Raw genomic sequence first — 455,583 nt, 5'->3', positions numbered from 1 at the left:
CGCCGCTCTTCAACAATCCGCTGCTGAGTACGGAGAAGCTGATCATCGTCGGCGCGTCGACGGGCGGCACTGAAGCCATCCGCGAAGTGCTCGTGCCGTTGCCGCCGGATGCGCCCGCGGTGCTGATCGCGCAGCACATGCCGCCCGGTTTCACAAAATCTTTTGCGCAACGCCTCAATGGTTTGTGCCGGATTACCGTTAAAGAAGCTGAGCACGGCGAACGCGTGCTGCCGGGACATGCGTATATCGCACCCGGCCACGCTCACCTGCTGCTTGCCCGCAGCGGCGCGAACTACATCGCGCATCTGTCGGATGATCCGCCAGTGAACCGGCATCGTCCTTCGGTGGATGTGCTGTTTCGTTCGGCCGCGCAGCATGCGGGCAAGAATGCGGTCGGAGTGATCCTGACCGGGATGGGGCGTGACGGCGCCGCGGGTTTGCTGGAGATGAAAAAGGCAGGGGCCTACACCCTTGCGCAGGACGAGGCGAGCTGCATCGTGTTCGGCATGCCGCGTGAAGCGATTGCGCTTGGCGCGGCCGACGAAATCGCGTCGCTGCCGGATATGAGCCGGCGCGTGATGGCGCGTCTTGCGTCGATGGGCGATCGCGTTCAGCGGGTTTGATGCGCCGTTCGAATTGAGGCGGTCACACGCCGCACCGTGAATCAAGTAAAGGGAATCAAATGGATAAGGCAATGAAGTTTCTGGTAGTGGACGACTTTCCGACGATGCGCCGGATCGTTCGCAACCTCCTGAAAGAGCTGGGCTACGGCAACGTCGACGAAGCCGAAGACGGCCAGGCCGGTCTCGCGCGTCTGCGCGGCGGCACCTACGATTTCGTGATTTCCGACTGGAACATGCCGAACCTCGACGGTCTCGCGATGCTCAAGGAAATCCGCGCCGACGCCAACCTCAAGCATCTGCCGGTGCTGATGGTGACGGCCGAGTCGAAGAAGGAAAACATTATCGCCGCGGCTCAGGCAGGCGCGAGCGGTTATGTCGTGAAGCCGTTCACGGCTGCAACGCTGGACGAGAAGCTCAACAAGATTCTCGAGAAGATGGCCAAGACTGGGAGCTGATGTGAACCTGCCGACCAATGCGCCTGGCGCCGAAGCGGTCAACGAGAGCGGCGACTTCGCGTCAGACCGCATCCTCGCCCGCATTGGACAACTGACACGTACGCTGCGTGATTCGATGCGCGAGCTCGGGCTCGACAAACACGTCGAGCGCGCGGCGGAAGCCGTACCCGATGCCCGCGACCGTCTGAAGTACATCGCGAACATGACCGAGCAGGCCGCCGAGCGCGTGCTGTCCTCGATCGACATCGCGAAACCGATTCAGGAGCAGTTGCAAAAAGACGCCGGCGAACTCGACGCGCGTTGGGAGCAATGGTATTCGGCGCCGATCGAACGCGCCGAAGTGCGCGCGCTCATGAACGACACGCGCGAGTTTTTGCGCGGCGTGCCCACGGCGACCACCGCGACCAACTCGCAGCTCATGGAGATCATGCTCGCGCAGGACTTCCAGGATCTGACCGGCCAGGTGATCAAGAAGATCACCGACGTCGTGTATCTGATCGAGCAGCAGTTGCTCGGCGTGCTCGTCGAAAACATCGCGCTCGAGCGGCGCGAACAGTTCGCCGCGCATGCCGCGGCCCTCGTCGCGGAAGTCTCGCCGACCGGCAGCCCGGAGCATCTGCTGAATGGGCCGCAGATCAATCCGGAAGGCAAAACTGACGTGGTGCAGGATCAATCGCAGGTCGACGACCTGCTCGCCAGCCTCGGTTTCTGAGCGGCCCGCGCCCTCGCGGCGCGCGGCCGAACAGTATGAATAGCAAGCCGCGCTCCTGCGCGCGCGTGCTGTCTCTGGACACAAACCGCAGGCATACTATGGGGTCAATGAGCGGCGCGGCGTGACGGTGAACGCTGTCACCGGAGGCTTGCATCGTGAGGTTTTCCTCGAGAATGCGGCCCCTCCGCGCCCTATGATTTGCCTAAAACGCAGCCGGTTCGCAGCACGCGCAAGCCGGCCAGCAGTCAGGGAGGAGTCTCGTCATGCGCAGTCGTGTACGCCGCGCCGGTCTGGTTACGGCGCTTATGTTGTCCTGTTCGTTGTCGGCCGTGCCGTCCGCTCACGCGGCGCTCGGCGGCGCCCCAATGACGCCTCCGGCGGACGCGTCGGTATCGGCCCGCACCTTGCAGCCCTCGAGCGCCGTCATTCGCTCCGCGTCGGGCGCGGCTTCTTCCGCTTCGGCTACGGCGTCGTACACCGTGCGTGAAACCACGCTCGGCAACGGCACGGTGGTCCGCGAATATCTCACCACTGACGGCACCGTCTTCGCCATCACCTGGCGCGGCCCGCAAATGCCCGATCTGAACGAACTGCTCGGCAGCTACTTTCCGCAGTACGTGGCCGGCGTGAAGGCAGCGCGCGCCGCGCGCGGCGGCGCACGCGGCCCCGTTGCGGTCGATCAGAGCAGCCTCGTTGTCCAGTCCGGCGGCCATATGGGCGCGTTCAGCGGCCGCGCGTGGCTGCCGCCCGCACTGCCTGCCGGCGTCAGCGGCTCCGACATCCAGTAACGGGGACGAACGATGCGAACCATGCACATTGCGAAGAAACTCAAGGACTGGACTCAGGTTGTGGCAACCGTCGTGCTGGTGTCGGCGCTCGCCGCGTGCGGTGGTGGCGGCGATAGCGGCTCCAGTTCCAGCAGCGGCTCGACCGGTTCAACCGGCGGCTCGACAGGCGGCTCCGCGGGCGGCAGTTCGTCGAGCGGCTTGCCGCCCAGCCCGACGCAGCAGCCGATCGCCGCGACCGCCGCGAACACCGTGGCGATCACGGTGGCCCACGGCGTTACCGGCGTCATCAACATTCCCACGATCAGCGTGACGGTCTGCGTGCCCGGCACCGGGACGTGTCAGAAGATTGACAACATTCAGGTCGACACGGGCTCGTTCGGTCTGCGCATCGTCAATTCGGCGCTGAATTCGACGATGCAGGCCGGCTTGCCGATCAGCACGTCGACAAGCGGCGGCCAGCTCGCCGAATGCGCGACTTTCGCCGACGGCTACACGTGGGGCAGTGTGCGCACCGCGACCGTGACCATCGGCGGCGAAACGACGACTGCGGCTGTTCCGTTGCAGATCATCGGCGACAAGCCCGCGAGCACGACGCCGTCGGCGGGTTGCGGCAGCGGCTCGGCGGAGAACACGGCGAACGATCTCGGCGCGAACGGCATCATCGGCATCGGCACCGCGCTTTACGATTGCGGCTCGACCTGCGCGAACGCGTCCACGGCTGGGACGTACAGCAATTACTTCTCGTGCCCAGGCGGCACGTCGTGCACGCGCACCGCGGTTCCGCTCGCGAACCAGGTCGCCAATCCGGTCGCTAAATTCCCCGTCGACAACAACGGCGTGATCGTACAAATGCCGCCCATCGGCGATAACGGCGCGGCTTCGGCCACCGGCACGCTGGTATTCGGCATCGGCACGCAGTCGAACAATGCGCTCGGCTCCGCGCAGACCTTCACCACCGACGGCGCAGGCGACCTGACCAACAGCGTGTTCAACGGCAACACGATCACGGCGTTCCTGGATTCGGGCTCGAACGGCTATTTCTTCAACGACAGCTCGCTCACGCTGTGCGGCAGCAACTTCTCGGGCTTCTATTGCCCGTCCGGCGCGCAGACCCGCTCCATCACGCTGGTCGGCCAGAACAGCGTGCAGGCGGTGGCGAACATCGGCATCCAGAGTGCGTCGACGCTATTCGGTAACGGCACCAACTATGCGTTCAACGACCTGGCCGGACAGATCGGCGGGCTCGCCGCGTTCGACCTCGGTTTGCCGTTCTTCTACGGACGCCACGTTTATCACGGCTTCGACCTGCGGCCGACCGGCGGCACCCAGGCGCCGTTCGTGGCCTACGCAAGCTAGTCTGCGGCAACGCAACGCCTGAAGGCTCTCCACGACGCCCGCGCTCAACAGCGCGGGCGTTGTTTTTTGCGGCGGCGCGCGGTCTCGCGCGCCGCTTGTCCATCCGCCGAAAAGCCCCGGTTTCTCCTTCCTTATCCGCCGATCGGTGCTTGCGCCGAGCGGGAATAATCGCTCTCACTGGAAAGAGGCGCAGTGCCTCGCCCAACCGGAGAGCTTTGTGGCAGAGGAAAGCGACCTCGAAAAAACCGAATCAGCCACCCCTCGGCGCTTGCAGAAAGCGCGCGAGGAGGGGCAGATCGCGCGTTCACGGGAGCTTTCGACGTTCGCGCTGCTCGCCGCCGGCTTTTTCGGCGTGTGGGGCATGTCGGACAGCATCGGCGAGCATTTGCAGGCGATGCTGCGCGCGGCGTTCACGTTCGACCACGCCGGCGCTTTCGAAACGCACCGCATGATGATCGGCGCCGGCGCGGCGAGCCGCGAAGGGCTCTACGCCTTGCTGCCGATTCTCGCCGTCACTGGCGCGGCCGCCTTGCTCGCGCCGATGGCGCTGGGCGGCTGGCAACTGTCGACGAAAGGCCTCGAGCCCAAGTTCGAACGCCTGAATCCGATCGCCGGCCTCGGCAAGATTTTTTCGATCAACGGACCGATCCAGCTCGCCATGTCGCTCGCGAAGACGCTGGTGGTGGGCATTATCGGCGGCACGGCAATCTGGAACCGGCGCGAGGAGATCCTCGCGCTCGCCACGCAGCCGCTGCATCTCGCGCTCGCCAACACCGTGCATCTGATCGCCGTGTGCTGCGGGATGACGGTCGCGGGCATGTTCGTCGTCGCCGCGCTGGATGTGCCGTATCAACTGTGGCAGTTCCACAAGAAACTGCGCATGAGCAAGGAAGAAGTGAAGCGCGAGCATCGCGAAAGCGAAGGCGACCCGCATGTGAAAGGCCGGATTCGCCAGCAGCAGCGCGCCATTGCACGCCGCCGCATGATGACGCAGGTGCCGAAGGCCGACGTCGTGGTCACGAACCCGACGCACTTCGCGGTCGCGCTGCAATACACGGACGGCGAGATGCGCGCGCCGAAGGTCGTCGCGAAGGGCGTGAACCTCGTGGCCGCGCGCATTCGCGAACTCGCTGCCGAAAACAACGTGCCGCTGCTGGAAGCGCCGCCGCTTGCGCGCGCGCTGTATCACAACGTCGAACTCAATCGTGAGATTCCCGGCCAGTTGTATGGCGCGGTCGCGGAAGTGCTCGCGTGGGTGTACCAGTTGCGGCGCTTCAAGACCGAAGGCGGCGACGTGCCGGTCGCACCGACCGAGCTCGAAGTGCCCGCGGAACTCGACAAGGGCGGTGTATCGGATGAAGACGCCGATCAGGAAGCCGCCGACACGCTTAACCCTGCTAACGAAGACGGAGCCTCCGCATGAACGCTCGCGCCGGTTTCCTCGCTCGACGGCCCGATGCCTTGAGCGGCACCAATTTACGCGCCCTCGCAGGCCCGGTGCTGATCTGCATGATCCTCGGCATGATGATTCTGCCGTTGCCGCCGTTCCTGCTGGATCTGCTGTTCACCTTCAACATCGCGCTTTCCGTGATGGTGCTGCTCGTCAGCATGTACACGATGAAGCCGCTCGACTTCGCCGCTTTCCCGAGCGTGCTGCTGTTCTCGACGTTGCTGCGGCTCTCGCTGAACGTCGCATCGACGCGCGTCGTGCTGCTCGAAGGCCATACCGGTCCTGACGCCGCGGGCCAGGTGATCGAGTCGTTCGGTCACTTCCTCGTGGGCGGCAACTTCGCGGTCGGTATCGTCGTCTTTATCATCCTGATGGTCATCAACTTCATGGTGATCACCAAGGGCGCGGGGCGGATCGCGGAAGTGTCCGCGCGCTTCACGCTCGACGCGATGCCCGGCAAGCAGATGGCGATCGACGCCGACCTGAACGCCGGTCTCATCAACGAAGAACAGGCGCGCAAGCGTCGCGCGGAAGTGTCGCAGGAAGCCGAGTTCTACGGCTCGATGGACGGCGCGAGCAAGTTCGTGCGCGGCGATGCGATCGCCGGCTTGCTCATCATGGTCATCAACATCTTCGGCGGGTTGATCGTCGGGATGGTCCAGCACGGCATGGACTTCGCGTCGGCGGGCAAGAACTACACGCTGCTGACCATCGGCGACGGCCTCGTCGCGCAGATTCCGTCGCTCGTGATTTCGACGGCCGCGGGCGTGATCGTGTCGCGTGTGGCAACGAATGAAGACATCGGCACGCAGCTTACCGGGCAGCTTTTCACGAACCCGCGCGTGCTGATGATCACCGGCTGCATTCTCGTACTGATGGGCCTGATTCCGGGCATGCCGCACTTCGCGTTTCTGATTCTCGGCGGCGGTCTGATCCAGCTCGGCCGCACGATGAAGAAGCGCGCCGAAGAGCGCAAGAACACGACGGCGCTCGTCGACGTCGCGCCGGCCGCGGTCACGCCGGTCGAGAACGCCGAAGCAAGCTGGGACGACGTGACGATGATCGACACGCTCGGCCTCGAAGTGGGTTACCGGCTGATTCCGCTCGTCGACAAGAATTCGGACGGCGAACTGCTCAAGCGGATCAAGAGCATCCGCAAGAAGTTCGCGCAGGAAATCGGCTTCTTGCCGCCCGTCATTCATATTCGCGACAACCTGGAGTTGCGGCCGAACGGTTATCGGATCGCGCTCAAGGGCGTGGAAGTGGGCGTCGGCGAGGCGTATCCGGGCCAGTGGCTCGCGATCAATCCGGGCCAGGTGTCCGCCGCGCTGCCGGGCACGCCGACACAAGACCCGGCGTTCGGCTTGCCGGCTATCTGGATCGACACGAATCTGCGCGAACAGGCGCAGGTGTACGGCTACACGGTGGTCGATTCGAGCACGGTGGTCGCGACGCACCTGAATCACCTCGTGGTCACGCATGCGTCCGAACTGCTCGGCCGCCGCGAAGTGCAGGCGCTGCTCGAACGGATGCAGAAGGACACGCCGTCGCTCGTCGACGATCTGGTGCCGAAGACGCTGCCGCTCACCACGCTGCAAAAGGTGCTGCAAAACCTGCTCGAAGAAGGCGTGCCGATTCGCGATCTGCGCACGATTCTCGAAGCGCTGTCCGAACACACGCCGAAGATCACCGACGCGCACGATCTCACCGCCGCTGTGCGTCTCGCGCTGGGCCGCGCGATCACGCAGCAGTGGTTCCCCGGCACCGGCGACATGCAGGTGATGGGCCTCGACTCGAATCTCGAACGTGTGCTGTCGCAGGCACTGTCGACGGGTTCCAACCCTGGCCTTGAGCCCGGCCTCGCGCATACGCTGATGACTGAGACGCAGAAGGCGATGAGCCGTCAGCAGAACATGGGACTCGCGCCGGTGCTGCTCGTGCAGCACGCATTGCGGCCGATGCTCGCGCGCTTCCTGCGCCGCAGCCTGCCGCAGTTGAAGGTGCTGTCGTATGCCGAAGTGCCCGATACGCGCAACATCAAGGTCGTGAATCTGATCGGCGCGCACGGTTAACGCGCGATCCGGCTTCATGCTTCAGTTATCTGCCGGCGCCTGAGGGCGCCGGTTTTCATTTCCGCGCCTGACTTTTCGCACCGCTCATGCACTGGGGCGTCCATGCTTCGCTCGTAAGGCCCGTTCGCTCGCACACGGGGCGGCGTCTTGTGCCGATGCAAGCGCGTTAATCGCGGCGTGCGTCCATCGTCCGAATTACCCACGTTTAACGGCCTTTATCCACCGATCGTCGGTCGAGGGCTTTCGCAATAATGATCTCAATGGGAAGCGGTGTGTTGCCGGTCCGTCAGTCCGTTTACCTCATCGGGGGTCCAGCTTGAACATTCGTAAATTTATCGGTGCCACCAGTCGCGACGCACTGCGTCTCGTGCGCGAAGCACTGGGCGCCGACGCGGTCGTGCTGTCCAATCGAACCATGGACGACGGCAGTGTCGAGATCGTCGCATTGGCCGACAGCGACCTCGCGGCGATCACGCCGAAGGCTCCGCGCGCCGATGTGAGCGCAGCGCACTCCGCATCGACGAATATGGTGGCCGCGCAAGCCGCGCAAGCTGCGCCGCGCGCGATGTCCGCGGCTCAGCCGATGCAGGCCAATCCGTACGCGAGCGGCATGCCGGACGTGTTCTCGTCGGTGTTCGGCGCGAGCCCGGAAGCCGGGACCGAGACGGCGGGCGGCTTCGCCGACCCGGCGCTCGCAGGCGGCCACGATGCGCAGCCTGCCGCGAGGATCGTTCCGAGTGCTGCGATGAATGCAGCGATGAATGCCGCCAAGCCGTCCGCCGCACAGGTCGACGCGCGCAAGGGCGCATCCGCGGCCAATACGCCGAACACGACAGCGGCGGCCGCGAAGCATTCGCCGGCGCCGCAATCGCAACAGATCCACGTCGGCCAGCCGAGCGCGCGCGCCGCAGCCGCGCGTTTGAACGACGACATGCGCGCCGATCTGCTGAAGGCCGCCGGCGTGCCGTCGACGTCCGCTGCATCCGCCTCCGATGTCGACGGGCCGCGCACGATGGCCGAGTCGAATCCGTGGCTGATTGATCACGCACGCCGCATCGCCGGCGAGCACGAATCGCACGGTGAATACGCCGCGCGTCCGGCAGCGATCACGCCGGCGGCGGCGATGGCCAGGGGCCTCGGCGCTGCCGTCGAACCCGGTCGCGCCACTGCACAGCAAGCGGACAACACCCCCGATTGGGCTCGCGAAGCCGCGCAGGTGGCCGCGCGCCGCGCCGCGCAGAAATTCGCGCCGTCGCCGTCTGCATCTTCGTCTTCATCGCCGTCCACGTCTTCTACCGACGACGCGCGCACGCCCGCTGGCGTCGCCGAAGCGATCAAGGCGCGCATGGAGCAGGTCGTCAAGGAAACCGTGATGAGCGAGCTTTCGTCGCTGCGCGGCATGATGGAAGAACAGTTCGCGGGCCTCATGTGGGGCGACCGCCAGCGCCGCAATCCGTCGCACGGCGCGCTCACCAAGCATCTGTTCGCCGCCGGTTTCTCGGCGCAACTCGTGCAGATGATGGTCGACAACCTGCCCGAAGACGTCGACAACATGGACGACGGCATGGACTGGGTGCGCTCGGTGCTCGCCTCGAACCTGCCCGTGATGGAAGACGAAGACACGCTGATGGAACGCGGCGGCGTCTTCGCGCTGATGGGCCCGACCGGCGTCGGCAAAACGACGACCACCGCCAAGCTCGCCGCGCGCTGCGTGATGCGCTTCGGCGCCAGCAAGGTTGCATTGCTCACCACCGACAGCTACCGGATCGGCGGCCACGAGCAACTGCGCATCTTCGGCAAGATTCTCGGCGTGTCGGTTCATGCGGTGAAAGACAGCGCCGACCTGCAACTCGCGCTCTCCGAACTGCGCAACAAGCACATCGTGCTGATCGACACGATCGGCATGAGCCAGCGCGATCGCCTCGTCTCCGACCAGATCGCGATGCTGAGCCGCGCCGGTCAGCCGGTGCAGCGCCTGTTGCTGCTCAACGCAACGAGCCACGGCGACACGCTCAACGAAGTCGTGCAGGCGTATCAGCGCGGACCGGATCAACAGCCGCTCGCCGGCTGCATTCTGACCAAGCTCGACGAAGCCACCAACCTGGGCGGCGTGCTCGATACGGTGATCCGCTACAAGCTGCCGGTGCACTACGTGTCGACCGGTCAGAAGGTGCCGGAAAACCTGTACGTCGCGACCAAACGCTTCCTGCTCAAGAGCGCGTTCTGCATTCCGCGCGATCACTCGCCGTTCGTCCCGCACGACGACGACGTGCCCGCGTTGCTCTCCGCGCTTTCCGCGCGTTCGACCGCCGAACTGCATGAGGTTCGCTTTGGATAAGCTCGTCCCCGATCAGGCAGAAGGACTGCGGCGCCTCCTCGCGCGCAGCGGCTCGCGCGTGATTGCGGTGACCGGCGGGTCGATGGGCGCGGGCTGCACGACCACGGTGATCAATCTCGCCGCGGCGCTCGCGCAGCAAGGCAAGGACGTGCTCGTGCTCGACGAGCGCACGGGCGAAAAATCGGTGAGCGCGCTCGCCGGCAGCGTGCGCGGCGCGGGCAATTTTGTCGCCGTGATGCGCGGCGAGATGACGCTCGACGACGCCGCCACGCGGCATCCACTCGGCTTCTCGGTGCTGGCCGCCGCGCGTGCGCATCGCGAGGGTTATAGCGCGGCGCAGTTCGGCGTGCTGCTGCATGGCTCGGCCGACGTCGTGCTGATCGATGCGCAACTGGATCAGCAAGGGCACCTGTCGGCGCTCGCGATGCAGGCGCACGACGTGATGATCGTCACGCGCATGGCCGCTCAGGCGATCACCGACGCGTACGCGTGCATGAAGCGCCTGCACTACGCGCACGCGATCGCGCAGTTTCGCGTGCTGGTGAATCACGTGCAGAGCGTGGAAGACGCTCACACCGCTTTTGCAAACCTGGCCGGCGTGGCCAGCCGCTACCTCGCGGTGGCGCTCGAAGACGCCGGTTGCATTGCCGCCGATGCGCGGATGGCGCGAGCCGAGGAGTTGTCGCGTTGTGTCGTCGACGCATTTCCGTCGACACCGGCTGCGCGCGACTTCCGGCACCTCGCAGCCGAATTGCAGTACTGGCCGATGCGGCCAGCGATGTCGTCGCAAACGCCGTGGATGGCGCCTGCGACAGTTTCAGCGGCGCAACACGCCGACCAACCGTCTGCGCAGCACGCCTGAGTGGCGGCACAAGGACAAGGGGAGCACGATGTATAACGCTCAGGGAAAGATTTCCCAAGCCGATGTTTTGACGAAGTACGCACCGCTCGTGCGTCGGCTCGGCTTGCAGCTCGTGGCCAAGATGCCGGCCAGTGTCGATCTGGACGATCTGATCCAGGCCGGCATGATCGGCTTGCTCGATGCCGCGAGCCGCTATAAAGAAGATCAGGGCGCGCAGTTCGAGACGTACGCGAGCCAGCGGATTCGCGGCGCGATGCTCGACGAATTGCGCAGCAACGACTGGTTGCCGCGCAGCTTGCGGCGCACTTCGCGAGAAGTGGAAACGGCCGTGCACAAGGTCGAGCAGAATCTGGGCCGCTCGGCGAGCGAAACGGAGGTTGCCGAACACCTGCAAATGCCGCTCGACGAGTATCAGTCGATGCTGCAAGACCTGCACGGCAGCCAGCTGATTTACTACGAAGACTTCGACCGTTCCGCCGACGACGAACCGTTTCTCGACCGCTATTGCGTCGATCACTCGGACCCGCTTTCGGCCTTGCTCGACGACAGCCTGCGCTCGGCGCTCGTCGAGGCGATCGACCGCTTGCCGGAACGCGAGAAGCTCCTGATGTCGCTCTACTACGAGCGCGGCATGAACCTTCGCGAAATCGGCGCGGTGATGGAAGTCAGCGAGTCGCGCGTATGTCAGCTACACAGCCAGGCAGTGGCGCGTTTGCGCACGCGCCTGCGTGAAATGGCCTGGGCCAACGCCGAGGCGACGTGAGCGGCCGCCTCGCGCCGATGTATAACGAGGCGTAACAACGCAATAGCGAGGCAATAGCATTACCGGTTGTGTGCGGGAGCATTTGCAAAGCAGGCGCATTGCACCGCCCGTTGCACACGCCGTTGCACGCGCCCATTGCATGCACCTTCTCAAGCGTCCGCCATTTCGTGCTCGGCCGCGAGCGCGAGAAAAGCGGAACGCGACATGCCGTGCGCCTGCGCGTATTTGTCGATCTCATGCACCAACGCCTCGGGTAACGAGATGTTGATGCGCACCGCCTTCTTGAGCGCGGGAATGTTCCGGGTCGTCACGAAGCCCCACGTGAAACCCGCATAGTCAGGATTACGCCGATGCTCGTCCAGCGTCAGTCTTTCGGGAATCGGCAAGCCTTCGTCGAGCAGCGTATCCAGATGCGCCTCGATCGCTTCTTTCGCGTTCGCGTAAGCCTCTTCCAGCGTGTCTCCCGCCGAATGGCAGCCCGGAATATCCGGCACGACGACGCCGAACGCGTGCTGTGCGTCGCCCGCCTCGATGCCGACCGGAAAGATCAAGTTTTTCATTTCAGCCCTGCCTGTTTCAAGATGCTGTTCAGCGTGCCGGGCGGAAGATCCCTTTTTGGATGAGGGATGGTCACGAGCCCGGCTTTGAATGCGTGCCGGAAATGGTGATGGCTGCCCGATATTCGGATTAGCCGCCAACCGGCCGCGTGAATCAGTTTGACTACCTCGCCGCTGTTCATACTGCACTCCTCGTATCATACACACGATTACACAACCTCGCTAGAGTGGAATTTGCTGCCGTGGGTGACGGCGCCTGGGAAACGGGCGCAAACGGCACCGCTGCTGGAGCAAAAACCTCGTTGGGGAAAAGGAAGATTTGATCGCTTGCGGCGGACTAATGCCACCTGGCCGGATGGCCAACGTGCAAGGAGAAGGCGAGCGCGAGTGCGCGAGGGGATTGAAAAACGAAAGGGCTCGTCGTGGCGACGAGCCCTTTTTGATGATTTGCTAATGTGGCGTGACGCGGTTGGCGTTGGCGTGACGTGGCCTGCCTCACCCTAGCCGTGGCTAGCGTTGGTCACGCTGAGGCTGCACCGCGCTCCCGCGCGCCGACAGCGTCGCCGGAAAACGCAGAGGCCTGAAGCCGGGCGGGATCTAAACCGCCGCTGCCCGCGCCGGAATACGACCATCCGGGCCATAGAAGCCGGCCTTCTTCGGCACCACCACCTGCAATGCTTCCAGCGCCCGCTGGTTGTAGTCCATGCGCACGCGAATCAGCTCACCGTTGTTCGTATTGGCGCGGCGCGCGCGTTCGGCGGCTTTTTGCAGCAGCGACCATTGCGCGGCGAGCCGCTCGTCCGTGCTGGCGGCGAGTTCCATGCCGGCCCAGCCGCCCGGAAAACCCATGCCGGCGAGCAGTTCGTCGCGGCGGGCCTCGAGCTGCGCGAGCTCGCCGATCAGCGCGGTCTTTTTCTCGATGACCGAGGGCAGCAGTTCGACCGGCGACAAGGCAGTAAGCGCCTTCGTCTCCAGCGTCAGAACCGAGGCGAACGCCTCGACGGCGGAATACTCTTCGATGAGGGTGGCAAGCAGGGCGTCTTTCATCTCAACAACTCGCTGAAAACGGCGGCTCGCGCTGGATTTGCGAGCCGGGTTTGTCGAACGCCGCCCGGCCATTCACCGTACTTCGATGCGTCGATTAATTGCCGGTCGACGAGGATTTGTTCTGCAACAGTTCGCGCGCGGTGCTCAGCACGCCGTCGGCGATCTTGCCGGAGTCGATCTGGAGCGTGCCGTCCTTGATGGCCTGCTTGATCGACTCGACGTGCGCCGTGTCGATGTCGGCCGAGCCGGACGCCGCGAGGCTGCGCAAATGCTGCGACAGACCCGACAGGCTGACGCTGGCGTCGCCCGAGCCGCTGGAACTGGTTTGCGAGGCAGTGCTCGCGGTCTGCGCGCCGCTGTTCGCGGGCGCCGCGTCGCCTTGCTGCGGGCGGGACACGGCATCTTTCAACGTCGGCAGATTCGACTTGGTTTGGGAATCGACTTTCACGATTGGCTTCCTCTACGATTTGATTCTGATAACGGCAAGCGTCGATCAAAACTTTAGCGCAATCGCTCCAGCTTTTTCCTTGTCTATCAAGACGATCCGGCCCTGATACGGGCGGCGCGGCGCAAACGCTCGCCACGCGCGGATCGTTGTGTTTCACAGTTGAATCTCCACCGTCGAACCGTCCTTGACGATGCCCGAGATGACCTGGCCGTTGGCGGTCTTCACGCGAACCTGCTGACCGGGCGACGCGTTGTTCATCGCGCTGCCTTCCGCCGAAATCGCAAAACCGTCGCCGGCCGCGACGACGCGCACGGTTTGTCCGATCGATACCGCCGACGCGCTTTTCAGCATGTCGCGGCGCAGCGGCATGCCGGCGGAAACGCGCGTCAAAGTGACCGAGCCGAGCGCCTGCGACGGGTCGGTGACGATGGCCTGCGGCAAGCCCGTCAGATCGCCCTCGCGCGCGACGAGATCGGCGGCGGTGAGGACTTCACCGGCCGACATCGCGCGGCTCGCGAGGTAATACGTGGCGTGCAGCGAAACGCGCGCCTGCAGATAAATCGTCCACGGACGCTGGCCCGCGCAGCGCACACCGACGGTCACGCGGCCCCACAGGCGCGCGCCGCTCGGCATGAACGGCTCGAGCATCATGCAAGCCGCGAGACCGCGCGGAAACGCGGGGGCGACCGTGATGTCCACCTTGCCCGGCAATCCCGCCGATTGCTGTTGCAGGAACGCAAGCGCGACGGCCCGGATCGCTTCGGGGTCTTGCTGGCCGGGGAGCGGCGCGGGTTGCGCAGCGGCAGCCGCAATCGTAGTCGCAGCCGTGCGCGGATTCTGCTGCGCGGGCGCGGATGCGACCGTTGCCGCTGGCGCAACCGCTGATGCAACGGCCCGCGTCGCCGACACGCGAGCAGCCGCAGTATTCGTGGAATTCGCCGACGCTTTAGAGCGCTGCGCGACCGGTTTGCCGTCCGCGCCGAACTGCGGCGGCTCGCCGCGCGATGCGAGCGTTTCGAAGCCGTCGTTCACCGAGGAGTCCGCCGATGCCGCAGTTCCCGAAACACCGACCGCTGCGCGGCTCATCGCGCTCGACGGCGCATTGACCGCGACCGGCTGAACGCCCGCGGCGTCTCTCGCGCTATTCGTCGACGGCGCTGGCGTGACGACAACCGGCACGACGCGGCGCGAAGCCTGCATCGCATTAATACTGACGTTGGCGCGCGCGGGCGCGTCGGTCGGACTTGCCGTATCGCCAAGGTTCGCCGAACCGCCACGGCCCGGCGCGGGAATAGTAACGACGCCGTTTGCATCCGGCTTGAAATTCGTGCGAATCATCTGCGGCGCGGCAGGCGTTTCGCCGGCGCCCGCAATGACAATAGAGCCGCTCGCATTAGCGGCGCGCGCGAATGGATCGGCGTCGCGGGTCGACGGGCCACGGCCCAGCGATTGCGCGGTGGCCGCGGCGAGCGTGGCCGCCGAGCCCGTGCGTTTTGCTGGCGTCGCCTGCATACGTTCTGCAAGCGCGGCGAGCGCCGCCGGGTTCTGTTCGTTGGGACCGGCAATCACGATCGGGCCGTCCGCCTCGCCAGCATGCGCAGCATTCGCGAACAGCGCGACGCCGCCAGCCACAGACACCGCGAGCGACGACCCCACCACAAGTCTCGTAACCACGCGCAACACGGCCGCACTCATGCGATGCCCCGCCGCGCTTCTTGCGCGGGGCGTCGGATCGAAAGTGGGCTGGTCCATCGCGGTTCTCCATCGAATGCATTCGGTACGCCTTGCATTCTATTGAGCGTGCCCTTTGCGCAAACGTTGAATAGAAGCCCCCTTTCCCGGTTATTCGTCCGATTGCTGCTTGCGTGCCGCCCATAAGATGCACCTCATGCAAAAAGGCTTTCCCGCTCGATGCAGCCCTCACGCGAGGTGCACGGGAAGCCTCGGGACCGTTCTCCGGAGATTCTTATGCTGGACAAACTCGATGCCGAATTCGCCTTTGGACGTGAAGCGCTCGATGTGCGCGCTTACCGTCAGGAGCTCCTGTCGTCGAACATCGCCAATGCCGACACGCCCGGCTACAAGGCGCGCGACGTCGACTTCGCTTCGTCGCTTGCGGGCGCGCTGAAAAAGACCGGCGCGGCCGGCCACACCGCGTCCAACACCGCGACGCTGCCGCTTGCGCAACCGGCCGGCGTGACGAGCGGAATGTCGATGGCGGCGACCGCGCAGGGCCACATGTCCGGCAAGTCGACGTTGAGCCCCGCGGGCGGCTCGCCCGACGACTACCGCAATCTGCAATACCGCGTACCGACGCAACCGGCGCTCGACGGCAACACCGTCGACCTGGACACCGAGCGCGTGCAGTTCGCGGACAACACGTTGCACTTCGAATCGGGCATGACGGTGCTGTCGAGCCAGATCAAGACGATGCTGTCGGCGATCCAGTCGGGCTCGTAAGCGGCTAACGGCCGGATAACGGTCCGCACGCAAAGCAACACGCAGTACGCAAGAACAATCGCTACGGGAACTCATTTGAAGCCGGCTCTAACCGGCAGGAAAGGTCAGCAAACATGCCTTCTTTGATGAACATATTTGGTGTTGCAGGCTCCGCGATGTCGGCGCAGTCGCAACGGCTCAACGTGACGGCGTCGAACCTCGCCAACGCCGACAGCACGACCGGCCCGGACGGTCAGCCGTACAAGGCCAAGCAGGTCGTGTTCGGGGTTGCGCCGATTGGCGGCGCGCGCACGGGCTCCGGCCAGCAGGTCGGCGGCGTGCAGGTCACCGGCGTGGTCGACGACCCGACGCCGATGAAGACCGCCTACGACCCCGGCAATCCGGCGGCCAACGCAGACGGCTACGTCACGCTGCCGAACGTCGATCCGGTGCAGGAAATGGTGAACATGATTTCGGCGTCGCGCTCGTACCAGGCCAACGTCGAGACGCTGAACACCGCCAAGACCCTGATGCTGAAAACGCTCACGATCGGAACCTGAGGAGAGCCCCTTGACCACCAGCACCACCATCGGCAACAACGGCACGACCGTGTCGCAAACGCTGCTCGATACGATGAACGGCACGAACAGCGCGTCCAGCTCGAGCAGCTCGACGAGTTCGACGTCCGGCACGTCCGGCACCTCGGCGACCGATCTGCAGAACACCTTCCTGAGCCTGCTCGTCGCGCAGTTGAAGAACCAGGATCCGACCAATCCGATGGACAGCTCGCAGATGACCTCGCAGCTCGCGCAGATCAACACCGTGTCCGGCATCAGCCAGTTGAACACGACGTTGAGCTCGCTCGCGACGCAGATGTCGGCAGGCCAGCAGTCGCAAGCCGCGCTGCTGATCGGCTCGACCGTGCTCGCGCCGGGAAGCTCGGTGTCGGTCGCGAGCGGCAAGGCCGGCGCGTTCGGCGTGCAGCTCGCCAATTCGGTGAACGACCTGCAAGTCGTCGTGAAGAACTCGGCGGGCCAGATCGTCAAGACGATCGATCTCGGCAAGCAGTCCGCGGGCACGATTCCGGTTGGCTGGACGCCGACCGACTCGGCCGGCAACGCGCTGCCCGACGGCAACTACACGATCAGCGCGGTCGGCACGATCAACGGCCAGCAGGCCACGGCTACCACGCTCGCAAGCTCGACGGTGCAAAGCGTCGTCATGCAGAGCAACGGTACGCCGGGCCTCGTGCTGTCGAACGGCACGACGGTCGGGCTGACCAACGTGGCCGCCATCCTTTGATCCAGATTCAGATTCAGTCAGTTACGACTTTCCAGACACGGAGACCGTCATGGGTTACCAACAAGGTTTGAGTGGTTTGTCCGCATCGTCGAGCGATCTCGACGTGATCGGCAACAACATCGCCAACGCGAATACCGTTGGCTTCAAGAGCGGCGCGGCGCAATTCGCCGACATGTACGCGAATTCGGTGGCGACGGCCGTGGGCAACCAGATCGGCATCGGCACGAAGCTCTCGGAAGTGCAGCAGCAGTTTTCGCAAGGCACGATCACGAGCACGAACCAGGCGCTCGACGTCGCGATTAACGGCAACGGCTTCTTCCAGTTGTCGAACAACGGCTCGCTCGTGTATTCGCGCAACGGCGTGTTCCAGCTCGACAAGAACGGCTTCATCACGAACGCGCAGGGCCTGCAACTGATGGGCTATGCGGCGAACAGCACGGGCGTCATCAACACCGCGCAGACCGTGCCGCTGAGCGTGCCGACCGCGAACATCGCGCCGAAGGCGACCACCAACATTGCCGCCGGCCTGAACCTGAACGCGCAAGACCCGCTGATGCTCGGCACGCCGAGCGTCACCGCGGCCACGACGAACGCGGGCACGCTGACCACGCCTGGCGCGACGATCACCAACACGGCGTCGGGCACGAACAAGGACAACTACACCGTCACGTTCACCAGCGCGACGGCCTACACGGTGACCGACACGACGCTCGGCACCTCGACGACCGGCACCTACACGGCCGGCTCGCCGATCTCGCTCGGCAACGGCCAGACGGTCACGTTCAACGGCGTGCCCGCGACCGGCGACAGCTACGCGATCGCGCCGACGCCGGTGGCCTTCAACCAGAACAGCTCGTCGACGTATAACTACTCGACCAGCACGACGGTCTACGACACGCTCGGCGGTTCGCAGACGGTCAACATGTATTTCGCCAAGACCGCGGCCGGCACGTGGGACGTGTACGCCGGCGTGTCGACGGGCACCGCGTCGCTCGTGGGCCACGCGAACTTCAACTCGTCGGGCACGCTGCTCGGCACGACCGACGCGTCCGGCACGGCGACCACCACGCCGTACGTATTCAACTTCTCGGTGCCGACCACCGACGGCTCGGCAACGCCCCAGGCGCTGACGCTCAACATTGCCGGCACGACGCAGTATGGCGGCAAGGACGGCGTGAACTCGCTGCAGCCCGACGGCTACGCGGCCGGCACGCTGACGAGCTTTACGATCGGCGCCGACGGCACGCTGACCGGCAACTACTCGAACCAGCAGACGGCGGCGCTCGGCCAGATCGTGCTCGCCAACTTCTCGAACCAGAACGGTCTCGTGAACCTCGGCAACAACGAATTCCAGCAGACGTCGCAATCGGGCGTCGCGCAGATTTCGGCGCCGGGTTCGACCAATCACGGCGTGCTGCAAGGCGGCGCGGTCGAGAACTCGAACGTGGATCTGACGAGCGAGCTGGTGGACCTGATCACCGCGCAACGCAACTATCAGGCGAACGCGCAGACGATCAAGACGCAGCAGACCGTCGACCAGACGCTCATCAACCTGTAAGCGAGCAGGACGGACCCATCATGGATCGGCTGATCTACACCGCGATGTCGGGCAGCACACAAGCGCTCGAACAGCAGGCCATCGTTGCGAACAATCTGGCGAACGCGTCGACCACCGGTTTTCGCGCGCAGCTGGCGACTTTTCGCGCCGTGCCGATGTCGTTCGGCGACGGCAGTTCGATCAACGACAACACCACGCGTACCTTCGTGCTGTCGTCGACGCCGGGCGCGGACTACACGCCCGGCCCGATCCAGCAGACGGGCAATCCACTCGACGTCGCCATCGAAGGGCCGGGTTGGCTCGCCGTGCAAACCGCCGACGGCAACGAGGCCTACACGCGCGCCGGCAATCTTCACGTCGACCAGAACGGCCAGCTCGTGAACGCCACGAATCAGGTGGTGCTCGGCAACGGCGGGCCGATCTCGGTGCCGCCGGGCGCGCAGATCACCATCGGCCACGACGGCACCGTGACCGCGCTCACGCCCGGCGATCCGCCGACCGCCGTGGTGACGATCGATCAGCTCAAGCTGGTCAATCCCGATCCGCAAACGCTGACGCGCGGCGACGACGGCCTGTTTCGCACCGCCGACGGCAATCCCGCCGACGCCGATCCGGCCGTGGCGGTCGCCCCGGCATCGCTTGAAGGAAGCAACGTGAATCCGGTTAGCGCGATGGTCTCGATGATCACCAACGCGCGCCAGTTCCAGATGCAGACCAAGCTGCTGGAAAGCGCCGACAAGAACGATCAGTCGGCTAACCAGTTGCTGAGCTTTAGCTAACGGGCCGCTCACGCGCCCCTGGAGAGAGAAAGAATATGAATCGCTCACTTTACATCGCCGCTACCGGCATGAATGCGCAACAGTCGCAGATGGACGTGATCTCGAACAACCTCGCGAACGTCAGCACCAACGGCTTCAAGGGCTCGCGCGCGGTGTTCGAGGATCTGCTGTATCAGACCGTCCGCCAGCCTGGCGCGAACTCGACGCAGAACACCGAACTGCCGTCCGGCATCCAGCTCGGCACGGGTGTGCAGCAGGTCGCCACCGAGCGTCTGTACACGCAGGGCAATCTGCAGCAAACGGGCAACTCGAAAGACGTCGCCATCAACGGCCAGGGCTTTTTCCAGGTGCAGATGCCCGACGGCACCACGGCCTATACGCGCGACGGCTCGTTTCAGACCAACGCGCAAGGCCAGCTCGTCACGTCGAGCGGCTACCAGGTGATCCCGGCGATCACGGTGCCGACCAACGCGACGTCGCTCACCATCGGCAGCGACGGCGTGGTGTCGATCACGGTTGCGGGCTCGACCAACAGCCAGCAGCTCGGCTCGATGCAGATCGCGACCTTCATCAACCCGGCCGGTCTCGACGCCAAGGGTGAAAACCTGTTCGCGGAAACGGCATCGTCGGGTGCGCCGAACGTCGCGCAGCCTGGCCTGAACGGCGCGGGCACGCTGAATCAGGGCTACGTGGAAGCATCGAACGTGAACGTGGTGCAGGAACTGGTGAACATGATCCAGACGCAGCGCGCTTACGAAATCAACAGCAAGGCCGTGACGACGTCCGACCAGATGTTGCAGACGCTTAGCCAGATGCAGATTTAACGCGGTAGCCAGCAGGAATTAACAGGCGGTAATCAAGATGTCGTACTTCACTCGTAATCCGGTTCGTTCGCGCATGGCCGCGGCGCTCGTGCAGCTCACGCTGCTCGCCGCGCTCGGCGGTTGCGGCCTCGTGCCGAAGCAGCCGATCACGCAGCAACCGATGACGGCCATGCCGCCGATGCCGCCGCAAGCGCAGTCGCCCGGCTCGATCTACAACCCGGGTTACGCGGGCCGGCCGTTGTTCGAAGACCAGCGGCCGCGCAATGTCGGCGACATCCTGACGATCGTGATTCAGGAAAACGTCAACGCGACGAAGTCTTCCGGCGCGGGCGTGAACCGCAACGGCACGACGAGCTTCGACGTGCCGACGGCGGGCTTCCTCGGCGGCCTGTTCGGCAAGGCGAACCTGAGCGCGAGCGGCGCCAACAAGTTCACCTCGACAGGCGGCGCTAACGCGTCGAACACGTTCAACGGCACGATCACCGTGACGGTGACCGGTGTGCTGCCGAACGGCAACCTGATGGTCAGCGGCGAAAAGCAGATGCTGATCAACCAGGGCAACGAGTTTGTGCGCTTCTCGGGCGTCGTCAATCCGAACACGATCTCGAATCTGAACGCCGTGTACTCCACGCAGGTGGCCGACGCCAAAATCGAATACTCCGCGAAGGGCTATGTCGACGAAGCGGAGAACATGGGCTGGCTGCAACGCTTCTTCCTTAACGTGTCGCCGTGGTGATCATGGGTACTGTTTCATTCCGCTTCTCAGCGCTTGCCGGCAGGATCGGCCGGACGCTCGCCTTCGTCGCGCTCGCGTGTGCGGCGCTGCCGGCGGCGACGCCCGCTCATGCGGAGCGTCTGAAAGACCTCGTGCAGATCCAGGGCGTGCGCGACAATCCGCTGATCGGCTACGGCCTCGTCGTCGGTCTCGACGGCACGGGCGACCAGACCACGCAAACGCCGTTCACGACGCAGACGCTCGCCAACATGCTGGCGAACCTCGGCATCTCGATCAACAACCAGGCGGCCGGTTCGAGCAACCAGCAATCGTCGCTGTCGAACATCCAGTTGAAGAACGTCGCCGCGGTGATGGTGACGGCGGTGCTGCCGCCGTTCGCGCGTCCGGGCGAACAGATCGACATCACGGTGTCGTCGCTCGGCAATGCGAAGAGCCTGCGCGGCGGCACGCTTTTGCTCACGCCGCTCAAGGGTGCCGACGGCCAGGTGTACGCGCTCGGCCAGGGCAACCTCGCGGTCGGCGGCGCGGGCGCAAGCGCGAACGGCAGCAAGGTGCAGGTCAATACGCTGGCGGCGGGCCGCATTGCGGGTGGCGCGATCGTCGAACGCGCGGTGCCGACCTCGGTATCGCAAGCGGGCACGATGCAGCTCGACCTGAACGAAATGGACTACGACACCACGCAGCGTGTCGTGGCCGCGGTGAACAACGCATTCGGCGGCGGCACGGCGACGGCGCTCGACGGCCGCACGATTCAACTGCGCGCGCCGAGCGATCCCGAGCAGCAGGTCGCCTTCATGGCGCAGTTGCAGAACCTTGATGTGAAACCGGCGCAAGCAGCCGCGAAGGTGATTCTCAACGCGCGCACCGGCTCCATCGTGATGAACCAGATGGTCACGCTGCAGAGCTGCGCGGTCGCGCACGGCAATCTGTCGGTCGTGATCAACACGCAGCCGGTGGTGAGCCAGCCCGGCGCATTCTCGAACGGCCAGACGGTCGTCGCGAAGCAGTCGCAGATTCAGATGAAGCAGGACAACGGCGCACTCAAGATGGTGACGGCCGGCGCGAACCTCGCCGAAGTCGTGAAGGGGCTCAACGCATTGGGTGCGACGCCCGCGGATCTCATGTCGATCCTGCAGGCGATGAAAGCGGCGGGCGCTCTGCGCGCCGACCTGGAAATCATCTAAGGAAGACAGCAGATGAATTCGGATACGACCAATTCCGCCGCGGCGGCGAACGATCTCAGCCAGCGCTTCGCGCTCGACGTGCAGGGTTTCGCGAAGCTGAGCGCGCAGGCGAAAGCATCGCCGCAAGCCGGCATGAAAGTGGCCGCGCAGCAGTTCGACGCGGTCTTCACGCAGATGATGCTCAAGAGCATGCGGGATGCGACGCCGCAGGACGGCCCGTTCGACTCGCACGACACGGCCACCTTCACGTCGATGATGGACCAGCAGTTGTCGCAGCATCTGTCGCAGAAGGGAATCGGCGTGGCCGACGCGATGCTCAAGCAGTTGATGCGCAACCAGGGCATGCAGGTAAGCGGCGCCAATGGAGCCAATGGCGCAGGCGGCCTTGCCGGCATGGCCAACGCGCTCGGCGGCGGCAGCGGCGGCGACGAAGGCCAGACCGCGGCGCTCAACGCGCTCGCCAAGGCATACGGCAATGCGCAGGCGAACGGTCAGCTCGCGATGGGCAAGGGCTACTCGGCCAACAGCGCGCTCACGCCGCCGTTAAAGGGCGACGGCAGCTCGCCGAAGGTCGACGCTTTCGTCGACAAGCTCGCGGGTCCGGCGCAGGCGGCAAGTGCCGCGACCGGCATTCCGGCGCGCTTCATCATCGGCCAGGCCGCACTCGAATCCGGCTGGGGCAAGAGCGAGATCAAGAAGGCGGACGGCACGACGAGCCACAACGTGTTCGGCATCAAGGCGACGAAGGACTGGACCGGCAAGACGGTTTCCACGCTCACCACCGAGTATGTGCACGGCAAGCCGCAGCGCGTGGTCGAGAAATTCCGCGCGTATGACTCGTATCAGGAAGCCATGACCGATTACGCGAGCCTGCTCAAGGGTAATCCGCGTTACGCGCAGGTCATCAATTCCGCGCATGACGTAAAGGGTTTTGCCAACGGCATGCAGCGCGCCGGTTATGCCACCGATCCGCATTACGCGAAAAAACTGATGTCGATTATGGACAAGATGGGTTGAAGAGAGCATGCGACGGGGCCACGCGCGTGACAAGACGGAAGAGGCCGGCTCCGGACGGCAGCCGGTCTACCCGCGAAACCGGGTGTGAAAACCGGCGCGGCCAATAAATGTGGTTAAAAAACGGCCGACGATTTACCGACGCGTTATCGGCGAGTTACCCGAGCTTTAACGTTTGCGCGAAGCGATTCTAAATAATTCATTGGGCGCCCCTAAATTTTAGCGGGATACTGCCGCTAATCCGTTAGAGCCCATACCGGAAGCGTCAATGTCCGGTTGAATGCGCGTGCCGCGGTCCGCATGAAAAAGACCGCCCGAAAGCCCCGGCAGGAGCTCTGGCACGTGCCCGCAAGAACATGCATACCGGCAAGCCCATGGAAACCAATCAGTCGAACGGCCAAACCGACACGCAGATGCAGCCGCACGTTCCGTTAGACGACAGCGCCCACGATTTCGGCCGTCGTAATCCGCTGGAAATCGGCGTTCAATTGCGCAATCTCGTCAATCGGGGCGACTTCCTCACCGTGCAATACGCGGGCGGCCAACTGGTCACGCGCCTGCTCGACGTCGATGTGCGCGGGCGCACCTTCACGTTCGACTGGGGCGCGTTGTCGGATCAGAACCGCGGCCTGCTCGCCGCCGCGAGCTGCCAGTTTCACGCGGCGCCCGAGGGCGTGCGCATGGAGTTCGGCACAGGCACGCCGCGCGAAACGCGTTTCGAAGGACTGCCCGCATTCGAAGCCGACTTTCCGGAAGTGCTGTTCTATGTGCAACGCCGCGAGTATTTCCGCGTCGACGCACCGATTCTCGATCCGTATGTATGCACCGGCCGTCTGCCGGAAGGCGATTCGTTCCGCTTCGAAGTGCACGACCTGTCGCTCGGCGGCGTCGGCATGCGCACCGCCGACGAACGTGTGGCGGAATTGCCCATGGGCACGCGTCTGGACGACTGCGAACTGGTGCTCGGCTCATTGGGGCGTCTGTCGCTCGATCTGCAGCTCGTGTCGCATCGGTCGCTCGCGCTGCCTAACGGCACGCAGCGTTACCAGCTCGGCTTCCGTTTTCTGACGCTGCCGGGCAGCGCGGAAAACACGCTGCAGCGTCTCATCACGCAACTCGAAATGAAGCGCCGCTCGCTCGTTCGCTAACGAACGGGCGGGAGCAGAGGCGAAGCAGAAGCGAAGCGCACGGGGTGTATGCAGGCCCGCGCCGCATCGGCCTCGCAAACGTTGCATCAACGTTGAATCAAAGTCTCACAAGCGTCGTGAATGGCCTCAATTTTCCGTCGCAAAAGCCGTTAAACAGTCTGTTCAAGTAACGCGGCGGCATGTGTACGGTGTCGCCCTTCAGGATGACGCATGTCCAATCTCATCAATCTCGGCCTCAGTGGACTGAACGCAGCCCAGTGGGGACTCACGACGACCGGCCAGAACATCAGCAACGCGTCGACGCCGGGCTACACCATTGAAACGCCGGTCTTCGCGGAAACGGGCGGCCAGTACACGGGTTCGGGCTTCCTGCCGCAGGGCGTCTCGACCGTCACCGTCACGCGTCAATACAGCCAGTATCTGACGACGCAGCTCAACAACGCGCAGTCGTCCAGCAGCTCTCTGGCCACCTACAACTCGTTGATCTCGCAACTGAACAATCTGGTCGGCAGCCCGACTGCCGGCCTTGCCAGTGCGATCACGGGTTATTTCACGGGCATGCAGAACGTCTCGAACAATGCTTCGAGCCTCGCCACGCGCCAGACGGCGATGAGCGGCGCGCAAACGCTCGCGAACCAGATTAACGCCGCCGGCCAGCAATACGATGCGCTGCGCGAAAGCGTCAACACGCAGTTGAGCAACACGGTTTCGCAGATCAATAGCTACACGCAGCAGATCGCGCAATTGAACGGCCAGATTTCCGCTGCGAGCACGCAAGGCCAGCCGCCGAACCAGTTGCTGGATCAGCGCGACCTCGCCGTGTCGAATCTGTCGCAACTGATCGGCGTGCAGGTCGTCAACAGCAACGGCAGCTACGGCGTGTTCATGAGCAACGGCCAGCCGCTCGTGTCGGGCGGCAACAGCTTCAACCTGGGCACCGCGCCTTCGACGGGCGATTCGAGCGAACTGTCCGTGCAGTACCTCGGCCAGGCGGGCGCGAATCCGGCCGCGGCGCCGCAAATTCTGCCGGACAGCAAGATTGACGGCGGCACGCTCGGCGGTCTCCTCGCGTTCCGCAGCCAGACGCTCGATCCGGCGGAAGCGCAACTCGGCGCGATCGCCGTCAGCTTTGCGTCGCAGGTCAACGCGCAGAACGCGCTCGGCATTACGCTCGCGGGCGTGCAGGGCGGCGCGCTGTTCTCCGTCGGCGGCCCGACCGTCTATGCGAACACGCAGAACACCGGCAATGCGTCGCTCAACGTGTCGTTCGCGAACCCCGCGCAGCCGACCACCGGCGACTACACGCTCGCTTACAACGGCACCGGCTACACGCTGACCGACAATTCGACGGGCACCGTGGTCGGCTCCGCGGCGAACCTGAGCCAGCCGATCAACGGCCTGAACTTTTCGACCACCGGCACGATGAATCCCGGCGATTCGTTCACGGTCGAACCGACCCGCGGCGCGTTGAACAGCTTCGCGACCGTGACCACGGACGGCTCCGCAATCGCAGCCGCATCGCCGGTTCTGGGCTCGGCCGCGTCGACCAACACCGGCACCGGCGCGATCTCGCAAGGCACGGTCACGGCCGGCTACACGATGCCGAGTTCGACCACCACGCTCACCTACAACGGCACGGGCCTCACCGGCTTCCCGGTCGGCTCGACGGTGACGGTTGCCGGTTCACCGGCAACAACCTATCCGATCACGAGCGCGACGACCGTCGTGCCGTATTCGTCGGCGACCGGCGCGAGTCTCACGATCAACAACACGACGGCCGGCCAGATGGACAAGGTCTCGGTGACGATCAGCGGCGTGCCTTCTGCCGGCGACAAGTTCACCATCGGCCCGAACAGCGGTGCGAACAACGACGGCCGCAACGCGCTTGCGCTGTCGAACCTGTCCACGGCGAAATCGATGAACGGCGGCACGGTCACGCTGACGGGCGCGTATGCAAACTACGTCAACGACATCGGCAACCAGACGAACCAGATTCAGACTTCGAGCACGGCGCAGGCTTCGCTCGTGACGCAAATCACCACCGCGCAGCAGTCGGTGTCGGGCGTCAATATCAACGAGGAAGCAGCCAATCTGCTTCAGTATCAGCAGCTCTATCAGGCGAACAGCAAAGTCATTCAGACCGCGCAGACCCTGTTCCAGACGCTGCTCGGCATCTTCCAGTGAGGCGTTGAACATGCGCATCTCCAGCACGCAGTACTTCACTATGAACGTCGCGACGATGAGCGATCAGCAAGCTCAGTTGTCGCAGCTTTACGCGCAGATCTCGAGCGGCGTGAGCCTTTCCACGCCGTCGGACAATCCGCTCGGCGCGGCGCAGGCCGTGCAATTGAGCTCGACGGCGACCACCCTCGCGCAGTACACGAGCAACCAGAACACGGCGCTCGCATCGCTGCAACTCGAATCGACGACGCTCGGCAGCGTGACCGACGTGCTGCAAAAAGTCCACACGCTCGTGCTGAACGCCGGCGACGGTGCGCTGAACAACGGCGACCGCGGCTCCATCGCAACGGAACTGCAAAGCTTGCGCAGCCAGTTGATGACGCTCGCCAACGCAACCGATCCGCAGGGCAACTACCTGTTCGCCGGTTATCAAAGCAGCGCGCAGCCGTACAACACGAATTCGGCCGGCGTGGTCACCTATTCGGGCGACACCGGCATCCCGGCCGTGCAGATCACCGACTCGCACCTCGTGCAGACCTCGGACAACGGCACTTCGATCTTCAGCAGCGTCGCGCCCATCGGCACGAGTTCGGTTCCGGCGGGGGCCGCGGCTAACACGGGCACGGGCGTCATCGGCACGGTGAGCCTCAATAACCCGACCGATCCGACGAACAACAACACGTACTCGATCAACTTTTCGTCGTCGACGACTTACACCGTCAGCCAGACCGATCCGGCGACCGGCGCGGTCACGACGAGCGGCCCGCAAGCCTTCACCGCAGGCTCGGCGATCACGCTCGGCGGCCAGTCGGTGACGATCAGCGGCGCGCCGAATGCGGGCGACAGCTTCTCCGTCACGCCGGCCACGCAAGGCAGCATGGACGTGTTCGCGAACCTGAGCCAGTTGATCAGCACGCTGCAATCGCCGATCTCGGGCGGTGCGTCGACGGCGAGCTACCAGAGCGCGCTCGTCACCAGCATGACGCAGCTCGAGAACACGATCAACAACGTCGTGACCGCGACGGCGACCGTGGGCGGACGCTCGCAGGAAGTGCAGGCGCTGCAGAAGGTGACGCAAAACAATACGCTGCAAACGGCGAGCAACCTGTCGGATCTGACGCAGACGGACATGATCAAGACCGTCGGCAAATACACGCTGGCGCAGAACGCGTTGCAAGCGGCACAGCAGGCGTTCGTGAAGATTCAGAACTTGTCGTTGTTCCAGTACCTGAACTGATCGCGCGGGCGGCGAGCCGCTCAAATGAAGAAGGGCGGAACCGGTGTGAGCCGGTTCCGCCCTTTCTGTTTTTCGCGCGTTGTTTTGACGTGCCGCTTTTGACGTTCGTTGCCGCAAAAACGCCGGCTTATCGGAAACCCAGCGCGACGCGTCCCATCTGGTCGATGCCCACCGTGAAGAGGCGCGCAAAGAACGGAATCATGTTCGGGGTCATCAGTTGCAGAAGCAGCATACCGATCAGCATGGTGAGCGGAAAGCCGATCTGGAATACACCGATTTGCGGCGCCGCGCGGTTCAGGATGCCGAGCGCGAGGTTGGTGATGAGGAGCGCCGCGACCACCGGCAACGACAGCAGAAGCCCCGCCGAGAAAATCGTGCTGCCGAAGTTGGCGAGCGTGCGCCAGCCAGGCGAGCCAAGAATATTCGCCGACACGGGCAGCGTATTGAAAGTAGCCAGCAGCGCGCTGATCATCTGCAGATGACCGTCGATCACGAGGAACACCAGCATCGCGATCGTGTACATGTAGGTCGACAGCACCTGGCTCGAACTGCTCGCTTGCGCATCGAAGAAGGTGGCGAAGCCGAGCCCCATGCCGAGGCCGACGAAGTCGCCCGTTGCGCTGATCGCCTGAAACACGATCTGCATCGTCATGCCGAGCGCGATGCCGATCAGGAACTGGTTGACGATGATCCACACGCCCTCGGCGGAAAACACCGTGACTTGCGGCAACGCGCCGAGCGTCGGCGCGACGATGATCGTGACGAAAGCCGCCAGGCCGATCTTCACGCGCAGCGGCAGCGAGCGGTTGCCGAGCACCGGCGCGGTTGCGACCAGCGCGAGAATGCGCACGAACGGCCACAGAAACGCGGTGAGCCAGGCGTTCAGTTGCGCGTAGGTGACGGAAAACATGGCGGCGTCGTAGCTCGATGCAGGAAGGACAACGCGGCGCTCAGTTGACGAGCGTCGGAATGTTGGTGAGAGTCTGGCGCAGATAGTCGAGCATCGTGGTGAGCATCCACGGACCGGCGATCACCATCGTGACCGCGATCGCGAGCAGTTTCGGAATGAACGACAGCGTCGATTCATTGATCTGCGTGGCGGCCTGGAACAGGCTCACCACGAGACCGACCACCAACGCGACGAGCAGAAGCGGCGCGGCAAGCAGCAGGCCGACATACATGGCCTGGTGCGCAAGTGTCATGACGGATTCTGAATTCATGGCGATTCAACCGGAAGCATCGACAACGTAAGGGACGTGAACAACAACAACGCGAGCGCGCGTTGTTTAAACAAAACTTTGCGCGAGCGAGCCGAGCAGCAATTGCCAGCCGTCGACGAGCACGAACAGCATCAGCTTGAACGGCAGCGAAATCGTCGCGGGCGACACCATCATCATGCCCATCGACATCAGCACGCTCGCCACCACCATGTCGATGATGAGAAACGGAATGAAGATCGTGAAGCCGATCTGGAAACCGGTCTTCAGTTCGCTCGTGACAAACGACGGCACCAGCAGCGACAGCGGCACATCTTCGGGACCTTGCATCGGCGCCGCGTGCGAGATGCGTGCGAACAGTGCGAGATCGCTTTCGCGCGTCTGACGCAGCATGAACGTCTTGAACGGCGCGAGGCCGCGGCTCACGGCCGTTTCCATCGGCACGGTGCCTTCGGAGAAGGGCTTGTAGCCGTCGGTATAAGCCTTGTCGAGCACCGGCGACATCACGAACAGCGTGAGAAAGAGCGCGAGGCCGACCAGCACCTGGTTAGGCGGCGTGGTTGTCGTGCCGAGCGCCTGGCGCAGCAGCGATAACACGATGATGATGCGCGTGAAACTCGTCATCATCAGCACCATCGCGGGCAGGAACGACAGCATCGTGAGCAGCAGCATCGTCTGCACGCTCAGCGAATACGTGGTGCCGCCGTTCGGACCAGGACTTGTGTTGAAGGCCGGCAAGCCGGCGGTTTGCGCGAACGAAAGCGTCGGCAGCGCGAGCATTATCGTGGGCAAAACCACGGGCAACGCGACGGGTGCTGCGACGCGCAAGCCGCGAACTGCTGCGCGGGCGGCGCGGGAGGTCATCGACGTGTGCGAATTGCGCGAGGATGGCGCGCTCTGCGCCGATTGAAGACTGAACTGCATTACCGAACCCCGTTGCCTTGCCCGTTGAAACGTTTGCTCACTTCGCCTTTCAAGGCGTCGCGAAAGCGCTGGCCGAAGCTGCCAGACAATGTGGTGCCGCTCGCGCCCGTGCTGCCGGTGCTGCCTGTTCCGCCCGGCGTGCCCGCTTGCGCGTTGCCGACCGTATCGATCGCGACCGAGCCGGCCGGCATCGTATGAAGCAGACGCACGTTGCCCGGCGCCGCGCCGAGTACGAGCCACGTATCGCCGATCTCGACGACCGCGACGCGCTCCTTGCCGCCGAGCGATGCGCCGCCGACCGTTTTCACGAGACCGCTGCGGCTGCCCGGCTGCAAGCCGAAGCGGCGTGCGAGCCACGCGCAGCCGAACACCAGACCGATCACGACCACGAGGCCGACGATCGTTTGCAATACCGCGCCGACGCCGAGCGCCGGAACCGCAGTGCCCGCGCCGACCGTCGACGCCATCTTCGCTGCGTTGTTGACCGCGTTCATGTCGGCCGCGTGCGCGGCGAGCGGAGCGCAGAGCGCGCCGAAGCAGGCCGTTGCCGACAGCACCGCGCGCATTGCCAGGCTGGATACGCGACGCGACACAGGCAACACGGCGCAAACGACTGCCGGTTTCATCGATTCAACTTCCGGATACGTTCTGACGGCGTGATGATGTCGGTCAGGCGAATACCGAACTTGTCGTTCACCACCACGACTTCACCTTGCGCGATCAGGCAGCCGTTGACGAGCACGTCCATCGGCTCGCCGGCCATGCCGTCCAGTTCCACGACCGAACCTTGCGCGAGTTGCAGCAGGTTGCGGATCGCGAGCTTGGTGCGGCCGAGTTCGACGGTCATCTGGACGGGAATATCCAGAATCATGTCGATGTCGTTGCGCGTCGTGGTCGGCGCCACTTTCGACAGCGGCTGGAACACGCCGGCCGTGGTCGCGCTGATTTCGCTAGTGTTGTCGTTCTGCTCGGCGAGCGCGCTTGCCCAGTCGGCGAGCGCCGCTTCGTCCTCGGCGCTCGCCGCGTCGGCGGCAACCTGCGCCGCGGCGGCGCTCAGCGCTTCCTCGGGCTTTGCGTTCAGATCACTCATATCCACCTTCCTTCATCGTGTCGGCTGCGCTGATCATCTTCTGCACGCGCAACGCGTATTGACCATTGAAAATTCCGTAGCCGCATTCCATCACCGGCACACCGTCGACTTTCGCCGTGATGTGCTCGGGGATGTTGATCGGCAGAACATCGCCTTTGCGCATGTTCAGGATCTGTTCGAACGTGATCGGCACCTGCGCGAGGTCGGCGGTCAGTTCGACTTCCGCCGCCTGCACCTGCTGCGACAGCACGCGGACCCAGCGGCGGTCGACTTCGAGCGCCTCGCCCTGGATCGGCGACGACAGGATGTCGCGGATCGGTTCGATCATCGAGTACGGCATGCAGATGTGCAGCGTGCCGCCCGTCGTGCCGAACTCGATCGAGAACTGCGTGACGATGACGATTTCGTTCGGCGTCGCGACGTTCGCGAACTGCGTGTGCATTTCCGAGCGCATGTATTCGAACTGCAGCGGACGCACGCTTTTCCACGACGCCGCGTAGTGTTCGAACGTCAGGTTGAGCAGCTTCATGATGATGCGCTGCTCGGTCTGCGTGAAATCGCGGCCTTCCACTCGAGTGTGGAAACGCCCGTCGCCGCCGAACAGATTGTCGACCACGAAGAACACCAGGTTCGGGTCGAACACGAACAGCGACGTGCCGCGCAACGGCTTGATGTGGACCAGGTTCAGGTTGGTCGGGATCGGCAGGTTGCGGGTGAACTCGCTGTACTTCTGCACCTTCACCGGACCGACGGAGATTTCCGCCGAACGCCGCATGAAGTTGAAGATGCCGACGCGCAAGAGTCGCGCGAAGCGGTCGTTAATGATTTCGAGGCCGGGCATCCGGCCGCGGACGATCCGTTCCTGCGTCGCGATGTTGTAGGGACGTACGCCTACACGCTCGCTTTGCTCGGCTTCAGAGTCGGACTCGCCGGTTACGCCTTTGAGGAGGGCATCGACCTCCTCCTGGGACATGAACTCTTCGTGGCCCATTCCTTATTCCTCGTGCATACCGTGACGTTGGATGATGGCAGTGCGCAAGCGCGTCACTGCACGACGAATTCGGTGAACAGCACGTCCTGGACGTGGATCGGCGCCGCGCCCTTGTCGGTCGGCTGCTCGATCAGCGTGCGCAGTTCGGTGGCGAGCGCGTGCTTGCCTTCGAGCGGCGCCAGTTCATCGGGATGATGGTTCGACAGCGCGAGCAGGATGCGGCTGCGGATTTCCGGCATGTGCTCGGTGAGCTCCGGCGTCGTCTTCGGATCGGTGAGCTTGAGCGTGAGGCCGATGCGCAGGAAGTGCTGCTGGCCGTCGTCCGACTGGAGATTGACCGTCATCGATTCGAGCGGGAAAAACGTGGGTGCCGGAGCGGGCGCCGGCGCGGCTGCCGTGGCGGCGGCCGGAGCGCGCTTCGACATGAAGAACCACACGCCTGCGCCGGTCGCGCCCGCGGCGACGACAGCGATGAGGGCGATCAGGATGATGCGTTTCATGGGGCCCGGGGAAGCGGGCGCGACTTGCTGATTTGCGGGAGTGGTAGCCATGAGTTTTGCTGTGCTTGCCGTTAGTGCTGGTGATAGTGATTGTTGTTGATTTGCCTGCGGCGCGATGGGTCGAACAGAAGGGTTAATGCGGGCTATCTCTGGTTTTTGGGCCCTGCGGGCCGGCTTTGGTTTTTTGTTGGTCTGGATGGGGGTTGGGGGTTTTTTGTTAACCCCTTTGGCCTTTCCTTGATTTCATGGTGGTCTATTGGTGTTGCCCCTGTGCGGGGCGGCACTCACTTTCTTTGCCGCCGCAAAGAAAGTAAGCAAAGAAAGCGGGCTCACACCGCCAGCTTGTAGGTGACTCCTCCGGTTCGGAGCGGGCAGTGGCGCGTCTTACATCCGTGCCCTCGCGCATTCGGCGCTCGTGACAAGGCCGTCATGCTTCCCGCCTCGCACTGCGTGCTCGCCGGAAGGGTTCGCTTATACCGCCCGCTTGCGTTTTTGCGCGGTGAGGGCCATCGGCTTCGCCTCGGCGACGCGCCGTCGGGGGGTGATCGTTTTGCCCTGGCCGAAACCTTAAGTGCCTGCGTTCCAATCGAGCATTTGGCGAGGCGGCGGTGGAACGCAGAAACGCGTGAGATGCCGCGATGGTTCGCGGCGCGGGAAACCGCAGAACCCTCGCGACGACTCGCGGCCCGCGACACGGCCGAACGCGCGATGGTTTTGGGAACGACCGCTGCGGCGCGCGAAGCGTCGCCGGAAGAATGACTGCCTTGTCACTAACGTCGAATGCGCGAGGACACGGATGTAAGGCGCACCACTGCCCACTCCGAACCGGAGGAGCCATCTACAAGCTGGCGGTGTGAGCCCGCTTTCTTTGCTTACTTTCTTTGCGGCGGCAAAGAAAGTGAGTGCCGCCCCGCACAGGGGCAACGCCAATAGACCACAGCGAAATCAAGGAAAGGCCAAAGAAAGCCAGTGCGACCCACTTATAACCCACCGGTGTGAGCCCGCTTTCTTTGCTTACTTTCTTCGCGGCGGCAAAGAAAGTGAGTGCCGCCCCGCACAGGGGCAACGCGAAATAGACCACCGCGAAATCAAGGAAAGGCCAAAGGGGTAAAAAACAGCGCCCCCGGCAAAGCAAAAGCTCAAGCAAACGTATCCACAAGCCCAACACTACGCCGCCCACCGGCATCACCAGCAGCCACAACCACCCCGGCCCCGGCGGCCCCAGCCTCACCCCCAAAACCCCGCGCGGAGCGCCCCCCGCCAGAACTGGCACTTTGCTGCTGCTGCCCACCCTGCCGCCCAAACCCATCACTGACACTCGCGCTGCCGAGCCCAATCCCATTCGCCTCCATAGCCTCGCGCAGCTTCGGCAAAGCGGCCTCAACCGCCTCCCGCACCTGCTGATGCTGCGAAACAAACAACGCATGCGCATGGTTATCGGCGACCTGCAATACAACCTGCAAAGGCCCAAGATCCTTCGGATTCAACGTCAGCTCGGCGCTCTGCGAATGCGCATTCGACAGGAACACCACCTTCTGGCTCAACGCCTCCTCCCAGTCGGTCGTGCCGACCTGCGGTCCCAATGCATTCGCCGCGGCCGCCGCGCTCGCGGTGCCCGTCGTTTGCACGGCCGCCGTCGTGCTTGCGGCGCTCGCGGCCGCCTGGCTCGCGGCCAGCGCGGCCGTCGCCGCGTCGGCGGCATTCTTGAACGATGCCAGGTCGTCTGTCTGCGCGCCTGCCGCTCCCGTCGATGTCAACGCGCCCGCCGCAGCCGCCGATGCCGCCGCCGTCGGATCGGCGACGGTCGTACCGTTCGCCGCCGTCCCCAATGCGCCGCGCGCCCCGGCCGAGCCCTTGCCGCCGCCGGACGACCCGGCTTCCAGCGTCTTGCTCGTCGTGTCGTTCAGCGAAGCGTTCGCGCTCGCCAGACCGTTCGCCGCCGCGGCGGCTGCCGCGCCGCTCGCGAGAGCCTGCGACGGAGCCACAGCCTGGCCGTTCGCCAGCGCCGCGAGCGCGGCCTGCAACGAGTCCTGCAGCGATTTCGGATCGGTCGGCGCCTTCTTGCCGGGCGTGCCGGCAGGCGCGGTGTCGGTGGCCGCGCCGGTTGCGGTCGGGTCCGCGTTCGTCGATGCCGCCAGATTGACGCCGGCCGGATCGGCGGCGCTCGCGTCGGCCTGGGCTTGCGCCTGCGCCTGAGCGGCAGCGGCAGCGGCTGCGGCGCCCGCATCGTTTGCGCTCGCGGCATTGGCCGGCTTCGGCGGCGTGTCGCCGTTCTTGTCCGTCGATGCCTGCTGCGGCTTGTCCGCCGACGCCGCGGACGATGCCGCGTCGGTCGCGCTGCTGTCCTTGCTGTCGCTCTTTGCGTCGTCGGCGCTCTTCGTCGTGGAATCGTCCGGCGGCGGCGCGTCGTGCACGCTCGAGCCCTGCGAGATGTCCGCGGAAGAGGGCTGCGGCACGGTGGCCTTCACGCTTGCAGCGCTATGTGCGGCCGCACTTGCAGCCGCACTTGAAGCCGCACTGTTCTGCAAATCAATGTTCTGCTGCAGCGTTTGCGAAAACGGCTTCGCGCTAGCAGCGGCAAGCGCCGCCGCATTGCTGGGCTTACTGGTGGAGCCGCTGCCGGTCGAGCCGAGCAGCGAGCCGATCTGTGAAAGAAACGACATAAGTGTCCTGTCAATCCGTCAAAGGGTACGGTGTCGAGTCAGTGTCGAGGCGGCGCGGGCGTCAGGCGCCTTCCGCGCGCATCCTCAGGATTCGTGCCGCGTGTTCGTCGGCGTCGCGCTGATCGCGCCGCGCCACGACCTTCGCCTCGGCGGCTTCGCCGCGCGCCTGCAGCACTTCGTACGAGCCGAGCTTCTGCTTCTGACGCTGCCAGTCGGGCTTGGCTGCCTCGACTCGCGCGTTCGCGGTCACGAGCAGGTTGCGCTGCTGCTCGATGGCCGCGTCGAGTGTGTCGATGAACGCCTGGAAATTGCGCATGTTGCCGGCGGGCATCCCCGCTTGCGCGGTCGCCGTGAAACGCGCGTGGTATTCGTCGCGGTACTGCACGAGGGCGTTCAGCTGCGCCTCGACGTCGTTGCGCTCGCGCTGCGCGCGGCCAAGACGTTGAGCGGCGGCGTCGACATCGTCCTGCGCGAGGCCAATCAGCGTCTTGATCGGAAAGTGTTTCGCCATCGTCAGGCTCCTTGGGCAAACAGCGCGTCCAGCATCTCGATACTCGGTTCGAAGTTCGCGCACTCGCGAAAGCCCTGTTGCAGGAAGGCTTCCATCCGCGGATACAGCGCGATCGCGCGGTCGAGCAGCGCGTCGCGCCCGCTCGAATAAGCGCCGACGTTGATCAGATCGCGGTTGCGCTGATAGCGCGACAGCATCTGCTTGAACATACGCGTTTTGTCCAGATGGTTATCGTCGATCAGCGCGGTCATTGCCCGGCTAATCGACGCTTCGATGTCGATCGCCGGATAGTGGCCGGCTTCCGCGAGCGAGCGCGACAGCACGATATGGCCGTCGAGAATCGCGCGCGCGGAATCGGCGATCGGGTCCTGCTGGTCGTCGCCTTCGGTCAGCACGGTATAGAACGCGGTGATCGAGCCGCCGCCCGCCGGCCCGTTGCCGGTTCGTTCGACGAGCGCCGGCAGCTTCGCGAACACCGAAGGCGGATAGCCCTTGGTGGCGGGCGGCTCGCCCACGGCGAGCGCGATCTCGCGCTGCGCCATTGCGTAACGGGTCAGCGAATCCATCAGCAGCAGCACATGCTTGCCTTGGTCGCGGAAATATTCGGCGAGCGACGTCGAATACGCGGCGGCCTGCATCCGCAGGAGCGGCGAAACGTCCGCAGGCGCGGCGATCACGACGGAGCGCGCGAGACCTTCCTCGCCGAGAATCTGTTCGATGAATTCCTTCACTTCGCGGCCGCGTTCGCCGATCAGGCCGATCACGATCACTTCGGCGCTGGTATAGCGCGCCATCGTGCCGAGCAGCACCGATTTACCGACGCCCGAACCCGCGAAGAGGCCCATGCGCTGCCCGCGTCCGACGGTCAGCAGCGCATTGATCGCGCGCACGCCGACGTCGAGCACTTTATGGATCGGCTCACGATTCAACGGATTGATCACCGGCGCGGACAGCGGCGCATCGGCGTGCGCGCCGAGCGGGCCGAGTCCGTCGAGCGGACGGCCGGACGCATCGAGCACGCGGCCGAGCAATTCCCAGCCGACCGGCAGACGCTTCGCGCCCGCCATCGGATCGGCAATCGGCGCGCTCTCCAGCGGATAGACACGCGCGCCGGGCAGCAGGCCGATCACTTCGGTGGTCGGCATCAGAAAGAGTTTGTCGCCGGAGAAGCCGACCACTTCGGCTTCGGCCATCGGCAGCGAACTGCCGAGTGGCAGTTCGATCATCACTTCGGCGCCCACCGAGAGGCGCAGCCCGACTGCTTCAAGCACGAGACCCGCGGCGCGCGTGAGGCGCCCGCATGCGCGCATCGGCTTGGCGATCGCGTTGCGCGCGCGCAGCGCGTCGAGCCGACCGCGCCACGCTTGCATGTGCGGATTGCTGTCGAGCGCGGGATCGTAGGGCGCGGCAGCCGTTGCTTTCGAGGCGGCGCGCGCGAGACCTGCTGCATCCGGTGCCGACTCGCGGCTCGCGGCCGCGCCCCTCAGCGGATGCGCGTGATTGGCAGCAGCCGCGTCTTCAGTCGCTTGAGGGAACACCGCGGCGTCAGGAGCGGCGTCCGCAAACGACGTTTCGGCAAGCGCCTCCGCACCGAACGACGCCAGCGCCAGCTCGCGTTCGAGCGGCGTCAGGTCGCTTGCGCGGATTTCCTCGAGCGTCGGCTTCACCATGTACTCACTTTGCCGAGCGCCGCGGCGACGCGTTCCCAGCGTGTATCGATGCCGGCATCGACTTCGCCGCTCGCGGCCTGCGCGCGGCAGCCGCCGCGCTCCACGGCGGGGTCGGTGCGCACGGTCCAGCCGCGCGTTTGCAATTCTTCCATCAGATACGCTTCGACCACGGGCAGATCGGCGGGACTCACGATCAGCGCGGGTGCGCCCGTCAACGCCGGTTCGGCGGCGAGCACTTCGCGCGCGGCGGCGATCAGCGCGGTCGGGTCATGCTGCACATGCTGGCGCACCACCTGTTGCGCGATGTCGAGCGCGAGCGAGACGAGCGTCTCCGAGATCGCGCCTTGTGCGCCGTCGAGCGCGGCCTTGAACGTTTCGGCGAGTGCGGCAAGCCGCGCCGCTTCCTCGCGTGCTTCGCTTCGGCCTTGCTCGAAACCCTGCGCGTGGCCTTGCTCGTAACCCGCCTGGTAGCCGAGCGCCTGACCGGCCACGTGGCCAGAGGCGATGCCCTGCGCGTGCGCGGCTTCGCGCAGGCGCTCGAGTTCGGCTTCGAACGCGGCTTCGTCGGCCTCGGAATTCGGCGGCGCGGGCGGCACCGGATCGAACGAGGCCATCTCCCAGCGCTGGTAGGCCGAGAGGGTCGCCTTCGCCGCGGAGTTGCGATTAGACATATGCATCTTCCGCCTTGCCGCCAATCACAATCTGACCGCTTTCCGCCAGATTGCGCACGATTTGCAGGATGCGGCGCTGTTGCGTCTCGACTTCGGAGACACGGACCGGGCCGCGCGCGTCGAGGTCTTCGGCGAGCAGTTCGGCTGCGCGCTGCGACATGTTCGACAGGAACTTCTGACGCAGCGCGGGCGCCGCGCCCTTCAGCGAGATGATCAGCGCTTCGGACTCGACTTCCTTCAGCAGCAACTGGATCGCGCGGTCTTCCAGGTCGAGCAGGTTCTCGAACACGAACATCTGATCAACGATCTTCTGCGCGAGTTCCGCGTCGTACTGGCGGACGTTCTCGATGACGCCTTCCTCGTGATTGCTCGACATGAAGTTGAGGATTTCCGCCGCCGTGCGAATGCCGCCCATCGGGCTGCGCTTGAGGTTGTCGCTGCCCGACAGCAGGTGCGTGAGCACATCGTCGAGTTCGCGCAGCGCGGCCGGCTGAATGCCGTCGAGCGTCGCGATTCGCAACAGCACGTCGTTACGCAGACGCTCCGTGAAGCACGCGACGATTTCCGAAGCCTGATCGCGGTCCAGGTGAACGAGGATTGTCGCGATGATCTGCGGATGCTCGTTCTTGATCAGCTCCGCGACCGCCGGCGAATCCATCCACTTCAGGCCCTCGATACCGCTGGTATCGCTGCCTTGCAGAATGCGGTCGATGATCGCGCCGGCCTTGTCGTCGCCGAGCGCCTTCGTCAGCACCGAACGGATGTACTCGTTCGAGTCGAGCGACATGCCGGTGTGCTTCTCCGCCTCGCGCACGAACTCGTGCAGCACGACGTCGATCTCCTCGCGGGTCACGGCCTTCATGGCGGCCATCGCGACGCCGATCTTCTGGACTTCGCGCGGTCCGAGAAACTTGAATACCTGCGCGGCTTCTTCTTCGCCGATCGACATCAGCAGAAGCGCGCTCTTCATTACGCCTTCAGCGCTCATCGGTCACCCAATTCTTGACGACAGTTGCAACGATCTTCGGATCCTGGCGCGCGATGCTGCGTGCGAACTCCAGGTTCCTCTCATATTTGTGTTTCGCGTTTTCCAGCGCCTGCAGCTCTGCGTCGCCGTTGTCCATTTCGAGCGCGGCGTTGCCGGCCCGCTCGGCGGCCGGAATGCCGTCGAGCAGGATCGGCTCGTCCGGCGACGGCAGCGCTGCGGCGACGACCGGCTCCGGCGGCGGGAACGCGCGGCGCAGCGCCGGCTTCACCATCACGAAGTACAGGAACAGGGCCACTGCGCCGATGCCAAGATACGTCGCGATCTGCTTGTACAGCGCCAGCATGTCCGGCGTGCGCCACCACGGCAGGTCGGCGTTCGGGTCGAGCGCGGTGGTGAACGGGCTGTTGACCACGTTGACCGAGTCGCCGCGCTGCGCGTCGAAGCCCATCGCGTCCTTCACGAGCTGGTTCACTTGCGCGAGCTTGTCGGCGGTGACCGGCTGCATCGTCGCGTGACCCTTGGCGTCGACCACGCGCAGATAGTTGACCACCACCGCCACCGACAGACGCTTGATGCCGCCCATCGGCTGCTCGAGGTGACGCACGGTCTTGTCGAGCTCGTAGTTGGTCGTCATGTCCTTGCGGTCGCTGACCGGCGTCGTCGTCACACCGCCGCTTGCGCCGGCGGGCGCATTGATCGGCGCGGATGCCGGCTGCGGCGGCTGGTTCGACAGCGCGCCCGGCACGCCCGAGGCGCCGCCTTGCGACATTTCGGTTGCGGTGCTCGATTGCTGGCTGCGAATCGCGGCCTGTTGCGGATTGCCGTTCGGGCCGTAGTTTTCCGAAGTCTGTTCGCTGCGCGAGAAGTCGATGTCGGCGCTCACCTGCGAATGCGCATTACCGGAGCCGAACAGCGGCGCGAGGATCGCGTCGATGCGCTGCTGCGTGCTGCGCTCGATCTGCTGGCGATACTTCAGTTGCGACGCGTCGAGCCCGCCGCCCACCGACGGCTGCGTCAGCAGATTGCCGTCCTGGTCGAGAATGGTCACGCCCTTGACCGGCATTTCCGGCACCGCCGACGACACCATATGCGTGATCGCAAGCACCTGACCTTCGTCGAGCGCGCGGCCCGGATACAGATTGACGAGCACCGACGCCGATGGCGCTTCCTTGTCGCGCACGAACACGGATGGCTTCGGAATCGCCAGATGCACGCGGGCCGACTTCACCGACGAAACCGATTCGATCGTGCGTTCCAGCTCGCCTTCGAGCGCGCGCTGATAGTTGATCTGCTCGGCGAACTGGCTGATGCCGAACTTCTGGTTGTCCATCAGTTCGAACCCGACCGAGCCGCTCTTCGGCAATCCCTGCGATGCAAGGCGCAGGCGCATCTCATGCACCTGCTCGGACGGCACGAGGATCGCGCCGCCGGCCTCGGAGAACTTGTACGGAATGTTCGCCTGCTGGAGCGCCGTGATGATGGCGCCGCCGTCGCGGTCGGACAGGTTGCTGTAGAGCACCTTGTAGTCCGGCGCGCGCGACCAGAGGAACAGGCCCGCCACGATGGCGACGAGCAGCGCGACCGCGAAGATGAGCGGCGCGCGCGGGTTGCCGCGCATCTGCGCGAGACCGGACAGGCGCTGACCAAAATTGCCGCCGAGGCCGCCACCGAGGCCGCCCAGGTCTGCATTGCCGCTGGGCTGGCCGGCGCCCGCCGCCGCCGCGCCGGGCTGCGCGCCGGCGAGGCCCATGCGGGCGTCGGGGTTGATCAAAGAGTTGGCTGACGAATCCATGCGTCGGGTTTCTCCGGGATGCCTTTGCGTTCTGCCGCTATGTCGCGCCGAGAGCCGGCGGGAGTATGGACAGAGACTTTCACGACTGAAATTATCCGCACGGCAGACGCGCCCGATTGCTTGAATAGAGCCGGGTTTCCCCCCTAGTTTCGGGGCTTTCCCGTAAAGCCCGCTGCTATGCTTTCGTCCAGATCGGTACGGTTTGGTCGTGCCGCTCGTCATTACTGGAGAGAACATGACTTTGCCCGTGAACGCGATTTCGTCGGCGCTGCAACAGTTGCATTCGATGGCTGCGCAGGCGACCGGCGGCAGCACCGCGGCGGCCGGCGCTTCGGCCGCAGGGGAGTCCGGCGCGGCCACGGCCGGCGGCTTTGCGTCGGCGCTCAAGGCCTCGCTGGACAAGATCAGCGGCGATCAGACCAAGGCGATCGGCGAATCGCAGGCGTTCGAGCTCGGCGCGTCGAACGTGTCGCTAAACGACGTGATGGTCGACATGCAGAAGGCCAACGTCGGCTTCCAGTTCGGCCTGCAGGTGCGCAACAAGCTGGTGTCCGCCTACAACGACATCATGCAGATGCAGGTCTGAACGCTGGCGGCCGCGGCGGCAAGAATGTTCCGCCCGCCACGGCCGCAACCTGCTGCATGCGCCGCGCCGCTCGCCTGAGCATGCGCGAGCACGCGCGGCCTGACCCCTTAATCCTCCTTACACCGGCCTAAAGCTTTCTCGCTGCGTATCCGATAACCAGATACAGGCATGAATCCGGGACGCGGCGACGCATCCCGATGGGCTGCCACGACCAACCGTAGTTGCAATTGAGGAGGAGCGCCGATGTTTTCCCCAGGACACTCTGGAGCCAATGCGTACGCACGCGTGGGCGTCGAGACAGGGGTGATGGGCGCGAGTCCGCATCGTCTGATCGTGATGCTGTATCAGGGAGCCAGGCAGGCTATCGCGCAAGCACGGATGCACGTGCAGCAGGGCAATGTCGCCGGTCGTGGAGAGGCGATCGGCAAGGCGATTCAGATCGTCGAAAGCGGGCTGCAGCAGTCGCTCAACCTTGAGGTGGGCGGCGAGATTGCGCAGCGGTTGAACGCGTTATATGGCTATATGTCGCGCCGGCTGCTGGAAGCCAATATAAAAGCGAGCGAGGCAATGCTGGTCGAGGTCGACGGTCTACTGGCGACGCTCGAAGAGGCATGGATCGGGATTGCCCCGGAGATAGCGCGGATGGCTGCTCAGCCGGCCGCGGAAAGCATGAGATGACATCGAACGCAGAATATTTTGCCCGCTACGAGGCCATCGCAGCGTTGTCCTGCCGCATGCTGATGGCTGCCCGACGCGCCCTGTGGAACGACCTGGTGCACTTGCAGGAAGAATACCGGCAACTCGTGGACGCGCTGAAAGAGGCGGAGACGGGCGTCAAGCTCGACGAGACGGAGCGCCTGCGCAAGTACGCGCTGATCCGCCAGATTCTCGCCGACGACGCCGCGATCCGCGACCTCGCCAATCCGAGCCTCGCGAAGCTGTCGGCGTTGTTCGGCGGACGGCCGTCGCGGGTGCTGAAGGAGCTTTACGGCGCGCGCTGACGGTGGCCGCGATCTAGCCGCGATGCAGCCGCGAGGCGCCTGACTGAACGAATTTGAGCGCGCTGCCGCCAATGTGACCAAGGAATCGGCATGAACGGAATCGACACGGCCCTCGCATCGCTGCTCGCGACCCGCGTCGACAGCCTGCTGAACATTGGTCCCGGCAGCGCCGCCACCACGCAAACCGGCGCGCCGGACGTCGAGACCGCGCCGACCACTTCGGCTCCGCTCGCCCCGCCCGCGCCGCCGCAGCCATCGGCGCAAACGGCCTTGTCCGCTGTCGCGCTCACGCTCAACGCGATCGTGCGTTCGGGCGGCGAGGCGACTCCGGCGATTGTCGGCCAGACGCCGATCTGGCCCGCCGCTCCCGCGCTCGACGTCGAAGTCGGCGCCTTGCCGCTTTTCGACGCGCCTGCTGCTCCCAATCTCGCTTCGAACGCCGCTGCGTCGGCGGCCACGGCCAATGTCGCGGCGGCGCAAGTGCCCGTTGCGGCGCTCGCGGCCGCGCTCGCGCAGACGGTCGGCGATAGCGGTCTCTTCTACGAAGCGCATCTCGCCCAATGGCTGAGCGGCCAGCGCTCGCCGGAGACGCTCGCCGGCGAGGCGCAGAACAAGCTCGTGGCGGCGTCGGCGCAATTGCCGTTGAACTGGGGAAGCGCTGCCGGCGATGCGTCGTCCGCGGCTGCTGGTGCCGGTGCCGGTGCCGGTGCCGGTGCCGGTGCCGGTGCCAAGCCGGGCATGGGCGCGGCGCCGAACGGGGCGGCTGACGGTGCGACGCCGAACGCGGGCAATTTCGCGAATTCCGCGAACCCGGCCAATGCGAATGCCGGCACGAGCGCCGGCCGCGCGATGCCGTCGATCGACACGGCGCACGCCGCGCGTTTCGCCGCCGGTGAAGTGCTCGCGAGTTCGCTGTCCGACCTGAACGGTCAATCGACGCATGCCGGTTTGCACAACGCCGCGTCGGCGGCGGCGGACGGCAGCCCGCAGCAGACGGCGCAAGCCGCCGCGGTTCATCCGGCGACGGTGCCGCTTGTGCGTCAGCAGCTCGATCTGCTTGCGACCGGCCAGTTCCGCTGGACCGGCGAAGCATGGCCCGGTGCGAAGCTCGACTGGACCATCGAACAGGACGGCGACGAGTGGGACCGCAGCGGCGGCGGCACGGCCAGCGAAGAGGACCAGCCGTGGCGCACGCGGCTGACGCTGTCGCTGCCGACGCTCGGCACCGTCGACGCCGAACTGACCTTGACCGGCATGCGCCTCGTCGCGCGCGTGCAGGCAAGTCCGGGCGGCGCGGCGCGGCTTGCGATGCAGGGCGAGGGCTTTCGTCAGCGGCTCGCGGCGGCGGGCATCCAGTTGCACGGGTTGACGATTCGCGAGATCGGCGGCGGCGCGCCCGCGACGGGCGCGGCGACGGCGAGCGCTGCGGCGGCCGCTCAGGCAGCGGCGTCGGCGTATGCGCGATCGGCCTCGGCGGGCGCGGGTGCTGGGGCTTCGTCGGCGGCGGGGAATGCGGGGGCAAACGCGGCGGCGGAAAAAAGCCGGCGCGCGCCGCCCGACGATTTCGACTGGGACATGTGATGAGCCGCAAACATCGCCGCAGCGCGGCTGCGCTCGTCTACGACGCCAACGGCGGCGATCCCGCGCCGCGCGTGATCGCGAAGGGCTACGGCATGCTTGCCGACATGATCGTGCAGCGCGCGAAGGAAGCCGGGCTGTACGTGCATGAAGCGCCCGAAATGGTCTCGCTGCTGATGCAGGTGGACCTCGACGCGCGCATTCCGCCGCAGCTTTATCAGGCGGTCGCCGAATTGCTGGCGTGGCTGCATCGGCTGGAAAGCGGAGCGGAGCGCGAGCCGCCGCAGGCCGCGTCGGGCAGCGCGAAGAGCGGTGTGGAGGATGTCACCGACGTTGTCGCGGTCGACATCGATGGTGCGGGTGACGGGCGGTGAGCTTCGGCGTAACCGCGCCACCACGCAACCATGCAGCGAGCCGCAATCAAAACCGCATCATCAACCTCAACAGCGCATTGACGCGCTTGCCGTAAGGTGGCGCGATCCATCCGCGCGCGTTCAGACGCGCCTGCGTCAACACCGGCTTCATCTTCGAAAACGTCACGAAGCCTTCGTAGCCGTGATAAGCGCCCATTCCGCTGGCTCCCACGCCGCCGAACGGCAGGCTTTCGCACGCCAGATGCATCAGCGTTTCGTTGATCGCCATGCCGCCCGCGATGGTTTCGTGCGTGACGCGCTCGATGGTCGCGGCGTCGTCCGCATACAGATAAAGCGCGAGCGGGCGCGGCCGTGCGTTTATCCACGCGATTGCGTCGTCGAGCGTGTCATACGCGACGATCGGCAGCAGCGGCCCGAAAATTTCCTCTCGCATCAACTCGCAATCGGCGGGCGCATTCGTCACGGCGACAGGCGGAAAGCGGCGGCTCGCAGCATCCGGCGCGCTGTCGGTGAGCGGATGCAACTGCGCGCCGGCGGCCTCGGCTTCGTCCGCGAGACGCTCGAGCCGCTCGAAGTGGCGCGGCGAAATAATCGACGTGTAATCCGGGTTGTGCGTGAAGCCGGGGTACATCTTCGCCATCCGCACGCGCGCCCGCTCGATGAAAGTCTGCTCCTTGCCGCGCGGCACGAGCACGTAGTCTGGCGCGACGCAGGTCTGCCCGGCATTGAGCGTCTTACCGGCGATGAGGTTATCCACGGCATTCTCGAAACGCGCGTGCGCGCCGATGATCGCCGGCGATTTGCCGCCGAGTTCGAGCGTGACCGGCGTCAGATGCTCGGCGGCGGCGCGCATCACCTCGTGGCCGATTTTCGTCGATCCCGTGAACAGCAGATGATCGAAGGGCTGCGCGCTGAACGCAGCGGCGAGCGCGGCATCGCCGTTGACGACCGCGACGTGATCGCGCGCGAAGGTCTGGCCGATCAACTGCTCGAACAACGCGGACGTGCGCGGCGTTAGTTCGGACATCTTGACGATCGCGCGATTGCCGGCGGTGAGCGCGCTGATGAGCGGCCCGGCGGCAAGCAGCACCGGATAATTCCACGGCACGATGATGCCGACCACGCCAAGCGGCTGCGGCACCACTTTCGCGCGGGCCGGCAGCAGCCATTTGTTGGTGCGGCGGCGCTGCGCTTTCATCCACCGTTTGCCGTGGCGCAGGGCCGCGTCGATTTCCTCTTTCACCAGCAGGAATTCCGCAAGCAGCACTTCCTGTTTCGCACGATTGCCGAAGTCGGCGCTCATCGCGTCGGCGAGCGCGTCGCGATTATCGAGCAGCACTTTGCGCAGCGCTTGCAGATGCGCCGCGCGCGTTTCCCACGACGGATACGGCGCGCGCAAATACGCATGACGCTGATCGCCAAGCAGCGCTTGCAGCGCGGCGACCTCGGGCAAGTCGTTCTTCATTGTTCACCACTCCCTGATGAAAGATGCGCTTATCGGTGTTGTTGCGTCGTTGCTTGGTTGCGTGCCGCTGGCTGCGGTTTCAAACCGGAAAAGCGCGTTCGACGATCGCCGCGTGATCAAACGTGGCGGGGAGCGTGCCGTAGACGCGGCCGCTTTCGCCGCAGCCATCCGCGAGACGGGTGGCAATGAAGGCCTCCGCGACAACGGCGGGCGAATGCCTCACGAGCAGCGTGGCCTGCGCGATCAGCACGATCTGCTGCGCGATGCGCCGCGCCGATGCTTCGCGATGTTCGGCCGGTCCGTTGAGCGTCGCGGCGAGTTTGCCGAGCGCGGCGCTCAACGCAGGATGCGCGGCGGCATCGGCCTGCCATTGCGCGAAGAGCGCCTGCGCCGCGTCGGGTTCGCGCTCCAGTGCGCGCAGCACGTCGAGGCACATCACGTTGCCCGAGCCCTCCCAGATCGAATTGACGGGCGCCTCGCGATAGAAGCGCGCCATCGGACCGGTCTCGACGTAGCCGTTGCCGCCCCACACTTCCATCGCTTCGCCGGTGAATTCGAGCGCGCGTTTGCAAACCCAGTATTTCGCCGCCGGCGTCACGATGCGCCGCCATGCGCGCTCGGCGGAGGCAGCCGCTGAATCGGCGGCGGACGTCGCTGTGCCTGCATCGGCGGATTGCTCGAACGCCTGCGCGAGCCGCATGAACAGCACGGTCGCCGCTTCCGATTCGAGCGCGAGGTCGGCGAGCACATTGCGCATCAACGGCTGATCGACGAGATTGCGGCCGAACGCGCTGCGATGGCGTGCATGATGAATCGCCTGCACGAGCGCCGCGCGCATCAGCGCCGCGCTGCCGATCACGCAATCGAGCCGCGTGTAGTTCGCCATTTCGATGATGGTCGGCACGCCGCGTCCTTCGTCGCCGATCATGATGCCGAACGCGTCGAGGAATTCGACTTCGCTGCTCGCGTTCGAGCGGTTGCCGAGCTTGTCTTTCAGACGCTGGATCTGCACGGCGTTCTTGCTGCCGTCGGGCGTGAAGCGCGGCACGAAAAAGCACGACAGGCCGACGTGATCGTGCGTGCGCGCAAGCACCAGATGCGCGTCGCATTGCGGCGCCGAGAAAAACCATTTATGGCCGACCAGTTCATAGGCACCGCCCCGGCCGCCGGCAGCGATCGCGCGCGCCTGGGTCTGATTGCTACGCACGTCCGAGCCGCCCTGTTTTTCGGTCATGCCCATGCCGATCATCGCGGACGCTTTTTGCGCGAGCGGCACATCGCGTGGATCGTGCTCGCGCGCATACAGCTTGTCGCGCAACGTCTCGAACAGTTGAGGCTCGCGCTGCAATACCGGAATGCTCGCGAACGTCATCGTCAACGGGCACAGCGAGCCGGACTCGATCTGCGCATGCAGGAAGTAGCCGGCGCAGCGCGCGGCCATCGCGCCCGGCCGCGGGTCGGAGAACGGCAACGCGTGCAATCCCTCGCGACGCAGCAGCGAAAGCAACTCATGCCACGCGGGATGAAACTCGAGCGCGTCGATACGTTCGCCGCGCGGGCTGTGCGTGGAAAGCTCGGGCGTGTGACGGTTGGCGAGTTCGGCGAGCGTGAGCGTCTCCGGCGTGGTGAGCGCCGCGCCGTGCCGCAGCAGCGCGTCGCGATGCCATGCGGCGCCGTCGCGTTCGAGCGCGGCGGATAGCGCGGCGTCGGTGGAAAAGAGGTCGTAGTCCGCGAGCGGCGGCACCTGATTGGTGACCTCGTGAGTCTGGCCGAAGCTATGGCGTTGCATCTGCTGTCTCCGTTCGCCGCGTGTTCGCGGCAAGGGCGCCGGCGCGGGTTTTTTATCGCGCGGCGTTTGCGCCAAGTGGGCGCTTTGTGTGCGCTTTGCGTGCGCTGTCTGTGCGCGCTCTATGCGTTTTCGCTGCGGCATCGGCGCGCAATCCGTACGCAGTCGTTAGCATGCGTCCGCGCCGCGCCGTTTGATTGCGACCGACTCACCGTGCGCCAAAAGCACATCGCTCACGGACCCTGTTTGAATCCCGCAAGCCGCCGCGCGGCGGGCGTCTGCGGGTCTTTCATCATAGGGGCGCAGGGGCGTTCAGGTTTAGAGTAATCGCTCTGACGTGAAGCCGCCGCGGCCTCCGAACCGTCCCTACAATGCCGGGAAACACACGTAGACAAGTGTGCACGAGACAGGGTGCGCAGACAACGCACCCATCAGGAGGAGCGATGGAATACGACTACATCATCGTCGGCGCCGGCTCGGGCGGCTGCGCGCTCGCGAGCGGTCTCGCGGACAACTGTCCCGACGCGACGATTGCCCTGATCGAAGCGGGCCCGCATACGAACCGCAACCTGTTGGTCAACATGCCGGTGGGCGTCGCGGCGGTCGTGCCGAACAAACTCAAGACCAACTACGGCTATCTGACCACGCCGCAACCGGGACTCGGCGGCCGGCGAGGCTATCAGCCGCGCGGGCGCGGCTTCGGCGGATCGAGCGCGATCAACGCGATGATCTACACGCGCGGCCATCCGCTCGATTACGACGAATGGGCGCAACTGGGCTGCGACGGCTGGTCGTGGCAGGACGTGCTGCCGTACTTCCGCCGCGCCGAGGGCAACGAGCGCGGCGCCGATGCGTGGCACGGCGACAGCGGCCCGCTCTCCGTGTCCGACCTGCGCTACCGGAACCCGTTTTCGAAGCGTTTCGTGCAGGCCGCGATGGAAGCCGGCTACAAGCCGAACGACGACTTCAACGGCGCCGATCAGGAAGGCATCGGCTTCTATCAGGTCACGCAACGCGATGGCCGGCGTTGCAGCGTTGCGCGCGCTTATATCTACGACCGCGAGCGCGGCAATCTCCATACGATCGCCGATGCCACGGTGCTGCGCGTGGTGTTCGACGGCAAGCGCGCGAGCGGCGTGGACGTGGTGCGCGGCGGCCGTCGCGAGACACTGACCGCGCGCGCCGAAGTCGTGCTCGCGGCGGGCGCGTTCAATTCGCCGCAATTGCTGATGTGCTCCGGCATCGGGCCGGCCGGGCATCTGCGAGCGCATGGCATCGAGGTCTTGCACGATGCGCCCGAAGTCGGCCAGAACCTGATCGACCACGTCGATTTCACGATCAACAAGCGCGTGTCGTCGATCGAGCCGACCGGTTTCTCGGTGCGCGGCATCGCGCGGATGGTGCCGCAGTTCGTCACCTTCATGCGCCACGGCCGCGGCATGTTGTCGAGCAACGTCGCCGAGGCGGGCGGCTTTCTGAAGAGCAGGCCGACGCTCGAGCGGCCCGACCTGCAACTGCATTTTTGCGCGGCGCTCGTCGACGACCATAACCGGCACATGCATTGGGGCCACGGCTATTCGCTGCATGTGTGCGTGCTGCGGCCATTTAGCCGCGGCGCGGTGACGCTCGCGAGCGCCGATGCCCGCGATGCGCCCGTGATCGACCCGCGTTTTTTCAGCGATTCGCGCGATCTCGATCTGCTGGTCGAAGGCGTGCAGATGGCGCGGCGCATTCTCGACGCGCCGTCGCTTGCGCTGCACGGCGGCCGCGAACTGTACACGCGGCCCGGACAATCCGACGAACAGTTGCGCCAGACCATCGCCGAGCACGCGGACACGATCTATCACCCGGTCGCGACCTGCCGGATGGGCGGCGATGCGCGCTCGGTGGTCGATCCGCAATTGCGCGTGCGAGGCGTCGAGGGACTGCGGATCGTCGATGCATCGGTGATGCCGACGCTGATCGGCGGCAACACCAACTCGCCCACGGTGATGATCGGCGAACGCGCGGCCGAGCTGATGACGGCGAGCCGTCGCCGGCCGCAGACGGTGGAGCAGGCCGGCGCAGTGGCAAGCGCCGCGCCGACGGCCAGCGCCGCGTGAACGTGTCGGTACGCCCGCTCGAACCGCCGCATTTCCGTCGTCAATTATGAGAGAACCAGTGCGAACGTCGTCTAAATCGTCATAAATTGTGCCGTTCCTTTTATGAGACTTCCGGATACCTATAATCGCCGCGCAATTAGGGGCGCGTCAGGTGGCGGGTCCGGGAACTCCAGGAAGCGAAGGCATGAGCATCAATTTGATTCACGCGATCCAGTCCGCGTTGACGGACGAAGTGGTCGCGCAACTGGGCGAGCGCATCGGCTTGCCGCCGCAAGCGACGCGCGCCGTGGTGACCACCGCCGCGCCCGCGCTGCTGGCCGGGCTGATGCACAAGGCCGCGACGCTCGAGGGCGCGCGCTCGCTGTTCGCCACCGCCGTCTCGCCCGATGTCGACGCGCGAATCGCCGAACAGTTGCCGCATCTGACGGACAGCACGCGCGGCGTGAGCGAACTCGAAGGTGCGGGGCGCGCGTTGCTCGAACGTTCGCTCGACCGCCGCGCGGAGTCGCTCAGCGACGAGGTGGCCGTGCAAACCGGCGTGCCGGCGCACGCCACGCATGCGATCACGGGCATCGTCGGCGCGACCATGCTGGGCATGCTCAAACAGCATCTGCTGAAAAGCCAGGGCAGCGTCGGTCAACTGCCGGCGCTGTTGAGCCATCAGATGCCGCTCATCGCGCCGTATCTGAACGACCGGCTGCTCGGCGCGCTCGGGCTCGGCACGCTCGGGCTCGGCACGGTTGGCGCTTTTACCGGCGGCGTGCTCGGGCAGTTGAAGGCGGTGTCGGCGCATATCGAGCATCCGATGCCGGCAGCGAAACCCACGCCCGAAGTGACCGCGGCGGTTCATGTGCCGGCGGACGCGGTGGTCGGCGAAAAGCGCCGCTCGCACGCGTGGCTGTGGTGGCTGCTGCTGGCGCTCGGGCTCGGCGCCGCGTTGCTGGCTTATCTGTTTCCGGGCAGCTTCGCGCAACTGCAACACCGTGCTGGCGATGCGGTCGGTGAGAGCGCGCAACCTGTAGCGGCGCAGCCGGCTTCGGCGGCGGTCGGGGCGTCCGGTGAGCTTGCAGCGGCAGTCGCGGCTAGCGACGGCGTCGCGTCGATGGTGACGGGCACCGTGCAGGACGCCGCGGCGTCGGCGGCTGTGGACGCGGCGTCTGCGGCTGCGTCGGCGTCGGCGTCGGTCGTTGCGGCGAGCGGGGCGGGTGTCGCTGGAGGGGCGAGTGGCGTTGGTGGTGCGAGCGGTGCAAACGGCGCAAGCGGCACGAGCGCCGCAAATGCCGCCAACGGCGCGGCTCGCGCCAACGGCGCAAGCGACGCGCATCAGCCGGGCGTCGCCGCGGCGCCGTCCAAAAACAGCCAGTTCGCGTTCAGCGTGAACGAAGCGGGTAAGCCGACGTTCACCGCGACGGTCGGCAGCGAGGCCGAAAAGACGCAGCTCATCGACGAGTTGACCAAGCGCCTCGGCCAAAACAACTACAGCGCGAACATCACCGTCGACCCGGCCACCAAGCCGGCCGACTGGCTCACGCGCCTCGACGGCCTCGTGCCGCTGATGAGCGTGCCCGGCGCGGAACTGAAACTGGACGGCACGCGGATCGAATTGAGCGGCGCGGCTGCCAACGCCAAACTGGGCTGGCAGAACGCGCTGAAGTCGCTATTCGGCGCCTCGTACGACGTCGGCGCGTTCGACCCCGAACACGCCGTCGAACAGGCAACGGCGAATTTTCGCAGCGCGGTCAAGGCTCTGTTGACGGGCAACCCGACGTGCGTCGCGGCCGATATCGCCAAAGTGCTCAACCTGCAGGTGATCAACTTCGGAAGCTCGAGCGCGCGTGTGCCGGCGACGGCTAACGAAGACCTGGGCCAGTCGGCGCGCGTGCTGAACGCCTGCGCGCGCAACGGGCGCGTCGCAAAGCTCGAAGTGGCGGGCTATTCGGACAACGTCGGCGGCGAGCAGGCCAATCTGCAACTGTCGAAGGAACGCGCGGAAGCGGTTCGCTCGTATCTGGTCAAAGCCGGCGTACCGGGCGACTCGCTTCGCGCGCAGGGTTATGGCCAGGCGCACCCGATCGCCGGCAACGACACGGCTAGCGGACGCTTCGCCAATCGCCGCATTGAGTTCAGCGCGCAGCAGTGAGGGCGAGGGCGCGTGAGCCGCAGCCGTAAGGCGGTGCCGTCCGGCGCACAGCAGCGATGGCGGCGCTGAATCACGGGCAGCAGTAAAGGCCGCTGGCGCTCGGCGCGCAGCAGCATGCCCGGCGGGCGCCTCATGCGCAGCAAGAAGGCCGGTCGCGCTTCACGCGGAGCAGTAATGCCGGTGGCGCGTCACCGGCTGCAGCAAGGCGGGCGACGCTCAATCCCAACCACCATGCCCGCCCGGCTCCCGCCGGGCGGCATGGTCATTCCGCGCGCGGCGCCTGAAGCGGCGCGGCGATGCCCGTCAGGCCGAGCATCAGGTCGTCGCCGGCGCGGCCGGGCAGCGTTTCGCGGGCCACCTCCAGCCAGGCGCGCGCCGCGTGCGACAGATAGCCGTCGCGGCGCCAGCCCATCGCCATTTCCCATGGAATCTCCGGCTCGACCACCGGCAGGCAGGTGAACTGCGCGGGATCGAGCCGCCGGCAATAAGGCGCGGGCAGCAACGCGATGCCGACGCCGGCAAGCACCAGCGCCGCCATGAAATCCCAGTGTCCGCTGCGTCCGACGATAGTCGGCGCGAATCCGGCGACGCGGCACGCGTTTAGCACGACGTCGTTGAGCGCCAGGCTCTCGCCGTAGAACACGAACGGCTCGTTCGCGAGCTGTGCGAGCGGCACTTCGCGCAATTCGTCCCAGGGCGAGCCGGTGCGCGCGACGAGCCAGAGCAATTGACGAGTGATCGGCAGCACGTCGATATTGGCGGGGTCCACCGGCTGCAGCACGCCGCCGAGTTCCAGCTCGCCGTTGATGAGCGCCGTCTCGATGGCGCGCGAGCCCTGCTCGAACAGCTTCAGCTCGATCTTCGGGTAGCGCTGGCGGAACGTGGCAATCGCGGGCGTGAAGAGCGAGCCGCCCATCGGCGGAATACCGATGGTGAGTTCGCCGCGCCCGAGCGTGCCGAGATCGTTCAGTTCGGCCTGCAACTGCGCGTGCGCGGCGAGCACCTCCTGACCGCGCTGATAGACGATGCGGCCGGCGTCGGTGAGCACCATCTGCCGGCCGTCGCGCAGCAGCAGCGGCGAGCCGATCTCGTCTTCGAGCGACTTCACCATCTTGCTGATGGTGGGCTGGGTGACGAACATCTGCTCGGCGGCGACGGTGAAGCTCTGCTGACGAACGACTTCGACGAAATAGCGCAGCGCACGCAGTTCCACGGTCGGGCTCCCGATTCCATATTGGAATGAATCGGGCGATTGTAAGTCATGGCATTTATGACGGCGAGGGCGGCTTCGACAATCGCTCGGCCTTGCAACGCGCGCCTAATATTGAGACGTGCGGTGCGAACCGCGAGCTACGATTGCCACCTTTGACGCGACCGGCTGCCGCCGCTTCCCCATGACGCCCGCTTCTGCTATCTGCATCGTTATTCCCTGCTACAACGGCGCGTCGACGCTCGCTCGCGCGCTCGATAGCTGCCGCATTCAGCCGGAGACCGCGCAGATCATCGTGGTGGACGATGGTTCGACCGATGCGTCCGCGGAGTTGGTCCAGCAATACGCAAACATCGACCCGCGCGTGCAACTGCTGCGCATGCCGGGCAACGGCGGCGCTGCGCGGGCGCGCAACTGGGGCGCGCTGCACGCGTCGCACGATCTGCTCGCCTTTCTCGATGCCGACGACGAATATCTGCCCGGCGCGCTGACTGCGGCAAGCGGGTTTCTCGCGCACTATCCGAAGCAGGTGTCGGTGCGGCTCGACGTCGAGTACGTCGATTTCCCCGCCGACATCACCGGCCACCCCGATTTTGCGCAGCACGCGGCGACGCTCAGCAACACGGTGCCGAGCAGTCTCGTGGTGCGCCGTGCGGTGTACGCGGCGCTCGGCGGCTTTCCGATGGATGACGCGTTTCGCCGTATCGGCGGCGAGGATGGCGCGTTCTCGTGGGCGCTGCGGGAGATGTTCGGCAATCCGCGGCTGCCGGACGCGAAGCGCGTGCGCATGCATTACCACGCGGGCATTCACGCCGAGCGGTATTTCCGCATTGCGTTTGGCTGGTTGACGCCGTCGCCCGCCGACGTGACCGACGCGTTCTCTTTTTCGCTGCGCTTTCTCGAGAGGGCGCAAGCGGGCATCGCGCAGTTGCGCGGCGCGGATCTCGCCGCCGAGGCCACGACGCCGGCGGCGGGCGAGGCCGCTGCCACGGCGGGAGGAAAGCCGTCGTGAAGTTGCGCGGTTAGGTGGGGCGGCGTCTGTCTGTAACTGCGCCGGCAACCAAGCTGTGGCCTGAGCCTTAGCAGCGGCCCGACGGCGCCGCAGTCAAACAAACACGAGCCTGAAGTCACAAGCCGCCGCCGCTTCGCGCCCTTCATCCGCCGACCCACAAGCGCCTCCGCCCCACGCCCCACACCCATCCCAATTTGCTACAATCGCCGTTCGTCTTCGAGGAGCGTTGCGACGGGTACCGCGAATCAGCATATATTCGCCGGCCGCCCGCCAGGCTCGAAGGCTTCAATCGGAGGGCCCGGATGCGCAATTGCGCTGTCCTATCCACCGCATCGAACCGCGCTCACGTCAAATTTCTAGTCACTATTTAGAAAGGAGGGCGTGATGAACGCCGCAGTTATCGATTCCCAGGCTTCCCAGGACTACATCGTTGCCGACCTGTCGCTCGCCGACTGGGGCCGCAAGGAACTCACCATTGCAGAGACGGAAATGCCCGGACTCATGCAAACGCGCGACGAGTACAAGGCGCAGCAGCCGCTGAAGGGCGCGCGCATCGCCGGTTCGCTGCACATGACCATCCAGACCGGCGTGCTGATCGAAACGCTGACGGCGCTCGGCGCGGACGTGCGCTGGGCCTCGTGCAATATCTTCTCGACGCAGGATCACGCCGCTGCCGCCATCGCCAAGGCCGGCACGCCGGTGTTCGCGTTCAAGGGCGAGTCGCTCGACGAATACTGGGAGTTCTCGCACCGCATCTTCGAATGGCCGAACGGCGAGTTCGCCAACATGATTCTCGACGACGGCGGCGACGCGACGTTGCTGCTGATCCTCGGCTCGAAGGCAGAGAAAGACCGCTCGGTGATCGCCAAGCCGACCAACGAGGAAGAAGTCGCGCTGTACAAGTCGATCGAACGTCATCTGGACGCCGATCCGACGTGGTACTCCACGCGCCTCGCGCACATCAAGGGCGTGACGGAAGAAACCACGACGGGCGTGCATCGTCTGTATCAGATGGAAAAGGAAGGCCGCCTGCCGTTCCCGGCGATCAACGTCAACGACTCGGTCACCAAGTCGAAGTTCGACAATCTGTATGGCTGCCGTGAGTCGCTGGTCGACGGCATCAAGCGCGCGACCGACGTGATGATCGCGGGCAAGATCGCGGTCGTGGCCGGTTACGGCGACGTGGGCAAGGGCTGCGCGCAATCGCTGCGCGGTCTCGGCGCGACCGTGTGGGTCACGGAAATCGATCCGATCTGCGCGTTGCAAGCGGCGATGGAAGGCTACCGCGTCGTGACGATGGAATACGCAGCCGACAAGGCCGACATCTTCGTGACAGCAACCGGCAACTATCACGTGATCAACCACGATCACATGAAGGCGATGCGTCACAACGCGATTGTCTGCAACATCGGTCACTTCGATTCGGAAATCGACGTCGCATCGACGCGTCAGTACCAGTGGGACAACATCAAGCCGCAAGTCGACCACATCATTTTCCCGGACGGCAAGCGCGTGATCCTGCTGGCCGAAGGGCGTCTCGTGAACCTGGGCTGCGCGACGGGCCACCCGTCGTTCGTGATGTCCAACTCGTTCACGAACCAGACGCTCGCGCAGATCGAACTGTTCACGCAAGGCGACAAGTACGAGAACCGCGTGTACGTGCTGCCGAAGCATCTGGACGAGAAGGTCGCACGCCTGCATCTGGCGCGCATCGGCGCAACGCTGACCGTGCTGTCGGACGATCAGGCCGGTTACATCGGCGTCGACAAGAACGGTCCGTTCAAGCCGAATCACTACCGCTACTAAGCACGTGCGTTGCGGTGCGCCTTCGCGCTGCAAAACATGACGGTATGACGACGGAGCGGCGCGCATGCGCCGCTTTGTTCACCATGCCCGCTTCCCATCGATTAACGGACATTCTGCCTGCAAGGAGCTTGACATGACCGTGCTGCTGACCTGGCTGATCAATGCGCTGGCGCTCCTGATCATCACCTATCTCGTTCCGTCGATTCATATCCGCAGCTTCGGCACCGCGCTGATCGTCGCGGTCGTGCTCGGACTGATCAACACGGTCCTGCGCCCGGTGCTGATCCTGTTGACGCTGCCCGTCACGATCGTGACGCTGGGGCTCTTCATTCTGGTGGTCAATGCGCTGTGCTTCTGGCTGTGCGCGTCGCTGCTGAAGGGTTTCGAGGTCTCGGGATTCTGGTCGGCGTTCTTCGGCTCGATTCTGTACAGCATCGTTTCATGGCTGCTGTCCGCGCTTATTTTCGGCAACCGCAGTCTCGGTTGACATACTGATCATGAACCCGATCGAACTTTCATTCGAATTCTTCCCGCCGAAGACGCAGGAAGGCGTCGACAAACTGCGCGCCACGCGTGCGCAGCTCGCGGCGCTCAAGCCCAAGTTCGTGTCCGTCACGTTCGGCGCCGGCGGCTCGACGCAGCAGGGCACGCTCGATACCGTCGTCGATATGGCGAAGGAAGGGCTCGAGGCCGCGCCGCATCTGTCGTGCATCGGCTCGTCCAAAGAGAGCCTGCGCGCGATTCTCAACCAGTACCGCGCGCATGGGATTCGCCATATCGTCGCGCTGCGCGGCGACCTGCCTTCGGGCATGGGCGAAGTCGGCGAGTTGCGTTATGCGTCGGAACTGGTGAGCTTTATCCGCGCCGAGTTCGGCGACTGGTTCTGGATCGAGGTGGCCGGCTATCCGGAATATCATCCGCAGTCGCGCTCGCCGCGTCACGATCTGGAAAACTTCGCCCGCAAGGTGAAGGCCGGCGCCAATTCCGCGATCACGCAGTACTTCTTCAACGCGGACGCGTACTTCCGTTTCGTCGACGACGCGAGGAAGCTCGGCGTCGATGTGCCGATCGTGCCGGGCATCATGCCGATCACGAACTTCTCGCAACTGATGCGCTTTTCGGAGATGTGCGGCGCGGAAGTGCCGCGCTGGATCGCGCGCCGGCTGGAGAGTTTCGGCGACGACCGCGAGTCGATCCGCGCATTCGGCCTCGACGTGGTGACCGACCTGTGCAAGCGCCTGGTCGATGCCAAGGTGCCCGGTTTGCATTTTTATACGCTGAACGGGGCGGCGGCGACCAAGGCGATTTGCGAGCGGTTGAAGGGCTGAGCGTCGAACAACCAACGGTTATCGCTTCCGTTGGTCCTCCGCAGACCGCCGCGCGAATGACGCGCGGCGCGTCTCGCGGACATTTTTCTTCCCGTGTTTTTCCGAGCCCTGCGGCAGAACACTCAAACGATTCCCCCAAAACCGCCCCAATCACCTACTCTGAAAGTCATTCGAAAGAGCGCTGCAAATATCCGCCGGGGCGCGCCAGCGGCGGTATCGCCGATAATTTCCTCTGCTTGTGACACCGGGGAAAGCTCAGTAATATCGCGCTACGCTGGCGTCAGCCAGCCCCGAACCTGGAGGAAACATGAAGCAAAACAATCTGTTGCGCGCCGCGCGTGTTACGACGCTCGTCGCAGCTGCAGCGGCATCGCTGGTGGGCGCGAATAGCGCGCGCGCCGAGATTCCGAACAAGACACTCGTCTACTGCTCAGAAGGCAGCCCCGCGGGTTTCGATCCGGCCCAGTACACCACGGGCACCGATTTCACGGCCAATACGTTCACCGTCTATAACCGCCTCGTCGAATTCGAGCGCGGCGGCACGAAGGTCGAGCCGGGCCTCGCCGAAAAGTGGGATGTCTCCGCGGACGGCAAGACGTACACGTTCCATCTGCGTCACGGCGTGAAGTTCCAGACCACGTCGTTCTTCAAGCCGACGCGCGAATTCAACGCGGACGACGTCCTGTTCACGTTCGAGCGCATGCTCGACACCAATCAGCCGTTCCGCAAGGCCTACTCCGTGCAGTTTCCGTACTTCACGGACATGGGCCTCGACAAGCTGATCACGAAGGTCGAGAAGGTCGATCCGTACACGGTCAAGTTCACGCTGAAGGAAGTCAACGCGCCGTTCATCCAGAACATGGCGATGGAATACGCGTCGATTCTCTCGGCCGAATATGGCGACCAGTTGCTGAAGGCCGGCAAGGCCGCGGACATCAACCAGTTCCCGGTCGGCACCGGTCCGTTCATCTTCCGCAGCTATACGAAAGACGCGACGATCCGCTTCGACGGCAATCCGGATTACTGGAAGCCGAACGCGGTCAAGATCTCGAAGCTGATCTTCTCGATCACGCCGGACGCCGGTGTGCGCGTGCAGAAGCTCAAGCGCGACGAATGCCAGGTGATGAGCTATCCGCGTCCCGCCGACATCGCGCCGCTGAAGGCTGAATCGAGCCTTGCGATGCCGTCGCAGCCGGGCTTCAACCTCGGCTATCTCGCGTACAACGTGACGCACAAGCCGGTCGACAAGGTCGAAGTGCGTCAGGCGCTCGACATGGCGATCAACAAGAAGGCGATCATCGACTCGGTGTATCAAGGCGCAGGCCAGGCCGCCACGAATCCGATGCCGCCGACGCAATGGTCCTATGACAAGAACCTGAAGGGCGCATCGTACGATGCGGACAAGGCCAAGGCGCTGCTCGCGAAGGCCGGTTATCCGAACGGCTTCGACATCACGCTGTGGGCCATGCCCGTGCAACGCGCGTACAACCCGAACGCCCGCCTGATGGCGGAAATGATCCAGGCCGACTGGGCCAAGATCGGCGTGAAGGCGAAGATCGTCACCTACGAATGGGGTGAGTACATCAAGCGCGCGCACGCAGGTGAGGACGACACGATGCTGATCGGCTGGACGGGCGACAATGGCGATCCGGACAACTGGCTCGGCACGCTGCTCGGCTGCGACGCGGTGAACGGCAACAACTTCTCGAAGTGGTGCCACAAGCCTTTCGAAGAGCTGATCCAGAAGGGCCGCGCAACGTCCGATCAGGGCGCGCGCACGGCGGCCTACACGAAGGCGCAGGAAATCTTCGCGCAACAACTGCCGTTCTCGCCGATCGCTCACTCGACGGTCTATCAGCCTGTCAGCAAGAAGGTGAACGACATGCGCATCGAGCCGCTCGGCTATGCGCGCTTCGACGGCGTGAGCGTCAAGTAAGGCGCCCGCCAACCTGTCGGGCAAGTCGTAAAATTCGCGCAGTACGCTTTTCGCACGGTTAGAAAACTGGTCGAAATGGTCCGGCGACCGGGGTCACGAGCCCTCGTCGCCGGTTGCGTTTTTTCTTCATCAAGACCATAGGGACGAACCATGTTCCGCTTTGTTTTGCGCCGCATAGGCATGGTGATACCGACGTTCATCGGCATCACGATCCTTGCATTCGCGCTGATTCACCTGATACCGGGCGATCCCATCGAAGTGATGATGGGCGAGCGCGGCGTCGATCCGGCCATGCACGCCGCAGCGATGCACCGGCTGGGACTCGACGAACCTCTGCCGATGCAGTACGTCCACTACATCGGCCGCGCGCTTCACGGCGACCTCGGCACCTCCATCATCACGAACACCAGCGTCATGGGCGAATTCCTCGCCCGTTTCCCCGCGACCGTCGAACTGTCGATTTGCGCGATGCTGTTCGCGCTGATCGTCGGCCTGCCGGCGGGCGTGTTCGCTGCGCTCAGGCGCGGCACGGCGGTCGATCACGGCGTGATGGGCACGGCGCTCACCGGCTATTCGATGCCGATCTTCTGGTGGGGCTTGATCCTCATCATGGTGTTCTCGGTGAAGCTCGGCTGGACGCCGGTGTCGGGCCGCATCGCCGTCGAATACGACATTCCGCACGTGACCGGCTTCATGCTGATCGACGCGATGATGTCCACCGACGAAGGCGCGTTCAAGTCCGCATTGAGCCATCTGATTTTGCCGGCCATCGTGCTCGGCACGATTCCGCTCGCGGTCGTCGCACGCATGACGCGTTCGTCGATGCTCGAAGTGCTGCGCGAGGACTATATCCGCACGGCGCGCGCGAAGGGTTTGTCGCCTGGGCGCGTGATCGTCGTTCATGCATTGCGCAATGCGTTGATCCCGGTGGTGACCGTGATCGGTCTGCAGGTCGGTACGCTGCTTGCGGGCGCGGTGCTGACGGAGACGCTGTTTTCGTGGCCGGGCATCGGCAAGTGGCTGATCGACGCGATTGGCCGCCGCGATTATCCGGTCGTGCAGGGCGGTATCCTGATGATCGCCACACTGGTTATCTTTGTGAACCTCGTCGTCGATCTGTTGTACGGCGTGTTGAATCCGCGCATTCGCCATACGAGGTAAGACATGAACCCCCACGCTCACATTCGTTCGCTGCCCCCCGAGGGGGCGCATGCCTCCCTTGAGGCGGCTCCGCGGGAGGCATGACGATGGCAGACATCCAAAACACAGTTCCCACAGCAGTAACTCCGCCCAGCGGCCGCGCTATCGCCGCCCGCGAATTCTGGGCGAATTTCTCGCGTAATCGCGGCGCGGTTGGCGCCGGCATCATCGTGTTGCTGCTGATCGTCGTGGCGATTTTCGCGCCGCTTCTCGCACCGCATAGCCCGATCGAACAGTACCGCGACTTCGTGAAGATTCCGCCCGCGTGGCTCGAAGGCGGCAACTGGCGCTTCGTTCTCGGCACCGACGAAGCCGGCCGCGACATCCTCTCGCGTCTCATGTACGGCGCGCGGCTGTCGTTCTGGATCGGCTTCGTGTCGGTCGTGCTTGCATTGATTCCGGGCATCGTGCTCGGCCTCATCGCGGCGTTCTTCGACAAGTGGGCCGACACGCCGATCATGCGCATCATGGACGTGCTGCTCGCGCTGCCGTCGCTGCTGCTCGCGGTGGCGGTCGTCGCGATCATCGGTCCGGGTCTCGTCAATACGATGCTCGCAATTGCGATCGTCGCGTTGCCGGGCTATGTGCGTTTGACGCGCGCGTCGGCGCAAGGCGAGTTGCAGAAGGAATACGTGACGGCCTCGCGTGTGGCGGGCGCCGGCACCTTGCGCCTGATGTTTTCGCAAGTGCTGCCGAACTGCACCGCGCCGCTGATCGTGCAGGCCACGCTCGGTTTTTCGTCGGCGATTCTCGATGCGGCCGCGCTCGGTTTTCTCGGGCTCGGCGTGCAACCGCCATCGGCGGAGTGGGGCGCGATGCTGGCCTCGGCGCGCGATTACATCGACAGTGCATGGTGGATCGTCACGATGCCTGGTTTGTCCATCCTGATCTCGGTGCTCGCGATCAATCTGCTCGGCGACGGGCTGCGCGACGCACTCGATCCGAAACTAAAACGGATGGCATAAATGAGCAATAACCTACTGACCATCCGCAATCTGGCGGTGAACTTCAACGGCTTGCCCGCTGTCGACCGTATCAATCTCGACGTCGCGCCGGGCGAAGTGCTGGGGGTCGTCGGCGAATCGGGTTCGGGCAAGAGCGTCACGATGATGGCGCTGATGGGCCTGATCGACGCGCCGGGCAAAGTCACCGCGGACGAGATCACGTTCAACGGACGCGATCTGCTGAAGGCATCGGCGAAGGAACGCCGCAAGATCATCGGCAAGGACATCGCGATGGTGTTCCAGGACGCGCTCACGAGTCTCAACCCGAGCTACACGGTCGGCTACCAGATCAAGGAAGTGCTGAAGCTGCACGAAGGCCTGCGCGGCAGCGCGCTCGACAAACGCGCGCTCGAACTGCTCGATCAGGTCGGCATTCCGGACGCGAAGAATCGCATCACGTCGTTTCCGCATCAGATGTCGGGCGGCATGAACCAGCGCGTGATGATCGCGATGGCGATTGCCTGCAACCCGAAGCTGCTGATCGCCGACGAGCCGACCACCGCGCTCGACGTCACGATCCAGGCGCAGATCATGGAACTGCTGATGCGCCTGCAGAAGGAGCGCGGCATGGCGCTCGTGCTGATCTCGCACGATCTCGCGGTGGTGTCCGAGGTCGCGCAGCGCGTCGCGGTCATGTACGCTGGCGAAGTGATCGAAACCAACAAGGTGCCGGACATTTTCGCCGCGCCTCATCATCCGTATACGGAAGCATTGCTGGCCGCGATTCCCGAGCACAACGTGGGCGCAGTGCGGCTCGCTGCTTTGCCGGGCATGGTGCCGGGCCGCGACGATCGTCCGAAAGGATGTCTCTTCGCGCCGCGCTGCAAGTACATGGTGGACGACTGCAACAAGGCGCGACCACCGCTGGAGGCCATGCAAGGTCACGCGGCAGTGGCGCGCGTGCGCTGCATCAAGCCGCTGAATCTGGTCGGCGACGCGAACGTTCACACACATGGAGGCGCACGATGAATGCAGTACCCGAAACGCGGCGCCAGTCGGACCATGCGGGCGATCACGTGCTCGTCGCCGACAAGCTCGCGCGTTACTACACGGTCAAGCGCGGCATGTTCGCGACGGGCACGGTGAAGGCGCTCAACGGCGTGTCGTTTGCGCTCGAGCGCGGCAAGACGCTCGCCGTGGTCGGCGAATCCGGCTGCGGCAAGTCGACGCTTGCGCGCCAGCTCACCATGATCGAATCGCCTAGCGCGGGCCGCTTGCTGATCGACGGCGAAGATGTGGCCGGCGCCGATCACGCGAAAATCGCCGCGCTGCGGCGGCGCGTGCAGATGGTGTTCCAGAATCCGTTTGCGTCGCTGAATCCGCGCAAGACCGTCGAGCAGACGCTCGGTGAACCGCTCGCCATCAACACGCAACTGAGCGCGACGGAACGCGCCGAACGCATCGCGCAAATGATGCGCACCGTCGGCCTGCGCCCCGAACACGCGAAGCGTTATCCGCATATGTTCTCGGGCGGTCAGCGTCAGCGTGTGGCGATTGCGCGCGCGATGATTCTCGATCCGCAAATCGTGGTCGCCGATGAACCGGTGTCGGCTCTTGACGTGTCGATCCAGGCTCAGATTCTGAATCTGTTCATGGATCTGCAGCAGCAGTTCAAGACCAGCTACGTGTTCATCTCGCACAATCTGTCAGTGGTCGAGCATATCGCTGACGATGTGATGGTGATGTACTTCGGCGGCATCGCGGAACTCGGCGACAAGAAGCGCATTTTCTCGAAGCCGCGGCATCCGTACACGCGGGCGTTGATGTCGGCCACGCCGTCGATCTTCGAGGCGGATCGCACGATCAAGATCAAGCTGCAAGGCGAAATGCCTTCGCCGCTGAATCCGCCGTCGGGTTGCACGTTCCATCTACGCTGCCCGTATGTGATCGACCGCTGCCGCAGCGAGGAGCCGAAGCTGCGTGAAGTGGATGGCCGTCTGGTGTCGTGTCACCGCGCCGAGGAGGTGGGGGACGTGGATGCCTGATGCGCTGGCGGCGCGTCGTCTTGCGCGCCGCTCGCGTGATGGCGGCCGCCGCGCTGCCTTCACGCGACGCTTGCGGGCGCGTGCACTAACCGGTGCCGCGCTCGTCGGCGTTTTCTGTCTCGGCGTGGGCCTGTCCCGCATGGCGTATGCCGCGGGCGCCGCGGCCAATACCCCAACGGTTTCCGCCGACGCCAACGCCAAGGCTGCGCGCCCCACGGTGCCGCTGCCGCATTCGCCGGCTCCGCATTCGCCGACGCCGCCACGCGCCGCGCTGCCGGGCTTCAATCCGCCGCCCGCGACGCCCGGCACGAGCACGAGCGGTCCGGTACGTTTGCAACCGGCGCGCATGCCGTTCTACGTCGCGACGCGCGGCACGACCACGGTCTACGTGCTCGGCACGCTGCATGTCGGCGATCCCGCCGATTACCCCGCGGCTCAGCCGTTTCGTCCGCCGATCATGGGCGCACTGGCGGCCTCGCCGACGCTCGCGCTCGAACTCTCGCCCGACGAGTTGCTGGTTTCGCAAGACGACGTGTCGAAATACGGCGTATGCCGCCGCGACTGTCTGCCGGGTCTCTTGCCCGAGCCGCTGTGGCGCAAGCTCGCGTTTCGTCTGCGCGGCAATCCCGCGGCGCTCGATGAGATCAAGAAGATGCGGCCGTGGCTCGCGTCGCTCCTGGTGGAAACCTACGACTCGCTCAGCGCCGGTTTGCAGACCGAATACGGCACCGAGGCGCAACTGCAAAACGTTTATCTGCGCACGCGCGGCAAGATTGTTGGGCTTGAAACCTTGCCGCAGCAGATGCGCGCGTTCACCGGACTCACGCTCGCGCAACAACGCGAGATGCTCGCGCAGGATCTGGTGCAAACACCCGCGCAAAACGTCGAGGACGTGCGCACGTTGCACCGCCTGTGGCGCGTCGGCGATGCGGATGCAATCGCCGCGTGGGAGGCCGCGAAAACGGAAAAGCTCGCGCGCGACAAACGCGTGTCGAATTCGATCGACGAAAGAATCGTCTACGCGCGCAACCGGCGCTTCGTCTCGCGGATGCTGCTGATCGCCGCGCCCAACAAGCCTGTATTCGTGGCGATCGGCGCGTTGCATCTTGGCGGACGCAAAGGCGTGCTGCAATTGCTGCGGCAGCATGGCTTCGCGGTCGAGGCAGGATAAGAACAGCCGCGCCGTTATCTACCCGTCTTTAATGCGCTGACCACTTCTCTCACCACGCCCGCCCAATCGCCCAAGACCTGCTGCCTGAAGAGTCGCATGCGCGGATACCACGGCGAGTCGCTGCGCGCTTCGAGCCAGCGCCAATCCGAATTGGCCGGCAGCAGCAGCCACACCGGCTTGCCGAGCGCGCCGGCCAGATGCGCGACGCCGGTATCGACGGCGATCACCAGATCCAGGTTCATGATGAGCGCGGCGGTGTCTTCGAAGTCATTCAGTTCGCCGCTGAAATCGTGCGCGCGGAATGCGTCTGGAGCGTCGGCCAGTTGAACATGCGCGGGACCTTTTTGCAGCGGATACCAGCTCAGCTTCGCGACGTTGGCCAGCGCATGCAAGTCGGCAAGCGCCATCGACCGGTAGCGGTCGTTGCCGAACACGGGACTGCCCGCCCACACGAGGCCGACCTTGCGCTTCGTCTTGCCGCTTGTCTGCAGTTTCTTGCGCCAGGCGTCCACCTTCGCGTTGTCGGCGAATAGATACGGTATTTGCGCCGGGATGCTGGAAAGCTCGGTGCCGACGCACGACGGCACGCTGATCATGGGCACCCAGAAATCGTAGTCGGCATCCGGCTTGCCGGCGAACGCGCGATGCACGCCCGGCACGCGTTGAACGAGCCGCAGCAACGGCTCGCGCACGCACACGTCCACGGTCGCGCCGCGTTCGTGCAGCACGCGCGCGTAGCGCAGGAACTGGAAGTGATCGCCAAAACCCTGTTCGCCGACGATCAGCAAACGCCGTCCCTCCAGTGGTTCGCCGCGCCATTCCGCCACGCCCGGCAATGCCAGCGCGTCGTAATCGCTCTTGCGCCAGCGCAGCGCGAACTCAGCCCAGCCTTCTTTGTAGTCGCCGCGCTTGAGCAGCAGCCACGCCAGGTTCTGATGCGCGTCGGCGTAGTCCGGTTCGCGCGCGAGCGCGTCGCGATAGAACGTCTCTTCTTCGTCGAGCCGTCCTTGTGCGCCGAGCGAGCCGCCCAGGCACACGAGGTTGGTCGGATTCGGGTTCAGCGCAACCGCGCGCCGATAGTGCGACTCCGCGCCCGCATAGTCGCCGCGCTTGCCGATCGCGCTGCCCAGATTGATGTGCGCTTCGGCGTAATCCGGCCGCAGCGCGAGCGCGCGTTCGAAACTGGCAACCGCCGCCTCGTGCTCGCCGAGCGCGTTATGCGCATTGCCCGCGTTGAAGTGCGCTTCCGCCGAGTTCGGATCGAGCTGCAAGGCGTCGCGATAACACGCGAGTGCTTCCGTGAAATTGCCGAGCTTGCCGAGCGCCGTGCCGAGGTTCAGATGCGCGTCGACAAACGCAGGGTTCGATGCGATTGCCAGCCGGTATTGCTCGACCGCTTCGCTCAACGCGCCTTGCGCCTGCAACGCGACGCCGAAGTTATTGCGCGCGTCGGCGAAATCGGGCTGGAGTTGCAGCGCCTGGTCGTAGCAGATGGTGGCTTCGTCAAGATAGCCGAGCGCGGCGGCGGCAAGACCGCGGTTGCTCCAGCAGGCGGCGTCGTGACGATCGTGCTTGAGCGCGTGGCTCATCAGCGTGGCGGCGTCCGCGTGCTGTCCGCGCTGATAGTGCAGTACGCCGAAGTAATGCAAGGCGCGGGCATTCGCTGGATCGATTGCGAGGACTTCGCGGTAGATCGAATCGGCCGTGTCGAGCCGGCCGGCCTGATGCGCGTCGAGCGCGGCATTCACGAGCGAGTCGACGCCCGACGCCGGTGAAGACGATAGCGACGCGGTGCGCCCGCCGGGGCGCTTGGATTGAGGTTCCATGAACACCTGCGGGAAAAGCCACGGCGGCGCGCGCTCTACGCGCCCGCGCGTGTGGATAGGAGATCGTCCAGCATCTTAGGGGCGCGCTGATGGCGCCGACGTTCGGACGCATCCCATTTCCGTTGCAGGCTTTTCCTCTTTTTAGGTGCTTCGCCGATGTGCCACCGAAACCTCGCGTGGCACATCGGAACCGGCTGCATTCCTGCTGCAATCTTCTACATGAACATCAGGAAATTGAGCAGGAAGATGTTCACGACCAGCAGGGTCAGCGCAGTCGGAATCTGCACTTTGATCACCGCGTTCTTGTCCGGCAGTTCGAGCAGCGCGGCCGGCACCATGTTGAAGTTCGCGGCCATCGGCGTCATCAGCGTGCCGCAGTAGCCCGAGAACATGCCGATCGCCACCATCACGGCCGGATTGCCGTGGAACACGCCGACCAGAATCGGCACGCCTACGCCGCCCGTCATCACCGGGAACGCGGCGAAGCCGTTGCCCATGACCATCGTGAAGAGTGCCATGCCGATGCAGTACACGGCCACCGCGATGAAGCGGTAATCGAGGCTGATGTACGCAGTCGTCACGTGCGCGACGGCCTTGCCGACACCCGCATCGGAGAACACGAGGCCGAGCATGCCGAGCATTTGCGGCAGCACCGCGGCCCACGAGAGCGCGTCGACGAGGCGGCGCGCTTCCTTCATCGACTGGCCGACCGTGTCGCGCGTCAGCACGCAGGCAATGGCGAGCGCGATCACGCAGCCGATGCCGAAGCCGATCAACGTGACGTTGGCCTTTTCGATCAGCGGCAGCCCGCCGAACACGAGGTGGCTCGCCGACAACGTGACGATCACGGTGATCACCGGAATCGTCAGCGCGGGCACGAACAGCTTGTTGCGAAGACGCGCGGCGCTTGCCTTGCGCGCTTCGAGCGACAGCACGCGCGCTTTGCCGGCGGTGACGCCGCCAAAGCCGGCAATCAGCGCCATCGCGATCACCGCGACGCCGACCACGGCGGGCGGCAGCTTGTCGCCGATCAGAAAGATCAGCGCGTAGAGAATCCAGAAACCGCCGGCCGTGAGGCGGCGCGGGTGTTCCTTGTCGGTAACGATCATGCCGCCGATGATCAGCAGCACCACGCCCAGCAGCCAGAACAGATAGGTAATCGTGAGCGTCATGCTTTGTCTCCTGCAGCCGGTTGAGCACGTTGAGCCGGCGCTGCGGTGTTGCCCGCATTCGCGTTGCCACGCAATTCGCGGTCGAGCTTGCGGTCGAGCAGATACAGGCGGAAGCCGTGAATGAGGAACGCGCAGATCGCGGTCGGAATGCCCCACACCGCAACATGAATCGGCTCGACGATGATGCCGGCTTCTTTGAGGAACGTGGTCATCAGCACGATCGCGCCGAACGCGACGAAAATGTCCTCGCCGAAGAACAGGCCGACGTTGTCCGTTGCCGCCGAGAACGCGCGCAGCTTGAAGCGCACCGCGTCGCTGATCTTGCCGAAGCGCGTTTCGGTCGCGCCTTCGGCCATCGGCGCGATGAGCGGACGCACCATCTGCGGATGTCCGCCGAGACCCGTCAGGCCGACCGCCGCGGTGAGCTCGCGCACGAGCAGATAGACGATCAGAAGACGCCCGGCCGTGGCGGCCTTGATGCCGCTGATCCACGTCTGCGCGCGCTCGCGCAGGCCGTGCCGTTCGAGCAGCCCGATCACCGCGAGCGGCAGCAGAATGATCAACGGAATGTTGCGCGTCTTGATGAATCCCGTGCCGATTTCGGCGAGGATTTTCTCTGGCGGGAAGTGCGCGGCCAGGCCGGTGATGATCGCGGCGACCGCCACGATCAGCATCGGATTGAACCGCAATAAAAAGCCAACGATGATGACGGCCACGCCGATCAGCGGCCATAAACTGACTGTTGTCTGCATCTGGATCTCCAAACAGGTTTTCAACCTTGCCGCTTGTGGCGGCTAACATGAGCCGGCGCGGGCGACCCCGCGCCGTGTTTTGCGCGGCTCTTGGCGGCCGCGTTGCTGCGTACTGCGACTTCAACTGCAACTGCGCTTGCAACTTCATTTGCAACTTCATCTGCTGCGAGAATCCGCCGCCGATACGGGCAACGATTCATCGAATCGTCCCGTATCTGGCGAACGCCCCGCTTAAAGCGGGGCGTTGGAGAAAGTCTTCAATGCGTCATAAAAAAGCGTTCGCGCCGGCTTCAGACGCTTGCCGCGCCGGCCGCGTGCACTTCGATGCCGGCCTGCTCGAGCGCAGTGCGAATGCGCCGCGCAAACGCGAGCGCATGCGGACCGTCGCCGTGCAGGCAAATGGTTTGCGCGTTGAGCGGCACCCATTGGCCGTCGACGGCGCGCACCCGCTGTTCGCGCACCATCGCGAGCGTGCGTTCGAGCACTTCGTCTTCGTCGTCGAGCAGCGCGCCCGGCTCCTTGCGCGGCACCAGCGAGCCGTCGGCGCGATAGCCGCGATCGGCGAAGACTTCTTCGATGGCGGTCAGCCCCGCGTTGCGCGCGGCCGTCACGAGCCCGCTGTTAGCGAGCGCGAACACCGCGACCGACGGATCGAAGTCATGCACGGCCGAGACGATCGCGTCCGCGATCTTCGGATCGCGCGCGGCCTGGTTATACAGCGCGCCGTGCGGCTTGACGTGCGCGATGCGCCCGCCCTCGGCCTGCGCGATCGCCGACAGCGCGCCGAGCTGATACAGCACGCCCGCGTAGATCTCGCTCGCCGGCAAGTCCATCTCCTTGCGGCCGAAATTTTCCGGATCGTTGAAGCTCGGATGCGCGCCGATCGACACGCCTTTTTGCACCGCCCAGCGCACGCAGTCGCGCATCGCGTTCGCGCCGCCCGCGTGCCAGCCGCATGCGATATTCGCGGAGCTGACGAGGTCGAGCAGCGCCTCGTCGGAGCCGCAGCCTTCGCCGAGATCGGCGTTCAGATCGATTTCCATGGTGTTCCCCTGCCTGGTTACAGCGCCGCGACGGCCATCTGCCGCGCACAGCGTTCTTCATGCATTGCGATAGCGGCGTCGATCTGCCGCAAATACGTGCGCTCGTCGAGTAGAGCCTGGCGCGCCTCGTCGGGTGTGGTCGGAATGAAGCGCACCGCCGCGTTCAGGCGCACCTGCGCGAGCTTCCACAAGTCGGCCTGGATCACCGCGCCGATCTTCGGATAGCCGCCGGTCGTCTGCGCGTCGCTCATCAGCACGATCGGCTGGCCGTTCGGCGGCACCTGGATCGTGCCGGGCAGCACCGCGTGCGACAGCAGATCGGCCTTCTCTTTGCGCTTTAGCTCGCTGCCGGCGAGCCGGTAGCCCATGCGGTTGCTGTTCGGCGTGACGAGCCACTCGTCGGACCAGAACGACTCGTGCGCTTCGTCGGCGAAGCTGTCGTACTCGGGGCCGCGCAGCACGCGAATCGGCACGGCCCACGGCACGCCCGTCGGATGACGGCCGCGCCGCAGCGGTTCGTCGACGAGCACGAACTTGCACCACGCGGGCGCCTTCACGCCGAATTCCGGCGCTTCCGGCGAGAAGCCGACCTGGCCGCGCTGCGGCGGCGCGCCGAGCGGCACGCGGTCGCCGTCGCGCAGCGCCCGGCCGCCGAGGCCGCCGAAGCGGCCGGTGAGGTCCGTGCTGCGCGAACCGAGCATCGGCAAGACGTCGATGCCGCCCGCGATGCACACGTAGCCGCGCATGCCGCGCTTCGCCGCGTTCAGCACGAGTTCCTGCCCGGCTTTGACCGGCAGACTCCACCACGAGTAGACCGGCTTGCCGTCGAGCGTCGCGCCGAATTCCGTCCCGGTGATGGCGACGCGCGTCGCGCGAAGAAAACGCAGCACGGTCGGGCCGAAGGTGATTTCGAGGCCGGCCGCGTCGGGCCGGTTGCCGACCAGCCGGTTGCCGACTTCCAGCGACAAGCGGTCGAGCGCCCCGCCCATCGCGACGCCGAGATGCCGGTAGCCGTGACGGCCGAGGTCCTGAATGGTGGTCAAAAGACCTGCGCGAATCACGTCGATCATGCGTGTATCCCCGCGATGGTGAAGCGCACCCGGTCGCCCGGCTGCAACAGCGTGGGCGGGCGGCGCGCGGGATCGAAAAGCGGCAGTTCGGTGCGGCCGATCAACTGCCAGCCGCCAGGCGACGTCGCCGGATAAATGCCCGTCTGCTCTCCGCCGATGCCGACCGAACCCGCTGGCACCTCGAGCCGCGGCGACGCGCGGCGCGGCGTATGCAGCGCCGCTTCGAGGCCGCCCATGTAGGCGAAGCCCGGCTGGAAGCCGAGGAAAAACACCACGTATTGACCGCCCGAATGCCGCTCGATCACTTCGCGCGTGCTCAGGCCGGTGTGGTTCGCCACGGCGGCCAGGTCGGGGCCGAACTCGCCGCCGTACTGAACCGGAATGTCGACGTCGCGGCCCGCAGCCGGCGCCTGGCCGGCTGCGTCCCAAGCTTGCTGCAAGCGCTCCGCGAGCGCCTCGCGATCGGCTTCCAGCGGATCGAACACCAACGTCAGGTTGTTCATGCCCGGCACGACTTCCAGCACATGCGGCCAGTCGCGCGCGAGTTCGGCCGCCGCCCACACGCGACGCTGGCAGTCGAGCGTCGCGGGCGGGGGCGCCTCGCAGACCAGCGCGGCGTCGCCGAGCGGAAAGATTTTGGGTTGGCTCATGGCTTGAAGACCCGGAGAAGTCGAAGAGTTCTGCATTGCGCACCGTCGGGAAAAACGCGGCAGCACCGTTGCGCGATGTCTGGAGCGTACATTGTCAATAAAATATCAACAATTTATCAATAAGAGTTTTCGCCAGGCTCGCCGCCGCGCGCTCGGCGTCGTACACTCCCGACAACTCTTGACCCTTCTTCACACCGATTCCCGAGAAACACACATGTCGCGGCATCCCACCAAGATCGTCTCGTCGGAACATCTCGTGTCCGACACGAGCGCGGAGCTGTCCGAGCTCGAGTACGCGCTCATCATGGCCGGCAACGCATTCAACCGATGGATGGTGCGCTGCATGTCGGCGGCCGGGGAAAAGGACATGACGGCCATCGAGGTCTCGCTGCTGCATCACGTGAGTCATCGCGAGCGACGCAAGAAGCTGGCCGACATCTGCTTCGTGCTGAACATCGAGGACACGCACGTTGCGACCTACGCGCTGAAGAAGCTCGTAGCTAGAGGGTATGTAAAAAGCGAAAAGACCGGCAAGGAAGTGTTTTTTTCCGCGACCGACGCGGGCCGCGCGCTCTGCCTGAAGTACCGTGAAGTGCGCGAGAGCTGCCTGATTTCGACGCTGAAGGAAAGCGGCCTCACCAACGAACAGATCGGCGAGGCGGCGCAGTTGATGCGCAATGCGTCCGGCATGTACGACACGGCCGCGCGCGCGGCGGCGTCGTTATAAAGACGAGGCGGCGGCGCGTCGTCGTTGAAGGTAAGCGAAGCTCGAACGGGTGCGTGCTGTTGTCTGCGCCTCGAGCCATTTCTCGCTGTGCCTAACGCCTAACCCGCGGCCCGCGCGTGCAGTCCGCTTTCGGTGACGATCATATCGAGCGGAATGTCGTGAGCCTCGCGCTCGAGCGCCACCGTTCGGCACGCCTCGTATCCGACGCCCACCGTGATCGGCTTCGTCGCGCCGGGCCAGCCGGCGAGCGTGCGGTCGTAATAGCCGCCGCCGTAACCGAGCCGGTAGCCGTCCGCATCGAAACCCACGCAGGGCACGAGCAATAGCTCGGGAATCACCAGTCGTTCGGTCGCGGGTTCAGCGATCTTGTGATGGCCGATCTTCATCGGCGTATCCGGCGACCATGCGTGAAACTCGAGCGGCACGCCGCGTTCCCTGATGATCGGCAGACTGGCCTCGCGCGCCGAGCCGCCCGCGAGCCAGATCGAGATCGCTGCGCGCGCATCGAATTCGCCGGCGAGCGGCCAGTAAAACCCAACGCTTCGCACGTCGAAATGCTTCAGCGCGTCGAGCACGCGGCGCGCGAGCGCGGCATTGTTCGCCGGCTCGGAAGCCGCTTGCAGCCTTGTTTCCAATAGCGTCCGGCGCAGTGTCTTTTTCGATTCCGCCGAAGGGTTGCATGCTATGCTTGGGTTCAATTCGCGCTCCAGAAACAACGATGTCAAAAAGTCTTTATCGAGTATATCGCGCGGCCGGTATGGCGCTTGCCGCAGCCGCTCTCGTCGCATGCAGCACCGCGTCAGCCGTCAAGCCTCTTCCCATTTCGCAGCTCACCAACGACGACCAGATTTTCGTCCAGTTGCGCGAGGCTGCCCGCAATAACGACGCGGCGCGCGCGGCGCAGCTCGCGAGCATGATTCCGGGCTATCCGGCGCCTTCGTATCTGGAGTACTTCCAGATCAAGCCGCAGCTCTTCGATTCGGGCGGCCACGCGCGCGTCGACGCACCCGACGCGCCGGTGCTCGCGTTCCTGCAGAAGTACGACGGCCAGGCCATTGCCGACCGCATGCGCAACGACTACCTCACGGTGCTCGGCTCGCGCCACGACTGGCGCAACTTCGACCAGCAATACGCGCGCTTCGTGCTGAACGACGACACGCAGGTGAAGTGCTACGCGCTCGAATCGCGTGCGTCGCGCGGCGAGAATGTCGCGGACGCGGCGCGCGCGCTGCTCGTCGATCCGAAATGGTACGGCGACGGCTGCGTCGATCTGATCACGATCCTCGGCGTCAACAAGCAGTTCAGCACCGACGACGTCTGGCAGCAGATCCGTCTCGCCTACGAACAGAACTACACGAATACCGGCAGCAAGCTCGTCGACGCGCTCGGCAGCCAGGCGCCCGATCCCGTGCTGTTCGGCCAGGCCACCAGCACGCCGCCGCTGCTGCTCGCGCGCGGCGTCGGCGCCGATCCGCAATCGCATCAACTCGCATTGCTCGCGATCACGCGCATGGCGCGCAACGATCCGGCCATGGCCGCGGCTACGTTTGCGTCGGTGGCGCCTTCGCTGAATTCGCCGGAGCGGGCCATCGGCTGGGGCACGATTGCGTATCAGGCGGCGGCCAAGCAGATGCCGAGCGCCGCGGACTGGTATCGGCTGTCGGCCAACGCGCCGCTCTCGAATCCCGCCTACGAATGGCGCACGCGCACCGCGTTGCTCGCCGGAGACTGGAACATGGTGCGCTGGTCGATCGAACAGATGCCGGCCGCGCTGCGCAACCAGCCTTCGTGGACTTACTGGCATGGCCGCGCGCTCAAGCAGGCGGGCGACACGACCACGGCTAACCAGGAATTCGAGTCGATCTCGCAGGGCTTTAACTTCTACGGCCAACTCGCCGCGGAGGAACTCGGCCAGAAGATCGCGGTGCCGCCAAAAACCACGGTCACCGATTCCGAAATCCAGCAGGCCGGCAATACGCCAGGCTTCGATCTCGCGCAGCGCTTCTACGCGCTGAATCTGCGGCTCGAAGGCAATCGCGAATGGAACTGGCCGCTGCGCAACATGAGCGACCGTCAGTTGCTGGCCGCCGCCGAATACGCGCGCCGTATCCAGTTGTACGACCGCGCGGTGAACACGGCGGATCGCACGAAAACCGAACACGACTTCTCGCTGCGCTATCTGTCGCCGTTCCGCGACATTGTCGAGCGCGATGCGCAGTCGAACGGGCTGGACGTGGAATGGGCCTACGGGCTGATCCGCCAGGAATCGCGCTTCATCATGAACGCGCGCTCCGAAGTCGGCGCGAGCGGCCTGATGCAGTTGATGCCCGCCACCGCGCAACTGGTCGCGAAGAAGATCGGCCTCGGCCCGATTTCTCGCGAGCAGATGAACGACATCAATACAAACATTCTGCTCGGCACCAACTACCTGTCGATGATCTACAATCAGTTCGACGGTTCGGCCGTGCTGGCCACCGCGGGTTACAACGCCGGTCCGGGCCGTCCGCGCAACTGGCGGCAGACGTTGCAGCACCCGGTTGAAGGCGCGATCTTCGCCGAGGCGATTCCGTTCCAGGAAACGCGCGACTACGTCAAGAATGTGTTGTCCAACACGGTCTACTACGCGGCATTGTTCGAAGGCCGTCCGCAATCGCTGAAGGCGCGTCTGGGTTACATCGCACCGTAAGCGCCGTGCCGCCGCTGCCTCGCTGCAATTGCGAGGCGGCGGTGCGCCACGCCAGCCGTTGCCGCGGCTTCCACCAGGGAGTCGAAAATGCGACATAAAGCCATTGCGATCATCGGCGGTTCCGGGTTTATCGGAAGCCATCTCGTCAACGCCCTCGTTGAAATGGGCAAGGACGTGCGCATCGCCACACGGCGGCGTTACAACGCGCGCCATCTCACGCTGCTGCCCATCGACGTGATCGAAACCGATGTGTTCGATCCGGTCCAACTCGCGCGTTTTGTCGAAGGCGCAGACTGCGTGATCAATCTCGTCGGCACGCTGCATGGCAAACGCCGCACGCCGTATGGTCCCGAGTTCGCGCGCGCGCACGTCGAATTGCCCACCAAGATCGCGGCGGCTTGCGAAGGCAAGGGCGTGCATCGGCTGATTCATTTGAGCGCGCTCGGCGCCGATTCGAACGGCCCGAGCATGTACGCGCGCTCGAAGGGCGACGGCGAGAAAGCGGTGCACGCGGCGAATCTCGCGTGGACGGTGTTCCGGCCTTCCGTCGTGTTCGGCGCGGAAGACCAGTTCCTCAACAAGTTCGCGTTCTTGCAGCGCATCTTTCCGGTGATTCCGCTCGCCATGCCGGACGCGAAGTTCCAGCCGGTCTATGTCGGCGACGTCGCCAAGGCGATCGTCAACGTGCTCGACCTCGATGCGGCCAACGGCAAGACCTATGAACTCGGCGGCCCGAGCGTCTATACGCTCGAAGAACTCGTCAGATATTGCGGCGACGTGATCGGCCGGCATGCCAGCATCATCCGTCTGCCCGATGCGCTCGCGCGCGTGCAGGCCATGACGTTCGAAATGGCGCCGGGCGAACCGGTCATCACGCGCGACAATCTCGATTCGATGAAACAGGACAACGTGCTAAGCCGCCCGCTCGCGCCCGAGCTCGGCCTCGAGCCGGCCAGCATCGAAACGATCGCGCCGGTGTATCTGACCGGCGCGTCGGCACGTTCGCGTTTCGACACGTTCCGCGCGAGCGCGGGCCGCTGACTTTTTCTCTACTTCTCATACGAACCCGCATGAAGCTGCTTATTGGTGACAAGAACTATTCGTCATGGTCGATGCGGCCGTGGCTGCTGTTCAGGCATTTCGGCATCGCATTCGACGAAGTGCTGATCCATCTGAATCAGCCCGGCACCAATGCTGCGGTGCTCGCGCAGGCGCCTAACGGTCCGGGCAAGATCCCCTGTCTGATCGACGACGCGGGTCTTGCCGTGTGGGACTCGCTCGCCATCGCCGAAACGCTCGCCGAGCGCTTTCCTCGGCACGCGCTGTGGCCGCGCGATGCGGCGGCGCGCGCGCATGCTCGCAGCGTTAGCGCGGAGATGCATTCGGGCTTCGGCGAACTGCGCTCGAATATGTGGATGAACATTCGCGCGTCGTTTGCCGGCAAGAACGCGACGCCGGGCGTGCTGGCCGACATCGCGCGTATCGAGGCGATCTGGCGTGACTGCCTCGATACCTATGGCGGTCCGTTCCTGTTCGGCGAGTTCAGCATTGCCGACGCGATGTATGCGCCGGTGGCCATGCGCTTCAGGACGTGGCAGCCGCCGTTGTCGGAGACGTCGCTGGCGTATGTTCGCCGGCTGAGCGCGCAGCCCGCAGTGAAAGCCTGGATCGACGACGCGTTGAGCGAGACGCACACCATCGCGTATCTAGACGAATGCCCATGAATATCTATGCAGTAGGCGGCGCGATTCGCGACGAATTGCTGGGCGTGCCGGTGCAGGACCGCGATTACGTGGTGGTCGGCGCGACGCCCGAGCAGATGATCGCGCAGGGTTACCGTCCGGTGGGCAAGGATTTTCCTGTGTTCCTGCATCCGCAGACGCATGAGGAGTACGCGCTCGCGCGAACCGAGCGCAAGACCGCGGCCGGCTATCACGGCTTCCAGTTTTTCTATGCGCCCGACGTGACGCTCGAGGAAGACCTGGCACGCCGCGATCTCACCATCAACGCGATGGCGCGTGAAGTGCGCCCCGATGGCGAGCTGACCGGGCCGGTCATCGATCCGTTCGGCGGTCAGCGCGATCTCGAGGCGAAACTTTTTCGCCACGTCAGCGACGCGTTTCTCGAAGACCCGGTGCGCATCCTGCGAATCGCGCGCTTTGCCGCGCGTTTCGCCGATTTCAGCGTCGCGCCCGAGACGCTCGCGCTGATGCGCAAGATGGTCGCCGACGGCGAAGTGGATGCGCTCGTCGCCGAACGCGTGTGGCAGGAGGTGTCGCGTGGCCTGATGGAAAAGAAGCCGTCGCGCATGTTCGACGTGCTGCGCGAGTGCGGCGCGTTGGCGCGCATTCTGCCGGAAATCGATGCGCTATTCGGCGTGCCGCAGCGCGCCGACTATCACCCCGAGGTCGACACGGGCGTACACGTCATGATGGTGCTCGATCACGCCGCGCAGCAAGGCTACGCGCTGCCCGTGAGGTTCGCCGCGCTCACGCACGACCTCGGTAAAGCCGCTACGCCTGAAGACATCCTGCCGCGGCATCTCGGCCACGAAGGGCGCAGCGTGGATCTGCTCAAGCCGCTGTGCGAGCGCTTGCGCGTGCCGAACGAATGCCGCGATCTCGCATTGCTGGTGGCGCGCGAGCACGGCAACATTCATCGCGTGATGGAAATGGGCGCGGCTGCGCTCGTGCGCCTGCTCGAGCGCAGCGACGCGATTCGCAAGCCGTCGCGTTTCGCTGAAGCCTTGCAGGCTTGCGAAGCCGACGCGCGCGGGCGGCTCGGTTTCGAGGCGCGCGACTATCCGCAGGCCGAGCGCTTGAGAGTCGCGCTCGTCGCGGCGCGCGGCGTGGATGCGGGTGCGGTCGCGAAGCAACTCGCCGATGCGCCGGCCGGCATCAAGGACGCGGTGCATCAGGCGCGTGTGCGGGCGGTGGCCGCGGCGCTGGAGTGAAATGCTCGATGCGCGGGCCGCCGTTGCCTGTCAGCGCAAACCGCGTTCGAGAAACCGCGGCTACAAAAGCCGCGCGATAAACGACAGCAGCATCGACAGCAACAGCGTGGACATGAACGGGAAATGATATTCGCGTCCGAAAAGACGCACGGTCACGTCACCGGGCATGCGTCCAATGCCGAGCTTGCGAAGCCACGGCCAGCAGGCCGACAGCACCGCAAGAGCGACGAACGTGGTCAGCAGCCAGCGGATCATGACGTGTATCCCGGCGTCACAACGTATGCGACCGGTCGCCGCTTGCAAACGCCTGCAGCGTGTCTTCGAGTCCGCGCGAGAACGCGATCACCTTGAAGAGCTCACCCATCTCGGCCTCCGACAACAGCTTCTGCACCGCATTCGCCGCGGGCAGAAAGCGTGCGGTGTCGGCGGGATCGATTTCGGAAAGCGCATCCGTAATGCCCGCGTTCAGCAGAAAGCGGGCTTGCGATGTGAAGCCCAGCAGGTCCGCGCCGGTCTCGACGCCCGCTTCGGCAATGCCGGTAAATTCCACGTGCGCGGTAATGTCCTGCAAGCCCGGATAAACAAACGGATCGCCGTGCGCGCGATGCCGGTAGTGGCACATCAGCGTGCCTTGCGCGCGCTGCGCATGGTAGTACTCGTGACGCGGGAAGCCATAGTCGATGAAAAACGCCGCGCCGCGCGCGAGCATCGTGCAGATGGTCCGCGTGAAGGCACGAGCGGCGTCGTGCGTCTCCGCCACGTAATCGCCGCCGCCGGTGTCGATTTCCGAGAGCAGCGCCGTATCCGCCGACGCGGACATTTCACGGTCTTCAAATGCGAACCGGCCGTCGCGCCAGACGACGCCGCGTTCGCGCCACGCGCCGTCGACGGAAGCGAAAAGCCGCACCGGCATCGCGTCCAGCACCTCGTTGCCGATCACCACGCCTTCGAAGCGCTCGGGCAACGCGTCGAGCCAGCGCACTTTGGCGGCGAGCGCGGGCGCGGCGGCTGCGATGGTTTCGCGCTGACGCTCGCGCAATTCGCCGGATAGATCGACGATCGAATAGCTGTCGAACTCGGCGCCGAGTGCAGCCAGTGCGTTGAGCAGGCCGGCCGCGAGTTTGCCGGTGCCCGCGCCGAACTCCATTACGTCGCGCGTGCCGCTTGCCTGCAACGCTTCGGCGATGGGCCGCGCAAGCGTGGCCGCGAAGAGCGGCGACAGTTCGGGCGCCGTGACGAAGTCGCTGCCGTCGTCGCCGCGCAGCCCGAATTTGCGGGCGCCGCCGCTGTAATAGCCGAGTCCGGGCGCGTACAGCGCGCGCTCCATGTAGCGGTCGAACGGCAGCCAGCCGCCGGCATCGTCGAGTTCCGCGCGAATCCGGGCGACGAGCGCTTCTGACTGCGCGAGCGCGCTTGAGCCGGGAGCAGGTAAACTATCGGGTTGGTGAGCTTTCGGATTCATCCCCGCATTGTAAATGACCGCTTCCACGGACACTGCCGGCGCCCGCGCGCCTGAAACGCCGCGCGTCGTGCTGATTACCGGCGCCGCGCGCCGCATCGGACGCGCGCTCGCGCTTGGCTTTGCCGCGCGCGGCTGGGACGTGGCGGTCCACTACGGCGCCTCGCGGCACGAAGCCGAAGAGGTGGTCGCGGAAATCGTCGGCATGGGCCGCCGGGCGGTGGCCTTGCACGCCGAACTGGGCGATGAGGCGCAAGTCACGGGCCTGTTGCCGGCCTGTATCGCCGCGCTCGGCCGGCCGGCGTGCATCGTGAACAACGCCTCGCGCTTCGAGGAAGACACCGCGCTCGACGTCGGCTATGAACTGCTGCTGAAGCTGACCGCGATGAACCTCGGCGCGCCGCTCGTGCTCGCGCGCATGCTGCACGACGCGACGCCGCAAGCCGCGCTGACGGACGAAACGCAGCGCAGCGTGGTCATCAACGTGCTGGATCAGAAGCTGTACAACATGAACCCGGACTACCTGTCCTATACGCTGTCGAAGGCGGCGTTGCAGACCGCCACGGTTGCGCTTGCGCAGGCGTTGGCGCCGAAGGTGCGGGTGGTCGGGCTTGCGCCGGGCCTCACGATGCAATCCGCCGATCAGACGCCGGAAAGTTTCGCGGCGGCTCACACGGTTACGCCGTTGGGTCGCGCGTCGCGGCCCGAAGATGTCGTCGCCGCCGCGCTGTATCTCGCGGATGCAAGCGGCGTCACTGGAACGACGCTGGTTGTCGACGGCGGGCAGCACCTCGTGCCGCTGCCGCGCGACGTGATGTTTTTGACGGGCGCCTGAAGCACCGCTTGCGCCCCCTTGCGTGCCACGCACGCTTTTTTCGACTGGAACGAACATGTTTGCCGCTCTTTCGCATCCCCGGCTTGCCGATTGCCGCCGGCTCTTTCTGCGCAATTACGAAGTGCACATCAACATCGGCGTGCACGACTTCGAAAAGCGCGGCGAACAGCGCGTGGTGATCAACGTCGAACTGTTCGTGCCGCTCGCGCTGTCCACGCCGGTCGAAGACAAGCTCGCCGAAGTCGTCGACTACGACTTCATGCGATCCACCATTTCGCGCCGCGTCGAGCAAGGTCATATTCATCTGCAGGAAACGCTGTGCGACGATCTGGTGAAGACCATGCTCGAGCATCCGCAAGTGCGGGCCGCGCGCGTGTCCACCGAAAAGCCCGATGTGTATCCCGACTGCGACGCGGTGGGCGTCGAAGTATTCCGAATCAAAGAGGACTGAGCCATGAACGCTCCCGAAATCATGGACGCCGCCGCGCCCGCCGCTCGCGAAAAGTCGCCGCTCACGCGCCGCGAGCAGAAAGAGGCGTACGAGAACAACAAGCTCTTCAAGCGGCTCGCGCGCCAGGTGGGCCAGGCGATCGGCGACTTCAACATGATCGAGAACGGCGACAAGGTGATGGTGTGCCTGTCGGGCGGCAAGGACAGCTACGCAATGCTCGACGTGCTGATGCGCCTGCGCGAGCGCGCGCCGATCAACTTCGACATCGTCGCGGTCAACCTCGATCAGAAGCAGCCCGGCTTTCCGGAACACGTGCTGCCCGAGTATCTGAAGCAACTGGACATTCCGTTTCATATCGAGAATCAGGATACCTACAGCATCGTCAAGCGGCTGGTGCCCGAGGGCAAGACCACGTGCTCGCTGTGCTCGCGGCTGCGGCGCGGCATTCTGTACCGCGTGGCGGGCGAACTCGGCGCGACCAAGATCGCGCTCGGCCATCATCGCGACGACATTCTGCAAACGCTGCTGCTCAACATGTTCTACGGCGGCAAGCTGAAGGGCATGCCGCCCAAGCTGCAATCGGACGACGGCAAAAACATCGTGATCCGTCCGCTCGCTTACGTGAAGGAAACCGATCTGGAAAAGTACGCCGAGCTGCGTGAATTCCCGATCATTCCGTGCAATCTGTGCGGCAGTCAGCCGAACCTGAAACGCGCGGAAATGAAGGCGCTGATTCGCGATTGGGAGAAGCGCTTTCCGGGCCGCATCGAGAACATGTTCAATGCGTTGACGAACGTCGTGCCGTCGCATCTGATGGATCACAAGCTGTTTCCGTTCGCGGATTTGCGCGCGACCGGCGAGGCCGACCCGCAAGGCGACATCGCATTCGACGAAGAACCGTGTTCGACCGATGCGAGTGACGGTGCGCCGCTCGGTGCGGCGCGGCCTATCTCCATTGTCCAGTTCGACGATCTGTGACCGGAAGTCCCGCATAAAAGGCGCTTCTTCGCTTACTTTCGCTTGCAATGTGGCCGCTTTCGCGGCCATTTTCGCGAGAGGGTGCGTGATAGAATCGTCGGCTCCAAACTAGTCTATATGCCGACGCCATGAACATCGTGATTTTGGCGGCAGGCACCGGTAAGCGCATGCGTTCCGCGCTGCCCAAGGTGCTCCATCCCCTGGCCGGCCGGCCGCTCCTCGCTCATGTCATCGACACTGCCCGCACGCTGAAGCCCACGCGCCTCGTCGTGGTAATCGGCCACGGCGCCGAGGCGGTTCGCGATGCGGTCGCCGCGCCCGACGTCCAGTTCGCCGTGCAGGAGCAACAGCTCGGCACTGGCCACGCGGTGCAGCAGGCGTTGCCGCTTCTCGATCCTTCGGTGCCTACGCTCGTGCTGTATGGCGACGTGCCGCTCACGCGCGCCAGCACCTTGCAGGCGCTTGTCGAGCGCGCGGGCGAGCGTGCAGGCGAGGGCACAGGTGGCGGCGCTTATGGCGTGCTCACCGTGAAGCTCGCGGACCCGAGCGGCTACGGCCGCATCGTGCGCGATCCGCAAGGCAATGTGTCGCGCATCGTCGAACAGAAAGATGCGAGCGCCGATCAGCTTCTCATCGACGAGATCAACACCGGCATCGTCGTTGCGCCGACCGGCCCGCTGTCGGGCTGGCTCGCCGCGCTGAAGAACGATAACGCGCAAGGCGAGTTCTATCTGACCGACGCCGTGGAACTCGCGATCGAAGCGGGTCTCGACGTCGTCACCACGCAGCCGCAGGACGAGTGGGAAACGCTCGGCGTGAACAGCAAGCAGCAGCTTGCCGAACTCGAGCGGATTCACCAGCGCAATACGGCCGATGCGTTGCTCGTGGCCGGCGTGACGCTGGCCGACCCGGCGCGCGTGGATGTGCGCGGCACACTCGAATGCGGCCGCGATGTGTCCATCGACGTGAATTGCGTGTTCGAAGGCCGCGTCACGCTCGCCGATAACGTGACGATCGGACCGAACTGCGTGATCCGCAATGCGAGCATTGGCGCGGGCACGCGGGTCGATGCGTTCACGCATATCGAAGGCGCGGAAGTCGGCGCGCACGTCGTGCTCGGACCGTATGCGCGGCTGCGCCCTGGCGCGTCGCTGAAGGACGAATCGCACGTCGGCAACTTCGTCGAAGTGAAGAACGCGGTGCTCGGCCACGGCTCGAAGGCGAATCACCTCACCTATATCGGCGACTCGGATATTGGCGCACGCGTGAATATTGGTGCGGGCACCATCACCTGCAATTACGACGGCGCGAACAAGTTCCGCACGATCATCGAAGACGACGTGTTCGTCGGCTCCGACACGCAACTCGTTGCGCCGGTGCGCGTGAAGCGCGGCGCGACAATCGCGGCGGGCACGACGGTCTGGAAGGACGTCGAAGCGGACGCGCTCGTGCTGAACGACAAGACGCAAACCAGCAAGACGGGCTATGTACGCCCGACCAAAAAGAAGAATTGACGAAGAGCGTGGGCGCCGCGATTCGCGCCTTCGCACATTCCAGCACTGAATAGGAACAAGACCATGTGCGGCATTGTCGGCGCGGCAGCGCAACGTAATATCGTCCCCGTCCTGATCGAAGGACTGCGGCGGCTCGAATATCGCGGCTACGATTCGTGCGGCGTCGCGGTGCTCGGCGAAAGCGGCCCGGCGCGCGCGCGCAGCGTGGCGCGCGTCGCCGATCTGGACGAGCAGGTGCGCGAGAGCCAACTCGGCGGCATCACCGGTATTGCGCATACGCGCTGGGCGACGCACGGCGCGCCCGTGACCGACAACGCTCATCCGATTTTCTCGAAAGATGCGCTGGCGTTGGTACACAACGGCATCATCGAGAATTACGAGTCGCTGCGGGAGATGCTGCGTGGCAAGGGTTACACGTTTGTCTCGCAGACCGACACAGAGGTTATCGCGCATCTGATTCACAGCCTGTATCGCGGCGATCTGTTCGCGACGGTGCGCGAGGCCGTCGGGCAACTGCACGGCGCTTATGCGATCGCGGTGCTGCATAAAGACCAGCCGCATACGGTGGTCGGCGCGCGCCAGGGTTCGCCGCTCGTGGTCGGGCTTGGCGACGGCGAGAACTTCCTCGCGTCCGACGCGCTCGCGCTCGCGGGCAGCACCGAGCGCTTCATTTTCCTGGAAGAAGGCGACGTCTGCGAGTTGACGCTCGAAGGCGTGCGGATCGCGGATCGCGAGGGCAACGAAGCGCTGCGCGAAGTGCGTCAGGTCGCGGCGTACGGCGGCGCGGTCGAGCTCGGCCCGTATCGCCACTTCATGCAGAAAGAGATTTTCGAGCAGCCGCGCGCGATCTCGGACACGATTCCGCCGTCCGATTCGTTCGATGCGTCGCTGTTCGGCGAGGGCGCCGGCAAGGTGTTCGCGGACATCGATAATCTGCTGATCCTCGCGTGCGGCACGAGCTACTACTCGGGGCTCACGGCGAAGTACTGGCTCGAGCCGATCGCGAAGATTCCGACGCAAGTCGAAATTGCCAGCGAGTATCGCTATCGCGAGTCGGTGCCGAATCCGAAGTCGCTCGTCGTGGTGATTTCGCAGTCGGGCGAAACCGCGGACACGCTCGCGGCGCTCAAGCATGCGCAGACGCTTGGGCATCGGCATACGCTGGCGGTGTGCAACGTCGGCACGAGCGCGATGGTGCGTCAGACCGAGCTCGCGTTCCTCACGCATGCGGGCCGCGAAATCGGCGTCGCGTCGACGAAGGCATTCACTACTCAGCTCGTCGCGCTATTCGTGCTGGCCGTCACGCTTGCGAAGCTGCGCGGGCGCGTGAGCCCAGAGCAGGAGGCCGAATACTTCAGGCAACTGCGCCATCTGCCGGCTGCGCTCAATAGCGTGCTGGCGTTGGAGCCGCAAATCATCGCGTGGTCGGAGGAATTTTCGCGCAAGGAACATGCACTGTTTCTCGGACGCGGCATGCATTATCCGATCGCGCTCGAAGGCGCACTTAAGCTGAAGGAGATCTCCTACATTCACGCGGAAGCTTATCCCGCTGGCGAGTTGAAGCACGGGCCGCTCGCGCTCGTGACCGAGGCGATGCCTGTGGTCACCGTCGCGCCGAACGACGCGTTGCTGGAGAAGCTGAAGTCGAACATACAGGAAGTGCGTGCGCGCGGCGGCCAGCTCTACGTGTTCGCCGACGCGGACACGAAGATCGTCAACGACGAAGGTCTGCATGTGATTCGCATGCCTGAACACTATGGTGTGCTTTCGCCGATCCTGCATGTGGTGCCGCTGCAGTTGCTCGCGTATCACACGGCTTGCGCGCGTGGCACGGATGTCGATAAGCCGCGGAATCTGGCGAAGTCGGTGACCGTGGAGTGAGGGTGGGGGAGCGTTGCGGGTCTGTCTGAGTAGCGCATCCAGCAAAAAAACGCCGGCTAGCCGGCGTTTTTTATTGCATCTTTCGTTTATGCAACCGCGGCCATGCACCGCGCGGCACCTGTGCCCACGTGCCGCTTATGCGTCTCACAACTCCGGCCGCGCGAGGTCGCTCGTGACGATGTGCTCGCCGTAGACCTGTGCCGCGGCGACCGCTTCGAGCTTCGTCGGGTACGGCCCGAGTTCGGGTGCGCCGTCGAACGGGAACAGCACGCGGCCGTCCGTGGTTCGGACGACCTTCAACACGCCGAAGAAGCGTCGATAGCCCACCAGCCTGGACGTCGTCGATATGTCGAAATCGTCCTCTGACGCGGCGGGGACGCTCGGGATAAATGCGGTCTTGCTCATACAGAAGACGTCTCGGGTTTGATAAGCCTGCGATTGCCGCGGACGGATGGCCGTCAACGGCGCGAACGTCATTGTCTCAAATCCGCGGGAACGGGGCGGTTTAGCTTATGCGCCGATCGTTGCGATAGGCCCGACTGATTCGCTGGCTTGCAACTAACGGACCAAATGTCTGCATCTACAAACGGCGCGGAGCAAGCAGTGAGGCGACGCCGCGTGCTCCGTATGCACGGCTCGCGCGTCCGCACTTTGCTTTGCATCCGCATTCAATTCAAGAGATGCCAATTTTTTAGGCAAGGTTATAATGCGCAGACTTTTCCTCAGACCTTTCCCATGAGCCGGTTACTCTGCCTGATTCTGCTTTCCCTTGGCCTCGTGCAATCCGCGATGGCCGAGGAAAACGGCGACCGCGTGTCCGCCTATCTGACGCAGAAATTCGGGCTCGCCAAGGAAAAGGCCGAGAAAATATCCGATGCGGTTCAATCGGCGGCATCCAGATATTCGTTGCCGCCGGCGCTGCTGCTCGCGATTATCTCGATCGAATCCCGCTTCAAGGAAAAGGCCAAGGGCGCCAACGGCGCAACCGGGTTGATGCAGGTGGTGCCGAGCGCGCATCGCGGGCTTCTGAGGAACGTGAAGGATCTCACCGAACCGACGGCGAACATCGAGGTCGGCTCCGCGATTCTGTACGGCTACATGCGCTCGGCGAACGGCGACATGAACGCCGCGCTCAAGAGCTACGGCGGCTCGCAAGCGTACGCGCAGAAAGTCAGCTTGCGCGCCGGCGACTTTGCGGGCGTGGCCACGCCGCAAGATTCCATCAAAAATCTCAACGCGAAGACCGATGCGTGCGACGCTCACGCGACGGGCCGTTGCTCGCCTGCGCCCGGCAACGCGAGTAATGGAGGCGCTGTCGCTCCGGCTAACGCGGCGGGTGCTAATACGGCGGCGGCTAATGTCGGTGCAAGTGGGGCGGTAGCGTCGGCGGGGCTTGCCGCGGTGGCGAATTAATCGGCGGCGCTTGTTTGCGTTTCTTCGCTGATGTGCAGGGCGGAGCGTCGTCAAGGTAGCCCTGGTGGCGCCTGCGGCCCTAGCGGCAGTCTCAGCGGCACTCATTCAGTGCTGCCATCTTCACCATCCCCCCATCCACCAGACACCGACAGACGGCCGCCACTCGCGCACCGTCGGCTTCGTTGCACGCTTTTTACGCACAAGCGTCAACCGCTCTACAATGCATTTCCCTCGCGGCTCGTCCGCATGTACGCAGCGCTTTTTAGATTGACCATGTCCACCTCGCTTTTCAAAACCACCGTGGCCTCGCTGTGCGGCCTGATGCTGCTCGCCGCTTGCAGCAGCGCGCCCACGCCGAAATTCCAGCAGGAGTTGTTCGAAACCGGCGCGAGCCCCTACGCACGCAATTTCAATTCGAGCGTGACCGACACCTGCGAAGCGGCGCGCCGCGCGCTGCTGAGCCAGGGCTATCTGACGACGATGACGCGCAACGATACCGTCGACGGCACCAAGAACTTTCAGCCGTCCGGCGATACGCATGTTGTCGTCGAATTTCACGTTGTGTGCACGCCGGGCGAGGAGGCGAGCAGTACGAGCATCGTCTACGTGAACGCGGTGCAGAACGGCTTCGCGTTGAAGAAGAGCGATACGTCGGCGAGCGTTGGCTTGAGCGTGCTCGGGTCGCTGTCGCTGCCGATCCGCTCGAACAGCGACGCCATGGTGAAGATTTCCAGCGAGACCATTCCGTCCGGCAAGTTCTACGACCGTTTCTTTGGCCTCGTCGATCATTATCTGCAGACGGTCGTGCGCACCCAGCCGGTGGTCAACGACCGCATCGAAACGCATCTGTTGCCGATGCCGGTCGAGGCAGCGCCGCCCGCATCTGCGTCGATGTCTGCGCCGATGTCCGCGCCAGCGTCCGATACGCCGGAGCTGATCGGCAAGGCCGCCTCCGTCCAACCGGCGAGCGAAGCCGGCACGCTTCGCTAACTCTTCATTGATTCTTCACTGACTCCTCACCACTGCCTCGCCGCTGAACGCAGCGCGCTTCGCTTGCAAAAGCGGCGCGCAGCGGCAGTTCTCCTATGTCGTTTACTTCCTTCGTATACATACGTAGTAGTAGTTAACAAGGGTTAGCCCGCTCTGTGGATAACCGCTGATTCTTCCGTTACATCAAGGTAATGGGAATTCGATAACCCTGCGGGACGACTCTGTAGAAAAACTACGAAGCCGGGATAAGTTCGGCGCGGCCGGCAGCGAAGTCGGTCTTATCAAGATTTCGCGCACAGCCTGTTCCATGCACTGTCCCGAGGTTATGCAAAGGCTCGTGTGGATAACTCGTAGTTAGCGCCGCGTTCGGCGCGCGGTTGTCTTTCGTCTGCCGTTTGCTCGCGAGCGTACAGACCGCTTACAGCGCGAAGCGCACATTGAACGTGGCGGTACGAAACTTGCGACTCTCTTTTTTGCAAGCGTGAGTGTTGCTATTTCGTCAAAAAGCTTTGGCAATGCCCGATCGAGGCATAGAGTTAAAGTGTTTTCTGAAGTTATTGGTGCGGTGCGGGGGTGTGGAATGAAGCGCAGAACAGCACGACAGTTGGTCCGTCTTCTCTCGGATATCAGACATGCTACCCATTGCAGCACGCTGCGGGCGGCGGCGACGAACCGGGATATGGCGCTTGCATCGGTCGAGCGGGACGAAGCCTCGCGCGACAGTCAATCCAGCGACGATACCGACACCACCCGCGAAGCCCCGGAAAACAAGCCGGCGAGGAGCGGATCATGAGAGCCGCGAGCGAACAGTCGTTGCGTTTCCTCGTCGATAAATGGCTCGCGCCGGCGCCTTCGGCGGCGGTCCACGTCACCGAATTCAGCCGCACGCGCGTCGGCGGCCGACGCTATGTGCGCGTCGAGACTTCCGCGGCTGACGCCGCTACCGGCTCGCGCGGACTCTTCTTCTTTCGCCACGACGACGGCTGCTGGTGCGTTTTTCCGCCGACGGCCGACTCCCCGCACCTCTATACGCATCCGCGAGCCGCTTGAGCGGTCGTCGCTGCGGCACTCGGTCGTACCGCTTCCGCTTGCGCGCGCTTAAGTTAAAACGCACACCGATTCGCCCCACTACAACCCGACGCACCGCGTGACAGGTCACCGTCCCCTCGCGCGATAATCGCGCGAACACGCCACCGCTTCGGGCACAATTGCGCGCAATCAACTGCATTCGGTCATCCGCCGCATGCCCCGTATTTCGCGCGGCCGACGCTGGCGGCATGGCGACGGTCGCATCGCCACATTAGCGGGCGAAAATCTCAGGCAACCGATGGACGACAAAGACTGGATCGCCGGCGCCGCGAAGGCATTGGCGATCATCGAGGCATTCGACGAAGAGCACGCGCGCATGACGCCCACGGCAGTAGCCGGCCGCGCCGGCTTGTCGCGCACGGCGGCGCGCCGCTATCTGCTGACGCTGCGCGAACTCGGCTACGTCGACACAGACGGCAAGCTGTTCTGGCTCGCGCCGCGTGTGCTGCGGCTCGGGCAGTCGTATCTCGACTCCGCACGCTTGCCGCGCACGGTCCAGCCCTTCCTGCAACGGATCACGGCGACGCTTCAGGAAACGGCGCTGGTCGCGATTCTCGACGAACACGACGTGGTTTACGTCGCCCGCAACGGCGTGAATCGGGCGATGGCGGTCGGCTTCGTGCTCGGCTCGCGCGCGCCGGCGCCTTTGTCGTCGGCGGGATTGGTGTTGCTGGCGTTTCAGGCGCCCGAGAGCATCGAGCAATGGCTCGCGTCGTATCCGATCAAGGTGTTCACGCCGCACACGTATGCCACCATCGAACGGCTGCGCGAAGTGCTCGGCGAAATCCGGCGCAACGGCTACGTGGTCACTGATCAGCAACTCGAGCTCGGCGTGCGCGGCGTCGCGGTGCCCTTGCGCGACCGGCACGGCACGGTCGTCGCGGCGATCAGCGTGAGCATGCCGATCGGCGAAGAATCGGCGAACGCCGCGCTGCACCGCGTTCTGCCGACGTTGCTCGAGACCGCGAGCCTGCTGCGCAACCTCGTCTGACGGCGGGCCAGGGAATCTCCCTGGTATCGCGCGCTTATGGGTGAAAGCGTCTCGAAAGCGAGCTGTCTCCAGGAAAATACATATCGGGTTTTGCGCATGACAAACTCCCTACGCCAGGTAATACTCTCCCGCGGGGAGCGGCAGGGCGCCTGAGCCCTGTGTGCTTCACCGTGCAGCTATTTCATTCACACTGACTCAGTCGTTAGGTTTGGGGAACAACACATGAAAAAAGTTATCGTCTCGCTCGCAGCTGCATCGATCGCGCTGGTCTCGGTTCAAGCTTTCGCACAAGCATCGGACGCAGCCGCTCCGGCCGCTGCAGCTAGCGCACCGAAGAAGCACCACGTCAAGAAGCTGAAGTCGCACGGCAAGCGCGCTCCGGTCGCTGCAGCGGCATCGGCAGCCGGCACGAACGACAAGGGCACACAGAACTAAGCAGGCGCCCGTTCGCCAGGCAGCGCTGCTTCGTTCGTTGTACGCGCCGCTAATGCGGCGCTCGTCAGCCGGATTGAATGCAGTCGCCAAGCAAAAAGGCCAGAGCTCGTGCTCTGGCCTTTTTGTATTCGGGGATCGGTTTCGGGAGCGGGCGGCGCCGTTTCCAACGCAAAACGTCGTCAACCCACGTCTTAAAGCAGGCGCGCATGCCGCGCCCGCCTCCGCGGCACTTAGCCCGCGAGCCCGCGCTTGATCACTTCGCTCAGCAGTCCCGTCATGCCTTCCGGATGCTCGGCGGCGCGCTCCTTCAATTCGGCGACCAGATCGCTATTCAGCTTGCACGCGAACGGAACGAGGCCCTGCGCCTGATCCAGCTTGCGCTGCTCGCGGCGATCGAGTGCCGGCGCCGCGGCGGCTTTGCCGAAGCGCTCGGCGGTGGACTGCTTCATTGCGTTGTTGAGCTTGAGTGCCTTGTTTTTTTCAAGGTCGGTCTTTTTCATCGCCATACGTCAGGCCTCTGCCAGATAAGTAATCCCGCATTGTACGCACCGTGCGTGGCGCCGCGCGAACGAACGGCCTATGCGTCTCACGGCACGACGCCGGGCGCGCTTGCATCGCGAGCGTCGGACGCATCGCGAGCGTCGGACGCGTCGCGACCGTTGGGAGCTTCCGATTGAGCCGGCGTCGCCGCCACGCTGTCCATCAGCGCGCGCATTCGTTGCCAGTGCGTGCCTTCCCAGAACACGCGACGGCACACGTCGCAGGTGACAAACTGGTTATGCCGCTCCAATACGCCGTCGGGCGCGCGGTCGCCGACTTCATCGCGCGGGATGCGCCTTAGCGGCGCGTTGCACATCAGGCATAGTCGGAACGGCTGCGCGCTGCCCGCGAGATCGAGCCGTTCGAACACTTCGCGCAATTGCTCGCGCGGCCTGAGCGTGCGGATATAGCAGCCGTGCGTGATGGTGCGGCGTTTCAACAGCTCGCGGTCGCGGGTGAGGACGATGCGGTCTTCGGCGGCGGCGAGCGCCTCGATGCGGGCGTCGGGAAAGTTGTTGTCGTAGAGCGTGTCGAAGCCGGCCAGGCGCAGCAGCGGCGCGAGCCCGCCAAGATGCGCATCGGCGATGAAGCGAACCACGCGCAGCGGCCGTTCGCGCACGCGCAGCAGCGGACGGATGTCGAGCGCTTCGAACTTCGGATAGACGGCGACGCGGTCGCCGTCCGCGAGCGGGTGATTGAAACCGACGGACTCGCCATTCACCAGGATCAGTTCGACTTCGGTATGCGGCACGCCGAGCGATTCGATCGCGTGCTTCGTGGTCGCGTCGCGCGCGCATGCGTAGGCGAACGCGCGCCGGCGCAGCGGCCGGGCGAGAAAATCGTTCAGCTCCTCGTAGAAGCGGAAAGTCGCGGTGACCATCGTCGAAGTATCGCACCGCGCGCCGTTGCGTGCTTTTCCTGCATCTGTCGCGTGGCTGTGCTTTACTTCCACATCTTTAGAAGACGGAGCCACAGATGGACATCGGTTTTATCGGTCTCGGCGAGATGGGCGCCGCGATGGTTGCAAACATTCTGAAAGCGGGGCACCAGGTGCGCGTGTGGAACCGCTCGCCGGAACGCGCGCAAGCGCTCGCCGATGCAGGCGCACGGATCGTCGCCACGCCGGCCGAAGCGTTTGCCGGCGACGCCGTGTTCTCGATGCTCGCCGACGATGCCGCGCTGCGCGAAGTCGTGACGGCGTCGTTGCTCGAGCATGCGCCGCGCGGGCTGATTCACGTCAACATGGCGACGATTTCCGTTGCGCTCGCCGAGGAACTCGCGACCGCGCACGCATCGCGCGGTGTCGATTACGTCGCCGCTCCGGTGCTCGGCCGGCCCGATGTGGCCGTCGCGGGCAAGCTGACGATTGTGGCGGGCGGGCCGGCTGAGGCAATCGACCGCGTGCAGCCGGTGTTCGACGCGATCGGTCAGAAAACCTGGCGCATCGGCTCGCTGCCGCAACAGGCGAACGTGATCAAGCTGGCCGCGAACTTCATGCTCGGCGCGGCCGTCGAGACGCTCGGCGAAGCCGCTGCGCTCGTGTCCGGACATGGCCTCGCGATTCAGGATTTCCTCGACGTGATTACGAGCGGCATTTTTCCGGGACCGGTCTATGCCGGCTACGGCAAGATGATCGCGGAAAACAGCTACGAGCCGGCGCTCTTCAAGGCGCGTTTGGGACTGAAGGACTTGCGTCTCGCACTGGCCGCCGCCGACGCCGTCACGACGCCGCTGCCGATTGCGAGCGTCGTCCGCGACAGTCTGATCGAAGCGGTCGCGCATGGCGACGGTGAGAAGGATTTCGCGGTGCTAGGGCAAGTGGCGGCGCGGCGGGCCGGGCGCTGATTTGATGGGCTGACGGGCGGCTGGCGGCTTACCGGCCGCCTATGTCGCGGGCGACCGCGGCAACCACCCCATCCGCCAAACCCCCCGCCAACAGAAAATCCCCCTTCAAGCGATAATCTCCCTCCAATCCCCAACCAGCGGAAACATCATGAGTCTGCATACTTGGTGGCTTTTCGTCGCCACAGTTTTTGTCGTGTGCGCCATTCCCGGCCCGAACATGCTGCTCGTCATGACCGACGGTGCGCGGCACGGCCTGCGTCGCACGGGCGCGACGATGGCAGGCTGCCTGTCGGCGCTGGTGCTGATGCTGGCGGTGTCGGCGGCGGGGCTCGGCGTTTTTCTCGAAGCGTGGCCGACCCTCTTCGATGCGCTGCGTTTGATCGGCGCGGCTTATCTCGTGTATCTCGGCATCAAGGCATGGCGCGCGCCCGCTGACGAAGCCGCCGCGTCCGCTGCCGACGAACTGGCCGCGAAGCCCGCACGCTCGCGCCTCGCGCTGTTTCGCAACGGCTTTCTGGTGGCGGGCAGCAATCCGAAGGCGATTCTGTTTGCCGCCGCGCTGCTGCCGCAATTCATCGAAGCCTCGCTGCCCAAGCTGCCGCAGTTCGGCATTCTGGTCGCCACGTTCGCCGTGATCGAGGTGAGTTGGTATTTCGTGTACGCGGGATTCGGCACGCGCATCGGCAACCGGCTGAAGAGCCGCAGCGTCGCGCGAGTGTTCAATCGGCTGACGGGCGGCGTCTTCGTCGGCTTTGGCGCGATGATGGCGCTGGTCCGGCACTGAAGCGCGGCGTTTGCGCCGCGCCGGTCGCAAGCACATGTGGCGAAAGTGCAACAAGAGGGGAGAACCCTGATTTTCATGTTGCGTCGCACCAAACCATTTGCTATAGTTCGTCTTGTCTCCTCCATGTCTCCTCTGATATGGATTCAGCCCGCCCACTTAGGCGGGCTTTTTTTTGCCCAAAACTCCGGCCTCGTCAGAACTTGTACGAAACCGCGAGGAAGGAAATGAGCGGGTCCGCTTTCAATTCGGCCCTCGACACACCGAGCTCCGTGCCGTCCGCCGCCTTGATGATGACCGACGATGTCGTCTTCAACGGAATGTAGGTCACCGAGGCCACGAGACCCCAGTGGTCCGTGATGTTGTACGCGAGCCCGGCGTTGAACACCGGCGCCCACGACGACGAAGCCTTCGCCGATACCTGCGTCTTGCCCGGCTTGCCCGCGCCCGCGGCGAGGATGGCGCCGAGGTTCTCCTGCGTCGATTGAACGAAGTTCTGGCTGAGCTGAATGTCGGAAAACCAGTTGTACGACACGCCGACGCCTACAAACGGCCTGAACTTCGCCGTCGGTGCATTGAAGTAGTACTGAAAGAGCAGCGCCGGGCTCCACTGGCGCACGCTTTTCACGATCGGATTCGCTTGCGGATCGCCAATGTCCTGCTGGCCGAGCGCGCCCGCCGGCCCCGGCGGCTTGATCGTGCCGTGCCCGTAGATCTTGAACACGGGCGGCACGCCGGCTACGGTCGTCACGGCAATGTGATCGGTCAGGTAATGGCTGAATACGAGGCCGACCGTGTTGGCCGTGTTCGTCGACAGACTCGTGCCCGCCGATGTGAACGAGTTCGGCAGGCGCAGCGGCGTGTTGATCGGCGTCGGCGCGACGTTGGTCGTCAGCGGCGTGCTCGAATCTTTCGGCATGACGTGGAACCAGCCGAGTACGGCGACGTTGTCGCCGGCATGCTGTGCATGAGCGCTGACCGACAGGCATGCGGCCAGAATCGCGAGACAGATTCTTTTCATGTTGTTGTTCCTCCTTGGGCGCTCGTCGGGCGCAAGGCGAGCGGGGCGAGCGTTGGCGCGCGTTTGCGCGCGTTTGCGGGTAGGCCGCGAGGCCGGCGCGCACGAGAGCCGTTGCGCCGGCCACCGCGCTGCAAGGCGCGTTCGGCAGCCGGGGCGCGAACCCGTCGAGGCGCGCTGACGGCGCGCCATACGCCCGTTACTGGACGAAGGCGCCGATCGTGAAGTACGGCGAGGCCGCGTTCGACAGATCCAGGTAGCCGAACACACCGCCCGTGAAAATCATCTTTCCGGTCGGCGTATTGCCGGTGGATGCATTGACGTGCGTCGTCGTGACCACGCCCGGCACGGCTTGCGTGAAGTCGAGGTTCAGCGCGGTCGCAAGCGAAGCCTGCGACGGGTTGAACGGATCGAGCAGCGTCGCCTGCGTGCCTGCGAGCGCGGTGGTGCGATAGTCGAACTGGCTATCCACGCCGATGTACTCGCCGTTCTGCGAGTTGACCGCCACCGAGGTTTGCGGCGACAGAATCGAGATGCCGGATTCGTCGTCCGCGTACGGGCCGAGCGCGCCGTTTTGCGGCACGGTCACCGACGAATTCGCCGCGCCGGCGCGCACCAGAATCGGCACCAACTGGTTGCGCAGCTTGCCGACGATCATGTAGCCGCGCCCTTCCGGCGTCGTGGCGAGCGTGGGCTTCGCCTGTCCCTGGAAGTTATTGGTCTGGAACGCGCCGCTGCCGTCCGCCGCCTGCGTGAAGTTGCTGCCTGGCTGCAGGCATTTGCCCGCGTTCACGCCCGAGTTGTCGCACTCGGTCCACGTGCCGTCCGCATTGATCGTTATCTTGGTGTCCACCGCGACCGGCGCGAAATTCTGCGACGGCACCTGGTGATAGCCGAGCTGGTTGTACGTGCCGGCCACCTTCGCCAGATCCGTTTCAATCGACGAGAAGCCGATGAACGGGTAATACGGGAACTTGGTGTCCGGCACCGCGCCCACGCCGAGAATCCCGCCGAACGAGATTTCCGCGCCCGGAATCGTGCCGCCCGCCACGCCTTCGCCGACAAAAATCCGCGCCGGGCGGTTCGGGTCGAGGCTCGCGCCGTTCAGGCGGAACGCGCACTGGTTGAGCTTGGTGGTCGGCAGCAGCGTTTCCTGGGTCAGCGTGCCGCTCGCGGTCTGACCCGCGCGCGTCGGCACGACCGTGCCGGTGGTCGCCGGAATCGGAGATTCGACATAGGTGACCTGCCACGTCATCTTCGTCGTATCGAGTTGCAGCTTGACGAGTTCGCCGTCACCGCCGCCGCCCGTGTAGACCGTGTTGTAGTCCAGCGTCGCGGGACACAGCCGAACCTGCGTCACCGGACCGTCGCCATTGCCGCCACCTCCGCCGCCGCATGCCGTCAGAAACGGTGCCGCGACTGCGAGCACCGACAGGAATCTCCATTTCATACCGCCTCCAGAATTTTTTCGTTGTAGATGGCCGGCTCCCAGTCCAGCCACCGCTTGCTCTTTTATGTCTCTCACCGCGGACTACGTTTGCTTCATCGGCTACTTGCTGATTTGTGCTCCGATGCCGAAGTACGGCGTGCTCGGTGTGTCCGAATTGGCCGATGTCGGCGTGATGCCGTCGTTCTGCGTGCCCTGGATCGCGATCGCGTACAGGCCGCCCGACGCGATCGCAAAGCCCGTCTTGCCTTTCGTGTCCTGCACGCCGACCAGGCCGGGGCTCGCGAGCCCGTAGCCGAGGCCGAAACCGCTTTCGGCCGCCGACGTCGTCGGATTGATAAACGTGCCGACGCCGCCCTGGATCAGGGTCGCGGTGTACTTGAAGTTGGAATCCGCGCCCACGTAGCCGCCGTCGAAGCCGCCCGACGCAAGCGGCGTCGCCGCGGCGAGCATGGCGATGCCGGACTCGTCGTCGACTTTCGCGTCGAGATGAAGCGGCGCGGTGCCCAGGTTGATGTAGCCCGTGCGCACCACGAGCGGCACGGTCGCGCCGTTGATCTGGCCGAGGATCATGTGCGCGGTGCCGGACTTGCCCGTCGCGCCGATCAGCGGAAGCCGGAACTGCGGGACGATCTGCGCCGCCTGCTGGCTGTCGAAGTAGCCGTTGCTGTTGAGCGTCCACGGATTGCCGGTGGACAGGCAGCCGCCCGCGTTCGGCGAGTAGTCCGGGTTCGCGGTGTTGCTGCTCGTGCAGGTGCCGCTCGCGTCGAAGGTTTCGACAGTGTTCGTCGCGACCGTCGCGTAATTGCCGGACGGCGCGAGGTGGTACAGCAGACCGTTGTAGGTGCCCGGCAGCTTTGTGATGTCCGTGGTGGTGCTGGCGAAGCCGAGGAACGGATAGAAGTCGAAATGGCGATTGGGCACCGCGCCGATGCCCGAACCGATGAGCGGGATCGACAGCCCGTCGAACTGGATCGTCGCGCCAGGAATGCCGCCGCCCGCGACGCCCTGGCCGACGAGGATCATCGGCGGATTCGGGTTGTTGGCGAAGTCCGATGTGGTGTAGGGCTGGCCGTCGCCGGCCGCCGTGCCGGTGCCGGCGCCGAGTATGAACGCGCAGCGCGTTTGCTCGGCGGTCGGCAGCGTGCCCGCCGGCGGATGGATCACCGCGCCCGCTATCTGCGTGCCCGCGCGTGTCGGCGTGACGGTGCCGGTGCGCAGCGGGATCGGCGATTCGAGCCACTTCAGCGTGTAGGTCATCGCCGTCGCGTCGATGTTCAACTGGACCACTTCGCCGCTGCCGGCGCCGCCGAGGAACGTGCTTTTGACGATATCGGCGGTGGCCGGACACAGCGCGGCCGCCGTGCCGCTCGAGGCGGGCGGACCTTGAACGCCGCAGCTCGAACCCGAGCATTGCGGCGCGTCGATCGGGCCGGGATTATCGGATTTGCCGCCGCCGCAAGCAATAAGAAAAGGAGTCGTGGCAATAGCCATTGCCAAGCCTCGAATAATGGCGTCCGCCATGCTGCTGTCTCCCTTCATGTATTTGTGCGAGCTAATTTCGCCGCGCGATTAATGCCTGTCAATTGAATGAGCCGTCTAAAAAGGTCGATTCAAACAGCGGCATTTCGGGCATGCGCACAGTGCGTGGGCGCAAGCGGCCCTTTTAAACAAAAATGCGAATTCGCGGCAAAGCGGCTGTACCGTTGTTTCGCCGCACGCCCTTGCCAGGTAAGCGTTGGAGCAAAAAGGCTCCATCATCTTCGAACGACCGTTCGATAAAAAATCCGGAGTTTCCCCAGGCGGAAAACTATGCTGATCGGGTCGTCGACGGGAAGAGTTACCTGAAAAATTGCAGGTAGCCTCGTTTTGATTTTTTAAGTAATGCGGGCTACTACCGATTAATCTTTAAAGAAAGTCGCGGCGGCGGGTTTAAAACAAAAAGCCGGTCTTGTAGACCGGCTTTCGCAATGCTGACAAACGGACAATTGCCGCGATATTTTAACTTTCGTTATCGTTTCAAACCGCTTTCCTCGGGGGCGCCGATTGCCAGATTCATACACTGGATCGCCGCGCCCGAAGCGCCTTTACCCAGGTTGTCGAGCCGCGCGACGGTGACGAAGCGCTCCGGCGTGCCGAACACGAACAGATCGACGCGATTCGTGTCGTTGTTCGCCTGCACGTCGAAGAAGCCGCTGTCCAGATTCGCCTCCGAGTCGAACGGCGCGACGCGCACGAACGCTTCGCCTGCGTAGTACTCCGCGAGCAGCGCCTGCACTTCTTGCGGCGTCGTTTTCCGCGCCAACTGGCGCGGCGAGAAGTACGTGGTGACCGCGAGGCCCTTGTAAAAGCCGCCGACGATCGGCGTGAAGACCGGTGACGACTTCAGCCCCGTATGCGCCGCCATTTCCGGCAGATGCTTGTGCGTGAGAGCCAGCGCGTACGGACGCGGGCTCTTGAGCTTGTCGTTACCGCCGGCTTCGTAGTCGGCGATCATTTTTTTGCCGCCGCCGCTGTAACCGGTGATCGAATAAGCATGAGCTTCGAACTCGGGCGCGACCACGCCGCTTTCCACGAGCGGGCGCATGGCCAGCACGAAAGCCGACGCGTGACAGCCCGGCACGGCGATGCGCTTGGCGGTGCGCAGGCGTTCGCGCTGCGAGCGAGCGAGTTCGGGCAGGCCATAAGCCCAGTCGGCCGACGTGCGAAACGCGGTGCTCGCGTCGATCAGCACCGTGCGCTCGTTCGCAACGAGCGCTGCCGACTCGCGCGATGCCACGTCGGGCAGGCACAGGAACGTGACGTCCGACGCGTTGATGAGACGGCGGCGCTCCTCGATATCCTTGCGCTTCGCTTCGTCGATACGCAGGATCTCCACGTCGGCGCGCTGCGACAGGTATTCGAAAATCTTCAGGCCGGTCGTGCCTTCCTGTCCGTCGACAAAAACTTTCGTGCTCATCTCGATCTCACTGGCTATCTGGTTACAGCTTGGAAACAGCGCGCGACGCCGCGCGAAAACACCATTTTAAGACCTCATCGCCATGCGCGTGCGCAAGCGGGGGGAAACGGCGCGAAAAACGGCGGAAAAACCACGATGCCCGCGCGAAGTGACAGCCGCGTGACTTGTCGGACTTCACTGCGATCCGGGCGCAGGGCGGCGGGCGCGGGGCGGCCCGCCAAAGCGCGATATCACGGCAATCAAGCCGGCTTTTCAGGCGCAACACCGCGCGCGCCGGCAAGCGCGCCGCGTTAGCGCCCGTAATTCACCACCATCCTCGCGCTGCCGAGCGCCGCCGTGCCGATCTCGTGATCGAACATCAGCGCCGGGCGGCCTTGCGCGAGGCGCAGGTCGGCGGTGTTCAGCGCATACACGGTGATCACGTAGCGATGCGGTTTGCCGGGCGGCGGACAAGGACCGCCATAACCGTCGATGTCGAAGTCGTTGCGGGCTTCCACCGCGCCGAGCCGTCTCAGGAAACCCGACGCGCTCGCGTTCTCGGGCAGGCTTGCGACGCTCGCCGGAATGCCCGCCACGGCCCAATGCCACCAGCCGCGGCCGGGCGCATCGGGATCGAACAGAGTGATTGCGAAACTGCGCGTTCCGGGCGGCGCGTCGCGCCAGGTCAGTTGCGGCGAGCGATTGCCGCCCTTGCAGTCGTCCTGATCGAAGACTTGCGGGGAATTCACTGTGCCGCCCGCGCGGAAGCTCGCGCTCGTGAGCGAGAACGCGTTCTCGGCCTGGGCGCGCGAGCCATGCGCGAGCCCGAGCGCGAGACCAAGCGTGGCGCAGACAACAAGCGGCATGCGGCGAAACGATGAAGCGTGCGAAACAACCAGGCAACGCAAGCGCATGTGCCGGTTCTCCTGTGTCGATCGGAGTCGGCGCCGGGCGCCTGCTCAGATCCCATGCAGCATCAAGGCGCTGCGAGGACGCGAGGCAATTGCCTCGCGGTGTTTATTGTCCCTATTTTGTACCTGAACGTCGAATCGAGTCTAAGCTTAGGTTTATGACGCATCATTGTTATGCCGCGTAAGCGGATTGCGAGCCTAAAATCGGCTATAGTCGAAAGAGTTTACGCGATGTGGCCCGTGTTCCTATTAGTCAAATTGAACATTAAGAATAAGAAGGCATGTCAGAGGTTTTGGAGAGGGGTTTTCCTGTCGAGGTACGGGCAATGCAAGACGTAGTCAAGGTTGTCATCGCTGACGATCATCCAGTTATTCTATTCGGCGCCGAACAGGCTTTACTCAAGTTCCCCGGCATCCAGGTGGTCGCGCGAGCGAGGCAGTCCACGGAACTCATCAAGGTCCTGCAAACCGCTGCGTGCGACGTGCTCGTCACAGACCTCGCCATGCCGGGCGGCCAGTACGGCGACGGCCTGCCGTTGGTCGGCTACCTGCGGCGCAATTTTCCGAACCTTCCCATCGTCGTGCTAACGATGCTCGAGAACGCCGCGTTGCTGCAACGGCTGCGGGAACTCGGCGTGACTTCGGTCGTGAATAAATCCGACGACCTGAGCCACATCGGGCTCGCGGTGCAGCACGTCAGCCGGCACCTCGAATATCTGAGTCCGTCGGTGAAGGCGTCGCTCGATGCGCTGCGGATGAATTCCGGCGGCAAGAGCGACGAAGTGATGCTATCGAGGCGTGAACTCGAAGTCGTGCGCCTGTTCGTATCGGGAATGACCATCAAGGAAATTTCCGAGCAACTGAACCGCAGCATCAAGACAATCAGCACTCAGAAAAATACGGCGATGCGCAAGCTCGGCATCGACCGCGATTCGGAGCTGTTTCAATACGCGCAAAGCAATGGTTTGCTGAACCTGTCGTCGCATTCGGCGGAAGACACGGGCGACCTGGTTTAGCCGCGCGCCGCACTTCTTGTGCGGCATAGAAAAAGCCGCGTTAAAGTCGTCAAAGAAAAAGGCCGCCTGTCGCAAGACAGGCGGCCTTTGTGCTTCTGCTTCTGCGGCTGTTGCCGCGATGCGATGTAATGCGATGCTATGCGCTACCGCCGCGCTTATTGCGGCGTCGACGTTGCGCCGCCGTGCGCGGCCGACCATTCAGCCGGCGAGTGCAGGAATTTTTCGACTTCGTCGAGCGTCTTCGTGTCGAAGTACTTGTTGTCCTTGGCGACGCGCAGCACGTCCCACCATGTCGCGAGCGCGTGCAGATCGACGTCGATGTCTTTCAGCACCGACACGCTTTCCTTGAAGATGTTGTAGTGGAACAGCACGAAGCAGTGATTCACCGTCGCGCCGGCCGTGCGCAGCGCATTGATGAAGTTGATCTTGCTGCGGCTGTCGGTGGTCAGGTCTTCCACCAGCAGCACCCGCTGACCTTCGGTCAGCAGACCCTCGATCTGCGCATTGCGGCCAAAGCCCTTCGGCTTCTTGCGCACGTATTGCATCGGCACCATCAGGCGGTCGGACAGCCATGCCGCGAACGGAATGCCTGCCGTTTCGCCGCCGGCAACGGCGTCGATCTGCTCATAGCCGACGTCGCGGAGAATGGTGGTTTCAGCCATTTCCATCAGGCCGCGGCGCACGCGCGGATAGGAAATCAGCTTGCGGCAATCGATATAAACCGGGCTCGCCCAGCCGGACGTAAAAATGTACGGTTTCTCCGCGTTGAAGTGCACTGCCTGCACTTCGAGCAGCATCTTGGCGGTGGTGTCGGAGATCGTCTGGCGATCGAAGCCTGTCATGGGCGGGTCCTTGGATTGAGCGGGGGAGCGGGCGCCGGGCCCGGTGGCGCAGCAAGCGGGATACGCCGCGCCGTGCTGGGCGGAATATGCAGCCGGCCAGTGGATGCTGGCCGGTTTTTGCTGCGCGCGTAGGCCGACATTTTACCTGAAACGGCTCCTTCAGACGAGGCCGGCGTGCGCGTGGGCGGCCAATTGCAGTCGCCAAAGGCGAGCCGGGCGCGTGCCCAAGGCGCAGGCCAACCCGGTCTCCAACACCGTTCGCCGAAGCCTGGTCGGACAAGCGTTGCGCCGTTCGCGTCGCGCTTCGCATAGGCTTTTTGGCTAGCTTGTGAGCAACCTGGGGCGCCTTTACACTCACGCGAATTTCTCCGACGCCGGCCGCAGCTCGCCGCCCGCCGTCCAACGATCCCGGATTGCTTTTAATGACGCCCGCTTCCTCCACCGCCGACACGCCCGCCTCCGCCCGACCCGGCTACGCCGCGCGAGCGCTGATCGCGTCCGCGCTCGGCTATGCCATGGACGGCTTCGACCTGCTGATTCTCGGCTTCATGCTGCCGGTCATCGCGGCCGACTTGCACCTGAGTTCGACGCAAGCCGGTTCGCTCGTCACCTGGACGCTGATCGGCGCGGTCGCGGGCGGCCTGATCTTCGGCGTGCTGAGCGACTATTACGGCCGCGTGCGCATGCTCACCTGGACCATCCTCGTGTTCGCGGTTTTCACCGGGCTGTGCGCGCTCGCGCAAGGGTATGGCGACCTGCTCGTGTACCGGACGATCGCCGGCATCGGGCTGGGCGGCGAGTTCGGCATTGGCATGACGCTTGTGGCCGAAGCGTGGCCGGCCGCGCAGCGGGCGCGGGTGTCGTCGTATGTGGGCCTCGGGTGGCAACTCGGTGTGTTGGCGGCCGCGTTGCTGACGCCGCTGCTGTTGCCGGTCATCGGCTGGCGCGGCATGTTCGCGCTCGGGCTGTTGCCCGCTGTCGTGTCGTTCTTCGTGCGGCGACGCGTCGAGGAACCGGCGCTCTTCACCGAGCGCGTCGCGCGCGGCATGCGCAAGCTGCCGCTCAAACTGCTGATCGCCGATGCCCGCACCGCGCGTGCGAGCCTCGGCGTGGCGGTCCTCTGCTCGGTGCAGAACTTCGGCTACTACGGGCTGATGATCTGGCTGCCGAGCTATCTGTCGAAAACCTTCGGCTATTCGCTGACGAAATCCGGCGTCTGGACTGCGGCCACTGTGGTCGGCATGGCATGCGGCATCTGGCTCTTCGGCATCGCCGCGGACCGTTTCGGCCGCAAGCCGGCGTTTCTGTTCTACCAGGTCGGCGCCGTCGCGATGGTCTTCGTCTATGCGCATCTGACCACGCCCACGGCGCTGCTGATCGGTGGCGCGGCGATGGGCGTGTTCGTCAACGGCATGATCGGCGGTTACGGCGCGCTGATTTCGGAGCTTTATCCCACCGATGCACGCGCCACCGCGCAAAACGTGTTGTTCAACGTGGGGCGGGCGGTTGGCGGCTTTGGGCCCGTCGCGGTCGGCGCGCTGGCCGCGCATTATTCGTTTGGCACGGCGCTGGTTTTTCTCGCGTCGATCTATCTGCTCGACGTGCTCGCCACACTCTTTCTGATCCCCGAACGCCGCGGCGCCGAACTCCACTGAGCGCCGCCGCGCAGTCTGCCGATGCGGCGCTGCAGCATGACTGGCGGGCGTTTCGCCAATGGCGAGCCGCGTTAACCAGTCCGTGTATCGACTCGCGCGGGGTGTACACTAACCGACCCCGCGTAGCACTCCGCACCGTCCCGCCTCCGCCGGGGACCGACGCCGCGCCTAACCGGCGCAAGCGAACAGCGCCCCGGTCGATCATCCATTCGATAGCAGGAAGCGCCGCCAGCGGTGCAGTGTGCCGGCCCAAATTTCTTACGTCTCGCAGGCAAAAAATGGACGAACAACTGAAGCAAAGCGCTCTCGCGTATCACCAGAATCCGAAACCCGGCAAGATTTCGGTCACACCGACCAAGCCGCTGTCGAACCAGCTCGACTTGTCGCTCGCGTACTCGCCGGGCGTGGCCGCGGCCTGCATGGCGATCTACGAGGAGCCGCTCGACGCGCAGAAATACACGTCGCGGGGCAACCTGGTCGGCGTGATCACCAACGGCACGGCCGTGCTCGGCCTCGGCAACATCGGCCCGCTCGCCGCAAAGCCGGTGATGGAAGGCAAGGGCTGTCTCTTCAAGAAGTTCGCGGGTATCGACGTGTTCGACATCGAGCTGTCCGAGTCCGATCCCGACAAGCTCGTAGAAGCGATTGCGATGCTCGAGCCGACGTTGGGCGGCATCAACCTGGAAGACATCAAGGCGCCGGAGTGCTTCTACATCGAGAAGAAGCTGCGCGAGCGCATGAAGATTCCGGTCTTCCACGACGACCAGCATGGCACGGCGATCATCGCGTCCGCGGCGATTCTCAACGGCCTGAAAGTGGTCGGCAAGAAGCTCGATGAAGTGAAGCTCGTCTGCTCGGGCGCGGGCGCGGCAGCCATCGCGTGTCTGGATCTGCTGGTCAACCTGGGTCTGGCGAAGCAGAACATTCTGGTGGTCGACTCGAAGGGCGTGATTTACGAGGGTCGCGGCAATCTCGATCCGTCGAAGGAACGTTACGCGGCGAATACCGAGGCGCGCACGCTGGCTGACGCGATTCGCGGTGCCGACGTGTTCCTCGGCTGCTCGAGCGCAGGCGTGCTGAAGCCGGAAATGGTCACCGAAATGGGCACCCAGCCGCTGATTCTCGCGCTCGCGAATCCGGAACCGGAAATCCGTCCGGAAGAAGCGAAGAAAGTGCGCCCGGACTGCATCATCGCGACTGGCCGTTCGGACTATCCGAACCAGGTCAACAACGTGCTGTGCTTCCCGTTCATCTTCCGCGGCGCGCTCGACGTCGGCGCGACCACGATCACGGAAGAAATGAAGCTCGCGTGCGTGCGCGCGATCGCCGAACTCGCGGAAGAAACCGATCAGGGCGACGAAGTCGCGAAGGCGTATGAAGGGCACTCGCTGGAATTCGGTCCTGAGTATCTGATTCCGAAGCCGTTCGATCCGCGTCTCATCATCAAGATTGCGCCGGCCGTTGCGCAAGCGGCGATGGATTCGGGCGTCGCGACCCGTCCGATCAAGGACATGGACGCGTATCGCGAAGAACTCGGCACGACCGTTTATCGCACGGGCATGGTGATGCGTCCGGTGTTCGCGGCGGCGAAGTCGGAGCCGGCGCGCATCGTGTTCGCCGAAGGCGAGGACGAGCGCGTGCTGCGCGCCGCGCAGTTCGTGCTGCTCGAGAAGATCGCCAAGCCGATTCTGGTCGGCCGTCCGTCGGTGATCGAAATGCGCCTGAAGAAGATGGGCTCGAAGCTCAAATGCGGCGAAGACTTTGAGATAGTCGATCCGGAAGACGATCCGCGTTATCAGCAATGCTGGCAGGCGTATCACGAACTCGGCGCGCGCGAAGGCGTCACGCCGGACGTCGCGAAGGCCGCGATGCGCAAGTTCAATACGCTGATCGGCGCGATCCTCGTGCGACTCGGCGAAGCGGAAGGCATGATCTGCGGCATGATCGGCCAGTACCACACGCATCTGAAATTCATCGAGCAAGTGTTGGGCAAGGCGGACAACGTCGCTAACTTTGCAGCAATGAATCTGCTGATGCTGCCGGGCCGCAACCTGTTCATCTGCGATACGTACGTGAACGAAACGCCGACCGCAGAACAGCTCGCCGACATGACCATGCTGGCCTCGCGCGAGATCGAAAAGTTCGGCATCACGCCGAAGGTCGCGCTGCTGTCGAATTCGAACTTCGGCAGTGCGCCGTCTTCGTCGTCGCAACGCATGGCCGCGGCTCGCAAGCTGATTGCCGAACGCGCGCCGACGCTCGAGATCGACGGTGAAATGCACGGCGACGCGGCGCTGTCGGAAGTCGTGCGCAAGGCGGCGTTCCCCGGCACGACGCTGTCGGGCGAAGCCAATCTGCTCATCATGCCGAACGTGGAAGCGGCGAACATTGCCTACAACCTGCTGAAGATGGTCGGCGGCGAAGGCGTGACGGTCGGGCCGTTCCTGCTCGGCGCGGAGAAGCCGGTCCATGTGCTGACGCCGGCTGCAACCGTGCGCCGGATCATCAACATGACGGCGGTGGCTTCGGCGAACGCGCGCAAGTCGGTGAACAGCAAGTAAGCGAAGCGGCGCTCGTTTCTACGAGCGTCGTCGGGTGAAAAAAAACGCCACGGAATGAGCTTCCGTGGCGTTTTTTTATGTGCGCCGTGATCCTGGCGTTAGCGGCCGGAACACGGCGCGCTTTGGCAACGTCAAGCCGCGTGCTGCGTCGTGCCCGCCTGCGGCGAGCGCCAGCGCGCGAGCAGATCGTTCCACTTGACGCGCACGCCTTTCAGATTGTTTTCCTTGATGTGTCCATAGCCGCGGATGCCGTCCGGCAGATTCGCAAGTTCGACTGCCAGCTCGCGGTTCTGCGCGTTAAGCCCGCCGATCAGTTCGCGCACCAGCGTTTCGTACTCGCCGATCAACGCACGTTCGGTGCGACGCTCTTCCGTCTTGCCGAAAATGTCGAATGCCGTGCCGCGCAGGAACTTCAGCTTCGCCAGTCCATGCATTGCGCTGAAGACCCACGGGCCGTACTTCTTCTTGATCAGATGGCCCTGGGCGTCTTTCTTCGAGAACATCGGCGGCGCGAGGTGAATGTGCAGCTTCCAGTCGCCTTCGAAGCTCGCTTTCAGCTTCTCGATGAACGCCGGATCGCTGTATAGCCGCGCGACTTCGTACTCGTCCTTGTACGCCATCAGCTTATGCAGATTCTTCGCGACCGCTTCGGTTAGCGGCAACTGGCCGTCGCCCGAATCGAGCGCCGACTCGGCCGCGCGCACTTGTGAAACCAGCGCGCGATAACGCTCGGCGTATGCGCTGTTTTGCCATGCCGTGAGGTAGGCAGCGCGCTTGTCGATCAACGTGTCGAGCGCTTTCGGCGTGTGCAGCGAAATGATCTTGCTGCTGGTGGCGTTGGCCTCGGCATCGGGTGCGGCACCCGCACGCTGCGATTGCGCGAACTTGCGCACGGTCGCCGGATCATGTGCCGCGCGGCGGCCCCATTCGAATGCCGCGCGGTTTTTCTCGACCTGCACGTTGTTCAACTCGATTGCGCGCATCAACGACTGATACGTGAGCGGCACCCAGCCTCGTTGCCACGCATAGCCGAGCACGAACGGGTTCGTGTAGATCGCGTCGCCGAGCAGCGCGACCGCGAAGTGATTGGCGTCGACGGTATCGACGCATTCATCGCCCGCCCCCGCGCGTACGTCCGCTTCCGTGCTGCTGCCAGGAAAGCGCCAGTTCGGGTTCTTGATCAGCTCGGCGGTCGGCGTGTGCGCGCTATTGAGCACCACGCGCGTTTGACCGGCTTGCATCCGCGACACGCATTCGTCGCTCGCCGTCACGATTGCATCGCAGCCGATCACGAGACTCGCTTCGCCCATTGCGATGCGCGTGGCGTGAATGTCGTCGGGCTTGTTCGCGATCTGCACATGACTCATCACGGCGCCGCCTTTCTGCGCGAGGCCGGTGACGTCGAGCACCGTCACGCCCTTGCTCTCCAGATGCGCGGCCATGCCGAGCAGCGCGCCGATCGTCACGACACCCGTGCCGCCGACGCCTGTCACCAGCACGCCGTAAGGACGGTCGATTGACGGCAGCGCGGGTTCCGGCACCGGCGGCATCGCGTCGCCGACAATGCCGGATGCCGCTTTCGGCTTGCGTAACTGACCGCCTTCGACGGACACGAAGCTCGGGCAGAAGCCGTTCACGCAGGAGAAGTCCTTGTTGCAGGTGGACTGGTTGATCTGGCGCTTGGTGCCGTATTCGGTATCGAGCGGCTCGACTGACAGGCAGTTCGACTTGACCGAGCAGTCGCCGCAACCTTCGCACACCGCCTCGTTGATGACGACGCGGCGTGCCGGGTCCGGATACGCGCCGCGTTTCCTGCGGCGGCGCTTTTCGGTCGCGCAGGTCTGGTCGTAGATCAGGATCGTGGTGCCGGGAATCTCGCGCAACTGGCGTTGCACTTCGTCGAGCTTGTCGCGATGGTGAATGTCGATGCCGGGCGCAAGACCCACGTTCGCCGAATATTTTTCGGGCTCGTCGGTGACGATCACGATCTTCGACGCGCCTTCGGCCGCGAGTTGATGCGTGATCTGCGGGACGGTCAGCACGCCGTCGACCGGCTGGCCGCCGGTCATCGCGACTGCATCGTTGTAAAGCAGCTTGTAGGTGATGTTCGCCTTCGACGCGATGGCCGCGCGAATCGCGAGCAGCCCCGAGTGGAAGTAGGTGCCGTCGCCGAGATTGGCGAACACATGCTTGTCGTTCGTGAACGGCGCCTGGCCGATCCACGCGACGCCTTCGCCGCCCATCTGGCTGAACGTGCTCGTGCTGCGGTCCATCCACACGGTCATGTAATGGCAGCCGATGCCCGCCATCGCGCGCGAGCCTTCCGGCACATTCGTCGACGTGTTGTGCGGGCAGCCCGAGCAGAACCACGGCTTGCGTTCGGCTTCGACGCGCGGGCGCGCGAGCGCCTTTTCCTTTGCTTCGATTACCGCGATGCGCGCGGCGATGCGCGCGCGCACGTCGGACGGCAGATCGAACTTGGCAAGCCGCGCGGCGATGGCCTTCGCGATGATCGCGGGCGACAGTTCGTAGTGCGCCGGCAGCAGCCAGTTGCCCATCGGCACCGACCATTCGCCGCCCGCGCCGTCTTTCTCGTCGAACTTGCCGAACACACGCGGACGCTGCGCGTCGGGCCAGTTGTACAACTCTTCCTTGATCGCGTATTCGAGAATCTGACGCTTTTCTTCGACCACGAGAATTTCGTCGAGACCGCGAGCGAAGGCTTGCGCGCCTTGCGCCTCGAGCGGCCACACGCAGCCGACCTTATAGAGGCGGATGCCGATGCGCGCGCAGGTTTCGTCGTCGAGACCGAGGTCGGTCAGCGCCTGGCGCACATCCAGATACGCCTTGCCGCCCGTCATGATGCCGAAGCGCGCGTGCGGCGAGTCGATCTCGACGCGATCCAGCTTGTTCGCGCGCACGTAGGCGAGCGCCGCGTACCACTTGTAGTCGAGCAGACGCGCTTCCTGCACGAGCGGCGGATCGGGCCAGCGAATATTCAGACCGCCTTCGGGCATTGCGAAGTCGTCCGGCAGAACGATCTTCGTGCGATGCGGATCGATGTCGACGGAAGCCGACGATTCGACCACGTCGGTCACGCACTTCATTGCCACCCACAGGCCGGAGTAGCGGCTCATTGCCCAGCCGTGCAGGCCGAAGTCGAGATATTCCTGCACGTTCGACGGGAACAGCACCGGCAGGCCGCAGGCCTTGAAAATGTGTTCCGACTGATGCGCGAGCGTCGAGGATTTGGCCGCGTGGTCGTCGCCGGCGAGCACGAGCACACCGCCATGCCGCGACGAACCCGCCGAATTGCCGTGCTTGAAGACGTCGCCGGAACGGTCGACGCCGGGGCCCTTGCCGTACCACATCGAAAACACGCCGTCGTATTTGGCGCTGGGGTACAGGTTGACCTGTTGCGAGCCCCAAACGGCGGTCGCCGCGAGGTCTTCATTGACGCCCGGCTGGAACACGACCTGATGTGAGGCGAGATGCTGTTTCGCCTTCCACAAGGATTGATCGAGTCCGCCGAGCGGCGATCCGCGGTAACCGGAGATGAAGCCGGCCGTGTTCAGGCCGGCGGCGCGGTCGCGTTCCTGCTGCAGCATCGGCAGACGCACCAGCGCCTGGATGCCGCTCATGTACGCGCGGCCGCGTTCCAGAGTGTATTTGTCGTCGAGCGTGACGGAAGATAGAGCGGCTTCGAGCGAAGCTCGCTGACCTGCGTCTAGCGGGGCATTCATTATGTGTACTCCTCCACCCAGTTTGGGATCGCCAAAACTTTTTGGGCCGCGGCATCTTGTGAATGCGTATGGCCGGGGTCGCCATATTGACGTGTTTTAAGTGATGGTAGCACTGGTGAAAACCCGCCGCATCGCGGCAGAAAGTTCGCTGTGCTGCCGCCGCCATGCGGCGTTCATGCTGGTTGCTGTTTGTTGCAAAGTTCGCCTAACGTCTGTGAGTTGCCGGTGTAACAAGCTGTAAAACCTACAATCTCATGGAACCGCGCAGCAGATGCGTGTCTAACACCGCACCTGTGAGCAATGTCTGTGTAACGCGTCGCATGTTGCGGCGCTTCAGGACAACAGGGCAGTTAGAAAAGGAGTACGCATGAACACTAGAAATATCCAGACCTTCCTGATGGTTTCGGCCGCCTTTTTCGCCATGAGCGCGCCGGTGCGCTCGAACGCGGGTACGGGCACGCAGTCGAGCGTGATTAGCCGCACGGCCCTGGTCGCCCCGGCGCGTGTCGCCATCAACCGCATCGCGCGGGAAAGCGCGTCCGCGAAGGAAGACCAGAATTCGTGACGCGCTGCTGATGCGGCGTGTCGACGGTTAAACCGGCCGTCGCTCAGCGTTGAGCGGCGGCGCAAACGACGAGGGCGGGGATCGTTAGATCCTCGCCCTTGTCGTTTTATTGGCCTCGTTTTATTGGCGCATTACCCGCCACGCCGGATACAGGCGCCTGGCGGCTCAAGCCTTGTCCTGCACGACGCCGCGGCGAATCTGATCCAGTTCGATCGATTCGAACAGCGCCTTGAAGTTGCCCTCGCCAAAGCCCTGATTGCCCTTGCGCTGAATGATCTCGAAGAAGATCGGGCCGATCTGGTTCTCAGTGAAGATTTGCAGCAGCAAGTCGTCCGGCGCGCCGTCGATCAGAATCTTGCGCTTGCGCAGTTCGTCGAGCGGCTCGCCGTGATTCGGCACGCGGCGGTCGACGAGTTCGTAGTAGGTGTCGATGGTATCGAGGAGCGAGATATTCGATGCGCGCAGGCCGTCGACGGTACGGTAAATGTCGTTGCTGCCGAGCGCGATGTGCTGGATGCCTTCGCCGTGGTACGCGTCCAGATATTCCTGAATCTGCCCGGACGTTTCGGAGCCTTCCTCGTTGATCGGAATGCGGATCTTGCCGCACGGCGACGTCATCGCTTTCGACTTCACGCCCGTCACTTTGCCTTCGATGTCGAAATAGCGCACTTCGCGGAAATTGAAGAGGCGCTCATAAAACTCCGCCCATTCCTGCATGCGGCCACGGTGGACGTTGTGCGTCAGGTGGTCGATGTAGGTGAGGCCATGACCCACGGGGTTCGGATTCGCGCCGGCAATCGGCTCGAAGTCCACATCGTAAATGTCGATGTCGCCGACGCTGCCCGGCGCCGCGCCGTTCTTGCCGCGCCAGCGGTCGACGAAATAGATCAGCGAATCGCCGATGCCCTTGATTGCGGGAATGTTCAGTTCCATCGGGCCGGTTTTGTTGTCGAAGCCCCACGCGCCTTTTTCGATGGCTTGCCTGTAGGCCTTGCCCGCGTCCTGGACGCGGAACGCGATCGCGCAGATCGACGGACCGTGCAGACGCGCGAAGCGTTGCGCGAACGAATCCGGCTCGCCATTGACGATAAAGTTGATCTCGCCTTGCCGGTAAAGCGTTACGTCCTTATGACGATGACGGGCGATAGCGGTAAAACCCATCTGCTCGAACAGCTTGCCGAGCGCTTTGGGATCGGGGGCGGTGTATTCGATGAATTCGAAGCCGTCGGTGCCGACCGGATTGTCCCAAGTTGAAACCTGCATTTGTCTCTCTCTCTCCATGTCGAGGGCGCGTGGCGCCGGAGTCGCGCGCGCAATGCCGGAGCGCGACCGAATGACGCAAGTGTAAATGCGGGACCGCGCTCGAAACTTGCGAACTTAATCGCGCTAGCGTAGCGTGGCGCTATTTTCTAGCTCAATCTCCGAAAACGGCGGCAGAAAGTGACTCATATAGAGATAGACGCCATCGACCGGCGTATTCTGGCGATCCTTCAGGAGAATGGCCGGTTGTCGAATCAGGAGATCGCGGAGCGGATCAATCTTTCACCGAGTCCGTGTTTGCGGCGCATACGGCGGCTCGAGGAGAGCGGGGTGATTCGCGGCTACGTCGCGCTGCTGGACGCGCAGCGCCTCGGGCTTGATCTGCTCGCATACGTCAATGTGCGGCTGGAAAAGCGCGGCGGTTCCGCGCTAAGTCCGCGCGGCGAGGCGACCCACGCCGACCTGTTCCGCGCGGCCGTGCAGACGTGGCCGGAAGTGGTGGCGTGTCACGCAATGACCGGCGAGATGGACTATCTGCTACGCGTTCAGGTGGAGGACATGGCGCACTTTTCGCGCTTCGTGCAGGACCAACTGCTGCATCACCCGTCGGTGATCGACGTCAAAACGAGCTTCTCGCTGGAAAAGATCAAGGAGACGACGGCGTTGCCGATCTTATGAAAGTGCGTCGGTTGGGGCGCGCGGCACACGGCCGGTAAACCGCAAAGGGCAGCCATGAAGCTGCCCTTTGTAGTGGATGACGGCGTCTGCCCAATGTTCAGGCCGCGGCGGCTGTCGGCATGAAGGACTCGAGCAATCGCGACGTGCGGCGTGCCTGGCGCTTGAGCGCATAGTCGAACACCGCAGCCTGTTCCTGCAGCATTTCCGTGATGATGCTCGTTTGGTCGGCCGGCGGCAGCGTCAGATAAGCGTCTGCTTCGCCGTACGCGTACTCGATCTTCATGCCCGCTTTTTTCGCGATGTGCATCATCGTCGAGTTGCGCGACAGACAGTGCATGTACAGCGTGGTGACATGCGTGTTGCGGCTGCGAATGGCCGCGCGCTCAAACAGCCTGGAACCGATACCCTGGCCGCGCACGCTTTCGAGCACGGAAACGCCGAACTCCGCCGTGCGCTTGTCGCCTTCAGCCGGCAAGTAAGCGAGGTGACCGACGCCCGTAAGCTGCAACTGATCGTCGAACACGCCGAACACGGTGTCGCTCTTGAAATCGATTGCGCGGACGTAGTTCTCGATGACATGGTCGGGCACCACCTGACCGAAGCGCAGCAGGCGGTCGTCTTCGTCGAGCGCGAGGAAGTGCGTCAACAGACGTTCACGGTCGACCGCGGTGAGTTCACGAACCAGAGCAGGCGCACGACCGGCAGGCAGCGACGCGCGATCGTGCGCGACGATCGGCTCGGCGGCGCGGGGTGTAATCATGTTCATGGTCAGGTTCTCCTTGTCATCGTGCGGCGTTGGTGCACCGCAAAAACGATTCTAACGGAAACGCTAACCGATCACTAGGGAAAACCCGTATCTTTATTCGAGGGTGCTGCCTAACTGCGGGGGCGTTTTATGGTTAACCCGTTGATTCAAAAAGATAATTAATAAAAGAACGAGCGTGCGTGGCACGATGTCGCGCATATGCGACGCGCTTATTTACCGATGCAGCATATTGCTGTGCTGCGCCATCCCGCCATCAAGCCGGCGCGCAGCCCAGCCCGTGGTCCACCATGCTCACCACCTGTTCCGCGAATTCGCGATAGCCCATGCGTCCGCCGGGCTTGAGCCAGGTGAAGGTCCAGTTGATCATGCCGAATACCATCATCGTGAGCGCGGTCTGGTTTTCACGCGTGGCGCGCTCGGGGTAAGCGCGCGCCAGTTGCCGCGCAAACGCAGCGACGACGTCGCGCTGACGGTTGAGAATCACCTCGCGCTGCGCGTCGACGAGATACTTTACGTCGTTCAGCAGTGCGACGTGGCGGCTGTGCGACGTCTCGTATTCCGAGAGGAACGCGCGGATCAACTCGGCAAAGGTCTCGCGCTCGGTGAGGCCGCGGCGCTGACTTGCGCCCTCCACCTCGGCGATGATCAGCATCAGCCGTTTGGTGTAGCGGTCCAGCAGATCGAAAAGGATCGCTTCCTTGCTCTCGTAATAGTGATAGAGGCGCGCTTTCGAGGTGCCGCTGGCAGCGGCAAGGTCTGACATCGACGTGCTGGGATAGCTCGTCTGTGCGAATTTGGCCGCGGCCAGTTCGAGAATCTGTTCGCGCTGGCTTTCGTGGTCGGGGGCTCGGGTGCGGGCCATGGTCGTCTGTTTTATTCCTGTGGACAGGGGGCGAGCGCCGCGCACAGCTCGAGCGTCCGCCATGCGCCGGTGTCGCCGCGTAGCTTGATCCGGCGCGTGGCGGCCAGTTCGCGGAAGCGCCACAGCACGATGCTGTCGCTGACCAGAAACCCGAGCTCCGCGGTCATGACTTCCGCGGCCACTCGCGACGCCGGTTGCCAGTCCGCCGTCGCGTGCTCGAGTATCAGCGCGTCCAGATCGGCGAAGCTGCCGCTCGTGAAGGTGTTGTCGCGCCAGCGCCGCGTCTCGCCGTTTGCGTGCTTCGCTTCCTGCCATTCGAGCGCGAGCCGGCTGATGCGCAGCACCGAGATGGGCGCCGCGTCGGGCAAACGCGCGTGCAGCACGGACGGCGCGAACATGCCGACGGACGTCGCGCGGTCTTTGCGGCTGTACGCCCATGCGCCGGTGTCGGTGAGATCGCGGATCGACAGACGCACTTCGTTCAGGCGCTGCGGATTGTTCCGCAGGTAGTAGCAGACCCGGCGCAGCATCAATTGATCGGATGCGCTTTCGCCATGCCAGACCACGAGATTCGCTTCGCCGCGCGCAATCGCTTCGAGCGCTGCGGCCTGTTCCCGAAACTCGCGGACGAAATCGCGCTTCGTGTCAGCGCTCACGCGGTCCCAGAAGGTGGCGCGCACTTGCGGGTCGTCGTCGATTCCTCGCAACGGACCGACCGCCAGATCGTCGCGCAGTGCCTGCACGCGGTCGTCGCGGCCCGTTTCGCGCAACGCCGTGCGCAATGATTCCGCGGCGACGTCGCCGTTGGTGAGGTGGATGGTGCTCATCGGCCGTGGCTGGTTTTTGTACGCGATTAGACAAAGGGCCGCTCGCCTCGCGGACCGGAACGGTCCGACTGCGAGCGGCCCCTAGTGTAAGCGGATCGCGGAATGGCTCAAAGCACAGGGGGCGAGGAACGCGCCGAACGCGCCAAACGCGCTCAACGTTCGTCGTAGCTCACCACCACGCGATCGCTGATCGGATGGCATTGACAGGTCAGCACGAAGCCGTCGCGGATTTCATGCTCTTCGAGCGTGTAGTTCTTTTCCATCTTCACTTCGCCTTCGACGACTTTCGCGCGGCAGGTGCAGCACACGCCGCCTTTGCACGCATACGGCAGCGCGAGCCCGGCGCGCAGACCGACGTCGAGCACGCTCACGCCCTGATACGGCAGGCGCAGCTTGCGGCGCTTTCCATCGAGCACGATTTCGAGCTCGGCTGCGGGCGTGTCGTCGGTGATTTCGACGGGCGGCACGCCCGCTTGCGGCAGCGGCGAGCCAAAGCGTTCTACGTGCACCTTTTCCGACGGCACGCCGGCGGCTTTGAGCGCGGCTTCGGCGGCGTCCATCATCGGCGCGGGGCCGCAGATAAAGGCTTCGTCGATCGAATCGGCCGGCACGAGGCTTTCCAGAAACGCCGCGCACTTCTTCTGGTCGAGCACGCCGTTGAACAGTTCGACGTCCTGCAAATCGTCCGACAGCACGTGGTACAGCACGAAGCGGTTCATGAAGCGGTTCTTCAGATCTTCGAGTTCTTCGGCGAACATGATCTGATCCACGCTGCGGTTGCCGTAAATCAGCACAAAGGTGCTGCGCGGTTCGACCTCGAGCGTCGTCTTGATGATGGCGAGCACCGGCGTGATGCCCGAGCCGCCTGCAAACGCGACGTACTGCTGGCCGTGGTCCACGTTCAGATGCGTGAAGAAGCGGCCGTCCGGCGTCATCACGTCAATCGTGTGGCCGGGCTGCAGCGTGTCGAAGGCGAAATTCGAGAAGCGCCCGCCGCGCACGCGCTTGATGCCGATGCGCAGTTCGCCGTCGCGGTCGTAGTCGGTGACGCCCACGCAGATCGAGTACGAACGGCGCGTTTCCTCTCCGTCGATATGCGTTTTGAGCGTGACGAACTGGCCTTGCGTGAAGCGGTAAAGCTCGCGCAGTTCGGCGGGGACTTCGAAGGCAACCGAGACCGCGTCGGCGGTTTCAGGCCGCACTTCGCGGATACGCAGCGGATGAAATTGCGGGGTAGCCATATCAGTATGGTTTGAAATAGTCGAAGGGTTCGCGGCAGTCGAGGCAGCGGTACAAGGCTTTGCAGGCGGTCGAGCCGAATTGCGCGAGACGCTCGGTGTGCGCCGAGCCGCAGCGCGGGCACGAAGGCGCGGGCAGCGCGCGCGGCACGAAGCGCATGACCTTTTCGCGCGGCCGCAAACCCGAATCGGCCGGCGATCCGCAATTGCCGGTGGGCGGCGCGATGCCGTAGGCGCGCAGTTTGTCGCGGGCTTCGACGGTCATCCAGTCAGTGGTCCACGCGGGCGCGAGCACGGTGGCGATGCGATAAGGCGTGAGTCCCGCGACGTCGAGTGCATGCGCGACGTCTTCGGCGATCTGCGACATGGCCGGACAGCCGGAATAGGTCGGCGTGATCACCACCTCGAGCGTGCCGTCGTCCGTGCGCCGCACGTCGCGCAGAATGCCGAGCTCGCGGATCGATACCACCGGAATCTCGGGATCGGGCACGGCTTCCAGCACCGCCCACGCGCGTTCGAGCGTGGCGTCGTCATGGGCGTCGTCAAGGACGGCGGTGGGCGCGGTCGAGGTCGTCATCGTCTGATTTGCCGTGTTATTGCGATTACCAGGTCGCGCCGGGATGCTGCCGCGCGAGGCTTTGCATTTCGGCCAGCACGAAGCCCATGTGCTCCGAATGCTCGCCGTGCTTGCCGGTCGTGACGTGCTTGACCGGTTCGGGAAGCGTAAGCGTGGCTTGGTCGAGTGTGGCGCGCACGTCGTCGAGCCAGGCGGCTTCCAGATCGGCGCTGAGCGGGCCAATGCCAGCCGCGGCGATCGCTTCTTCCACGGCGTCGGTGCTGAAGAACTCGCGCGTGTACGGCATCAGGTAGTCAAGCGCGGCCTGCGAGCGGCGGTGCGATTCCTCCGTGCCGTCGCCGAAACGGATCAGCCATTCGCTCGCGTGATGGACGTGGTAGCTCGTTTCCTTGATCGACTTCGACGCGATCGCGGCCAGTTGCGTGTCGGTCGATTGCGTGAGCGCGGTCCAGACATGCGCCATCAGCGTCGAATAAAGGAAGTTGCGCACAATGGTGACCGCGTAGTCCTTCTCGGCTTGCGCCGTCGCGGACAGCGGGCCGTAGTGCGGCAATTCCACCAGCGTGTAGTTGGCGAACTCGCGCTCGGCGCGGAAGTACGCGTAGTCGTCTTCGGTGCGGGTCTTGCCGGTGAGGTGCTGTTCGAGCGACGCCGCGTGCGTGTACAGCAGACGCGCCTGGCCGATCAGATCGAGGCTCATGTTCGACAGCGCGATGTCTTCTTCGAGAATCGGGCCGTGGCCGCACCACTCGGCATTGCGCTGACCGAGAATCAGCGCGGTATCGGCGAGGCGCAGCACGTATTGCAGATGTTCTAGCGTGATGTTCATGGCCGCGCTTACATGTGGTTGACTTCGTCGGGAAGCGTGTAGAACGTCGGGTGGCGGTAAATCTTGTCGGCCGCCGGTTCGAACAGTTCCGCCTTGTCTTGCGGCGCGGACGCCGTAATCGCCGACGACGGCACCACCCAGATGCTCACGCCTTCCTGGCGGCGCGTGTAGACGTCCCGCGCCATGCGCAGCGCCATTTGCGCGTCGGCGGCGTGCAGGCTGCCGCAGTGTTTATGGTCGAGTCCCTGCTTGCTGCGCACGAAGACTTCCCAAATCGGCCATTCCTTGTTCATGCTGATCTCCTGATTCCTTGCCTGGCGAGCCGCGTTGTTCAGGCGGCGTGCTGTTGGGCGCGTTGGCGTTGTTTCTCGGCGTGGGCGATGGCGGCTTCGCGAACCCAGGCGCCCTCGTTATGCGCCTTGACGCGGGTGCCAAGGCGCTCGCGATTGCATGGGCCGTCGCCGTTCACGACGCGCCAGAATTCTTCCCAGTCGATGTCGCCGTAGTCGTAGTGGCCGCGCGCTTCGTTCCATTTGAGGTCGGGGTCGGGCAGCGTCACGCCGAGCACCTTCGCCTGTTCGACGGTGGCGTCGACGAATTTCTGACGCAGGTCGTCGTTCGAAATACGCTTGATGCCCCATTTCGACGATTGATTGCTGTGGATGGAATCCTTGTCGCTCGGACCGAACATCATCAGCACCGGCCACCACCAGCGGTTCACCGCCTGCTGGACGAGTTCGCGCTGCGCGTCGGTGCCGGACATCATCGACATCAGCGCGTCGAAGCCCTGGCGCTGGTGGAACGACTCTTCCTTGCAGATGCGGATCATCGCGCGGGCGTACGGGCCGTAAGTGCAACGGCACAGGGGAATCTGATTCATGATCGCCGCGCCGTCGACCAGCCAGCCGATCACGCCGACATCCGCCCAGGTGGGCGTCGGGTAATTGAAGATGCTCGAATATTTGGCCTTGCCGGAATGCAGCGCCGCGACGAGCTGATCGCGCGAGACGCCGAGCGTTTCGGCCGCGCTATATAGATAGAGACCGTGGCCGGCTTCGTCCTGCACCTTGGCGAGCAGAATCGCCTTGCGCTTGAGGCTCGGCGCGCGCGTGATCCAGTTGCCTTCCGGCAGCATGCCGACGATCTCCGAATGCGCGTGCTGCGAAATCTGGCGCACGAGCGTCTTGCGATACGCGTCGGGCATCCAGTCTTGCGGTTCTATCTTGCCGTCCGCGGCCATGACGGCGTCGAATTGCGCCTGCTCCGGCGACGTCGCGCCGGATTCCAGCGGGGCCACGTTGCCGGGAATATCCAGGGATTGCGTGTACATGGGGACGCTCTTTCTGGGGGAGTTATCTGGTTTGCACAGTATAAGCCAACCGACCGGTCGGTTAATAAATTTTTTTGAGACGGACGGCGTTCGCTCCGACAGCCGCCGGCGCGGGCTTCGCGACCTGTTTTACTTTGCGCGGAAACCCCGCACCGGCGCTTAGCCTATAAAATTGCGAATTGGCCGCGATTGCGGCCCTCCTGCATCCCCGGTACTTCATGCTACGTCTAAGCGAAATCAAACTCCCGCTCGATCATCCCGAGAGCGCTCTCGAGGCCGCCGTCCGCGCGCGTCTCGCGGAACTCGGCGTGCCTCATGACGGGCTCGTCCGATACACCGTGTTCCGGCGCGCCCACGATGCGCGCAAGCGCGCCGACATCAAGCTGACCTACATCGTCGACGTCGAGGTCACGGACGAAGCCGCCGCGCTCAAGCGGATCGCCGACGTGCCGCATTGCGCCGTGACGCCCGACATGACGTACCGGTTCGTCGCCAGGGCGCCGGCGCAGTTCAGCGGGCCGCGTCCGGTGGTGATCGGCATGGGACCATGCGGGCTGTTCGCCGGGCTGATCCTCGCGCAAATGGGCTTCCGTCCGATCATCCTCGAGCGCGGCAAGGCGGTGCGCGAGCGCACCAAGGACACCTTCGGCCTGTGGCGCAAGTCGGTGCTGAATCCGGAATCGAACGTGCAGTTTGGCGAGGGCGGCGCGGGTACGTTTTCGGACGGCAAGCTGTATAGCCAGATCAAGGACCCGAAGCACTATGGCCGCAAGGTGCTGGACGAATTCGTGCGGGCCGGCGCGCCAGAGGACATTCTGTATCTGAGCCGGCCGCATATCGGCACGTTTCGCCTCGTGAGCATGGTCGAGAAGATGCGCGCGACCATCCACGAACTGGGCGGCGAAGTGCGTTTCGAGACGCGCGTGGACGATATCGACATCGATAACGGAAAAGTACGCGGGCTGACGCTGTCGACGGGCGAAACGCTGCGCTGCGACCATGTGGTGCTCGCCGTCGGCCACAGCGCGCGCGATACCTTTCAGATGTTGCACGACCGCGGCGTTTATATCGAAGCCAAGCCGTTCTCGCTCGGGTTTCGGATCGAGCATCCGCAGGGCTTGATCGACCGTAGCCGGTTCGGCAAGTTTGCCGGCCACAAGCAACTGGGCGCCGCCGACTATAAGGTGGTGCATCACTGCAGCAACGGGCGCGCGGTGTACAGCTTCTGCATGTGCCCGGGCGGGACGGTGGTCGCCGCGACGTCCGAGCCGGGGCGCGTGGTGACCAACGGCATGAGCCAGTATTCGCGAGCCGAGCGCAATGCGAACGCGGGAATCGTCGTGGGCATCACGCCCGACGATTATCCGGGCGGGCCGCTTGCCGGCATCGCATTCCAACGGAAATGGGAAGAGCGGGCGTTCGAACTGGGCGGCGGCAACTATATGGCGCCGGGTCAACTTGTCGGCGACTTCATTGCTGGACGGCCGTCGACGTCGCTTGGTTCGGTCGTGCCGTCTTATAAGCCGGGCGTGCATCCCACGGATCTCAGCACGGCGCTGCCCGACTACGTGATCGAGGCGATTCGCGAAGCGCTTCCGCAGATGGACAAGAAGATCGCGGGCTTCGCGATGCATGACGCGGTGTTGACGGGCGTGGAGACGCGGACGTCGTCGCCGATCCGGGTGCGCCGGCGCGACGACTATCAGAGCGTGAACGTCGAGGGCTTGTATCCGGCGGGAGAGGGCGCGGGTTACGCCGGCGGGATCTATTCGGCGGCGATCGACGGAATTGAAGTGGCTGAAGCGCTGGCTTTGAAGATGACGGGTGAGCTGCAAGTGGCCGGGTGAGGGTGCTGGCTGTGCGTTGCGGGCTTTGTCCGTTTGCGAGTGCGAGTGCGGGCGTATGCCGCCCGCGCTGGCCCGCGTCGGCCGACGCGGATCGTGCACAATGGCTGTTTCGCTTGAAACCAAGTACACGAATGACCATTCGCTCTCTGGCCGCGGCATGCGGCGCCGCGCTGTTTTGCCAGCTTGCCGTTTCCTCCTCTGTCGCCGCCGCTGGCACGGACGCCTCGGCGCATTGGGTCACGGCGTGGGCAACCGCGCTGCAGCCCATCCCGCAACGCGCTGACTTGCCGCCGCTGTATCGCGCGCCTGAAGTGGCGGGGCGCACCGTCCGTCAGATTGTCTACCCGACGCTGTCGGGAAAATCTGTGCGGATTCACCTCAGCAATGAATACGGCAAGACGCCGCTCGTTATCGAGGATCTGCGCATTGCGCGGTCGGCGGGCGGCGCTGCCGCGTCGGCTGGCGGCGGCGCGCGTGTGACCTTCGGCGGGAAGCCGAGTGTGAGCGTTGCGCCCGGCCGCGAACTGGACAGCGACCCAATCGCGATGGACGTCGCGGAAGGCGCGCCGTATGCCATTAGCGCGTTTATGGCGCCGGACCAGCGAGTGGTCGCGTGGCACCGGGTTTCCAGCCAGCTTAATTATGTTTCCAGCCCCGGCAACCACGCGGCGGACGCGACGGCAGAAGCGTTTCGCGGGCGCTTCACTCAATACTTGTGGGTGACGGGGCTGTCCGTCGACGCCGCGCCGGGATCGACGGCAATTGCGGCGATCGGCGATTCGATCACGGACGGCATGCGCTCCAGCCTGAACCTGAACCGTCGATGGCCGGACGCGTTCGCCCGCCGATTGGCCGGCTCGGGGAACCGCTCGACGGCCGTGATCAATCTCGGTATCAGCGGCAACCGGCTGCTTAACGATTCTCCGTGTTATGGCGATGCGCTGGTCACGCGATTTGGGCGCGACGCGCTCGAGCGGCCCGGCGTCAAGGCGGTGATTCTGCTGATCGGCATCAACGACATTAATTTCGCGGCGATGCCGGCGCGCAGCGGGCTCGACTGCGATTTCCCGCACGCGTCGGTGACAGCGGCCGACCTGATCGCGGGCTATCAGCGGGTGATCGCGGCCGCGCGACGGGCGGGAGTCAAGGTGTTCGGCGGGACGCTGACGCCCGCAGCGCTTCCGGCGTCGCGCGAGAACATCCGGCTGGCCGTCAACGAGTGGATCCGTTCCAGCCATGCTTTCGACGGCGTAGTCGATTTCGACGCCGCGCTGCGCGATCCGGCCGAGCCGGGACGTCTGCAGCGCAAGTACGATAGCGGCGACCACATTCACCCAAGCGATGCCGGCTACGCGGCCATGGCGGAAGCGGTTTCCGTCGACGGAGCCGTGAATTCGGCGCGCAAATGAGTGACTGACGATAAAGTTCTCGCCAAACCCTTGAAATAAGGCTCTGGGCCGCCTATGATTTCGTTCCTCGTTTGCGAACGAGGGCCGCGACGGGAAGGAGCGGCGGTGACGTCAACAAAGTTTTAAGCGAAAGCGAAAAAATGGGGTTGACGAACCGAAAGAGAGTCTTCATAATCTCGCTTCTCTGCTGCTGATGCAGCGACGCAGAACGAAGCAGTGCCGGGTGGTTGAAGTGGGCGCTGTGAAGTGTGCGAACCGATCTTTAAAAACTAACAGCCGATAAGTGTGGGCGCTTGATGCGCGACGCGCGCCGGGTTGCGGGGTTTAACTCCGGAATCTGGCGGTAAAGCGAAAGTATCAAGTCTCACACAGTAATGAAAGGAAGGTTTGGTCATCGAGAGATGGTTAAACACTTCGTCAGTACGTTGAGTGAGCGACCGGGTTCGAAAGAGCCCGAAAACAGTAACAGGTTTGAACTGAAGAGTTTGATCCTGGCTCAGATTGAACGCTGGCGGCATGCCTTACACATGCAAGTCGAACGGCAGCACGGGAGCAATCCTGGTGGCGAGTGGCGAACGGGTGAGTAATACATCGGAACGTGTCCTGTAGTGGGGGATAGCCCGGCGAAAGCCGGATTAATACCGCATACGCTCTGCGGAGGAAAGCGGGGGATCCTTCGGGACCTCGCGCTACAGGGGCGGCCGATGGCAGATTAGCTAGTTGGTGGGGTAAAGGCCTACCAAGGCGACGATCTGTAGCTGGTCTGAGAGGACGACCAGCCACACTGGGACTGAGACACGGCCCAGACTCCTACGGGAGGCAGCAGTGGGGAATTTTGGACAATGGGCGCAAGCCTGATCCAGCAATGCCGCGTGTGTGAAGAAGGCCTTCGGGTTGTAAAGCACTTTTGTCCGGAAAGAAAACCGCCTGGCTAATATCCGGGCGGGATGACGGTACCGGAAGAATAAGCACCGGCTAACTACGTGCCAGCAGCCGCGGTAATACGTAGGGTGCAAGCGTTAATCGGAATTACTGGGCGTAAAGCGTGCGCAGGCGGTTCGCTAAGACAGATGTGAAATCCCCGGGCTTAACCTGGGAACTGCATTTGTGACTGGCGGGCTAGAGTATGGCAGAGGGGGGTAGAATTCCACGTGTAGCAGTGAAATGCGTAGAGATGTGGAGGAATACCGATGGCGAAGGCAGCCCCCTGGGCCAATACTGACGCTCATGCACGAAAGCGTGGGGAGCAAACAGGATTAGATACCCTGGTAGTCCACGCCCTAAACGATGTCAACTGGTTGTCGGGCCTTCATTGGCTTGGTAACGTAGCTAACGCGTGAAGTTGACCGCCTGGGGAGTACGGTCGCAAGATTAAAACTCAAAGGAATTGACGGGGACCCGCACAAGCGGTGGATGATGTGGATTAATTCGATGCAACGCGAAAAACCTTACCTACCCTTGACATGTACGGAAGTCCGCTGAGAGGTGGATGTGCCCGAAAGGGAGCCGTAACACAGGTGCTGCATGGCTGTCGTCAGCTCGTGTCGTGAGATGTTGGGTTAAGTCCCGCAACGAGCGCAACCCTTGTCCCTAGTTGCTACGCAAGAGCACTCCAGGGAGACTGCCGGTGACAAACCGGAGGAAGGTGGGGATGACGTCAAGTCCTCATGGCCCTTATGGGTAGGGCTTCACACGTCATACAATGGTCGGAACAGAGGGTCGCCAAGCCGCGAGGTGGAGCCAATCCCAGAAAACCGATCGTAGTCCGGATCGCACTCTGCAACTCGAGTGCGTGAAGCTGGAATCGCTAGTAATCGCGGATCAGCATGCCGCGGTGAATACGTTCCCGGGTCTTGTACACACCGCCCGTCACACCATGGGAGTGGGTTTTACCAGAAGTGGCTAGTCTAACCGCAAGGAGGACGGTCACCACGGTAGGATTCATGACTGGGGTGAAGTCGTAACAAGGTAGCCGTATCGGAAGGTGCGGCTGGATCACCTCCTTTCCAGAGCTGAACGTGTCAAACGTTGAGCGCTCACGCTTATCGGCTGTAGTGAAGAAACGCAGACAGACTCAGGGGTCTGTAGCTCAGTCGGTTAGAGCACCGTCTTGATAAGGCGGGGGTCGATGGTTCGAATCCATCCAGACCCACCATGTCATGTCTGGTGAGCTGATGGACTGAAACCTCTGGTGCTGCTGTGCAGTGACTTGGGGGATTAGCTCAGCTGGGAGAGCACCTGCTTTGCAAGCAGGGGGTCGTCGGTTCGATCCCGTCATCCTCCACCAATCCTCAATGCGTAGCGTTCTGTGAAACAGGCAGAGCGTTGTGCATTGGCGATTGAGCCAGTCAGCAAGTGATATGAAGCAGAGCTTTATATCGGCTGTCGTTCTTTAACAATCAGGAAGAAGTAGTAAAGAGATTCACGAAAGCATACTTAGAGATGGGTGTGCGAGTAGGTGAATCAGGGTTGTGATTGTATCGATGTATTTTAAAGGTAATCGAAAGATTGCTCTTGGAATACGGCGCAACACGAATACTCAACCTGTAGCGAGTGATCGGATCGCTGGTCCCCTTCGGGGATCGGGCCAGAGTAAGTGCTAAAGCACTAACACTGGCCGAGAAGACACACCCGTTATAGGGTCAAGCGAACAAGTGCATGTGGTGGATGCCTTGGCGATCACAGGCGATGAAGGACGCGGTAGCCTGCGAAAAGCTACGGGGAGCTGGCAAACGAGCTTTGATCCGTAGATGTCCGAATGGGGAAACCCACCTCTTTTGAGGTATCCGTGGCTGAATACATAGGCCATGCGAAGCGAACGCGGTGAACTGAAACATCTAAGTAACCGCAGGAAAAGAAATCAACCGAGATTCCCAGAGTAGTGGCGAGCGAAATGGGACCAGCCTGTACTCTTTATCTTCATTGTTAGTCGAAGGCTCTGGAAAGTGCCGCCATAGCAGGTGATAGCCCTGTAGACGAAAACAGCGAGGAAGAACTAGGTGTACGACAAGTAGGGCGGGACACGTGAAATCCTGTCTGAAGATGGGGGGACCATCCTCCAAGGCTAAATACTCGTGATCGACCGATAGTGAACCAGTACCGTGAGGGAAAGGCGAAAAGAACCCCGGGAGGGGAGTGAAACAGATCCTGAAACCGCATGCATACAAACAGTCGGAGCCTTCGCAAGAGGGTGACGGCGTACCTTTTGTATAATGGGTCAGCGACTTACATTCAGTGGCAAGCTTAACCGATTAGGGCAGGCGTAGCGAAAGCGAGTCCGAACAGGGCGTTCAGTCGCTGGGTGTAGACCCGAAACCAGGTGATCTATCCATGGCCAGGATGAAGGTGCGGTAACACGTACTGGAGGTCCGAACCCACTAACGTTGAAAAGTTAGGGGATGAGCTGTGGATAGGGGTGAAAGGCTAAACAAACCTGGAAATAGCTGGTTCTCTCCGAAAACTATTTAGGTAGTGCCTCGTGTATCACCTTCGGGGGTAGAGCACTGTCATGGTTGTGGGGTCCATTGCGGATTACTACGCCATAGCAAACTCCGAATACCGAAGAGTGCAATCACGGGAGACAGACATCGGGTGCTAACGTCCGGTGTCAAGAGGGAAACAACCCAGACCGCCAGCTAAGGTCCCCAAATATGGCTAAGTGGGAAACGAAGTGGGAAGGCTAAAACAGTCAGGAGGTTGGCTTAGAAGCAGCCATCCTTTAAAGAAAGCGTAATAGCTCACTGATCGAGTCGTCCTGCGCGGAAGATGTAACGGGGCTAAGCCATATACCGAAGCTGCGGATGCACATTTATGTGCATGGTAGGAGAGCGTTCCGTAAGCCTGCGAAGGTGCACTGGAAAGTGTGCTGGAGGTATCGGAAGTGCGAATGCTGACATGAGTAGCGATAAAGGGGGTGAAAGGCCCCCTCGCCGTAAGCCCAAGGTTTCCTACGCAACGTTCATCGGCGTAGGGTGAGTCGGCCCCTAAGGCGAGGCAGAAATGCGTAGCTGATGGGAAGCAGGTTAATATTCCTGCACCAGTGTTGAATGCGATGGGGGGACGGATCGCGGAAGGTTGTCCGGGTGTTGGAAGTCCCGGTCCTTGCATTGGAGAAGGCGCTTTGGCAAATCCGGGCGCGGAATTCAAGGGTGCGAGGCCAGTCTCTTCGGAGACGAAGCAATCGGAAGTGGTTCCAGGAAAAGCCTCTAAGCTTCAGTTCAACAGTGACCGTACCGCAAACCGACACAGGTGGGCGAGATGAGTATTCTAAGGCGCTTGAGAGAACTCGGGAGAAGGAACTCGGCAAATTGGTACCGTAACTTCGGGATAAGGTACGCCCCTGTAGCCTGACTGGCCTGCGCCAGAAGGGTGAAGGGGTTGCAATAAACTGGTGGCTGCGACTGTTTAATAAAAACACAGCACTCTGCAAACACGAAAGTGGACGTATAGGGTGTGACGCCTGCCCGGTGCCGGAAGATTAAATGATGGGGTGCAAGCTCCTGATTGAAGTCCCGGTAAACGGCGGCCGTAACTATAACGGTCCTAAGGTAGCGAAATTCCTTGTCGGGTAAGTTCCGACCTGCACGAATGGCGTAACGATGGCCACACTGTCTCCTCCCGAGACTCAGCGAAGTTGAAGTGTTTGTGATGATGCAATCTCCCCGCGGCTAGACGGAAAGACCCCATGAACCTTTACTGTAGCTTTGCATTGGACTTTGAACCGGTCTGTGTAGGATAGGTGGGAGGCTGTGAAGCGTGAACGCCAGTTTGCGTGGAGCCATCCTTGAAATACCACCCTGATCTGTTTGAGGTTCTAACCCTGGTCCGTGAATCCGGATCGGGGACAGTGCATGGTAGGCAGTTTGACTGGGGCGGTCTCCTCCCAAAGTGTAACGGAGGAGTACGAAGGTACGCTAGGTACGGTCGGAAATCGTGCTGATAGTGCAATGGCATAAGCGTGCTTAACTGCGAGACCGACAAGTCGAGCAGGTGCGAAAGCAGGTCATAGTGATCCGGTGGTTCTGTATGGAAGGGCCATCGCTCAACGGATAAAAGGTACTCTGGGGATAACAGGCTGATACCGCCCAAGAGTTCATATCGACGGCGGTGTTTGGCACCTCGATGTCGGCTCATCTCATCCTGGGGCTGTAGCCGGTCCCAAGGGTATGGCTGTTCGCCATTTAAAGAGGTACGTGAGCTGGGTTTAAAACGTCGTGAGACAGTTTGGTCCCTATCTGCCGTGGGCGCTGGATATTTGAAGGGGGCTGCTCCTAGTACGAGAGGACCGGAGTGGACGAACCTCTGGTGTACCGGTTGTCACGCCAGTGGCATCGCCGGGTAGCTATGTTCGGAAGAGATAACCGCTGAAAGCATCTAAGCGGGAAACTCGCCTTAAGATGAGATATCCCCGGGGCTTCGAGCCCCTTGAAGGGTCGTTCAAGACCAGGACGTTGATAGGTCAGGTGTGTAAGCGCAGTAATGCGTTCAGCTAACTGATACTAATTGCCCGTAAGGCTTGATCCTATAACAGGTGTGTGTCGGCAGCCGTTAGTGCTTCAGCACTTATGGATGCCCCACCCTGCGCCACGCGCAGGGTCTTATGCAGACCACACACGGTTGAGTGATCGATGTTGTGCCTCGAACAACACAGCCCAACAGCTTTACCCTGGTGAGCATCACCAGAAACTACTTCTTCCCGATTGGTTGTGTTGGCCCAAAACCCAGCACGACAACAAGTCATGCCTGATGACCATAGCGAGTCGGTCCCACCCCTTCCCATCCCGAACAGGACCGTGAAACGACTCCACGCCGATGATAGTGCGGATTACCCGTGTGAAAGTAGGTAATCGTCAGGCTCCCCAGCAGTGTCAGAAACCCCACCCCGCAAAGGTGGGGTTTCTGCGTTTACGGCAGTGCTAAAAACACTGCATATAAGTGAGAGCATTTGGGTTTGGAACAGTCGACTAACTCTTGACATCGAGCGGTTGTTCCCCCATAATCATCAGTTCTCTGCGGAGGGGTGCCCGAGTGGCTAAAGGGGGCAGACTGTAAATCTGTTGGCTTACGCCTACGTTGGTTCGAATCCAACCTCCTCCACCAGAATGCAAGTTGTAGCAGTTGTTGGGAATCCATGGGTCCTTGCGGGTGTAGCTCAATGGTAGAGCAGAAGCCTTCCAAGCTTACGACGAGGGTTCGATTCCCTTCACCCGCTCCAGCAATATAGAAGTAGCGCCCATGTGGCTCAGTGGTAGAGCACTCCCTTGGTAAGGGAGAGGTCGGCAGTTCGATCCTGCCCATGGGCACCAGAAGTACTCGGTGATTGTTTGCGCCCGGCGCAACGTACGGATAAATCCTCTTAGGAGTCGAAAATGGCCAAGGGTAAGTTTGAGCGGACCAAGCCGCACGTGAACGTCGGCACGATCGGTCACGTTGACCACGGCAAGACCACGCTGACGGCAGCGATCACGACGGTTCTGACGCAGAAGTTCGGCGGCGAAGCGAAGGCATACGACCAGATCGACGCGGCGCCGGAAGAAAAGGCACGTGGCATCACGATCAACACGGCACACGTCGAGTACGAAACGGCTAACCGCCACTACGCACACGTCGACTGCCCGGGCCACGCTGACTATGTGAAGAACATGATCACGGGCGCGGCACAGATGGACGGCGCGATCCTGGTGTGCTCGGCCGCTGACGGCCCGATGCCGCAAACGCGTGAGCACATCCTGCTGGCGCGTCAGGTTGGCGTGCCGTACATCATCGTGTTCCTGAACAAGTGCGACATGGTGGACGACGCCGAGCTGCTGGAGCTGGTCGAGATGGAAGTGCGCGAGCTTCTGTCGAAGTACGACTTCCCGGGCGACGACACGCCGATCATCAAGGGTTCGGCCAAGCTGGCGCTGGAAGGCGACAAGGGCGAGCTGGGCGAAGTGGCGATCATGAACCTGGCCGACGCGCTGGACACGTACATCCCGACGCCGGAGCGCGCAGTGGACGGCGCGTTCCTGATGCCGGTGGAAGACGTGTTCTCGATCTCGGGTCGCGGCACGGTGGTCACGGGTCGCGTTGAGCGCGGCGTCGTGAAGGTCGGCGAGGAAATCGAAATCGTCGGTATCAAGCCGACGGTGAAGACGACCTGCACGGGCGTGGAAATGTTCCGCAAGCTGCTCGACCAGGGTCAGGCAGGCGACAACGTCGGTATCCTGCTGCGCGGCACGAAGCGCGAAGACGTGGAGCGTGGCCAGGTGCTGGCCAAGCCGGGTTCGATCAACCCGCACACGCACTTCACGGCTGAAGTGTACGTGCTGAGCAAGGACGAAGGCGGCCGTCACACGCCGTTCTTCAACAACTACCGTCCGCAGTTCTACTTCCGTACGACGGACGTGACGGGCTCGATCGAGCTGCCGAAGGACAAGGAAATGGTCATGCCGGGCGACAACGTGTCGATCACGGTGAAGCTGATCAACCCGATCGCGATGGAAGAAGGTCTGCGCTTCGCTATCCGTGAAGGTGGCCGTACCGTCGGCGCAGGTGTCGTTGCCAAGATTCTCGAGTAACGCCAGATAGTTCTCGTTAATCTGTAGTTTCGGGGTTGGCGGTGTCGTCAACCCCAAATGGTTTAGGGGTATAGCTCAACTGGCAGAGCGTCGGTCTCCAAAACCGAAGGTTGGGGGTTCGATTCCCTCTGCCCCTGCCAACTCTCGCGTCAAATTGACGCTTCGTTAAGGTGTTATGGCGAATCCTTCCGTCGAAACTGTAAATACATCCGGCGACAAGCTGATGCTCGTCGCGGGCGTATTGCTAGTCTTGGCCGGGTTCGTGGGGTTCTTCTGGCTTAACGGTCAGGAATGGTACGTCCGCGGAGCCGCCTTGGCTGTTGGTGCAATCGCGGGTGTTGCAGTCGGTCTTCTATCCGCGCCTGGCAAGGGTTTCATCGCTTTCGCCAAAGATTCGTACAAGGAAGTCCGCAAGGTTGTCTGGCCGACTCGCAAAGAGGCTACTCAGACAACGTTGGTGGTGTTTGGCTTCGTGTTTGTGATGGCGATCTTTCTTTGGGTTAGCGATAAATCCATCGAATGGGCGATTTTCTCGGTGATTCTGGGTTGGAAATGATATGAGCGATACTCCGGCATCTCCGAGCGGCAAACGTTGGTACGTCGTGCACGCCTACTCCGGCATGGAGAAGAGCGTGCAACGCGCGCTTCAGGAGCGCATCGAACGCGCCGGCATGCAAGACCAGTTTGGCCAGATCCTCGTCCCGACCGAAGAGGTTGTCGAGGTGAAGGGTGGTCACAAGTCGGTGACCGAACGTCGTTTCTTCCCGGGCTACGTGCTCGTGGAAATGGAAATGACGGATGAAACGTGGCACCTCGTGAAGAACACCGCGAAGGTCACGGGTTTCGTAGGTGGTGCGCGTAATCGCCCGAGTCCGATTTCCCCGCGGGAAGTCGAGAAGATCATGTCGCAGATGCAGGAAGGCGTGGAAAAGCCGCGTCCAAAGACCCTGTTCGAGGTCGGCGAGATGGTCCGGGTAAAGGACGGTCCTTTCACCGATTTCAACGGCAGCGTCGAAGAAGTGAACTACGAAAAGTCGCGCGTCCGTGTATCCGTTACGATCTTCGGCCGTGCAACGCCGGTCGAGCTGGAATTCGGCCAGGTCGAAAAGTTGTAATCCAGAATTCCGCGGAGCGCGCCTATCGGCGCGTTTCGCACTTCGCGCTTACGGTCCGCGTAATGACCGTTGAGGAGCGTAAGTAGCCGGATTCCGGTGAACGCGCGCTACTACTCACTGAACGTTTGCAGCCAACGCGACGTTCCAACGAGGTTTTCAACATGGCAAAGAAAATCATCGGCTTTATCAAGCTGCAGATTCCTGCAGGTAAAGCCAACCCGTCGCCGCCGGTCGGTCCGGCACTGGGCCAACGTGGCCTGAACATCATGGAGTTCTGCAAGGCGTTTAACGCGCAGACTCAAGCTCTGGAACCAGGTCTGCCGATTCCGGTCGTGATCACCGCGTTCGCTGACAAGAGCTTCACGTTCGTCCTGAAGACGCCGCCGGCAACGGTTCTGATCAAGAAGGCAGCGAAGATCGACAAGGGTTCGAGCAAGCCGCATACCGACAAGGTCGGCAAGATCACCCGCGCTCAAGCTGAAGACATCGCCAAGACCAAGATGCCCGATCTGACGGCAGCTGATCTGGACGCAGCGGTTCGTACGATCGCTGGTAGCGCCCGCTCGATGGGCATCACCGTGGAGGGCGTGTAAATGGCTAAGCTTTCGAAGCGTCTGCAAGCATTTGCAGCAAAGGTTGACCGTCAGAAGCTGTACCCGATCGACGACGCTCTGTCGCTCGTGAAGGAATGCGCAAGCGCAAAGTTCGATGAGTCGATCGACGTCGCTGTTCAACTCGGCATCGACGCAAAGAAGTCGGACCAAGTGGTCCGCGGTTCGGTCGTTCTGCCTGCAGGTACAGGCAAGTCGGTGCGCGTGGCAGTGTTCGCGCAAGGCGAAAAGGCTGAGCAGGCTCGCGCAGCCGGCGCTGAAGTCGTCGGTATGGAAGACCTGGCTGAACAAGTCAAGGCCGGCAATCTGGACTTCGACATCGTGATCGCTTCGCCGGACACGATGCGTGTTGTTGGTACGCTCGGTCAGATCCTCGGCCCGCGCGGCCTGATGCCGAACCCGAAGGTCGGTACGGTCACGCCGGACGTCGCGACTGCGGTCAAGAACGCCAAGGCTGGTCAGGTGCAATTCCGTGTCGACAAAGCGGGTATCATCCACGCCACGATTGGCCGCGCTTCGTTCGAGCCGACGGCTCTGCGCAGCAATCTGAGCGCGCTCATCGACGCACTGCAAAAGGCCAAGCCGGCAACGAGCAAGGGCGTGTACCTGCGTAAGGTCGCTCTGTCGAGCACGATGGGTGTCGGCGTTCGCGTCGATCAGGCATCGCTCGCGGCACAGTAAGTAATTCATCGCCTCGATGAAAATCGGGGCGGTTTATGGGCTTTGGGCGGTTGTGAGGTGGCAGTTCGCATCAAGCAACCGGTTGTCAAAGACCGTTGGCGGGCACGCAGCAGGTAGGCGGACCCTTAATGCAAAGCCAACGCAGATGGCGAACCCGAAAAGGTTTTGTAGTGATGAAACCGGTTGGCATCCGCAGCAATGCGTGTGTCGGGCGGTCGAAATACTCCTGACTGGTCGGACGCCGTTATTGAACGCGGTACACAAGGCGCACGCTGCGTGTATCGAATCTGGAGGTTAACCGTGCCACTCAACAAAGAAAGCAAGCAGGCCGTCGTCGCTGAGGTTGCCGCGCAAGTCGCGAAAGCCCAGACCGTGGTTCTGGCTGAGTATCGTGGGATCACGGTTGGCGATCTGACCAAGCTGCGCGCGAAAGCGCGTGAGCAACAGGTCTACCTTCGCGTGTTGAAGAACACGCTGGCGCGTCGCGCTGTCGAAGGTACGCCGTTCGCTCCGCTGGCAGAGCAGATGACTGGCCCCCTGATCTACGGCATCTCGGAAGATGCAATTGCCGCTGCTAAGGTCGTCAATGACTTCGGCAAAAGCAATGACAAGTTGGTCATCAAGGCTGGTTCCTACGAAGGCAAGGTGATGGACAAGGCTGGCGTGCAAGCGCTGGCAAACATCCCGAGCCGCGAAGAACTGCTCTCCAAGCTGTTGTACGTTATGCAAGCACCTGTTTCTGGCTTTGCGCGCGCTCTGGCCGCGCTGGCAGAAAAGAAACAAGGCGAAGAAACCGCTGCGTAATGTACTTCAGTCGAGCGTGATTGATCGCTGGCTGTATCCGAATTCAATTTAGGAGTATTTCAAATGGCAATCGCAAAAGATGACATCCTCGAGGCAGTAAGCTCGATGTCGGTTCTGGAACTGAACGAACTGGTCAAGGCGTTCGAAGAAAAGTTTGGCGTGTCGGCAGCTGCTGTTGCAGTGGCAGGCCCGGCAGGCGGCGGCGCTGCTGCTGCAGCTGAAGAGCAAACCGAATTCACGGTCAACCTGGTTGACGTTGGCGCGAACAAGGTTTCCGTCATTAAGGCAGTTCGTGAACTGACGGGTCTCGGCCTGAAGGAAGCGAAGGACCTGGTCGACGGCGCACCGAAGCCTGTTAAGGAAGCGGTACCGAAGGCTGCTGCAGAAGAAGCCAAGAAGAAGCTGGAAGAAGCCGGCGCGAAAGCTGAAATCAAGTAAGTTTCAGCGCGCTGTGCGAAGGCTGGCGGTTTTTCACCGCCGGCCTTTTTGTGCTTTGTGGGGGACGCGTTTTTGCCTCGCTGTACGGCAATAATGTGACTCCCAGAAGCCAAAGAAAACCGCCTATCGGCAACATTGACCGGCGCTTCTCTTTGTCTTCTGAAGCGACTGCAGAAGGCAAGTTTGGTCGGGTAGCGGGCAACATAGGCATCCGCTGCCGTCAGCCAGCGGTTGGTAGCGGCCAACCACCAAGCTTCTAGGCTCGTTCAAGCCATCGGACGGCCATCGGGTCTCAGTCGGTGAACACTCGGGTTGTCTCATCAAGGTATCCTGCCTCGACAACAATGCCCGCCGTGATTCGGAGATCGTATGCAATATTCCTTCACCGAGAAGAAGCGCATTCGTAAGAGTTTTGCGAAGCGCCCCATCGTTCACCAAGTACCTTTCCTGCTGGCTACCCAGCTTGAATCATTCAGCACGTTTCTGCAAGCAGACACGCCGTCTACGCAGCGCAAGCCGGAAGGCCTGCAGGCTGCGTTCACATCCGTTTTCCCGATCGTTTCGCACAACGGGTTCGCACGTCTTGAGTTCGTCAGCTACATGCTGTCGCCGCCGGCATTCAACATCAAGGAATGTCAGCAGCGCGGTTTGACGTACTGCTCGGCGCTGCGCGCGAAAGTGCGTCTGGTGCTGCTCGATAAAGAATCGCCGAGCAAGCCGGTCGTCAAGGAAGTGAAGGAACAGGAAGTGTACATGGGCGAAATTCCGCTCATGACGCCGACGGGTTCGTTCGTCATCAACGGTACGGAGCGTGTGATCGTTTCGCAACTGCACCGTTCGCCTGGCGTGTTCTTCGAACACGACAAGGGCAAGACGCACAGCTCGGGCAAGCTCCTGTTCTCGGCACGTATCATTCCTTACCGCGGTTCGTGGCTCGACTTCGAGTTCGACCCGAAGGACGTGCTGTACTTCCGCGTCGACCGTCGCCGCAAGATGCCGGTCACGATCCTGCTGAAGGCAATCGGCCTGACGCCGGAACAGATCCTCGCAAACTTCTTCGTGTTCGATAACTTCACGCTGATGCCGGAAGGCGCGCAGATGGAGTTCGTGCCGGAGCGTCTGCGTGGCGAAGTCGCGCGCTTCGACATCACGGACCGTGACGGCAACGTGATCGTCCAGAAGGACAAGCGGATCAACGCAAAGCACATCCGCGACCTGGACAACGCGAAGACCAAGTTCATCTCGGTCCCGGAAGACTATCTGCTCGGCCGCGTGCTGGCGAAGAATGTCGTCGACGGCGACACGGGTGAAGTCATCGCCAACGCGAACGACGAAATCACTGAAACCGTCCTCGAGAAGCTGCGCGAATCGAAGATCAAGGACATCCAGACGCTCTACACGAACGATCTGGACCAGGGTCCGTACATCTCGTCCACGCTGCGTATCGACGAAACCGCGGACAAGATGGCCGCGCGCATCGCGATCTACCGCATGATGCGTCCGGGCGAACCGCCGACCGAAGAAGCGGTCGAGGCGCTGTTCAACCGTCTGTTCTACAGCGAAGACGCATACGACCTGTCCAAGGTGGGCCGTATGAAGTTCAATCGTCGCGTGGGCCGCGACGAGATCATCGGACCGATGACGCTGCAAGACGACGACATCCTCGCCACGATCAAGATCCTGGTCGAGCTGCGTAACGGCAAGGGCGAAGTGGACGACATCGACCACTTGGGCAATCGTCGTGTGCGTTGCGTCGGCGAACTGGCGGAAAACCAGTTCCGCGCAGGTCTCGTGCGTGTCGAACGTGCTGTCAAGGAACGCCTCGGCCAGGCCGAAAGCGAAAACCTGATGCCGCACGACCTGATCAACTCGAAGCCGATTTCGTCGGCGATTCGCGAGTTCTTCGGTTCGTCGCAGCTGTCGCAGTTCATGGACCAGACCAACCCGCTGTCGGAAATCACCCACAAGCGCCGTGTTTCGGCACTTGGCCCGGGCGGTTTGACGCGTGAGCGCGCTGGCTTTGAAGTCCGCGACGTGCATCCGACGCACTACGGTCGTGTGTGCCCGATTGAAACGCCTGAAGGTCCGAACATCGGCCTGATCAACTCGTTGGCTCTGTACGCGCACCTGAACGAATACGGCTTCCTGGAAACGCCGTATCGCAAGGTCGTGGACAGCAAGGTGACGGATCAGATCGACTATCTGTCGGCGATCGAAGAAGGCCGTTACGTGATCGCTCAGGCGAATGCGGCCGTGGCTGAAGACGGCTCGCTGACCGACGAACTGGTGTCGTCGCGTGAAGCCGGCGAAACGCTGATGGTCACGCCGGACCGCATCCAGTACATGGACGTGGCGCCGTCGCAGATCGTGTCGGTGGCCGCATCGCTGATTCCGTTCCTCGAGCACGACGACGCGAACCGCGCGTTGATGGGCTCGAACATGCAGCGTCAGGCTGTGCCATGTCTGCGTCCTGAAAAGGCCGTGGTCGGTACGGGTATCGAGCGCACGGTGGCGGTCGACTCGGGCACGACGGTTCAGGCATTCCGCGGCGGTGTGGTCGACTATGTCGACGCAGGCCGTATCGTGATTCGCGTGAACGACGAGGAAGCGGTGGCTGGCGACGTCGGTGTCGACATCTACAACCTGATCAAGTACACGCGTTCGAACCAGAACACGAACATCAACCAGCGTCCGATCGTGAAGGTCGGCGACAAGGTTTCGCGCGGCGACGTGCTGGCTGACGGCGCATCGACGGATCTTGGCGAACTGGCTCTCGGCCAGAACATGCTGGTCGCGTTCATGCCGTGGAATGGCTACAACTTCGAAGACTCGATTTTGATCTCTGAGAAGGTGGTGGCCGACGACCGTTACACGTCGATCCACATCGAAGAACTGAACGTCGTGGCTCGCGACACGAAGCTCGGACCGGAAGAAATCACGCGCGACATCTCGAACCTCGCGGAAGTGCAACTTGGCCGTCTCGACGAGTCGGGCATCGTGTACATCGGCGCGGAAGTCGAAGCAGGCGACGTGCTGGTCGGCAAGGTCACGCCGAAGGGCGAAACCCAGTTGACGCCGGAAGAAAAGCTGCTGCGCGCGATCTTCGGTGAAAAGGCTTCGGACGTGAAGGACACGTCGCTGCGCGTGCCGTCGGGCATGAGCGGCACGGTCATCGACGTACAAGTGTTCACGCGTGAAGGCATTCAGCGCGACAAGCGTGCGCAGCAGATCATCGACGATGAACTGAAGCGCTACCGCCTCGACCTGAACGACCAGCTGCGCATCGTGGAAGGCGACGCGTTCCAGCGTCTCGCACGTATGCTGACCGGCAAGGTCGCGAACGGCGGTCCGAAGAAGCTCGCGAAGGGTACGAAGATCGAACAGGCTTACCTGGAAGATCTCGACCATTACCACTGGTTCGACATCCGCCTCGCGGACGAAGAAGCAGCGGCACAGCTCGAAGCTATCAAGGACTCGATCGAACAGAAGCGTCACCAGTTCGACCTGGCGTTCGAAGAAAAGCGCAAGAAGCTCACGCAAGGCGACGAACTGCCGCCGGGCGTGTTGAAGATGGTCAAGGTGTATCTGGCAGTCAAGCGCCGCCTGCAGCCTGGCGACAAGATGGCCGGCCGCCACGGTAACAAGGGTGTCGTGTCGAAGATCGTTCCGATCGAAGACATGCCGTACATGGCCGACGGCCGTCCGGCTGACGTCGTTCTGAACCCGCTCGGCGTGCCGTCGCGGATGAACGTGGGTCAGGTTCTCGAAGTGCATCTGGGTTGGGCCGCGAAGGGTCTCGGCTGGCGTATCGGCGAAATGCTGCAGCGTCAGGCGAAGATCGCTGAACTGCGCGAATTCCTGACCAAGATCTACAACGAGTCGGGCCGCGCCGAAGAGCTGGACAGCTTCACCGACGAGGAAATCGTCGAACTGGCGAAGAACCTGCGCGAAGGCGTGCCGTTCGCAACGCCGGTGTTCGACGGCGCGACGGAAGAAGAAATGTCGCGCGCGCTGGATCTGGCTTTCCCGGACGACATCGCGAAGAACCTCGGCATGACGCCGTCGAAGAATCAGGTGCGTCTGTACGACGGCCGCACGGGCGAAATGTTCGAACGTACGGTGACGGTCGGCTACATGCACTACCTGAAGCTGCACCACCTGGTCGACGACAAGATGCACGCGCGTTCCACGGGCCCGTACTCGCTCGTGACGCAGCAGCCGTTGGGCGGTAAGGCGCAGTTCGGTGGCCAGCGTTTCGGTGAAATGGAAGTGTGGGCGCTCGAAGCGTACGGTGCATCGTACGTGCTGCAGGAAATGCTGACGGTGAAGTCGGACGACGTGACAGGCCGGACCAAGGTGTACGAGAACCTGGTCAAGGGCGATCACGTGATCGATGCAGGCATGCCGGAATCCTTCAACGTGCTGGTGAAGGAAATCCGCTCGCTCGGTATCGATATCGACCTCGACCGCAACTAATCGGACTACTGGAGAGAAGCGATGAAAGCTTTGCTCGATCTATTCAAGCAAGTCCAACAACCTGAAGTTTTTGACGCGATCAAGATCGGTCTGGCCTCGCCGGACAAGATCCGTTCGTGGTCTTTCGGTGAAGTGAAGAAGCCGGAAACCATCAACTACCGGACGTTCAAGCCGGAACGCGATGGTCTGTTCTGCGCGAAGATTTTCGGGCCGATCAAAGACTACGAATGCCTTTGCGGCAAGTACAAGCGCCTGAAGCATCGTGGCGTGATCTGCGAGAAGTGCGGCGTCGAAGTGACGCTCGCCAAGGTGCGTCGTGAACGGATGGGCCACATTGAGCTGGCCTCGCCGGTCGCGCACATCTGGTTCCTGAAGTCGCTGCCGTCGCGTCTGGGCATGGTGCTCGACATGACGCTGCGCGACATCGAACGCGTGCTGTACTTCGAAGCGTATGTGGTGATCGATCCGGGCATGACGCCGCTGAAAGCGCGGCAGATCATGACCGAAGAGGATTACTACAACAAGGTCGAAGAGTACGGTGACGAATTCCGTGCCGAGATGGGCGCGGAAGGCGTTCGCGAACTGCTGCGTGCGATCAACATCGACGAACAGGTCGAGATGCTCCGCACCGAACTCAAGAACACGGGTTCGGAAGCGAAGATCAAGAAGTACGCGAAGCGCCTGAAGGTGCTCGAGGCATTCCAGCGTTCGGGCATCAAGCCTGACTGGATGGTGCTCGAAGTGCTGCCGGTGCTGCCGCCGGAACTGCGTCCGCTGGTGCCGCTGGATGGCGGCCGCTTCGCGACGTCGGACCTGAACGACCTGTATCGCCGCGTGATCAACCGTAACAACCGGTTGAAGCGTCTGCTCGAACTGAAGGCGCCTGAAATCATCGTCCGCAACGAAAAGCGGATGCTGCAGGAAGCCGTCGATTCGCTGCTCGACAACGGTCGTCGCGGTAAGGCAATGACCGGCGCGAACAAGCGTCCGCTGAAGTCGCTCGCCGACATGATCAAGGGTAAGGGCGGTCGTTTCCGTCAGAACCTGCTCGGTAAGCGCGTTGACTATTCCGGCCGTTCGGTGATCGTGGTCGGCCCGACGCTCAAGCTGCATCAGTGCGGTTTGCCGAAGCTGATGGCGCTCGAACTGTTCAAGCCGTTCATCTTCAACAAGCTCGAAGTGATGGGTGTCGCTACCACCATCAAGGCTGCGAAGAAGGAAGTCGAGAACCAGACACCGGTGGTGTGGGACATCCTCGAAGAGGTGATCCGCGAACATCCGGTCATGCTGAACCGTGCGCCGACGCTGCACCGTCTTGGCATTCAGGCTTTCGAGCCGGTGCTGATCGAAGGTAAGGCGATCCAGCTGCATCCGCTCGTTTGCGCGGCGTTCAACGCCGACTTCGACGGTGACCAGATGGCTGTTCACGTTCCGCTGTCGCTCGAAGCGCAGATGGAAGCGCGCACGCTGATGCTGGCGTCGAACAACGTGCTGTTCCCGGCTAACGGCGATCCGTCGATTGTGCCGTCGCAGGATATCGTGCTCGGTCTCTACTACGCGACCCGTGAAGCAGTGAACGGCAAGGGCGAAGGCCTGACGTTCACGGGCGTCTCGGAAGCGCTGCGTGCCTACGAGAACAAGGAAGTCGAGCTCGCCTCGCGCGTCAACGTGCGGATCACCGAAATGGTCCACAACGAAGACAAGTCGGAAGGCGCGCCGGCATTCGTGCCGAAGATCACGCTGTATGCAACGACCGTCGGCCGTGCAATCCTGTCGGAGATTCTTCCGCCGGGCCTGCCGTTCTCGGTGCTGAACAAGCCGCTGAAGAAGAAGGAAATCTCGCGCCTCATCAACACCGCATTCCGCAAGTGCGGTCTGCGCGAAACGGTGATTTTCGCCGACCAGTTGATGCAGTCGGGTTTCCGTCTGGCAACGCGCGCTGGTATTTCGATCTGCGTGGACGACATGCTCGTTCCGCCGCAGAAGGAAACCATCGTCGGCGACGCTGCGAAGAAGGTGAAGGAATACGACCGTCAGTACATGTCGGGTCTCGTCACGTCACAAGAGCGCTACAACAACGTGGTCGACATCTGGTCGGCAACGTCGGAAGCGGTCGGCAAGGCGATGATGGAGCAGCTCTCGACGGAGCCGGTGGTCGATCGCGACGGCAACGAAACGCGTCAGGAGTCGTTCAACTCCATCTACATGATGGCGGACTCGGGTGCTCGTGGTTCCGCGGTTCAGATTCGTCAGCTGGCCGGTATGCGTGGCCTGATGGCCAAGCCGGACGGCTCGATCATCGAGACGCCGATTACGGCGAACTTCCGCGAAGGCCTGAACGTGTTGCAGTACTTCATCTCGACCCACGGCGCACGTAAGGGTCTGGCTGATACGGCACTGAAGACGGCGAACTCCGGTTACCTGACGCGACGTCTCGTCGACGTGACGCAGGATCTGGTGGTGGTCGAGGACGATTGCGGTACGTCCAACGGCGTCGCCATGAAGGCGTTGGTCGAAGGCGGTGAAGTCGTCGAAGCTCTGCGTGACCGTATCCTGGGTCGCGTGGCGGTGGCTGACGTCGTCAATCCGGAATCGCAGGAAACGCTGTACGAATCGGGCACGCTGCTCGACGAAGACGCGGTCGAGGAAATCGAACGCCTCGGCATCGACGAAGTGCGCGTGCGCACGCCGCTGACTTGCGAAACGCGTTACGGTCTGTGCGCAGCCTGCTATGGCCGCGACCTGGGCCGTGGCTCGCTCGTGAACGTCGGTGAGGCTGTGGGTGTGATCGCCGCTCAGTCGATCGGCGAGCCGGGCACGCAGCTGACCATGCGTACGTTCCACATCGGTGGCGCGGCGTCGCGTGCGGCAGTGGCTTCGTCGGTTGAAGCCAAGTCGAACGGTACGGTGCGTTTCACGTCGACGATGCGTTACGTCACCAACGCGAAGGGCGAGCAGATCGTCATCTCGCGCTCGGGCGAAGCGATGATCACCGACGACCACGGTCGCGAGCGCGAACGTCACAAGGTGCCGTACGGCGCGACGCTGTTGCAACTGGACGGCGCGCAGATCAAAGCCGGCACGCAACTGGCGACGTGGGACCCGATGACGCGTCCGATCATCACCGAGTACGGCGGTACGGTGAAGTTCGAGAACGTCGAAGAAGGCGTGACGGTTGCGAAGCAGATCGACGATGTGACGGGGCTGTCCACGCTCGTCGTGATCGACGTGAAGCGTCGCGGTTCGCAAGCCGCGAAGACGGTGCGTCCGCAGGTCAAGCTGCTCGACGCGAACGGCGAGGAAGTCAAGATCCCGAACACCGAGCACTCGGTGCAGATCGGCTTCCAGGTCGGCGCTCTGATCACTGTGAAGGACGGTCAGCAAGTGCAGGTCGGTGAAGTGCTCGCACGTATCCCGACTGAATCGCAGAAGACGCGTGACATTACCGGCGGTCTGCCGCGTGTGGCGGAACTGTTCGAAGCACGTTCGCCGAAGGACGCAGGTATCCTGGCGGAAGTCACGGGTACGACGTCGTTCGGTAAGGACACGAAGGGCAAGCAGCGTCTCGTTATCACGGACCTCGAGGGCAACCAGCACGAGTTCCTGATCGCGAAGGAAAAGCAGGTTCTGGTTCACGATGGTCAGGTCGTCAACAAGGGCGAAATGATCGTGGACGGACCGGCCGATCCGCACGACATCCTGCGTCTGCAGGGCGTCGAGGCGCTGTCGCGCTACATCGTGGACGAAGTGCAGGACGTGTACCGTCTGCAAGGCGTGAAGATCAACGACAAGCACATTGAAGTGATTGTTCGTCAGATGCTGCGCCGCGTGCAGATTACGGACAACGGCGATACGCGCTTCATCCCGGGCGAACAGGTCGAGCGGTCGGATATGCTCGACGAGAACGACCGTATGATCGCGGAAGACAAGCGTCCGGCAACGTACGAAAACGTGCTGCTCGGTATCACGAAGGCCTCGTTGTCGACCGATTCGTTCATCTCGGCGGCGTCGTTCCAGGAAACGACCCGCGTGCTGACCGAAGCGGCGATCATGGGCAAGCGCGACGACCTGCGCGGTCTGAAGGAAAACGTGATCGTCGGCCGTCTGATTCCGGCCGGTACGGGTCTCGCGTTCCACAAGGCGCGCAAGAGCAAGGAACTGTCCGACCGCGAGCGTTTCGATCAGATCGCAGCGGAAGAGTCGTTCGAATTCGGTACGCCGGAAACCCCGGCCGCCGAACAGCAGCACTCAGGCGAGTAAGTCCCGGCGGCGTAAGCCGCTTGGGCTCTAGCCAGCGAAGCCGCTCAGTTTCGACTGAGCGGCTTTTTTTATGCGCCTTTTTGCCGCGCGACGTCGCCGATTCCTAGCCCGGATGGCTAACGTTGTCGCAAAGCGCGGGCGCAGCACGAATGCGTTGGTAAAATTCGTGTCACCGCTTTACGCCGCCTCTCTCAAATTCATGTCCCGTCCGCTCGAAATCCTCAACGAAGTTTTTGGTTACCCCGCGTTCAGAGGACAGCAAGGCGAAATTGTCGAGCACGTCGCCGGCGGCGGTGACTGTCTCGTGCTGATGCCAACGGGCGGCGGCAAATCGCTGTGCTATCAGATTCCGTCGCTGGTGCGCCGCGAAGGCGGCTTCGGCACGGGCATCGTGGTGTCGCCACTGATCGCGCTGATGCAGGACCAGGTGGCTGCGCTCACCGAAGTCGGTGTGCGCGCGGCGTACCTGAACTCGACGCTCTCCAGCGCCGAGGCGATGGCTACCGAACGCGCGCTGCGCGACGGCGAGATCGACTTGCTTTACGTGGCGCCCGAGCGCCTGATGACGCCGCGATTCCAGGAACTGCTGGAACGCACGCGCATCGGACTTTTCGCGATCGACGAAGCGCATTGCGTGTCGCAATGGGGGCACGACTTCCGGCCGGAATACATTCAGCTTTCCGTGCTGCACGAGCGTTTCCCGAACGTACCGCGCATTGCGCTGACGGCGACCGCGGACGCCATCACGCGCGACGAAATCATTCATCGTCTCGCGCTCGACGACGCTCGCATTTTCGTCTCGAGCTTCGATCGGCCGAACATTCGTTATCGGATCGTCGAAAAAGACAACGCGCGCACGCAGTTGCTCGACTTTATCCGCGCGGAACACACGCGAGCCGACGGCACGACCGACGCTGGCGTCGTCTATTGTCTGTCGCGGCGCAAGGTCGAAGAGACGGCCGAGTGGCTCAAGGAAAAGGGCATGCGCGCGCTGCCGTATCACGCCGGCATGGAATTCGAAACGCGCCAGAAGCATCAGGAAATGTTCCAGCGCGAGGAAGGCATTGTGATGTGCGCGACGATCGCGTTCGGTATGGGCATCGACAAGCCGGACGTGCGGTTCGTCGCTCACCTCGATTTGCCGAAGAGCGTCGAAGGGTATTACCAGGAAACCGGCCGCGCGGGCCGCGACGGCATGCCGGCCAATGCGTGGATGGCCTACGGCCTCGGCGACGTCGTGCAGCAGCGCAAGATGATCGACGAATCGGACGCCGACGACGCGCATAAGCGCGTCCAGACCGGCAAGCTCGATGCGCTGCTCGGCCTGTGCGAGGCTGCGACCTGCCGGCGCGTGCGGCTTCTGGCGTACTTCGGCGAATCGAGCAAGCCTTGCGGTAACTGCGACAACTGCCTCGAGCCGCCCGCCACATGGGACGCGACGCGCGAGGCGCAAATGGCGCTGTCGTGCGTGTTCCGGGCGCAGCGGGCGAGCGGTTTTCACTTCGGCGCCGGCCATCTGATAGATATTCTGCGCGGCAACCGGAGCGAAAAAATCGTTCAGCGCGGTCATGAGAAGCTGACCACGTTCGGCATTGGCGCGGCGCTCGGCGAGCCGGAGTGGCGCGCGGTGTTTCGACAGCTCGTGGCGTTCGGCTATCTGACGGTCGACCATGAGGGCTTCGGCTCGCTTGTCCTGACCGAGGCGAGCAAGCCCGTTCTGAAAGGCGAACAGAACGTGACGATGCGCCGCTATGTGAAGCCGACGCGCACGCGTCAGTCGTCCGGACGAACCAGCGAGCGGGCGGACCCGACCATCGGAATGGGGCCGCGCGAGCGGGCGCGCTGGGAGCGTTTGCGCACCTGGCGCACGGAAACCGCGAAGAGCGACGGCGTGCCCGCCTACGTGATTTTCCACGACGCGACACTCGCGGAGATCGCGCGCAACGGCCCAGACTCGATCGAGGACTTGCGAGGCATTCCAGGCATGGGCGCGCGCAAGCTCGACCGTTTCGGGGACGAACTGCTCGAAGTCGTCGCCGCGGACTAAGCCGTCCGCGGTCGCCGCAACAGGTCCACAGGTCTGCGAAACATTGCAACCTGTTGACTCGCTTAGTATTTTCGGAATATTATGCTAGGTTCCGGTTCTTGGGATGCTTGCGCGCGGACTCTGTTCACGCGCTCGCGGTCGCAGCCGGAAGTTCGATGCGCAGTCGTTTTCGCTTTGCCCGAAAACAGATGCGTCGATTTTGTTCAATTTCAGGAATAGACAATGCCAACCATCAATCAACTGGTTCGCAAAGGCCGCACGTCGGAAACGACGAAGAGCAAGAGCCCGGCCTTGCAGGACTGCCCCCAGCGTCGCGGCGTGTGCACCCGTGTGTACACCACGACGCCTAAGAAGCCGAACTCGGCACTTCGTAAGGTCGCGAAGGTGCGCCTCACGAACGGTTTCGAAGTTATTTCGTACATCGGTGGTGAAGGCCACAACCTGCAGGAACACTCGGTCGTGCTGATTCGCGGCGGCCGTGTGAAGGACTTGCCGGGTGTGCGTTACCACATGGTTCGCGGCTCGCTGGATACCCAGGGCGTCAAGGATCGTAAGCAGGCTCGCTCGAAGTACGGTGCGAAGCGTGCCAAGGCCGGCAAGTAATTCGCCGGTCAGCAGCAGTTAAGGTCGCCTGCAAAGGCGGTAATAGCGGTGGTGCCGGAATCGCCGGTGCTGTCGAGTAAGTGGTCACCCGACCAGGCTGGTAAGTCGTAAGAGATGAATCGGGTTAGTTGGTGGCCGCGGGGCTAAAAGTAGCTCCAACTGAAAAGTTAAAGGAAGAAACATGCCGCGTCGTCGCGAAGTCCCCAAGCGGGAAGTGTTGCCGGATCCGAAGTTCGGTAACGTAGATGTAGCTAAGTTCATGAACGTGCTGATGCTGTCCGGCAAGAAGTCTGTTGCCGAGCGCATCGTGTACGGCGCTTTCGAACAGATCCAGACCAAGGGTGGCAAGGACCCGCTGGAAGTGTTCACGGTAGCGCTCAACAACGTCAAGCCGGTGGTCGAAGTGAAGAGCCGCCGCGTTGGTGGTGCGAACTATCAGGTTCCGGTCGAAGTGCGTCCGTCGCGTCGTATGGCATTGGCGATGCGTTGGCTGCGTGAAGCCGCGAAGAAGCGCAGCGAGAAGTCGATGGCCCTGCGTCTGGCAGGTGAACTCTCCGAAGCGGCCGAAGGCCGTGGCGGCGCAATGAAGAAGCGCGACGAAGTTCACCGGATGGCAGAAGCCAACAAGGCGTTCTCGCATTTCCGTTTCTAAGCTTCCCGCATCGGGTTAGCAGAAACAACGGAAAGAAATTCCGGGCGGGTGCGCTTACAAAGCGCCTCGCCCGTTTGTGTTACAGCGCGATGGGTATTTTTCTCGCATCGCGTTATCCCAATAGAGGATCAAAGTGGCTCGCAAGACACCTATCGAGCGCTACCGTAACATCGGTATTAGCGCTCACATCGACGCCGGCAAAACGACGACGACCGAGCGCATCCTGTTCTATACCGGCGTGAACCACAAGATTGGTGAAGTTCACGACGGCGCTGCGACCATGGACTGGATGGAGCAGGAGCAGGAACGCGGCATCACGATCACGTCGGCTGCTACGACGGCGTTCTGGAAGGGCATGGCCGGCGACCGCGCTGAGCACCGCATCAACATCATCGACACCCCGGGTCACGTCGACTTCACGATTGAAGTCGAGCGCTCCATGCGCGTGCTCGACGGCGCGTGCATGGTGTACTGCGCTGTGGGCGGCGTGCAGCCGCAATCGGAAACGGTCTGGCGTCAGGCTAACAAGTACAAGGTTCCCCGTCTCGCGTTCATCAACAAGATGGACCGTACCGGCGCGAACTTCTTCAAGGTTTACGACCAACTGAAGCTGCGTCTGAAGGCAAACCCGGTTCCGGTCGTGGTGCCTATCGGCGCGGAAGAAAACTTCACGGGCGTCGTCGACCTGATGAAGATGAAGGCGATCATTTGGGACGACGCGTCCCAGGGCACCAAGTTCTCGTACGAAGAAATCCCGGCTGAACTCCTCGATTCGTGCAACGAATGGCGCGAGAAGATGATCGAAGCGGCCGCTGAGTCGAGCGAAGAATTGATGAACAAGTACCTGGAAGAGGGCGAGCTCTCCGAAGCGGAAATCATCAAGGGTCTGCGCGACCGTACGATCGCTTGCGAAATCCAGCCGATGCTGTGCGGCACCGCGTTCAAGAACAAGGGCGTGCAGCGTATGCTGGACGCGGTTCTGGACTTCCTGCCGTCGCCGATCGACATTCCGCCGGTTACGGGCGAACTGGAAAACGGCGAGAAGGGTGAGCGCCGTGCTGCCGACGACGAAAAGTTCTCGTCGCTGGCATTCAAGATCATGACCGACCCGTTCGTCGGCCAGCTGATCTTCTTCCGTGTGTACTCGGGCGTCGTCAATTCGGGCGACACGGTGCTGAACGCGACCAAGGACAAGAAGGAACGTCTCGGCCGTATTCTGCAGATGCACGCGAACCAGCGCGAAGAAATCAAGGAAGTGCGCGCGGGCGACATCGCCGCGGCGGTCGGCCTGAAGGAAGCGACGACGGGCGACACGCTGTGCGATCCGCAACACCCAATCGTCCTCGAGCGCATGATTTTCCCGGAACCGGTGATCTCGCAGGCTGTTGAGCCGAAGACGAAGCCTGACCAGGAAAAGATGGGTCTGGCACTGAACCGTCTGGCTCAGGAAGATCCGTCGTTCCGCGTCCAAACGGACGAAGAATCGGGCCAAACCATTATTTCGGGCATGGGCGAGCTCCACCTCGAAATTCTGGTTGACCGTATGAAGCGCGAATTCGGCGTGGAAGCAACTGTCGGCAAGCCGCAGGTTGCGTACCGCGAAACGATTCGCGGCAAGGCGGAAGACGTTGACGGCAAGTTCGTCAAGCAGTCGGGTGGTCGCGGCCAGTACGGTCACGCGGTCATCACGCTCGAGCCGAACGAGCAAGGCAAGGGCTACGAGTTCCTGGACGAGATCAAGGGCGGTGTGATTCCGCGTGAATACATCCCGGCAGTCGACAAGGGTATCCAGGAAACGCTGAAGGCTGGCGTGCTGGCGGGCTTCCCGGTCGTTGACGTGAAGGTTCACCTGACGTTCGGTTCGTACCACGACGTCGACTCGAACGAAAATGCATTCCGCATGGCCGGTTCGATGGCGTTCAAGGAAGCAATGCGCAAGGCTCAACCGGTCATCCTCGAACCGATGATGGCTGTTGAAGTCGAAACGCCTGAAGATTACATGGGCAACGTGATGGGCGACCTGTCGGGTCGTCGCGGCATCGTGCAGGGCATGGACGACATGGTTGGCGGCGGCAAGATCGTCCGCGCAGAAGTTCCGCTGTCGGAAATGTTCGGCTACTCGACGTCGCTGCGTTCGCTGACCCAGGGTCGTGCAACGTACACGATGGAGTTCAAGCACTACGCTGAAGCACCGCGTAATGTGTCGGAAGCGATCATCAACGCCAAGTCGAAGTAATCGCGCGGCAAGTCATTCAACGATTAACTTTTTGAAAGAAGAGAAACATGGCTAAAGGTAAATTCGAACGGACCAAGCCGCACGTGAACGTCGGCACGATCGGTCACGTTGACCACGGCAAGACCACGCTGACGGCAGCGATCACGACGGTTCTGACGCAGAAGTTCGGCGGCGAAGCGAAGGCATACGACCAGATCGACGCGGCGCCGGAAGAAAAGGCACGTGGCATCACGATCAACACGGCACACGTCGAGTACGAAACGGCTAACCGCCACTACGCACACGTCGACTGCCCGGGCCACGCTGACTATGTGAAGAACATGATCACGGGCGCGGCGCAGATGGACGGCGCGATCCTGGTGTGCTCGGCCGCTGACGGCCCGATGCCGCAAACGCGTGAGCACATCCTGCTGGCGCGTCAGGTTGGCGTGCCGTACATCATCGTGTTCCTGAACAAGTGCGACATGGTGGACGACGCCGAGCTGCTGGAGCTGGTCGAGATGGAAGTGCGCGAGCTTCTGTCGAAGTACGACTTCCCGGGCGACGACACGCCGATCATCAAGGGTTCGGCCAAGCTGGCGCTGGAAGGCGACAAGGGCGAGCTGGGCGAAGTGGCGATCATGAACCTGGCCGACGCGCTGGACACGTACATCCCGACGCCGGAGCGCGCAGTGGACGGCGCGTTCCTGATGCCGGTGGAAGACGTGTTCTCGATCTCGGGTCGCGGCACGGTGGTCACGGGTCGCGTTGAGCGCGGCGTCGTGAAGGTCGGCGAGGAAATCGAAATCGTCGGTATCAAGCCGACGGTGAAGACGACCTGCACGGGCGTGGAAATGTTCCGCAAGCTGCTCGACCAGGGTCAGGCAGGCGACAACGTCGGTATCCTGCTGCGCGGCACGAAGCGCGAAGACGTGGAGCGTGGCCAGGTGCTGGCCAAGCCGGGTTCGATCAACCCGCACACGCACTTCACGGCTGAAGTGTACGTGCTGAGCAAGGACGAAGGCGGCCGTCACACGCCGTTCTTCAACAACTACCGTCCGCAGTTCTACTTCCGTACGACGGACGTGACGGGCTCGATCGAGCTGCCGAAGGACAAGGAAATGGTCATGCCGGGCGACAACGTGTCGATCACGGTGAAGCTGATCAACCCGATCGCGATGGAAGAAGGTCTGCGCTTCGCCATCCGTGAAGGTGGCCGTACCGTTGGCGCAGGTGTCGTTGCCAAGATTCTCGAGTAAAATCGCGGATTGACGTTTTGGCAGTAAAGCTTTTGCAGTAAGTGGTGCCCGGAGCCGGGCGCCCGCTTCCGGCGGGCATCCGGCTCTACGCTCTTTTATCGTCTGGCGGTGCAATACCGCCTCGCTCTTTTCCAAGGAATTGTCATGCAGAACCAGAAAATCCGCATTCGCCTGAAGGCTTTCGACTATCGCCTGATCGATCAATCGGCTGCTGAGATCGTCGACACCGCGAAGCGGACTGGCGCAATCGTTCGTGGTCCGGTGCCGCTGCCGACCCGTATTCAACGCTTCGACATCCTGCGTTCGCCGCACGTCAACAAGACGTCGCGCGATCAGCTCGAAATCCGTACGCACCAACGCCTGATGGACATCGTCGATCCGACGGACAAGACCGTCGACGCACTGATGAAGCTGGACCTGCCGGCTGGCGTGGACGTCGAAATCAAGCTGCAATAAGGCCCTTGGGCCGCACCCGGCACGCCGGGTAACGCTAAGTCTTTGATTGCTTGCGGAAAACGAAAAGCCTCGCTATAATGCAAGGCTTTTCGCGCATTGGCGCAAAAAAGTCGGTGTGCTGCAGCGTGAATTCACGCCCGAAACGGCACCGGCATTTTGTAAATTAGCCCCGACCAATCGCAGTCGGGAATGGAGAAAACGATGAGCCTTGGACTCGTAGGTCGCAAGGTTGGCATGACCCGTATCTTCACGGCAGAAGGGGATTCGATTCCCGTTACCGTGCTGGACGTGTCCGACAACCGCGTGACGCAGATCAAGACTGTTGAAACCGACGGCTACACGGCCGTGCAGGTTGCATTCGGTACGCGCCGTGCATCGCGTGTGACGAAGCCGTTGGCCGGTCATCTCGCCAAAGCCGGTGTTCAAGCCGGTGAAATCCTCAAAGAATTCCAGATCGATGCCGCTAAGGCTGCCGAGTTGTCGAACGGCGCCGTGGTCGGTCCTGACCTGTTCGAAGTGGGCCAGAAGGTCGACGTGCAAGGCGTGTCGATCGGTAAGGGCTACGCCGGTACCATCAAGCGTTACAACTTCGCATCCGGCCGTGCATCGCACGGTAACTCGCGCTCGCACAACGTGCCGGGTTCGATCGGTATGGCGCAGGATCCGGGTCGTGTTTTCCCGGGTAAGCGCATGACCGGTCACATGGGTGACGACACGGTAACGGTGCAAAACCTCGAAATCGCTCGTATCGACGCTGACCGCAACCTGTTGCTGGTCAAGGGCGCCGTTCCGGGTGCGAAGGGTGGCAAGGTATTCGTTACGCCGGCCGTGAAGACGCGTGCCGTGAAAGGAGCGAAATAATGGAACTTAAGCTCCTGAATGCCAATGGTCAGGAAGGTGCAGGCGTTAGCGCGTCGGACGTCGTGTTCGGCCGCGATTACAACGAAGCCCTGATTCACCAGGTCGTGGTGGCGTATCAAGCGAATGCCCGTAGCGGCAACCGCGCGCAGAAGGACCGTGAGCAAGTCAAGCACACGACCAAGAAGCCGTGGCGCCAGAAGGGTACGGGCCGGGCCCGTGCCGGTATGTCGTCGAGCCCGTTGTGGCGCGGCGGTGGCCGGATCTTCCCGAATTCGCCGGAAGAAAACTTTTCGCACAAGGTCAACAAGAAGATGCATCGCGCAGGTCTCTGCTCGATCTTCTCGCAGCTGGCCCGCGAAGGCCGTATCTCGGTGGTCGACGAGCTGACGCTCGAAGCGCCGAAGACGAAGCTGCTGGCCGAAAAATTCAAGGCGATGGGTCTCGACTCCGTGCTGGTGATTACCGACACGGTTGACGAAAACCTGTACCTCGCGTCGCGCAACCTCGCCCACGTGGCGGTTGTCGAGCCGCGTTACGCCGACCCGCTGTCGCTGATCTACTTCAAGAAGATCCTGATCACGAAGGCTGCGGTCGCCCAGATCGAGGAGTTGCTGTCATGAGCGAGATTCGCAAAAACGATCATCGTTTGATGCAGGTCCTGCTCGCGCCGGTGATCTCCGAAAAGGCGACGCTGGTGGCCGACAAGAACGAGCAAGTCGTGTTCGAAGTCGCGCCCGATGCCACGAAGCAGGAAGTGAAAGCTGCAGTCGAGCTGCTGTTCAAGGTGGAAGTCAATTCCGTCAACGTGCTGGTCTCGAAGGGCAAAGCCAAGCGCTTTGGCCGTTTCATGGGCAAGCGCAAAGACGTGAAGAAGGCGTACGTCTGCCTGAAGCCCGGCCAGGAAATCAACTTTGAAGCGGAGGCCAAGTAATCATGGCAATCGTTAAAGTTAAGCCGACTTCGCCGGGCCGCCGCGCGATGGTCAAGGTGGTCAACAAGGATCTGTACAAGGGCAAGCCGTTCGCACCGCTGCTCGACGCGCAATCCTCGACCGCCGGCCGTAACAACAATGGTCACATCACCACGCGTCATAAGGGTGGCGGCCATAAGCATCACTATCGTGTCGTCGACTTCCGTCGCACGAAGGATGGCATTCCGGCAAAGGTCGAACGTCTTGAGTACGATCCGAACCGTAGCGCGAACATCGCGCTGGTTCTGTACGCAGACGGCGAGCGCCGTTACATCATCGCTCCGAAGGGTGTCACCGTCGGCCAGCAACTGATGTCGGGTTCGGAAGCGCCGATCCGCGCAGGCAACACGCTGCCGATCCGTAACATTCCGGTCGGTACGACGATCCACTGCATCGAAATGCTGCCGGGCAAGGGCGCGCAAATGGCGCGTTCGGCTGGTACGTCGGCGATGCTGCTGGCTCGTGAAGGCATCTACGCACAGGTCCGCCTGCGCTCGGGTGAAATCCGCCGCGTTCACGTTGAGTGCCGCGCGACGATTGGTGAAGTTGGCAACGAAGAGCATAGCCTCCGTCAAATCGGCAAGGCTGGCGCGAACCGCTGGCGCGGTATCCGCCCGACGGTGCGCGGCGTTGCAATGAACCCGGTCGATCACCCGCACGGTGGTGGTGAAGGCAAGACGGCTGCAGGTCGCGATCCGGTGAGCCCGTGGGGCACGCCTGCTAAGGGTTATCGCACCCGCAGCAACAAGCGCACGACGAGCATGATCGTCCAGCGCCGTCACAAGCGTTAAGGAGTAGGCAATGGCACGTTCTGTAAAAAAAGGTCCGTTCTGCGACGCCCATTTGCTGAAGAAAGTTGAGGCGGCAGCAGCTTCGCGGGATAAGAAGCCGATCAAAACCTGGTCGCGTCGCTCGACGATCCTCCCGGATTTCATCGGTCTGACGATCGCCGTTCACAACGGCCGTCAACACGTTCCGGTGTACATCTCGGAAAACATGGTCGGCCACAAGCTTGGCGAGTTCGCACTGACCCGTACGTTCAAGGGTCATGCAGCCGACAAGAAGGCTAAGAAATAAGGGGCTCATGATGGAAGTGAAAGCAATTCATCGCGGTGCCCGCATCTCGGCGCAGAAAACGCGCCTTGTGGCTGACCAGATCCGCGGTTTGCCGGTCGACAAGGCGCTGAACGTTCTGACGTTCTCGCCGAAGAAGGCTGCGGGAATCGTGAAAAAGGTCGTGCTGTCGGCGATCGCGAATGCGGAGCATAACGAAGGCGCCGATATCGATGAGCTCAAGATCACGAGCATCTACATCGACAAGGCTGCGTCGCTCAAGCGTTTCACCGCGCGCGCTAAAGGCCGCGGTAACCGCATCGAGAAGCAATCCTGTCACATCACTGTGACGGTCGGGAATTAAGGGGTCATACGATGGGACAGAAAATTCATCCGACTGGCTTCCGTTTGGCCGTCAGCCGCAATTGGGCGTCGCGTTGGTACGCGAACAACAACAATTTCGCGGCGATGTTGCAGGAAGACATCGGTGTTCGTGAATACCTGAAGAAGAAGCTGAAGAACGCGTCCGTCGGTCGCGTGGTGATCGAGCGTCCTGCAAAGAACGCACGCATCACGATTTTCAGCTCGCGTCCGGGTGTCGTGATCGGTAAGAAGGGTGAAGACATTGAACTGCTGAAGTCCGAGCTGCAAAAGCGCATGGGCGTTCCGGTTCACGTCAACATCGAAGAAATTCGCAAGCCGGAAACCGACGCGCAACTGATCGCGGATTCGATCACGCAACAGCTCGAGCGCCGGATTATGTTCCGCCGCGCGATGAAGCGTGCGATGCAAAACGCGATGCGTCTGGGTGCCCAAGGCATCAAGATCATGAGCGCTGGCCGTCTGAACGGTATCGAAATCGCTCGTACGGAATGGTATCGCGAAGGTCGGGTGCCGCTTCATACGCTGCGTGCTGATATCGACTACGCAACTTCGGAAGCGAAGACGACGTACGGCATCATCGGCGTGAAGGTGTGGGTCTACAAGGGCGACACGCTCGGCCGCAACGACGCACCGGTGGTTGAAGAAGTCGCCGAAGAAAAGCGTCCGCGCCGCAACGCACGTCCGGGTGGCGATCGCCGTCCGCGTCGCGATGGTGAAGGTGGTGGCCCGGCAGGTGCACGCCGTGGCGCTCCTCGTCGTGCTGGCGGTGCCGGCGGCGACGGGAAGACTGGAGAATAACGATGCTGCAACCGAAACGCAGAAAGTATCGCAAAGAGCAGAAGGGTCGTAACACCGGTGTCGCTACCCGCGGTAACGCGGTGTCGTTCGGTGAGTTCGGCCTGAAGGCTATCGGTCGTGGTCGTCTGACCGCGCGCCAGATTGAAGCGGCACGTCGTGCAATGACGCGTCACATCAAGCGTGGTGGCCGCATCTGGATCCGCATCTTCCCGGACAAGCCGATCTCGCACAAGCCGGCTGAAGTACGTATGGGTAACGGTAAAGGTAACCCTGAGTACTACGTCGCAGAGATTCAACCGGGCAAGATGCTGTACGAAATGGACGGCGTAACCGAAGAGCTGGCACGCGAAGCGTTCCGTCTGGCTGCAGCTAAGCTGCCGCTGAAGACGACGTTTATCGTGCGTCAGCTCGGCGCCTAAGGAGCAAATGATGAAGGCTTCCGAACTTCACCAGAAAGATCAGGCCGCGCTCAACAAGGAGCTGTCGGACCTGTTGAAGGCGCAATTCGGCCTGCGCATGCAACTCGCGACCCAGCAGCTTACGAACACGAGCCAGCTGAAGAAGGTTCGTCGCGACATCGCACGTGTGCGGACCGTCCTGACTGAGAAGGCGAACCAGAAATGAACGATAGCGTAAAAACCTCGCTCAAGCGGACGCTGGTCGGCAAGGTCGTCAGCAACAAGATGGACAAGACGGTCACCGTGCTGGTTGAGCACCGCGTGAAGCACCCGATCTACGGCAAGTACGTTGTGCGCTCGAAGAAGTACCACGCGCACGACGACGCGAACACGTACAACGAGGGTGACCTCGTTGAAATCCAGGAAACTCGTCCGATTTCGAAGACGAAGGCTTGGGTTGTGGCTCGCCTGGTCGAGGCTGCTCGCGTCATTTGACGCCGCATAGCTGCAGAAGTAGTTGAAATCGCAGTAGATTTCGCTTGCAAGACCGAGATTATTTGTTATAATCTCGGTCTTCCCTCTTTATGGGAGCCCCGTCGCGGGCGAAGTTGGTGGGGGAAGCGGTTCAGGCGCCAGTCTGTCCCGAAGGATTCACCGGATTGCGATGGCGGGTTTCGTTTGCCGTCGCTGCTGTTCTAACCCAAGCAGCCGATTGGCTGACGGGACCAAGACTGACCGGGTACGCCATGGTGGTGTGACCGGATTAAGTTGGGAAAGATAAACCATGATCCAGACCGAAACTCGGCTTGAAGTGGCCGACAACACGGGTGCGCGTGAAGTCATGTGCATCAAGGTGCTCGGCGGCTCGAAGCGTCGTTATGCCAGCATTGGCGACATCATCAAGGTGACCGTCAAAGAAGCAACGCCGCGCGGGCGCGTGAAGAAAGGCGAAATTTATAACGCCGTGGTGGTTCGCACCGCCAAGGGCGTGCGCCGTCAGGACGGCTCGCTGATCAAGTTCGACGGCAATGCTGCAGTGCTGTTGAATGCCAAGCTCGAACCTATTGGCACCCGTATTTTCGGGCCTGTCACGCGCGAGTTGCGTAGCGAACGATTCATGAAGATCGTTTCGTTGGCACCTGAAGTGCTGTAAGGAGTCGCGATGAACAAGATTCGCAAAGGTGACGAAGTTATCGTCATCACCGGCAAAGACAAAGGCAAGCGCGGCGTCGTGCTGTCCGTTGGCGAAGGCAAGGTCATTGTCGAGGGTATCAACCTCGTCAAGAAACACGTCAAGCCGAACCCGATGAAGGGTACGACGGGTGGTGTGGAAGCCAAGACGATGCCGCTGCAAATTTCGAACGTCGCATTGGTCGACGCGAATGGCAAGGCGTCGCGTGTAGGCATCAAGGTCGAAGGGGACAAGAAAGTTCGTTTCCTTAAGACGACCGGTGCCGAGCTGAGCGCCTGACGCTGCGGAGTAAAAAAATGGCTCGTTTGCAAGAGTTTTACAAAGAAAAGGTTGTACCCGGCCTCATCGAGAAGTTCGGTTACAAGTCCGTGATGGAAGTGCCGCGCATCACCAAGATCACCCTGAACATGGGCCTTGGCGAAGCGGTTGCTGACAAGAAGATCATCGAAAACGCCGTTGGCGACCTGACGAAGATTGCAGGCCAGAAGCCTGTGATCACGAAGGCACGCAAGGCAATCGCTGGCTTCAAGATCCGTCAGGGCTACCCGATCGGTGCAATGGTCACGTTGCGCGGTCAGGCAATGTACGAATTCCTGGACCGTTTCGTGACGGTCGCGCTCCCCCGTGTGCGTGACTTCCGTGGCGTGTCGGGTCGTGCGTTCGATGGTCGCGGCAACTACAACATCGGTGTGAAAGAGCAGATCATTTTCCCCGAAATCGACTACGACAAAATCGACGCACTGCGTGGGCTGAACATCAGCATCACGACGACTGCGAAGACCGACGACGAAGCAAAGGCTCTGCTCGCCAGCTTCAAGTTCCCGTTCAGAAACTGAGGTTACCGTGGCTAAACTGGCACTGATCGAACGTGAAAAGAAGCGTGCTCGCCTCGCTGCTAAGTACGCGCCTAAGCGTGCAGAGTTGAAGGCGATCATCGGCGATATGAGCAAGTCGGACGAAGAGCATTACGCAGCACGTCTGGAACTGCAACAACTGCCGCGCAACTCTAACCCGACCCGTAAGCGCAATCGTTGCGCGATTACCGGTCGCCCGCGTGGCACGTTCCGTAAATTCGGGCTGGCGCGTAACAAGATTCGCGAAATCGCGTTCCGCGGCGAGATCCCTGGCCTGACCAAGGCGAGCTGGTAATAGGAGAAACGTAAATGAGCATGAGTGATCCTATCGCCGATATGCTGACTCGCATCCGCAACGCGCAGATGGTCGAGAAGGTTTCGGTGACAATGCCCTCGTCGAAAGTCAAGGTTGCGATTGCGCAGGTCCTGAAGGACGAAGGCTATATCGATGATTTCGCAGTGAAGTCCGAAGGTGCGAAGTCTGAATTGAACATCGTGTTGAAGTACTACGCTGGCCGCCCGGTCATCGAGCGCATTGAACGCGTCTCGAAGCCTGGTCTGCGTGTGTACCGCGGCCGTAACGACATCCCCGTGGTCATGAATGGCCTCGGCGTGGCAATCGTGTCGACGCCCAAGGGCGTGATGACGGACCGCAAGGCGCGCGCAACGGGCGTTGGCGGCGAAGTCATCTGCTACGTCGCTTAAGGCCGAAAGGAGAGAAACATGTCTCGAGTAGGTAAGAGCCCGATCGCGCTGCAAGGCGCAGAAGTGGCCCTGAGCGATGATCGCATCACCGTCAAGGGCCCGCTGGGTACGATTACGCAGGCGGCAAACCGCCTCGTGAAAGTGGTGAACGACAACGGCATTCTGAAGATCGAGCCGGTTGACGAAAGCCGCGAAGCGAATGCGATGTCGGGCACGATGCGCGCACTGGTTGCGAACATGGTGAACGGCGTGACGAAGGGTTTCGAGCGCAAGCTGACGCTGGTAGGCGTCGGTTACCGCGCACAGGCGCAAGGCGACAAGCTGAATCTGTCGCTGGGTTTCTCGCACCCCGTGGTGCACCAGATGCCGGAAGGCGTGAAGGCTGAAACCCCGTCGCAAACCGAAATCGTGATCAAGGGGATCGACAAGCAGAAAGTTGGCCAGGTCGCTGCAGAAGTGCGCGGCTATCGTCCGCCGGAGCCCTACAAGGGCAAGGGCGTGCGCTATGCCAACGAGGTCGTGATCCTCAAAGAAACGAAGAAGAAGTAAGGGTGCGCAATCATGGATAAGACTCAATCTCGCCTGCGCCGCGCTCGTCAGACGCGTATCAAGATCGCTGAGCTGCAGGTCGCGCGTCTCGCCGTGCATCGCACGAACACGCACATCTATGCGCAAGTGTTCTCGCCGTGCGGCACCAAGGTGCTCGCCAGCGCGTCGACGCTCGAGGCCGAAGTGCGTGCGCAACTGGCTGATCAAACGGGCAAGGGCGGCAACGTCGCCGCTGCCACGCTGATTGGCAAGCGCATTGCAGAAAAGGCTAAGGCTGCCGGCATCGAATCCGTCGCCTTCGACCGTTCGGGTTTCCGTTACCACGGCCGCGTGAAAGCGCTGGCTGATGCGGCGCGCGAAGCCGGACTCAAGTTCTAAGGGAAGAATTCGTCATGGCAAAGATGCAAGCGAAAGTTCAGGCTGACGAACGCGACGACGGCCTGCGCGAAAAGATGATTTCGGTCAACCGCGTGACCAAGGTCGTGAAGGGTGGCCGCATTCTCGGCTTCGCCGCACTGACCGTGGTTGGCGACGGTGATGGCCGCGTCGGTATGGGCAAGGGCAAGGCGAAGGAAGTGCCGGTCGCTGTCCAGAAGGCGATGGAACAAGCCCGTCGCAACATGTTCAAGGTGCCGCTTAAGAACGGTACTCTGCAACACGAAGTGCACGGCAAGCACGGCGCATCGATGGTCCTCCTCGCCCCGGCGAAGGACGGTACCGGTGTGATCGCCGGCGGCCCGATGCGCGCAGTGTTCGACGTGATGGGCGTGCAGAACGTTGTGGCCAAGAGCCACGGCTCGACGAACCCGTACAACCTCGTTCGTGCAACGCTCGACGGTCTGCGCAAGCAGTCCACGCCGGGCGACATCGCGGCGAAGCGCGGCAAGTCCGTCGAAGATATTCTGGGCTAAGGTGGACACCATGTCTGAAAAAACTGTCAAGGTCCAGCTCGTCAAGAGCCTGATCGGCACCCGTGAAACGCACCGTGCAACGGTGCGTGGCTTGGGTCTGCGCCGACTCAACTCGGTCAGCGAGTTGCAGGACACGCCGGCCGTGCGCGGCATGATCAACAAGGTTTCGTACCTCGTTAAGGTCATCAGCTAAGCGGCTGACCAGGACTCAAGGAGTTGATAATGGAATTGAATGATCTGAAGCCGGCTGAAGGCGCGAAGCACGCAAAGCGTCGCGTTGGTCGCGGTATCGGCTCTGGCCTCGGCAAGACCGCTGGCCGTGGTCACAAGGGTCAGAAGTCGCGTTCGGGCGGCTTTCACAAGGTTGGCTTCGAAGGCGGTCAAATGCCGCTGCAACGTCGCCTGCCGAAGCGTGGCTTCACCTCGCTGACGAAGGAATTCGTCGGTGAAGTGCGTCTCTCGGATCTGGAAAAGCTGCCGGTCGACGAAATCGATCTGCTGGCTCTGAAGCAAGCCGGCCTGGTCGGCGAGCTGATCAAGAGCGCCAAGATCATCGCGACGGGCGAGCTGAAGCGCAAGATCGTTGTGAAGGGTCTGGGTGCGACGAAGGGTGCGCGCGCTGCTATCGAGGCAGCCGGCGGCTCTTTTGCCGAGTAACGCGCAAGTTATTTTGCCGTCACTAGCATTTGCATCGGAGAAGGTACTTGGCTAACAGCCCGAGTCTCGCAAAACCCGGTCGCAGCGCGGCGAAGTTTGGCGATCTGCGTCGGCGGGCAGTGTTTCTGCTGCTGGCGCTGATCGTCTACCGTGTCGGCGCGCACATTCCGGTGCCGGGTATCGACCCGGACCAACTGGCGAAGTTGTTCCAGAGCCAGTCGGGCGGCATCCTTGGCATGTTCAACATGTTCTCGGGTGGCGCGCTTTCGCGGTTCACGATTTTCGCGCTTGGGATCATGCCGTATATCTCGGCGTCGATCATCATGCAGTTGTTGGCAATTGTCTCGCCGCAACTCGAAGCGTTGAAGAAGGAAGGGCAGGCGGGGCAACGAAAGATCACGCAGTACACGCGTATCTTCACGGTCCTGCTGGCAACGTTCCAGGCTTTCGGCATTGCCGTAGCCCTGGAAAATCAGCCGGCTCTGGTGATCGATCCGGGAATGGTGTTTCGGTTGACGACGGTCGTGACGCTGGTGACGGGCACGATGTTCCTGATGTGGCTGGGTGAGCAGATCACGGAGCGCGGGCTTGGCAACGGTATCTCGATCATCATTTTCGGCGGTATTGCAGCGGGTTTCCCGAATGCAATCGGTGGTCTTTTCGAACTGGTGCGAACCGGCTCGATGAGCATCATCTCGGCGATTATTGTCGTCGCGCTGATCGCCGCAGTGACGTACCTGGTGGTGTTCATCGAACGTGGCCAGCGCAAGATCCTTGTGAACTACGCGAAGCGGCAAGTCGGTAACAAGATTTACGGCGGTCAATCTTCACATTTGCCGCTGAAGTTGAACATGTCGGGCGTGATTCCGCCGATCTTCGCATCGTCGATCATTCTCTTCCCGGCAACCATCCTGAACTGGTTCAGTTCGGGGTCGCGCACCAGTTGGTTCGCAGACACGCTGCACAACGTGGCCGAGGCCATTAAGCCCGGTCAGCCCGTGTACGTGTTGCTGTACGCGTTGGCGATCGTTTTCTTCTGCTTTTTCTACACCGCGCTGGTGTTCAACAGCAGAGAGACGGCCGACAACCTGAAAAAGAGTGGCGCTTTCGTTCCTGGCATCCGCCCGGGCGATCAAACGGCGCGATATATCGACCGCATCCTCACGCGTCTGACGCTGGCCGGTGCGATCTACATCGTGTTTGTTTGCCTGCTGCCCGAGTTTCTGGTGCTGCGCTGGAACGTGCCGTTTTATTTTGGTGGAACGTCGCTGCTGATCATTGTCGTCGTCACAATGGATTTCATGGCGCAGGTGCAGTCGTACGTTATGTCGCAACAGTATGAATCGCTGCTGAAGAAGGCTAATTTCAAAGGCGGCGGCGTCCCGATGCGTTGAAAGGACTTATGGCCAAAGACGATGTTATCCAGATGCAGGGTGAAGTCATCGAAAACCTGCCTAATGCTACCTTCAGGGTGAAGCTGGAAAACGGCCATGTCGTATTGGGACACATATCCGGCAAGATGCGGATGCACTACATCCGAATCCTGCCGGGCGACAAGGTGACGGTTGAATTGACGCCTTACGATCTCTCGCGTGCGCGGATCGTGTTCCGGGCGAAGTGATTTGAAAAAAGGGTAATATCATGAAAGTGATGGCATCGGTTAAGCGCATTTGCCGCAATTGCAAGATCATCAAGCGCAAAGGCGTTGTGCGCGTGATTTGCAGCTCTGATCCGCGCCACAAACAGCGTCAAGGCTGAACGCCGCGCTTTTGCTTGCGCTTTTTGTTTGAGGAAAAACAATGGCTCGTATCGCAGGGGTTAACATCCCGAATCACCAGCATACTGAAATCGGCCTGACGGCTATTTACGGTATCGGCCGCACGCGCTCGCGCGACATTTGCGTCGCTGCTGGTGTGGCATTTTCGAAGAAGGTCAAAGACCTGAACGACGCAGACCTCGAAAAGCTGCGTGAAGAAGTCGGCAAGTTCATCGTTGAAGGCGATCTGCGCCGTGAAACGACGATGAACATCAAGCGCCTGATGGATCTCGGCTGCTACCGTGGCGTTCGGCATCGTAAGGGCTTGCCCCTGCGCGGCCAACGTACGCGTACGAATGCCCGTACGCGCAAGGGTCCGCGTCGTGCAGCGCAATCGCTGAAGAAGTAAGCGGAACTGACAGTTACAGGAAAACGTAATGGCTAAGGCTTCGAACAACTCCGCGGCGCAACGCGTTCGCAAGAAGGTCAAGAAGAACGTCGCCGAGGGCGTGGTTCACGTTCACGCGTCGTTCAACAACACCATCATCACGATCACCGATCGTCAAGGCAATGCACTTGCCTGGGCAACGTCGGGTGGTCAGGGCTTCAAGGGTTCGCGTAAATCGACCCCGTTTGCAGCTCAGGTGGCGGCCGAATCGGCTGGCCGCGTGGCGATGGAATACGGCGTGAAGAACCTCGAAGTGCGGATCAAGGGCCCCGGTCCTGGCCGTGAATCGGCGGTGCGCGCGTTGCATGGTCTTGGCATCAAGATCACGGCAATCTCCGACGTGACCCCGGTCCCGCACAACGGCTGCCGTCCGCCGAAGCGTCGTCGTATCTAAGACGCTGTTTTCGCTAGCGCCTGTTGCCGCTGGTTCAAGTGACCGGCGAAACAGGCTGCTTGCGCTATTGAATTGACTAAGCCCACCGTTCGACCCAAAGGGTTCGGACTAGCGCGAGTGCGAGCATTCGCGTGATCAATCAACGAAGGAATCAACGTGGCACGTTATATCGGCCCTAAGGCCAAGCTGTCCCGCCGTGAAGGCACTGACCTCTTCCTGAAGAGCGCCCGTCGTTCGCTCGCTGACAAGTGCAAGCTTGACAGCAAGCCCGGCCAGCATGGCCGCACCTCGGGTGCGCGTACGTCCGACTACGGCACGCAGCTGCGCGAAAAGCAAAAAGTGAAGCGCATCTACGGTGTTCTGGAGCGTCAATTCCGCCGTTACTTCGCCGAAGCCGACCGTCTGAAGGGCAACACGGGTGAAAACCTGCTGCAATTGCTCGAGTCGCGTCTGGATAACGTCGTGTACCGCATGGGCTTCGGTTCGACGCGTGCTGAAGCGCGTCAGCTGGTGAGCCACAAGGCGATCACGGTGAACGGCGTCGTGTCGAACATCCCGTCGATGCAAGTGAAGGCAGGCGACGTCGTCGCAGTGCGCGAACAGAAGAAGAAGCAAGCGCGTATTCTCGAAGCGCTGTCGCTGGCTGAGCAAGGTGGCATGCCGAGCTGGGTCGCCGTGGATTCGAAGAAGTTCGAAGGCACGTTCAAGTCCAAGCCGGAACGCAGCGACATCGCTGGCGATATCAACGAAAGCCTGATCGTCGAATTGTATTCGCGGTAATCGGATTAACGGCCGGGGCACCTCGTTGCGTTGCGCAAGGGGGCGTCTCGGCTGTTTATTTTCAGGTTGTTACCGGTCAGCCTTATCGGTGTAACGAGCCGAGGGTATTGAAAAGGAAAACCTATGCAAACCAGTTTGTTGAAGCCCAAGATCATCGCAGTTGAATCGCTGGGCGAAAGCCACGCGAAAGTGGTCATGGAACCGTTTGAACGCGGTTACGGCCACACCTTGGGTAACGCGCTCCGGCGCGTGCTGCTGTCGTCCATGATCGGCTATGCGCCGACCGAAGTGACGATCGCAGGCGTCGTACATGAATATTCGACGCTCGACGGTGTGCAAGAGGACGTGGTCAACCTGTTGTTGAACCTGAAGGGCGTGGTGTTCAAGCTGCATAACCGTGACGAAGTGACGGTTACGCTGCGCAAGGAAGGCGAAGGCGTTGTGACCGCTGGCGACATCGAGCTGGCGCACGACTGCGAAGTGATCAACCCTGACCACGTGATCGCGCATCTGTCGAAGGGCGGCAAGCTCGACGTTCAGATCAAGGTCGAAAAGGGCCGCGGCTACGTGCCGGGCAATGTGCGTCGTTATGGCGAGGAGTCGGCCAAGATTATCGGCCGTATCGTGCTGGACGCGTCGTTCTCGCCGGTTCGCCGCGTGAGCTACGCCGTTGAAAGCGCTCGCGTCGAACAGCGTACCGACCTCGACAAGCTCGTGATGAACATCGAAACGAACGGTGTGATTTCGCCGGAAGAAGCGATCCGTCAATCGGCGCGCATTCTGGTCGATCAGCTGTCGGTGTTCGCTGCACTGGAAGGCACCGAAGCAACGGCTGAAGCGCCGTCGCGCGCACCGCAGATCGATCCGATCCTGCTGCGTCCGGTCGATGATCTCGAACTCACGGTTCGTTCCGCGAACTGCCTGAAGGCCGAGAACATCTACTACATCGGCGACCTGATCCAGCGCACGGAAAACGAGCTGCTCAAGACGCCGAACCTGGGCCGCAAGTCGTTGAACGAAATCAAGGAAGTCTTGGCGTCGCGTGGTTTGACGCTCGGCATGAAGCTGGAAAACTGGCCGCCCGCAGGGCTGGATAAGTAACTCGGCAGTCATCCGGGGCAGAGCCCGCCGCTGTACTGGCAAGGACGCGGATTTTCCTTTAAAATCCGCGTCTTGTCTTTTTTCACTACCGGCCCGTGCACTCGCTACTTTGGTAGATCGAGCGCGATAGAAGAGCTGGATCAAAACTTTGAATCGAAGGAATTAACATGCGTCACCGTCATGGTCTGCGGAAACTGAACCGCACGAGCAGCCACCGTCTGGCAATGCTCCGTAACATGTCCAACTCGCTGATCGAGCACGAAGTCATCAAGACCACGCTGCCGAAGGCGAAAGAACTCCGTAAAGTTGTCGAGCCGCTGATCACGCTCGGCAAGAAGCCGTCGCTGGCAAACCGTCGTCTGGCGTTCAACCGCCTGCGCGATCGTGACTCGGTCACGAAGCTGTTTGAAGTCCTCGGCCCGCGTTACGCTACCCGTCCGGGCGGCTACCTGCGCGTGCTGAAGTTTGGCTTCCGCGTCGGCGACAACGCACCGATGGCTCTGGTCGAACTGCTCGATCGTCCGGAAGTTGAAGAAGTCGAAGTGCAAGAAGCTGAATAAGCTTTGAAGCGCTGATAGCACAGAAGAAAGCCAGGCTCACAGCCTGGCTTTTTTGTTTATGGCGGCAGACGTAGTAGGCGCGCTGGCACAGGCGGCGAAACGCCGCATCCTCGCGTCCACGCGGTCGGGCAGCCAGCGGCGGTCCAAGACCAGGTGATACGATATTGACACGCAAATTGTGCCTGGCTGGAGCTTGCTGTGAACGTGAATGTGACTCTCCTTCTCACGACGGTGCCCGACGCGGCCGCTGCACAGAAGCTGGCCGCGGACGCATTGGCCGCACGCCTGTGTGCATGCGTCACGCAGCTCGGCCCGGTGCAGTCCAGTTACCACTGGCAGGGTCAGCTAGAAACAGCGCAAGAAATCCAGCTGCTGTTCAAGACCAGCGCCGCCCGCGCGCTTGAGCTCGAGCAGTACCTACAGGCAAACCATCCCTACGACACGCCGGAAATCCTGTCATGGCAAGCTGCCGCGTCGGCCGCCTATGGCCAGTGGATCACTTCTGAAACCCAACGTCCCCTACATGTTTAACGGTCTCAACCGACGCGCGCGCCACGCGTTGCGTACCGCCCTCCTCGTTTTCGCGTGCCTGATCCTCGCGCAGTTCGGCTCGCTTGCCCGCGCTTCGGACGACTTCCTCGATCCTGCCGTCGCCTTCAAATTCAGCGCGACCGAGAAGCCCGGCGAGGTCGATGTGACCTACAAGATCGCGGACGGCTACTACATGTACCGCGAGCGCTTCGCATTTGCGGCCCGCAACGGAAACGCGACGATCGGCGAACCGCAGTTGCCGGCGGGTCATATCAAGTTCGATCAGACGTTCAACAAGAACGTTGAGACGTATCGCAACGAACTGACGATCCGGATTCCCGTGAAGCAGGCCGCAGGTGGGTTCGATCTGGCGGTCACATCGCAAGGCTGCGCGGACGCCGGCATCTGTTATCCGCCGATGGAGCGCGTCTACCACGTCAGCGGCGCAGCGCTGCTGCCTGCCGGCAGCGCGGCTGCGCCGCAGTCCACGGCAAACGACGCGCCGTGGTACGAACGCGCCACCAGCGCCGACTACGCGCAATCGCTGCTGCAAGGTGGAGGTTTCCTCGCGATCATCGGGCTTTACTTCGTTGCGGGCATCGTGCTGAGCCTGCTGCCGTGTTCCTATCCGATGATTCCGATCCTGTCGGCGATCATCATCGGTGAAGGCGCGCGGGTCACGCGGGCGCGCGGCTTCGCGCTGTCGCTTGCCTATGTCATCGGGATGGCGCTGGTGTACACCGCGCTCGGCATTGCCGCCGCGCTGGTCGGGCAGAGTCTTGGCGCCTGGCTGCAAAACCCGTGGGTGTTGGGCGCGTTCGGCGTGCTGCTGACCGTTTTCGCGCTCACGCTGATCGCCGGGTTTGACATTGCGTTGCCGCAGCGCTGGCAGGACGGCGCGTCGCACGCGTCGGCGGGACGTTCGGGCGGCAAGTTCGCAGCCGTCGCCGGAATGGGCGCGCTGTCGGCACTGGTGGTCGGCGCCTGCATGACTGCGCCGCTTTTCGCGGTGCTGGCCTTCATCGCGCATACGGGGAGCGCGGTGCTCGGCGGCGCGGCGCTGTTCGCAATGGGGCTGGGGCTTGGCGTGCCCCTGATGATTGTCGGTCTCGGCGCCGGGACTTTGCTGCCGCGCGCCGGCGCATGGATGGACGACATCAAGGTGCTGTTCGGCGTCGTGCTGCTCGCCGCGGCGCTGTGGATCGTGTGGCCCGTGCTTGGAGCAACCGCCACGATGTTGCTCTGCGCGCTCTGGTTGCTGATCGCCGCCGCATGCGTGGGCCTTTTTTCCGCGCCTGGCGTTCAGGCGTCGATATGGCGGCGGCTTGGACGCGGCATCGGCGCGGCCCTCGCTGTTTGGGCGGCCGTGCTGCTGGTCGGACTTGCTGCGGGTTCGTCCGATCCATTGCGTCCGCTCGCCGTGCTGGCGTCGCGGTCGGCGGCGCCGGCCGAGACGTCTGTGGCCGGCGCGCCGCAAACCGCGTCGCACGACGATCTGGCGTTCCAGGCGGTGCGTTCATCGGCGGAACTGGACGGCGCCGTCAAAGCGGCGGCACAGCCCGCCATGCTCGATTTTTACGCGGACTGGTGCGTAAGCTGCAAAGAGATGGAGAAATTCACCTTCAGCGATCCGCGCGTCCAGGCGAAGTTAAAGCAGATGAATCTGCTGCGCGCCGACGTCACCGCGAATAACGCCGACGATCAGGCTCTGCTCAAGCGATTCGGCCTTTTCGGCCCGCCGGGGATTATCTTCTTCGACCGCGGCGGCAAAGAGGTGCTGCGTGTCGTCGGTTACGAATCGGCTGACAAATTCCTGCGTTCGCTCGAGCGGGCGAGTGCGCCGCAGACCTGATCGCACGCAAATCACACGACGATGTGCAACGCGCGGGGCTTACGTCCGCGTAAACGCACAAAAAACGGAGGCGCGACTAAAAGTCCGCCTCCGTTTTCCATTTCTAGCGAGTTCTTCGCTACACCCGCTAACCTAAAACCCAACCCAACTCACTTCTGCGACCGCAGAATCCGCGCCGCATCCAGCGCGAAATACGTCAGAACGCCGTCCGCGCCCGCACGCTTGAACGCGAGCAGCGATTCCATCATCGCCTTGTCGTGATCGAGCCAGCCGTTCTGGGCCGCCGCTTTCAGCATCGCGTACTCGCCGCTGACCTGATAGACGTAGGTCGGGAACTGGAACTCGTCCTTCACGCGACGCACGATGTCGAGATACGGCATGCCCGGCTTGACCATCACCATATCGGCGCCTTCGTTGATATCCGCCTGGACTTCGCGCAGCGCTTCGTTCGAATTCGCCGGGTCCATCTGGTACGTCATCTTGTTGCTTTTGCCGAGGTTCGTGGCCGAGCCCACGGCGTCGCGGAACGGGCCGTAGAACGCGGACGCGAACTTGGCCGCGTAAGCCATGATCCGCGTATGCACATGGTCCTCGCTTTCCAGCATTTCGCGGATGGCGCCAATGCGGCCGTCCATCATGTCCGACGGCGCAACGATATCGACGCCGGCCTCGGCCTGCGCGCGCGCCTGCTCGATCAGGATTTCGACGGTTTCGTCGTTGATTACGTAGCCCGTCTCGTCGAGCACGCCGTCCTGGCCGTGGCTCGTGTACGGGTCGAGCGCGACGTCGGTCAGCACGCCGAGCTCCGGGAAGTGCTTCTTCAGTTCGCGAACCGCGCGCGGAATCAGGCCCGCGGGGTTGGCCGCCTCACGGCCATCGGGCGTTTTCAGCGCCGGCTCGATCGCCGGAAATAGCGACAGCACGGGCACGCCCAGCTCGACGCATTGCTCGGCGACTTTCATCAGCAGGTCGACGGAAACGCGATCGACGCCGGGCATCGACGGCACCGCTTGCCGAATATTCGTGCCCTCGACCACGAACACGGGATAGATCAGGTCGTTGGTGGTGAGAATGTTTTCGCGCATCAGACGGCGCGAAAAGTCGTCGCGGCGCATGCGGCGCGGGCGATAGTGCGGGTAGAAGCTCATGTGGGATAGAAAACGTGAGTGTCTTGAGTGGGGCGGTGACACGAGCGGCACCAACTGCAGGCGGCCACTCGCGGAAACTTTTCAAGACAATGGTATATCATACCGATCGAGCAAGGCGCCTGGCGCTGACCTCCCCGCTTCTCCTCCCTGAGCGGGTGCCTGTCGTTTTTCGATTAGGCTGTTTGACCCGCCGTTAATGCGGCGGGTTTTTTTATGCGCCGACGAAAACGGCGCTTTCCCCGATTCGAAAACCAGGACTCGGCTTACTGCGCGGCGTCCGTTTCGCCTTTGGCGCCGGGGATCAGCCAGCTTTCGACCAATTCATGCGCCTCGTCGATACCGACACGCTTGAGCGCCGAAAAAAGCTGCGCCGTCAGTTCGCCCTGGTAGCCCGCGGCACGATACTCGGCGAAACCCTTCTGCGTTGTGCGCAACGCATTCACACTTTCCTGGCGCGTCAATTTGTCGCATTTGGTCAGCAGCGCGTGAATCGGCTTGCCGGTCGGCGCGAACCACTCGATCATTCGCCGGTCCAGATCGGTCAACGGACGGCGCGAATCCATCATCAGAATCATGCCGCGCAATTGCGAGCGCGACTGCAGGTACGTGGAAAGCAGCGCCTCCCAGTGGGCCTTCGCCGCGCCAGGCACTTCGGCGTAGCCGTAGCCCGGCAGGTCGACCAGATGGGCGACCGGTTCGTCCTCGCGGCCGACCGAAAAGTAGTTGATGTGCTGTGTGCGCCCTGGCGTCTTACTCGCGAATGCCAGCCGCTTCTGATTGCACAGAATGTTGATGGCCGTCGACTTGCCCGCGTTCGAGCGCCCCGCGAAAGCGATCTCGGGCTGAGCGGTGGCAGGCAGATCGCGCAGGTGATTGACGGTCGTGAAGAAGCGCGATTGGTGGAGCAGGAAGGACATGAGCAGGCCAGAATTCGAGACGCCGGGGAACCCGGAGTGGGGACGGGTCAAGCCCGACTGGCGTCTTAGCGATTAGCGAGTTATTGTACAATACGATGGTTTACTGAAAACCTGAGGGGGCCAGCCCGCGTGCCTCGGCGGCTCCTGGCGGTCACTTGGGTCGCCGTCGTATTGTGCAAAACCTCTAAAATCCCACAAGACGAGACAGGGTGTGCGAATGAATCGACTGTGCAAGGCTCTGATGGTGTTTCAGGTAGCGGCAGGTCTTTCAGGTTTGGCAATTCAGGCACGAGCAGCAGATCCGGCAAAGCCGGACATCAACCGGGGGCAGGCAATCGCGGTGCAGGTTTGCGCGTCGTGTCACGGCGCAGACGGTAATAGCGCCGGCGGTGCCTATCCGAAGCTCGCGGGTCAGCATCCCGACTATCTCGTCAAACAACTCAAGGATTTCAAGCTGCAGCCCGGCGCCAAGCAGCCCGTGCGCAACAATGCGATCATGACGGGCATGGCGTCAGCGCTGTCGGATCAGGACATGGTCAACGTCGCTGCCTATTTCGCGACGCAGGCTCCGAAGCCCGGCTATGCGCACAACAAGAACACCGTGCCGCTCGGGCAGAAGATCTATCGTGGCGGTATTGCCGACAAGGGCGTGCCGGCATGTGCAAGCTGTCACGGGCCCACGGGTCAAGGTATTCCGTCGCAATATCCGCGTTTGTCAGGACAATGGGCGGAGTACACGGTGGCGCAGTTGAACGCGTTCACGCAAGGTCCGGGCGCGCGCAATAACAACGAGGCGATGCATGCTGTCGCAACGCGTCTGTCGGACAGCGAGATAAAGGCTGTAGCCGATTACATCGCGGGCCTGCATTAAGAGGTTCGCGCGCAAGTGCAACCGGCCCGTCGAGGCCGGTGAAAAACAAGAAAAGGGTGGGGGCGTCGTATCTACGATCGCCCTTCACCCTTTTTTGCTGTTCAGTCGGAGTATGAATGAGCGTCACCACGTCGGGTTTGCAGTCGAAGTCGGGCAATCGCGTCTTGCGCAGCGTCATCGAAGTATTGAGTTCGATGCGTTTTGCCATTGCGCTGCTTGTGATTCTGTCGATCGCCAGCATCATCGGCACCGTTCTCACGCAGGACGATCCCTACCCCAACTACGTCAATCAGTTCGGTCCTTTCTGGGCCGACATCTTCCGCTCGCTGAGCCTCTACACGGTCTACAGCTCATGGTGGTTCATGCTGATTCTCGGCTTTCTGATGGTGTCGGTGTCGCTGTGCGTGATCCGCAACGCGCCGAAAATGATCGCCGATACGAAGAGCTGGAAAGACAAGGTCCGCGAAGCCAGCCTGCGTGCGTTCCATCACAAGGGCGAATTCGCGGTGCATGGCACGCGGGCGCAGACCGCGGCGGTGCTCGCGAAACTATCGGCGAAACTCGGCTATAAGTTCGTCACGCGGGAGTCCGAGGGCGCGACGCTGATCGCGGCCAAACGCGGCGCGTTGACCAAGCTCGGCTACATTTCCGCGCACATTGCAATCGTCGTGATCTGCCTGGGCGGCCTGCTCGACAGCAATCTGCCGATCAAGCTGCAAATGTGGCTCTTCGACAAGTCGCCGATCCGCGCGAACACGGTCATCAACGACATTCCTCCGGAACACCGTCTGTCGCAATCCAATCCGACGTTCCGCGGTTACGCGTGGGTGCCGGAAGGGCAGCACGTGTCGACCGCGATCCTGAACCAGCCGGACGGCTCGCTGATTCAGGACCTGCCGTTCTCGATCGAGCTGCAGAAGTTCATCGTCGACTATTACTCGACGGGCATGCCCAAGCTGTTCGCGAGCGACATCGTCGTGGTCGATCACAAGACCGGCGCCCGTGTGCCGGCGCGCATCGAGGTGAACAAGCCGTTCGAATACGACGGCGTGTCGATCTATCAATCGAGCTTCCAGGACGGCGGCTCGCAAATGCAGATGACCGCGTTTCCGATGACCGGCGCAAGCGCGGCAACCGCGCCGTTCGGCGGCGCGATCGGCGGCAATGCGCCGTTGAGTTCCGCGACGCCGCTTGCCGACGGCCAGACGGTCGAGTTCACCGATTTCCGTGCGATCAACGTCGAAAACATTTCGAACGCCAACGGCCAGACGGATGCTCGCGGCGTCGCCGCGCACCGCTCGCTGAAGGAAGCGTTCGACGAGCGGCTCGGCTCCGGCGCGAAGACTTCGAAGCCGCTCGAGCTGCACAACGTCGGCCCTTCGGTGCAGTACAAGGTGCGCGACAAGGACGGCCAGGCGCGCGAGTACAACAACTACATGCTGCCGGTCACGGTGGGCGGCGAGCGGTTCTTCCTCGCCGGCATGCGCCTGAATCCCGACGATCCGTTCCGCTACCTGCGCATTCCCGCGGACAGCGGCGGCACCGTCAAGGAGTGGATGAACCTGCGCGCCACGCTGGAAAATCCGGCGGCGCGCGCACAAGCCGCTCGCCGCTTCGCGCAGCGTTCGGTGCCGGAAGCGAACACCGAATTGCAGCAGCACCTGGAAGAAAGCGCGCTGCGCGTGCTGACCCTTTTTGCCGGCGCAGACACAAGCGTCAAGATGCCGAACGGCCAGCCGGTGGGCGGCTTCCAGGCGATCGCCGGATTCATCGACCATTCGGTGCCGAAGGCCGACCAGGAAAAGGCCGCGGGTTTGCTGCTGCGTATGCTGGAAGGCTCGATGTGGGACCTCTGGCAACTGTCGCGCCAGCAAGTCGGCCAACCGCAGGCAGACGCGAACGCGGACGCGAGCCGCTTCGTCCAAAGCTCGATCAACGCGCTATCGGACAGCTTTCTGTATGGATCGCCGGTCTACTTGCAGCTCGATTCCTTCAAGCAGGTGCAAGCCTCGGTATTTCAGCTGACGCGCGCGCCCGGCAAAAAAGTCGTGTATCTTGGCAGCCTGCTCCTCGTATTGGGCATCTTCTCGATGTTCTACGTCCGCGAACGGCGCCTCTGGTTCTGGCTCAAAGATAGTGAGCAGGGCACGCATGTCGTGATGGCAATGTCGAGCGCCCGCAAGACGCTCGACTTCGAGAAAGAATTTGCTCAGACGCGCGACGCGGTCGGCGCCGCGCTGAGCGCGAAACCCGCTGATCCAGCATCCGGCAACGCGGGCGCGCAGTCCGCAAGCTCACAAGATTCGACCCGGTAATACCATGGACTTGACTCAGGTTTCCTCATCCTCTCCTTCCTCGTCCCGGCCTGCCAGGGCGGCCGCGGACGAAGCGCTCAACGCGGCTCAATACGACGAGCGGCCGTTTCTGAAGCGGCTCGGCATTGTCGACTGGCTGTTCGCCCTCGCGATGGTCGCGGGCGCCGGGTTCGCGCTGACGCGCTATCACCCGTTCATGAATTACTACGACAAACTGGTGCTGGTGTGCTCAGTGCCGGTGTTCGTCGTGCTCGGCTGGCGCTGGAAACCGGTGCGTCCGCTGATGGCGGGAATCGCGGCGCTGTCGCTGCTGGCCATCCAGATTTATCACGGCGATCTGAGCCGCGCCGACAACGCGTTCTTCCTGAAATACTTCCTGTCGAGCCAGTCCGCGATTCTGTGGATGAGCGCGCTCTTCGTCTTCGCGACCGTGTTCTACTGGATCGGCTTGCTGTCGCGCTCGCCCACGGGCGGCGCGATCGGCTCGCGCATGACGTGGGTTGCGGTGCTGATGGGGTTTGTCGGTCTGATGGTGCGCTGGTACGAGTCGTATCTGATCGGCGCGGACGTCGGCCATATTCCTATCTCGAACCTGTACGAAGTGTTCGTGCTGTTCAGCCTCATCACCGCGCTCTTCTATTTGTACTACGAGCAGCACTACAACACGCGCGCGCTCGGCGCCTTCGTTCTGCTCGTGATCAGCGCCGCCGTCGGCTTCCTGATGTGGTACTCGGTTGCCCGCGACGCGCAGCAGATCCAGCCGCTCGTTCCGGCTCTGCAAAGCTGGTGGATGAAGATCCACGTGCCGGCGAACTTCATCGGCTACGGCAGCTTTGCGTTGTCGGCGATGGTGGCGGTCGCGTATCTGGCCAAGGAGCGCGGCGTGCTGGCCGATCGTCTGCCTGCGCTCGAAGTACTCGACGACGTCATGTACAAGTCGATCGCCGTCGGCTTCGCGTTCTTCACGATCGCGACGATTCTCGGCGCGCTGTGGGCGGCCGAAGCGTGGGGCGGTTACTGGAGTTGGGACCCGAAGGAAACGTGGGCGCTGATCGTCTGGCTGAACTACGCGGCCTGGCTGCACATGCGTCTGATGAAGGGGCTGCGCGGCGCGGTTGCCGCATGGTGGGCGCTGACGGGTCTGCTGGTCACGACGTTTGCGTTCCTCGGCGTGAATATGTTTCTGTCGGGGCTGCATAGTTACGGCAAGCTGTAATATCCGCCGTTCTCGACCGACAAAGAACCGCCGCGTGTTTCACACCGGCGGTTTTTTTATGGCTGGCGGAATATTTGCGCATCGAATGTGTTTGTTTTATAGAGCGCGCATGGATAGCCCGACGAGCGATCATCACCTGGCCCCGTTAGATGTTTCAACGCAAGGGCCGCAAGGAGCAGCGCGATGTGGATCAAGCGAAGCGACAGGATTCAACTCACCGGCGACGATATCGCTCGCAGCGAAATCACGCCGCAGCACATTTTCGAAAACCGGCGGCGCGTGCTGCAGGCGGCCGGCGCGTTGGCGCTCGGCGGTCTGATCGGCGTGAACGGCGAAGCGCTGGCTGCGTACACGTCGACCGATCCGAAGGCGCAGAAGCTCAGCGCGAAGACCAACGCGAAGTTCATCGCGCTCGACAAGATCACGCCGTTCAAAGACATCACCACCTACAACAACTACTACGAGTTCGGCACCGATAAGTCCGACCCGGCGCAGCACGCGGGCACGCTGCGTCCGCGTCCGTGGAAGGTGAGTGTCGAAGGCGAAATCAAGAACCCGAAGGTGTATGACATCGACGAGTTGCTCAAACTCGCGCCGCTGGAGGAGCGCGTGTATCGGCTGCGCTGCGTCGAAGGTTGGTCGATGGTGATTCCGTGGATCGGCGTGCCGCTCGCGGAACTCATCAAGCGCGTGCAGCCGACCGGCAACGCGAAATACGTGCAGTTCATCACGCTCGCGGATCCGTCGCAGATGCCGGGGCTTTCCACGCCAATACTCGACTGGCCTTATTCCGAAGGCTTGCGCATGGACGAGGCGATGAATCCGCTCACGCTGCTCACGATGGGCGTCTACGGTCAGGTGCTGCCGAATCAGAACGGCGCGCCGGTTCGCATCGTGGTGCCCTGGAAATACGGCTTCAAGAGCGCGAAGTCGCTCGTGAAAATCCGCTTTGTCGAGAAGCAGCCGCCGACGAGCTGGAACACGTACGCGTCGAGCGAGTACGGGTTTTATTCGAATGTGAATCCGAATGTCGACCACCCGCGCTGGAGTCAGGCGACCGAGCGGCGCATCGGCGAGGACGGGTTTTTTACGCCGAAGCGTAAGACGTTGATGTTCAACGGCTACGGCGATCAGGTCGCGTCGCTGTATCAGGGCATGGACCTGAAGAAAAACTTCTGAGCGACATGACGATGGCTTCCGACACTCAATCCGTCGCTCGCACAGAGCGCAACGCGCCGCGAGCGCAGGCTCGCGCAACGCAGACGGCGGGCGCGACGGCGAAACGGCCGAGCGCCGGCGCGCGCTGGGTCGTGCCCGCGAAAATCGCGGTGTTTATCGCCGCGTGGTATCCGCTTGCGCGCATCGTGCTGTTCGGTATGACCGACCGGCTCGGCGCCAACCCGATCGAGTTCATCACGCGTTCCACGGGGCTCTGGACGCTCGTGTTTCTGTGCATCACGCTGGCCGTGACGCCGTTGCGTCGTCTGACAGGCGTCGCGGCGTTCGTACGCTTTCGCCGCATGCTTGGGCTCTACGCGTTTTTCTACGCGACGCTGCATTTCACGACGTACCTGTGGTTCGACAAGTGGTTCGACGTCGCTGAAATCATCAAGGACATTGGCAAGCGGCCGTTCATCACCGTGGGCTTTGCCGCTTTCGTGCTATTGATCGCGTTGGCTGCCACGTCGCCGCGCGCAATGGTGCGCAAGCTCGGCCGCCGCTGGCAGACTTTGCATCGTGCGATCTACGTGATCGGAGCGCTGGCGATTCTGCATTTCTGGTGGATGAAGGCCGGCAAGCACGACCTGATTCTGCCGAAGATCTACGGCGCGATCATGCTGGCGCTGCTGGGCTGGCGCCTGATCGTGTGGCTGCGAGCGCGCAGTTTGAAGCCGCGTTAGACGAGCGCGCGCCGCAAACAAAAAAGGCGATGCCACCGAGGGCATCGCCTTTTTTATTCAATCGCCGGTTGAGACGTCGCGGCGCTGGTTACGCCGGCAAGATCGCTTCGCCCGAAAACAGTTGCTGGACTTCCTCGCGCGCGCGGACCACATGCGCCTGTGTACCATCGACCATCACTTCCGCTGCGCGCGGACGCGTGTTGTAGTTCGAACTCATCGCGAAGCCATAGGCGCCGGCCGAACGAATCGCGAGCAGATCACCCGGCTCCACGGACAGCAGCCGCTCGCGTCCAAGCCAGTCGCCGCTTTCGCAAACGGGACCGACGATGTCGTAGACATGCGCCGGCACGTCGCGCTTAACCGCGGCGTCGATTGCGTGATACGCATCGTACATCGCGGGACGGGCGAGATCGTTCATGGCCGCATCGACGATGGCGAAGTTCTTTTCAGCGCCCGGCTTCAGGAACTCGACGCGCGTGAGCAGCACGCCCGCATTGCCGACGAGCGAGCGGCCCGGCTCGAAGTACACCTCGCGATGGCCGTGGCCGCGCGCCTCGATCCGGTCGAGCACGGTGCGCACGAACTCGCCGATATCCGGCGGCGTCTCGTCGTCGTAAGTAATGCCCAGACCGCCGCCCACGTCGATATGGCGGATCGTGACGCCGTCCTGCTCGATCTGCTCGACCAGTTCGAGGACTTTGTCGACCGCGTCGAGATAAGGCGCGATCTCGGTAATCTGCGAACCGATATGGCAGTCGATGCCGACCACCTCGAGGTTCGCCATGGCCGCGGCCGCCTGATAGGTCGCGCGCGCATCTTCGAACGCGACGCCGAACTTGTTCGACTTGAGCCCGGTGGAAATATACGGATGCGTTTTCGCGTCGACATCCGGATTCACGCGCAGCGAGACCGGCGCCTTCTTGCCCATTTGCTCAGCGACCTGGTTCAGCCGATCGAGCTCCGGTATCGACTCGACGTTAAAGCACTTGACGCCCGCCGCGAGCGCCTCGCGCATTTCGTTGGCATGCTTGCCGACGCCGGAAAACACCGTGTTTTCCGCTTTGCCGCCGGCGGCCAGCACGCGCGCCAGTTCGCCGCCCGACACGATGTCGAAGCCCGCGCCGAGGCGCGCGAACACGTTCAGCACCGCGAGATTGCTGTTGGCCTTGACGGCGACGTGCACGCTCGCGCGACGGCCGGCGCATGCGCCGGCGTACGCGTTCCACGCGGCGGTGAGCGCGGCGCGCGAATAAACATAGAGCGGCGTGCCGAACTGTTCGGCGAGCGAAACGGCGGACACGCCTTCGGCGTGAAGCACGCCGTCGACGTAGTCAAATGCAGGTCGAGTCATGCGAAGGTCTTATTGAGCGGGAGTGGCGGCGGGCTGCGAGGTCGGCTGCGAAGCTGCCTTTGAAGCCGATGCAGCGGAAGCTGCGGACGTAGGCGATGCAGACAGCTCATCTGCCGGTGCAAGCGAAAGCGGCGTGCCGGAAGTATCGGGAATGGAGTCTGAGTCGGCAGCGGTTTCTGCGCCCGGTTTCACTTCATCAGGCGACGGCGGCTGCGTGCGGTCGATCGGCTTGGCCGGCAACGGCGGCACCGTGGGCAAATAGAGCGAACCGCGTTGCCCGCAACCGGTGAGCGAACCGCCGAGCGCGCAACCTGCGAGAATGGCTAAACCCGCTACAATCGCGCGGCCGGGCGCCGCCGCGCGCATCCGAGATACGACTCGCATGACTGTCCCTGAATAAATAATCGATGGAGTTTAGCATGTCCGATAGTGATTACCTGACCCGCGCGGAGGCCGCGCTAGCCGTCATCGAACGCGCTTTGGACGACACCGAGGCCGACATCGAACTCGAGCGCAGCGGCAACGTGCTGACCCTCGAGTTCGCGAATCGCTCGAAGATCATCGTCAACCTGCAACCGCCTATGAGCGAGATCTGGATCGCCGCGAAAGCGGGCGGTTTTCACTACCGTTTCGTCGACGGCGAGTGGCGCGACACGCGCAGCGGCAAGGAGTTTTTCGAGGCGCTCTCCGAATACGCGACGCAGCAGGCTGGCGAACCGGTCCACTTCGAAGCCTGAACGCAGAGTCGGGCTGTCGACGGAAAGAAGGTCAAAAAAAAGCCGCCGCGCATGATCTGCGCGGCGGCTTTTTTCTTTAGCAAGCGGGACGCTATGTCAGTGCCCGCGGAACAGATTCATGATGTCCTGCTTCTCCTGCTCGCCGACCTGTCCCGGCGCGGCGGATGCTGCGCTCGCTTCGTCGAGCGCAGCCTGGCTGATGCCGACCGTCGAGACAAAGCCGTGCCCCGGCGTGAATTCGTCGAAATACAGTTCGGAGCCGATTTCGGTCACGCCATCGGGCTTCGGCATCTTGTAGTCCGGCACGCCTTTGAGCGCGCGTCCCATGTACTCGATCCACACCGGCAACGCGAGGCCGCCGCCGGTTTCCTTGTCGCCGAGACTGCGCGGGTTGTCGTAGCCGATCCACGCAATCGCGGTGAGCGTGTGCTGATAGCCGGCGAACCAGGCGTCGCGCGAATCGTTCGTCGTGCCGGTCTTGCCGCCGAGATCCGTGCGCTTGAGCGCGTTCGACTTCGCGCCCGTGCCGCGCTGCGCGACGCTTTGCAGCAGGCTGTTCATCACATACGCGTTGCGCGGCTCGATAGCGTGCGGCGCGCTTTGCTCGGCGACGAGCGGCTGCGCGTGCGCGACGACGACGCCGCGCGGATCGGTGACTTCGGCGATCAGGTACGGGTTGATCCGATAGCCGCCGTTCGCGAACACCGAGAACGCGCCCGCCATCTGCAACGGCGTGACGAGACCCGCGCCGAGCGCCATCGGCAGATACGCCGGATGGCGGTCCGCATCGAAGCCGAAGCGCGTGATGTACTGCTGCGCGTACTTCGTGCCGATGTGGTTGAGGATACGAATCGACACCAGGTTTTTCGACTTCTGCAAAGCGGTGCGCATGCTCATCGGACCGTCGAAACCGCCGCCGTAGTTCTTCGGCTCCCACGGCTGGCCGCCCGTTTCCGCGGCGCTGAAAAAGAGCGGCGCGTCGTTGATGACGGTTGCCGGACCGAGTCCCTTTTCGAGCGAAGCCGAATAGATGAACGGCTTGAAACTCGAGCCCGGCTGGCGCCACGCCTGCGTGACGTGATTGAACTTGTTCTTGTTGAAGTCGAAGCCGCCGACGAGCGCACGAATCGCGCCGTCCTGCGGCACGACGGAAACGAAGGCACCTTCGACTTGCGGCAACTGGGTGATCGCCCACTCGCCTTCGTCGTTCTTCACCAGACGAATGATCGCGCCGGGCCGCAGCCGCTGATTCGGCTGCGCGCGTGCGCTTAGCGCCGATTGCGCGAAGCGCAGGCCGTCGCCCTGAATGGTCGCCACATTGCCGTCGATAAACGTGGCCTGCACCTGCTTCGGGCTCGCCGCCGTCACGACTGCCGCGATGATTTCGCCGTTATCGGGATGCTCGAGCAGCGCGTCGTCGATGGCCTGCTCGCGGTCGTCCGCGTCCGACGGCAAGTCGATGAACGCCTCCGGGCCGCGATAACCGTGGCGCCGCTCATAGTCCATCAAACCTTTGCGCAACGCGCGATAGGCGACGTCCTGATCGGCGGAGTCGATCGTCGTCACGACGTTCAGGCCGCGCGTGTACGCTTCCTCGCGGTACTGCGCGTACATCATCTGCCGCACCATTTCCGCGACATACTCCGCGTGCACGCTGAACTCCTTGCCGGCGCCCTTCACGACAAGCGGCTGACGGCTCGCTTCGTCGTACTGCTGCTGGTTGATGTAATGCAGCTCGTACATGCGCTGAAGGATGTACTCCTGGCGCACCTTCGCGCGCTTCGGATTCACCACGGGGTTATACGCGGACGGCGCCTTCGGCAAGCCGGCCAGCATCGCGGATTCCGCGAGCGTCAGGTCCTTCAGATCCTTGCCGAAATACACGCGTGCCGCGCTCGCGAAACCATATGCGCGCTGACCCAGATAGATCTGATTCATATACACCTCGAGAATCTGATCCTTGCTGAGCTTCGACTCGATCTTGTACGCGAGCAGCATCTCGTAGATCTTGCGCGTATAGGTCTTCTCGCTGGACAGGAAGAAGTTGCGCGCGACCTGCATCGTGATCGTGCTCGCGCCTTGCGTCGCGTGGCCATTGGTCAGCGCGACGAAGCCGGCGCGCGCGATGCCCGTCAGGTCGACGCCGCCGTGATCGTAAAAGCGCGCGTCTTCAATGGCGAGCACGGCCTTCTTCAGGCTGTCGGGCACGTCCTGAATGCGGACGATGTCGCGGCGTTCTTCGCCGAACTCACCGATCAGCACGTGATCGGCCGTATAGATGCGCAGCGGCACTTTCGGCCGGTAGTCGGTGAGCGCTTCGAGCGAGGGCAGGTTAGGCGTCGCGACCACGAGCGCATAACCGAGCACCAGCAGCACGCACGCGATGCCCGCGACGATCAGGCCAAAAAACCCAAGCAGGAGCTTGAGCCACAACGGGCGTTTGCGCTTAGGCGGCGCGGGCGGCGGAGAGGTGGGAGACGTGGATTGCATATAGGCACCAAAAAACAGTCCCGCGATTATAGCCGCCCCGCTTTTCAGCTTTCGGCATGCTTACTGACAGTTCTTTACAAGTCTCCGCGCCACGTTGAATGAGGCCTCACTGTAGCTGCTTTGACGATCGCCGGCGCGTCGGTTTCGACGACGTTGGCCGTTTGGCTGAGTGTCGCTCAGACGCGCCGATGCGCACAATCCTCCTCGCTGCTCGCGTTCGAATCGTTCGCCGCGCGAGTCTCAGGGAGGGCGTGATGACAATAAGAAGTTCATGGCTGGAAGCTGTGCAGGCGGGTATGCAGCGTTTCGCTGCGGGTATCGACGTGAGTTCGCAGGACGTGCGGCTCGTCGTGGTGAGTCAGCGTGCGCGAGCCTGCGCGTCGTTGCAGATCGAATATGTGCGCACGGTGCCGTTGCCGCCGAATGCAATGGCCGGCATCGAGATCGCGGATCGCCAAGCGGTCTCGCGCGCGTTGCGCGATGCGTTTGCCGATCTGCCTCATTCATGCGCGACGTCCGCATTGCGATGCGCGATGGCGGTGCCCGCGTCCGCGACGCTGACCGCCACGGTCCCGCTCGCACGCCTCGCCGTGCAAAGCGGTGGCGCGGAAGACGGCGGATATGAACTCGCCGAGCTCGAACCGGCGGTGATGAGCGAAGTGGAACGCATCGCGGGACTCGAGCGGCACGCATTGGCCGTCGACTGGTTTGTCGATGACCGGCCGTCGCCGGTTCGTTCGGTGACGATTGCCGCGACCGCGCGTCAGCATATCGAAGCGCGCATCGAATGCGCGGCGGCCGCGGGCATTTCGCTGACCGCGATAGACGGCGAGCCGCATGCCGCGCTGCGTGCGATGCGCTATGCGGCGAGCCGCGAGCTCGATCCACATGAACCTTATGTGGCGTTGTGGATCGGCGCCGACGGCGTGCAAGGCTGGCGTCTCGTCGACGACAGCGTCGCCGCCGAAATGCGCTATCCCGCGCCCGAGCATTCCGATCTCGCCGACGCATTGCGCGATCTGGCGCATGGCCCGGAGTGCGACTGTGCGCTGGTGGGCGGCGAACTCGATCTGCTCGAGGGCGTCGGCTTCTCGATGGCGGATATCGCGGATGTTCTCGGCTGCACCGTGTTGCCGTTCGAGTGCGGCGCATTGGGCGGCGTCGCGCGCAAGCTGAGCGATCCGCTGCTGCACGAACCGGCAGGCGCCGTTGCATTCGGGCTTGCGTTGCGCGGGGTGCTCGAATGAGCGCGGCCGTTTTCGACGCAGGACATCTCGGCGCGGCGGCGCAATCGCATGTCGCGCGCGACATGCGCCGGCTGCGCGCGGTGAATTCGTTCACGCCGAGGCTCGGCGGTTTCAATCTGCTGCCGCACAGACAACGCGACGCGCGGCTTGCGCGTCGGCGGTGCGTCCTTCTATGGGCCGCCGCCGCGTTGGCCGGCTGCGCTGCTGTGGTTGCGCTCGCCGGATATCAGATGGTCGAGAAAGCGCGGCTCGATGCGCAGCGCGAGTCAGCCGAGCAGGCGCTTGCGCAGCTCGCCGCTCCGCTGGCCGAGCATACGAAGCTGCTGCGCGCGCGCGACAGGCAACGCGATGAAGCCGCCCGCGCAAAACGTCTCGCCGAGCCGCTCACCTATTTGCGCGATCTGCTCGATGCGCTGAGTTTCGAACCTGGCGACGGTGTGCTGTTGCAGCAGCTTCGCCAGCGCGAGCATGAGACCGAGCTCGTGGCGAGTTCGCGAGCGCACATCGATTCCGCGCAGTGGCTCAAGCGCCTCGGTGCGATACGCGGCGTGGAGAGCGCGGAGATGAGCGAATCGCATCGCGCGTCGGGCAAGGCGAATGCCGCGGCGAGCACTGCCGGCTCAACGGAGTTCGGTGCCCGCCTGCGCTGGGAGCACACCATAAAAAATACGGCCGAGCATGCGGGCCTGGCGGCATCGCCGAAAACGAGCGCCGATCACAGCGGAGGTTTGAAATGAGTACGACGTTTATAGACTTCGGCGGCGCGCAACAGCCAGGTTCCATGCTGGCGCATTGGATCAAACGTGCGCGCGCGCCGCTTCATACGTGGAGCAGGCGTCGCCGCTGGGCGGTTGCGTTGTTGATTGCGCTGGTGGTGTTCGGCCTCGGCGCGCATGGATGGATCGTGGCCGATCTCGGGCGCCTCGAAGCAAGCCGCGCGGCGCTGCATGCGAGCGCGCAGCGTCTCGCGGAGGCAAAGCGTGCGCTTTTGCAATTGCCCGCGTTGCGTCGCGAAGCCGATGCGGCGAGCGGAACGACAGGAGGCGCGTGGCCGTCGCGGGCGCAATGGACTTCGGCGGATGACGTGCGCGTCGTCTCCGAACTCGCTGCGCAAAACGGCGTGATGTTGCTGGCAGTGGAGCCCGGCGCCGCGAGCGGCACGGGCGCACAAAGCGAGCGGCCGTTGCAGCTCTCTGCGCATACCGACTTTATCCATCTGATGTCGTTTCTGCGTGGCTTGACGGAGTTGCCGGTACTGATGGTTCCCGTCGACGTCACAATCAAGCGCGATGCGGCGTCGCTCTCGGTGAACGCGACGCTGCGCGTGTACAGCGGTTTGCGCCCGGCGCCTGTGAGCCTCTCGGTGCAGGAGCTCGCCGACGCAAGCCTTGATTCGGATGACGAAGAAGATGTCGTGTTCTTCGACCCGTTCTCGCCCGCCCAGATGCAGGCCGCGATCGACTTGCCCGGGCTCGCGCAACTGCGCCTTGTTGGATTGCTGCATGACCGTGCGCGCGGTCTGGCGTTAGTCGATACGCCGGACGGCGCAGCGACTGTCGCGTCCGGTCAGCAGATCGGCGACGAGCGCTTCACGCGCTTCGATGCGTCGGGTATCACGCTCGCCCGAGGTGATGCGACGCGCACGCTGCTGCTCGCGGAGGCTTCGTGATGAGCATCAGGAAGGTCTTGTGTGCCGACGCGCGGTCGATTGTGGGCGCTGTTCTTCGCCGTGCGGCCCGCGCATGCTCCGGCTCTGGGCTGCCGATTAGCGTGCATTTCAGCGTGTGCGTCAGCATGGCAATCGGCGTGGCGCTGAGTGCCGGCATCGCGCAGGCGGCGATTCCATCGCTGCCACCGTTGCCTGCCTATCTGCCGCTCGACGAGGCATCGTCGCCTTCCGACGCGCGCTACGATGCCCCGCCGCTGCCACGCGGCACGATCGCCGAGACGCCGAACCCGTTCCGCGACGATTCTCCCGATGACACGGCGGTCTCACACACGACGCCTGCGCTGGCCGATCGAACCCACACGGGCGATGCAACCGACCCCGCCGACGGCTCCGCGCCTCTTGGCCCGCAAGCGGCAGCCTTAAGTCGCGAGGCCGCTGCGACATCATCCGCGCTCGAAGGCCCGCCCGTCCCGTTGCCGCCGCTCGCACGCCTGAGCGGCGCGCCGAAAACCGCCGCCGACGCCTCGCTAGCAGCCGACGACAAGCCGATCTCGCTGAACTTCCAGCGCGCCGAGCTGGGCGCGGTGCTGAATGCGTTTGCGCAATTCACCGGCTTGAACATCGTCGCGAGCGAGAGAGTGCGCGGCGCCGTGTCGCTGCGCCTCGACAAAGTGCCGTGGCGCGTCGCGTTCGACACGCTGCTCGACGTTCACGGCCTCGCGATGGAGCGCCACGGCAACGTCGTGTGGGTCGCGCCCATCGCGGATCTGGCGGCGCGCGAGCGGCAGCGCTACGAGGCCCACGCGCGGGCCGCCGATCTCGAACCGCTCGCGAGCCGCACATTCCAGTTGCACTATGCACGCGCCGAAGACGTGCGGCGTCTGTTGACCGGCTCGGGCAACCAGCGCGTGCTGTCGAAGCGCGGCGCCGTGACCGCCGATCCGCGCACGAATCTGCTGTTCGTGACCGACCTGGAGGGCCGCCTCGCGCAGATAGCCGCGCTGCTTGCTTCCGTCGACCGGCCGACGCGGCAGGTGCTGATCGAGGCGCGCATCGTCGAAGGCGAGCATGGTTTTTCGCGCAATCTCGGCGTGCGGCTTTCGATGGCGGGCACCAGCGCCGACGGCACCACGCGTGGCCTCAGCGGCGGCAAGGACGGGCTGGTCGCCGATCTGTCCGCGCGGCCGATCGCGGGCTTCGACGCCGCCACGGCCGGGCTCACGCTGTTCGCGGCGGGCGCGACGCGGCTTCTGAACATCGAATTGAGCGCGCTCGAGGCCGAAGGGCGTGGAGAGGTCGTTTCCAGTCCGCGCGTCGTTACCGCCGACCGGATGAAGGCCGTGGTCGAGCAGGGCACCGAACTGCCGTATCAGGCGAAAGTCGGGCAGGGCGTGTCGGGCGTGCAGTTCCGGCGGGCCACGCTGAAGCTCGAAGTCGAGCCGCAGATCATGCCGGACGGCCGCGTCGTGCTAGACCTCGATGTGGCCAAGGACAGCGTCGGCGAACAGACCGACGCCGGTCCCGCGATCAACACCAAGCACGTGCAAACCCGGGTCGAAGTGGAAGACGGTGGTACGGTGTCGATCGGCGGAATCTACGCGACGGACGGTCGCGACGATGTGACTCGGGTGCCGCTCCTGGGCAAAATACCGGTTTTAGGCGCGCTTTTCCGCCATCGGGCCCATCGCGACCAGCGCAGCGAACTGGCTGTTTTCATCACGCCGCGCGTCGTTCAGACGAATTGAGGGCACGCGCCCGCCGCGCGAAAGCGGCGGCGCGCAGGCTCGACAAGGCAGCCGCTTTGCCAGTAAGCTGCGGCACGAACCATACCGGATTAGCCAGAGGACACCGTTGCAAGCGCGGGACGCACACGCCAATGTATTTTTTGTAGGGCTCATGGGGGCAGGAAAGACCACCGTGGGCCGGGCCATTGCGCGCCGTCTCGATCGCCCGTTCTTCGATTCGGACCATGAAATCGAAGCGCGTACGGGCGCGCGCATTCCGGTGATCTTCGAGCTCGAGGGCGAAGCCGGCTTTCGCGACCGCGAGGCGAGCGTCATTTCGGAACTCACGGAGCGCGACAACATCGTGCTGGCAACCGGCGGCGGCGCCGTGCTTCGGCCGGAAAACCGCGCGGCGCTGCAAAACCGCGGCGTCGTGATTTACCTGCGCGCGAATCCGCACGATCTGTGGCTGCGCACGCGGCGCGACAAGAATCGTCCGCTTCTGCAAACGGAAGACCCGAAAGCGCGGCTCGAAGCGCTCTACGAAGTGCGCGATCCGCTCTACCGCGAGTGCGCGCATTTTGTGATTGAAACAGGCCGGCCTTCGGTCAACGGACTCGTCAATATGGTTCTGATGCAGCTCGAGATGGCCGGCGTCGCCAAACATCCTGCGTCATAATGGGCCGTATGATTACCGTCAACGTCGAACTGGGCGAACGCGCCTACCCCATCCATATCGGTGCCGACCTGATCGGCCAGACTGCGCTGTTCGCGCCGCACATTGCGGGCAATTCGGTCACGATCGTCACCAACACCACCGTCGATCCGCTCTATGGCGACACGCTGCGCGCGGCGCTTGCGCCGCTCGGCAAGCAGGTGTCCACGGTCGTGTTGCCCGACGGCGAGGCGTACAAGAATCTCGAAACGCTGAACCTGATTTTCGACGCGCTGCTCGGCTCGCGCGCCGACCGCAAGACGACGCTGATCGCGTTGGGCGGCGGCGTGATCGGCGATATGACGGGTTTTGCGGCGGCCTGCTATATGCGCGGCGTGCCGTTCATCCAGGTGCCGACCACGCTGCTCTCGCAGGTGGATTCGTCGGTGGGCGGCAAGACGGGCATCAATCATCCGCTCGGCAAGAACATGATCGGCGCGTTTTATCAGCCGCGAGCGGTGATCGCCGACATCGGCGCATTGCGCACGCTGCCCGCGCGCGAACTGGCGGCGGGCATCGCCGAGGTCATCAAGACCGGCGCGATTGCCGACGCCGGCTTTTTCCGCTGGATCGAGGCCAACGTCGAGGCGCTCAATCGCTGCGAACCCGCGGCGCTCGCGGAGGCGGTCAAGCGCTCATGCGAGATCAAGGCGTCGGTGGTCGCGCAGGACGAACGCGAAGGCGGGCTGCGCGCCATTCTCAACTTCGGCCACACGTTCGGTCACGCGATCGAAGCGGGCCTTGGCTACGGCGAGTGGCTGCACGGGGAGGCCGTCGGCTGCGGAATGGTGATGGCGGCGGATCTGTCCGTGCGTCTCGGCTATCTGGACGAAGCGTCGCGCAAGCGGCTCGTCGACGTGATCGTCGCCGCGCATTTGCCGACCCGCGCGCCCGCGCTCGGCGAATCGCGCTACATCGAACTGATGCAGGTCGACAAGAAGGCGGAAGCCGGCGCGATCAAGTTCATTCTGCTGAAGCGTTTCGGTGAGACGCTCATCACTCAGGCACCCGACGCCGAGGTGCACGCCACGCTGGCCGCCGCCGTCTGATACGCGGACATTCCAGCAAGGCGCCGCGCACGGCGTCGAGCGGCGCCGCCCATGTTTCGGAGAAGCCGGTGACAGACAGGCGCAGCGACGATGTAAAGCAGCAACCCGCCGCAGCCGCGGCCGCGCTCGGCGCGCTCACGCAGGAAGCGCTCGAAGCGCATCTCGCGCCATATGCCGCGCACTCGGCGCATTCGCGCGGGCGCCGCTATCCGGAAGCCCCGCCGAGCGCGCGCACCGAGTTCCAGCGCGACCGCGACCGCATCGTTCATTCGACGGCGTTCCGCCGCCTCGAATACAAGACGCAGGTGTTCGTGAACCATGAGGGCGACCTGTTCCGCACGCGTCTCACGCATAGTCTGGAAGTCGCGCAGATCGCGCGCTCCGTGGCGCGTAACCTGCGCGTGAACGAAGACCTCGTCGAAGCCATTTCTCTTGCCCACGATCTCGGCCACACGCCGTTCGGTCATGCCGGCCAGGACGCGCTGAACGAGTGCATGCGCGAGCACGGCGGCTTCGAGCACAATCTGCAAAGCCTCGCAGTGGTGGACGATCTCGAGGAGCACTATGGCGCGTACAACGGCCTGAACCTGTGTTTCGAAACGCGCGAAGGCATTCTCAAGCATTGCTCACGTGAGAATGCGCGGCGGCTCGGCGCTTTAGGCGAGCGGTTTCTCGAAGGGCGTCAGCCGTCCATCGAAGCGCAGATCGCGAATGTCGCCGATGAAATCGCCTACAACAATCACGATGTCGACGACGGTCTGCGCTCGGGTTTGCTCACCGTCGAGCAACTCGCCGAAGTCGAGCTTTGGCAAACGCACTTCGAAGCGGCGCGGCGCGATTTCCCGCAGATCGAAGGCCGCAGGCTGATTCACGAGACGGTGCGGCGCATCATCAATACGCTGATCGTCGATCTTATCGACACGACCAAGCTGAACCTTGCGCATCATGCGCCCGATTCGCTCGACGCCGTGCGCGCGGCGCCGGCGCTCGTCGCGCATAGCGAGCCGATCGCGGCCCAGGCGGCGGCGCTCAAGCGCTTTCTGTTCAAGAACCTGTACCGCCATTACCGCGTGATGCGGATGGCCAACAAGGCGCGCCGCGTCGTCGTCGGTCTGTTCGACGCGTTCACCGACGATCCGCGGCTCCTGCCGCCCGGCTATCAGTCGACCGACGCCGCGCTGCAACCGCGCCTGATCGCGCATTACATCGCGGGCATGACGGACCGCTATGCGCTGAAGGAGTATCAGCGCCTGTTCGTCATCGACGACAACTGAGCGGCCACGACGGCGACGCCGTAGCGTGCCGCAGTGGCCGCGCGCCTGGCAAGCGCGCGCTCGCAGTAGCCGCGCCTGTCAGCGCACCCGCGAGGCAAACAGCGCGCCTACGATCAACGCGAGGCCGCCGACAATCGCCAGCGTCTGCCACGGATTCTCATGCACGTAGTCGTCGGCATCGGCTAGCGCGACGTTCGCGCGTTCGCGCACGGCTTCGCGCGTGTCGCTTAAACGGGCGCGCGCGTTGTCGAGCTGCTTGCGCAATTTGCCGCGCAGTGCGACGGCGTCGGCCTGCGTGCCGTCCGCCAGGGTGGACTCCAGCTCGGACATCAGCGTGCGCAGTTCGCCTGCAATGTCTTCGGCCGCGTGGCGGCTGTGTCGCGCAATGCGTCGCGCGCGGCGGCTCGTGCTGGTCCAGGATTCGCCGAGGGCGTCTCGCGTATTCGGAAGTGCTGTCATGGTCGCTCCGTCGATGAGGGTGAAAAAGGCCCACGTTCACGGTTGCGTTAAACCTGATCGCAACGCAGGAAACACCAGCAGAACGCAACTTCGGTGCCACAGCCGAATGCTCCGCCCACGGCGGCGCGCGCCGAATTTCCTCAGCACATATTGCCTTCGCGACGGGTCAAATTTACAAACGCAGCGGCAACGGGACGCGCGGCATCGGTAAAGCCGGCGCGGTGGCTCGCCGCGCGCACAAAATAAAAAACGCCGCCATTGGATGAATGACGGCGTTGTTCAAGCCCCGGAAATTCGACTACCCTAATCGCACGGCATAGTTCGATGCCCGCGCGTTGAACGCTGTGCGAAGCGGGCGTTCGGAGCGACTGCAAAAAGCGAGTGTTAAAAGCGGTAACCGATATTGACGTACGTAACGATCGGGTTCAGCTTGATCTTGGTTTCCGATTGCACATTGAGCGTGCCGACCGGCGTCTTCGCCTGCGTGTTCAGTTTGGCCGTCGTGCTGAGCGGCAGGTACGACACCGAAGCGCCTGCGAACCAGTGCTCGTTGAACGCGTAAGTGAAACCCAGATTAAACACCGGCTCCCACGAACTATCCGTAGTGACGCTGGTCGGACCATGCAGGACGTTTGCCTGAAATGCGCCGTTGGTGATCTTCTCGTCGGTGAACCAGATACGGCTCACGCCGATACCGAGATACGGACGGAACGTAGCAGTGGGGGCGTTGAAGTAGTACTTGAACAGCAGCGTCGGGCTCCACTGTTTTGCCTGCCCGATCTTGCCGAATTGTTCGAGGCTGCCGCTGCCGTTCAGGTCGAACGAAGGCGGATAGCCAACCACGAATTCGGTCGCGATATGGTCGGTGATGAAGTAGCCAAGAGCCAGGCCGATGGTGTCGGCCGAACTCAGCGTTGCTCCGGTGTTCGGTTCGGTGATGTTGGTCGGACTGCCGCCGATGCTCGTCACTTTCAGGGGCTTGCTGCTCGATTGAGGCGCAAGATGGAACCAGCCTGTTGTGACGGTAAAGCTACCGGCCGATTGTGCGTATGCTGCCGTTGTCATGCCGGCTAGCATCGCGGTCCCCACTACGGCCTGTTTTAATTTCATATGTGCTCCTCCAAAAAAGGCCCGCTCATTATGAACACAACGTTTGAAACTAACCATACGCGGCGGTTAGAGTTTTCTCCCTAAGCCACGCGCGCTTTCTGGCCTGGCCGCGCCGCGCCGAATCTCCGGCGCATGCGGCTCTTCGGACCTTCGGGTATGTACCAACGCGACTATCGGATACTTCAGCATGGCACGGCTTGCACGTCTTTATGTTCCTGACCAGCCGCAGCACGTCATCCTCCGCGGACTCGATCAGCAGCCTGCGTTCGTCGACGACCAGGACTATGAATTGTTCATCGACTGTTTGAAAGCGGCTTCCCGCGACCATCACCTGTCGATCCACGCTTATGCGTTGATGCCGGGCGCGGTTCAACTGCTCGTCACGCCGACCGAGGAGTCGAGTCTGCCCAAGGCGATGCAGGCGGTGGGGCGCCGCTATGTGGCGCACTTCAACCGTCGCTACGCGCGGCGCGGCACGCTGTGGGAAGGGCGTTATCGCGCCACGGTGATCGAGGGCGAGCGGTACTTTCTGCTGGCGAGCCGCGTCGTCGAAATGTGTCCGGTGCGCATGCAGCTCGTGAGCGCGCCGGAAGACTACCGGTGGTCGAGCTACCGGCATCACATCGGTCTCACGCTCGACAGCCTGATCACCGACCATCCGCTTTACTGGTCGCTCGGCAATACGCCATTCGAGCGGCAACGCGCGTACCGCGAGCTCTGCGAACAGCCACTCGACGAACGCGAGGCAAGCCAGCTTCAGCAGGCCACCTTAAAGGGCTGGGTGCTCGGCAGCGACACGTATCGCGAATGGGCGGCGCGCGCGGCGAACCGGCGCGTGTCTCCGTTGCCGCGCGGACGGCCGCGCAAGGTTCGCGAGACGCCGCAGACGCAATAAACGCAGCGAGCGCCCACGCTCGATAGGCAATCAGAATCAACGGTTTAGGTTTTGAACGGCATTCGGACATGCCGTTTTATTTTGCCCATTTTCGATATGGCACCAATAAAAGCGAGCCGCAATGCACCAAATTGATAATTGGGGATCGAACGCAACGTTTTATTTGCTATTCCGTTGATTCGTCGCGTATATTCCGAATTCCGGCGTTTTTGATATGTGCAGGATGCAGCCTCAGAAGCGCCTTCGCCGTTGCGGGTGTGCACGTGCGGCAATAGAAAAAACGGTTTAACGGCCTGTCCGGCCCCTCACAGACGGTGTCCCCATGAACGATCACCAGCAACCGGTTCACCCGGTTCCCGCCGCGCAAGGGTTGTACGACCCGCAAAACGAACATGACGCCTGCGGCGTCGGCTTCGTCGCTCATATCAAGGGCAAGAAAAGTCACGAGATCATCGAGCAGGGCCTGAAGATTCTGGAGAATCTCGACCACCGCGGCGCTGTCGGCGCCGATCCGCTCATGGGCGACGGCGCGGGCATTCTGATCCAGATTCCGGACGGTTTCTATCGCGAGGAAATGGCACGGCAAGGCGTGACCTTGCCGCCGTTCGGCGAATACGGCGTCGGCATGGTGTTCCTGCCGAAGGAACACGCATCGCGTCTCGCCTGCGAGCAGGAACTGGAGCGCACGGTCAAGGCCGAAGGTCAGGTCGTGCTCGGCTGGCGCGACGTGCCGGTCGATCACACCATGCCGATCTCGCCCACTGTGAAGGCGAGCGAGCCGCTGATCCGCCAGATCTTCATCGGCCGCGGCAAGGACATCATGGTGACCGACGCGCTCGAGCGGAAGCTGTATGTGATCCGCAAGACCGCGAGCCACCGCATCCAGGCGCTCAAGCTCAAGCACGGCAAGGAATACTTCGTGCCGTCCATGTCGGCGCGCACGGTGGTCTACAAGGGGCTGCTGCTCGCGGGTCAGGTCGGCGTGTACTACCGCGACCTGCAGGACGAGCGCACGGTGTCGGCGCTCGCGCTCGTGCATCAGCGCTTCTCGACCAACACGTTCCCGGCGTGGGAACTGGCTCACCCGTACCGGATGATCGCCCACAACGGCGAAATCAACACGGTGAAGGGCAACGTCAACTGGCTGAACGCGCGTACCGGCGCGATCGCGTCGCACGTGCTCGGCGACGATCTGCCGAAGCTGTGGCCGCTCATCTATCCGGGCCAATCGGACACGGCATCGTTCGACAACTGCCTCGAACTGCTCGTGATGGCCGGCTATCCGCTCGTCCACGCCATGATGATGATGATCCCGGAAGCCTGGGAACAGCACACGCTGATGGACGACAACCGCCGCGCGTTCTACGAATACCACGCCGCGATGATGGAGCCGTGGGACGGCCCCGCTGCAATCGCCTTCACCGACGGCCGCCAGATCGGCGCGACGCTCGATCGTAACGGCCTGCGCCCGGCGCGCTACATCGTCACGGACGACGACCTCGTCATCATGGCGTCCGAAGCGGGCACGCTGCCTATCCCCGAGTCGAAGATCGTCAAGAAGTGGCGTTTGCAGCCGGGCAAGATGTTCCTGATCGACATGGAACACGGCCGCATCATCGACGACAAGGAACTGAAGGACAACCTCGCCAACGCGAAGCCGTACAAGAGCTGGATCGACGCCGTGCGCATCAAGCTCGACGAGATCGAGCCGAAGGCCGAAGACGTCGCGACGGAACGCCGCGAAGCCGCCGCGTTGCTGGATCGTCAGCAGGCGTTCGGCTACACGCAGGAAGACCTCAAGTTCCTGATGGCGCCGATGGCGCAAGCCGGTGAAGAAGCCGTCGGTTCGATGGGCAACGACTCGCCGCTCGCGGTCATGTCCAACAAGAACAAGACGCTCTATCACTACTTCAAGCAGCTGTTCGCGCAAGTCACGAACCCGCCGATCGACCCGATCCGCGAAAACATGGTGATGTCGCTCGTGTCGTTCGTCGGTCCGAAGCCGAACCTGCTCGACACGAACAACATCAACCCCCCGATGCGTCTCGAAGTGTCGCAGCCCGTGCTCGACTTCAAGGACATCGCCAAGATCCGCGCGATCGATCAGTACACGGGCGGCAAGTTCAGCTCGTACGAACTGAACATCTGCTATCCGGTTGCGTGGGGCAAGGAAGGCATCGAGGCGCGTCTCGCGTCGCTGTGCGCGGAAGCCGTCGACGCCGTCAAGTCCGGCTACAACATGCTGATCGTGTCGGACCGCAAGACCGACCGCGACAACGTCGCGATCCCGGCGCTGCTGGCCACGGCCGCTATTCACACGCATCTCGTGCAGCAAGGTTTGCGCACGAGCACCGGTCTGGTCGTCGAAACCGGATCGGCGCGTGAGACGCATCACTTCGCGCTGCTCGCGGGCTATGGCGCGGAAGCCGTGCATCCGTACCTCGCGATGGAAACGCTCGCGCAGCTCGCGGCCGGCCTGAAGGGCGACCTGTCGGCGGAGAAGGCGATCTACAACTTCACGAAGGCGGTCGGCAAGGGCTTGCAGAAGGTCATGTCCAAGATGGGCATTTCGACCTACATGTCGTACACCGGCGCGCAGATTTTCGAAGCAGTCGGCCTCGCTGAAGACCTCGTGCAGAAGTACTTCAAGGGCACGTCGTCGAAGGTCGGCGGCATCGGTTTGTTCGACGTCGCCGAAGAAGCGATCCGTCTGCATCGCGATGCGTTCGGCGACAACCCGGTTCTCGCGAGCATGCTCGACGCGGGCGGCGAGTACGCGTATCGCGTGCGCGGCGAAGAACACATGTGGACGCCGGATGCGATCGCCAAGCTGCAACACTCGGCGCGCAGCAACTCGTATCAGACGTACAAGGAATACGCGCATCTGATCAACGATCAGACCAAGCGTCACATGACGTTCCGCGGCCTGTTCGAATTCAAGCTCGATCCGGCCAAGGCAATTCCGCTCGACGAAGTCGAACCGGCGAAGGAAATCGTCAAGCGTTTCGCGACCGGCGCCATGTCGCTCGGCTCGATCAGCACCGAAGCGCACGCCACGCTGGCGGTCGCGATGAACCGCATCGGCGGCAAGTCGAACACGGGCGAAGGCGGCGAGGACGAAAACCGCTATCGCAACGAACTGCGCGGCATCCCGATCAAGAACGGCGACACGATGAAGTCCGTCATCGGCGACGAAGTGATCGTCGACATTCCGTTGAAGGACGGCGATTCGCTGCGCTCGAAGATCAAGCAGGTCGCATCGGGCCGCTTCGGCGTGACGGCGGAATACCTCGCGTCCGCCGATCAGATCCAGATCAAGATGGCGCAGGGCGCGAAGCCGGGCGAAGGCGGCCAGTTGCCGGGCCACAAGGTGTCCGACTACATCGGCAAGCTGCGTTATTCGGTGCCGGGCGTCGGCCTGATTTCGCCGCCGCCGCACCACGACATCTATTCGATCGAAGATCTGGCGCAGCTCATTCACGATCTGAAGAACGCGAACCCGGCGGCGAGCGTCTCGGTGAAGCTCGTGTCGGAGTCGGGCGTCGGCACGGTTGCCGCGGGCGTTGCCAAGGCGAAGGCCGATCACGTCGTGATCGCGGGCCACGACGGCGGCACGGGCGCGTCGCCGCTGTCGTCGATCAAGCACGCCGGCACGCCGTGGGAACTCGGTCTCGCCGAAACGCAGCAGACGCTGGTGCTCAACCAGTTGCGCGGCCGTATCCGCGTGCAGGCCGACGGTCAGATGAAGACCGGCCGCGACGTCGTGATCGGTGCGCTGCTCGGCGCCGACGAATTCGGCTTTGCGACGGCGCCGCTCGTCGTCGAAGGCTGCATCATGATGCGCAAGTGCCATCTGAACACGTGCCCGGTCGGCGTAGCGACGCAAGATCCGGTGCTGCGTGCGAAGTTCAAGGGCCAGCCGGAACACGTCGTGAACTTCTTCTTCTTCGTCGCTGAAGAAGCACGCGAACTCATGGCGCAACTGGGCATCCGCAAGTTCGACGATCTGATCGGCCACGCCGAATTGCTCGACATGAAGAAGGGCGTCGAGCACTGGAAGGCGAAGGGTCTCGACTTCTCGCGCGTGTTCTACCAGCCGCAAGTGCCGGCCGAAGTCGCGCGCAAGCACGTGGAACAGCAGGATCACGGTCTCGATCGCGCGCTCGATCACACGCTGATCGAGAAGGCGAAGGCGGCCATCGAGAAGGGCGAGCATGTGTCGTTCATCCAGCCGGTGCGCAACGTCAATCGTACGGTCGGCGCGATGCTGTCCGGCACGATCGCGAAGAAGTACGGCCACGACGGCTTGCCCGACGACACAATCCACATCCAGTTGAAGGGCACGGCGGGCCAGAGCTTCGGCGCGTTCCTCGCGAAGGGCATCACGCTGGATCTCGTCGGCGACGGCAACGACTACGTCGGCAAGGGTTTGTCGGGCGGGCGGATCATCATTCGTCCCACGAACGATTTCCGCGGCAAGTCGGAAGAGAACATCATCTGCGGCAACACGGTGATGTACGGCGCGATCGAAGGCGAAGCCTTCTTCCGCGGCGTGGCGGGCGAACGTTTCTGCGTGCGTAACTCGGGCGCGACGGCGGTTGTCGAAGGCACGGGCGACCACGGCTGCGAATACATGACGGGCGGCACGGTGGTCGTGCTCGGCGAAACCGGGCGCAACTTTGCAGCGGGCATGTCGGGCGGCATCGCTTATGTGTACGACCCGGACAACACGTTCGCGGGCAAGTGCAACAAGTCGATGGTTGCGCTCGATCCGGTTCTGCAGCAGGCCGAACAGGAACGCACGGTCGACCGCGGCCTGTGGCACGCCGGCACCACCGACGAAGCGCTGCTGAAGGGTCTCGTCGAGCGTCACTTCCAGTTCACGGGCTCGCCGCGTGCAAAGGCGCTGCTCGAAAACTGGGACGCGTCGCGCCGTCAATTCGTGAAGGTGTTCCCGACCGAATACAAGCGCGCGCTCGGCGAAATGGCAGCGAAGAAAGCGAACAAGGAAGTGCTCGCCGCCTGAGCGCGGATTGAGCACTGACTGAACGCTGACTAAGCGCTGACTAAGCGCCGACCGCTCCCGCACAGTAGACGTCACCTTTAGCCGTACCCGCCGCCGCTCGACAATCCGATGCGCGGCGGGTCCAGATTACCCCTAGATACAGATAGAGAAGAGAACCACATGGGCAAGGCAACCGGTTTTCTCGAGTTCGAGCGCCGCCACGAGGCGTACGAAGCTCCGCTCACGCGTGTGAAGCACTACAAGGAATTCGTCGCGGCACTCACCGACGACGAAGCGAAGATTCAAGGCGCACGTTGCATGGACTGTGGCATCCCGTTTTGCAACAACGGCTGCCCGGTGAACAACATCATTCCGGACTTCAACGACCTGGTGTTCCATCAGGACTGGAAGACCGCGATTGAAGTGCTGCACTCCACGAACAACTTCCCGGAATTCACGGGCCGCATCTGCCCGGCGCCGTGCGAAGCAGCGTGCACGCTCGGCATCAACGACGACCCGGTCGGCATCAAGTCGCTCGAACACGCGATCATCGACAAAGCGTGGGCCGAAGGCTGGGTCGCGCCGCAGCCGCCGAAGCACAAGACCGGCAAGAAGGTCGCCGTGGTCGGTTCGGGCCCTGCTGGCCTGGCCGTCGCGCAGCAACTCGCGCGCGCGGGCCACGAGGTCACCGTGTTCGAGAAGAACGACCGCATCGGCGGCCTGCTGCGTTACGGCATTCCCGACTTCAAGCTGGAGAAGTGGCTGATCGACCGCCGCATGCGCCAGATGGAAGCGGAAGGCGTGACGTTCCGCGCCAACGTGTTCGTCGGCAAGGCGGACTCGCTGCCGCCGTACATCGGCAACACGGCGAAGGAAACCATCACGCCCGAGCAGTTGAAGGAAGACTTCGACGCGGTCGTGATCGCCGGCGGTTCGGAAACGCCGCGCGATCTGCCGGTGCCAGGACGCGAGCTGGAAGGCATTCACTATGCAATGGAATTCCTGCCGCAGCAGAACAAGGTCAACGCCGGCGACAAGGTCGCGAACCAGTTGCTCGCGAAGGGCAAGCATGTGGTCGTGATCGGCGGCGGCGATACGGGCTCGGACTGCGTGGGCACGTCGAATCGTCATGGCGCGAAGAGCGTCACGCAATTCGAACTGCTGCCGCAACCGCCGGAAGAAGAGAACAAGCCGCTCGTGTGGCCGTACTGGCCGATCAAGCTGCGCACGTCGTCGTCGCATGACGAAGGCTGCTCGCGCGATTGGGCGGTCGCCACGAAGCGCCTCGAAGGCAAGAACGGCAAGGTCGAAAAGCTGATCGCGGCACGCGTCGAATGGAAGGACGGCAAGATGGTCGAAGTGCCGGGTTCGGAGTTCGAAATGAAGGCCGACCTCGTGCTGCTCGCGATGGGCTTCACGCAGCCGGTGTCGCCGGTGCTCGAGGCGTTCGGCGTCGACAAGGATGCGCGCGGCAACGTGCGTGCTTCCACTGAGGGCGACAAGGCGTATTACACGTCGGTGGACAAGGTGTTCACGGCGGGCGACATGCGTCGCGGCCAGTCGCTCGTGGTGTGGGCGATCCGCGAAGGTCGTCAGTGCGCGCGTTCGGTCGATGCGTTCCTGATGGGTCATTCGGAACTGCCGCGTTAAACGTCTGTCTCGCCGCCAGCCAGGGTTTGCAGGAAGAGGTGGAGACGACGACGGTGCTTGCCTCGTGTTAAGCGGGCGGCACCGCCGAGAGCAGTGAGAACAAAGCCGGGCACCTGAGAAGGTGACCCGGCTTTTTAACGTGCGGTTTCTGCGTGCCTTAGTGCCTTAAATTGCGCAGAGACTAGCTACTTCCGATAACGCGCCAACGTCAGCCCGTCCAGATCGATCTCCGGTTCGCGCTGCGTGATCAGATCCGCAACCACACGCGCCGAGCCCATCGACATCGCCCAGCCCGTCGAGCCGTGGCCGAGGTTGAGCCACAGGTTGCCGATGCCCGAAGGTCCGAGCAACGGTGCGCCGTCGGGCGTCATCGGGCGGCGGCCGACCCAGAAATGCGCGGACGTCGGCGCCGCGGCGTGCGGAAACCAGTCGGCCAGCACTTTCATCAGCGTCTGCAACGCCTGCTCGCGCAGCGTCGCGTCGCGGTTGCCGAGTTCCGCCGTGCCGGCCACCCGCAGGTTATCGCCGAAACGCGTGATCGCCGTCTTCAGCGATTCGTCCATGAGCGCGGCGCGCGGGGCCTTTTCGTCGTCGATCACAGGCAGCGTCGCCGAATAGCCTTTCACCGGATAGAGCGGCACCTTCACGCCAAGCGGCGCGAGCAACGCCGCACTGTCGACGCCCAATGCCACGACCACGCCGTCGGCCGGCACCGTCTCCGCGCCGCGCTCGCTTTCGACACGCACCGCGCGCACGACGCCGCCTTCCACGTCGAGCGATGTCACGCGCGTGTCGAAGCGAAAGCGCACGCCATGACGTTCGCAGATGGCGCGCAGTTCACGCGTGAAGCGGGCGCAGTCGCCGGCTTCGTCGTCGGGAAGATGGACGCCGGACACCGGCGTCGCGCGTGCCCAGCGCAGGCCCGGCTCGATGTCGACGCATTGCGCGGCGCTCACTTCCCGATAAGCGATGCCCGCGTCGCGCAGCACCGCGAGCGCCGGCTGTGCGAGTTCGACGTCGTACTCGCTGCGAAAGAGCTGCAGATAGCCCTGGCTGCGGCCGTAATCGAACGGATGACGGCTGCGGAATTCGCGCAGACACTCGCGGCTGTAGTAAGCGATGCGCTGCATCCGCTGCTTGTTGACGCGAAAGCGCTCGAGCTCGCATTCGCGCAGCCAGCGCGCGATCCAGCGCCATTGAGCCGGGTCCAGCGTCGGCCGGAAAATCAGTGGCGAAGCGGGCTTGAACAGGTACTTGAGAATCTTGGCCGGCATGCCGGGCGCGGCCCACGGCGTCACATAGCCGGGCGCGATCACGCCCGCGTTGCCGAAGCTCGTGGCGAGCGCGACGTCCGGCTCGCGTTCGATCAGCGTCACCTCGCAGCCTTGCTGGCGCAGGTAGAAGGCGGTGGCGACGCCGATCACGCCGCCTCCGAGAACAATCGTTTTCATGTGCTGTTATCAGGCAAATCAGCGGCAACGTCGGGTCGCGATCTCAGGTCGCAACTCAGGCCGCCATGTCATGCAGCAGGATGCGCCGCGCCGAGCACCTTGCCCTTCGTCTCAGGCAGGCACAAAGCGGCGACGATCACGAGCAGATAACCCGAACCGGCGACAATCCCCATTGCCTTCACGAGCGACATGCCCTGCGAAAGCGTACCGACGAGAATCGGAAAGAACGAGCCGAAGCCGCGCCCCAGGTTGTAGCAGAAGCCCTGGCCCGATCCGCGAATCGCGTTCGGATACAGCTCCGACAGATACGCGCCCACGCCGGCGAAAATCCCTTGCACGACGATGCCGAGCGGAAAGCCGAGCGCGAGCATCATGCCGTCGGTGATCGGCAGCATCGTGTAGATCATGCCGAGCACGAACGAGCCGATCGCGAACAGGATGAACGACGCGCGCCGGCCGATCTTGTCGCACAGAATCGCGCCGACGATATAACCGGTGAACGAGCCGACAATCAGCACGATCAGATAGCCGCTCGTGTTGAACACCGACAGATGGCGCACGGTCTTCAGATAGGTCGGCAGCCACGTCGTAATCGCGTAATAGCCGCCGAGCATGCCGGTGCATAACGCGCTGCCGAGCAGCGTCGTGCGCAGATGAGGCAGCGAGAAAATCTGCAGGAAATGCGCGGTCTCCAGGCCGCTGTCGCGCGCACGGCGCGTCTCGAGATAAATGTCCGGGTCGCTCACGTTGCGGCGAATGTAGATGATCCACGCCGCGGGCAGGAGGCCGATCCAGAAACAGGCGCGCCACGCGACTTGCTCCGGCAGCAACGCAAAGAACGCCCAATAGACGATGGCCGCGGCCGCCCAGCCGAACGACCAGCTGCTCTGAACGGTCCCGACGGCTTTCGCTCGATGCTGCGGCGAGCGTATCGTCTCGGCCATCATGATTGTGACCACTGACCATTCACCGCCGAAGCCGATGCCTTGCAGCGTGCGTGTCGCGAGCAGTTGCCAGAACGAATGCGTGAAGCCGGACAGAAACGTGAACAGCGCGAAAGTCGCGATGGTCCATTGCAGCACGCGGATGCGGCCGTAGCGGTCGGCCAGAATGCCGGCGAGCCATCCGCCGAGCGCCGATGAAATCAGCGAACTCGTCGCGATCATGCCCGCTTCGCTTTTGCTCATGCCCCACGTCGCGATCAGCGTTGGAATCAGGAACGAGTAGATCATGAAGTCGAACGCGTCGACCGCGTAGCCGCCGAAACCCGCGTAGAGCGTGCGGCGTTCCCGCTGCGTCAATTCGGTGAACCATTGGAGAGAAGGCATGTTTGTTGTGTTCTCCTGGGCTTTTCTTGTGTGCGTGCGGCTCGAGGGGAGGTCTTTGTATTCTACGGGGCGAGGCGTCGTGCGGTCACTTGTGGTCAAAATTGGCAGCAGACGGTAAGCAGGGAGTAAGCAGCCGACAGGAGACGAAATGCCTGGGAGAATGGCTTAAGAAGCGCTTTTTCGCGCGTGATTGCAGCGGGCATATCGGAAGCGCGCGCGGCACGGGCAAAGACCAAGCTGACCGTTGCTTACGAACTAATACGTCGTAACCAAAAAAATATTGGAAACGTTAAACTGCGCCCGCAGCGCTCAGGCTGCACTTTTTTTACTCACCTCGCGCATGACACATCAGATCGCCTAATGCCCGCCACCGCGAAAACCTGTCCGGCAACTCGCCGCCACCTTGTTCCCCCGGCCATGCCCGCGCACTCGCTGGCGGCATGCGCGTCGCGACGGACGTTCCTGAAGCGCTCCGCCAGCGTGCTGCTGGTGTCCGGCGTGGGCAGCTCGCTGCTTTCCGCATGCGGCGGCGGCCTCGGCGACGAGCAGAGCGACACGCCGCGGCTTGCATCGGTGGACAATTTCCGCGATGTCGCGGGCGCTGCGGCCGGCTATCCGACCGTCGACGGCAAGAAGATGCGGCGCGGCCTCTTTTTCCGCGCGAATGTGCTGACGCTGAGCGTGGCCGATCAGACGGAAATGGAGCGGCTCGGCATTGCGAGCGTCTACGATTTGCGCACGCCGGGCGAAGTCGAGCGCACCGCCGACATGCTGCCGCACGGCGCGGTTTCGCAAACGCTCGATGTGCTCGGTGTGCGCGACTTCACGCCGCCGCCTTTCGATTCAGCCGCTGGCGCGACCGCGTTCATGGAGTCGCAGGCGCGCGACTATGTGACCGGCGCGGCGCAGCGGGCGAACTTCGGCGCGCTGCTGCGCCAGCTCGCGGACGGCACGGGCCCGCAGCTCTTTCATTCCAACGCGGGTAAGGATCGCGCCGGCTGGGTCGCGGCGCTGCTGCAGAGCATTGCGAATGTGCCGCTCGACGTGATCATGCAGGACTATCTGCTGAGCAATGTCTACCGCGCGCAGGCCATCAGGTCGCTGAAGGAAACATTGCGCGCGCAGGACGGCGACGCGCTCGCCGCGATTCAGGAACCGTTGCTTGGCGTGCAGGAAAGTTTTCTGCAGGCTGGCTTCGATCAGGTGCAGACGAGCTACGGCACGATGACGCGCTATCTGACTGACGGGCTTGGCGTATCGGAGGCGGCTATCGAGAGCTTGCGGAGCCGGCTGGTTGTTTGATGTGGCGGCGAGGGAGCGGGTTAGGCGCGTGGGCCGAGCGGGCTAGCTGAAAACAGCGGCTGAAGATGCGCGCCAAACGCGCGGGCCGAACGCGCCGGCCGAACACGCAGGTCAAACACGCAGGCCGAACACGCAGGCCGAACAGGCAGGCCGAACACGCAGGCCGAACACGCAGGCCGAACACGCAGGCCAAACACGCAGGCCAAACACGCAGTCAAAAAAAATCCGCCCCGGATACGCGGGCGGACTGAGAAGGGCGGCATCGAGGTTGCCGGGGCCAACTATAAGGCCCGCGGTCATGCGTTAGCCGATGCGGTAAGGCAGCGTAAGCGCGCGCCTTGCGCCGCGCCGCGCAGTGCGATCACGACCGCTACCGCTACCACGAGCCCACCTGTCATGTCGATGTCGACGCAGGCACCGCCACCACCCCCACCGGCAACTCAATACACACTTCCAGCCCACCCTCGGCGTGATTGCGCACGTGGCAACGTCCGCCGCGATCGTGCGCGAGCCGTGCGACGATCGCGAGACCGAGACCGCAATGGCCTTCGCCGCCGCGCGCGGCGTCGAGCCTCACGAACGGTTTCATCGCGGCGGCAATGCGGTCGTCGGGAATGCCCGCGCCATGATCCCGCACGCTGATGACCCAATGTCCGTCGCTGCGCGCGGTGCGGATATCGACGGGCGGCGCGCCATGTTCGAGTGCGTTATCGACGAGGTTGGTCGCCAGCCGATCGAGCAGCGTGCGCGGCAACGTGAACGACGGGCCGGCACGCAGATCCAGCGCGAACAGCCGGGCTTCGCCGCCCGCGTCCTGCGAGCCCGAGCCATCGACGGCGCTGTCAATCACACTGTCACCCACACCATCACTATCCGAAAACTGCTCGCGCAAGAATTCGTCGACCTGAACCGGCGGACCGGCATCGGCGGATTGACCGGCGAACTCCAGAAACTGCTGGACGATGTTAGTCAGCGAATCGACATCGCGAATCAGCCCGGCACGCTCGCTTTCCGCGACCAGCACGCTCGCGCGCAGCTTCAGGCGCGTGAGCGGCGCTTTCAGGTCGTGCGCGACGCCGGCGAGCATGACCGCCTGGTCGTCGCCGGCCTCGTTCAGGCGCCGCATCATGTCGTTGAACGAGCCAATCAGCTCGCGCAGTTCGCGCGGGCCTTGCACGGTCACCGGTTCCGGTCGGCCGCCCGAACCGAAGACGCGCGCGGCGTCGGCGACGCGCGACAGCGGACGCTGCATCTGCCACACCGCGAACAGCGACAGGATCAACGCGGCGGCCAGCATCGAAATGGCTTCGATCAGAAAGCGCGGCGGCGGCGGCAGATCGACCGGCAGCACGACCCAGTTCGACTTGCCCGGAAACAGCACCCACAGTTGCGGCGGACGCAGATCGTCGACGGCAATCTGGGTGCCTGGCGGAAGCGTCTCACGCAGATGCTGCGTCAACTGAACAACCAGGTGCTCGGTGGGTTCGCGCAGATGGACGCTCGGCGGCATGTTCCAGGTCGGAACCAGATGCACGCGCATGGCCGGCGCGAGCGCGGCGCCCTTGATCGGCTCGCCGTTGATGGCCTGCAGCGCCAGCACGACGCCGCGCGCAAAGCCGTCGATCTCATGGCGCGGCGGCTGCATCACCACCAGCACGAACCAGCCGGCCTGAATCGCCAACAGCACCGCCGTCGAAAGCAACGCCATTCTGCCGAACAGCGTGTTCAGCGGGTTTCTCATGCGTTCGAGGCGGCCTCGTCGGAGAACGGTGTGCCGTCGGCGTCGGGTACGAAAACGTAGCCCTTGCCGCGCACGGTTTGCACGTAGCACGGATTGGACGGATCGTCCTCGATCACGCGCCGCAGTCGCCAGATCGGCACGTCGAGGCTGCGATCGCGGAAGGCGAGGTTGTCGCGGTGCACGAGGTCGTGAATCAGCACACGCGATAACACCTTGTACGGGTTGTTGACGAAGATCTTCAGTAGCGCGAACTCACTGTCGCGCAACGGCAGCTTCGTATCGGCGCGCGACAGCGAGCGTGTGGCGAAGTCCAGTTCGAACGGGCCGAACCTGTACGGCTTGCGGGCTTCCGGCGCGCTCGTGGTCGACGGCCCGCGGCGCCGCAGCACCGTGTGGATGCGCGCGAGCAGTTCGCGCGGATCGAAGGGCTTGGTCAGATAGTCGTCCGCGCCGAGCGATAGCCCGACGATGCGGTCGGCCACCGTGCCGCGCGCCGTCACGAAGATCACCGGAATGTCGTCGCCGGCGGCGCGCAGCGCGGTGAGCGCGCGCAGGCCGTCGGTGTTCGGCATCATGATGTCGAGCACGACGACCGACGGCCGTTCGCGCTCGAGCCGGCGCTGGAGATGGGTGCCGTCATGCAGCACCGACGCGTCAAAGCCGTTCGACTGCAAGAACTTGCAAAGCAGATCGCGTACGACCGGATCGTCGTCGACGATAAGGACCTGTGGATTCATGGCGAAATTCTAGACCGGCGCGCGCGACGCGCGGCCGACTGTTTTCTTACCAATGCTTACCCGATGCGGTGCGAGTTTTTCGGCGCGATTCTGGCGCAATTGGGCGCAATGTTCGCACACGCGAGCGTAAGGCCCGTCAACCAAGGTTCACAGCATATTTCAGCACTGCCGCTTCTGGCAACGCGGGCGCGCGTGCGGGCCTCGCATTCGATGTGCGCACGCGGTATTTCTCGAAACAGTTTGCGCACAACGGCAAGTGCCGGAAAGCACTCGCAACGCGTCGTAAGCACCGTCGAAAAGCGCGCTTTTCTTCGTGCATCGGCGAGGCGTGGGCGGCGAGATGATTCGTCCTGCGATACGTCGCGCCGCACGCCGGCAGAGCTTCAGGCTCTCATCCGGCGCACGCGGTGCGCGACCGACATCTTGCCAAACCCAGCCCAACCAGCGCCATGCGAGGCTCATCATGACTGTTCCCAGCAACCTCAATTCCACCCATTTTTCTTCGATTGCGCCCACCAAGGCGACGGAAAAGCCGGCGTCCAACGGCAGTTCCGCAGCGACAAGCGGGAGCGGCAGCGGCAACGCGCAAGCCAAGGGCTCGGCGACTCAGCCGCAGCCGCAGCCGTCGGTGCCCGCGGGCCTCGTCGGCCATCACGTCAACACGACCGCCTGACGTACCGAGGCGCGCGTGTCGACATCAATAATTTCCGGGCGCGTCGTGCGCGCCGCTGCGTGGCTCGCGCTCGGCGCGGCGCTGTTGCCGCTCGACGGCTGCGCCGTTGCCGCGCTGCCTTGCCGGCTGACCTCGGCGACGCTGAAGATCATCCCGGTCGTCGGCCATGCGGCGGCCACGCCGTTCGACATCTGCTCATCCGCGATCGATTGAAACATGAGACCACAACGGATTGCCTGCGCGCTGGCGCTGCTGTGCGGCACATTCTCGCTGACCGTGCCGGCGCAGCCGGCGGCGCGCGATGCGGGCGCCGCAGCTTCGGCGCCGGCATCGAAGGACGCATTCGCCGACGCCCGCCGACGCGCGCAGGACACGCCATTCGCATTCCGCGGCATTGCGCTCGGCATCACGCTCGATGAATTCCGCGCCGGTTCGAAAGTGCGTGCGACGCCGGTCGGCAGCGTGCCGGTCTGCGAGACGGACGTGCAGGCGGGCGCGCTCGGCATGCGGCTGAAGTCGCACGAGAGTCTGACCGTCGCGTGCCGCTGGGCGCATCGCGACGATAACGGTTGGGCGCTGTCGCAAGCGGTCGTCGACGGTGCGCCGGCGGCCGAGCATGTGCTGCGTTTCGCGCGCATGGAAGGGCAAAGCGCGCTGCGGCTCTACGAGATTTCCTTCGTGATCGACGAAGTCACCGCCGAAGATCTGCGCGACGCGCTCGCGGACCGCTACGGCCCGCCGCGTCATGCGACGCGGAACGTGTCGTCGCCGGGCGCGCTGCCGGTCTACGTGTGGGAAAACGCGGTCAGTTCGATCACGTTGTGTTTCCTGCCGGGCACGCGCAACGGCACGCTCACTTATCTGCTGAAGGGGTCGGACGCGTGGGTGAAGTCCGTCGTGCGGCAGTGGCAGGCGAGCGATGCAGAAGCCGGTTGATGCAGCGGCGCCGATGCGCGGATCAGCACCATTCAGCGAGGGAGTAAACCCGATGCCTACGCTACGTTTTTCCGTCGCGCTATGCGCGGCGGCATGTGTGTCCGCTTGCGCGAGCGGACAGAGGTCGATTGTCGAAACACCGATGGCGCCGCCGCTCGTGTCCGCGCCGCTGAACGTCAACACGCAGGGCGCGATCTATCAGGCGGGCACGCTGATGGTGCTGTACGAGACGCCGCGCGCGCAACACATCGGCGACGTGCTGACGATCCGTCTGTCCGAGTCGTATAGCGGGAACAACAGTTCGACGGCGGCCGCGAGCCGGGCGAGCAGCATCACCGCCGATGCCGCCGATAAATCGACGGGCGCCGCCGCGCGGCTCGCGAGGCTCTTCAACATCGGCTCGGCCAGCACCGAATTCAAAGGACAAGGCAGTCTCACCGACGCGAGCGCGATGACCGGCACGCTCGCCGTGACCGTGATCGGCACGATGCCGACCGGCAACCTGGTCGTGTCGGGCGAAAAGGTGATTTCGATGGGCGGCAACCGCGACCGCTTGCGGCTGTCAGGCGTGGTGAATCCTAAGGATATCGAAACAGGCAACTATGTCGCGTCGAGTAAGGTCGCGAATGCGCGCATCGAGCAGGCCGGCGCCGGCATGATCTCCGACGCGACGACGATGGGCTGGCTGCAGAGAATGTTTTTGAGCGTGCTGACTTTCTGAGGCGTCGTCAACGAACGCGCTCACTGCGCAGCCGCGCCCGCTCCGCGCTCGGCCGCGCCGATCTCGCCGTCCGGCACGAACACATAGCCGCGTCCCCACACCGTTTGCACATAGCGCGGCTCGGACGGATCGACCTCGATCAGCCGACGCAAACGCCAGATCGACACATCCAGACTGCGGTTGCGATGCGTCTCGCTATTGCCGTGCAGTTTTTCGAGCAGTTGCGCGCGCGTGAGCACGGTCATCGCGTGAGTGACGAACACTTTCAGCATCGCGAATTCGCTTGAGCGCAGCGTGATGCGTTCGCCGTCGCGGCGCAATTCGCGCGCCGGGAAATTCACCTCGAAGCGGCCGAAGCGATACGGCGCGCGTTGTTCGGGCGCGCTCGGCGCAATCGAGCCGCGCCGGCGCAGCACCGTGCGAATCCGCGCGACGAGTTCGCTCGGTTCGAACGGCTTGCCGAGATAATCGTCCGCGCCGAGTTCGAGACCGATCACACGGTCGATCGGATCGGCGCGTGCGGTCAGCAGAATCACGGGGATATCGTCGCCCGCCACGCGCAGCGCGCGCAGCGCACTGATGCCGTCGAGCTCGGGCATCATGATGTCGAGCACGACCAGCGCGGGACGCTCGTCCTGAAGCTTGCGCTGCAGCGCCATGCCATGTTCGAGCGTGGCAACCTTGAAGCCGCGCCCTTCGAGATACTGGCTGACGAGCTCACGTACGACGGGGTCGTCGTCGACGACCAGAATGGATTGGTTCATTCAGGTCATCTTAGTGATCCGCGCGCGCGCAGCAAAGCGGCTAACGCTTTCCAATCCTTTCTCGCGTAAGAGAAAGCAACCGGCATGCGGCTAGTTGACCTGCGAGGTCTGAATCGTCTGCCGTGTTTCGCGGCCGAAATCGGTCCGGTCGATCACCATCTTGTCGATCAATCCATTGAGTTTGGTCGACGCCGACGAGAAGCGGTCGCTGTTCAGGCCGCCCGTCTGGTAGCGCGCGGTGACGAGAATGCGGCCACTCTGCACGAGCGTCAAATCGATGACCGACAGATACTGGATCGCGTCGTCGCTGAACGAGCGGCGGCCGTAGTCGATCGCCGCGTTATAGACGAGGCGCGCCTCGCAGCCGGCGGGCGAGGTGCCGGGATTGTAGACATCCGAACGAATGCCGCGGCGATCGAGCGCGAGTTGCAGCGCCGGCACGAAATCGCCGACCGACACAGCAGTGTTCACCTCGATGCAAACATGCCGCACATCCGCGGGACGGCCGCTCACGAAGGTCGGCGACGAATAGTTCGCGGCGATGGCGTAGCCGGCCTGGATCACGGAGCCGGTGGCGTCGGCTGCCTGGATCAGCGTCCACGCGCAGCCGTTCAGTCCGACCGTCAGCGTCGTACAGGCGACGAACCGCGCGCTCGGCCGCCGCAACCTGACCCAGGCCGCGCGAGGGGCTCGCGTCAAAGCGTTAGCGCGTGTGGTGGTCAGGAAGGTCATCAAGCGGAGCCAAATGCGAGAAAGGCAAGCCATGCGGATCGGCTGAGCGAAGCGAAATGCGGCGGAACGCGCATCGTCCTCGACGTGTCTGCATTCAGCGCGCGACGCGCAGCCGCAACTCGTTTTGCCCTTGCACGCTCGCAGTGACATTCACGCGCCGCTCGGCGGTCGTCACGATGAAATGCTGGCGCGTCGGCGTGTTCACGTCATGCACGACGTTCGGAAAGCACGCGGCGATGTCGGCGCCGATTTCCTCGAGCGGATCGTTGACGACACCGTCGGCTTGCCAGTGCGCGCGCCAGTGGCAGTCGTACGCGTGCGCGTTGGCGCGGCAGTCTTCGGCGCTCGCGACGCCCGGCAGTTGCGCGGCCGGTTGCGTGTGCAATTGCTTGTAGTCGGATGCTTCGACGATGTGCCTGAGCGCGGGGCACACGTCGGCGGGTTCGTTCGGCGGCGTGGTTTGCGCGGCATGAGCAAGATGAGCGGCACTTCCGAGCAGCACGGCCGCGGAGAGAGCAAGGCCGAGCCGGTGAATCGAAGGATAAGAGCGGCGATCGAATGACATGAGCGAGAGTCCGTTAGCAGTGGATGGCGTGCGGGCCGCAGGGGACGGCGCGCACGACTATCGTCGCTGTTTCGGGCTCGTTTCAAAGGGCTGAAAAGCTTGCCCGCTTCGCAAATGCTTTCGAGGTGTTCTCGCGTGTTTCGGGATCTTGCCGCGGCTCGCGCGAATGTGAGTACGGGTGCGAGTGCGTTGGCGAACGGCGCGCGGCGGTGTGAATCAGCCGAGCGTCAGTCCGCCGTCGACGTGAATCACCTGGCCGGTGATGTGACGCGCTTCGTCGGAAAGCAGGAAGGCGATCAGCGCGGCAATGTCGGCGGGCTCGGCGATGTGGCCGAGCGGTGTCGATTCCGCGGCACGCGTCCACACGGCGGCGTTATCGGCGCTCGGTCCGCGGTCCTTGCGCGTATAGCCGGGCGCGACGCAATTCACGGTCACGCCATGCGGCGCGAGTTCGGCGGCTGCGGTTTTCGCGAGCGACTCGAGCGCCGCCTTGGCCGCGGCGGTCGCGGCAAACGGCGTATCCGCGCGATAACGATGCGCGACGAACGAACTCAGCGCGATCACGCGGCCGCGCTTCGAGGTTTCCAACGCAGGCGTCGCGCGCTTCACGAGCGCCGCGAAGGCGGCGGGCATCGCGGCGAATGCGGCGCCGAGCACATCGGAATCGAGCGTCTGGAGCGTCTGGCGCTGCGCATGCCCTGCGTTCGCGACCAGTTGATCGAGTGCGCCGAAGTTCGCGAGCGTTTGATGCACCACATGTTCCGCGGCGCCGCGCTCGGCGAGATCGCCCGTCACCGTTGCGCAGGCCGCGCCGTTCGCGCTGCAATCGGCGGCAACCTGCGTGAGACGCTCGCGCGACTCGCGCTCGGCGCCGCGTGCGTGCAGCATCAGCGCGGTGCGCGGCGCGGCGATCCGCCGGGCCAGCGCCGCGCCGATGCCGGAACCCGCGCCGGTGATCAGCACGACGCGATCAAAGCCCGCACTGGCTTCGCTCGCTGCGGCGCTCTCCGGGTTCATGCCGCGACCGCTTCGCCGGCGCGCTCGACTTCGAGCGTTTCGTCATGGAACGCCGCCAGCGATTCGCGATGCGCGACGCTGACGATGGCCGCCTTCGGCAGCCGCTCGGTGAAGAGGCGATAAAGACGCGCTTCGTTCTCGGCATCGAGCGCGCTCGTCGCTTCGTCGAGAAACAGATAGTCGGGCTTGTGCAGCAGCACGCGCGCGGCGGCGAGGCGCTGTTGCTCGCCCGGCGAGAGCACGCGCGTCCAGTGCGCGGATTCCTGCAAACGGTCCGCGTATTGCGACAAGTGGCAGACGACGAGCGCCTCGCGGCATTCGTCGTCCGTATACGTGTCGGCCGCCGACGGATACGCGAGCGCCGCCTTCAGCGTGCCGATCGGCATGTAGCTCACTTGCGGAATGAACATCATGCGGGCGTTGACGGGCGCATCGATCGCACCATCGCCGAACGGCCACAAGCCGGCGAGCGCGCGCATCAGCGTGCTCTTGCCCGAGCCGGACGGCCCGCGCACGAGCCAGCGCGAGCCCGGATGAATCACGATGTCGCGGATGCGCGAGAGCGGGCTGCCGTTCGGAAGCGCGAGCTGGAGGCCGTCGGTGGAGAGCTTGTCGGCGTCGACGAAATGCAGGTTGATGCCGCCGTGCGCGGTGGCCGGCGAGACGGATTCCTTCAGACGCGGCGCATGCACGACCCGCTTGAATTCGCGCAGACGGTTGACCGTGGCGCGCCATTCGACCAGCGTCGAGTAACTGTTGATGAACCACGAGAACGAATCGCTGACCGTGTTGAATGCGCTGGAGATTTGCATCAGCACACCGAACGTGAAGGCGCCCGCGAAATAACGCGGCGCGGCGACGACGAGCGGAAAGATGATCGCGATCTGACCGTAGAAGCTCAGCACGAAGGTGAGCCGCTTCGTGTACTTCATGACCTGCCACCAGTTATCGCGGATGCGGCCGAACAGCGAATGGGCGTTCGTCTTCTCCGTGTCCATGCCGTTGTAGAACGCGATCTGCTCGGCGTTCTCGCGCAGACGGATCAGGCCGAAACGGAAATCGGCCTCGACTTTCTGCGCTTGATAGTTGATCGGCACGAGCGGATGACCGACTTTCTGGATCACGAGCGAGCCGACCACTGCGTACAGCGCGGCTGCCCACACCATGTAGCCGGGAATCTGCAGCGGCACGCCGCCGAGCGTGATGGTCAGCGCGCCGGCCAGCGCCCACAGGATCGTGATAAACGAGACGAGCGTGACGACCGTGGACAGCAGATCGAGCGTGAGCGACAGCGTGGTCGTGGCGAACGACTGCAGGTCGTCGCTGATCCGCTGGTCTGGGTTGTCGGCGAGGCGGTCGCGCTCGATCCGGTAAAACGCGCTGTCGTGCAGCCACTCGTTCAGATAGCGCGTGGTCAGCCACTGACGCCAGCGAAAGCCGAGCATCTGGCGCATATAGCGTCCGTACACCGCGAGGATGATGTAGCCGAACGCGAGCCCGGAAAAGATCATCAGCAGATGCGGGAAGTCGCGTACGTTCTTGGTTTGCAGCGCGTTATAGAAGTCGGCGCTCCAGCGGTTCAGGCGGACGTTGATCCATACCACCGCGAGGTTCATCGCAATGATCGCGATGAGCATCCCCCACGCCGTCTTTTTTTCTTCCGACACCCAGTAAGGCTTGATGAGGCTCCATGCGGAGACTTTCTCGTCGGGCGGCAGCGCGGGGCTGACAGAAGTATTCGTTGTCATGAGCGTCCTGGGAGTGCTGTTCGATTCGGGCCGGTCCACGCGGGCCGACCCCTCGCGGGTCTTCGTATCTGTCGTGTCTTGTCTGTGCATATCTGCGCGGTCACGGCGGCTGACGGCCGGGCGCCGCGGCGACTGCCGATTCTGGCGCGAAGCCCTTAAGCGAAAATTAATTCGCGGCGCCGGCGCGAAGCCGGCAGTCATTGCTGCCGCCTCTGCGCGAGCACCGCCGCGACATAACCGCCGACCGTTCGCGCGATGCCGCGTTTTCCGCGTCATCTCTCGTGGCATTGTGCCAGAGCGCTGGGCCGCTCATCCGGCTAAAGCGTAAGGCGCAAAAGGTGGTGCCGGATCAAGCCGCGTGCGCCGCGATGCGCCGCTCGTTTGCGAGCGCCGCGCCTTTTATGGTCTAATGACCTTCGACGAAACAGGGGTGCTTTGCACTTGAGCGGCGTGATTCTCACGCTGCGGCTGCGAGGCTGAGAGAGACCCTTTGCACCCGATCCGGGTAATACCGGCGCGGGAAGTTTCCGGAAGCAGCCAGTCTTCCATTCCCCGCCGGGCGGCGTACTTCATTGGAGTACGCATGTTGCCTGGCCGGCCTTGCCCGCCGGTTTCGTCCTGGGTACGCGCTTTTTGTCGGCCGTACGGAAAGGACTCGATGACCGCCTATTGTTCAGTTATGTGCTTTGCTCCTTGTCGCGCCGTTCTTGACGCGCGCTGCATTGCTTTTGTCCGTCGTATCGAAGCGGAGCGCGCACGATGAGCCGCGCCGCACAACCCGATTTCGCTGTGCTCGGCGGCGGTCTGTGCGGGCGCCTCGTCGCGTGGCGGCTCGCCGGAGAAGGACATCGCGTGGCGCTTTATGAGCGCGGCGACGCCGACGGCTCGCAGGCTGCCGCGTGGGTCGCGGCCGCCATGCTCGCGCCGCTTGCCGAAGCCGCCAGCGCCGAACTTCTGATTACGCGTCTCGGCGCCGCATCGCTCGAAACCTGGCCGCAAGTGCTGGCCGGGCTGCCCGAGCCGGTGTTTTTCCAGCGCAATGGCACGCTCGTCGTCTGGCATCACGCGGATCGGACTGAGGCGCCGCTGTTCGAAAGACGCGTGCGCTCGAACGCGCCGGCCGAACTGCTGGACGGCGGCTTTGTCACGCTGGCCGGCGCGCAACTCGGTGCGGCCGAGCCTGCGCTCGCGGGGCGCTTCAATCAGGGCTGGCTGCTGCCGCGCGAAGGTCAACTGGACAACCGCCAGGTGCTGCGTGCGTTGGCGGCGGGTCTTGCGCAACGCGGTGTGGAAACGCACTGGAATACGCCCGTGCTCGATGGGGCGCTGCCGCCTGCGCGCATCACCATCGACTGCCGCGGCCTCGGCGCGAAACCCGTGCTGCCGACGCTGCGCGGCATCCGCGGCGAAGTCGCGCGCGTGCACGCGCCCGGCATTAATCTGACGCGGCCGGTGCGGCTGCTGCATCCCCGTTATCCGCTCTACATCGCGCCGAAGCAGGACGATTTGTATGTGATCGGCGCCACCGAGGTGGAAGGCGAGGACATGTCGCCCGTCAGCGTGCGATCCGCGCTGGAGCTGCTGAGCGCGGCGTTTTCCGTGCATCCGGGCTTCGGCGAGGCGCGCATTCTCGAACTGAATTCGCAGTGCCGTCCGACCTTGCCCGATCATCGGCCGGCGCTGTTGTGGGACGGCGCGCAGACGCTGCGCGTGAACGGGCTGTACCGGCACGGCTACATGATCGTGCCCGAGGTCGCCGACGAAGCCGCGCGCTTCGCGGCGGCGCTGCTGGACGGACGCATCGGCGACGCCGACGCGTTCGCGGACTGGCGGCGCGCCGCGCGCTGGAGCGAACTGTTCCACGAGCAGCGCGCGCGGGAGCCCGCATGAGCGCCGGCCGCCGGCGCGACGCTGCGAACGCCTGCGCAATTGCCATCGACTGAACCGTATTCGAACACCATGGACATTCATATCAATCAGAAGCCGTTGTCGCTGCCCGAAGGCGCGACTGTCGCCGATGCGCTCGCCGCGTACGGCGCGCGGCCGCCGTTCGCCGTCGCGCTGAACGGCGATTTCGTCGCGCGCACGCAGCATGCGGCGCGCGCATTGCAGCCGGGCGACAAGCTGGACGTCGTGCAGCCCGTGGCCGGCGGTTGAGCGCGTTGCCGCGCCAAACCAAGCCAGCCGTTCACGCAATCGCAGACGAGCGAACACGACCACGCACGACCACGCACGATCACGAGCAATCGCCGCCCGCCCCGCCTTGCCGGAGACCAGATGATGCAAATGACTTCCCCCCAAACCGCCGACGCGCTCACGCTCTACGGCCAACCCTTCGCGAGCCGGGTGCTGCTTGGCACGTCGCGCTATCCGTCGCTGCAATCGCTGTCCGATTCGATCGACGCCGCGCGCCCCGGCATGGTGACCGTCGCGCTGCGCCGGCAGATGAACGAAGGCGGCGCCGAAGCCGGCTTCTTCGATCTGCTCAAGCGCCACGGCGTGCCGCTTTTGCCGAACACGGCAGGTTGCCTGACCGTCGGCGAGGCGGTGGCGACCGCGCACATGGCGCGCGAAATATTCGAAACCGAGTGGATCAAGCTCGAACTGATCGGCGACGACTACACGCTGCAGCCCGATCCGGTCGGCCTGATCGAGGCGGCGGCGAAGCTCGTCAAGGACGGCTTCAAGGTGCTGCCGTATTGCACCGAAGACCTGGTGATCGGCCGCCGTCTGCTGGACGCCGGCTGTGAGGCGCTGATGCCGTGGGGCGCGCCGATCGGCACCGGCAAGGGCGTGATCAATCCGTATGGCTTGCGAGTGCTGCGCGAGCGGCTGCCTGACGTGCCGCTGATCGTCGACGCCGGGCTCGGCGTGCCGTCGCACGCGGCCCAGGTGATGGAGTGGGGTTTCGACGGCGTGCTGCTGAACACGGCGGTGTCGCAGGCCACGCATCCCGACGCGATGGCGCGCGCGTTTGCGCTGGGCGTCGAAGCGGGCCGTCAGGCGTTTCTCGCCGGACCGATGGCCGAGCGCGAAAGTGCGCACGCGAGCACGCCGGTGGTCGGCATGCCGTTCTGGCATCAGGACGGGAGCGCCGCATGACGCAGACCCTGGCCCTGAAAGACCGCGACCTGTTCTGGCCGCCCGCCGACGAGCTCACCGAAGCGACCGAGCGCATCCGCGCCCGTCTCGGCGACTGGCCGCCCACGCACGCGCCGTGGCGCATCTGCCTGACCGCGCCGGATCAGCCGAATGGCGGCGATCTGATCGTGCTCGCCGATGCCGCGCGGCACGGCGAACAGATGGCGCGCTGGCTCGTGCAGGGTGCCGCGGTGGTCGAGGCCGCCGAGAACAAGGCGACGCTGCATCTCGGAGGCGAAAAGTACCGTCTGGAAGGCCATCTCGCGGAAGACTGGATTCCCGCGCTCGCCGCGTTCCTCGACTGCGGTTTCGATCCGCACGACGCGCTCGTGCTGGCGCTCGCGTGGCGCGACGGCGACGAAACCCGGACCAACGCCGCCGGCGACTCGTTCCCGTGCGATCTGGCTGCCTTTCCGCGTCTTGCCGGTTTGCCGCAAGCGCCGGCGCAGCCGTTCCCGCGCTGCCCCGAACGGCTCGGACTTTATCCGGTGCTGCCGAGCGCCGAGTGGGTCGAACGCGTGGTCGGCTACGGTGTGAAAACGGTGCAGTTGCGCCGCAAGTCCGCCCATCCCGCCGACGAACTTCAGCGCGAGATCGCCCGCTGCGTCGCGGCGGGAAAGCGGCACGACGCGCAGGTTTTCATCAACGATCACTGGCAGGTCGCGCTCGATGCGGGCGCCTACGGCGTGCACCTCGGCCAGGAAGACGTGCACACGGCGGATCTGGCGGCGCTGGCGGCGGCCGGCATCCGGCTCGGTCTGTCGACGCATGGCTTCTACGAAATTCTGAAGGCGCTGCACTTCCGCCCGAGCTATATCGCGTTGGGAGCGGTGTTCCCGACCACGACGAAAGTGATGCCGACCGCGCCGCAGGGCGTCAAGCGCCTCGCGCGCTACGTCCGGCTGCTGGACGGCGTCGTGCCGCTGGTGGCGATCGGCGGAATCGATTTGCAGGTGCTACCCGAGGTTCTCGCGACGGGCGTCGGTTGTGCGGCGGTGGTGCGCGCAGTCACCGAAGCGTCCGATCCGGCGGCCGCCGTTGCCGCACTGCAACAAGCTTTTACGCAATAATCGTCATGATTGGTTAAGGGACAGGGCGCCTCACGGCAACATTTGCATGATGGCCCTATAATTCGGCCTTCCGTGCAAAAGGATTGTCACTCAGTGTCTTCCCCATCCGAGACCTTACTCGAGCTGCGCGACGTCGACTTCGGTTACGGCGACCGGCTCGTCCTGTCGAACCTGAACCTGCGCTTTCCGCGCGGCCAGGTCGTCGCGGTCATGGGCGGTTCGGGTTGCGGCAAAACAACGGTGCTGCGGCTGATCGGCGGTCTGGTTCGCGCGCAGCGCGGCGAGATTCTGTTCCACGGCGAAAACGTCGGCGCGCAAACGCGCGACGGCCTGTACGCGCTGCGCCGCAAGATGGGCATGCTGTTCCAGTTCGGCGCGCTGTTCACGGACATGTCGGTGTTCGAAAACGTGGCCTTTGCGCTGCGCGAGCACACCGATCTCCCGGAGGAACTGATCCGCGATCTCGTGCTGATGAAGCTCAATGCGGTCGGCTTGCGCGGCGCGCGCGACCTGCTGCCGTCGGAGATTTCCGGCGGCATGGCGCGGCGCGTGGCGCTCGCGCGCGCCATCGCCCTCGACCCCGAACTGATGATGTACGACGAGCCGTTCGCCGGCCTCGACCCGATCTCGCTCGGCATCACCGCGAACCTGATTCGCGCGCTCAACCGGGCGCTCGGCGCGACGTCGATTCTGGTCACGCACGACGTGCCGGAGTCGTTCGCGATCGCGGACTACGTGTATTTCCTCGCCAACGGCGGCGTTCATGCCGAGGGCACGCCGGCGCAACTGCGCGCGTCGACTGATCCGACGGTGCGGCAGTTCATCGACGGCGCGCCGGACGGTCCGTTCAAATTCCACTATCCGAGCAGAACGCCGCTCGCGGCGGACTTCGGCGTCGGCGGAGGGCGGTCATGATCGGCACATTGATCTCCTCGGTCGGCCGCGTGGTGCTCGACGGGCTCGGCACGGCCGGCTACGCGACGCGTTTTTTTCTCCGGCTGCTGGTCGAATTTTTCCCGCTGCTGCGCCGTCCGCGGCTTGTCACGAAGCAGATCCACTTCGTAGGTAATTATTCGCTGGTGATCATTGCGGTGTCGGGGCTGTTCGTCGGCTTCGTGCTGGGCTTGCAGGGCTATTACACGCTCAATCGCTATGGTTCCGAGCAGGCGCTCGGGCTGCTGGTCGCGCTCTCGCTCGTGCGCGAACTCGGGCCGGTCGTCACGGCGCTGCTTTTCGCCGGCCGCGCGGGCACCTCGCTCACCGCGGAAATCGGCTTGATGAAAGCGGGCGAGCAGCTCACCGCGATGGAAATGATGGCGGTCGACCCGGTCAAGGTCGTGGTCGCGCCGCGTCTGTGGGCCGGCATTATCGCGATGCCGATTCTCGCGGCGATTTTCAGCGCGGTCGGTATCGCGGGCGGCTATGTGGTCGGCGTGCTGCTGATCGGCGTCGATGCCGGCGCGTTCTGGTCGCAGATGCAAGGCGGCGTGGACGTCTGGCGCGACGTTGGCGCGGGCGTCGTCAAAAGCGTGGTGTTCGGCCTTGCGGTGACGTTCGTGGCGCTCTTCCAGGGCTACGAAGCGCGGCCGACGCCCGAGGGCGTGTCGCGCGCCACGACGAAGACGGTCGTGTATGCGTCGCTCGCGGTGCTCGGCCTCGATTTTCTGCTGACCGCGCTGATGTTCAGTTAAGACTGCGTTGCCTGTTTTGCCGCTGCGGCGCGTCACTGAGCGCGCGCGGCGGCGCGACGGCGGCGCGGCGATTCACTTTGGGATGACGATGAAAAAGACTGCTCTCGACTTCTGGGTCGGCCTGTTCGTGGTGTTGGGTTTCGTGGCGCTGCTGTTTCTCGCGCTGAAGGCCGGCAACATGAGCTCGCTGTCGTTCCAGGCGACTTATCCGGTCAAGCTGAAGTTCGACAATATCGGAGGATTGAAGGCGCGCGCGCCCGTCAAAAGCGCGGGCGTGACGGTGGGCCGGGTCGCCTCGATCGGCTTCGACAGCAACGCCTATCAGGCGCAGGTGACGATCGACATCGACAAGCAGTATCAGTTTCCGAAAGACACGTCGGCGAAAATCCTGACGTCGGGGCTGCTCGGCGAGCAATACATCGGCCTCGAACCGGGCGGCGATACTGAAATGCTCAAAGCCGGCGACACCATTTCGATGACGCAATCGGCAATCGTGCTTGAAAACCTGATCGGACAGTTCCTCTACAGCAAAGCGGCCGATTCGGGCGCATCGAAGCCGGGCGCCGCATCGGTGGCACCGGCGGCAGCACCCGCTCCGGCGCCCGCGGCGGCGGTGCCCGCTTCCGGCTCGGCCGGTCAATAAGGAGAACAACAATGCAGACCTTACAGGCCGGGGGCGCGCGCGTCTTCCGGATGGGTAGACTGGCGGTTGCGGCCGCGATCCTGGCCGGTTGCACGACGGTGCAGACGCCGACCAAGGGCGATCCGCTCGAGGGCCTGAACCGCACCATCTTCACGGTCAACGACAAGCTCGACCAGTACGCGCTGAAGCCGGTCGCGAAGGGCTATGTGTTCATCACGCCGCAGCCGGTGCGCGACAGCGTGACGAACTTCTTCTCGAACATCGGCGACGTCTACATTGCGGCGAACAACCTGCTGCAACTGAAGATCACCGACGGCGTGCAGGACATCATGCGGATCGTGATCAATACGATCTTCGGTGTCGGCGGATTGTTCGACGTGGCCACGCTCGCGAAGCTGCCCAAGCACGACAACGACCTCGGCCTGACGCTCGGCCATTACGGCGTGCCTGCGGGGCCGTATCTGGTGCTGCCGCTGTTCGGTCCGAGCACCGCGCGCGACGCGGTCGGCTCGATCGGCAATTACTATATCAACCCGCTCAGCTACGTCGATCCGGCGGGCTTGAGCTGGGCGCTGTACGGTCTGAACATCGTCAATACGCGTGCGAATCTGCTGAATGCGAGCGACGTGCTGGAAGGCGCCGCGCTCGACAAGTATTCGTTCGTGCGCAACGCGTATCTGCAACGCCGCGAGTATCTGCTGTCGGACGGCAAGCAGTCGCAGGCGCTGCCGAACTATGGCGATGAAGCGCCGCTGCCGAAGTACGAAGACGTCGACGGCACGCCCGCCGGCGCGCCGGCCGGTGCAGTGACCGGAACCGCGGGCGCGGCGGGAACGAGCGGTGCTGCCGCGAAGGCGTCGGCTGCATCCGGTGTGAGCGCCGCGACGCCGCCGCAAGCCGCGTCAGCCGCTGCAACGGCGAACGGCGCCTCGGCGCCCGAAGCGGCTTCGGGCGCGGAAACGCCGCCGCTCGACCTCAACGGCGGTCCGGAAACCACGCAGATTCCGGCGGGTCAACTGGTGCCGCCCACGCGCTTCAACTTGCCGTCGTTCAAGTTGCGATGAGCGTGCCGGCGCGGCCGTAACAGATCGATACGACTCTCGCAGTTTGCGCATGGATTGCCGCTGAACTCGCGTGTTAATGTCGCCTCAAACGGTTGCACTATTTTTTAAGCAAGGCTCGATATGAAAAAATTCTTTCTGATTCCGTTGTTTGCAGCGTTGTTCTCTTTCGTGAGTGTTGGAGCATCGGCGCAAGCCGTCGACAGCAGCGCGCCCGACGTGCTCGTCAAGACCGTCACCCAGCAGGTGATCGACGCGGTGCGCGCCGACAAGTCGATCCAGCAGGGCGACATTTCGCACATCACGCGTCTCGTCAACGAAAAGATCCTGCCGTACACGGACTTCCGCCGCACCACGCAACTGGCGATGGGCCGCAACTGGCGCACGGCGACGCCCGAGCAGCAGAGCCAGGTCGTCGAACAGTTCAAGATGCTGCTGATCCGCACGTATTCGGGCGCGCTCGCGCAGGTGCGCGACCAGCAGATCCAGTACAAGCCGTTCCGCATGAATCCGGACGACACGGACACGGTGGTCCGTTCGGTCGTGATGAACAACGGTTCGCCGATCGAGCTCGACTACCGTCTGTACAAGACGCCGCAAGGCTGGCGCGTGTATGACATCAACGTGCTCGGCGCGTGGCTGATCCAGGCTTATCAGCAGCAGTTCAGCGAGCAGATCCAGCAGAAGGGCGTCGACGGACTGATCCAGTTCCTCACGCAGCGCAATCAGCAACTCGCCGCGGGCAAGCAGTCGTGAGCGAAGTGCTGAGCCCCGTCGCTCAACGGTTCGCGAGCGGCGCGACGCTGACCCACGCGAGCGCGAAGGCCGCGCTCGCGGCGGGTCTCGAGCGAATCGCAGCGGGCGCGGGCGGCGTCGATTGCGCGCCGCTCACGCACTTCGATTCATCGGCGCTGGCCGTGCTTCTCGCATGGCGGCGGGCCGCTCAGGCGCGCGGCGGCGCATTCGAAGTTCTCAATCTGCCGGCCGGGCTCGCGAGTCTCGCGCAAGCCTACGGCGTCGATACGCTGATCGCCGGTTCCATCGAAGGCGCTCGCGCCGCGTGAGCGGTCCGGCGCGCTTCAGCGCCGGCTTCACGCGATTCTGCTCACGTCGTTCGCCAGCTTGCCGTCAGCGCCACACGCGCGCGCACCTGACGCGTTCATCACGCTTCCCGCTATCCCCCGACTGAGATAGGGCCGCCAGGTTTTGCCCTATAATCAAACGTTTTTTGGGCCACGGTTAGGGCAATCCCACCGGCCCCAATTCCGTTTTTTCCAGCACTTTGCGCCCGCCCAGGGCTCCTTTAAGCGCCGCGACGCACGCGGCGCACTGTCATGTCAGCCATAGAAATTCGTAACGTCAAAAAGCGCTACAAGGACTTGCAGGCGCTCAAGGGCGTCAGCCTCACGGTGGAAGAAGGCGAGTTCTTCGGGCTGCTCGGTCCGAACGGCGCGGGCAAGACAACGCTCATCAGCATTCTCGCGGGACTCGCGCGCGCGGACGAAGGCAGCATCGCGGTGCGCGGCCACGACGTCGTGGGCGACTTCCGCGCGGCGCGCCGCGCGTTGGGCGTGGTGCCGCAGGAACTCGTGTTCGATCCGTTCTTCACGGTTCGCGAAACCTTGCGCATTCAGTCCGGCTACTACGGGCTGCGCAACAACGACGCGTGGATCGACGAAATCATGGCCAACCTCGACCTCACCGAGAAAGCCGACGCCAACATGCGCGCGCTGTCGGGCGGCATGAAGCGCCGCGTGCTGGTCGCGCAGGCGCTGGTGCATCGGCCGCCGGTGATCGTGCTCGACGAGCCGACCGCGGGCGTCGACGTCGAGTTGCGCCAGACGCTATGGAAATTCATCTCGCGCCTGAATCGCGAAGGTCACACGATCGTGCTGACCACGCACTACCTCGAGGAAGCCGAATCGCTGTGCGACCGCATCGCGATGCTGCGTCGCGGCGAAGTGGTGGCGCTGGACCGTACCAGCACGCTGCTGCAACGCTTCGCCGGCATGCAACTGTTCGTGCGTTTCGCGCAAGGCGTGCTGCCCGCCGAACTGCGCCCGCTCGAAGCCGAGGGCGGCGCGGGCAACGGCAATGGCCGCCAGCATCTGCTGCGTCTCGCGAGCTATGACGACGTCGAGAAGATTCTCGCGCAATGCCGCGCGGCAGGCTGCACATTCGAAGAAATCGAGGTCCGTAAAGCCGACCTCGAAGATGTTTTCGTTCAGGTGATGAACGGTCCGGAAGTGATCGAGGGGCTCGCATGAGCGGCTATAGCGGTTTCGGCACGCTGTTCTATAAAGAAATCCTGCGCTTCTGGAAAGTGTCATTCCAGACCGTGCTTGCGCCCATCATCACGGCGCTGCTGTATCTGACCATTTTCGGCCACGCGCTGCGCAATCATGTGCAGGTTTATCCGGGCGTCGAATACACGAGTTTCCTCGTGCCGGGCCTCGTGATGATGAGCGTGTTGCAGAATGCGTTTGCGAACAGTTCGTCGTCGCTGATCCAGTCCAAGATCACCGGTAATCTGGTGTTCGTGCTGCTGCCGCCGCTGTCGCACTACGAGATGTTCGCCGCGTATGTTCTCGCGGCGGTCGCGCGCGGTCTCGCGGTCGGTTTCGGAGTGTTCATCGTGACGATCTGGTTTGTGCCCGTCAGCTTCACCGCGCCGCTCTACATCATTCTGTTTGCGATTTTCGGCGCCGCGATTCTCGGCACGCTCGGTTTGATCGCGGGCATCTGGGCCGAAAAGTTCGACCAGCTCGCCGCATTCCAGAATTTTCTGATCATGCCGCTCACGTTTCTCTCAGGCGTGTTCTACTCGACGCATACGCTGCCGCCGGTGTGGCGGGAAATATCGCGGCTCAATCCTTTTTTCTACATGATCGACGGCTTTCGCTATGGCTTCTTCGGGATGTCGGATATCAATCCGCTCGTGAGCCTTGCGATCGTCGCCGGTTTCTTCGTGGTGCTGGCCGTGGTGGCGATGCGCATGCTCGCGTCCGGCTACAAGCTGCGCCACTGACGAGGAGCTTCTCACATGTTGCCGACTCCCGAACAGGTCAAGCAATACATCGCCGCTGGGCTCGCTTGCCAGCATCTCGAAGTCGAAGGCGACGGTCAGCATTTCTTTGCGACCATCGTTTCTCCGAGCTTCGAGGGCAAGCGTCTGATCCAGCGTCATCAACTCGTGTATGCGGCGCTCGGCGACCGCATGCGCGAAGAAATCCACGCGCTCAGCATGAAAACGCTGACGCCCGCCGAATGGCAGAACGCGTAATCTGGAAATTTAGTGCGAATTACTCAGGAAGGACGCGACGCCGGCAGCGGCGCGTCGAACACAATCAAGGCAGTTCCGGCTGAAGTCCGGATCGATCAGGAACACACAGGCATGGACAAACTCGTCATTGAAGGTGGCTACCCGCTGTCGGGTGAGGTCGTTGTCTCGGGTGCGAAGAACGCGGCGTTGCCGATTCTGTGCGCGAGTTTGCTGAGCGCGGAGCCGGTGCAGCTCGACAACGTGCCCGATTTGCAGGACGTGCGCACCATGCTCAAGCTGCTCGGGCAAATGGGCGTGCGTATCGAAAGCGGCGAGGGGCGCGTGTCGCTCGACGCGTCGAAGGTCGACAACCTCGTCGCGCCGTACGAAATGGTCAAGACCATGCGCGCGTCGATTCTCGTGCTCGGGCCGCTCGTCGCACGCTTTGGGCACGCGCGCGTGTCGCTGCCGGGCGGTTGCGCGATCGGCGCGCGTCCGGTCGATCAGCACATCAAGGGCCTGCAGGCGATGGGCGCCGAGATCACGATCGATCACGGCTTCATCGAAGCGCGTGCGGAGCGGCTGAAGGGCGCGCGCATCATCACCGACATGATCACGGTGACCGGCACCGAGAACCTGCTGATGGCAGCCGTGCTCGCCGAAGGTGAAACGGTCATCGAGAACGCGGCGCGCGAACCGGAAGTGGGCGACCTCGCGCACCTGCTCGTGCAGATGGGCGCGAAGATCGAAGGCATCGGCACCGACCGTCTCGTGATCCAGGGCGTGGACAAGCTGCACGGCGCAAAGCACACGGTGATTCCGGACCGCATCGAAGCCGGCACGTTCCTGTGCGCGGTGGCGGCGGCCGGCGGCGACGTCACGCTGAAGAACGTGCGTCCGCAGACTCTGGACGCGGTGACCGCCAAGCTGCGCGAAGCGGGCGTGACGATCGACGAAGGCGACGACTGGATGCGCGTGCGCATGGACAAGCGTCCGAGCGCGGTGTCGTTCCGCACGTCCGAATATCCGGCGTTTCCGACCGACATGCAGGCGCAGTTCATGGCGCTGAACACGGTCGCGGACGGCAAGGCGCAGGTCGTCGAGACGATCTTCGAGAACCGCTTCATGCACGTGCAGGAGCTGAACCGCCTCGGCGCCAACATCACGACCGACGGCAAGACCGCGCTCGTGACGGGCGTCGAAAACCTGTCGGGCGCGAAGGTCATGGCGACGGATCTGCGCGCGTCGGCGAGCCTTGTGATTGCCGCGTTGCGCGCGGAAGGCGAGACGCTGATCGACCGTATCTATCACCTGGATCGCGGCTACGACCGGATGGAAACCAAGCTCAACGCGATCGGCGCGAAGGTGCGGCGCATTGCCGGGAGCCAGGCATGAGTTCGATGCCGCAAACGTCGAGCTCGCCGGCGGTCAGCGCGCCGTTGACGCTGGCTTTGTCGAAGGGGCGTATCTTTGAAGAAACGCTGCCGCTGCTCGCCGCGGCCGGCATCGAAGTCGCCGAAGATCCGGAAAGCTCGCGCAAGCTGATCCTGCCGACCACCGACGCGAACCTGCGCGTGATCATCGTTCGCGCGACCGACGTGCCGACCTACGTCGAATACGGCGCGGCGGACTTCGGCGTGGCGGGCAAAGACGTGCTGCTCGAACACGGCGGCAGCGGGCTGTATCAGCCGGTGGACCTGGACATCGCGCGTTGCCGCATGTCGGTCGCCGTTGCGGCGGGTTTCGATTATGCGAACGCGGTGCGCCAGGGCGCCCGCTTGCGCGTCGCGACCAAGTACGTCGAGACCGCACGCGAGCATTTCGCCGCCAAGGGCGTGCACGTCGACCTGATCAAGCTGTATGGTTCGATGGAGCTCGCGCCGCTCGTCGGTCTCGCGGATGCGATCGTCGATCTGGTGAGTTCGGGCAATACGTTGCGCGCCAACCATCTGGTGGAGGTGGAGGAAGTCATGCAGATTTCATCGCGCCTCGTGGTGAACCAGGCGGCGTTGAAGCTCAAGCGCGCTGCGTTGCGGCCGATTCTCGACGCGTTCGAACGCGCGACCAAAGCCGGCGTTGCGGCGGCCTGACATCCGCATCGAATCAGTCTGACCTTGCTTTAAAGCGCGCCTTACCGAAACGGATACCCGTATGTCTATCAAGATTCGCAAACTCGATTCCACGGCTCGCGACTTCCAGAAGTCGCTGCACGCGGTGCTCGCGTTCGAGGCGAGCGAAGACGAAGCAATCGAGCGCTCGGTCGCGCAGATCCTGAACGACGTGAAGGCGCGCGGCGACGCGGCGGTGCTGGAATACACGAACCGCTTCGACCGGCTCGACGCGAAGAGCGTCGCGGCGCTGGAGCTGCCTATCTCCGAGCTGGAAGCGGCGCTCGAAAGTTTGGAGCCGAAGCGCCGCGCGGCGCTCGAAGCGGCGGCGGCGCGCGTGCGCGGCTATCATGAGAAGCAGAAGATCGAGTGCGGCAGCCATAGCTGGCAGTACACGGAAGCAGACGGCACCGTGCTCGGCCAGAAGGTCACGCCGCTCGATCGCGCGGGTATCTACGTGCCGGGCGGCAAGGCGGCGTATCCGTCGTCGGTGCTGATGAATGCGATTCCGGCGCGCGTGGCCGGCGTGCGCGAGATCGTCATGGTGGTGCCCACGCCGGACGGCGTGAAGAATCCGCTCGTGCTGGCGGCGGCGTTGCTCGGCGGCGTGGATCGCGTGTTCACGATCGGCGGCGCGCAGGCTGTAGGCGCGCTCGCGTACGGCACCGAAACCGTACCGGCCGTCGACAAGATTTGCGGCCCCGGCAACGCGTATGTCGCGTCGGCCAAGCGGCGTGTGTTCGGCACGGTCGGCATCGACATGATCGCCGGGCCGTCGGAAATTCTCGTGTTGTGCGACGGGACGACCGATCCGCGCTGGGTCGCGATGGACCTGTTCTCGCAAGCCGAGCACGACGAACTCGCGCAGTCCATTCTGCTGTGTCCGGACGACGCGTTCATTGGCCGCGTGAAGGACGCCATCGACGAACTGCTGCCCACCATGCCGCGCCGCGACGTGATTCAGGCATCGCTCGAAGGGCGCGGCGCGCTCGTCAAGGTGCGCGACATGGCCGAAGCCTGCGCGATCGCCAACGACATCGCGCCGGAACACCTTGAGATATCGGCGCTGGAGCCGCATCAATGGGGACAACTGATCCGCCATGCGGGCGCGATCTTCCTCGGCCGCTATACGAGCGAGAGCCTCGGCGACTACTGCGCGGGACCGAACCACGTTCTGCCTACGTCGCGTACCGCACGGTTCTCGTCGCCGCTCGGCGTCTATGATTTCTTCAAGCGTTCGAGCGTGATCGAAGTGAGCGCGGAAGGCGCGCAGACGCTCGGCGAAATTGCCGCCGAACTCGCTTACGGCGAAGGCTTGCAGGCCCACGCCCGCAGCGCCGAGTACCGGATGCGGCAAGGCGGTTGAGGGGATCGGGGCTCAGTCGCTCCACCGCTGCGCGCCTTGCCCCGCATAAGCCGTTCGACGAATCGCCGCCTCATAACAAGAACGAACAACAAACGCACAACACAGACCAACCCGGCGCGGCGAGCCTGCCGCGCAACGAGGCGTGTCCGCAGCGTCCCATGCGCCTTGCATGCGACGCGCGCGGCCCGGCCCACTGACTTATGACGACACCTCAAGACATCATCCGCCACGACGTGCTCGCGATGACGAGCTATCCGGTACCCGACGCCACCGGCTACATCAAGCTCGACGCAATGGAGAACCCGTTTTCGCTGCCGCCGACGCTGGCCGCGCATCTCGGCGAGCATCTGGCGGGCGTCGCGCTGAACCGCTATCCGGCGCCGCGTCCGGAAGCGCTCATCGAGAAGATCAAACGCACGATGGGCGTGCCGGCCGGTTGCGATGTGCTGCTCGGCAACGGCTCGGACGAGATCATCAGCATGCTCTCGATTGCCTGCGCGAAGCCGGGCGCCAAGGTGCTCGCGCCCGTGCCGGGCTTCGTCATGTATCAGATGTCGGCGAAGCTGGCGAACCTCGAATTCGTCGGCGTGCCGCTGAACAGCGACTTCACGCTCGATACCGAAGCGATGCTCGCGGCCATCGCCGAACACCAGCCCGCGGTTGTGTATCTCGCGTATCCGAACAATCCGACCGGCACGCTCTTTAACGACGCCGACATGGAGCGCATCATCGCCGCGGCGACGAAGAGCCTGGTCGTAATCGACGAGGCTTATCAGCCGTTTGCGCAGCGAAGCTGGCTGCCGCGCGCCGACGCGTTCGACAACGTGGTGGTGATGCGCACGGTGTCGAAGCTGGGTCTCGCCGGCATCCGCCTCGGCTATCTGGTTGGCAAGCCCGCGTGGCTTAACGAACTCGACAAGGTGCGCCCGCCGTACAACACCAACGTGCTGACCCAGGCGGCCGCGGATTTCCTGCTCGATCACGTCGACGTGCTCGACTCGCAGGCGGCGAAATTGCGCGACGAGCGTACGAAACTCGCAGACGCCGTCGCTCAATTGCCCGGTGCCGAAGTGTTTCCGAGCGCCGGCAATTTTCTGCTGGTGCGCGTGCCCGACGCGTCGATTCTGTTCGAAACCCTGCTCACGTCGCGGGTTCTGGTCAAAAACGTGAGTAAAATGCACCCATTGCTGGCGAATTGCGTGCGTTTGACCGTTGGTTCTCCCGACGAAAACGCCCAGTTGCTTGCCGCGCTGAAGCTCGTATTGCACTGAGCGTGCAATAAGCGTGCATTAAGCGGCGGCTCGCCGCTCCCCTCCCACACTACTAGCGCTTTCTAGCCAGATTCGAGGAATTACCATGCGCCTTGCGGAAGTCGTTCGCAACACCAGCGAAACGCAGATCCGTGTCAAGATCAACCTGGACGGCACCGGTCAGCAGAAGCTGGCCACCGGCGTGCCGTTCCTGGACCACATGCTCGACCAGATCGCGCGGCATGGCCTGTTCGATCTCGACATTGAAGCGCATGGCGACCTGCATATCGACGACCATCATACGGTCGAAGACACCGGCATCACGCTCGGCCAGGCCGTCGCGAAAGCAATCGGCGACCGCAAGGGCATTCGCCGCTACGGCCATTCGTATGTGCCGCTCGACGAAGCGCTGTCGCGCGTCGTGATCGACTTTTCGGGCCGTCCGGGCCTCGAGTTTCATGTGCCGTTCACGCGTGCGCGCATCGGCACGTTCGACGTCGATCTGTCGATCGAATTCTTCCGCGGCTTCGTGAACCATGCGGGCGTGACGTTGCATATCGACAATCTGCGCGGCCTGAACGCTCACCATCAAATGGAAACGGTGTTCAAGGCGTTCGGCCGCGCGCTGCGCATGGCCGTCGAACTGGACGAGCGCGCGGCGGGGCAGATTCCGTCGACCAAAGGCAGTCTTTAAGCGACTTATTTACCGGGACCGGAACCGCGCCGTGCGCGCGCCCGGTGTTCAATGGATATTCTGAAGTCGTTTATCTCGCTGCTCGCGCTGATCAATCCGGTCGGCGCGATTCCGTTCTTCATGAGCCTGACGGCGAATCAGAGCGACGTCGAACGGCGCAGGACCATTCGGATCGCGGCTATTTCGGTGTTCTGCGTGATCGCGGTGACGACGCTGCTCGGGCAGCAGATCATCAGCTTCTTCGGCATTTCGGTCGGTTCGCTCGAAGTGGGCGGCGGCATCATCATGCTGCTGATGGCGATCAACATGCTGAACGCGCAGATCGGCAACAGTCGTTCGACACCGGAAGAGCGCGACGAAGCCGAGCAGAAGGACAACATCGCGGTCGTGCCGCTGGCCATTCCGCTGTTGACCGGGCCCGGCGCGATCAGCACGACGATCATCTATGCGGCCAGTTCGCCGCATTGGTACGACCGCATCGGTCTGATCGCGATCGGCGCGGTGCTGGCGGCGATCTGCTTTTTTTCGCTGCGCCTCGCTGAACCGATTGCACGCTGGGTCGGTCGCACCGGTATCAACATCGGCACGCGGCTCATGGGTTTGATGTTATCGGCGCTGGCGGTGGAATTCATCGTCGATGGATTGAAGGCTTTGCTGCCTACTTTGAAATGAAAACTTCGATAGCGATTGTGGATTACGGAATGGGCAACCTGCGCTCGGTGGCGCAGGCGTTGCGCAAGGCCGCGCCGGAAGCGGACGTGGCGATCGTCGACCAGCCGGAAGCGATCCGCGCGGCCGACCGCGTCGTGCTGCCCGGCCAGGGCGCGATGCCCGACTGCATGCGCAGTCTCGCTGAGTCCGGCCTGCAGGAAGCGGTCGTGGAAGCGTCGCGCACGAAGCCGCTGATGGGCGTGTGCGTGGGCGAGCAGATGCTGTTCGACTGGAGCGCCGAGGGCGGCACGCCCGGCCTCGGACTGCTGCCGGGCAAGGTGCTGCGCTTCGACCTGGAAGGCCAGGTGCAGGACGACGGCTCGCGCTTCAAGGTTCCGCAGATGGGCTGGAACCGCGTGCGCCAGGCGCAGCCGCATCCGCTGTGGGACGGCGTGGCCGACAATGCGTTCTTCTACTTCGTGCATAGCTATTACGTGGTGCCGGACAATGCCGCGCACACGTCGGGCGAGACGGTGTACGGCGTGCCTTTTACGTCGGCGGTCGCGCGGGACAACATCTTCGCGACCCAGTTTCACCCGGAAAAGAGCGCCGAAGCCGGGCTGCGCGTGTATCGCAACTTCGTGCACTGGAACCCGTGAGCGCCTCGCTTCCTGCTGCCGCGGCGCGCTGTTTTGCCGCAAGCGGGGCATTCGCCGCGCGCTGCGGCGGCCGCATCCTGATTTCGCTTTGCGCCGCCGGTGCGCAAGAGCGTCGAAAGAGTTGTACTAAACTAGCGAGACGGCGTTTGGGCGGGCTGGCCGACCAGCCGCCGCCGCCGCCCTTCAACCCATTCCCACTCAACACCCGATTGCTATGCTGCTGATCCCCGCCATCGACCTGAAAGACGGTCAGTGTGTACGCCTCAAACAGGGCGATATGGACCAGGCGACGATATTCTCCGAGGAACCGGCGGCGATGGCCCGACATTGGGTCGAGCGCGGCGCGCGCCGTCTGCACCTCGTCGACCTGAACGGCGCGTTCGCCGGCAAGCCGAGGAACGAAGACGCGATTCGCGCGATCATCGAGGAAGTGGGCGGCGAGATTCCCGTGCAGCTCGGCGGCGGCATCCGCGACCTGAACACCATCGAGCGCTATCTCGACGACGGTCTCGAGTACGTGATCATCGGCACGGCCGCGGTGAAAAATCCGGGCTTCCTGCAGGACGCGTGTACCGCGTTCGGCGGCCATATCATCGTCGGGCTGGATGCGAAAGACGGCAAGGTCGCGACCGACGGCTGGAGCAAGCTGACGGGTCACGAAGTGGCCGATCTGGCGCGCAAGTTCGAGGACTACGGCTGCGAGTCGATCATCTACACGGACATCGGCCGCGACGGCATGCTCCAGGGCATCAACATCGAGGCGACGGTGCGCCTTGCGCGCGCCGTGAAGATTCCGGTGATCGCAAGCGGCGGGCTGTCGAATCTCGCCGACATCGAATCGCTGTGCGAAGTCGAGGGCGAAGGCATTGAAGGCGTGATCTGCGGCCGGGCGATCTACTCGGGCGATCTCGACTTCACGGCCGCGCAGACTTTGGCAGACCGGCTGCGCGAATCGGACGACGCCTGAGCGCTGCTCGGCTGCGCAGCGGGCGAGTGGGCGAGCGGTTGAACGGATGAGCGCGGCGGCGTGGTCAGCCTCGCGTCTGAGGACAACGCCCGCCGCACGCAAGCACGCGCTGCATGCCTGCTCACCTGCTCGCCTGCATGCGGCGCAATGCGAGCCGCAGTTGGCGGTGGCTTTCTGAACAAGCGCCCCAAGCGCCACGCGCCGAACCCGCCGCGAGCAACCCGGCCCGGCACCCCGGCCCATCACCGCTCGCCTGCGGTCCAGGCGAGCGGCCTCATCAGCGGTATTGGCAGAATTGCAAGATCATGGCTCTAGCTAAACGCATCATTCCCTGTCTCGACGTCACCGCCGGCCGCGTGGTCAAGGGCGTCAACTTCGTCGAACTGCGCGACGCGGGCGATCCCGTGGAAATCGCGCGCCGTTACGACGATCAGGGCGCGGACGAACTGACTTTCCTCGACATCACCGCGACTTCCGACCAGCGCGACCTGATCCTGCCGATCATCGAAGCAGTCGCCTCGCAAGTGTTCATTCCGCTGACAGTCGGTGGCGGCGTGCGCGCCGTCGAAGACGTGCGGCGCCTGCTCAACGCGGGCGCGGACAAGATCAGCATGAACTCGTCGGCGGTGGCGAATCCGCAGCTCGTCAAGGACGCCACGGACAAATACGGCTCGCAATGCATCGTGGTCGCGATCGACGCCAAGCGCGTTTCCGCGGACGGTGAGCCGCCGCGCTGGGAAGTCTTCACGCACGGCGGACGCAAGGCGACCGGCCTCGAAGCCGTCGAATGGGCGCGCAAGATGGCCGAGCTCGGCGCGGGCGAAATCCTCTTGACCAGCATGGATCGCGACGGCACGAAAAGCGGCTTCGACCTCGCGCTCACGCGTGCGGTCTCCGACGCGGTGCCGATTCCGGTGATCGCCTCGGGCGGCGTCGGCAATCTGCAGCATCTCGCCGACGGCATCAAGAGCGGCCACGCCGACGCGGTACTCGCCGCGAGCATCTTCCACTACGGCGAGCACACGGTGGGCGAGGCCAAGCGCTTCATGGCCGGGCAGGGCATTTCGGTGAGGTTGTGACGTGGTGAATCCAACGGCAGTCAATTGGCTCGACAAGGTCAAGTGGGACGCGAACGGCCTTGTGCCGGTGATCGCGCAGGAAGCGTCGACGAACGACGTGCTGATGTTCGCGTGGATGAACCGCGAGGCGTTGGCGAAAACCGTCGAACTCGGCCGCGCGGTGTACTTCTCGCGCTCGCGCCAGCGGCTGTGGTTCAAGGGCGAGGAGTCCGGCCACGTTCAGCATGTGCATGAAGTGCGGCTCGATTGCGACGAAGACGTCGTGCTGCTGAAGGTGGAGCAGGTGTCCGGCATTGCGTGCCACACCGGCCGCCACTCGTGTTTTTTCCAGAAATTCGAAGGCTCGACAGATGACGGCGACTGGATTGCCGTCGATCCCGTGCTGAAAGACCCCGAACACATCTACAAATGACGCAGACCACCCAAGCCGCATCCGCCAATCCATCCACGACCGATACGTTGATGCGCCTCGCGGCGATCATCGACAGCCGCAAGGGCGGCGACCCGGACGTGTCGTATGTGTCGCGCCTGTTCCATAAGGGCGACGACGCGGTGCTGAAGAAAATCGGCGAAGAAGCCACCGAAGTCGTGCTGGCCGCCAAGGACACGCGCCACGGCGGCGAGACGAAGGCGCTCGTCGGCGAGGTCGCGGATCTGTGGTTCCATTGCCTCGTCATGCTGTCGCACTACGATCTGAGCCCCGCGGACGTGCTCGCCGAGCTGGAGCGCCGCGAAGGCATGTCGGGCATTGAGGAAAAAGCGCTGCGCAAGAGCCGCGAGCGCGAGCAGAACGGCGATTGAGCGCGCGATTTTCCCGAGTGCGATTTCTGCTGTTTCTTCGCGCGGTTTGCCTTGAAGTGGCGAGCGCCGGCGCCCACATTGCAGTGAACGCATCGCAAACCCATCGTCCGGAGGACGCAGCATGGAACAGTCGCACCAGAGTTATCCGCCGCCGGCTTACCGCCACGCGATCGAGCCGGAGCGGGAACGCAGCCTGCGCACGCTGACGCATGTGCTGTACGCGCTGTATGCGGTTCACTGGCTGACGGGCGGCCTGACGATCCTGATCGCGATCATCATCAATTACGTGAAGCGCGGCGACGCGGCCGGCACGCCGTATGAACCGCATTTCGAGTGGCAGATCCGCACGTTCTGGATCGGCCTGCTGGGTTACGCGATAGGCGGGCTGCTGGTGTTCGTCTTCATCGGCTTTGCGGTGCTCTGGGCCGTCAGCATCTGGATGTTGTACCGTATTATCAAGGGCTGGCTGTATCTGTACGATAACAAGCCGCTTGCGAATCCGCGGGCGTGGTTCTGAATTGGTGTCATGTCATGCGGCGCCGGCGCAAATCCGCTCTGCCGCATCGAGCCACGCTTCGCGCTTTAGCCCTACCGCGTCAGGAATACGATGAGTCACGACCCGAATTGCCTCTTCTGCAAGATCGCCGCCGGCGAGATCCCGTCGACCAAAGTCCATGAAGACGAAGAGTTTCTTGCCTTCCGCGACATCCGTCCGGCGGCCGAAACCCATGTGCTGGTCATTCCGCGCAAGCACATCGCCACGCTCACGGACTGCACCGAAAGCGATGCGCCCATGCTTGGTAGAATGCTTGTTTTGACTGCGCGTTTGGCCGATCAGTTGGGCGTGGCGTACACCGGTGGAGAAACCGGCTTCCGCACCGTCATCAATACCGGCCCGGGCGGCGGGCAAGAGGTGTATCACCTGCACGCGCACATTCTGGCGGGGCCGCGTCCGTGGCAGCGCATGGGCTAATGGGCCTGGCGCAGCCTGGCTTGGCCGGGCCGCGGAGACGTTGCCGGGTGCACAGCCAATTTTGCCAGGCTGTTTTTGCCGCGCTGTAATTTTGGCGACGCGATTCTCTGGCCACAATACGGGCGAGGTCCGGCGTGCGAGGTCCTGGCGAAACAGCGGCACGCGCGGCAACGCTGCTGTAACGTATAGATGAAGCGCAAGCGCTTCGATTCACGCCGCAAGGCAGACGAGTTTTTGCCGCATTACGTGCGGCGTCGGGGTTAAGGAGAGTAGTCATGGGTTCGTTGAGTATTTGGCATTGGTTGATCGTGTTGCTGATCGTGGCGCTCGTGTTCGGCACGAAGAAGCTGCGCAACATCGGCGGCGATCTGGGTGGCGCTGTGAAGGGCTTCAAGGAAGGCATGCGCGAGAACGAAACGCCTTCGGCGGACGCGCAGCAGCAGCGCGAACTGCCGCGCAACGGCGCGGTGGATGTGGAAGCCAAGGAAAAGACCCCGCGTTCGGGCGATTACCGCTAAGCCGCGGGCCAACCGCGTTACTGACGGACATTTCCCTCCATGCTGGACCTCGGTCTAACCAAGATGGCGCTCATCGGCGTCGTCGCACTGGTCGTGCTCGGCCCTGAGCGGCTGCCGCGCGTTGCCCGCACGGCGGGCGCGCTGTTTGGCCGCGCGCAGCGCTACATCAACGACGTCAAGTCGGAAGTCACGCGGGAAATCGAACTCGACGAATTGCGTCGCATGAAAACCGAGTTCGAGACGGCGGCGAGCAACGTCGAAACGGCAGTTCAGGAAAACCTGCGCAAGCATGAGAGCGAACTGAACGACGCGTGGAACAGCGGGACGTCCGTGTCGCCGAGCATCGCCGGCGGGGCGCTCGAAGACGCCGCCGGCAATGCCGGCAGCACTTCGTGGCAGAACAGCACGCCAGCCGCGGCGGCCAAGCGCAAGAACTGGCGCGTCAAGCAAACGGCAATGCCCACCTGGTACAAGCGCGCGACCACGCGCCGCACGCGCGTGCAGTCCGGGGCGGCACGCGTTGCGCGGCATACGCCTGCCAGCATGCGTCGTCCGACGCGGTTTTTCTGATGATCAGAACGACAATCTCTAACCGAGGGCCGGTGTGAGCGACCCCCAGAAAAACCAGGACGAAGGCACTGAAGAGACCTTCATTTCCCACCTCGTTGAATTGCGCGACCGCATCATCCGCGCGGGCCTTGCCGTCATCGTGGTGTTTATCGGGCTCGTGTATTGGGCGCCGGACATCTTCCGGCTGCTGGCGCGCCCGCTGATGCAGAACCTGCCCAAAGACGGCAAGATGATCGTGACCGACGTCACCGGCTCGTTCTTCGTGCCGATGAAAGTGACCATGCTGGTCGCCTTCGTGATCGCGCTGCCTATCGTGCTGTATCAGATCTGGGCGTTCGTCGCGCCGGGTCTTTATCAGCACGAGAAGAAGCTGGTCGGGCCGCTCGTCGGCAGCAGCTATACGCTGTTTCTCTGCGGCATGGCGTTCGCGTATTTCGTTGTGTTTCCCACCATCTTTCGCGTGATGGCGCATTACAACGCGCCGCTCGGCGCGGAGATGACGACGGACATCGACAATTATCTGAGCTTCGTGCTCACCATGTTCATTGCGTTCGGCGTGACGTTTGAAGTGCCGATCGTCGTCGTGCTGCTCGTGCGCATGAACGTCGTGACGCTCAAGAAGCTAAAGGAAATCCGGCCGTATGTGATCGTCGGCGCGTTCGTGATTTCGGCCGTGGTCACGCCGCCGGACGTCTTCTCGCAACTGATTCTGGCCATTCCGCTGATCGTTTTGTACGAGGCGGGGATCATCGCGGCGCGGTTGATTGTCGGCAAGCAGCCGGCGGTGGTCGAGGACGCGAGTCCGCCGGGCTAATGCAATGCATGCCGCGTGGCGCGGCTGCAACGCGTAAGCAAACAAAGCAAAAGGGCAGTCCGTTGCGGACTGCCCTTTTTACGTTCTACGTTCTACCAGCGGATTCGGCACGGGCGCTACTACCCGCGCACCGCTTGCGCTCAACCGCCTTCGTCGTCCTGCTGCTCGCTGTCGTCGGCGGGCTGTTTCGGCGGAGGCGGCCGCTTGCCGATGACCACGTCGACATCCAGCTCGCGGTTCTTGCGCACCAGATGCACCTTGGCGGCCGTGCCCGGCTTGATCTGCGCGATCACGTTCAGCAGGCGCGTGGTGTCGGTGATTTCCTGACCGTTGACGCTCATCAGGATGTCGCCTGGCTTGATGCCCGCGCGGTCGGCGGGACCGTTCTTCAGCACGCCCGCGACGATCGCGCCCGACTTCTGGTCGAGCCCGAACGACTCGGCGATTTCCGGCGTCACGTCTTGCGGCTCGACGCCGATCCAGCCGCGCGTGACCGAACCCGTCGTGATGATGCTTTCGAGCACGCTGCGCGCAGTCGACACCGGAATCGCGAAGCCGATGCCGAGCGAGCCGCCCGAGCGCGAGTAAATAGCGGTGTTGATGCCGAGCAGATTGCCGTTCACGTCGACGAGCGCGCCACCCGAGTTGCCGGGATTGATCGCCGCATCGGTCTGGATGAAGTTTTCGAACGTATTGATGCCGAGATGATTGCGGCCGAGCGCGCTGACAATGCCCATCGTGACCGTCTGCCCGACGCCGAACGGATTGCCGATGGCCAGCACCACGTCGCCCACGCGCGTCTGCTCCATGCGGCCGAGGGTGATGGTGGGCAGGTTGGTCATGTTGACCTTGAGCACGGCCAGATCCGTTTCCGGATCGATGCCGATCACCTTGGCGTTCGTGGTGCGTCCGTCGGCGAGCGCGATTTCAATCTGATCCGCACCGTCGACGACGTGCTGGTTCGTTAGAATGTACCCTTCCGAACTCACGATCACCCCGGAGCCCAGGTTCGCGGCCGGTTGTTCGCGCTGCCTGCGATTGTTCTTGTCGCCGAAGAAGTAGCGGAACAGCGGGTCTTTCGCGCGCGGGTCCGGCGGCAGTGAGCCATCTTTGCTGGAAAAGACGTTTACGACCGCGGGCATGGCCTTTTGCGCGGCGTCGGCATAAGACGCCGTTGCGGGCCCGCTGCCCATGCCAGGCGCGACTTCGCGCAGTGCGACGATCGGTTCGGCAAGTTGCTTGCCGAATTGCCCTTGACGCTGAAGCCACTGCGGTTTGAGGGTCGCGATGATGAACATCAGCGCCAACAGCACAGTCACCGCTTGGGCAAAGAACAGCCAGAAGCGTCTAAGCATCTGAAGACTAGAGGTTTATATGGATCGGATCGAACTTGAATTGTACTTGAACAATCTCCTTGAAACCGCGCGGTTCAAGGACTATTGCCCGAACGGTCTGCAAGTCGAAGGGCGCCGCAAGATCGGCAAACTCGCGACCGGCGTGACCGCGTCAGTTGCGTTTCTCGAAGCCGCGCTCGATTGGGGCGCGGACGCCGTGCTGGTCCATCACGGCTACTTCTGGCGCAACGAGGCGCCGCAGATCACCGGCCGCAAATACGGGCGCCTGAAACTGCTGCTCGCCAACGACCTGAACCTGTTCGCCTATCACCTGCCGCTCGACGACCATCCCGAGTTCGGCAACAACGCGCAGATCGGTGCGAAGATGGGCTGGATCAGCGACGCGCGTTTCGGCGAGAACGACCTCGGCTGGCTCGCCACCTTCGCAATGCCGATCACGCTCGCGCACTTCACCGCCGAGATCGAGCAGACGCTCGGCCGCACGCCGCTCGTGTTCGGCGACCCGGATCGCAGTCTGCGCCGCGTGGCGTGGTGCACGGGCGCCGCGCAAGGCATGTTCGACGCGGCGATCAACGCCGGCGCCGACGTCTATCTGACGGGCGAGGTGTCGGAGTCGGTCATGCACACGTCGGCAGAAAGCGGCGTAGCGTTTCTCGCGGCCGGCCATCATGCGACCGAGCGCTTCGGCGTGCAGGCGGTGGGCAAGCATCTGTCGGAGCAGTTCGACATCGAGCATCTCTTTATCGATATTCCGAATCCCGTTTGAGTCGTTGAAATATCAAATGGGCATTAGCGAAGCAAAAGGCACGAATAACGGAGGGGACACTTAAAAGCTGCTGCAAAAAAGTTTGTGATGCGTACGGAGAAACCCTGAGTTATCAAGGGCTTCGCACGGTTTTTGGCAATCGGCCCTTGTAAATGGCGACTCCATTCGAGCAAACTAGCGGCGGTAGAAGCGACGTGAAGGAACAATCCAACTCAGAAGTGGGGCGTGTAATGCGAGACAAGGAAGATGAACGCGTCGACGGCAGCCGCCGTACCTGGCTGATAGCGACGACCGTAGCAGGTGGCATTGGAGGCGTTGCCACTGTCGTACCCTTTGTTAGTTCGTTTGCACCATCTGAAAAGGCCAAGGCAGCAGGAGCCCCGGTCGAAGTCGACATCAGCGATCTCAAGCCCGGCGACATGAAGACCGTGGCCTGGCGCGGCAAGCCCGTGTGGATCATCAACCGCACCGAGAAGATGCTCGCCGACGTCAAGAAGGCCGACAACGAAGTCGCCGATCCCGCGAGCAAGAATCCCTTTTCGTTGCCGCTGCCGGAGTACTGCAACAACGAATTCCGTTCACGCGCCGACCACAAGAACGTTTTTGTCGCCGTCGCCGTGTGCACCCATCTGGGCTGCACGCCGACGCCGCGCTTCCAGGAGGGCGCGCAGCCCAATCTTCCGGACGACTGGCCTGGCGGCTTCCTGTGCCCGTGCCACGGCTCGACCTATGACATGGCCGGCCGCGTCTTCAAGAACAAACCTGCGCCGCAGAACCTCGACATCCCGCCTTATATGTTCACGTCGGCCAATGGGCTCGTGATCGGCAAGGACGAGAAAGGAGAAGCGTAATGGCGATCGAACACGAAGTGGAGACGGCCGGGCTCGTCGGCTGGATCGACCGGCGCTTTCCGTTCACGTCCACCTGGAAGAAGCACGTCTCCGAATACTACGCACCGAAGAACTTCAACTTCTGGTACTTCTTCGGCTCGCTCGCGCTGCTCGTGCTGGTGAACCAGATCGTCACCGGCATCTTCCTCACGATGAACTACAAGCCCGACGCGACGCTCGCGTTCGGCTCGGTCGAGTACATCATGCGCGAGGTGCCGTGGGGCTGGCTGATCCGCTACATGCACTCAACGGGCGCGTCGATGTTCTTCGTCGTCGTGTATCTGCATATGTTCCGCGGGCTGATGTACGGCTCGTATCGCAAGCCGCGCGAGCTCGTGTGGATCTTCGGCTGCGCGATCTTTCTGTGCCTGATGGCCGAGGCGTTCTTCGGTTACCTGCTGCCGTGGGGCCAGATGTCGTTCTGGGGCGCGCAGGTGATCGTGAACCTGTTCTCGGCGATTCCGTTCATCGGGCCGGACCTGTCGCTGTGGATTCGCGGCGACTACGTGGTGTCCGACGTGACGCTGAACCGCTTCTTCGCGTTTCACGTGATCGCGATTCCGCTGGTGCTGCTCGGGCTGGTCGTCGCGCATCTGGTCGCGCTGCACGAAGTCGGCTCGAACAACCCGGACGGCATCGAGATCAAGGCGAAGAAGGACCCGGACGGCATTCCGCTCGACGGCATTCCGTTCCACCCGTACTACTCAGTGCACGATTTCTACGGCGTGTGCATCTTCCTGATGATCTTCGCGGCGATCATCTTCTTCGCGCCTGAAATGGGTGGCTACTTCCTCGAAGCGAACAACTTCGTGCCGGCCAACCCGCTGCAGACGCCGCCGGAAATCGCGCCGGTCTGGTACTTCACGGCCTTCTACGCGATGCTGCGCGCCACGACCGATCCGTTCAAGATCGTCCTGATGATCGTGATCGCGCTGCTCGGCCTGCTTGCGTTGGTGCGCGCGCGCGGCAAGTGGAAGCTCGGCCTGCCGGTGCTCGCCGTGCTCGTGATTCTGGCCATGGCGTTCACCGAATCGAAGTTCTGGGGCGTCGTGGTGATGGGCGGCGCGGTGGTTTCGCTGTTCTTCCTGCCTTGGCTCGACCGCTCGCCGGTGAAGTCGATCCGTTACCGGCCGTTCTTCCACAAGGTGTTCTACGGGATTTTCGTGCTCGCTTTCCTGACGTTGGCGTTCCTCGGCACCAAACCGCCGTCGCCGGTCGCTACGTTGATTGCGCAGGTGTGCGCGCTGATCTACTTCGCGTTTTTCCTCGGCATGCCGTTCTGGACGCGGCTTGGCACGTTCAGGCAGCCGCCTGAGCGCGTGCGCTACAAGCCCCACTAATCGAGAGCGAGGAGAACACGAAGATGAAAAAACTGCTTTCGACGTGCGCGCTGATCGGCGCGACACTGCTCGCGGTGCTGAGCGGCCCGGCGTATGCGGACGAGAATGTTCATCTCGACCGCGCGCCGGATAACGCAGACAATTTCGCTTCTTTGCAGCACGGCGCGCAATTGTTTGTAAACTACTGCCTGAATTGCCACAGCGCGAACCTGATGCGCTACAACCGGCTGACCGACCTCGGCATCGCGCCGAGCGAAATCCAGTCGAACCTGCTTTTCACCACCGACAAAATCGGCAACACGATGACCGTCGCCATGCGCCCGGACGACGCGAAAGCGTGGTTCGGCGCGAGTCCGCCGGATTTGTCGGTGGAAGCGCGGGCGCGCGGCAAGGACTGGCTGTACACGTATCTGCGCAGTTTTTATCGCGACAATACGCGGCCGACCGGCTGGAATAATCTGGTGTATGAAAACGTGAGCATGCCTCACGTGCTGTGGCAGCTTCAGGGGCAACGTACTGCGAAATTCGGTGACGAAGTCGACGAAAAAACGGGCGAGACGGTGCACAAATTTGTGGGCTTCCAGCAGGTCACGCCGGGGACGATGTCGCCGGTAGATTATGATTCTGCTGTGGCCGACCTTGTGTCGTATATGTCCTGGATGTCCGAGCCGACTCAGAAAACCCGCAAGCAGCTTGGCGTGTGGGTGCTGCTGTTCCTCGGTATTCTGAGCTTTTTCGCCTGGCGACTGAACGCCGCGTACTGGAAACATATCAAATAATCACGCCGCTATACGGCGTGGGGCCGGCGCCAGGAAAAACCTGCTGAACGGTTTTTCCGCGCGCTGGCCTTTCAGCTTTTTGAGGAAACGTAAATCATGATGGTTCTGTATTCCGGCACAACTTGCCCGTTCTCCCAGCGCTGCCGGCTGGTGTTGTTCGAAAAGGGCATGGACTTCGAGATCCGCGACGTCGACCTGTTTAACAAGCCGGAAGACATCGCCGTGATGAATCCGTATGGTCAAGTGCCGATTCTCGTCGAACGGGACCTGATTCTGTACGAATCGAACATCATCAACGAGTATATCGACGAGCGCTTCCCGCACCCGCAGCTCATGCCGGCCGATCCGGTCCAGCGTGCGCGCGCGCGCCTGTTCCTGCTGAACTTCGAGAAAGAGCTGTTCGTCCACGTCGGCACGCTCGAGAACGAAAAGGGCAAGGCTGCGGAGAAGAACCACGAGAAGGCGCGCCTCGCGATTCGCGACCGTCTGACGCAACTCGCGCCGATCTTCCTGAAGAACAAGTACATGCTCGGCGAAGAGTTTTCGATGCTCGACGTCGCCATTGCGCCGCTCTTGTGGCGTCTGGATCACTACGGCATCGAACTGTCGAAGAACGCGGCGCCGCTCATGAAGTACGCCGAGCGCATTTTCAGCCGTCCGGCTTATATCGAGGCGCTGACGCCGTCGGAAAAGGTGATGCGTCGTTGAGTTTGGCTTTGGGCAAGGGCGCCGCGCGGCCACGCGCGCGCGGTGCCCGCGCCCGGTAAGAGGACTGCTGATGCAAGAGATTTCCACCAAGCCTTATCTGTTGCGCGCGCTGTACGAATGGTGCACGGATAACGGCTACACGCCGCACATTGCAGTGCGCGTCGATAATCAGACGCGTGTGCCGCGGCAGTTTGTGCGCGACAACGAGATCGTGTTGAACATCAGCTTCGAGGCCACGAGCCAACTGCAGATGGGCAACGAGTGGGTCGAGTTCAGCGCCCGTTTCTCCGGCAAGTCGCACAAGATCGAAGTGCCTATCGCCAATATCCTCGCCATCTACGCGCGCGAAAACGGGCAAGGCATGGCGTTCCCGGTCGAGTCGACAGGCGGCGAGGCGCAGGATTCGGGCGCCGACGCCGAAACGGTCGAGCCGTCCACCGCGCCGAGCGTGTCGACTGCGCCGAGCGTGTCGAGCGCGCCGCGTGCGGTCAACAAGGCGCCCGCAGCCGACGATGCCGCCGCCAAAGCCGAGCGCGCGCCGCAGGGCGACCAGCCCGACGACGACGGCTCGAAAGGTGGCGGGAGGGCTCGCCTCAAGATCGTAAAATGAAGTAGAATCACGGCCTCATGCCGGCTTAGCTCATCAGGTAGAGCGCTTGACTTGTAATCATGAGGTGGCGGGTTCGAGTCCTGCAGCCGGCACCAGTTGTGCGAAACGGGGTTTCTGTTCAGTCAGGAACCCCGTTTTTTATTGGCCAATCGGCGCTTTGTCACCGGCTTCGGAACGGGTCGAGGTGAGCGCGGGTGAGGGCTAAAATCGCCATATCTCTTTCACCTTGTCGATGGTGGACAAAACTGTCTACATTCGATGAGGTCTCGCCACCCGCAGCGCGCCGCGACGCGCCTTTCGCAAAACGACCCACTTCATCATGAACAGCCCTGCAAGCATCACCTGGCCGGAAGCCGACGGCCCCCGCACCGCACGTTGGCGCTCCGAAGCGGCGGTGCCGCCGCCGAAACGCGTGATCGTCGCCGACGACCGGACCACCGCGGACTCGGCCTACCGGCTCGCCTGTGAAGGCACCGCGCTGTTGTGGAACGGCGACTTTCAGAACGCGCGCCAATTGCTGCAGGCGGTCACGCGGCGGCTCGAGCGCAAACCGCGCAAGCAGGGTGAGACGCCGCTCGACGCGTTTAATCTGCATCGGCAGACGCAGTCGCAGCGCGCGCGCACGCTCGGCATGATCCTGATTCCGCTCAACGCCGAGTACGCGATTCCGCTGCGCCGCGCGCCCGACGTGCGGCAGGCGTGCATCGAAACGTACGGCCCGCCGACCGATGAGGCGTCGGTCGTGTCGCTGCGCGAGCTGCTCGGCATGATCGGCGCGCACGAGTGGCGCAAGAAGGGCGTGGAGATTCCCGCGCTCGGTGACCGGATTCATCCGCATTACGGCGTCTTTTCGCCGGTGCGCGGTGAATATGTGGATCTCGTCGCGCGCACGCCGTTGCCTTCGCTGAACAAGGCGTTCGACGTTGGCACGGGAACGGGCGTGCTGGCGGCGCTGCTCGCGAAGCGTGGCGTGAAGAAGATCGTCGCGACCGACCAGGACCCGCGAGCGCTTGCATGCGCGCGCGAGAATCTGGCGCGGCTCGGATACGAGCAGCAAGTCGATGTGGTGCAAGCCGATCTGTTTCCGGAAGGGCGCGCGCCGCTCATCGTGTGCAATCCGCCTTGGGTGCCGGCGCGGCCCGCTTCGCCGATCGAATATGCGGTCTACGATCCGGACAGCCGCATGCTGCTCGGTTTCCTCAAGGGCTTGTCGGAACATCTGTCACCGGGCGGCGAGGGCTGGCTGATTCTGTCGGATTTTGCCGAGCATCTCGGATTGCGCACGCGCGAATGGTTGCTTGCCGCGATCGCGGATGCGGGGCTGACGGTGGTGGCGCGCGAGGATATTCGTCCGCGGCATCCCAAGTCGACCGACGAGAGTGACCCGCTGCATAAGGCGCGGATGGTGGAGATGACGTCGCTTTGGCGACTCAAGGCGCGGGGTTGACGATTGCTTGAGGGCGCGGGCTTAGAGGCGCAGTTTGGGGCGGTGGCGGCTGTTTGGCCTATCAGTCGCCTCAATGTCCGACGCCCGACGCCCGTTGGGCGCTACTCCTGCGGAGCGCCCGCCATTTCTGCCGGGCTTCCGCACCCTTCGCCACCGCGGCACTCAGCCGTGCCACACACCTCACGACAACCTGTCCCGCGCTCCAACAAACGCCGCTGCCCCACGCCCCGCCACCAACCCGCTCGCGAAACACGCCGTTAGCAGATAACCGCCCGTCGGCGCTTCCCAATCCAGCATTTCCCCGGCGCAGAAAACGCCCGGCAAACTTTCGATCATCAGATGCCGATCCAGCGCCTCGAACGGAATGCCGCCGGCGCTGCTGATCGCTTCCGCAATTGGCCGTGCGCGCAACAGCCGCACCGGCAGCGCCTTGATTGCGTGCGCGAGACGCGTCGAATCGGCGAAAACGTCCTTCGGCAGAATTTCGTGCAGGAGGGCCAGTTTTACACCGCTAATGCCGACTCTTCCCTGCAGATGGCTCGACATCGAACGTGAGCCGCGCGGCCTCGTCACTTCCGCGATCACCCGCTCGAGAGCCAAGCCCGGCGCCAGGTCCAGCGAGATCGTGAGTTCGCCGTCAGCGAGAATCCGCTCACGAATCGGCGCCGAAAGCGCATAGATCAGACTGCCTTCGAGGCCCGTTTCGGTCAGAAGTATTTCACCTTGTCGATTGTGGACTTTTCCGTCTACATCGGTCAGTGAAATGGCCACGGACTTCACCGGCTGACCGGCGAAACGCTCGCGCAGATAAGGGCTCCAGTCGGCGTCGAAGCCGCAGTTCGCGGGTTGCAGAGCGCGCACATCGACGCCTTGCGAGGTGATGAACGGCACCCACGCCGCGTCGGAGCCGAGCCGCGGCCAGCTTGCACCGCCCAGTGCCAGCACGACGGCGTCGCAGTCGACGAGCCGTTCGCCGTCAGGCGTCTCGAACCGCAAGCCGGCCGCCGCGTGCGCGGACGCGCCGGCTACACCGCCCGTTTGCAAGCCGTTCCAGCCGCTCCACTTGTGCCGCATGTGAAAGCGCACGCCGCCTTCCTTCAACCGATGCAGCCACGCACGCAGCATCGGCGCGGCTTTCATGTCGGTTGGGAACACACGCCCCGAACTGCCGACGAACGTCTCGACGCCAAGATCATGCAGCCAGGCGCGCAACGCGTCGGGACCGAACGCGTCGAAGAGCGGCGCGATCCACGGGCGGCGCGCGCCATAGCGATCGAGAAACGGCTCGAGCGGCTCCGAATGCGTGATGTTCATGCCGCCTTTGCCCGCCATCAGGAATTTGCGGCCGACGGAGGGCATCGCGTCGTAGACGTCGACCTGCACGCCTTCCAGGCAAAGCGCCTCGGCGGCCATCAAGCCGGCGGGTCCGCCGCCGATCACGGCGACCCGGGCGGAATCGAATGAAGATGACATGCGGGCCTGTGGAGAGGGGAAAAGGCGGCGCGCCGCCGCTGTAACTCACGGCTGAAGCCGAACGGCCGCGCAAAGCGCTGACTAGAAAATCAAGCTGCCGTGTCCGCGCTGCGAAGGGCGCTATTTTCACATTGCAGGCGGCCCGGAGCAAACGCGTGCACCGCCGCCACGGACGCCAGAACGCTACATTTCGGCGCGTCGATACCGCAGCACACGTCGGCGCGCCGCTTTGTTATTCAGCATCGCGAACTATAATTTTTGGACACCTTCCATCGGGCGCAATTCGCGTCGTTCCCGCGTCGATTCCACTGATCTTCGTTGCCGCACCGCATGCCGTGGCGTGACGGGTGAGCTGCGGGTTCGCGCCTTACGGCCCGCGTGGAGGTTCACATATATCGATCAAGGAGACTGCCATGACCCGCCATTACATCGACTGCCGGGAGTTCCCGAGCGAAATGAACTGCACGGTCGCGCTATCGGCCGATAACGAGAACGAACTGCTCGACGCGGCCGTACAGCACGCGGTCAGTGTGCACAAGCATGCCGACTCGCCGGAATTGCGCTCGCAATTGAGGACGCTCTTTCACGAAGGCACGCCGCCGGTAGAGGCGCCGCGCATGTGAATCGCGGATTCGAGCGTCGGATCTGAAGTCAGGCACGAGAGAACGAAGCGCCGACTCGCGGGGAGGCGAGCGGCGCTTTGGCCGCTCGCGCGAGTCGCGGCGTGGAACGCGCGTCGTCTGCACACGCGCTGCACGCGCGATTCACGAGCTTTCAGCTCGGATAAGCCTCGTCGACCTTGAGCCCGGCCAGCTTGAAGATCACGCGCAGCGTTTGTGGTTTGATGTCGCGCCGCGAAGCGAGCGTCGTCATCACGAAGTCCAGCACTTTCGCGTACTTGAGAAGCGTCAGGCATGTTTCCATGTCGACGCTGCCGTCGCGCATGACTTCGGCGAGGCGAAGCATTTCCGTCGAGATGTCGCGCGCCATCTCCAGCTCGAGCTGCTGTTTCTCCGTCCAGGCGGGCATGGCGGTGAGCTTCGCCATCATTTCCTGGAACTTCTGTTCGACGTTTCCGTTGGGTACCGTATCCATTGCTGCCTCTTCTATTGTCCGGGCGCGCGTCCAGTTGAGCTCGCGGCGCGCCGTCGGTTACGTAACGTTCGGCCCGTGTTACCGGACCGTCCTCCCCACATGCATTTGGGCCATGCGTTCGTGACGACGGCCGACAGCTTGTTGTTATAGGCACCACGGCTTATGCCTCTGGGACCACGGCGGCGCTGAACGGTTCTGCGAGAATCCGCGTCAGGCGCCAAACGACCCAGGTCGCGCCGGAAAGAGCAGGAAGCGTTCCAGGAACGCAGCGTTTCCTGCAACTTTTGCACGCTCGCCGGTGAAAGGGCCGCCGTTTGGGTAAACTGGCAGCAACTTATGCTCTTTTCCGTCACCTGACGCACGTTCACGCTGCATTTGCCGACGGTCCCCCACGATGTCCAGCAAAACCCACGAAATCCGCCCCAACCAGTCCATCGAGCTGCTCAAGGAACTGCATATCCTGACGCGCGACGGCAAGATGAACCAGGACAGCCGCCGCAAGCTGAAGCAGGTCTACCATCTGTTCCAGTTCATCGAGCCTCTGCTCAAGGACGTGAAGGACCAGAAGGGCGCGGTCACGCTCGTCGACCACGGCGCCGGCAAGTCATATCTAGGTTTTATCCTGTATGACCTGTTCTTCAAGGAGTTTCAGGATGCCGCGGGTGGGGCGTCGCACATTTACGGCATCGAAACGCGCGAAGAACTCGTGACCCGCTCGCAGGAACTGGCGGCGCGGCTCGGCTTCAAGGGCATGTCGTTTCTGAATCTGTCGGTGGCGGAATCCATTACGTCGGACAAACTGCCGGCGCAAATCGACATTGTCACGGCGCTTCACGCGTGCAATACCGCAACCGACGACGCCATTCGCTTCGCCCTCGAAAAGAAGGCTAAATACATCGTGGTGGTGCCGTGTTGCCAGGCCGAAGTGGCGGGCGTTTTACGTCAAAACAAAAGTAAATCGCTGGGTCACGCATTAACGGAAATCTGGCGGCATCCGTTGCATACGCGCGAATTCGGCAGCCAGATTACCAACGTGCTGCGCTGCCTGCAATTAGAGGCACACGGTTATCAGGTCAGCGTAACCGAACTGGTGGGCTGGGAGCATTCGATGAAAAACGAACTGATCATCGCCCAGTTCAAGGACTTGCCGCGTCGGCGCCCGGCCGAGCGGCTCAGCGAAGTGATGCAGACACTGGGTATCGAGGAACTGAAAGAGCGGTTTTTCGTTTCCGCCTGAATCAGATTTTCATCAATTTATTCCAGCCGGCCAATCCGATTCGCCGCAGTGTTTCCTGATTCCGCTCGTAGATTTGTTCGGCATCGGGAAACGCCTGAACCGCGCGCTCAATACTGTCTTCTCTGAGTAAATGCAGAATCGGATACGGCGCGCGATTCGTGTAATTCTCAATGTCGTCGGGATCGGCGCCTTCGAACTGATACAACGGGTGAAAACTCGCAATCTGGATAATGCCTTCGAGCCGAAGCTGCTTCAGCATTCTTTCGGCGAAGAATAGCGCGTCGTTGTAATCGAGAAAATCGCCTAGCGCTTGAGGCAGGATTAGCAGCGTCGTGTCCACGGTCGCCGGGTCCGCGGCGACTAGCGTGTTCAGTTCGTTTTCCAGATCGGCCAGCACGCCTTCCAGGTTTATCGCATCGCTCACGGCGTAGCGGATTTGCCCTTTCACATGCACGGCCTTGGCGAACGGGCACAAGTTGAGCCCGATGACGGCCTCAGTCAGCCAGTGACGGGTGGCGGCAACGACAGCATCGTGCGATTCGGCGGGCAACGGCATGGCAGGCGGCAAGCGGCGGGAGAGGCAAAGCGCCATTTTAACGGGCGCGCGTGTGTCTGCGTTGCGCCACTGCCGCAAGAAATTGGACCAGCAAACAAAGCCTAAGACGCTGGCTTCGCACCGCAAGCCCCCGCGATCAATAACGCCGCCGCTTTCGGCGCGGCGAGCACCGGCCCCGATCCCGCGCGATACGTCTGGCTCGCCGCGTACACGCCCTCGATCAGCAAAGCGAGCGCGTTCGCCAGCATCTCGGGATCGTCCGCGCCGGCGGCCGTCGCCAGTTCCGTCAGGCGCGCGAGCAGGCGCTCCTTGTTCCGAAACACGAACTGGCGGGCCGCGTGTTCGGTATCGGAAAACTCGACGGCGACGTTCACGAACGGACAGCCGCGATAATCTTCAAGCGACGCCCGCGCCGCGAGGTCGTCGAAATATTGCTGCAACTGCTTCGCCGGCTCGCCGGGATGTTTCGCGAAGCTCTTCTCCACGTAACCGAAGAATTGCGCGTCCTTGCGCTCGAGATAGGCCATCACGAGTTCGTCTTTCGACGAAAATTGGCGGTACAAACTCATCTTGTTCACGCCGGCCCGCTCGACAACCGCATCGACGCCGACCGCCCGCACGCCTTCGCGATAGAAGAGTTCGTCCGCGGCGCGCAGCAAATGCTGCTGCGCTTCGGGGCCGGTCGTCTGCGTTGCGCGCACGCGCCGTGAGGCGGGCACAGTCGCAGCGCGCGAACCGGCTCGTTTGGAGGTATGGCTTTCAGACATGGACGGCCCCTTGATTCAATCGACGCCTTGACATGTTACCGACCGGTAACTAAGATCGCAACACTGATTGTGACTGATCTGTCACAAGTCCCTTACGGAAACCGTAATAGTACGAACACGAACCGTGCGGGCAACTCGAATCCGCGCGATAGGAGAGCCGATGAACTGGGCAGCAAGACTGATAGGCAGGCGTTTTCACTACGGCTGGTTGACGGTCGCGGTGGTGTTTCTGGTGTTGCTCGCGGCCGCCGGCACGCGCGCCACGCCGAGCGTGATGATGGTGCCGCTCGAGCATCAGTTCGGCTGGAGCCGCGCGACGATTTCGCTCGCGATCTCGGTCAACATCGCGCTCTACGGGTTGATGGGGCCGTTCGCGGCGGCGGCCATGCAGCGCTTCGGCGTGCGTCCCACGCTGCTGATCGCGCTCGGCACGATGGCGGCGGGCGTCGCGCTGTCCTCGCTGATGACCCAGCCGTGGCAGATGATCCTCGTCTGGGGCGTGATGGTCGGCGGCTCGACGGGTGTGGCGGCGCTGTCGTTGTCGGCGACTGTGGTGACGCGCTGGTTCACCACGCACCGCGGGCTCGTGATGGGTATTCTCACGGCGAGTTCGGCGACCGGCCAACTCGTGTTCCTGCCGATGCTCGCGGCCATCGCCGAGCATTACGGCTGGCGCCAGGTCGTGTGGGTCGTCGCGGCGGCTGCGGCGATCGTGCTGCCGCTCGTCGCCTTTTTGCTGCCGGAGCGTCCGTCGGATGTCGCGCTGCGTCCCTACGGCGAGCCGCATGACGCACCCGCGGCCGCTACGGCCACGAAGCAGAATCCGCTCGCGATCGCGTTCGGCACGCTTGCCATGGCGAGCAAGACGCGCGATTTCTGGCTGCTGTTCTTCAGCTTCTTCATTTGCGGCGCAAGCACGAACGGCTATGTCGGCACTCACCTGATCGCGATGTGCGGCGATTACGGGATGACCGAAGTGCAGGGCGCGTCGCTGCTGGCCGCGATGGGCATCTTCGATCTGTTCGGCACGACGCTCTCCGGCTGGCTGTCCGACCGCTTCAATAGCCGTGTGCTGCTGTTCTGGTATTACGGGCTGCGCGGCTTGTCGCTGATGTATCTGCCGCACGCCTTTGGCATCGACTTTTTCGGTTTGCCGCTTTTCGCCGTGTTCTACGGGCTCGACTGGATCGCGACCGTGCCGCCGACCGTGCGTCTCGCCACGGACGTCTACGGCAAGGAGGCGGCGCCTGTGGTGTTCGGCTGGGTTGTGGCCGGGCATCAGCTCGGCGCGGCGTTCGCGGCGCTCGGCGCGGGCATGCTGCGCGCGAGCCTCGGCACATACACGGTGGCGTCGATGATTTCGGGCGGTTTGTGTCTCGTGGCCGCGGTCATCGTGTTGCGGATCAACCGGCCCGCCAAGGCGCCGGAGCCGCAGCCGATCTGACGCCACACATGGAGTAACGCGGGCGGCGCTGCGGCGCACCCGCGTCTTGCCATCTGAGCAAAAAGAACCGTACGCATTGGGCAGCGCGCGTGTCGAACCTTGGGTATGCTATGTGGCCTCGGGCAGCCGCCCGCGATCATGAATTTCTATTGAGAGAAGCGCATGACCCACAAACCCGCCCCTACCGAAGTTGCCATTCACGAGTTGATTGCCGGTCGCTGGAGCCCGCGCGCGTATTCGAGCGAACCGGTGAGCCGCGACAATCTGCGCGCAGTGCTCGAAGCGGCTCGCTGGGCGCCTTCGTCGTATAACGCGCAGCCCTGGCGTTTTCTGGTGTTCGACCGCAGCGCCGACGAAGTGGCGTTCAAGCAGGCGTTCGCCACGCTGGTGCCGTTCAACCAGGGCTGGAACGCGCCCGCGCCCGTGCTGATCGCCGTGACCGCGCAAACGCGCACCGCCAAGGGCGAAGTGAATCGCTGCGCGCAATATGACGCCGGCGCAGCCGCGATGGCGCTCGTGCTGCAGGCGCATGCGCTCGGCCTCGCCGCGCATCAGATGAGCGGCTTCGACCAGAACGCGTTCCGCACCGCTTTCGATCTGCCGAACGACGTCGAACCGATTGCGATGATTTCGCTTGGCCATTACGGCGAGGTCGACAAGCTCGACCCGGTTCTGCGCGAACGCGAGAAGTCGGTGCGCCAGCGTTTGCCGCTTGCGGAAATCGCCTACAGCGGCGGCTGGAAGAAGCCGTTCTGAGCTAGCTTACGTTGCTGGATACGTCGGGAAGAAACGCGCGGCGCCGACCGCGCGTTTTTTTATCGGCTGCGTAAAAGCGACTTCGTTAAGCCGCCTCGTCATCGCTCACGCTCGAAAGCGGCGTGGCCACATGCTCGAGAGACTTGCGCTCGGCATCCACGCCCCAGATCGCCGCGATCACGGCGGCCGCGAGCATCAGCGCGGAGCCGACCAGATAACCCGAGAACACCTCGCTGCGCTGATGCGTGTCGATCAGCCGTCCGAAGAAAGCCGGGCCGGCGATCCCGCCGAGCGCCGTGCCGAACGCGTAAAACACGGCGATGGCGAGCGCGCGGATCTCCAGCGGAAACGATTCGCTCACGGTGAGATAAGCCGAACTCGCCGCAGCCGACGCGAAGAAGAAAATCACCATCCACGAGGCGGTCTGCGTGACGACCGTCAGCACATGCTGCTGGAACAGGTAGCCGCTTACCGTCAGCAAAATCGCCGAAATGCCGTAGGTCGACGCAATCATCTTGCGCCGCCCGATCACGTCGAACAGCCGGCCGAGCATCAGCGGCCCGAGAAAATTGCCGAGCGCGAAGGGCAGCAGATACCAGCCGATATGGTCGCCCGGCACGCCGTAGAAGTCCGTCAGCACCAGCGCGTAGGTGAAAAAAATGGCGTTGTAGAAGAACGCCTGCGCGGTCATCAGCGAAAGGCCGACCAGCGCGCGCCGTCGATGCAGATTGAAAAGCGTGTGGAACACCTCGCGCAGCGGCGTGTGGCCGCGCGCACGCAGACGCAGGCGCGTGAGGCCGTCGGCGGCCAGCGCGTGACCTTCGCTGCGAAAACGCGTTTCGATTCCTTCGACGATCGCGCGCGCGTCGCGCTCGTGCCCGTGCGTGAGCAGCCAGCGCGGGCTTTCGGGCACCCAGATGCGCATCGGCAAGATGGTTAATGCGAGCACGGCGCCGATCAGAAAGCACGCGCGCCAGCCCCAGTCGCCCGGCAGCAGGTTCGGATCGAGCAGGATCAGCGAACCGGCGGCGCCGAGACCCGCGCCGACCCAGAACGTGCCGTTGATGGCGAGATCGATCCAGCCGCGCACGCGAGGCGGCGTGAACTCCTGAATCGTCGAATTGATCGCGGTGTATTCGCCGCCGATGCCCGCGCCCGTCAGAAAGCGGAACAGCAGGAAACTGGCGAGATTCCACGACACGGCGGTCGCCGCAGTCGCCGTCAGATAGACCGCGAGCGTGATGAAGAAGAGCTTGCGCCGGCCCAGCCGGTCCGTGAGCCAGCCGAAGCCGAGTGCGCCGAGCACCGCGCCGGCAATGTAGGCGCTGCCGGCGAGCCCCACGTCCGCGTTGGTGAAATGCAGTGACGGGCTAGACTTCAACGCGCTCGCGACCGCTCCGGCGAGCGTCACTTCGAGTCCGTCGAGAAGCCACGTCACGCCCAGCGCGACGACGATCAACGTGTGAAAGCGCCCCCACGGCAGGCGGTCGAGCCGGGACGGCAAATCCGTTTCGATGATCCCGGCGGTTTTTCGCTGGACGTCGGCGGCAGGCGGCGCGCTCATTGCTGGTGGTCTCCTGAATCGTTGAAATGCGGCGGCTCGAACTGGCCTATGCAGCAACTTCTATTCCGCGCCTCCAGTGCACCATTGGGCACCTTCGCGCTTTTGGCAAGTTGATGCTGATCCGGCTTTCGTGATACAAAGCCGCTCCTACCTGTGCGCGCCAGCCGTGAGCGGCCATTCCTGCCATGAACTATTGCGCGATTGACTTCGGTACTTCCAACTCGGCCGTAGCCGTTCCTGACGGCGCGGCGCTCAGGCTCGCAGCCGTCGAAGGCGCTTATACGACGCTGCCTACGTCGGTGTTCTTCAATACCGACGAAGACACCCGCGAGTTCGGACGCGCGGCGCTCGCGGCGTACATCGACGGTTTCGACGGGCGGCTGATGCGCTCGATGAAAAGCATCCTCGGCTCGCCGCTTGCCGACCATTCGACCGATCTCGGCGACGGCACGGCGATCAAGTACACCGATATCATCGCGATCTTCCTCGACCATCTGAAGCGCTCGGCGGAGAAAGCCACAGGCGCGCCGATCGAGCGCGCGGTGCTGGGCCGCCCGGTGTTCTTCGTCGACGACGATCCGCGCGCCGATCAGATGGCGCAAAAGCAGCTCGAAGCGGCGGCACGCGCGGTGGGCCTGCGGGACATTCACTTCCAGTATGAGCCGATCGCGGCCGCATTCGACTACGAATCGCGCCTCACGCAGGAAGGGCTCGTGCTGGTGGCCGACATCGGCGGCGGTACGTCGGACTTTTCGCTGGTGCGCGTCGGACCGGAGCGGATGAACCGCGTCGAGCGCAAGAACGACGTGCTGGCCCATCACGGCGTGCACGTCGCGGGCACGGACTTCGATCGCCGCGTCGAACTGGCGACGATTCTGCGCGAGCTCGGCTATCAGTCGCTCGACCCCGAAGGCCGCGAACTTCCGAACCGCGTCTATTTCGATCTGGCGACGTGGCACCTGATCAATACCGTTTATGCACCGAAGCGCGTCAGCGAACTGGCGCTCATGCGGCACCTGTTCACCGAAGTTAAACACCATGATCGCCTGATGCGCGTGGTGGAGCGGCGCCTCGGTCACGCTCTGGCCGCGCATGCGGAAGAGGCGAAGATCGGCGTCGCCGCGGGCGGCGAGACGGTGATCGATCTCGACGAAGTCGAAGACGATCTGCGCCTTGCATTCGACGAGGCGCAACTCATCGAAGCGGGAGAGGACGAAACGCGCCGCATCGTGGCGGCGGCGCGCGACACCGTGCAGACAGCCGGCGTGTCGATTCGCGACGTGAGCGCGATTTACTTCACGGGCGGCTCGACCGGCCTCGCGTTTCTGTCCGGCGCGTTGGCGGCGGCATTCCCCGATGCCGAAGCGGTATTCGGCGACCGTCTCGCGAGTGTCGCAACGGGACTCGGCATTCACGCGCGGCGCGTGTTCGCGTAACTGCGAACCGCCGCTTTATATTGCGAAGATAATCGCCGCGCGCGAACTCGGCGAATTGCCGGCGCAATAAAAAACCCCGCCGAGGCGGGGTTTTTTTGCGTCCAGAAGGAAGCAGCGTAGCGCTTACACCGGCTTGATGTTAGCTGCTTGCTTGCCCTTCGGGCCCGTCTTCACTTCAAACGTAACCTTTTGGTTTTCTTGCAGCGTCTTGAAGCCTTCCGTGCGGATTTCCGAGAAATGCGCGAACAGATCTTCGCCGCCGCCGTCCGGGGTGATGAAGCCAAAGCCCTTTGCGTCATTGAACCACTTGACGGTACCGGTTTCCATATTACTTGTTCCTAAAGATGGTGAATAAGGCCGAAGCCCGTTGAGTGCATGAAAATCAAGGAAGGGGGTAATGGGACCAACCGGAGTACCGTTGATGGGCGAACTACGAAAGACCAATTCACTCGCCGCTTGAAATCCTGCCCGAACGTTATACGGCGATTTCGAGAGAAGGTCAACACTCGGCGCCCAACTTTACAAAAATTCGCGATACCGCCCCGAAAAGTTGCTTACAAAGCTTGCGGAGTCGGCGGATTTTTTGCTAGGGAGAACCCTTAGTTTCACTGCAGGCGCCGGGTGCAACCGTTAAACTACGCGCCCGCGCCGGTTGCACCATTGGGATAACCGTCGCGCATACATGCGCGTCACCCGTTTTCTCGTCATAAGCGCGATTCATGGGGTGCCGACGTGGTTCTGAAACAGGAGAAGACGTGAAAAGTTCTATACAACGGAACATCGGGCCCTTCGCACTCATGCTGACCGGCCTGGGTTCGATCATCGGCTCGGGCTGGCTGTTCGGCGCGTGGAAGGCCGCGAAAATCGCGGGCCCGGCGTCGATCTGCGCGTGGATCATCGGCGCCGTCGTGATTCTCGCGATCGCGCTGACCTACGCCGAGCTGGGCGCGATGTTCCCGGAATCGGGCGGCATGGTGCGCTACGCGCGCTATTCGCACGGCGCGCTGGTGGGCTTCATCAGCGCGTGGGCCAACTGGATCGCCATTGTTTCGGTGATTCCGATCGAGGCCGAAGCATCCATTCAATACATGAGCACGTGGCCGTATCCGTGGGCGCATGCTTTATTCGTCGATGGCTCGTTGACTACGACCGGGCTGCTACTCTCGGCGGTCCTCGTAGTTATCTATTTCCTGCTGAACTACTGGGGCGTGAAGCTGTTCGCGCGCGCCAACTCGGCCATCACGATCTTCAAGTTTCTGATTCCGGGCGCGACCATCCTCGGACTGATGCTGACGGGCTTCCACAAGGAAAACTTCGGCGAAGTGAGCACGTTTGCGCCGTATGGCTGGTCGGCGGTGCTGACGGCGGTCGCGACAAGCGGCATCGTGTTCGCATTCAACGGTTTCCAAAGCCCGATCAACCTGGCGGGTGAAGCGCGCAATCCGGCCAAAAGCGTGCCGTTCGCAGTGATCGGCTCGATCCTGCTCGCGCTCGTCATCTACGTGTTGCTGCAGGTCGCGTATATCGGCGCCGTCAGCCCGACTGACGTGATGAAGGGCTGGAGCCACTTCAATTTCGCTTCGCCGTTCGCGGAACTGGCGATCGCGCTGAACCTGAACTGGCTCGCGATTCTGCTGTACGTCGACGCCTTCGTCAGCCCGAGCGGCACCGGCACGACCTACATGGCGACCACCACGCGCATGATCTACGCGATGGAGCGCAACAACACGATGCCGAAGATTTTCGGCAGCGTGCATCCGTTCTACGGCGTGCCGCGTCCGGCGATGTGGTTCAACCTGCTGGTCTCGTTCATCTTCCTGTTCTTTTTCCGCGGATGGAGCTCCCTCGCGGCGGTGATTTCGGTTGCGACCGTAATCTCGTACCTGACCGGCCCGATCAGCCTGATGGCGCTGCGCCGCGCAGCGACGGACCTCGAGCGCCCGCTGCACATCCCCGGCATGCAGGTGATCGCGCCGTTCGCGTTCGTATGCGCGTCGCTGATCCTGTACTGGGCAAAGTGGCCGCTGACGGGCGAAATCATTCTGCTGATGGTCGTCGCGCTGCCGGTGTACTTCTACTTCCAGGCGAAGTCGGGCTTCGGCGGCTGGGGCCGCGACCTGAAGGCGGCGTGGTGGCTGGTCGCTTATTTGCCGGTGATGGCGATCCTCTCGCTCATCGGCAGCAAGGAGTTCGGCGGTCGTGGCGTTCTGCCGTACGGCTGGGACATGCTGGTCGTGATCGCGTTCTCGCTCGTCTTCTATTACTGGGGCGTGAATAGCGGCTATCGCTCGGAGTATCTGGAAGAGCGTCAGACGCACGACGAAGTGCTCGAAGGAATGGGCGCGCACTGAGGTGCCGCGCTGCGCCGGGCGGTTGATGGTCCGGCTGCATGCTAAAAAAGCCCGTCTGAGTTTTTGCTCAGGCGGGCTTTTGTTTTTGCTTTTTGCTTTTGCCGCGGACGCCGCGAGTCGTTCTTTGTCGGGTCCGGCGCTCAGGCCGTGCCGAACACGTAGTTCGTCATGGCGAGCGAGCGCTGATAGGTGCCGAGCGATTGAATTGCCAGCGAGTAATCGTCGTCGGCGGCACCGAGCGCTGCGAAGACCGGCAGCAGATGCTCGTCGGTCGGGTGCATCAGCACCGCATGCGGCGCTTTGTGGCGATAGTCCAGCAACGCGTCGATGTCGCGCGCGGCGAGCCGTGCTTCGAACCAGTCGGTGAATTCGGCGACGCGCGGGTCGGCATCTTCCGGCCGCGCGGAAAAATCGGCGGCGCGCAGATTGTGCGTGATCTGGCCCGAGCCGATCACCATCACGCCGTCGTCCCTCAACGCGCGCAGCGCGCGGCCGACCCGAAAGTGATGCGCGGCGTCGAGGCGCGGTTGGATCGACAACTGCGCGACGGGCACGTCCGCATCCGGAAACATCAGCAGCATCGGCACCCATGCGCCGTGGTCGAGCCCGTGCGGCTCTTCGCCGGCGTGCATGCCGCTGTCGCGAAGCAGCGCGGCGGCGCGTCGCGCGAGATCGGCCGCGCCGGGCGCCGGATACTGGATCTCATATAACTGGCGCGGAAACCCGTAGAAATCGTGGATGGTTTCGGGCTTGGCGGCAGTGCTCGCCACCGGCTGCGCGGTGCCCCAATGCGCGGATAGCATCAACACGGACTCGGGACGCGGCAATTGCGCGCTCAGCGTCGCAAACTCGGCGGACGGCAGCGACGGATCGATCGGCAGCGTCGGCGCGCCGTGGGAAAGAAAAAGCGAAGGCAAGCGGTTCATGGCAGCGACGCGCTGTGAGGCGCGGACGAAGTTCGGTTGCTGTCAATATAGAGCCGCACCGTCGTTTGATAAACGGGTGAAAGCGGAATTGATTGTCTTGCGGTGGTTGGTAATCTCGGCGGACGGACGACCGATTACCCCTGGTCACCGCCTCGTAATCCGGCCCACGCCGGCGATAGCGCCGGTCCCAACGCAAACAGATCCAGCACGCGGGCAACCGTGTGATCGACCATGTCGTCAATCGTCGCTGGTTGGTTGTAAAACGCAGGCAAGGGCGGAAAGATCACGCCACCCATCTCCGTCACCGCCGTCATATTGCGCAGATGCGCGAGATTGAACGGCGTTTCGCGCACCAGCAGCACGAGCCGGCGGCGCTCCTTGAGGGTGACGTCGGCGGCGCGGGTGATCAGGTTGTCGGAGAAACCATGTGCGACGCTCGCGAGCGTTTTCATCGAACACGGCGCGACGACCATGCCGTCCGTCGCAAACGAACCGGACGCGATGCTCGCGCCCATGTCGCGCACCGAATGGACGACGTCCGCGAGCGGATGCACGTCTTCCTTCGACAACTGCAATTCGTGGCGGATATTGAGCCAGCCGGCGCTCGAAATCAGCAGATGACTTTCGACGCCGCCGAGCTTGCGCAACGTCTGAAGCAAGCGGATGCCGTATATGGCGCCGGTCGCGCCGGTGATGGCGACGATCAGCCGGCGTGGCGCCGCAGCGCGTGTTTCCATGACTGGCGGCGCCTCGTAGGAACAGCTTCGGACTGAACGATCAGGCCGCGGCGAACAGTTGCTGCAATTCGCCCGATTCGTACATTTCCATCATGATGTCCGAGCCGCCGACGAATTCGCCCTTCACATAAAGCTGCGGAATGGTCGGCCAGTTCGAGAACTGCTTGATGCCCTGGCGAACTTCGTCGTCTTCGAGGACGTTGACCGTCTTGAACTCGTTGACATTGCACGCCTTCAGGATCTGGATGGCGCGGCCGGAAAAGCCGCACATCGGGAACTGGGCGCTGCCCTTCATGAAGAGCACGACGTTGTTTTCGTCGACGATTTGCTTGATGCGTTGTTGCGTATCCATGACTGACCTTGCGGTTCCGAGTATGTGTAGGGAATAGGCTGAAATGATAGCGGATTTCGCCCGCACCGGCCGACGGCCGCTTTGTCCATCCGCGCGTTGCGGCTATTGCGGCGGCTTGCGTCAGCTAGCGTGCTGACGTATCAGCATGTCAGCGTGCTCAGCCGGCAAGCCGCCCGCCGCTGATTCGCTCGATGCCCGCAAGGTCGCGCTCCGATCTGACATCCACGAAGCCTTGCCCTGTCAGAAGTTCGCGGACGGCTTCGGCCTGATCGTAGCCGTGCTCCATCCACAGAACGCCGCGCGCGGCAAGACGCGCGGGCGCGCCGGCGACGATCGCGCGGATCGCGCTGAGGCCGTCGGCTTCGTCGGTGAGCGCGCCGCGCGGCTCGTAGCGCAAGTCGCCTTGCTCCAGATGCGGGTCGCCGCTCGCGATATACGGCGGGTTGCTCACGATCACGTCAAAGCGCAGCGCCGTATCCAGCGAGCCGTACCAGTCGCTTTGCGCGAACGTCACGGCGCCGCCTGGCCGTTTCGCATCCAGCAGACGCGCGGCGTTGCGCGCCGCGACCGCGAGCGCTTCCGCCGAACGGTCGAGCGCGGTCATTTGCGCGTCCGGGCGCATCGACGCGATCGCCAGTGCAATGGCGCCCGTGCCGGTGCCGAGATCGAGCACGCGCGGGCGCGGAAGATTTTCCATCGCCGTGAGCGCCGTTTCGACCAGCAATTCGGTCTCCGGACGCGGAATCAGCACATGCGGCGTCACCTCGAACTCAAGCCCGAAGAACTCGCGGACGCCGACCAGTTGCGCAATCGGTTCGCCGGCCACGCGCCGCGCCTGCAACGCGAGATAACGCTCGACGCACTCGCTGTCGAGCGCTTCGTCCGCGCGCGTGATCAACTGCGTATGGCGCCAGCCGAGCACATGCGTGAGCAAAATGCGCGCTTCGAGCGGCGGCAGCGGCGAGGCGCGCAACAACGCCGCGGGCGTGGCCGCCTGGTCGCGATTGGGCGGCGCGTTCGCGGTCATCGGCGCTTAATCCGCGTCGCCGAGCGAAGCAAGCAGCTCCGCCTGATGTTCGCTGACGAGCGCGCTGATCAGTTCGTCGAGATCGCCGTCCATGATTGCATCGAGGCGATACAGCGTCAGATTGATCCGATGATCTGTCAGACGCCCTTGCGGGAAGTTGTAGGTGCGAATCCGCTCCGAGCGATCGCCCGAGCCGATCAGACTCTTCCGCGTCGCCGCTTCTTTCGCCTGCTGCTCGTGCGACTGCTTGTCCTTGATGCGCGCCGCGAGCACCTTCAGCGCGCGGTCCTTGTTCTTGTGCTGCGAGCGGTCGTCCTGACATTCGACGACGATGCCCGTCGGCAAGTGCGTGACGCGCACGGCCGAATCCGTCTTGTTGATGTGCTGACCGCCCGCGCCCGACGCCCGGAACGTGTCGATGCGCAGATCGGCCGGATTGATTTCGACTTCGCCGATCTCGTCGGCTTCCGGCATGACCGCCACCGTGCACGCGGACGTGTGAATGCGGCCCTGCGTTTCGGTTGCCGGCACGCGCTGCACGCGATGGCCGCCGGACTCGAACTTCAGCTTCGAATATGCGGCTTCGCCCGCGATCCGCACGATCACTTCCTTATAGCCGCCCAGATCGGATTCGCTCGCCGACATCATCTCGACCTGCCAGCGGTTGCGCTCGGCGTAGCGCAAATACATGCGCAACAGGTCGCCTGCAAAAAGCGCGGACTCGTCGCCGCCGGTGCCGGCGCGAATTTCGAGGAAGATGTTGCGGTCGTCGTTCGGATCTTTCGGCAACAGCATCTTCTGCAGTTCGCCGCCGAGCTGTTCCATGCGCTCACGCGCCGCGCGAATTTCCTCTTCGGCGAATTCGCGCATGGAGATGTCCGTCAGCAGTTCCTGCGCGGTGGCGGCGTCGTGCATGGCCTGGCGCCACAGCGCGTATTGCTCGACGACGGGCCCAAGCTCGGCGTGTTCGCGCGTGAGCTTGCGATATTGATCGAGGTTCGAGGTGATGTCCTCGCGGCTTAACAGATCGTTCAGTTCGGCCAGCCGTGTCGTCAGCTGGTCGAGCTTGCGTTGCATGCTCGTTTTCATCGGGCGGGTATCGGAGCGGGCTCCGGAAGGACAGCAACCAGGAAAATGGGCGGATGCCCGGGACAGAAGCATGTGGCGGGCCACTGCGAGGCCACCGGCGGGTGGCGCGGACGAGGCGGTGCGCGCCGCTAACGTTCCGAGGAACCGGAGTGTTTGTAGAAGCCGCCCATCAATTCGATGAGCGTGTCGCGGTTTTCACCGCTAGCGCGGTTAAGCGCGTGAGTGGGACCGTGAATCAGCTTGTTGGTCAGCGCTTGCGAAAGCGCCTCGATCACCGCGGCAGGATCGTCGCCGCGCGCGAGCATTTTCTGCGCGCGTTCGACTTCGGCCCGGCGCAGCACGTCGGCTTGCGTATGCATGTGACGGATCACCGGCACGATGCTGCGCGCCTCGAGCCACTGCATGAAGTTCTGCACGCGCGTTTCGATGATCGCTTCGGCCTGTGCAACCGCGGCCTGGCGCGACGCATTGCCTTCGCGGACGATCGCGCCGAGGTCGTCGACGGTATACAGGAACACGTCTTCCAGCTTGCCGACTTCCGGTTCGATGTCGCGCGGAACCGCCAGATCGACCATGAAGATCGGCCGATGGCGGCGCGCCTTGACCGCGCGCTCGACCGCGCCCAGGCCGATGATCGGCAACGTGGAAGCCGTGCACGACACGATGATGTCGAACTCGTGCATGCGCGTCGGCAAGTCCGACAGCGGAATGGCCCGGCCGTTGAAGCGCTCCGCGAGCCGCGTGCCGCGCTCGGCCGTGCGGTTCGCGACCACGAGTTCACGGGGCTGCTGCGCGGCGAAGTGCGTCGCGCACAGCTCGATCATTTCGCCCGCGCCGATGAACAGCACGCGCTGGTTCGACACCTTGTCGAAAATACGTTGCGCGAGCCGCACGGCAGCGGCTGCCATCGAAACCGACTGCGCGCCGATCTCAGTCGTGCTGCGCACTTCTTTTGCGACGGCGAACGTGCGCTGGAACAACTGGTTCAGATAAGTGCCGAGCGCGCCTGCTTCGGACGCGGTGCGCACGGCGTCCTTCATTTGTCCGACGATTTGCGTTTCGCCGAGCACCATCGAATCGAGGCCCGAGGCGACGCGGAACGCGTGGCGCACGGCTTCCGACTGCGGCAGCGCGTAGACGTGCGGCGCGAGTTCCTCGATGGGCAGGTTGTGATACCGCGACAGCCATTGGATCGCGGCTTCGCGCGCGGCCTGGTCGTCGGTCGCGCAATAGAGTTCGGTGCGATTGCAGGTAGAGAGAATCGCCGCTTCAGGCGCCGAGCGGGCCGTGCCGCCGAGCCAGACGCTCTTGAAGGTGTCCAGTGCAGGCTTGATCTGTTCGAGCGGAAACGCCACGCGTTCGCGCAAGGCGACAGGCGCTGTGTGGTGATTGATTCCGATCGTTAAGAGCTGCATGCTGGGGAGCTATGGTTTAGCCCCATATTATAGCGTTTTCGCGATTCTTACTCGCTGCGCCTCGCACCCGCGCCGCTTATGCCAGCCATCAGGCCGGTGCGGCAGCGCCTTCCACGGAAAATGCGTCGAGCTGATAGCCGTAGCCGTACAGCGGCGCAAGCGAATAGCCATGCTCCGGGCGCAATTCGAGCTTGGACCGCACGCGCGACGCGTGCGTGTCGACGGTGCGCGACTTTACGTCGCGGCGCCGTGCCCACACGGTTTCCATGATGTGCGCGCGCGACACGGGCCGCGACAGATTGGTGAACAGCAGCAGCGCGAAGCGGAACTCCTTCGGCGTCAGCGTGACCACGCGGTTGCGGAACGTGACGGCGAAGTTGGCGGCGTCGAACGTATAGCCGCGAATCACGTCGTGCCGTCGATTGGGCGGCCGGCGCAAGCCTGCGCGCCGCAGCAGCGCGTCGACGCGCGCGAGCGTTTCGGGGCCGCGTACCGGCTTGGCGAGACAGTCGTCGGCGCCCGCGTGCAGCACGGCGACGATCTGGCTTTCGCGCGGCTCCGTCATCATCACGATGACCGGCAGGCTCGGCAGAAGGGCTCGGGCGCGCGCGATCACATCTTCGGCGGAATGGTCGCCGGTCCAGTTTTCGGTAATCAGCAGATCGAAGAATTGGTCCGCGGCTTGCGCGAGGAACGGGGCGCTCGTGGCGAAGTGCTGACACACGTGGCCGCCGGCGAACATGAGCCGGGTGACCAACTGGGCGTGCCGCGGGTCCGGCTCGATAAGGGCGATTCGCATGCGCGCAATCCACTTGACGACGGCCAGGAACCAGGCTTTTCCGTAAGGCCTCCAGCTTGCCTAACATCACCCCGACCCCTAAACTCAACCGCTGTGCGGAAAGCGCCGTGCTGATTTTTTGAGAAGAGACAAAAATGCTAGCTGTCGTTGTGCCTCGCGCCCATGAGACAAATCCGAAACTGCGCGAGTCCATCCGCTGATGGGCTGGGCTGGAATCGTCGTACTCGGAGCCGCAATCGGCTTCGCGGGCTGGTGGTTGCATCCGCTGCGCCGCTTGAACAACGCCGGCCGCTCCGGCGGCTCGAAAGGCGCCCGCCTATGGGTGGCGCTGCTGGCCGGCGTGCTGGGCGCGATCGTCGCGCGCATGGCCGGCAATGTGATCGGTCTTTTCCATGACGGCGAGATACTGGAATGGCCTGTGTGCACGGCCGTCGCCATGATCGCCGTCGCCGTGACGGTCGGCTTGCTTTCCCGTCGATGAATACTTGCAGGTGACCTCCATGAATGCCCGACTTCCCCAAACTTCTTCCATTCCCGAACGGCTCGCCGGCTTGCGCAGCGCGATGGCGCGCGAAGGCGTCGCCGCTTACCTCGTGCCGTCCGCGGACCCGCATTTGTCCGAATATCTGCCGGGGCGTTGGCAGGGCCGCGAGTGGCTGTCCGGCTTCACCGGCTCGGCGGGCACGCTGATCGTCACCGCCGACTTCGCGGGCGTCTGGACCGACAGCCGCTACTGGGAGCAGGCCAATGCGCAACTGGCCGGCAGCGGCGTTCAGCTCATGAAGATGACCGGTGGTCAGCAGACCGCGCCGCATTTCGAGTGGCTCGCTGAAAACGTGGCGCCGGGCGGCACCGTCGGCGTGGACGGCGCCGTGCTCGGCGTGGCGGCGGCGCGGGCTTTGACTCAAGCGCTCACGGCGCGCGGCGTGAAGCTGCGCACCGACGTCGATCTGTTCGACGGCATCTGGCCGCAGCGCCCGTCGCTGCCCGATGCGGCGGTGTTCGAACACGCCGAGCCGCATGCAAGCGTCGCGCGTTCGGAAAAGCTCGCACAGGTCCGTCGCGCAATGGCGGAAAAGGGCGCGCAGTGGCACTTCATTTCCACGCTCGACGACCTGGCGTGGCTCTTCAATCTGCGCGGCGCCGACGTCAGCTTCAACCCGGTTTTCGTCGCGCACGCGTTGATCGGCGAACACGGCGCGTCGCTTTTCGTCTCCGACGGCAAGGTGCCGCCCGCGCTCGCCGAAGCGCTCGCGCGCGACGGCGTCAATGTCGAGCCCTACGCGAAAGCGGCCGATGCGCTCGCCGCGCTGCCCGCCGGCAGCACCTTGTTGATCGACCCGCGCCGCATCACGTACGGCTCGCTGCAATCGGTGCCGTCGACGGTGAAGGTGGTCGAGGCGGTCAATCCGTCCACCTTCTTCAAGTCGCGCAAGACCGAAGCCGAGGCGAAGCACGTGCGCGAGACGATGGAGCAGGACGGCGCGGCGCTCGCCGAATTCTTCGCGTGGTTCGAAAGCGCGCTCGGCCGCGAGACGATCACCGAACTCACTATCGACGAACGTCTGACGGCCGCGCGCGCGCGTCGGCCGGGTTTCGTGTCGTTGAGCTTTGCGACCATTGCGGGCTTCAACGCGAACGGCGCGATGCCGCACTATCGCGCGACTCGGGAATCGCATTCGGTGATCGAGGGCAACGGCCTGTTGCTGATCGACTCCGGCGCGCAGTATCTGAGCGGAACGACCGACATCACGCGCGTGGTGCCGATCGGCACGATCAGCGACGCACAGCGGCGCGATTTCACGATCGTGCTGAAGGGCACCATGGCGCTGTCGCGCGCGAAGTTTCCGCGCGGCATCCGCTCGCCGATGCTCGACGCCATCGCGCGCGCGCCGATCTGGGAAGCCGGTGCCGACTACGGTCACGGCACGGGCCACGGTGTCGGCTATTTCCTGAACGTTCACGAAGGCCCGCAAGTAATCGCGCACTACGCGCCGGCCGAACCGTGGACGGCGATGGAAGAAGGCATGATCACGTCGATCGAACCGGGCGTCTACCGGCCAGGCAAGTGGGGTGTGCGGATCGAGAATCTGGTGCTGAACGTGCCCGCCGGTCAGACCGAATTCGGCGACTTCCTCGAGTTCGAGACGCTCACGCTGTGCCCGATCGACACGCGCTGCCTCGACTTGTCGCTGCTGCGCGACGACGAACGCGCGTGGCTCAACAGCTATCACGAGACGGTGCGCACGCGCCTCGCGCCGCATGTTTCCGGCGACGCGAAGACGTGGCTCGAACTGCGCACGCAGCCTGTCTGAGCAGCAACCGTATAACGACGCATAACGACGTTTAACGAAGCATAGCCACGGAGAGCGCATGGCCATCAAGGCAGTGGTGTTCGATTTCGGCGGCGTGCTGATCGACTGGAATCCCGAGTACCTGTATCGGCAACTGATTCCAGACGAAGCCGAGCGCCGCTGGTTTCTGACTCACGTGTGCTCGATGGATTGGGTGGTTCGCCAGGACGGCGGCCAGCCGATCGCCGAGGCAACGGCCGAACTCATCACGCGCTTCCCCGACCACGAAGCGCTGATCCGCGCGTTTTACGAGCGCTGGCACGAAATGGTGGCCGGCGTGCTGGACGACGGCGTCGCGATCATGGAAAAGCTCGAGGCCGCCGAGGTGCCGCTCTTCGGCCTGACGAACTGGTCGGCCGAGACCTTTCCTTATGCGTGGGAAAACTACCCGGTGCTGCGGCGCTTTCGCGACATCATCGTGTCGGGGCGGGTAGGTCTGGTGAAGCCCGATCCGGCCATCTTCGCGGCCATGCTAGAGCGGATTCACGCGCAAATGCCGGCCATCGAACCGTCCGAACTCGTCTTTATCGACGACAACCCGAAGAACGCCGCAGCCGCTACGGCGCTCGGCTGGTACGGCGTGCATCACGTCAGCGCCGCGCAGACCGAAGCGAGGCTGCGCGAACTGGGGTTGCCGGTTTGACTAGACGCGCGTGGCAAACGCAGAGCGCTTGGGCGCATCCGCTTGCGCGCCGTGTTCGCCACGCGGTTTGATCCGCTCACTGCCCCAGCAAATTCTTCAACGCATTTCCCAGGCCTTTTACCGTTTCGCCCGCGCCTTTCGCCACGCCTTCCACGCTGACGCCCAGCGCTTTCGCGAAGCCGGCGGCGATGCGCGTCGTCAGCCCTTCCTGCACCGAGAATTTCGGGTCGCGTAAATTGCCGTCGAGCACGAAGTGCAGCGTGATGTCGCCGTTGTGCGCCTTCAAAGCGGCAACCGCGGCCTTCGTCGGAATGGACATGAATGTGTCGAGCGGATTGCCGGTGTCCGCAAGTTGCAACTGATGAACCGTGATCGTGCCGGGCGCGTGCAACTGATAATTGCGCACCGACGACTCGATGCTCATGTCGATCGTGCCGCTTGTCACTTGCGCCTTCGCGCCGGCTTTCTTCACGAGATACGGATCGAGCATGACGACGTCGACGCCGCGCAGTGTGCTGGTCGTCTGCGAATCCTTGCTGGCGATTTTGATCCAGCCGCTGAACGTCACCGTGCCGGTGTGCGACGGCCCTTTGATCGAGCCTCTGACATTGACGTTGGTCGGCTCCGTGAGCGCGGGCAGACGAATGTTGTCGACGGTCGCGTTCGCGTCGCTCACCGTCACCTTGTAAGCGGGCGAGCCGACCGTCATGTCGTAGAAATGAAAGCGGCCCTGCTCGAAACTGATGTGATCGACCTGCTTGTCGCGCGGCATCGAACTCGCTGATGCGGCACCTGCGTCGTCGTTAGTGCTGTTGACCGATTGACGCAGATTCGGCAGCAGACGGATCGTGCCGTTTTGCGTGCGCAGCACCGCCATGTCGAAACCGCGCACCGTCACGCTGCGGATATGCATGCGGTGCTGGAGTAGATCGCGGATGTCCGGCGTCAGGATGATCTCGTCCGCTCTCAACGGATCGCCGGCGGGCCAGCCAGGCGGCGGCTTCAACAGAACGTTGCTGAGATGCACGGAGGTCAAGCCGACGTCGATGCTTTGCGCGCTGCCAAGCGGACCGAGCGCCGCGACCACGCGCGCTTTCACTTCGCGCTGCGCGTATTGCAGCAGGCCGAATGCAATAACGACGAGCACGACCAGCACGCTGCTCGCGGCAGCGATCCAGCGTTGGCTCTTCGACATTGCCATGCTTGTTCCCTCGTCACCGCAACGGTTTTGTTCCCGATAACGCGCGCCAGCCAATACAAGTCGCGCGGACGACATATAGCACGCGCAACGGAGCAATGCGTGTGCCGTGTCGCATGTCGCCGATGTCTGGCGTAGGTGAAGGGTATCGAAGGAGGGTAGGGAGTTGCTGCGAAGAACGGCTGAGCGTACGGCGCACGCTGACCGTTTGCAAAGCTGAGGGGATAACTGCGCCCGAACGCGGCCCACTCGTCTTCCGACGAGCAGACCGCTTTTCGCGCAGCTTCTGACGCGGTGAACCTTTAACGCCGTGTACCTTTAACGCCGCGTGAACCTTAACGCGTGATCGGCTTATACCGCAGACGCTTCGGACGCGCCGCTTCTTCACCCAGGCGTGCGCGCTTGTCCGCTTCATACTCCTGGTAATTACCGTCGAAGAACGTGATTTGCGAATCGCCTTCGAACGCGAGAATGTGCGTCGCGATCCGGTCGAGGAACCAGCGGTCGTGCGAAATCACCATCACCGAGCCGGCGAATTCGAGCAATGCGTCTTCGAGCGCGCGCAGCGTTTCGACGTCGAGATCGTTCGACGGTTCATCGAGCAGCAGCACATTGCCGCCCGCAATCAACGTCTTCGCGAGATGCAGACGGCCGCGCTCGCCGCCCGACAGATTGCCGACCGTCTTCTGCTGATCGCCGCCCTTGAAGTTGAAGCGGCCAATGTAGGCACGCGACGGCGTCTCGTACTTGCCGACCGTCAGCACATCGGCGCCGCCGGAAATCTCTTCGAACACAGTCTTCGTCGAATCGAGCGCGTCGCGGCTCTGGTCGACGTAAGCGAGCTTCACCGTCGGCCCCATGACGATCTCGCCCGAATCCGGTTGTTCGCGGCCAGTCAGCATGCGAAACAGCGTGGACTTACCCGCGCCGTTCGGACCGATGATGCCGACAATCGCGCCCGCCGGCACCTTGAAGCTCACGTTGTCGAGCAGCAGACGGTCGCCATACGACTTGCTGACGTTCTTGAACTCGATCACTTCATTGCCGAGGCGGTCGCCGACCGGAATGAAGATTTCCTGCGTTTCATTGCGCTTCTGATAGTCCTGGCTGTTCAGTTCCTCGAAGCGCGCAATACGCGCCTTCGACTTCGCCTGACGGCCCTTCGGATTCTGGCGCACCCATTCCAGTTCTTTCTTGATCGCCTTCTGACGCGCGGATTCCGACGCTTCTTCCTGCTTCAGGCGCTCTTCCTTCTGATCGAGCCAACTGCTGTAGTTGCCCTTCCACGGAATGCCGTGGCCGCGGTCGAGTTCGAGAATCCACTCGGCCGCGTTATCGAGGAAGTAGCGATCGTGCGTGACCGCGACGACGGTGCCCGGAAAGCGCGTGAGGAACTGTTCGAGCCAATCGACCGATTCCGCGTCGAGGTGGTTGGTCGGCTCGTCGAGCAGCAGCATGTCGGGCTTTTCGAGCAGCAGCTTGCACAGCGCGACGCGGCGCTTTTCGCCGCCCGACAGATGTTCGATTTTCGCGTCCCAGGCCGGCAGACGCAGCGCGTCGGCGGCGATCTCGATCTGCTGTTCGGCGCTGCCGCCGTCGGTGGTCGCGAGAATCGCTTCGTACTTCGCCTGCTCGGCGGCGAGCGCGTCGAAGTCCGCGTCCGGTTCCGCGTAGGCCGCGTAAATTTCATCGAGCTTCTTCTGCGCGTTGAACACGTCGCCGAGACCTTCTTCGACGGTTTCGCGCACCGTCTTGTTCGGATCGAGCTGCGGCTCCTGCGGCAGATAGCCGATGTTCAGATTCGGCATCGGCGTCGCTTCGCCTTCGATGTCCTTGTCCACACCGGCCATGATGCGGATCAGCGTCGACTTGCCCGAGCCGTTCAGGCCGAGCAGGCCGATCTTCGCGCCGGGGAAAAACGACAGCGAGATGTCTTTCAGGATTTGACGCTTGGGCGGCACGATCTTGCCAACCCGGTTCATGGTGAAGACGTATTGGGCCATTTGCTTGTGTGCTTGATAGACGTTGACGACGCCGGCCGCGTTCGGGCGGGCAGCCGTGGGTGGATCGGTAATCGGTGTGTGCCGGGGCGGCGTCGAACACGCTGTCAGCGCAACGACGCGAGCACGCCGGGTGCAAATCGCATTGTACTTCGGCAGGGGAGTGCGGGCGGTAGCGCGGCTTGCGGCTTGTGTCAGTTCGCGCGCAGCGGCGGTGAAATCACAGCCAGCTTGCTACGCCGCCGTGCCGCGAGCAGGTGCCGCTGTGGTGCCGGCTGAAGCTGTAGGTGCCGTCGCGGCAGCGGGCGGTCGCGCCGTCGGGCGCCTTGCCTGAGAGTGAGCGGGCCGGCGCGTGTACCGTGTTGCCGTCGCGATTCGTGTAGGTGTTGTGATTGCTGAGGTCGGCTTCGTCGGGCGTTGTGCCTGGCGCGACGTACGCGAATGCCGGCGAGATGCTCAACGATAGCGTCAGCAACAGCGCAACCGATGCGCCACGGGCGGTTCTAAGACCAATACCTTGCATGGCGTTAGAGATCGTTCTTGTAGTTGTGAGTATTGTTATGAGGCGCTCAACTTAGTTCACCCGCCGGCCACTCGTCGAATCGAAGAAATGCAGATGACGCGCGGGCAACGCGACCTGCAATGCCTCGCCAGCCGCGGGCCGATGCGCGTGCGGCAAACGCACGGTCACGTCATGCTTGCCCCATCGTCCGTGCGCGAGATTGTCGGCACCGAGCAACTCGCATGAATCGACGGTGAGCGTTGCGTGCGGCGCATCCGCTTGCCCCGGACTCATGTGCTCCGGACGAATACCTAGCGTGTATTCGCGCCCCTTGGCGACTTCGCCGCCAATCGACGCCACGCCCGTGAGCGGCAGTTGCGGCCCGTTGCCGGCGATGTCGAACGTGGAGCCGTCGTCGGACACACGGCCTTGCAGCAGATTCATTCCCGGCGACCCGATGAAGCCCGCGACGAACACCGTCGCCGGCCGTTCGTAAACTTCGGTCGGTGCGCCGATCTGCTCGGCGTGGCCCTTGTTCATCACGATCACGCGTTGCGCGAGCGTCATCGCTTCGATCTGATCGTGCGTGACGTACAGGCTCGTCGTAGAGAGCCGCGCATGCAGACGCTGAATCTCGAGCCGCATTTGCACGCGCAGACGCGCGTCGAGATTCGACAACGGTTCGTCGAAGAGAAACACGGCCGGTTCTCGCACGATCGCGCGGCCCATTGCCACGCGCTGACGCTGCCCGCCCGACAGTTCGCGCGGCTTGCGCTGCAACAGCGCTTCCAGTTCGAGAATCTGCGCGGCGGCGTTCACGCGCTGCGCGATCTGCGCCCGCTCGACGCCCGCGATCTTCAGCGCATAGCCCATGTTTTCGGCCACGCTCATATGCGGATAGAGCGCGTAGTTCTGAAACACCATCGCGATGTTGCGGTCCTTCGGCTCCAGTTCGTTCACCACTTTGCCGGCGATCGAAATGCTGCCCTCGGAGATGCGCTCGAGTCCTGCGACCATCCGCAGCAACGTCGATTTGCCGCAACCGGACGGCCCGACCATGACGACGAATTCGCCGTCGTTCACATCGACGTCGATGCCGTGCAACACGAACTGTTTGCCGTCGTAGGTTTTTTTAACGCCTTGCAGTGTCAATGCAGCCATGCGGTTTTAGCCCTTCGTTTGCGTGTCTTTTGTCATTCGTGCGTGCTTGCCTCGTGCGCGGTTTGCGCCGCGCGGATCATTTCTCGGCATCCACGAGACCGCGCACGAACCAGCGCTGCATGGTCAGCACGACGGCGAGCGGCGGCAGCATCGCGAGCAGCGTGGCCGTCATCACGAGATGCCATTCGGTGGCCGTGTCGCCCGAAGCAATCATGCTCTTGATACCGACGACGGCGGTTGTCAGCGACTGCTGGCTCGTGATCAGAATCGGCCACAAATACTGGTTCCAGCCGTAAATAAACGTGATGACGAAGAGCGCCGCCATGTTCGTTTTCGACAGCGGCAACACGACGTCCCAGAAGAAACGCATCGCACCCGCGCCGTCGATGCGCGCCGCTTCCATCAACTCGTCGGGCAGCGTCATGAAGAACTGGCGAAACAGGAACGTGGCCGTTGCGGACGCAATCAGCGGCAACGTCAAACCGCTATACGTATTGCTCAGATTCATCGACGACACGACTTGCACGGTCGGGAAGATACGCACTTCGACCGGCAGCATCAGCGTGATGAAGATGAGCCAGAACGACAGGTTGCGAAACGGAAAGCGGAAGAACACGATCGCATACGCGGAGATCATCGACACGGCGATCTTGCCGATCGAAATGGCGAGCGCCATCACGAGGCTGTTGAACAGCATGCGGCCGAACGGCGCTGCCGCGTTGCCGCTGCCGTGCGCCCACACGGTCGCGATGTTGTCGAACAGATGCGAGCTCGGCACCAGCGACAGCGGCACGGTGAAGATCTGCTGTTCGTTCATGGTCGCCGCGCAGAACGCGACGTACACCGGAAACACGACCAGCACGACGCCGAGTATCAGCACCGCGTGGCAAAAGAGGTCGAAACCGCGGCGGTTCTCGATCATGAGTATTGAACCCTGCGTTCGATGAAGCGGAATTGCACGACCGTCAACGCGACGACGATCACCATCAGCACGACGGATTGCGCGCCCGAGCTGCCGATGTCGAGTCCCTGGAAACCTTCGGCGAAAATCTTGTAGATCAGCGTGCGCGTCGATTGAGCGGGGCCGCCGCCCGTCGCTGCATCGATCACCGGAAAGGTGTCGAAGAACGCGTAGGTGATGTTGATGACGAGCAGGAAGAAGCTCGTCGGCGACAGCAGCGGCAGGGCGATGCCGAAGAAGCGCCGCACGGGACCGGCGCCGTCGATGGCGGCGGCTTCGATCAGCGAGCGCGGAATCGCCTGCAAGCCCGCGTAGAAAAACAGGAAGTTATAGCTGACCTGCTTCCACACCGACGCAAGCACGACAAGAAACATCGCTTGTCCCGCGTTCAAAGCGTGATTCCACACAATGCCTTGCTTCGCGAGCGCGAACGTCACGAGGCCGATGCTCGGGTTGAACAGAAACGACCACAGCACGGCGGCGATGGCCGGCGCGACCGCATACGGCCAGATGAGCAGCGTCTGATACGCCTTTGCGCCGCGCGTCACGCGGTCCGCGCAGACCGCGAGCAGCAGCGAAATCACGAGGCCCGATACGGTGACGAGCGCGCAGAAAATAATCGTCGTGTTGAACGACGACAGATACAGCGGATCGGCGAAGAGCTGCTTGAAATTCGCGAGCCCGACGAATTCGCTCGACGTGCCGAACGCGTCCTGACTTTGCGTGGATTGCCACAGCGCTTCGCCGGCGGGCCACAGAAAGAAGAGCGCCGTGATCGCGAGTTGCGGCGCGACGAGCAGATAGGGCAGCAGGCTGGTGCCGAAGCGGGAGCGCTTTTCCATCGAGGAATCTCAAGAGTTTTGCTGCAAGCGGGTTCCGGCGCGAGTGCGCCGGAACCGACGATGCCGACGCGGGAATTAACTGCCCGCTTTCTCGAAACGCCGCAGCAGTTCGTCGCCGCGCGAGACCGCCGAGTCGAGCGCCTGTTGCGGCGTCTTCTTTTCACCCCACACCTGCTCGAGCTCTTCGTCGATGATCGTGCGGATCTGCGGCATATTGCCAAGGCGCAAGCCCTTCGTGTACGGCAGCGGCGGCTTGTTGAGCATCTGCTTGATCGCCGTATCGCTGCCGGGGTTCTTCTCGTAGAAGCCCTGTTGCTGCGTCAACTGATACGCGGCGGTCGTGACCGGCAAATAGCCGGTGTCCTGATGCCACTTCGCGGCGACTTCGGGCGAGCTCAGATACGACAGGAATTTCGCCACGCCTTTGTAGACGGCCGGGTCCTTGCCCGCCAGCACCCACAAGCTCGCTCCGCCGATAATCGCGTTCTGCGGCGCGCCCTTCACGTTCGCGTCGTAAGGCATCATGCCGGTGCCGAAGTTGAACTTCGCGTACTTCTTGATCGTGGCAAGCGAGCCCGACGAGTTCGTGATGATGCCGCAGTCGCCGCTATAGAACTTCGAGATCGGTTCGTCCTTGCGGCCAACGTACGTGAACGTGCCGTCTTTCTGCATGCTCTGCAGGAACCGGATGTGCGCGACCTGCAGCGGCTTGTTGAATTCGAGTTGCGCATCGGCGCCGTCAAAACCGTTGTTCTTTGATGCGAACGGCGCGCCGTGCCACGCGCTGTAGTTCTCCAACTGAATCCAGCTTTGCCAGCCCGACGAATAGCCGCACGCCATGCCCGACGCTTTCAGCTTCTGCGCGTCGGCCTGGAGCTCGGCCCAGGTTTTCGGCGGCTGGTTCGGATCGAGACCGGCTTTCTTGAACGCGTCCTTGTTGTAATAGAGGACGGGCGTCGAGCTATTGAAGGGCATCGAAATCAGATGGCCCGTTTTCGCGTCGCTGTAATAGCTTGCGATGGTCGGCACAAACGCCTTTTCGTCGAGCGGCACGCCGGCTTGCTTGAACACGTCCGAGACGGGCACGACGGCTTTCTTAGCCTGCATCATCGTCGCGGTGCCGACTTCGTACACTTGCAGGATGGACGGCGCGTTGCCGCTGCGATAAGCGGCGATGCCGGCCGCGAGCGTCTGGTCGTAAGTGCCCTTGAACACCGGCACGATCTTGTAGTCCGACTGCGACGCGTTGAACGCGTTGGCGATGTCGTTCAGACGTTCGCCCAACGCGGCTTCCATGGCGTGCCAGAACTGGATTTCAGTGGCGGCCTGGGCCGTCTGGCTCATGCCGACGGTGCCCACACTCAGTACAGCGGCGACGGAAAGCGAACGGAACAGCGGCTTGAAACTCATCGATTTGTCTCCTCATCGGAAGGTGCGCGAATGCGAATCGCGCGATTCTATTTGTGTTCGATGACAGTCCGGCGTCGGCCGGCGGATGCCGCAATTTAACATCGGCTGTGAGGAAACTGGAATAGCTGGGTTCTCTAATGCAAAAAGCCCGCGCGAGGCGGGCTTTTCAAAACGCCGGCGTGAGCCGCCAGGCGGTGCTGCGAATATTGCGGCTTTAAAGGCCTTTACACGTTGAACAGGAAGTTCATCACATCCCCGTCGTGCACCACATATTCCTTGCCTTCCGCGCGCATCTTGCCGGCTTCTTTCGCGCCTTGCTCGCCCTTATAGGTGATGTAGTCGTTAAACGAAATGGTCTGCGCGCGAATAAAGCCGCGCTCGAAGTCGGTGTGAATCGCGCCCGCGGCTTGCGGCGCGGTATCGCCGACATGAATGGTCCACGCGCGCACTTCCTTCACGCCTGCGGTGAAGTAGGTTTGCAGGCCGAGTAGCTTGAAGCCCGCGCGAATCACGCGGTTCAGGCCCGGCTCTTCCATGCCCATGTCGGCGAGGAACACTTCCATGTCGGCTTCGTCGAGGTCGGCGATTTCCGCTTCGATTGCTGCGCACACCGCGACGACCGGCGCATTTTCCGACGCCGCGAACTTCGCGACCGCGTCCAGATGCGGATTATTCTGGAAGCCGTCTTCCTTGACGTTCGCCACATACATGGTCGGTTTCGCGGTGATCAGGCAGAACGGCTTAAGCGTCGCCTTCTCTTCGTCCGACAGATCGAGCGCGCGCACGGGCTTGGCCTGATCCAGTTGAGCGCGCACCTTTTCCAGCACGGCGGCGTTCTTGATGGCTTCCTTGTCGTTGCCCGACTTGGCGGCCTTCGAATAACGCGCGAGCGCTTTTTCAACCGTTGCCAGGTCGGCCAGCGCGAGTTCGGTGTTGATGACTTCGATGTCCGACAGCGGATCGATCTTGTTCGCGACGTGAATCACGTTCTCGTCTTCGAAGCAGCGCACGACGTGCGTGATCGCGTCCGTTTCGCGGATGTTGGCGAGGAACTGGTTGCCGAGACCTTCGCCCTTGCTTGCGCCCGCCACCAGACCGGCGATGTCGACGAATTCCACGACCGCCGGAAGGATGCGCTCGGGCTTGACGATTTCCGCGAGCGCCTTCAGGCGCGCGTCCGGCACTTCCACGATGCCGACGTTCGGCTCGATCGTGCAGAACGGATAGTTTTCGGCGGCGATGCCCGCCTTGGTCAGCGCATTGAACAGAGTGGACTTGCCGACGTTAGGCAAGCCGACGATGCCGCATTTGAGGCTCATGGAAATCCTTCAGTGATTCAGTAAATTGCGTGATGCGCTCGACGCCGTATTGCAGGATTCGTGAGCCTTCGGCTTGGGCCGGCAAGAAAAACGCAGCGGAGCGGGACACGACACCAGAGCGGGCGTTGGCTCGACGGTTCTGGGCGGTTTTGTCACGGAAAGCGTAATTGTAACCCGTCTTGTAACCCGTCCCACCGGCTCCTTGACGTGGCTTCAGGAAGCTGCGCGCCCGGTCCGTCCCCCACAACCCCCACGGCTATAATGCGCGGATGAACGCACACCATCAGACTTTCGATGCCGCGGTGATCGGCGGCGGGCTGGTCGGCAAGACCGCCGCGCTCGCGCTCACGCAAGGCGGACTGCGCGTCGCGCTGCTCGCGCAAGCCTGCGCGCCGCTGGCCGCCGGCGCTTCGTTCGACTCGCGGGTGTACGCGTTGTCGTCCAGTTCGCAGGCGCTGCTCGAGCGTTTGCGCGTGTGGCAGGCGCTCGATCTGTCGCGGCTTGGCCCCGTCTACGACATGCGGGTCTATGGCGACGCTCACGCGGAGCTGCATTTCTCCGCGTTTCAGGCGTCGGTGCCGCAACTGGCGTGGATCGTGGAGTCGTCGGTGATCGAGCGCGCGCTCGACGCGGCGTTGCGCTTTCAGCCGAATCTCACGTGGATCGACAGCCGCGCCCAGGCGCTCGATTTCACCGCCGAAAGCGCAAGCGTCGGTCTCGCGAACGGCAACGTGCTGGTGGCGGATCTCGTCGTCGGAGCGGACGGCGCGCATTCGTGGGTGCGCGCGCAGATCGGCTCGAAGATGAACCGGCGCGACTATCGGCAGACGGGCGTCGTCGCCAATTTCAAGGCGGAAAAGCCGCACGGCGAAACCGCGTTCCAATGGTTTAAAGACGGCGAAATCATCGCGCTGCTGCCTATGCCGGACGGCCACGTGTCGCTCGTCTGGTCGGCGCGCACCGAGCACGCCGAGCAACTGATCGCGCTCGATCCCGCGCAACTCGCCGCCGAAGTGGAGCGCGTGACGGGCGGCCAGCTCGGCGGACTCGATTGCGTGACGCCCGCGCAGGGTTTTCCGCTCGCGCTGCAGACCGTGGACCGCCTCGTCGCGCCGCGCGTGGCGCTGGTCGGCGACGCCGCGCATCTGATCCATCCGCTCGCGGGCCAGGGCATGAACCTCGGTCTGCGCGACGTCGCGGCGCTGGCCGATACGGTCGCAGGCAAGGAGTCGTTCCGCGATCTCGGCGACATGGTGCTGCTGCGGCGCTACGAACGCGCGCGCCGCGAAGACATTCGGGCGCTGATGATCGCCACCGACGGCCTGCAAAAACTCTTCTCGGTGCCCGGACCGTTGGCGAAGATCGTGCGCAATAGCGGCATGGCTTTCGTCGGCGCGCAGCCGTTCATCAAGCGCTGGCTGGTGTCGGCGGCGCTTGGCTGAAGCGGCCGCCGAACTCCCTTCAAGATGCGCGCGAAAACGCCCGTTGAAATACCGCGCGGCATTTGCGGCCGATGACACGGGTATCATGAACGCACAGAGGCGGTTCGCGTCAAACCGGCAACCTCGCAAAACGCCAACTCGTGCCCAATGCGCACGATTGAACCAGGAATTCAGCATGAAAAAAACCTTCCGCATGGCGGCTGCCGTGCTCGCGATTGCCGCCGTCACGATCGGCTGCTCCGCGCAGGCCGACCAGACCACCGACAAACTCAAGGCCACGCTGCAAACGCGTCTTGCCGACGTGACGATCAAGAGCGTGACGAAGTCGCCGATTGCCGGCCTTTACGAAGTGAACCTCGGCAGCCAGATCGTCTATAGCGACGCCAACGGCGACTATGTGCTGCTCGGCGACATGGTCGATACGAAGACGCGCAAGAATCTGACGGACGCGCGTCTGTCGGAAACGAATCGCATCGACTTCGCGAGCCTTCCGTTTGCGAACGCGGTCAAAGTGGTGAAGGGCAACGGCGCGCGCAAGATCGCCGTGTTCTCCGATCCGAACTGCCCGTACTGCAAGCAGCTCGAAACCACGCTGAAGTCGATCGACAACGTGACCGTCTACACCTTCCTGTACCCGGTTTTGTCGCCGGATTCGACCGCCAAGTCGAAGTCGATCTGGTGTTCGGCGGACCGCGCGAAGGCATGGGAATCGTGGATGCAGAACCATCAGGCGCCCACCGCCGCCGGCACCTGCGACACCGCCGCGATCGACAAGAATCTCGCGCTCGGCCACGCGATGAACGTGGAAGGCACGCCGACCGTGTTCCTCGCCGACGGCCGCCGCCTGCCCGGCGCCGTGCCGGCCGACCGGCTCGACAAGGAAATGGCCGCGGTGCACTGAGCACGCGGCTCACACCTGACAAAGGAGGCGCGAGAGGCGCCTCCTTTCGCATCAAGCTCCCAAACAATCACACAGAAAAATCCACTCGCCGCCGATGAAGCCGATCCGCTACACCATCGTTCCCAAGCAGCCCGCCGCCCATCTGTTCGAAGTCACCGTGACCGTCGCCGATCCCGATCCGGCCGGCCAGCGTTTCATGCTGCCGGTGTGGATTCCGGGCAGCTACATGGTCCGCGAGTTCGCGCGCAACATCGTCACGCTGCGCGCTTTCAACGACGCGGGCCGCAAGGTGCGTGTCGAGAAAACCGACAAGCACACGTGGCAGGCCGCGCCGGTGAAGGGTGCGCTGACGCTGCGCTACGAGGTCTATGCGTGGGATTTGTCGGTGCGCGCCGCGCATCTGGACGACACGACGGGTTTTTTCAACGGCACAAGCGTGTTCCTGGCGCCGCTCGGTCACGAGGACGCGCAGTGCGTCGTCGACATTCAGAAGCCGCAGGGCGCGGCGTATCGCGGCTGGCGCGTCGCGACTGCGTTGCCGGAAGCGCGCGGCACCAAGCGCTATGGCTTCGGCGAATATCGCGCGCAGAATTACGATGAGCTGATTGACCATCCCGTGACGCTCGGCGAATTCGAGCTTGCGACATTCAACGCGCACGGCGTGCCGCACGACGTCGTGATCGCCGGGCGCGTGATCGCGCTCGACATGGCGCGGCTTTGCGCGGACCTCAAGCGCATCTGCGAAGCGCAGATCGCGCTGTTCGAGCCGAAGTCGAAAAAAGCGCCGGTGGATCGCTATGTGTTCATGACGCAAGCCGTCACCGACGGTTATGGCGGGCTCGAACATCGCGCGTCGACGGCGCTCATCTGCAATCGCGGCGATCTGCCGGTGCAGGGCCGCGACGCGCTCACCGAAGGCTATCGGACTTACCTCGGCCTGTGCAGCCACGAATATTTCCACACGTGGAACGTGAAGCGCATCAAGCCGGCGGTGTTCGCGCCCTATGACCTTTCCGTCGAAAACTACACGTCGCTGCTGTGGCTGTTCGAAGGCTTCACCTCTTATTACGACGACCTGATTCTCGTGCGCAGCGGCCTGATTTCCGCCGACGATTACTTCGGCATGCTCGGCAAGGTGATCGGCGGCGTGCAGCGCGGCAGCGGGCGCACGAAGCAGACCGTCGCCGAAAGCTCCTTCGACGCGTGGGTCAAATACTATCGGCAGGACGAGAACGCGCCGAACGCGATCGTCAGCTATTACACAAAGGGCTCGCTCGTCGCGCTTTCGTTCGACCTGGCGATTCGCGCGCAAACCGGTCATCGCAAGTCGCTCGATGATGTGATGCGTCTGCTGTGGCAGCGCTTTGGCCGCGACTTCTATCGCGGCAAGCCGGTTGGCGTGGAGGAGGGCGAAGTCGAGGCGCTCATCGCCGAGGCGACCGGTGTGCACCTGGGCGAACTGTTCGCACAAGCCGTGCACGGCACGCGCGATCTGCCGCTGGAGACGTTGCTCGAACCGTTCGGCGTGACGATCGCGCCGGAGCCTGACAAGAACGGCAAGCCGTCGCTCGGCGCGCGCGTGCGGGGCGGCGCGGATTGCACGCTGGCCGCGGTCCACGAAGGCAGCGCAGCGCAGAAAGCCGGGCTCTCGGCCGGCGACGTGCTGATCGCGCTCGACGGCCTGCGCGTGACGGGCACGAATCTGGACGCGCTGCTCGCGCGCTATCAGCCGGGCGCGAAGGTCGAAGTGCACGCGTTTCGCCGCGACGAGCTGCGCACCGCGCAACTCAAGCTGGACGGGCCGGAAGTGTCGCGCTACAAGCTCGCCGCCACCGACAAGCGGCCCGCCGCCCGCAAGGCGCGCGAACGCTGGCTCGCAAGCTGATTGAAATTGTCGCCGGGTTTAATTGACGTGCTCAGCGGCGGATTGTTCTACCAGTGCAACAATCCGTCGCCGCGGGATGGCTTTTTCCGCAGTCGGTAAAAAAACACAATGACTCCACTCGCGCAAAACTGCGCGCCCACTACTGGAGTCACCATGACCACGATCCTGCAAATCAACTCGGCAGCCCGCTCGCAAGGCGCGAATTCCACGTTGCTCGTCAACGAACTGACCGAAAAGCTGCAACAGTCGAATCCGGGCGCGCAAGTCGTCGTCCGCAATCTGCAAGCCGAACCGCTGCCGCACCTGGACGACGCTGTCCTCGGCGCGTTCTTCACGCCGGCCGACCAGCGGACCGCCGAGCAAGCGGCCATCGCCGCCCGCAGCGAAGCGCTGATCGCTGAACTGCAAGCCGCCGACATCGTCGTGATCGGTGCGCCGATGTACAACTTCGGCATCTCGTCGCAACTGAAGACGTACTTCGACTTCATCGCGCGCGCCGGCATCACGTTCAGCTATACCGCGAACGGTCCGCAAGGTCTGGTGACGGGCAAGAAGGTCTACGTCGTGTCGGCTCGCGGCGGCAAGTATGTCGGCACGCCGAACGACAGCCAGACCCCGTATCTGAAGAGCTTCCTCGGCTTCCTCGGCATGACCGACGTGAACTTCATCTACGCCGAAGGCCTGAACATGGGCCCGGACGCAGCGAGCGCCGCGCTGGCCGCCGCGCGCGAAGCGATCGCTGTTGCTTGAGGTTGAGATGTCGGCTTCGGGCCGACTGTTCGGGGCTGGTGACGCCGCTTAGCTGCGGCGCCTGGTTTCTCGATGCAATTGAAAACGCCCCGGGGTGCGAGCCGCGTGGCGTTTTTGTTTTGGGCGGCGTGGGAGCGCGGGAGCGAGGGTGATGCCGAAGCCTGAAGCCCGAAGCCGCGCCTACGCCAGCATCTGCGCCTGATCGGGCAAACGCCAGTCGATCGGTGTGCGGCCGTGCTGCACGAGATACTCGTTGGCCTTCGCGAAATGCCCGCAGCCGAGAAAACCGCGATGCGCCGACAACGGCGAAGGATGCGGCGCCTCCAGCACGTAATGCGATTTGCCGCCGAGCAGCGCGCGCTTCGCTTGCGCGTGCGCGCCCCACAGCATGAACACGAGATGATCGTGGCGCATGGCCAGTTCGTGAATCAGCGTATCGGTGCATTTTTCCCAGCCGCGCTTCGCGTGACTGGCCGCCGAATTGCGCTCGACCGTCAGCACGGTGTTCAGCAACAGCACGCCTTGCTTCGCCCAGGTGTCGAGGCAACCGTGGCGGGGCGGCTCGTGGCCGAGGCTCGTCGCGATTTCCTTGAAGATGTTGCGCAGCGACGGCGGCGTGCGCACATTCGGCGCCACTGAAAACGCGAGCCCATGCGCTTGCGACGTGCCGCGATCTTCGCCGTGATACGGGTCCTGGCCGAGGATGACGACCTTCACATCGTCGGGACTCGTGAGACGCAACGCGCGAAAGACGTCGGTGGGATAGACGGTTTTACCGGCGGCGCGCTCACCGTCGACGAAACGGCAAAGCGGCGCGTAGGCATCGCTTTCGATGAAGGGCTTCAGGTGCGTACGCCAGGCAGCCGGCAACGCGGCGAATTGTGCTTCGAGCGTGAGCGTGCCGTGGGCGTGTTGCTGCGATGGCGACGGCGATGGCGTTTCGGTTGCGCCGGATGTGTCGCTCGCGGGCGCGGCAGCGTCGCCGAATAGCGAGGCCTGCGATGGCGTCGAGCGGGTACGTGATGAGGAAGTCATGGCGCAGAAGTGTCGCAGCAAATGCGGTGTGACTCAAGTTGAGGCGGATGCCAGCGTTGGCTACGTCAAGGCCCGCTTGGCCGGCGACGTATTCAACCCCTCACCCCGCACGCAACTGATACCCGCGCTGTGCCTTGCTCACATTTTCCGGCGCAAGCCCTGCAACCTGCTTGCCGAGTTCAACAGAAAGCGCATGCAGCGCGGCTTCGTCGCCGGATTTCAGTTCGAGCTCGATCTCCGAAATCGGCGCGCGGCGCAGTTCGCTGTTCACTTCGGCGAGCACGTTGCCCTGATCGATCGCGGCTTCCACTTGCGAACCGTCGACGCTCACATTCCACAGCGTGCGCGTGAAATCCGTGCGAAACAGTTCGATCAACCGCGGCGCCGCTTCGCGCAACGCTTCGGCGGCGGCCGGCTCGTCGCATTCGCGCAGAAGCGCGTCGATTTCGAGCGCCTCGCTCGCGACCGGCATTTCCCATTCGTGACGGCTATGCAAACCATTGCTCGCGTTGCCCACCGTCTTGAAGGTTTGCAGCCAGCCGTCGGGCGTGTGACGCAAACGCAGCGCGCTCTTCGACGCTGCGAGCGCAAGTTGCGGCGTGTCGAAATAGATATTCGACAGCTTGATCGCGCGGCCTTCGTCGCCGGTGCGCGCGACGAACCACGCCGACGCCGCCTCGACTTGCGCCACCGGCAGCAGCAACTTGATTTCGCGTTCCATGCCCATGATCTGCTCCGCTATGTTCCGCCAGATGCCGTTAAACGCGACGCGTTGTCGTCACGCCGCGCCTGGAAAGAACATGCGCGCAAGCTCCACGCCTGGTTCGGCGGCGCGCATGAACGCCTCGCCGACGAGGAACGTGTTCACGTCCACCGCACGTAGCCGTTCGACATCGGCACGCGACAAAATGCCCGATTCGGTGACGACGATGCGGTCGTCGGGAATCGCGTCAAGCATGCCGATTGTCGTTTCGATCGACGTCTCGAACGTGCGCAAGTTGCGATTGTTGATGCCGATCAGCGGCGTTTTCAGCGTGAGCGCCTGCGTCAACTCTTTGTCGTCGTGTACTTCGACCAACACTGCAAGACCGAGCGATTGCGCGAGCGCTTCGAGATCCTGCATCTCCGAAGTGTCGAGCGCGGCGGCGATCAGCAGGATCGCGTCGGCGCCCATCGCGCGTGCCTCGACGATCTGATACGGATCGACGATGAAATCCTTGCGCAGCACCGGCAACTGACAGGCGGCGCGCGCCTGCTCGAGGTACGCGACGCTGCCCTGGAAGAACTGCACGTCGGTCAACACGGACAGGCAAGCCGCGCCATGCGTCTCATACGAACGCGCAATCTGCGCGGGCACGAAGTCTTCGCGCAACACGCCTTTCGACGGGCTCGCTTTCTTCACTTCCGCGATCACCGCGGCGAGACCCGCCGCATGCTTCGCACGCAACGCGCCGACGAAATCGCGAAGATCGCGCGACGACGCTTCGAGGCGCAATTCTTCCAGCGGCGCGCTTTGTTCGGCCGCGCGGACTTCTTCGCGTTTGACCGCGATGATGCGGTCGAGGATGTCGCTCATAAGTGTCTCGTTACGTTGGTTGCTGCGTGATCAGTGCTTGAATTCAGTGCTTGAATTGCTGCGTGAAGCGAATCAGTTCGTCGACCTTCGCACGCGCCTTGCCGCTTGCAATGGCTTCGCGCGCAAGCTGAATACCGTCCGCAATCGACGACGCCACGTTCGCCGAATACAGCGCCGTGCCTGCGTTCAGCGTGACGATCTCGCGCGCGACGCCCGGCTTGTTGTCGAGCGCCTCGAGCAGCATCGCTTTCGATTCGGTCGCGTCCGCCACTTTCAGCGTGCGGTTCGACACCATCTGCATGCCGAAGTCTTCCGGATGAATCTCGTACTCGTGCACTTCGCCGTCGCGCAACTCGCCGACTTGCGTCGCTGCGCCGAGCGAGACTTCGTCCATGCCGTCCATACCGTACACCACGAGCACGTGCTTTGCGCCGAGGCGCTGCATCACGCGAACCTGAATGCCGACGAGGTCCGCATGGAACACGCCCATCAGTTGATTCGGCGCGCTGGCCGGGTTCGTCAACGGACCGAGAATGTTGAAGATGGTCCGCACGCCGAGTTCGCGGCGCACCGGCGCGATGTTCTTCATCGCCGGGTGATGATTCGGCGCGAACATGAAGCCCATGCCGGTTTCGGCAATCGACGCCGCCACTTGTTCCGGCTGCAAGTCGATATTCACGCCGAGCGCTTCGAGCACGTCTGCGCTGCCCGATTTGCTCGACACGCCGCGATTGCCGTGCTTCGCGACTTTCGCGCCCGCCGCCGCCGACACGAACATGGTCGCCGTGGAAATGTTGAAGGTGTGCGAACCGTCGCCGCCGGTGCCGACGATATCGACGAAGTTCGAGTTGTCCTGCACCTCGACGTGCCGGGCAAATTCACGCATCACCGTCGCGGCCGCGGTGATTTCGCCGATGGTCTCTTTTTTGACGCGCAAGCCGGTGATGATCGCGGCCGACATCACGGGCGATAGCTCGCCGCGCATGATGAGCCGCATCAAATGCAGCATTTCGTCGTGGAAAATCTCGCGGTGCTCGATGGTTCGTTGCAGCGCTTCCTGCGGCGTGATGGTCATGATGTTGTCTCGCTTCATCAGGCGGTGCGATGGGCCGTCTTCGCTTTCGACTGCTTCACGAAGTTTTCGAGCAATGCGTGACCGTGTTCCGACAGGATCGATTCCGGATGGAACTGCACGCCTTCAACGGCAAGCTCCTTGTGACGCACGCCCATGATCTCGCCGTCGTCGGTCCACGCGGACACTTCGAGGCAATCGGGCAGCGACTCGCGTTCGATCGCGAGCGAGTGATAGCGCGTCACGACGAAATGCTTCGGCAGGTCGGCGAATACGCCTTTGCAGTCGGTTTCGATCGTGCTGACCTTGCCGTGCATGATGGTTTGCGCGCGCACCACGCGTCCGCCGAATGCTTCGCCAATCGCCTGATGGCCGAGGCACACGCCGAGAATCGGCGTCTTGCCGGAGAACTCGCGCAGCACGTCGAGCGTGATGCCCGCGTGTTGCGGATTGCTCGGGCCGGGCGACAGGCAGATGCGCTCGGGGTTGAGCTTCGCGATTTCGTCGAGTGTGATTTCGTCGTTCCGATAGGTGCGGACGTCTTCGCCGAGTTCGCCGAAGTACTGCACCAGGTTGTAGGTGAACGAGTCGTAGTTGTCGATCATGAGCAGCATGGTGTGTCTCCGGTCAGAAGTCGCTATCGAGGCCGTCTTGAACCTGTTCGGCCGCGCGCAACACGGCGCGCGCCTTGTTCTCGGTCTCTTGCCATTCGGATTCGGGCACCGAATCCGCGACGACACCCGCTGCCGCCTGCACATACAGATTGCCGTTCGCGATCACGCCGGTGCGGATCGTGATGGCGAGATCCATTTCGCCGGTGAACGACAGGTAGCCCACGGCGCCGCCGTACAGGCCGCGCTTCACCGGTTCGAGTTCGTCGATCAGTTCCATCGCGCGAACTTTCGGCGCGCCCGACAGCGTGCCGGCCGGGAAGGTGGCGCGCAGCACGTCGAAATTGGTCGTGCCGGGCTTGAGCTTGCCTTCCACCGAACTCACGATGTGCTGCACATGCGAGTACTTTTCGATGACCATCTTGTCGGTCACGATCACCGAGCCGATCTGCGCGATGCGGCCCACGTCGTTGCGCGCGAGGTCGATCAGCATCACGTGCTCGGCAATTTCCTTCGGGTCGTTCAGCAGTTCGGTCGCGAGTTCGGCGTCGCGTTCGGGCGTGTTGCCGCGCGGACGCGTGCCGGCGAGCGGCCGAATCGTCACGATACGATCTTCGCCGCGCTTTTCCTGGCGCACCAGAATTTCCGGCGATGCACCGACCACATGAAACTCGCCGAAGTTGTAGTAGTACATGTACGGCGACGGATTCAGCGACCGCAGCGCGCGATACAGCGACAGCGGATTGTCGCGATACGGCTTCGTCAGACGCTGGCCGACCTGCACCTGCATCAGTTCGCCTGCGGCAATGTATTCCTTCGCCTTGCGTACGGCTGCGAGGTAGTCGTCTTTAGCGAACTCGCGATACGTCTCGGTGCGCACGCTCGCCGACGTGACCGGCGGCTCGACGGTCGAGCGCAAACGCTGGCGCAATTCGCGCAGACGCTGCTTTGCTTTCGTGTATGCCTCGGGTTGCGTCGGATCGGCATAGATTACGAGGTACAGCTTGCCCGCGAGGTTGTCGATCACCGCGACTTCTTCTGTCAGAAGCAACTGAATGTCCGGCAGATTCAGATCGTCTTTCGGTGCGGTGTGCGCGAGCTTTTTCTCGATGTAACGCACCGCGTCGTACCCGAAATAACCGGCGAGTCCACCGGCAAAACGCGGCAAACCCGGACGCTGCGCGACCTTGAAACGGCCCTGGAATTGCTGGATGAACTCGAGCGGATCGCCTTCGTGCGTTTCGACGACCTTGCCGTCGCGCACGACTTCCGACACGCCATTGCGAGTGCGCAACAACGTACGCGCCGGCAGGCCGATGAACGAATAGCGCCCGAAGCGCTCGCCGCCCACCACGGATTCCAGCAGGAACGAGTTAGCGCCGTTGCGCTCGGTCTGCGCCAGTTTCAGATACAGCGAGAGCGGCGTTTCGAGATCGGCGAGCGCCTCGGCGATCAGCGGAATGCGGTTGAAGCCCTCGTTGGCGAGGGACTGGAATTCGAGTTCGGTCATGTTCCGATCCTGTTCGTAGGTCCGGCGGCAGCGTGCGTCGGACAAAGCGGGGCATGCGCAGCCGGTCAGCCGTTCATTCGACATTGACGATGATGAACCGACCGGCGCGATTTTCCCATCGACGCAAGCACGGAGTTCCGGCGCGCAGTTGTACTTTGCAAGTACACGCAGGCCGAATCAGGCGATGCAGCGAAACGAGACGATGGAAAAACGCGTGAGCGCAGCGAAGTAAAAAACGGTTGCCGAAGACGAGCTTCAGCGTACCTCAGGCGAGGTTAGCGCGACCAGCGACGCCAGGGCCAGGCTCCCCGGTCGATGCTAATCAGACTCCGTTTTTTATTCAGAAACATGAGGATGAAGGACTTTTCAAGTCGTGGAATGGTGCGCTGCGATCGCCTTGGCGGCGTCCAGCAGCGAGGCAACTATACCATCGGATTTTATTGTTTGTATAGCTTGGCCGTGGTTGTAGCCGTAGGGCACCGTGAGCGTCGACATGCCCGCCGCGCGGCCCGCCAGCGCGTCGTTTTCCGAATCGCCGATGGCCACCGTGGCGCGCGGTTCGACGCCCAACTGCGCGGCGGCCGTGAGCATCGGCAGGGGGTCCGGCTTCTTTTTCGGCAGGCTGTCGCCGCCTAGCACGACGCTGAAATATTGCGCGAGCCCGTATTGCTGCAGCAGTTCGACCGCGAAGCGATGCGGCTTGTTGGTGACGCAGGCGAGCTTGAGGCCCGCGTCGCGCAGGGCCGCGAGGCCGGCTTCGACGTCGGGATAAAGACGCGTGTGCAAGCCGTTGATTTTCGCGTACTCCGCCTGATAGATGGCGAGCGCTTCGTCGAAACGGTCTTGCGCGTGCTCCGCTTCGAAGCGCGGCGCGAGCACGCTGCGGATCAGATGCTCGGAGCCCTTGCCGACATAGCCGACCACTTCCTCGCGCGAGGTCTCCTCCGCGTCGAGTTGCGCGAGCATGCCGTTCAGGCCGGCGGTGAAGTCGTCGGCGGTGTCGATCATCGTGCCGTCGAGGTCGATGATCGCGGCTTGCAGGCGGGAGCCGGTGAAGGTCGGGGCGGGGAAGGTGGACGTCATCGGGCGCGGTTTCAGTGCTGGATGTTGGCGAGCGCGGCGCGCATCTTGTCGATCACGACCTTGTGGTCCGGCTGGCCGAAGATCGCCGAGCCCGCGACGAATGTATCGGCGCCGGCCGCGGCGATTTCCGCGATGTTGTCGACCTTCACGCCGCCGTCCACTTCGAGATGAATCTCGCGGCCGGTGCGCTCCTTGTACGCGTCGATGCGCTTGCGCGCCTCGCGCAGCTTGTTCAGCGCTTCGGGAATGAACGACTGGCCGCCGAAGCCCGGATTCACCGACATGATCAGCACGAGGTCGAGCTTGTCCATCACGTGATCGAGATAATTGAGCGAGGTGGCCGGGTTGAACACGAGGCCGGCCTTGCAGCCGTGATCGCGGATCAGCGACAGCGTGCGGTCGATGTGGTCCGAGCCTTCCGGGTGAAAGCTGATCAGATTCGCGCCCGCCTTCGCGAAGTCCGGCACGATGCGGTCGACCGGACGCACCATCAGATGCACGTCGATGGGCACGCCGACATGCGGACGAATGGCTTCGCACACGAGCGGACCGATGGTCAGGTTCGGCACGTAGTGGTTGTCCATGACGTCGAAATGGATCCAGTCGGCGCCGGCGGCGACGACATTGCGGACTTCTTCGCCGAGGCGGGCGAAGTCGGCGGAGAGAATGCTGGGAGCGATGCGGAATTGCGTCATGGCGGCGGGCGGAGGCAAGCGGAAAAGCGCCATTTTACCGTTTTGTGCGCGTGGCCAGCGGCTGGACGGCGGCGTGGCGTTGCGTCGGTGCTCTGGTGTGCCGCTGCGCGTCGTGGTCCCTGGAACAGGCAGCCGTCGCGCTTTTTCGGCTTCCAGGCGCGAAACGGGTGTGGCGCCTGCGCCCTTCGCGCCCTAAGCGTGCTTGTCCAGAAGATATGTCCGGTTGCGGGCGCCTCGCGCATGACGCAGAATGCCAAACCATGGCGCTGCGTCGCCAATGGGCCGTGAAGCCGTTGGCGCTCGGGCCTTCCAGCGATCTTGTCGCCCCCGTTTCAGCAGATTGGAATCAGGATGAGCCAGTATGAATTCAGCGTGTCGGCGCAGGTGCAGTTCCTGCCCGAAGAATCGGACCCGGAGCGCCGCCAGTACGCGTTCGCTTATACGCTGACCATCCGCAACACCGGTCAGGTGCCCGCGCAATTGATCGCGCGGCATTGGGTGATCACGGACAGCGAAAAGACCGTGCAGGAAGTGAAGGGTCTCGGCGTGGTGGGACACCAGCCGCTGCTCAAACCCGGCGAGCAGTTCGAATATACGAGTTGGGCGGTTATCGCGACACCGGTCGGCACGATGCGGGGCGAGTACTTCTGCGTGGCCGAGGACGGCGAGCGTTTCGACGCGCCCGTGCCGGAGTTCATTCTGCGCATGCCGCGTACGTTGCATTGAACCGTGGGCGTCTGGCGCGGTCTTTAACGGTTCGATATAGCAGGTTCGATAAGCGGTTCGATAACGATCGATGCGCGCGGTGCAATGCGTGAATCGGCTCCGCGTCAGTGCGGTTTTTGTGGCGTCTTCGTTTCGCGGCTGTCGGCGCGCGCTGCTTTCTTTTTACCGGACGACGTCCACACGACGATGAACACGAGCAGGAACAGCGCGAGAAGCGATTCCAGCGCGAAGACAAGCATTGGGTATTCGTCGAATAGATCAGACATGGCGGTTTCCATCAAGAACGAACATTGTATGCGTTTTGTCGGCGCGGCCGGAGCCTGGCTCGGCGCGCTTTCGATGGCGGCCATACTCGCCGCCTGCGGTGGCGGCGGCGCGGTGCGGCCAGTCGCTTCGCCACCCACGGGGGCCGCGATCATCCCCGGCCAGATCGCCGCGACGCGGCTTACGGCGGTAGCGTGGCAGCAGGTTCCGGGCTGGCAGGACGATTCGCTGATCGGCGCGACGGCCGCGTTGCGGCAAAATTGCCTGAGGCTCGCGCGTCAGGCGAACTGGGCACGCGCCTGTGCGGCAGCGGCGCAGCTTGACGATCTCGACGTGACCGGCGCCCGGGCTTTTTTTGAAGCCTATTTCACGCCCTTCCAGCTCGCGAACAACGACGGCACGCTCGACGGTCTCGTCACCGGCTACTACGAGCCGTTATTGCGCGGCTCGCGCACGCGGCATGGTGTTTATCAGACGGCGCTGTATCGTTGGCCGTCGAGTTATCGCCCTGGCGTCGCGTTGCCGCCGCGCGCGCAACTCGAACGGACGGGCGTGCTGAACGGCAACGAGCTTGTCTGGGTCGACGACCCCATCGAAGCATTTTTCCTGCAAGTGCAAGGCTCCGGCCGGATCGTGATGGAAGACGGCAGCGTGATGCGCGTCGGCTTCGGCGGCACGAACAACCAGCCGTACAAATCCATTGGGCGGTGGCTGCTGGATCGCGGCGAGCTCACGCCTGCGCAAGCCACCATGCAAGGCATCAAGGCCTGGGCGCGCGCGAACCCGAATCGTGTGGATGCGCTGCTCGATACCAATCCGCGCTTCGTGTTTTTCCGCGAAATGCCGTCGGTGGAAAGCATGGCGAAGGGCACCGCCGATGGTCCGATCGGCGCGCTCGGCGTGCCGTTGACGCCGGAGCGCTCGATCGCCGTCGATCCCACCTCGATTCCGCTCGGCACGCCGGTGTTTTTGCAGACCACGAGGCCGCTGACGAATTCGCCGATGAACCGTCTGGTGTTTGCGCAGGACACCGGCTCGGCGATCAAGGGCGGTGTGCGCGCCGACTACTTCTGGGGTCTCGGCGATGATGCGGGCGATCTCGCTGGCAAGATGAAGCAGGGCGGTCGGATGTGGGTGCTGTTGCCGAATTCTTGAGGGTGGTCGCGGGCGCGTCTGGGGCTTCTGGCGGCCGTGAGTGTCGCTGCGGGGCATTGGGTGTGGCTTGTGGCCGGTTTACCGCAGACGCACGCACAAGCGCTGGTGCTGAAACCGTTGCCGGCGTTTGTGGGGCTGTTCGTCTTGGGCGGCGCGGTATTAGTGGCATGAGAGCCACTGGAGCCACTAAGGCCACCAGCGGCGTTAGCGCCAAATTTTCGCGCGCCCATTTGCAGGGCGCCTGCAACTTCTTCCGGCCTTACAACCCCGACTTGCGCTTGTCGACTACGCGCCTCGCCTTCCCCACCGAACGTTCGATTCCATTCACCGCCAGCACATTCACCACCGCGCTGACGCCGATCAGCGCCTTGATGTCATAGGCCAGCGCCTGCTTCGCGAGATTGAGCGCGGCAGTGTCGGGCGCGGTTTCGGGACACGGTTCGACGTTTAGCGTCAACACGTCGAGCGGACCTTCCCTGGTCAGCACGATCTGATAGTGAGGCGCGAGAGTGTGCTGCTTGAGCAGCAGTTCCTCGATCTGCGTCGGGAACACGTTAACGCCGCGCACGATCATCATGTCGTCCGAGCGGCCGGTGATTTTTTCCATGCGGCGCATCGTGCGGGCGCTGCCTGGCAGCAGGCGCGTGAGGTCGCGCGTGCGGTAACGAATGATCGGCAACGCTTCCTTGGTGAGCGACGTGAAGACCAGTTCGCCGAGTTCTCCGTCCGGAAGAACTTCGCCCGTTTCCGGGTCGATGATCTCGGGGTAGAAATGGTCTTCCCAGATCGTCGGACCGTCTTTCGTTTCAACGCATTCCGACGCCACGCCTGGTCCCATCACTTCCGACAGACCGTAAATGTCGACCGCGTCGATGCCCATGCGCTTTTCGATCGCCTGACGCATGTCGTTGGTCCACGGCTCCGCGCCGAAGATGCCGATGCGCAGCGAGCAACCGGCAGGGTCGATGCCCTGGCGCTCCAACTCGTCGGCGATCGACAGCATGTAGCTCGGCGTCACCATGATGATGTCGGGCCGGAAGTCCTGGATCAATTGCACCTGCTTTTCTGTCTGGCCGCCGCCGAACGGAATAACGGTGAGGCCCGCACGCTCCGCGCCGTAGTGCGCGCCGAGACCGCCAGTGAAGAGGCCGTAACCATAGCTCACATGCACCTTGTCGCCAGGCTTGGCGCCGGCCGCGCGGATCGAGCGCGCGACGAGATTCGCCCACGTGTCGATATCGCGAGCGGTGTAGCCCACCACAGTCGGCTTGCCCGTCGTACCCGACGAAGCGTGAATCCGCGAGATTCGTTCCTGCGGCACGGCGAACATCCCGAACGGGTAGTTGTCGCGCAAGTCCTTCTTGGTCGTGAACGGGAAGCGTGCAAGGTCTGCAAGCGTCGTCAGGTCGTTCGGATGAATGCCCGCTTCGTCGAACTTGCGACGATAGACCGGCGAGTTTTCGTAAGCGTGGTTCAGGGACCACTTGAGCCGTTCAAGCTGGAGCGCCGCAAGTTCGTCGCGGCTGGCGGTCTCGATAGGATCGAGCGGAAGGGCGGGGCTCATCGAATGTCTCCTTACTGCCTCAATGCTGGGTCTGTTATAGATTGCGCTCGCGCGTAAAACTTCGAACGGCGGCGCTGAAACTGCGGACGGCCGCCATTGCGGTGAATTGCTGGCCGGTCTCACCGCTCACGACTGTCACGGACTGGCGACTCTCGCGTGGAGCGCTTGCCGTGTGCCTTTTGTTTTGGCTGGTCTTTTCGCTCTGCGCTGCGGATGCTGTAGCGCTTCGCGTTACTCCGGTCCCGTGTGCGATGGTGTCTGCGGAATCACGCTGCCCTTGATTTGCGCCGATTTGCCGCGAAACATTGCCACCGTATCGCCGGCGCGATTGGTCACGCGAATATCGTAGATGCCGGTGCGGCCGTTCAATGTCTGTTCGACCGCTTCTGCGGTGAGCACATCGCCGCCATGCACAGGACGCAGGAACTCGATCGAGCAGCCGGATGCCACCGTATTGACGTTGCGCGAGTTGCACGCAAACGCAAAGCTCGAATCAGCGAGCGTGAATATCAGGCCGCCATGACAAATCTGATGGCCGTTCAGAAAGTCTTCGCGCACAGCCATTCGCAGACGCGCATACCCGGCGCGCACTTCCACGATCTCGAGGCCGAGCGCACGGCTGCACGCATCGTTTTCATACATTGCGGCGGCGGTTGCGCGGGCGAGTTCGTCGGGCGTCATTTCCGCGGGGTAGAGAGGTTGCGTCGACATATCAGCGGCCCTCGAAGCGCGGCGCGCGCTTTTCGACGAAGGCGCGAACGCCTTCCGCATAGTCGTGTGACGCACCCAGCTCGCGTTGCAGGTCGCGTTCAAGGTCGAGTTGCTGATCGAGCGTTTGTGTGGCGCCGGCACGCATGGCGCGCTTGATCCCGGCGATCGCGCGCGTGGGTTGCTGCGCGAGTTGTGCCGCCAGGGTGGCCGCGGCTGCCGCGAGTTCCTGATCGTCGACCGCTTGCCAGATGAGGCCCCAGCTTTCGGCTTTCTCCGCGCTGAGTTTGTCGCCGGTGATGGCAAGTCCTAACGCGCGCGCCATGCCGACGCGCTGCGGCAAGAACCACGTGCCGCCCGAATCCGGCACGAGGCCGATCTTCACGAAAGCCTGAATAAAGCTGGCGGAACGCGCCGCGAGCACGATGTCGCACGCGAGCGCGAGATTCGCGCCGGCGCCCGCAGCCGTGCCGTTGACAGCCGCAATCACCGGCAACGGCAATGCTTGCAGGCGGCGAATCAGCGGATTGAAATGCGCGTCGATCAGGTCGCCGAGATCCGTCATGGCGCCGGGCGTGAAATCCAGATCGGCGAGGTCCTGTCCTGCACAGAAGCCGCGGCCCGAGCCGGTCAGAATGAGCGCGCGCGCGCCGGACTTTTCTACTTCGCCGAGCGCCGCCGCCAGTTCCTCATGCATCGCGCGGGTGAAGCTGTTCAGCTTGTCGGGCCGGTTCAGCGTAATGGTGGCTACGCGGCTCGACGTGTCGATGTCGAGGCGGATCGCTTCATACGACATTGGGTGTCTCCTCAAAGTCTCGTTCGCGGAACTGCAGTGCTTATTTCACAGCCTTTCGATGACGAGTGCGATGCCTTGGCCCACGCCGATGCACATCGTGCAAAGCGCAAAGCGCCCGTTGCAGCGTTCCAGTTGGTACAGCGCAGTCGTGACGAGGCGCGCACCGGATGCGCCGAGCGGGTGTCCGAGCGCGATCGCTCCACCGTTGGGATTGACGCGCGGATCGTCGTCGCGCAGGCCGAGCGTGCGCAAAACCGCGAGTCCTTGCGACGCGAACGCCTCGTTCAGCTCGATCACGTCGAACTGCTCGAGCTTCATGCCGAGTTGCCTGAGCAGCTTTTGCGTGGCCGGCGCGGGACCGATACCCATGATGCGCGGCTCGACGCCCGCCGTCGCCATGCCCACCACGCGCGCGCGGCGACGCAGACCGTACTGGTCGGCCGCCTGCTGGTTCGCGAGCAGTAGGGCGCAGGCGCCGTCGTTCACGCCCGATGCATTGCCGGCAGTCACACTGCCGTCCGGACGAACGACACCCTTGAGCCTCGCCAGGCTTTCGAGCGACGTCTCGCGCGGATGCTCGTCAAGCGTCACACGAATCGGATCGCCTTTTTTCTGCGCGATTTCCACACCGACAATTTCCTGCGCCAGCGTGCCGTCCTGCTGCGCGCGCGCGGCCTTCTGCTGGCTCGCCAACGCGAACGCGTCCTGATCGGCGCGGCTGATTCCGAACTCGACGGCCACGTTTTCCGCAGTTTCCGGCATTGAATCGACGCCGTACTGTCGCTTCATTAGCGGATTGACGAAGCGCCAGCCAATCGTCGTGTCGTAGATGTCCGCTTGCCGAGCAAACGCGCTCGCCGCCTTGCCCATCACGAACGGCGCGCGAGTCATGCTTTCGACGCCGCCAGCGATCATCAGCCGGGCTTCGCCTGCCTTGATGGCGCGCGCTGCTGTTCCGACGGCGTCCATGCCCGAGCCGCACAGACGGTTGATCGTGGAACCGGGGACGTCGGTAGGCAGTCCCGCGAGCAATGCCGACATGCGCGCTACGTTGCGATTGTCTTCGCCGGCCTGGTTCGCGCAGCCGTAGATCACGTCGTCCACGGCGCGCCAGTCCACGCCGGCATTACGCTCGATTAAAGCCTTGATCGGCACGGCGCCGAGGTCGTCGGCCCGCACGTCTTTCAGGGCGCCGCCGTAACGGCCGATGGGGGTGCGAATCGCGTCGCAGATAAAGGCGTCGTTCATATCCGTTCCTGCTGAGGCGGACCGGCGTTCAATGCCGATCCGATGTCATGTTAGTTGGCGCGCACGGCGCGGTCCATTCGGCCAAAAGGCATAGGACGATCGACGTGCTTTCGTCTTATGACTTTCAGCCAGCTACCGCTGGGGCCGCTTTCGGTTCAACATGAACGCGGCTTTGGACTACGCGGAAGCGATTGGCGACGAAGGCCGCGTCGGTGAGCGCCGCGTTGGCTGCGGGGTTAGCGCCCGTGCCGTGGAAGTCGGAGAACGCTGCCGACTGATTCACGAACACACCGCCCGTCAGGTTGATCGACAAAGCGACGCCGCCGCGGAGCGACGCCTCGTGCGCGTCGTCGAGCACGGCTTCGTCGGTGCTGTAGACGGACAGCGTTAGTGCGCCGTGCTCGGCGGCGATCGTGCCGGCAAGTTCGAGAGACTGCGCAGTCGAGTCGGTAGCGATCACGAACGAGATCGGACCGAACCATTCCCTCGTGAACTGCGCGCGGTCGGTTGCGGCGTCGAACTGCACGAGCAGCGGTGTGCGCACGCGGGCAACCGGAAAGGCCGGATGCTCGAGCGCCTGGCTTTCGACCAGAACACGGCCGAGTTTCGTCGCTTCGTCGATGCGCTGGGTGACGCCTTCGTTTTGAATGGCGCCGAGGAGCTCGACTGCGCGAGCGGGGTCCGCGACGAGTTTTTGCACGGCGCCGGCGATTGCCTGCGCGACTTCGTCGAACGTGAGCGCACCTTCTGCCGTGCGGATACCGCCGCGCGGCACGTAGATGTTTTGTGGCGCGGTGCACATCTGGCCCGAGTAAAGCGCGAGCGAGAACGCGATGTTGCGGGCGGCGGCTTTCATGTCGTCAACTGAATCGATCACGATCTGGTTCACGCCGGCTTTTTCGGTGTAGACCTGCGCCTGGTGCGCGTTGCGCTCGAGCCAGGTGCCGTTTTGCGTGCTGCCTGTGAAGTCGATCAGCTTGATCTCGGGGCGCACGGCGAGGCTTTGGACGATCGCGCCGTCGTTCGGCTCAGTGGCGAGCAGCGTGACGACGTTCGGGTCGAAGCCGGCCTCGCGTAGAACGTCGCGCGCAATTCGCACCGTTATGGCGAGCGGCAGGATAGCGCCCGGATGCGGCTTGACGATCACGGCGTTGCCCGTCGCGAGGTCGGCGAAAAGGCCCGGATAGCCGTTCCATGTCGGAAACGTGCAGCAGCCGAGTACCAGGCCGGTGCCGCGGGGCACGATGGTGTAGCGCTTGTGCATGGCGAGCGGCGGGTTCTTGCCTTGCGGCTTTTCCCAGTGAGCGTCGGCGGGAATGCGGCGCAACTGGTCCCACGCATACACGACGGCTTCCAGTGCCCGGTCTTGCGCGTGCGGCCCGCCTGCCTGGAAGGCCATCATGAAGGCCTGGCCGGTCGTGTGCATTACGCTGTAACCGATCTCGAAGCTCGCGCGATTAAGCCGTGCCAGGACTTCGAGCGATACGCCAACCCAGGCCTCGCGACCCGCGGCGCGCCAGCCCTGTTGTGCGATCGCGGCGGCGGCGATCAGTGCGTCGGGATCGGATTTGGGATAACGGATAGCGAGCGGGAAGCCAAATGGCGACACTTCCGCGCCAACGGTTTCTCCAGTAGAGGGCTGGTCGAGTTCGAAGGCGGCGTCCAGATGCGCTTTGAAGGCGGCTTCGCCGTCCGCGTTGGCGGTTTCCCCGTACACTTTCGGACTGGGCATTTCGACGAACGGGCTCCAGTAACCGCGCGTCTCGGCCGCGGCGAGCGCCTTTTGCAGCGTGTCTTCGTGCTTGGTGAATAACGGATGTGTCATGGCAGAGGCTTGGCTGTACGTTGGGGGAAGCCCGTCTAATAATTGACCGACCGGTTGGTTGGTGAATGTTAGCATTATTAAGATGGGCGCGCGAAGCGTTTTTCGCGCTCGGTCAATCACAAGGAGGCGGCATGGTTTACGAGAACATTCTGGTTGAAACGCGGGGACGGGTCGGACTCGTTACGTTGAATCGTCCGAAGGCGCTGAATGCGCTGAACGATGCCTTGATGGACGAGCTAGGCGCGGCGCTGCGCGAGTTCGACGCCGACGACGGCATCGGCGCAATCGTGGTGACGGGCAGTGAAAAAGCGTTCGCGGCCGGTGCCGACATCGGCATGATGGCGACATATTCCTATATGGACGTCTACAAGGGCGACTACATCACGCGTAACTGGGAGACGGTGCGTTCCATTCGCAAGCCGATCATCGCGGCGGTGGCGGGCTTCGCGCTCGGCGGCGGCTGCGAACTGGCGATGATGTGCGACATGATCTTCGCTGCGGACACGGCGAAGTTCGGCCAACCGGAAATCAAGCTCGGCATCATGCCGGGCGCTGGCGGCACACAGCGCCTCCCGCGCGCTGTGTCGAAGGCCAAAGCGATGGACTTGTGCCTTACCGCCCGCTTCATGGATGCAGCGGAAGCGGAGCGGGCCGGGTTGGTGTCGCGTGTGATTCCGGCGGGCTCCCTGATAGACGAGGCGATTGCCGCCGCCGCGACGATAGCTGAGTTCCCGTTGCCGGCAGTCATGATGGTGAAGGAGTCCGTCAACCGGGCGTACGAAACGACGCTCGCGGAGGGCGTGCATTTCGAGCGCCGTCTCTTTCATTCGCTGTTCGCAACGGAGGATCAGAAAGAGGGCATGGCGGCGTTTGTGGAAAAGCGCAAACCGGTTTTCAAGCACCGTTAATAGGCTTGTCAAAATAACGCTTGCAAGGCGCCAGCCGGCTCGCTAGAATCTCGCTCTTTCGTGCTCCGGACGCCGGGACACGGGAAGCGGGAGAGCCAATAGCGGCAAGGCTTCCAGCGGTGGCGGCAGGGTGAGTCAGTAGCAAAAACCTGTTGACGGCGCGACGGAAGTTCTTCATAATCTCGCTTCTCTGCTGCTGATGCAGCGACGCAGAACGAGGCAGTGCCGGGGTGGTTGAAATGGGCGCTGTGAAGTATGCGAACCGATCTTTAAAAACTAACAGCCGATAAGTGTGGGCGCTTGATGCGCGACGCGCGCCGGGTTGCGGGGTTTTCTCCGGAGCCGGGCGAGAAGCGAAAGTATCAAGTCTCACACAGTAATGAAAGGAAGGTTTGGTCATCGAGAGATGGTTGAACACTTCGTCAGTACGTTGAGTGAGCGACCGGGTTCGAAAGAGCCCGAAAACAGTAACAGGTTTGAACTGAAGAGTTTGATCCTGGCTCAGATTGAACGCTGGCGGCATGCCTTACACATGCAAGTCGAACGGCAGCACGGGAGCAATCCTGGTGGCGAGTGGCGAACGGGTGAGTAATACATCGGAACGTGTCCTGTAGTGGGGGATAGCCCGGCGAAAGCCGGATTAATACCGCATACGCTCTGCGGAGGAAAGCGGGGGATCCTTCGGGACCTCGCGCTACAGGGGCGGCCGATGGCAGATTAGCTAGTTGGTGGGGTAAAGGCCTACCAAGGCGACGATCTGTAGCTGGTCTGAGAGGACGACCAGCCACACTGGGACTGAGACACGGCCCAGACTCCTACGGGAGGCAGCAGTGGGGAATTTTGGACAATGGGCGCAAGCCTGATCCAGCAATGCCGCGTGTGTGAAGAAGGCCTTCGGGTTGTAAAGCACTTTTGTCCGGAAAGAAAACCGCCTGGCTAATATCCGGGCGGGATGACGGTACCGGAAGAATAAGCACCGGCTAACTACGTGCCAGCAGCCGCGGTAATACGTAGGGTGCAAGCGTTAATCGGAATTACTGGGCGTAAAGCGTGCGCAGGCGGTTCGCTAAGACAGATGTGAAATCCCCGGGCTTAACCTGGGAACTGCATTTGTGACTGGCGGGCTAGAGTATGGCAGAGGGGGGTAGAATTCCACGTGTAGCAGTGAAATGCGTAGAGATGTGGAGGAATACCGATGGCGAAGGCAGCCCCCTGGGCCAATACTGACGCTCATGCACGAAAGCGTGGGGAGCAAACAGGATTAGATACCCTGGTAGTCCACGCCCTAAACGATGTCAACTGGTTGTCGGGCCTTCATTGGCTTGGTAACGTAGCTAACGCGTGAAGTTGACCGCCTGGGGAGTACGGTCGCAAGATTAAAACTCAAAGGAATTGACGGGGACCCGCACAAGCGGTGGATGATGTGGATTAATTCGATGCAACGCGAAAAACCTTACCTACCCTTGACATGTACGGAAGTCCGCTGAGAGGTGGATGTGCCCGAAAGGGAGCCGTAACACAGGTGCTGCATGGCTGTCGTCAGCTCGTGTCGTGAGATGTTGGGTTAAGTCCCGCAACGAGCGCAACCCTTGTCCCTAGTTGCTACGCAAGAGCACTCCAGGGAGACTGCCGGTGACAAACCGGAGGAAGGTGGGGATGACGTCAAGTCCTCATGGCCCTTATGGGTAGGGCTTCACACGTCATACAATGGTCGGAACAGAGGGTCGCCAAGCCGCGAGGTGGAGCCAATCCCAGAAAACCGATCGTAGTCCGGATCGCACTCTGCAACTCGAGTGCGTGAAGCTGGAATCGCTAGTAATCGCGGATCAGCATGCCGCGGTGAATACGTTCCCGGGTCTTGTACACACCGCCCGTCACACCATGGGAGTGGGTTTTACCAGAAGTGGCTAGTCTAACCGCAAGGAGGACGGTCACCACGGTAGGATTCATGACTGGGGTGAAGTCGTAACAAGGTAGCCGTATCGGAAGGTGCGGCTGGATCACCTCCTTTCCAGAGCTGAACGTGTCAAACGTTGAGCGCTCACGCTTATCGGCTGTAGTAAAGAAACGCAGACAGACTCAGGGGTCTGTAGCTCAGTCGGTTAGAGCACCGTCTTGATAAGGCGGGGGTCGATGGTTCGAATCCATCCAGACCCACCACTGTCATGTCTGGTGAGCTGGTCGGCTGTGACTCCTGCGATCTCTGTATGACCGGGGGATTAGCTCAGCTGGGAGAGCACCTGCTTTGCAAGCAGGGGGTCGTCGGTTCGATCCCGTCATCCTCCACCAATCCTCAATGCGTAGCGTTCTGTGAAACAGGCAGAGCGTTGTGCATTGGCGATTGAGCCAGTCAGCAAGTGATATGAAGCAGAGCTTTATATCGGCTGTCGTTCTTTAACAATCAGGAAGAAGTAGTAAAGAGATTCACGAAAGCATGCTTAGAGATGGGTGTGCGAGTAGGTGAATCAGGGTTGTGATTGTATCGATGTATTTTAAAGGTAATCGAAAGATTGCTCTTGGAATACGGCGCAACACGAATACTCAACCTGTAGCGAGTGATCGGATCGCTGGTCCCCTTCGGGGATCGGGCCAGAGTAAGTGCTAAAGCACTAACACTGGCCGAGAAGACACACCCGTTATAGGGTCAAGCGAACAAGTGCATGTGGTGGATGCCTTGGCGATCACAGGCGATGAAGGACGCGGTAGCCTGCGAAAAGCTACGGGGAGCTGGCAAACGAGCTTTGATCCGTAGATGTCCGAATGGGGAAACCCACCTCTTTTGAGGTATCCGTGGCTGAATACATAGGCCATGCGAAGCGAACGCGGTGAACTGAAACATCTAAGTAACCGCAGGAAAAGAAATCAACCGAGATTCCCAGAGTAGTGGCGAGCGAAATGGGACCAGCCTGTACTCTTTATCTTCATTGTTAGTCGAAGGCTCTGGAAAGTGCCGCCATAGCAGGTGATAGCCCTGTAGACGAAAACAGCGAGGAAGAACTGGGTGTACGACAAGTAGGGCGGGACACGTGAAATCCTGTCTGAAGATGGGGGGACCATCCTCCAAGGCTAAATACTCGTGATCGACCGATAGTGAACCAGTACCGTGAGGGAAAGGCGAAAAGAACCCCGGGAGGGGAGTGAAACAGATCCTGAAACCGCATGCATACAAACAGTCGGAGCCTTCGCAAGAGGGTGACGGCGTACCTTTTGTATAATGGGTCAGCGACTTACATTCAGTGGCAAGCTTAACCGATTAGGGCAGGCGTAGCGAAAGCGAGTCCGAACAGGGCGTTCAGTCGCTGGGTGTAGACCCGAAACCAGGTGATCTATCCATGGCCAGGATGAAGGTGCGGTAACACGTACTGGAGGTCCGAACCCACTAACGTTGAAAAGTTAGGGGATGAGCTGTGGATAGGGGTGAAAGGCTAAACAAACCTGGAAATAGCTGGTTCTCTCCGAAAACTATTTAGGTAGTGCCTCGTGTATCACCTTCGGGGGTAGAGCACTGTCATGGTTGTGGGGTCCATTGCGGATTACTACGCCATAGCAAACTCCGAATACCGAAGAGTGCAATCACGGGAGACAGACATCGGGTGCTAACGTCCGGTGTCAAGAGGGAAACAACCCAGACCGCCAGCTAAGGTCCCCAAATATGGCTAAGTGGGAAACGAAGTGGGAAGGCTAAAACAGTCAGGAGGTTGGCTTAGAAGCAGCCATCCTTTAAAGAAAGCGTAATAGCTCACTGATCGAGTCGTCCTGCGCGGAAGATGTAACGGGGCTAAGCCATATACCGAAGCTGCGGATGCACATTTATGTGCATGGTAGGAGAGCGTTCCGTAAGCCTGCGAAGGTGCACTGGAAAGTGTGCTGGAGGTATCGGAAGTGCGAATGCTGACATGAGTAGCGATAAAGGGGGTGAAAGGCCCCCTCGCCGTAAGCCCAAGGTTTCCTACGCAACGTTCATCGGCGTAGGGTGAGTCGGCCCCTAAGGCGAGGCAGAAATGCGTAGCTGATGGGAAGCAGGTTAATATTCCTGCACCAGTGTTGAATGCGATGGGGGGACGGATCGCGGAAGGTTGTCCGGGTGTTGGAAGTCCCGGTCCTTGCATTGGAGAAGGCGCTTTGGCAAATCCGGGCGCGGAATTCAAGGGTGCGAGGCCAGTCTCTTCGGAGACGAAGCAATCGGAAGTGGTTCCAGGAAAAGCCTCTAAGCTTCAGTTCAACAGTGACCGTACCGCAAACCGACACAGGTGGGCGAGATGAGTATTCTAAGGCGCTTGAGAGAACTCGGGAGAAGGAACTCGGCAAATTGGTACCGTAACTTCGGGATAAGGTACGCCCCTGTAGCCTGACTGGCCTGCGCCAGAAGGGTGAAGGGGTTGCAATAAACTGGTGGCTGCGACTGTTTAATAAAAACACAGCACTCTGCAAACACGAAAGTGGACGTATAGGGTGTGACGCCTGCCCGGTGCCGGAAGATTAAATGATGGGGTGCAAGCTCCTGATTGAAGTCCCGGTAAACGGCGGCCGTAACTATAACGGTCCTAAGGTAGCGAAATTCCTTGTCGGGTAAGTTCCGACCTGCACGAATGGCGTAACGATGGCCACACTGTCTCCTCCCGAGACTCAGCGAAGTTGAAGTGTTTGTGATGATGCAATCTCCCCGCGGCTAGACGGAAAGACCCCATGAACCTTTACTGTAGCTTTGCATTGGACTTTGAACCGGTCTGTGTAGGATAGGTGGGAGGCTGTGAAGCGTGAACGCCAGTTTGCGTGGAGCCATCCTTGAAATACCACCCTGATCTGTTTGAGGTTCTAACCCTGGTCCGTGAATCCGGATCGGGGACAGTGCATGGTAGGCAGTTTGACTGGGGCGGTCTCCTCCCAAAGTGTAACGGAGGAGTACGAAGGTACGCTAGGTACGGTCGGAAATCGTGCTGATAGTGCAATGGCATAAGCGTGCTTAACTGCGAGACCGACAAGTCGAGCAGGTGCGAAAGCAGGTCATAGTGATCCGGTGGTTCTGTATGGAAGGGCCATCGCTCAACGGATAAAAGGTACTCTGGGGATAACAGGCTGATACCGCCCAAGAGTTCATATCGACGGCGGTGTTTGGCACCTCGATGTCGGCTCATCTCATCCTGGGGCTGTAGCCGGTCCCAAGGGTATGGCTGTTCGCCATTTAAAGAGGTACGTGAGCTGGGTTTAAAACGTCGTGAGACAGTTTGGTCCCTATCTGCCGTGGGCGCTGGATATTTGAAGGGGGCTGCTCCTAGTACGAGAGGACCGGAGTGGACGAACCTCTGGTGTACCGGTTGTCACGCCAGTGGCATCGCCGGGTAGCTATGTTCGGAAGAGATAACCGCTGAAAGCATCTAAGCGGGAAACTCGCCTTAAGATGAGATATCCCCGGGGCTTCGAGCCCCTTGAAGGGTCGTTCAAGACCAGGACGTTGATAGGTCAGGTGTGTAAGCGCAGTAATGCGTTCAGCTAACTGATACTAATTGCCCGTAAGGCTTGATCCTATAACAGGTGTGTGTCGGCAGCCGTTAGTGCTTCAGCACTTATGGATGCCCCACCCTGCGCCACGCGCAGGGTCTTATGCAGACCACACACGGTTGAGTGATCGATGTTGTGCCTCGAACAACACAGCCCAACAGCTTTACCCTGGTGAGCATCACCAGAAACTACTTCTTCCCGATTGGTTGTGTTGGCCCAAAACCCAGCACGACAACAAGTCATGCCTGATGACCATAGCGAGTCGGTCCCACCCCTTCCCATCCCGAACAGGACCGTGAAACGACTCCACGCCGATGATAGTGCGGATTACCCGTGTGAAAGTAGGTAATCGTCAGGCTCCCCAGCAGTGTCAGAAACCCCACCCCGCAAAGGTGGGGTTTCTGCGTTTACACGGCGGAATAAACGCGGAACAAAGGGCGGCAAAATGCGGGGCGCCGTCACGGCCCGCCCATGCGCAGAGCGCCGGCATAACCGGTCAGTTCCAGATACGCCCGCCCGAGCTCCGCGCCATCGCGGCTCACCCGCGCCGCGCCTTCCAGTACACCGCGCCGGTCGACTGCCGCGAGTCGAGTTCCTGAAGCGGATCGGGCTGCCATGTCAGCGCGCCAGGCAAGCCATACGCGCGTTCCCGGACCCGACGGACAACACAACACATCGTCCAGTCCCAAAACCCTCCGTCCTACTTCTCTACCGCCAGAAACCGCTGCGCAAGCCGCACCCAATACGTCGAGCCGATCGGCAGCAATTCATCGTTGAAGTCATAGCTCGCGTTGTGCAGCATGCAGGGGCCTGCACCGTGGCCGGCGTCGCGATGGCCGCCCTCGCCGTTGCCAAGAAACGCATAACATCCCGGCTTCGCCAGCAGCATGAACGAGAAGTCCTCCGCGCCCATCGTAGGTTCGACCGAGTCGTCCACCTTTTCTGCCCCGACAACTTCCTTCATAACGGCGGCCGCAAAGCGCGCTTCCTCACTGCTGTTGATGGTGGGCGGATAGTTTCTGTGGAAATGAACGTCGACCGTGCAATCGTAGGCGTCTGCCGTGCTTTGAGCGATTTTGCGCATGCGCGCTTCGATCAGATCGAGCGTTTCAGTCGTAAAAGTCCGTACGGTGCCAGCGATCCACGCATCGTTAGGGACGACGTTGACTGCATCGCCGGCATGAATTTGCGTGATCGAAAGCACAGCCGTATCCAGCGGCTTCTTGTTCCGCGTGATGATGCTTTGCAAGCCGTTAGCGATCTGCACAGCGGTAAACACCGGATCGCGTCCGTTGTGCGGCAGCGCTGCGTGCGAGCCAACACCTTTGATTTCAATGCGGAATTCGTTGCTGGACGCCATGATCGGCCCTTCGGTTACGCCGAAGTGGCCCGCCGGCATGCCCGGCCAGTTATGGATGCCGAACACTGCGTCCACGGGAAATTTTTCGAAAAGGCCGTCGTCGATCATGGCCTGTGCGCCGGCGCCGCCTTCTTCGGCAGGCTGAAAAATGAAAACGATGGTGCCGTCAAAATCGCCATGCTTCGCCAGATGTCGGGCTGCGCCGAGCAGCATCGCCGTGTGTCCATCGTGACCGCACGCGTGCATTTTTCCATCGTTTTTCGACCGATGTTCGAAGCTGTTCAGCTCCTGAATCGGCAACGCGTCCATGTCGGCGCGCAGCCCGATCGAGCGCTTGCCATTGCCACGCTTGAGCACGCCGACAACACCTGTCTTGCCCAGTCCGCGATACGTTTCTATACCCCATGACTCGAGGGTCTTGGCGACCAGCTCCGAAGTCGCTGTTTCTTCATAACGCAGTTCGGGATGGGCGTGGATCGTTCGTCGAAGAGTCTGGATTTCTCCGTGAGCAGCCTGAATTTCGGGGATCAGTTTCATAATAGAGTGCCGATGTGCTTGCGCTTTGACTTGCATGGAATCGCTCGGGCGACATGCGCCCGGACGCAGTGCTAACGATTCTACGCCGAAGGCTTTTTGGCGGCAGCATGCAGGCAACCGCCGGCGGACGTAATAAAATCCCGCGTTGCGCCCTGCTTACCGTCTCCTGAATGGTTACCCAATGAACGCTCCGACCGAATTCGCTCGCGCAGTTTGCCCGCACGACTGCCCCGACACCTGCGCGATGCGGGTAACAGTCGAAGGCGACCGGGCAATCAAGGTCGTCGCCGATCCAGATCATGCTCCGACCCAAGGCGCGTTGTGTACCAAAGTCAGCCGCTATGCGGAGCGCGTTCATCATCCGCAACGCCTGACGACGCCCATGAGGCGCGTCGGCCGCAAGGGCGAGGGCCGTTTCGAGCCGATCGGCTGGGAAGAAGCGTTGGAGCTGGCCGCAAAGCGCCTGCGGGAGATAGCCGGCCGCGTGCCGCAAGCCATCCTTCCATATAGCTACGCGGGCACGATGGGCCTCGTCCAGGGCGACAGCATCGCGCAGCGGTTCTTCCACAAGCTGGGCGCGTCGCAACTGGACCGCACCATCTGCGCGGCAGCCGGCGCCGCTGGCTTGAAATACACCTACGGCGCGAGCATCGGCATGCTCACCGAGTTTTTCGAGGAAAGCGAGGTCATCCTCATCTGGGGCTCCAACCCGATTGCGTCGAACCTGCATTTCTGGACGCGCGCGCAGCAGGCCAAGCGCCGAGGCGCGCGCCTCATTGCAATTGACCCATATCGGTCGCTCACCGCGGAGAAGTGTCATCAGCACATTGCGCTGAAACCGGGCACCGACGGCGCCTTGGCGCTCGGCATGATGCACGTCTTGATCTCCGAAGACCTGCTGGATCACGCTTACATCGCCGCGCACACGTTGGGCTTCGCCGAGTTGAAGGCTCGTGCGCTCACCTATCCGCCGTCGCGGGTGGCTGAAATTTGCGGCATCGACGAGCAGGTTATCGTCGACCTCGCGCGACTTTACGGCAGCACGAAGAAAGCGGCGATTCGCCTGAACTATGGTCTGCAGCGAGTGCGCGGCGGCGGCAACGCGGTGCGCGCAATCGCGTGCCTGCCGTCGCTCACCGGCGCGTGGCGCGAGCGCTCGGGCGGCGCCTTGCTGTCGTCGTCCGGTTGGGCGCCGGTGGACTCGCATGCGCTGCAGCGTCCGGACCTGATGCCCGGCTGGCCGGCGAGCCCGAGCCGCGTCATCAATATGAATGCAATCGGCGACGCGCTGCTGCACCCCGGCGACGCCGAGTTCGGTCCGAAAATCGAGGCGATCGTCGTGTATAACTCGAATCCGGTTGCCGTCGCGCCGGATTCCGAGCGCGTCGCAGCAGGCTTCGCTCGAGAAGACCTCTTCACGATTGTGCTGGAGCACTTCCAGACCGACACCGCCGATTACGCCGACCTTCTGCTGCCCGCCACCACGCAGCTCGAGCATCTCGACGTGCATAAGTCGTACGGCCACACGCACGTCATGGTGAATTTGCCGGCGATTCCGCCGGTCGGCGCGGCGCGTCCCAATACGGAGATCTTTCGCGGCCTCGCGCGGCACATGGCGCTGGATGAACCGGCGCTCTTCGAAAGCGACGAAGCCGTTGCTCAAAACGCATTCCGCTGGCAGGACAAGAAGCTCGAAGGCGTGAACTGGGAAGCGCTCAAGCGGGCCGGCTGGGCAAAGCTGAACCTGCCCGACGCGCCTTTTGCGGAAGGCGGCTTTTACACGCCATCGGGGAAGTGCGAGTTCTACAGCGAGCGGCTCGCGCAGCAGGGCCTCGACCCGCTTCCGGATTACCTGCCGCCATATGAGTCGGCGGAATTCGCGCCTGAACTGGCTGCCCGCTATCCGCTCGCGATGATCTCGCCGCCCGCGCGCAACTTTCTGAACAGCACGTTCGTCAACGTCGAAAGTCTGCGGTCGACGGAAGGCGAGCCGCATCTCGACATCCACCCGGCGGACGCCGAGCCGCGTCACATCGCCGACGGCGATTACGTGCGCATTTTCAACGACCGCGGCTCGATGCAGGCACGCGCCCGCGTCACCGACCGTGCGCGCGAAGGCCTTGTGGTCGGCTTGTCGATCTGGTGGAAAAAGCTCGCGCCCGACGGCCGCAACGCCAATCAGGTCACGAGCCAGGCGCTTACCGATCTCGGTGGATCGGCAACTTTCTACGACTGCCTCGTCGAAGTGGAGCGCGTCTGACGCGCTCTTGCAACATCGCGCAAGCCTCGCCAACAAGGCTTCCAAAGGTTCGAGGCAGCAGTCTAACGCAGCCGTTTTTCGCGAATAGCGCAGGGACGCCCATGCTACGATGCGTTTTTAGCACGACCATTCGAAAATAAAGAAGGAGACGCTGCATGGATAAAATCTGGCTGAAATCCTACCCGCCCGGCGTTCCCGCAGAGATCGACCCGACCCGCTATTCGTCCGTCGCCGAACTGCTCGAGGAAGCATTCCGCGAGCACCGCAACAAGCCGGCGTTCGTCTGCATGGGAAAGGGCATCAGTTACGGCGAACTCGACGCGCTTTCGCGCAAGCTGGCCGCGTGGTTTCAGTCGAAGGGCCTTGCGCGCGGTGCCCGCATCGCAATCATGATGCCGAACGTGCTGCAATATCCGGTCGCGATTGCGGCGATTCTGCGGGCAGGTTATGTGGTCGTGAACGTCAACCCGCTCTATACGCCGCGTGAGCTCGAGCATCAGTTGAAAGACAGCGGCGCGGAAGCAATCGTCCTGCTAGAAAATTTCGCCGTCACGTTGCAGGCCGTCGTACGCAATACCGCTGTCAAGCACGTCGTGGTCGCCGCAATGGGCGATCTGATGGGCGTGAAGGGCGCTGTCGTGAACTTCGTCGTGCGCCGCGTGAAGAAAATGGTGCCCGCCTGGAGTTTGCCCGGTCACGTCAAATTCAACGCGGCTATCGCCGAAGGCGAGCGCCAGACTTTCAAGCCCGTCCAGCAAGGCCCCGACGATGTCGCGTTCCTTCAGTACACCGGCGGCACGACCGGCGTGGCGAAGGGCGCCACGCTGCTGCACAGGAACCTGATTGCGAATGTGCTGCAGTCCGAAGTGTGGCTCAATCCGGTTCGCGCAAACCGCACGGACATCGAGCAGTTCATCACGGTTGTGGCCTTGCCGCTGTACCACGTGTTTGCGCTGACGGTGTGCGGCCTGCTGACCATCCGCACAGGCGGACTCGGCGTGCTGATTCCCAATCCGCGCGATATTCCCGGCACGATTAAGGCACTGCAGGGTTACGCAATTACCACCATCCCGGCAGTCAACACGTTGTACAACGCGCTGTTGAACAGTCCTGACTTCGACAAGCTCGACTTTTCGAAACTGATCGCGGCAAACGGCGGCGGAATGGCCGTCCAGGAAGCTGTCGCAAAGCGCTGGTTCGAGCACACAAAGACGCCGATCATCGAGGGCTACGGTTTGTCCGAGACGTCGCCGTGCGTCACCTGCAATCCCGTGACGGTGACCGAATATAGCGGCACGATCGGGCTGCCGTTGCCGTCGACCGAAGTCTCCATCCGCGACGACGACGGCAACGAAGTGCCGCTCGGGCAACCGGGCGAGATCTGCATCCGCGGCCCGCAGGTGATGGCTGGCTATTGGAACCGGCCGGAAGAAACCGCGAAAGTCATGACGCCGGACGGCTTCTTCAAATCGGGCGACGTCGGCTTCATGAACGACCGGGGTTTCGTGAAGATCGTGGACCGCAAGAAGGACATGATTCTGGTTTCCGGCTTCAACGTGTACCCCAACGAAATCGAGGATGTGGTCGCGAAGCTACCCGGCGTGTTCGAGGTCGCGGCGGTCGGTGTGCCGGATCAGCACTCGGGTGAGGCGGTGAAGTTGTTTGTCGTCAAGAAAGACGACGCGCTGACGGACGCCGACATATTCGCCTACTGCAAACAGCAGCTAACCGGCTACAAGCGGCCGAAGATCGTCGAGTTCCGTACCGAGCTGCCCAAGAGCAATGTCGGCAAGATTTTGCGTCGGGAACTGCGTGATGGGCGGGCGTGAGCGGAAGCCCAACATCGCGGACGCTGACGCGTCGTAACGCGTAGGCATCAGCTGCATTCGAAGGCCCGGCTGACACGACAAGTCAGCCGGGCTTTTTCGTTTCCGCGCATCCTACGACGGCCATAAAAAAAAAGGCGCCCGAAGGCGCCTTTGAGGCAAACTGCGTTTTTACGACTTATTAGAACTTGTGGCGGATGCCGACGCGAGCTGCGAGCTGGTTCTGGTTCGACGAGCCCGACAGGCCGTTGATGCCAGCCGTTGCCGTGACGACGGCGCCTGCCGCATTCACGGTTTCGCCCGTAGCGTGCTGGTACACACCGATCACGTAGACGTCGGTACGCTTGGACAGGAAGTAGTCCACGCCCAGCGCGCCTTGGTGGTACTGAGCGCGCGAGTTGCCGTTGACTTCCGAACCGCGCGTGTAGTCATACGCTGCGCCGACCAGCAACGCCGGGGTCAACTGGTACTTGAAGTTGACTTCCGCGTTGTTGAACGTAGCCGTTTGGCCCTTGAACGGCGATGCGTACGACGCGCCCAGGTTTGCAAAACGGATGTTCGAGTACGTCAAGCCGAGGGTTGCTGCGCCGAACGTGTAAGCACCGCCTGCACCGATAACCTGGTACGTGTTAGCCGATGCGAAGCCAGCGTAGACCGGCGACGTCACTGCGCCAGCCGGCGTAGCTGCCGTGCCGCCGTTGTTGAACAGACCACCCGAAGCTGCCGGCGTGCGCGCGTTCAAATAACCAACGCCCAAGACCAACGGACCGTTGTTATAGCCAGCGCCCAACGACCAGATCTGGTTCTGCGAGAAGTTGCCTGCAACACCGCCGAAGCTATACGTGCCGCCGAACTTCAGGCCGCCGTAATCCGCGCTCGTGTACTTGACCGTGTTGTTCGTACGGTATGCGTTGTTGAAGTTGTCGATGTCGCCCGGGTGAGCAGCGATGTAGCCGCCCCACTGGTCGCCGGCTTCCAGCGGACCGACGTAGTCGACGACGGAGTCGTATTGACGACCCAGCGTGACCGTGCCGAACTGGCTCGACAGACCGACGTAAGCTTGACGACCGAACATCAGGCCGCCTTGACCCAGCTTGCCGTTGTTCACGTCAAAGCCGTTTTCCAACACGAAGATTGCCTTCAGACCGCCGCCCAGATCTTCCGTGCCGCGCAGGCCGAAACGCGAGCCTTGCATGACGCCGCTGGATAGGTTGTACAGGTGCTTGCCACCCGAGTTGGTGTTGATGTTGAAGCCTTCGTCAATGATACCGTACAGGGTCACGCTGCTCTGAGCATGTGCGACGCCTGCGAATGCGCCCAGTGCTGCGAGAGCGAGAAGCGACTTTTTCATCGAATGATCTCCAAGGATTACGAATCTTTTTTACAAGGCGAATATTTATGTAGCGTTGAGGCCTTGCTTGTCCAACTTCGCGAGAAGTTGCACGTAATGTAACAAAAGGGCTACATGGCACAAAGAAAAAGGACGCTGCCCGGACGGCTCCTGTTTCGTTTACGCAACATGATCTAAAATCGAAATCTTGATGCCTTCAGCGGCTGGATCAGCCCCGCGCGAAGGCCGTGTTTTTTCCCGCGAAGCCTTGTCGCCCGGGCCACGAAGAACGCGAAGCAAGTTGTCGAATCACGGAGTGCCGAATGTTTCTGGACGAGTTGATTACTGAATTTGATCGGGGTTTACGCTCAATGACGGGCGTTTCGCGCATGAGCCGTCCTTTGCCAGTTCCGCAAGAATCGGCGGCTTCGGCCGAGGCGCCCGAGCTCTCGCCGGCCGAGCGCGCGCACTCCGCGGGTCTGATGCGCGTGAACCATGTCGGCGAAGTCTGCGCGCAGGCGCTTTACCAGGCACAGAAGCTCGCGACCAGTTCGCCGTCGTTGAGAAGCGTGTTCGATCGCGCCGCAATCGAGGAAGAAGATCACCTCGCGTGGACGGCGAAGCGTCTCGAGGCGCTCGACTCGCGTCCCAGTCTGCTGAATCCGCTTTGGTACGCAGGCGCGCTCGCCATCGGGCTCGCGGCCGGACGCATGGGCGACCGCGTGAGCCTCGGCTTCATGGCCGAAACCGAGCGGCAGGTCGAGCAGCATCTGGATAGCCACCTCGACCGTCTGCCGGTCGGCGATCGCGAATCGCGCGCGATTGTCGAGCAGATGCGCGTCGACGAAGCCGGACATGGAAAAGCCGCAATTGACGCCGGCGGCATCGAGTTGCCGTTCCCCGTGCGCGCCATGATGCGCGCGATGTCGAAAGTGATGACCCGCACCGCGTACTACATATAAGAACCGCCGAGTTTCCGTCTCACCACGCAAGGTGGGACGACGCCCCGCGCGTCGTCCCCGCGTAGCCGCCGAAAACCCCGCCGCACACCTTCCAGACGCCCTTCACGATCGCTTACGCCCCGCGCTGTTCGCCCGCACTTTTCACGTATCACCTTCAGAAGCCTCAGTAGTCCCTTCATTTATAACGATTTTCCATTTTTCGTCTGACATGAAGGACTCGCGCTAAGTCCTTGTTCTAACAAACAAAATTCGCTCGAAAACGGCCTGTCTCCCTTGACCCGTGTTTAGCGTTCCTCTAAAGTGGGAGACAGTGTGAGAAAGTGTATTTTTGTGTGATCTCACGGGTGGTTTCGGGTAGATTTTTACGAATTGGGCAGCCGGCGCAAAGGCGCGGGCCAAGAGGGAGAGCGAAGTGTTCCAAGGGGCGTCGGCGCTGACGCTCGATGCGAAAGGGCGGATGTCTATTCCGTCCCGCTATCGGGATGCGCTGCAAACACAGGCAGAGGGCCGGGTGACGATCACCAAGCACCCGGACGGCTGCCTGTTGCTCTTTCCGCGCCCGGAGTGGGAAATCTTCCGCGACAAAGTCGACAAGCTGCCCATGAACGCAGCCTGGTGGAAGCGCATCTTTCTCGGCAATGCAATGGACGTCGATATGGACGGCGCGGGCCGCGTGCTCGTGTCGCCGGAATTGCGCGCGGCCGGTTCGCTGGAAAAAGAAGTGACGCTGCTCGGCATGGGGCGTCACTTCGAACTGTGGGACGCACAGATTTACGCCGCGAAGGAACAGGCGGCCATCGCCGAGGGCATGCCCGAAGCGTTGAAGAATTTCACGTTCTGATCGCGGCATACATATATGGCATCTGCGATGAGAAACGAATTGCAGCATCGCACGGTGCTGCTGGAAGAAGCGGTAGCGGCGCTGGTCACGCGCGCGGACGGCGTCTATGTCGACGGCACGTTTGGGCGCGGCGGCCACAGCCGTCTGGTGCTGGACAAGCTGGGGCAAGCGGGGCGTCTGATCGCGTTCGACAAAGACCCGCTCGCCATCGCCACGGCGCAGCAGATCGGCGATCCGCGCTTTGGCATCGTGCACGAGAGTTTTGCTTCACTGCGCACCGCGATTGCGGAGCGCGGGATTGAACGGGTGTCGGGCGTCTTGCTGGATCTGGGCGTGTCGTCGCCGCAAGTCGACGATCCGGAGCGGGGTTTCAGTTTCCGCGCCGATGGCCCGCTCGACATGCGGATGGACCCGACGCGCGGCGAGTCTGCCGCTGACTGGCTGGCGCGGGCCACGGTGCAGGAACTGACGGAGGTGATACGAGATTATGGGGAAGAACGGTTTGCTTTTCAGATTGCAAAGGCGCTTGTTGCTCGCCGGGCAGAGTCCGACCGTCTTGGGCCTCTCGTCAGCACGGGCGAGCTTGCCCAAATCGTGGCTAACGTCGTCAAAACCCGTGAGAAGGGCAAGGACCCGGCAACCCGCACCTTTCAGGCTATACGGATTCACATCAATCAAGAGCTTGCGGAGCTGCAAGTCGTTTTAGAAGCAGCGTTGTCGCTGCTGGAGCAAGGGGGGCGGCTGGTGGTCATCAGCTTTCATTCGCTCGAGGACCGGATCGTCAAGCGATTCATGCAGGCACACGCCAGTGCGCCCGCGGTCGATCGTCGTCTGCCGATTCGTGCCGTCGACCTGCCGAGCCCTCCGCTCAAAATCATCGGCCGCGTGTTTGCGAGCGACGCTGAAGTCGCCGCGAACCCGCGCGCCCGTTCTGCCGTGATGCGTGTGGCGGAGCGGATCGCACCATGAATCGCCTCAATATCTTCCTGCTGATGATCGTGATGGGCTGTGCGTTGTCGGTTGTCAACGCAACGAACCAGCAGCGCCAGATCTTTATCCAGTTGCAGCGCGCGCAGTCGCAGGAGCGCCAGTTGCAGCAGGACTATTCGCAGCTTCAATATCAGCAGAGCGCGCTCTCCAAGACGTCGCGCATCGAGCAGTTCGCGACCACGTCGCTGAAGATGCAGGCGGTCAGCACCGGGCGCACGCAATACCTGACGCTCGACCCCGGCGCCGCAAAGGCCGAAGACGCGCCGATCCCGACTTCGGCTCCGGCATCGGCGCCGGCGGCGACTCGCAGCGGAGGCGTTCGATGAAAAAATCGTCCAGCCGCAAGAGCGTCGCTTTCTCGGCTAATCCGATCCTGTCCGTGCGCCTGCCGATGTGGCGCTCGAAGCTCGTCGTGTTTCTGCTTTTCATGGCGTTTGTCGCGCTGACCGCACGCGCCTTCTGGATTCAGGGACCCGGCAACGCGTTCTATCAGAAGCAGGGCGAAATCCGCTATCAGCGCCGCCTCGAATTGCCGGCCACGCGCGGCAAGATTCTCGACCGCAATGGCCTCGTGCTGGCCACGAGTCTGCCGGTGCGTGCGATCTGGGCGATTCCGGAATCGGTGCCGGACGACCTCGGCGCGGACAAGCTGAACTCGCTCGGCAAACTGCTCGGCATGACCGATAAGGAATTGCGCAGGAAGCTCTCGGAAGACAAGAACTTCGTGTACGTCAAACGCCAGGTGCCGGTGGATATTGCCGAGAAGGTGAAGGCGCTCGACATCCCCGGCATTTACGCGCGCGACGAGTACAAGCGTTTCTATCCGGAAGGCGAGATCACGGCTCACCTGATCGGCTTCACGAACGTCGAGGACGAAGGCCAGGAAGGCGTCGAACTCGGCGACCAGAAGCTGCTCGCGGGCATGTCGGGCAGCCGTCGCGTGATTAAAGACCGCATGGGCCACATCATCGAGGACGTGGACGAGCAGGTCGTGCCGCACAACGGCCAGGACGTGGATCTCTCGATCGACAGCAAGATCCAGTACATCGCGTACACGAACCTGAAAGCGGCCGTCGAAAAGTTCAAGGCGAAGGCCGGCGCGGCGATGGTGATCGACGTGCGGAGCGGCGAAGTGCTGGCGCTCGTCAATTACCCGACCTACAACCCGAACGACCGGTCGCACATGACCGGCGACCAGTTGCGCAACCGCATCCTGACCGACACGTTCGAGCCGGGCTCGATCATGAAGCCGTTCACGGTGTCGCTCGCGCTCGACCTGCACCGCGTCACGCCGACTACACTGGTTGATACAGGCGGCGGCCGCTTCGTGCTCGACGGTGCGCCGATTACCGACGACAGCGCGTTCGGTGTCCTGACTGTCGGCGGCGTGATCCAGAAGTCGAGCAACATCGGCGCGACGAAGATCGCGATGCAGTTGAAGCCCGAAGAGATGTGGAACATGTACACCAGCATCGGTCTTGGCCTCGCGCCGAAGGTCGGTTTCCCGGGCGCGGCGGCGGGACGTCTGCGTCCGTGGAAGAGCTGGCGCCGTATCGAGCAGGCGACCATGTCGTACGGTTACGGCCTGTCGGTGTCGCTGTTCCAGCTCGGCCGCGCGTACACGGCCATCGCGCACGACGGCCAGATCATGCCCGTGTCGATTTTCCGCACGCCTGGCGACCAGCCGGCAACCGGCCCGCAAATCTTTTCGCCGACCACCGCCCGCGAAGTGCGCGCGATGCTCGAAACCGTCGTCTCGCCGGGCGGCACGTCGCCGGATGCGGCGGTGCCGGGCTATCGCGTCGGCGGCAAGAGCGGTACGGCGTATAAGCACGGCCCTCACGGCTACGATCACTCGAAGTACCGCGCGTCGTTCGTCGGCATGGCGCCGATGCCGAATCCGCGCATCGTCGTCGCGGTATCGGTCGATGAACCGACTGCGGGCAGTCACTTCGGCGGTCAGGTGTCGGGTCCGGTGTTCTCGGGCATCGTCGGCGATACGCTGCGCTCGCTGAACGTGCCGCCACAAATGCCGGTCAAGCAGATGGTTGTGTCCGACGACTCCGCATCCGCTGCGCCTTCGGCCACTCCCGCGCCGTCCGCGGCGAAGAAGATTTCGGCGAACGCGAGCGCGAAGAAGATGACGATTTCCGCGAATGCAAAGACCCATGCGGGAGTCGTTCGATGAGCGCGCTGCGCAACAATCATCCGTCGCATCGGCAAATTGCCGAAGCGTTGAACTGGCTGCAAGCACACATGCAGCGAGGCGCGCATCTGCACGCGGACACGCGTTCGCTCACAGCCGGCGACGCGTTTTTCGCCTACGCCGTGGATGGCGCGGACAACCGCGCGTTCATCGACGGCGCGCTTGAACGCGGCGCTGCCGCTGTGCTCGTTCAGCCGGAAGGTTTCAGCGGCGCGATCGACGCGTCCACCACGCTCGCGGTGCCCGCGTTGAACGAGCTCGCGGGCTCGATTGCCAGCGCCTGGTACAACGATCCGAGCGACAGCATGCTCACGGTCGGCGTCACGGGAACGAACGGCAAGACGTCGTGCAGCCAGTGGATTTCGGCGGCGCTCACCGCGCTTGGCAAACGTTGCGCGATCATCGGCACGCTCGGCACCGGCTTGCCCGGCCAACTCGTGCACACCGGCTTCACGACACCCGACGCGCCGCAACTCCAGCGCAGTCTCGCGCAGTTGCGCGACGCGGGCGCAAAGGCCGTTGCAATGGAAGTGTCGTCGCACGCGTTGCACCAGGGGCGCGTGAACGGCACGGTGTTCGACATCGCCGTGTTCACGAATCTCACGCAAGACCATCTGGACTATCACCACACGTTCGAGGCGTATGAGGCCGCGAAGGCGCGCCTCTTTGCCTGGCCGGAACTGCGTGCGGCCGTGATCAATCGCGACGACGCGGCGGGTCGCCGTTTGCTGGCAAGCACGCAAGGCCACGCACGCACGATCGCGTATGGTCTCGATTCCGCACAACAAAGCGCGCCGCAAGCCGACGCGTCGCTGCTCGCATCGAACGTGCGCGCGACGGCCACCGGCACCGCGTTCCACCTGAGCACGTCGGACTGGGGCAATGCCGAAGTCGAAGTGCAAACGCTCGGCGCATTCAACGTCAGCAATCTGCTCGGCGTACTCGGCGCGTTGCTCGCCGCTGAGATTCCCTTCGATGCCGCCCTCGCCGAACTCGCGAAGCTCGAATCGGTGAACGGCCGCATGCAGCGCCTCGGCGGCCGCTTGCAGAACGACGAACCGCTCGTCGTGATCGACTACGCGCACACGCCCGACGCGCTGGAAAAAACACTCGAAGCGTTGCGTCCGATGGCGGCCGCGCGAGGCGGCGAACTGATCTGCATGTTCGGCTGCGGCGGCGATCGCGATGCAACCAAGCGTCCGCTGATGGGCGCCATCGCCGAAAAGATGGCGGACGGCGTGGTGGTCACGAGCGACAACCCGCGCAGCGAAGATCCGCAATCCATCATCGAGCAGATCGCAGCGGGAATGAAAGACGCGTCGAAGGCACGCCGCATCGAGGACCGCGCGAGCGCGATCCTTCAGGCGATCCGCGGCGCCGCGCGCGAAGACGTCATCGTGCTGGCTGGCAAAGGGCACGAAGCAACACAGGAAATCATGGGTAAAAAGCGCGCTTTCTCCGACCAGGACCACGCCCGCCTCGCGCTCGCCGCGCGGGCCACGCAGGCACGCGGAGGTGGCGAATGAGCGCGCAAGGCAATGCGATGTTCACGCTGCGTGAAGCGGCCGCGCTGATTCCCGGCGCAACGGTTATCGGTGACGACAGCGTCGCGTTCGAACGCGTGTCGACGGACAGCCGCAGCGCGGGTCCCGGCGATCTGTTCGTCGCGATCAAGGGCGATCGCTTCGACGCGCATGACTTCCTCGCCGACGTCGCCGCGCGCAACGTGAGCGCCGCGCTCGTCGCGCGCGTGCCCGGCGGCTGGAACGTGCCCGCCTTGCGCGTGGCCGACACGCGCGTTGGACTCGGCGCGCTGGCTCGCGGCTGGCGTCGCAAGTTCAGCATGCCGCTCGTCGCCGTGACCGGCAGCAACGGCAAGACCACGGTCAAGGAAATGATCGCGTCGATTTTCGCCGCAGCCGTCGGCGTCGATGCGCGCCTTGCCACCGCCGGCAACTTCAACAACGACATCGGCTTGCCGCTCACGCTGTTTCGTCTGCATGCCGCGCATCGGTTGGCGGTCGTCGAACTCGGCATGAATCATCCGGGCGAAACGTCGCTGCTCGCGAAAATCGCCGAGCCGACCGTTGCCGTGGTGAACAACGCGCAGCGCGAGCATCAGGAATTCATGGCGACCGTCGAAGCAGTCGCGCTCGAGCATGCAAGCGTGATTCACGCGCTCGATCCGAACGGCGTCGCTGTCTTCCCCGCCGACGATGCCTACGCAAGCATCTGGCGCGTGGCGGCCACGGGCAACCGCATCGTCGACTTCGCGCTGAACACGGCCGAGCGCACAACGGAAGCGGCGGTTACGGGCACGTTCGACGGCAAAGTACTCAGCATCGAAACGCCCGAAGGCCACACAAATATCACGCTGCAAGTGCTCGGAAACCACAACGCGCACAACGCGTTAGCTGCGACGTCAGCGGCGCTTGCCGCAGGCGTTTCGCTCGACGCCATCAAGCGCGGCCTCGAATCGTTCGGCGCGGTGAAAGGCCGCCTGCAGGTCAAGCACGCCGCGCTCGGCACGCTCGCGGGCGCGACCGTGATCGACGACACCTACAACGCCAACCCCGATTCGATGCGCGCCGCGATCGACGTGCTCGCGTCACACGCATCGCCGCGTGTGCTGGTGATGGGCGACATGGGCGAAGTCGGCGACAACGGCCCCGAATTTCACCGCGAAATCGGCGCCTATGCGAAGGAACGCGGTATCGACGCGCTGTACGCAATGGGCGACGCCTCGCGCGACGCCTGCACCGCGTATGGCGCAAGCGCGCATCACGTCGCCGACGTCGGCACGCTGGTCGCGCAATTGCAGCAGGCCGGTTTCGGTCCCGCTGCAACGCTTCTCGTGAAAGGCTCGCGCTTCATGCAAATGGAGCGCGTGGTGGACGCCGTAACGAGTCCACAACCCAACGCAGCGGGCAGCGCGCCCGCCGCACACTGAAATAGAAGGACCGAAGCATGCTACTGGCGCTGGCGCAATGGCTGCAGAATGACGCAAGCTTCTTGCGCGTGTTCAGTTATCTGACTTTCCGCGCGGTGATGGCCACCATCACCGCGCTGTTGATCGGGCTCGTCTGCGGCCCGGCTGTGATCCGCAAGCTGACCGCGATGAAGGTCGGCCAGGCTGTCCGTAAAGACGGCCCGCAAACGCATCTCGTGAAATCCGGCACGCCGACGATGGGCGGCGTGCTGATTCTGCTCGGCATCGCCGTCGCTACGCTGTTGTGGGCCGATCTGACCAACCGCTTTATCTGGATCGTGATTCTGGTCACGTTCGGCTTCGGCGTGATCGGCTGGGTCGACGACTATCGCAAGGTCGTCTACAAGGACCCGCGCGGCATGTCGTCGCGCGAAAAGTATTTCTGGCAGTCGGTGATCGGTCTCTTCGCCGCCGTGTATCTCGCGTTCAGCGTGTCCGAAGCGAGCAATGTGCGCGTGTTCGATCTGTTCATGGCGTGGGTGCGCAGCGGTTTGTCGATGGGCTTGCCCGCGCGCGCCGATTTGATGCTGCCGTTCGTCAAGTCGATCAGCTATCCGCTCGGCGTGTGGGGCTTCATCGTGCTGACATATCTGGTGATCGTCGGCGCGAGCAACGCGGTGAATCTCACCGACGGCCTCGACGGTCTCGTGATCATGCCGGTCGTGCTGGTCGGCGCATCGCTCGGCGTGTTCGCTTACGTGATGGGCAGCTCGGTCTACTCGAAATACCTGCTGTTTCCGCACATTGCAGGCGCAGGCGAATTGCTGATTTTCTGTTCGGCGATGGGCGGGGCCGGCCTCGCGTTCCTCTGGTTCAACACGCACCCGGCGCAGATGTTCATGGGCGACGTCGGCGCGCTCGCGCTTGGCGGCGCGCTCGGCACGGTGGCGGTGATCGTGCGTCAGGAAATCGTGCTCTTCATCATGGGCGGCATCTTCGTCGCGGAAACGCTTTCGGTGATGTTGCAGGTGACGTGGTTCAAGTTCACCAAACGCCGTTTCGGCGAAGGCCGGCGTCTCTTCAAGATGGCGCCGCTGCATCACCATTTCGAATTGTCGGGTTGGAAGGAAACGCAGGTGGTCGTGCGCTTCTGGATCATCACATTGATGTTGTGTCTGTTCGGATTGTCCACGCTCAAGCTGCGTTAAGCAGAAGGTATTAAAGGGAAGCAGACGATGTTCGGCGAGAAGTTTCGGGATCGGCAAAAGCCGATGGTGCTCGTGCTGGGACTGGGTGAATCCGGTCTCGCGATGGCGCGCTGGTGCGCGCGGCACGGCTGTCGGCTGCGTGTGGCCGATACGCGCGAAGTGCCGCCGAACCTGTCCGCGCTGGAAGCGCACGGCGTCGACGCTGCGTTTGTCGGCGGCCCGTTTTCGCCGGTGCTGCTGGAAGGCGTGGAACTCGTCGCGATCAGCCCCGGTTTGTCGCCGCTCGCCGCCGATCTGTTGCCGCTGATCACGGCGGCGCGCGAGCAAGGCATCCCTGTGTGGGGCGAACTCGAACTCTTCTCGCAAGCGCTGAAGACGCTCGGCGAAAGCGGTTATGCGCCGAAGGTCGTCGCGATCACCGGCACCAACGGCAAGACCACGACGACGAGCCTCACGGGGCTGCTGTGCGAACGCGCGGGCAAGAAGGTCGCGGTCGCGGGCAACATCAGCCCGGCGCTGCTCGACAAACTGAGCGAAGCCATCGACAACACCGCGCTGCCCGACGTGTGGGTGCTCGAACTGTCGAGCTTCCAGTTGGAGACTTCGCATACGTTCGAGCCGGACGCGGCGGCGATCCTCAACATCACGCAGGATCACCTCGACTGGCACGGCGGCCTCGATGCGTATGCCGCTGCGAAAGGCCGCATCTTCGGTACACAAACCGTGCGTGTGCTCAATCGCGACGACGCGCGCGTCATGGCGCTCGCGCCTTCGGAGCCGGGCGATGTCGACGTGGTGACCTTCGGCGTAACCGAACCGAAGAACGACGGCGATTACGGTTTGCTGCGCGATAACGCGATGATCTGGCTCGTCGAAGCACACGATCTCGACGCGAGTGAAGACATCACGCCGAAGCGCCGCCGCAAAAACGAAGCGGTCACGCCGCCGAATATTGCGCTCAAGCGCCTGATGCCTGCCGACGCGCTGCGCATTCGCGGTCTGCACAACGCGGCCAACGCGCTCGCCGCGTATGCGCTCGCACGCGCGATCGGCTTGCCCGCCGCGCGCCTCTTGCACGGCTTGCGCGAGTACCGCGGCGAGCCGCATCGCGTGGAATTGATTGCGTCGATCGACGGCATCGACTACGTGGACGACAGCAAGGGCACCAATGTCGGCGCGACGGTCGCCGCGCTCGACGGCCTCGCGCAACGCGCGGTGCTGATCGCCGGCGGCGACGGCAAGGGCCAGGACTTCGAGCCGCTCGCCGCGCCGGTCATGCGCTGGTGCCGCGCGGTGATGCTGATTGGCCGCGACGCGCCGCAGATTCGCGCGGCACTCGAAGACACCGGCATCGCGATGACCGATCACGCGACGCTCGAAGAAGCGACGCGTGCCGCCGCTGCACTCGCACAACCTGGCGACGCCGTGCTGTTGTCGCCCGCTTGCGCGAGCTTCGACATGTTCAAGGGTTACGCGCATCGCGCCGCGGTGTTCCGCAGCACGGTGGAAGAAATCGCGGCCGAACGGGGGACGATGATATGAGCTGGTCCGAACGATTCGGTTCGCGCACAGGCGCAGGCGCCGGTGACACGGCCAACGCAGCACGCGTCGGTGGCCGCACGGGCGGCAGCGGTCTCGCGAGCGCCGTCAATGGCGTGCGGCCGCTGCGCTCGCGCATGCTCGACTACGATCATTCGCTGCTGTGGGTGGTCGTCGCGCTGCTCGGGCTCGGCGTCGTGATGGTGTATTCGGCGTCGATCGCGATGCCCGATTCGCCGAAGTACGCGTCGTATCGCGACTACGCATTCCTTGTGCGTCAGATCATCTTCGTGACGATGGGCGCGGTGGTCGGCGTCATAGCGTTCCGTATTCCGATTTCGACGTGGGACAAGTACGCGCCGAAGCTCTTTCTGATCGCGCTCGTCGCGCTGGTCATCGTGCTGATTCCGCACGTCGGCAAGGGCGTGAACGGCGCGCGCCGCTGGATTCCGCTCGGCATCACGAATATGCAGCCGTCCGAAATCATGAAGCTCGCGGTGACGATCTACGCGGCGAACTACACGGTGCGCAAACAGGAATACATGCACAGCTTCGCCAAAGGCTTTCTGCCGATGGCGATGGCGGTCGGCTTCGTCGGCGCATTGCTGCTGCTCGAGCCGGACATGGGCGCGTTCATGGTGATCGCGGCGATCGCAATGGGTCTGCTGTTTCTCGGCGGCGTGAACGGCAAGCTGTTCGGCGGCCTCGTCGCCACGGCGGTCGGCACGTTCAGTTTGCTGGTGTGGGCGTCGCCGTGGCGGCGCGAGCGGATTTTCGCGTACCTCGATCCGTGGGACGACCGTTATGCGCAGGGCAAGGCGTATCAACTGACGCACTCGCTGATCGCATTTGGCCGCGGCGAGTGGTTCGGCGTGGGACTCGGCGGCAGCGTCGAGAAGCTCAACTATCTGCCCGAAGCGCATACCGACTTCATCCTCGCTGTTATCGGCGAGGAGCTCGGCTTTGTCGGCGTACTCATCGTGATCGTGATGTTCTACTGGATCGTGCGCCGCGCGTTCGAGATCGGCCGCCAGGCGCTGGCACTCGACCGCACGTTCGCGGGCCTCGTTGCGAAGGGCGTCGGCATCTGGTTCGGCGCGCAGACGTTCATCAACATGGGCGTGAACCTCGGCCTGCTGCCGACTAAAGGTCTAACGTTGCCGCTCGTCAGCTACGGCGGCTCGGGCATCGTGCAGAACTGCATCGCCATCGCGGTGCTGCTGCGGGTGGATTACGAAAATCGTGTGCTGATGCGAGGAGGGAAAGTATGACCTCCACGCAGCAACGCACGCTGATGGTGATGGCCGGTGGCACCGGGGGACACGTGTTCCCTGGGCTCGCGGTCGCGCACCTGATGCAGGCGTGGGGCTGGAAGGTCGTATGGCTCGGCAATCCCGCGGGCATGGAAGCGACGCTCGTGCCGAAGCACGGCATCCCGATGGAATACGTGCGCTTCGGCGGACTGCGCGGCAAGGGCCTGAAAACGAAGCTGATGCTGCCGCTGAATCTGCTGCGCGCATGCACGCAAAGCTTGAGCGTGCTGCGTCGCGTGAAGCCGGATGTGGTGCTCGGCATGGGTGGCTACATCACGTTTCCGGCCGGCCTGATGACCGCGTTCAGCGGACGTCCGCTCGTGCTGCACGAACAGAATTCGATTGCGGGTCTCGCAAACAAGGTGCTCGCGAAGCTCGCCAAACGCGTGCTCGTTGCGTTTCCGAATGCGTTGCCGCACGGCGAATGGACCGGCAATCCGATTCGTGCGGAACTTGCGCGCGCGATTGCGCCCAAAGCACGCTATGCAGAACGCAACGGTCCGTTGAATGTGCTGGTGGTCGGCGGCAGTCTCGGTGCCGCGGCGCTCAATGAAGTCGTGCCGCGCGCGGTCGAGCTGCTGGCCCCGAACGAACGTCCGCGCATCGTGCATCAGGCGGGCGCAAAACATATCGACGCGCTGCGCGAGAACTACGCGGCAGCCGGTTTGCAAACGGGCGCTGACGTGCAACTCGTGCCGTTCATCGACGACATGACGAGCGCCTATGCAAGCGCGGACCTCGTGATTTGCCGCTCGGGCGCGATGACCGTGTCGGAGATTTCAGCGGTAGGTGTGGCCGCGTTGTTCGTGCCGTTCCCGTATGCGGTGGACGATCACCAAACCACTAATGCAGCGTTTCTCGCCGACAACGGCGCGGCGCTGGTCGTGCAGCAACGCGATCTGTCGGCGGAAAAACTCGCCGGCTGGTTGCGCAGCCAGACGCGGGAAAGTCTCGCGGAGATGGCGGAGCGTTCGCGCTCGCTCGCGAAACCCGACGCCACTGAACAGGTCGCGCAGATTTGCGCGAGCGTGGCGGGTTCGATTTCGGGCGCGAGCCCAGAAGGAAAGCAATGAAACACATCGTCAAACATATTCACTTTGTCGGCATCGGCGGTGTCGGCATGAGCGGCATCGCGGAGGTGCTGCTCAATCTCGGCTATCAGGTGAGCGGCTCGGACCTCTCGAGCAACGCTGTCACGGATCGCCTGGCCGCACTCGGCGCGCGTATCGCAATCGGTCACGCGGCGGAGAACATCGAAGGCGCGAACGCGGTGGTCGTCTCGACCGCGGTGCGCAGCGACAACCCGGAAGTGCTGGCCGCGCGTCATCGACGTATTCCGATCGTGCCGCGCGCGGTCATGCTCGCGGAACTGATGCGCCTGAAACAGGGCATTGCGATTGCCGGCACGCACGGCAAGACCACGACCACGTCGCTGGTCGCAAGCGTGCTCGCTGCGGGCGGGCTCGATCCGACCTTCGTGATCGGCGGACGGCTGATCAGCGCGGGCGCGAACGCGCGGCTCGGCACGGGCGACTTCATCGTGGCCGAAGCGGACGAATCGGACGCGTCGTTCCTGAATCTCTTTCCGGTGATCGAAGTCATCACGAACATCGACGCCGATCACATGGACACCTATGGCCACGACTTCGCGCGGCTCAAGCAGGCGTTCATCGAATTCACGCACCGTCTGCCGTTTTACGGTATCGCCGTGTTGTGCGTCGACGATCCGAACGTGAAGGAGATTCTGCCGTTCGTGTCGAAGCCGATCATCCGTTACGGCCTCGCACCCGACGCGCAAGTGCGCGCGGTCAACGTCGAAGCGCGCGACGGCAAGATGCATTTCACCGCGATGCGCGAAGACGCGGCGCCGCTCGACATCGTGTTGAACCTGCCGGGCGAGCACAACGTGCAGAACGCGTTGGCCGCGATCGCGATTGCGACTGAACTCGAAGTGAAAGATGCCGATATCCAGCGAGCGCTGGCGGATTTCAACGGCGTGGGCCGGCGCTTTCAGCGCTACGGCGAGGTGCCGGTCACAAGCGACGGCGAGCCGCGCGGCGCCTACACGCTGGTCGACGACTACGGCCATCATCCGGTCGAAATGGCGGCGACGGTCGCGGCGGCGCGCGGCGCATTTCCGGGGCGGCGTCTCGTGCTCGCGTTCCAGCCGCATCGCTTCACGCGCACGCGCGATTGCTTTGAAGATTTCGTCAAGGTGCTGTCGACGGTCGATGCGCTCGTGCTGACCGAAGTGTATTCGGCCGGCGAAGCGCCCATCGTCGCCGCGGACGGTCGGGCGCTCGCGCGCGCGTTGCGCGTCGCGGGCAAGGTCGAGCCGGTGTTTGTCGATACGGTGGATGAAGTGCCGGACGCGCTCGCAGCATTGGTGCGCGACGGCGATGTGGTGATCACGATGGGCGCGGGTTCGATCGGCGGTGTGCCGGGCCGCCTCGCTCAGGAAACGAAGGTGTGAGATGAGCAGTATCGACCCGAAAAATTTTGGCAAGGTGGCCGTGCTGCTCGGCGGCAATTCGGCCGAGCGCGAAGTGTCGCTCAATTCCGGGCGCCTCGTGCTGCAAGGTCTGCGCGACGCCGGCATCGACGCGCATCCGTTCGATCCGGCCGAGCGTCCGCTCGCCGCATTGAAGGACGAAGGCTTCGTGCGCGCCTTCAATGCGCTGCATGGCGGCTACGGCGAAAACGGCCAGATTCAGGGCGCGCTCGATTTTTACGGCATCAAGTACACGGGCAGCGGCGTGCTCGGCTCGGCGCTCGGGCTCGACAAATTCCGCACCAAGCTCGTGTGGCAGCAACTCGGCATTCCGACGCCGCCGTTCGAAGCCGTGCTGCGCGGCGACGACTACGAAGCGCGCGCGCAGGAGATCGTCGCGAAGCTCGGCTTGCCGCTCTTCGTAAAGCCGGCGAGCGAAGGGTCGAGCGTCGCGGTCATCAAGGTGAAGAGCGCGGACGCGTTGCCTGCGGCGCTCGTCGAAGCGGTGAAGTACGACAGGATCGTGGTGGTCGAGAAGAGCATCGAAGGCGGCGGCGAATACACCGCGTGCATCGCAGGCGATCTGGACTTGCCGGTGATCCGCATCGTACCGGCCGGCGAGTTCTACGACTACCACGCGAAGTACATCGCCAACGACACGCAGTATCTGATTCCGTGCGGTCTCACGCCCGCTGAAGAGACGCGCATGAAAGTGCTGGCGCGCCGCGCGTTCGACGTGCTCGGCTGCACCGACTGGGGCCGCGCCGATTTCATGCTCGACGCGGACGGCAACCCGTACTTCCTCGAAGTGAACACGGCGCCCGGCATGACCGATCACTCGCTGCCGCCGAAGGCGGCGCGCGCGGTGGGCATCAGCTATCAGGAACTGGTGGTCGGCGTGTTGGCGCTGACCTTGAAGGATTGATCAGGACTACGCGGGGCAACCCGAAAGCAACACCATGTGGAACAACGTTCGCCAGCTCAATCTCGCCGCCAGCGCATTGCATGCGTTGCTGGTGCTCGTGCTGCTGGCGGCTGGCGCTTACTGGATGATCCAGCGTCCGAATTTCGCGCTGCGCGAGATTCAGATCGACGGCGATACGGAGCACATCAATTCGCCGACGGTGCGCGCGGGCGTGGTAGGTCGTTTGAAGGGCAACTTTTTTACGGTGGATCTCGACGTCGCACGTCAGGCGTTCGAGCAGATGCCGTGGGTGCGTCACGCGAGCGTGCGGCGGGTCTGGCCGAATGCGCTGGCTGTCACGCTCGAAGAGTACAAACCGCTTGGCACGTGGGGCAGCGATCAACTGGTGAGCGTCGACGGCGAGCTGTTCACCGCGAACCAGGGCGAGCTCGAACAGGAGCTTCCCGCGTTCGACGGCCCGGACGGCACGGCGAAAGAAGTGGTCGCGCGTTATCACGACTTTCAGAAGTGGTTCGCGCCGCTGGGCGCCACGCCGGAAGAAGTCACGCTGTCGCCGCGTTACGCGTGGACGGTGAAGCTGTCGAACGGAACGCAGGTGGAGTTGGGACGCGAGCGCAATCAGGACACGCTGCTCGATCGGAGCAAGCGCCTGACGGCGGCCTGGAACGCCGTGACGCAACGTTGGGGGAAGGATATCGAGTATGCGGACTTGCGCTATCCGAACGGTTTCGCGATTCGTGCCGCTGGCATGCGCTTTATCAGCGAACCCGACAAGGGCAAGAAGTAAACGGACATCACACGCAATGAGCACGCTATGAGTAAAGACTATAAAGATCTGCTGGTCGCCCTCGACATCGGGACGTCGAAGGTGGTGGCCATCGTCGCCGAATTGAAGGGCGAAGGTCACTACGAGGTGATCGGCCTCGGCCAGAGCGAATCGAAGGGGCTCAAGAAAGGCGTGGTGGTGAACATCGAAGCCACTGTGCAGTCCATTCAACGTGCGCTCGAAGAAGCCGAACTGATGGCCGACTGCAAGATCACCAACGTTTTCACCGGCATCGCCGGCAGCCACATTCGCAGCTTCAATTCGAGCGGCATGGTGGCGATCAAGGAGAAGGAAGTCACGCAGGCCGATGTGGCGCGCGTGATCGAAACGGCGAAGGCGATCAACATTCCGACCGACCAGCAGGTGCTGCATATCCTCACGCAGGAATTCATCATCGACGGTCAGGAAGATGTGCGCGAGCCGATCGGCATGAGCGGCATTCGCCTCGAAGTGAAGGTGCATATCGTCACGGGCGCGGTGAGCGCGGCGCAGAACATCGTGAAGTGCGTGCGCCGCTGCGGCCTCGAAGTGAACGATCTGATTCTGCAGCCGCTCGCGTCGTCGCTCGCGGTACTGACGGAAGACGAGAAGGAACTGGGCGTGGTGCTGGTCGATATCGGCGGCGGCACGACGGACATCGCGATTTTCAGCGAAGGCGCGATCCGTCATACGGCTGTGATTCCGATTGCCGGCGACCAGATCACGAGCGACATCGCCATGGCCTTGCGCACGCCGACGCCGGACGCGGAAGACATCAAGGTGGATTACGGCATCGCCAAGCAGGCGCTGGCCGATCCGGACGAAATGATCGAAGTGCCGGGTCTCGGCGAGCGCGGTCCGCGCACGCTGTCGCGCCAGGCGCTGGCGGCGGTGATCGAGCCGCGTGTCGAAGAACTGTTTTCGCTCGTGCAGCAGGTGGTGCGCGAGTCGGGTTACGAGGAACTGCTGAGCTCCGGCGTGGTGCTGACCGGCGGCGCGTCGATGATGCTCGGCATGGTCGAACTGGGTGAAGACATTTTCCTGAAGCCGGTGCGTATCGGCGTGCCGGAATACGCGGGCGGTCTCGCCGACGTGGTGCGCAATCCGCGTTATTCGACGGCGATGGGCCTGCTCGTCGAAGGACGCTCGCAACGCATGCGCGGCCGCAAGGTCGCGGTGCAATCCGGTTCGATGGGACAGGTTTTCACGCGCATGAAGGACTGGTTCCTCGGCAACTTCTAACGCATTCGTTTTCGAAATACGCGCTGGTGCCGGCGGCTGGCGCGCGACAGGAGGTTGCCCGATCTCCTGCCGAATAACGGCCGAGTGGCTGCAATTTTTTATCTTGACGGAGGCATCATGGATTTCCAAATGCTGGAAACCGAAACGAACGGCACCATCATCAAGGTGGTCGGAGTAGGTGGCGCTGGCGGCAATGCTGTTCAGCACATGATCAACAAAGGCGTGCAAGGCGTCGACTTCATCGTGATGAACACGGACGCGCAGGCTTTGTCGCGTTCGCGCGCCACCGCGGTGATCCAGTTGGGCAACACGGGTCTGGGCGCCGGCGCCAAGCCGGAAATGGGCCGCGCCGCAGCGGAAGAAGCACGTGAGCGCATCGCCGACGCATTGCGCGGCGCGCACATGGTCTTCATCACGGCCGGCATGGGCGGCGGCACGGGCACGGGCGCAGCACCCGTGGTCGCGCAGATCGCGAAAGAGATGGGTATCTTGACTGTTGGCGTGGTCAGCAAGCCGTTCGAGTTCGAAGGCGGCAAGCGCATGCGTGTGGCAGAAGCCGGTTCGCAGCAACTGGAGGATCACGTCGACTCGCTGATCGTCGTTCTGAACGACAAGCTGTTCGAGGTGATGGGCGACGACGCCGAGATGGACAAGTGCTTCCAGTGCGCAGACGACGTTCTGAACAACGCAGTTGCCGGCATCGCGGAAATCATCAACGTCGACGGTCTGGTGAACGTCGACTTTGAAGACGTGAAGACGGTGATGGGCGAGCAGGGCAAGGCGATGATGGGCACGGCGACCGTTGCCGGCGTCGATCGCGCGCGTCTGGCTGCCGAGCAGGCTGTTGCAAGCCCGCTGCTGGAAGGCGTCGATCTGTCGGGCGCGCGTGGCGTGCTGGTCAACATCACGTCGAGCCGTTCGCTGCGTCTGTCGGAAACGCGCGAAGTAATGAACACGATCAAGAGCTACGCGGCGGAAGACGCAACGGTGATTTTCGGCGCGGTGTACGACGATGCAATGGGCGACGCGCTGCGCGTGACGGTCGTCGCAACGGGTCTTGGCCGTGCAGCGAAGAAGCAGCAATCGGCACCGATGACGCTGCTGCGCACCGGCACCGACAACCAGCCGATCGCCGCACAACACGGCTCGTACGCAACGCCGTCGCACGCCAGCACGGCGGACTACGGCGCGCTCGACACGCCGGCTGTATGGCGCACGTCGCGCGACACCGCGGCTTCGCACGTGCAGGCGCTGCAGGAAAAGGGCGTCGACACGTACGACATTCCGGCATTCCTGCGCAAGCAGGCGGACTGAGCGCACGGGAGGCTTTCGCTGTCCGCGCCGTTTTAGTTTCCGGCGTTGGCGGACGAATGCACGAGCGTGGCGGGTGAACGGCTAACAAGCCGCGTATCGTCGGATTCGCGGCAAGGACAAGTGCCCTCTTCGGAAAACGAAGCGGTTTGGGCAACTGTCGCCGATTCACTGCGACACGATAACGTGCGGGCGATGCTTCGCATCGATGCAAAGGACTGAGCAATGATTCAAGCAGGTGACAAGCTGCCCGACGCAACGCTCTTCGAGTATGTCGAAGACGAGCGCGCGGGCTGCACGATCGGGCCTAACAGCTTCGACGTGCGCGAGCAGACGGCGGGCAAGCGCGTGGTGATCTTCGGATTGCCTGGCGCGTTCACGCCGACCTGTTCTGCCAAACATGTGCCGGGTTACGTCGAACACGCTGAGCAGTTGCGCGCGGCCGGCATCGACGAAATCTGGTGTGTGTCCGTGAACGACGCGTTCGTAATGGGCGCGTGGGGACGCGATCTGCATGCCTCGGGCAAGGTGCGCATGATGGCGGACGGCAGTGCGGCTTTCACACGAGCGCTCGGTCTCGAGCAGGATTTGTCGGCGCGCGGCATGGGAATCCGTTCCCAGCGCTACGCGATGGTTGTCGACGACGGCGTGGTCAAGACGTTGAGCGTCGAGGCTGCCGGCAAATTCGAAGTAAGCGATGCAGGGAGTATTCTCGCAACGTTGAGCTAGTTATCAGCGCGTCGGCGCCTTCGCCTTCGCACGCGGTTATCCGCGTGGCGCAATGGCAACGGTTGCGACGACGCTTTGTGACAGGCCGTTACGCGGGCCGACGACCGGAAACGCCTCCGTTCCGGACGTCGGCCCGTCACGCTTTCCCTCACGGGCGCCCGTTGAAAAAGACGGGTAATGCAGCGAAACAGATTGATACTTTCCGCGCGAAGACGCTGCTTAGGGTTATGGAGTATAATTCGCGCTATGGAATAAAAAGTCCCGATTGGGATTTTCAATCGAGCAAAAGATGACCATGTTGAAGCAGCGCACTATCAAATCAATCGTCAAGACGGTCGGCATCGGCTTGCACTCCGGCCGAAAGGTCGACCTGACGCTCCGTCCCGCAGCGCCGGACACGGGCATTGTCTTTTCGCGCGTGGATTTGCCCACGCCGGTGGACATTCCTGCGTCGGCAATGGCGATTGGCGATACGCGTCTCGCTTCCGTATTGCAGAAAGACGGCGCGCGCGTGTCGACTATCGAGCATTTGATGTCCGCCTGCGCCGGTCTCGGCATCGACAATCTGTATGTCGACGTGACCGCGGAAGAAATCCCGATCATGGACGGCAGTGCCGGCTCATTCGTGTTTCTGATTCAGTCCGCGGGAATTGAAGAACAGAACGCGCCGAAGAAATTCATCAAGGTGACGAAGCCGGTCGAGATTCGCGACGGCGACAAATTCGCTCGCCTCGATCCGTATTTCGGTTTCAAGCTCAAATTCACGATTGATTTCCGCCATCCGGCCGTGGATAAAACCGGTCAGGCGCTGGAAGTCGATTTCGCCAATACGTCGTATGTGCGCGAAATCGCGCGCGCACGCACATTCGGCTTCGCGCATGAAGTCGAGATGATGCGCGAACTGGGCCTCGCGCGCGGCGGCAGCATGGACAACGCGATCGTGCTCGACGAGTACCGCATTCTGAATAACGACGGCCTGCGTTACGACGACGAGTTCGTGAAGCACAAGATGCTCGACGCGATCGGCGATCTATACGTGATCGGGCATCCGTTGCTGGCTTCGTACAACGCGTACAAGTCGGGCCACGGCCTGAACAACGCGCTGCTGCGCGAACTGCTGGCGCACGAAGATTCGTACGAGATCGTCACGTTCGACGACACGCAAAAGGCGCCGCGCGGCTTCGCATACGAGACGCAGACGGCTTTTGCGTAGGGAATTCGCGTCAAGTCTTCGGTGAAACTTCCGAAGCGGGCGTACGAAAAATAAGCGGCTCATGTGAGCCGCTTATTTTTTGTTCAACGATTTCTCCGATGCCGCGCCGCCATCTTCGCCAACGCTTCGCGCAGGGGCGACGGCGCGAGCGATTCGCTCAACGCATGCAGCGCATCGGCGCCGGCCGGCGTCATGCGCGCCTGCTTGGGCTGCGGCGGCTCCTTGACGGGCTGCGGCCGCACCCGAATGCGCAGCGCATTGACCGGCCAGCCGCGCTGCTGCAAATCCGACAGCAGTCGCGGTTCGAGATGGCGCAGCCGCGCCGCCAGCGCGTTATGCGCGGCGAACAGCGACAGCACGCCTTCCTTGATGAAGCCCGGCTCCACGCTCGATCCCAGATAATCGGGCAGCAGCTCGCGCAAGTCCTTCTCGAGCGCGGCGATCTGCTCGACGCCCGCGCGCAGCGCGGCAAACGCGTCGGTGCGCCTGAGCACCTCGGCGACCGGCTGCGGCCGGCGCACGTTGAACTGCTTGGGCGGCGGCCTTGAAAAGGAAGGAAAACGGCTCATGTTTGACAGTGAGGGCGCGTTCGCACCCGATGTGCGCACACGTCCCGATTGTACCGTGCGAGATGCCCCGCGACGCGCCCGTATGCACGCCGCCGAAGCTCCGCGCGACGGGCGTTGCTGCCCCGCCGACGTCGCGCCGCGGACACAGGCGCGGGCGGGGGCGCGTGCTAAAATGCCCGATTCGGTGCGACACGCACGCTCGTGTCCGACTGCTCCACGTTACGGAGCATCGACTAGAGGGTTATTGAGGCAACTCACCATGCCCTCCGCAGGCGGCCCCCTTGTGGGCCGCACTTTAGGAAGCAGATGCAACCCTCTGGGAAGCATCCTTGTAGTGAAATTGGAAACCGGAGCAATCAGCCGGGAACCTTGTTGCATGGGCCTGATTACCGTCAGGTCCCGCCCAGTCAGCGGCTTCACCTCCGCCGACAGGGCGGGGTGATGTTTGCAATTCCCTCGCCTTCAAGCAAGGGTTTCGCTAAACGATACGAGCGAAAAGCTCGGTGTGTCATTGTTCGACCTCGTTTGCTGGACGACGAGGGTAGTGAACCTGCTGTACGACCAGCAGTAGCCTAGGAAGACATGCGTCGCTGGCAACGGTGGCGTGTGAAGCTCTTCTGACAATGTAGCCCCCGGACGTTTCGGGCAGATTGGTTCCGCGAGGAGCGGTCTGGATACTCCTAGCAGCAAGAGGGTAAGGCGCTAGGCTGGCTGATAGGGTTAACGGAAGTGAACTGCTGATAAACCTCGTTAGCATTGTGTGCCAAAGCTGCTGATAGGCACTAACCAAAAGGTATGCGGTTGGATAGCCCGCTCGAATCTCGGGTTACGTCGTTCGTGATACCGCCGGGGAATAGGCAGAACCTAAGTCAGTCGTGTGACATGCCGGGAACGTGGTAAGCCTGTATGGTTGCCAGCGCAGTAAGGCTGGCAGGCGAACCGCAAGGGACGCTGTTGATTGTGCAGGTATGGGAGGACGGAAAAAGCGAAAGCCGGACTGTAATGGCTCGGATAGGGGTTGGAACATCACCCCACGCGAAAGCGGGCAGACTTCCGTCTGGTCTACCGTCGCAAGACGGCTGACTACCCTCTGTAACTTGGTCAGATGCAGGTGCATGCGCCTGCATTGAGTTTTGTTGTTCCCCAGCGGGGTGTATCTACCCCGCTGGGGGAGATGCGCCTTCTGTCTGGGGACTTTTCCAGGGAGGAGAGCAGCATGAAAGTATCTGGTCGAAAGACCGGATCTGCGCTTTCCCGCGCGCCGGACAACTGGTACGCCGTAGATTGGCGACGGGTTGAGCGGAACGTGAGAGGGATGCAGATTCGAATTGCGAAGGCGACGCGGGAAGGTGACTGGCGTAGGGTGAAAGCCCTGCAACGGATGCTAACTCGCACGTTGTCTGCGAAGCTGTATGCGGTACGACGTGTTACGCAAAACCAGGGTGCGCGAACGGCTGGAGTCGATCGCGAGCTATGGGATTCGCCTGACAGCCGGTGGGAAGCCATCGGCAGGTTGAAGCGGCGCGGATACAAGCCTCTGCCATTACGGAGAGTCTTTATCCCCAAGGCCAATGGGAAGGAACGCCCTCTGGGCATTCCGACCATGCGGGACAGGGCGATGCAAGCTCTGCATCTGCTGGCTTTGGAGCCAGTATCGGAATCGACGAGTGACCTGAATTCCTACGGGTTCAGGCTAAATCGTTCGACAGCTGATGCGATGGCCCAAATCCGCGTTTGTATGTCCCAAAAGGCTTCTGCCAAATGGGTCCTCGAAGCGGATATCAAGGGATGCTTTGACCATATCAGTCATGACTGGTTGGAAAACAATGTCCTGATGGACAGAGTAATCCTCCGGAAATGGTTGAAGGCTGGCCTGATTTATAAGGGGCAGCTACAGGCGACTGAGGCCGGTACGCCGCAGGGAGGAATCATCTCCCCGACATTGGCAAACGTAACGCTGAATGGGCTGGAGCGAGAACTGGAAGTGCACCTCGGTGCAAAACTAGGGATCATGAAAGCTCGAAGGCTCAAAGTGAATGTGGTGCGGTACGCGGACGACTTTGTAATCACCGGCGACTCGCGTGAGTTGCTGGAGTGCGAAGTCCGACCTTGGGTAGAGGCATTCCTTGCGGTTCGGGGGCTGCAGTTATCGGAGGAGAAGACGCGGATCACTCACATTGACGACGGCTTCGATTTCCTTGGGTGGAATTTCCGAAAGTACTCCGGAAAGATGCTCATCAAACCGAGCAAGAAGAACGCGAAAGCGTTCTACAGCAAGGTGGCGGAAACGATTCGCAGCAACAAGACGGTGAAGCAGGAGGAGATGATCCGACTGCTAAATCCAATGTTGCGCGGATGGGCGCAGTATCACCATCCGGTTACGGCCAAAAAGGCGTACACCCACATGGAGCATCTGGTGTTCCGGAGGCTCTGGTGGTGGTCCAAGCGGCGACATCCCCGAAAGAGCAGCAGTTGGGTGCGACAGAAGTACTTCCACTCAATCGACGCTCGACAGTGGGTGTTTGCGGTCCGGACGGTTCGAGACGATGGCAGTTGGGGCCTGATGGAGTTGTACCAACTCAGCGGTACGGCGATCAGGAGACACAAGAAGATCCAAGGAGAATTCAATCCCTTTGATCCGAAGTGGGAGCAATATGGCGAGCAACTGCGGCAGACGCGTCTGTGGGATTCGATGCGCTACCGGAAACAGTGGGCAAAGCTGTACATGTCGCAGAGCGGGCTGTGTGCGCACTGCGGCTGTGCCTTGACGGACGAAACAGGCTGGCACGACCATCATCTGGAATATCGGATGCATGGCGGGTCAGACAAGTTGTCCAACCGGGTCTTGCTTCACCCGCACTGTCACCAGCAGGTACACGTTGGTAAACTTGTAGTAACTAAGCCGGTTCTGTCGTAGACAGAACTTTGTTTGTAGATTTGAGCCGTATGCGGGGAAACTCGCACGTACGGTTCTCGGGGGGCCCGATCTTCGTAAGAAGGTCGGGCTACCCGACAATTCACTCTTGGACTAAGCCGCCGAGGCCATTCCGACCCCGGAGCGCGCGTGCTTTTAACCGCACGCCGCGACCAGCCGAAGCCGCGACGCAGACACCGATCCGATGACCACCGGTTTTCTACAGAAGATTTTTGGCAGCCGCAACCAGCGGCTAGTCAAGCAATATCAAAAGACCGTCGCGGCGATCAATGCGCTCGAGCCGCAGATCGAGCAATTGACGGACGATCAACTGCGCGCCAAAACGGACGAGTTCCGCCAGCGCATCGCGAGCGGCGAGTCGCTCGACAAGCTGCTGCCGGAAGCCTTCGCGGTCTGCCGCGAGGCGAGCAAGCGCGTGCTGAAAATGCGCCACTTCGACGTGCAGCTCATCGGCGGCATGGTCCTGCATTACGGCAAGATCGGCGAAATGCGCACCGGCGAGGGTAAAACGCTCGTCGCCACGCTGCCGGTCTACCTGAACGCGCTGTCGGGCCGCGGCGTTCACGTCGTCACGGTGAACGACTACCTTGCGCAGCGCGACGCCGAATGGATGGCGCGCCTCTACAACTTCCTCGGGCTGTCCGTCGGCATCAATCTGTCGCAGATGGATCACGACGCGAAGCAGCAAGCGTACGCGGCCGACATTACGTACGGCACGAACAACGAGTTCGGCTTCGACTACCTGCGCGACAACATGGTGTACGAGCCGGAAGCGCGCGTGCAGCGGGGGCTGAACTTCGCCGTCGTCGACGAAGTGGACTCGATCCTGATCGACGAAGCCCGTACGCCGCTGATCATCTCGGGCCAGGCCGAAGACCACACCGAACTCTACGTGCGCATGAACGCGCTGCCGCCGCTGCTCGAGCGCCAGATCGGCGAAGAGAAGGCTGACGGCACCGGCGTCGAAAAGCCGGGCGACTATACGCTCGATGAAAAAGGCCGCCAGGTCTTCCTGACGGAATCGGGCCACGAAAAGGCCGAGCGCCTGCTCGCCGAATGGGGCTTGATCGGTGAAGGCGAAAGCCTCTACGCGCCGCAAAACATCACGCTGATGCACCATGTGTACGCCGCGCTGCGCGCACACACGCTGTTCTACAAAGACCAGCATTACGTGGTGCAAAACGGCGAAGTGATCATCGTCGACGAATTCACCGGCCGTCTGATGGCGGGCCGCCGCTGGTCGGACGGGCTGCACCAGGCTGTCGAGGCGAAGGAACACGTGAAGATTCAGAGCGAGAACCAGACGCTCGCTTCCATCACGTTCCAGAACTACTTCCGCATGTACGCCAAGCTCGCCGGCATGACCGGCACGGCGGACACGGAAGCCTACGAATTCAACGAGATCTATGGTCTCGAAACGGTCGTCGTTCCGACCAATCGTCCGCCCAAGCGGATCGACAAGCAGGACCAGATTTACAAGACCGCGAAGGAACGCTACGACGCGGTGATCCGCGACATCCGCGATTGCTATGAGCGCGGGCAGCCGGTGCTGGTCGGCACGACGTCGATCGAAAATTCCGAGCTGCTGTCGCATCTGCTGAAGCAGGCCGGTCTGCCGCACGAAGTGCTGAACGCGAAGCAGCATGCGCGCGAAGCGGAGATCGTCGCCGAAGCGGGCCGTCCGAAGCGCATCACGATCGCCACGAACATGGCCGGTCGCGGCACCGACATCGTGCTCGGCGGCAACGCGGAAAAGCAGGCGTCGTTCATCGAACTGGACGAGACGATTCCCGAGGACGAAAAGCGCCGCCGCATCCAGAAGCTGCACGACGAATGGCAGGCGCTGCACGATCAGGTCAAGGCCGCGGGCGGTTTGCACATCATCGGCACCGAGCGTCATGAATCGCGCCGGATCGACAATCAGCTGCGCGGCCGTGCGGGCCGTCAGGGCGATCCGGGTTCGTCGCGCTTCTATCTGTCGCTGGAAGATCCGCTGCTGCGCATTTTCGCGGGCGACCGCGTGCGCGCGATCATGGACCGCCTGAAAATGCCGGAAGGCGAGGCGATCGAAGCGGGCATCGTGTCGCGCTCCATCGAATCGGCGCAGCGCAAGGTCGAGGCGCGCAACTTCGATATTCGTAAGCAACTGCTCGAATACGACGACGTCTCGAACGATCAGCGCAAGGTCATCTACCAGCAGCGCAACGAACTGCTCGAGGCAAACGACATCACCGAAACCATCGGCGCAATGCGTCATGGCGTGATTGCGGACATCGTTCACCAGTTCGTGCCGGCGGGCAGCATTGAAGAACAGTGGGACGTGCCGGAACTCGAGGAAGTGCTGCGCAACGAATGGCAGCTCGACCTCGCGATCCAGGAAATGATCAACGAGTCGAACTCGATCACGTCGGACGAGATTCTCGAAGCGGTGGAGGCTGCCGCGGACGAAGCGTACGAGGCGAAGGTCGAACTGGTCGGCCGCGAATCGTTCAGCGCGTTCGAGCGCTCGATCATGCTGCAAACGCTCGACCGTAGCTGGCGCGAACATCTGGCGGCGTTGGACCACTTGCGCCAGGGCATCCATCTGCGCGGCTATGCGCAGAAGAACCCGAAGCAGGAATACAAGCGCGAGGCGTTCGAACTGTTCGCCGCGATGCTCGACGCGGTCAAGCTCGAAGTCACCCGCATCGTGATGAACGTGCAGATCCAGTCGCCGGAGCAGCTCGAACAAGCGGCCGAACAGATGGAAGAGCAGGGCGGCCATCTGGAGAATGTCGAGTTCCGTCATGCGGAATTCGCCGAGGCGTCGGCTGCGGCGCCCGCGGCCGTGGAAGCCGCGACTGCCGCGATGATCGGCGACGCAATGAGCCACGCGTCGTCGTCGCAGGCGGCGTCGGCTGTCGGCGCGGACGGCGTGCCAAAGGTCGGCCGCAACGATCCGTGCCCGTGCGGCAGCGGCAAGAAGTACAAGCAGTGTCACGGCAAGATCGCATAATGCCGAAAGCGGCGCGCCTCTGAGCGCGCCGCGTCGCTTTGCCAGTATGTTGTGGTTGATTTCGCGGTGCTCCGGCATCTTGCCCGAGCCACCAGTTCCGTTTTCCTCGATGCCGGCGCCCGCCGGCATTTTCTTCGACAGGTCGCGACCATGGCTGTCAATTTCCCCTCGATCGATCCCGCTCAACTGCATCCCGTCGCCGGCGTCACGCTCGGCTGGGCGGAGGCGAACATTCGCAAGCCGAACCGCAAGGACGTGCTGGTCATTTCCGTCGACGAAGGCGCGACGGTAGGCGGCGTCTTCACGCAGAACCGTTTCTGCGCGGCGCCCGTCACCGTGTGCCGCGAGAATCTCGAGCGCGTGCGCGCCGGCGGCAAGCCGATTCGCGCGCTCGTGATCAACACCGGCAACGCGAACGCGGGCACCGGCGAACCGGGCCTCGCGCACGCGCGCGAAACCTGCGCGGAACTCGCCCGCCTCGCGGACATCGCGCCGGAACAGGTGCTGCCGTTTTCGACCGGCGTGATTCTTGAACCGCTGCCGGTCGATCGGTTGAAGGCGGGTTTGCCTGCCGCCTTGGCCAATCGCAAGGAAGCCAACTGGTACGACGCCGCGCAGGCGATCATGACCACCGACACGCTGCCGAAAGCCACCTCGCGCCAGGTCACGATCGACGGCCACACCGTCACGCTGACCGGCATCAGCAAGGGCGCGGGCATGATCAAGCCGAACATGGCGACCATGCTCGGCTTCCTCGCGTTCGACGCGGCGCTCGCGCAGCCCGTGCTCGACGCGCTGGTCAAGCACGTGGCGGATCGCTCGTTCAACTGCATTACGATCGACGGCGACACGTCGACCAACGATTCATTCATCCTGATCGCGTCGGGCAAATCCAGCCTGCCGGCGATCACGTCCACCGACTCGCCCGCTTATGCAGCGTTGCGCGACGCGGTGACCGAAGTCGCGCAGACGCTCGCGCAATTGATCGTGCGCGACGGCGAAGGCGCGACCAAATTCATGACGGTTCAGGTGGAAGGCGGTTCGAGCGTCGGCGAATGCCGCCAGATCGCGTATGCGATCGGCCATTCGCCGCTCGTGAAGACGGCTTTCTACGCATCGGACCCGAACCTCGGCCGCATCCTGGCGGCCATCGGCTATGCCGGCATCGACGATCTCGACGTCGGCAAGATCGATCTGTATCTGGACGACGTGCTGGTCGCGACTGCCGGCGGCCGCAATCCGGCGTACCGTGAAGAAGACGGCCAGCGCGTCATGAAAAAGAGCGAGATCGGCATTCGCGTCGTGCTCGGTCGCGGCAATGCGCAAGCCACGATCTGGACTTGCGATCTGTCGCACGACTACGTCAGCATCAACGCCGACTACCGCTCGTAATCCGGTTCATCACGCGGCCTCGGGCCGCTCATTCATTGTCATGGACAAACTCGAACAGTTTCTGACACGGGCCGAAGCCGTGCTCGTCCGCCTCGAAGCGATGCTTCCGCCCGCCGCGCCTGAAATCGACTGGTCGGCGGCGGTGGCGTTTCGTTGGCGCAAGCGCCAGGGGCGCGGCTATCTGCAGCCGGTGCCCGCCATCTCGGACATCACGCTCGACGATCTGCAAAACATCGATCGCCAGAAAGCGCTCATCGAGCAGAACACGCGTCAATTCGTCCACAAGCTGCCCGCGAATAACGTGCTGCTGACGGGCGCGCGCGGCACCGGCAAGTCGTCGCTGATCAAGGCGTGCCTGAACGCGTACGCGAAAGACGGCCTGCGTCTCATCGAAGTGGACAAAGACGACCTGCACGACCTGGGCGATATCGTCGATCTGATCGCGAAACGGCCGGAACGCTTTGTCGTGTTCTGCGACGATCTCTCGTTCGAAGACGGCGAGTCGGGCTACAAGGCGCTGAAAGTCGCGCTCGACGGCTCGGTCGCCGCGCAATCGGACAACGTGCTGATTTACGCGACGTCGAACCGCCGCCATCTGCTGCCCGAGTACATGAGCGACAACGAGACCTACAAGCACACGTCCGATGGTGAGATTCATCCGGGCGAGCTTGTCGAAGAAAAGATCTCGCTGTCAGAACGTTTCGGGCTGTGGGTCAGCTTTTATCCGTTCAAGCAGGACGACTACCTGTCGATCATCGCGCATTGGCTGCGGCATTTCGGCTGCAACGACGCCGAAGTCGAGGCGGCGCGCGGCGATGCGCTGGTGTGGGCGCTGGAGCGCGGGTCGCGTTCGGGGCGTGTGGCGTGGCAGTTCGCGCGCGACTGGTCCGGCCGGAAAGCTCAGGCATGAGCGACGCTCTGACAAACGCAGCGGGCCGCCCGGTGACGGAAGTCGCCGTCGGCGTGCTGGTGCAGCCGGACGGGCGCTATCTGCTCGCGCAACGTCCGGCCGGTAAGCCGTACGAAGGCTACTGGGAGTTTCCGGGTGGCAAGCTCGAGGCGGGCGAATCGGTCGAGGCGGCGCTCGCGCGCGAGTTGCACGAGGAACTCGGCATCGACGTAAAGGCTTGTCACCTCTGGCATACGCTCGAACACGACTATCCGCACGCCTACGTGCGGCTCTTTTTCTGCAAGGTGACGCAGTGGACGGGCGAGCCGCATGGCCGCGAAGGTCAGGCGTTTGTCTGGCAGGCGTTGCCCGCCGACGTGTCGCCGCTGTTGCCCGCCACCATTCCAGTGCTGGAATGGCTCGCGGCGGAGAAACAGTAATCGGGAAAGGAAACGGCGCGGTTGCGGGCACTCGCGCTCAGGTGCGGCGCGAACGGGGCGCGCCGTGCCGTACCGTACCGGTCAATGCGGGTTGTAGTCCCCGTCAGGCGTCTCGTCCGACGACGCTTCCTGATCGGTCCCGCCGATCTTGTACTTCTCGGCGGCCCAGGCGCCTAGATCCATCTGCTTGCAGCGCTCGGAGCAGAATGGGCGAAACCGGCTTTCAGGTGTCCAGCGGACGTCCTTTCCGCAAGTGGGGCATTTAACGACGGTTGGCATACGGTCAGGCAACTAGTGCAATTTGAACAGTAACGAATATAAGGGCATTTGGCGCCGCTTTAAAGGCGCGGCCGGCTGCAGGCGCCTGCTGTATGTATCTGTGTATCCGAATCTGTCCGACAGTCGGAACGGACGGGGCTTACAGGCTGCAAAGCGTGAGCTGGAAGGGCACGTCGACGTCCACCGCGCGCGGACGCAAGTCGCCGTCCTGCACCGTGAAGCGCACCCACAGCATGTACTTGTTCGCGCTGGCCTCGGGAATCACACGCAATTCGGGCGCCACGCGTACCTGCATCAACTGATACGAGCGGCCCGACAGCATTTGCTGATAGCTGCCCGCCATCGCCATGACCTTCGACGCCTGGCCGGACTCGCGTGCAAGCCTCAGCACGATCGTGGCGGCGTCGCGCAGCGGCAGCAGCGGCATGACCCATTTCGCGATGTCCTGACGGCGCTGATCCGGATGAAGCTGCTGCCACGCATAGTACGACGGCAGATCGAACTTGCAGGTGCCGCCCGGAATGATCGCGCGGCTGCGGATGCTCGCAAGCCATTCGTTCTCTGCAAGATGCTGGCCGGTCTTGCCCTGCATCTGCGAAAGCCCCGCCAAGGTCTGCTCGATTTCGCCGAGCACGGCTTCAAGCGCGCTCTGCTCGATTCCCGGATTGCCGCGAAACGGCGCGAGCGTTTGCCGCTGCCGCTCGAGTTCCTTCATCAGATCCGACTTGAGATCCGCGCGACCCGCTACCTCGGAGATTTCGAACAGCGTAGTCAGTGCGACGTGATGTTCCCTGGCGTCTTGCTGCGTCAGAAAGAACGTGAAGCGCTCGAACAGATCTTCGAGGCGCAATAGCGTCCGGATTCGCTCGTTGAAGGGGTACTCGTAAAGGATCAAGCGGGCTCGCCTCGGGCGTGGTCGGTGACGGGAATGCAGGACATTCTAATGCCGTGGGACTACCCTAGCAATCGCGCGCTTTTTGTGCGCGTCTGTGCAAACTTTTCTGCGCGTTTTCGGCGGTTTTCAACTGCTTCGGCATGCAGACTGTGCCGAAGTTCAACGATTCGCGCCAACGGCTGACGTCAGGCATCGGCGCGCGGTTTTGTCGTCAAAGCGAGATGCCCGCGGCATGTGTGCAGACGCTCGCGCTGCGCCGCTGACTTCTGTGCCGCTTACGCTCCCACGAGCGCAAGGTACGCGCGATGCTGCGCGTCGACTTGCGCCGCCAACGCGGCAAGCGGCGCGTTGTCGTTCACGATCACGTCGTCGGCGGCGGCGAGGCGCGCTTCGCGCGTTGCCTGGCGCGCGATGATCGCAAGCACCTGATCGCGGCTGAAACCGTTGCGGCTCATCACGCGCGAGATTTGCGTCTCCACGCTGCAGTCCACGGCGAGCACGCGATTCACGCGGTTTTTCCAGCTTCCCGACTCGACGAGCAGCGGGACCACGACGATCACATACGGCCCCTTCGCCTCGCGTTGTTCGCGTTCGGTCTCGGCGCGAATCAAAGGGTGCGTGATGTCCTCGAGGCGCTTGCGCGCTGCATCGTCGCTGAAGACGAGTGCGCGCATGCGCGCGCGGTCGAGCGAGCCATCGGCGGCGACGAATGCATTGCCGAACTCCGCGGCGATCTGCGGCATCGCCATGCCTTGCGGCGCGGTGATGCGATGCGCGATCACATCGGTGTCGACGAGCGGCACGCCGTGCGCCGCGAAGAGATCGGCCACCGTCGATTTGCCGCTGCCGATGCCGCCAGTCAGTCCCACCACGAACATGCTTCAGCCTCCGAGAGCCAGATAAAGCGGTGTGCCGAGGAACAGCGTGAGTGCGCCGCCCGCTGCCAGAAACGGACCGAAAGGCAGCGGTTCTTCGAAGCGCATGCGGCCGCGCCAGGTGGCCGCGAGGCCCACGACCGCGCCCGCCACGGCGGCCACCAGCACGATCTGCGGCAGCGCGGCCCAGCCGAGCCACGCGCCGAGCGCGGCGAGCAGCTTGAAGTCGCCGTAACCCATGCCGTCGATACCTCGCACCAGCCGGAACAGCCAATGCACGGCCCACAGCACGAGGTAGCCGAAGATCGCGCCCAGCACCGCATCGTGCAGCGTCGCGAACATACCGTTGAAATTGACGATGATGCCCGCCCACAGCAGCGGCAACGTCATGGAGTCCGGCAGCAGATGCGTGTCCATGTCGATCGCGCTCATTGCCAGCAGCGCCGCACACAGCCCGAATGCGGCAAGCGCGGCGAGCGTCGGGCCGAACAGCGCGAGCGCGAGCGCCGCGAGCGCCGCGCTGGCAAGCTCGAGCAGCGGATAACGCAGGCTCACGCGCGCCTTGCATGCCGAGCAGCGGCCGCGCAACAGCAGGTAGCTCAGCACCGGCACGTTCTCCCACGCGCGCAGCACGTGCCCGCAGTGAGGGCAGGCGCTACGCGGCACCCACAGGTTATAGCGCGCCGGCAGGCCGTCTTCTTCGAGAGCTTCGTCCGTCGCTTCGCTCACTTCGATACGCCACGCCCGCTCGAGCATGATGGGCACTCTATGCACGACCACGTTCAGAAAGCTGCCGATCACGAGACCGAACACGATTGCAAAAGCGAACTGCAATGCAATGGGCAGGCTGCCGAATGCCTGGCCGGAGCCGGCCGCGAAATGCGCCGGCAGCAGGCTTGAAAGCGGGCCCGAAAGCAGGCTGGATGAGGTGTCTGGCACGAGTGAATGAGCTGCCTGCATGGATAAACAATGGATTCGGCTGCGATGCTACACCACGTTGCCGAGTTGAATAATGGGAAGATACATCGCGATGACGAGGCCGCCGACGAGCGCCCCCAGCACAATGATGACGAGCGGTTCGCACAGGCTCGACAGCGTGCCGATTTTTTCGTCGACCTGACGATCGGCCAGCGACGCCACGTCGAGCAGCATTGTGTCGATTGCTCCGGACTCCTCGGCAACCGCGATCGGCTGCACGACCTCGGGCGGAAAGCAGCGCGCCGCGCGCATGGCCGCGGCAAGCCGTTCGCCGCGCCGCAGCCTCACCGCGATGTCGACGGTCGCGCGATCGAAAAATGCATTGCCGGTGGCGTGCGTGAGCGAGTCGAACGCATCGGCGAGCGGCGTGCCGGCGGAGAGCAAGGTGCCGAGCGCACGGCTCCAGCGCGCGGCACAAAGCGTCGCGAGCAGCGCGCCGGCGATTGGCATTTTCAACGACAGGCGCGCGAAGCGGATGCGCGCCGCTTCCGAACGTCGCAGGTGAAACGTCAGCGCCGAACATGCCGCAACGATGACTGCGATCGCGGGCACGCTCCATGTCGCGACGCCGGACGACAGCGCCAATACGAATTGCGTGGGCGCGGGCAACCGGGCGCCGAAGCCGTCGAAGATCTGTTTGAAGGTCGGCACGACCCAAACGAGCAACGCAGCCGTGATTACGAGAGCAAGCAGCAGAATCGCGACCGGATACGTCAACGCGGCGCGCACTTTTGCGCGTTGCGCTGCGGCGCGTTCGCGGTCGTCGGCGATTCTCGCGAGAACGGCGGGCAAGGCGCCTGCCGCTTCGCCCACCTGCACCAGTTGGCAATACAGTGCGTTGAACTGCGCTGGGTGCTCGTGCAACGCAGCGGAAAAACGCAGACCCGCGGTGATGTCGCGTGCCAGTGCGCCGACGATGCGCGGCATGCCCGCACGGCGTGAGTTTTGCGGCTGAGCCAGCAGATCGAGCGCGGGCGCGAGCGGCAAGCCGGCGCGCAGCAGACTGGAAAGCTGGCGTGTGAACAGCGTGACTTCGGCGGCATTCGCTTTTGGGCGCGGCGCCGGTCCTTCCGTCTTCAGGTCGGCCAGGAAGACATTCTCGCGCTTCAGAAGCGTCCGGGCAGTGGCTGCGTCGGGTGCGATGAGCACGCCGGTTTTGCGGCTGCCGTCGGCATTGACGCCGCGCCATCGGAAGCGCGTATCGGTCGATGCAGGACGGCGCGTTATCGGTGTGCTCACGCCAGCTCCGTTGCGGCAAGCGCTTCGGCGAGGCTCGTGGTGCCGTCGCGCACCAAGGCCAACGCGGCGGCGCGCAGCGTGCCGACCCGTTCGCTGTGCGCCTGCCGCGCGAGTTCATGGCTGCCGGCACGCGCGACGATCAGATCGCGCATGGCATCGGACACCGGCATGACCTGATGGACGCCGACGCGGCCCCGATAGCCGATGCCGTGGCAAGCGGCGCAGCCTGTGGCCGCATACGGCTGCCAGTCGCCGAGCTGATCGTCGGCGAAACCGGCGGCACGTAGGGCAGCGGCCGAATGTGGCGCGGGCGCCCGGCACGCCGCGCACAGGCGCCGCACGAGCCGCTGCGCGGTCACCATGCGCAGCGCGGCGGCCAGGTTGTACGGTGCGACGCCGATGTCGATCAGGCGCGCGACGGCGGCCGGCGCGTCGTTCGTGTGCAATGTGGACAGCACCAGGTGGCCGGTTTGCGCGGCTTTTACGGCGACGTCGGCGGTCTCTTCGTCGCGTATTTCGCCGACCATGATCACGTCCGGGTCCTGGCGCAAAAACGCCCGCAACGCGACCGCGAAAGTCAGCCCAGCTTTCTCGCGCACGCTGACCTGATTGATGCCGGCTAGCTGGATTTCGGCCGGATCTTCGACGGAACAGAGATTGCGCGCCTCGCTATTGAGCAGGTTCAGAAAGCAGTACAAGGACAGCGTCTTGCCGCTGCCTGTCGGTCCCGTGACGAGCACGAGACCGTGCGGCGCGCGAATTGCCGCATCGACGGCATCGCGCTGCTGCGCGTCGAGCCCGAGCAAGTCCAGCGAAAGGTCCGCCGGTAGCGCGTCGAGCCTGCGCAACACGAGCTTTTCGCCGAACAGCGTGGGCAGCGAGTTGACACGGTAGTCCTCGAGCCGTCCGGGCGACGTGGCGATACGCAGCCGGCCGTCCTGCGGCACGCGCCGCTCGGCGATGTCCATGCGCGCAAGCACCTTCACACGCGTGATGAACGCGTCTCGCAGATGAGCCGGAGGCGGGGAAATTTCGTGCAGCACGCCGTCGATACGCAGGCGCACGCGCCAGCCGCTTTCAGCCGGCTCGATGTGCAGATCCGACGCGTTGCGGCGCGTCGCTTCGCGTAGCGTGTCGGTCAAGAGACGCACGGCGGGGGCGTTGTCTGGATCGTTGAGCGTGGCCGCGCCTGAGTCGCCGGTGAGCGGGTTGGGCTTGTTGCGCGACGCGTTTGCGCCGTCGGTGGGCAACGGCCGCAGCGATGCGGCGGGTTGAAAAGAAGCTTGCATGAGGAGCCGGCGATGCGCCGCCTGTAGAACACGACGGCTCCAGTTTCCGGCAAGGCGCGTCTGAATGACACTCGGCCATTCGGCTAATGGTGCGCGCTCGGACCTTGTGCGATGCTGTGTGTGCAGGCGGGGAGGCGAGCGGTTGGTCCGCATGCGAGGCGACCGGGGTGCTTTTGCAGCATGCGATCGCCCGCGCAATCCGCTAACCGAGCAGTGCCTTGCCCTTTGCGCGCGCCGGCGGTTTGAACAGCTTGACGGTGCGGATCGCCTGGTCGTCGCTGCGCATGACTTCGAGTTTGACGTCGCGGATCTGCACGCACACGTCGCCGTCGGGAATGTCCTCGAGAATTTCGAGGATCAGGCCATTGAGCGTTTTTGGGCCGTCAGTAGGCAGCGTGAGTTGCAGCCAGCGGTTGAGCTCTCGCAGCGGCATGCTGCCCGCGACGATGCATTCGCCATGCTCGTTCCAGCCGCCGCGTGAACTGGCGCCACGCGGGATCGAGGTAGTGAATTCGCCGATCAGTTCCTCGATGATGTCTTCCGGCGTGACGAGCCCTTGCAGTTCGCCGTATTCGTTGACGACGAGCGCAATGCGGTGGCGGCTCTCCTGGAAATACTGCAACTGCTGGAACACGGGCGTGCCGGTCGGCACGAAGTAAGGCTCGGTGAGCAGTTCGCGCAGCGTCTCGCGCTCCAGTTCCTGGTTATGCAGAGCCGCGAGCGTCTTGCGAACGTGCAGCACGCCGAGCACGCGGTCGATGTCGCCCTGATAGACGATCAGCTTGTTGTGATAGCAGGTTTCGAGCTGATGCAGGATCTGTTCGAACGGCGCGTCGAAGTCGAGCGCCTCGATGCGGCGGCGCGGGATCATCACGTCGTCCACGGAAATGTTTTCGAGGTCGAACAGGTTAAGCAGAATGCTGCGGTGCTTGGTCGGCATGAAGCTGCCGGACTCGAGCACGATGGTGCGCAATTCCTCGGTGGACAGGCGCTGGTCGCGCGCGCCTTTTGTGTTGATGTGCAGCACCCGCAAGATGCCGGTGGCGAAAAGGTTGACGAACCACACGAGCGGTCTGGCGACGCGCATCATCGGCGCAATCAGCAGACTGGCGGGCAGCGCGATTTTCTCGGGGAAGGTCGCGCCGACGATCTTCGGCGTGATCTCGGCAAAGACGATGATCAGGAAGGCGACGATGCCGGTCGCGATCGACAGTACGAGGTTGTTGCGCCCGAACGTGTGCAATGCGATCGAAGTCGTCAGAACCGGGATGATCGTGTTGAACAGATTGTTGCCGATCAGCACGACGCTCAGCAGTTGATCGGTATGCGCGAGCAGACCCTGCGTGGTCTTCGCGCCGAGCGCGTTTTTGCTAGCGAGATGCTTCAGCCGATGGCGGTTGAGCGCCATCATTGCCGTTTCGGAAATCGAGAAGAAGCTCGAGCAGACAAGCAGCAGGAAGACGGCGCCAATCTGCGCCCATAAGGGAAGTTGTTCCACGCGTCGCGAAGGATAGAGGGGGAAAGGATGGAGAGAATATAGCAGAGGGGGCTGCCGAAGCCGTGCGCGGCGCCGCCCTGAAAACAGGGCCTTTGCGCTCGACATGGCCGCGGCATGCGGGCTCTAACGAAGATGCGCCGCAAAAACAAAAAACCGCCGAGCAAGCTGGGCGGTTTTTCGAGCCTTGAACTAACAAGGCAAATCTGGTCGGGGTGAGAGGATTCGAACCTCCGGCCTCTACGTCCCGAACGTAGCGCTCTACCAGGCTAAGCTACACCCCGAAAAGTACTGCGAACTCGATTCAGACTAAACCGGCGTTTCCGTCTCGTTTAAGACTGTCTCGCCGTCGAGTAAGAACATAATTCTAGCAGGCTTTCTTTGTAAATGGAATCCGGGAACGAAGAAATTGCGGCGGCGGCTGCTTGCGCCTCCTGCTTCGCGCATTCGAGCGTGTGGTCGAGCGCGCCTGAACGCGTGATGGCTTCGAAAATCGTTTCGAAACGGTCGGTGCCGCCTTGTTCGATGGCCTCGCGGGCAAGCGCCGATTGCTCGGGCGTGCCGCGCTCGATCAGATAGATCAGCGGCAGCGTGGGCTTGCCTTCGCGCAAATCGTCGCCGGCATTTTTACCCATGGACTCGGCCGTGCCCGTGTAGTCGAGCCAGTCGTCCATGATCTGGAAGGCCGTGCCGATGCGCCGGCCGAATTCCGCCGCGGCCGCTTCGATGCGCGCGTCTGCGCCGGCCAGCACCGCGCCGAGTTGCGCGGCGGCCTCGAACAGCTTCGCCGTTTTGTAACGGATCACCTGCATGTAGCGGGCTTCGTCCACGTCGGCGTCGTGCATGTTCAGCAGTTGCAGCACCTCGCCTTCCGAGATGATGTTGGTCGCCTCGGCCAGGATCTCCATCACGCGCATCTTGCCTACCCCGACCATCATCTGGAACGAGCGCGAATACAGAAAATCGCCGACGAGCACGCTCGCCGCGTTGCCGAAGAGCGCGTTGGCCGTCTGGCGGCCGCGCCGCAGATCGGATTCGTCGACCACGTCGTCATGCAGCAGCGTCGCGGTGTGGATGAATTCCACGACCGCCGCCAGTTCATGCCGATGCCCCGTGGTTTCTCCGAGCGCGCCGGCCACCAGCAGCAGCAGCGCGGGCCGCAGCCGCTTGCCTCCGGCACTGATGATGTACTCGGAGATCTGATTGATCAGCATCACCTCGGACGCAAGACGGTGCCGGATGACGCGATTCACCTGCTGCATGTCTTCGGCTATCGGAGCGAGCAGGCTGGCGGCGTTGGAGGAGGGGGTGGCAGTCGACGACATGATGGCTGAATTGGGTAGTGCCGCGAATTATAAGGCGAATCGCGGTGCTTCCGGGTCGCGGACTGCCGTGCGCCGCGCCTTACGGCAGCGCACAGAGCAGCGTGGAGCGGCGCACGGCGGCGGGCCGCGCGTCACCCGGACGGCACGCGGCGGCTCTCAATGAGTTTTGACCGAGCAGCTAACTCTATGTATAATCACGGGTTTCCGCGCGCGGTGCGTGGAAAAAATGAACACAGAGTGAGGTTCTCAATGTACGCGGTCATAAAAACCGGTGGCAAGCAGTATAAAGTTGCCGTCGGCGAAAAACTTAAAGTAGAACAGATACCGGCAGACATTGACGCTGAAATCACGCTCGACCAGGTTCTCGCAGTGGGCGAAGGCGAATCGATTAAGTTCGGTGCGCCGCTGGTCAGTGGGGCTTCCGTCAAGGCTACCGTCGTGTCGCAAGGTCGTCACAAGAAAGTGACCATCTTCAAGATGCGTCGCCGGAAGCACTACCAGAAGCATGGCGGCCACCGCCAGAACTATACCGAACTGCGCATCGACGCGATCAACGCGTAAGCGCACCGGTTAAGGAGCAAATCAAATGGCACACAAAAAGGCAGGCGGATCGTCCCGGAACGGCCGCGACTCCGAGTCGAAGCGACTTGGCGTGAAAGTGTACGGCGGTCAGGCTATCAACGCTGGCGGCATCATCGTTCGTCAACGTGGCACGCGCATGCACGCTGGCGAGAACGTCGGTATCGGCAAGGATCACACCTTGTTCGCGCTGACGGACGGCCACGTCAAGTTTTCGACGAAAGGCGCCGCGAAGAAGCACATGGTCAACGTGATCCCGGCAGCAGTCTGAGCTTGCTCAGGCACGGGCTTCAGGACCGGAAAAAGGCCCCGCGAAGTTAGCGGGGCTTTTTTTATTGCGGTAGCGGCTGTTGCCGCCGCGAATTCTGACGTCGTCCTATGCCGTTCGGTCGATTGATCAACGCGCGGCGGGCGCGGCAAAATAGCTGTATCAGGCAGTATCCGGCAACAACAAATTTGGCAGCACCATCTGGCTGTACACCACGGGACGGAGTTACGCATGAAGTTCATTGACGAAGCGAGGATTGAAGTCATCGCCGGCGACGGAGGGGATGGCAGCGCGTCGATGCGCCGCGAGAAGTTCGTTCCGTTCGGCGGCCCCGATGGCGGCGACGGCGGGCGGGGCGGCAGCGTGATTGCGGTAGCAGACCGCAACATCAACACGCTGATCGACTATCGCTACGCGAAAAAACATATGGCGCGCAACGGCGAAAACGGCCGTGGCGCGGACTGCTACGGCAAGGGCGGCGACGACATCACGCTGCGCATGCCGGTCGGCACCACGATTACCGACATGGAAACCGGCGAACTGATCGCCGATCTGACCGAGCACAATCAGAGCGTGAAGATTGCGGAGGGCGGTGCCGGCGGTTTGGGCAACCTGCACTTCAAGTCCAGCACGAACCGCGCGCCGCGCCAGAAAACGGACGGCAAGCCGGGCGAGCGCCGCATGGTGCGCCTCGAACTCAAAGTGCTGGCCGACGTCGGTCTGCTCGGCATGCCGAACGCGGGCAAGTCGACGTTCATTTCTTCGGTATCGAACGCGAAGCCGAAGATTGCCGACTATCCGTTCACCACGCTCGCGCCTAATCTCGGCGTGGTGCGCGTCGGGCCGAGCCGCAGCTTCGTGATCGCGGACATTCCGGGCCTGATCGAAGGCGCGGCTGAAGGCGCGGGGCTCGGTCACCAGTTCCTGCGGCACTTGCAGCGCACAGGTCTGCTGCTGCATATCGTCGACATCGCGCCGTTCGACGAATCCGTCGACCCGGTCGCGGAAGCCAGGGCGATCGTCAACGAACTGCGCAAGTACGACGAGCAGCTGTATCAGAAGCCGCGCTGGCTGGTGCTCAACAAGCTCGACATGGTGCCCGAGGATGAGCGCGAAGCGCGCGTGTCGGCGTTCCTCGAAGGCTTCGGCTGGGACGGTCCGGTGTTCGAAATCTCGGCGCTGACCGGTCAGGGTTGCGAGAGCCTTTGCTACGCGGTGTTCGACTACATCGCCGCGCATTCGGAAGCTCAGCGCGCGGCTGAGGCCGAAGATCTCGCCGCCGACGTGCGCTTTCGCGACAAGCCCGAAGCGCCGGCCGCCGCCAGCGAATCCAGCGGCGATCCGCAGGAATAAACAACGGGAGCGCCGGCCCTTCGGGGACCGGTGCGCGTCAGGCGTCATCTTGGGAGACCACGCACAATGCGTTCCGTCATCGCAGATTCACGGCGATTGGTAGTGAAAGTCGGCTCGAGCCTCGTCACGAACGACGGCCGGGGCCTCGATCATGCTGCGATCGGCCGCTGGGCTGCGCAGATCGCCGCGTTGCGCGCTCAAGGTAAGGAAGTCGTGCTGGTGAGCTCCGGCGCGATCGCGGAAGGCATGCAGCGGCTCGGCTGGACCAAGCGGCCGCGCGAAATCGACGAATTGCAGGCGGCCGCCGCCGTCGGTCAAATGGGCCTTGCCCAGGTCTACGAAAGCCGCTTCGCCGAGCATTCCATTCAGACCGCGCAAATCCTGCTGACGCATGCGGACCTCGCGGACCGCGAGCGCTATCTGAATGCGCGCTCCACGCTGCTGACGCTGTTGCGGCTCGGCGTGGTGCCGATCATCAACGAGAACGACACGGTCGTCACCGACGAAATCAAGTTCGGCGACAACGACACGCTCGGCGCGCTCGTCGCGAACCTCATCGAGGGCGACGCACTCATCATCCTCACCGATCAGCAAGGGCTTTTCACCGCCGATCCGCGGAAAGATCCGACCGCGACGCTGGTTCAGCAGGCGGATGCCGGCGCGCCCGATCTCGAAGCGATGGCCGGCGGCGCGGGTTCGAGCCTCGGCCGAGGCGGCATGCTGACCAAGATTCTCGCCGCCAAGCGCGCCGCTCACAGCGGAGCGAACACGGTGATAGCCAGCGGCCGGGAAGCCGACGTGCTGTCGCGGCTCGCCTCGGGTGAAGCGATCGGCACGCAACTGATCGCACGCACCGCGCGCATGGCAGCACGCAAGCAGTGGATGGCCGATCACCTGCAGGTGCGCGGCCACGTCGTGATCGACGACGGCGCCGTCGAGAAGGTGACCGCGGGCGGCAAGAGCCTGCTGCCCATCGGCATTGTCGGCGTGCAGGGTGCGTTTGCGCGGGGCGAGGTGATCGCTTGCCTGAACGCAGCCGGCCGGGAGGTGGCGCGCGGCCTCACCAATTACAGCAGTGCCGAAACCAAGCTGATTCAGCGGCGTCCGAGCGGCGAGATCGAATCGGTGCTCGGCTATATGCTCGAACCGGAGCTGATTCATCGGGACAACCTGGTGCTGGTTTGAGCGGGTAATCAGCGGCCAGTGGCCAGCGGCCGGCAAAGAGACATCAGGCGGCAATTAAAAAAGCCGTTCCAGTCACCACTGGAACGGCTTTTTTGCCTACTGCATCGTCAACGGTTCAATGAATCAAAGACGTCGCCGTGCGCTTATAGCGGATGTTCTCGATAATCGACTTGGCGCTGCCTGTCGGCAGCTTGTTCGCGCACAGATAATCCTGATACAGCGCCGCGTGATAAGCGTTCAGCGCGCCGTTCTCGATGCGCGTGAAGTCGTTGGCAACGGTTCTGTCCCAGCCGTCGTGATCGGCGTTCAGACCGGCATACAGACGCCATTCGTAGGTGTCGCAGCGAATGCCCTCGTAGTTCACATTGCGCGCGCCGCTCGGGCTCGTGACCACCACCGTGTAGCGCACCACGCCGTCGGAACCCACCGTGAGCGACGTCGGATCTATCGCGAAATGCAGCGGCGTATTGCCCGACACTTCGAACGGAAGGAGGCTGGAGTCCTGCGGCAGCGGCGGCAACGTCTCGACCTTGTTTTCGACCCAATTGGTAGGCCGGTCGAGCAGATAGGTAAACGCGCTGTCATCCTTATTGGTGGGTTTGCCGGCACTCGAACAGCCAGCCAGAAGGGCGCCGGTGGCGACGCACGCCACGACGAGAGCGAGAGCTTTCAATATGGTTTTCCTCAAAAAACGGGCGCGGCTCCCGGGTCCGGGGGCCGCGCCCGCATAGCGGCACGGAAAGCCGCGCAGAACGATCAACTACGCACGCCTTGGCGAAGCAACGAAACGGCAGCCTCGCGAGCTGCGTCTTCTTCAAGCTCCGACGCGGCGCTGGCCTCGTCCGTTGACGCGGCATTTTCACCGCAGTCGGACGCGCTTGTTGTGCGAACCGAAGTTTCGATTCTGACGGACGTGACCGTTGTCACCGTCATTACCGTGGAATCCGGCGGACTTTCCATTGACGACGCTATCCGTGGATAGCGCGGCCCATGATGAGCGCCGGGTTTTTCCGCACGCGGCACAGTCCGGCGCATGAAACGGGACAGCTCCGTCAGCGCCAACTGATACACATCCCGCTTGAACTCGATCACACAGTCGAGCGGCACCCAATATTCGTTCCAACGCCAGGCATCGAACTCCGGGTGGTCGGTGGCGCGCAAGCAGATGTCGCAATCGCGCCCCACCATTCGGAGCAAAAACCAGATTTGTTTCTGGCCGCGGTAATGACCGCGTACCTCACGCTTGATGAACTTGTCAGGCACCTCGTAACGCAACCAGTCGCGCGTGCGACCAATCACCTTGACGTGCTCAGGAAGCAGCCCGGTTTCTTCGTGTAACTCCCGATACATCGCTTGCACGGGGGTCTCTCCGTACTTGATGCCCCCTTGCGGAAACTGCCAGGAATGTTCACGGAGCCGTTTGCCCCAAAACACCTCGTTGTGCGCGTTCAAGAGGATGATGCCGACGTTCGGGCGAAAGCCTTCACGATCCAGCATACAACCACCTTCGAATCCTTTAAAATTGCTTTGATTATAAACAGATAACGGCCCTGACGCACCGATTCGCACCAGAATGGAACGATTCGCCGCAAAAGGCCTGCATTTGCGGTAGCCTGTCAAGCTTCCCGCGCGTCATCCCTTGTGCAGAAGGCTTTGCGCGGCGGCGTCGTCGGCGCTTTGGCGTCGGTGCGGCGCAGTGCAGCACACCGCGGGTTCTGGCGCCGCAGCCGTGTCGATTTCCCGTTTCACCCTTTCGGGCGGTCCCTCCGGAGCCGCCGCTTTTGGAAAATCTGAATGAAAGCTTCCCGTTTCTTTATCGGCACCCTGAAAGAAGCTCCGGCAGACGCCGAGATCGTCAGCCACAAGCTCATGGTGCGCGCCGGCATGATCCGCCGCGTCGCCGGCGGCATCTATAACTACCTGCCGATCGGCCTGCGCTCGATCCGCAAGGTGGAAGCCATCGTGCGCGAGGAAATGAACCGGGCGGGCGCTATCGAATTGCTGATGCCGGCCGTGCAGCCGGCCGAGTTGTGGCAGGAGTCGGGCCGCTGGGAAAAATACGGCCCCGAATTGCTCCGCTTCAAGGACCGCAAGCAGTCCGATTTCGTCATCGGACCGACGCATGAAGAAGTGGTGACGGACATCGCGCGTGGCCAGATCAAGAGCTACCGTCAGTTGCCGGTCAACTTCTATCAGATCCAGACCAAGTTCCGCGACGAAATCCGTCCGCGTTTCGGCGTGATGCGCGGCCGCGAGTTCATCATGAAAGACGCGTACTCGTTCGACAAGGACGCGGCGGGTCTGCGCGAGTCGTATCGCAAGATGTACGACGCGTACGTGCGCATTTTCACGCGCCTCGGTCTCGACTTCCGCGCGGTCGCGGCGGACAACGGTTCGATCGGCGGCAGCGGCTCGCATGAGTTTCACGTGATCGCCGAAACGGGTGAGGACGCAATCGCCTATTGCCCGACTTCCGACTTCGCCGCGAATGTCGAAGCGGCCGAAGCATTGCCGCTGTACGCGCAACGCGCCGCTCCCACCGAGGAGCTGAAGAAGACGCCCACGCCGGGCAAGGCAAAGTGCGAGGCCGTCGCCGAGTATCTGAACATTCCGCTCGAACGCACCATCAAGTCGATCGTGCTCGCGACCGAAAACGAAGGCGCCGAGCCGACCATCTGGCTGCTGATGCTGCGCGGCGATCACGATCTGAACGAGATCAAGGCAAACAACTTGCCGGGCCTCGCTGACTTCCGCATGGCGACCGAGGCTGAGATCATCGAGACCTTCGGCACGCCGCCGGGCTATCTCGGCCCGCTCAACACGAAGAAGCCGGTGAAGGTCGTGGCGGACCGCACGGTCGCGAACATGAGCGACTTCGTGGTCGGCTCGAACGAGGTGGACTTCCACACCACCGGCGTCAACTGGGGCCGCGATTTGCCGGAGCCGGTCGTCGCGGACATTCGCGACGTCAAGAAGGGCGATCCGTCGCCGGACGGCAAGGGCGTGCTCGACATTTGCCGCGGCATCGAGGTCGGCCATGTGTTCCAGCTCGGCACCAAATATTCCGAAGCGATGAACGCGACCTGCCTCGACGAAAACGGCAAGCCGCAGCCGATGGAAATGGGCTGCTACGGCGTCGGCATCACGCGTATTCTGGGCGCCGCGATCGAACAGAATTTCGACGACAAGGGCATCATCTGGCCGGAATCGATCGCGCCGTTCGAAGTCGTCCTGTGCCCGATGGGCTATGACCGCAGCGAAGCCGTGCGCGAGCAGGCCGACAAGCTGTACGCGGAACTGGTGGAGGCAGGCATCGACGTGATTCTGGACGACCGCGGCGAACGCCCCGGCGTGATGTTCGCCGACTGGGAGCTGATCGGCGTGCCGCATCGTCTCGTGATCGGCGACCGCGGCCTGAAGGAAGGCAAGCTCGAATATCAGGGCCGCCGCGACGCCGAGGCGACCCTGCTGCCGGTCGACGAAGCCGCGCAAACGGTGATCGCGAAGGTGCGCGCGGCGCTCGCGCGCTAAGCGGAGCGGACGGTGGAGTACACCTTCCTGTCCGCGACCGTCCTGCTGATTCTCATCACCGATCCGCTCGGCAACATTCCGCTCTTCATCAGTTGTCTGCGCGGTGTGTCGCCGAAGCGGCGCACCGCTGTGATTCTGCGTGAGGTCGCGATTGCGTTTGCGATCCTGCTGCTGTTCATGGTGCTGGGCGACGCGTTCTTGCGGATGATGAGTCTCACGGACCAGTCGTTGCGAATCGGCGGCGGCATCGTGCTGTTTCTGATTGCGCTGCGCATGGTGTTCCCGCATCCGGACGGCCCGTTCGGCGGCGACGCGCGCGGCGGCGAGCCGTTGATCGTGCCGCTCGCCATTCCGGCGCTGGCCGGACCGTCGGCGCTCGCAACGGTGATGCTGTTGACGTCGCAGGCGCCCGGCAAGATGTTCGAATGGATCGGCGCGCTGACCGTCACCATGATCGTTTGCGCTGTGGTGCTAATGCTGGCCGAGCGCATTCAGGCATGGCTCGGCGAGCGAACCATGATGGCATTCGAGCGTCTGATGGGACTCGTGCTGGTGGCGATTTCCGTCGAGATGATGCTCGGCGGTATCCGCGCCTTCGTGCATCAACTCTGAAGCCGGCGGCGCGCCTTATCGCTGCGCAATGAAAAAAGCGGCCCAGGTAGGCCGCTTTTTCGTTCCAGCGCAAGACAGATGAAGAACTCACGCGCCTTCGGTCAGCGCGCGAATGGTCGGCAGGTTGCGCCAGTAGCCTTTCGCGTCCATGCCGCAGCCGAACACATAGCGGTCCGGCACTTCGAAGCCGCAGTAGTCCGGGCGCAGCGGCTTGGCCTTCGGAATGATCTTCTCGCACAGCACCGCGCTCAGGAAGCGCTTCGCGCCCATCGCGAGAATGCGGTCGCGAATCGCGGCCATGGTCTCGCCTTCGTCGAGAATGTCGTCGAGCACCAGCACCACGCGATCCTTCACCGACTCGGCCGGCGCCACGCGCCACTGCATCTCGTTGCCGCCTTTGGTGGTGTTGCGATAGCGGGTCAGGTGGATGTAGTCGAACTCGAGCGGAAAGTCGAGGTGCGGCAACAGCATGCCGGTGAACACCGCGGCGCCGCCCATCACCGAAAGCACGAGCGGGAAGTCCTCGCTTATTTCGGCGCGGATGGCGGCAGCCATGCCGCTGATCGACGCGTTCACGTCGTCGGCCGAAACGATTTCTTCGGAGTGGCTAAAAATGTGGAGAGCTTCTTCGCGGTTCATGACGTCTGACGGGCGGTGACTGTATACATAGTGTGAGCGGGAATGCTCTCAACCAATTCCTCTTCCGAGGCGGCGGCTATCGGCGGGCGCAATGCAAACCCGCACGACACGCGTGCCGCCGCTTTGCTAAAGCTTAGCGCATGCCGGGCAACATGCCCTTCATGCCGCGCATCATCTTTTGCATGTTGCCGCCCTTCAGCTTTTTCATCATCGTGCGCATCTGGTCGTACTGGTTCAGCATGCGGTTGACTTCCTGCACCTGCACGCCCGCGCCCGCGGCGATGCGGCGCTTGCGCGTGGCCTTGATGAGATCCGGCTTGGCGCGCTCGAGCGGCGTCATCGAGTTGATGATGCCTTCCATGCGGCGCATCTGTTTTTCAGCCTGGCTCATGTCGGCGCCGGCGGCGGCCTGCTGAAATTGCGCGGGCAGCTTGTCCATCAGCGACGACAGCCCGCCCATGCCCTTCATTTGCGTGAGCTGCGCGCGGAAATCGTTCAGGTCGAAGTCGCCGCCTTTCTTCACCTTGTCGGCGAGTTTTTGCGCGGCCTGAACGTCGACGCCCTTCTGCGCTTCTTCGACGAGCGCGAGAATGTCGCCCATGCCGAGAATCCGGTTCGCCATGCGATCCGGATAAAACACTTCGAGGCCGTCGAGCTTTTCCGCGACGCCGACGAACTTGATCGGCTTGCCCGTGACATGGCGCACGGAGAGTGCCGCGCCGCCGCGCGAGTCGCCGTCGAGCTTGGTCAGCACGACGCCGGTGAGCGGCAGTGCATCGCTAAACGCTTTGGCCGTGTTGACCGCGTCCTGACCGAGCATCGCATCGACGACGAACAGCGTTTCCGCCGGCTTCAGCGTGGTATGCAGCGCGGTGATTTCCTGCATCATCGCTTCGTCGATACCGAGACGGCCGGCCGTGTCGACGATGAGCACGTCGTGATAATGACGCTTGGCCCAATCCACCGCCGCACGCGCGATGTCCACCGGCTTCTGATCCGGTTCCGACGGGAAGAAATCCGCGCCGACCTGCTCGGTCACCGTCTTCAACTGCGCGATAGCAGCAGGGCGATAGACGTCGCACGAAACGGTCAGCACTTTCTTCTTGTACTTCTCGCGCAGCAGCTTGGCGAGCTTGCCGACCGTGGTCGTCTTACCCGCGCCCTGCAAACCCGCCATCAGGATGACGGCCGGCGGCGTGACGGCCAGGTTCAGCTCCGAGGCCTTGCCTTCGTAATCGCCGCCGATCACCGCGGTCAACTCGCGCTGCACGACGCCGACGAGCGCCTGACCCGGCGACAGACTGCTGATGACTTCCTCGCCGAGCGCCTTCTCTTTCACCTTCGCGATGAACTCGCGCACGACGGGCAGCGCCACGTCCGCCTCGAGCAGCGCAAGGCGCACTTCGCGCAGCATTTCCTGGGTGTTCGCCTCGGTGAGCCGGGCTTCGCCGCGCAGCGTCTTGACGACGCGCGCCATCCGTTGAGTCAGATTGTCGAGCATGGGGAGCGATGAACAGTGCGGCCCGGGCGGGCGCGAAGCGGAAGACGTCGCGGGGCGGGGGCCTAGTGTAAACTTCGAATATGGATATTGTACTGTATGCCCTCACCGCGCTCCTGTACGGCGGACTCGCCGTAGCGGGCTGGCGCTCGCACCGGCACGCCGGATCGCGCTCCATGCTGGAGAGCGTCGCGCCCATGCCGGCCGGCGCGGCAACCGCGGCCGACGCGCGTTCCGGGTTCGCCGGGGCCGCGGCGTCGGGCATGAGCTCATCGGGCCGCGCGCTGCTGTTCGTCGCGCTGCTCGCGCACGGCGTGCTGCTGCACACCACGATCTTCCCGCAGAACGCGATGGTGTTCGGCTTCGCCTTCGCGCTCTCCGCGATGTTCTGGCTCGGCGCCGGCATCTACTGGATAGAGAGCTTTTTCTTTCCACTCGACGGGCTGCGTCTGCTGGTCTTGCCGCTCGCCTGCGTCGCGTCGCTGTTGCCGCTCGCCTTCAACGGCGTGCGCGTGCTGCCGTATTCGGCCGCGCCCATGTTCAAGCTGCACTTCCTGATTGCCAACATCGCGTATGGCCTGTTCGCGATCGCGGCGCTGCACGCCGTCCTGATGCTGCTCGTCGAGCGGCGTCTTCATGCGATGCGCGGCGGCGTCGCGCAGCGGCATGTGGCCGCAGCGGGCAACGGCTGGCTCTCCAGTTGGCTCGATACGCTGCCGCCGTTGCTCACGCTCGAGAAGCTGCTGTTCCGTCTGATCGGCGCGGGCTTCGTGCTGCTCACGCTGACGCTCGTGTCGGGCATTCTGTTCAGCGAGCAACTGGTCGACCGCGCGCTGCGGCTCGATCACAAGACCGTGTTCGCGATTCTTTCGTGGGTGATGTTCGGCGCGCTCCTGACGGCGCGCAAGGTGTCCGGCTGGCGCGGCCGTGCCGCATTGCGCTGGGTGCTGGCGTCGTTCGTCGCGTTGCTGCTGGCGTACGTCGGCAGCCGTTTTGTTTTCGAGGTGCTGTTGCACCGAGCTGTAGTGTGAGCGTGTCCCATGCGACAAATCTTTTTGCTGATCGTGTTGTTCATCGTCGGGCAGTGGCTCGTGAAGGCGCTGCGCCGCCATGACGCGCACACCGCGCAACGTACCGGCGCAGGCGGCGGGCGCGGCGCTGCCAATAACGGCAACGGCGCCGCGCGTCAGCCCGAGGCGCCGCAACTCGCGGAGCCGATGATCCGTTGTGTCGAGTGCGGCGTGCATGCGCCGAAGAGCGACTCGGTGGTCGTGGCGGGCCAGGTGTTCTGCAGCGCCGCGCACGCGCAGCGGCACGGCACGCGACCCACGGGCCGCGACGCCCGATGAGCGTCGAGTTCACCGTCGACGCAGACGGTTGGGCCGCGCAAGCACGCAAACTGCCGTCGCCGAACTTCGAGGCGCGGCCACAAGGCGCGGTGCCCACGCTGATCGTGGTGCACAACATCAGCTTGCCGCCCAATGAATTCGGCGGCACGGCTATCGCCGAACTCTTCCTCAATACACTCGATTGCGACGCTCACCCGTATTACGACGCGCATCTGCGCGGCGTGCGCGTGTCGGCGCATTTCGTGATTCATCGCGACGGCGCGCTCGAACAGTTCGTGTCATGCAACGAGCGCGCGTGGCACGCGGGACCGTCGAATTTTTTCGGCCGCGAGCGTTGCAATGATTTCTCCATCGGCATCGAACTCGAAGGCAGCGACACGACTGCTTTCGAGGCGGCTCAATACCGCACGTTGAGCGCGCTCGTGACAGCGCTCGCGGCACGTTATCCGATCGAAGCCCTCGCCGGACACTCCGACATTGCGCCCGGCCGCAAGACGGATCCGGGCCCCCACTTCGAGTGGGCGCGCCTGCAACGCGACACCTCGCTCGCGGATCGGTATTTCCCCTATCTCAAGTTTTCCAAAACGCGGTAACGGCCCTTCGCGCGAGCTCGCGTGATGCGAGGAGAACGAGGCGCAGCCTCGCTCTCCGGGGAGCCGGCTTCGCGTCGCGCGAGCCAAAAGTCAATACGTTTCGAACAAATAAAACGATTTGATCTGTCTTGAAAGTCCACTATACTTGGTGCCACAAATTCAGTTACGCACTAGATGTTGTGTGTCCTGTGTATAACTGTGTGAATAACCAAGTGCATAACATAGTGCACAAGTCTGCGGCGCCCCGCTCTCCGAGCATGGCGCCGCAAGCATTCCAGGCAGCGAAAAAGAATTCCTGCAGGGCGGCCGGTGAAAGGTAAGAGCGGGTAGAGCGCGGGGCAAGCGCGAACCAACCGGCGGCAACCATAAGCATCAGGAAAGGGGCTGAGAGTGATCGCGAGAACTACGACGAAGACCGTTACGAATTCGAATCAGGCTTCATCGCAGTCGCATTCCGTCAGCCGCCGAGGCCGGCCTCTTTCCTGCACCCCATCGCTCGCGCACGCGGCGCAGCGTTCGTTTTAATCCGCGGCACTCGCCGCAACATTTCCAGGACCAGGAGCTTTGCACATGCAAACCACCGACAACGCGACGACCCGGTATGAGGGATCACCGACTGGCCAGGCTTTCGGCCAGGCACAAGGCGCCCAGGCGCTCGCGCCGCAAGCGACGTACGCCGACTATAAGGTGATCCGCCGCAACGGCAGCGTGGTGTCGTTCGAGCCGTCGAAGATCGCCATCGCCGTGACGAAGGCATTCCTCGCTGTCAACGGTGGTCAGGGCGCGGCATCCGCACGCGTGCGCGAACTGGTCGAGCAACTCACGCAGAACGTGGTGCGCGCGCTGGTGCGCAGCCGTCCGAACGGCGGCACGTTCCATATCGAAGACATTCAGGATCAGGTCGAACTCGCGCTGATGCGCGGCGGCGAGCACAACGTCGCGCGTGCTTACGTGCTGTATCGCGAGAAGCGCACCCAGGCGCGCGGTCACGACGAACAGGTGGCCGGCAGCACGCCGGGCCTCACCGTTACCGACAACGGCGTGTCGCGTCCGCTCGACATGGCTGCGCTGCGCGGCATCATCGAGTCCGCTTGCGCGAACCTGGGCGACGCCGTGAGCGCCGAGCCGATCGTCGCTGAAACGGTCAAGAATCTGTACGACGGCGTGCCGATGAGCCAGGTCTACGACTCGGCGATCCTGGCCGCTCGCACGATGATCGAAAAGGACCCGGCTTACAGCCAGGTCACCGCGCGCATTCTGCTGCACACGATCCGCCGCGAGATTCTCGAAGAAGAAGTCACGCAAGCCGAAATGGGCGAGCGTTACGCCGAGTACTTCCCGCAGTTCATCAAGCGCGGCGTGCAAGCCGAGCTGCTCGACGACAAGCTGCTGCAGTTCGACCTGAAGCGTCTGGGCGCCGCGCTCGATAACAACCGCGACCTGCAGTTCGGCTACCTCGGTCTGCAAACGCTGTACGACCGCTACTTCCTGCATCACGACGGCGTGCGTATCGAAATGCCCCAGGCATTCTTTATGCGTGTCGCAATGGGCCTGTCGCTGAACGAGATCGACCGTGAAGCGCGCGCGATCGAGTTCTACAACGTGCTGTCGAGCTTCGACTTCATGTCGTCCACGCCGACGCTGTTCAACTCGGGCACGCGCCGCTCACAACTGTCGTCGTGCTACCTGACGACGGTCGACGACGACCTCGACGGTATCTACGAAGCGCTGAAGGAAAACGCGCTGCTCTCGAAGTTCGCCGGCGGTCTCGGCAACGACTGGACGCGTGTGCGTGCGCTTGGCTCGCACATCAAGGGCACCAATGGCAAGTCGCAAGGCGTCGTGCCGTTCCTGAAGGTCGTCAACGATACGGCCGTCGCCGTGAACCAGGGCGGCAAGCGCAAGGGCGCAGTGTGCGCGTACCTGGAAACGTGGCACCTCGACATCGAAGAATTCCTGGAGCTGCGCAAGAACACCGGCGACGACCGTCGCCGCACGCACGACATGAACACGGCGAACTGGATTCCCGACCTGTTCATGAAGCGCGTGATGGAAGGCGGCGACTGGACGCTGTTCTCGCCGTCCACCTGCCCGGATCTGCACGACAAGTTCGGCGCCGAGTTCGAAGCGGCTTACACGGCTTACGAAGACAAGGTCGCGCGCGGCGAGATCAAGCTCTTCAAGAAGGTTCCGGCGGCGCAACTGTGGCGCAAGATGCTCGGCATGCTGTTCGAAACCGGCCATCCGTGGATCACGTTCAAGGACCCGTGCAATGTGCGCTCGCCGCAACAGCACGTCGGCGTCGTCCACTCGTCGAACCTGTGCACCGAAATCACGCTGAACACGAGCGACGCTGAAATCGCCGTCTGCAACCTGGGCTCGGTGAACCTCGTCGCGCATCTGAAGGAACAGGCCGACGGCACGCTCGTGCTCGACCACGACAAGCTCAAGCGCACCGTCAGCGTCGCGATGCGCATGCTCGACAACGTAATCGACATCAACTACTACGCAGTCGCCAAGGCGCGTAACTCGAACCTGAAGCACCGTCCGGTCGGCATGGGCATCATGGGCTTCCAGGACTGCCTGCATCTGCTGCGCACGCCGTACGCGTCGGAAGAAGCGGTGAAGTTCGCCGACACGTCGATGGAAGCGGTCTGCTACTACGCTTACTACGCGTCGACGGAACTGGCGCAGGAGCGCGGCCGTTACTCGAGCTATCGCGGCTCGCTGTGGGATCGCGGCATTCTTCCGCAAGACTCGGTCAAGCTGCTGGCCGACGCGCGCGGCGGCTATGTCGAAGTCGATTCGAGCGAGTCGATGGACTGGACCGAACTGCGTCAGCGCATCGCCACCTACGGGATGCGCAACTCGAACTGCATCGCGATCGCGCCGACCGCGACCATCTCGAACATCATCGGCGTGTCGGCCTGCATCGAGCCGACGTTCCAGAATCTGTATGTGAAGTCGAACCTGTCGGGCGAATTCACGGTGGTCAACGACTACCTGGTGCGCGACCTGAAGGCACGCGGTCTGTGGGACGAAGTGATGGTCGCCGACCTGAAGTACTTCGACGGCACGCTCTCGCGCATCGACCGCATTCCGGCGGACCTCCGCGCGATCTACGCGACCGCGTTCGAAGTCGATCCGAAGTGGCTGGTCGAAGCGGCGTCGCGTCGTCAGAAGTGGATCGACCAGGCGCAGTCGCTGAACATCTACATGGGTGGCGCATCGGGTAAGAAGCTCGACGAGATCTACAAGCTCGCATGGGTGCGCGGTCTGAAGACGACGTACTACCTGCGCACGATGGCGGCCACGCACGTCGAGAAGTCGACGGTCGCTCACGGCGCGTTGAACGCAGTGAGCTCGGGCGGCGGCGAAGGTGCGGGCGGTGCCGGTGGTGTCGGCGGCGGCGCGGCCGGTGGCTTCGGCGTGAGCGGCGGTGCGGGTGTCGGCGGTTTCCAGGCAGCGGCGGCGACAGCGGCAGCGCCGGCAGTTGCAGTGGAAGCAGCGCCCGAAGCGGACGGTCCGGTGTGCATGATGCGTCCGGGCGATCCTGGCTTCGACGAGTGCGAGGCTTGCCAGTAAGCGGCAAGAGCGAGCAGTAGAAGCAGGCAGTCGCAGCAAGTAGTACGAGTAAGCAGGTTCGTTGTTTGCTGAAGCGTTCTAGGTAATGACCCGCATGCAGCGATCGACGAACCTGATAGAGATGAAGCAGAGATAAGCCGACGAGCGGCGCGGCAAGCAACGTGGATGAAGTCGAAGGCCGCACCGCTCATCGTCGCACCGTTGCAAAGTGAAGTAGAGAAGCAACGAGTCGGCATGTCACGAAGCGCGCAAGACGACACCGACTGCAAGACCCGCCGCTTCAATCGCCGCTTCACCAACGCTTCAATCAACGCAGCGACGCAGCGATGAAATGATGCAGCGATGAAACGACGCAGCGAACAACGCAACTGGCCACATGCATCGCGCGACATCGCATTGAACTTCATCTCGCTAACGCGGACGAACCCGCAACGCGCATCGAAGTGCGCATCGAAGTGCAGTACACAGCAACCGCACTCCGCAATACAGATAGATAGAGCAGCGAAACGTCGCTCGGACACGTTGCTCTTCGAGCTCGCGAAGCACCTCGACGACACAGCTTGAAGTCGCATCACTCAAGGCAACGTTCACAGTCTGTTGAACAAAGTGTTGTATGAACGTAGCAACGCGAATCGAAAACAGGATTTTTCGCAAGCGGACTCTTTTATCGCTCGTGAAAAGATGGTACAAACCGTTCTAAATTGATGGTGACATTTATGCTCAACTGGGATGACGAGATCACTGCCGTAACTCCCTCGAGCGCTACGCAACAGAACGTGTTGCGCAACGCTGCGGGATCGGCTGTCGGTTCGCAAGTCGAAACGCGTTCCGCTCCTCATGCTCCCTCGGCTTCAGACATCTTCGCGAACGACATCGCTGTCGCTCCCGCTGCTAACGTTGCTCGTGCTGCTGGAACGGCTGCCGTTTCCGAAGCGCGGGTGAATGTCGCCGACAAGCGCATCATCAACGGCCAGACCGACGTCAATCAGTTGGTGCCGTTCAAATACAAGTGGGCCTGGGAAAAGTATCTGGCTGGTTGCGCCAACCACTGGATGCCACAAGAAGTGAACATGTCGCGCGACATCGCCCTCTGGAAAGACCCGAACGGTCTGACCGAAGACGAGCGCCGCGTCGTCAAGCGCAACCTGGGCTTCTTCGTGACGGCCGATTCCCTCGCCGCCAACAATATCGTGCTGGGCACCTACCGCCATATCACGGCGCCCGAATGCCGCCAGTTCCTGCTGCGCCAGGCGTTCGAAGAGGCGATCCACACGCACGCATACCAGTACATCGTCGAATCGCTGGGTCTGGACGAAGGCGAGATCTTCAACGCGTATCACGAGGTTCCCTCGATCCGCGCGAAAGACGAGTTCCTGATTCCGTACATCAATGTGCTGACCGATCCGGGCTTCAAGACCGGCACGCTCGAGACAGACCAGACTCTGCTTCGCTCGCTGATCGTGTTCGCCTGTGTGATGGAAGGCCTCTTCTTCTACGTCGGCTTTACGCAAATCCTGGCGCTCGGCCGCCAGAACAAGATGACCGGCGCCGCGGAGCAGTATCAGTACATCCTGCGCGACGAGTCGATGCACTGCAACTTCGGCATCGACCTGATCAACCAGATCAAACTCGAAAACCCGCAACTCTGGACGGCTGAGTTCCGCGCGGAAATCCGCGAGATCTTCCAGCAAGCGGTCGAGCTCGAATATCGTTACGCAGAAGACACGATGCCGCGCGGGGTGCTCGGCCTCAATGCGTCGATGTTCAAGAGCTATCTGCGCTTCATCTGCAACCGCCGTTGCCAGCAGATCGGTCTCGATCCGCTGTACCCGAACGAGGAAAACCCGTTCCCGTGGATGAGCGAGATGATCGACCTGAAGAAGGAGCGCAACTTCTTCGAGACGCGTGTGATCGAATATCAGACTGGCGGCGCGCTGACTTGGGAGTGATCCGGGTTCGTACCGCGATGTATTCATCGATGGGGATGCCGTGGCTTCGGCTGCGGCGATTATGTTTAGGAGCTGAACCGCCTGATGCAAAGCGTGCCTCGTGCGCCGCGTGCCTTCGCGGCCCACAAACATGACCGGCACTTTGCGAACCCTTCAGTGGGATGGGCAAACTTCCCCCCGGAAAAAGCCGTCGGCGGTATCGCCGTCGGCTCGATCAAGCAATTGCCGGCGTTGATTTCCAACGCCGATGACATTTGGCGCGCGGTGCCTTGCGGCACGGCGCGCCTTACCGCATTCATTAGCGTAAGCGCGCGGCACCTGCGTACGCCGATGAATAGCCCGCTTCGTAGCGCGCGCCCTGAGAAGCGTCCGCGGGAAGCGGGTTTTGACGAAGGGTGTAGTTTGAACTGACTCTCATCTGAAAACCTGAAGGAGAAAATGATGGCAACTGCAAAGAAAGCCGCCGCTAAGAAGCCTGCAGCAAAGAAGGTCGCAGCAAAGAAGGCAGCTCCGGCGAAGAAGGCCGCACCGGCCAAGAAGGTAGCAGCGAAGAAGGCTGCTCCGGCTAAGAAAGTAGCGGCGAAGAAGGCAGCGCCGGCGAAGAAGGTAGCAGCGAAGAAGGCTGCGCCGGCCAAGAAGACCGCAGCGAAGAAAGCAGCACCGGCCAAGAAGGTAGCAGCGAAGAAGGCAGCGCCGGCGAAGAAGGCTGCAGCGAAGAAGGCTGCACCGGCCAAGAAGGCGACTGCGAAGAAGGCAGCGCCGGCCAAGAAGGCCGCTGCGAAGAAGGCCGCGCCTGCGAAGAAGGCTGCTGCGAAGAAAGCCGCGCCTGCCAAGAAGGCTGCTGCCAAGAAGGCTGCGCCTGCGAAGAAGGCTGCTGCTAAAAAGGCTGCGCCTGCCAAGAAGGCTGCTCCTGCGAAGAAGGCCGCTGCTGCTCCCGCGAAGAAGGCCGCGCCTGCGAAGAAGGCTGTTGCCAAGAAGGCTGCACCTGCACCCGCTGCGACTTCCGTTTCGAGCGCACCGGCAGCAACGGTGAAGACCGCGCTGAACCCGGCAGCAGCATGGCCGTTCCCGACGGGCAGCCGTCCGTAATCGGGCTGTTCAGCGGTAGCAGTACTTCGACGCATCGCATGATGTGTCGATGATCGAGTAGCGCTTCACGCAGTCTCGCGAGCGCTACTCGGTCAGGATCCCGTTGCCGGTTTCGGCGACGGGATTTTTTTCGTCCGTACGAGTCGATACAAACGGAAGCAGCACGAATGCGCAGGCGAAAAAAAACGCATGCACAGGGGAGGGCATGCGTGTGAGGTCGATGCGGCCGCATGAAGCTGGCCGCTCGAGAGGGGAAAGCTTAGTGCGTGACGCGCGTGACGCCGCCGCTGGAAAGCAGCCGGACGCGGTCGCCGGCGCGGAAAATCTCGCCGGTTGAGCTTTGCGTGATCGCGCGAATGTCGCCGTTATCGAGCCGCACGGTAATTTCCAGACCGTCGCGCACGGCCACCCGGTTCTCGACCGAGTTGCCCGCCACCGCACCCGCCAGACCGCCAATAATGCCGGTGACGATCGAGCCCGTGCCGCCGCCGATAGTGCTGCCGGCCACCGCGCCGAGCGCGCCGCCGCCGATCGCACCGAGGCCGCTCGGCTGACCGTTGTTCGAGCTGATCTTGACGGCGCGCACGCTGTCGACCATGCCCATGCGGACCGTTTCCTCGCGCTGCGCCTGCGACGCGGTGTAGACGTCGGCGGAACTGCTGTTATACGCACACCCCGACATGGCCAGCGAACCGGCGATCAAGGCGGCCACTATCAGGCGACTCGTTGTTCTCATTCCCTAACTCCAATAGCTTTCGGTATTACGGCAGGTCGTACCCGAACGCCTGCTTGAACCGTTCGTTGATCTGCGCCCGGGTGGGCGCGTAGTTTTGCGGACCCTGCTGTTCGATCTTCAGCGCGCCCATCAGGCTCGCGAGACGGCCCGTGGTCGCCCAGCCGAGCTTCTTTTCGATGCCGTACAGCAAGCCGCCGCGAAACGCGTCGCCGCATCCTGTCGGGTCGAGCACCTGCTGTGCCTTGACGGCGGGAATGTCTTCGACGCCGCCCGCATGATGAATCTGCGCACCGTGTTCGCCGAGCGTGACGATGAGCGCTTCGACCTTGCCGGCGATCTCCTCGATCGACCAACCCGTCTTGTTGCTCACAAGTTTGGCTTCGTAATCGTTGACAGCTACATAGGTCGCAAGTTCAATCATGCGCCGCAGTGCAGCACCGTCGAAGAGCGGCAGTCCTTGGCCGGGATCGAAGATAAACGGCACGCCCGCTGCGGCAAGATGCTCGGCGTGCTGGATCATGCCGTCGTAGCCGTCCGGCGCGACAATGCCGAGCGTGATGTCCTTCGCTTCGTCCGCGCGGTTCAGATGCGACTGCATCATCGCGCCCGGATGGAACGCGGTGATCTGGTTGTTCTCGAGGTCGGTGGTGATCATCGCCTGCGCCGAATAGGTGCCCGGCACGACCAGCACGTTTTCCGTCGACAGCCCGAGCTGCCTGAAGCGGTCCATGTAAAGCTGCGCGTCGACCTCGCCGAGCGTGCCCATGATGCGCGCGTCGCCGCCGAGCAGATTCAGCGAATAGGCGATGTTGCCCGCGCAGCCGCCGAACTCGCGGCGCATCGTCGGCACCAGAAAACTCACGTTCAGGATGTGGACCTGCTCCGGCAGGATGTGCTCCCGGAACCGGCCTTCGAAAGTCATGATGTTGTCGTAGGCGAGCGAGCCGCAAATCAGCGTAGCCAAGGCGAGCGTTCCTGTAAAAAAAGAATGAAGAAATCGGGGTGACGATGTGAAAGCGCCGCGCGTGGAGCGCGGCGCCGGAGTCTGCTACGCCGAGGTTTTACTTCAGCGCGGCGAGTGCTGCGTCGTAGTTCGGTTCGTTCTTGATCTCGCTGACCAGTTCCGAGTGAACGACCTTGTCGTTCTCGTCGATCACGACGACGGCGCGCGCGGTGAGGCCCGTCAACGGACCGCTGGTGACGTCGACGCCGTACGCCTGCGCGAAGTCATGGCCGCGGAACGTCGAGGCCGTCACGACGTTCTCGATGCCTTCGGTCGTGCAAAAGCGCGACGCCGCAAACGGCAGATCGCCCGACACGACGATCACGGCCGTGTTGCTGAGCTTCGCGGCGGCTTCGTTGAACTTGCGGGTGGACGTCGCGCAGGTCGGCGTGTCGAGGCTCGGGACGATGTTCAGCACCTTGCGCTTGCCCGCGAAATCGGCGAGCGACAACGGTTTCAAATCCTTGCCGACCAGCGAGAAAGCGGGCGCGGTCTGGCCGGCCGACGGAAAGCTGCCGGCTACTTCGATCGGGTTACCACCCAGCGTGACTTGACTCATGTTGTTGTGCTCCGAAAGTTCGTCTGTGACGACGGTGAGCGCGCCCGAATCGAGCTGGACGCGCGGGGATGCGTTACGGATAGAAAATCTGTACGCGGAAATTCGACGCGACCGCGTTGCCCGTATCGAGGCGCACGATCATGGTTTGCGTCATGTGCGGCGGCAGGCCGGCCGCGATCGGCGTGCCCGGCGCCACGTAGTCTTGCGGAAACAGCACGCGGCGCAGCGCGATGTTGTTCTGGTCGTCGAGCAGCGTGAGTTCGATCGCCGGGTAGGCGAGCGCGACGTTGAAGCGGTTGCGCAGCGGCATGCGCAACTCGAGCTTGTGCGGCCCATCCACTTGCCGCAGATCGGACGGCTCGACCTGCAGACCGTCGATGTCGTGCGGCGCCGTCACCTGGCAACCGAGTTGCGCGCATACCTTCGTGTACAGCGCCTGGCTGCGCGGCATATAGACGAGCACCGTTTCGCGTTGCCACCATGCGAGCTGCGCCAGCAACGCGATGACGAGCAGTCCCGCCGCCACCGATCCGCCGATGATCCACGCGAGGCGGCGCGGCTCGGCAGGGCGCGTTTCGCGCACCACGGGGAACGGATCGGCGTCGTCGTTGACCGGCTGCACGGAGAACGGCTCGCCGTCCGGCGTGGCTGCCGCGCGTGCCGGGCCGCGCAGATCGAGATCGTCGTCGAAATGCGGGTGCGGATGCGTTGTGCCGAGGCCGGCCGCGCCTACGCCGGTCGTGCCGAAATGCGGTTCGTTGTCGGGGAATCCGTGGAAACTTGCCGACTCGTTCAGCACCGGTTCGTCGGGCTCGGAGCCGGGAGCGCGCTCTGTCTTATGCCAGACGCGCGGTGCTTCGTCGGCGGGCGGCTGCGTTGCTGGTTCGTTTGCCGGTTCGCTTGCCGGCTCGTTTGCCGGTTCCGTGTCATACGCGAACGGTTCGAGCGGTGCGTCCGCGAGCAGGGGTTCGTGATCGGCTGCAGCCGTCGGCGCGCTGCCTGCGGGCAAGCGCGGTTCCTTCGGCGCAGCACCCGCTGCACCCGCTGCCGCCGATGGACCTGCGCCCACGTAGCGCGGCTGCGCCGAGACGTTCTCCGCGTTGTGCCTGAGGCGTTCCTCGAAGAGCGGCGTGGGCCTCGGCGCCCACGGGTCCCACGCTGAGGGGCTGAAGTCGGCGCTGCTCGGGCGCGCGCCCGAAAGCGCCTCCATGGCCGCGGCTGCGGAGACCTGTCTTGCAGTGGAGAAGTCGCCGGCTTCGCTGATGTCGTAGAGGCTGCCGGATGCATCGAATACTTCGTGGCACTGCCCACAGCGCACGAGCCCGCGACGCAGTGCGAGCTGCGCCGGTTGCAGGCGGAAAACGGTTTCGCAGAAGGGGCAGCGCGTTGCCAGAAGCATAGTAAGCCGGTTAGCCAGGAGGCCGTTGGTTGGACAATGCGCCTTATTCTAATGGCTTTCGCGACGCGTTCCCGTTAAGCATACCCAGCCTTCGTGTTCCCGCCATACGCCGATGTCGATCCACCGCGCGTACACCTGCGCGACTTCGTCGGCCTGGCGCGCCAGGATGCCGGACAATGCGATCCGTCCACCGGGTTTGACCTTCGACGACAGCATCGACGCCATCAGCTTGAGCGGATTGGACAGGATATTGGCGACCACAATCTCGAATTCACCGGTCGGACATTCGTCGGGTAAGCCGTAGGTAACTTCAGCGCGGTTGCGCTCGCTGTTGTGACGCGCCGACTCGACCGCTTGCGGGTCGATGTCGATGCCGTACACCGGATTCGCGCCGCACTTTTTGGCGAGAATCGCGAGGATGCCGGAGCCGCATCCGTAGTCGAGCACGGACTGTCCGCGCTTCACCGATTGCTCCAGCCATTCCATGCACAAACGCGTGGTCGGATGGCTGCCCGTGCCGAACGCGAGGCCCGGATCGAGTTCGAGTATCAGCGCGTTCGGGTCCGGCGCGTCGTGCCACGACGGCACGACCCAGATCCGCTCGCCAATCGGAATCGGATCGAATTGCGACTGCGTGAGCCGCACCCAGTCCTGTTCCTCGACTTCACGCACTGTGAAAGCCGGCGCTTCCGCAAGACCGATTTCATTCGATGCCGCCGCGAGCAGCACCGCGGGATCATGCTCTTGCGCAAGCAGCGCGATCACGCGCGAATGCTGCCATGCGGTGCGATCGGGCGTGAGACCGGGCTCGCCGAAGAGCGGCTGCTCATCGGGCGTGTCGGCGTCCGCATCTTCCACGGACACGGACAGCGCGCCCAACTCGAGCAGCGCGTCGGACAATTCCTCCGCGTGCTCGCGTGCCAGTTCGGCGACCAGTTCCCGGTAACTCATGACTTACGCTTCTTCCGGCGCGGCCTGCTGCTTCGCGGCCAACCGGTTCTCGAGGTAGTGAATGCTCGTGCCGCCTTCGACGAACTTCGCGTCAAGCATCAACTCGCGATGCAACGGGATGTTCGTCTGAATGCCTTCCACGACCATTTCCGACAGCGCAATGCGCATCCGCTTGATCGCCTGCTCGCGCGTCGCGCCGTAAGCGATCAGCTTGCCGATCATCGAATCATAGTTCGGCGGCACGAAATAGCCATTGTAAGCATGCGAATCGACGCGGATGCCGGGACCGCCCGGCATGTGCCACGACGTCAAACGTCCCGGCGACGGAATGAACTTGAACGGGTCTTCGGCGTTGATCCGGCATTCGATCGCATGGCCCTTGAAGACGATGTCGCGCTGACGGAACGCGAGCTTCTCGCCGGCCGCGATGCGGATCTGTTCCTGCACGATGTCGACGCCCGTGATCAGCTCCGTCACCGGGTGTTCGACCTGCACGCGCGTGTTCATCTCGATGAAGTAGAACTCGCCGTTTTCGTACAGGAACTCGAACGTACCCGCGCCAAGATAGCCCATCTTCTTGCAGGCGTCGGCGCAACGATCGCCGATCCGGTCGATCAGACGACGCGCGATACCCGGCGCCGGCGCTTCCTCGATCACCTTCTGGTGACGGCGCTGCATCGAGCAGTCACGCTCGCCGAGCCAGACCGCGTTCTTGAACGAATCGGACAGCACCTGAATTTCGATGTGCCGCGGGTTCTCCAGGAATTTCTCCATGTAGACCTGCGGGTTGCCGAACGCGCGGCCGGCTTCTTCGCGCGTCATGTTGACCGCGTTGACGAGCGCCGCTTCCGTGTGCACCACGCGCATGCCGCGGCCGCCGCCGCCGCCCGCCGCCTTGATGATGACCGGATAGCCGACCTGGCGCGCAATTTTCACGATCTCTTTCGGATCTTCGGGCAATGCGCCTTCCGAACCCGGCACGCAGGGCACGCCGGTTTTGATCATCGTCTGCTTGGCGGTCACCTTGTCGCCCATCATCCGGATCGTTTCCGGGCGCGGGCCGATGAAGGTGAAGCCGGACTGCTCGACACGCTCGGCGAAGTCGGCGTTCTCCGACAGGAAGCCGTAGCCGGGGTGAATCGCTTCGGCGTCCGTGACTTCCGCCGCGCTGATCAGCGCCGGCATGTTCAGGTAGCTGAGATTCGAGGGCGCCGGGCCGATGCAGACCGCCTCGTCCGCGAGCTTCACGTACTTGGCTTCCTTGTCGGCTTCCGAATAGACGACGACCGTCTTGACGCCGAGTTCGCGGCAGGCGCGCTGGATACGAAGCGCGATCTCGCCGCGATTGGCAATGAGGATTTTTTCAAACATAGCGGGTTTTCGACTCATCAGTGGGCGCCGGGTTGTTCACAACACCGGCTGCCTCAGAAGATCGGATGCGCGCCGTGCCCAACGGGCGCCAGTAACGCAAGGGGCACAGCGAGCGCAACGGCATGCGCGCGGCAAGGCGCGGGTGCGCCGCCGCGGTGCGCCACTTAGCCGACCACGAACAGCGGCTGGCCGTATTCCACCGCCTGACCGTTTTCGACGAGGATTTCCTTCACGACGCCGGACTTGTCCGACTCGATTTCGTTGAGCAGCTTCATCGCTTCGATGATGCAGATCGTCTGGCCTTCCTTGACCGTATCGCCGACCTGGACGAACGGCTCGGCGCCCGGCGACGGCGCACGATAGAACGTGCCGACCATCGGCGACGTCACGACGTGGCCCTGCGGAGCGGCTGCCGCCGGCGTCGCCGGAGCGCCTGCCGCGGCGCCTGCGGCCGGAGCTTCGCCGCCGTTGGCCGGCGCACCCTGCGCGAACTGCTGCGGCGCGTACGAAGGGGACTGTTGCACGTAAACCGGCGGCGCATTCTTGACGATGCGCACCTTGCCTTCGCCCTCGGTCACTTCGAGTTCGGAGATGCCGGACTCCGAGACCAGGTCGATCAGAGTTTTCAGTTTACGTAGATCCATCAGGAAGCCCCTTTCAATGCGTGGAAGTGCCGGCGCGTGGGCGGCCGGCGCAAATTAGACGTGTTGTTGATTCAGCCGCGCGACGAACCGGCCGCCAGCCGGTCGAGCGCGAATTCGAGCGCGTACAGATAGCCCTTCCAGCCGAGACCGCAGATCACCCCTTCGGCCTGGTCGGAAAAATACGAGTGGTGCCTGAACGGCTCGCGGCGATGCACGTTCGACAGGTGAATCTCGACGAACGGAATACCGACGCCCGCCAGCGCGTCGCGAATCGCCACGCTGGTGTGCGTGTACGCGGCGGGATTGATCAGAATGAAATCGGTCTTTTCGGTGCGCGCGGACTGGATGCGATCCACGAGCGCGCCTTCGTGGTTGCTCTGGAACGACGCCAGTTCAACCCCGGCGTCCGCTGCGCGATCGGCGAGCGCCTGATCGATCTGCGGGAGCGTCACGCGGCCATAAACCTCGGGTTCCCGTGTGCCGAGAAGATTGAGGTTGGGGCCGTGCAGTACCAGCAGTCGCGTCATGGTCGCTTCTTTTTCCGTGGAATTGGGCGCACTTTAGCGCTGATTAGAGAAACTTGTCTAGTTTCCTTCACGGACGGCGCGTTGTGAGCGCTCTTTTGACGGCTCTGCGGCGGTTCAACTTCTCCCAATTCCGCGCGATTTCCGCGTAACTTCGCGCCTTTCCGCCGCAAACGGATGTCAAAAGATTAGGAAATTTACAGCGAGTCGAGCGTCTGTTTCAGCGCTTTTGGATCGATCTGGCCTAATTTTGTCGCGCGAACGTTGCCGTTGGCGTCGATGACTACGGTGAATGGCAGCCCGCCCGCCGTATTGCCGAAGGCCCGCGCGAGGTCGGCGCCGCCAAAGCCCGTCACGTAGACTGGATAGGCGACTTGCACCTTTTGCAGGAATGTCTGGACGTTTTTCTCCGAATCCACGCCAAGTCCGACGAACTGGATGCCTTTGCCCGCGTAGTCGCGCTGAAGTTGCGACAGCGCCGGCATTTCCTCGACGCAGGGGCCGCACCATGACGCCCAGAAGTTGACGACAATTGGCCGGCCCTTCAGCGCAGTTAGCGATTCGGGCTTGCCGTCGGCTGTCTTGACCGGCATCGCCCAAAGCTGGGCCACGGCGCTTTCTTTCGACGCGGGCTGCTGCGCTGTCTGCGCCACATCGCTCACGCCATCGCCCTCGTGGTGGCGGCCGTTCAGCCAGTGATTGGCCGCGACGCCGCTCGCGGCCGCGATCACGGCGACGAAAACGCCGAAGAGAATCCGTCTGGTGTTCATCATGCGTGTCTAGTTGGTGGAAGGTGCGACGCCGCCGCCGTCGAGCAGCAATTGAACCGCCTGCAGATTCGCGCGCGCCGTGCGTCCGCGCGCGTCGGCCTTGACCGCGCCGCGCAGGTCGTCCGATTGGTAAAGGGCGACGTGAACCCCGACGGGTTCGGCGTCGCGTCCTTCGCTCGCCGACCGCCACAGGAAGCTCAGCGTCTCGACGTAGCCGCGCCCGGCGAAATGGCGCGTCTCCGAAACATCGTACTGAATGTTCGCGTTCAGAAAGTAGATGGCGACTTCCTTCGGGTCGTCGCAGAACAACTGAAGGTGAATGTCGGAATGCTCGCCGGCCGTGCCGCCGAGCACGGCGCCCGTCAGGTACGGATTGAACGGCGCGAGCCGCTCCATCCATTCGACCGCGATACGCCGCAGGCGCCGCAACAGCGCCGGCTGACTGTCGCCCTGGAAGAGCGACTGGTATTCGCGGATTTCTTCCTCGATCTGGTCGTTATCCGGCAGCCATTCGCCGGCGACGCGGCTTTCCCCGACCACCTGCCGGGCCGCTTTGCGCTTGGCCGTTGCGTAGTCGAGACCGTCTTCCGCAATCAGGCGCGCGGCCGCGACCGCGATTTCCTCGCGCACGCGCTGCGGATCAAAATGTGATTTGCGAACCATTCGTCCATCATACTAGAGATTGATGACAGCCCTTTCCGGCGGCCCGGACCGCTGTGGGCGCGTGCCGGGGCGGGCGAGCGCGCTTAGGTCTTCGGGAGGCGTCGGTTACAATAGCGACCTTTGTGGGCAGCCGTTTCGGCTGCTCCCCATCTCACATCCCTCGCAGCAAAGCGCCGGCCGCCCGGCGTTTTTCTGGCCCCCTCGGGGTCGGGCGCCAAGCGCCGGGTGAGGGGCCTTCCAGGAAAAACGCCCGCGCGGCACGACAGGCTTATGCACATCCACATCCTCGGTATCTGCGGCACGTTCATGGGCGGTCTCGCGGTCCTCGCGCGCGGCGCGGGCCACACGGTGACGGGCTGCGACGCCGGCGTCTATCCGCCCATGAGCACGCAGCTCGAGGCGCAAGGCATCCGGCTGATCGAGGGCTACGACGCGGAGCAGTTGAACGGCCTGAACGCCGACCTGTTCGTGATCGGCAATGTGGTCACGCGCGGCAATCCGCTGATGGAAGCGATTCTCGACCGCGGCCTGCCGTATGTGTCGGGCCCGCAATGGCTCGGCGAACACGTGCTGAACGGCAAATGGGTGCTCGCCGTGGCCGGCACGCACGGCAAGACCACTACCACGTCCATGCTGACGTGGCTGCTGGAAGACGCCGGTCTGAACCCCGGCTTTCTGATCGGCGGCGTGCCGCTCAATTTCGGCGTGTCCGCGCGGCTCACGGATTCCAGCTTCTTCGTGATCGAGGCGGACGAATACGACACCGCCTTCTTCGACAAGCGCTCGAAGTTCGTCCACTACCGGCCCAAAACGGCCGTGCTGAACAACCTCGAGTTCGATCACGCCGACATCTTCCCGGATCTCGCCGCCATCGAGACGCAGTTCCACCATTTGATCCGCACCGTGCCGCGCATTGGCCGCGTCGTGACGAACGGTCGCGAAGACGCGCTGGAGCGCGTGCTGACGCGCGGCTGCTGGAGCGAAGTGGAGCGCTTCGGCGTGCAGGGCGGCTGGGAAACGCTGCCCGCGGAAGACGGCGTGCCCGTCGACGAACGCTTTGCCGTGTATCACAACGCCGAGCGTGTGGGCGTGGTCGAGTGGCAGGTGCAGGGCGAACATAACCGGATGAACGCGCTCGCCGCGATCGCCGCCGCGCGCCATGTCGGCGTGCCGCCGGCGCAGGCGGCGAAGTCGCTGGCGAGCTTTCGCAACGTGAAGCGGCGCATGGAAGTGCGCGGCAGCGTGGACGGCGTAACCGTCTACGACGACTTCGCTCATCATCCGACCGCGATCGAAACGACCGTGGCGGGCCTGCGCGCACGCGTGGGCCGCGACAACACGCGCATTCTCGCGGTGCTCGAGCCGCGCTCGAACACGATGAAGCTCGGCGTGATGAAGGCGCAACTGCCCGCCAGTCTCGCCGACGCCGATCTGGTGTTCGGCTACGGCGCGCCGAGCGGCCGCGACGCGCTCGGCTGGAACCTGGGCGAAGCACTCGCGCCGCTCGGCGCCAACGCGCAAGCCTTCGACAATCTCGACGCGCTCGTTAAAGCGGTAGTGCACGCGGCGCGCCCCGGCGATCAGATCCTGGTGATGAGCAACGGCGGCTTCGGCGGCGTGCATCAGAAACTGCTCGACGCCCTTTCCGCGCGAGGCGCCACGTGATTCTTTATCTGCACGGTTTCCGCTCGTCGCCGAATTCGTTCAAGGCGCGCCTGCTGGCGGCGCGCCTTGTCGAACTGGGCCGCAGCGACGAATGGTGCTGCCCGATGCTGCCGGTTTCACCCTCCGAGACGATTGCGCTCGCGGAGTCGCTAGTGGCCGCTGCCGGCACGCAGCGCGTGACCGTGATCGGCAGTTCGCTCGGCGGCTACTTCGCCACGTATCTGGCGGAAAAGCACGGCTGGCCGGCCGTGCTGCTGAACCCGGCGGTCGTGCCGCAACGCGACCTGAGCGCCTATCTCGGCGAGCAGCCGTTGTGGCATGGCGGCGGCAGCATCGTCGTCGAGCCGCATCATCTTGACGAATTGCGGGCGCTGAGTGTGACGTCCATCACGCGCCCCGAACGTTATTATTTGCTGGCCGCGACCGGCGACGAAGTGCTCGACTACCGCGAAATGCTCGCGCACTATCCGGGCGCGCGCACGACGCTGATCGAGGGCAGCGACCACGCGATCAGCGAGTTCGCCGATTATGTCGACGACGTACTGGCCTTTTGCGACGCGGAAGACGTCGAACCGCCCGCGCCGCGCGAAGCAGCTTGAGCAATAACCGGACTTAACCAGAGTTAGCCAGACATAGCGAACGCCTGGCCGGGTCGAAGCCGAACGTAGCCGGCGCGATCCAGAAAGCGGACCGCGCGGCAGCAGAAGCGCTGCTCGCCATCAGATTCATGCCGCACAGATTCATGCCGCATGCGCGCCTCGCGCGCGGCGGACCCACCATCACGAACACGTTGCCGTGCCGCGCACGCCGGCGGATGCAAGTCAGACGAGAGTATTGAGTGAACGTTTTCTTCGAGGAATCGGGCAGTTTCAAGGCCGGCAGCGTGCTGTCGCGCCAGGGCGATGCGTTTCAGGTCGAGTTGCCGGGCGGCCGCCGCGCCAAGGTGCGCGCCAAGGATGTGCTGATCGAGTTCGACAAGCCAGGCGCGGCCGAGTTAATGCAGGAAGCGGACGCCGTCGCGCAGGACATCGATCTCGACTTCCTGTGGGAATGCGCGCCCGACGACGAGTTTCCGTTCGCCACGCTCGGCGCGGAATATTTCGGCGAGCGTTTCGGTCCGACCGAACGCGCGGCGCTGGTGCTGCGCATGCATGGCGCGCCGGTGTATTTCCGTCGCAAGGGTCGCGGCATGTATCAGCGCGCGCCGCAGGAGCAGCTCAAGATGGCGCTCGCCGGTCTCGAACGCAAGCGCCAGCAGGCGCTCGTGCAGCAGGGCTACGAGGAAGAGCTGAAGGCCGGCCGTTTGCCCGAGGCGTTCACCGGCAAGACGGCGCTCGCGTTGCTGACCAAGCCCGACAAGAACACCATCGAGTACAAGGCGCTCGAAGCCGCCGCGGCCGCGCGCGGCATCTCGCAGGCGCGGCTGATGCTGGAATGCGGCGCGATTCCGTCGGCGCGTGCGTTGCACGAGGCCAGATTCCTCGCCGAGTTTTTCCCGCACGGCACCGGTTTTCCGCCGGTCACGCTCGGCAGCTTGCCGGACGATTTGCCGGAAGCCAACGTGCAGGCATTCTCGATCGACGACATCACGACCACTGAAATCGACGACGCGTTCTCCGTCGAGCATCTCGCGGACGGCCGCGTGCGGATCGGCGTGCACATCGCCGCGCCGGCGCTCGGCATTCAGCGCGGCGATGAGGTCGATGCGATTGCGCGCACGCGTCTGTCGACGGTTTATATGCCGGGCGACAAGATCACGATGCTGCCCGACAGCGTCGTCGATGCGTTCACGCTCGCCGAGGGCGGTTTGCGTCCGGCGCTGTCGCTCTATGTGATCGTCAATCGCGAGACGCAGGAAATCGTCGCGAGCGAAACCCGCGCCGAGCGTGTGTTCGTGAAGAACAATCTGCGTCACAACACGCTCGACGAACTCGTCACCGAAGAAGCGCTCGCCGCCGGAACGGGCGAGTATCCGCACAAGGAAGACATCGCGGTGTTGTGGCCGTTCGCGCAGGCGCTGTTCGAAAAGCGTCAGGCCGCGCGCGCGGGCTACGGTCTGCGCCGCGAGGTGCAGCGCAATACCGACTTCAACTTCTACGTCGAAGGCGAACACATCACGATTACGCCGCGCCGGCGCGGTTCGCCGCTCGACACGATCGTCGCCGAACTGGCGATTCTCGCGAATTCGTCGTGGGGCGCGTTCCTGCACGATCACGGCGTGCCGGGCATCTATCGCACGCAGCGCGCGTTCGGAGCGCCGACCGGCCCCAAGCGCACGCGCATGCAGACCAATGCCGCGCCGCACGAAGGGCTCGGCGTCACGCAGTACGCGTGGAGCACGTCGCCGCTGCGCCGTTACGTCGACCTGGTGAATCAGTGGCAGTTGCTCGCGTGCGTGCAGCATGGCGTGACCGCCAAGCTGGCCGCGCCGTTCAAGCCGAAAGACGCCGATCTGTTCGCCGTCGTGCAAGGTTTCGACGATACGTATACCGCGTACGCCGATCATCAGCGTCGCATGGAATATTTCTGGTGCCTGCGCTGGCTCAAGCAGGAGAACAGGAAGCAGGTGGTGGCGTCGGTGGTGAAGGGCGATCTGGTGCGGCTCGAAGAAATTCCGTTGCTGCTGCATGTGCCGGGGCTCGGCGTGCACGCACGCGGCACGCGCCTGCAGATGGAAGTGATGTCGATCGACGAATTGACTGTCGAGGCGTCCGTGCGTCTTCTGCATGTGCTCGACGCGCCTACTGTGACGAGCGGCAGCGAAGCGGAAGAGGCGGACGAAGCGGACGAAGCGGACGAAGGCGAAGAAGAGGAGATCGTCGAGGCATCGGATGAAAGCGCCGAGCGCGAAGCCGAGGCGCAAGCCGAAGCGGATGCCGAAGGCGATTCCAATGCGAACGATGCTTCGAGCAACGAAGGTTCGTCGAATGCCGACGCCGGGCAGCACATTACGGAACCCGGACGATGAGCGCGGCAGGAACGAAAGACCGTTACGCGGTGATCGGCAATCCGGTCGGCCATAGCAAATCGCCGTTCATTCACAGCCGCTTCGCCGCGCAGACGGGTGAGGCGCTCGAATACGGTGCGTTGCTCGCGCCGGTGGATGCTTTCGTGCCGCACGTGCGCGCCTTTATCGACGCGGGCGGCCGCGGTCTCAACGTGACGGTGCCGTTCAAGCTCGACGCACACGCTTTCGCCGACAGCCTGTCGCCGCGCGCGGCCGCTGCCGGCGCGGTGAATACGTTGCGCGTCGATTCGAGCGGCATCTACGGCGACAACACCGATGGCTTCGGGCTCGTGCGCGACATCGAAGTGAATCTCGGCGTGTCGCTGAAGGGCGCGCGCGTTCTGTTGCTTGGCGCCGGCGGCGCCGCGCGCGGCGTGGTGCTGCCGATGCTCGAGCGCGCGCCGCATACGCTCACCATCGTCAACCGGACGGCCGAGAAGGCCGAGGCGCTGGTCGCGCAATTCGCGCAAGCCGCGAGTGACGCCGCTTGCCGTCTGAGCGGCGGCAACGCGCGCGCGATCGAGCCGGGCGCTTACGACGTGATCGTCAACGCGACGGCGGGGAGTCTCGAAGCGTCGTTGCCGGAGTGCGACGAGCGCGCGTTCGGCAGCGGCACGCTTGCCTACGACATGATGTACGGCGCGCATCCGACCGTCTTCATGGAGCACGCGGCGAAGCTCGGCGCGCGTGGCGCCGATGGTCTCGGCATGCTCGTCGAGCAGGCAGCCGAATCGTTTTACGTCTGGCGCGGCGTGCGGCCCGACGGCGCGCCCGTGCTCGCCGAACTGCGCGCGTTGTTGACGGCGCCGTCGCACGCCTGACGCGCGCGTCCGTCACACCTGCATTCACACGAGGCCCCTCACTACGATGACAGCAACGCGGCGCGCGAGCCGGGCGAATCCGGCGCGATGGATCGTTTATCTCGTCGCCGTGCTGGTGTTCGCGTGGCTCGCGACGCAGGTGTTTTACTTCGCGCAGATCGCGGTGTGGAACTATGTGAATCCGCGCTCGACGGCTTATATGCGCTCGGATGCGTGGCGCTTGTCGCGAGAGCGGCCTGATCTTTCGATGCAGCATACGTGGGTGCCGTATGAGCAGATTTCGCGCAATCTGAAGCGGGCGATCATTGCCTCCGAAGACGCGAATTTCGTCACCAACAACGGCTACGAAACGGACGCGATTTTGCAGGCGTGGGAGCGCAACAAGTCGAAGGGCAAGATTGTGCGCGGCGGCTCGACGATCACGCAGCAATTGGCGCGCAACCTGTTTTTATCGCGTGAGAAGAGTTATATCCGCAAGGGGCAGGAGTTGATTGTCACGTGGATGCTGGAGACCTTGATGGACAAGGAGCGCATCTTCGAGATCTATCTGAATTCCGTCGAGTGGGGCAACGGTGTGTATGGCGCCGAGGCGGCGGCGCGTTATTACTATAAGACGTCAGCGAGTGCACTGAGTGCCGCGCAGTCGGCGCGGTTGGCGGTTATGCTGCCGCAGCCCAGGTATTTTGATGAGCATCGGGGGTCCAGGTATCTTTCGCAGAGGTCGCGGGTGATTGGGAGGAGGATGGGGGCGGCTGAGTTGCCCGAGTAGTTTTGCCTGTGGCGCTCTTTTTTACCCCTTTGGCCTTTCGTTGAATTCGTTGTGGTCTATTTGTGTTGTCCCTGGCTTGCTTTGGCCTTTCCTTGATTTCATGGTGGTCTATTGGCGTTGCCCCTGTGCGGGGCGGCACTCACTTTCTTTGCCGCCGCAAAGAAAGTAAGCAAAGAAAGCGGGCTCACACCGCCAGCTTGTAGGTGACTCCTCCGGTTCGGAGCGGGTAGTGGCGCGCCTTACATCCGTGTCCTCGCGCATTCGGCGTTAGTGACAAGGCCGTCATTCTTCCGGCGACGCTTCGCGCGCCGCAGCGGTCGTTCTTAAAACCGCCCTCCGTTTCCTTCCTTTGATTTCCTGAGCTTTCGTCTGCCAAGCCGACGCTGCCCGCGCTCGCCGAAAGGTCCGGCGCCATTTGCCGCGCCAAAGCCTTCCTGACCACTCACCGCAATTCCGTTAGCGCGTCGCCGAGGCGAAGCCGATGGCCCCCACCGCGCAAAAACGCAAGCGGGCGGTATAAGCGAACCCTTCCGGCGAGCACGCAGTGCGAGGCGGGAAGCATGACTGCCTTGTCACGAGCGCCGAATGCGCGAGGACACGGATGTAAGACGCGCCACTACCCGCTCCGACCCGGGGGGCGCCATCTACAAGCTGGCGGTGTGAGCCCGCTTTCTTTGCTTACTTTCTTTGCGGCGGCAAAGAAAGTGAGTGCCGCCCCGCACAGGGGCAACGCGAAATAGACCACCGCGAAATCAAGGAAAAGGCCAAAGCGAGCGAGTGGGACCCACTTATAAGCCACCGGTGTGAGCCCGCTTTCTTTGCTTACTTTCTTTGCGGCGGCAAAGAAAGTGAGTGCCGCCCCGCACAGGGGCAACGCCAATAGACCACCGCGAAATCAAGGAAAGGCCAAAGCGAGCCAGTGGGACCCACTTATAAGCTGGCGGTTTGAGCCCGCTTTCTTTGCTTACTTTCTTTGCGGCGGCAAAGAAAGTAAGTGCCGCCCCGCACAGGGGCAACGCGAATAGACCACCGCGAATTCAAGGAAAGGCCAAGACACGAACCCAACCCAACAACCAAACCAAGCCCACGGCAACCCAAATCCCATTATATGACCACTCCAGTCACATATTGGAGCTTTCTCAAAAACACCCCTACAATCCAGACCAACAAGCAGACACGTCTGCGACAGCAAAAAAAAACCGGAGACAAAGCCCAACCATGCCTAGCCAAATCACCTGGCAGCACCGCCGCGCCCGCAGCGTCGCGCGCACTCAAGGCCCGCTCTCCGGCCCCGCGCTGTAAGCGCAGAAACCACGAAAAGCGAATCGCCATGAACAAAGCGATGCCGAATCACGCCGAGAGCGCTGCCGAAGCCGAACTGACGCCGCGCGCCGACCACGCGTCGAGCCCCGCGCCGCGCGCCTCGGCGACCGCCGCGAAAGCGCCACGCCCCCCGGCCACCGCCGCCAAAGCCCCCCGCGCCGCCGCGCAACCCACCATCGTCAACGAAATCGCGTTGCCGAGCACGCTGCTCGACATCACGCCGCAACAGGCCGGCACGCAGACGCTCCTGCGCGGTCTCGCGATTCTCGAGGCGGCCGCCGCCGGCGTGCGCGATCTGCGCACCTTCGGCGCAGCGCTCGGCACGACGCGCAGCACCACGCATCGGCTGGTGAGCAGCCTCGTGCAGGCGCGCTACCTGCGCCAGGTGCAAGGCGGTTATCTGCTCGGTCCCAAGCTGATCGAACTCGGCACCATCGCGCTCGAGCAGATGCCGCTCACCGCGGTCGCTCGTCCGCATCTAGAATCGCTCGCGGAACAGACGCTCGACACGATTCACCTCGGCGTGCGCGACGGCGATGACGTGCTGTACATCGACAAGATCCCCGGCACGCGCGGCCTCGAAATGCGCTCGCGCGTCGGTCACCGGATGCCGCTCGCGTCGACGGGAATCGGCAAGGCCATGATGCTCGACCTCAAGCCCGAGCTCTGGCAGTCGCTGTTCGACGCGTCGCGCCGCGCGCTCGCCAGCGTCACGTTCAAGCCCGATAACCGTCCGGACGCGCAGACCTTCATGCAGCGCATGACGAACTACGCGGCCGGCGGCTACACGTTCGACCTGGAGGAAAACGAAGCGTCGATTCGCTGCGTCGCGGCTCCCGTGCGCGACGCGTCGGGCGCGATCGTCGCGGCGCTGTCGGTGGCGAGCACGATTCCCTATATGTCGCTCGAACGCATGGACGAACTGATTCCGGTCGTGCAGCGCGAAGCGCGCGCGATCTCCGAAGAACTCGGCTGGCGCGCCCCGCAACCCACCACCCGCAGGATCAAGCGATGAAACAGGCGGGTTCTCCCACACCGTCGGACGCGCAAGTCGCAGCGGGCGCCGGAGCCGACGCACGAGCCGACGCCGGAGCCGACACACAAGCCGGCACACAAGCCGCCAGTCACGCAGCGCTGATCGCGCTCGACTGGGGCACGACGTCGCTGCGTGCGTATCTCTACGACGCGGCCGGCAATGTGCTCGCGACGCGCGCATCGACGGCCGGCATCATGAACCTGCCGCGCAGCGCGGAACACGGCGGCTTCGACGCGGCTTTCGAGGACGCCTGCGGCGCCTGGCTCGGCGCCGCGCCCGCCACGCCGGTCATCGCGGCGGGCATGGTCGGCAGCGCGCAAGGCTGGCTCGAAGCGCCTTATGTCGATGCACCCGCGAACGCGGACGCGCTCGCCGCCGGCATCGTGCGCGTCGAGGCGGCCTGCGGCGCGACGCTGAACATCGTGCCTGGCGTGCTGCAACGCGGCGAGCTGCCCAACGTGATGCGCGGCGAGGAAACGCAAATATTCGGCGCGCTAGGCCAGGATCTGGATAACGCCGATAGCGCCGATAGCGCCGATAGCGCCGATAGCACCGATAGCACCGATAGCACCGATAGCACCGATAGCACCGACACCAGCAAGCGCGCGCTCATCGGCTTGCCCGGCACGCACGCGAAGTGGGCAGTCGTGCAGGCGGGCCGCATCGAACGTTTTCATACGTTCATGACCGGCGAAGTATTCGGCGCGCTGCGCGAACACACCATTCTCGGCCGCACGATGGTCACGCCCGATCGTCCGGATACCGAAGCGTTTTTGCGCGGCGTGAAAATCGCGCGGGACAAGGGCCAGGCGGGCATGCTCGCCACGGTCTTCAGTTCGCGCACGCTCGGGCTCACCGGGCAACTTTCGCGCGAGCAGCAGCCGGACTATCTGTCCGGCTTGCTGATCGGGCATGAACTGGCCGGCCTCGAAGCCGTGCTCGCGCAGCAGCAGAGTTCGCTCGCAGGCCAAAGCCTGCGCCTCATCGGTAACGAAGCGCTGTGCGAACGCTATCGCGTCGCGCTCGCGCAGTTCGGCTGCACGCAGGCCGAGCTCGTCAGGCAGGCGACAGAGCGCGGCTTGTGGCGCGTCGCCTCGCAGGCGGGGCTCGTCAAGCCGGCCGCCCACGCGGCGCGGGCCGGTTAAGCGGCCACGCCGTCATCCACGAAACAGGGAAACGACATGCAACCTCACATCAATCTGCCCGCTCCGTACATGCCGCACGCGGGTCTGATCGCGGCGTTCGAGGCATGTCCGCTGATCGCGATCATGCGCGGCGTGACGCCCGCCGATGCGGCCGAGCAGGGTCAGGCGCTGTACGAAGCGGGCTTTCGCATCGTCGAAGTGCCGTTGAATTCGCCGCAGCCGTTCGACAGCATCGCCGCGATCCGCAAGGCGCTGCCCGCCGATGCGATCGTCGGTGCGGGCACGGTGCTGCATCCGAGCTTCGTCAAGGACGTGAAGTCGGCCGGCGGCGAACTGATCGTCATGCCGCATAGCGATTCGGAAGTGATCAGCGCCGCGAAAGCGCAAGGCATGGCTTGCTCGCCGGGCGTCGCGACGCCGACCGAGGCGTTCATCGCGCTCAAGCACGGCGCCGACGTGCTGAAGATGTTCCCCGCCGAGCAGCTCGGCTGCCAGGTCGTGAAAGCATGGCGCGCGGTGATCGCGGCGCAGGTGCCGCTGGTGCCCGTCGGCGGCATCACGCCGGACAACATGGGGCCGTTTCTCAGCGCGGGCGCGAATGGCTTCGGGCTCGGTTCGGCGCTGTACAAGCCGGGTCAGAGCGCGGCCGTGACGGCGTCGCACGCGAAGGCGTTCATCAACGGTTTGCGCGTGGCGCGCGCAGGTGCGAAGAAATGACACGGCTCGCCGGCAAAGTCGCTTTGGTGACGGGCGCAGGCCGCGGCATCGGCGCGGCGATCGCGCTTGCGTTTGCACGCGAGGGCGCGGCGGTCGCGCTCGCCGAACTCGACATCGACACGGCGCGGCAAACGGCTTTGCAGATCGCATCTGAAACGGGCGCGCGCGTGTTGGCCGTGCATACCGACGTGACGCAGTCGGCTTCGGTTCAGCACGCCGTGAGCGAGGCGGAACGCGCGCTCGGACCCGTCGACGTGCTGGTGAACAACGCGGGCATCAACGTGTTTTGTGACCCGCTCACCATGACCGACGACGACTGGCGCCGCTGCTTCGCGGTCGATCTCGACGGTGTGTGGAACGGGTGCCGCGCGGTCCTGCCGGGCATGGTCGAGCGCGGCGCGGGCAGCATCGTGAATATCGCGTCGACGCATTCGTTCAAGATCATCGCGGGCTGCTTTCCGTATCCGGTCGCGAAGCATGGCGTGATTGGGCTCACGCGCGCGCTCGGCATCGAATACGCGCCGCGCAACGTGCGTGTGAACGCGATCGCGCCGGGCTACATCGAGACGCAACTGGCGCACGACTGGTGGAACGAACAGCCGGACCCGGCCGCCGCGCGACAGGCGACGATCGATTTGCAGCCGATGAAGCGCATCGGCCGTCCGGAAGAAGTGGCGATGACGGCGGTGTTCCTTGCATCGGATGAAGCGCCGTTTATCAACGCCACCTGCATCACCGTGGACGGCGGGCGCTCGGTGCTGTATCACGACTGAGCCGTGAAAGAAGGGCGCAACAGAACAACGCAAAAGAACAACGCAGTAAAAAAGAAAAACGCAGCACCGTTTCACCGGACGACGCGCTGGCCGCGTGTGTCACAACCGGTACAAGAAGACGCGGCCGATACCTTCTCGTTATCAATTAGTCAGGAGACACACAACATGAAACGCAGAATATTCCTCACGCTGGCAGCAGCGGCGGCGGGTGTGCTTTTCAACGCAACCGCCGCTCAAGCCGCCGATCCGGTCAAGATCGGTTTTCTCGTGAAGCAGCCGGAAGAACCGTGGTTCCAGGACGAATGGAAGTTCGCCGAAATGGCCGCCAAGGAAAAGGGCTTCACGCTCGTGAAGATCGGCGCGCCGTCGGGCGAGAAAGTGATGAGCGCGATCGACAATCTGTCGGCGCAAAAGGCACAGGGCTTTGTGATCTGCACGCCTGACGTCAAGCTCGGACCGGGCATCGTCGCCAAGGCGAAGGCCGACGGCCTGAAGATGATGACCGTGGACGACCGTCTCGTCGACGGCGCGGGCAAGCCGATCGCGTCGGTGCCGCACATGGGCATCTCGGCGTACAACATCGGCAAGCAGGTCGGCGACGGCCTCGCAGCCGAGATCAAGAAGCGCGGCTGGGACATGAAGGACGTCGGTGCAATCGACGTCACTTACGAACAGCTGCCGACCGCGCATGACCGCACGAGCGGCGCCACCGACGCGCTGCTCGCCGCCGGCTTCCCGAAGGCCAACGTGATCGCCGCGCCGCAAGCGAAGACCGATACGGAAAACGCGTTTAACGCCGCCAACATCGCGCTCACGAAGAACCCGCAGTTCAAGCACTGGGTGGCTTACGCGCTGAACGACGAAGGCGTGCTCGGCGCGGTGCGCGCAGCGGAAGGCCGCGGCTTCAAGGCGGACAACATGATCGGCATCGGCATCGGCGGTTCGGATTCGGCATTGAACGAGTTCAAGAAGCCGAACCCGACTGGCTTCTTCGGCACGGTCATCATCAGCCCGAAGCGTCACGGCGAGGAAACCTCCGCGCTGATGTACGACTGGATCACGCAAGGCAAGGCACCGCCGCCGCTGACGCTGACGACCGGCATGCTGGCGACGCGTGAGAACGTCGGCGAAGTGCGCGAGAAGATGGGTCTGGCTTCGAAGTAAGCCGCTTTGAACGCAGTTCGATGAAGTGAATCGCCGGCGCGTCGGTTGAAATACGACGCGCCGGCAATAGCCATAGAACACCAGTAGTCCAGACATGCCGCGCCTTTGCAAAGACTGGAAGGCCGGCAACGCAGGGCAAGGCTGTTCGAATGAAACAGCGAGGAGGCGAAGTGTCAGCGACGCTACGTTTTGACAATATCGGCAAGGTTTTTCCAGGCGTGCGCGCGCTCGACGGTGTGTCCTTCGACGTCAACGTCGGCCAGGTGCACGGCCTGATGGGCGAGAACGGCGCAGGGAAATCGACCCTGCTCAAGATACTCGGCGGTGAATATCAGCCCGACTCGGGCCGCGTGATGATCGACGGCAAGGAAGTGCGCTTTACGAGCGCGGCTTCGTCGATCGCGGCCGGCATCGCGGTGATTCACCAGGAACTGCAATACGTGCCCGACCTCACGGTCGCGGAAAATCTGCTGCTTGGCCAGTTGCCGAATTCGTTCGGCTGGGTCAAGAAGCGCGATGCGAAGCGTTTCGTGCGCGAACGTCTCGAGGCAATGGGCGTCGCGCTCGATCCGGACGCGAAGCTGCGCAAGCTCTCCATCGCGCAACGACAGATGGTGGAAATCTGCAAGGCGCTGCTGCGCAACGCGCGCGTGATCGCACTCGACGAACCGACGAGTTCGCTCTCGCATCGCGAGACGGAAGTGCTGTTCAAGCTGGTGCGCGATCTGCGCGCCGACAACCGCGCGATGATCTACATCTCGCATCGCATGGACGAGATTTACGAGTTGTGCGACGCATGCACGATCTTCCGCGACGGACGCAAGGTGGCTTCGCATCCGACGCTCGAAGGCGTGTCGCGCGACACCATCGTGAGCGAAATGGTCGGGCGTGAAATTTCGGACATCTACAACTATTCGCCGCGGCCGCTCGGCGAAGTGCGCTTCGCGGCGAAGGCCATTGAAGGTCACGCGCTTTCGCAGCCGACCAGCTTCGAAGTGCGGCGCGGCGAGATTGTCGGCTTCTTCGGACTAGTGGGTGCGGGCCGCAGCGAACTGATGCATCTCGTGTACGGCACCGAGCACAAGAAGGGCGGCGAACTGCTGCTCGACGGCAAGCCGATTCGCGTGAAGAGCGCGGGCGAAGCGATCCGTCACGGCATCGTGCTGTGTCCGGAAGACCGCAAGGAAGAAGGCATCGTCGCAATGGCGACCGTGTCGGAGAACATCAACATCAGTTGCAGGCGGCATTACTTGCGCGCGGGCATGTTCCTCGACCGCAAGAAAGAGGCCGAAACCGCGGACCGTTTCATCAAGCTGCTGAAGATCAAGACGCCGAGCCGTCGCCAGAAAATCCGCTTCCTGTCGGGCGGCAATCAGCAGAAGGCGATCCTGTCGCGCTGGCTCGCCGAACCCGATCTGAAGGTGGTGATTCTCGACGAACCGACGCGCGGCATCGACGTCGGCGCGAAGCACGAGATCTATAACGTGATCTATCAGCTCGCCGAACGCGGCTGCGCGATCGTGATGATCTCGTCGGAATTGCCTGAAGTGCTGGGTGTATCGGACCGCATCGTCGTGATGCGCCAGGGCCGCATTTCCGGCGAGCTCGCGCGCAACGACGCAACGGAACAAGCGGTGTTGAGCCTCGCGTTGCCGCAAAGCTCGACCGCACTGCCAGCAAGCGCCGCTCAACAGGCGGCCTGAACATCATTTGGACGCAAGTCCGCAACCCGTGAGGAACGGGAGGAGTCTTCAAATGCAAGCTAGAGAAAACCTCGCGCAACAGGCCGCCAAGAGCGCCGCCGAAGCGCTGATTCCGCAGGCGAGCGACAAGGCGAAGTGGTGGCAGCAGATCACCGAGTACAGCCTGATCCTGATCTTCGTCGTGATGTTCGTGACGATGTCGCTGACGGTCGATCACTTTTTCTCGATCGAGAACATGCTCGGCCTCGCGCTGTCCATTTCGCAGATCGGCATGGTCGCGTGCACGATGATGTTCTGCCTCGCGTCGCGTGACTTCGACCTGTCGATCGGTTCGACGGTCGCGTTCGCCGGCGTGTTGTGCGCGATGGTATTGAACGCCACCGACAACACGTTTATCGCGATCGTCGCGGCAGTCGCGGCGGGTGCGGTGATCGGTTTCGTCAACGGCGCGGTGATCGCTTATTTGCGCATCAACGCGCTGATTACCACGCTCGCGACGATGGAAATCGTGCGCGGCCTCGGCTTCATCGTGTCGCATGGTCAGGCGGTCGGTGTGTCGTCGGATACGTTCATCGCGCTCGGTGGTCTCAGCTTTTTCGGCGTCTCGCTGCCGATCTGGGTCACGCTGCTGTGCTTCATCGTGTTCGGCGTGATGCTCAATCAGACCGTGTATGGACGTAATACGCTTGCCATCGGCGGCAATCCGGAAGCGTCGCGTCTTGCGGGTATCAACGTCGAACGCACGCGCGTCTACATCTTCCTGATCCAGGGCGCCGTGACCGCGCTCGCCGGTGTGATTCTGGCGTCGCGGATCACGTCCGGTCAGCCGAACGCCGCGCAAGGTTTCGAGCTGAACGTGATCTCGGCGTGCGTGCTCGGCGGCGTGTCGCTGCTCGGCGGACGCGCGACGATTTCGGGCGTCGTGATCGGTGTGCTTATCATGGGCACGGTCGAGAACGTGATGAACCTGATGAACATCGACGCGTTCTATCAGTACCTCGTGCGCGGCGCGATCCTGCTCGCCGCCGTGCTGCTCGACCAGTTGAAGAACCGCGGATCGCGGGATTAATCCACTCGCTCTAAAAGGAATCGAACGATGTCGTCTCCGGCCAACGCAAACGAGCGCCTCGCGAACAACGTATTCGCGCGCTACCCGAGTCTTGTCGACCGCACGGTGCTGATCACGGGCGGCGCGACCGGCATCGGCGCATCGTTCGTCGAGCATTTCGCGGCGCAAGGCGCGCGCGTCGCGTTCTTCGATATCGACGCGACGGCGGGCGAAGCGCTCGCCGACGAACTCGGCGACTCGAAGCACAAGCCGCTGTTCCTGCCGTGCGATCTGACGGACATCGACGCGCTGCAAAAAGCCATCGCCGATGTCAAAGCCGCGCTCGGCCCGATCCAGGTGCTCCTGAACAACGCGGCGAACGACAAGCGTCACACGATCGGCGAAGTCACGCGCGAGTCTTTCGACGCGGGCATCGCGGTGAATATCCGTCATCAGTTCTTCGCGGCGCAGGCGGTAATGGAAGACATGAAGGCGGCGCAGAGCGGCTCAATCATCAACCTCGGTTCGATCAGCTGGATGCTGAAGAACGGCGGCTATCCGGTGTACGTGATGTCGAAATCCGCGGTGCAGGGTTTGACGCGCGGTCTCGCACGCGACCTCGGCCACTTCAACATTCGCGTGAATACGCTCGTGCCGGGCTGGGTGATGACGGAGAAGCAGAAGCGTCTGTGGCTCGACGACGCGGGACGCCGTTCGATCAAGGAAGGCCAGTGCATCGACGCGGAACTCGAGCCCGCCGACCTCGCGCGCATGGCGCTCTTCCTCGCCGCCGACGACAGCCGCATGGTCACCGCGCAGGACATCGTCGTGGATGGAGGCTGGGCGTGACGGCGAGCGTGGACGTGCGTGCCTCACACACGCCGCGCGCGGCGCTTCTCGTCGACAGCAAGTGCACGTTGGGCGAGGGCGCGACGTGGTGCGCGACAACCGGCCGCTTCTACTGGACCGACATCGAAGGCGCACGCCTGTGGCGCTACGATCCGCGCGACGGCCGCAGCATGTCGTGGGCGATGCCCGAGCGCCTCGCCACCTTCGCCCTGTGCGCCGATCCGCATTACCTGCTGCTCGGCCTCGCGTCGCGGCTTGCGTTCTTCGATCTCGCGACCGGCGAGACGCTCCATATCGTCGATGTCGAGCCCGGATTGAACACGCGGGTGAACGACGGCCGTTGCGATCGGCAGGGGCGTTTTGTGTTCGGCACGAAAGACGAAGGCTCGCCGTTGCGCGCGATCGGCGGGTTTTACCGGCTCGATCGTGATTTGACGCTGGAGCGCTTGCCGTTGCCCGCGCCCGCCATTTCGAACAGCATCGCGTTCAGTCGCGACGGCGCGACGATGTACTACTGCGATTCGCCGACGCGTGAGATTCGCGCCTGCGATTACCTGGCGGATGGCGGCACTGCCAATGACCGATTGTTCACGCGCCTCACCGATGCGACCGGCGAGCCGGACGGCTCGACCGTCGATCGCGACGGCGGCCTGTGGAACGCGCAATGGGGCGGCGCGCGCGTCGTGCGCTACGGCGCCGACGGCGTCGAAACGGAGCGCGTCGACGTGCCCACGGTGCAGCCGAGTTGCGTCGCGCTGGGCGGCGCGCAGTTGGGCACGCTGTACATTACGAGCGCGCGCGTCGGTCTCGACGCAGCCGCGCTCGCGGGCGACTCGCGCGCCGGCGGCGTGTTTATCGCGACGCCCGCGCGGCGTGGTTTGCCGGAGCCTGTTTTTGCAGGCGCGCCAGCGTAGGGATGTGCGACGCCGCGTCGCTTGCGACGGGGCGGTGCAGCGGTGCAGAACGTAGACAGCAGCGGCGAGTCCGATGCAAGGTGTCGATGCCGATGCCGATGCCGATGCCGATGTCGATGCCGATGCCGATGCCGATGTCGATGCCGATGTCGATGCCGATGTCGCGACATCGCGCATGAACGCCGGCAAAGAAGCCGCGCAGCAACCAGAGTTCGGACCAGAGGCGACCGGTTCAAGAAAATCGCCCGACAGCATCCGTCCGCCATGACGGCAACGTGCAAGCCTCTCGAAGGAGCAGATATGACTGTTGCGAACCCTGTTTCCGCCTTTTCCCAGAACGCTCAGAACTCACCCGGCGCGCAGAGCCGGCGCTCGCGGCTCGCGGCCGCGGCCAATCCGGTGCTGGCGGGGCCGAGCACATCGGCGGTGGCAGTCGGTGAAACTTCGGCCGGCGATGTCGCGTGCGTCACGCTCGCCAATGCGCAATTGCGGCTCGACGTCGCGCCGACGCTCGGCGGCGGCATCACGCGCTTCGACTGGCGCGACGACGGCGCGCTCACGCCGATTTTCCGGCGCTGCCGCCACGTCGCCGCCGACACGCAGCCGAACGAACTCGCCTGTTATCCGCTGCTGCCGTACTCGAACCGTATCGGCGGCGGGCATTTCAATGTCGCGGGACGGCGCGTCGACGTGGCGCGCAATTGCGCCGACGAGCCTTTCCCGATTCACGGCGACGGCTGGCAGTCCGCGTGGGAAGTCGCCGACTCGGACCGCGAGTACGTGCGGCTCACGCTCGATCGGCGGGACGGCAAGCCGTACGCGTTTCGTGCGGCGCAGACGTATAAGCTCGACGGGCCGTCGCTCGTCATCACGCTCGAAATCGAAAACGCGGGCCGCGAGGCTTTGCCGTTCGGACTCGGCGTGCATCCGTTTTTCGTGCGCGATGCGGACACCGAGCTGTCCGCGGCGGCGGGCGGTCTGTGGCTCGCCGGCGACGACTGGTTGCCGGTGCGTCACGTGCAGGCGCCGCCGGCGTGGCAGTTCGGCGTCGCGTATCCGTTGCCGGAGACCATCGTCAATCATGCGTTCACGGGCTGGAGCGGGCAGGCGGCTGTGGTCTGGCCGAAGCGCCGGCTGTCGCTGAACATTGCCGCCGACACCGATTACTACGTGCTGTACACGCCGCCAGGCGAGGACTTTTTCTGCTTCGAGCCGGTCGATCATCCGATCAACGCGATGAATCTGGCGGGCGGCGCGTGCGAAAACGGCATGACGCTGCTGGGACGCGGCGAGCGGCTCACGAGGAGCTTCCGGTTTACCGTCGAGCGCACCGGTTTGCGTTCGATGCCGGGCGCGCGCGGAACGCGGCGCCGGCAGTAGGGGCGGGCAACCACCGCCGACCCGCCGCGCCGGGCAGGTAAAATACGCGCCTTCCCCGATTACCGGCTCGCCGCGAGACTCACCATGTCCAACTTCATCCAGACACTCAACGACGCCTGGCAGCGCACCAACTCGCTGCTGTGCGTCGGCCTCGATCCCGAGCCGAGCAAATTTCCCGGCGCGCTCGCCGGCCGGCCCGACGCGATCTTCGACTTCTGCCGCGAGATCGTCGACGCGACCGCGCCTTACGCGTCGTCGTTCAAGCCGCAAATCGCCTACTTCGCGGCGCATCGCGCGGAAGACCAGCTTGAGCAGCTGATCGCGCATATTCACGCGTATCATCCGGGCTTGCCGGTGATTCTGGACGCGAAGCGCGGCGACATCGGCAGCACCGCCGAGCAGTACGCGCGCGAAGCGTTCGAGCGCTACCAGGCGGACGCGGTCACGGTCAATCCGTACATGGGTTTCGATTCGATCGAGCCGTACCTTGAGCACGAAGGCAAGGGCGTGATCGTGCTGTGCCGCACGTCGAATGCGGGCGGTTCGGACCTGCAATTTCTGGAGACGGGCGGGCGTCCGCTCTATCAGGTCGTCGCGCAACTGGCGGCGGAGAAGTGGAACGCGAGCGGCCAGCTCGGGCTCGTCGTCGGCGCGACTTTTCCGAAGGAAATCGAAGTGGTGCGCGGGATTGTCGGCGATATGCCGCTCCTGATTCCGGGCATCGGCGCGCAGGGCGGCGACGTTCAGGCGACCGTCGGCGCGGGCCGCACCGCGAACGGCACGGGCATGCTGATCAACTCGTCGCGCGCGATCATCTATGCGGGCAAGGGCGAGGACTTTGCGCAGGCGGCGGCGAAGGCGGCGATGGAAACGCGGGAGCGGATTAACGCGTTTCGGTGAGGGGTGGTTTGGCGGTTTGGCGGGTGTTTCGGTGGTCGACCAGTTGAGTGCTTCGGTGATTGGCTGGTTGGTCGCCTGGTTTATCGCTTGGGTTTGCCGCGTGGGTTTGTCGCTTCCCTAACGGCCCGACGCTAGCCGCTTCCGGCAATCGCAATTCGCGCCAGCCGCGCCACACAGTAGCCGTTGCGCTTCACGCGCCGGCCGTTGGCCCCAACCGCCCGATAAACGCCGCATGTTGCGGATAGCGCGATTTCAACGCATCGACATCCGCAAGCTCGAACTCGCTGAACTCGAAACCGGGCGCGACGGTGCAACCAACCAGCGCGAAGCTCGCGGGGTCCGCGCATTCGGCGGCGAACCACAAACCGGCCGGCACCACGGCCTGAAACACCGCGTCGCGGTGAATCAGCGCATTACCGAGCTTGTGCGTGACCAGCTTGCCGGCTGCGTCGAGTACGTGAACGTTCAGCGGCTCGCCGGCGTAGAAATGCCAGACCTCGTCGGATTTGATCCGATGCCAGGCCGAATGCGCGCCGTCGCACAGCAGGTAGTAGATGGCCGTCGACGCCGAGCGCGTCTCCGTCGTTCCGTCCGCCGCGCGGTCCGCGCGGCTCACGCGCTCCGCCGACCGATACGTCTCGCTGAAAAATCCGCCTTCCGGATGCGGCTTCAGATCGAAGCGGCGGATCAATTCGTCTCGGGCTGCATCGGAATCCGGCATTCGTTTCGTCTCCACGCAACTGCAACGGTCAATGTTCGCGCTCGTCGAGCAGCGCGAGGACGCCGCGCAGCGCGTGCGCCGCGGCCTGCACGCGAATCTGCTCGCGGTCGCCCTTGAAAACCTTCGTCTCAACCGATGTATGCAGCCGGTTGCTCCAGCCAAACGACACCATGCCGACCGGCTTGGTCTCCGTGCCGCCGCCCGGACCGGCGACGCCGGTGATCGACAGCGACACCTGCGCGCGGCTGTTGCGCAGCGCGCCTTCGGCCATCGCGCGCGCCACCTGCTCGCTGACCGCGCCGAATTTTTCGATCATGTCCGCGGGCACGCCGATCATTTCGCTCTTCGCCTGGTTCGAGTACGTGACGAAGCCGCGCTCGAACCAGCCGCTGCTGCCGGAAATGTCGGTGATCGCGGTCGCGACCATGCCGCCCGTGCACGACTCGGCGGTGACGAGCATCAGGCGCTCGTCGCGCAGGCGGTTGCTCACGCGGATCGCGAGCTGGTGAACGACGGAATCGGTAGGCATGGCGTCAATCCGGAACGGGGCGCAACGGTTAAACGGACATGCGCCAAAGCGCAATCACGAGCAGCGTGAAAAACGCGGCGACGAGGTCGTCGAACATGATGCCAAAACCGCCTTTCAGCCGGCGATCAAAGTAGCCGATAGGCGGCGGTTTCACCATGTCGAAGAAGCGGAACAGCACGAACGCCCAGAACTGCCCGGTCAGCGTGACCGGCGTGACCATCAGCAGAACCAGCCAGAACGCGACGATTTCGTCCCATACGACCGGCGACGGGTCGTCGGTGCCGAGCCTCTTCGCGGTAAAACCGCAAATCGCAATGCCGCCGACAAAGCCGACGCCGATCAGCACACCCCATTCGATTACCGTCAGATAGCGGCTGAAGACGGCAAAAGACGCCCACGCGAACAGCGTGCCGATCGTCCCAGGCGCGAACGGCGACAAGCCGCTGCCGAAACCGAGCGACAGAATATGCAGAGGATGCGACAACATGAAGCGCGCGGTCGCGCGGCGCGGCTGCGGGCGTTGCGGCTTGGGAGGCTGGCCGCCGACGAACTCGTCGGCGGGCCGAAGCGGGGGATCAGTCTGCATGAAAGTGGTCGAAGCCTTGCAACGTCAGGGTGAGCGGCGCGCCGGCGGCGTCGCGCCAGTCGATCGCGGGGCGATCCGCCGCCGATTGAAGAGCGCTTATTGTACCGATGCGGGTGACCGGCACGCCCGCCTTATGCCCGGCGTTTTCCACCGCGACGCGCGCGGCGGGCGGCGCGGTGAAGCAGAGTTCGTAGTCGTCGCCGCCTGCGAGCGTGCAGCGCCGCTGCGTATCGAGCGGCAGATTGCGCAGCGCGGCGGAACGCGGGACGGCGTCGGCGTCGACGGTGGCGCGCAGCTTCGAGCGATCCAGAATGTGCTTGAGGTCGCCCGCGAGTCCGTCCGATACGTCCAGCGCGGCGCGCGCGACGCCGCGCAATGCGAGACCGAGCGCGATGCGCGGCTCCGGGCGTTCGAGCGCGCGGCGGAAGCTTGTGGCGTCGGCCGCATCCGCCTGCCACTCGCCGCGCTGGATGCCGAGGCCGGCGCGCGCGTCGCCGAGCGTGCCGGACACCCAGATGTCGTCGCCGGCTTGTGCGGCGTCGCGCCGCAGCGCCGCTTGCGGCGGCACGCTGCCGAACACGGTGATGCACAGGTTCAGCGGCCCGCCGGTCGTATCTCCGCCGATCAGCGCGCAACCGTGCCGTTCCGCGAGCGCGAACAGGCCCTCGCTGAACGCGGCGAGCCACGCCTCGTCGGCTTTGGGCAGCGAAAAGGCAAGCGTGAACGCCTGCGGCTGCGCGCCCATCGCGGCAAGGTCCGACAGATTCACGGCGAGCGCCTTGTGGCCGAGCGCCTCGGGATCGATATCGGCGAAGAAATGGCGGCCTTCCACCAGCATGTCCGTCGATATCGCCAGCATTTCGCCGGCGCGCGGCGCGAGCAGCGCGCAGTCGTCGCCGATGCCGAGCGAGCCGTCCGCGGCAACCGACGGCTGGCCCGCCGCGCGGCGGGCAAAGAAACGTTCGATCAGCGAAAACTCTGAGAGCATTGTGAGGAAAAGTGCAGGCACCACTGGCTTTCGCTACGTTTCGGTCGCGGCAGTTATACCCGTATTGAAGGAATTGGGCCGGCAATTGGGGCTACAATGCCGTCGAACATCTATTCTAATCCGCACTTCGAAGCCCGCCTTATGTCGACTCCCGTCAATAGCAAACTCCGCGAAGCCGCCCTCGATTACCACGAGTTCCCGACTCCAGGGAAGCTCGCGATCTCCCCGACCAAGCAGATGATCAACCAGCGCGATCTCGCGCTGGCGTACTCGCCGGGCGTCGCGTTCGCGTGCGAGGAAATCGTCGAAAACCCGATGAATGCGGCGCGTTTCACCGCGCGCAGCAACCTCGTCGGCGTCGTCACGAACGGCACGGCGGTGCTTGGCCTCGGCAATATCGGGCCGCTCGCGTCGAAGCCGGTCATGGAAGGCAAGGCCGTGCTGTTCAAGAAGTTCGCCGGCATCGACGTGTTCGATATCGAGCTGAACGAGTCCGATCCGCACAAGCTGGTCGACGTGATCGCGGCGCTCGAGCCGACTTTCGGCGGCATCAACCTGGAAGACATCAAGGCGCCGGACTGCTTTATCGTCGAGCGCGAATGCCGCAAGCGCATGAAGATTCCGGTTTTCCACGACGACCAGCACGGGACGGCGATCGTCGTCGCGGCGGCGATCACCAACGGTCTGAAGGTGGTCGGCAAGGACATCAAGGACGTCAAGCTCGTGGCCTCCGGCGCGGGCGCGGCGGCGCTGGCGTGTCTGGACCTGCTGGTGGACATCGGCCTGCCGCTCGAGAACATTCTCGTCACCGACCTCGCGGGCGTGGTGTACAAGGGCCGCGTCGAACTGATGGACCCGGACAAGGAGCGCTTCGCGCGCGAAACCGAAGCCCGCACGCTCGCCGAGGCGATTGGCGGCGCGGACGTTTTCCTCGGGCTGTCGGCGGGCGGCGTGCTCAAGCAGGACATGGTCAAGCAGATGGCCGACAAGCCGCTGATTCTCGCTCTCGCCAATCCGACGCCGGAAATCCTGCCGGAACTGGCGCTGGAAGTGCGTCCGGACGCGGTGCTGTGCACGGGCCGCACCGACTATCCGAACCAGGTGAACAACGTGCTGGTGTTCCCGTTCCTGTTCCGCGGCGCACTCGACGCGGGCGCGACGACAGTCACGCGGGAAATGGAAATCGCCGCGGTCAACGCGATCGCGGAACTGGCGCGTCAGGAGCAGAGCGACATCGTCGCGACGGCTTATGGCATTCAGGACCTGTCGTTCGGGCCGGAATATTTGATTCCGAAGCCGTTCGATCCGCGCCTGATCGTCAAGGTCGCGCCGGCGGTGGCGAAGGCCGCGATGGATTCCGGCGTCGCCGAGCGTCCGATCGAGGACATGGAAGCGTACGAACAGCACCTGCAGCAGTTCGTGTATCACAGCGGCACGACGATGAAGCCGATTTTCCAGCTCGCGCGCGGCGTCGAGCCGGAGAAGAAACGCATTGTCTTCGCGGAAGGCGAAGAAGAGCGCGTGCTGCGGGCGATGCAGATCATCGTCGACGAAAAGCTGGCGAAGCCGATCCTGATTGGCCGTCCGGCCGTGATCGAGCAGCGCATTGCGCGCTATGGGCTGCGCCTCGTCGCGGGCCAGGATTACACGGTCGTGAACACCGATCACGACGAGCGCTACCGCGATTTCTGGCAGGAATACTACAAGATGATGTCGCGCAAGGGCATCACGCAGCAGATGGCGAAGCTCGAAATGCGCCGCCGCACCACGCTGATCGGCGCGATGCTGGTGAAAAAGGGCGAAGCCGACGGCATGATCTGCGGCATGGTGAGCACGACGCATCGCCATTTGCACTTCATCGACCAGGTGATCGGCAAGCGCGAAGGCTGCGCTGTCTACGCCGCGATGAACGCGCTGGTGCTGCCGAATCGCCAGATTTTCCTCGTCGATACGCACGTGAACGTCGATCCGACGCCGGAACAACTGGCCGAGATCACGATCATGGCCGCCGAGGAAGTGCGCCGTTTCGGTATCGAGCCGAAGGTCGCGCTTGTGTCGCACTCGAACTTCGGATCGAGCCATGCGCCGACCGCGCAGAAAATGCGCGACACGCTGACGATTCTGCGCGAACGCGCGCCGGATCTTCAGGTGGACGGCGAAATGCACGGCGACGTCGCGCTCGACGCCAATCTGCGCCGCGAAATCCTGCCGGACTCGACGCTCGAAGGCGATGCGAACCTGCTGGTGCTGCCGAACATCGACGCGGCCAACATCTCGTACAACCTGCTGAAGACGGCGGCCGGCAACAACATCGCGATTGGCCCGATGCTGCTCGGCGCGGACAAGCCGGTGCATGTGCTGACGGCGTCCGCAACGGTTCGGCGCATCGTCAACATGACGGCGCTGCTGGTCGCGGATGTGATCGCGGCGCGTTGATCGCACGGCGCTGGCTGGTTGCGTAGTAAGCACCGGCCGGCGCACGCAAACCTGCCGGCTACCTTGGCCGGCATCTCGCCCAGCAAAAAAGAAGGCGTGTCCGCAATGGACACGCCTTAGGGCGAACAGGGGATAGCCGCCCCAAAACGGCAAACAACAGGCATCGTTACAAGAATCCCGCTTCCGAACTCCGGCGACGGAGGCCCGGCGGGCGGGTGTTTTTGCGTCGTTGGGCTAATACTAGCCCGAGTGAGCAAAATTTTCTGTCAAAAGTCGTCAAAGTGCGGCCAGCAGCGCGTCGCCGTCGATTTGGGCAATTTCGGGCGCCTGGCGAACGTTGATTCCAGGGATCATTAGCGATACCCTTACGACTTTCATGGTCGTCAAACTCGTGATCTAACCGCCGGGAATCTTGGTAAATGGCACGCAGCTGGCAGCGGATCAAGGGCGTGCTGATCGGTGCGGCTGCGCTGTGCGCTTTCTGCGGCCCCGTGCCTTACGCCTTCGCGCGCAACTACACGGCACCCGCCGGCACCGATGCACAGGCACTCGGCACTGTCACGGTGGCGCAACTGCCCCGTCAGGCGGTCGATACATTGAACTTGATTGCCGCAGGCGGGCCTTATCCATATGAAAAGGACGGCGTCGTATTCGGCAACCGCGAACGGTTGCTGCCGCTCAACCGGCGCGGCTACTACCACGAATACACCGTTCCCACGCCTCGCTCACGTAATCGCGGGGCGCGTCGCATCGTCTGCGGAGGTCCGCTGAAGCGAACCGACAATTGTTACTACTCGGACGACCACTACACCAGTTTTAATCGTATTGTTGAATGACATCGGGATGAACGGCATGAGCGACAACGTCTACGCGCACGACACCGGAGTCGCGACGGATCTTTTCGCGGCCGGCGAGGGCAACCTGTTCCAGCGCGTCATGCAAATGCGCGCGGGCGATCAGGGCCGTGAGAACCGGAGCGAGCCTGACAGTGTGGTTTCATCGAACGAGGAGCCCATGAGTCTTTTCAAGACCGTACGACCGAACATCGTACAGTCGATCCGCGCGTTCCGCGTTCAGGATCTCGCGGACGAGGCGAATCAACTAGGGCAGCACTTTCTCTATGCGTATTGCGCCAATGCGCAATCGAAGCAGGAAGTGCTCGAGACCATCGCCACCTCGTTCCTGTTTCCGAAACATTTTGGCAAGAATTACGACGCGCTCTACGATTGCCTGACCGATCTCGTCCACAAGGCCGGTGCGCAGCCGGGTTTCGTGATCGTGCTGGAGCAATTGCCCGTCGCACAGAAGTTCGACAAGGAAGGGCGGGAGACGCTGCTGGACGTGTTCCGCGAGGCCGCCGAATTCTGGGCTGAGCGTAAGGTCGCGTTCCGCGTGTTTTATTCGTTTGCCTGAATAAGCTAAAAAACCCTGAGGCTTTCGCCTCCTGGCTGGATTGCAGCCGGAGCTTGCCGCCAGAACGATAAAGGCCCGCCAATTGGCGGGCCTTTATTTTGGCTTTTGCGCGGAGGCGTTGCGGCCGCTGCTGATGCCGCAGCCTTAGTCAGTGCCGCGGGCGCGGCAAGAGCCCAATCGGCCGCTCACCACCCGCCCCAGCCAGCCGCCAGCGCCGACAGCACGGCCATGCCGGCGGTTTCCGTGCGCAGCACGCGCGGTCCGAGCCCCACAGCCTGGAAGCCGTGATCCATCGCGGCGGCTTCTTCGGCGGCGGAAAAACCGCCTTCCGGGCCGACCAGCACGGTGACGGGCCCCTTCGGCGGAGCCGCGGGCAAGGCCGAGAAAGGGATGCTCGCGCGCGGCGACAGCAGGATGCGCAGTTCGTCGCCGGCGGGAACGCGCGGCATCGCGCTGAGCCATGTGGCGATTTCACGCACCGGCATGACTTCGGGCAGACGGTTGCGCCCGCATTGCTCGCACGACGCCCGCACGATGCCTTCCCAATGCGCATGCCGTCGCGCCGCGCGTTCGCCCGCCAGACGCACCACGCTGCGCGTGGTGGTGAGCGGCACGAAGCTGGATGCGCCGAGTTCCACGGCCTTTTCGATCAGCCAGTCCATCTTGTCGCCGCTCGCAATGCCTTGGGCGAGCGTGAGCCGGTAAGGCGTTTCGACTTCGATATCGCGGAACTCGCGAATTTTTACGGTGACCGCGCGGCGTTCGATGGCGGCGAGTTCGGCGCTGTATTCACCGCCTTCTCCGTTGAAAAGCACGATGGAGTCGCCCACCTGCAAGCGCAGGACAAGGACGTGCCGAACGACGTCATCGGGAAGCTGCACGATGTCGTCGGGCGAAAGGGACGTACCGACGAAGAAGCGAGGCATCAGAAAAATACTCATTAGTTCACGAAAGGTGGCGAGCGAGCGCCCAACGGTAGCCGTCCAGATCCTCAACCTGGGCGAAGCGGTCGCCCCAGAACTGGTCCTGCGGCTCGCTCAGCGATTTTGCCCCGGCGGCGAGCGCCCGGGCGTAAACCGCGTCGACATCGTCGACATAGACATAAAACGATTGCGGCGCAATCGCGCCTGCGCTTCGCGGTGTTTTCGCGGTCGAGCCGAACGCGCCTTCCGGCGCGAACATCACGATCAACTGGCCCTGATACGTCATCTCGACGTGCATGACGACGCCGTCGTCCTGCACGCTGTCCCTCAACTCGAAGCCGAACGCCGCGGTGTAGAACGCGGTCGTGGCACGCGCGTCGCGCACCGTCAGATAGGGGGTCAACCAGGGCACACCGGCTGGGCGGGAGGCGGTCATGGAGTTCTCCGGATCTATGGGTTGTTGGGCGCGTGCTCGGAAGCCGGCAGCGAGTCCCGTATCGTCTGTCTATGAGATAGCGCGCACGGGCCAAGCCGAGCATTTTGCCCGGTCGTTAGCGTGCTGGCTTTAAGAATTGACCTAGTTTACCGCTGGCTGACGGCGACGCCGCAAAGAGCCCGGCGTGCGTGGCCGCGCTGTAATGCTTCAATGCGTCGATTCGACGCGCGGCGAGGCGCGCGGTCACGTCATCGGCGGTTAGTGCGGCGGGATCGAGCGTGTCGCTGGCCGTTGCCATCATCCATAGCGAGCCGTGTAGCGGGATGAAGGTGCTCATGATGCGTACGACGGCGAACGCGCGGCGCAGGTCGTCGAGCAGACCGGCAATTCTGCCGGCGTGGAAATACGGCGAGCCCAGATGGATCGACAACGCGGCAGTCGGGCTCATCACCCGCTTCAGTTGGCGGTAGAAGGCTGTCGTGTACAGGCCGGCGGCGGGCGAGTCCGGCGGCGTCAGGTCGAACACGATCAGATCGAACTGCATGGATTGCGCGTCGGCTGCTGCGGCCACGTAGTGCGCGGCGTCGCCGATTAGCAGTTCGACGCGCGGGTCGTCGAAGGCGCCGTCGTGCACGTCCGGCAAATACTCGCGCGTCAGGCGAACCACCTGTTCGTCGAGCTCGGCGACGACGATTCTTTCGATTCCGGGATGCGCGAGCAGTTGCCGCGCGGCGCCGCCATCGCCGCCGCCCAGCACGAGCGCCGCCTTCGGCGCCGGATGCGCGAGCGCCGCCGGATGCACCATGCACTCGTGATAGATGAACTCGTCGCCGGTGGACGTCATCGGGCGGCCGTCGAGCGTGAAAAGCCGGCCGAGCTGGCGCGTCTCCCACACCTCGATGCGTTGGTACGGCGAGTCGACGCGCGCAAGCAGCGAAGCGTGCGGAAATCCGTAGACGACGTCGGGTGTGGGGTGGAACAGCAAAGAGTCGCTCAAGGGTCGGCCTGCATGAAAACGCGTTGAGTTACGCCGCTCAATTCTAACGACCCACGGCGTTCCTGGCCCGCCGCCACGCCCGGATCAACAGAGCTTCGACTTGGCAATGCGCACGCCGCCATGCGGCTTGGCGCACTGGGGCCGGTGCGGCCTTCTGTTAGAATGTCACGCTTTCAGCCTTGTCCGTTTGCTCTGCCCGTTTCGCGTCTTGAGGCGCCGCACCGTGCGCCGAAGCGGACTGGCCGCCGAGCTTCCGGGCCTCAAGCGCGCACCGCTTTTTGACTCTGTCTCCGGACTCGACATGACGACCCCGTCTCCCGCACCCACTTCCCTGATGGCCAACGCGATCCGCGCGCTGTCCATGGACGCCGTTCAACAAGCGAATTCCGGCCATCCCGGCATGCCGATGGGCATGGCCGAAATCGGCGTGGCCCTGTGGTCGCGCCATCTGCGCCACAATCCGAAGAATCCGCAATGGGCAGACCGCGACCGTTTCGTGCTGTCGAACGGCCACGGCTCGATGCTGCTGTACTCGCTGCTGCACCTCACCGGCTACGACCTGCCGATCAGCGAGCTCAAGAATTTCCGCCAGATGCATTCGAAGACGCCGGGCCACCCGGAATACGGCATCACGCCGGGCGTCGAAACGACCACCGGCCCGCTCGGCCAAGGTCTCGCGAATGCGGTCGGCATGGCGCTCGCGGAATCGCTGCTCGCCACCGAATTCAACAAGCCTGACGCGAAGATCGTCGACCACCATACGTACGTGTTCGTCGGCGACGGCTGCCTGATGGAAGGCATCTCGCACGAAGCCTGCTCGCTTGCCGGCGTGCTCAAGCTGAACAAGCTTATCGCGTTCTACGACGACAACGGCATCTCGATCGACGGCGAAGTGGTGCACTGGTTCCACGACGACACGCCGAAGCGCTTCGAAGCCTACGGCTGGAACGTGATCCCCAACGTGGTCGGCCACGACGTCGACGCAGTCGACGCGGCCATCAAGCAGGCCAAGCAGTCCGACAAGCCGACGCTGATCTGCTGCAAGACCGTGATCGGTGAAGGTGCGCCGACCAAGGCCGGCAGCCACGACTCGCACGGCGCGCCGCTCGGCGAGAAGGAAATCGCGGCGACGCGCGAAGCCATCGGCTGGAAGTGGGAGCCGTTCGTGATTCCGCAGGAAGTCTATGCGGCATGGGACGCGAAGGAAGCCGGCGCGCGCTTCGAGTCCGACTGGAACAAGGCATTCGCCGCCTACGCTGCGAAATATCCGCAAGAAGCGGCTGAATTCACGCGTCGCAGCGGGAAGCAACTCCCCGCGGACTGGAAGGAAAAAGCGAAGGCGATCATCGCCGGCGCTAACGAGCGCGCGGAAACCATTGCAACGCGCAAGGCTTCGCAGCAAGCTATTGAAGGTTTGTCGGCGGTGCTGCCGGAACTGCTCGGCGGCTCGGCCGACCTGACCGGTTCGAATCTGACCAACTGGAAGGCCGCAAAGCCGGTCCGCGTGAACGAGGAAGGCCGCGCGGCGGGCAACTACGTCAACTACGGCGTGCGCGAATTCGGCATGAGCGCCGCGATCAACGGCCTCGCGCTGCACGGCGGCTTCAAGGCGTTCGGCGGCACGTTCCTGACGTTCTCCGACTACAGCCGCAACGCGCTGCGCGTCGCCGCGCTGATGAAGGCGCCGTCCATCTTCGTGTTCACGCACGATTCGATCGGTCTCGGCGAAGACGGCCCGACGCACCAGTCGGTCGAACACGTCGCGAGCCTGCGCCTGATTCCGCATCTGCAGGTGTGGCGTCCGTCGGATACGGTGGAAACGGCGGTGGCATGGACGCAGGCCGTCGAACACAACGGTCCGTCGTGCCTGATCTTCAGCCGTCAGAACCTGCCGTTCTCGGAGCGCACCGACGCGCAGATCGCCAACATCGAGAAGGGCGGTTATGTGCTGCGCGACTGGAACGACGAGATCGTCGCGCGCAAAATCATCCTGATCGCGACGGGTTCGGAAGTGGAACTGGCGCTGAACGCGGTCGAGCCGCTGGCGCGCGAAGGCATCGCGGCGCGGGTCGTGTCGATGCCGGCGACCACCGTGTTCGACAGGCAGGACGCCGAGTACCGCGAACGCGTGCTGCCGCAAGGCGTGCGCCGCGTCGCGATCGAAGCGGGCGTGACGGATTTCTGGCGCAAGTACGTGGGTCTGGAAGGCGGCGTGGTCGGCATCGACACGTTCGGCGAATCGGCCCCGGCTGGCGTGCTGTTCAAGCATTTCGGCTTCACCGTCGAGCACGTGGTGGAGACGGCTAAAGCCGCACTCGGCTGATTCAGGACAAAGCGTTGCCGCGCGCGTGGAAGCACAACATGAACGCGTGGCGACGCGGCCGGTCAGACGGAACATCGACGTATTTTTTCAGCCATCAGGAGATAGACCATGACGATTCGCGTCGCAATCAACGGCTACGGCCGGATCGGCCGCAACACGCTGCGCGCCTTCTATGAAAACGGCAAGAAGCACGATATCGAAATCGTCGCCATCAACGATCTCGGCGATGCCAAGACCAACGCCCACCTCACGCAATACGACACCGCGCACGGCAAGTTCCCGGGCGAAGTGTCGGTGGACGGCGACTACCTGGTTGTGAACGGCGACAAGATCCGCGTGCTGGCCAACCGCAACCCGGCTGAACTGCCGTGGGGCGAGCTGAACGTCGACGTCGTGATGGAATGCACGGGCTTTTTCACGACCAAGGAAAAGGCCAGCGCGCACATCAAGGGCGGCGCGAAGAAAGTCATCATCTCGGCGCCGGGCGGCAAGGACGTCGATGCAACGATCGTCTACGGCGTGAACCACAACGTGCTGAAGGCATCGGACACGGTCATCTCGAACGCATCGTGCACGACGAACTGCCTCGCGCCGCTCGTCAAGCCGCTGAACGACAAGATCGGCCTCGTGAACGGCCTGATGACGACGATCCACGCGTACACGAACGACCAGGTTCTGACGGACGTCTATCACGAAGACCTGCGCCGCGCGCGCTCGGCCACGCATAGCCAGATCCCGACCAAGACGGGCGCTGCTTCGGCGGTCGGCCTCGTGTTGCCGGAACTGAACGGCAAGCTCGACGGCTACGCGATTCGCGTGCCGACGATCAACGTGTCGGTGGTCGACCTGTCGTTCATCGCCGCGCGCGACACGACGGTCGAAGAAGTCAACGCGATCATGAAGGAAGCGTCGCAAGGCGCGCTGAAGGGCATCCTCGGCTATAACGACGCGCCGCTGGTGTCCATCGACTTCAACCACAACCCGGCTTCGTCGACGTTCGACGCTACGCTGACCAAGGTGTCGGGCCGTCTCGTGAAGGTGTCGAGCTGGTACGACAACGAGTGGGGCTTCTCGAACCGCATGCTGGATACGGCAGTCGCGCTCGCCAACGCGAAGTAAGGTTCGAGGCTTCGCTCGGGCCGCCGGAGTTGCGCCGGCGGTTCGTCCCGCGGCGCAAGATGCCGACGCAGAAAGAAGCCACTGCCGCTCCAAAGCCGCTCCACGGAGCGGCTTTTTTACGCCTGCGGAGTCGGAAAGTAGACGCCGGCGCGCTGCGCGGCGTTCGAAATATGCGTCTCGATGGCTTTGCCCGCCGCGGCTGAATCGCGCGCCTTGAGCGCGTCCAGAATCGCGCGGTGCTCGGTGTACGTCGACAGCACCAGTTCGCGCCGGTAAAACGGCATGCGCTGGCTTTCCTTCATGACGTCCGCGCTGCTGCTCAGAATCGACTCGATCGCGGCATTGCCCGCAATGTTCACGATACGCATGTGAAAGTCGTAGTCGAGGCGCGCGGCTTCGTCGAGTTCGTCGCACGCGAGCGCCGTCTGCATGGCCGTGATGTTTTCCTCGAACCAGACGAGGTCGGAATCGCTGACGGCGAGCGCCGCCATGCGCGCGATAAACCCTTCCAGCGCGTAACGCATCTGATAGGTGTCGGGCAGCGAAGACTGCGCGGCAAAGCGCCAGGACTGCGCCGCCGCCGACGCCTGCGCGCGCTCCACATACACGCCCTTGCCAGGCCTGATCACGAGCAGCCCGAGCGCCTCGAGCGTGGACAGCGCCTCGCGCAGCGACGCGCGGCTGATCGCCAGTTCTTCCGAAAGCTGGCGCTGCGCCGGCAGCAGACTGCCCACCGGATAAACGCCCGCTTCGATCCGCTCGCGAATGGTCGCGATGGCGGCATCGGTGACGGTGTGCGGGACATTTTTCATCGGAATTCACCTCGAAGCGCGGTCTGACCGGCATTGTAGTACGCGGCCCGAAGAACGTGGAATTAACGGCGAACAGGCTGCGTCGCGAACCGCACAAGCAAGCGACACAGCGCGGGTAAACACCGTTTCGAGACGCCTTGACGTCAGTATATCGGCTTCCTACTATCCACCATAACAGGTCTGGTCGGACCAGTCTGAACAGATGGACATCCACCTCAGGAGGAAGCCGTGCTGAAGTTTCTCAATTCGCTGTTTGGCCGGGTCGTCATAGCGCTTCTGATCGGCGTCGCGATCGGCGCGCTCTACCCGCAGTTCGCGCAATCGCTGCGTCCGCTCGGCGACGGTTTCCTCAAGCTGATCAAGATGGTGATCGGTCCGATCGTGTTTTGCGTCGTGGTGAGCGGCATGGCGCACGCGGGCGATCTGCGCAAGGTCGGCCGCGTCGGACTGAAGGCGGTGATCTACTTCGAGGTGATGACGACGATCGCGCTCGTGATCGGCGCGGTGCTGGCCTACGCAACGCGTCCTGGCGCCGGCATGAACATCGACCTGCATTCGCTCGATCCGGCCTCGCTCTCCACCTACACGGAGCACGCGAAGAGCCTGAAGGACACGGCCGGTTTTCTGCTGAAGATTATTCCGGACACCGCGTTCAACGCGTTCGCTACCGGCGACATTCTGCAGATTCTGGTCTTTTCGGTGCTGTTCGGTTCGGCGCTTTCGTTGCTCGGCAGCAAAGGGCAGCGCGTGGGCAGCATGATCGACGAACTCGCGCAGGTGTTCTTCCGCGTGATGGGTTTCATCATCAAGCTGGCGCCGCTCGGCGTGCTCGGCGCGATTGCCTTTACGACCGGCAAGTACGGCGTCGAGTCGCTCAAGCAGCTCGGCATGCTGGTGCTCGTGTTTTACGCGAGCTGCGTCGTGTTCGTGGTGGTCGTGCTGGGCGTCGTCATGCGGCTCGCGGGCTTCAGCATTTTCAAGCTGATCCGTTATCTGCGCGAAGAGTTGTCGATCGTGCTCGGCACCGCTTCTTCCGATGCCGTGCTGCCGCAAGTCATGCGCAAGCTCGAATGGATGGGCGTCAAGGATTCGACGGTCGGTCTCGTGATTCCGACCGGCTACTCGTTCAATCTCGACGGCTTTTCGATCTATCTGACGCTCGCGGTGCTGTTCATCGCGCAGGCGACCAACACGCCGCTTTCCACGCACGATCTGATCGTGGTCGTGCTGGTGTCGCTCGTGACGTCGAAGGGCGCGCACGGCATTCCCGGCTCCGCGATCGTCATTCTGGCGGCGACGCTGTCCGCGATTCCGGCGATTCCCGTGCTTGGCCTCGTGCTGATCCTTCCCGTCGACTGGTTCGTCGGCATTGCCCGCGCGCTGACCAACCTGATCGGCAACTGCGTGGCGACGGTGGTCGTCGCCGTGTGGGAGAAGGACATCGACCGGGTGCGCGCGCATCGTGTGCTGAATGGCGATGCGGATTTCCGCTATGTCGCCGGCGGCGAGGAAGCTGCTGTCGAACCCGTCAGCGGTCATAGCGGCGCGCCCGCTGTTTGAGGGAGGCTTTAAGGGCAGCACGAAGGGCAGCACGAAGGGCGGCGCGTGGCGAGACCTCGAAGCGAGCCACGCCGCCTCGCGCGGGCCGGTTTGCCCAGGCCGCGGGCAGAGCCACCGCTCGCTACCGTTGCTGTCCGCGAAGCCCGCTCGCACGTTTGCCTGACGCTTCCCGATTCCACGCCCCACGCCGCACGTTTTCTCCGCCGACAAACCCGCTGGACCGCCGGCGCATCTCCAACTTCACGTCGCTTGACTGAAAACCATGGCTAATCCGATCCTCGACCCGAACGCTCCCGCTTTCACCCGCCGCTACATGAATCTCGCCGACCCGCGGCTCGGCGCAAAGGCGCTCTTCGCCAGCGACGAATTCTTCGCGCCGAAAGAACGCATGCTCGATCCGCAGCCGGCGGTATTCATCCCCGGAAAATACGACGACCACGGCAAGTGGATGGACGGCTGGGAAACCCGCCGCAAGCGCACGAGCGGCCACGATTTTTGCGTGATCCGCCTCGCGCGGCCGGGCGTCGTGCACGGCGTCGATCTGGACACGAGCCACTTCACCGGCAATTTTCCGCCGGCGGCGTCGATCGACGCCTGTCACGCGGACGGCGACGTGCCGCCCGACAATGCCGACTGGCAAACGCTGGTTCCCGCGACGACGCTCCAGGGCAATCAGCACCATTACGTCGAAGTGAACGACGCGCGTGCCTTCACTCACTTGCGCGTGAACCTGTACCCGGACGGCGGCCTCGCGCGTTTGCGCGTGTACGGCCACCCCAGGCGTGACTGGGAACGCGTGGAGCGCGGCGCGCTGCTGGACCTCGCGGCGATTGAAAACGGCGCGTATCTGGTCGCCGCCAACAACCAGCATTTCGGCCCCGCCTCGCAGATGCTGATGCCCGGCCGCGGCGTCAACATGGGTGACGGCTGGGAGACGCGGCGCCGCCGCGAGCCGGGCAACGACTGGGCGATCGTCGCGCTGGCGCGGCCGGGCGTGATCCGCAAAATCGAAGTGGATACCGCGCATTTCAAGGGCAATTTCCCGGACCGCTGCTCGTTGCAGGCCGCGCGCGTCATCGGCGGGACCGACGATTCGCTCGTTACGCAAGCGATGTTCTGGCCCGTGCTGCTCGATGAGCAGAAGCTGCAGATGGATCACGTACACACGTTCGCGGACGGCCTCGCGTCGCTCGGGCCGGTCACGCACGTGCGTTTCAATATCTTCCCCGACGGCGGCGTGTCGCGGCTGCGCCTGTGGGGCGAGATCGCGTAAATGGAGCGTCACGCATGAAGACCCCGGAAGCGGTTTTGAAACCCACATTGCAACTGCAGCGTCTGACGCGCGAGGCGTTCGCGCCGTTTGGCGACGTGATCGAACTCGAAGGCGCGCGTCATTTTCCGATCAACGGCGGCACGACCGAGCGCTATCACGACCTCGCGCGCGTCGACGTGGCGGACGAGGGCGGGCGGCCGCTCGTCAACCTGTTCCGGGCGCAGCCGCATGCGTTGCCGCTCGACATCGCAATGATGGAGCGGCACCCGCTCGGCAGTCAGGCTTTCATTCCGTTGACGCCGTGCCGCTATCTGATCGTCGTCGCGCCGGCCGGCGAGCTCGATTGCACGCAGATGCGCGGCTTCTGGACCGACGCCTGGCAGGGCGTCAATTATGCGAAGGGCGTCTGGCATCATCCGCTTCTCGCGCTTGATCGCGTGAGCGATTTTCTCGTCGTCGATCGCGGCGGTGACGGGCGCAATTGCGACGAGCAGACATTGCCGCAGCCGTGGCGGCTAGTGTTCGCGGAGAGCGTCGAAATACCGGCGTAAGCGCTGAAGTAAGCAAGTGAAATGCAATAGCGCAACGCACCGCTTTTCATTCGACGAAAAAATGGCCCGGCCGATTCACCACCGGCCGGGCCATTCTGTGCTTATCGCTCAATTTCCGACCGCGCCCCCCGACACGGCCGATGCCACGTCAATGCTTGCGATGCGGGCAATTTTCCTTCGTGCAGGCACCGTACAGCGCCAACGCGTGTTCCTGCAGCTTGAAGCCGCGTTCCTTCGCAATGGACTGCTGACGATTCTCGATTTCCGAGTCGAAAAACTCTTCCACGAGGCCGCAATCGAGGCACACCAGATGGTCGTGGTGCGACCCTTCGTTCAGTTCGAACACCGCCTTGCCCGATTCGAAATTGCTGCGCGACAGCAGGCCGGCCTGCTCGAATTGCGTCAGCACGCGATAAACGGTGGCAAGACCGATATCGAGCTCTTCGTGCAGGAGATTGCGGTACACGTCTTCGGCCGTCAGGTGACGGACGGGGCTGTGCTGAAAAATCTCAAGGATTTTGAGGCGCGGAAGGGTCGCCTTGAGCCCGATATTCTTGAGATCGGTTGGATTGGTCATGACAAGGGATCCCTAGAGTACAATGCTGGGCTCTCATAGTAATGTGTTTTTGCCGTTCTGGTCATCTTCGATGGAATGAAACTCGCGCGGCTCGTCAGCGGGCCCGCACGGTGAGTGAAATGATTTCAAAATCTCAATTGATCTACCGGGGGAGCCGCATGCGGGGTACCTTGATCGCTGTTGCGGCTGTCGCGATTCTCGCAGGATGTTCCACGTACGACAGCCTCACGCAGCGGATTGCTCAAAGCATCACGCCGTACCGGATTACCGTTGTGCAAGGCAACTTCGTCTCGAAAGAAGCTGCCTCGCAAATGCAGGTGGGCATGTCGCGCGCGCAGGTGCGTCAGTTGCTCGGCACGCCGCTTCTGGCCGACATGTTCCACGCTGACCGCTGGGACTACGTGTTCTATTTCAAGCGCGGCTCGACCAACGTCGTGCAGCAGCGCGACTTCATCGTCCTGTTCGCCGGCGACCGCGTCGCGAGCTGGAGTGGCGGCGAAGATCTGCCGTCGAACCTCGAACTGCTCGCCGAAATCGACGGCGACAAGCGCGGCAAGAAGGCAGCGGTGCCTAACGTAGCAAGCAGCGCTGCGGGCGCAAGTGCGCCGGTCGCCGCTGCGGCCCCGGTCACCGTGGACACCACGCGCTCGCCGTCCGTCGAGGGTGCAGCGGCCGCCGCCGCGCCGTCCACGGATGCGAACGCCGAAGCCGCACAAGCCGCCAATCGTGCGACGAATGCCGTGCAGGCGCCGTCGCGCAATACGCGCTCGTCGGTGCGCTCAACGGCGCCAACCGCGAATGCCGGCGGCGTGCCGCCGCAAGGCGCCACGTCCGCTGGTCAGCCGCAGTTCCAGTTCCATCGTCCGCCGCCTCCCGCGCCGTCGTCGCAGGACAATCCGGTCGGGCCGAGCGGTTCGTCGCAAAGCGGCAGCAGCCCGACGTACAACGCACCGTTGACCGCGCCGTCCACTTCGGGAACGAGCCAGTAATATCGTTGTCCTTGTTTTAAGACGGTAGCCGCGCAAGCGCCCGCTGCAACGTGACTTTTTGCGTTGCGTCGCGCATGAAGCCAGGTTGCGCGGCGCCGTCCGGTTCTCTGCTGTTCCAGTCATGCGCGGCGCGAGGGCGTGCTGCCCGCCGCCGCTTTTGCCCGCGCTTGCCGGGCCGTTCTTTCGAACCCTCGTAGCCATGAAAATTGCGATTGCTGGCGCATCGGGCCGTATGGGCCGCATGCTCATCGAAACGGTTCTTAACGATTCCGACGCCACGCTGTCCGGCGCGCTCGACCGTCCAGGTTCGCCGCAACTCGGTCAGGACGCCGGCGCTTTTGTCGGCAAACAGACGGGCGTCGCGCTGACGGACGACATCGAGCGCGTGTTCGCCGAGTCCGACTATCTGATCGACTTCACGCGCCCGGAAGGCACGCTCGTGCATCTCGAAGCGGCGCAGCGCCACAACGTGAAAATGGTGATCGGCACGACCGGCTTCGACAACGCGCAGAAGGCGCAATTGCGCGCCGCGGCGGACAACGTCGCGATCATGTTCGCGTCGAATATGAGCGTGGGCGTGAACGTCACGCTGAAGCTGCTCGAATTCGCGGCGAAGCATTTCGCGACCGGCTACGACATCGAGATCATCGAGGCGCATCACCGTCACAAGGTGGACGCGCCGTCGGGCACCGCGCTCACCATGGGCGAGGTGATCGCGAATGCGCTAGGCCGCAATCTCGACGACTGCGCCGTCTACGGCCGCGAGGGCGTGACGGGCGAACGTGATCCGTCCACCATCGGCTTTTCGGCGATTCGCGGCGGCGACATCGTCGGCGATCATACGGTGCTGTTCGCGGGCATCGGCGAGCGGATTGAAATCACGCACAAGTCGGCGAGCCGTCTCTCGTACGCGCAGGGTGCGCTTCGCGCCGTGCGTTTCCTCGAAGGCCATCAGACCGGCTTCTTCGACATGCAGGACGTGCTCGGCTTGCGCTAGGCACAGTCCGGCACATTCTTTCGGCGAGGCCAGATGGCAGGCGGCAGCGGCATCATCCATTACCTTCAAACGAGCGACGCGATCACGCATGGCGTCGCCTATGTGCTGTTGGCGATGTCGGTGGCGAGCTGGTGCTTTCTGATCGTCAAGAGCTGGGTGCTCGTGCGCGCGAAACGCCAGGCGACGCGCGCGATTGCGCGCTTCTGGCAGGCGCCTACGCTCGCTGAAGGCGTCGCCGCACTGAAGCGCGCCGACCGCGAGCGCGTCTTCTCGCCGCTCGCCGAAGCGGCGCTCCATGCCGCCGAGGTCGATATTCCCGGTGCGTTGCTCGCGCGCGTCGAGCGCGGCGAGCGGGTGCTGAGAGCACTGCGCCAGGCGCTTAGCGCGTCGCAACGGCGGCTCGAATTCGGGCAAGTGCTGCTCGCTTCGGTCGGCAGCACGGCGCCTTTCGTCGGGCTGCTCGGCACTGTGTGGGGCATTTATCACGCGCTCGGCAGTATTGCGGCGAGCGGGCAGGCACAGATCGAAAACGTCGCGGGCCCGGTCGGCGAGGCGCTCATCATGACTGCCTTTGGCCTCGTGGTCGCGATTCCTGCGGTGCTCGCCTACAACGTGCTCGGGCGTCTCGTGCGGCAGTTGTCGGAGGAACTGGACGGCTTCGCGCACGATCTGCACGCGTACGTCTGCGCGCCCGCCGGCCAGCCACAAGCGCCGCTGCGTGGCCAGCAGGCCGCCGCTCAGCAAGCTCACTGAGCGCGCGGCGAGGAGGCGACATGGCATTCGGCGGACTCGAGAAAAAGCAGACGGCCGCGCCGATGGCCGAGATCAATATGACGCCGTTGATCGACGTGATGCTCGTGCTGCTCGTGATCTTCATCATTACCGCGCCTTTGTTCACGCACGCGATCCGGCTCGATCTGCCGAAGGTCGCCGCGGCGCCGGCGCGCGAAACGCCGCAAACCATTTCGCTTTCAATCGACGCCGCGGGCAAGCTCTACTGGAACGGCAGCCTCATCACGCTCGAACAGATGCGCAGCCGCTTCGCGCAGGCAGCGAAAGCGGCGGACGCGAGTGAAGCCGTGCAGAACGGCGACGCCGGCAAAGCGACTGGCCAGCCCGAAATCCACCTGCACGCCGAGCGCAACACGCGCTACGAGGTGATCGCGCAGGTGATGGGCGCCGCGCAGCAGGCCGGTCTCGAGCGGATCGGCTTCGTGACGGACCCGCCGCCGGCCGCGCGGCAGTAAGCGCGCGGCTTCAGAGCGCGGCGCAGCCGTCCGCGAACGGTATAATCAGCCCTTTCCCCCGCAGAAGGGGAAACGACGCCATTTCATCCAGCAAAAGCACCAAAGCAGCATAGCGGCCGGTGCGGAAGCACCGAACCCAGCGACCCATCACACCATGCACGAAAAATACGTTCCCTCCGACGTCGAATCCGCCGCGCAAGGGCAATGGCGCGCCATCGACGCGTACAAGACGACGGAAACCACCGACAAGCCCAAGTTCTATTGCGTCTCGATGCTGCCGTATCCGTCGGGCAAGCTGCACATGGGGCACGTGCGCAACTACACGATCAACGACGTGATGTACCGCTATCTGCGGATGAACGGCTACAACGTGCTGATGCCGATGGGCTGGGACGCGTTCGGCATGCCTGCGGAAAATGCCGCGATGGCCAACAATGTGCCGCCGGCCAAGTGGACCTACGACAACATCGCTTACATGAAGAAGCAGATGCAGTCGATGGGTCTCGCGATCGACTGGTCGCGCGAAGTCGCCACCTGCAGCCCCGACTACTACAAGTGGAACCAGTGGCTGTTCCTGAAGATGCTGGAAAAGGGCATCGCGTACAAGAAAACCGGCACCGTCAACTGGGACCCCGTCGATCAAACCGTGCTCGCGAACGAGCAGGTGATCGACGGCCGCGGCTGGCGCTCGGGCGCGCTCGTCGAAAAGCGCGAAATCCCGATGTACTACATGCGCATCACGCAGTACGCGGACGAACTGCTGAACGATCTCGAAGGTCTCGGCTGGCCCGAGCGCGTGAAGATCATGCAGCAGAACTGGATTGGCAAGAGCTTCGGCGTGAACTTTGGCTTCCCGTATGAAATCGACGGCGAACAGAAGCTGCTGCGCGTGTTCACCACGCGCGCCGACACGATCATGGGCGTGACGTTCTGCGCGATCGCCGCCGAGCATCCGCTCGCCACGCGCCTCCTGAAAGACAAGCCGGAACTGCAGGCTTTCATCGACGAATGCAAGCGCGGCGGCGTTGCCGAAGCCGACGTCGCGACGATGGAAAAGAAGGGCATGGCCACCGGCTTCTACGTCACGCATCCGCTGACGCAGGAACGGGTCGAAGTGTGGATCGGCAACTACGTGCTGATGAGCTACGGCGAAGGCGCGGTGATGGGCGTGCCGGCGCACGACGAGCGCGACTTCGCGTTTGCGAAGAAGTACGGTCTGCCGATCAAGCAGGTGGTGGCGGTCGAAGGCAAGGAATTTTCGACAGACGCGTGGGAAGAATGGTACGGCGAGAAGACGGGCACGCTCGTCAACAGCGGCAAGTACGACGGCCTCGATTACGAACAGGCGGTGGACGCGATCGCCGCCGACCTGAAAGCGCTCGGCCTCGGCGACAAGCAGATCACGTGGCGTCTGCGTGACTGGGGCGTGTCGCGCCAGCGCTATTGGGGCACGCCGATTCCGATCATCCATTGCCCGAAGTGCGGCGACGTGCCGGTGCCGGAAAAAGATCTGCCGGTCGTGCTGCCTGAAGACCTCGTGCCGGACGGCACGGGTAATCCGCTCGCGAAGTCCGAAGCGTTCGTGAACTGCGCCTGCCCGACTTGCGGCGGCGCGGCCAAACGCGAAACCGACACGATGGACACGTTCGTCGATTCGTCGTGGTACTTCTACCGCTACGCGTCGCCGGATGCGAAGACGATGGTCGACGAGCGCACCGATTACTGGGCGCCGATGGACCAGTACATCGGCGGTATCGAGCACGCGATTCTGCACCTGTTGTACTCGCGCTTCTGGGCCAAGGTGATGCGCGACCTGGGTCTCGTCAAGTTCGGCGAGCCGGCCAGGAACCTGCTCACGCAGGGCATGGTGCTCAACGAAACGTACTATCGCGAAGACGCGACGGGCAAGAAGACCTGGTACAACCCGGCAGACGTGACCGTCTCGTTCGACGACAAGGGCCGCCCGGTCGGCGCCGTGCTGAACTCGGACGGCGAGCCGGTCGTGCTCGGCGGCGTCGAGAAAATGTCGAAGTCGAAGAACAACGGCGTCGATCCGCAATCGCTGATCGATCAGCACGGCGCGGACACCGCGCGTCTGTTCGTCATGTTTGCCGCGCCGCCCGAGCAGCAGCTCGAATGGTCGGGCTCGGGCGTGGAAGGCGCGAGCCGCTTCCTGCGCCGCGTCTGGAATTTCGCTCAGGCGAACGAAGCCGCGTTGCGCGCGGGCGGGCAGTTCGACGCCGCGCAACTCGGCGACGCCGACAAACTGCTGCGCCGCGAAGTCTATAGCGTGCTGAAGCAGGCCGACTTCGACTACCAGCGTCTGCAGTACAACACGGTCGTGTCGGCCGCGATGAAGATGCTCAACGCGCTCGACAGCGCGAAGGGCGCGCTGCCGGGCGTACTGCGCGAAACGTACAGCGTGATGCTGCGTGTGCTGTATCCGGTCGTGCCGCACCTGACGTTCCAGCTCTGGCAGGAACTCGGTTATGCCGACGAATTCGGTTCGCTGCTCGACGCGCCGTGGCCGAAGGTCGACGAAAAAGCGCTCGAGCAATCGGAGATCGAACTCGTGCTGCAGGTGAACGGCAAGGTGCGCGGCGCGCTGACGGTGGCGAAAGACGCGTCGCGTGAATCGATCGAACAGCTCGCGGCCGCGCATGAAATGGTCGCGAAGTTCAGCGAAGGCAAGGCGCCGAAGAAGATCGTCGTCGTGCCGGGCCGTCTCGTGAACGTGGTCGTTTGACGACACAGCAACACCTGCCGGCCGGCAACGCGCCGCCTCGCGCGGCGTCGTTTGCCGAGCGCCGGGAATCCACTGCGAACCAGGAGCCAATGTGACTCGCAGATCGCTTTTTGTAACGCTGGCTTGCAGCGTATTGATGTTGTCCGCATGCGGCTTCCAGTTGCGCGGTCAGCAGGACTATGCGTTCAAACGCCTCTTCATCGCGGGCGGCTCGCCGGCCGCGGGCGCGCGGCTCACGCGCATGGTGCAGGGCGGCAGCGACACGGTGGTGGTGAAGTCGGTTGCCAACGCGGACGCGACGTTGCAAATCACCGAAAGCCGCGGCACGAGCACGCTGACGCTGAATTCGCTGGGCGTCGTCTCCGAGTATCAATTGAACCTTGCGATGAACTACACGCTGATCGGCAAGGACGGCACCGTGCTGATTCCGCCGAGCGTGATCGCGCTGAACCGCGCGATGACCTATAGCGACAAGTACTCGCAGGCGAAGACCGCCGAGTCGGAAATCCTTTTTGCCGACATGGAAAACGACGCGATCGACCAGCTCACGCGACGTCTGTCGAGCGTGCGTTCGATGCATCCGGCGCCGGGCGAGCAGGTGCCGGGCGTCGTGCCGCGCGCGCCGTTGCCGCCGCCGCCGCTGTGAGCGGCGGGCACGTCGACCTGACCGGACATCAGCATAGCCATGCAACTGCGACTTGACGCGCTCGAAGCGCATCTGGCCAAGGGACTCGCCGGACTGTACGTCGTGTACGGCGACGAGCATCTGCTCGCGCAGGAAGCGTGCGACCGGATTCGCGCGGCGGCTCGCGCGGCCGGCTTTACCGACCGCTCGGTCTTCACCGTCGAGCGCAGTTTCGACTGGAGTTCGTTGCTCGGCGCGAGCCAGTCCATGTCGCTGTTCGGCGACCGTCAACTGGTCGAATTGCGCATTCCGTCGGGCAAGCCCGGCAAGGAAGGCGCCGAAGCGCTGAAGGCGCTCGCGGGCTCCGTCAACGACGACGTGCTGACCATGATCACGCTGCCGCGGCTCGACGCGGCCACGCAAAAATCGGCGTGGTTCACGGCGCTCGCCGACGCGGGCGTCGCGTTGAAAATCGATCCGGTCGAGCGCGCGCAATTGCCGAACTGGGTCGGCCAGCGGCTCGCGGCGCAGGGTCAGCGGGTGGCCGCGGGCGAGGAAGGGCGGCGCGCGTTGGCGTTTATCGCAGAGCGTGTCGAAGGCAATCTGCTCGCCGCTCATCAGGAAATCCAGAAGCTCGGGCTGCTGTATCCGGCGGGTTCGTTGAGCTTCGAACAGATACACGACGCGGTGCTGAACGTCGCGCGTTACGACGTCTTCAAGCTGAACGAGGCGATGCTTGCCGGCGACGTCGGCCGCTTGTCGCGCATGCTCGACGGGCTGCGCGGCGAAGGCGAGGCGGCGGTGCTGGTGTTGTGGGCCGTCGTCGAGGAATTGCGCACGCTGCTGCGGATCAAGCGCGGCGTCGCGGCCGGTAAGCCGCTTGCCATGCTCGTGCGCGAAAACCGCGTGTGGGGTCCGCGCGAACGCTTGATCGGGCCGGCATTGTCGCGTGTCACCGAGGCGGCGCTGGAAAAGGCGTTGGCGCTGGCGGCGCGGCTGGATCGGCAGGTGAAGGGATTGTCGGGCGGGACGCCGGGTAATCATCGCAACGATCCGCCGCCCGATCCGTGGGACGGGCTGTTCGAGCTTGCGATGGTGGTGGCGTCGCCGAGAACGTCTGCTGCGCCGCCGCCGCGACCTCCTCGGGGTGCGGCTGCGGCCGCGGTGCGCAGGCCGGCGTGAGGTTCGCTGGTGCTGTAGGCGGCGGGGTTTGAGGTGTCGCGGTGCTGAGCTAGCCAGCCGTACAGCCAGGCCGGACCGGCTCGGCTTGCCGAGCGTAGCGCGGCCCGCCGTGCACCAGCAGTCTTGCGGATCTCAGCGGCGCTAACCGTGCCCTCGCAAGCAAAGCGCCCTGGCCCGACTTACAATCGCTGGATCTTTCGCTAATCAGCTAATCAGCTAATCAGCTAATCAGCTAATCAGCTAATCAGCCTGCTCGCCGCGCGTCGGCGTGCCCGGCAATACGAGAATCACCATGGATATCGACCAGTACATGACCGACCTCGGCCGGCGCGCGCGCCGGGCATCGCGTGCGATGGCGCGGGCGTCGACGGCTGCGAAGAACGCCGCCCTCGCGGCGGTGGCGGCGGGTATCGAGCGCGATGCCGCGTTGCTCAAGGAAGCCAACGCGCGCGACGTCGCACGCGCACGCGATAAAGGTCACGACGCGGCTTTCATCGACCGTCTCACGCTGTCGGACAAGGCGCTCAGGACGATGGTCGAAGGTCTGCGCCAGGTCGCGGCGCTCGCCGATCCGATCGGCGAGATCAGTAACCTCAAGTACCGGCCGAGCGGCATCCAGGTCGGGCAGATGCGCGTGCCGCTCGGCGTGATCGGCATCATCTACGAATCGCGTCCTAACGTCACGATCGACGCCGCCGCGCTCTGCCTCAAATCGGGCAACGCGACGATTCTGCGCGGTGGTTCGGAAGCGCTCGAATGCAATACCGCGCTCGCGAAGCTGATCGGCGAGGCGCTCGAAGCGGCCGGTTTGCCGCAAGACGCCGTGCAGGTTGTTGCGACGTCGGACCGCGCCGCGGTCGGCAAACTGATCACGATGACCGAATACGTCGACGTGATCGTGCCGCGCGGCGGCAAGAGCCTGATCGAGCGGCTCATGAGCGAAGCGCGGGTGCCGATGATCAAGCATCTGGACGGCATCTGCCACGTATACGTGGACGACCGCGCCGATCTTAAGAAGGCGCTGACCGTTTGCGATAACGCCAAGACGCACCGCTACGGCACCTGCAATACGATGGAGACGTTGCTGGTCGCGCGCGGCATTGCGTCCGACGTGCTGCCGCCGCTCGGCAAGCTGTATCGCGAGAAAAATGTCGAATTGCGCGTGGATGCGGCGGCGCATGCTGTGCTGGCAGACGCGGGCGTGGGTCCGCTCGTCGTCGCAACCGAAGAAGACTGGCGCACCGAATATCTTGCGCCGGTGCTCGCGATCAAGGTGGTCGACGATCTTGACGCCGCCATTGAGCACATCAACACGTACAGTTCGCAACATACCGACGCGATCGTCACGGAAGACCATGATCGCGCGATGCGCTTCCTGCGCGAAGTGGATTCGGCGAGCGTGATGGTGAACGCCTCGACGCGTTTCGCCGACGGCTTCGAATTCGGTCTCGGCGCGGAAATCGGCATTTCCAACGACAAGCTCCACGCGCGCGGCCCGGTGGGGCTGGAAGGGTTGACGTCGCTGAAGTATGTCGTGCTTGGGCATGGCGAAGGGCGTCATTAGGCGCCGACGCGATGGAAAGCGTGGCCGTGCAACGCGGCCACGCATGATTGTTTCAAATCCCGCGACCGCCGATCACTTTGCGTCGCGGCACAGGCCCGGCATGATCGGCGGCGCTCTCCACAATAAATCACACACCACCAAGGACTCCCACGATGCTCTGGATCAAGACGTTTCACATCGTTCTGATCGCTTCCTGGTTCGCCGGCCTGTTCTATTTGCCGCGCATTTTCGTCAATCTGGCGATGGAAACCGAACCCGCCGCGGTGAAGCGTCTGCTGATCATGGCGCGCAAACTGTTCCGCTTCATGTCGTTTATCGCGGTGCCGGCGCTCGCTTGCGGGCTGTGGTTGTGGCTTGTCGTCGGCATCGGACGAGGGCAGGGATGGCTTCACGCGAAGGTTGGCGTGGTCGTGCTGCTGGTGATTTACCACGCTTACTGCGGGGTTCTGCTGCGGACCTTCGAGCGCGGGGAAAACCGTCGCTCGGACAAGTGGTATCGAATGTTCAATGAACTGCCGGTGCTGGGGATGCTGGCTGCGGTCGCGTTGGTGGTGATCAAGCCGTTTTGAGAGGTGCGCGGCTGTGAGACTTGCACAGGCTGTGCGGATGGTTGAAACGCCGGTCTGCTGATGCCGCTATGTGCGCGCTCCTGACCGTCGTGCAGAGCAGGCGCCGGACGGGCCGGCAAGCCTTGGCCAAATCGGGGCATGAGCAGGCCCATCACAGGCCAAACGGCCTGACGCTCACCGATCGGTGCGTTGCGGCATGAACAGCTCGGCTTTCCCGAGTTCCGTCACTGTCAACGGGAATTGACTGGACGTAACCGGCTTGCAGCACTCCGGCGTGATATAGGCCGGAGCGGGCGTTCAGCGCGGATGGCTGGGAAGCGCAAGTCCGCGTAAAGGACGGCCGACGCGGCCGTGATTGTCACGGCAATCAACGCTCCAGCTGCCATGGAAGCGTCGATCTTTAAAGTTAAATCAAACCGCCTCCGGTCAACTAACCACCGCCTCGCCGCGGTTTTTTTCGCGCTCATCTGCGAATTCCGCCGCCTTTTATGTGGAGGGAAATTTGGCGGTTTAAAACTCGTGTTGGCCTGATGCAATCGAGGGCAAGCTCGTCATTGTTCTAGTGACGACCGGAGTTATGAAATAAAGAAATAATAGAAATAAGACAAATCCTAAAAAGCGCTATTCCCGTGATTTTTCGAATTTTAGGACTTTTCTGAATTTTAGTCCGTATATTCCTGGTCGGGCCATCGCATAATCGCGCAATCGTCGGTCTGCCTCGTTCGTATTTCCAATTCGCGCGATGAGACAAGCGCTGCGGTCGCACGGGTAAAGCCCCGTCCACAGGCCGTGTTCCTCCAGATCGAACTGCATCGAATAAGAATAATCCTAAATAAAGTTCGATGCTTGCCTGCCTTAAAGCCACTTCTTTACAGAATTTCAAGGATCCGTGAGGTTCTGGCGCGAGTCGCGTTTCCTAGTATGTGACAGTCGATTGAGACCAATTAAGCATAGTCTGATTATCTCCAGAGTCGCTCAGTTTTATATTGAGATCTTCGCCGGAAGGATATTAAGACAGTCTCAAGTGCATAAGTGCGACGGTCAGATTGAATCCTTTTGGCAGCTCGTTGGCAGCGACGCACCACGTTAATCAGCACGGTGCCGCGCAGATCCCAGTCATCACGCCTTTACAGGATGAAATCGTGAACAAGTCGTACAAAACAGTTTGGAATGAGACTACCGGTACATATGTTGCAGCGCCGGAAGTGGCGAAGGGACGCGGAAAGAGCGGCCGCAAGGCACGTAGCATCAAGGCGCTAGGCGCAAGCGGAGTGCTGGTTGCTGCCGGGGTGGGATTGTCGGCGTTCGCACCATCCGCGATGGCGGGCTCGATCATCAATTGCGGGAATGCAATAAACTCTTATGCCAGCTTTAGCGCGGCCCAAGCTGGTGCATGGACGAACACGCAGCAGGCTGCGACATGCTTCAGCGGTAGCTCGAGCCTCGGCACTGGAGTAGTCCTTTCCGAAAACGGCAACTACTTCAGTCCTGACGGCACGAACGCCGCGATTCTGGTGGGCGCTTCCGGGAGCAACGCGACGGGAAAGGTCACGATCTACGGCCCGAGCGGCATTGCAATGATGAACCAGGTCGACATGACCAGTCACAAGATCGTGAACGTTGCAGCCGGTACCGTCAGCAGCATTAGCGGCGACGCGATCAACGGCAGCCAGCTCTACGCGGTGAGCGCTTCGGCGGCCAGCGCCATTGGCGGCGGTTCCACGGTTAGCTCGACGGGCGCGATTAGCGCACCTAGCTACGCGCTGACGAACGCAAATTCGATCGACGGTACGACGGGCGCGAAGACGGACATCGGCACGGCGTTCGGCACGGTGGATACGGCACTGGGCAAGCTGAACACCTCGATCACCAACATCAACAACGGCCAAGGTACACGCTATTTCAAGGTGACTGGGAACAACGACGGGACGGACGACGCCAAGGCGGGTGCATCAACATCATCATACGGCTCAATCGCCATTGGTCCGAAAGCTTTGTCGTGGGCGTCTGGCACGGCGACGAACGACGCTATCGCCATAGGCGACTCAGCGTACGCGACGTACATCGGAGATACCGCGATAGGCGGCTTCGCGACAGCCGGCGGAGGATCGTCGACGGCCATCGGTTACGGCGCATCGACGCTGAACGCCGTATCCACGAACAACATGGTTGCTCTCGGCACCTCTGCTTCCGCTGGCGCCACGAACTCGACCGCACTCGGCAGCAACTCGCTTACGTCTGGCGCGGGCGCGGTCACGGTTGGCTACCTTGCAACGGCGACCACATCGAACTCGGTGGCGCTGGGCTCCAATTCGGTGGCGAACTCGGCCACGCTGACGACGGCAGGCTTCACGCCGGTCGGTGGCACGGCGATCTCGGCAGCGACGGCCCCGGGCGGCGAAGTGTCGGTGGGTTCGGCAGGTGCCGAACGCCGCATCACGAACGTCGCAGCAGGTTTCAACCCGACCGACGCAGTGAACGTCAGCCAGTTGCAGTCGGAAGACGCGAAGGTGAACAACGTCTCGAGCAACGTTTCGAACGTCGCGAACAACCTGGCCAACACGAACAACAACGTCGCGAACCTGAGCGGCAACGTCACCAACATCAACAACACGATGAACAACATCGTGAACGGTGGCGGCATCAAGTACTTCCACACGAACTCGACGCTGGCCGACTCGTCGGCTGTGGGCGTCGATAGCGTGGCGGTCGGACCGAATGCAGTTGCTCGCGGTGCAGGCAGCATTGCGATTGGCCGTAATGCATCGATGCAGAGCGGGATGCTCATGGATGGAGCGATCGCGATTGGCGATGGCAGCTATACCGGCTACTCGCAGGATATGGCGATCGGTCAGAACGCTACAGCAGGCGGTGGTCTGTCGATCGCGATAGGCACGCAGGCGTCTACTGCTGGCGGCACCGGTGTAAACAACCAGCTTGCTGTGGGCACGGGGGCCACCAGTGGTGCGGCCAACGGCACGGCGTTGGGTGGCTCTTCCACTGCTGCAACGGTGAACTCCGTGGCACTGGGTTACAACTCGGTGGCGAACTCGGCCACGCTGACGACGGCAGGCTTCACGCCGGTTGGTGGCACGGCGATTTCGGCAGCCACGGCCGTGGGCGGTGAAGTGTCGGTGGGCGCGGCAGGTAAAGAACGTCGTATCACGAACGTGGCAGCGGGCCTGAACGCCACGGACGCAGTGAACGTGAGCCAGTTGCAGTCGGAAGACGCAAAGGTCAACAACGTCTCGAACAACGTTTCGAACGTCGCGAACAACCTGTCGAACACCAACAACAACGTTGCGAACCTGAGCGGGAACGTCACCAACATCAACAACACGGTGAACAACATCGTGAACGGTGGCGGCATCAAGTATTTCCACGCTAACTCGACGCTGGCGGACGCGTCCGCGACGGGCTCGAACAGCGTTGCTGCCGGACCGGTTGCCGTGGCTAGCGGCGCCAGTTCGACCGCAATGGGCTGGGGTTCGCTCGCCTCCGCAACAAACTCATCCGCGTTTGGCGAATCTGCCACCGCCGCAGCATACGATAGCGTGGCGGTTGGCGAAGGCGCGACGTCCACGGTTAGTGGCACGACGTCGAACACCAACGGCTGGGGCGTTGCGATCGGTGGTAACGCGAATGCCGGCGCTCATGCAGCAGTCGCGGTAGGTCCTCACGCCAACGCGACGGCCAGTGAGGCTATCGCTATCGGCGACTATTCCAGCGCCACTGCAATAAATACTGTTGCGCTGGGGCAAGGCGCCTCGGCCGCAACCGTGAACTCGGTTGCGCTCGGCGCCGGGGCGGTGGCGAACTCGGCCACGTTGACGACGGCAGGCTTTACGCCGGTCGGCGGCACGGCGATCTCGGCAGCCACGGCAGCCGGCGGCGAAGTGTCGGTTGGCGCAGCAGGTGCAGAGCGTCGCATCACGAACGTCGCGGCCGGTCTGAATGCGACCGATGCCGTCAACGTGAGCCAGTTGCAGTCGGAAGACGCGAAGGTCAACAACGTCTCGAACAACGTGTCGAACGTCGCGAACAACCTGTCGAACACCAACAACAACGTTGCGAACCTGAGCGGCAACGTCACCAACATCAACAACACGGTGAACAACATCGTGAACGGTGGCGGCATCAAGTACTTCCACGCGAATTCGACGTTGGCTGATTCGTCGGCGACGGGCACGAATGCGGTGGCAATCGGCGGTGCAGCGTCGGCGACGACGGCGAACTCGGTAGCACTGGGCTCGAACTCGGTGGCAAACTCGGCGACGCTGGCGACGGCAGGCTTCACGCCGACGGGTGGCACGGCGATCTCGGCAGGGACAGCAGCGGGCGGCGAAGTGTCGGTGGGCAAGGCAGGTGCAGAGCGTCGCATCACGAACGTGGCAGCGGGTCTGAGCGCGACCGATGCAGTGAACGTGAGCCAGTTGCAGTCGGAAGACGCAAAGGTCAACAACGTCTCGAACAACCTGTCGAACACGAACAACAACGTCGCGAACCTGAGCGGCAACGTCACCAACATCAACAACACGGTGAACAACATCGTGAACGGTGGCGGCGTCAAGTACTTCCATGCGAACTCGACGCTGGCGGATTCGTCGGCAACGGGTACGGACGCAGTGGCGATCGGTGGCAACGCTCAGGCGACGACGGCGAACTCGGTGGCCTTGGGCTCGAACTCGGTGGCGAACTCGGCGACGTTGACGACGGCAGGCTTCACGCCGGTTGGCGGCACGGCGATTTCGGCAGCCACTGCTGCTGGTGGTGAAGTGTCGGTGGGCGCGGCAGGTAAGGAGCGTCGCATCACGAACGTCGCAGCAGGTCTGAACGCGACGGACGCAGTGAACGTGAGCCAGCTGCAGTCGGAAGACGCGAAGGTCAACACGGTCAACAACAACCTGAACAACCTGAGCAACACGGTGAACAACATCACCAACGGCGCGGGTACGAAGTATTTCCACGCTAACTCGACGCTGGTCGACTCCTCAGCAGTGGGCACGAACGCAGTGGCGATCGGTGGTGCAGCAACTGCGACGACGGCGAACTCGGTGGCACTGGGCTCCAACTCGGTGGCAAACTCGGCCACGCTGGCGACGGCAGGTTTCACGCCGGTCGGCGGCACGGCGATCTCGGCAGCGACGGCAGCCGGCGGCGAAGTGTCGGTGGGCGCAGCAGGTGCTGAGCGTCGCATCACGAACGTCGCAGCGGGTCTGAACGCGACCGATGCAGTGAACGTGAGCCAGCTGCAGTCGGAAGACGCGAAGGTGAACAACGTCAGCAATAACCTGAGCAACCTGGCAGGCAATGTCACCAACATGAACAACACGGTGAACAACATCGTGAACGGTGGCGGCGTCAAGTATTTCCACGCGAACTCGACGCTGGCGGATTCGTCGGCAGTGGGTACGGATGCAGTGGCGATCGGCGGTGCAGCCTCGGCGACGACGGCGAACTCGGTGGCACTGGGCTCCAACTCGGTGGCGAACTCGGCCACGCTGGCGACGGCAGGCTTCACGCCGGTCGGCGGCACGGCGATCGCAGCAGCCACGGCAGCGGGCGGTGAAGTGTCAGTGGGCGCGGCAGGTAAGGAGCGTCGCATCACGAACGTCGCAGCAGGTCTGAACGCCACGGATGCAGTGAACGTGAGCCAGCTGCAGTCGGAAGACGCGAAGGTGAACAACGTCTCGAACAACGTTTCGAACGTCGCGAACAACCTGTCGAACACCAACAACAACGTCGCGAACCTGAGCGGCAATGTCACCAACATCAACAACACGGTGAACAACATCGTGAATGGTGGCGGCATCAAGTACTTCCACGCCAACTCGACGCTGGCGGATTCGTCGGCAACGGGTACGGACGCAGTGGCAATCGGCGGCAACGCTCAGGCAACGACGGCGAACTCGGTGGCACTGGGCTCGAACTCGGTGGCGAACTCGGCGACGCTGGCGACGGCAGGCTTCACGCCGGTTGGTGGCACGGCAATCGCGGCAGCCACGGCAGCAGGCGGTGAAGTGTCGGTGGGCAAGGCAGGTGCGGAGCGTCGTATCACGAACGTCGCAGCGGGTCTGAACGCAACGGACGCAGTGAACGTAAGCCAGCTTCAGTCGGAAGACGCGAAGGTCAACAACGTCTCGAACAATGTGTCGAACGTCGCGAACAACCTGTCGAACACCAACAACAACGTTGCAAACCTGAGCGGCAACGTCACCAACATCAACAACACGGTGAACAACATCGTGAACGGTGGCGGCATCAAGTACTTCCACGCTAACTCCACGCTGGCGGATTCGTCGGCAACGGGTACGGACGCAGTGGCAATCGGCGGTGCAGCCTCGGCGACGACGGCGAACTCGGTGGCCCTCGGCTCGAACTCGGTGGCGAACTCGGCCACGCTGGCGACGGCAGGCTTCACGCCGGTCGGCGGCACGGCGATCGCAGCAGCGACGGCAGCCGGTGGTGAAGTGTCGGTGGGCAAGGCAGGTGCAGAACGCCGCATCACGAACGTCGCAGCAGGTCTGAACGCAACCGATGCAGTGAACGTGAGCCAGCTTCAGTCGGAAGACGCGAAGGTGAACAACGTCTCGAACAACGTTTCGAACGTCGCCAACAATCTCGCGAACACCAACAACAACGTCGCGAACCTGAGCGGCAACGTCACGAACATCAACAACACGATGAACAACATCGTGAACGGTGGCGGCATCAAGTACTTCCACGCCAACTCCACGCTGGCGGATTCGTCGGCAACGGGTACGGACGCAGTGGCAATCGGCGGCAACGCGCAAGCGACGACGGCAAACTCGGTGGCACTGGGTTCCAACTCGGTGGCCAACTCGAGCACGTTGACGACGGCAGGCTTCACGCCGGTCGGTGGCACGGCGATCGCAGCAGCGACGGCAGCCGGCGGCGAAGTGTCGGTGGGCAAGGCAGGTGCGGAGCGTCGTATCACGAACGTGGCAGCAGGTCTGAACGCTACGGATGCAGTGAACGTGAGCCAGTTGCAGTCGGAAGACGCGAAGGTGAACAACGTTTCGAACAACGTTTCGAACGTCGCCAACAATCTCGCGAACACCAACAACAACGTCGCGAACCTGAGCGGCAACGTCACCAACATCAACAACACGGTGAACAACATCGTGAACGGTGGCGGCATCAAGTACTTCCACGCGAACACCGCGCTGGCGGATTCGTCGGCAGTGGGTACGAACGCAGTGGCGATCGGCGGCAACGCACAAGCGACGACGGCGAACTCGGTGGCACTGGGCTCGAACTCGGTGGCCAACTCGAGCACGCTGGCGACGGCAGGCTTCAACCCGGGCGGCAGCGCGATCTCGGCAGCCACGGCAGCCGGTGAAGTGTCGGTGGGCGCGGCAGGTGCAGAGCGTCGCATCACGAACGTGGCAGCAGGTCTGAACGCCACGGACGCGGTGAACGTGAGCCAGCTGATGTCGGAAGACGCGAAGGTGAACCAGATCGGCGCGAGCACGGCCTCGTCGCTGGGCGGTGGTTCGACCTACGATTCGACGACGGGCGCAATCACGGCTCCGACGTACACGGTGGGCGGCACGACGGTGAACACGGTGGGTGACGCAATCACCAACATCGATGGCCGTACGACGCAGAACACGACGAACATCGACAGCCTGACGCAGAACATCGCCAACGGTTCGGTCGGTCTGGTGCAGCAAGACCCGACGTCGCGCAACATCACGGTGGCGAAGGATACCGACGGCACGGTGGTCGACTTCACGGGTACGGCAGGCACGCGTACGCTGACTGGTGTAACGGCTGGTGATCTGAGCGCATCGAGCACGGACGCAGTGAACGGGTCGCAGCTGTACGCGACGAACATGAACGTTTCGAACGTCGCGAACAACCTGTCGAACACCAATAACAACGTCGCAAACCTGGCGGGCAATGTCACCAACATCAACAACACGGTGAACAACATCGTGAACGGTGGCGGCATCAAGTACTTCCACGCCAACTCGACGCTGGCGGATTCGTCGGCAACGGGTACGGATGCAGTGGCGATCGGCGGCAACGCACAGGCAACGGCGGCGAACTCGGTGGCACTCGGTTCCAACTCGGTGGCCAACTCGACTACGCTGACGACGGCAGGCTTCAACCCGGGCGGCAGCGCTATCTCGGCAGCCACGGCAGCCGGTGAAGTGTCGGTGGGTGCAGCAGGTGCTGAGCGTCGCATCACGAATGTGGCAGCAGGTCTGAACGCCACGGACGCGGTGAACGTGAGCCAGCTGATGTCGGAAGATGCGAAGGTCAACCAGATCGGCACGAGCACGGCCTCGTCGCTGGGTGGCGGTTCGACCTACGACTCGACGACGGGCGCAATCACGGCTCCGACGTACTCGGTGGGCCGCACGACGGTGAACACGGTGGGTGACGCAATCACCAACATCGACGGTCGTACGACGCAGAACACGACGAACATCGACAACCTGACGCAAAACATCGCCAACGGTTCGGTCGGTCTGGTGCAGCAGGACCCGACGTCGCGCAACATCACGGTGGCGAAGGATACCGACGGCACGGTGGTTGACTTCACGGGTACGGCAGGTTCGCGTACGTTGACTGGTGTAGCCGCAGGCGCGGTCAACGCCACGAGCGTGGATGCAGTGAACGGTTCGCAGCTCTACGGCGTGAGCCAGTCGGCGGCAGATGCCCTCGGCGGCGGCTCGACGGTGAACAGCGATGGCACGATCTCGGCCCCGACGTACTCGGTGGGCGGCACGACCGTGAACAGCGTGGGTGACGCGATCACCAACATCGACGGCCGTGTGACGCAGAACACGTCGGACATCACCAACATCAACAACACGCTGAACAACATCACCAGCGGCGGCACCGGTATCAAGTACTTCCACGCCAACTCGACGTTGCCGGATTCACAGGCAACGGGCGCGGAATCGGTGGCGATCGGCGGTAATGCGCAGTCTCTGGCGACGAACTCGGTTGCACTGGGTTCGAACTCGGTGGCTGACCGTGCCAATACGGTGTCGGTGGGCTCGGCAGGCAACGAACGCCAGATCACCAACGTCGCAGCCGGTACGGCCGACACGGACGCAGTGAACGTCGCGCAGTTGAAGGCGTCGGGCATCATCAACCCGAACGGCACGACCAACGCGGCAGTCACGTACGACCACAACGCCGACGGTACGACCAACTACAGCAGCATTACGATGGGTAATGGTGCTGCGGGCGGCACGACGATCCACAACGTGGCAGCAGGCACGTCCGGTGACGACGCAGTCAACGTCGACCAGATGAACTCGGCGATCTCGACGGTGACGAACATTGCGCACGCCGCCAACAACCCGATGTTCGCAGCAGACGGCAACCGCGATACGGAAGCAGCAGTTGCAAGCGGTACGCATTCGACCGCAATGGGTGCGAATGCAAGCGCAACCGCGGCGAACTCGGTGGCGCTGGGTGCGAACTCGGTGGCTGATCGTGCGAACTCGGTGTCGGTGGGCGCGGCAGGTAACGAACGCCAGGTCACCAACGTCGCGGCCGGTACGGCAACGACCGACGCGGTCAACGTGGGTCAGTTGAACGACGCCATCGGCTCGGCGGTCGGCAATCTGCCGGCTGGCATGACCTCGAAGGCCTACACCGATCAGCAGATCAACTCGGTGCAGAACAGCGTGAGCCAGGTCGCCAAGAACGCGTACGCCGGTGTCGCAGCCGCTACGGCGCTGACGATGATCCCGGACGTCGATCAAGGCAAGACGATCGCGGTCGGTATCGGTGGCGGTTCGTATAAGGGTTCGCAGGCTGTCGCGCTCGGCGTCTCGGCGCGTATCACCGAGAACCTGAAGATGAAGGCCGGCGCGGGCACCAGCTCGCAAGGCACGGCGATCGGCATCGGTGCTTCGTACCAGTGGTAAGCGCCGCGATGGATCGGACGCAAGTCCGGTCCATCAACCGGATCTGTCTTGACTAGAACTGTAAGCGCGCTCTTGTCCGCAGGACACGGGGCAAGGGCGCCGCTTCAATCACTGCATTCGTGAAAATGAACACTTCTCTTTTTAAATATCTCCGCGCGTTGGTCTCAGGCGCGTCTTTGGCGATCTTTGCAGCGTGCAGTACGCAATCTGGACCGTCCTACACGCTGCGTACGATCAGTCCGCCGAACCAAACTGTACCGACTTATCGGGTTAGCTGCCTTGGACTCCTCGACAGCTCGCAAACCTGCGTGCGCGTGGCCGAAGAAACCTGCCAGGCCAAGCCGATTACGTGGCTCGGCGCGGTCGACGGCGTGAGCAACAACCAGCCGGTGAAAGATGCGCGTGAAATGACGTTCATGTGCGGCGCGCCCGTCGCACAGCAGCCGGTCGCACAACAGCCGGTGCCGCAACAGCCGGTTCAGCAGCAAGAGGCTGCGCAGCCGCAAGCAAAGCCGGCGGCGCCGCAGGTCCGGCTGCTGCTGCAAGGCAACGCCAACTTTGCAACGGACAGCGCGACGCTCAGCCCGATCGCGAAGGAAAACCTCGATCACTTCATGGCCGCGAACAAGGGCGCGAATCTGCGCCGCGTAACGGTGACGGGCTACACCGACAAGACGGGTTCCGAAGCACACAACCGGGCACTGTCGAAGGCTCGTGCCGAAGCGGTCGTGCAATATCTGCGCGATGGCGGTCTCGAGGCCGAGCAGTTCGTCGCACAAGGCCTCGGCAGCGCCGATCCGGTTGCGTCGAATGCGACGGCCGAAGGTCGTTCGCAGAACCGCCGCGTCGATGTTCGCGTGGTCGCCGAGTAACTGGCCGCGTGCATCGTTTGACCTGAGTTTGACCTGAAAAAGGCCTGCCATCGAGCAGGCCTTTTTCATTTGCGCCTCTTCAGCTTTCGCCGTCGATTCTCAGCCGGCCGATCACTTCTTTCGCCTTACCCATCCGCTCGACAAGCTCGGGCCCGCGCTTGAGCGCGACGCCTACAGCGAGAATGTCGCCGATCGCGAGATGCGACATGCGCGACGTCATCGGCGAAAACACATCGCTTTCCTCGACGACATTTGAGAAGAGACAGATCGACGCGAGCTTCGCGAGCGGCGACGATCCATGTGTAATCGCAATCACTTTGGCGCCGCAGTTTAGCGCGGAATGTGTCGCTTCGATGATGTCCCGGGTTCGACCGGTATTCGATACCGTCACGATCACATCGCCGGGGCCGAGCAGTGCGGCCGACATCGAGTAGGTGTGCGGATCGGAGTAGGCGACGCTCGGCATGCCGAGCCGGAAGAACTTGTGCTGGATGTCCTGCGCCGCAATACCTGAACCGCCCGCTCCGTAGAACTCGATGCGCGCCGCGTTCGCCAGCAGGTCGACGGCTGCTTCCACGCTATGCGGCGACAAGCTGTTGCGCACCTGGATCAGCGTGCCGATGGTCCGGTCGAAGACCTTGGCGATCAGACCCGGCGTACCCTCGTCCGGCCGCACATCCCGATAAACCGCCGGCACTTCGGTAGCGATGCCTTGCGCCAGCCGGATCTTGAACTCGCGAAACCCCGAAAAGCCGAGCGCATGACAGAACCGCGCGATAGTCGGCTGACTCACACCCGCGCGCGCCGCGACTTCCGTCATGGAGAGGTCGAGCACCTCGCGCGGCGCCTCGATCACATAGTCGGCCAGCTTGCGCTCTGACGGGCGCAACTGCTCGCGCATCTCTTCGACCTGGGACAGCATCATTGGAAAACTCGCACTATGCTGAAGAATGCGTGGACTATAGCTTGATTGGCCGAAAGGTACAAAAACTACATTATCGCCGTAGGTGTTATCCCTAGGTTCAGGTGTTATTCGTCCGATGCGCCGCCAGTAAAGGGCTTCGCGGAGTTTCGCCAAACTGCACTGCAGCAAGATTTCCAATTGCGGCCATGTAGTTTTTCTACTAAGATTCCTTTCGCCGGTCTCTCCGGCGACCCCGCGATACCCACCTGGCATAGCGCGCCCAATCTGCCGCCAGCGACGAAGGAGCTCCGATGGTTTCCCCGCATTCGCAATTGTTGAAAGTCACGCAGCGCGTGATCGAACGCAGCAAGCCCACTCGTGAGGCGTATCTCTCCCGCATTCATCAGGCGCAGGGCCGGTTCCCGGCGCGCGGCGCGCTTTCCTGCGCGAATCTGGCGCACGGGTTTGCGGGCCTCGAAGGCAACGACAAGCTCGTCATCAAGCAGATTCGCGAGCCGAACATCGGCATCGTTTCGTCGTACAACGAGATGTTGTCGGCGCACGCGCCGTACAAAAACTACCCGGACATCATCAAGCAGGCCGCGCGTGAAAACGGCGGCGTCGCGCAATTCGCGGGCGGCGTGCCGGCCATGTGCGACGGCATCACCCAGGGCAACGCGGGCATGGAGCTGTCGCTGTTCTCGCGCGAAGTCATCGCGATGAGCACGGCAGTCGCGCTCACGCACAACATGTTCGACGCGGCGTTGTGCCTCGGCATCTGCGACAAGATCGTGCCGGGCCTTCTGATCGGCGCGCTGCAGTTCGGCCATCTGCCGACCATCTTCGTGCCGGCCGGTCCGATGACGAGCGGCCTGTCGAACGACGACAAGGCCAAAACCCGCCAGCAGTTCGCAACCGGTCAATGTGGCCGCGACGCGCTGCTCGAAGCGGAAGCCGCCGCGTATCACGGCCACGGCACCTGCACGTTCTACGGGACGGCGAACAGCAATCAGATGCTGATGGAAATCATGGGCCTGCATCTGCCGGGCTCGGCTTTCGTGCATCCGCATACGCCGTTGCGCGACGCGCTGACCGCGCAGGCCGCGCGCCGCGTGCTCGATCTGACGGTCGAGCGCGGCAATTACACGCCGATCGGCCACGTGATCGACGAAAAGGCGATCGTCAACGGAATCGTCGCGTTGCTCGCGACGGGCGGCTCCACCAATCACACGCTGCACCTCGTCGCCATTGCGCGCGCGGCGGGCATCGTGATCGACTGGGACGATTTCGACACGCTGTCGCAAGCCGTGCCGCTGCTCGCCAAGATTTACCCGAACGGCAAGGCCGATGTGAACCATTTCCATGCGGCCGGCGGCGTCGCGTTCCTGGTGCGCAATCTGCTGGAAGGCGGTTTGCTGCACGAAGACGTCAACACGGTCGTCGGCCAGGGGCTGCATCGCTACACGGAAGAGCCGAAGCTGATCGACGGCAAGCTGCAATGGGTGCCGGGCGTGGATACCAGCGCGGACAAAGCGGTGTTGCGCGGCATCAAGGAGCCGTTCCAGCCGGACGGCGGCTTGCGTCTGATGCAGGGCAAGCTCGGCCGCGGCGTGATCAAGATTTCGGCGGTTGCGGCGCAGCATCGCAAGGTGAAGGCGCCGGCCATCGTGTTCGATTCGCAGGAAGCCGTGCAGGAGGCGTTCGACAACGGCGAGCTCAAGCGCGACTTTGTCGCCGTCGTGCGCTTCCAGGGCGCGCGGGCGAACGGCATGCCGGAACTGCATCGTTTGACGCCGCTGCTCGGCGTGTTGCAGGATCAGGGTTTCCATGTCGCACTCGTCACGGACGGCCGCATGTCGGGCGCGTCGGGTAAAGTGCCCGCGGTCATTCATCTGTCGCCGGAAGCGTTGCTGCAAGGGCCGATCGGCAAAGTGCACACGGGCGACATGCTGGTGATCGACGCCGAAGCCGGCGTGCTCGACGTCGAGATCGACGCCGCCGAATGGGCCGCGCGACCTAACGCCGCGCCGCTCAATCAGGCGGAAAACGAAGTGGGTTTCGGCCGCGAACTGTTCGGCGTATTCCGCGCGGCGGCGGCGCCGGCGGAGCAGGGCGCGTCGGTGTTCGGTCCGATGGTGGGCGAGCGTCCGGCAGCGCACGGCGAGCACGCGGCGTCTGCTGTGCAGCACGCCGCCGCACAGCACGGCGAAACGCGTACCAGCACCACTCAGGCAGGCTAGCAGTCTTCGCAAACAAGCCAACGGACAGTCGAACCAGGTCCAACGAAGTCCAACCGGGCAGCCCGCCAAAAGCCGCCCGGCGACGCAACAGACGGTTGGCAGAAACAAGGAGTTTCACTATGACGTCGAAAACAGTAAGCGAGATCGTCCGCCTGGGCCCGGTGATTCCGGTGCTCGCGTTCGATTCGGTCGAGCAGGGCGAACACGTGTCGCGCGCGCTGCATGCGGGCGGCGTGAAGGTGCTGGAAATCACGCTGCGCACGGCGGCAGGGATTGCCGCGATCGAGCGCGCGAGCCAGTTGGCCGAAGACATCGTGGTGGGCGTCGGCACGATCACGAAGCCCGAGCATTGCGCGCAGGCGAAGAAAGCAGGCGCGCAGTTCGGCGTGTCGCCCGGACTCACGAAAGACATGCACAAGGCCGCGCAGGATGCTGGCCTGCCGCTTTTGCCGGGCGTGATGACGCCGAGCGACATCATCACCGCGCTCGAACTCGGCTATGAAATCGTGAAGTTTTTCCCGGCGCAGCAAGCGGGCGGCGTGCCGATGCTGCAAGCTTTTCATGGTCCGTTTCCGACGCTGAAGTTCTGCCCGACCGGCGGCATCACGGCGGAAACCGCCACGCATTTCCTGTCGCTGCCGAACGTGGTCTGCGTGGGCGGCTCCTGGCTGACGCCGAAAGCCGCGGTCGCCGCGCAAAACTGGGACGAAGTCACGCGCCTCGCGCGCGCGGCGAGCCAATTGGCCGCACCCGCTCACTAGTCGATAACCGCCGCGTTCTGGCGAACACAGACGCGGACGCAGACGCAGACACAGCAAGCTCTCAACCGGAGCCTCGCCGATACAGCCGCTTCAGGCTGTCGCAGCGAGGCTTCGTTGCAAAGATGCTGCGGGTTTCGCGGGCTTTTCAAGACAACAGACAGTAAAATTCAGCGACCGCGCGGTTTGCCGTCCTCGAGGCGCAGCGGTCGCCATGAGACGAGGTGGCTGCCGTCTTCGCACCCACAATCAATAACGCAAAGGAGGAGCTTCATGGAAGCTGTTCACGGCAGCATGCTGCTGGTTTACGGGGTGATCGCCATCGCCCTGCTGATCTTGTTGATCACGCGCTACAAGGTCTATCCGTTCCTCGTCCTGATCATCGTGTCGCTGCTGCTGGGGCTTGCCTCCGGTATGCCGATGGCGACCATCGTCAAGTCGTTTGAAACCGGCAACGGCAACACGCTCGGGCACATCGCGGTGGTGGTTGGCCTCGGCACGATGCTCGGCAAGATGATGGCCGAATCGGGCGGCGCGGAACGCATCGCCACGACGCTCATCGACTGGTTCGGCGAGAAGAATATTCACTGGGCGATGATGGTCGTCGCGATCATCGTCGGCTTGCCGGTGTTCTTCGAAGTCGGCTTCGTGCTGCTGATTCCCATCGCGTTCAACGTCGCCAAGCGCACCAACAAATCGCTGCTGCTCGTCGGCCTGCCGATGGTCGCGGGCCTGTCCGTCGTGCACGGGCTGATTCCGCCGCACCCGGCCGCGATGCTCGCCGTGCAGCAGTACCACGCGGACATCGGCAAGACGATTGCGTATGGTCTGATCGTCGGCGTGCCGACGGCTATCGTCGCCGGTCCGCTGTTTGCGCTGATGATCAACCGCTACATCAAGCTGCCGCAAGAGAACGCGCTCGCCGCGCAGTTTCTGAACAGGGACGACGTCGCCCTCTCCGGCACGCCGGGCGGCGCAAACGCAGCGCCGAAACGCGAACTGCCGAGCTTCGGCATTACGCTCTTCACGGTGTTGCTGCCGGTGATTCTGATGCTGGTGGGCAGCTGGGCCGATCTGGTATTCACGCCGAAGACCTTGCCGAACGACCTGCTGCACTTCGTCGGCAATTCGGACGTCGCGCTGCTGATCGCCGTGCTGGTCAGCTTCTGGACCTTTGGTGCGAGCCGCGGTTTCAATCGCGACCAGATCCAGAAATTTTGCGGCGAATGTCTGGCGCCGATCGCGGGCATCACGCTGATCGTCGGCGCGGGCGGCGGTTTCGGACGCGTGCTGATGGATAGCGGCATTTCGAAGGAAATCGTGGCTGCTGCGACCTCCGCGCATTTGTCGCCGCTGCTGTTCGGCTGGCTCGTCGCCGCGCTGATCCGCCTCGCGACAGGTTCGGCGACGGTCGCGATGACCACCGCCTGCGGCATCGTTGCACCGATCGCGGCGGCCAGCGCGATCCAGGTGAAGCCGGAACTGCTGGTGCTGGCAACCGGCTCGGGCTCGCTGATCTTCTCGCACGTGAACGACGGCGGTTTCTGGCTGATTAAGGAATACTTCGGTATGACGGTGGGGCAGACCTTCAAGACATGGTCGCTCCTCGAGACCATCATTTCGTTGATGGGTTTGCTGTTGACCTTCGCGCTCGCGGCGGTCCTGTAAGGAGTTTTTGATGATTTTGATCGCAATGGGCGTGTCGGGCGCCGGCAAAACGAGAATTGGCGAGATGCTGGCGGAGCGCCTGCACTGCGCGTTCACCGACGGCGACGCGTTTCATAGCGCCGCAAACAAGGAGAAGATGCACCACGGCATTCCGCTTACCGACGAAGACCGGTGGCCGTGGCTCAAAACTATCCGCGCCGCGATCGAAGAAAAGCAGAAGGCGGGCGAGACGGCCGTGTTCACCTGTTCGTCGCTGAAGCGTTCGTATCGCGACATTTTGCGCGACGGCGACAAGGACGTCTGCTTCGTGTACCTGAAGGGTTCGCGCGAGGTGCTGCAAGAGCGTTTGACCACGCGCACGGGCCATTTTTTCGATCCGTCGCTGCTGCAAAGCCAGCTCGACACACTCGAAGAACCGGGCGCTGACGAGGCGGTCACGGTGAGCATCGAACTGTCGCCGGAACAGATCGTCGACGATGTGTTGAAGCAGGTCGAGAAGCGTTAATCCGCCATCCTGAACTAACCGTTCAGACGAAGAAAAGCCGCTCCGGGGAGCGGCTTTTCTTTTGCTTGACGAGCAGAGCAGCGGATGAATCGGGCTTTAGCCGATGCGCTTCGCCAACTCGACTGCCTTGCCGATGTATGAACCCGGCGTCATCGCGAGCAAACGGTCTTTCGCGTCCTGCGGAATCGCAAGCCCGCCGACGAACGCCTGCAGCGCCTCACGCGTGATGCCCTTGCCGCGCGTCAGTTCCTTCAACTGCTCGTACGGATTTTCGATGCCGTAGCGGCGCATCACCGTTTGCACCGGCTCGGCCAGCACTTCCCAGCAGTTGTCGAGGTCTTCGTTCAGACGCTGCGCATTCACTTCGAGCTTGTCCAGACCGCGGATCAGCGAGTCGTACGCGAGCAGCGAATAACCGAACGCGACGCCCATGTTGCGCAGCACCGTCGAATCGGTCAGGTCGCGCTGCCAGCGCGACACCGGCAGCTTGTCGGCGAGGTGGCGCAGCGTTGCGTTCGCGAGTCCGAGATTGCCTTCGGAGTTTTCGAAGTCGATGGGGTTGACCTTGTGCGGCATCGTCGACGAACCGATCTCGCCGGCCTTCGTGCGCTGCTTGAAATAGCCGACCGAGATGTAGCCCCACACGTCGCGGTCGAGATCCAGCAGGATCGTGTTGGCGCGCGCGACGGCGTCGAACAGCTCGGCCATGTAATCGTGCGGCTCGATCTGGATCGTGTACGGATTGAACGTGAGCTTCAGACGCTGCTCGACCACTTCGCGCGAGAACGCTTCCCAGTCGAACTCCGGATACGCCGACAGATGCGCATTGAAGTTGCCGACCGCGCCGTTCATCTTGCCGAGCAGTTCGACCTTCGCGATGCGCTCGATCGCGCGTTCGAGACGCGCGGCGACATTGGCGATTTCCTTGCCGAGCGTCGTCGGGCTGGCCGGCTGGCCGTGCGTGCGCGAGAGCATCGGCTGTTCCGCGTGCGCGTGAGCGAGCGCGACGAGCTTCTGATGCACCGTGCGCAGCGCCGGCAGGATCACATGCTCGCGCGCGCCCGCCAGCATCAGGCCGTGCGACGTGTTGTTGATGTCTTCCGACGTGCACGCGAAATGGATGAACTCGCTTGCGCGCTCCAGTTCTTCCTGACCCTTGACCGATTCCTTCAGCCAGTATTCGACCGCCTTCACGTCGTGATTCGTCACGCGCTCGATGTCCTTGATGCGCGCGGCGTCATGCGCGGTGAAGCGCTCGGCCAGTTGCAGCAGGAATTGTTCGGCGGCGTCTGAAAAGCGCGGCACTTCGGCGAAACCGGCGCGCGAGAGCGCGATCAGCCAATGAATTTCGACCGTCACGCGATTGCGCATGAACGCGGCTTCCGAGAGCCAGTCGCGCAGGGCTTCGGTTTTCGACGCATAGCGGCCGTCGAGCGGGGAGAGCGCATTCAGCGCGAACAGAGTGTCGGGGCGGGTGTCGGACATGATGGCGGCTGGTCTAGGCGTTGAGCGCTCGCTGGAGTCACAGCGAGCGGATCGGAACGGAGGGAACCGCGAATTTTACCACCAGAGGCGGATTCGGCCGGAATAGGCCGGACGCGCGTGAGCCGCAGCGGACGATGCAAAGGCAAAGTCGGCTGCCGGGTGGAGCGTGAGCATTCGCATCGGCAGAGCCACTAGAATGCTGACTTCCTCTCTCTCGCCGGCAGCAGGCTTCGCATGGAACTGAAATGGCTCGAAGACTTCGTTTCGCTCGCGGAAACGCGCAGTTTCAGCCGCTCGGCTGAACTGCGTCACGTCACGCAGCCGGCGTTCTCGCGGCGCATCCAGGCGCTCGAGGCGTGGCTCGGCACGGAGCTCATCGACCGCTCGGTGTATCCGACGCGTCTCACGCCGGCGGGCCAGGTGTTCAACGAGCAGGCGCTCGCGATGCTTTCGCAGTTCCACGAGGCCCGCGCGCTGTTGCGCGGCCACACGGCGACGCCGCAAGCGACGATCGAGTTCGCGGTGCCGCACACGCTGTCGCTCACGTACTTTCCTCGCTGGCTGCAACGCATCGAAGCGCAGATGGGCCCGATTCATACGCGGCTGCGCGCGCTGAATGTGCACGACGCGGCGCTCTCTCTGGTGGAAGGCGGCTGCGATCTGATGATGGGCTATCACCATCCGAGTCATCCGGTCGCGCTCGACCCGGCCCGCTACGACATGCTGACGCTCGGCAACGAGCCGATCAGTCCGTTCTCGGCGCCGGGGCGCGCCGGTCGGCCGCGTCATACGCTGCCGGGCACTGCTGAGGCGCCCACGCCTTATCTGTCGTACACGCCGAATGCGTATCTGGGGCGCATGACCGAGGTGATTCTCGCCAACGCCCCGGAGCGTCTCAATCTGGACCGGCTCTACGAAACCGACATGGCCGAAGGCCTGAAGGCGATGGCGCTCGCCGGCCACGGCATCGCTTTTCTGCCGCACAGCGCTGTGGAAGACGCGGTCGCGGACGGCAAGCTGATTCGTCTGGACCGGGCGACGCGCGGCACGCCCGAAGGCCAGCTCACGCTTACGATGGAGATACGCCTCTACCGTGACAAGCTGGCCGCCAAAAGCGACGACGCGCGGCAGATTCTCGTGCGGCAGTTGTGGGACGTGGTGTCGGAAGAACTGGCGGAGCGCGGCGCGTAAGAGAGCCTCGCCAAACCTGCGCGCCCGCGACGCGAATTTGCGGCTTCCGAAGGGTTATGCAAAAAAGACATAATCGGATAAGGAAACGGCATTGGATTTCAAAACGGCCTTTTTCGACAATGCTGCTACTCGATCAACGCCGGAGCGTTCATGTCTTCCCAGCAGCAAGCCGCCCAATCTGCCCAATCAGCATTAACGTCGCAGTCCGTCCCCTCCTACCTGAATAGCGAAGACCTCGGCCCGTGGGGCAACTACCTGCGCCAGGTCGATCGCGTCGCGCCGTACCTCGGCTCGCTGTCGCGCTGGCTCGAAACCCTGAAGCGCCCGAAGCGGATTCTGATCGTTGACGTGCCTATCGAACTCGATAACGGCACGGTCGCGCACTTCGAGGGCTACCGCGTGCAGCACAACGTGTCGCGCGGTCCAGGCAAGGGCGGCGTGCGTTATCACCAGGACGTGACGCTGTCGGAAGTGATGGCGCTGTCCGCGTGGATGTCGGTGAAAAACGCTGCGGTGAACGTTCCTTACGGCGGCGCGAAGGGCGGCATCCGCCTCGATCCGCGCAAGCTGTCGCGTGGTGAACTCGAGCGCGTCACGCGCCGCTACACCAGCGAAATCGGCATCATCATCGGACCGAACACCGACATTCCCGCGCCGGACGTGAACACGAACGAGCAGATCATGGCGTGGATGATGGACACGTACTCCATGAACCAGGGCCAAACGGCGACCGGCGTCGTGACCGGCAAGCCGATCACGCTCGGCGGTTCGCTCGGCCGCCGCGAAGCGACGGGCCGCGGCGTGTTTGTGGTGGGCTGCGAAGCGGCACGCCGCATCGGCTTCGATATCGAAGGCGCGCGCATTGCAGTGCAAGGTTTCGGCAACGTCGGCGGCATCGCGGCGCGTCTGTTCCAGGAAGCGGGTGCGAAGGTCGTCGCGGTGCAGGATCACACCGGCTCGCTGTACAAGTCGACCGGTATCGACGCCGTCGCGTTGCTGGAACATGTGGCGAAGACGGGCGGCGTGGGCGGTTTCGCCGAAGCCGACTCGGTGACGAACGAAGAGTTCTGGACCGTGGAATCGGACATCCTGATCCCGGCTGCGCTCGAAAACCAGATCACCGAAAAGAACGCCGGCAAGATCAAGACGAAGATCGTCGTGGAAGGCGCGAACGGCCCGACCACCACGGCCGCCGACGACATCCTGCACGACCGCGGCATCCTCGTGATTCCGGACGTGGTGGCTAACGCGGGCGGCGTGACGGTGTCGTACTTCGAATGGGTGCAGGATTTCTCGAGCTTCTTCTGGACCGAAGACGAGATCAACCAGCGCCTCGAGCGCGTGATGCGCGAAGCGTTTGCGGCCGTGTGGCAAGTGTCGAGCGAGCAGAACGTTTCGGTGCGGACGGCGGCGTTTATCGTCGCGTGCAAGCGGATTTTGCAAGCGCGCGAAATGCGCGGTCTGTATCCCTGATCGCGGGCTTGTAACGGGAACGGCGGATTCGCTACCTCGCGGATGCGCCGCGCATTTCAAGTAAATGCGCATGCCTGAACGCACTTCACAAGAGCGCGTGTTTTACCTGGCGGGCGGCATCGTGACGATGCTGCCCGCCTTTGCATATCCGGAAAGGTTGACCGGCTGCGCGAAGCCGCCGCCGACCGATAGCGGCGTGCACGCAACAACAATGGTTTATAGCCATACTTTCAGAATAATTACTTTGCTAAACTGGCGCCGGTTCTTGCCAAGGAGATCAAACATGAAGGTTAAAAAAGCTGCGCTGCTGCTCGCGACTCTCGGACTGTTTACGGTTGGCGCGCACGCGCAAGACGCCGGCACGCTGAAAAAGATCAAGGACACGGGCGTCATCGCGCTGGGTCATCGCGAGTCGTCGATTCCGTTTTCGTACTATGACGACAAGCAGGAAGTCATCGGCTATTCGCAGGAATTCGCGCTGAAGGTGGTCGAGGCGGTCAAGCAGAAGCTCAACGCGCCGAACCTGAAAGTGAAGCTGATTCCGGTCACGTCGCAAAACCGTATTCCGCTGGTGCAGAACGGCACCGTCGACATGGAATGCGGCTCCACCACGAATAACGCGGAACGCCAGCAACAAGTGGCGTTCTCGAACACGATCTTCGTGATCGGCACGCGTCTGATGACCAAGAAAGATTCGGGCATCAAGGACTGGGCCGACCTGAAGGGCAAGACGGTCGTCACGACTGCCGGCACCACGTCCGAGCGCCTGCTTCGCAAGATGAACCAGGACAAGAGCCTGGGCATGAACATCATCAGCGCGAAGGATCACGGCGAGTCGTTCCTGACGCTCTCCACCGGCCGCGCCGCTGCGTTCATGATGGACGACGCGCTGCTCGCCGGCGAGCGTGCAAAGTCGAATACGCCGAACGATTTCGTGATCGTCGGCGCGCCGCAGTCGCATGAAGCATACGGCTGCATGCTGCGCAAGAACGATCCGGAATTCAAGAAGGTCGTCGACGACGCAATCGCGAAGGTCGAAACTTCAGGCGAAGCCGACAAGATCTACAAGAAGTGGTTCGAATCGCCGATTCCGCCGAAGGGCTTGAACCTGAACTTCCCGGAAAGCGACGACATGAAGGCGCTTTACAAGAATCCGAATGACAAGGCAATCGATTAAACCTTAGCTGTTTTTTTGAAATGCTGAATGAAACGGAAGGGGCGACGCGCTTCTTCCGTTTCTTTTTGCTGGAGTCTTGGTCATGTCATATCACTGGAACTGGGGCATTCTGCTGAGTCCCGTCTCCACCGGCGAGCCGACCACTTATCTGGGCTGGCTGCTGTCGGGTTTCTGGGTGACGATTACTGTGTCGCTGTCGGCATGGGTGATCGCGCTGATCGTCGGCTCGTTGTTCGGTGTGCTGCGCACGGTGCCGAACAAGTGGGCGTCCGGCATCGGCACGCTCTACGTCGCGATTTTCCGCAATATTCCGCTGATCGTGCAGTTTTTCATCTGGTATCTGGTGATACCGGAGTTGCTGCCGGCATCCATCGGAAACTGGTTCAAGCAACTGCCGCCAGGCGCGCAGTTCTTTTCTTCTTCGATCATCTGTCTCGGGCTCTTCACCGCCGCGCGCGTGTGCGAGCAGGTGCGCTCGGGCATCAACGCGCTGCCGCGCGGCCAACGTGCCGCGGGCCTCGCGATGGGCTTCACGCAATGGCAGACGTATCGCTACGTGCTGCTGCCGGTCGCGTACCGGATCATCGTGCCGCCGCTCACGTCCGAGTTTCTGAATATCTTCAAGAACTCGGCGGTCGCGTCGACCATCGGTCTGCTCGATCTCTCCGCGCAAGCGCGACAGCTTGTCGACTACACGTCGCAGACGTATGAGTCGTTCATCGCCGTCACGCTCGCGTACGTGCTGATCAATCTGGTCGTCATGCAATTCATGCGCTGGGTCGAAGCCAAGACCCGGTTGCCCGGCTATATCGGAGGCAAGTGATGCACCATTTCGACTGGAGCGGTATTCCGGGCGCACTGCCTACGCTGTGGACGGGCGCGGTCGTCACCTTCAAGATCACGCTGATCGCGATCGTGATCGGCATTGTGTGGGGCACGGTTCTCGCCATGCTGCGGCTGTCGTCGTTCAAGCCTTTCGAGTGGTTCGCGAAGGGCTACGTGACGATTTTCCGTTCGATCCCGCTGGTGATGGTCCTGCTGTGGTTCTTCCTGATCGTGCCGCAACTGCTGCAGAACGTGCTCGGTCTGTCGGCGGATATCGACATTCGTCTCGCATCGGCAATGGTCGCTTTCTCGCTGTTCGAGGCGGCGTATTACTCCGAGATCATTCGCGCGGGGATTCAGTCCGTGCCGCGCGGGCAGGTCAACGCGTCGTTCGCGCTCGGCATGAACTACGCGCAGTCCATGCGTCTCGTGGTGCTGCCGCAGGCGTTCCGCGCGATGGTGCCGCTGCTGCTCACGCAGGGCATCGTGCTCTTCCAGGATACGTCGCTCGTCTACGTGATCAGCCTCGCCGACTTCTTCCGCACTGCCACGAATATTGGCGATCGTGACGGCACGAATGTCGAAATGGTACTGTTCGCGGGCGCGTGTTATTTCGTGATCTGCGTGGTCGCGTCGAGCCTTGTCAAAGGTCTTCAGAAAAAGGTCGCAAGATGATCTCTATCAAGAATGTTTCGAAGTGGTACGGCCAGTTTCAGGTGCTGACGGACTGCACGACGGAAGTCAAAAAGGGTGAAGTGGTCGTGGTGTGCGGACCGTCGGGTTCGGGCAAGTCCACGCTGATCAAGACCGTCAACGGACTCGAGCCGTTTCAGAAGGGCGAGATTGTCATCAACGGACAGTCGCTGACGGACAAGAAAACCAATCTGTCGAAGCTGCGCTCGAAGGTCGGCATGGTGTTCCAGCACTTCGAACTGTTCCCGCATCTGTCGATCGTGCAAAACCTCACGCTCGCGCAGATCAAGGTGCTCGGCCGCTCGAAAGACGAAGCCTCGGCGAAGGGTCTGAAGCTGCTCGATCGCGTCGGTTTGCGCGCGCATGCGGACAAGTTTCCGGGGCAATTGTCGGGCGGTCAGCAGCAGCGTGTAGCGATTGCGCGCGCGTTGTCGATGGACCCGATTGCAATGCTGTTCGACGAGCCGACATCGGCGCTCGATCCGGAAATGATCAACGAAGTGCTCGACGTGATGGTCGAACTCGCGCAGGAAGGCATGACCATGATGTGCGTCACGCACGAAATGGGCTTCGCGAAGAAGGTCGCGCATCGCGTGATTTTCATGGACAAGGGCTTGATCGTGGAGGACGACCGCAAGGACGACTTCTTCGACAATCCGAAGTCCGATCGCGCGAAGGATTTTCTGGCGAAGATCCTGCACTGAGATCGCCGCTGCCGCGTGGTTGTCGCGGTGGGCGCTTCAACGAAAAGCCGCTTGAAAAAGCGGCTATTTTTATCGATGCGTGGTCGCCGCGGCTACGACTTTTACGACTCGAAGGCGGCGGCGTCGTCGGCCGCTTCCAGATCGACTTCCAACTCAGCCGCGGCAGATTCGGCTGCCGCCGAAGCCGCAATCGTGCTCGCCGAAGCGGACGCGTCCAGCGCCGGATTGCGCAGCTTTTCCAGCACCGAGGCCGGCACCGGCACATTGACGCGGCCAATCACGTCGCCGTGCTGGAACATCAGCAGATCGCCTGGTTCGAACGCGGTCCACACTTCGTTGTCGGTCAGCGGCTGCGTCGCGATCACGGCGACGCGGTCTTCCGGCGTCGTGTACTTGGCGAAGTCGATGGACACGTCGGCGTCGACGAGATGCGCGGTGGAAAAGGGCCAGCGCCGCACGATGTAATGCAGATGCGTCGAGCAATGCGCAAACAGCGCCTGGCCGTTCGACATCAGAAAATTGAACACGCCGAATTGCGTGATTTCGCGCGTGAGCTTTTCGAGCGCGGCGAAGAGTTCGTTGAGCGGCGGTTGCTGCGCGCCGGGAAACGCCTTGCGCAAACCTTCGAGCAGCGCGCAGAAAGCGAGCTCGCTGTCGGTCGTGCCGACGGGCTGATACACGCCCGAGAGCACCGGCGAATAATCCTTCAGATCGCCGTTATGCGCGAAGATCCAGTGACGCCCCCACAGTTCGCGCATGAACGGGTGGCAGTTTTCCAGCAGAATGTGCCCTTGCGTCGCCTTGCGGATATGCGCGATCGTGTTCTTCGACTTGATCGGGTAGCGCTTGACCATCTCGGCGATCGGCGAGGTAGCCGACGATTGATGGTCGATGAAAAGGCGACACGCTTTGTCTTCGAAGAAGGCGATACCCCAGCCGTCGGCATGGTGATCGGTGACGCCGCCGCGCGCCGCAAAGCCGGTGAACGAGAACGTGACGTCCGTCGGCGCGGCGCAGTTCATTCCTAGAAGTTGGCACATGTTGCGGGTAGGCCTGTGAACGGGGCGAGCCGTTACAATGATGATTTTCCAAGCATATCACCGAGCCACGAACGCCAAATTGCAAAATTGACGTGTGTTCAGGCCGCAACACGGCGGTTTGACCTCAGCGCCGGTGCATTGCTGGGGCGTTGTTCACGCATCGCTCGCGCATCGTTCCGATTCGTCGTTGCGCCTTGTTCGGCTCTTATTCCGCTCCATTCGCTCCGTTCCGCTCTCGCTCTTCTCTCGCCATGACCGCTCCCAACGCTGCTTCCGCTTCCCTCGACTCCGTTACGCTCACCCGTCCTGACGACTGGCACCTGCACGTGCGCGACGGCGCCATGCTGGCGGCGGTGCTGCCGGATACCGCGCGCCAGTTCGGCCGCGCGATCATCATGCCGAACCTGAAGCCGCCGGTCACGACGACGGCGATGGCCCAGGCTTACCGCGAGCGGATCGTCGGCGCCATTCCGGCCGGCGCGCAGTTCGAGCCGCTGATGACGCTGTACCTGACCGACAACACGCCGCCCGATGAAATCCGCCGCGCGCGCGAAAGCGGCTTCGTGCACGGCGTGAAGCTCTATCCGGCCGGCGCGACGACGAACTCCGACGCGGGCGTGACCGACATCATGAAGTGCGCGAAAACGCTGGAAGTGATGCAGGAAACCGGCATGCCGCTGCTGGTGCACGGCGAAGTGACGGATTCGTCGATCGATCTGTTCGACCGCGAGAAGGTGTTCATCGACCGGGTCATGACGCCGCTGCGCCGCGAGTTTCCGGCGCTGAAGGTGGTGTTCGAGCACATCACCACGAAGGACGCCGTCGACTACATCCGCGAAGCCGGCGTCGCGCCGGAACTGCTGGGCGCGACGATCACCGCGCACCATCTGCTCTACAACCGCAACGCGATTTTCCAGGGCGGCATTCGCCCGCATTACTACTGCCTGCCGGTGCTCAAGCGTGAGACGCATCGGCTCGCGCTGGTCGAAGCGGCGACGTCGGGCAATCCGCGCTTCTTCCTCGGTACGGACAGCGCGCCGCATCCGAAGGGTTTGAAGGAACACGCGTGCGGCTGCGCGGGCTGCTACACGGCGCTGCACGCGCTCGAGTTGTACACCGAGGCTTTCGACAAAGCCGGCGCGCTCGACAAGCTCGAAGGCTTTGCGAGCTTCTACGGCGCGGATTTCTACGGTTTGCCGCGCAACGCGGGCAAGGTCACGCTGCGTCGCGAGGAATGGACGTTGCCGGCGGAGTTGCCGGTCGGCGATACGCCGGTCGTGCCGCTGCGCGGCGGTGAATCGATTGGCTGGCGCCTGATCTGACGCGTGGGTGACGCGGAGATGGCGGAGCCCGAGGCGAGGCGCGAAACGGCGCCCGCAACGACTGAACCGGTACAACTCGACGTGAGCGCGCGCCACGACGAAGGCCGCGGCACCGGCAATGAAGCGCTCCCGCCAGGCGCGCGGTCGGGCTTCGCCGCAATCGACTGGTCGAAGCCTTGGTTCGCGCCGTTCGCCGAGCGCGGCCAACGCTGGCAGCGGGCCGCGCTCACGAGCTACGCCGCGTTGCTTGCCGAAATGAACGCCGACGCGTCGAAGGCGCGGCAAGTGACAGGCCGCGGCCAGCGGCTCGCGTTCATCGCGCAGGACGAGCTGCCGCCCGGCGCCGCCTACGAGGCGCACATTGCGTCCACCGGCTGCGTGCCGACGCGCCACAATCTGCACGACTTCTTCAACGCGTCGATGTGGTTTGCGTTTCCGCGCATCAAGGCGGCGCTGAACGCGCGGCAGTCGGCGGCCATCGACTTGCTGGGTGTCGGGCCGACGCGCGGCGGCGTGCGTGACGCACTGACGCTCTTCGACGAAAACGCGCTGCTGTTTGCTTGCGCCGATCCGCGCTTGAGCGCTGCGCTGCGTCAGTTCGACTGGCGCACGCTGTTGCTCCAGCGGCGCGACGCATGGGGCGCATCGGGCGCGAGTTGCGAGGTGCGCTGCTTCGGCCACGCGCTGCTCGAAAAGCTGATCGCGCCGTTCAAGGCGTGCACCGGGCACGCGTGGATTGTCGACGTGCCGCCAGCGTACTTCGAATGGGACGCCGCTTCGCGCGATGCGTGGCTCGACGAGGCGGTCAGCGCGGCTTTGCTGAATACGGAAGCGTTGACGAGCCGTATGTTTGCGCCGCTTCCGGTGCTGGGCATCCCCGGCTGGTGGCCGGAAAACGAGACACCGGCCTTCTATGACGACACGTCCGTATTCCGCGCGGGCCGGCGTGCAGATGTTAAAATCGGCGCCAGCAAAGCAGGCCAGGCAGTCGCGGCCTCGGCGGCTTCGGCCAAAGAGGGCGAGGAAAGTCCGGACTCCACAGGGCAGGGTGATGGCTAACGGCCATCCGTGGCGACACGCGGAACAGGGCAACAGAAAGCAAACCGCCGATGGCCCGGCGCAAGCCGGGATCAGGTAAGGGTGAAACGGTGCGGTAAGAGCGCACCGCGGCTGCTGCAAGGCAGACCGGCACGGTAACCTCCACCCGGAGCAATTCCAAGTAGGCAGGCGCGCATCTTCGAGATGCAGGACGGGGCCCCCGTCTCGTCTGCGGGTAGGAAGCTTGAGCGCGTCAGCAATGGCGCGCCTAGAGGAATGGCTGCCACGCGCGTCGCGTCTTCGGACGTTGCGCGTGCACAGAATCCGGCTTATCGGCCTGCTTTGCCACCACACAAACAAATGCCGGCGTCTTTTAGGGACGCCGGCATTTTTCGTTGATGCGGCCCGCGGGCCGCGGCACTCAGTTCCGCTGGTTCAGATCGGCACGATATCGAACGAGTGGGTCAGTTCGGCCGTCTTCGCGATCATGATCGACGCCGAGCAATACTTGTCGTGCGACAGGTTGATCGCGCGCTCCACCGTCGCCGGATTCAGGTTCTTGCCCGTCACGGTGAAATGAAAGTGAATCTTCGTGAACACCTTCGGATCTTCGCTGGCGCGCTCGGCCTTCAGCGTTACCGAGCAGCCGGCGATTTCCTGACGGCTTTTCTTCAGGATCATCACGACGTCGTAGGCCGTGCAGCCGCCCGTGCCGAGCAAGACCATTTCCATCGGACGCGGCGCGAGATTGCGGCCGCCGCCTTCGGGCGCGCCGTCCATCGCGACCAGGTGGCCGCTGCCCGTCTCGGCCGCGAACGCCATCCCGTCTTGCCCCATCCAGCTTACTTTGCATTCCATGCTGTGCTCCACCGCGCTTCGACTATCGAGACGGCATTGTAGCCCGGCGTTTCGGTGTCCGCCCGAGGCGACGTCGGCGGGAAATTATGCGCAATCGCCGCTTGTATGTTGCGGCGCGGCATGGCGGGCGGGAGGGTGGAATCCGAGGCGGGTTTAGGGGTTTTACTCTAGAGCGCGTCGATCACTCGAGCGGAGCAGTGGGCCGATGCCTCTTTTTATAAGGGCCCACGGCAAACCAAGCTACGGCAGTCGAAAAACCACATTATGAAAATCGATTTCGCAATGCAAATGTTCTTGCGTCGCACAAGGATGCTTCATATAATTGCCTCATCGGTTGCAGCAGTGCGCAACCTCCGCTGTCTCCTCCACCTCCTCCTTTGGTGGATTAAACCCGAACCGCTAGTTCGGGTTTTTTTTCGCCCGCGCCGGCCTGCATGACGTGCGCTCGCGGAAGTCAATATCAGACGGCTCCCGCACCAAATCCCGCACGTTTTGACTTGACGTCACAAATTCCTTTATAATTCAGGGCTTTTCCGCATCCGCGCCCGCGGAGGAAGAACCAGGGAGAGCCTGCACGCGCCTCGATGCGCACACTACAAGCAGGAAAAAATACATTGGGCGCAGCAATTTTTTTGGATCGATCATGAAGACGTTTTCCGCAAAAGCCCATGAGGTTACGCGTGAATGGTACGTGATTGACGCGACGGATAAGGTTCTCGGGCGTGTCGCCAGCGAAGTGGCACACCGTCTTCGCGGCAAGCACAAGCCTGAATTCACTCCGCACGTCGACACCGGTGATTTCATCATCGTTATCAACGCCGGCAAGCTGAAGGTCACGGGCAACAAGGCTACTGACAAGAAGTACTACCGTCACTCGGGCTACCCGGGCGGTATCTATGAAACGACGTTCGGCAAGATGCAGGAACGCTTCCCGGGCCGCGCGCTCGAGAAAGCGGTCAAGGGCATGCTGCCGAAGGGCCCGCTCGGCTACGCGATGATCAAGAAGCTGAAGGTCTACGCTGAAGCAACGCATCCGCATTCGGCACAACAGCCGAAAGCGCTCGAGATCTAAGGGGAGCCCACATGATCGGTAACTGGAATTACGGCACGGGCCGCCGCAAGAGCGCCGTCGCACGCGTCTTCATCAAGGCTGGCAAGGGCGAGATCATTGTCAACGGCAAGCCTATCGCCGATTACTTCTCGCGCGAAACGTCGCTGATGATCGTGCGTCAGCCGCTGGAACTCACGAACCACGGCGTCACGTTCGACATCAAGGTCAACGTGAACGGTGGCGGTGAAACGGGTCAAGCCGGTGCGGTTCGCCACGGCATCACCCGCGCGCTGATGGACTACGACGCAACGCTGAAGCCGGAACTGTCGAAGGCTGGCTTCGTTACGCGTGACGCTCGTGAAGTCGAACGTAAGAAGGTCGGCTTCCACAAGGCACGTCGCCGGAAGCAATTCTCGAAGCGTTAATCGTTTCGGGTGCGAACCGGCTTATCGCTGGAACGCAGCAAAAGCCGCCAACGCTATCGCGAAGGCGGCTTTTTTTATGGTGGCGGCACCCTGTAAGAACCCATTGATTTTGTGGGCATCAGCACGATATTGAGATCAGCCCTACAATAGCGGTTAGAAGCTTTCTGGAGAGTTCGAATGAACGCAGTCACCGACACACCCGTGACCGAGATGCCCGCCCCCTTCGTTTTTACCGACGCAGCGGCTGACAAGGTCAAGCAACTGATCGAAGAAGAAGGCAATGCGGACCTGAAACTGCGCGTTTTCGTGCAGGGCGGCGGCTGCTCGGGCTTTCAATACGGCTTTACGTTCGACGAAGCCGTCAACGAAGACGACACCGTCATGAACAAGAGCGGCGTGCAATTGCTGATCGACTCGATGAGCTACCAGTACCTGGTTGGCGCTGAGATCGACTACAAGGACGACATCAACGGCGCCCAGTTCGTGATCAAGAATCCGAACGCAAGCACCACTTGCGGTTGCGGATCGTCGTTCTCGGTTTAAAGCCGGGCAGGCAGCGTATTGCATAAGAAACGGGGCTTCGGCCCCGTTTGTTATTGGCGGCGCGGCAAAGCGAGAGCCTCCCTCCGCGCGAATCAACCGTCAGCGCGGATAAATCGCCCCCAGCACCCGCTCGGCGCTCGCACCCGTCACGGCCGGCAAACTGCCCGGCAGGCGCGCCACGCAGCGCATCGCGAGCCACGCAAACGCGAGCGGCTCGACCTGGCTCGGCGGCACGCCGAGCGCGTCGGTGGTCATCACCGGCACGCCACTCGCGCCGCTATCGTCCAGTGCCTGCTGCAACGCCTTCATGATCTCCGGATTGCGCGCGCCGCCGCCGCATACGTAGACCGCTTTCACATCCGATGCATGCCGTTCGATCTCTCGCGCCACCGACACCGCGGTCAGCGCGACAAGCGTCGCCTGCACATCGGCGGGCGCGAGTCCCGCGAACGGCTGCAGCCTGGCGTCGAGCCACTCCGCGTTGAACAGATCGCGCCCGGTGCTTTTGGGCGGCTGTTGCGCGAAGAACGGCTCGTCGAGCAAAGCGTTCAGCAGCGGGCGGTCGACCTGGCCGCTTGCCGCGAAATGACCGTTTTCATCGAACGGCTTGCCGAGATGGCGTTGCGCCCATTCGTCGAGCAGCGCGTTTGCCGGCCCGCAATCGAAGCCGCGCACGCTGCCGGTCGCATTCAGGATCGTGATATTGCTGATCCCGCCAAGATTGCAGACCACGCGCGTTTCGTCCTTCGAGCCGAACACGGTTGCGTGAAACGCGGGCACGAGCGGCGCGCCCTGGCCGCCTGCGGCGACGTCGCGGCTGCGGAAATCGGCGATCACGTCGATATGCATCATTTCCGCGAGCAGCGCCGGGTTATTGATCTGCCGCGTATAGCCCTTTTCCGGCCGATGCCGCACCGTCTGCCCATGCACGCCGATCGCGCGTACCTCGGCGGCCGAGACGTGGCAGCCGCGCAGCAGCTCGTGACAGCACACGGTATATCGCGTGGCGAGCGCGTTGGCGGCGAGCGCCTCGCGTTCGATCTCGTTTTCGCCCGGCTGTTGCAGCGCGAACAGCGCCTCCCGCAGGCCCGCCGCGAAACCGACGAACGCCTCGGCCAGCACCACGGGCGGCTTCCCCTCGGCGAACCGGACGGCCACGCCGTCCACGCCGTCCATGCTCGTGCCTGACATCAATCCAAAGTAGACGCCGTCTGCGGGCTCTTGCGCCACGTTGCTGCTCCTGTCGATGATGAGTTGCGGGTTCATTGCCGCCAGTCGGCCGCTGTTTTCTGCCGCCTGTTGGCGAAGGTTGTAGCAGATTATCGACGCAAGCGCGGTCGAAGATGAAGCGCGTCGCCATGCTTCGCTGGTCGTCCGGCTGCGAATGCCACGCGTATACAGGCGCTCGAGCCCGCTTCAGTGGGCGCGGCGGCGCGCATCTATGGGACAATCTGTTTTTTTCGCGACTTCAAGTTTCCAGCATGAGCACCGAGTCCAACAAGCCGAACCCCGCCGCCCCCGCTTTCCCGATCACCGACGAAGTCCGTCACGCGCTCGCCATTACCAAGCGCGGCGTCGACGAATTGCTGATCGAGGAAGAATTCGCGCAAAAACTCGCGAAGAGCGCGGCTACCGGCACGCCGCTGCGCATCAAGCTCGGGCTCGATCCGACCGCGCCGGACATCCACATCGGCCATACGGTCGTGCTGAACAAGATGCGCCAGTTGCAGGACCTCGGTCACACGGTGATTTTTCTGATCGGCGACTTCACGTCGCTGATCGGCGATCCGTCGGGCCGCAACGCCACGCGCCCGCCGCTCACGCGCGAGCAGATCGAATCGAACGCGAAGACGTATTTCGAACAGGCTGCGCTCGTGCTCGATCGCGAGAAGACCGAGATCCGCTACAACAGCGAATGGTCGATGCCGCTCGGCGCCGACGGCATGATCAAGCTCGCGTCGCGCTACACGGTGGCGCGCATTCTCGAGCGCGAAGATTTCACCAAGCGTTTCCAGAGCGGCGTGCCGATTTCGATCCACGAATTCCTGTACCCGTTGATGCAGGGCTACGACTCGGTCGCGCTCAACGCCGACCTCGAACTCGGCGGCACCGATCAGAAGTTCAACCTGCTCGTCGGCCGCGAACTGCAGAAGCAGTACGGCCAGGAGCAGCAATGCATTCTGACGATGCCGCTGCTGGAAGGCCTCGACGGCGTCGAGAAAATGTCGAAGTCGAAGAACAACTACATCGGCATCAGCGAAAAACCGACAGATATGTTCGGCAAGCTGATGAGCATTTCCGACACGCTGATGTGGCGTTACTTCGAACTGCTGTCGTTCCGTCCGATGGACGAGATCGCGGCGTTCAAGCGTGAAGCCGAGGCAGGCCGCAATCCGCGCGATTTCAAGGTCATGCTGGGCCAGGAAATCGTCGCGCGTTTTCATTCGCCGGCCGACGCCGAGCGCGCGCTCGAAGACTTCAACCACCGCGCGAAGGGCGGTGTGCCGGACGATATTCCGGCGGTCGCGCTCGCCGGCGCGCCGCTCGCGATCGGCCAGTTGCTCAAGCAGGCGAACCTCGTGCCGTCGACGAGCGAAGCGCTGCGCAATATCGAGCAGGGCGGCGTGAAAATCGACGGCGCGACCGTCTCGGACAAGGGCTTGAAAGTCGAGGCGGGCGAGTACGTCGTGCAGGTCGGCAAGCGCCGCTTTGCGCGCGTCACGCTGACCGCCTGACTATGACCGTGCGTGCGATGAACCGTAGCGCACAGCCGGAGCCCGCTCGATGATCGCGTTGATCCAACGCGTGCGGCGCGCCGAGGTGCGTGTCGTGGACGGTGACACCGAGCGCGTGACGGGTGCAATCGACGCGGGCCTGCTCGCGCTCGTCTGCGCGGAACGCGGCGACACCCAAGCCGCGGCCGACCGGCTGCTGGCGAAGGTGCTCGGCTACCGCGTGTTCAGCGACGCCGCCGGCAAGATGAATCTGTCAGTGCAAAACGTGGACGGCGCGGGGCGCGCGGGCGGCCTGCTGCTGGTGTCGCAGTTCACGCTGGCCGCGGACACGAACAGCGGGCTGCGTCCGAGCTTCACGCCCGCCGCGCGGCCGGACGAGGGCAAGCGTCTGTTCGACTATTTCGTGTCGGCGGCGCGCGCGAAACATCCCATCGTCGAGACCGGCGAATTCGGCGCGGACATGCAGGTGTCGCTCGTCAACGACGGCCCCGTCACCTTCTGGCTGCAAACCAACGCCTGAACGTCGCGCGGTTCTTGCGACAATAGCGGCCTGGCACAACCGGCGAACAGCGCCCACTTCGATCCCATGACCACGCAGATCCTGTTTATCCGGCACGGCGAGACCGACTGGAATCGCATCAAGCGCATTCAAGGGCATATCGACATTCCGCTCGCCGAAGCGGGTCTCGCCCAGGCGCAGAAACTGGCTCGCCGTATCGCCGATGACGTGAAGCACGGCGCGCGGCTCGACGCGATTTATTCGAGCGATCTGCAACGCGCGCGGCAAACCGCGCAGCCCATCGCCGACGCGCTCGGCTTGCCCGTGCAGTTGCGCGAAGGTTTGCGTGAGCGTTCGTACGGCGCATTCCAGGGCCACGACAGCGACGAAATCGCGGCGCGTTTTCCCGACGAATACGCGCATTGGCAGACTCGCGATCCTGGCTTTGCGCCGCCCGAAGGCGAATCGCTGCGCGTGTTCTACCATCGCGTGCTGCATGCAATTGAGCCGCTTGTGGCCGCACATCCGGGCGGCCGGATCGCCTGCGTCGCGCATGGCGGCGTGCTCGATTGCGTGCGCCGCTTCGCGTGCGGCTTGCCGCTCGATGCGCCGCGCGACTACCCGCTGTTGAACACGAGCGTGAACGTGGTCGATTACGACGACGGGCGCGCGACGGTGGTGTCGTGGGGCGATGTATCGCATCTCGACGCACCGAGCGCCGACGACAGTTTCAAGAAGGTGCCGGAACCGGGGCGGTAATCAGGCGTTGGATGCGTCGGGCGGTGCGCGTTGCGCCGCCTGCGCGCAGGGCCATGCCGCACGCTGAACTGAACTCAGCCCTCACGCGGCTAAGCCGCACATCAACTGAACTCCCACACCCAATCCGCACTCAACTCGCAGCCGAGTCCCACAAGCCAGGCAGCCCGCTCGACGCTTCCGGCGCCGCAAGCCCGAAGTGCCGGTAAGTGAGCAGTGTGGCCACGCGGCCGCGCGGCGTGCGCTGCAGGAAGCCTTGCTGGATCAGATACGGCTCGAGCACGTCTTCGATCGTGTCACGTTCCTCGCCGATCGCCGCCGCCAGGTTGTCGACGCCGACCGGTCCGCCGTCGAACTTGTGCAGGATCGCTTCGAGCAGCTTGCGGTCCATCAGATCGAAGCCGACCGCGTCGACGTCGAGCATGCGCAGCGCCGCGTCGGCCACTTGCGCGGTGATGTTGCCGTCGGCCTTGACCTCGGCGAAATCGCGCACGCGCCGCAGCAGCCGGTTGGCGATACGCGGCGTGCCGCGCGCGCGCTTCGCAATTTCAAATGCGCCGTCCGGATGAATCTGCGCATTCAGCAACGAAGCCGAGCGCGTGACGATGCGCGCGAGTTCTTCGGCGTTATAAAACTCGAGCCGCGCAACGATGCCGAAGCGATCGCGCAGCGGATTCGTCAGCATGCCCGCGCGCGTGGTCGCGCCGACCAGCGTGAACGGCTGCAAATCGAGCTTCACGCTGCGCGCGGCTGGCCCTTCGCCGATCATGATGTCGATTTGATAATCCTCGAGCGCGGGGTACAGGATTTCCTCGACGACCGGCGAGAGCCGGTGAATTTCGTCGATGAACAGTACGTCGTTGGCTTCGAGATTGGTGAGCAGCGCGGCGAGGTCGCCCGCGCGCTCGAGCACGGGTCCGGACGTCTGCCGCAGATTCACGCCCATTTCACGCGCGATGATATGCGCGAGCGTGGTCTTGCCGAGACCCGGCGGCCCGAACAGCAATACGTGATCGAGCGATTCCGAGCGGCGCTTCGCGGCCTCGATAAAGATTTCGAGCTGGCCGCGCACCTTTTCCTGCCCGACATATTCTTCGAGCTGACGAGGGCGCAACGCGCGTTCGAACGCTTCCTCGTTCGGCGAGACGGGCGTGGCCGCGATGATGCGCTCGGCGGCGAGTTTGTCGGTTTCGATCATCCGGTCATTGTACCGCGCGAGGCGCGCGGCGAAACCCGGCCGAATGGCCAGGGTGCGCGGCTTCGCGAACTGTGGGACGCTTGCTGCATCGGTCGTGCGGCCCGCGCACTGTGAAAAAGCCTCAGGCCTTCGACAAGGCCTTCAACGCGAGCTTGATGCCTTCGGACACGCCCGTGCCGGCCGGCACGTTTTTGACTGCGGCGAGGGCTTCCTTCTCCGAGTAGCCCAACGCGAGCAGCGCATTGAGAATGTCCGACGCGTGATCGGATGCGGACACCGTGCCGGCCATCGCGCCCAGGTCGGCGCCGAGCTTGCCCTTCAACTCGAGCAGCAAGCGCTCGGCCGTCTTCTTGCCGATGCCCGGCACGCGCGTGAGGCGCGCGGCGTCCTGCAGCGTGACCGTCTGCGAGAGCTCGTGCACGCTCATGCCGGAGAGCACGGCGAGCGCCATGCGCGCGCCGATACCGGAGATCTTCAGCAGCTCGCGGAAGGTCGAACGTTCCTCGGCGGTGCCGAAGCCGTACAACAGGTGCGCATCTTCGCGCACGATCATTTGCGTGAGCAGCACGACGCGCTCGCCAGTGGACGGCAGGTTGTAGAACGTGCTCATCGGCACGTCGACTTCATAACCGACGCCGTTGCAATCGACGAGCAGATGCGGCGGGTTTTTTTCCAGCAGAACGCCGGCAATGCGACCGATCATGGCGAGTTCGAACTTGTGAGAAAGGGCGAGTGTAGCGCAGCGCGTGCCGCGCACCTATCCCACGAGACGCCCGCGTCTGACCCGCAGCCCTTTCTTTGCAAGCGATGGCGCGATGCCGCCGAGCGTGCTCAACGTCGTGCCGCCGTGCGCGTGACAGATCGCCATGCCGAGCGCGTCGGCGGCGTCGGTGCCCGGCACGCCGGAAAGATTCAGCAGGCGCACGACCATCTGCTGCATCTGCTCCTTGGTCGCGCGGCCGTAGCCGACCACCGCCTGCTTCAACTGCAGCGCGGTGTATTCGGCAACCGGCACGCCGCCCGCGACGAGGCCGCAAATGGCCGCGCCGCGCGCCTGACCGAGCAGCAAGGTGGACTGCGGATTGACGTTGACGAACACTTTTTCGATCGCCGATTGATCCGGCGAGTGCTGGCGAATCAGCGTCGAAATGCCTTCGAAAATAGTGCCGAGGCGCGACGGCAGATCGGCGTCGGCGGTCTTGATAACGCCGCTCGCGACGTAGCTGAGCGTGTGTCCGCTTTGGTCGATCACGCCGAAGCCCGTCACGCGCAAGCCGGGGTCGATGCCAAGAATTCTCATGAAGTGCCGCACATGCGGTTAAAGCCAAGTGCCTGCGATACTACAACAGACGCGCCGCACGGCGGCCCGCAAAAGGTCGTGGCGGCGGAATAAAAACTGCTGCGTCTGTCGGAAGGAGGTGATCGGATATGCAGCGCTATGGAAACAGAAGCGGGACATCCGGCGTCGTGGCCTACGAAATCGGCGATAACTTTGTCGCTGCCCGCTTCAACTCGGGCACGACGTATTGGTACTCGAAAAAAAGCGTCGGCGTCAAACACGTCGCGGCGCTCAAGCGGCTCGCGAAACAGGGCGAGGGTCTTGGCACCTACATCAGTCAGCATCCGGAAGTGAGGGACGGCTACGAGCGCAAGGACCCACCAGACTGACGACTGACGACGCGTGACGAACGTCGGCCACTGACCGCCGCAGCGAGCGGCAAAACAAAACGGCCCGGCGGAAAATTCCACCGGGCCGTTCTATCGTCTCTTACCCTGGACACGGCAAAACAACACGCCGCCGCTCAAGCCAATATCAATGCCGGAAGTGACGCACGCCGGTCAGCACCATCGCGATGTTGTGCTCGTCCGCGGCGCTGACCACTTCGTCGTCGCGCATCGAGCCACCTGGCTGGATCACGCACGTCGCGCCCGCTGCCACGACCACGTCGAGGCCGTCGCGGAACGGGAAGAACGCATCCGACGCCACCGCCGAACCGGTCAGCGTCAAGCCCGCGTTCTGCGCCTTGATGCTCGCGATGCGCGCGGAATCCACGCGGCTCATCTGACCCGCGCCGACGCCGAGCGTCATGCCGTTGCCGCAGAACACGATCGCGTTCGACTTCACGTACTTCGCGACGCGCCAGGCGAACAGCAGATCGTCCATCTCCTTCGGCGTGGGATGACGCTTCGTCACCACGCGCAATTCGCGCGGCTGCACGTTTTTCGAATCGAGCGATTGAACCAGCAGGCCGCCGCCCACGCGCTTCAGATCGAACGCGTTATGGCCTTCGCCCAGCGCGATTTCCAGCAGACGCACGTTCTGCTTCGCTGCGAAAACCTGGCGCGCTTCGGCGCTGAACGACGGCGCGATCAGCACTTCGACGAACTGCTTGGCCACTGCTTGCGCCGCGGTTTCGTCCACTTCGCGATTGAACGCGATGATGCCGCCGAACGCCGAAGTCGGATCGGTCTGGAACGCCTTCGAATACGCTTCGTTCGCGTCCGCGCCCACCGCCACGCCGCACGGATTCGCATGCTTGACGATCACGCAGGCCGGCACGTCGAAGGTCTTCACGCATTCCCACGCCGCGTCCGAATCCGCGATGTTGTTGTACGACAGTTCCT

The 455,583-nt window shown here is 63.1% G+C and carries 418 protein-coding genes, 10 tRNA genes, 6 rRNA genes, 1 other RNA gene, 2 pseudogenes and 2 riboswitches (2 of these 439 cut by a window edge); of the genes and pseudogenes, 290 read left to right on the top strand and 147 right to left on the bottom strand.

The genetic code is table 11. The features are described 5' to 3' along the window. The 10 genes from CUJ91_RS17315 to CUJ91_RS17270 all read left to right on the top strand — a co-directional run. Positions 1–623, top strand: partial view of a protein-glutamate methylesterase/protein-glutamine glutaminase gene (locus CUJ91_RS17315; protein WP_029970956.1) — the 3' portion only. 466 nt of this gene lie to the left of the window's left edge; the window shows 623 of its 1,089 coding nt (coding positions 467–1,089); its start codon lies beyond the left edge, outside the window; its stop codon occupies positions 621–623. Positions 624–682: 59 nt separating this feature from the next. Continuing rightward, positions 683–1,078, top strand: a complete 396-nt coding sequence (gene cheY, locus CUJ91_RS17310) for a chemotaxis response regulator CheY (RefSeq protein WP_006050905.1) — start codon at positions 683–685, stop codon at positions 1,076–1,078. 1 nt (position 1,079) lies between these two features. After that, on the top strand, positions 1,080–1,790 hold the full coding sequence (gene cheZ, locus CUJ91_RS17305; protein ID WP_006050906.1) for a protein phosphatase CheZ: 711 nt from the start codon (positions 1,080–1,082) through the stop codon (positions 1,788–1,790). A gap of 263 nt (positions 1,791–2,053) precedes the next feature. Beyond that, positions 2,054–2,578 (top strand): DUF2844 domain-containing protein, encoded by a 525-nt coding sequence (locus CUJ91_RS17300; RefSeq protein ID WP_053858876.1) that lies wholly within the window; start codon positions 2,054–2,056, stop codon positions 2,576–2,578. A 12-nt stretch (positions 2,579–2,590) separates the two neighbouring features. Beyond that, on the top strand, positions 2,591–3,934 hold the full coding sequence (locus tag CUJ91_RS17295) for a DUF3443 domain-containing protein (RefSeq protein WP_114156559.1): 1,344 nt from the start codon (positions 2,591–2,593) through the stop codon (positions 3,932–3,934). A 217-nt stretch (positions 3,935–4,151) separates the two neighbouring features. Further along, positions 4,152–5,357, top strand: coding sequence for a flagellar biosynthesis protein FlhB (gene flhB, locus CUJ91_RS17290; protein ID WP_006050909.1), 1,206 nt, complete (start codon positions 4,152–4,154; stop codon positions 5,355–5,357). After that, positions 5,354–7,456, top strand: coding sequence for a flagellar biosynthesis protein FlhA (gene flhA, locus CUJ91_RS17285; RefSeq protein WP_006050910.1), 2,103 nt, complete (start codon positions 5,354–5,356; stop codon positions 7,454–7,456). Before flhB ends, flhA begins: the two co-directional genes overlap by 4 nt. Before the next feature lie 316 nt (positions 7,457–7,772). Next, entirely contained in the window at positions 7,773–9,794 is a 2,022-nt protein-coding gene (flhF, locus tag CUJ91_RS17280; protein ID WP_114156558.1) for a flagellar biosynthesis GTPase FlhF, read from the top strand. After that, the gene (locus CUJ91_RS17275) at positions 9,787–10,656 is read left to right on the top strand and encodes a nucleotide-binding protein (protein ID WP_029970951.1); all 870 of its coding nucleotides are present in this window, start codon (positions 9,787–9,789) and stop codon (positions 10,654–10,656) included. Before flhF ends, CUJ91_RS17275 begins: the two co-directional genes overlap by 8 nt. 28 nt (positions 10,657–10,684) lie before the next feature. Further along, positions 10,685–11,419: an RNA polymerase sigma factor FliA gene (locus CUJ91_RS17270; protein ID WP_006050913.1), complete on the top strand. Its 735-nt coding sequence runs from the start codon at positions 10,685–10,687 to the stop codon at positions 11,417–11,419. Between the two features lie 149 nt (positions 11,420–11,568). Here CUJ91_RS17270 and CUJ91_RS17265 read toward each other — a convergent pair whose 3' ends face one another. The 5 genes from CUJ91_RS17265 to flgA form a co-directional block, all read right to left on the bottom strand. After that, positions 11,569–11,979, bottom strand: coding sequence for a type II toxin-antitoxin system HicB family antitoxin (locus CUJ91_RS17265; RefSeq protein WP_006050914.1), 411 nt, complete (start codon positions 11,977–11,979; stop codon positions 11,569–11,571). Next, positions 11,976–12,158: a type II toxin-antitoxin system HicA family toxin gene (locus tag CUJ91_RS17260; protein WP_006050915.1), complete on the bottom strand. Its 183-nt coding sequence runs from the start codon at positions 12,156–12,158 to the stop codon at positions 11,976–11,978. The genes CUJ91_RS17265 and CUJ91_RS17260 overlap by 4 nt, the downstream gene beginning before the upstream one ends. Positions 12,159–12,573: 415 nt before the next feature. Then, positions 12,574–13,023 carry a flagella synthesis protein FlgN gene (locus CUJ91_RS17255; RefSeq protein WP_006050916.1) on the bottom strand — a complete coding sequence of 150 codons (450 nt, stop codon included), beginning with the start codon at positions 13,021–13,023 and terminating at the stop codon, positions 12,574–12,576. A 94-nt stretch (positions 13,024–13,117) separates the two neighbouring features. After that, complete coding sequence (gene flgM, locus CUJ91_RS17250; protein ID WP_006050917.1) at positions 13,118–13,471, bottom strand: flagellar biosynthesis anti-sigma factor FlgM; 354 nt, start codon at positions 13,469–13,471, stop codon at positions 13,118–13,120. Between the two features lie 153 nt (positions 13,472–13,624). Further along, on the bottom strand, positions 13,625–15,223 hold the full coding sequence (gene flgA / locus CUJ91_RS17245; protein ID WP_006050918.1) for a flagellar basal body P-ring formation chaperone FlgA: 1,599 nt from the start codon (positions 15,221–15,223) through the stop codon (positions 13,625–13,627). A 216-nt stretch (positions 15,224–15,439) separates the two neighbouring features. Between flgA and flgB the strand changes: the two genes are divergently transcribed. The 12 genes from flgB (at position 15,440) to flgL (ending at position 27,873) form a co-directional block, all read left to right on the top strand. Beyond that, positions 15,440–15,931, top strand: a complete 492-nt coding sequence (gene flgB / locus CUJ91_RS17240; RefSeq protein ID WP_006050919.1) for a flagellar basal body rod protein FlgB — start codon at positions 15,440–15,442, stop codon at positions 15,929–15,931. A 113-nt stretch (positions 15,932–16,044) separates the two neighbouring features. Continuing rightward, a complete protein-coding gene (flgC, locus tag CUJ91_RS17235; protein WP_029970946.1) occupies positions 16,045–16,470 on the top strand; it encodes a flagellar basal body rod protein FlgC in 426 nt (141 codons plus the stop codon). A gap of 10 nt (positions 16,471–16,480) precedes the next feature. Then, positions 16,481–17,212, top strand: coding sequence for a flagellar hook assembly protein FlgD (gene flgD / locus CUJ91_RS17230; RefSeq protein ID WP_006050921.1), 732 nt, complete (start codon positions 16,481–16,483; stop codon positions 17,210–17,212). Positions 17,213–17,261: 49 nt separating this feature from the next. Next, positions 17,262–18,770, top strand: a complete 1,509-nt coding sequence (locus CUJ91_RS17225; protein WP_006050922.1) for a flagellar hook protein FlgE — start codon at positions 17,262–17,264, stop codon at positions 18,768–18,770. A gap of 20 nt (positions 18,771–18,790) precedes the next feature. Next, a complete protein-coding gene (gene flgF, locus CUJ91_RS17220) occupies positions 18,791–19,549 on the top strand; it encodes a flagellar basal-body rod protein FlgF (RefSeq protein WP_006050923.1) in 759 nt (252 codons plus the stop codon). 35 nt (positions 19,550–19,584) lie between these two features. Continuing rightward, a complete protein-coding gene (flgG, locus tag CUJ91_RS17215) occupies positions 19,585–20,373 on the top strand; it encodes a flagellar basal-body rod protein FlgG (RefSeq protein WP_006050924.1) in 789 nt (262 codons plus the stop codon). A gap of 37 nt (positions 20,374–20,410) precedes the next feature. Then, on the top strand, positions 20,411–21,109 hold the full coding sequence (gene flgH, locus CUJ91_RS17210) for a flagellar basal body L-ring protein FlgH (protein WP_006050925.1): 699 nt from the start codon (positions 20,411–20,413) through the stop codon (positions 21,107–21,109). 2 nt (positions 21,110–21,111) lie between these two features. Then, the gene (locus CUJ91_RS17205) at positions 21,112–22,293 is read left to right on the top strand and encodes a flagellar basal body P-ring protein FlgI (protein ID WP_029970942.1); all 1,182 of its coding nucleotides are present in this window, start codon (positions 21,112–21,114) and stop codon (positions 22,291–22,293) included. A 12-nt stretch (positions 22,294–22,305) separates the two neighbouring features. Then, complete coding sequence (flgJ, locus tag CUJ91_RS17200; protein WP_107709963.1) at positions 22,306–23,310, top strand: flagellar assembly peptidoglycan hydrolase FlgJ; 1,005 nt, start codon at positions 22,306–22,308, stop codon at positions 23,308–23,310. A gap of 371 nt (positions 23,311–23,681) precedes the next feature. Further along, positions 23,682–24,455, top strand: a complete 774-nt coding sequence (locus CUJ91_RS17195; protein WP_029970940.1) for a flagellar brake protein — start codon at positions 23,682–23,684, stop codon at positions 24,453–24,455. A gap of 210 nt (positions 24,456–24,665) precedes the next feature. Beyond that, positions 24,666–26,639 carry a flagellar hook-associated protein FlgK gene (flgK, locus tag CUJ91_RS17190; protein WP_006050930.1) on the top strand — a complete coding sequence of 658 codons (1,974 nt, stop codon included), beginning with the start codon at positions 24,666–24,668 and terminating at the stop codon, positions 26,637–26,639. A 10-nt stretch (positions 26,640–26,649) separates the two neighbouring features. After that, positions 26,650–27,873, top strand: a complete 1,224-nt coding sequence (gene flgL, locus CUJ91_RS17185; RefSeq protein WP_053858870.1) for a flagellar hook-associated protein FlgL — start codon at positions 26,650–26,652, stop codon at positions 27,871–27,873. 127 nt (positions 27,874–28,000) lie between these two features. Here flgL and fliR read toward each other — a convergent pair whose 3' ends face one another. From fliR to fliF, 13 genes are all read right to left on the bottom strand, one after another. Continuing rightward, positions 28,001–28,783, bottom strand: a complete 783-nt coding sequence (gene fliR / locus CUJ91_RS17180; protein ID WP_006050932.1) for a flagellar biosynthetic protein FliR — start codon at positions 28,781–28,783, stop codon at positions 28,001–28,003. A 40-nt stretch (positions 28,784–28,823) separates the two neighbouring features. Next, positions 28,824–29,093 carry a flagellar biosynthesis protein FliQ gene (fliQ, locus tag CUJ91_RS17175; protein ID WP_013340831.1) on the bottom strand — a complete coding sequence of 90 codons (270 nt, stop codon included), beginning with the start codon at positions 29,091–29,093 and terminating at the stop codon, positions 28,824–28,826. Between the two features lie 66 nt (positions 29,094–29,159). Beyond that, positions 29,160–29,870 (bottom strand): flagellar type III secretion system pore protein FliP, encoded by a 711-nt coding sequence (gene fliP / locus CUJ91_RS17170; protein WP_374710157.1) that lies wholly within the window; start codon positions 29,868–29,870, stop codon positions 29,160–29,162. Between the two features lie 143 nt (positions 29,871–30,013). Then, complete coding sequence (fliO, locus tag CUJ91_RS17165; protein ID WP_171800251.1) at positions 30,014–30,640, bottom strand: flagellar biosynthetic protein FliO; 627 nt, start codon at positions 30,638–30,640, stop codon at positions 30,014–30,016. Then, positions 30,637–31,104, bottom strand: coding sequence for a flagellar motor switch protein FliN (gene fliN / locus CUJ91_RS17160; RefSeq protein ID WP_006050936.1), 468 nt, complete (start codon positions 31,102–31,104; stop codon positions 30,637–30,639). Before fliN ends, fliO begins: the two co-directional genes overlap by 4 nt. After that, positions 31,097–32,095: a flagellar motor switch protein FliM gene (gene fliM / locus CUJ91_RS17155; RefSeq protein ID WP_006050937.1), complete on the bottom strand. Its 999-nt coding sequence runs from the start codon at positions 32,093–32,095 to the stop codon at positions 31,097–31,099. The genes fliN and fliM overlap by 8 nt, the downstream gene beginning before the upstream one ends. 53 nt (positions 32,096–32,148) lie before the next feature. After that, positions 32,149–32,646, bottom strand: a complete 498-nt coding sequence (gene fliL, locus CUJ91_RS17150; RefSeq protein ID WP_006050938.1) for a flagellar basal body-associated protein FliL — start codon at positions 32,644–32,646, stop codon at positions 32,149–32,151. Between the two features lie 1,088 nt (positions 32,647–33,734). Next, positions 33,735–35,258, bottom strand: a complete 1,524-nt coding sequence (locus CUJ91_RS17140) for a flagellar hook-length control protein FliK (protein ID WP_114156555.1) — start codon at positions 35,256–35,258, stop codon at positions 33,735–33,737. 61 nt (positions 35,259–35,319) lie between these two features. Next, positions 35,320–35,769, bottom strand: a complete 450-nt coding sequence (gene fliJ / locus CUJ91_RS17135; protein ID WP_006053241.1) for a flagellar export protein FliJ — start codon at positions 35,767–35,769, stop codon at positions 35,320–35,322. Positions 35,770–35,771: 2 nt separating this feature from the next. After that, positions 35,772–37,439, bottom strand: coding sequence for a flagellar protein export ATPase FliI (gene fliI, locus CUJ91_RS17130; protein WP_114156554.1), 1,668 nt, complete (start codon positions 37,437–37,439; stop codon positions 35,772–35,774). After that, positions 37,433–38,116 carry a flagellar assembly protein FliH gene (gene fliH / locus CUJ91_RS17125; protein ID WP_171800253.1) on the bottom strand — a complete coding sequence of 228 codons (684 nt, stop codon included), beginning with the start codon at positions 38,114–38,116 and terminating at the stop codon, positions 37,433–37,435. Before fliH ends, fliI begins: the two co-directional genes overlap by 7 nt. Then, complete coding sequence (gene fliG, locus CUJ91_RS17120) at positions 38,103–39,098, bottom strand: flagellar motor switch protein FliG (protein WP_006053244.1); 996 nt, start codon at positions 39,096–39,098, stop codon at positions 38,103–38,105. The genes fliH and fliG overlap by 14 nt, the downstream gene beginning before the upstream one ends. Continuing rightward, on the bottom strand, positions 39,088–40,890 hold the full coding sequence (fliF, locus tag CUJ91_RS17115) for a flagellar basal-body MS-ring/collar protein FliF (RefSeq protein WP_006053245.1): 1,803 nt from the start codon (positions 40,888–40,890) through the stop codon (positions 39,088–39,090). Before fliF ends, fliG begins: the two co-directional genes overlap by 11 nt. Before the next feature lie 235 nt (positions 40,891–41,125). Here fliF and fliE point away from each other — a divergent pair, with 235 nt between their 5' ends. The 5 genes from fliE (at position 41,126) to CUJ91_RS17090 (ending at position 44,429) form a co-directional block, all read left to right on the top strand. Beyond that, positions 41,126–41,476 (top strand): flagellar hook-basal body complex protein FliE, encoded by a 351-nt coding sequence (fliE, locus tag CUJ91_RS17110; RefSeq protein ID WP_053858865.1) that lies wholly within the window; start codon positions 41,126–41,128, stop codon positions 41,474–41,476. Between the two features lie 243 nt (positions 41,477–41,719). After that, complete coding sequence (gene fliS, locus CUJ91_RS17105; RefSeq protein WP_006053247.1) at positions 41,720–42,154, top strand: flagellar export chaperone FliS; 435 nt, start codon at positions 41,720–41,722, stop codon at positions 42,152–42,154. Next, complete coding sequence (locus CUJ91_RS17100; RefSeq protein WP_006053248.1) at positions 42,151–42,477, top strand: flagellar protein FliT; 327 nt, start codon at positions 42,151–42,153, stop codon at positions 42,475–42,477. Before fliS ends, CUJ91_RS17100 begins: the two co-directional genes overlap by 4 nt. Before the next feature lie 90 nt (positions 42,478–42,567). Continuing rightward, positions 42,568–44,058 (top strand): flagellar hook-length control protein FliK, encoded by a 1,491-nt coding sequence (gene fliK, locus CUJ91_RS17095; protein WP_114156553.1) that lies wholly within the window; start codon positions 42,568–42,570, stop codon positions 44,056–44,058. Then, entirely contained in the window at positions 44,058–44,429 is a 372-nt protein-coding gene (locus CUJ91_RS17090) for an EscU/YscU/HrcU family type III secretion system export apparatus switch protein (RefSeq protein WP_006052541.1), read from the top strand. The genes fliK and CUJ91_RS17090 overlap by 1 nt, the downstream gene beginning before the upstream one ends. Before the next feature lie 46 nt (positions 44,430–44,475). Here CUJ91_RS17090 and CUJ91_RS17085 read toward each other — a convergent pair whose 3' ends face one another. Together CUJ91_RS17085 and CUJ91_RS17080 are read right to left on the bottom strand one after the other, a co-directional pair. After that, positions 44,476–45,894 carry a coniferyl aldehyde dehydrogenase gene (locus CUJ91_RS17085; RefSeq protein WP_114156552.1) on the bottom strand — a complete coding sequence of 473 codons (1,419 nt, stop codon included), beginning with the start codon at positions 45,892–45,894 and terminating at the stop codon, positions 44,476–44,478. Positions 45,895–45,973: 79 nt separating this feature from the next. Then, entirely contained in the window at positions 45,974–47,683 is a 1,710-nt protein-coding gene (locus CUJ91_RS17080; protein WP_114156551.1) for an isovaleryl-CoA dehydrogenase, read from the bottom strand. Positions 47,684–48,123: 440 nt separating this feature from the next. Between CUJ91_RS17080 and CUJ91_RS17075 the strand changes: the two genes are divergently transcribed. Further along, complete coding sequence (locus CUJ91_RS17075; protein ID WP_114156550.1) at positions 48,124–49,782, top strand: GMC family oxidoreductase; 1,659 nt, start codon at positions 48,124–48,126, stop codon at positions 49,780–49,782. A gap of 184 nt (positions 49,783–49,966) precedes the next feature. Continuing rightward, positions 49,967–51,922: an OmpA family protein gene (locus tag CUJ91_RS17070; RefSeq protein WP_114156549.1), complete on the top strand. Its 1,956-nt coding sequence runs from the start codon at positions 49,967–49,969 to the stop codon at positions 51,920–51,922. A 262-nt stretch (positions 51,923–52,184) separates the two neighbouring features. Here the strand turns inward: CUJ91_RS17070 and CUJ91_RS17065 are convergent, their stop codons facing one another. Further along, complete coding sequence (locus CUJ91_RS17065) at positions 52,185–53,135, bottom strand: LysR family transcriptional regulator (RefSeq protein ID WP_006052546.1); 951 nt, start codon at positions 53,133–53,135, stop codon at positions 52,185–52,187. Between the two features lie 181 nt (positions 53,136–53,316). Between CUJ91_RS17065 and CUJ91_RS17060 the strand changes: the two genes are divergently transcribed. The 10 genes from CUJ91_RS17060 (at position 53,317) to CUJ91_RS17015 (ending at position 64,574) form a co-directional block, all read left to right on the top strand. Further along, the gene (locus CUJ91_RS17060) at positions 53,317–54,144 is read left to right on the top strand and encodes a glycosyltransferase family 2 protein (protein WP_114156548.1); all 828 of its coding nucleotides are present in this window, start codon (positions 53,317–53,319) and stop codon (positions 54,142–54,144) included. 212 nt (positions 54,145–54,356) lie between these two features. After that, positions 54,357–54,496, top strand: a riboswitch (S-adenosyl-L-homocysteine riboswitch). A 32-nt stretch (positions 54,497–54,528) separates the two neighbouring features. Beyond that, the gene (gene ahcY / locus CUJ91_RS17055; protein ID WP_006052548.1) at positions 54,529–55,950 is read left to right on the top strand and encodes an adenosylhomocysteinase; all 1,422 of its coding nucleotides are present in this window, start codon (positions 54,529–54,531) and stop codon (positions 55,948–55,950) included. Positions 55,951–56,083: 133 nt separating this feature from the next. Further along, the gene (locus CUJ91_RS17050) at positions 56,084–56,437 is read left to right on the top strand and encodes a phage holin family protein (protein ID WP_006052549.1); all 354 of its coding nucleotides are present in this window, start codon (positions 56,084–56,086) and stop codon (positions 56,435–56,437) included. 10 nt (positions 56,438–56,447) lie between these two features. Further along, positions 56,448–57,278 (top strand): methylenetetrahydrofolate reductase [NAD(P)H], encoded by an 831-nt coding sequence (gene metF, locus CUJ91_RS17045; protein ID WP_006052550.1) that lies wholly within the window; start codon positions 56,448–56,450, stop codon positions 57,276–57,278. 307 nt (positions 57,279–57,585) lie between these two features. Continuing rightward, positions 57,586–59,214, top strand: coding sequence for an ABC transporter substrate-binding protein (locus CUJ91_RS17040; protein WP_006052551.1), 1,629 nt, complete (start codon positions 57,586–57,588; stop codon positions 59,212–59,214). A 150-nt stretch (positions 59,215–59,364) separates the two neighbouring features. Next, complete coding sequence (locus tag CUJ91_RS17035) at positions 59,365–60,375, top strand: ABC transporter permease subunit (RefSeq protein ID WP_006052552.1); 1,011 nt, start codon at positions 59,365–59,367, stop codon at positions 60,373–60,375. A gap of 86 nt (positions 60,376–60,461) precedes the next feature. Continuing rightward, positions 60,462–61,379 (top strand): ABC transporter permease subunit, encoded by a 918-nt coding sequence (locus CUJ91_RS17030; RefSeq protein WP_006052553.1) that lies wholly within the window; start codon positions 60,462–60,464, stop codon positions 61,377–61,379. After that, positions 61,380–62,387: an ABC transporter ATP-binding protein gene (locus CUJ91_RS17025; protein ID WP_006052554.1), complete on the top strand. Its 1,008-nt coding sequence runs from the start codon at positions 61,380–61,382 to the stop codon at positions 62,385–62,387. It abuts the gene before it with no gap. Then, a complete protein-coding gene (locus CUJ91_RS17020; protein WP_053858856.1) occupies positions 62,384–63,403 on the top strand; it encodes a peptide ABC transporter ATP-binding protein in 1,020 nt (339 codons plus the stop codon). The genes CUJ91_RS17025 and CUJ91_RS17020 overlap by 4 nt, the downstream gene beginning before the upstream one ends. Further along, complete coding sequence (locus tag CUJ91_RS17015; protein ID WP_107709941.1) at positions 63,396–64,574, top strand: TraB/GumN family protein; 1,179 nt, start codon at positions 63,396–63,398, stop codon at positions 64,572–64,574. The genes CUJ91_RS17020 and CUJ91_RS17015 overlap by 8 nt, the downstream gene beginning before the upstream one ends. Positions 64,575–64,588: 14 nt before the next feature. On the opposite strand, the gene CUJ91_RS17010 is transcribed toward CUJ91_RS17015, so the two are convergent. From CUJ91_RS17010 to pxpB, 6 genes are all read right to left on the bottom strand, one after another. Next, positions 64,589–66,400: a tetratricopeptide repeat protein gene (locus CUJ91_RS17010; protein ID WP_114156547.1), complete on the bottom strand. Its 1,812-nt coding sequence runs from the start codon at positions 66,398–66,400 to the stop codon at positions 64,589–64,591. A 215-nt stretch (positions 66,401–66,615) separates the two neighbouring features. Further along, positions 66,616–67,572: a DUF979 domain-containing protein gene (locus tag CUJ91_RS17005; protein ID WP_006052558.1), complete on the bottom strand. Its 957-nt coding sequence runs from the start codon at positions 67,570–67,572 to the stop codon at positions 66,616–66,618. Beyond that, the gene (locus tag CUJ91_RS17000; protein WP_006052559.1) at positions 67,569–68,324 is read right to left on the bottom strand and encodes a DUF969 domain-containing protein; all 756 of its coding nucleotides are present in this window, start codon (positions 68,322–68,324) and stop codon (positions 67,569–67,571) included. Before CUJ91_RS17000 ends, CUJ91_RS17005 begins: the two co-directional genes overlap by 4 nt. 290 nt (positions 68,325–68,614) lie before the next feature. After that, on the bottom strand, positions 68,615–69,367 hold the full coding sequence (pxpA, locus tag CUJ91_RS16995) for a 5-oxoprolinase subunit PxpA (RefSeq protein WP_006052560.1): 753 nt from the start codon (positions 69,365–69,367) through the stop codon (positions 68,615–68,617). A 17-nt stretch (positions 69,368–69,384) separates the two neighbouring features. Then, positions 69,385–70,437: a 5-oxoprolinase subunit C family protein gene (locus CUJ91_RS16990; protein ID WP_006052561.1), complete on the bottom strand. Its 1,053-nt coding sequence runs from the start codon at positions 70,435–70,437 to the stop codon at positions 69,385–69,387. Further along, entirely contained in the window at positions 70,434–71,087 is a 654-nt protein-coding gene (gene pxpB, locus CUJ91_RS16985; protein ID WP_006052562.1) for a 5-oxoprolinase subunit PxpB, read from the bottom strand. Before pxpB ends, CUJ91_RS16990 begins: the two co-directional genes overlap by 4 nt. Positions 71,088–71,301: 214 nt before the next feature. Between pxpB and CUJ91_RS16980 the strand changes: the two genes are divergently transcribed. After that, complete coding sequence (locus tag CUJ91_RS16980; RefSeq protein WP_006052563.1) at positions 71,302–71,814, top strand: winged helix DNA-binding protein; 513 nt, start codon at positions 71,302–71,304, stop codon at positions 71,812–71,814. A 98-nt stretch (positions 71,815–71,912) separates the two neighbouring features. Here CUJ91_RS16980 and CUJ91_RS16975 read toward each other — a convergent pair whose 3' ends face one another. Next, positions 71,913–72,512: a 5-formyltetrahydrofolate cyclo-ligase gene (locus CUJ91_RS16975; RefSeq protein ID WP_161966579.1), complete on the bottom strand. Its 600-nt coding sequence runs from the start codon at positions 72,510–72,512 to the stop codon at positions 71,913–71,915. A 20-nt stretch (positions 72,513–72,532) separates the two neighbouring features. Here CUJ91_RS16975 and CUJ91_RS16970 point away from each other — a divergent pair, with 20 nt between their 5' ends. From CUJ91_RS16970 to CUJ91_RS16955, 4 genes are all read left to right on the top strand, one after another. Beyond that, complete coding sequence (locus tag CUJ91_RS16970; protein ID WP_053858851.1) at positions 72,533–74,500, top strand: lytic transglycosylase domain-containing protein; 1,968 nt, start codon at positions 72,533–72,535, stop codon at positions 74,498–74,500. Between the two features lie 87 nt (positions 74,501–74,587). Further along, positions 74,588–75,541: a complex I NDUFA9 subunit family protein gene (locus tag CUJ91_RS16965; protein ID WP_114156546.1), complete on the top strand. Its 954-nt coding sequence runs from the start codon at positions 74,588–74,590 to the stop codon at positions 75,539–75,541. Between the two features lie 29 nt (positions 75,542–75,570). After that, on the top strand, positions 75,571–76,224 hold the full coding sequence (locus CUJ91_RS16960) for a glutathione S-transferase family protein (RefSeq protein ID WP_114156545.1): 654 nt from the start codon (positions 75,571–75,573) through the stop codon (positions 76,222–76,224). Next, positions 76,221–77,453 carry a multifunctional CCA addition/repair protein gene (locus CUJ91_RS16955; protein WP_114156544.1) on the top strand — a complete coding sequence of 411 codons (1,233 nt, stop codon included), beginning with the start codon at positions 76,221–76,223 and terminating at the stop codon, positions 77,451–77,453. Before CUJ91_RS16960 ends, CUJ91_RS16955 begins: the two co-directional genes overlap by 4 nt. A gap of 60 nt (positions 77,454–77,513) precedes the next feature. On the opposite strand, the gene CUJ91_RS16950 is transcribed toward CUJ91_RS16955, so the two are convergent. Beyond that, complete coding sequence (locus CUJ91_RS16950) at positions 77,514–77,708, bottom strand: DUF2905 domain-containing protein (RefSeq protein ID WP_006052570.1); 195 nt, start codon at positions 77,706–77,708, stop codon at positions 77,514–77,516. 16 nt (positions 77,709–77,724) lie between these two features. Then, positions 77,725–78,915, bottom strand: coding sequence for a class I SAM-dependent methyltransferase (locus CUJ91_RS16945; protein WP_053858848.1), 1,191 nt, complete (start codon positions 78,913–78,915; stop codon positions 77,725–77,727). Positions 78,916–78,928: 13 nt separating this feature from the next. Here CUJ91_RS16945 and CUJ91_RS16940 point away from each other — a divergent pair, with 13 nt between their 5' ends. The 5 genes from CUJ91_RS16940 to glmS all read left to right on the top strand — a co-directional run bounded on the left by CUJ91_RS16940 (position 78,929) and on the right by glmS (position 84,571). Further along, positions 78,929–79,747, top strand: a complete 819-nt coding sequence (locus tag CUJ91_RS16940) for an SDR family oxidoreductase (protein ID WP_114156543.1) — start codon at positions 78,929–78,931, stop codon at positions 79,745–79,747. A gap of 55 nt (positions 79,748–79,802) precedes the next feature. Then, positions 79,803–80,198: a dihydroneopterin aldolase gene (locus CUJ91_RS16935; protein WP_006052574.1), complete on the top strand. Its 396-nt coding sequence runs from the start codon at positions 79,803–79,805 to the stop codon at positions 80,196–80,198. 3 nt (positions 80,199–80,201) lie between these two features. Then, positions 80,202–81,176 (top strand): tRNA 2-thiocytidine(32) synthetase TtcA, encoded by a 975-nt coding sequence (ttcA, locus tag CUJ91_RS16930; RefSeq protein WP_107709929.1) that lies wholly within the window; start codon positions 80,202–80,204, stop codon positions 81,174–81,176. Between the two features lie 128 nt (positions 81,177–81,304). After that, positions 81,305–82,690 (top strand): bifunctional UDP-N-acetylglucosamine diphosphorylase/glucosamine-1-phosphate N-acetyltransferase GlmU, encoded by a 1,386-nt coding sequence (gene glmU, locus CUJ91_RS16925; protein ID WP_114156542.1) that lies wholly within the window; start codon positions 81,305–81,307, stop codon positions 82,688–82,690. Positions 82,691–82,753: 63 nt separating this feature from the next. Further along, a complete protein-coding gene (glmS, locus tag CUJ91_RS16920) occupies positions 82,754–84,571 on the top strand; it encodes a glutamine--fructose-6-phosphate transaminase (isomerizing) (RefSeq protein WP_114156541.1) in 1,818 nt (605 codons plus the stop codon). 144 nt (positions 84,572–84,715) lie between these two features. Here glmS and CUJ91_RS16915 read toward each other — a convergent pair whose 3' ends face one another. Continuing rightward, positions 84,716–84,976 (bottom strand): DUF6723 family protein, encoded by a 261-nt coding sequence (locus CUJ91_RS16915; protein WP_029970907.1) that lies wholly within the window; start codon positions 84,974–84,976, stop codon positions 84,716–84,718. A gap of 330 nt (positions 84,977–85,306) precedes the next feature. On the opposite strand from CUJ91_RS16915, the gene CUJ91_RS16910 reads away from it, so the two are divergent. From CUJ91_RS16910 to CUJ91_RS16885, 5 genes are all read left to right on the top strand, one after another. After that, a complete protein-coding gene (locus CUJ91_RS16910; protein WP_114156540.1) occupies positions 85,307–85,984 on the top strand; it encodes a transglycosylase SLT domain-containing protein in 678 nt (225 codons plus the stop codon). 273 nt (positions 85,985–86,257) lie between these two features. Next, positions 86,258–86,974: a DUF2242 domain-containing protein gene (locus CUJ91_RS16905; protein WP_107710087.1), complete on the top strand. Its 717-nt coding sequence runs from the start codon at positions 86,258–86,260 to the stop codon at positions 86,972–86,974. Positions 86,975–87,763: 789 nt separating this feature from the next. Beyond that, positions 87,764–88,024: a hypothetical protein gene (locus CUJ91_RS16895; protein ID WP_053858844.1), complete on the top strand. Its 261-nt coding sequence runs from the start codon at positions 87,764–87,766 to the stop codon at positions 88,022–88,024. Positions 88,025–88,301: 277 nt separating this feature from the next. Further along, positions 88,302–89,054: an IclR family transcriptional regulator domain-containing protein gene (locus CUJ91_RS16890; RefSeq protein WP_006052582.1), complete on the top strand. Its 753-nt coding sequence runs from the start codon at positions 88,302–88,304 to the stop codon at positions 89,052–89,054. A 222-nt stretch (positions 89,055–89,276) separates the two neighbouring features. Then, positions 89,277–89,489, top strand: a complete 213-nt coding sequence (locus CUJ91_RS16885; protein ID WP_006052583.1) for a hypothetical protein — start codon at positions 89,277–89,279, stop codon at positions 89,487–89,489. 230 nt (positions 89,490–89,719) lie between these two features. Here the strand turns inward: CUJ91_RS16885 and CUJ91_RS16880 are convergent, their stop codons facing one another. Next, a complete protein-coding gene (locus tag CUJ91_RS16880) occupies positions 89,720–89,995 on the bottom strand; it encodes a hypothetical protein (protein ID WP_107710978.1) in 276 nt (91 codons plus the stop codon). Between the two features lie 80 nt (positions 89,996–90,075). After that, entirely contained in the window at positions 90,076–90,909 is an 834-nt protein-coding gene (locus tag CUJ91_RS16875) for a Mut7-C RNAse domain-containing protein (RefSeq protein WP_114156538.1), read from the bottom strand. A 95-nt stretch (positions 90,910–91,004) separates the two neighbouring features. On the opposite strand from CUJ91_RS16875, the gene CUJ91_RS16870 reads away from it, so the two are divergent. Both CUJ91_RS16870 and CUJ91_RS16865 read left to right on the top strand, forming a co-directional pair. Next, entirely contained in the window at positions 91,005–91,874 is an 870-nt protein-coding gene (locus tag CUJ91_RS16870) for an NAD(P)-dependent oxidoreductase (RefSeq protein WP_114156537.1), read from the top strand. A gap of 148 nt (positions 91,875–92,022) precedes the next feature. After that, positions 92,023–92,658 carry a LysE family translocator gene (locus CUJ91_RS16865; protein WP_029970902.1) on the top strand — a complete coding sequence of 212 codons (636 nt, stop codon included), beginning with the start codon at positions 92,023–92,025 and terminating at the stop codon, positions 92,656–92,658. Positions 92,659–92,851: 193 nt separating this feature from the next. On the opposite strand, the gene CUJ91_RS16860 is transcribed toward CUJ91_RS16865, so the two are convergent. From CUJ91_RS16860 to CUJ91_RS16840, 5 genes are all read right to left on the bottom strand, one after another. Beyond that, positions 92,852–93,676 (bottom strand): OmpW/AlkL family protein, encoded by an 825-nt coding sequence (locus CUJ91_RS16860; RefSeq protein ID WP_006053037.1) that lies wholly within the window; start codon positions 93,674–93,676, stop codon positions 92,852–92,854. Positions 93,677–93,872: 196 nt separating this feature from the next. Continuing rightward, positions 93,873–95,123 (bottom strand): DUF2957 domain-containing protein, encoded by a 1,251-nt coding sequence (locus CUJ91_RS16855; RefSeq protein ID WP_114156536.1) that lies wholly within the window; start codon positions 95,121–95,123, stop codon positions 93,873–93,875. A gap of 99 nt (positions 95,124–95,222) precedes the next feature. Beyond that, positions 95,223–96,644 (bottom strand): DUF2957 domain-containing protein, encoded by a 1,422-nt coding sequence (locus tag CUJ91_RS16850; protein WP_114156535.1) that lies wholly within the window; start codon positions 96,642–96,644, stop codon positions 95,223–95,225. 487 nt (positions 96,645–97,131) lie between these two features. Then, positions 97,132–98,079, bottom strand: coding sequence for an N-acetyl-gamma-glutamyl-phosphate reductase (gene argC, locus CUJ91_RS16845; protein WP_006053040.1), 948 nt, complete (start codon positions 98,077–98,079; stop codon positions 97,132–97,134). A 290-nt stretch (positions 98,080–98,369) separates the two neighbouring features. After that, a complete protein-coding gene (locus CUJ91_RS16840) occupies positions 98,370–98,972 on the bottom strand; it encodes a YbhB/YbcL family Raf kinase inhibitor-like protein (RefSeq protein WP_107710975.1) in 603 nt (200 codons plus the stop codon). Between the two features lie 323 nt (positions 98,973–99,295). On the opposite strand from CUJ91_RS16840, the gene CUJ91_RS16835 reads away from it, so the two are divergent. Continuing rightward, positions 99,296–99,985 carry a response regulator gene (locus tag CUJ91_RS16835; RefSeq protein ID WP_006053042.1) on the top strand — a complete coding sequence of 230 codons (690 nt, stop codon included), beginning with the start codon at positions 99,296–99,298 and terminating at the stop codon, positions 99,983–99,985. 155 nt (positions 99,986–100,140) lie between these two features. On the opposite strand, the gene CUJ91_RS16830 is transcribed toward CUJ91_RS16835, so the two are convergent. After that, positions 100,141–100,827 (bottom strand): orotate phosphoribosyltransferase, encoded by a 687-nt coding sequence (locus CUJ91_RS16830; protein ID WP_006053043.1) that lies wholly within the window; start codon positions 100,825–100,827, stop codon positions 100,141–100,143. A gap of 422 nt (positions 100,828–101,249) precedes the next feature. On the opposite strand from CUJ91_RS16830, the gene CUJ91_RS16825 reads away from it, so the two are divergent. Then, positions 101,250–102,482, top strand: a complete 1,233-nt coding sequence (locus CUJ91_RS16825) for an MFS transporter (RefSeq protein ID WP_114156534.1) — start codon at positions 101,250–101,252, stop codon at positions 102,480–102,482. A 278-nt stretch (positions 102,483–102,760) separates the two neighbouring features. Then, positions 102,761–105,043: an NADP-dependent malic enzyme gene (locus tag CUJ91_RS16820; protein WP_006053045.1), complete on the top strand. Its 2,283-nt coding sequence runs from the start codon at positions 102,761–102,763 to the stop codon at positions 105,041–105,043. A gap of 131 nt (positions 105,044–105,174) precedes the next feature. Here the strand turns inward: CUJ91_RS16820 and CUJ91_RS16815 are convergent, their stop codons facing one another. Then, a complete protein-coding gene (locus CUJ91_RS16815) occupies positions 105,175–108,786 on the bottom strand; it encodes an indolepyruvate ferredoxin oxidoreductase family protein (protein WP_114156533.1) in 3,612 nt (1,203 codons plus the stop codon). A gap of 367 nt (positions 108,787–109,153) precedes the next feature. On the opposite strand from CUJ91_RS16815, the gene CUJ91_RS16810 reads away from it, so the two are divergent. Further along, positions 109,154–109,351 carry a hypothetical protein gene (locus CUJ91_RS16810; RefSeq protein WP_053858836.1) on the top strand — a complete coding sequence of 66 codons (198 nt, stop codon included), beginning with the start codon at positions 109,154–109,156 and terminating at the stop codon, positions 109,349–109,351. A 165-nt stretch (positions 109,352–109,516) separates the two neighbouring features. On the opposite strand, the gene hppD is transcribed toward CUJ91_RS16810, so the two are convergent. Continuing rightward, positions 109,517–110,614, bottom strand: coding sequence for a 4-hydroxyphenylpyruvate dioxygenase (gene hppD, locus CUJ91_RS16805; RefSeq protein ID WP_006053048.1), 1,098 nt, complete (start codon positions 110,612–110,614; stop codon positions 109,517–109,519). A 177-nt stretch (positions 110,615–110,791) separates the two neighbouring features. Between hppD and CUJ91_RS16800 the strand changes: the two genes are divergently transcribed. Then, the gene (locus CUJ91_RS16800) at positions 110,792–111,289 is read left to right on the top strand and encodes an Lrp/AsnC family transcriptional regulator (RefSeq protein ID WP_029970894.1); all 498 of its coding nucleotides are present in this window, start codon (positions 110,792–110,794) and stop codon (positions 111,287–111,289) included. A gap of 97 nt (positions 111,290–111,386) precedes the next feature. Here CUJ91_RS16800 and CUJ91_RS16795 read toward each other — a convergent pair whose 3' ends face one another. The 8 genes from CUJ91_RS16795 to paaA form a co-directional block, all read right to left on the bottom strand. Further along, a complete protein-coding gene (locus CUJ91_RS16795) occupies positions 111,387–112,055 on the bottom strand; it encodes a GNAT family N-acetyltransferase (RefSeq protein ID WP_114156532.1) in 669 nt (222 codons plus the stop codon). 253 nt (positions 112,056–112,308) lie between these two features. After that, complete coding sequence (locus CUJ91_RS16790; RefSeq protein WP_114156531.1) at positions 112,309–112,917, bottom strand: TetR/AcrR family transcriptional regulator; 609 nt, start codon at positions 112,915–112,917, stop codon at positions 112,309–112,311. Between the two features lie 11 nt (positions 112,918–112,928). Then, on the bottom strand, positions 112,929–113,744 hold the full coding sequence (locus tag CUJ91_RS16785) for a DUF1835 domain-containing protein (RefSeq protein WP_006053052.1): 816 nt from the start codon (positions 113,742–113,744) through the stop codon (positions 112,929–112,931). A 152-nt stretch (positions 113,745–113,896) separates the two neighbouring features. Beyond that, a complete protein-coding gene (gene paaE / locus CUJ91_RS16780; protein ID WP_006053053.1) occupies positions 113,897–114,985 on the bottom strand; it encodes a 1,2-phenylacetyl-CoA epoxidase subunit PaaE in 1,089 nt (362 codons plus the stop codon). Position 114,986: 1 nt separating this feature from the next. Further along, positions 114,987–115,559 carry a 1,2-phenylacetyl-CoA epoxidase subunit PaaD gene (gene paaD, locus CUJ91_RS16775; RefSeq protein WP_114156530.1) on the bottom strand — a complete coding sequence of 191 codons (573 nt, stop codon included), beginning with the start codon at positions 115,557–115,559 and terminating at the stop codon, positions 114,987–114,989. 25 nt (positions 115,560–115,584) lie between these two features. Next, positions 115,585–116,388 carry a 1,2-phenylacetyl-CoA epoxidase subunit PaaC gene (gene paaC / locus CUJ91_RS16770; protein ID WP_114156529.1) on the bottom strand — a complete coding sequence of 268 codons (804 nt, stop codon included), beginning with the start codon at positions 116,386–116,388 and terminating at the stop codon, positions 115,585–115,587. An 8-nt stretch (positions 116,389–116,396) separates the two neighbouring features. After that, positions 116,397–116,681: a 1,2-phenylacetyl-CoA epoxidase subunit PaaB gene (paaB, locus tag CUJ91_RS16765; protein WP_006053056.1), complete on the bottom strand. Its 285-nt coding sequence runs from the start codon at positions 116,679–116,681 to the stop codon at positions 116,397–116,399. A gap of 38 nt (positions 116,682–116,719) precedes the next feature. After that, positions 116,720–117,718: a 1,2-phenylacetyl-CoA epoxidase subunit PaaA gene (gene paaA, locus CUJ91_RS16760; RefSeq protein WP_006053057.1), complete on the bottom strand. Its 999-nt coding sequence runs from the start codon at positions 117,716–117,718 to the stop codon at positions 116,720–116,722. Between the two features lie 218 nt (positions 117,719–117,936). Here paaA and CUJ91_RS16755 point away from each other — a divergent pair, with 218 nt between their 5' ends. From CUJ91_RS16755 to dsbD, 56 genes are all read left to right on the top strand, one after another. Next, positions 117,937–119,565 (top strand): NAD(P)/FAD-dependent oxidoreductase, encoded by a 1,629-nt coding sequence (locus CUJ91_RS16755; protein ID WP_006053058.1) that lies wholly within the window; start codon positions 117,937–117,939, stop codon positions 119,563–119,565. 131 nt (positions 119,566–119,696) lie between these two features. Next, positions 119,697–120,974 (top strand): SGNH/GDSL hydrolase family protein, encoded by a 1,278-nt coding sequence (locus tag CUJ91_RS16750; RefSeq protein ID WP_029970891.1) that lies wholly within the window; start codon positions 119,697–119,699, stop codon positions 120,972–120,974. 473 nt (positions 120,975–121,447) lie between these two features. Beyond that, positions 121,448–122,980: ribosomal RNA gene (locus tag CUJ91_RS16745) — 16S ribosomal RNA — on the top strand. Positions 122,981–123,052: 72 nt separating this feature from the next. Then, positions 123,053–123,129: transfer RNA gene (locus CUJ91_RS16740), tRNA-Ile, on the top strand. 56 nt (positions 123,130–123,185) lie between these two features. After that, a tRNA-Ala gene (locus tag CUJ91_RS16735) sits at positions 123,186–123,261 on the top strand. 353 nt (positions 123,262–123,614) lie between these two features. Beyond that, a 23S ribosomal RNA gene (locus tag CUJ91_RS16730) occupies positions 123,615–126,497 on the top strand. Positions 126,498–126,715: 218 nt separating this feature from the next. Continuing rightward, positions 126,716–126,829, top strand: a 5S ribosomal RNA gene (gene rrf, locus CUJ91_RS16725). The 16S, 23S and 5S rRNA genes sit together here with 5 tRNA genes alongside, the layout of an rRNA operon. Positions 126,830–126,987: 158 nt before the next feature. After that, positions 126,988–127,073: transfer RNA gene (locus CUJ91_RS16720), tRNA-Tyr, on the top strand. 41 nt (positions 127,074–127,114) lie between these two features. Continuing rightward, positions 127,115–127,188: transfer RNA gene (locus CUJ91_RS16715), tRNA-Gly, on the top strand. 16 nt (positions 127,189–127,204) lie between these two features. Beyond that, a tRNA-Thr gene (locus tag CUJ91_RS16710) sits at positions 127,205–127,279 on the top strand. A 63-nt stretch (positions 127,280–127,342) separates the two neighbouring features. Continuing rightward, complete coding sequence (gene tuf, locus CUJ91_RS16705) at positions 127,343–128,533, top strand: elongation factor Tu (RefSeq protein ID WP_012434572.1); 1,191 nt, start codon at positions 127,343–127,345, stop codon at positions 128,531–128,533. Between the two features lie 64 nt (positions 128,534–128,597). Then, a tRNA-Trp gene (locus CUJ91_RS16700) sits at positions 128,598–128,673 on the top strand. 35 nt (positions 128,674–128,708) lie between these two features. After that, positions 128,709–129,089 carry a preprotein translocase subunit SecE gene (gene secE / locus CUJ91_RS16695; RefSeq protein WP_015003929.1) on the top strand — a complete coding sequence of 127 codons (381 nt, stop codon included), beginning with the start codon at positions 128,709–128,711 and terminating at the stop codon, positions 129,087–129,089. A gap of 1 nt (position 129,090) precedes the next feature. Continuing rightward, positions 129,091–129,648: a transcription termination/antitermination protein NusG gene (nusG, locus tag CUJ91_RS16690; protein WP_007180147.1), complete on the top strand. Its 558-nt coding sequence runs from the start codon at positions 129,091–129,093 to the stop codon at positions 129,646–129,648. Positions 129,649–129,809: 161 nt separating this feature from the next. Then, positions 129,810–130,241, top strand: a complete 432-nt coding sequence (rplK, locus tag CUJ91_RS16685; RefSeq protein ID WP_007180146.1) for a 50S ribosomal protein L11 — start codon at positions 129,810–129,812, stop codon at positions 130,239–130,241. After that, on the top strand, positions 130,242–130,940 hold the full coding sequence (rplA, locus tag CUJ91_RS16680) for a 50S ribosomal protein L1 (protein ID WP_006053278.1): 699 nt from the start codon (positions 130,242–130,244) through the stop codon (positions 130,938–130,940). Between the two features lie 300 nt (positions 130,941–131,240). After that, the gene (gene rplJ / locus CUJ91_RS16675; protein ID WP_006053279.1) at positions 131,241–131,744 is read left to right on the top strand and encodes a 50S ribosomal protein L10; all 504 of its coding nucleotides are present in this window, start codon (positions 131,241–131,243) and stop codon (positions 131,742–131,744) included. A gap of 63 nt (positions 131,745–131,807) precedes the next feature. Then, positions 131,808–132,182, top strand: a complete 375-nt coding sequence (gene rplL / locus CUJ91_RS16670; protein ID WP_029972178.1) for a 50S ribosomal protein L7/L12 — start codon at positions 131,808–131,810, stop codon at positions 132,180–132,182. A gap of 369 nt (positions 132,183–132,551) precedes the next feature. Continuing rightward, positions 132,552–136,658, top strand: coding sequence for a DNA-directed RNA polymerase subunit beta (rpoB, locus tag CUJ91_RS16665; RefSeq protein WP_029972179.1), 4,107 nt, complete (start codon positions 132,552–132,554; stop codon positions 136,656–136,658). Between the two features lie 21 nt (positions 136,659–136,679). After that, entirely contained in the window at positions 136,680–140,918 is a 4,239-nt protein-coding gene (rpoC, locus tag CUJ91_RS16660) for a DNA-directed RNA polymerase subunit beta' (protein ID WP_029972180.1), read from the top strand. Between the two features lie 199 nt (positions 140,919–141,117). Beyond that, a complete protein-coding gene (gene recQ, locus CUJ91_RS16655) occupies positions 141,118–142,965 on the top strand; it encodes a DNA helicase RecQ (RefSeq protein WP_029972181.1) in 1,848 nt (615 codons plus the stop codon). A 222-nt stretch (positions 142,966–143,187) separates the two neighbouring features. Continuing rightward, positions 143,188–143,568 carry a 30S ribosomal protein S12 gene (gene rpsL, locus CUJ91_RS16650; RefSeq protein WP_006053290.1) on the top strand — a complete coding sequence of 127 codons (381 nt, stop codon included), beginning with the start codon at positions 143,188–143,190 and terminating at the stop codon, positions 143,566–143,568. Between the two features lie 181 nt (positions 143,569–143,749). Further along, complete coding sequence (rpsG, locus tag CUJ91_RS16645) at positions 143,750–144,220, top strand: 30S ribosomal protein S7 (protein WP_006053291.1); 471 nt, start codon at positions 143,750–143,752, stop codon at positions 144,218–144,220. Between the two features lie 133 nt (positions 144,221–144,353). Beyond that, a complete protein-coding gene (gene fusA, locus CUJ91_RS16640) occupies positions 144,354–146,456 on the top strand; it encodes an elongation factor G (protein WP_029972182.1) in 2,103 nt (700 codons plus the stop codon). Between the two features lie 47 nt (positions 146,457–146,503). Next, complete coding sequence (tuf, locus tag CUJ91_RS16635) at positions 146,504–147,694, top strand: elongation factor Tu (RefSeq protein WP_012434572.1); 1,191 nt, start codon at positions 146,504–146,506, stop codon at positions 147,692–147,694. Positions 147,695–147,838: 144 nt separating this feature from the next. Further along, positions 147,839–148,150, top strand: coding sequence for a 30S ribosomal protein S10 (gene rpsJ / locus CUJ91_RS16630; RefSeq protein ID WP_006998489.1), 312 nt, complete (start codon positions 147,839–147,841; stop codon positions 148,148–148,150). Between the two features lie 201 nt (positions 148,151–148,351). Then, on the top strand, positions 148,352–149,011 hold the full coding sequence (gene rplC / locus CUJ91_RS16625; RefSeq protein WP_029971245.1) for a 50S ribosomal protein L3: 660 nt from the start codon (positions 148,352–148,354) through the stop codon (positions 149,009–149,011). After that, entirely contained in the window at positions 149,011–149,631 is a 621-nt protein-coding gene (gene rplD / locus CUJ91_RS16620) for a 50S ribosomal protein L4 (protein ID WP_007180136.1), read from the top strand. The genes rplC and rplD overlap by 1 nt, the downstream gene beginning before the upstream one ends. Beyond that, complete coding sequence (rplW, locus tag CUJ91_RS16615; protein WP_007180135.1) at positions 149,628–149,942, top strand: 50S ribosomal protein L23; 315 nt, start codon at positions 149,628–149,630, stop codon at positions 149,940–149,942. Before rplD ends, rplW begins: the two co-directional genes overlap by 4 nt. A gap of 2 nt (positions 149,943–149,944) precedes the next feature. Then, positions 149,945–150,772, top strand: a complete 828-nt coding sequence (gene rplB, locus CUJ91_RS16610) for a 50S ribosomal protein L2 (RefSeq protein ID WP_029971246.1) — start codon at positions 149,945–149,947, stop codon at positions 150,770–150,772. 10 nt (positions 150,773–150,782) lie between these two features. Then, positions 150,783–151,058 (top strand): 30S ribosomal protein S19, encoded by a 276-nt coding sequence (gene rpsS, locus CUJ91_RS16605; RefSeq protein WP_004199273.1) that lies wholly within the window; start codon positions 150,783–150,785, stop codon positions 151,056–151,058. 7 nt (positions 151,059–151,065) lie between these two features. After that, positions 151,066–151,398, top strand: coding sequence for a 50S ribosomal protein L22 (gene rplV / locus CUJ91_RS16600; RefSeq protein ID WP_007180133.1), 333 nt, complete (start codon positions 151,066–151,068; stop codon positions 151,396–151,398). An 11-nt stretch (positions 151,399–151,409) separates the two neighbouring features. Then, positions 151,410–152,216, top strand: a complete 807-nt coding sequence (gene rpsC / locus CUJ91_RS16595; protein ID WP_012434570.1) for a 30S ribosomal protein S3 — start codon at positions 151,410–151,412, stop codon at positions 152,214–152,216. A gap of 2 nt (positions 152,217–152,218) precedes the next feature. Next, positions 152,219–152,635 (top strand): 50S ribosomal protein L16, encoded by a 417-nt coding sequence (rplP, locus tag CUJ91_RS16590; RefSeq protein ID WP_013340739.1) that lies wholly within the window; start codon positions 152,219–152,221, stop codon positions 152,633–152,635. Positions 152,636–152,645: 10 nt separating this feature from the next. After that, complete coding sequence (gene rpmC / locus CUJ91_RS16585) at positions 152,646–152,840, top strand: 50S ribosomal protein L29 (protein ID WP_007180130.1); 195 nt, start codon at positions 152,646–152,648, stop codon at positions 152,838–152,840. Next, positions 152,837–153,109: a 30S ribosomal protein S17 gene (gene rpsQ / locus CUJ91_RS16580; protein ID WP_007180129.1), complete on the top strand. Its 273-nt coding sequence runs from the start codon at positions 152,837–152,839 to the stop codon at positions 153,107–153,109. The genes rpmC and rpsQ overlap by 4 nt, the downstream gene beginning before the upstream one ends. A 289-nt stretch (positions 153,110–153,398) precedes the next feature. Next, a complete protein-coding gene (gene rplN, locus CUJ91_RS16575; protein ID WP_006052212.1) occupies positions 153,399–153,767 on the top strand; it encodes a 50S ribosomal protein L14 in 369 nt (122 codons plus the stop codon). A 9-nt stretch (positions 153,768–153,776) separates the two neighbouring features. After that, positions 153,777–154,085 (top strand): 50S ribosomal protein L24, encoded by a 309-nt coding sequence (gene rplX / locus CUJ91_RS16570; RefSeq protein ID WP_006052213.1) that lies wholly within the window; start codon positions 153,777–153,779, stop codon positions 154,083–154,085. Positions 154,086–154,102: 17 nt separating this feature from the next. Further along, entirely contained in the window at positions 154,103–154,642 is a 540-nt protein-coding gene (gene rplE, locus CUJ91_RS16565; RefSeq protein ID WP_006052214.1) for a 50S ribosomal protein L5, read from the top strand. Positions 154,643–154,649: 7 nt separating this feature from the next. Further along, positions 154,650–154,955 carry a 30S ribosomal protein S14 gene (gene rpsN, locus CUJ91_RS16560; RefSeq protein WP_006052215.1) on the top strand — a complete coding sequence of 102 codons (306 nt, stop codon included), beginning with the start codon at positions 154,650–154,652 and terminating at the stop codon, positions 154,953–154,955. 14 nt (positions 154,956–154,969) lie between these two features. Further along, entirely contained in the window at positions 154,970–155,365 is a 396-nt protein-coding gene (gene rpsH / locus CUJ91_RS16555) for a 30S ribosomal protein S8 (protein WP_006052216.1), read from the top strand. An 18-nt stretch (positions 155,366–155,383) separates the two neighbouring features. Further along, the gene (rplF, locus tag CUJ91_RS16550; RefSeq protein ID WP_006052217.1) at positions 155,384–155,914 is read left to right on the top strand and encodes a 50S ribosomal protein L6; all 531 of its coding nucleotides are present in this window, start codon (positions 155,384–155,386) and stop codon (positions 155,912–155,914) included. A 12-nt stretch (positions 155,915–155,926) separates the two neighbouring features. Next, positions 155,927–156,292 carry a 50S ribosomal protein L18 gene (rplR, locus tag CUJ91_RS16545; RefSeq protein ID WP_006052218.1) on the top strand — a complete coding sequence of 122 codons (366 nt, stop codon included), beginning with the start codon at positions 155,927–155,929 and terminating at the stop codon, positions 156,290–156,292. 14 nt (positions 156,293–156,306) lie between these two features. Continuing rightward, positions 156,307–156,825, top strand: coding sequence for a 30S ribosomal protein S5 (gene rpsE, locus CUJ91_RS16540; protein WP_006052219.1), 519 nt, complete (start codon positions 156,307–156,309; stop codon positions 156,823–156,825). Positions 156,826–156,835: 10 nt separating this feature from the next. Continuing rightward, on the top strand, positions 156,836–157,018 hold the full coding sequence (gene rpmD, locus CUJ91_RS16535; RefSeq protein ID WP_006052220.1) for a 50S ribosomal protein L30: 183 nt from the start codon (positions 156,836–156,838) through the stop codon (positions 157,016–157,018). A 29-nt stretch (positions 157,019–157,047) separates the two neighbouring features. Continuing rightward, entirely contained in the window at positions 157,048–157,482 is a 435-nt protein-coding gene (rplO, locus tag CUJ91_RS16530; RefSeq protein WP_006052221.1) for a 50S ribosomal protein L15, read from the top strand. Between the two features lie 47 nt (positions 157,483–157,529). Further along, positions 157,530–158,876: a preprotein translocase subunit SecY gene (gene secY, locus CUJ91_RS16525; protein WP_006052222.1), complete on the top strand. Its 1,347-nt coding sequence runs from the start codon at positions 157,530–157,532 to the stop codon at positions 158,874–158,876. An 8-nt stretch (positions 158,877–158,884) separates the two neighbouring features. Then, positions 158,885–159,103 (top strand): translation initiation factor IF-1, encoded by a 219-nt coding sequence (gene infA / locus CUJ91_RS16520; protein WP_004521905.1) that lies wholly within the window; start codon positions 158,885–158,887, stop codon positions 159,101–159,103. A gap of 20 nt (positions 159,104–159,123) precedes the next feature. After that, positions 159,124–159,240 (top strand): 50S ribosomal protein L36, encoded by a 117-nt coding sequence (rpmJ, locus tag CUJ91_RS16515; protein WP_004199844.1) that lies wholly within the window; start codon positions 159,124–159,126, stop codon positions 159,238–159,240. Between the two features lie 41 nt (positions 159,241–159,281). Further along, positions 159,282–159,647, top strand: coding sequence for a 30S ribosomal protein S13 (gene rpsM / locus CUJ91_RS16510; protein WP_006052223.1), 366 nt, complete (start codon positions 159,282–159,284; stop codon positions 159,645–159,647). A 28-nt stretch (positions 159,648–159,675) separates the two neighbouring features. Then, positions 159,676–160,080 (top strand): 30S ribosomal protein S11, encoded by a 405-nt coding sequence (gene rpsK, locus CUJ91_RS16505; RefSeq protein ID WP_006052224.1) that lies wholly within the window; start codon positions 159,676–159,678, stop codon positions 160,078–160,080. 156 nt (positions 160,081–160,236) lie between these two features. Then, positions 160,237–160,860, top strand: coding sequence for a 30S ribosomal protein S4 (rpsD, locus tag CUJ91_RS16500; RefSeq protein WP_006052225.1), 624 nt, complete (start codon positions 160,237–160,239; stop codon positions 160,858–160,860). Positions 160,861–160,983: 123 nt separating this feature from the next. Beyond that, a complete protein-coding gene (locus tag CUJ91_RS16495) occupies positions 160,984–161,961 on the top strand; it encodes a DNA-directed RNA polymerase subunit alpha (RefSeq protein ID WP_006052226.1) in 978 nt (325 codons plus the stop codon). A gap of 167 nt (positions 161,962–162,128) precedes the next feature. Beyond that, the gene (rplQ, locus tag CUJ91_RS16490) at positions 162,129–162,521 is read left to right on the top strand and encodes a 50S ribosomal protein L17 (protein ID WP_006052227.1); all 393 of its coding nucleotides are present in this window, start codon (positions 162,129–162,131) and stop codon (positions 162,519–162,521) included. Between the two features lie 198 nt (positions 162,522–162,719). Next, entirely contained in the window at positions 162,720–163,052 is a 333-nt protein-coding gene (cutA, locus tag CUJ91_RS16485; protein WP_029971248.1) for a divalent-cation tolerance protein CutA, read from the top strand. After that, the gene (dsbD, locus tag CUJ91_RS16480) at positions 163,045–164,904 is read left to right on the top strand and encodes a protein-disulfide reductase DsbD (RefSeq protein ID WP_029971249.1); all 1,860 of its coding nucleotides are present in this window, start codon (positions 163,045–163,047) and stop codon (positions 164,902–164,904) included. The genes cutA and dsbD overlap by 8 nt, the downstream gene beginning before the upstream one ends. A gap of 149 nt (positions 164,905–165,053) precedes the next feature. Here dsbD and hemB read toward each other — a convergent pair whose 3' ends face one another. Continuing rightward, positions 165,054–166,052 (bottom strand): porphobilinogen synthase, encoded by a 999-nt coding sequence (hemB, locus tag CUJ91_RS16475; RefSeq protein ID WP_029971250.1) that lies wholly within the window; start codon positions 166,050–166,052, stop codon positions 165,054–165,056. Between the two features lie 263 nt (positions 166,053–166,315). Further along, positions 166,316–166,969 (bottom strand): ribosome biogenesis GTP-binding protein YihA/YsxC, encoded by a 654-nt coding sequence (gene yihA, locus CUJ91_RS16470; RefSeq protein WP_006052231.1) that lies wholly within the window; start codon positions 166,967–166,969, stop codon positions 166,316–166,318. A gap of 217 nt (positions 166,970–167,186) precedes the next feature. On the opposite strand from yihA, the gene CUJ91_RS16465 reads away from it, so the two are divergent. The 5 genes from CUJ91_RS16465 (at position 167,187) to msrQ (ending at position 173,272) form a co-directional block, all read left to right on the top strand. Beyond that, a complete protein-coding gene (locus tag CUJ91_RS16465) occupies positions 167,187–167,840 on the top strand; it encodes a c-type cytochrome (RefSeq protein ID WP_006052232.1) in 654 nt (217 codons plus the stop codon). Positions 167,841–167,956: 116 nt separating this feature from the next. After that, positions 167,957–170,155, top strand: a complete 2,199-nt coding sequence (locus CUJ91_RS16460) for a cytochrome c biogenesis protein ResB (RefSeq protein WP_114156528.1) — start codon at positions 167,957–167,959, stop codon at positions 170,153–170,155. Positions 170,156–170,159: 4 nt separating this feature from the next. After that, entirely contained in the window at positions 170,160–171,371 is a 1,212-nt protein-coding gene (ccsB, locus tag CUJ91_RS16455; RefSeq protein WP_006052234.1) for a c-type cytochrome biogenesis protein CcsB, read from the top strand. 183 nt (positions 171,372–171,554) lie between these two features. Beyond that, positions 171,555–172,550, top strand: coding sequence for a protein-methionine-sulfoxide reductase catalytic subunit MsrP (msrP, locus tag CUJ91_RS16450; protein WP_006052235.1), 996 nt, complete (start codon positions 171,555–171,557; stop codon positions 172,548–172,550). 11 nt (positions 172,551–172,561) lie between these two features. Further along, on the top strand, positions 172,562–173,272 hold the full coding sequence (gene msrQ, locus CUJ91_RS16445) for a protein-methionine-sulfoxide reductase heme-binding subunit MsrQ (protein ID WP_171800589.1): 711 nt from the start codon (positions 172,562–172,564) through the stop codon (positions 173,270–173,272). A gap of 88 nt (positions 173,273–173,360) precedes the next feature. Here msrQ and lysA read toward each other — a convergent pair whose 3' ends face one another. Next, complete coding sequence (gene lysA / locus CUJ91_RS16440) at positions 173,361–174,623, bottom strand: diaminopimelate decarboxylase (RefSeq protein WP_114156526.1); 1,263 nt, start codon at positions 174,621–174,623, stop codon at positions 173,361–173,363. 9 nt (positions 174,624–174,632) lie between these two features. Continuing rightward, positions 174,633–175,007, bottom strand: a complete 375-nt coding sequence (locus CUJ91_RS16435; RefSeq protein WP_114156525.1) for a lipoprotein — start codon at positions 175,005–175,007, stop codon at positions 174,633–174,635. 35 nt (positions 175,008–175,042) lie between these two features. Here CUJ91_RS16435 and cyaY point away from each other — a divergent pair, with 35 nt between their 5' ends. After that, entirely contained in the window at positions 175,043–175,360 is a 318-nt protein-coding gene (gene cyaY / locus CUJ91_RS16430) for an iron donor protein CyaY (RefSeq protein ID WP_006052238.1), read from the top strand. A 96-nt stretch (positions 175,361–175,456) separates the two neighbouring features. Here the strand turns inward: cyaY and CUJ91_RS16425 are convergent, their stop codons facing one another. Next, complete coding sequence (locus CUJ91_RS16425) at positions 175,457–177,850, bottom strand: penicillin-binding protein 1A (RefSeq protein WP_114156524.1); 2,394 nt, start codon at positions 177,848–177,850, stop codon at positions 175,457–175,459. 254 nt (positions 177,851–178,104) lie between these two features. Here CUJ91_RS16425 and pilM point away from each other — a divergent pair, with 254 nt between their 5' ends. The 7 genes from pilM to CUJ91_RS16390 all read left to right on the top strand — a co-directional run bounded on the left by pilM (position 178,105) and on the right by CUJ91_RS16390 (position 185,528). Continuing rightward, on the top strand, positions 178,105–179,097 hold the full coding sequence (gene pilM, locus CUJ91_RS16420) for a type IV pilus biogenesis protein PilM (protein ID WP_029971258.1): 993 nt from the start codon (positions 178,105–178,107) through the stop codon (positions 179,095–179,097). Further along, positions 179,094–179,834, top strand: coding sequence for a fimbrial assembly protein (locus CUJ91_RS16415; RefSeq protein ID WP_114156523.1), 741 nt, complete (start codon positions 179,094–179,096; stop codon positions 179,832–179,834). The genes pilM and CUJ91_RS16415 overlap by 4 nt, the downstream gene beginning before the upstream one ends. Continuing rightward, positions 179,831–180,766, top strand: coding sequence for a hypothetical protein (locus tag CUJ91_RS16410; RefSeq protein WP_029971260.1), 936 nt, complete (start codon positions 179,831–179,833; stop codon positions 180,764–180,766). The genes CUJ91_RS16415 and CUJ91_RS16410 overlap by 4 nt, the downstream gene beginning before the upstream one ends. Before the next feature lie 125 nt (positions 180,767–180,891). Then, complete coding sequence (locus tag CUJ91_RS16405; protein WP_244230945.1) at positions 180,892–182,511, top strand: type IV pilus secretin PilQ; 1,620 nt, start codon at positions 180,892–180,894, stop codon at positions 182,509–182,511. Positions 182,512–182,617: 106 nt separating this feature from the next. Further along, entirely contained in the window at positions 182,618–183,169 is a 552-nt protein-coding gene (gene aroK / locus CUJ91_RS16400) for a shikimate kinase AroK (protein WP_006052245.1), read from the top strand. A gap of 8 nt (positions 183,170–183,177) precedes the next feature. Continuing rightward, positions 183,178–184,254 carry a 3-dehydroquinate synthase gene (gene aroB / locus CUJ91_RS16395; protein WP_167450656.1) on the top strand — a complete coding sequence of 359 codons (1,077 nt, stop codon included), beginning with the start codon at positions 183,178–183,180 and terminating at the stop codon, positions 184,252–184,254. A gap of 68 nt (positions 184,255–184,322) precedes the next feature. Then, the gene (locus CUJ91_RS16390; RefSeq protein ID WP_029971264.1) at positions 184,323–185,528 is read left to right on the top strand and encodes a deoxyguanosinetriphosphate triphosphohydrolase; all 1,206 of its coding nucleotides are present in this window, start codon (positions 184,323–184,325) and stop codon (positions 185,526–185,528) included. A 78-nt stretch (positions 185,529–185,606) separates the two neighbouring features. Here CUJ91_RS16390 and CUJ91_RS16385 read toward each other — a convergent pair whose 3' ends face one another. Together CUJ91_RS16385 and CUJ91_RS16380 are read right to left on the bottom strand one after the other, a co-directional pair. Then, positions 185,607–185,987, bottom strand: a complete 381-nt coding sequence (locus CUJ91_RS16385; protein ID WP_114156520.1) for an ElaB/YgaM/YqjD family protein — start codon at positions 185,985–185,987, stop codon at positions 185,607–185,609. 384 nt (positions 185,988–186,371) lie between these two features. Then, positions 186,372–187,097, bottom strand: coding sequence for an OmpW/AlkL family protein (locus CUJ91_RS16380; protein WP_006052249.1), 726 nt, complete (start codon positions 187,095–187,097; stop codon positions 186,372–186,374). A gap of 187 nt (positions 187,098–187,284) precedes the next feature. Between CUJ91_RS16380 and CUJ91_RS16375 the strand changes: the two genes are divergently transcribed. From CUJ91_RS16375 to CUJ91_RS16365, 3 genes are all read left to right on the top strand, one after another. Further along, the gene (locus CUJ91_RS16375) at positions 187,285–187,992 is read left to right on the top strand and encodes a transposase (RefSeq protein ID WP_006052250.1); all 708 of its coding nucleotides are present in this window, start codon (positions 187,285–187,287) and stop codon (positions 187,990–187,992) included. 322 nt (positions 187,993–188,314) lie between these two features. Then, positions 188,315–193,018, top strand: a complete 4,704-nt coding sequence (locus CUJ91_RS16370) for a glutamate synthase-related protein (RefSeq protein WP_107710636.1) — start codon at positions 188,315–188,317, stop codon at positions 193,016–193,018. A gap of 159 nt (positions 193,019–193,177) precedes the next feature. Continuing rightward, on the top strand, positions 193,178–194,647 hold the full coding sequence (locus CUJ91_RS16365) for a glutamate synthase subunit beta (protein WP_006052252.1): 1,470 nt from the start codon (positions 193,178–193,180) through the stop codon (positions 194,645–194,647). Positions 194,648–194,832: 185 nt separating this feature from the next. On the opposite strand, the gene CUJ91_RS16360 is transcribed toward CUJ91_RS16365, so the two are convergent. Further along, positions 194,833–196,098 (bottom strand): D-amino acid dehydrogenase, encoded by a 1,266-nt coding sequence (locus CUJ91_RS16360; protein WP_114156519.1) that lies wholly within the window; start codon positions 196,096–196,098, stop codon positions 194,833–194,835. A 68-nt stretch (positions 196,099–196,166) separates the two neighbouring features. Further along, positions 196,167–197,426, bottom strand: coding sequence for an MFS transporter (locus CUJ91_RS16355; protein WP_006052254.1), 1,260 nt, complete (start codon positions 197,424–197,426; stop codon positions 196,167–196,169). 417 nt (positions 197,427–197,843) lie between these two features. Between CUJ91_RS16355 and CUJ91_RS16350 the strand changes: the two genes are divergently transcribed. Then, on the top strand, positions 197,844–198,728 hold the full coding sequence (locus CUJ91_RS16350) for a tyrosine-protein phosphatase (RefSeq protein ID WP_114156518.1): 885 nt from the start codon (positions 197,844–197,846) through the stop codon (positions 198,726–198,728). Between the two features lie 394 nt (positions 198,729–199,122). Here the strand turns inward: CUJ91_RS16350 and CUJ91_RS16345 are convergent, their stop codons facing one another. Next, entirely contained in the window at positions 199,123–200,469 is a 1,347-nt protein-coding gene (locus CUJ91_RS16345; protein ID WP_006052256.1) for an ATP-binding protein, read from the bottom strand. Beyond that, positions 200,466–201,206, bottom strand: coding sequence for a response regulator (locus CUJ91_RS16340; RefSeq protein ID WP_006052257.1), 741 nt, complete (start codon positions 201,204–201,206; stop codon positions 200,466–200,468). Before CUJ91_RS16340 ends, CUJ91_RS16345 begins: the two co-directional genes overlap by 4 nt. Positions 201,207–201,669: 463 nt before the next feature. Here CUJ91_RS16340 and CUJ91_RS16335 point away from each other — a divergent pair, with 463 nt between their 5' ends. The 4 genes from CUJ91_RS16335 to CUJ91_RS16320 are packed head-to-tail and all read left to right on the top strand — an operon-like array spanning position 201,670 to position 203,536. Then, on the top strand, positions 201,670–201,879 hold the full coding sequence (locus CUJ91_RS16335) for a hypothetical protein (protein ID WP_006052258.1): 210 nt from the start codon (positions 201,670–201,672) through the stop codon (positions 201,877–201,879). A 45-nt stretch (positions 201,880–201,924) separates the two neighbouring features. Then, entirely contained in the window at positions 201,925–202,092 is a 168-nt protein-coding gene (locus tag CUJ91_RS16330; RefSeq protein WP_321175810.1) for a DUF6726 family protein, read from the top strand. Between the two features lie 3 nt (positions 202,093–202,095). Further along, the gene (locus CUJ91_RS16325) at positions 202,096–202,815 is read left to right on the top strand and encodes a hypothetical protein (protein ID WP_006052260.1); all 720 of its coding nucleotides are present in this window, start codon (positions 202,096–202,098) and stop codon (positions 202,813–202,815) included. Positions 202,816–202,867: 52 nt separating this feature from the next. Continuing rightward, a complete protein-coding gene (locus CUJ91_RS16320) occupies positions 202,868–203,536 on the top strand; it encodes a flagellar basal body L-ring protein FlgH (protein ID WP_114156517.1) in 669 nt (222 codons plus the stop codon). Between the two features lie 20 nt (positions 203,537–203,556). On the opposite strand, the gene CUJ91_RS16315 is transcribed toward CUJ91_RS16320, so the two are convergent. The 5 genes from CUJ91_RS16315 to CUJ91_RS16295 all read right to left on the bottom strand — a co-directional run bounded on the left by CUJ91_RS16315 (position 203,557) and on the right by CUJ91_RS16295 (position 208,362). Then, positions 203,557–204,300: a response regulator gene (locus CUJ91_RS16315; protein ID WP_053858810.1), complete on the bottom strand. Its 744-nt coding sequence runs from the start codon at positions 204,298–204,300 to the stop codon at positions 203,557–203,559. 90 nt (positions 204,301–204,390) lie between these two features. Then, entirely contained in the window at positions 204,391–205,032 is a 642-nt protein-coding gene (locus CUJ91_RS16310) for a hypothetical protein (protein WP_029971271.1), read from the bottom strand. A gap of 94 nt (positions 205,033–205,126) precedes the next feature. Beyond that, positions 205,127–205,597, bottom strand: a complete 471-nt coding sequence (locus tag CUJ91_RS16305) for a hypothetical protein (RefSeq protein WP_006052265.1) — start codon at positions 205,595–205,597, stop codon at positions 205,127–205,129. A gap of 216 nt (positions 205,598–205,813) precedes the next feature. Continuing rightward, entirely contained in the window at positions 205,814–206,614 is an 801-nt protein-coding gene (locus CUJ91_RS16300) for an SDR family NAD(P)-dependent oxidoreductase (protein WP_114156516.1), read from the bottom strand. Next, positions 206,611–208,362 (bottom strand): ABC transporter ATP-binding protein/permease, encoded by a 1,752-nt coding sequence (locus CUJ91_RS16295; RefSeq protein WP_114156515.1) that lies wholly within the window; start codon positions 208,360–208,362, stop codon positions 206,611–206,613. Before CUJ91_RS16295 ends, CUJ91_RS16300 begins: the two co-directional genes overlap by 4 nt. A 416-nt stretch (positions 208,363–208,778) precedes the next feature. Further along, positions 208,779–208,902, top strand: a riboswitch (TPP riboswitch). 219 nt (positions 208,903–209,121) lie between these two features. Here CUJ91_RS16295 and CUJ91_RS16285 point away from each other — a divergent pair. From CUJ91_RS16285 to tatC, 29 genes are all read left to right on the top strand, one after another. Beyond that, positions 209,122–210,252 carry an FAD-dependent oxidoreductase gene (locus CUJ91_RS16285; protein WP_006052268.1) on the top strand — a complete coding sequence of 377 codons (1,131 nt, stop codon included), beginning with the start codon at positions 209,122–209,124 and terminating at the stop codon, positions 210,250–210,252. 69 nt (positions 210,253–210,321) lie between these two features. Continuing rightward, complete coding sequence (gene thiS, locus CUJ91_RS16280) at positions 210,322–210,519, top strand: sulfur carrier protein ThiS (RefSeq protein WP_006052269.1); 198 nt, start codon at positions 210,322–210,324, stop codon at positions 210,517–210,519. 129 nt (positions 210,520–210,648) lie between these two features. Beyond that, positions 210,649–211,464: a thiazole synthase gene (locus tag CUJ91_RS16275; protein ID WP_029971276.1), complete on the top strand. Its 816-nt coding sequence runs from the start codon at positions 210,649–210,651 to the stop codon at positions 211,462–211,464. Next, the gene (thiE, locus tag CUJ91_RS16270) at positions 211,461–212,573 is read left to right on the top strand and encodes a thiamine phosphate synthase (RefSeq protein ID WP_114156513.1); all 1,113 of its coding nucleotides are present in this window, start codon (positions 211,461–211,463) and stop codon (positions 212,571–212,573) included. The genes CUJ91_RS16275 and thiE overlap by 4 nt, the downstream gene beginning before the upstream one ends. A 93-nt stretch (positions 212,574–212,666) precedes the next feature. Further along, positions 212,667–213,488, top strand: coding sequence for an ABC transporter ATP-binding protein (locus CUJ91_RS16265; protein WP_053858807.1), 822 nt, complete (start codon positions 212,667–212,669; stop codon positions 213,486–213,488). A gap of 8 nt (positions 213,489–213,496) precedes the next feature. Next, positions 213,497–214,264 (top strand): lipid asymmetry maintenance ABC transporter permease subunit MlaE, encoded by a 768-nt coding sequence (gene mlaE, locus CUJ91_RS16260; protein WP_053859096.1) that lies wholly within the window; start codon positions 213,497–213,499, stop codon positions 214,262–214,264. A gap of 88 nt (positions 214,265–214,352) precedes the next feature. Continuing rightward, positions 214,353–214,907, top strand: a complete 555-nt coding sequence (mlaD, locus tag CUJ91_RS16255) for an outer membrane lipid asymmetry maintenance protein MlaD (protein WP_006052274.1) — start codon at positions 214,353–214,355, stop codon at positions 214,905–214,907. A gap of 11 nt (positions 214,908–214,918) precedes the next feature. After that, the gene (locus CUJ91_RS16250; protein ID WP_114156512.1) at positions 214,919–215,971 is read left to right on the top strand and encodes an MlaA family lipoprotein; all 1,053 of its coding nucleotides are present in this window, start codon (positions 214,919–214,921) and stop codon (positions 215,969–215,971) included. A gap of 120 nt (positions 215,972–216,091) precedes the next feature. Then, positions 216,092–216,724, top strand: a complete 633-nt coding sequence (locus CUJ91_RS16245) for an MlaC/ttg2D family ABC transporter substrate-binding protein (protein ID WP_006052276.1) — start codon at positions 216,092–216,094, stop codon at positions 216,722–216,724. Beyond that, positions 216,721–217,032, top strand: a complete 312-nt coding sequence (locus CUJ91_RS16240; protein WP_029971279.1) for an STAS domain-containing protein — start codon at positions 216,721–216,723, stop codon at positions 217,030–217,032. Before CUJ91_RS16245 ends, CUJ91_RS16240 begins: the two co-directional genes overlap by 4 nt. A 270-nt stretch (positions 217,033–217,302) precedes the next feature. Beyond that, positions 217,303–218,235 carry an ABC transporter ATP-binding protein gene (locus CUJ91_RS16235; RefSeq protein WP_006052278.1) on the top strand — a complete coding sequence of 311 codons (933 nt, stop codon included), beginning with the start codon at positions 217,303–217,305 and terminating at the stop codon, positions 218,233–218,235. Beyond that, complete coding sequence (locus CUJ91_RS16230) at positions 218,232–218,996, top strand: ABC transporter permease (RefSeq protein WP_006052279.1); 765 nt, start codon at positions 218,232–218,234, stop codon at positions 218,994–218,996. Before CUJ91_RS16235 ends, CUJ91_RS16230 begins: the two co-directional genes overlap by 4 nt. A 15-nt stretch (positions 218,997–219,011) precedes the next feature. Further along, entirely contained in the window at positions 219,012–219,251 is a 240-nt protein-coding gene (locus tag CUJ91_RS16225; RefSeq protein ID WP_006052280.1) for a BolA family protein, read from the top strand. Positions 219,252–219,362: 111 nt separating this feature from the next. After that, a complete protein-coding gene (murA, locus tag CUJ91_RS16220) occupies positions 219,363–220,625 on the top strand; it encodes a UDP-N-acetylglucosamine 1-carboxyvinyltransferase (protein ID WP_114156752.1) in 1,263 nt (420 codons plus the stop codon). Beyond that, entirely contained in the window at positions 220,622–221,320 is a 699-nt protein-coding gene (gene hisG, locus CUJ91_RS16215; RefSeq protein ID WP_053858805.1) for an ATP phosphoribosyltransferase, read from the top strand. Before murA ends, hisG begins: the two co-directional genes overlap by 4 nt. Positions 221,321–221,381: 61 nt before the next feature. After that, on the top strand, positions 221,382–222,704 hold the full coding sequence (gene hisD, locus CUJ91_RS16210) for a histidinol dehydrogenase (protein ID WP_006052283.1): 1,323 nt from the start codon (positions 221,382–221,384) through the stop codon (positions 222,702–222,704). Positions 222,705–222,904: 200 nt separating this feature from the next. Further along, complete coding sequence (gene hisC, locus CUJ91_RS16205) at positions 222,905–223,975, top strand: histidinol-phosphate transaminase (RefSeq protein WP_029971281.1); 1,071 nt, start codon at positions 222,905–222,907, stop codon at positions 223,973–223,975. An 85-nt stretch (positions 223,976–224,060) separates the two neighbouring features. Then, a complete protein-coding gene (gene hisB / locus CUJ91_RS16200) occupies positions 224,061–224,648 on the top strand; it encodes an imidazoleglycerol-phosphate dehydratase HisB (RefSeq protein ID WP_006052285.1) in 588 nt (195 codons plus the stop codon). Positions 224,649–224,699: 51 nt separating this feature from the next. Further along, positions 224,700–225,320 (top strand): YchE family NAAT transporter, encoded by a 621-nt coding sequence (locus tag CUJ91_RS16195; protein WP_006052286.1) that lies wholly within the window; start codon positions 224,700–224,702, stop codon positions 225,318–225,320. Continuing rightward, complete coding sequence (gene hisH / locus CUJ91_RS16190; protein WP_006052287.1) at positions 225,317–225,958, top strand: imidazole glycerol phosphate synthase subunit HisH; 642 nt, start codon at positions 225,317–225,319, stop codon at positions 225,956–225,958. Before CUJ91_RS16195 ends, hisH begins: the two co-directional genes overlap by 4 nt. A gap of 214 nt (positions 225,959–226,172) precedes the next feature. Continuing rightward, on the top strand, positions 226,173–226,925 hold the full coding sequence (hisA, locus tag CUJ91_RS16185; RefSeq protein ID WP_006052288.1) for a 1-(5-phosphoribosyl)-5-[(5-phosphoribosylamino)methylideneamino]imidazole-4-carboxamide isomerase: 753 nt from the start codon (positions 226,173–226,175) through the stop codon (positions 226,923–226,925). 305 nt (positions 226,926–227,230) lie between these two features. Next, complete coding sequence (hisF, locus tag CUJ91_RS16180; protein WP_107710622.1) at positions 227,231–228,004, top strand: imidazole glycerol phosphate synthase subunit HisF; 774 nt, start codon at positions 227,231–227,233, stop codon at positions 228,002–228,004. A 1-nt stretch (position 228,005) separates the two neighbouring features. Further along, the gene (hisI, locus tag CUJ91_RS16175; RefSeq protein WP_006052290.1) at positions 228,006–228,416 is read left to right on the top strand and encodes a phosphoribosyl-AMP cyclohydrolase; all 411 of its coding nucleotides are present in this window, start codon (positions 228,006–228,008) and stop codon (positions 228,414–228,416) included. Then, complete coding sequence (locus tag CUJ91_RS16170) at positions 228,413–228,805, top strand: phosphoribosyl-ATP diphosphatase (RefSeq protein ID WP_006052291.1); 393 nt, start codon at positions 228,413–228,415, stop codon at positions 228,803–228,805. The genes hisI and CUJ91_RS16170 overlap by 4 nt, the downstream gene beginning before the upstream one ends. A gap of 121 nt (positions 228,806–228,926) precedes the next feature. Further along, entirely contained in the window at positions 228,927–229,322 is a 396-nt protein-coding gene (locus CUJ91_RS16165) for a DUF4870 family protein (RefSeq protein ID WP_006052292.1), read from the top strand. Positions 229,323–229,412: 90 nt separating this feature from the next. Beyond that, positions 229,413–229,778, top strand: a complete 366-nt coding sequence (locus tag CUJ91_RS16160) for a histidine triad nucleotide-binding protein (protein WP_006052293.1) — start codon at positions 229,413–229,415, stop codon at positions 229,776–229,778. Between the two features lie 275 nt (positions 229,779–230,053). Beyond that, entirely contained in the window at positions 230,054–230,296 is a 243-nt protein-coding gene (tatA, locus tag CUJ91_RS16155; protein WP_006052294.1) for a Sec-independent protein translocase subunit TatA, read from the top strand. Between the two features lie 39 nt (positions 230,297–230,335). Further along, entirely contained in the window at positions 230,336–230,866 is a 531-nt protein-coding gene (tatB, locus tag CUJ91_RS16150; protein ID WP_107710621.1) for a Sec-independent protein translocase protein TatB, read from the top strand. Between the two features lie 34 nt (positions 230,867–230,900). Then, positions 230,901–231,680, top strand: coding sequence for a twin-arginine translocase subunit TatC (tatC, locus tag CUJ91_RS16145; protein ID WP_107710620.1), 780 nt, complete (start codon positions 230,901–230,903; stop codon positions 231,678–231,680). A gap of 140 nt (positions 231,681–231,820) precedes the next feature. Here the strand turns inward: tatC and CUJ91_RS16140 are convergent, their stop codons facing one another. Further along, positions 231,821–233,035 carry a Do family serine endopeptidase gene (locus CUJ91_RS16140; RefSeq protein WP_029971284.1) on the bottom strand — a complete coding sequence of 405 codons (1,215 nt, stop codon included), beginning with the start codon at positions 233,033–233,035 and terminating at the stop codon, positions 231,821–231,823. Positions 233,036–233,054: 19 nt separating this feature from the next. Between CUJ91_RS16140 and CUJ91_RS16135 the strand changes: the two genes are divergently transcribed. From CUJ91_RS16135 to CUJ91_RS16100, 8 genes are all read left to right on the top strand, one after another. After that, positions 233,055–233,801, top strand: coding sequence for a Nif3-like dinuclear metal center hexameric protein (locus CUJ91_RS16135; protein WP_006052298.1), 747 nt, complete (start codon positions 233,055–233,057; stop codon positions 233,799–233,801). Between the two features lie 230 nt (positions 233,802–234,031). Continuing rightward, complete coding sequence (gene petA / locus CUJ91_RS16130; RefSeq protein WP_029971285.1) at positions 234,032–234,652, top strand: ubiquinol-cytochrome c reductase iron-sulfur subunit; 621 nt, start codon at positions 234,032–234,034, stop codon at positions 234,650–234,652. Further along, positions 234,652–236,031, top strand: a complete 1,380-nt coding sequence (locus tag CUJ91_RS16125; RefSeq protein ID WP_107710946.1) for a cytochrome b — start codon at positions 234,652–234,654, stop codon at positions 236,029–236,031. Before petA ends, CUJ91_RS16125 begins: the two co-directional genes overlap by 1 nt. Before the next feature lie 23 nt (positions 236,032–236,054). Then, positions 236,055–236,810: a cytochrome c1 gene (locus tag CUJ91_RS16120; protein ID WP_029971286.1), complete on the top strand. Its 756-nt coding sequence runs from the start codon at positions 236,055–236,057 to the stop codon at positions 236,808–236,810. Positions 236,811–236,906: 96 nt separating this feature from the next. Continuing rightward, positions 236,907–237,518 (top strand): glutathione S-transferase N-terminal domain-containing protein, encoded by a 612-nt coding sequence (locus CUJ91_RS16115; RefSeq protein ID WP_006052302.1) that lies wholly within the window; start codon positions 236,907–236,909, stop codon positions 237,516–237,518. Between the two features lie 70 nt (positions 237,519–237,588). Continuing rightward, on the top strand, positions 237,589–238,128 hold the full coding sequence (locus CUJ91_RS16110) for a ClpXP protease specificity-enhancing factor (protein ID WP_107710947.1): 540 nt from the start codon (positions 237,589–237,591) through the stop codon (positions 238,126–238,128). A 19-nt stretch (positions 238,129–238,147) separates the two neighbouring features. Further along, a tRNA-Thr gene (locus tag CUJ91_RS16105) sits at positions 238,148–238,223 on the top strand. Positions 238,224–238,447: 224 nt separating this feature from the next. Then, positions 238,448–239,575 (top strand): methyltransferase, encoded by a 1,128-nt coding sequence (locus tag CUJ91_RS16100; RefSeq protein WP_107710948.1) that lies wholly within the window; start codon positions 238,448–238,450, stop codon positions 239,573–239,575. A gap of 180 nt (positions 239,576–239,755) precedes the next feature. Here the strand turns inward: CUJ91_RS16100 and CUJ91_RS16095 are convergent, their stop codons facing one another. Next, positions 239,756–241,048 carry a TIGR03862 family flavoprotein gene (locus tag CUJ91_RS16095; protein WP_107710949.1) on the bottom strand — a complete coding sequence of 431 codons (1,293 nt, stop codon included), beginning with the start codon at positions 241,046–241,048 and terminating at the stop codon, positions 239,756–239,758. 413 nt (positions 241,049–241,461) lie between these two features. Here CUJ91_RS16095 and CUJ91_RS16090 point away from each other — a divergent pair, with 413 nt between their 5' ends. Next, a complete protein-coding gene (locus CUJ91_RS16090; protein ID WP_053859095.1) occupies positions 241,462–241,671 on the top strand; it encodes a DUF1059 domain-containing protein in 210 nt (69 codons plus the stop codon). Positions 241,672–241,822: 151 nt separating this feature from the next. On the opposite strand, the gene CUJ91_RS16085 is transcribed toward CUJ91_RS16090, so the two are convergent. Then, entirely contained in the window at positions 241,823–242,143 is a 321-nt protein-coding gene (locus CUJ91_RS16085) for a type II toxin-antitoxin system HicA family toxin (RefSeq protein ID WP_006052307.1), read from the bottom strand. A gap of 394 nt (positions 242,144–242,537) precedes the next feature. On the opposite strand from CUJ91_RS16085, the gene CUJ91_RS16080 reads away from it, so the two are divergent. Next, positions 242,538–243,380 carry a class I SAM-dependent methyltransferase gene (locus CUJ91_RS16080; RefSeq protein WP_053858801.1) on the top strand — a complete coding sequence of 281 codons (843 nt, stop codon included), beginning with the start codon at positions 242,538–242,540 and terminating at the stop codon, positions 243,378–243,380. Position 243,381: 1 nt separating this feature from the next. Here the strand turns inward: CUJ91_RS16080 and CUJ91_RS16075 are convergent, their stop codons facing one another. Both CUJ91_RS16075 and CUJ91_RS16070 read right to left on the bottom strand, forming a co-directional pair. Beyond that, positions 243,382–243,936 (bottom strand): DUF1415 domain-containing protein, encoded by a 555-nt coding sequence (locus tag CUJ91_RS16075; RefSeq protein ID WP_107710950.1) that lies wholly within the window; start codon positions 243,934–243,936, stop codon positions 243,382–243,384. Between the two features lie 101 nt (positions 243,937–244,037). Then, positions 244,038–244,703, bottom strand: a complete 666-nt coding sequence (locus tag CUJ91_RS16070; protein WP_107710951.1) for a TetR/AcrR family transcriptional regulator — start codon at positions 244,701–244,703, stop codon at positions 244,038–244,040. A 160-nt stretch (positions 244,704–244,863) separates the two neighbouring features. On the opposite strand from CUJ91_RS16070, the gene CUJ91_RS16065 reads away from it, so the two are divergent. Then, on the top strand, positions 244,864–246,147 hold the full coding sequence (locus tag CUJ91_RS16065; protein WP_053858798.1) for an MFS transporter: 1,284 nt from the start codon (positions 244,864–244,866) through the stop codon (positions 246,145–246,147). 162 nt (positions 246,148–246,309) lie between these two features. Then, positions 246,310–246,903: a nitroreductase family protein gene (locus CUJ91_RS16060; protein ID WP_006052312.1), complete on the top strand. Its 594-nt coding sequence runs from the start codon at positions 246,310–246,312 to the stop codon at positions 246,901–246,903. 85 nt (positions 246,904–246,988) lie between these two features. Here the strand turns inward: CUJ91_RS16060 and CUJ91_RS16055 are convergent, their stop codons facing one another. Next, positions 246,989–248,467, bottom strand: a complete 1,479-nt coding sequence (locus CUJ91_RS16055; protein ID WP_006052313.1) for an MFS transporter — start codon at positions 248,465–248,467, stop codon at positions 246,989–246,991. 185 nt (positions 248,468–248,652) lie between these two features. Here CUJ91_RS16055 and CUJ91_RS16050 point away from each other — a divergent pair, with 185 nt between their 5' ends. After that, positions 248,653–249,903: an Hsp70 family protein gene (locus CUJ91_RS16050; RefSeq protein WP_107710952.1), complete on the top strand. Its 1,251-nt coding sequence runs from the start codon at positions 248,653–248,655 to the stop codon at positions 249,901–249,903. 123 nt (positions 249,904–250,026) lie between these two features. Here the strand turns inward: CUJ91_RS16050 and CUJ91_RS16045 are convergent, their stop codons facing one another. Then, entirely contained in the window at positions 250,027–250,230 is a 204-nt protein-coding gene (locus tag CUJ91_RS16045; RefSeq protein ID WP_007180251.1) for a cold-shock protein, read from the bottom strand. A gap of 428 nt (positions 250,231–250,658) precedes the next feature. On the opposite strand from CUJ91_RS16045, the gene CUJ91_RS16040 reads away from it, so the two are divergent. Further along, positions 250,659–252,254, top strand: coding sequence for an APC family permease (locus tag CUJ91_RS16040; protein ID WP_006052754.1), 1,596 nt, complete (start codon positions 250,659–250,661; stop codon positions 252,252–252,254). 140 nt (positions 252,255–252,394) lie between these two features. Here the strand turns inward: CUJ91_RS16040 and CUJ91_RS16035 are convergent, their stop codons facing one another. The 7 genes from CUJ91_RS16035 to CUJ91_RS16005 all read right to left on the bottom strand — a co-directional run bounded on the left by CUJ91_RS16035 (position 252,395) and on the right by CUJ91_RS16005 (position 258,599). Further along, positions 252,395–253,180, bottom strand: coding sequence for a DODA-type extradiol aromatic ring-opening family dioxygenase (locus CUJ91_RS16035; protein ID WP_029971295.1), 786 nt, complete (start codon positions 253,178–253,180; stop codon positions 252,395–252,397). A 134-nt stretch (positions 253,181–253,314) separates the two neighbouring features. After that, complete coding sequence (locus CUJ91_RS16030) at positions 253,315–253,917, bottom strand: UbiX family flavin prenyltransferase (protein ID WP_107710953.1); 603 nt, start codon at positions 253,915–253,917, stop codon at positions 253,315–253,317. 40 nt (positions 253,918–253,957) lie between these two features. Further along, positions 253,958–254,269, bottom strand: coding sequence for a Grx4 family monothiol glutaredoxin (grxD, locus tag CUJ91_RS16025; RefSeq protein WP_006052757.1), 312 nt, complete (start codon positions 254,267–254,269; stop codon positions 253,958–253,960). 157 nt (positions 254,270–254,426) lie between these two features. Continuing rightward, positions 254,427–255,296, bottom strand: a complete 870-nt coding sequence (gene prmC, locus CUJ91_RS16020; RefSeq protein WP_114156511.1) for a peptide chain release factor N(5)-glutamine methyltransferase — start codon at positions 255,294–255,296, stop codon at positions 254,427–254,429. A gap of 6 nt (positions 255,297–255,302) precedes the next feature. After that, on the bottom strand, positions 255,303–256,385 hold the full coding sequence (prfA, locus tag CUJ91_RS16015) for a peptide chain release factor 1 (protein ID WP_006052759.1): 1,083 nt from the start codon (positions 256,383–256,385) through the stop codon (positions 255,303–255,305). A 128-nt stretch (positions 256,386–256,513) separates the two neighbouring features. Continuing rightward, positions 256,514–257,800, bottom strand: coding sequence for a glutamyl-tRNA reductase (gene hemA, locus CUJ91_RS16010; RefSeq protein WP_006052760.1), 1,287 nt, complete (start codon positions 257,798–257,800; stop codon positions 256,514–256,516). An 88-nt stretch (positions 257,801–257,888) separates the two neighbouring features. Continuing rightward, positions 257,889–258,599, bottom strand: coding sequence for a response regulator transcription factor (locus CUJ91_RS16005; RefSeq protein ID WP_107710955.1), 711 nt, complete (start codon positions 258,597–258,599; stop codon positions 257,889–257,891). A 199-nt stretch (positions 258,600–258,798) separates the two neighbouring features. On the opposite strand from CUJ91_RS16005, the gene CUJ91_RS16000 reads away from it, so the two are divergent. The 3 genes from CUJ91_RS16000 to CUJ91_RS15990 are packed head-to-tail and all read left to right on the top strand — an operon-like array spanning position 258,799 to position 261,596. Continuing rightward, positions 258,799–259,080: a hypothetical protein gene (locus tag CUJ91_RS16000; RefSeq protein WP_107710956.1), complete on the top strand. Its 282-nt coding sequence runs from the start codon at positions 258,799–258,801 to the stop codon at positions 259,078–259,080. Between the two features lie 19 nt (positions 259,081–259,099). Then, positions 259,100–260,914, top strand: coding sequence for an aminopeptidase P family protein (locus CUJ91_RS15995; RefSeq protein WP_107710957.1), 1,815 nt, complete (start codon positions 259,100–259,102; stop codon positions 260,912–260,914). 58 nt (positions 260,915–260,972) lie between these two features. Next, a complete protein-coding gene (locus CUJ91_RS15990) occupies positions 260,973–261,596 on the top strand; it encodes an HAD family hydrolase (protein WP_107710958.1) in 624 nt (207 codons plus the stop codon). Between the two features lie 76 nt (positions 261,597–261,672). On the opposite strand, the gene CUJ91_RS15985 is transcribed toward CUJ91_RS15990, so the two are convergent. The 8 genes from CUJ91_RS15985 to ychF form a co-directional block, all read right to left on the bottom strand. Further along, positions 261,673–262,797, bottom strand: coding sequence for a DUF748 domain-containing protein (locus tag CUJ91_RS15985; protein ID WP_029971301.1), 1,125 nt, complete (start codon positions 262,795–262,797; stop codon positions 261,673–261,675). Positions 262,798–263,129: 332 nt separating this feature from the next. After that, positions 263,130–264,797: an energy-dependent translational throttle protein EttA gene (ettA, locus tag CUJ91_RS15980; protein ID WP_006052766.1), complete on the bottom strand. Its 1,668-nt coding sequence runs from the start codon at positions 264,795–264,797 to the stop codon at positions 263,130–263,132. 217 nt (positions 264,798–265,014) lie between these two features. Continuing rightward, the gene (locus CUJ91_RS15975) at positions 265,015–265,317 is read right to left on the bottom strand and encodes a DUF3761 domain-containing protein (RefSeq protein ID WP_006052767.1); all 303 of its coding nucleotides are present in this window, start codon (positions 265,315–265,317) and stop codon (positions 265,015–265,017) included. A gap of 51 nt (positions 265,318–265,368) precedes the next feature. Then, positions 265,369–266,457 carry a sn-glycerol-3-phosphate import ATP-binding protein UgpC gene (locus CUJ91_RS15970; RefSeq protein WP_107710959.1) on the bottom strand — a complete coding sequence of 363 codons (1,089 nt, stop codon included), beginning with the start codon at positions 266,455–266,457 and terminating at the stop codon, positions 265,369–265,371. 76 nt (positions 266,458–266,533) lie between these two features. Then, a complete protein-coding gene (gene ugpE / locus CUJ91_RS15965; RefSeq protein WP_029971302.1) occupies positions 266,534–267,379 on the bottom strand; it encodes a sn-glycerol-3-phosphate ABC transporter permease UgpE in 846 nt (281 codons plus the stop codon). Further along, positions 267,376–268,260 carry a sn-glycerol-3-phosphate ABC transporter permease UgpA gene (gene ugpA, locus CUJ91_RS15960; RefSeq protein WP_006052770.1) on the bottom strand — a complete coding sequence of 295 codons (885 nt, stop codon included), beginning with the start codon at positions 268,258–268,260 and terminating at the stop codon, positions 267,376–267,378. Before ugpA ends, ugpE begins: the two co-directional genes overlap by 4 nt. Positions 268,261–268,335: 75 nt before the next feature. Then, positions 268,336–269,670: a sn-glycerol-3-phosphate ABC transporter substrate-binding protein UgpB gene (gene ugpB / locus CUJ91_RS15955; protein ID WP_006052771.1), complete on the bottom strand. Its 1,335-nt coding sequence runs from the start codon at positions 269,668–269,670 to the stop codon at positions 268,336–268,338. A 224-nt stretch (positions 269,671–269,894) separates the two neighbouring features. Further along, positions 269,895–270,989, bottom strand: coding sequence for a redox-regulated ATPase YchF (gene ychF, locus CUJ91_RS15950; protein ID WP_006052772.1), 1,095 nt, complete (start codon positions 270,987–270,989; stop codon positions 269,895–269,897). 269 nt (positions 270,990–271,258) lie between these two features. Between ychF and CUJ91_RS15945 the strand changes: the two genes are divergently transcribed. From CUJ91_RS15945 to CUJ91_RS15930, 4 genes are all read left to right on the top strand, one after another. Beyond that, entirely contained in the window at positions 271,259–272,431 is a 1,173-nt protein-coding gene (locus tag CUJ91_RS15945) for a UbiH/UbiF family hydroxylase (RefSeq protein ID WP_029971305.1), read from the top strand. Positions 272,432–272,606: 175 nt separating this feature from the next. Further along, the gene (locus CUJ91_RS15940) at positions 272,607–273,332 is read left to right on the top strand and encodes a DsbC family protein (protein WP_006052774.1); all 726 of its coding nucleotides are present in this window, start codon (positions 272,607–272,609) and stop codon (positions 273,330–273,332) included. Positions 273,333–273,426: 94 nt separating this feature from the next. Beyond that, positions 273,427–275,217: a M61 family metallopeptidase gene (locus CUJ91_RS15935; protein ID WP_107710960.1), complete on the top strand. Its 1,791-nt coding sequence runs from the start codon at positions 273,427–273,429 to the stop codon at positions 275,215–275,217. Positions 275,218–275,370: 153 nt separating this feature from the next. Then, a complete protein-coding gene (locus CUJ91_RS15930) occupies positions 275,371–275,967 on the top strand; it encodes an FMN-dependent NADH-azoreductase (RefSeq protein WP_006052776.1) in 597 nt (198 codons plus the stop codon). A 180-nt stretch (positions 275,968–276,147) separates the two neighbouring features. Here the strand turns inward: CUJ91_RS15930 and CUJ91_RS15925 are convergent, their stop codons facing one another. The 8 genes from CUJ91_RS15925 to rpe all read right to left on the bottom strand — a co-directional run bounded on the left by CUJ91_RS15925 (position 276,148) and on the right by rpe (position 283,549). Beyond that, complete coding sequence (locus CUJ91_RS15925; RefSeq protein WP_114156510.1) at positions 276,148–277,002, bottom strand: uracil-DNA glycosylase; 855 nt, start codon at positions 277,000–277,002, stop codon at positions 276,148–276,150. Between the two features lie 100 nt (positions 277,003–277,102). Beyond that, on the bottom strand, positions 277,103–277,729 hold the full coding sequence (locus CUJ91_RS15920; protein ID WP_107710962.1) for a CYTH domain-containing protein: 627 nt from the start codon (positions 277,727–277,729) through the stop codon (positions 277,103–277,105). Between the two features lie 51 nt (positions 277,730–277,780). Next, complete coding sequence (trpC, locus tag CUJ91_RS15915; RefSeq protein ID WP_107710963.1) at positions 277,781–278,578, bottom strand: indole-3-glycerol phosphate synthase TrpC; 798 nt, start codon at positions 278,576–278,578, stop codon at positions 277,781–277,783. 43 nt (positions 278,579–278,621) lie between these two features. Continuing rightward, positions 278,622–279,653 carry an anthranilate phosphoribosyltransferase gene (trpD, locus tag CUJ91_RS15910; protein WP_029971310.1) on the bottom strand — a complete coding sequence of 344 codons (1,032 nt, stop codon included), beginning with the start codon at positions 279,651–279,653 and terminating at the stop codon, positions 278,622–278,624. A 17-nt stretch (positions 279,654–279,670) separates the two neighbouring features. Continuing rightward, the gene (locus CUJ91_RS15905) at positions 279,671–280,264 is read right to left on the bottom strand and encodes an aminodeoxychorismate/anthranilate synthase component II (protein WP_029971311.1); all 594 of its coding nucleotides are present in this window, start codon (positions 280,262–280,264) and stop codon (positions 279,671–279,673) included. Between the two features lie 13 nt (positions 280,265–280,277). After that, the gene (trpE, locus tag CUJ91_RS15900; RefSeq protein WP_006052782.1) at positions 280,278–281,771 is read right to left on the bottom strand and encodes an anthranilate synthase component I; all 1,494 of its coding nucleotides are present in this window, start codon (positions 281,769–281,771) and stop codon (positions 280,278–280,280) included. A 366-nt stretch (positions 281,772–282,137) separates the two neighbouring features. After that, positions 282,138–282,854 carry a phosphoglycolate phosphatase gene (locus CUJ91_RS15895; protein ID WP_107710964.1) on the bottom strand — a complete coding sequence of 239 codons (717 nt, stop codon included), beginning with the start codon at positions 282,852–282,854 and terminating at the stop codon, positions 282,138–282,140. A gap of 11 nt (positions 282,855–282,865) precedes the next feature. Continuing rightward, a complete protein-coding gene (gene rpe, locus CUJ91_RS15890; RefSeq protein ID WP_053859094.1) occupies positions 282,866–283,549 on the bottom strand; it encodes a ribulose-phosphate 3-epimerase in 684 nt (227 codons plus the stop codon). 351 nt (positions 283,550–283,900) lie between these two features. Between rpe and apaG the strand changes: the two genes are divergently transcribed. Beyond that, a complete protein-coding gene (apaG, locus tag CUJ91_RS15885; RefSeq protein WP_006052785.1) occupies positions 283,901–284,275 on the top strand; it encodes a Co2+/Mg2+ efflux protein ApaG in 375 nt (124 codons plus the stop codon). Between the two features lie 104 nt (positions 284,276–284,379). Here the strand turns inward: apaG and CUJ91_RS34855 are convergent, their stop codons facing one another. Further along, the gene (locus tag CUJ91_RS34855; RefSeq protein ID WP_165919889.1) at positions 284,380–284,625 is read right to left on the bottom strand and encodes a hypothetical protein; all 246 of its coding nucleotides are present in this window, start codon (positions 284,623–284,625) and stop codon (positions 284,380–284,382) included. Here CUJ91_RS34855 and mltA point away from each other — a divergent pair. Beyond that, positions 284,570–285,694, top strand: a complete 1,125-nt coding sequence (gene mltA, locus CUJ91_RS15880) for a murein transglycosylase A (protein ID WP_107710965.1) — start codon at positions 284,570–284,572, stop codon at positions 285,692–285,694. The genes CUJ91_RS34855 and mltA overlap by 56 nt on opposite strands. Before the next feature lie 259 nt (positions 285,695–285,953). On the opposite strand, the gene paaK is transcribed toward mltA, so the two are convergent. From paaK to paaN, 5 genes are all read right to left on the bottom strand, one after another. Continuing rightward, the gene (gene paaK, locus CUJ91_RS15875) at positions 285,954–287,258 is read right to left on the bottom strand and encodes a phenylacetate--CoA ligase PaaK (protein WP_006052788.1); all 1,305 of its coding nucleotides are present in this window, start codon (positions 287,256–287,258) and stop codon (positions 285,954–285,956) included. Between the two features lie 231 nt (positions 287,259–287,489). Next, positions 287,490–287,969, bottom strand: coding sequence for a hydroxyphenylacetyl-CoA thioesterase PaaI (gene paaI / locus CUJ91_RS15870; protein ID WP_006052789.1), 480 nt, complete (start codon positions 287,967–287,969; stop codon positions 287,490–287,492). 1 nt (position 287,970) lies between these two features. Beyond that, positions 287,971–288,762: a 2-(1,2-epoxy-1,2-dihydrophenyl)acetyl-CoA isomerase PaaG gene (gene paaG, locus CUJ91_RS15865; protein ID WP_114156509.1), complete on the bottom strand. Its 792-nt coding sequence runs from the start codon at positions 288,760–288,762 to the stop codon at positions 287,971–287,973. A gap of 45 nt (positions 288,763–288,807) precedes the next feature. Beyond that, the gene (gene pcaF / locus CUJ91_RS15860; protein ID WP_114156508.1) at positions 288,808–290,010 is read right to left on the bottom strand and encodes a 3-oxoadipyl-CoA thiolase; all 1,203 of its coding nucleotides are present in this window, start codon (positions 290,008–290,010) and stop codon (positions 288,808–288,810) included. Positions 290,011–290,134: 124 nt separating this feature from the next. Next, entirely contained in the window at positions 290,135–291,835 is a 1,701-nt protein-coding gene (gene paaN, locus CUJ91_RS15855) for a phenylacetic acid degradation protein PaaN (RefSeq protein WP_114156507.1), read from the bottom strand. 131 nt (positions 291,836–291,966) lie between these two features. Here paaN and CUJ91_RS15850 point away from each other — a divergent pair, with 131 nt between their 5' ends. The 6 genes from CUJ91_RS15850 (at position 291,967) to rrf (CUJ91_RS15825) (ending at position 298,600) form a co-directional block, all read left to right on the top strand. Then, a complete protein-coding gene (locus CUJ91_RS15850; RefSeq protein WP_107710967.1) occupies positions 291,967–292,743 on the top strand; it encodes an enoyl-CoA hydratase in 777 nt (258 codons plus the stop codon). A 478-nt stretch (positions 292,744–293,221) separates the two neighbouring features. Continuing rightward, positions 293,222–294,754, top strand: a 16S ribosomal RNA gene (locus CUJ91_RS15845). Positions 294,755–294,826: 72 nt separating this feature from the next. Further along, positions 294,827–294,903: transfer RNA gene (locus tag CUJ91_RS15840), tRNA-Ile, on the top strand. A gap of 53 nt (positions 294,904–294,956) precedes the next feature. Beyond that, positions 294,957–295,032, top strand: a tRNA-Ala gene (locus tag CUJ91_RS15835). Positions 295,033–295,385: 353 nt separating this feature from the next. After that, a 23S ribosomal RNA gene (locus CUJ91_RS15830) occupies positions 295,386–298,268 on the top strand. A 218-nt stretch (positions 298,269–298,486) separates the two neighbouring features. After that, positions 298,487–298,600: ribosomal RNA gene (rrf, locus tag CUJ91_RS15825) — 5S ribosomal RNA — on the top strand. A gap of 100 nt (positions 298,601–298,700) precedes the next feature. On the opposite strand, the pseudogene CUJ91_RS15820 reads toward rrf (CUJ91_RS15825), so the two are convergent. Further along, positions 298,701–298,870 (bottom strand): annotated as a pseudogene (locus CUJ91_RS15820) (lipocalin family protein); the annotation flags it as partial. A gap of 72 nt (positions 298,871–298,942) precedes the next feature. Continuing rightward, positions 298,943–300,139, bottom strand: coding sequence for a M20 aminoacylase family protein (locus tag CUJ91_RS15815; RefSeq protein WP_044022067.1), 1,197 nt, complete (start codon positions 300,137–300,139; stop codon positions 298,943–298,945). 181 nt (positions 300,140–300,320) lie between these two features. Between CUJ91_RS15815 and CUJ91_RS15810 the strand changes: the two genes are divergently transcribed. Further along, positions 300,321–302,399 (top strand): molybdopterin-containing oxidoreductase family protein, encoded by a 2,079-nt coding sequence (locus CUJ91_RS15810; RefSeq protein ID WP_114156506.1) that lies wholly within the window; start codon positions 300,321–300,323, stop codon positions 302,397–302,399. A 155-nt stretch (positions 302,400–302,554) separates the two neighbouring features. After that, entirely contained in the window at positions 302,555–304,228 is a 1,674-nt protein-coding gene (locus tag CUJ91_RS15805) for a long-chain fatty acid--CoA ligase (RefSeq protein WP_029971524.1), read from the top strand. A gap of 178 nt (positions 304,229–304,406) precedes the next feature. Here the strand turns inward: CUJ91_RS15805 and CUJ91_RS15800 are convergent, their stop codons facing one another. After that, positions 304,407–305,576 carry a porin gene (locus tag CUJ91_RS15800; protein WP_006053201.1) on the bottom strand — a complete coding sequence of 390 codons (1,170 nt, stop codon included), beginning with the start codon at positions 305,574–305,576 and terminating at the stop codon, positions 304,407–304,409. A gap of 302 nt (positions 305,577–305,878) precedes the next feature. On the opposite strand from CUJ91_RS15800, the gene coq7 reads away from it, so the two are divergent. The 18 genes from coq7 to lpxC all read left to right on the top strand — a co-directional run bounded on the left by coq7 (position 305,879) and on the right by lpxC (position 326,259). Beyond that, entirely contained in the window at positions 305,879–306,517 is a 639-nt protein-coding gene (gene coq7, locus CUJ91_RS15795; RefSeq protein WP_114156505.1) for a 2-polyprenyl-3-methyl-6-methoxy-1,4-benzoquinone monooxygenase, read from the top strand. A gap of 412 nt (positions 306,518–306,929) precedes the next feature. Next, the gene (gene mraZ / locus CUJ91_RS15790; RefSeq protein WP_006053203.1) at positions 306,930–307,358 is read left to right on the top strand and encodes a division/cell wall cluster transcriptional repressor MraZ; all 429 of its coding nucleotides are present in this window, start codon (positions 306,930–306,932) and stop codon (positions 307,356–307,358) included. A 15-nt stretch (positions 307,359–307,373) separates the two neighbouring features. Continuing rightward, positions 307,374–308,327 carry a 16S rRNA (cytosine(1402)-N(4))-methyltransferase RsmH gene (gene rsmH / locus CUJ91_RS15785; protein ID WP_107710833.1) on the top strand — a complete coding sequence of 318 codons (954 nt, stop codon included), beginning with the start codon at positions 307,374–307,376 and terminating at the stop codon, positions 308,325–308,327. After that, on the top strand, positions 308,324–308,674 hold the full coding sequence (gene ftsL, locus CUJ91_RS15780) for a cell division protein FtsL (RefSeq protein ID WP_114156504.1): 351 nt from the start codon (positions 308,324–308,326) through the stop codon (positions 308,672–308,674). Before rsmH ends, ftsL begins: the two co-directional genes overlap by 4 nt. Beyond that, the gene (locus CUJ91_RS15775; RefSeq protein WP_053858772.1) at positions 308,671–310,536 is read left to right on the top strand and encodes a peptidoglycan D,D-transpeptidase FtsI family protein; all 1,866 of its coding nucleotides are present in this window, start codon (positions 308,671–308,673) and stop codon (positions 310,534–310,536) included. Before ftsL ends, CUJ91_RS15775 begins: the two co-directional genes overlap by 4 nt. Next, positions 310,533–312,080: a UDP-N-acetylmuramoyl-L-alanyl-D-glutamate--2,6-diaminopimelate ligase gene (locus CUJ91_RS15770; RefSeq protein ID WP_053858771.1), complete on the top strand. Its 1,548-nt coding sequence runs from the start codon at positions 310,533–310,535 to the stop codon at positions 312,078–312,080. The genes CUJ91_RS15775 and CUJ91_RS15770 overlap by 4 nt, the downstream gene beginning before the upstream one ends. Then, entirely contained in the window at positions 312,077–313,504 is a 1,428-nt protein-coding gene (locus tag CUJ91_RS15765; RefSeq protein WP_114156503.1) for a UDP-N-acetylmuramoyl-tripeptide--D-alanyl-D-alanine ligase, read from the top strand. The genes CUJ91_RS15770 and CUJ91_RS15765 overlap by 4 nt, the downstream gene beginning before the upstream one ends. A 17-nt stretch (positions 313,505–313,521) precedes the next feature. Further along, complete coding sequence (gene mraY / locus CUJ91_RS15760) at positions 313,522–314,691, top strand: phospho-N-acetylmuramoyl-pentapeptide-transferase (protein ID WP_006053209.1); 1,170 nt, start codon at positions 313,522–313,524, stop codon at positions 314,689–314,691. Between the two features lie 27 nt (positions 314,692–314,718). Beyond that, on the top strand, positions 314,719–316,233 hold the full coding sequence (gene murD, locus CUJ91_RS15755; protein WP_006053210.1) for a UDP-N-acetylmuramoyl-L-alanine--D-glutamate ligase: 1,515 nt from the start codon (positions 314,719–314,721) through the stop codon (positions 316,231–316,233). Further along, a complete protein-coding gene (ftsW, locus tag CUJ91_RS15750) occupies positions 316,230–317,501 on the top strand; it encodes a putative lipid II flippase FtsW (RefSeq protein WP_006053211.1) in 1,272 nt (423 codons plus the stop codon). Before murD ends, ftsW begins: the two co-directional genes overlap by 4 nt. Beyond that, on the top strand, positions 317,498–318,616 hold the full coding sequence (gene murG / locus CUJ91_RS15745) for an undecaprenyldiphospho-muramoylpentapeptide beta-N-acetylglucosaminyltransferase (RefSeq protein ID WP_006053212.1): 1,119 nt from the start codon (positions 317,498–317,500) through the stop codon (positions 318,614–318,616). The genes ftsW and murG overlap by 4 nt, the downstream gene beginning before the upstream one ends. Then, positions 318,613–320,016: a UDP-N-acetylmuramate--L-alanine ligase gene (gene murC, locus CUJ91_RS15740; RefSeq protein WP_006053213.1), complete on the top strand. Its 1,404-nt coding sequence runs from the start codon at positions 318,613–318,615 to the stop codon at positions 320,014–320,016. Before murG ends, murC begins: the two co-directional genes overlap by 4 nt. 1 nt (position 320,017) lies before the next feature. After that, positions 320,018–320,959 (top strand): D-alanine--D-alanine ligase, encoded by a 942-nt coding sequence (locus CUJ91_RS15735; protein ID WP_114156502.1) that lies wholly within the window; start codon positions 320,018–320,020, stop codon positions 320,957–320,959. 34 nt (positions 320,960–320,993) lie between these two features. Further along, positions 320,994–321,746, top strand: coding sequence for a cell division protein FtsQ/DivIB (locus CUJ91_RS15730; RefSeq protein ID WP_029971515.1), 753 nt, complete (start codon positions 320,994–320,996; stop codon positions 321,744–321,746). Positions 321,747–321,773: 27 nt separating this feature from the next. Further along, positions 321,774–323,006 (top strand): cell division protein FtsA, encoded by a 1,233-nt coding sequence (gene ftsA / locus CUJ91_RS15725; protein WP_013340575.1) that lies wholly within the window; start codon positions 321,774–321,776, stop codon positions 323,004–323,006. A gap of 117 nt (positions 323,007–323,123) precedes the next feature. Beyond that, a complete protein-coding gene (gene ftsZ / locus CUJ91_RS15720; RefSeq protein ID WP_029971514.1) occupies positions 323,124–324,320 on the top strand; it encodes a cell division protein FtsZ in 1,197 nt (398 codons plus the stop codon). A 222-nt stretch (positions 324,321–324,542) separates the two neighbouring features. Next, the gene (locus tag CUJ91_RS15715) at positions 324,543–325,046 is read left to right on the top strand and encodes a peroxiredoxin (RefSeq protein WP_006051820.1); all 504 of its coding nucleotides are present in this window, start codon (positions 324,543–324,545) and stop codon (positions 325,044–325,046) included. A gap of 295 nt (positions 325,047–325,341) precedes the next feature. After that, positions 325,342–326,259 carry a UDP-3-O-acyl-N-acetylglucosamine deacetylase gene (lpxC, locus tag CUJ91_RS15710; RefSeq protein WP_029971512.1) on the top strand — a complete coding sequence of 306 codons (918 nt, stop codon included), beginning with the start codon at positions 325,342–325,344 and terminating at the stop codon, positions 326,257–326,259. 83 nt (positions 326,260–326,342) lie between these two features. On the opposite strand, the gene CUJ91_RS15705 is transcribed toward lpxC, so the two are convergent. Then, a complete protein-coding gene (locus tag CUJ91_RS15705) occupies positions 326,343–326,828 on the bottom strand; it encodes a DciA family protein (protein ID WP_006051822.1) in 486 nt (161 codons plus the stop codon). A gap of 1,216 nt (positions 326,829–328,044) precedes the next feature. Here CUJ91_RS15705 and ltrA point away from each other — a divergent pair. The 5 genes from ltrA to CUJ91_RS15675 all read left to right on the top strand — a co-directional run bounded on the left by ltrA (position 328,045) and on the right by CUJ91_RS15675 (position 335,479). Continuing rightward, positions 328,045–329,745, top strand: a complete 1,701-nt coding sequence (gene ltrA, locus CUJ91_RS15695; protein ID WP_114156751.1) for a group II intron reverse transcriptase/maturase — start codon at positions 328,045–328,047, stop codon at positions 329,743–329,745. Positions 329,746–329,947: 202 nt separating this feature from the next. After that, positions 329,948–332,758, top strand: a complete 2,811-nt coding sequence (secA, locus tag CUJ91_RS15690) for a preprotein translocase subunit SecA (protein ID WP_006051823.1) — start codon at positions 329,948–329,950, stop codon at positions 332,756–332,758. A 150-nt stretch (positions 332,759–332,908) separates the two neighbouring features. After that, entirely contained in the window at positions 332,909–334,150 is a 1,242-nt protein-coding gene (gene argJ, locus CUJ91_RS15685) for a bifunctional glutamate N-acetyltransferase/amino-acid acetyltransferase ArgJ (protein ID WP_053858767.1), read from the top strand. Positions 334,151–334,190: 40 nt separating this feature from the next. Continuing rightward, positions 334,191–335,060, top strand: coding sequence for an ATP-binding protein (locus CUJ91_RS15680; protein WP_006051825.1), 870 nt, complete (start codon positions 334,191–334,193; stop codon positions 335,058–335,060). Continuing rightward, on the top strand, positions 335,057–335,479 hold the full coding sequence (locus tag CUJ91_RS15675) for an NUDIX domain-containing protein (RefSeq protein ID WP_006051826.1): 423 nt from the start codon (positions 335,057–335,059) through the stop codon (positions 335,477–335,479). The genes CUJ91_RS15680 and CUJ91_RS15675 overlap by 4 nt, the downstream gene beginning before the upstream one ends. A gap of 81 nt (positions 335,480–335,560) precedes the next feature. Here CUJ91_RS15675 and yacG read toward each other — a convergent pair whose 3' ends face one another. The 9 genes from yacG to CUJ91_RS15630 all read right to left on the bottom strand — a co-directional run bounded on the left by yacG (position 335,561) and on the right by CUJ91_RS15630 (position 343,854). Next, positions 335,561–335,758 (bottom strand): DNA gyrase inhibitor YacG, encoded by a 198-nt coding sequence (gene yacG / locus CUJ91_RS15670; RefSeq protein ID WP_029971508.1) that lies wholly within the window; start codon positions 335,756–335,758, stop codon positions 335,561–335,563. 139 nt (positions 335,759–335,897) lie between these two features. Then, a complete protein-coding gene (gene zapD, locus CUJ91_RS15665; RefSeq protein WP_006051828.1) occupies positions 335,898–336,653 on the bottom strand; it encodes a cell division protein ZapD in 756 nt (251 codons plus the stop codon). Between the two features lie 275 nt (positions 336,654–336,928). Next, the gene (gene coaE / locus CUJ91_RS15660) at positions 336,929–337,531 is read right to left on the bottom strand and encodes a dephospho-CoA kinase (protein ID WP_114156500.1); all 603 of its coding nucleotides are present in this window, start codon (positions 337,529–337,531) and stop codon (positions 336,929–336,931) included. A 3-nt stretch (positions 337,532–337,534) separates the two neighbouring features. Further along, positions 337,535–338,488 carry a prepilin peptidase gene (locus CUJ91_RS15655; RefSeq protein ID WP_114156499.1) on the bottom strand — a complete coding sequence of 318 codons (954 nt, stop codon included), beginning with the start codon at positions 338,486–338,488 and terminating at the stop codon, positions 337,535–337,537. Positions 338,489–338,515: 27 nt separating this feature from the next. Continuing rightward, positions 338,516–339,745 (bottom strand): type II secretion system F family protein, encoded by a 1,230-nt coding sequence (locus tag CUJ91_RS15650; protein WP_114156498.1) that lies wholly within the window; start codon positions 339,743–339,745, stop codon positions 338,516–338,518. Continuing rightward, a complete protein-coding gene (locus CUJ91_RS15645) occupies positions 339,742–341,034 on the bottom strand; it encodes a GspE/PulE family protein (protein ID WP_114156497.1) in 1,293 nt (430 codons plus the stop codon). Before CUJ91_RS15645 ends, CUJ91_RS15650 begins: the two co-directional genes overlap by 4 nt. A gap of 202 nt (positions 341,035–341,236) precedes the next feature. After that, positions 341,237–342,532 (bottom strand): HlyC/CorC family transporter, encoded by a 1,296-nt coding sequence (locus tag CUJ91_RS15640; protein WP_029971503.1) that lies wholly within the window; start codon positions 342,530–342,532, stop codon positions 341,237–341,239. A gap of 204 nt (positions 342,533–342,736) precedes the next feature. Continuing rightward, a tRNA-Pro gene (locus CUJ91_RS15635) sits at positions 342,737–342,813 on the bottom strand. A 48-nt stretch (positions 342,814–342,861) separates the two neighbouring features. Then, positions 342,862–343,854 carry a polyprenyl synthetase family protein gene (locus CUJ91_RS15630; protein ID WP_006051834.1) on the bottom strand — a complete coding sequence of 331 codons (993 nt, stop codon included), beginning with the start codon at positions 343,852–343,854 and terminating at the stop codon, positions 342,862–342,864. 249 nt (positions 343,855–344,103) lie between these two features. On the opposite strand from CUJ91_RS15630, the gene rplU reads away from it, so the two are divergent. From rplU to proB, 4 genes are all read left to right on the top strand, one after another. Next, the gene (gene rplU, locus CUJ91_RS15625; protein WP_006051835.1) at positions 344,104–344,415 is read left to right on the top strand and encodes a 50S ribosomal protein L21; all 312 of its coding nucleotides are present in this window, start codon (positions 344,104–344,106) and stop codon (positions 344,413–344,415) included. Positions 344,416–344,440: 25 nt separating this feature from the next. Continuing rightward, positions 344,441–344,704 carry a 50S ribosomal protein L27 gene (rpmA, locus tag CUJ91_RS15620; RefSeq protein ID WP_006051836.1) on the top strand — a complete coding sequence of 88 codons (264 nt, stop codon included), beginning with the start codon at positions 344,441–344,443 and terminating at the stop codon, positions 344,702–344,704. 228 nt (positions 344,705–344,932) lie between these two features. Continuing rightward, positions 344,933–346,054 (top strand): Obg family GTPase CgtA, encoded by a 1,122-nt coding sequence (cgtA, locus tag CUJ91_RS15615; protein WP_114156496.1) that lies wholly within the window; start codon positions 344,933–344,935, stop codon positions 346,052–346,054. A 66-nt stretch (positions 346,055–346,120) separates the two neighbouring features. Further along, positions 346,121–347,239, top strand: a complete 1,119-nt coding sequence (proB, locus tag CUJ91_RS15610; RefSeq protein WP_114156495.1) for a glutamate 5-kinase — start codon at positions 346,121–346,123, stop codon at positions 347,237–347,239. A 115-nt stretch (positions 347,240–347,354) separates the two neighbouring features. Here proB and CUJ91_RS15605 read toward each other — a convergent pair whose 3' ends face one another. Together CUJ91_RS15605 and CUJ91_RS15600 are read right to left on the bottom strand one after the other, a co-directional pair. Further along, positions 347,355–347,912 carry a CNP1-like family protein gene (locus CUJ91_RS15605; protein ID WP_006051839.1) on the bottom strand — a complete coding sequence of 186 codons (558 nt, stop codon included), beginning with the start codon at positions 347,910–347,912 and terminating at the stop codon, positions 347,355–347,357. Between the two features lie 83 nt (positions 347,913–347,995). Beyond that, on the bottom strand, positions 347,996–348,736 hold the full coding sequence (locus CUJ91_RS15600; RefSeq protein ID WP_006051840.1) for an RNA pyrophosphohydrolase: 741 nt from the start codon (positions 348,734–348,736) through the stop codon (positions 347,996–347,998). A 297-nt stretch (positions 348,737–349,033) separates the two neighbouring features. Here CUJ91_RS15600 and CUJ91_RS15595 point away from each other — a divergent pair, with 297 nt between their 5' ends. Continuing rightward, on the top strand, positions 349,034–350,770 hold the full coding sequence (locus CUJ91_RS15595) for a proline--tRNA ligase (RefSeq protein ID WP_029971501.1): 1,737 nt from the start codon (positions 349,034–349,036) through the stop codon (positions 350,768–350,770). A 12-nt stretch (positions 350,771–350,782) separates the two neighbouring features. Continuing rightward, positions 350,783–351,382 (top strand): MarC family protein, encoded by a 600-nt coding sequence (locus CUJ91_RS15590; protein WP_006051842.1) that lies wholly within the window; start codon positions 350,783–350,785, stop codon positions 351,380–351,382. 87 nt (positions 351,383–351,469) lie between these two features. Here the strand turns inward: CUJ91_RS15590 and CUJ91_RS15585 are convergent, their stop codons facing one another. Next, the gene (locus CUJ91_RS15585; RefSeq protein ID WP_006051843.1) at positions 351,470–352,021 is read right to left on the bottom strand and encodes a hypoxanthine-guanine phosphoribosyltransferase; all 552 of its coding nucleotides are present in this window, start codon (positions 352,019–352,021) and stop codon (positions 351,470–351,472) included. 133 nt (positions 352,022–352,154) lie between these two features. Beyond that, positions 352,155–353,522: a signal recognition particle protein gene (ffh, locus tag CUJ91_RS15580; protein WP_029971500.1), complete on the bottom strand. Its 1,368-nt coding sequence runs from the start codon at positions 353,520–353,522 to the stop codon at positions 352,155–352,157. A gap of 80 nt (positions 353,523–353,602) precedes the next feature. On the opposite strand from ffh, the gene CUJ91_RS15575 reads away from it, so the two are divergent. The 8 genes from CUJ91_RS15575 to CUJ91_RS15545 all read left to right on the top strand — a co-directional run bounded on the left by CUJ91_RS15575 (position 353,603) and on the right by CUJ91_RS15545 (position 362,084). Continuing rightward, positions 353,603–354,550: a cytochrome C assembly family protein gene (locus tag CUJ91_RS15575; protein WP_006051845.1), complete on the top strand. Its 948-nt coding sequence runs from the start codon at positions 353,603–353,605 to the stop codon at positions 354,548–354,550. Positions 354,551–354,559: 9 nt separating this feature from the next. After that, positions 354,560–354,868 (top strand): PP0621 family protein, encoded by a 309-nt coding sequence (locus CUJ91_RS15570; RefSeq protein ID WP_114156494.1) that lies wholly within the window; start codon positions 354,560–354,562, stop codon positions 354,866–354,868. Then, positions 354,865–355,461 carry a 1,6-anhydro-N-acetylmuramyl-L-alanine amidase AmpD gene (gene ampD / locus CUJ91_RS15565; protein ID WP_114156493.1) on the top strand — a complete coding sequence of 199 codons (597 nt, stop codon included), beginning with the start codon at positions 354,865–354,867 and terminating at the stop codon, positions 355,459–355,461. The genes CUJ91_RS15570 and ampD overlap by 4 nt, the downstream gene beginning before the upstream one ends. 570 nt (positions 355,462–356,031) lie before the next feature. Continuing rightward, entirely contained in the window at positions 356,032–359,046 is a 3,015-nt protein-coding gene (locus tag CUJ91_RS15560) for a ribonucleoside-diphosphate reductase subunit alpha (protein ID WP_114156492.1), read from the top strand. 165 nt (positions 359,047–359,211) lie between these two features. Then, the gene (locus CUJ91_RS34165; RefSeq protein WP_161966578.1) at positions 359,212–359,376 is read left to right on the top strand and encodes a hypothetical protein; all 165 of its coding nucleotides are present in this window, start codon (positions 359,212–359,214) and stop codon (positions 359,374–359,376) included. A gap of 386 nt (positions 359,377–359,762) precedes the next feature. Continuing rightward, the gene (locus CUJ91_RS15555) at positions 359,763–360,995 is read left to right on the top strand and encodes a ribonucleotide-diphosphate reductase subunit beta (protein WP_081653099.1); all 1,233 of its coding nucleotides are present in this window, start codon (positions 359,763–359,765) and stop codon (positions 360,993–360,995) included. An 84-nt stretch (positions 360,996–361,079) separates the two neighbouring features. After that, the gene (locus CUJ91_RS15550; RefSeq protein WP_006051851.1) at positions 361,080–361,406 is read left to right on the top strand and encodes a hypothetical protein; all 327 of its coding nucleotides are present in this window, start codon (positions 361,080–361,082) and stop codon (positions 361,404–361,406) included. Positions 361,407–361,436: 30 nt separating this feature from the next. Then, complete coding sequence (locus CUJ91_RS15545; protein ID WP_006051852.1) at positions 361,437–362,084, top strand: histone H1-like DNA-binding protein; 648 nt, start codon at positions 361,437–361,439, stop codon at positions 362,082–362,084. 259 nt (positions 362,085–362,343) lie between these two features. Here CUJ91_RS15545 and CUJ91_RS15540 read toward each other — a convergent pair whose 3' ends face one another. The 10 genes from CUJ91_RS15540 to CUJ91_RS15495 all read right to left on the bottom strand — a co-directional run bounded on the left by CUJ91_RS15540 (position 362,344) and on the right by CUJ91_RS15495 (position 370,704). Next, on the bottom strand, positions 362,344–362,820 hold the full coding sequence (locus tag CUJ91_RS15540; protein WP_006051854.1) for an outer membrane lipoprotein: 477 nt from the start codon (positions 362,818–362,820) through the stop codon (positions 362,344–362,346). Positions 362,821–362,845: 25 nt separating this feature from the next. Then, complete coding sequence (locus CUJ91_RS15535) at positions 362,846–363,784, bottom strand: carbohydrate kinase family protein (RefSeq protein WP_006051855.1); 939 nt, start codon at positions 363,782–363,784, stop codon at positions 362,846–362,848. A 97-nt stretch (positions 363,785–363,881) separates the two neighbouring features. After that, entirely contained in the window at positions 363,882–364,382 is a 501-nt protein-coding gene (tpx, locus tag CUJ91_RS15530; protein ID WP_006051856.1) for a thiol peroxidase, read from the bottom strand. Positions 364,383–364,455: 73 nt separating this feature from the next. Then, positions 364,456–365,781 (bottom strand): DUF3426 domain-containing protein, encoded by a 1,326-nt coding sequence (locus CUJ91_RS15525; RefSeq protein WP_114156491.1) that lies wholly within the window; start codon positions 365,779–365,781, stop codon positions 364,456–364,458. Positions 365,782–365,829: 48 nt separating this feature from the next. After that, positions 365,830–366,732, bottom strand: coding sequence for a 50S ribosomal protein L11 methyltransferase (gene prmA, locus CUJ91_RS15520; RefSeq protein WP_114156490.1), 903 nt, complete (start codon positions 366,730–366,732; stop codon positions 365,830–365,832). 3 nt (positions 366,733–366,735) lie between these two features. Then, positions 366,736–368,103 (bottom strand): acetyl-CoA carboxylase biotin carboxylase subunit, encoded by a 1,368-nt coding sequence (gene accC, locus CUJ91_RS15515; protein ID WP_006051859.1) that lies wholly within the window; start codon positions 368,101–368,103, stop codon positions 366,736–366,738. Positions 368,104–368,267: 164 nt separating this feature from the next. Further along, on the bottom strand, positions 368,268–368,747 hold the full coding sequence (accB, locus tag CUJ91_RS15510) for an acetyl-CoA carboxylase biotin carboxyl carrier protein (RefSeq protein ID WP_006051860.1): 480 nt from the start codon (positions 368,745–368,747) through the stop codon (positions 368,268–368,270). A 71-nt stretch (positions 368,748–368,818) separates the two neighbouring features. Continuing rightward, on the bottom strand, positions 368,819–369,274 hold the full coding sequence (gene aroQ / locus CUJ91_RS15505; protein ID WP_006051861.1) for a type II 3-dehydroquinate dehydratase: 456 nt from the start codon (positions 369,272–369,274) through the stop codon (positions 368,819–368,821). Between the two features lie 194 nt (positions 369,275–369,468). Further along, the gene (locus CUJ91_RS15500; protein ID WP_114156750.1) at positions 369,469–370,041 is read right to left on the bottom strand and encodes a TlpA family protein disulfide reductase; all 573 of its coding nucleotides are present in this window, start codon (positions 370,039–370,041) and stop codon (positions 369,469–369,471) included. 9 nt (positions 370,042–370,050) lie between these two features. Beyond that, positions 370,051–370,704 carry a hypothetical protein gene (locus CUJ91_RS15495; protein ID WP_006051863.1) on the bottom strand — a complete coding sequence of 218 codons (654 nt, stop codon included), beginning with the start codon at positions 370,702–370,704 and terminating at the stop codon, positions 370,051–370,053. 270 nt (positions 370,705–370,974) lie between these two features. On the opposite strand from CUJ91_RS15495, the gene mpl reads away from it, so the two are divergent. The 14 genes from mpl to CUJ91_RS15420 all read left to right on the top strand — a co-directional run bounded on the left by mpl (position 370,975) and on the right by CUJ91_RS15420 (position 387,638). Next, positions 370,975–372,369 carry a UDP-N-acetylmuramate:L-alanyl-gamma-D-glutamyl-meso-diaminopimelate ligase gene (gene mpl / locus CUJ91_RS15490; RefSeq protein ID WP_006051864.1) on the top strand — a complete coding sequence of 465 codons (1,395 nt, stop codon included), beginning with the start codon at positions 370,975–370,977 and terminating at the stop codon, positions 372,367–372,369. Then, positions 372,366–372,968, top strand: a complete 603-nt coding sequence (locus tag CUJ91_RS15485) for a YqiA/YcfP family alpha/beta fold hydrolase (protein ID WP_006051865.1) — start codon at positions 372,366–372,368, stop codon at positions 372,966–372,968. The genes mpl and CUJ91_RS15485 overlap by 4 nt, the downstream gene beginning before the upstream one ends. A gap of 239 nt (positions 372,969–373,207) precedes the next feature. Continuing rightward, positions 373,208–375,337, top strand: coding sequence for a ribonuclease catalytic domain-containing protein (locus tag CUJ91_RS15480; protein ID WP_114156489.1), 2,130 nt, complete (start codon positions 373,208–373,210; stop codon positions 375,335–375,337). After that, positions 375,334–376,197 carry a shikimate dehydrogenase gene (gene aroE / locus CUJ91_RS15475; RefSeq protein WP_114156488.1) on the top strand — a complete coding sequence of 288 codons (864 nt, stop codon included), beginning with the start codon at positions 375,334–375,336 and terminating at the stop codon, positions 376,195–376,197. The genes CUJ91_RS15480 and aroE overlap by 4 nt, the downstream gene beginning before the upstream one ends. A 46-nt stretch (positions 376,198–376,243) precedes the next feature. Continuing rightward, positions 376,244–376,966 carry a monofunctional biosynthetic peptidoglycan transglycosylase gene (gene mtgA, locus CUJ91_RS15470; protein ID WP_114156487.1) on the top strand — a complete coding sequence of 241 codons (723 nt, stop codon included), beginning with the start codon at positions 376,244–376,246 and terminating at the stop codon, positions 376,964–376,966. Positions 376,967–378,296: 1,330 nt separating this feature from the next. Next, positions 378,297–379,304: an IclR family transcriptional regulator gene (locus tag CUJ91_RS15460; RefSeq protein WP_006051869.1), complete on the top strand. Its 1,008-nt coding sequence runs from the start codon at positions 378,297–378,299 to the stop codon at positions 379,302–379,304. Further along, a complete protein-coding gene (locus tag CUJ91_RS15455; RefSeq protein WP_114156485.1) occupies positions 379,301–380,470 on the top strand; it encodes a 2-dehydro-3-deoxygalactonokinase in 1,170 nt (389 codons plus the stop codon). Before CUJ91_RS15460 ends, CUJ91_RS15455 begins: the two co-directional genes overlap by 4 nt. Before the next feature lie 36 nt (positions 380,471–380,506). Continuing rightward, complete coding sequence (locus CUJ91_RS15450; protein WP_006051871.1) at positions 380,507–381,187, top strand: 2-dehydro-3-deoxy-6-phosphogalactonate aldolase; 681 nt, start codon at positions 380,507–380,509, stop codon at positions 381,185–381,187. Beyond that, the gene (locus CUJ91_RS15445; protein WP_006051872.1) at positions 381,184–381,960 is read left to right on the top strand and encodes an SDR family oxidoreductase; all 777 of its coding nucleotides are present in this window, start codon (positions 381,184–381,186) and stop codon (positions 381,958–381,960) included. The genes CUJ91_RS15450 and CUJ91_RS15445 overlap by 4 nt, the downstream gene beginning before the upstream one ends. Positions 381,961–382,125: 165 nt before the next feature. Then, entirely contained in the window at positions 382,126–383,124 is a 999-nt protein-coding gene (locus tag CUJ91_RS15440; RefSeq protein ID WP_006051873.1) for an arabinose ABC transporter substrate-binding protein, read from the top strand. 170 nt (positions 383,125–383,294) lie between these two features. Next, entirely contained in the window at positions 383,295–384,827 is a 1,533-nt protein-coding gene (araG, locus tag CUJ91_RS15435; protein WP_006051874.1) for an L-arabinose ABC transporter ATP-binding protein AraG, read from the top strand. Positions 384,828–384,879: 52 nt separating this feature from the next. Next, positions 384,880–385,896 (top strand): L-arabinose ABC transporter permease AraH, encoded by a 1,017-nt coding sequence (gene araH, locus CUJ91_RS15430; RefSeq protein ID WP_053858746.1) that lies wholly within the window; start codon positions 384,880–384,882, stop codon positions 385,894–385,896. A gap of 27 nt (positions 385,897–385,923) precedes the next feature. Next, entirely contained in the window at positions 385,924–386,724 is an 801-nt protein-coding gene (locus CUJ91_RS15425) for an SDR family NAD(P)-dependent oxidoreductase (RefSeq protein WP_029971482.1), read from the top strand. Then, on the top strand, positions 386,721–387,638 hold the full coding sequence (locus CUJ91_RS15420) for an SMP-30/gluconolactonase/LRE family protein (protein WP_208716140.1): 918 nt from the start codon (positions 386,721–386,723) through the stop codon (positions 387,636–387,638). The genes CUJ91_RS15425 and CUJ91_RS15420 overlap by 4 nt, the downstream gene beginning before the upstream one ends. Here the strand turns inward: CUJ91_RS15420 and CUJ91_RS34625 are convergent. Continuing rightward, positions 387,577–387,843, bottom strand: a complete 267-nt coding sequence (locus CUJ91_RS34625) for a hypothetical protein (protein WP_208716138.1) — start codon at positions 387,841–387,843, stop codon at positions 387,577–387,579. The two genes, CUJ91_RS15420 and CUJ91_RS34625, sit on opposite strands and share 62 nt — an antisense overlap. 95 nt (positions 387,844–387,938) lie before the next feature. Here CUJ91_RS34625 and CUJ91_RS15410 point away from each other — a divergent pair, with 95 nt between their 5' ends. After that, positions 387,939–389,018: an aldose 1-epimerase gene (locus tag CUJ91_RS15410; protein ID WP_114156484.1), complete on the top strand. Its 1,080-nt coding sequence runs from the start codon at positions 387,939–387,941 to the stop codon at positions 389,016–389,018. An 84-nt stretch (positions 389,019–389,102) separates the two neighbouring features. After that, positions 389,103–389,918: an orotidine-5'-phosphate decarboxylase gene (pyrF, locus tag CUJ91_RS15405; protein WP_114156483.1), complete on the top strand. Its 816-nt coding sequence runs from the start codon at positions 389,103–389,105 to the stop codon at positions 389,916–389,918. A gap of 190 nt (positions 389,919–390,108) precedes the next feature. Here pyrF and CUJ91_RS15400 read toward each other — a convergent pair whose 3' ends face one another. Genes CUJ91_RS15400 through thiL form a run of 4 tightly spaced genes read right to left on the bottom strand, consistent with a single transcriptional unit; the run spans position 390,109 to position 392,742 of the window. Beyond that, positions 390,109–390,639 carry a cupin domain-containing protein gene (locus CUJ91_RS15400; protein ID WP_114156482.1) on the bottom strand — a complete coding sequence of 177 codons (531 nt, stop codon included), beginning with the start codon at positions 390,637–390,639 and terminating at the stop codon, positions 390,109–390,111. Between the two features lie 28 nt (positions 390,640–390,667). Further along, the gene (locus CUJ91_RS15395; protein WP_006051881.1) at positions 390,668–391,168 is read right to left on the bottom strand and encodes a CinA family protein; all 501 of its coding nucleotides are present in this window, start codon (positions 391,166–391,168) and stop codon (positions 390,668–390,670) included. Positions 391,169–391,196: 28 nt separating this feature from the next. Continuing rightward, the gene (locus CUJ91_RS15390) at positions 391,197–391,754 is read right to left on the bottom strand and encodes a phosphatidylglycerophosphatase A family protein (protein WP_006051882.1); all 558 of its coding nucleotides are present in this window, start codon (positions 391,752–391,754) and stop codon (positions 391,197–391,199) included. Further along, complete coding sequence (gene thiL / locus CUJ91_RS15385) at positions 391,744–392,742, bottom strand: thiamine-phosphate kinase (protein WP_114156481.1); 999 nt, start codon at positions 392,740–392,742, stop codon at positions 391,744–391,746. Before thiL ends, CUJ91_RS15390 begins: the two co-directional genes overlap by 11 nt. Positions 392,743–392,838: 96 nt before the next feature. Here thiL and CUJ91_RS15380 point away from each other — a divergent pair, with 96 nt between their 5' ends. The 3 genes from CUJ91_RS15380 (at position 392,839) to CUJ91_RS15370 (ending at position 396,591) form a co-directional block, all read left to right on the top strand. Next, positions 392,839–395,178 (top strand): NADP-dependent malic enzyme, encoded by a 2,340-nt coding sequence (locus tag CUJ91_RS15380; protein WP_029971476.1) that lies wholly within the window; start codon positions 392,839–392,841, stop codon positions 395,176–395,178. Positions 395,179–395,597: 419 nt separating this feature from the next. After that, a complete protein-coding gene (locus CUJ91_RS15375; protein ID WP_114156480.1) occupies positions 395,598–396,014 on the top strand; it encodes a ribonuclease in 417 nt (138 codons plus the stop codon). A gap of 7 nt (positions 396,015–396,021) precedes the next feature. Further along, positions 396,022–396,591, top strand: coding sequence for a barstar family protein (locus CUJ91_RS15370; RefSeq protein ID WP_029971475.1), 570 nt, complete (start codon positions 396,022–396,024; stop codon positions 396,589–396,591). Between the two features lie 185 nt (positions 396,592–396,776). Here the strand turns inward: CUJ91_RS15370 and CUJ91_RS15365 are convergent, their stop codons facing one another. The 3 genes from CUJ91_RS15365 to speE form a co-directional block, all read right to left on the bottom strand. Continuing rightward, positions 396,777–397,517 (bottom strand): 16S rRNA (uracil(1498)-N(3))-methyltransferase, encoded by a 741-nt coding sequence (locus tag CUJ91_RS15365; protein WP_006051888.1) that lies wholly within the window; start codon positions 397,515–397,517, stop codon positions 396,777–396,779. A 19-nt stretch (positions 397,518–397,536) separates the two neighbouring features. Beyond that, positions 397,537–397,950 (bottom strand): VOC family protein, encoded by a 414-nt coding sequence (locus tag CUJ91_RS15360; RefSeq protein WP_006051889.1) that lies wholly within the window; start codon positions 397,948–397,950, stop codon positions 397,537–397,539. A 115-nt stretch (positions 397,951–398,065) separates the two neighbouring features. Further along, positions 398,066–398,947 carry a polyamine aminopropyltransferase gene (gene speE, locus CUJ91_RS15355; protein ID WP_114156479.1) on the bottom strand — a complete coding sequence of 294 codons (882 nt, stop codon included), beginning with the start codon at positions 398,945–398,947 and terminating at the stop codon, positions 398,066–398,068. A gap of 301 nt (positions 398,948–399,248) precedes the next feature. Here speE and tkt point away from each other — a divergent pair, with 301 nt between their 5' ends. Then, positions 399,249–401,270 carry a transketolase gene (gene tkt, locus CUJ91_RS15350; protein ID WP_006051891.1) on the top strand — a complete coding sequence of 674 codons (2,022 nt, stop codon included), beginning with the start codon at positions 399,249–399,251 and terminating at the stop codon, positions 401,268–401,270. 108 nt (positions 401,271–401,378) lie between these two features. Next, positions 401,379–402,389 (top strand): type I glyceraldehyde-3-phosphate dehydrogenase, encoded by a 1,011-nt coding sequence (gene gap / locus CUJ91_RS15345; RefSeq protein ID WP_006051892.1) that lies wholly within the window; start codon positions 401,379–401,381, stop codon positions 402,387–402,389. A gap of 116 nt (positions 402,390–402,505) precedes the next feature. On the opposite strand, the gene CUJ91_RS15340 is transcribed toward gap, so the two are convergent. After that, complete coding sequence (locus CUJ91_RS15340; protein ID WP_006051893.1) at positions 402,506–403,201, bottom strand: FadR/GntR family transcriptional regulator; 696 nt, start codon at positions 403,199–403,201, stop codon at positions 402,506–402,508. A gap of 228 nt (positions 403,202–403,429) precedes the next feature. On the opposite strand from CUJ91_RS15340, the gene CUJ91_RS15335 reads away from it, so the two are divergent. The 3 genes from CUJ91_RS15335 to CUJ91_RS15325 all read left to right on the top strand — a co-directional run bounded on the left by CUJ91_RS15335 (position 403,430) and on the right by CUJ91_RS15325 (position 406,585). After that, positions 403,430–404,761, top strand: coding sequence for a C4-dicarboxylate transporter DctA (locus tag CUJ91_RS15335; RefSeq protein ID WP_029971469.1), 1,332 nt, complete (start codon positions 403,430–403,432; stop codon positions 404,759–404,761). Between the two features lie 262 nt (positions 404,762–405,023). Further along, entirely contained in the window at positions 405,024–406,034 is a 1,011-nt protein-coding gene (gene alc / locus CUJ91_RS15330; protein ID WP_006051895.1) for an allantoicase, read from the top strand. A 14-nt stretch (positions 406,035–406,048) separates the two neighbouring features. After that, positions 406,049–406,585, top strand: a complete 537-nt coding sequence (locus CUJ91_RS15325) for an ureidoglycolate lyase (protein ID WP_029971468.1) — start codon at positions 406,049–406,051, stop codon at positions 406,583–406,585. A gap of 148 nt (positions 406,586–406,733) precedes the next feature. Here the strand turns inward: CUJ91_RS15325 and fur are convergent, their stop codons facing one another. Continuing rightward, the gene (gene fur / locus CUJ91_RS15320) at positions 406,734–407,162 is read right to left on the bottom strand and encodes a ferric iron uptake transcriptional regulator (RefSeq protein WP_006051897.1); all 429 of its coding nucleotides are present in this window, start codon (positions 407,160–407,162) and stop codon (positions 406,734–406,736) included. 158 nt (positions 407,163–407,320) lie between these two features. Here fur and CUJ91_RS15315 point away from each other — a divergent pair, with 158 nt between their 5' ends. The 11 genes from CUJ91_RS15315 to CUJ91_RS15265 all read left to right on the top strand — a co-directional run bounded on the left by CUJ91_RS15315 (position 407,321) and on the right by CUJ91_RS15265 (position 427,870). Continuing rightward, positions 407,321–408,151, top strand: coding sequence for an outer membrane protein assembly factor BamE (locus tag CUJ91_RS15315; protein WP_006051898.1), 831 nt, complete (start codon positions 407,321–407,323; stop codon positions 408,149–408,151). Between the two features lie 199 nt (positions 408,152–408,350). After that, a complete protein-coding gene (gene dapB, locus CUJ91_RS15310; protein ID WP_044021887.1) occupies positions 408,351–409,148 on the top strand; it encodes a 4-hydroxy-tetrahydrodipicolinate reductase in 798 nt (265 codons plus the stop codon). A 33-nt stretch (positions 409,149–409,181) separates the two neighbouring features. Continuing rightward, positions 409,182–409,901 (top strand): MotA/TolQ/ExbB proton channel family protein, encoded by a 720-nt coding sequence (locus CUJ91_RS15305; RefSeq protein ID WP_006051901.1) that lies wholly within the window; start codon positions 409,182–409,184, stop codon positions 409,899–409,901. A 20-nt stretch (positions 409,902–409,921) separates the two neighbouring features. Continuing rightward, complete coding sequence (locus tag CUJ91_RS15300; protein ID WP_114156478.1) at positions 409,922–410,395, top strand: ExbD/TolR family protein; 474 nt, start codon at positions 409,922–409,924, stop codon at positions 410,393–410,395. A 154-nt stretch (positions 410,396–410,549) separates the two neighbouring features. Beyond that, positions 410,550–413,141 carry a leucine--tRNA ligase gene (gene leuS, locus CUJ91_RS15295; protein WP_053858733.1) on the top strand — a complete coding sequence of 864 codons (2,592 nt, stop codon included), beginning with the start codon at positions 410,550–410,552 and terminating at the stop codon, positions 413,139–413,141. A gap of 91 nt (positions 413,142–413,232) precedes the next feature. Continuing rightward, positions 413,233–413,787 carry an LPS-assembly lipoprotein LptE gene (locus CUJ91_RS15290; protein ID WP_029971464.1) on the top strand — a complete coding sequence of 185 codons (555 nt, stop codon included), beginning with the start codon at positions 413,233–413,235 and terminating at the stop codon, positions 413,785–413,787. A gap of 39 nt (positions 413,788–413,826) precedes the next feature. Then, positions 413,827–414,948 carry a DNA polymerase III subunit delta gene (gene holA, locus CUJ91_RS15285; protein WP_114156477.1) on the top strand — a complete coding sequence of 374 codons (1,122 nt, stop codon included), beginning with the start codon at positions 413,827–413,829 and terminating at the stop codon, positions 414,946–414,948. 292 nt (positions 414,949–415,240) lie between these two features. Continuing rightward, a complete protein-coding gene (locus tag CUJ91_RS15280; RefSeq protein WP_029971462.1) occupies positions 415,241–416,512 on the top strand; it encodes a glutamate-5-semialdehyde dehydrogenase in 1,272 nt (423 codons plus the stop codon). 152 nt (positions 416,513–416,664) lie between these two features. After that, a complete protein-coding gene (locus tag CUJ91_RS15275) occupies positions 416,665–417,081 on the top strand; it encodes a CopD family protein (RefSeq protein ID WP_006051907.1) in 417 nt (138 codons plus the stop codon). Between the two features lie 1,142 nt (positions 417,082–418,223). Next, entirely contained in the window at positions 418,224–426,998 is an 8,775-nt protein-coding gene (locus CUJ91_RS15270; protein ID WP_153067631.1) for a YadA-like family protein, read from the top strand. A 125-nt stretch (positions 426,999–427,123) separates the two neighbouring features. Next, positions 427,124–427,870, top strand: coding sequence for an OmpA family protein (locus CUJ91_RS15265; protein ID WP_114156475.1), 747 nt, complete (start codon positions 427,124–427,126; stop codon positions 427,868–427,870). A gap of 79 nt (positions 427,871–427,949) precedes the next feature. Here the strand turns inward: CUJ91_RS15265 and CUJ91_RS15260 are convergent, their stop codons facing one another. Further along, positions 427,950–428,795 (bottom strand): MurR/RpiR family transcriptional regulator, encoded by an 846-nt coding sequence (locus tag CUJ91_RS15260; RefSeq protein ID WP_029968261.1) that lies wholly within the window; start codon positions 428,793–428,795, stop codon positions 427,950–427,952. A 290-nt stretch (positions 428,796–429,085) separates the two neighbouring features. On the opposite strand from CUJ91_RS15260, the gene edd reads away from it, so the two are divergent. From edd to CUJ91_RS15240, 4 genes are all read left to right on the top strand, one after another. Further along, entirely contained in the window at positions 429,086–431,014 is a 1,929-nt protein-coding gene (edd, locus tag CUJ91_RS15255) for a phosphogluconate dehydratase (protein WP_029968258.1), read from the top strand. 119 nt (positions 431,015–431,133) lie between these two features. After that, a complete protein-coding gene (gene eda, locus CUJ91_RS15250; RefSeq protein ID WP_006051913.1) occupies positions 431,134–431,775 on the top strand; it encodes a bifunctional 4-hydroxy-2-oxoglutarate aldolase/2-dehydro-3-deoxy-phosphogluconate aldolase in 642 nt (213 codons plus the stop codon). Positions 431,776–432,045: 270 nt separating this feature from the next. Beyond that, complete coding sequence (locus tag CUJ91_RS15245; RefSeq protein WP_006051914.1) at positions 432,046–433,440, top strand: GntT/GntP/DsdX family permease; 1,395 nt, start codon at positions 432,046–432,048, stop codon at positions 433,438–433,440. 10 nt (positions 433,441–433,450) lie between these two features. Next, complete coding sequence (locus CUJ91_RS15240; protein WP_053858727.1) at positions 433,451–433,945, top strand: gluconokinase; 495 nt, start codon at positions 433,451–433,453, stop codon at positions 433,943–433,945. A gap of 96 nt (positions 433,946–434,041) precedes the next feature. Here the strand turns inward: CUJ91_RS15240 and purB are convergent, their stop codons facing one another. Then, a complete protein-coding gene (purB, locus tag CUJ91_RS15235) occupies positions 434,042–435,430 on the bottom strand; it encodes an adenylosuccinate lyase (protein ID WP_006051916.1) in 1,389 nt (462 codons plus the stop codon). 234 nt (positions 435,431–435,664) lie between these two features. On the opposite strand from purB, the gene CUJ91_RS15230 reads away from it, so the two are divergent. The 6 genes from CUJ91_RS15230 (at position 435,665) to CUJ91_RS15205 (ending at position 441,493) form a co-directional block, all read left to right on the top strand. Then, positions 435,665–436,621 (top strand): LysR family transcriptional regulator, encoded by a 957-nt coding sequence (locus CUJ91_RS15230; RefSeq protein WP_006051917.1) that lies wholly within the window; start codon positions 435,665–435,667, stop codon positions 436,619–436,621. Positions 436,622–436,771: 150 nt separating this feature from the next. After that, positions 436,772–438,094, top strand: coding sequence for a Glu/Leu/Phe/Val family dehydrogenase (locus tag CUJ91_RS15225; RefSeq protein ID WP_006051918.1), 1,323 nt, complete (start codon positions 436,772–436,774; stop codon positions 438,092–438,094). Positions 438,095–438,377: 283 nt separating this feature from the next. Then, positions 438,378–439,271 (top strand): glutamate/aspartate ABC transporter substrate-binding protein, encoded by an 894-nt coding sequence (locus tag CUJ91_RS15220; RefSeq protein WP_006051919.1) that lies wholly within the window; start codon positions 438,378–438,380, stop codon positions 439,269–439,271. Between the two features lie 82 nt (positions 439,272–439,353). Further along, on the top strand, positions 439,354–440,094 hold the full coding sequence (locus tag CUJ91_RS15215) for an amino acid ABC transporter permease (protein ID WP_006051920.1): 741 nt from the start codon (positions 439,354–439,356) through the stop codon (positions 440,092–440,094). Further along, positions 440,094–440,771 carry a glutamate/aspartate ABC transporter permease GltK gene (gene gltK / locus CUJ91_RS15210; protein WP_029968252.1) on the top strand — a complete coding sequence of 226 codons (678 nt, stop codon included), beginning with the start codon at positions 440,094–440,096 and terminating at the stop codon, positions 440,769–440,771. Before CUJ91_RS15215 ends, gltK begins: the two co-directional genes overlap by 1 nt. Beyond that, positions 440,768–441,493, top strand: a complete 726-nt coding sequence (locus CUJ91_RS15205) for an amino acid ABC transporter ATP-binding protein (protein WP_006051922.1) — start codon at positions 440,768–440,770, stop codon at positions 441,491–441,493. Before gltK ends, CUJ91_RS15205 begins: the two co-directional genes overlap by 4 nt. Positions 441,494–441,594: 101 nt before the next feature. Here CUJ91_RS15205 and CUJ91_RS15200 read toward each other — a convergent pair whose 3' ends face one another. Beyond that, on the bottom strand, positions 441,595–442,533 hold the full coding sequence (locus CUJ91_RS15200; protein ID WP_029968250.1) for a class II glutamine amidotransferase: 939 nt from the start codon (positions 442,531–442,533) through the stop codon (positions 441,595–441,597). A 251-nt stretch (positions 442,534–442,784) separates the two neighbouring features. On the opposite strand from CUJ91_RS15200, the gene pyrC reads away from it, so the two are divergent. From pyrC to rnpB, 3 genes and pseudogenes are all read left to right on the top strand, one after another. After that, positions 442,785–443,855 (top strand): dihydroorotase, encoded by a 1,071-nt coding sequence (gene pyrC / locus CUJ91_RS15195; RefSeq protein ID WP_107708568.1) that lies wholly within the window; start codon positions 442,785–442,787, stop codon positions 443,853–443,855. 18 nt (positions 443,856–443,873) lie between these two features. After that, a pseudogene (locus CUJ91_RS15190) lies at positions 443,874–444,740 on the top strand (DUF3025 domain-containing protein); the annotation flags it as partial. Between the two features lie 87 nt (positions 444,741–444,827). Continuing rightward, an RNA gene (gene rnpB, locus CUJ91_RS15185) (RNase P RNA component class A) lies at positions 444,828–445,241 on the top strand. An 87-nt stretch (positions 445,242–445,328) separates the two neighbouring features. Here the strand turns inward: rnpB and CUJ91_RS15180 are convergent. After that, the gene (locus CUJ91_RS15180) at positions 445,329–445,751 is read right to left on the bottom strand and encodes an OsmC family protein (protein WP_114156474.1); all 423 of its coding nucleotides are present in this window, start codon (positions 445,749–445,751) and stop codon (positions 445,329–445,331) included. A 643-nt stretch (positions 445,752–446,394) separates the two neighbouring features. Here CUJ91_RS15180 and rplM point away from each other — a divergent pair. From rplM to erpA, 3 genes are all read left to right on the top strand, one after another. Then, a complete protein-coding gene (gene rplM, locus CUJ91_RS15175) occupies positions 446,395–446,823 on the top strand; it encodes a 50S ribosomal protein L13 (protein WP_020069304.1) in 429 nt (142 codons plus the stop codon). An 11-nt stretch (positions 446,824–446,834) separates the two neighbouring features. Beyond that, the gene (rpsI, locus tag CUJ91_RS15170) at positions 446,835–447,227 is read left to right on the top strand and encodes a 30S ribosomal protein S9 (RefSeq protein WP_007180423.1); all 393 of its coding nucleotides are present in this window, start codon (positions 446,835–446,837) and stop codon (positions 447,225–447,227) included. Between the two features lie 177 nt (positions 447,228–447,404). Continuing rightward, a complete protein-coding gene (erpA, locus tag CUJ91_RS15165) occupies positions 447,405–447,770 on the top strand; it encodes an iron-sulfur cluster insertion protein ErpA (protein WP_029968241.1) in 366 nt (121 codons plus the stop codon). 99 nt (positions 447,771–447,869) lie between these two features. Here erpA and CUJ91_RS15160 read toward each other — a convergent pair whose 3' ends face one another. After that, the gene (locus tag CUJ91_RS15160) at positions 447,870–449,000 is read right to left on the bottom strand and encodes an anhydro-N-acetylmuramic acid kinase (RefSeq protein WP_053859091.1); all 1,131 of its coding nucleotides are present in this window, start codon (positions 448,998–449,000) and stop codon (positions 447,870–447,872) included. 251 nt (positions 449,001–449,251) lie between these two features. Between CUJ91_RS15160 and tyrS the strand changes: the two genes are divergently transcribed. The 3 genes from tyrS to CUJ91_RS15145 all read left to right on the top strand — a co-directional run bounded on the left by tyrS (position 449,252) and on the right by CUJ91_RS15145 (position 451,763). Next, on the top strand, positions 449,252–450,505 hold the full coding sequence (gene tyrS, locus CUJ91_RS15155; RefSeq protein ID WP_006049907.1) for a tyrosine--tRNA ligase: 1,254 nt from the start codon (positions 449,252–449,254) through the stop codon (positions 450,503–450,505). A 49-nt stretch (positions 450,506–450,554) separates the two neighbouring features. Then, on the top strand, positions 450,555–451,025 hold the full coding sequence (gene dtd, locus CUJ91_RS15150; protein WP_114156473.1) for a D-aminoacyl-tRNA deacylase: 471 nt from the start codon (positions 450,555–450,557) through the stop codon (positions 451,023–451,025). A 66-nt stretch (positions 451,026–451,091) separates the two neighbouring features. Beyond that, positions 451,092–451,763, top strand: coding sequence for a histidine phosphatase family protein (locus tag CUJ91_RS15145; RefSeq protein ID WP_029968237.1), 672 nt, complete (start codon positions 451,092–451,094; stop codon positions 451,761–451,763). A gap of 130 nt (positions 451,764–451,893) precedes the next feature. Here CUJ91_RS15145 and ruvB read toward each other — a convergent pair whose 3' ends face one another. The 3 genes from ruvB to ruvC form a co-directional block, all read right to left on the bottom strand. Continuing rightward, positions 451,894–452,958 (bottom strand): Holliday junction branch migration DNA helicase RuvB, encoded by a 1,065-nt coding sequence (ruvB, locus tag CUJ91_RS15140; RefSeq protein WP_053858723.1) that lies wholly within the window; start codon positions 452,956–452,958, stop codon positions 451,894–451,896. 121 nt (positions 452,959–453,079) lie between these two features. Next, a complete protein-coding gene (ruvA, locus tag CUJ91_RS15135; protein ID WP_029968236.1) occupies positions 453,080–453,661 on the bottom strand; it encodes a Holliday junction branch migration protein RuvA in 582 nt (193 codons plus the stop codon). Between the two features lie 54 nt (positions 453,662–453,715). Further along, a complete protein-coding gene (gene ruvC / locus CUJ91_RS15130; protein WP_007180437.1) occupies positions 453,716–454,258 on the bottom strand; it encodes a crossover junction endodeoxyribonuclease RuvC in 543 nt (180 codons plus the stop codon). Between the two features lie 128 nt (positions 454,259–454,386). Here ruvC and CUJ91_RS15125 point away from each other — a divergent pair, with 128 nt between their 5' ends. Continuing rightward, the gene (locus CUJ91_RS15125; protein WP_006049913.1) at positions 454,387–454,626 is read left to right on the top strand and encodes a hypothetical protein; all 240 of its coding nucleotides are present in this window, start codon (positions 454,387–454,389) and stop codon (positions 454,624–454,626) included. Positions 454,627–454,771: 145 nt separating this feature from the next. Here the strand turns inward: CUJ91_RS15125 and purH are convergent, their stop codons facing one another. Further along, a protein-coding gene (gene purH / locus CUJ91_RS15120; protein ID WP_114156472.1) for a bifunctional phosphoribosylaminoimidazolecarboxamide formyltransferase/IMP cyclohydrolase crosses the window boundary here: on the bottom strand, positions 454,772–455,583 show its 3' portion. 754 nt of this gene lie beyond the right edge of the window; the window shows 812 of its 1,566 coding nt (coding positions 755–1,566); its start codon lies off the right edge, out of view; its stop codon occupies positions 454,772–454,774.

The sequence above is a fragment of the Paraburkholderia graminis genome (assembly GCF_003330785.1).
Lineage (GTDB): Bacteria > Pseudomonadota > Gammaproteobacteria > Burkholderiales > Burkholderiaceae > Paraburkholderia > Paraburkholderia graminis.
Note: the sequence above shows the minus strand (reverse complement) of the source record. Positions and strands in the feature narration are given on the sequence as shown.

Excerpts from the sequence above, each read along its gene's own strand:
- fliS (WP_006053247.1), top strand. The coding sequence starts at position 41,720 with ATGTTTTCCCCAGGACACTCTGGAGCCAATGCGTACGCACGCGTGGGC.
- ftsZ (WP_029971514.1), top strand. The coding sequence starts at position 323,124 with ATGGATTTCCAAATGCTGGAAACCGAAACGAACGGCACCATCATCAAG.
- rplM (WP_020069304.1), top strand. The coding sequence starts at position 446,395 with ATGAAGACGTTTTCCGCAAAAGCCCATGAGGTTACGCGTGAATGGTAC.
- flgH (WP_006050925.1), top strand. The coding sequence starts at position 20,411 with ATGTCGTACTTCACTCGTAATCCGGTTCGTTCGCGCATGGCCGCGGCG.
- rplQ (WP_006052227.1), top strand. The coding sequence starts at position 162,129 with ATGCGTCACCGTCATGGTCTGCGGAAACTGAACCGCACGAGCAGCCAC.
- CUJ91_RS15655 (WP_114156499.1), bottom strand. The coding sequence starts at position 338,488 with ATGCAGGCAGCTCATTCACTCGTGCCAGACACCTCATCCAGCCTGCTT.
- dsbD (WP_029971249.1), top strand. The coding sequence starts at position 163,045 with ATGTTTAACGGTCTCAACCGACGCGCGCGCCACGCGTTGCGTACCGCC.
- fliR (WP_006050932.1), bottom strand. The coding sequence starts at position 28,783 with ATGTTTTCCGTCACCTACGCGCAACTGAACGCCTGGCTCACCGCGTTT.
- CUJ91_RS15495 (WP_006051863.1), bottom strand. The coding sequence starts at position 370,704 with ATGGTTCGCAAATCACATTTTGATCCGCAGCGCGTGCGCGAGGAAATC.
- CUJ91_RS15460 (WP_006051869.1), top strand. The coding sequence starts at position 378,297 with ATGAACAAAGCGATGCCGAATCACGCCGAGAGCGCTGCCGAAGCCGAA.
- CUJ91_RS16300 (WP_114156516.1), bottom strand. The coding sequence starts at position 206,614 with ATGAACCCGGAGAGCGCCGCAGCGAGCGAAGCCAGTGCGGGCTTTGAT.
- thiE (WP_114156513.1), top strand. The coding sequence starts at position 211,461 with ATGACGCAGACCCTGGCCCTGAAAGACCGCGACCTGTTCTGGCCGCCC.
- rplC (WP_029971245.1), top strand. The coding sequence starts at position 148,352 with ATGAGCCTTGGACTCGTAGGTCGCAAGGTTGGCATGACCCGTATCTTC.
- CUJ91_RS16070 (WP_107710951.1), bottom strand. The coding sequence starts at position 244,703 with ATGTCTGAAAGCCATACCTCCAAACGAGCCGGTTCGCGCGCTGCGACT.
- flgB (WP_006050919.1), top strand. The coding sequence starts at position 15,440 with ATGCTGGACAAACTCGATGCCGAATTCGCCTTTGGACGTGAAGCGCTC.
- flgF (WP_006050923.1), top strand. The coding sequence starts at position 18,791 with ATGGATCGGCTGATCTACACCGCGATGTCGGGCAGCACACAAGCGCTC.
- CUJ91_RS17050 (WP_006052549.1), top strand. The coding sequence starts at position 56,084 with ATGACCGTGCTGCTGACCTGGCTGATCAATGCGCTGGCGCTCCTGATC.
- aroQ (WP_006051861.1), bottom strand. The coding sequence starts at position 369,274 with ATGACGCGACTGCTGGTACTGCACGGCCCCAACCTCAATCTTCTCGGC.
- CUJ91_RS16945 (WP_053858848.1), bottom strand. The coding sequence starts at position 78,915 with ATGAATCCGAAAGCTCACCAACCCGATAGTTTACCTGCTCCCGGCTCA.
- rplR (WP_006052218.1), top strand. The coding sequence starts at position 155,927 with ATGGATAAGACTCAATCTCGCCTGCGCCGCGCTCGTCAGACGCGTATC.
- CUJ91_RS15990 (WP_107710958.1), top strand. The coding sequence starts at position 260,973 with ATGGCCATCAAGGCAGTGGTGTTCGATTTCGGCGGCGTGCTGATCGAC.
- CUJ91_RS15595 (WP_029971501.1), top strand. The coding sequence starts at position 349,034 with ATGAAAGCTTCCCGTTTCTTTATCGGCACCCTGAAAGAAGCTCCGGCA.
- CUJ91_RS17255 (WP_006050916.1), bottom strand. The coding sequence starts at position 13,023 with ATGAAAGACGCCCTGCTTGCCACCCTCATCGAAGAGTATTCCGCCGTC.
- leuS (WP_053858733.1), top strand. The coding sequence starts at position 410,550 with ATGCACGAAAAATACGTTCCCTCCGACGTCGAATCCGCCGCGCAAGGG.
- aroB (WP_167450656.1), top strand. The coding sequence starts at position 183,178 with ATGATTACCGTCAACGTCGAACTGGGCGAACGCGCCTACCCCATCCAT.
- CUJ91_RS16340 (WP_006052257.1), bottom strand. The coding sequence starts at position 201,206 with ATGAATCCACAGGTCCTTATCGTCGACGACGATCCGGTCGTACGCGAT.
- flgG (WP_006050924.1), top strand. The coding sequence starts at position 19,585 with ATGAATCGCTCACTTTACATCGCCGCTACCGGCATGAATGCGCAACAG.
- CUJ91_RS15390 (WP_006051882.1), bottom strand. The coding sequence starts at position 391,754 with ATGCAGACTGATCCCCCGCTTCGGCCCGCCGACGAGTTCGTCGGCGGC.
- CUJ91_RS15265 (WP_114156475.1), top strand. The coding sequence starts at position 427,124 with ATGAACACTTCTCTTTTTAAATATCTCCGCGCGTTGGTCTCAGGCGCG.
- CUJ91_RS16095 (WP_107710949.1), bottom strand. The coding sequence starts at position 241,048 with ATGTCATCTTCATTCGATTCCGCCCGGGTCGCCGTGATCGGCGGCGGA.
- CUJ91_RS15770 (WP_053858771.1), top strand. The coding sequence starts at position 310,533 with ATGAGCGCGCTGCGCAACAATCATCCGTCGCATCGGCAAATTGCCGAA.
- ugpE (WP_029971302.1), bottom strand. The coding sequence starts at position 267,379 with ATGATCGAGAACCGCCGCGGTTTCGACCTCTTTTGCCACGCGGTGCTG.
- CUJ91_RS15995 (WP_107710957.1), top strand. The coding sequence starts at position 259,100 with ATGAATGCCCGACTTCCCCAAACTTCTTCCATTCCCGAACGGCTCGCC.
- ampD (WP_114156493.1), top strand. The coding sequence starts at position 354,865 with ATGAGCGTCGAGTTCACCGTCGACGCAGACGGTTGGGCCGCGCAAGCA.
- CUJ91_RS15425 (WP_029971482.1), top strand. The coding sequence starts at position 385,924 with ATGTCGTCTCCGGCCAACGCAAACGAGCGCCTCGCGAACAACGTATTC.
- CUJ91_RS16360 (WP_114156519.1), bottom strand. The coding sequence starts at position 196,098 with ATGAAAACGATTGTTCTCGGAGGCGGCGTGATCGGCGTCGCCACCGCC.
- CUJ91_RS17295 (WP_114156559.1), top strand. The coding sequence starts at position 2,591 with ATGCGAACCATGCACATTGCGAAGAAACTCAAGGACTGGACTCAGGTT.
- murD (WP_006053210.1), top strand. The coding sequence starts at position 314,719 with ATGTTCGGCGAGAAGTTTCGGGATCGGCAAAAGCCGATGGTGCTCGTG.
- fliN (WP_006050936.1), bottom strand. The coding sequence starts at position 31,104 with ATGAGTGATCTGAACGCAAAGCCCGAGGAAGCGCTGAGCGCCGCCGCG.
- CUJ91_RS15715 (WP_006051820.1), top strand. The coding sequence starts at position 324,543 with ATGATTCAAGCAGGTGACAAGCTGCCCGACGCAACGCTCTTCGAGTAT.
- paaD (WP_114156530.1), bottom strand. The coding sequence starts at position 115,559 with ATGACGACCTCGACCGCGCCCACCGCCGTCCTTGACGACGCCCATGAC.
- CUJ91_RS17015 (WP_107709941.1), top strand. The coding sequence starts at position 63,396 with ATGCCTGATGCGCTGGCGGCGCGTCGTCTTGCGCGCCGCTCGCGTGAT.
- rplN (WP_006052212.1), top strand. The coding sequence starts at position 153,399 with ATGATCCAGACCGAAACTCGGCTTGAAGTGGCCGACAACACGGGTGCG.
- hisG (WP_053858805.1), top strand. The coding sequence starts at position 220,622 with ATGAGTTCGATGCCGCAAACGTCGAGCTCGCCGGCGGTCAGCGCGCCG.
- CUJ91_RS15585 (WP_006051843.1), bottom strand. The coding sequence starts at position 352,021 with ATGAACCGCGAAGAAGCTCTCCACATTTTTAGCCACTCCGAAGAAATC.
- CUJ91_RS15340 (WP_006051893.1), bottom strand. The coding sequence starts at position 403,201 with ATGAAAAATGTCCCGCACACCGTCACCGATGCCGCCATCGCGACCATT.
- flgA (WP_006050918.1), bottom strand. The coding sequence starts at position 15,223 with ATGGACCAGCCCACTTTCGATCCGACGCCCCGCGCAAGAAGCGCGGCG.
- CUJ91_RS16050 (WP_107710952.1), top strand. The coding sequence starts at position 248,653 with ATGAACTATTGCGCGATTGACTTCGGTACTTCCAACTCGGCCGTAGCC.
- CUJ91_RS15555 (WP_081653099.1), top strand. The coding sequence starts at position 359,763 with ATGCTCAACTGGGATGACGAGATCACTGCCGTAACTCCCTCGAGCGCT.
- CUJ91_RS16955 (WP_114156544.1), top strand. The coding sequence starts at position 76,221 with ATGAATATCTATGCAGTAGGCGGCGCGATTCGCGACGAATTGCTGGGC.
- rpsQ (WP_007180129.1), top strand. The coding sequence starts at position 152,837 with ATGAACGATAGCGTAAAAACCTCGCTCAAGCGGACGCTGGTCGGCAAG.
- CUJ91_RS16365 (WP_006052252.1), top strand. The coding sequence starts at position 193,178 with ATGGGCAAGGCAACCGGTTTTCTCGAGTTCGAGCGCCGCCACGAGGCG.
- CUJ91_RS16435 (WP_114156525.1), bottom strand. The coding sequence starts at position 175,007 with ATGCGAGTCGTATCTCGGATGCGCGCGGCGGCGCCCGGCCGCGCGATT.
- CUJ91_RS16860 (WP_006053037.1), bottom strand. The coding sequence starts at position 93,676 with ATGAAAAGAATCTGTCTCGCGATTCTGGCCGCATGCCTGTCGGTCAGC.
- pilM (WP_029971258.1), top strand. The coding sequence starts at position 178,105 with ATGACAATAAGAAGTTCATGGCTGGAAGCTGTGCAGGCGGGTATGCAG.
- CUJ91_RS15775 (WP_053858772.1), top strand. The coding sequence starts at position 308,671 with ATGAAAAAATCGTCCAGCCGCAAGAGCGTCGCTTTCTCGGCTAATCCG.
- ltrA (WP_114156751.1), top strand. The coding sequence starts at position 328,045 with ATGAAAGTATCTGGTCGAAAGACCGGATCTGCGCTTTCCCGCGCGCCG.
- coaE (WP_114156500.1), bottom strand. The coding sequence starts at position 337,531 with ATGTTCGTGGTGGGACTGACTGGCGGCATCGGCAGCGGCAAATCGACG.
- CUJ91_RS16315 (WP_053858810.1), bottom strand. The coding sequence starts at position 204,300 with ATGAACCAATCCATTCTGGTCGTCGACGACGACCCCGTCGTACGTGAG.
- CUJ91_RS17030 (WP_006052553.1), top strand. The coding sequence starts at position 60,462 with ATGGCAGACATCCAAAACACAGTTCCCACAGCAGTAACTCCGCCCAGC.
- CUJ91_RS15935 (WP_107710960.1), top strand. The coding sequence starts at position 273,427 with ATGAAGCCGATCCGCTACACCATCGTTCCCAAGCAGCCCGCCGCCCAT.
- fliK (WP_114156553.1), top strand. The coding sequence starts at position 42,568 with ATGAACGGAATCGACACGGCCCTCGCATCGCTGCTCGCGACCCGCGTC.
- CUJ91_RS17005 (WP_006052558.1), bottom strand. The coding sequence starts at position 67,572 with ATGACGCTCACGATTACCTATCTGTTCTGGCTGCTGGGCGTGGTGCTG.
- CUJ91_RS17060 (WP_114156548.1), top strand. The coding sequence starts at position 53,317 with ATGACGCCCGCTTCTGCTATCTGCATCGTTATTCCCTGCTACAACGGC.
- CUJ91_RS15395 (WP_006051881.1), bottom strand. The coding sequence starts at position 391,168 with ATGCCTACCGATTCCGTCGTTCACCAGCTCGCGATCCGCGTGAGCAAC.
- CUJ91_RS16890 (WP_006052582.1), top strand. The coding sequence starts at position 88,302 with ATGGACGACAAAGACTGGATCGCCGGCGCCGCGAAGGCATTGGCGATC.
- tpx (WP_006051856.1), bottom strand. The coding sequence starts at position 364,382 with ATGAGTCAAGTCACGCTGGGTGGTAACCCGATCGAAGTAGCCGGCAGC.
- CUJ91_RS16425 (WP_114156524.1), bottom strand. The coding sequence starts at position 177,850 with ATGCAATCCACGTCTCCCACCTCTCCGCCGCCCGCGCCGCCTAAGCGC.
- hisH (WP_006052287.1), top strand. The coding sequence starts at position 225,317 with ATGAAAACTTCGATAGCGATTGTGGATTACGGAATGGGCAACCTGCGC.
- rplV (WP_007180133.1), top strand. The coding sequence starts at position 151,066 with ATGATGGAAGTGAAAGCAATTCATCGCGGTGCCCGCATCTCGGCGCAG.
- dtd (WP_114156473.1), top strand. The coding sequence starts at position 450,555 with ATGATCGCGTTGATCCAACGCGTGCGGCGCGCCGAGGTGCGTGTCGTG.
- thiS (WP_006052269.1), top strand. The coding sequence starts at position 210,322 with ATGGACATTCATATCAATCAGAAGCCGTTGTCGCTGCCCGAAGGCGCG.
- CUJ91_RS16305 (WP_006052265.1), bottom strand. The coding sequence starts at position 205,597 with ATGTCATTCGATCGCCGCTCTTATCCTTCGATTCACCGGCTCGGCCTT.
- CUJ91_RS16065 (WP_053858798.1), top strand. The coding sequence starts at position 244,864 with ATGAACTGGGCAGCAAGACTGATAGGCAGGCGTTTTCACTACGGCTGG.
- CUJ91_RS17140 (WP_114156555.1), bottom strand. The coding sequence starts at position 35,258 with ATGTCGTTTCTTTCACAGATCGGCTCGCTGCTCGGCTCGACCGGCAGC.
- CUJ91_RS15445 (WP_006051872.1), top strand. The coding sequence starts at position 381,184 with ATGACACGGCTCGCCGGCAAAGTCGCTTTGGTGACGGGCGCAGGCCGC.
- rpsG (WP_006053291.1), top strand. The coding sequence starts at position 143,750 with ATGCCGCGTCGTCGCGAAGTCCCCAAGCGGGAAGTGTTGCCGGATCCG.
- CUJ91_RS17260 (WP_006050915.1), bottom strand. The coding sequence starts at position 12,158 with ATGAACAGCGGCGAGGTAGTCAAACTGATTCACGCGGCCGGTTGGCGG.
- CUJ91_RS15925 (WP_114156510.1), bottom strand. The coding sequence starts at position 277,002 with ATGACTTCCTCATCACGTACCCGCTCGACGCCATCGCAGGCCTCGCTA.
- flhA (WP_006050910.1), top strand. The coding sequence starts at position 5,354 with ATGAACGCTCGCGCCGGTTTCCTCGCTCGACGGCCCGATGCCTTGAGC.
- CUJ91_RS16865 (WP_029970902.1), top strand. The coding sequence starts at position 92,023 with ATGAGTCTGCATACTTGGTGGCTTTTCGTCGCCACAGTTTTTGTCGTG.
- rplO (WP_006052221.1), top strand. The coding sequence starts at position 157,048 with ATGGAATTGAATGATCTGAAGCCGGCTGAAGGCGCGAAGCACGCAAAG.
- CUJ91_RS16870 (WP_114156537.1), top strand. The coding sequence starts at position 91,005 with ATGGACATCGGTTTTATCGGTCTCGGCGAGATGGGCGCCGCGATGGTT.
- CUJ91_RS16830 (WP_006053043.1), bottom strand. The coding sequence starts at position 100,827 with ATGACAGGCTTCGATCGCCAGACGATCTCCGACACCACCGCCAAGATG.
- ychF (WP_006052772.1), bottom strand. The coding sequence starts at position 270,989 with ATGAGCCTCAAATGCGGCATCGTCGGCTTGCCTAACGTCGGCAAGTCC.
- CUJ91_RS15450 (WP_006051871.1), top strand. The coding sequence starts at position 380,507 with ATGCAACCTCACATCAATCTGCCCGCTCCGTACATGCCGCACGCGGGT.
- hisD (WP_006052283.1), top strand. The coding sequence starts at position 221,382 with ATGTCTATCAAGATTCGCAAACTCGATTCCACGGCTCGCGACTTCCAG.
- paaI (WP_006052789.1), bottom strand. The coding sequence starts at position 287,969 with ATGTCGACGCAACCTCTCTACCCCGCGGAAATGACGCCCGACGAACTC.
- CUJ91_RS16950 (WP_006052570.1), bottom strand. The coding sequence starts at position 77,708 with ATGATCCGCTGGCTGCTGACCACGTTCGTCGCTCTTGCGGTGCTGTCG.
- CUJ91_RS15560 (WP_114156492.1), top strand. The coding sequence starts at position 356,032 with ATGCAAACCACCGACAACGCGACGACCCGGTATGAGGGATCACCGACT.
- CUJ91_RS15455 (WP_114156485.1), top strand. The coding sequence starts at position 379,301 with ATGAAACAGGCGGGTTCTCCCACACCGTCGGACGCGCAAGTCGCAGCG.
- cyaY (WP_006052238.1), top strand. The coding sequence starts at position 175,043 with ATGTCCGATAGTGATTACCTGACCCGCGCGGAGGCCGCGCTAGCCGTC.
- CUJ91_RS15180 (WP_114156474.1), bottom strand. The coding sequence starts at position 445,751 with ATGGAATGCAAAGTAAGCTGGATGGGGCAAGACGGGATGGCGTTCGCG.
- fliE (WP_053858865.1), top strand. The coding sequence starts at position 41,126 with ATGACTTTGCCCGTGAACGCGATTTCGTCGGCGCTGCAACAGTTGCAT.
- CUJ91_RS16960 (WP_114156545.1), top strand. The coding sequence starts at position 75,571 with ATGAAGCTGCTTATTGGTGACAAGAACTATTCGTCATGGTCGATGCGG.
- CUJ91_RS15370 (WP_029971475.1), top strand. The coding sequence starts at position 396,022 with ATGAACGGCATGAGCGACAACGTCTACGCGCACGACACCGGAGTCGCG.
- rplK (WP_007180146.1), top strand. The coding sequence starts at position 129,810 with ATGGCAAAGAAAATCATCGGCTTTATCAAGCTGCAGATTCCTGCAGGT.
- hemB (WP_029971250.1), bottom strand. The coding sequence starts at position 166,052 with ATGAGCTTCTACCCGCACTATCGCCCGCGCCGCATGCGCCGCGACGAC.
- CUJ91_RS16140 (WP_029971284.1), bottom strand. The coding sequence starts at position 233,035 with ATGCTTAGACGCTTCTGGCTGTTCTTTGCCCAAGCGGTGACTGTGCTG.
- ruvA (WP_029968236.1), bottom strand. The coding sequence starts at position 453,661 with ATGATCGGTCGCATTGCCGGCGTTCTGCTGGAAAAAAACCCGCCGCAT.
- mpl (WP_006051864.1), top strand. The coding sequence starts at position 370,975 with ATGCACATCCACATCCTCGGTATCTGCGGCACGTTCATGGGCGGTCTC.
- CUJ91_RS16795 (WP_114156532.1), bottom strand. The coding sequence starts at position 112,055 with ATGAACATGATTACACCCCGCGCCGCCGAGCCGATCGTCGCGCACGAT.
- trpE (WP_006052782.1), bottom strand. The coding sequence starts at position 281,771 with ATGACCGAACTCGAATTCCAGTCCCTCGCCAACGAGGGCTTCAACCGC.
- rplW (WP_007180135.1), top strand. The coding sequence starts at position 149,628 with ATGAGCGAGATTCGCAAAAACGATCATCGTTTGATGCAGGTCCTGCTC.
- CUJ91_RS16415 (WP_114156523.1), top strand. The coding sequence starts at position 179,094 with ATGAGCGCGGCCGTTTTCGACGCAGGACATCTCGGCGCGGCGGCGCAA.
- murG (WP_006053212.1), top strand. The coding sequence starts at position 317,498 with ATGACCTCCACGCAGCAACGCACGCTGATGGTGATGGCCGGTGGCACC.
- CUJ91_RS15380 (WP_029971476.1), top strand. The coding sequence starts at position 392,839 with ATGCCGTCGAACATCTATTCTAATCCGCACTTCGAAGCCCGCCTTATG.
- CUJ91_RS16035 (WP_029971295.1), bottom strand. The coding sequence starts at position 253,180 with ATGAACCGCTTGCCTTCGCTTTTTCTTTCCCACGGCGCGCCGACGCTG.
- fliJ (WP_006053241.1), bottom strand. The coding sequence starts at position 35,769 with ATGGCGAAACACTTTCCGATCAAGACGCTGATTGGCCTCGCGCAGGAC.
- CUJ91_RS16880 (WP_107710978.1), bottom strand. The coding sequence starts at position 89,995 with ATGGCGATGAAAAAGACCGACCTTGAAAAAAACAAGGCACTCAAGCTC.
- CUJ91_RS17070 (WP_114156549.1), top strand. The coding sequence starts at position 49,967 with ATGAGCATCAATTTGATTCACGCGATCCAGTCCGCGTTGACGGACGAA.
- hisC (WP_029971281.1), top strand. The coding sequence starts at position 222,905 with ATGACGACACCTCAAGACATCATCCGCCACGACGTGCTCGCGATGACG.
- ettA (WP_006052766.1), bottom strand. The coding sequence starts at position 264,797 with ATGGCCCAATACGTCTTCACCATGAACCGGGTTGGCAAGATCGTGCCG.
- recQ (WP_029972181.1), top strand. The coding sequence starts at position 141,118 with ATGTCCCGTCCGCTCGAAATCCTCAACGAAGTTTTTGGTTACCCCGCG.
- CUJ91_RS15850 (WP_107710967.1), top strand. The coding sequence starts at position 291,967 with ATGGTTTACGAGAACATTCTGGTTGAAACGCGGGGACGGGTCGGACTC.
- CUJ91_RS16405 (WP_244230945.1), top strand. The coding sequence starts at position 180,892 with ATGGCAATCGGCGTGGCGCTGAGTGCCGGCATCGCGCAGGCGGCGATT.
- gltK (WP_029968252.1), top strand. The coding sequence starts at position 440,094 with ATGCACCATTTCGACTGGAGCGGTATTCCGGGCGCACTGCCTACGCTG.
- CUJ91_RS16380 (WP_006052249.1), bottom strand. The coding sequence starts at position 187,097 with ATGAAATTAAAACAGGCCGTAGTGGGGACCGCGATGCTAGCCGGCATG.
- hisB (WP_006052285.1), top strand. The coding sequence starts at position 224,061 with ATGCGCCTTGCGGAAGTCGTTCGCAACACCAGCGAAACGCAGATCCGT.
- paaK (WP_006052788.1), bottom strand. The coding sequence starts at position 287,258 with ATGAGCCCCGCCCTTCCGCTCGATCCTATCGAGACCGCCAGCCGCGAC.
- CUJ91_RS16230 (WP_006052279.1), top strand. The coding sequence starts at position 218,232 with ATGAGCGGCTATAGCGGTTTCGGCACGCTGTTCTATAAAGAAATCCTG.
- CUJ91_RS15375 (WP_114156480.1), top strand. The coding sequence starts at position 395,598 with ATGGCACGCAGCTGGCAGCGGATCAAGGGCGTGCTGATCGGTGCGGCT.
- ahcY (WP_006052548.1), top strand. The coding sequence starts at position 54,529 with ATGAACGCCGCAGTTATCGATTCCCAGGCTTCCCAGGACTACATCGTT.
- CUJ91_RS15220 (WP_006051919.1), top strand. The coding sequence starts at position 438,378 with ATGAAGGTTAAAAAAGCTGCGCTGCTGCTCGCGACTCTCGGACTGTTT.
- CUJ91_RS16275 (WP_029971276.1), top strand. The coding sequence starts at position 210,649 with ATGACTTCCCCCCAAACCGCCGACGCGCTCACGCTCTACGGCCAACCC.
- CUJ91_RS15550 (WP_006051851.1), top strand. The coding sequence starts at position 361,080 with ATGCAAAGCGTGCCTCGTGCGCCGCGTGCCTTCGCGGCCCACAAACAT.
- CUJ91_RS15305 (WP_006051901.1), top strand. The coding sequence starts at position 409,182 with ATGGCAGGCGGCAGCGGCATCATCCATTACCTTCAAACGAGCGACGCG.
- CUJ91_RS17195 (WP_029970940.1), top strand. The coding sequence starts at position 23,682 with ATGGAAACCAATCAGTCGAACGGCCAAACCGACACGCAGATGCAGCCG.
- CUJ91_RS16045 (WP_007180251.1), bottom strand. The coding sequence starts at position 250,230 with ATGGAAACCGGTACCGTCAAGTGGTTCAATGACGCAAAGGGCTTTGGC.
- rplL (WP_029972178.1), top strand. The coding sequence starts at position 131,808 with ATGGCAATCGCAAAAGATGACATCCTCGAGGCAGTAAGCTCGATGTCG.
- rsmH (WP_107710833.1), top strand. The coding sequence starts at position 307,374 with ATGGCATCTGCGATGAGAAACGAATTGCAGCATCGCACGGTGCTGCTG.
- hisF (WP_107710622.1), top strand. The coding sequence starts at position 227,231 with ATGGCTCTAGCTAAACGCATCATTCCCTGTCTCGACGTCACCGCCGGC.
- CUJ91_RS15365 (WP_006051888.1), bottom strand. The coding sequence starts at position 397,517 with ATGCCTCGCTTCTTCGTCGGTACGTCCCTTTCGCCCGACGACATCGTG.
- murA (WP_114156752.1), top strand. The coding sequence starts at position 219,363 with ATGGACAAACTCGTCATTGAAGGTGGCTACCCGCTGTCGGGTGAGGTC.
- CUJ91_RS16160 (WP_006052293.1), top strand. The coding sequence starts at position 229,413 with ATGAGTCACGACCCGAATTGCCTCTTCTGCAAGATCGCCGCCGGCGAG.
- ttcA (WP_107709929.1), top strand. The coding sequence starts at position 80,202 with ATGAACGCTCCCGAAATCATGGACGCCGCCGCGCCCGCCGCTCGCGAA.
- CUJ91_RS16980 (WP_006052563.1), top strand. The coding sequence starts at position 71,302 with ATGTCGCGGCATCCCACCAAGATCGTCTCGTCGGAACATCTCGTGTCC.
- fliI (WP_114156554.1), bottom strand. The coding sequence starts at position 37,439 with ATGGTGAAGCCGACGCTCGAGGAAATCCGCGCAAGCGACCTGACGCCG.
- CUJ91_RS16320 (WP_114156517.1), top strand. The coding sequence starts at position 202,868 with ATGCCTACGCTACGTTTTTCCGTCGCGCTATGCGCGGCGGCATGTGTG.
- CUJ91_RS15945 (WP_029971305.1), top strand. The coding sequence starts at position 271,259 with ATGAACGCACACCATCAGACTTTCGATGCCGCGGTGATCGGCGGCGGG.
- CUJ91_RS17035 (WP_006052552.1), top strand. The coding sequence starts at position 59,365 with ATGTTCCGCTTTGTTTTGCGCCGCATAGGCATGGTGATACCGACGTTC.
- tkt (WP_006051891.1), top strand. The coding sequence starts at position 399,249 with ATGACGACCCCGTCTCCCGCACCCACTTCCCTGATGGCCAACGCGATC.
- flgC (WP_029970946.1), top strand. The coding sequence starts at position 16,045 with ATGCCTTCTTTGATGAACATATTTGGTGTTGCAGGCTCCGCGATGTCG.
- rplD (WP_007180136.1), top strand. The coding sequence starts at position 149,011 with ATGGAACTTAAGCTCCTGAATGCCAATGGTCAGGAAGGTGCAGGCGTT.
- pxpB (WP_006052562.1), bottom strand. The coding sequence starts at position 71,087 with ATGAGCCAACCCAAAATCTTTCCGCTCGGCGACGCCGCGCTGGTCTGC.
- trpC (WP_107710963.1), bottom strand. The coding sequence starts at position 278,578 with ATGAGCGACATCCTCGACCGCATCATCGCGGTCAAACGCGAAGAAGTC.
- CUJ91_RS15575 (WP_006051845.1), top strand. The coding sequence starts at position 353,603 with ATGGATATTGTACTGTATGCCCTCACCGCGCTCCTGTACGGCGGACTC.
- fliP (WP_374710157.1), bottom strand. The coding sequence starts at position 29,870 with ATGCTCGCGCTGCCGACGCTTTCGTTCGCGCAAACCGCCGGCTTGCCG.
- paaN (WP_114156507.1), bottom strand. The coding sequence starts at position 291,835 with ATGACACATCCGTTATTCACCAAGCACGAAGACACGCTGCAAAAGGCG.
- CUJ91_RS17090 (WP_006052541.1), top strand. The coding sequence starts at position 44,058 with ATGAGCCGCAAACATCGCCGCAGCGCGGCTGCGCTCGTCTACGACGCC.
- CUJ91_RS16245 (WP_006052276.1), top strand. The coding sequence starts at position 216,092 with ATGAAAAAATTCTTTCTGATTCCGTTGTTTGCAGCGTTGTTCTCTTTC.
- yihA (WP_006052231.1), bottom strand. The coding sequence starts at position 166,969 with ATGTCCTTCCTGCTCCACCAATCGCGCTTCTTCACGACCGTCAATCAC.
- CUJ91_RS15240 (WP_053858727.1), top strand. The coding sequence starts at position 433,451 with ATGATTTTGATCGCAATGGGCGTGTCGGGCGCCGGCAAAACGAGAATT.
- CUJ91_RS16790 (WP_114156531.1), bottom strand. The coding sequence starts at position 112,917 with ATGGCCCGCACCCGAGCCCCCGACCACGAAAGCCAGCGCGAACAGATT.
- CUJ91_RS16080 (WP_053858801.1), top strand. The coding sequence starts at position 242,538 with ATGTCCAGCAAAACCCACGAAATCCGCCCCAACCAGTCCATCGAGCTG.
- CUJ91_RS15315 (WP_006051898.1), top strand. The coding sequence starts at position 407,321 with ATGCGGGGTACCTTGATCGCTGTTGCGGCTGTCGCGATTCTCGCAGGA.
- accB (WP_006051860.1), bottom strand. The coding sequence starts at position 368,747 with ATGGATCTACGTAAACTGAAAACTCTGATCGACCTGGTCTCGGAGTCC.
- CUJ91_RS34855 (WP_165919889.1), bottom strand. The coding sequence starts at position 284,625 with ATGGCCGCCATCGAAAGCGCGCCGAGCCAGGCTCCGGCCGCGCCGACA.
- rpsH (WP_006052216.1), top strand. The coding sequence starts at position 154,970 with ATGAGCATGAGTGATCCTATCGCCGATATGCTGACTCGCATCCGCAAC.
- CUJ91_RS16120 (WP_029971286.1), top strand. The coding sequence starts at position 236,055 with ATGAAAAAACTGCTTTCGACGTGCGCGCTGATCGGCGCGACACTGCTC.
- CUJ91_RS16350 (WP_114156518.1), top strand. The coding sequence starts at position 197,844 with ATGCCCGCGCACTCGCTGGCGGCATGCGCGTCGCGACGGACGTTCCTG.
- CUJ91_RS17085 (WP_114156552.1), bottom strand. The coding sequence starts at position 45,894 with ATGAAGAACGACTTGCCCGAGGTCGCCGCGCTGCAAGCGCTGCTTGGC.
- CUJ91_RS15600 (WP_006051840.1), bottom strand. The coding sequence starts at position 348,736 with ATGCTGGATCGTGAAGGCTTTCGCCCGAACGTCGGCATCATCCTCTTG.
- CUJ91_RS17025 (WP_006052554.1), top strand. The coding sequence starts at position 61,380 with ATGAGCAATAACCTACTGACCATCCGCAATCTGGCGGTGAACTTCAAC.
- rplU (WP_006051835.1), top strand. The coding sequence starts at position 344,104 with ATGTACGCGGTCATAAAAACCGGTGGCAAGCAGTATAAAGTTGCCGTC.
- rpmD (WP_006052220.1), top strand. The coding sequence starts at position 156,836 with ATGTCTGAAAAAACTGTCAAGGTCCAGCTCGTCAAGAGCCTGATCGGC.
- CUJ91_RS16295 (WP_114156515.1), bottom strand. The coding sequence starts at position 208,362 with ATGACAACGAATACTTCTGTCAGCCCCGCGCTGCCGCCCGACGAGAAA.
- CUJ91_RS15280 (WP_029971462.1), top strand. The coding sequence starts at position 415,241 with ATGGATATCGACCAGTACATGACCGACCTCGGCCGGCGCGCGCGCCGG.
- CUJ91_RS15905 (WP_029971311.1), bottom strand. The coding sequence starts at position 280,264 with ATGCTGCTCATGATCGACAACTACGACTCGTTCACCTACAACCTGGTG.
- CUJ91_RS15680 (WP_006051825.1), top strand. The coding sequence starts at position 334,191 with ATGGACAAACTCGAACAGTTTCTGACACGGGCCGAAGCCGTGCTCGTC.
- nusG (WP_007180147.1), top strand. The coding sequence starts at position 129,091 with ATGAGCGATACTCCGGCATCTCCGAGCGGCAAACGTTGGTACGTCGTG.
- gap (WP_006051892.1), top strand. The coding sequence starts at position 401,379 with ATGACGATTCGCGTCGCAATCAACGGCTACGGCCGGATCGGCCGCAAC.
- CUJ91_RS15225 (WP_006051918.1), top strand. The coding sequence starts at position 436,772 with ATGTCTTCCCAGCAGCAAGCCGCCCAATCTGCCCAATCAGCATTAACG.
- hppD (WP_006053048.1), bottom strand. The coding sequence starts at position 110,614 with ATGCAGGTTTCAACTTGGGACAATCCGGTCGGCACCGACGGCTTCGAA.
- CUJ91_RS16935 (WP_006052574.1), top strand. The coding sequence starts at position 79,803 with ATGTTTGCCGCTCTTTCGCATCCCCGGCTTGCCGATTGCCGCCGGCTC.
- CUJ91_RS16785 (WP_006053052.1), bottom strand. The coding sequence starts at position 113,744 with ATGAGCACCATCCACCTCACCAACGGCGACGTCGCCGCGGAATCATTG.
- CUJ91_RS16495 (WP_006052226.1), top strand. The coding sequence starts at position 160,984 with ATGCAAACCAGTTTGTTGAAGCCCAAGATCATCGCAGTTGAATCGCTG.
- CUJ91_RS16755 (WP_006053058.1), top strand. The coding sequence starts at position 117,937 with ATGCTACGTCTAAGCGAAATCAAACTCCCGCTCGATCATCCCGAGAGC.
- ftsW (WP_006053211.1), top strand. The coding sequence starts at position 316,230 with ATGAGCTGGTCCGAACGATTCGGTTCGCGCACAGGCGCAGGCGCCGGT.
- rpsK (WP_006052224.1), top strand. The coding sequence starts at position 159,676 with ATGGCTAAGGCTTCGAACAACTCCGCGGCGCAACGCGTTCGCAAGAAG.
- rplA (WP_006053278.1), top strand. The coding sequence starts at position 130,242 with ATGGCTAAGCTTTCGAAGCGTCTGCAAGCATTTGCAGCAAAGGTTGAC.
- CUJ91_RS16235 (WP_006052278.1), top strand. The coding sequence starts at position 217,303 with ATGTCAGCCATAGAAATTCGTAACGTCAAAAAGCGCTACAAGGACTTG.
- CUJ91_RS16905 (WP_107710087.1), top strand. The coding sequence starts at position 86,258 with ATGTCCACCTCGCTTTTCAAAACCACCGTGGCCTCGCTGTGCGGCCTG.
- CUJ91_RS15810 (WP_114156506.1), top strand. The coding sequence starts at position 300,321 with ATGAACGCTCCGACCGAATTCGCTCGCGCAGTTTGCCCGCACGACTGC.
- CUJ91_RS15970 (WP_107710959.1), bottom strand. The coding sequence starts at position 266,457 with ATGGCTGCATTGACACTGCAAGGCGTTAAAAAAACCTACGACGGCAAA.
- CUJ91_RS15325 (WP_029971468.1), top strand. The coding sequence starts at position 406,049 with ATGAAGACCCCGGAAGCGGTTTTGAAACCCACATTGCAACTGCAGCGT.
- CUJ91_RS17205 (WP_029970942.1), top strand. The coding sequence starts at position 21,112 with ATGGGTACTGTTTCATTCCGCTTCTCAGCGCTTGCCGGCAGGATCGGC.
- mraY (WP_006053209.1), top strand. The coding sequence starts at position 313,522 with ATGCTACTGGCGCTGGCGCAATGGCTGCAGAATGACGCAAGCTTCTTG.
- glmU (WP_114156542.1), top strand. The coding sequence starts at position 81,305 with ATGAACATCGTGATTTTGGCGGCAGGCACCGGTAAGCGCATGCGTTCC.
- argC (WP_006053040.1), bottom strand. The coding sequence starts at position 98,079 with ATGAGCACGAAAGTTTTTGTCGACGGACAGGAAGGCACGACCGGCCTG.
- holA (WP_114156477.1), top strand. The coding sequence starts at position 413,827 with ATGCAACTGCGACTTGACGCGCTCGAAGCGCATCTGGCCAAGGGACTC.
- CUJ91_RS16075 (WP_107710950.1), bottom strand. The coding sequence starts at position 243,936 with ATGCCGTTGCCCGCCGAATCGCACGATGCTGTCGTTGCCGCCACCCGT.
- yacG (WP_029971508.1), bottom strand. The coding sequence starts at position 335,758 with ATGCCAACCGTCGTTAAATGCCCCACTTGCGGAAAGGACGTCCGCTGG.
- fur (WP_006051897.1), bottom strand. The coding sequence starts at position 407,162 with ATGACCAATCCAACCGATCTCAAGAATATCGGGCTCAAGGCGACCCTT.
- tyrS (WP_006049907.1), top strand. The coding sequence starts at position 449,252 with ATGAGCACCGAGTCCAACAAGCCGAACCCCGCCGCCCCCGCTTTCCCG.
- CUJ91_RS16965 (WP_114156546.1), top strand. The coding sequence starts at position 74,588 with ATGCGACATAAAGCCATTGCGATCATCGGCGGTTCCGGGTTTATCGGA.
- CUJ91_RS17075 (WP_114156550.1), top strand. The coding sequence starts at position 48,124 with ATGGAATACGACTACATCATCGTCGGCGCCGGCTCGGGCGGCTGCGCG.
- CUJ91_RS15145 (WP_029968237.1), top strand. The coding sequence starts at position 451,092 with ATGACCACGCAGATCCTGTTTATCCGGCACGGCGAGACCGACTGGAAT.
- CUJ91_RS15705 (WP_006051822.1), bottom strand. The coding sequence starts at position 326,828 with ATGAGCCGTTTTCCTTCCTTTTCAAGGCCGCCGCCCAAGCAGTTCAAC.
- CUJ91_RS16825 (WP_114156534.1), top strand. The coding sequence starts at position 101,250 with ATGACGCCCGCTTCCTCCACCGCCGACACGCCCGCCTCCGCCCGACCC.
- CUJ91_RS16810 (WP_053858836.1), top strand. The coding sequence starts at position 109,154 with ATGAACACTAGAAATATCCAGACCTTCCTGATGGTTTCGGCCGCCTTT.
- CUJ91_RS16060 (WP_006052312.1), top strand. The coding sequence starts at position 246,310 with ATGACCCACAAACCCGCCCCTACCGAAGTTGCCATTCACGAGTTGATT.
- CUJ91_RS16115 (WP_006052302.1), top strand. The coding sequence starts at position 236,907 with ATGATGGTTCTGTATTCCGGCACAACTTGCCCGTTCTCCCAGCGCTGC.
- rplX (WP_006052213.1), top strand. The coding sequence starts at position 153,777 with ATGAACAAGATTCGCAAAGGTGACGAAGTTATCGTCATCACCGGCAAA.
- CUJ91_RS16250 (WP_114156512.1), top strand. The coding sequence starts at position 214,919 with ATGCAGACCTTACAGGCCGGGGGCGCGCGCGTCTTCCGGATGGGTAGA.
- CUJ91_RS16885 (WP_006052583.1), top strand. The coding sequence starts at position 89,277 with ATGAAAAAAGTTATCGTCTCGCTCGCAGCTGCATCGATCGCGCTGGTC.
- pyrF (WP_114156483.1), top strand. The coding sequence starts at position 389,103 with ATGTCCAACTTCATCCAGACACTCAACGACGCCTGGCAGCGCACCAAC.
- CUJ91_RS17000 (WP_006052559.1), bottom strand. The coding sequence starts at position 68,324 with ATGCAGACAACAGTCAGTTTATGGCCGCTGATCGGCGTGGCCGTCATC.
- trpD (WP_029971310.1), bottom strand. The coding sequence starts at position 279,653 with ATGACCATCACGCCGCAGGAAGCGCTGCAACGAACCATCGAGCACCGC.
- CUJ91_RS16895 (WP_053858844.1), top strand. The coding sequence starts at position 87,764 with ATGAGAGCCGCGAGCGAACAGTCGTTGCGTTTCCTCGTCGATAAATGG.
- rplB (WP_029971246.1), top strand. The coding sequence starts at position 149,945 with ATGGCAATCGTTAAAGTTAAGCCGACTTCGCCGGGCCGCCGCGCGATG.
- CUJ91_RS15675 (WP_006051826.1), top strand. The coding sequence starts at position 335,057 with ATGAGCGACGCTCTGACAAACGCAGCGGGCCGCCCGGTGACGGAAGTC.
- CUJ91_RS15985 (WP_029971301.1), bottom strand. The coding sequence starts at position 262,797 with ATGGCAATGTCGAAGAGCCAACGCTGGATCGCTGCCGCGAGCAGCGTG.
- CUJ91_RS15275 (WP_006051907.1), top strand. The coding sequence starts at position 416,665 with ATGCTCTGGATCAAGACGTTTCACATCGTTCTGATCGCTTCCTGGTTC.
- CUJ91_RS17265 (WP_006050914.1), bottom strand. The coding sequence starts at position 11,979 with ATGAAAAACTTGATCTTTCCGGTCGGCATCGAGGCGGGCGACGCACAG.
- lysA (WP_114156526.1), bottom strand. The coding sequence starts at position 174,623 with ATGACTCGACCTGCATTTGACTACGTCGACGGCGTGCTTCACGCCGAA.
- rplE (WP_006052214.1), top strand. The coding sequence starts at position 154,103 with ATGGCTCGTTTGCAAGAGTTTTACAAAGAAAAGGTTGTACCCGGCCTC.
- purB (WP_006051916.1), bottom strand. The coding sequence starts at position 435,430 with ATGTCCGACACCCGCCCCGACACTCTGTTCGCGCTGAATGCGCTCTCC.
- ugpB (WP_006052771.1), bottom strand. The coding sequence starts at position 269,670 with ATGAGTTTCAAGCCGCTGTTCCGTTCGCTTTCCGTCGCCGCTGTACTG.
- CUJ91_RS15410 (WP_114156484.1), top strand. The coding sequence starts at position 387,939 with ATGACTGTTGCGAACCCTGTTTCCGCCTTTTCCCAGAACGCTCAGAAC.
- ugpA (WP_006052770.1), bottom strand. The coding sequence starts at position 268,260 with ATGGAAAAGCGCTCCCGCTTCGGCACCAGCCTGCTGCCCTATCTGCTC.
- CUJ91_RS16170 (WP_006052291.1), top strand. The coding sequence starts at position 228,413 with ATGACGCAGACCACCCAAGCCGCATCCGCCAATCCATCCACGACCGAT.
- CUJ91_RS16310 (WP_029971271.1), bottom strand. The coding sequence starts at position 205,032 with ATGACCTTCCTGACCACCACACGCGCTAACGCTTTGACGCGAGCCCCT.
- CUJ91_RS16815 (WP_114156533.1), bottom strand. The coding sequence starts at position 108,786 with ATGAATGCCCCGCTAGACGCAGGTCAGCGAGCTTCGCTCGAAGCCGCT.
- CUJ91_RS16355 (WP_006052254.1), bottom strand. The coding sequence starts at position 197,426 with ATGCCTTCTCTCCAATGGTTCACCGAATTGACGCAGCGGGAACGCCGC.
- pxpA (WP_006052560.1), bottom strand. The coding sequence starts at position 69,367 with ATGGAAATCGATCTGAACGCCGATCTCGGCGAAGGCTGCGGCTCCGAC.
- CUJ91_RS16195 (WP_006052286.1), top strand. The coding sequence starts at position 224,700 with ATGGATATTCTGAAGTCGTTTATCTCGCTGCTCGCGCTGATCAATCCG.
- CUJ91_RS17010 (WP_114156547.1), bottom strand. The coding sequence starts at position 66,400 with ATGGAACCTCAATCCAAGCGCCCCGGCGGGCGCACCGCGTCGCTATCG.
- CUJ91_RS17020 (WP_053858856.1), top strand. The coding sequence starts at position 62,384 with ATGAATGCAGTACCCGAAACGCGGCGCCAGTCGGACCATGCGGGCGAT.
- CUJ91_RS15205 (WP_006051922.1), top strand. The coding sequence starts at position 440,768 with ATGATCTCTATCAAGAATGTTTCGAAGTGGTACGGCCAGTTTCAGGTG.
- CUJ91_RS16370 (WP_107710636.1), top strand. The coding sequence starts at position 188,315 with ATGAACGATCACCAGCAACCGGTTCACCCGGTTCCCGCCGCGCAAGGG.
- metF (WP_006052550.1), top strand. The coding sequence starts at position 56,448 with ATGAACCCGATCGAACTTTCATTCGAATTCTTCCCGCCGAAGACGCAG.
- fliM (WP_006050937.1), bottom strand. The coding sequence starts at position 32,095 with ATGGGCCACGAAGAGTTCATGTCCCAGGAGGAGGTCGATGCCCTCCTC.
- CUJ91_RS17040 (WP_006052551.1), top strand. The coding sequence starts at position 57,586 with ATGAAGCAAAACAATCTGTTGCGCGCCGCGCGTGTTACGACGCTCGTC.
- infA (WP_004521905.1), top strand. The coding sequence starts at position 158,885 with ATGGCCAAAGACGATGTTATCCAGATGCAGGGTGAAGTCATCGAAAAC.
- CUJ91_RS17300 (WP_053858876.1), top strand. The coding sequence starts at position 2,054 with ATGCGCAGTCGTGTACGCCGCGCCGGTCTGGTTACGGCGCTTATGTTG.
- ruvB (WP_053858723.1), bottom strand. The coding sequence starts at position 452,958 with ATGATCGAAACCGACAAACTCGCCGCCGAGCGCATCATCGCGGCCACG.
- CUJ91_RS16855 (WP_114156536.1), bottom strand. The coding sequence starts at position 95,123 with ATGAAATGGAGATTCCTGTCGGTGCTCGCAGTCGCGGCACCGTTTCTG.
- rpsI (WP_007180423.1), top strand. The coding sequence starts at position 446,835 with ATGATCGGTAACTGGAATTACGGCACGGGCCGCCGCAAGAGCGCCGTC.
- cheY (WP_006050905.1), top strand. The coding sequence starts at position 683 with ATGGATAAGGCAATGAAGTTTCTGGTAGTGGACGACTTTCCGACGATG.
- coq7 (WP_114156505.1), top strand. The coding sequence starts at position 305,879 with ATGTTTCTGGACGAGTTGATTACTGAATTTGATCGGGGTTTACGCTCA.
- lpxC (WP_029971512.1), top strand. The coding sequence starts at position 325,342 with ATGTTGAAGCAGCGCACTATCAAATCAATCGTCAAGACGGTCGGCATC.
- rplF (WP_006052217.1), top strand. The coding sequence starts at position 155,384 with ATGTCTCGAGTAGGTAAGAGCCCGATCGCGCTGCAAGGCGCAGAAGTG.
- CUJ91_RS17080 (WP_114156551.1), bottom strand. The coding sequence starts at position 47,683 with ATGCAACGCCATAGCTTCGGCCAGACTCACGAGGTCACCAATCAGGTG.
- CUJ91_RS16750 (WP_029970891.1), top strand. The coding sequence starts at position 119,697 with ATGACCATTCGCTCTCTGGCCGCGGCATGCGGCGCCGCGCTGTTTTGC.
- grxD (WP_006052757.1), bottom strand. The coding sequence starts at position 254,269 with ATGGATACGCAACAACGCATCAAGCAAATCGTCGACGAAAACAACGTC.
- rpsJ (WP_006998489.1), top strand. The coding sequence starts at position 147,839 with ATGCAGAACCAGAAAATCCGCATTCGCCTGAAGGCTTTCGACTATCGC.
- CUJ91_RS15545 (WP_006051852.1), top strand. The coding sequence starts at position 361,437 with ATGGCAACTGCAAAGAAAGCCGCCGCTAAGAAGCCTGCAGCAAAGAAG.
- CUJ91_RS16110 (WP_107710947.1), top strand. The coding sequence starts at position 237,589 with ATGCAAGAGATTTCCACCAAGCCTTATCTGTTGCGCGCGCTGTACGAA.
- CUJ91_RS15800 (WP_006053201.1), bottom strand. The coding sequence starts at position 305,576 with ATGAAAAAGTCGCTTCTCGCTCTCGCAGCACTGGGCGCATTCGCAGGC.
- edd (WP_029968258.1), top strand. The coding sequence starts at position 429,086 with ATGGTTTCCCCGCATTCGCAATTGTTGAAAGTCACGCAGCGCGTGATC.
- CUJ91_RS16820 (WP_006053045.1), top strand. The coding sequence starts at position 102,761 with ATGGACGAACAACTGAAGCAAAGCGCTCTCGCGTATCACCAGAATCCG.
- CUJ91_RS16915 (WP_029970907.1), bottom strand. The coding sequence starts at position 84,976 with ATGAGCAAGACCGCATTTATCCCGAGCGTCCCCGCCGCGTCAGAGGAC.
- pyrC (WP_107708568.1), top strand. The coding sequence starts at position 442,785 with ATGACCGCTCCCAACGCTGCTTCCGCTTCCCTCGACTCCGTTACGCTC.
- CUJ91_RS15500 (WP_114156750.1), bottom strand. The coding sequence starts at position 370,041 with ATGAACACCAGACGGATTCTCTTCGGCGTTTTCGTCGCCGTGATCGCG.
- hisA (WP_006052288.1), top strand. The coding sequence starts at position 226,173 with ATGCTGCTGATCCCCGCCATCGACCTGAAAGACGGTCAGTGTGTACGC.
- CUJ91_RS15440 (WP_006051873.1), top strand. The coding sequence starts at position 382,126 with ATGAAACGCAGAATATTCCTCACGCTGGCAGCAGCGGCGGCGGGTGTG.
- rpsL (WP_006053290.1), top strand. The coding sequence starts at position 143,188 with ATGCCAACCATCAATCAACTGGTTCGCAAAGGCCGCACGTCGGAAACG.
- pcaF (WP_114156508.1), bottom strand. The coding sequence starts at position 290,010 with ATGAACGACGCCTTTATCTGCGACGCGATTCGCACCCCCATCGGCCGT.
- rpsS (WP_004199273.1), top strand. The coding sequence starts at position 150,783 with ATGGCACGTTCTGTAAAAAAAGGTCCGTTCTGCGACGCCCATTTGCTG.
- eda (WP_006051913.1), top strand. The coding sequence starts at position 431,134 with ATGACGTCGAAAACAGTAAGCGAGATCGTCCGCCTGGGCCCGGTGATT.
- fliG (WP_006053244.1), bottom strand. The coding sequence starts at position 39,098 with ATGAGCGCTGAAGGCGTAATGAAGAGCGCGCTTCTGCTGATGTCGATC.
- CUJ91_RS15215 (WP_006051920.1), top strand. The coding sequence starts at position 439,354 with ATGTCATATCACTGGAACTGGGGCATTCTGCTGAGTCCCGTCTCCACC.
- CUJ91_RS15245 (WP_006051914.1), top strand. The coding sequence starts at position 432,046 with ATGGAAGCTGTTCACGGCAGCATGCTGCTGGTTTACGGGGTGATCGCC.
- CUJ91_RS15200 (WP_029968250.1), bottom strand. The coding sequence starts at position 442,533 with ATGTGCCAACTTCTAGGAATGAACTGCGCCGCGCCGACGGACGTCACG.
- CUJ91_RS17100 (WP_006053248.1), top strand. The coding sequence starts at position 42,151 with ATGACATCGAACGCAGAATATTTTGCCCGCTACGAGGCCATCGCAGCG.
- CUJ91_RS15230 (WP_006051917.1), top strand. The coding sequence starts at position 435,665 with ATGGAACTGAAATGGCTCGAAGACTTCGTTTCGCTCGCGGAAACGCGC.
- CUJ91_RS16875 (WP_114156538.1), bottom strand. The coding sequence starts at position 90,909 with ATGGTCACCGCGACTTTCCGCTTCTACGAGGAGCTGAACGATTTTCTC.
- flgL (WP_053858870.1), top strand. The coding sequence starts at position 26,650 with ATGCGCATCTCCAGCACGCAGTACTTCACTATGAACGTCGCGACGATG.
- mlaD (WP_006052274.1), top strand. The coding sequence starts at position 214,353 with ATGAAAAAGACTGCTCTCGACTTCTGGGTCGGCCTGTTCGTGGTGTTG.
- flgK (WP_006050930.1), top strand. The coding sequence starts at position 24,666 with ATGTCCAATCTCATCAATCTCGGCCTCAGTGGACTGAACGCAGCCCAG.
- CUJ91_RS15525 (WP_114156491.1), bottom strand. The coding sequence starts at position 365,781 with ATGCTTCTGGCAACGCGCTGCCCCTTCTGCGAAACCGTTTTCCGCCTG.
- aroE (WP_114156488.1), top strand. The coding sequence starts at position 375,334 with ATGAGCGCGGCAGGAACGAAAGACCGTTACGCGGTGATCGGCAATCCG.
- paaG (WP_114156509.1), bottom strand. The coding sequence starts at position 288,762 with ATGTCGTATGAAGCGATCCGCCTCGACATCGACACGTCGAGCCGCGTA.
- CUJ91_RS15815 (WP_044022067.1), bottom strand. The coding sequence starts at position 300,139 with ATGAAACTGATCCCCGAAATTCAGGCTGCTCACGGAGAAATCCAGACT.
- argJ (WP_053858767.1), top strand. The coding sequence starts at position 332,909 with ATGGCTGTCAATTTCCCCTCGATCGATCCCGCTCAACTGCATCCCGTC.
- CUJ91_RS16165 (WP_006052292.1), top strand. The coding sequence starts at position 228,927 with ATGGAACAGTCGCACCAGAGTTATCCGCCGCCGGCTTACCGCCACGCG.
- CUJ91_RS16990 (WP_006052561.1), bottom strand. The coding sequence starts at position 70,437 with ATGATCGACGTGATTCGCGCAGGTCTTTTGACCACCATTCAGGACCTC.
- CUJ91_RS16465 (WP_006052232.1), top strand. The coding sequence starts at position 167,187 with ATGAATCGACTGTGCAAGGCTCTGATGGTGTTTCAGGTAGCGGCAGGT.
- prfA (WP_006052759.1), bottom strand. The coding sequence starts at position 256,385 with ATGAAAACGAGCATGCAACGCAAGCTCGACCAGCTGACGACACGGCTG.
- CUJ91_RS15940 (WP_006052774.1), top strand. The coding sequence starts at position 272,607 with ATGAAAAAAACCTTCCGCATGGCGGCTGCCGTGCTCGCGATTGCCGCC.
- fliQ (WP_013340831.1), bottom strand. The coding sequence starts at position 29,093 with ATGAATTCAGAATCCGTCATGACACTTGCGCACCAGGCCATGTATGTC.
- CUJ91_RS15125 (WP_006049913.1), top strand. The coding sequence starts at position 454,387 with ATGCAGCGCTATGGAAACAGAAGCGGGACATCCGGCGTCGTGGCCTAC.
- CUJ91_RS16090 (WP_053859095.1), top strand. The coding sequence starts at position 241,462 with ATGACCCGCCATTACATCGACTGCCGGGAGTTCCCGAGCGAAATGAAC.
- CUJ91_RS16970 (WP_053858851.1), top strand. The coding sequence starts at position 72,533 with ATGTCAAAAAGTCTTTATCGAGTATATCGCGCGGCCGGTATGGCGCTT.
- secE (WP_015003929.1), top strand. The coding sequence starts at position 128,709 with ATGGCGAATCCTTCCGTCGAAACTGTAAATACATCCGGCGACAAGCTG.
- CUJ91_RS16850 (WP_114156535.1), bottom strand. The coding sequence starts at position 96,644 with ATGGCGGACGCCATTATTCGAGGCTTGGCAATGGCTATTGCCACGACT.
- tatB (WP_107710621.1), top strand. The coding sequence starts at position 230,336 with ATGCTGGACCTCGGTCTAACCAAGATGGCGCTCATCGGCGTCGTCGCA.
- CUJ91_RS16000 (WP_107710956.1), top strand. The coding sequence starts at position 258,799 with ATGGGCTGGGCTGGAATCGTCGTACTCGGAGCCGCAATCGGCTTCGCG.
- hemA (WP_006052760.1), bottom strand. The coding sequence starts at position 257,800 with ATGCAGCTCTTAACGATCGGAATCAATCACCACACAGCGCCTGTCGCC.
- secA (WP_006051823.1), top strand. The coding sequence starts at position 329,948 with ATGACCACCGGTTTTCTACAGAAGATTTTTGGCAGCCGCAACCAGCGG.
- CUJ91_RS15540 (WP_006051854.1), bottom strand. The coding sequence starts at position 362,820 with ATGAGAACAACGAGTCGCCTGATAGTGGCCGCCTTGATCGCCGGTTCG.
- CUJ91_RS34165 (WP_161966578.1), top strand. The coding sequence starts at position 359,212 with ATGAAGTCGAAGGCCGCACCGCTCATCGTCGCACCGTTGCAAAGTGAA.
- fliH (WP_171800253.1), bottom strand. The coding sequence starts at position 38,116 with ATGCATATGTCTAATCGCAACTCCGCGGCGAAGGCGACCCTCTCGGCC.
- rplP (WP_013340739.1), top strand. The coding sequence starts at position 152,219 with ATGCTGCAACCGAAACGCAGAAAGTATCGCAAAGAGCAGAAGGGTCGT.
- paaE (WP_006053053.1), bottom strand. The coding sequence starts at position 114,985 with ATGGCTACCCCGCAATTTCATCCGCTGCGTATCCGCGAAGTGCGGCCT.
- CUJ91_RS17270 (WP_006050913.1), top strand. The coding sequence starts at position 10,685 with ATGTATAACGCTCAGGGAAAGATTTCCCAAGCCGATGTTTTGACGAAG.
- CUJ91_RS15930 (WP_006052776.1), top strand. The coding sequence starts at position 275,371 with ATGACCACGATCCTGCAAATCAACTCGGCAGCCCGCTCGCAAGGCGCG.
- CUJ91_RS16460 (WP_114156528.1), top strand. The coding sequence starts at position 167,957 with ATGAGCGTCACCACGTCGGGTTTGCAGTCGAAGTCGGGCAATCGCGTC.
- CUJ91_RS15645 (WP_114156497.1), bottom strand. The coding sequence starts at position 341,034 with ATGCAAGCTTCTTTTCAACCCGCCGCATCGCTGCGGCCGTTGCCCACC.
- CUJ91_RS16325 (WP_006052260.1), top strand. The coding sequence starts at position 202,096 with ATGAGACCACAACGGATTGCCTGCGCGCTGGCGCTGCTGTGCGGCACA.
- ftsL (WP_114156504.1), top strand. The coding sequence starts at position 308,324 with ATGAATCGCCTCAATATCTTCCTGCTGATGATCGTGATGGGCTGTGCG.
- paaC (WP_114156529.1), bottom strand. The coding sequence starts at position 116,388 with ATGAACATCACGCTAGAACATCTGCAATACGTGCTGCGCCTCGCCGAT.
- CUJ91_RS15300 (WP_114156478.1), top strand. The coding sequence starts at position 409,922 with ATGGCATTCGGCGGACTCGAGAAAAAGCAGACGGCCGCGCCGATGGCC.
- petA (WP_029971285.1), top strand. The coding sequence starts at position 234,032 with ATGCGAGACAAGGAAGATGAACGCGTCGACGGCAGCCGCCGTACCTGG.
- CUJ91_RS15920 (WP_107710962.1), bottom strand. The coding sequence starts at position 277,729 with ATGGGCATGGAACGCGAAATCAAGTTGCTGCTGCCGGTGGCGCAAGTC.
- rpsM (WP_006052223.1), top strand. The coding sequence starts at position 159,282 with ATGGCTCGTATCGCAGGGGTTAACATCCCGAATCACCAGCATACTGAA.
- CUJ91_RS16940 (WP_114156543.1), top strand. The coding sequence starts at position 78,929 with ATGACCGCTTCCACGGACACTGCCGGCGCCCGCGCGCCTGAAACGCCG.
- rpmJ (WP_004199844.1), top strand. The coding sequence starts at position 159,124 with ATGAAAGTGATGGCATCGGTTAAGCGCATTTGCCGCAATTGCAAGATC.
- fliO (WP_171800251.1), bottom strand. The coding sequence starts at position 30,640 with ATGAAACCGGCAGTCGTTTGCGCCGTGTTGCCTGTGTCGCGTCGCGTA.
- CUJ91_RS16835 (WP_006053042.1), top strand. The coding sequence starts at position 99,296 with ATGCAAGACGTAGTCAAGGTTGTCATCGCTGACGATCATCCAGTTATT.
- erpA (WP_029968241.1), top strand. The coding sequence starts at position 447,405 with ATGAACGCAGTCACCGACACACCCGTGACCGAGATGCCCGCCCCCTTC.
- CUJ91_RS16410 (WP_029971260.1), top strand. The coding sequence starts at position 179,831 with ATGAGTACGACGTTTATAGACTTCGGCGGCGCGCAACAGCCAGGTTCC.
- rpoB (WP_029972179.1), top strand. The coding sequence starts at position 132,552 with ATGCAATATTCCTTCACCGAGAAGAAGCGCATTCGTAAGAGTTTTGCG.
- CUJ91_RS15400 (WP_114156482.1), bottom strand. The coding sequence starts at position 390,639 with ATGCCGGATTCCGATGCAGCCCGAGACGAATTGATCCGCCGCTTCGAT.
- ruvC (WP_007180437.1), bottom strand. The coding sequence starts at position 454,258 with ATGAGAATTCTTGGCATCGACCCCGGCTTGCGCGTGACGGGCTTCGGC.
- rpmA (WP_006051836.1), top strand. The coding sequence starts at position 344,441 with ATGGCACACAAAAAGGCAGGCGGATCGTCCCGGAACGGCCGCGACTCC.
- CUJ91_RS15805 (WP_029971524.1), top strand. The coding sequence starts at position 302,555 with ATGGATAAAATCTGGCTGAAATCCTACCCGCCCGGCGTTCCCGCAGAG.
- CUJ91_RS16100 (WP_107710948.1), top strand. The coding sequence starts at position 238,448 with ATGAACAGCCCTGCAAGCATCACCTGGCCGGAAGCCGACGGCCCCCGC.
- ccsB (WP_006052234.1), top strand. The coding sequence starts at position 170,160 with ATGGACTTGACTCAGGTTTCCTCATCCTCTCCTTCCTCGTCCCGGCCT.
- CUJ91_RS16055 (WP_006052313.1), bottom strand. The coding sequence starts at position 248,467 with ATGAGCGCGCCGCCTGCCGCCGACGTCCAGCGAAAAACCGCCGGGATC.
- CUJ91_RS16335 (WP_006052258.1), top strand. The coding sequence starts at position 201,670 with ATGACTGTTCCCAGCAACCTCAATTCCACCCATTTTTCTTCGATTGCG.
- rpsE (WP_006052219.1), top strand. The coding sequence starts at position 156,307 with ATGGCAAAGATGCAAGCGAAAGTTCAGGCTGACGAACGCGACGACGGC.
- CUJ91_RS16005 (WP_107710955.1), bottom strand. The coding sequence starts at position 258,599 with ATGCGAATCGCCCTTATCGAGCCGGACCCGCGGCACGCCCAGTTGGTC.
- CUJ91_RS16030 (WP_107710953.1), bottom strand. The coding sequence starts at position 253,917 with ATGGAAACACGCGCTGCGGCGCCACGCCGGCTGATCGTCGCCATCACC.
- CUJ91_RS15630 (WP_006051834.1), bottom strand. The coding sequence starts at position 343,854 with ATGTCGTCGACTGCCACCCCCTCCTCCAACGCCGCCAGCCTGCTCGCT.
- rpmC (WP_007180130.1), top strand. The coding sequence starts at position 152,646 with ATGAAGGCTTCCGAACTTCACCAGAAAGATCAGGCCGCGCTCAACAAG.
- apaG (WP_006052785.1), top strand. The coding sequence starts at position 283,901 with ATGAGCCAGTATGAATTCAGCGTGTCGGCGCAGGTGCAGTTCCTGCCC.
- CUJ91_RS16125 (WP_107710946.1), top strand. The coding sequence starts at position 234,652 with ATGGCGATCGAACACGAAGTGGAGACGGCCGGGCTCGTCGGCTGGATC.
- rpe (WP_053859094.1), bottom strand. The coding sequence starts at position 283,549 with ATGACGCAATTCCGCATCGCTCCCAGCATTCTCTCCGCCGACTTCGCC.
- fliL (WP_006050938.1), bottom strand. The coding sequence starts at position 32,646 with ATGGCTACCACTCCCGCAAATCAGCAAGTCGCGCCCGCTTCCCCGGGC.
- glmS (WP_114156541.1), top strand. The coding sequence starts at position 82,754 with ATGTGCGGCATTGTCGGCGCGGCAGCGCAACGTAATATCGTCCCCGTC.
- dapB (WP_044021887.1), top strand. The coding sequence starts at position 408,351 with ATGAAAATTGCGATTGCTGGCGCATCGGGCCGTATGGGCCGCATGCTC.
- CUJ91_RS15730 (WP_029971515.1), top strand. The coding sequence starts at position 320,994 with ATGTGGAACAACGTTCGCCAGCTCAATCTCGCCGCCAGCGCATTGCAT.
- paaA (WP_006053057.1), bottom strand. The coding sequence starts at position 117,718 with ATGTACACGCAATCCCTGGATATTCCCGGCAACGTGGCCCCGCTGGAA.
- prmA (WP_114156490.1), bottom strand. The coding sequence starts at position 366,732 with ATGAGTTACCGGGAACTGGTCGCCGAACTGGCACGCGAGCACGCGGAG.
- rpoC (WP_029972180.1), top strand. The coding sequence starts at position 136,680 with ATGAAAGCTTTGCTCGATCTATTCAAGCAAGTCCAACAACCTGAAGTT.
- accC (WP_006051859.1), bottom strand. The coding sequence starts at position 368,103 with ATGTTTGAAAAAATCCTCATTGCCAATCGCGGCGAGATCGCGCTTCGT.
- msrP (WP_006052235.1), top strand. The coding sequence starts at position 171,555 with ATGTGGATCAAGCGAAGCGACAGGATTCAACTCACCGGCGACGATATC.
- msrQ (WP_171800589.1), top strand. The coding sequence starts at position 172,562 with ATGGCTTCCGACACTCAATCCGTCGCTCGCACAGAGCGCAACGCGCCG.
- ftsA (WP_013340575.1), top strand. The coding sequence starts at position 321,774 with ATGAGTAAAGACTATAAAGATCTGCTGGTCGCCCTCGACATCGGGACG.
- CUJ91_RS17225 (WP_006050922.1), top strand. The coding sequence starts at position 17,262 with ATGGGTTACCAACAAGGTTTGAGTGGTTTGTCCGCATCGTCGAGCGAT.
- araH (WP_053858746.1), top strand. The coding sequence starts at position 384,880 with ATGCAAGCTAGAGAAAACCTCGCGCAACAGGCCGCCAAGAGCGCCGCC.
- tuf (WP_012434572.1), top strand. The coding sequence starts at position 127,343 with ATGGCCAAGGGTAAGTTTGAGCGGACCAAGCCGCACGTGAACGTCGGC.
- CUJ91_RS15975 (WP_006052767.1), bottom strand. The coding sequence starts at position 265,317 with ATGCAAGGTATTGGTCTTAGAACCGCCCGTGGCGCATCGGTTGCGCTG.
- fliF (WP_006053245.1), bottom strand. The coding sequence starts at position 40,890 with ATGGATTCGTCAGCCAACTCTTTGATCAACCCCGACGCCCGCATGGGC.
- proB (WP_114156495.1), top strand. The coding sequence starts at position 346,121 with ATGCGTTCCGTCATCGCAGATTCACGGCGATTGGTAGTGAAAGTCGGC.
- CUJ91_RS15735 (WP_114156502.1), top strand. The coding sequence starts at position 320,018 with ATGAGCAGTATCGACCCGAAAAATTTTGGCAAGGTGGCCGTGCTGCTC.
- CUJ91_RS15360 (WP_006051889.1), bottom strand. The coding sequence starts at position 397,950 with ATGACCGCCTCCCGCCCAGCCGGTGTGCCCTGGTTGACCCCCTATCTG.
- CUJ91_RS16345 (WP_006052256.1), bottom strand. The coding sequence starts at position 200,469 with ATGAGAAACCCGCTGAACACGCTGTTCGGCAGAATGGCGTTGCTTTCG.
- paaB (WP_006053056.1), bottom strand. The coding sequence starts at position 116,681 with ATGAACAAGGAATGGCCGATTTGGGAAGTCTTCGTGCGCAGCAAGCAG.
- CUJ91_RS15765 (WP_114156503.1), top strand. The coding sequence starts at position 312,077 with ATGAGCGCGCAAGGCAATGCGATGTTCACGCTGCGTGAAGCGGCCGCG.
- CUJ91_RS16135 (WP_006052298.1), top strand. The coding sequence starts at position 233,055 with ATGGATCGGATCGAACTTGAATTGTACTTGAACAATCTCCTTGAAACC.
- cgtA (WP_114156496.1), top strand. The coding sequence starts at position 344,933 with ATGAAGTTCATTGACGAAGCGAGGATTGAAGTCATCGCCGGCGACGGA.
- CUJ91_RS16285 (WP_006052268.1), top strand. The coding sequence starts at position 209,122 with ATGAGCCGCGCCGCACAACCCGATTTCGCTGTGCTCGGCGGCGGTCTG.
- rpsC (WP_012434570.1), top strand. The coding sequence starts at position 151,410 with ATGGGACAGAAAATTCATCCGACTGGCTTCCGTTTGGCCGTCAGCCGC.
- CUJ91_RS16910 (WP_114156540.1), top strand. The coding sequence starts at position 85,307 with ATGAGCCGGTTACTCTGCCTGATTCTGCTTTCCCTTGGCCTCGTGCAA.
- tuf (WP_012434572.1), top strand. The coding sequence starts at position 146,504 with ATGGCTAAAGGTAAATTCGAACGGACCAAGCCGCACGTGAACGTCGGC.
- CUJ91_RS16840 (WP_107710975.1), bottom strand. The coding sequence starts at position 98,972 with ATGCGCTTGCGTTGCCTGGTTGTTTCGCACGCTTCATCGTTTCGCCGC.
- CUJ91_RS16385 (WP_114156520.1), bottom strand. The coding sequence starts at position 185,987 with ATGACAGCACTTCCGAATACGCGAGACGCCCTCGGCGAATCCTGGACC.
- CUJ91_RS15895 (WP_107710964.1), bottom strand. The coding sequence starts at position 282,854 with ATGACGTCCACCTTCCCCGCCCCGACCTTCACCGGCTCCCGCCTGCAA.
- flgJ (WP_107709963.1), top strand. The coding sequence starts at position 22,306 with ATGAATTCGGATACGACCAATTCCGCCGCGGCGGCGAACGATCTCAGC.
- CUJ91_RS16375 (WP_006052250.1), top strand. The coding sequence starts at position 187,285 with ATGGCACGGCTTGCACGTCTTTATGTTCCTGACCAGCCGCAGCACGTC.
- mtgA (WP_114156487.1), top strand. The coding sequence starts at position 376,244 with ATGACAGCAACGCGGCGCGCGAGCCGGGCGAATCCGGCGCGATGGATC.
- mltA (WP_107710965.1), top strand. The coding sequence starts at position 284,570 with ATGCGTTTTGTCGGCGCGGCCGGAGCCTGGCTCGGCGCGCTTTCGATG.
- CUJ91_RS15570 (WP_114156494.1), top strand. The coding sequence starts at position 354,560 with ATGCGACAAATCTTTTTGCTGATCGTGTTGTTCATCGTCGGGCAGTGG.
- CUJ91_RS16225 (WP_006052280.1), top strand. The coding sequence starts at position 219,012 with ATGTTGCCGACTCCCGAACAGGTCAAGCAATACATCGCCGCTGGGCTC.
- murC (WP_006053213.1), top strand. The coding sequence starts at position 318,613 with ATGAAACACATCGTCAAACATATTCACTTTGTCGGCATCGGCGGTGTC.
- CUJ91_RS16085 (WP_006052307.1), bottom strand. The coding sequence starts at position 242,143 with ATGGATACGGTACCCAACGGAAACGTCGAACAGAAGTTCCAGGAAATG.
- ffh (WP_029971500.1), bottom strand. The coding sequence starts at position 353,522 with ATGCTCGACAATCTGACTCAACGGATGGCGCGCGTCGTCAAGACGCTG.
- CUJ91_RS15260 (WP_029968261.1), bottom strand. The coding sequence starts at position 428,795 with ATGATGCTGTCCCAGGTCGAAGAGATGCGCGAGCAGTTGCGCCCGTCA.
- alc (WP_006051895.1), top strand. The coding sequence starts at position 405,024 with ATGGCTAATCCGATCCTCGACCCGAACGCTCCCGCTTTCACCCGCCGC.
- tatA (WP_006052294.1), top strand. The coding sequence starts at position 230,054 with ATGGGTTCGTTGAGTATTTGGCATTGGTTGATCGTGTTGCTGATCGTG.
- thiL (WP_114156481.1), bottom strand. The coding sequence starts at position 392,742 with ATGCTCTCAGAGTTTTCGCTGATCGAACGTTTCTTTGCCCGCCGCGCG.
- prmC (WP_114156511.1), bottom strand. The coding sequence starts at position 255,296 with ATGACCGCGAACGCGCCGCCCAATCGCGACCAGGCGGCCACGCCCGCG.